Here is a 449,287-nt window from a genome sequence, read left to right on the forward strand (position 1 = left end):
GGACCGAGGATCTTTTCGAGTTTCGCCACACGATAGCGCAGAGTGTTGTAATGAAAATGTAACTGGCGCGCGGCTTCTGCGATGTTGATGTTGGTGGCGAGGAGCACCTCGAGGGTACGGCACATGTCCTGCGCCTCGGCCGTGCCGTCGGTCAGCTCCTTGAGCGTCTCGCGCGCGAACGACTCGAGTTCCTCGGCGTCCTCGACGAGGCTCAGCAACCGGTACACACCCAGATCGTCGAAATGGGTGACCGCCCACGGACCGGAGATCCTGCGTCCCACTTCGAGTGCCGTGCGCGCCTGCGCGTAGAGCGTCGGCAGGTCGTCGGTGGACGACGACGCACGCGAGACCCCCACACCGAACGGACGACGCCCTCCCCCACCGGCCCCGCGCACCTGGGCGACGAGTTCACGCACGAGGGCCATCGTGTCGCTGCCCTCCCCCATGAGCACGACGGTCTCGGTCGCCAGGGCCGTGACGGACGCCCCGGAATCGCGGCCGGCCAGCGCACCTGCGAACGCGCGGGCCTGCCGTTCCACCACGGGAAGTCGCGCCGGCGCCGCCGAGGAATCGTCGTCCACGCGATCGGGTTCGACGGCGACCACCACCACCGGGCGGTCGAGATTCCAGCCGAACATCTGGGCGTGCACGATCACCTGTTCGGGTTCACCGGCACGGCCGCGCAACAGGTCCCGGACGAAGTTGGCCCGGTGCTTCTCCTCGACCGCGGACACCGCGAGTTCGCGACTGACGACGAGCGCGCACACCGTCGCCGCCTGCTCCACGAGATACAGGTCCGGCGCGGAGAGATCACGTGCAGGACAGAAGAATACGAGCCGACCGTGGTCGATCCCGTTGGCGGAGATCGCGGCGATGGCCACGTACTCGTCGCCGAAGCGGTGCAGGCCGAGTCCGCCCTCGATCGAGTCGGTCCGCACCCGGCCCGTCGGATCGACCGCTGCCGTCGAGGACAGCCAGGCGAAATCGGATTCCTTTCCGGCCCTGTACGTCTGGCGCCCGTCGGGGGTGGTGATGAGGACCGCCCCGCCGAGCCGGCGCGAGATGCCTTCGGCCAGCGCCCTGTGCCCACCGCCCGCCATGACGATCTCGAGCAGCCCGCGACGGAGGTGGTCCGCCTCGAAGACCGCTTCCACCTGAGCGGCGGCCATGTCGCTGAGACCCCACGCGAGACGGTGATCCGCGACGACCTCCTCCGGCGTCGTCAACACCGGGAGGGGAACGTCGTTCGTGAGACCCTGCGGCAGCGGATGTCCGGTGTCGAGCCGGACCACGAGTGCCGATACCTCGCTCCGGTCCAGCCGCGCCAGGAAATCGGCGATCGGCACGGCGAGTCGCGCGAGCACGGTGGTGGAGGTGACGAGCAGCAGTCCCGAACGCAGCCAGGGACCGATCTCCGGGAGCATCATCACCGCGACCGCGGTGACGGGCCGCGCCGTGGAGACGTCGCCGGCGAGCACCGTCGGCGTGACGAGGAGACCCGAGGAGACGACGTCTGCGAGCGGGCAGGGTTCGAACACGACCGCTGCGCTGTCCTCCGGTTCGGCTGCGCTGCGTCCCGGTTCGGCTGCGCTGGGCCCCGGATTCTCAGCCTTGCGCACCGTCACAGCAATACCCGTCCACCTGCCAGTCGTTCACCCCCGCATGGGAGACACGTGACATTAGAGGGCTGCGGCAACACCGTCAATCGCAGGCGGACAATCCGCAGGTCGGGCAGCACGTCCCGCCGGGACCCGGTGGATGGGTCCGCGCAGTGTCGCGAGACTGCGCCCGGTGGCGCCGCGCGTGCTCACGAGGATCTCGGCGAGGATCGACACGGCCGTCTCCTCCGGGGTCCGCGCACCGAGGTCGAGTCCGATCGGCGAGTGCAGGCGTCCCAGTTCGTCGGCCGACAGCCCGGCCTCGCGCAACAGGGCGACCCGGCGCTCGTGCGTGGAGCGGCTGCCCATCGCCCCGATGTATCCGGCCTCGCAGCGGAGAGCACGTTCGAGCAACGGGATGTCGAACTTCTCGTCGTGGGTGAGGACCGCGACGACGGTGGTGGGGTCGATCGGCGCCGACTCGAGGAAGACGTGCGGCCACGCCACCACGATCTCGTCGGCGTCGGGGAACCGGGCGGGCGTGGCGAAGACGGGCCGGGCGTCGATCACCGTCACGCGATAACCGGCGAACTTCCCCAGCGTGCAGAGAGCGGACGCGAAGTCGATGGCGCCGAAGACGTACATCCGCGGTCGCGGCGCGAAGATCTCCACGATCTGCGAACGCTCCTCGTCGACGTAGACCTCCGAATCCCCGTAGGACAGGCGCAGGCGCACCTCGTCCCCGACATCGGTTCCGTCGTCCCCGTCGAGGGTGACGACACGATGGCCGGCGGACCCACGGTCGGTGACGACAGCGACCGGCTCTCCTGCCCCGATCCGCCGTGCCACCTCGGTGAACTCGGGGTAGGTGGCGGCATCGACCCGCTGCACGAAGACCTCGATGGTGCCGCCGCAGGTCAGGCCCACGCCGAAGGCGTCGTCGTCGGTGACACGGAAGACCTCGGTGCGGGCGTTTCCGTCGGCGAGCACGTCACCCGCGATGTCGTACAGGGCGCCTTCCATGCACCCTCCCGACACGCTGCCCACCACTTCACCCGACTGCGAGACGGCCATCGCGGCACCGGGTTCGCGCGGCGACGACTTCCAGGTGCGCACGACGGTCGCCAGCGCGAACGTCTCACCGTCGTCGAACCATCGCGACAGCTCGTCGAGAATGTCCCGCACGGCGACCTCCTTGCAGTCGTGTCACAGACGCGCGGCGACGGCCAGCGCGACGTGGTCGTGGAAGGGGCGCGCGACGATCTGCACGCCGATGGGCATGCCGTCGCTCGTCCGCCCGACGGGGACGACGACGGACGGGAAGCCGGTGACACTGATCGTGCGGCAGCTCGCCAGCGCCTCCTGCCAGGTGAGCAGCCGGTCGCCGACACCGAAACGGTCGAGCCCGAGCGGAGGCGCACCGATGGACGCGACCGGCAGCACCAGCACGTCGCCCATCTCGTCGAGCAGCCGATGGACCAGCGCGGTGCGCCACGCCCAGAGGCGCTCCACCTCACGATGCTCGGAGCGACCGGCCGTGGCCAGCAGGTCGCGGATGACAGCACCGAACCGGTCGGGGCTCGCCAGCGCATCGATGTCGGCGTGGGTCTGGGTGGCCCGCAATCGCCCGAACAACTCGTTCCCCTCGACCAGAGCCGACCCGCGGTATTCACGGGCACCGAGGCGCCGCGCGCTCTCCCGGACGACGTCCACGATCTCGTCGTCGACAGGCACGGTGCCCTCTCCGGGCGCCCAGGTGATCGTCAGCGCGTCGACGTCGACGGTCGCCGGGTCGGTCCACGCGACGTGCGGTTCGGAGATAACGCGCAGGGCGAGGACGAGGTCGTCGAGGTTCCGTGTCATGGGCCCGACGGTCTGCAGCGCGCCGTGCACCGTCGTCGGGTCGGCCCGTACGTGGCCGCCGACGAGCACCCCGGGGTACTGGCCGTCCGCGGACACCCGGCCGACGGTGGGGCGGATGGAGCACAGCCCGGTGCAGTGCGCGGGCCAGCGCACCGAGCCGCCGAAGTCGGTGCCGAGCCCGAGGACGCTCATGCCCGACGCGATGGACGCGGCTTCGCCGCCGCTGGAGCCCCCGGGTGAACGCGGCGACTCGGGGCTGCCGAGCGGGTTCACGGCCGGTCCGAACATCTCGTTGTCGGTGAGCCCGGACGTCCCGAGTTCGGGCGTGTTGGTCTTGCCGACGAGGATCGCACCGGCCGCCTTCATCGCGGCGACGGCCGGCGCGTCGACGACGGGGACGTTGTCGGCCAGTGCGCGTGAAGCTGCGGTCGTGCGCACGCCTGCGGTGGCGATGAGGTCCTTGACGGTGAACGGCACCCCGGCGAGCGGACCGGCCGCCTCGCCCCGGTCGAGGCGGTGGTCGAGGGCGTCGGCCTCGGCGAGGGCGCTGTCCGCCGCGACGGTGACGATCGCGTTGAGGCACGGGTTCTGCTCGGCGATCAGGGCGAGGTGGTCCTCGACGACCCGACGGGCGGTGACCTCGCGGTTGCGGACCACGGCGGCGATCGACCGCGCGTCGGCGCCGGTCCACGTGCCGGTGCGCTCGGTGTCGAGCGTCGGGGATCGACCGTCTACCGCCACTGGCCCTCCTTGGTCTGCGTTCGACGAGAACGCTATGGCCGGCTCCGGGCCCCTCCTACGTCCACACTCCACAGGAAGCCGGTCGCCGCGGTGTGAAGAGTTGATACTTTCCCGCCGGAACGGGCCTGAGAGGATCGGGAAATGATTCCGTCCTGGGCTCGTCTCGCGTTCGCCGTGTTCGCGGTGAGCTGGGGCGCCAATCAGTTCGCTCCGATGCAGCTCGTCTACCGCGACCACCTGGGACTCGGCAGCGACTCGTTCACCGCCATGCTCGGCTCCTACATCGTCGGGTTGATCCCCGCGCTGCTCTACTTCGGGCGCGTGGCCGATCGGATCGGCCGTCGTCCGGTGATCCGGGCGATGATCCCGGTGAGCATCGTGTCGTCGATCGTCCTGTTGCTGGGCGCCGACGTCCCCGCGCTGCTGTATCTCGGCCGGGTGCTCGCCGGATTGGCGTCCGGCATGGCGTTCGGAGCCGGCACCGCCTGGATGAAGGAGCTGAGCGAAGGTCCGGGTGTGGGAGCGCGCCGGGCCGCCGTCTCGTTGTCTGCGGGATTCGGCAGCGGTGCCCTGTTCGCCGGTCTCATCGCGCAGTGGCTGCCCGCCCCCGACCGTCTGCCCTATCTCGTGCACATCGCTCTGATGGTGGTCGCGGTGGTGCTGGTGTGGGCCGTCCCCGACGCGCACCGGCCCCGCACCGTGCAGGGCTCGTGGCGCCTGTCCACCCTGTCGTCCCCGCGTTTCCGGTGGGGTGTCGTGCCGTGGGCCCCGTGGGTCTTCGGATGCGCGACCGTCTCGTTCGCCACGATGCCACCCATCGTGTCGGATCGCGTGGACAGCGTGGCCGTCGCGTTCACCGGCGTGGTCGCCGCCCTGACCCTGCTCACCGGTGCACTGATCCAGCCCGTGGCCCGGCGCATCACCCGGCACGGCGAGGACCGCGGCGTGTGGACCGGCGTGGGCCTCGGTGTGCTGGGCTTCGTGACCGCCGGCGTCGCGGTGCTCGTGGACGGCCCGGTATCGGTGCTCGCCGTCCTCGTCACCGCCGTCTTCCTGGGTGGCGGCTACGGCATGCTGCTCGTCTCCGGCCTCGTCACCGTCGAGCACATCGCTCCACCGGAGGAGCTGGCACAGACCGTCGCCGTCTTCTACTGCCTCATCTATCTGGGCTTCGCGGTGCCGTTCGTCATCTCGCTCGCCGCGCCGCACGTCGGGTTCGTCGCATGCTTCGCGGTCGCCGTGGCCCTGCTCGTGCTCGCGCTCGTCCCCCGGAAGCTGCTCGCCGATCAGGAAGCAACGCTCGTCGGTACGCGCTGAGCGGGACCCTGGGAACGGACCTGCCCGAGCAGATCCGACAACGCGCGGGCGACCTCCTCGGGACGGTCGGCGAGCACGCGGTGACCGGCGCCGACGAACCGCACGAGGTTCGCGTGCGGCAGTCGCGCCGCCATCGCCTCCGACAACGACAAGGGCACGAAGACGTCCTCCGTGCCCGCCGCGACGACCACCGGCACTCTCGCGAGCACGTCGAGGGCGGCGGACTCGTCGAGGACCGCGAAGTCGGCCAGCAGCCGCGACCAGGTGACGACGGAGGTCTCGTTCGACAGCGCCGATCCGACCACCCGCAGCCACGATTCCTCCGTGCGTCTGCGGGCGGCGACGATGCACACACGGCCCCCGGCGCGCTTCGACAACTCCATGACGCGCGGTGCACGCGACACCGCCCGGTGCACGATGGACGCCGCCGGATGACGCAGATAGCGCCCGATACCGCCGTCCGCGAGTCCCGATGCGGCGGTGGCGATCAGACCGACACCCACGATGCGGTCGCCGACTGCGTCGGGGCGACGACGGGCGTAGGACAGTGCGACCATGCCGCCCATCGAATAGCCCGCCAGCACCACCGGTCCGTCCGGCGCGAGGGTCCGGAGCACTGCGTCGAGGTCGTCGGACATCCCGGAGACCGTGCACGCGGTGGCGTCGCCGGTCCCGGAACGACCGTGTCCGCGCTGGTCGTAGCGGACGATTCGCAGACCGGGCAGGTCCACCGACCCGCAGACGGCATCCCAGCTCGTGGCGTCCTGGCAGTGCCCGTGCAGGCACACGAGGGTCAGATCCGCATCCCTCGGTCCGGTGACCGTGGCGGCCAACGGCACTCCGTCGTCGGCAACCACGGTCACACGAGCGATCGTGTTCGGGTCCGTACTCGACGTCGGCTCGGCCATGTCGCCTCCTGCACAGCGCATCTGCAGGAGTTGTCGCGTCACCGCCGGGTGTCGTTAACCGCCGACATCGAATCGTGACGTCCGGTCGTCAGCGCGGGGCGAGCGCCCGGATCATCGGTGCGGGATCGCCCGAGGGCACCAGGGCGATGGCCGGGGTGGTCACGCCCGCCTCGACATAGCGCTCCACGTGCTCGCGGCACGCCTCGGGTTCGCCGTGGATCACGAGGGCGTCCACGACGTGGTCCGGGATCGCTTCGAGAGCGGCCTTGCGGTCACCTTCCGCCCACGCCTTCCACATTCCTGCGAAATCCTCTGAACGGCCGAGGAATTCGTGGAAGGCCCGGTAGACGGGGACGTTCATGTAGGCGGCGATCATGCGCCGGCCGATGGCGCGGGCGGTCTCGGTGTCGAAGCCGGGGAGCACGAAGATCCGTGCGACGATCTCCTTGTTCTCGCCGCCCTCGTGGACGTAGGGCGCCACGGTGCGGACGTCGTCGGCGGACAGCCAGTTGATGATGGCGCCGTCGGCCTCCCGTCCGGCCAGACGCAACATGCCCGGCCGCAGTGCCGCCAGCAGCACCGGCGGCGTCGGGTCGGGTACGACGCCGGCCCGGAATCCGTCGACTGTGAAGGTGTCGTACTTCTCGGAGATCTTCTCCCCCGACAGGGCGGCACGCAGGAACCGCAGGGTGTCGCGGGCGCGCTTGAACGGTTCCTCGAAGGGGATGCCGTTCCACTTCTCCACGATGACGTCGGAGGAGGTGCCCACCCCGAGCACGAAGCGACCGGGTGCGGCTGCGGCGAGGCTCGCGGCCGACATGGCCAGCGTCGCGGGGCCGCGGGTGTAGACGGGGACGATCGCGGTGCCCAGCCGCAGGCTGGGCGCCCACACGCTCGCGAGGGTCAGCGGGGTGAACGCATCGGCAGCGCCGGCCTCGGACGACCATACGTCCGTGTATCCGAGGTCGGGGAGCTCTTCGATGATGCGTCGCTGGTCGGGCAGGGGGATGCCGTCGAGCGGCACGGTCAGGCCCCATCGTCGTGTCGTGTTCTCCGTCATGACCGTCACCCTAGCCACACTGTGGTTCAGGTCATACCCGGGCGTGTCCCGGCCCGCGCGGTCGGGCCCGCCCCGCGGCCGCTCCGGTCCCCGTATGCTCGCGAGTCGTGCGTATCGATCAGTTGTGGCGTTATCCGGTGAAGTCGTTCGGGGGTGAACGGATCGACGCCGCAGTGATCGAAGCGGACGGCCTGCGCGGCGATCACCTGTGGACGCTGGTCGACGCCGAGTCCGGAAACATCGCGAGTGCGAAGCGTTTCCGCCGCTACGGATTGCTGTTGACCTGCTCCGCACGACTTCTGAACGACGACGATCCCCGCGACCGAGCGGCACTCGAACTGACGCTCGCCGACGGCACGGTGGTCCGTGGCGACGATCCCGATGTCGACGACCTGCTGTCGAAGATGATCGGTCACGACGTGCGGCTCGAACCGCGCGACCGTACCTACGACGAAGCGCCGCTGCATCTCGTCTCCCGCTCCGCGGTCGAGGCGCTCGGCACCGGCGACCCCACCGATGTGGCATTACGGCGGTTCCGGCCGCAGCTGGTCGTCGACACTCCGGGCACGACCGGCTTCGTGGAGGACGAGTGGATCGGCCGACGGGTGTCGGTGGGCTCGGCGGTCCTCGAACCGCACAAGCGCACCGCGCGGTGCGTCATGGTGACGCTCCCCCATCAGGAGGTTCCCGCGCGGCGCGACATGCTGCGTGAGGTGACGACCGCGCATCAGATGCCCACTGTGCCGGAGGGCAGGCCGATGCCGTGCATCGGTGTCTACGCGACCGTCACGACTTCCGGCGCCATCACGATCGGTGACGAGATCGACGTCGGCCGAGCCGACTACCCGAGCACAGCCGAGTAGACCGGGTCACTTCCCGGCGAGGTAGTCCTCGACGAGGATCTTCTTCTGCACCTTGCCCATCGCGTTGCGCGGAAGTGCGTCGACGGTGCGGATCTCGCGGGGGCGCTTGTGGACCGAGAGGGTCTGCGCGACGAAGTCCGAGAGTTCGTTCGGATCACGGAGATCCCCGACGACGTAGGCCACGATCCGCTGTCCGAGATCGTCGTCCGGCACGCCCACCACGGCCGCCTCCTGCACCCCGGCATGGTTCAGCAGCGCGTGCTCCACCTCGCCGGCGCCGATCCGGTAGCCGCCGGACTTGATCATGTCGACCGATTCGCGACCGACGATGCGGTGGAAGCCCTGGTCGTCGATCACGGCGATGTCGCCGGTCTTGAACCAGCCGTCCTCGGTCATCGACTCGGCGGTCTTCTCGGGATTGTTCAGGTAGCCGTCGAACAGGGTCGCGCCGGAAACCTCCAGCTGGCCGAGGGTTTCGCCGTCGTGCGCCACGAGGTTGCCGGCCTGGTCGCGCAGGCGGGTGGAGACCCCGGCGATCGGCAGACCCACCCAGCCGGGCCGGCGCTCACCGTCGTGGCGGGTGCTGATCGTGATGATCGTTTCGCTCATCCCGTACCGCTCGATCGGCGCGGAGCCGGTGAGGGCGAGCATGCGCTCGAAGACCGGCACGGGCAGGGGTGCACTGCCCGACACCAGGAGACGCGCGGACGACAGTGCGCGAGCGGACGATTCGTCGGCGACGACCCGCGACCACACGGTGGGAACACCGAAGTAGAGCGAACCACCCGCTGCCGCATAGGCTTCGGGCTTCGGTCGCACCGTGTGCACGAGCGGCGAGCCCTGCCGGAGCGCACCGACGACGCCGAGGATGAGCCCGTGGACGTGGAACAGCGGAAGTCCGTGGACGAGAGTGTCGTCGGACGTCCAGTTCCACGCCTCGGCGAGGCCGTCGAGACCGGCCGCCACGGCGGACCGCGAGAGCACGACTCCCTTGGGGGCGCCGGTGGTTCCGGAGGTGTACATGATCATCGCGGCGCTGCCCGGATCGGCTTCGGCGTGTGAGGACGACGAACGTGCGCTCGCGTCGACGGGGATCGCGGGCAGGGTGACGTCCTCGGGCGCGGTGCCGAGCCACACCTGTGCACCCGAGTCCTTCAGGATGTGGGCGCGCTCGGCCGGGCCGGAATCCGGCGGCACGGGCACCGCGGCCACACCGGCCATGAGGCATCCGGTCGTGGCGATCACCGTCTCGATGCTCGCGGTGGCGTCGATGGCGACCCGCGAGGAACCGGCGACCTCGTCGGCCACCGCGGCGGCGGCCGCGATCAGTTCGGATCGGGTGAGCGAGACGTCTCCGACGCGGACGGCGCTGCGGTCGTCACCTGCTCCGGACTCGGTGAGCGAGGTCAGCAACGGCACGGGCGTGGTGGTGGTCATCGGTGGGTCCCTTCTCGACGTCCTGCCGGACGGTGTCGCGCAGCGCCTGGTCCACATTATGGACCGCCGTGCTACGATGCGGTCCGGATCAACCTATAACCCGTGACGCCCGCCGTCAACGACGCGCGAAAGGTTCCGATGAACAGCGTTCTCACCGCACTCCGCGTGTTCGAGGAGGTCGCGACCACGCAACCGGTCGGGCTCTCGGAGTTGAGCAAACGTCTCGACGTCCCCAAGAGCACCGTGCAGCGGTGCCTGAAGACCCTCGCCGAGGCCGGCTGGATACGCCCCTCGACGGCGAATGCCGGGCAGTGGGTCATCACCGGCCGCGCGTTCAGCCTGGGCAGCGCGATGTCGTCCGGCGACGACCTGCGCGAGGTCGCACTCCCGGAACTGAACCGCCTGCAGACCGAGACGGGCGAGACCGTCCATCTCGCCGTGCCGGACGGGAACGAGCTGGTCCTGATCGAGCGACTCGACAGTGCCCACCAGCTGCGCGCCTTCCTCGCCCTCGGCACGCGCCTGCCCCTGCATGCCGCGTCCACCGGCAAGGCCTATCTCGCGTCGCTGCCCGACGCGCGGATCGAGGACTTCCTCGCGACCGAGCTCCCGTCACTGACCGAGCACACCGTCACCGACCCGGCAGCGCTGCGCGAGGAGATCGCCGAGATCCGCGCCCGCGGGTACGCCGTGACCGAACAGGGGCTGCACGACGGCATCGCCGCCGTCGCCGTCGCGCTGCGTGGGCGCGGCGGCACCGTGCGCGGTTGCTTCAGCATCTCGGGTCCGGCCTCACGACTGACGCCCGACCTCTTCCCCGACTATGGCGCGAAGGCGCTGGCAGCGCGGGACGCGATCGAGCGTCGCCTGCCCTGATCCGCTCCGAGCAGGACCGGCGGGAACCCACCACCTCTGGACATATCGTTTGTCGATAGGTATAACGATTATCGATGGTATCGACAATCGATAACCCCGCCGTCCGGCGAGTTCGGAGACGACCATGAATTCCACCCACGACACCGACCGCCCCCAGGGCCCGGGCGCCGAACCCGACACGCTCTCCCCCACCGAGACGTCGAAGAAGGACCGCACCGATCTGTGGGCGTCCCTCACCGTCTTCGCGCTGACCTCGCTGATCGTGCTCTTCACCTATGTCCGCGACCTCGCGAGCTCCCTCGGCGACGGCATCGTGACCGCGCGGGTCCGGTTCGACGACGCGGCAGCGGCGCCGGTGCTGTCCACCCCCAACGGCGTCGACCTCCAGACCACCTCGACGACGGTGATCGACGTTCCGACCGACACCCTCTCACCCGTCAGCGTCGGCCTCATCCGCGCCGGGGAGGCGGTACAGACGTTCGGTTACCTGACAGCCCTGGCCCTGCTGAGCTGGATCGTCGTGCGATTCGTCCGGGGCCGACTGTTCGACCGGGGTGCCATCCGGCTCGTGTGGATCACCTCCATCGTGGCGATCGCGACCATCATCGTCCCGATGATCCCCCGCACGCTGGGCACCAACATGCTGATCCGTGACGTGGACATGAATTACGTCCTCTCGAACGCGCCTCTCGGACCGGAGTTCTGGTACGCCTACGTCTTCTGCATGGTGATCTCGGCCGTGGGTGTGGTGCTGCGGATCGGCAGCCGCATGGCGCGCGACAACGAAGGACTCGTCTGATGCCTCCGGAAACCGAGCATGCCGTCCGGTGTCATCTCGACGAGCTGCTGGCCGACCGGGGCATGACGCTCACCGAGTTGGCCGAGAAGGTCGGCGTCAGCGTGGTGAACCTGTCGGTACTCAAGAACGGACGCGCCCGCGCGATCCGCTTCTCGACCCTCACCGCCCTGTGCCGCGTACTGGATTGCTCTGTGGGCGACATCCTTTCGGTCGACTGACCGAGCACAGAAACGGCGATGCCCGGAACCTCGTGGGTTCCGGGCATCGCCGACGGTCCGGCCGGTGGCGCTCCGGCTGACGCACGGACCTTTTCTTCTATTCCCCGATCGCGGGAAGAATGCGGGTGCGGACCTCACCGAAGCCGATGCGGGTCCCGTTCGGGCCGGGCGCGGTGGCCGAGATGGAGATCTCGTCGCCGTCCTCGATGAAGGTGCGCGTCTCGTCGCCGACCTGCACGGGTTCTGCTCCACCCCAGGTCAGTTCGATGAAGGCACCGCGCTGGTCCTTCTCCGGGCCCGAGATGGTGCCGGAGCCGAACAGATCACCGGTGCGGGTCGCGGCACCGTTGACGGAGGTGTGGGCGAGCATCTGCGCGGGCGACCAGTACATCTGCGCGTACGGCGGACGCGACACGACGTGCCCGTTCCACTCGACCTCGAGATCGATGTCCAGGCCCCACTTCTCGGTGCCCTTCAGGTAGGGCAGCGGCTCCGGGTCCTGCACCGGGGTGTCGATACGGGCGGCCTCCAGTGCAGCGAGCGGGACGACCCACGGCGAGATCGACGTCGCGAAGGACTTGCCGAGGTTCGGGCCCAACGGCACGTACTCCCACGCCTGGATGTCGCGGGCCGACCAGTCGTTGAGGATGACCGCGCCGAAACAGTGATCGGCGAACTCGTCGGGGGTGATCTGCGAACCCATCGGGGAACCGACACCGACGATGAAGCCCATCTCGGCCTCGATGTCGAGGCGGATCGACGGACCGAAGACCGGCGCAGGATCGTTGGGGCCCTTGCGCTGTCCGCACGGTCGCACGATGTCGACACCCGAGGTCACGACGGTGCTCGACCGGCCGTGGTAGCCGACGGGCAGGTGCTTCCAGTTCGGCATCAGCGGGTCGGGGTTCTGCGGGCGGAACAGTCGGCCGAGGTTCGACGCGTGGTTCTCCGACGCGTAGAAGTCGACGTAGTCGGCCACCTCGATGGGCAGGTGCATCGTCACGTCGGCGACGGCGAAGACGGCCTCGTCGGCGACATCACCGGCGACGAGTTCCTTGATCGCGGCGCGGACTTCGTCCCACCGGGCGCGGCCCTGGGCCATGAACGCGTTGAGCGACGGCTCGGCGAAGACGACGTCGTCCTCGAAGACACGGCTCAGGTCGAGGACCGAATCTCCGACGCGGACACCGACGCGGGGTTCGCTGTCGGCCGTGGAGAAGATGCCGTACGGCAGGTTGTCGAGACCGAAGAGCGAGCCCTCCGGAATGGCGATGGTGGTCATGCGTTCGTTCCTTCGGTGATCGGGGAAACGGTCGAGGGCACCAGACCGAGGCCGAGCAGATCCTCGAGCGGTTCGGCGATGCTGCAGGTGCCGTACGACAGGAAACGGCGCCGGACCTCTGCGGCCCGGTCGTCGGACAGGGCGCCGAGGCGGGCGGAGAGCACTGCCCCGTCGCGTTCGGCGAGCACGGAGGCGACCTCGTCGGTGTCCGCTCCGGACAGCACCGCGTCCACCGCGGCCAGCAGGTTCACGAACCCGTGCTGCTCGAAGCCCGTCTTCGGGTCGGTGTTGCGCACCGCATGGTGCAGACCGGCGGTTGCCTTGAACGGCACACCCGTGGTGACGACCGTGCCGACCGCCGCGGCGAGTTCGGCTTCGTCGGGATAAGCCTCGGCGACGATGCCGCCGGTGCGGAACTTGGCCGCGTAGGGCGTGCCGACCATGCGGGCGAGGATCTCGGCGCGACGCTCGTCGCGCGGAACCTCCACGAAGATATCGACATCCGGGAGGTCCGCGGAGATCTCGGCGAGCGCTGCGAACAGCTCGTCGACGGATTGCTCTGCGGGGACCGCGATCTCGAGTGCCACCACGGACACCGAGTCCATCGCGTCGACCTGCTCCAGGGCAGGCCGGACGGCGGCGGTGCCGGTCGGTGTGGTCAGGCTCAGGGCCAGCTCACCGGGATACGGGTGCTGCGCGAGGTGGTCTGCGAGTTCACCGAGGCGACCCGCCGGGAAGACGAACGCTCCGACGAGCGGCGCGTGCGCGGACGAGCGGTGCCCGGCGTGGGCGGGGACGGCGACGGGCAGCGGGGCGTTACCCGGAGGGAACAGCGCCGCGTCGTCGCACAGTCCGGTCAAAAGAGGTCCGAAAGTCACTTGGCCGCTCCTGCATTGCGGTTCCAGCTGCCGGCGTAGGCGGCGTCCTCGCACGCGAGCGCACCCTCACCGAGTTCGAGCGGGCGGAAGGTGTCGACCATGACGGCGAGTTCGTCGAAGAACTCCACACCGATGCTGCGCTCGTAGGCACCCGGCTGCGGGCCGTGCGCGTGACCACCGGGGTGCACCGAGATCGACCCCTGGCCGATGCCCGATCCCTTGCGGGCCTCGTAATCGCCGCCGCAGTAGAACATGACCTCGTCGGAGTCGACGTTCGAGTGGTAGTACGGCACCGGCACGGCCAGCGGGTGGTAGTCCACCTTGCGGGGCACGAAGTTGCAGATGACGAAGTTGTTGCCCTCGAACGCCTGGTGCGCCGGCGGCGGCTGGTGGACACGGCCGGTGATGGGCTCGTAGTCGTGGATCGAGAAGGTGTACGGGTACAGGCAGCCGTCCCAGCCGACCACGTCGAAGGGGTGGTGCGGCATCAGGTAGCGGGTGCCGACGACGCCGTGCGAGGTGCGGTGCTTGACGAGCACCTCGACGTTCTCCTCCTCGACCTGCATGAGTTCGGTCGGGCCGTGCAGGTCGCGCTCGCAGAACGGCGCGTGCTCGAGGAACTGCCCGAACTTCGACAGGTAGCGCTTCGGCGGCACGATGTGGCTGTTGGCCTCGATCGTGTAGGCGCGCAGCGGTGCGTCGCCCTTGGGCACCCAGCGGTGGGTGGTGGCCATCGGCAGCAGGACGTAGTCGCCGGCCTTCGCCTCGAGCGGACCGAAGACCGTCTCGACGGTGGCCTCACCGGACTCGACGTAGACCATCTCGTCGCCGACGACGTTGCGGTACAGCGGCGAGGGCTTGGACGACACGACGTACGAGATGCGCACGTCGGCGTTGCCCAGGACCAGACGACGACCCGTCACGACATCCGTCTCGGCCCAGGTCGTCTCGGGGAACAGATCGTGCAGTTTCAGGTGCCGCGGCTTGAGCGGGTGGTTGGGCGTGGTGGTCTGATCGGGCAGCTTCCACTCGGTGGCGTCGACGATCGCCGACGGGATGTACCGGTGGTAGAGCAGCGCCGAGTCGGACGAGAAGCCCTCCTCGCCCATGAGCTCTTCGTAGTACAGGTTGCCGTTCTCGTCACGGTGCTGGGTGTGACGCTTCGGCGGGATGACGCCGAGCTGTCGGTAGAACGCCATGATCTGACTCCTCGCGGATCTCGGGCGTGCGGGGAAGGTCGCTCGCCTGGAATTAGTAAACACGTTAACTAACCGGAGGGCGTGAGCGCAACCACAGAGAGTTCACGAGGCTGTGTCAGTTGCGTCCGCGCACGTCGAACTGGCTGCGGTTGGTGATCAGCTTGTTCAGGAGCATCACGAGAATCTGCTGCTCGGTGGGGGTGAGCACCTCCACCCAGGCCTCCTCGCGCTCGTTCTGCGCGCGGAAACTGTCGCGGATCTCCTTCTCCCCCGCTTCGGTGAGCGACAACTGCACCGAACGCGCGTCGTGACTGACCGGCGTCTTCTCCAGGATCCCCGCTTCGACCAGCGGTTTCGCAAGGTTCGAGACGGCAGCGCGACTCATGCCGGTGAGTCGCGCGGCGACGTTCGGCTCGATCGGGCCGGCAAGCCAGATGACGAACATGAGCCGATAGGCCGACCACGACCTGCCGCGGGGGCGGTGAACCGCAGCTTCGAGGTCGTAGGTGACGATGTCCGAGGCCCGGTTGAGCGTGAGCAGGACTTCGGTCGCGCTGCGGTGATGTTCGCCGAACTTGCTGTTCAGACGCTCCTGCGCGAGTTCGACGAAGGACCAGTAGTCGAGGTCGCGGGGTCCGGACATGCGGTCACAGTACCGCAGATCGGGGATAATTCATCCATTTACTATCCCGTGGATGACCCGGAGATCGGCGGGACTGCGGAAAACCGCACCCCGAACGCCGCGAAGTCGGCGGAAAACCGCAGCGACCTGCGAGTTCGCCGCTCATAGCGTTCCGGGCATGAACTTCGCACACACCCTCTCGCAGTCCCCCACCGATGAACTCGACGGCCTCGCAGGCCTATCGCTGCAGCTGATGGAGATGCTCGGAGCACCCGGCGCCGGTCTCGCGGTCGCCGCGGAGAACCTCTTCCCGCCGATCCCGAGCGAGGTGATCCTGCCCCTCGCCGGCTTCGCGGCCTCGCGCGGGGAGATCTCCCTCGTCTCGGCCGTCATGTGGACCACCCTCGGCTCCCTCGTCGGCGCACTGCTGCTCTACCTCGCCGGACGCGCCTTCGGCCGTCGGCGGATGTATGCCGTGGTCGAGCGACTCCCACTGGTGAACACCTCCGATCTCCGGCGCGGCGAAGAATGGTTCGCCCGGCACGGTGAGAAATCGGTGCTCCTCGGCCGGATGGTGCCGCTCGTGCGGAGCGTGATCTCGGTTCCCGCCGGGGTGGAGGCCATGCCCGTCGGCCGTTTCGTCGTCCTGACCGTCCTGGGCAGCGCGCTGTGGAACTCGATCTTCGTGCTCGCCGGCTACCTTCTCGGGGAGAACTGGGGAGTCGTCGAACCGTATGCCGATGTGCTGCAGAAACTCGTGATCGTCGCGGTGGTCGCAGCAGTGGCGGTGTTCGTCGTCCGCCGTGTCCGATCGATTCGCGCCCGTTAGGGTCGGTCCGTGATCGATCACCTTCGGCGCTCACTCGGGACCTCGGTCCGCGCCGTCGTCGGGCTCCTGCTCGGGATCGTCACCGCGGTGGCGGGTGCGGCGGTATCGACCCGCCGCACCACCGACGGACCGAGCCGCGCGGCCGAACGCGACCGCACTCGTCTCGTGCGATGGTTCGACGCCGAGGCGGTCCGGGATCTTCCGGATCGCGAGCCGACCGGATACTTCCTCGTTCGCCTGGCCTACGGTCCGCTCGTCGGCCTCGTCGTACTGCTCGTCCTGATCGCCGCGACCGGCTACGGGGGCTGGGCGATCGTCCTGCTGGCCGGCGGTCGCATCTCCGTCGCCGACGGTCTCGTCTCACTCCTCGTCGCCGCCGTGATGATCTACCTCTCCGTCCGGATGGCGATGATCGTGGGCCAGTGGGACCTCCGCACAGCACTGCGGCTGCTCGGCGACGATGCCACGCAGCATCGTCTCCGCGACCTGCAACGCACCCGCGCCGACGTCGTCACCGCCATCGACGACGAACGCCGGCGGATCGAACGCGCCCTGCACGACGACGTCCAGCAGCGAGCCGTCGCGCTCGCACTCGACGTCGGTCGCGCGCGACGCACCGCCGAACGCGGCGGCGGAAATCTCGTCGCCGACCTCGACAACGCCGTCGCTCAGGCACAGGCACTGCTCACCGAACTGCGCGACGTGGCGTGGCGGATATACCCGGCCGCGCTCGACGAACACGGACTCGCCGCGGCACTGGAAGGGTTGTCCGCACACACCTTCCTCCCCGTCGACCTGGATCTGTCGATCGACCCGGAACCACCGCACGATGTCGCGGCAGCCGCGTACTACGTTGCCGCGGAGGGGGTCACGAACGCGACGAAGCACTCCGGCGCCGACAGCGTGTCCGTGACCGTCGCAGCGGACGGTCGCGTCGTCACGGTCACGGTCGTCGACGACGGATGCGGTGGGGCCGAGATGACGGGCTCCGGGCTGACGGGTCTCGCGCGCCGCGTCGCCGCGCTGGACGGGCAGTTCTCCGTACACAGCCCCCGCGGAGGGCCGACCGTCGTGGAAGCGAGGATCCCGTGCGCATCGTGATAGCCGAGGACTCGACCCTTCTCCGCGAGGGCCTGTCCCGGTTGCTCGTGGATGAAGGCCACGAAGTGCTCGCCGGTGTGGGCAACGCCGTCGAGTTGCACCACGTCGTCGAGCGCGAGGTGCCCGACCTCGTGTTGCTCGACGTGCGCATGCCCCCGACCTACTCGACGGAGGGCATCGACGCGGCGCGGCGCATCAAGGAGGAACACCCGCAGGTCGCTGTGCTCGTGCTGTCGCAGTACGTCGAGCACCGGAACGCGACCGGCCTGCTCACGAACGGCTGGGGTGGCGTGGGCTATCTGCTCAAGGATCGCGTGTCGGACGTGGGGGCGTTCCTCACCGACCTGGAACGTGTGGCCGCGGGCGGGACGGCCTTCGATCCCGAGGTGGTGCGGCAACTGTTCGCGAACACCCGCCGCACCGACCCCATCGCCGCCCTCACCGAACGCGAGCGCGAGGTGCTCGAGGCCCTCGCGCAGGGTTTGACGAACACCGGCATCGCCGATCGTCTGACCATGTCGGTCAGCGCCGTCGAGAAGCACGTCAATTCGATCTTCGTGAAGCTCGATCTGCCGCGCGAGGCCGACCGTAGTCGGCGGGTACGGGCGGTGCTCCTCTATCTCGAGAGCACGGGCACCCCGAGCTCTCGGGACGACCGCTGACGCCCCGTGCGGATCAGAAGAGCGGATACACGAAGTGCCCGACGCCTCCGCCGGGTGCGCTCGACCCCGTCACGTTGGGCAGGTTCGCGGGCAGACGCTGAAGCTTGTGTGGCCGGCCTTCGAGGTCGGCCTGCCAGCAGTCGGTCGTCACGCCGTGGAAGCCCTGACACACGATGCGGGTGTTCGTGCCGAACGGTGAGGTCAGCCGTGGCTCGTTCACCAGCGGGTTCCAGTAGGCGAGCTCGTCCGGGGTGAGCCAGTTGGCGGGGTCCGCCTCGAACACGGAGATCGGGCTGTTCGGTTGCTGGACCGGCCACTCGTCCTGCGCCGCCGCGATGCCGGCGCCGCCGAGGACGATCCCTCCTGTCACTGCGGCGACCGCTCCGGCCCGCAGTACCCGTCGAAATCCGTTCGCCATCGTTCCCCTCCACCCCGTGTCTCGAGGACCCGTGCCTCCCGGACATCGAAACACGGACCACCCGGTCCGGATATGGGAATGCCGGAATTGTCGGCCCCCGACGGGTTCCGACAATTCCGGCTGCACCACAGGACTAGTCGGTGCGGAGTTCGATGCCCTTCGTCTCCTCGATGAAGAAGACCGCACCGAGGGTGAGCAGCGCACAGAACACGAAGTACCCGGCCGGTGCCAGCGAGTTCCCGGTGACGTCGATCAGCCACGTCGCGATGAACGGTGCGGTGCCACCGAGGCACATGTTCGTCACGTTGTTCCCGAGAGCGATACCGCTGTATCGCACGGACGCCTTGAGCATCTCGACATAGGTGACGAAGGAGGCGCCGTTGACCACCGACACGCAGATGAACAGCACGGACTGGCCGACGACGGCCTGCCAGACGGTGCCGCCGGACATCAGCATGAACATCGGAACACCGACGATCGCGGATGCGGCACTACCGGCGAACAGCACCGGCTTGCGCCCGTACTTGTCGGCGAGATAACCGGCGATGGGCAGCGTGATCACACCGAGTACGAGAGCGAGGCAGGTCGACAGGAACGCGACGGAGGACGACAGCCCACCCGTGGTCTGCAGGTAGGTCGCGGCATACACGGAGGCGATGTAGTAGCCACCGATGATGAGCGCACCGAGCAGGATGATCTTGACGACGCTTCCGCCCGACGTCTTCAGCAGCTCCGCGATGGGCAGCTTCTTCGTCTCACCCTTTTCCTCGAGTTCCTCGAACTGCGGGGTGTCCTCGAGATGGTTACGGATCCAGATGCCGACGACACCGATGACCACGCTGAGCAGGAACGGGATGCGCCATGCCCATTCGAGGATCTGTTCCTCCGAGAACGTGGACGTGATGCCGAGCGCCACGAGAGACGCCACCAACGACCCCAGGTAGGTACCCGAGTTGACCATGGACGTCTGCGTCGCGCGCCAGCGTGCCGGTGCGGATTCGGAGACGAATGCGTTCGCGCCGCCGAGTTCGCCACCGGCCGCGAAGCCCTGCAGGCAGCGGGCGAGCACGAGCAGAACCGTCGCCCACACGCCCAGAGTGGCGTAGGTGGGCATCAGTCCCATGGCCGCGGTCGCCACGACCATGAGCAGGATCGTCCACGACAGTGCGTTCTTCCGGCCGTACTTGTCACCGATGTGCCCGAAGAAGATGCCGCCGGGCACCCGGAGGAAGAACGCCACGGCGAAGGCCGCAAACGTTCCCAGCAGAGCAGCTGTCTCGTCTTCGGAGACGAAGAACAGGGTGGCGACCATCGTCGCCATGTAGCCGTAGATACCGAAGTCGTAGTACTCGACGATGGTGCCCACGACGGCAGCACGAATGACCTTCGTCGTCGACTGCTTCGGTTGCGGAGTGCCGACCTGGGGTGGACTCACTGCGGGGGATGCCGCGTCCGATCCGAGCATGTTCGTGTCCTTTTCGAATGTGAGGGGAGGGCGCTACACGCCGGCAGCGCCGAGTGCGGTGCGTGGAGCGGCGCCGGATGCAGCCGACCGGGCCGCGTTGAGGCCGGCGATGCGGCCCATGGTCAATGCGTTGGCGACGGCGTTGCCGCCGCCCACATAGCGGAGGCCGAGGATGCCGGCGCCTGCTTCTCCGGCCGCGTACAGGCCGGGAACGACGTTCCCGATGGTGTCGAGAACTTCCGCGTTCGGGTTGATCTCGAGCCCGGCGTGGGTGCAGACCAGTTCGGCGGGCAGCATACGTGCCGCGTAGAACGGTCCCTCCACGATGGGGTCGGGGTTCGAGGTCGATCCCTTGTTGGCGAGGGTGCGATGCCGCAGGAATTCGGGATCGATCCCGTTGGGCAGCTGGGTGTTCCAACGGTCGATCGTGGTGACCAACGCATCGACCGGTACGCCGATGAGGTCGGCGAGTTCGGGGAGGCTGTCGGCACGCAGGGTACGACCGGCGTCGGCTTCCTCTGCGATCCGGTCGGCGTCCCAGTCGGTGTAACCGGCGGGCAGCCCGGTGCGTGCCTTCTCGTCGAAGATCGCCCACACCGGTCCGTCCTGACGATCCATGAGACCACCGGAGACCGCGTACGAGGCGTCCTCGTCCATGAACCGCCGGCCGGACTTGTTCACATACACCCGCGACTTGGGCGGGAAGCCTGCCTGCCAGTGGTGGTAACGCTGGAAGTAGGCGGTGGGCATGGTCAGCCCCCAGTCCTTGCCGGCGATGGCCGAGTCGACCTGCTCGCCGAAGCGGAAGTGGTCGCCACGGCTCCCCGGGGCGGCGACGACGAAGAGCGACTCGCCTGCTCCGAGCGGATACGGGTAGTACTGCTCGAGCAGGTCGCGGTTCTGTGCGAAGCCACCGGACGCGACCACGACGGCGTGGGCACGGACCTCGATGTCGTCGGCGACGACGCCGACCACACGTCCGTCCTCGACGAGCAGTCGCTGGACCCGGGTGCCGAGCACGGCTTCCACACCGTGTGCGCGACGTGCACGATCGAGGGTCTGCACGAGCCCGTAGCCCTGGTCCTTCGGCACGTGCCCGCGCCACACGTCTTCGACGCCGGCCTGGCACAGACCGGGCATGTGCGCGTTCGACGATTCCCGGGCGGGGATCTCCACACCGAGACCGATCAGCCACTCGAGGGTGGGGCCCGCGTTCTCGCAGAATGCACGGACCAACCCGGGTGCGAGTACCCAGTGGTTCAGATCCATGTAGTGCTGGAAGAACTTCTCGGCGGAGTCCTCGATACCGAGACCGCGCTGCACACTGGTGCCTGCCGCGGTGAACAGTCCCGCGGAGAGTTGCGTCGACCCACCCAGTTCGGTTTCGGATTCGAACAGCAGGACGCTCGCGCCGGATTCGGCAGCGGACACTGCGGCCGCGAGACCGGCACCGCCACCTCCGATCACCACGACGTCGATGATGTCGTCGTTCATGAGAGTTGATCTCCCGTCTCCGCGATGATGCGGTGATAGAGGCCGTTGGACGTCATGCCGCCGTCGACGGTCACTTCGCTGCCGGTCATGTAGCTCGAACGATCCGACAGCAGGAAGAGCACAGCGTCGGTGATCTCGTCGACGGTGGCCATCCGGCCGGCCGGAACGCTGTTCAATGCGGCACCGACGAACGCGTCGGCGCCGCCGAGCAGGGCCGTGCCCACGAGGCCGGGGTGAACCGAATTGACGCGGATACCCCAGCGCGCGAAGTTCCCCGCCGCAGATTTGGACAGGCCCCGCAGGCCCCACTTGCTCGACGAATAGGCCGGAGAGAAGTAGCCGATCTGCCCCGAGATCGACGAGATGTTGACGATCGAGCCGCCACCGCTGTCGCGCATGAGCGGAGCCACCGCCTTCATCCCGTAGAACGGGCCGAACAGGTTGATCCGCATGGTCTTCTCCCAGACGTCGTCCGGGGTGTCCATGAATTCGAGACGTCGGGAGATGCCGGCGTTGTTGACGAGTCCGCCGAGTTCACCTCGCTGGGAGCGGATCTCGTCGACGACTCGCTCCCATGCCGCGGCGTCGGACACGTCGAGCGTGTGCGCCGATGCAGAACCACCGGCCGCCTCGATCTGTTCGACGACCTCGGACGGGTCGTGGATATCCGCAAGGCACACATGCGTTCCCCGTGCAGCGAGCACGCGGGCATGATTGGCACCCATTCCCCCGGCCGCGCCCGTGACGAGTACAACCGAGGGGTACGACACGGATTCGACGACGCTGTCAGACATGACGCGATCCACCGTCGACGGCGATCGAATGTCCGGTGACGTAGCGGGCGCTGTCGGAGAGCAGGAACAGCAACGGTCCGAAGACCTCCTCGGGGGCACCGAGCCGGTGCAGCGGGACGACGTCGAGCGCGTGCTTCAGTGCGGCCGGGTCCTCCTGGACCCACCGGGTCATCTCGGTGTCGATGTAACCCGGAGCGATCGAGTTGACACGGATTCCCTTGTCGCCGAACTCGACTGCCAGCGATTCGGTCAGATGGGCGACGGCGGCCTTGGAGGCGCAGTACGCACCGCGGCCCTTGCGCACACGCAGCGCCGAGACCGACGACATGTTCACGATCGCGCTACCGGGCTCCATGTGCCGCGCCGCGGCCTGCGAACCGAAGAGCACGCCTTCGACGTTGACGTCCAGGGTCGCCGCGATCTGGTCCTTCGAGATCTCCTCGGCGAGGGCGAACGGGAAGATGCCGGCGTTGTTGATCCAGAAGTCGATGCGACCGAACTCCTGCAGCGCGACCTGCGCGAGCGCCTCATGGTCCGCCGGATCGGTCACGTCGACGCGTGCTCCGATCACCGTGCCGGGTGTCTCGACGAGGGCTTCGACCGCGAGATCGGTGTTGATCTGCTCCGCGGTCTCCTTCATCTGCACGTCGTTGATGTCGCCGCCGACCACGTGCACGCCGCGCGTGGCCAGACCGCGCGCGAATTGGGCACCCATGCCGCGGGCCGCGCCGGTGACGACGGCAACCTTGCCGGCCATCTCCGGGTAGAGGGCGACGATCTGGGTGGTGACGGTACGGCCCGGGTTCTGGGCGTCAACGGTCATGGGTGATTCCTCCGGAAATGTGGAACGAACAGGAAAGAGATGCGACGGTCAGCTGTCGTCGCGGAAGACGACGCGGCGGGCTATGCGCCATTCGCCGCCGGTGCGCACGACGCGGTCGTCGATGGTGGTGAACCGGACGAGCCTGGATTCGCCGCCACGAACGGTGGCCACGATCTGCAGATAGGCCCGCACACGGAGGGTGTCGTCGTCGACGCGGTAGGTGGCCAGATTCGTGACGACGTGCCGGTGCACTTCCCCTGCAGCCTGCGCGCCGGCGTGGAAACGCTCGGCGAAGGCCGCGAGGTCGTCGGTTCCTGCCACGGGGGCGGGGTAGCTGGGCGAGCAGAACTCGCCGTCGGCGGTGAACGTCTCGGCCCACTCGCGCGCAGAGCCCTCGTCGATGAGGTGGCTCTGCCGCCCGTAGAGCTGGTGGATGTGGGCGAGAACCGCCGCGTCCACGTAGTCGGTCCGTGTCATGTCGTACGAAAACCATCCGTCGTGTGTGCGATAATCGCACTCAGTGTGCGATTAACGGAAATGCTAGGTGTTACAGTTCACAGACGTCAAGGGAGGTAACGGGGGTCATGACACAAATGCGGGATGTACCTGCACAAACGGGGGATCTGGATCTGCCGCGGATCGAGCCGGATGCCGGCATGTCCAAGACACTCCACAACGGTCTCGAGATCCTGGAATTGCTCGCGCGGAACCCTCACGGCCTGTCGGTCAGCGAGATCGCCGAGAGCCTCGACGTACACCGCACGGTCGCCCACCGGCTCGTCCGGACACTCGAGGCGCACCGACTGTGCCGCCGCGACGACCACAAGCGCATCTCGCTGGGCACCGGCCTGGTGACACTGGCCGAATCCGTCGAGCAGGACCTACGGACTCTGGCCCGCCCGATCCTCGAGGACCTCGCCGACAGCGTCGAGGCCACCGCCCACCTCGTCGTCCGCGAGTCCGACACCATGGTGCGCGCGATCATGGTGATCGAACCCCGGCGATCCGATGTCCACATCGCCTTCCGTCCGGGCCAGGTCCATCCGCTGGATCGAGGCTCGGCCGGTCTGGCGATCCTCGGATCCATGCCGCCACGCCCCGACGAGCGCCCGGAGGTGACCCGAGCGCGGCAGACGGGCTATGCGGTCTCTGCCGGCGAGGTCGTATCGACCACTATCGGAATCTCGGCAGCAGTGCCGACCCGTCCCGGGGGTACGCAGGCGGCGATAGGCGTCTCGGTCTTCGACGCCACCGATGAAGCCCGACTCGCGGCGGCCGTGGTCTCTGCGGCGGCGGCTCTCGGCGAGTTGCTCCGGTGACCGATGTCGGAATGAGCGGGGTCGGAGTGACAGATCACGTAGCCCGACTTCGCGTGCATTCGAGCACTCGACACCTCCGACAGCACACACCTGTGTGCACAATCGACAGGTGAGTTCAAACCGGTCGACCACCGATCCGCACCACGGCACCCTGCGCAGCCCCCGCTTCTGGCTCGCGCCCTTCGCTGTCGTCGCAGCGATGATGAGTGCCCTGGCGTACTTCTATCTCGGCGCACTCCTCGATCCGAGCGAGAACCTGAGACAGTTCCCGATGGCCATCGTCAATCAGGACGTCGGCGACGTGCTGCCCGGATCGGACGAGCGACAGAACTTCGGCGACCAGATCACCGAGGGCATCCTCGACGGCATCGATCCCGAGGAGATCGATCTGCAACGGATGGGGATCTCGGCCGCCAACCAGGGTCTCGACGACGGCAGCCTGTACGGCGCGATCGTCATCCCCAGCGACTTCACCAAACGCATTTCGATCCTCGCGCAGGCCTCGGTGGTTCCCGGAGACATCGAGAAACCGATCATCACCCTGTACACGAACCCCCGGACGGGTGCGTTCGCGACGGGCATCGTCACGACGATCGGCGACCGCGCGCTGACCCAGGTGAACGACACGGTCGGGCAGCAGCTCACCGAGACCGTCACCGCGACGCTCGCCGAGTCGGCACCCGACCTGCAATTGTCCGGAGCGAGCAGCCTCGTCCTGGCCCAACCGATCGATGCGCTCACCGTCGAGCACAAGCCGCTGCCCGACGGGACGGGCGCGGGTCTGTCCGCCTTCTTCTACACCCTGCTGCTGATCCTGGCCGGCTTCACCGGCGCCACGATCATCAACGCCGTCGTCGACAGTGCCCTCGGTTTCGTGCCCACCGAATACGGCCCCCTCTACATCGCGCGGGAGACCACCCGGATGTCGCGCCTGCAGGTGCTGGCACTCAAATGGGGCATCACGGTGGTCCTGTCGTTGATCGTCTCGGCGTTGTATCTGTGGATCTCCACCGCACTCGGCATGCCGGCGCCGCGCGCGTTGCTGCTGTGGGAGTACGGGGCACTCGCGATCTCGGCGGTGGGCATCACATCGCTCGCGGTGATGTCGATCTTCGGGGCGGCGGGTCTGCTGGTGAACCTGATCGTGTTCATCGTGCTCGGCCTGCCGTCGTCCGGTGGCACCATTCCGATCGAGGCCACCCCGCGGATGTTCGAATGGTTGTCGACCTTCGAGCCGATGCACCAGATCTATCTCGCGGTGCGGTCCATCCTCTACTTCGACGGACGACCCGACGCCGGGCTCGGCCACGGCGTGACGATGACGATCGTCGGTCTCGTGTTCGGTCTCGTCGTCGGCGCCCTGGTGACGTGGATCTACGACCGCGTCGGCTTCCACCGGGCCGCGGACGCACCCGTGCGTCTGCCGTGGCGGCCGTCGCGACAGCACGATCGGGATTCGGCGGTCGCGACCGACACGGTCCGTTCGGACGACAGCGTGGACACGCGCAAGGACGATCGGGACGATACGGTCGAATCCTCCGGCAGCTCCGAGCATTCGGACGACAGCGACGGGTCCGCGAACGAAATGGGGGACCCCGCCGCGCGTCGGGGGTAGCGGCGGAGTCCCTCCACTACCACGGTAGTGGCGGTTCTCTCGGGGATCGCTCTCGATACGGGTGAATTCAAGGGTGAATCGAGGAGTTACCGCGCGTCGGAGTCTGTCGCCGTGATGGAGCACACTGTATGGGTGCGCACGGTCGTCGTTCCTCATCCTGCGGACGGCCGGGGCCGTCGCGGTGCAAGCATCGTCGTGGTCGACGCATCCGGCGCGCCGCTCGGTCCGGTACGCGAGTACCCCGAATTCGCGGATGCAGTCGCAACGATCGAAGCCGAAGCGCGACCGCGCTGGGTGTGGACCTCGACGGCCACGGTCTATCCCGCGTTACTCCGCGCCGGCGTCCGGGTGCAGCGATGCCACGATCTCGCCACCACAGGCGCCATCCTCGCCGTGCGCGAGGGACTGTCCCCGCCCACTGCGGAGGAACCGGCCGACGAGCGGCCCGGTCTCTTCGACGCGGCACCCGCGATCGACGTCGAGGCGGTGGTCGCGCAGTTCGCCGATCAGCGTCGCCGCATCTCCGGCGATGCTCGCCTCGAGTTGCTCACCGCCGCCGAATCGGCCGGCACGCTCGCAGCGGCCGAGATGGGTTTCGACGGGTTGCCGTTCTCGGCGCAGGCGCATCGTCGCCTCCTCGAGGACACCCTCGGACCGCGCCCGACCGGCTACGACCTGCCGAGCCGCATCGCCGAAGTGGTCGAGGAGGTCAGCGCCGCCTTCGGCCGCCCCGTGAATCCCGCCTCGCACAGCGAGGTACTCGAGGCGTTCCGCCGCGAGGGCATCACCGTCGAGTCGACCCGCAAGCACGTGCTGCAGCGGATCGACCATCCCGCGGTGCCTCTGTTGTTGCGGCACCGTGAGCTGTCGAAGTTGTACAGCACGAACGGCTGGCACTGGCTCGACACCTGGGTCCGCGACGACCGGTTCCGTCCGGTCTACGTTCCCGGCGCTGTTGTGTCGGGCCGGTGGGCGAGTCGCGGCGGTGGCGCTCTGCAGATCCCCAAGGCGCTGCGGTCGAGTGTGATCGCCGATCCGGGCCGGTCGTTCGTCGTCGCCGACGCGGGCCAGCTCGAACCGCGCATCCTGGCGGCGATGTCGGGCGATAGGCGCATGGTCGCGGCTGCCGGTTCGGACGATCTGTACGCCCCGGTCGCTGCGGCGTCCTTCGCCGGCGACCGCGCGAAGGCGAAGGTCGCGGTGCTCGGCGTGCTCTACGGGGCCACGTCGGGCGACGCGCGTGTCCTGCTGACGGTGCTGCGTCGCAGCTTCCCGACCGCGGTCGACTTCGTCGAACGTGCCGCCCGTGCGGGTGAACGTGGCGAGGTGGTGCATTCGTGGTTGGGCCGTGCGTGCCCACCCGCTCCGGAGGGTTTCCACTCGCACGGTGATGCGCATGCGCGGGGCCGGTTCACACGGAACTTCGTCGTGCAGGCCACCGCGGCCGAGTGGGCGCTGTGCGTGCTCGCCGAACTGCGACGGCGACTGACCACCGATCCCGACCCGACCGTCGGCGATCTCGTGTTCTTCCAGCACGACGAGGTCGTGGTGCACACCGGCAATCCGGAACTCGCGTCGTCGCACATCACCGCGTCGGTCGAGGTGGCGACGCGCCTGATGTTCGGCGACACACAGGTTCGTTTCCCGATGGACACGGCCGTGCGCAACGTCTACGCCGAGGATGCGGGCGGCGAGTAGGTGGCATGCGTCCACAGATGCATGACGGCGTAGGCCCGCCACGGCCGCCATTGTTCGGCGCGCTCGGTGGCTTCGCGTGCGCTTTCCACCTGCAGGGCTCGGCGGAGAACGAGGTCGCCGGACGGATAGGCATCGCGGTCGCCGAGCCGTAGGGCCAGATAGTCGACGGTCCACGGTCCGATCCCGGGGAGCGCGAGGAGGTCTGCCCCGAACGAGGGTTGCTCCGGCGCCACCCCGTCGGCCGCGGCCCGTGCCAGTTCGGCGACGGTGCGGGCACGCGACTGCGTCGTGCCGATTACGGCGCGCAGGTCGCTCTGCTCGACGGTCGCGAGTCGGTGCGCCGTAGGGAAGCATCGCAACCCGCCGGGGGCGTCGTCGCCGAACGCCGCGACGAGCCGTCCTGCGAATGTGCATGCCGCCGCGACGCTCACCTGCTGCCCGAGCACCGTCGACACAGCGGTGGCGAACCAGTCGGTGGTGCCGACCACGCGCAGACCCGGATGGGTCTGCACGAGAGGCCCGAGCACGGAATCGGCCTCGAACACCGCGTCGACGACGGACGGGTCGACGCCGAGATCGAGCCACTGACGGACCCTCTCTTCGATCTCCTCGACATCCACACGGCCTGCCGCCTCGACGTGAACCTCGAGATGCCGCACCTCCCCGTGTTTCCCGTCGTCGGGGGTCGCCGGGTCGTCGAACCGGACGGCGATGTGCGCGGCACCGCCGTTCGTGCGGATCGCGCGGTGATGAGTGCCGGTGGTGCTCTCGTGGTGTTCGTAGGCGGGGACGGTGTGGCTTCGCAGCGACGCGAGCATCGGCCCCACCGCAACGGGTTCGGCCACCGGGATCCGGAGGGTGGTGATCATGCCACCGACTCGAGTTGCAGCAGCGCCCTCTTCGCCTCGACTCCCCCGACGTACTGCCCCATGCTGCCGTCGCTGCGCACCACCCGATGGCACGGCACCACCACGGGCAGCGGGTTCTTCGCGCACGCCGTGCCGACCGCCCGCACCGCCCGCGGGCTACCGGCAGCGGCGGCGATCTCGGCGTAGCTCGCCGTGCGCCCGTATTCGATCTCGGGCAGGCGCGTGATCACCTCACGGCGGAACCCGTCGGCGAGACGCAGATCGAGCGGAAGGTCGAAATGCGTCCTCGTACCGGCGAAGTACTCGTCGAGCTGCCGGACCACCGGGTCGAGTCGCCGCGGCGCGTCGAGCACGCGCGGGCTGATCCGGCGGGAGAGTTCGTCGAGCACGGCGTCGGATCCGTCGGCGACGTAGGCGACCCGCACGAGTCCGACGGTGGTGGTGGCCAGCAGGAGCGGACCGACGGGGGTGTCGACGACGCGGAACGCGACATCGAGCAATCCGGCCGCCTCGGCGTCGAGTACGAGCTTCTCCCGCAACCACGCGAGATCGGCCGATCCGACCGAGAGTTGTGGAAAGTTCATGAGCGACATCCTGTTCCGTGTTCGATCCGACGACGCAACGCAGCCCGACCATCGGCCGCCGCGCGACGTGCCGCGGCCGGACTGTTGCCGAGAATCGTGCCGATCTCCGCGTAGGGCAGGCCCCCGACGTAGTGGTAGACCAGCGCCGCGCGCTGCGTGAAGGGAAGCTCGGCGACCGCGCTCCACAGTTCGTCGTCGCCCTCACCGGGATTTCCTGTGGACGACGCGGGTTCGGGAAGGTTCTCGGTGGGCACCGGCGTCCGCCCGCGCACACGGTGGATGTCGACGGCCTTGCGGTGCGCGATGGTCACGAGCCACGCTTCGATGTTGCTGCCCGGTGGCAGGTCGGGATAGGCGCGCAACGCCGCGAGGAAGGTCTCGGACCAGGCGTCGTCGGCGTCGACGGCTCCGAGCAGTGCGCGGCAGACCCGGAGGACCGTCGCGCCGTGACGGGCGACCACCTCCTCGAAAGGAGGCAGGCTCGCCCGCGGTAGGTGATCAGACAGGGACATGGGTATCGCCGGCGACACCGGGCTCGGCGGAACTCAGCACCCGCGCCTCCTGGTCGAGCAGGAAGCGTTTGCGCTCGAGACCACCGGCGTAACCGGTGAGCTTGCCGCTGCTCCCGATGACGCGATGGCACGGGACGATGATGCAGAGCGGGTTACGGGCATTGGCCGCAGCGACCGCCCGTACCGCGGTGGGCCGGCCGAGGGCGAGTGCGATCTCCGAGTAAGTGCGCGTGGTGCCGTACTCGATCGTCGTCAGCGCCTCCCACACCTCGTGTTGGAACGGGGTGCCGACGGGAGCGATGGGGACGGTGAACCGGGTACGGCGACCTGCGAAGTACTCGTCGAACTGGGTGATCGCCTCGTCGAACCCTTCGGTGACCTGCTCGCCGAAACCGGTGCGGTCGGGCGCGGGGTGATGCTCGGCCATGTACACGCCGCTCAGGACGCCGTCGGTGTTCACCAACGTCAGCTCGCCGATCGGCGTGTCGATGACGGTGTGGGTGCGCAATGCGGTCACGGCCTCGATCCTTCCATCCGGTGTGTGCTCTGTACCGGGTAGACGAACGGGACGTCGAAAATGTGAGGTCCGTGATCACGACGATCGGACGTACTGCACTATGACGACATGATCTCGCTGCCTGTGCCCGCGCTCGGACTCTCGGTCGCCGGTTCCATCGTCGACGTCACCCGGACCGTGCTCGGACGCACCCGCGAGACCGCCGAGTTCGCGCTGTCGCTCCCGGCGCGGGTGGAAAGCCTGCTCGGCGAGGCCGAATCGCTCATCGGCTCGGTGGAATCGCTGATCCGCCGCATCGACAGCGTGGTCACCGACGCCACCGACATCGTCGAGGGAGCGTCGGTGGCCGTCGCGCAGGCCACGCAGGTGATCGCCTCGACCATCGGTGTGGTGGAGGAAGCGGCCGATGCGGTCACGCGGGCCACGGAGATCATCGACTCGACAGGCGGGGTCGTGCGCGATGCGACGGTGGTCGCGGCGGACGCGCGGGTCGTCGTCGAATCCGCGGGCCGCAGCACCGACGCCGCCGGGGAACTGCTCGAGACCTACAAGCCCCTCGCCGAACGTGCCGCTCCCCTGGCCACCCAGTTCGTCGAGGAGTTCTCACCGGAAGAACTGCGCGCCGCGATCAAGCTCATCGACCGGCTCCCCGAGATCACCGACCGGGTCGACTCGGTCCTGCCCATCATGGCGACGCTCGACACGGTCTCCCCCGAGATCCACGAACTGCTCCTCGTCGCGAAGGACGTCCGCCAGGCCATCGTGGGCGTGCCCGGCTTCAACTTCCTGCGCCGACGCGGGGAAGAGAAGGAGATCCACGGTGACGATTGACCGCACCGCGGTCGGCGACGATTGACCGCACCGCGGCAGGCTCTACCGGTGTGCCGTCGAGAGGAACTGGTGCGTCGCCGCATCGACGATCTCGTCGGGCGAGATGGTGATCTCGTCGTTCAACCACGCGGTGACCAGTTCGGCCAGACCCCCGACGAACAGCAGTCCGTTGATCTCGCCCCGCTCGGGCGGCCACGCCCGGTCGCCGTACATGCGGGTCGCTTCGTCGGCGACCATCTGGGCGAAACTCCGTAGTGACGCTCGTCTGTGGGTGCGCAGGGGTTCGAAGCCGGCGGACTCGATGAGCGAGACCCGGCCCTTGCGCGGGTCGTCGGTGAGGATCGCGACGAACGACGCGATGGCGTTCCGCACGAGGTCTTCGAGTGTGCCCGTACCCGTGCGGAGGGCGGCGAGTACGGCCTCGCGCACCTCGTCGGCGATCTTGTCGAGAACCTGCTGCAGCAGATCGTCCCTGCTGGTGAAACTCTCGTAGAAGTACCGCTCCGTCAGCTTGGCGTGTGCGCAGATGGCGGTCATGGTGGCGCCGCTCTTCCCCGAGGCCGCGAACAGTTCCAGACCTGCTTCGAGCAGGGCTTCGCGCCGCAGCGCGACACGCTGTTCGCCGCTCAGACCGGCGTAGCGGCGGGACGCGGGGGAAGTCATGGGACCGATCTTGACAGACCCGATCGATGTGACGCAGACTACACCCCAATCTGACAGGGGTTACTGTCAGATGTCCGCAGAACTGGAGGTTCGTCGTGACCCGGATCCTGGCGGTTCCCCCCGCCCACTCCCATCTGCGCCCGGTCCCGGGGCGATCGGGAATACCCGGCATCGGGCACGTCCTCGAATACATCCGCGATCCCCTCGCGATGATGCAGAAGCACTGGGACCGTTACGGCGAGGTCTCCTGCTTCTCGGCGGCCGGCCGACGCTGGATCTCGGTTCTCGGACCCGACGCATGCCAGGAGGTGCTGCAGAACAAGGACCGGGCGTTCGTCAACGGCGACGGCTGGTCGGCACTGATCGGGCCGTTCTTCCACGGTGGCCTCATGCTCCTCGACTCGGAGGAACATCTCCGGCACCGCCGCATCATGCAGCAGGCGTTCACCCGGTCACGCCTCGAGAAGACCGTCGACGCCATGAATCCGTCGATCGCCGAGAAACTCGACAAGTGGGTTCCCACCGACGGATTCCGCGCCTACACGGCACTGAAGACACTCACCCTCGACCTTGCCACCGACATCTTCATGGGCGGCGCCGAGGACTCCACACCGACCGAGATCGAAGCGGTGAAGAAGGCCTTCATCGACTGCGTGCAGGCGGCGACCTCGATCGTCCGGTATCCCGTCCCCGGCACCAGATGGAAGCGCGGACTCGACGGGCGCCGGGTGCTCGAGGACTTCTTCCGGCACTATCTACCGGCACGACGCTCGCGCGAGACGGACGATCTCTTCTCCGTGTTGTGCCACATCGAATCCGAAGCGGGACAACGGTTCAGCGACGACGAGATCGTCGATCACATGATCTTCCTGCTGATGGCCGCGCACGACACGTCGACCATCACGATCTCGACGATGATGCAGTATCTCGGGCAACACCCGCAGTGGCAGGACCGGTGCCGGGCCGAGTCGCTCGCGCTGGGCACCGCCGCACCGAGTCACGCCGATCTCGACGCGCTCGGCAGCCTCGATCTAGTGATGAAGGAATGCCTCCGGCTGGTCTCCCCGGTCCCGGTCCTGGCGCGACGGGCCGTGCGCGACACCGAGGTCCGAGGACACTTCGTGCCGGCCGGCACGTATGTCTCCGTGGCACCGCACTTCACGCACCACATGCCGGAGTACTGGCCGGAGCCCGAACGTTTCGACCCCGAACGCTTCGCGGAGCATCGACGCGAGGACAAGGTGCACCGCTACGCGTGGGAGCCGTTCGGCGGGGGCGTCCACAAGTGCCTCGGCATGCACTTCGCCGGGGTCGAGGTCAAAGCGATCGTCCATCAACTGCTTCTGCGCTTCGAGTGGCACGTCGACCCCGGCTACCTCGCCCCGCTCGACTTCACGTCGTTGCCGTTCCCGTCCGACGGGCAGCCGGTCGACCTGCGACTGCGGTCGACCGACCCCGACCGTCAGGCCGTGTAGAGAGTCAGGCGGAGTAGAGACCTGCGCCCGCGCGGCTGAGCACGAGCTTGGGCACCACGGCCCGCGACGACAACTTGAGCAGCGCGTCGACGATCTCGACGACGTCGTTCACCTCGATCATGGACTCGGCCGGGATCTTGTCCTTGATCCAGTCGGACATGTCGGTGTCGACGTAGGCGGGGGCGAGCGCCGACGCCGAGATGCCGTTGCCGGACTCCTCGGCGTTGAGCGTCTCCACCAGCGAGATCAACGCGGCTTTCGTCGCACCGTAGGCGGCGAGACCGGCCTCGGCGTAGACACCCGTGATCGACGAGAGCGCAACGATCTTCGATCCGCGGGCCGGATCGTTCTCCGCTTCGGCGCGCAGCAACGGCAGCGACGCCTGGATGAGCGCGAACGGAGCGTTGAGATTCACGGCAACCGTCTTGTCGAACCGCCGGGCCGGGAACTCGGCGATCGGGCCTGCCGTGCCGACACCTGCATTGAGGATCAGCGCCTTCATAGAACCGAACGCCTCGCGATGCGTCTCCACGACGCGGGCGGTGGCTTCCGGATCGGCGAGATCGGCGGCGACAGCGCGCACCTCCTTGGCGCCCGCTTCCCGCAGACGCTCGGCGACACTCTCGAGGCGTTCCGCTCCGCGGGCGCTGATCGTCAGCGCGTAGCCGCGTTCGGCAAGGCGGGTTGCGATACCGAGGCCGATTCCCCTCGAGGCTCCGGTCACGAGCGCGCTGGTCACGCGTGTGCTCCCTTCAGTGCTGCGAGTCCTGCTGCCACCAGGTCCGGCACGGCTTCACCGGCACGGTCGAAACCGTCGCCGATGGTCGCACCGGCACGCCACCGATGGTTGATGCCCTCGGCGATGACGGCGAGCTTGAGGTAGGCCAGACCCATGTAGAAATTCCAGTTGGCGATGTCGCGACCCGACGCAGTGGCGTAGCGCTGCACCAGGTCGTCCGCCGCCGGCAGGCGGTCGCTCGACCATGCCGCCGGAAAGCCCAGGATGTCGTCGAGCGCCGGATGCCGGTACACGCACATCATGGCGAGATCGGTGAGCGGGTCGCCGAGGGTGGACAGTTCCCAGTCCACCACGGCGACGACGCGTGCCGGGTCGTTCGGGTCCAGGATGGTGTTGTCGATGCGGTAGTCGCCGTGCACGATCGACGGAGCGGGCGATTCCGGAATCGACCCGGCGAGCGCGGCGTGCAGCCGTTCGAGGTCCGGCAGTTCGCGGGTCTTCACCCGGCCCCACTGGCTCGCCCACAGCTTCACCTGCCGGGTCACGTAGCCGTCCGGCCGGCCCAGTCCCCCGAGACCGACGGCCTCGAAGTCGACGTTGTGCAACTCGGCGATGATGCGCACGAGTTCACCGACGCAGCGGTCGATCTCGTCGTCACCGAGCGCATCGAGGTCGGCCTTGCTGCGCACCACACGTCCGTCGACGAATTCGACGACGGTGAACGGCGCACCCATCACCGAGTCGTCCTCGCACTGGACGACGGTGGGCGCGACCGGCACACCGGTGCCCTTCAGTGCCGACGTGATGCGGAACTCTCGGGCGACGTCGTGCGCCGACGGGGTCAGACCCGTGGTCGGAGGGCGACGCAGCACCCAGTGGGACTTCTCGTCGAGCAGCCCGTAGGTGAGGTTGGACTTGCCGCCCGAGATGAGCTCCGCCCGAAGTTCACCCTGAACGGTCACGCCGGAATCGGCGAGGAAGCGCTCGAGGACGGCGAGGTCGAGTCCCTCGTGCACAGCGGTCATTTCGCGGCCTCGCGGGCTGCCTTGCGGACGGCGCCGACGGCACGCTTGGCGATGGCCCAGCGGTGAACCTCGGACGGGCCGTCGTACACGCGGAACGGCCGGACCTCGCGGGTGAGGCGTGCGATCGGAAGGTCTTCGGAGACACCGAGACCGCCGCACATCTGAGCGGAGCGGTCCACGATGCGGAAGATCGCCTCGGCGGCGAAGGTCTTGGCGATCGACGTGGCGTTCGAGGCGTGCGAACCCTGGTCGAGTTCCCAGCACGCCTGCACGAGCAGTGCGCGGGTCGCGGCGATGTCGATCTCGTTGTCGGCGATCATCTTCTGGATCATGCCGAGATCGCCGAGGCGGGAGCCGAATCCTTCACGCTCCGCGACGTAGCGGACGGCGGTGTCGTGACCGCGGCGGGCGGCGCCGAGCCAGCGCATCACGTGCGTCATGCGGGCGGGGCCGAGACGCACCTGCGCGTAGGCGAAGCCCTGATCGACCTCGCCGAGCACGGCGGAGTCGGGGACGAACAGGTCCTCGAAATCGACCTCGCAGTGACCACCGATCATGGAGCGGTCGAGGGTGTTGATGTGGCGGCCGACCTTCAGGCCCGCGGTGTCGGCGGGGGCGAGGAACATCGTGGCGCCGCCGCGCTGACCGGGCTCGCCCGAGGTGCGGGCCATGATGATGAAGAATCCGGCACCGTCGGCACCGGTGATGAAGTGCTTGCGGCCGTTGATCTTCCAGCCACCGGAGACCTTCTCGGCGCGCGTGTTCAGAGCGTTGGGGTCGGCGCCGGCACCGGGGGCGGGCTCGGTCATCGCGAAGGCCGAGCGCACGTCACCGGCGGCGAGGGGCGCGAGGAACTGCTGCTTCTGCTCGTCGCTGGCGATGTGCGCGAGCATGTGCACGTTGCCCTCGTCGGGGGCGGCGATGTTGAGCGCGGTGGGGCCGAAGAGCGAGTAGCCCGCGGCCTCGAAGACCGGGGCGCGGTCGGACATGTTCAAGCCGTGGCCGCCGTATTCGACGGGCGCGTGCGGAGCGAAGACACCGGCAGCCTTGGCGGCCTTCTGCAGATCCGCCCGGATCGCGTCGCCACCGGCCGCGGTGATGTCGCCACCGTGGGCGTCCTCGACGGGAAGCACCTCGTCGCGGATGAACTGCTCGGTCCGCGCGATGAGGTCCCGGACGTGATCCGAGTAGGACAGGTCGACCGTCATGCTGAGCTCCTTCCGTACCGACCGATCGATCGCTCGGTCGAGTTCACGGTGGCATATCCCCGCCATCGGGTCAAGCCCGGAAGGGGTGCTCGGCTACCTCGCTCCGACCGCGTTCCGCGCGACCTGCAGGTAGCGGTGCACGATCTCGTCCGGCGACAGCGAACCGTCCGGCCGGTACCAGCTCGCCACCGCGACGCACATCGTCGTCACGGCGCGACTGGCGTCCTTCGGATAGGGCGTGGAGAAGGTGCCGTCGGCGACACCGGCCTCGACGATCTCGTCGATCATGCGCTGCTGCTCGTCGCGCAGGGCGACGAATGCACGGCGGGCCTCGGGTTCCATGCTGCGCATCTCGGTCGACGCCACGAACGCCTGATCGCGGCGGAACATGTGGAAGCGCAGCAGCGACTCGACGACGGCGTCGAACTTCTCGGAGGGGGTGGGTCCGGCGTCGGCGATCGCCTGCCGGCTGCGGGCGAGCAGGTCGTGCAGCACGGTGGTCGTGAGCGAGACGAGCAGCGCCTGCTTCGAGGGGTAGTGGTGGTACAGACCCGGCACCGACAGACCGGACCGCGACGCGACCTCGCGGATGGACGTGCCGTCGTAACCGCGTTCGGCGAACGCCTCGAGTGCAGCGGCGAGCGGCTTCGGCAGGTCGGTCGGGCCGTAGTCCCGCCAAGAGCCGACGTCGCCGGAAACCGAATCCTCACGCGTGTCCATGCTCAACACCGTAAGGGACGGCTCCGGCGACCTCGGCGCTCGCAGGATCAACAGCCGCTCTCAGGATCAGTAGTCGTCCTCGCCGTAGAGGACGAGGCCGCGGAGGTTCTTGCCGGCGTGCATGTCGGCGTAGCCCTCGTTGATGTCCTCGAGCTTGTAGGTCTTGGTGACGAGGTTGTCGAGATCGAGCTGCCCGTTCCGGTACAGCTCGAGCAACTTGGGGATCTGCGAGCGCGGACCGGTGCCACCGAAGATGGCCCCTTGCAGACGCTTCTGCAGCAGCGTCAGCTCGAACAGGCTCATCGTCACCTGCGAGTCGGTGGCGTGACCCATGCCGACGACCACGACCTGGCCACCCTTCGCGGTGAGACCGAGTGCGGGGCCGATGATGTCGCCGGTGATCTCGCCGACGGTGATGACGGTGACGTTGGCCATCTGACCCCAGGTGATCTCACCGATCACCGGTGCGGCCTCCTCGATCGACGCGAAGACATGCGTCGCGCCGAACTCCTTGGCCTTCTGCCGCTTGAACTCGACCGGGTCGATCGCGACGACGAACCGCGCCCCGGCGTGCGCCGCTCCCTGGACGGAGTTGATGCCGACACCGCCGACACCGATGACGACTACGGTGTCGCCGAGCTTGGTGCCGCCGATCTCGGTGGCCGAACCCCAGCCGGTCGCGACACCGCATCCGAGCAGGGCCGCCTTCTCGAGCGGGATGTCCTTCTCGATCTTGATGACCGACGCCTCGTTGACCGTGACGTACGGCGCGAACGTGCCGAGCAGGCACATCTGCAGCACCGGGTCGCCGTTCAGCGTCGCGCGGTAGGTCTTGTCGGAGATCGCCTGACCGGTGAGCAGGCCGGCACCCTCGTCGCAGATGTTCTGCATGCCCTTGGCGCAGGCCCGACAGCGGCCACAGGCGGGGATGAACGCGAGGACGACGTGGTCGCCCTCTTCGAGACCCCGTACTCCCGGGCCCACCTTGGTGACCACGCCCGCGCCCTCGTGACCACCGAGGACCGGGAAGGAGGGAAGCGGTGTCGCCCCCGAGCGCAGATGCTCGTCGGAATGGCACAGACCCGAGGCCGCGAGGCGGATCTGCACCTCACCTGCGACGGGATCGCCGAGATCGATCTCCTCGATCTCCCACGGCTGGTTGATTCCCTTGACGACTGCTGCCTTCGTCTTCACCCGAGCCTCCTGAACCGAAAGTGTGTGTGACGTGCGTCACGGCATTGAAACACTTATCGGACGTTAGAGCAACGGGTTCGAACCTCTTCCGGAGCGCGCAGTTACCCGCTACATTGAGTAACAGACAACTTCTCGTGAAGGGCTCCAGCCATGATTCACGTCCGCCACAGCGCCGTCGCAGACATCCCTGTCGACCTCGCGTTCTCCTACGTCGACGACTACCGGAACGTCCCCGACTGGATGTTCGGGGTGGCCCGTTTCCAACCCGTGGGCGAGCAGGTCTCCGGTCTCGGTGCCGTCTACGACTCGACTATGCGGATCGGCCCCAAGGATCTCGACTCGCGCGTGGAAGTCGTCGAATGGGAACGCAATCGCGTGATCGTCCTCGACTCGATCGCCGGATTCCGCGCCGCGTCGTCGTGGACCTTCACGGACCTCGGCGACGCGACGCGGCTCGACGTCGATTTCGGTTACCGGCTGCCCGGCGGGATCGCCGGCCGCACACTCGGCATGCTCATCGAACCGATTGTGGGAACAGCGATCCGGCAGACCGAGCACGCGTTGCGTACGCGGCTCGGTCAGCTCGTCTAGGACCGGAATCAGAAGTTGCCGCGCGCGGCCTGCTCCCGCTCGATCGCCTCGAACAGCGCCTTGAAGTTGCCCTTGCCGAAGCCGAGCGAGCCGTGGCGCTCGATCAGCTCGAAGAACACGGTCGGGCGGTCGCCGACGGGCTTGGTGAAGATCTGCAGCAGGTAGCCGTCCTCGTCGCGGTCGACCAGGATGCCCCGCTTCTTCAGTTCCTCGATCGGCACCCGGACCTCACCGATGCGGGCGCGCAGCTCCGGATCGTCGTAGTACGCATCGGGAGTCGCGAGGAACTCGACGCCCTCCTCGCGCAACTGGTCGACCGCGGTGAGGATGTCGTTGGTCGCCAGGGCGAGATGCTGGGCGCCCGGTCCGCGGTAGAAGTCGAGGTACTCGTCGATCTGCGAACGCTTCTTCGCGATGGCGGGTTCGTTGAGCGGGAACTTCACGCGGTGGTTGCCGTTGCACACCACCTTGCTCATGAGCGCCGAGTAGTCGGTGGCGATGTCGTCGCCGATGAACTCCGCCATGTTCGTGAAACCCATGACGCGGTTGTAGAAGTCGACCCACTCGTCCATGCGTCCGAGTTCGACGTTGCCGACGACGTGGTCGAGCGCCTGGAAGATGCGCTTGGGCGCACCCTCGCGCTTGCGGTAGGTCGAGGTGCGCTCGACGTAGCCGGGCAGGTACGGGCCGTTGTAGCGCGACCGGTCGACGAGCGTGTGCCGCGTGTCGCCGTAGGTCGCGATGGCGCCGATGCGGACGACACCGTTCTCGTCGCTGATCTCGTAGGGCTCCTCGAGGACGGTCGCCCCCTGCTTGCGGGCGTGCTCGATGCACTTGTCGACATCCGGGACCTGCAGGGCGATGTCGACGACGCCGTCACCGTGGAGTCGGTGGTGCTCGATCAGCGGGCTGTCCGGATCCACCGCACCCTTGATCACGAATCGCACGGCGCCGCTGCGCAGTACGTAGGCGTGATGGTCGCGGTTGCCGGTGGTGGGTCCCGAGTAGGCGATGAGTTCCATGCCGTAGGCGGACTGGTAGTAGTGCGCCGTCTGCGTGGCGTTTCCGACCACCCACACCACGGCGTCCCAGCCGCTGACGGGGAAGGGGTCCCGTTCGCTGTCGTACTCCACGAGACCGACCAGGCGCCGGAGCTCCTCGGCGTCGAGCTGAGCGAGTCGTTCGCTGTCGGTCAGGGTGTATTCCAGAGTCATCGCTGCAACCTCCTGCCGCTCACTGCGGCACAGTCGTTGTGTCGTGTGTCACCAGGAGAAACCCACCCGTCGGTGCGACGCAACGTCGCCTTCGGCAACTGGGCCGACTGACTGGAATCCGCCGGAATCCGCACGCTCACCTATACAATCGGACTAGTTTTCGGCGCTCGATGGGAAGGAACCGCGATGCGCGAGCCCGTGCAGCTGGACGAATTGGATTTCGCTCTCCTCGAGGCCCTGCACGCCGACCCGAAGATCGGCGCGCTCGAGCTGTCCCGTCGACTGAAGGTCGCGCGTGCCACCGTCTCGGCCCGCCTGCGACGCCTCGAGGACACCGGGGTGATCGCCGGCTACGAACCCCGGATCAACCTCGCCGCAGCAGGTTTCGATGTGCAGGCGTTCGTGACGATGGAGATCGTGCAGGGCGCGCTCGAAGACGTCACCGAGGTCCTCGAAGGCATCCCCGGGGTGCTCGAAGCGTTCGCCACCACCGGCGCGGGCGACGTGCTGTGCCGGATCGGGGCCGAATCGCATCTCGGCCTCCAGCAGACCCTCATCGAGCTGAACCGCTCCTCGATCGTCGCGCGGTCCACGAGCGTGATGGTGCTGTCGGAAGTGGTGCACTACCGGGCGATGCCGCTGCTCCGCACCCTCGAGCCGGAACGATCCGCGAAGGCACCGGCCTACCGCCGCTGAGCCGATCACGTCCACAATCCGTCTCCGACTAGCCGGATTGCACAGAAAAACGCGCTTCGGGCATCCGGACCCTCCGCACGCTGCACAGTTCGCCGAAGCACAGTTGCGCGGCATTTGTTACTGCCGTCACAGTCTTTCGCCATGAAGAACCTGCTGACGCGATTCGAAGAAAAAGCCCCCGAGATCGTCTTCGAGTGGCACGACACCGAGACCACCGCCCGGGGCTGGGTCGTCATCAACTCGCTGCGGGGCGGCGCGGCCGGCGGCGGCACCCGCATGCGCCGTGGCCTGGACCGACGCGAGGTCGAGTCGCTGGCGAAGACCATGGAGATCAAGTTCACCGTCTCCGGACCCGCGATCGGCGGCGCCAAGTCCGGCATCGATTTCGATCCGTCCGACCCCCGCAAGGAGGGCGTGCTGCGCCGCTGGTTCGCAGCCGTCACTCCCCTGCTGCGCGCCTACTACGGCACCGGCGGCGACCTCAACGTCGACGAGATGAACGAGGTCGTTCCGCTCACCGAGTCCAACGGCCTGTGGCACCCGCAGGAAGGTGTCGTCAACGGACACTTCGGCAAGGACGAGCGACAGCGCATCCAGCGGGTGGGCCAGCTGCGACTCGGCGTCGCGAAGGTCGTCGAGGACGCGCGGTTCACCCCCGCCACCAGCACGAAATACACTGTCGCCGATCTGATCACCGGTTACGGCGTCGCCGAGTCGGTCCGCCACCACCAGCTCGTCTACCGGGGCACCGACCTCGCCGGCAAGCGCGTCGTGGTGCAGGGCTGGGGCAACGTCGGAGCTGCCGCTGCCTACTATCTCGCCCAGGCCGGCGCCTCGATCGTGGGCATCATCGACCGCGACGGCGGCATCCTCGCACCCGAGGGTCTGTCCTTCGACGAGGTCCGCACCCTGCTGCTCGAGCGCGACGGCAACGCCCTGCGCAGCGACCGCATGATCCCCTTCGAGGAGGTGAACGCCCGCATCTGGGATCTCGGAGCCGAGATCTTCCTGCCCTGCGCCGCGAGCCGCCTCGTCACCCGCGAGCAGGTCGACCGCATGGTCGCCGCGGGACTCGAGTCGATCGCCTCCGGCGCCAACGTCCCGTTCGCCGACGACGAGATCTTCTACGGCCCCACCTACGAGCACGCCGACAAGTCCGTCGCCGTGATCCCCGACTTCATCGCCAACTGCGGCATGGCCCGGGCCTTCGCCCAGCTCATGGAGGGCGACGTGGAGGTCTCCGACGCCGCGATCTTCGGCGATGTGTCCACCACCATCGAGACGGCACTGCGCCGCTGCCACGACCGGTCGACCGAGCTCACCGGGCTCGCCGCGACCGCCTTCGAGATCGCACTGGACCAGCTGGTCCCGGCCGGGGAGCGCATCGATGACTGACACCCTGGCTCGCGCGACGACGACCGGCGCCCAGAGCACTGCCGGCCTGCATCGCGCCATGCGGCCCCGCCAGCTCGTCATGATGAGCCTCGGTGGCGCCATCGGGGCCGGCCTGTTCGTCGGGTCGGGGGCGGGTATTGCCGTCGCCGGCCCGGCGATCCTGATCTCGTTCCTCGTCGCAGCCGTGCTCGTCGTGTTCGTGATGCGCATGATGGGTGAGATGGCCGCGGCCAACCCCGCCAGCGGCGCCTTCTCCGAACACACCGAGAACGCCCTCGGTCCTGTCGCGGGCCGGACCATCGGGTGGTTGTACTGGGTCCAGGTCATCATCGTGATCGCCGCGGAGGCCACCGGCGCTGCCGCGATCACCGCGGTGGCACTGCCCGGGATCCCCCAGTGGGCGTCCGCGCTGTTCTACATGATCGCGCTGACGGGCGTGAACCTCGTCGGGGTGCGCCGCTTCGGCGAGGTCGAATTCTGGTTCGCCGCAATCAAGATCGCTGCGATCCTCGGGTTCCTGGTGATCGGTGTCGCGATGATCGCCGGGTGGATGCCCACCTTCGAGACGACCGGCTTCTCCAATCTCACGGCGCACGGCGGATTCGCCCCCACCGGCATCGCCGGTATCGCCGCCGGCCTGCTCATCGTCGTCTTCGCGTTCGGTGGCACCGAGATCATCGCGATCGCCGCCGCGGAGACCGCCGATCCGCGGCGTAACGTGGGCCGCGCGGTGCGCACCCTGGTGTGGCGCATCCTCGTGTTCTACATCGGGTCGGTGCTCGTGATGGTGACGATCCTGCCGTGGACCTCCGAGGATCTCGCGACCGGTCCGTTCGTCGCCGTGCTGCAGGCCGGGGCCGTCCCGGGCGCAGCCGCCGTGATGACCGTGATCGTCGTGGTCGCACTGCTCTCGTCGCTCAACGCGATGCTGTTCAGCGCTTCCCGGATGATCTTCTCGCTGTCGCACCGCGGATCCGCGCACCCCGTCTTCGGGCGACTGTCGTCCAACGGCGTTCCCCGCAATGCGGTGCTCGCCTCGGTGGCGTTCGGCTTCGTCACGGTCGGATTGAACTATCTCTACCCCGACCGGGTGCTGCCGCTGCTGCTCAACGCCGTCGGCTCCACGATCCTGGTGCTGTGGACGTTCGTCGCGGTCTCGCACCTCGTGCTCCGTCGTCGCGCACGCCGCAACGGCACCGAGGATGCACTGCCGCTGAAGATGTGGGGCTTCCCGTACCTGTCGTACGCGACGCTCGGTCTGCTCGCCGGCATCGCGGTGCTCGCCCTGTTCGACGCCGCTGCCCGCACGCAGCTGCTCGCGACCGGCGCGTTGACCGCAGCGATCGCCGGTACCTGCACGGTGCTGGCACGGCGACGCGCTGCGGCCGAGACGGCTCGGGTCGAGACGGTTCAGGAACGCCAACCGTAAGGACGCGTGATTATCTCCATGAAGTGACCGGCGGGGTCGAGGAAGTAGGTTCCTCGACCCCCGTCGTTTCTGTTGATGCCGTGCGCCGACTGCCGGGGGTCGGCCCAGTGTTCGATCTTCTGCTCGAGGATCCGGGCATAGATCTCGTCGAACTCCTCCTCCGACACCAGGAATGCGTAGTGCTGCGGCGGATACTCCACGTCCGGTGGCGGTTCGGCGAAATCGAGAGTGACGCCGTTGGCGAGTTCGACGGCGAGGAAGTGCCCGGCGGGCACCGGGTCGGGCAGCCCGAACAGGGTGGTGAGGAAGTAGGCCGAATGCTGCTTGTCGTCGGCCGCAACGATGGTGTGGTTGAACGCAATACTCAAGGAGAACTCCTTGTGGTCCCGCGCCTCCATGCCTGACGCAGTCCGTCATCGACACGCGACGCTGCGTCCAGAGATACCTTCCGTGCCGGAGGGATGCAAGCGATGAGTTCTCCGCGCTTCCCGGGTCTGTATTCGGCGACAACCTTCGAAAGGGGACGACGATGAAGCTCACGGTGACGACCTTCGTATCGGCCGACGGTGTGGCCCAGGGACCGGGCGGCCCCGATGAGGACCGCAGCGACGGCTTCGAACGCGGCGGTTGGGTAGTGCCACTGTTCGACGAGGACACCGGCAAGTTCATCGACGAGGTGTTCTCGAAGGTCGATGCGTTCCTGCTGGGCCGGAACACCTACGACGTCTTCGCTGCGTCGTGGCCGAACTCGACCGATCCCGACGATCCGGTCGCCCGTGCACTCAACACCCTCCCGAAGTACGTCGCCTCCACGACGCTCACCGACCCGAAGTGGCAGAACACCACCGTCCTCGAGGGCGACGTGCCCACCGCGGTCGCGGAACTGAAGAAGCAGCCGGGACGGGAACTGCAGGTGCACGGCAGCATCCGTCTCGTCCACACCCTCTTCGAACACGATCTCGTCGACGAGTACCGCCTTATCACGTTCCCGGTCGTCCTCGGTCAGGGGCGGCGGCTGTTCCCCACCGGGGGTCGCGACACGAAGTTCGATCTCGTCGAATCGCGCACCACCTCGTCCGGTATCGCCATCACCGTGTACCGGCCGGCAGGACGACCCGAGTACGGACTCGCCGAAGTCGAGTGACCCGAAGTACGAGCCGATCTGTATCGAGAGCTGCTCCGGCTCGCCTGCCGCATCATCTGTTCGAGACGGCTACGGACCTCGTTCCGGAACGGTCGGCCGGGGCCCGCTCTTGGGGGCCGGTCAAGATAGCATCGGGGCGGGAACTAGGTCAGGACTGGAGATGCCCCGCAACAGACGTCCGCAGGATCGGGAAGAGAAACGCGCAGAGATCGTGGTAGCCGCCCGGCGGTTGTTCGTCGAGGAAGGATACGACGCGGCATCGATGACGCGGATCGCCCGTGACGCCGGAGTCGTGTCGAACACGCTGTACTGGTACTTCCAGGACAAGGACTCGATATTGATCGCGGTCCTGGATGCGGTTCTGGCCGACTCGATGGCCTCCTACAGCGAGATACTGGGCTCGGGCCTGGCCGATCGACTCTTGTGGTTGGTCGAAGAATTGGAACAGCTGGGGCGGTTGGTGAGCACGGTGCACACACGCGCCGAGAAGTCCGCGTCCGTTCAGCAATGGCACGAGCAGTTCCACACGCTGGCCGAAGGGTTGTTCCGGGCAGAGCTGATCGAACTCGGCGTGCCCGCAGACGAAGTCGATCCGCTGGTAGCGATCGGCGTTTTCGTGGTCGAGGGCTTGCTGATGCACCCGACGGATCAGGCTCAGCGGCGCGCGGTGATCGAGACGTTGCTCAGCAGCGCTCGCAGTCGTGCCGCAGCCACCGGCTGAGCACCCGGTCTTCGTCCGCGAACTCGGAGCGACCTACTGTGCGGTGTGGTCGAATTGCCTTTCCAGGAAAGAGAGTTGGTCACACACGGCGCGTTCGAAGTGTTCACCGACGTAGATGTCGAAGTGGTCGCACACGTAGCTCTGAACCTGCACGTGCGCCAGGCCCTGTGCGTGACGCTTCGTGGTCTTCGCGGGCGCGGCCGCGTCGTTGTCGCAGACACACAGCAACGTCGGAGTGCTGAAACGAGCCAGCGCACGACCGGGTCGATCGAGCGGAAGACGCAGCGCCAGCCGGGCAGCGAGGGCGTTGGCAGCCTCGAATTCGCCGTTCGGACCGCGCAGTACACCCCAGATGCTGTCGCGGCCGACTCCGGTCTCGGGTTCTTCCTTACCGTCGATCTCCGTCGGCTCGATGTTCTTCGACAGCTGAGCCCGCACCGACGGAAGCCGTTTCAACACCGCGCTGGTGCGCCGCGAGAGCTGGGTTCCCGCGGGCAGGAGTGCAGTAGCGCCGGCGAGGGCGTCGGGTGAGGCCACGAACGCGGGCATCCAGGACGTCCCCGCCATCGGCAACAGGATCGGCTTCGCACCGAGCCACGACCCGACCGTGTCGAGAATGCCCGCCACTGTCAGCGCTACCACGCTCAGCGGGCCGGTCCGTATCCGCGCGCGCAACGACGCCGGACCGTCGGTGAAGGGGCACTGCGCCACGACCGCCGCGATACGGGTGTCCTCGGAGGCGATCCGAAGGACGTGACCTCCGCCGAACGAGCTGCCCCACAGGGCTATCCGCTTGACATCGACCTCCGGAAGTGTGCGCGCGAAGGCCAGAGCGGCATGCCAGTCGGCGCGTTGCCGGCCGATGTCGAGGATCTGACGCGGCTCTCCGCCGCTGGCCCCGAGGTGACGGTAGTCGAACACCAGCACCGACCACCCCGCGGCGGCGAACCGCTCCGCGTAGGCATCCAGCCGCATCTCCCGCACCGCTCCGAGACCGTGCCCCATGATCACCATCGGGCGCGGGCCGTTCAGGTCGGGTGTGGTGTACAGCCATGCCGCGCACTCGTCCTGGCCGGAGGCGAACGAGACCTCGCGCCGCTGCACCGCTGCTACCTCGCGCCGATCGGCAGATCCACCGATTTCCATGACTTGCACCCTCCCCGCTCCACCACCACATTCTTGGACACCATTCAAGAAGGCGTCACGATTAAGGTAAGGGGCGTCTTGGATGCCAGTCAAGAAGACGGCAGGTTTACGAGTCCGCAGTTAGGCGCTCTGACCGCGCTCCTCACGTTCCGTGGCCTCGTACCCCGTGGTCAGCCAATAGACCGCGCGATCGATCGTCGGCATGATGTCGGCGAGTTCGATCTGCCCTTCGAGGCAGCGGCCGACGAGCCCGAAGACGACGCTCGACAGGATCGACATCGACTCCTCGACGAAGACCGGGTCGACGTCCTCCAGGACGGCCATGCCGACGGGAATCACCTCGTCGAAGCCTCGCATGTGCAGCCCTTCCCACCCGGGTGCCGTTCTCACCCTGAAGTAGGCGAGAAGCATCGCGGGGTTCTTCTCCCACGGCTCGAAGATGGCGCGGATGACGCGCATCATCGCCGGATGCAAGCGCTCACCCGGCGCGCGCGGCTGCTCGACGAGGCCGGCGTGGTTCTCCTTCATCCAGTGCTCGATGGCGGCGAGGATCAGTTCCTCGCGTGTCGCGAACCGTTTGTAGACGGTGGACAGCGACATGCGCGTCCGGCGCGCGACCTCGCGCAGCTGGACGGCGTCGTAGCCACCTTCCTCCAGGAGTTCGATCACGGTCTCGAGCAGGCGTGATCGCGCCTCGTCCGGCCCATTCGGGATAGCGATAACACCCATCGTGAAAACATCCTTGCCGTCAAACGGTAACCACGTTATCGTGACCTAGGTAACACGGTTACACCCTACCCCGGTGGCGGTCACCCAGCCCGGCCACACCGTCACCGTTCGAACCCACATCCCCCTCCTGGAGCGCCGATGACGGGATCACCGAAGCGTCTGCACATCGATCGAGACCTGTGCGAAGCACACGCGTTGTGCATCGAGATCGCACCCGAGATCTTCGATCTCCCCGACGACGACATTGCGACCTGCGACGAGAACCCTCCCGAAAGCCTCTGGCCCAAAGCCCATTCCGCCGCCAGCGCCTGCCCTCGGCAGGCCATCGGCATCGTCGAGAACCTCCCCTCCTCCCCGAAAGGTCCGTGATCCGATGACCGACCTTGCATCCTCCGACTACTTCACCGACGGAGAGATCGCCCAGAGTCCGTTCGAGTACTTCGACCACGTGCGCAGTCGCAATCCGGTGTATCGGGAACCTCACCACGGGGTCGTGGTGGTCACCGGCTATCAGGAGGTGGTCGAGGGGTTCAAGAACAGCGAGGCACTGTCGGCGGTCAACTCGATCGGAGGTCCGTTCCCGCCGTTGCCCTTCGAACCCGTAAGCGACGACATTACCGAACAGATCGAGGCCCACCGTCACCAGTTCCCGATCTTCGAGCACATGGTGACAATGGACCCACCCGACCACACGCGCGCCCGGTCGCTGCTCGGACGACTCCTCACCCCGAAACGACTGAAGGAGAACGAGGAGTACCTCTGGAGACTGGCCGACGACGTCATCGACGAATTCATCGGTGAGGGCCGATGCGAGTTCCTCGGCGATTACGCAAAACCCTTCGCCACCATGGCGATCACCGACCTGCTCGGTGTGCCGGAAGAGGATCGCGAGGAGTTCCGGTGGGTACTCGGCGCCGGTGAACGGCCCGGCACGCGGGTCGGCGCACTCGATCACGAACCCGTCGGGATCAACCCCCTCGAATTCCTCGACGGACGTTTCGAGAAGTATCTCGCCGACCGTCGTCGCGAACCCCGTAATGACATCCTCAGCGGTCTGGCCGCAGCGACCTATCCGGACGGCTCGATACCCGAACTCCTCGAGGTCGTCCGACCTGCGACGTTCCTGTTCGCAGCCGGCCAGGAGACGGTGACGAAACTCCTCAGTTCGTCGCTGCGGGTGCTCTGCGAACGCCCCGAGTACCAGAAGATCCTGCGCGAGGACCGCAGTCTCATCAAGCCGTTCATGGAGGAATCGCTGCGCTTCGACAGTCCCACGAAGGTGGACTTCCGACTCGCTCGCAAGACCACGACCATCGGCGACGTCGAGGTGCCGGCCGGGACGGTCGTGATGCTGAGTCTCGCTGCCGCGAACCGTGATCCGCGTAAGTTCGAGGACCCGAACGAGTTCCGGCTCGATCGGAAGAACTCGCACGATCACATCGCATTCGGTCGCGGCCTGCACACCTGCGCCGGTGCACCGCTCGCACGCATCGAAGGGCACGTCACCCTCAACCGCCTGCTCGATCGGATGGAGGACATCCGCCTCAGCGAGCAGGCACACGGCCCGGAGGACGACCGCGTGTTCGCCTACGAACCCACCTTCCTTCTGCGCGGGCTCGTCGATCTGCACATCGAGTTCACCCGCAGCACGCAGTAACCCGGCAATCCCATGACTCTGCATCGCCCGACCGGACGGTGCACGAAACGAGAGGTGTTCAATGGCAGGAAGAGTCGAAGGCAAGGTCGCGTTCATCACCGGAGCCGCACGCGGACAGGGGCGCAGTCACGCCATCCGGCTGGCGCAGGAGGGTGCCGACATCATCGCACTCGACATCTGCGGCCCGATCCGGGAGAACGCGCAGATCGAACCGTCCACCCCGGAAGACATGGCCGAAACGGTCGAAGCCGTCAAGAGTCTGAACCGGCGGATCGTCACGGCCGAGGCCGACGTCCGCGACTTCGACGCCGTGAAGGCCGCCGTCGACAACGGCGTCGAACAACTGGGCCGTCTCGACATCATCGTCGCCAACGCCGGAATCGGCACCGGCGGGGCGATGCTGCACGAGACCGACGAGTTCGATTGGCGGGAGATGCTCGACATCAACCTGTCGGGTGTGTGGAAGTCGATCAAAGCCGGAGTGCCGCACATCATTGCGGGTGGGAACGGCGGATCGATCGTTCTGACAAGCTCAGTCGGAGGATTGAAGGCCTATCCCACCATGGGCCCGTACATCTCCGCGAAGCACGGGATCGTCGGCATGATGCGCACATTCGCCGTCGAACTGGGACAGCACTCCATCCGGGTCAACACCGTGCACCCCACCAACGTGAACACGCCGATGTTCATGAACGAGGGTGCCATGAAGATGTTCCGCCCCGACCTCGAGAACCCGGGCCCGGAGGACATGAAGGCGGCTACACAGTTCATGCACGTCCTGCCGGTGGGGTGGGTGGAGCCGGAAGACATCAGTAATGCCGTTCTGTTCCTGGCGTCCGACGAGTCCCGTTACGTCACCGGACTCACGCTCACGGTTGACGCCGGTAGTACGCTCAAGTGATCGGGCAAGTGGCCGAGCGGGTTCTGTCGGGGAATCCGCTCTGCCACTCCGTTATTCCTCGTCGGGTACGAAGATGTCCTCGATGCGACGCCCGAACAGACGCGCGATGCGGAACGCCAGTGGAAGCGACGGGTCGAATCGTCCCTTCTCGATCGAGATGATCGTCTGGCGCGAGACCCCGAGTTCGTCGGCGAGCCGCTGCTGCGACCATCCGTTCTCCGCGCGCAGGGCCGCGAGCGAGTTGCGCACCCTCAGCCCTTCCGACGCTGCACGGCGTAGCGCACACCGAACGACGCGAAGGCCACGAGAATGACCGCCATCAGCGCGTGCAGACCCTCGACCTCGATCGGAGCGAACGCCAGAGCAGTACATCCCAGCCCCGTGACGAGAAGGATGTCGGTGAAAGCGCCCGAGGCGGCTTTCTCGTACCAGGACGCCTCGACCGAATCCTCGGGCCGGTCCGCGGCACCTTCGAGGGTCGACCGATCGACGAGGAGCACCCACGCCAGCGCCGACAGTGAGGGTGCGGACGCCAGCGCGACCGCCACACCGGCGGCCACGGGATAGTCGGGCACCAACCCCAGTGAGGCCACCACCGCTCCCAGGACGGCTGTGGCCAGGATTCCGAGGGCGATCGCCGGCGGTACTGCGCCGATCCACCGCGACCCCACCCGCACCTTGCCCCACTTGCTCCGCCCTACCGCCGATCCGGCACCTCCGCTGTCCATCACCGCTCCCTTCACCGTAAAGCACGCTTTACATGTAAAGGTAACTTAACAGTGCGTTCGGTGCGGCAGGAACGAGGGGTTCCGTTCGGCCGGGCAGGTGTCATGATGGATCGAGCAGATCGAGACGCCACGAGGCGAAGGGACTGCCATGGGCCTCTACAACGATCACGTCGTACCGCGACTGGTGAACATCGCCTGTGCACCGTCGTTCACCGAAGCGAACCGCAAACGAGTGTGCGCCGGCCTGAGCGGCCGCGTCGTCGAGATCGGATTCGGATCCGGTCTCAACGTTCCCTACTACCCCACCACCGTCGAGGCGGTCAGCGCCGTCGAACCCGCGGACCTCGGATGGAAGCTCGCACGTCCGCGCATCGACGGTTCCCCCGTGCACATCGAACGATCCGGCCTGGACGGTCAGTCACTCCCGTTCGAGGACAACACCTTCGACAGCGCACTGTCGACGTGGACGCTGTGCACCATCCCCGATGCCGACGCGGCTCTGCGCGAGGTACGGCGCGTCCTTGCACCGGGCGGCACCCTGCACTTCGTCGAACACGGACTCGCCCCGGACGAGAACGTCCGGCGGTGGCAGCACCGGCTCGAACCGATCCAGAAGCGCGTCGCGGGTGGCTGCCATCTGACACGACGGATCGCCGACCTCATCCGCGGGGCGGGGTTCGAGATCCGCGAACTCGACACCTTCTACGAGGAGAAGACACCGAAGTTCTTCGGCGCGCTGTCGCTGGGAGTGGCGACACCGGCCGCGTAAAGGCGGATAACTGCACAGCAACGTTTGCACACTTCCGGGGACAGATACACGGTGTCGACATCGAGCATGTGTCCGCTATGTCCGCGATGATTGCGTGCATGCCCTCGGACACCCTGTCACTCGCCACGCGCACGCCGCTGAAGCAACTCGACCTGGTTTGGCTCTTCACGGAACAACACGTCCTGCCGCGGATCGACGAGGCTGCCGTGCACTGGGAGCCGTCGTCGAACTGCGTGGGCGTCCGACGGGTCGACGGTCGTCTCGTCGCCGACTGGCCGGACGAGACGGCCGAGGCCCTTCCCGAGCCCACGATCGCGTGGCTGCTCTGGCACATCGAGTGGTGGTGGACGAACACCGTGGCGGTCTGTAGTGAGGGAACTGCGGTCGGGCCGGCCGCCTACGAGTGGTCCGGCTCGACCGACCGCATCCGGACTCTTCGCACCGAATGGGCCGCGCTTCTCGAGACTGCCCACATCGAGAAGACGATCATCGGACTCATGCCCGAACCTTCACCTCTATGGGAAGTAGCCGGATGGGTCAACTTCGAACTGGCGAAGAATGTTTCGGAGATCAGTCAGGTACTGACGCGGAAGGCGAACACGTCGAGCTGATACTTCCGCCGTTACGCTGCGACGATGCCCGCGACCGGAATACGCGCGTCGACCGCCTGCCGGAAGTTGATCATCGCGCGTTCGAGGTGGTCGCGGTTCGTCACCAGCACAGCGCCCGTCGCTCGCCGTTCGAGCAGAACATCGTTGGTGAAGCGTGCGTTCTCGACGGTGGAGGTCGACTGCGATTCCTCGGTGATGCGTTCCGGCGGAATGCCTCGCGCGACCAGCCAGTCCTTCATGGCCTGCGCTTCGGTGACGCCGTTGCGCGGCACGCCACCGGTGACGACGATCGGCGATTCCGGATAGCGTTGCGCTGCACGGAGAGCCGCCTCGAGCCGTTCTTCGAGCACCGGCCGGATCTTGCCGTCCTCGGTGAGTCCGGCCCCGAGCACGACGAGATGCGTACCCCGCGGGTTCAGGTCGAGCATCAGCGGGAAGTGCGGTGTCAGCTTCTCGAGCTCGGTGCACGCGATGATCAGTGCGTCGATGGTTCCCTGGCACAGCGGGGTGACGGACAGTGCACCGTTCACGACGGTGTCGATTGCAGGAGTCGCCGCTGCCGGCCCCGTCGATACACCTACCGCGGCTGTGGCCGCGACTGCGGTCGCCACCACCGTGCGTCGCACAGCTCCCACGCGAGCCCCCTTTCTTCCCGGATGTCGGCCGTGCCGCACTGTGCCATCTCGACGCGCACGTGTGGAAAGTTGGGGCTCGACGCGAAGAAGTATCACCATAGGCCGCGCCGGATTCGATGACGGCTGACAATCGGCTTTACATCCGAACCACTAGTCTATCCATGAACAAGCGCGACAATCGTTGCAAGGGGCGCTATTCGGATGAATCGCTACGCTTCCCATCACCCAGGGCAGGCACGGGCAGAACGTGTGTTCGAGTTGACGACTTCGCACACCCGTGCGACCATCCCTCCACCGACCTGAATACAGGTCGACCCCGGAAGGTGCTACCAACACCTCACCGGGGTCTGGGCACACGACAGAAAGCGCTGTCATGCACCGTAGGGTGGAGTCTATCCACACGCCCTCGAGAGGCGTATTCCAGCAACGAGTCGCGAGCACATTCGTCCGCGCCGGCCGACACACACCCGCTCCCCCGGGTTCACACTCGACGTTCTGACTTTCCAGCCCTCCGATCCACCGTGATCGGAGGGCTCGAGGCGTTTCACCTGCATCGTCGCGCACGAGGGCCGTTCCGGTAGCCGAGGCGCGTCGACGCAGTTCGTCGCTCGTCTCCCACAGTCCGACGTCAGCGCGCCGACGCTGCGAGCCGGGGCCGTTCCCTGTCTCGAAACCGACTGGGCACCAGTATTCCTCGTCTCCACAGCTGGTGGTGGAGCACCCGATCGTGCGGGTCGACACGAACGACCGGGTCCAGTGCGAGCCGCACGTCCTTCGCGACGTGGGGCTATCCGTGCTGGCCGAGACGGTCTATCGGGGCATGGCGACCGGGCAGCCTTGGGGAAGGGGACGACGACTCAGGGACCCGAAGGGTCTCCGATCGGTCGAGGCAGCCGCCCGCAGGGCGCCCGCTTCGTACCTGATCGAATTCATCCTCGTTGCGCGAACCCCGGGTGGAGTGCTGTGATCGGAGCACGGGTCTACGGGAGGGGCCGACGTGACCGGCGTCGAAGAGTTCGAGAACCTGCGTCCACTGTTGTTCGCCATCGCCTACCGCATCCTCGGGAGCGTGACCGAAGCCGAGGACGCGGTCCAGGAGACCTGGGTGCGATACGAAACCTCCGGCGTCGAACCGGATTCGGCCCGAGCATTCCTGTCCACCGTCGTCACCCGGGTATCGATCAACATGCTCGAATCGGCGCGGGCGCGGCGCGAACGATATATGGGCGAGTGGCTGCCGGAACCGATACTCGAGGAGCCCTACGACGATCCGGCGCGCTCGGCCGAACTGCGCGAATCGATCTCGACGGCGGCGCTCGTGCTGCTCGAACGTCTCAGTCCGCTCGAACGCGCCGTCTTCGTGTTGCGCGAGGCATTCGGATTCGGCTTCTCCGAGATCGCCGAGATCGTCGACCGCTCCGAAGCGGCGTGCCGGCAGCTCGCGGTGCGGGCACGGCGCCACGTCGATCAAGGTTCGGCGCGGTTCGACACCGATCCGCAGGCGCACGAACAGCTCACCGCTCGATTCCTCACGGCCTTCCAGGACGGCGACGTCGACGCCCTGCGCGACCTGCTGGCCGCCGATGTACAGCTCGTCGCCGACAGCGGCGGCAAGACACCTGCCGTACGGAAGATCGTGGTCGGCGACGAGAAGGTGCGGCGGTTGCTCGCCTCGTTCGTCTCGCCCATGGCTCAGCTCGGCATGGTGCTCGAGTCCCACGAGATCAACAGGCTTCCCGGCCTGATCGTGCGGGACGCCGAGGGTGCCATCGTGCAGGTCATGACGTTCGACGTGACGGACGGGAAGATCGGTGCGATCCGGGTCCTCACCAACCCGGAGAAGCTCGCGCACCTGGGACGAGTCGCCGACGTGCGCGCCCTTGTCCAGCAACTGCGTGACCTGCAACGCCCTTGAATTCTGCCGATTGTTCGGCGCGGCATGTCACAAACGACAAGGCTGTCCGGTCCTACATGACGAGGGCTCCCGACGGAGCCAACGAACGGATCGGAGAAGCCATGTTCAACACACGCCCCCGTGTCGTCGTCATCGGCGGTGGATATGCCGGAACGGTCGCTGCCAACCGCATGAGCAGGAAGGCTGCGGTCACCGTCATCAATCCCCGGCCGCACTTCGTCCAGCGAACCCGGTTGCACCAGTTCGCGGTCGGCAACCACCATGCGTCCGGCGACTACCGCAAACTTCTGGCGAAAGGAGTCGACCTTCTGGTCGATACCGTGATCCGCATCGAACCCGGCACGCGCACCGTCCATCTCGCATCCGGCGGGACGGTCGACTACGACTACCTCGTCTACGCCGTCGGAAGTACCGCCACGAGACGGTCCACCGTTCCCGGCGTCGAGGAATTCGCGTTCCCGGTGGCCGAATTCGAGCATGCCGAACGCCTGCAGTACGCGCTGAGCAGCCTCGAACCCGATGCTGTCGTCACGGTCGTCGGTGCCGGGCTCACCGGGCTCGAAACAGCCGGCGAGCTGGCCGAACAGGGACGTCGCGTGCGCCTCGTGTGCAGCGGTGCCATCGGTCCGATGCTGTCCGAGAAGGCCCGTGCCGCAACCTACGAACGGCTCGCGGACCTGCAGGTCGAGATCATCGAGAACGCGCGCGTCACCCGCGTCGGACCCGACGGCTTCACGCTCGACGACGACACCGTCCTCGAGAGTGCGATCACCGTCTGGACCGCCGGATTCGGCGTTCCCGAACTGGCCCGCTCCAGCGGCTTCAGGACGGATGAACTCGGCCGGATCCTCACCGACGAAACGATGACCAGCATCGACGACGACCGCGTGATCGCCGCCGGTGACTGCGCGGCACCCTCGGGGGAGCCGGTGCGGATGGCATGCCAATCCGCCCTGCCCACCGGCCTGGCTGCGGCCGGCACGGTTCTCAGCCGAATCGCCGGTGAAGAGCCTGCGAACCTCGATTTCGGGTTCAACGGTGTCGGTGTGAGCCTGGGCCGGCACGTCGGCGTCGTCCAGTTCCACGAGCGGGACGACACCCCGAAGGAACAGGCATACTCCGGCCGAATCGCCTCGACGATCAAGGATCTCGGACTGAAGGCCGCGATGGCGGGCCTGCGGGTCGAGGCCCTACGGCCGGGAACGATGGGGTTCCTCAAGGGTGGCCGGCATCCGTCGAACACCGCCACCACCGAGGATCTCTCCCGCACGGAGCAGCCGATGGCCTAACACCCGCTGAATTCGCCCTCTTTCAGAACCGACAGCACTGGGTCGCCTTCACCGATCGATGCTCCCACCGAGGGAGTCTGGTCGACGACGACCCAGTTCCTGTCCCATACCTGCGCGCGTCCCTGACCGGTCGCGTCGACGCTCGTGGAATAGAACACGCCCGCGGCCTGGATGGTGTCTTGTGCCGCTTGAAGATCCATGCACACGACGTTCGGCATCACCGCAGTGGACGCGACAGCCCCGACCTGCGTGGTGGAGATCCTCGTTGCGGGAGTGGTTTCCGGAGCGACTGTCCGCGCCGTGGTGGCAGCCGACGTCGTGTACGACGTGGTGGTCGTCGGTGCGGCAGCGCGAGGAGTCGTACTCGCGTCGTCCTTCGTCGGCGAGTCCAGCCCGTCCGAGATGTCACCGATGATTCCCATGAGGACGATCAGTCCGGCGACGGCAGCGGCGATGACCACCCCGCGGCGGATCCTCGGAGGCTTCGGCGGCTCGGGCGGCGGCGCCATCGCCGCCCGCACATCCCCCGCGAGGAACGCGCGGTGGCCGGCTTCGGCGCGTGCGGCGATCGCGTCATGCTCGGCCTTGATGCGCTTCCGCCGATCGCGCAGCGGCTTGCCGATCGCGAGATATCCCAGGCCGGCCGCGAATGCCACGAACAGGATCGCGTCGGCCCCGTTGCCGTTGACTACTTCCACGATCGCCAGCCACAGCGTGATGGCGGCGAACATCCCCGCTACGACGCGCAGGTAGGGGACGACGAACTTCATGTTTCTCCTTCAACCCGACACCAGGCTCCGTGCGCCGCTGCTTTCCCGACCGCACACGTGCTGAATGCCCTCCTGAACTGGTGTCGGAGCGTCACCCCTCGTCGTTACGGGAGGCCGTTGATGGAGGTCATGCGGCCATGGTGGGTGCGATGGCCTCCATCTGCTCGATAACGAGCTTGGTAGCGCTGGTACGCCGGTCCGGCGGGTACTTGTAGCGCGCCAACAGCCGTTTGACCTGCGACCGCAGCTTCGCCTTGACGTCTTCACGCACGCTCCAGTCCGTCTTGACGTCGCGTTGCATGATCCCGATCAGCTCGCGCGCGATCTGGGCGAGCACGTCCTCCCCCATTTCGAGGAGGGCCGCCTCGCTCTGCGCGATCGCGTCGTACAGCGACAGCTCGTGATCACCGAGCGGCGGATCGAAACGTTGTCCTCGTTTCGCTTCGTCCTGCACTTCCTTGGCGAGCTCCACCAACGCGGCGATGATCTCCGCCGAGGTCAACTGACTGTTGGTGTACTTGTTCATGAGCTCACGGAGCTTCTGCGAGAACGCTCGCTGCCGGACCAGATTGTGACGCGAAACCTTTCGCGACTCGGAGGCGACGAGGTTGCGCAACGCTTCGATCGCCAACGACGGATGCTTCGCCTGCACGGTGCGTTCGAGGAAATCACCGTTCAAGTCTGCGAGCGAGGGCTTGGGCATCCCGGCAGCGTCGTAGATGTCGAGCACTTCCTCCGACTCGACGGATGCCGCCATCAAGGCCCGGAGCGCACGCTTGACGTCGTCGGGCACGGCGACGCCGTTCGCACGCCGTTCCTCCGCGTCACGCTTGGCCATCTGCACGCGCACCTCTTCGAAGAAGCGAGCGTCGCGAGCGAGCGGCTGGACGTCTTCGTGGGTGCTGCAGATCGCCCAGACCCGGGACAGTTGGGACGAATACTCGCGGTATCGGGTGGCGAGCGTCTTCTCGCCTTCACCGACCTTGTTTCCCGGGTTCTGATCGTCGCGGAGGAATGCAACGGTGGCGATAACGGTGTCGAGCCATGCCCGCGGTCCCGGCGCGTTGCGATGTTCGCGCCAATCGAATCCGTGGAGCATATTGTCGAGGATCGTCATGCAGTTCTTCACGGCATCGACGGCTTCGCCGACCGGACGTCCGAGGGGCTTGGTGTTCCGGTCGGACGCTGTGTACTCGGCCAGCGCTTCGGCGAGGTTGTCGGCGACCGGTGCGTACGCCACCAGCAATCCGTCCTGCTTACCGCGGAAGGTGCGGTTCACCCGTGCAAGAGTCTGCATCAACAACGCCCCCTTGAGGGGACGGTCGAGGTAGAGCGTGTGCAGCGGCGGGGCGTCGAACCCGGTGAGCATCATGTCCTTCACGATGACGAGTTCGAGCTCGTCATCGATGTCCTTGAGTCGCTTCTTGATCGCGGCGTTCTCGGAATCACGACGGACATGGTCGCTGATCGGCGGCTGGTCGGTAGCGTCGCCGGAATACACCACTTTGATACGTCCAGAGGACAGATCGTCCGCGTGCCAACCGGGACGCAGATCGACGATGAGCTGGTAGAGATTTGCGCAGATCTCTCGGGTCGCGCAGACGATGAGGGCTTTGCCAGGTGCGGTCGGGTTGTCGTCCGATCCGACGAACTTCGCCATCTGGCTGCGTCGGTTCTCCCAGTGGGTGACAAGGTCTTCCGCGAGCAGCTTCAATCGGGCCGGCGCACCGTAGACGGCATTGATGACGGCGACCGACTTCTCGATGCGGGCGCGCTCGGTGTCGTCGAGGCCCGCGGTCACCTCGTCTGCGGACGAATCGATCTGCTCTTCGGACACTTCCTCACCGAAGGAAACCTTCACGAGTCGGCTTTCGAAATGGACCGGCACGGTTGCGCCGTCCTCGACCGCTCGGGTGAGGTCGTAGATGTCGATGTAGTCACCGAAGACAGCCCGCGTATTGCGGTCTTCGAACGAGATCGGGGTTCCGGTGAACGCGATGAGCGTTGCGTGCGGAAGCGCGTCGCGCAGGTGCCGGGCGTAGCCGTCGAGATTGTCGTAGTGACTACGATGCGCTTCGTCGACGATGACGATGATGTTGCGTCGCGCCGACAATTGCGGGTGGCTGAGGCCGGCTTCCCGCTCTTCACGACTTTTGCCGAACTTCTGCAATGTGGTGAAGTAGATACCGCCGGTTGTGCGTCCGGACAGTTCCTGACGAAGCTCTTCGCGGCGTCGAATCTGCTTGGGTCGTTCCGGAAGAAGCTGCGATCGTGCGAAGGTCTCGTAGAGCTGGCCGTCGAGTTCGTTACGGTCGGTGATCACCACGATCGTGGGGTTGGCGAGCCTGGAATGGCGGATCACCTGATTGGCGTAGAGCTCCATCTCCATGGACTTGCCGGAACCCTGTGTATGCCAGACCACTCCGGCCTTGCCCTCCGAGGCGACAGCTTCCACCGTCGATCCCACGGCCTTGGACACTGCGAAATACTGATGGGGCTTGGCGATTCGCTTGACGAGTCCGTTCTCGCTCTCGTCGAACGCCGTGTAGTTGCGGAGCAACTGGAGGAATCGCTCCTGGTTGAACAGCCCGTAGAGCGCGATGTCGAGTTGATTATGGTCGCCGGTGGGTTCCACCGGTTGACCGTCGTCGTCGACATTCCACGGCGAGAAGTGCTCGAAGGGGGTGAACGGCGTTCCGTAGGCGGCGCCGACCCCGTCCGAAACGAGGCTGAGCACAGCGAACCGGAAGGCGAGCGGAAATTCGCGGAGGTAGGTCCGCAGCTGCGCGTGTGCATCCGTCAATCCGGCATACGGATTGCCGGCATTCTTCAACTCCACGACAGCGATCGGCATGCCGTTCAGATACAGGACGAGGTCGAAACGTCGTTCGTGGTCTCCACGGATCACGGTCACCTGGCTGGCGACGAACCAATCGTTGGCGTCGGGGTCGATGGACACCAGACGGATGGTGGGAGTCACCTGGACCCCGTTGTCGTCCGCGTACGAGACCTTCCGCAGACCTTCGGTGAGGTACTGGTGGATCTGCCGGTTCTCGGTGATGGCGTCGCTCGAACCGGCCGTGGCGACAACGGTCACGGCGTCGTCCACTGCGCTCGGAGGCAGAGCGGGGTTGAGGGTGGCTATGGCAGACCGCAGGCGCGCCGGCACGAGCAGTTCGTCCCAGGTAGCGCGTTCACCCGTGCCGGGAGCGATCTCGCTGCCCGGGATGTGACGCCATCCGAGTTCGCCGAGGGTCTCGAGCGCCATCTGTTCCCAGACGGATTCGGTGAGTCGACCCGGGAAGTCCAGTACATCTGCCATGCACACAACTTAGAAGCTGATCAACCAGGTAGCGAGACACCAAATCGATAAAGGGGGTTATCAAGCGGAAAATCTGCTGCGCAGCGGGCACGGCTCACGATCGAATCGTCCAATTCGAACGATCAGGAGATCGCCGTGACCACTCAGTTCGCTCCTGCGCCGACCGAGTCCGAAGAGCGTGCCGCGTCCCGCTTCTGGCCGGGCGTTTCGGTCGGCGTGTGCACCGCGACGGTCGTCGGCGCGTTGACCGCGACCGGTTTCCTCGTCAACGCTGGGATCTCCGCTCCGCCGCTCTTCACCATCGACGGCACGATCACCCTGGTCGACGGTTCCACCTACAGCAGCACCCCCGGTTTCGAATGCGAAGGTGACCGTGGCTACGACGATATTTCGTCCGCCGCTGCGGTCCGGGTATCCGACGAAACCGGGACGCTGCTCGCCAAGGGGTCCCTGACCGGCAGCGTCCGCGAAGGCGACTTCTGCACCTTCTTCTTCACCGTCCCCGACGTGCCGCGCGGGGTGTCGTTCTATGACGTCGAGATCTCCCACCGCGGTTCCGTCTCGTACGACGAAGCCGAGGCCGACTCGGGTGTGCATCTCACCCTCGGCCGCTGAAATCCGCTCCACTCATCGAATAGAGGTTTGCCATGACCATACCCAACCAGCCCGGCGCTCCGGTCCCGCCCGCCGGCTACGAACCCGCCCAGCAGAAGAAGCGCAAGAAGTGGCCGTGGATCGTGGGTGGAATCGTTGCGGTGTTCGTCATCGCCTCCGTGTCCGGCGGGGGTGACGACGACAAGCCCACCACGTCCGCGAAGACGGACACGACGGCGGCTACCCAGGCAGAGGCGCCCGTCGTCGAGGTGGAAACCGCGACGATGAACACGCCTGTTCGCGATGGCAAGTTCGAGTTCGTCGTCAACGGGGTCGAGACCGGTATCAGCGCCCTCGGTGACAACCCGTACCTCGCGAAGGAGGCTCAGGGGCAGTTCGTCATCGTCACGATGACGGTCAGCAACATCTCGGATCAACCGAAGAGCCTCAGCCCCAGCGACCAGAAGCTCGTCGACGAGCAGGGGCGCACCTTCGGGCCCGACACCTCGGCCGCTCTGAACCTCGACTCGGATGTGCCGATCTGGGACCAGATCAACCCCGGCAACACCGTCACCATGCCGGTCGTGTTCGACATGCCGGTCGACGCGGTTCCGACGGCGATCGAGCTGCACGACTCGATGTTCTCGAACGGTGTCACCGTCTCTCTGCGGTAACTGCCTCCCCTACTGCCGGTGCGCCCGAGGAGGGGTCGGGCGCACCGGTTCTCCCCCAAGTACGTTCACCGAGTAAGGACCCTGTGCAATGTCGAACGACAAGTCGCCGGCGCCGGCCGGCTGGTATCCGGACCCCGAGGGCGGGCAGCGATATTGGGACGGGACGACGTGGCTCGATTTCCCCGAACCCGGATCTGACGCCGACGAAACACCCGAGACGACGCGTTGGTTCCGGAAGCGGGCCGTCGTAATGACTCTGCTTGTGGTGGCACTCGCAGCTGTCGGTGGGACGGTGACGTGGAAGATCAACCACGACGCCCAGGTCGCCGCTCAGGCATCGGCGCTGGAAGAAGCGGCTAAGCGTGAAGCCGAGCGCATCGAAGCGGAACGCGCCGAGCAGGAGGCCGCTGACGCAGCGGAACGCGCTTCCCGCGCGTTGAGCGTGGCGAACATCGAGTCGAGTATCGAAGAGATGGCGCTCGAGCACGTGAACAAGGGCATGTTCGACGGCCCGGTGCTCTCGGTGACGTGCTCCCCCGTCAACGGCGGATCCACGGATAATCTCAACGAAACCACTACGGTATTCGAATGTTTCGTCGGCACCGAAGACGTCGGAGGCGGGCGGATGCGCGGTTACAAGTACCACGCGACGATGAACTGGAGCAGTGGTGAATTCACCTACGGGTTCGGGGCGCCGTAGAGCGTTCACACGTCTGCCGACTCGGCGACGCACTGGGAACCGTCGGCCCGGACCGCAGCGACCCCGGCTCCGTTCGGGCGAGCTTCGATATCGATCACCGGCCATCCCTGGTTCTCTGCGTACTCGGCGAAGGTATTCCTGATGACCGGTTTCGTGGATACCCGAACTACCTCGGTGCTCTCGGGTGGAACGACTCGGCCGACGCGTACCGCCAATCCCGGACCCAGGTCGACGGCGGTTCGGCCAGCAGTTCCCCGGGACGGAGCCACTCGTAGATTTCGGCGTAGGAACGTACGACCGTGGTGGCCACCCGCTTACGCAGCATCTCCGTCGTCAATGCACTCGGATCGTTCACCCCCATCGACGCCATGATCTGCACCGCCTGCGCCACCGTGCTCGCGTGATACCGCTCCACCCGCAACGCCTTGTCCGCCACGTCGAGAGCCCGCGCCCGCTTCGGGTCCTGGGTCGTCACTCCGACCGGGCACTTGTTGGTATGACACCTCTGGGCCTGGATACAGCCGATCGCCATCATCATCGCTCGCGCCGAATTGGTGTAATCCGCACCTTGGATCAGCCGTTTCACAATGTCGTTGCCGGTGGCCACTTTTCCGCTGGCACCGATCTTGATGCGGTCGCGCAGCCCCGTTCCGGCGAGCGCGTTGTGTACCGTCATCAACCCGTCGGTGAGCGGCAGCCCCACATTGTCCTCGTATTCCAGGGGAGCCGCAGCTGTCCCTCCTTCTGCGCCGTCCACGATGATGAAATCCGGCGTCACTCCCTCGACCAGCACGGCCTTGCATATGGCCAGCAGCTCCACCCGCGATCCGACGCAGAGCTTGAAGCCGACCGGTTTACCGCCCGACAGGTCACGTAGAAGGGCCAGAAAACGCACCATTTCGCGGGGTGTGGCGAACGCCGAGTGCGCGGCCGGACTGACACACTTCACGTGGGCCGGCACCCCTCGATAGCGGGCGATCTCCTCACTCACCTTCGCAGCCGGAAGCACGCCTCCCACGCCCGGTTTGGCCCCCTGACTGAGCTTGAGAGAGATCGCCTTCACCTGATCGTGTGCGGATTTGTCCGCGAACTGTTCGGGATCGAAGCGCCCCTTTTCGTCACGGGCACCGAAATATCCGGAACCGATTTCCCAGATCAGGTCGCCGCCGCCCTCGAGATGGTAGGGCGTCAGCCCACCCTCCCCCGTGTCGTGGGCGAAGCCACCCCGGGCCGCGCCACGGTTCAACGCGCGTACCGCATTCGCGGACAACGCACCGAAACTCATCGACGACACGTTCAGCATCGACATCAGGTACGGGACCTTGCAATCAGGGCCGCCGACCTTCACGAGAGGCGGATGCTCCGGTGCGGGCACAGGCATCGTCGAATGCACCAGATATTCGTAACCGATCTCGTCGAGGTCGCGTTCGGTGCCGAACGACAACTCACCGTGGATACCCTTCGCCCGCTCGTAGACGACCGTGCGCACGTCCCTGTCGAAGGGACGCCCGTCGAAGTTTCGTTCGACGAAGTACTGCTGGATTTCCGGGCGCACGCTCTCCAGCAGATAGCGCATGTGTCCGAGCACGGGATAGTTCCGCAAGACCGCGTGCCGACGCTGGAGGAGGTCGTAGATTCCAACTCCGAGCACCCCGGCCAGCAGGGCCACCAGCACCCACCATCCCCACCCGCCGACCGCTGCGACGACGCCGACCACGAGCAGCAACAGGCTCAGGAAACCGATGAGGAAAAACCGCAGCACGGGGCACCTTCTTCCCGGTTCCACCACGTCTTCGACGCCGTGGCACATATCCACGGTAACCCCGGAAATCCGTCGGCGGTCATGCCCGGGCAGTCAGAACGTACGTTCGAGTTTGACGTTGATCAACTCGCGTGGCACCATCCCTGCAACGATCTGAATACAGGTCGACCCCGGAAGGTGCGCCAACACCACTCCGGGGTCTGGGCACAAGACAGAAGAGGACCTGTCATGCACCGTAGGGTGGATTCTATCCACACGCCCATCAGAGGCGTGCACCAGCAATCGGCCGGTTCCGGCCGCTCCTTCACCTGGCCACCAGGTTCATCTCTGACGCTCTGACTGTTCGCCCTTCGGCCACCGTGGCCGGAGGGCTCGAGTCGTTTCTTGCGCATCGACGTGCACGAGGGCCGCTCCGGTAACCGAGGCACATCGACGCATTCGTCGCTCGTCTCCCACAGTCCGACGTCAGCGCATCGACGCTGCGAACCGGGGTGCCATTCCTCGCGTTCGAAACCGACTGGGCACCAGTATCCTTCGTCTCCACAGCTGGTGGTGGAGCACCCGATCGTGAGGGTCGACACGAACGACCGGGTCCAGTATCAGCCACACGCCGAAAACGGTGTGGGGCTACAGGTGCTGGCCGAGACGGTCTATCGGGGTATGGCGACCGGGCAGCGTTGGGGAAGGGGCCGAAGGCAATACAGGGACCCGTAGGGTCTCCGATCGGTCATGCGCAGCCACCCGAAGGGCGCCCGCTTTTCTTTTCCGTCAGCGTGCGTTTCCTGTAACGTCGAGCAGCCGCCGCAGCAGCGTCTGCACCAACTGGCTGTCAAACGCTTCCAGCATGTCGTCTGCCATGAGCATGGGACCAGTTTGATCTGATTTTGCCAGGGTGATGGGACCACCTGGATTGCCAGTTATGGGACCACCGGCGCGCCTTGCCGGTGGTCTCGTCGTTTGCTCGTTCGATCGTCCGTGACAGCTCAACGAGGTCGCGGAGGTCGACAGCATGGCTTTTCGGGAGATCAGCGTGAACGAGATCAGAGAAGTACTGCGACTGTGGCTCGGGACGGCAGCACTGCCGGCCCCGGGATTGCGCAAGATCGCCGAGCATGCCGGTGTGGACCGTAAGACCGTCCGCCGTTACGTCGAGGCAGCGCAAGCAGCCGGCCTGGAGAAAACCGACAGTGCCGCCGCTGTCGATGACGATTTGATCGCGGCCGTCGTCGATACCGTTCGACCTGACCGCCCGCACGGTCACGGCGCCACATGGGAACAACTCGTGTCCCATGAAGAGCAGATCACCAAATGGGTGGCCGGGGACGGTGAACAGAAGCCACTCACGATCACCAAAATCGAAGTTCTGCTTGCCCGTAAAGGCTGCGTAGTGCCGTACCGGACGTTGCACCGGTTCGCCACCGACCGTTGCGGTTTCGGCCGCAAAGACCTTACTGTCCGCGTCGTCGACGGCGACCCAGGTATCGAATGCCAAGTCGACTTCGGCTACCTGGGAATGCTCACCGACCCCGAAGACGGACGATCCCGCAAGGTCCACGCCCTGATCTTCACCGCCGTCTACAGCCGGCACATGTTCGTATGGCTGACGTACTCGCAGACGTTGGTGGCGGTACTCGCCGGCTGCGAGGCAGCGTGGAAGTTCTTTGGCGGAGTCTTCGCAGTCTTGATCCCGGACAACCTCAAACCCGTTGTCAACGAGTCAGATCCGATCAATCCACGCTTCAGTGATGGCTGGCTCGACTACAGCAACCACGTCGGGTTCATCACCGATCCAGCCCGGGTCAGCTCTCCGAAGGACAAACCCAAAGTCGAACGCACTGTCCAGTACGTGCGCGGCAACTTCTGGGCAGGTGAACGATTCGCCAGCCTCATCGAAGCGCAGGATGCAGTGGTCCGTTGGTGCAGCAGCACCGCAGGCCTGCGTATTCATGAGACCACCTGCGCACGGCCGCTGGAGGTGTTCGAAGACTCCGAACTGCCGGTGCTGCTGCCGGTGCCTGCGGCCTACGACGTGCCGATCTTCAAGGACGTGAAGGTCCACCGCGACTTTCACGCTGAAGTCGGACGCGCGTTGTATTCGTTGCCGCAGCAGTGGATCGGGTCGAGACTGTCGGTGCGTGCGGACACCGAACTGGTGAAGTTCTATCACCGCGGCACCCTGGTGAAGATCCACCCTCGGCAACGTCCCGGCGGTCGTAGTACCGACCGCGCTGACCTGCCCGAGCACAAGTCCGACTACGCGCTACGTGATGTCACCTCACTGATTCGTAAGTGCACCGCACACGGGGCGAACATCGGTATCTACGCCGAACGAATTCTCGACGACCCGCTGCCGTGGACGAGGATCCGCAGTGTCTACCGACTTCAAGGACTGGTGCGTCGTTACGGCGCTGAGCGGGTCGAACAGGCCTGCTCATTGTCGTTGGACCTCGACGTCGTCTCGGTCACCAAGATTGCATCCATGTTGGAGCGTGCCACCGAATCCACATCGCCGGATCTACCGAAAGCAGTCGGACAGGCATCGACACGGTTCTCCCGCGATCCAGCCGAATTCCGTTCCACACCAACCCCATCATTATCCGCTGTCGACGACAGCGCCACATCCTTGGAGGACAACGCATGACCACCACTCGCGCCACCACCACACCCAACGAACCGGTCGGCACCGACCTCGTCCGACTGCTCAAAGCCCTCAAACTCGGCGCGCTCGCCGACACCCTTCCCGAACGCGCAGCCTTGGCTCGGCAACACAAACTCAGCCACATCGGATTCCTCGAAGTGCTGCTTGCCGATGAAGTGAATCGACGCGAATCACGTTCGGCGACACTGCGAGCCACCAAAGCAGGACTCGACCCGGCCATGGTGTTCGATGCATGGAACGCGCTCGACGATCTGCGCTACGACCGGACATTGCTCGGTGACCTGACCTCACTGAGATTCCTCGATGCGCACCAGTCCGCGATCATCCTGGGACCCGTTGGGGTAGGCAAGACTCATCTGGCAACAGCATTGGGCCACATGGCGATCCGTCGACGACGCAGCGTCCTGTTCGCGCGATCGGACAAACTTTTCACCCGGCTACGAGCTGCGCGCCTGGACAACAGCGTCGATGCCGAGATCCGACGGTTGACCGCAATCGACGTCCTGATCATCGACGACTTCGCGCTCAGGTCGCTCGATGCCACCGAGACCAGCGACTTCTACGAGCTGATAGTCGAGCGGCATCGGAAGAAAACCACGATAGTCACTTCGAATCGCGAGCCCTCTGAGTGGCTGACCATGACCGCAGACACGCTCCTCGCTCAATCAGCCATCGATCGACTGACCTCCACCGCGCACACCCTCATCATCGAAGGGCCGTCCTACCGACAACGCACCCGACCTGGAACAGTTGACGAAGACACCGACAACACGCATCCTCAATAACGCGCCACGGTGGTCCCTACCCTCTGGCAATCAGGTGGTCCCATCACCCTGGCAAGCGACACAGCAGCGTTCCGGTCGAGAAGCGCTCCGCTCGGACGATCACAGTGAGATACCGCAGACAGTCGTCCGCTGAAGCTTCAGCAAGCCGAGCGACATCACCCCGCTCAACGGCAGCTTTCCCCTTCCAGCCCGGCCAATCGAACGGGACGACCATGTCGTGGCCGTACAAGAATTCGACCGTGTCACCGACGACTCGAGATTCTTCCGGATATCCACACTCGCGCACGCCGGTCGCGCCGAGTTCACTACCTACCCAACGGCCGAACGGCGCACCGTGCTCTTCGACTCTTCCGAGCAGCGCACGTAATTCGGCCCAGTCGTCGGGGGTCAACGCTTCCAGTACCGCGCGGAACGGAGCGTCGGCCGACTTGCTAGCAACCATGGAATTCGTCTTCCTTCACGACAGAGGGAACGGCGTCGCCCGAGTCGATGGCGCTCCCCGGTCGGGGCGACTGGTCGACAACTATCCAATTGCGATCCCACACCTGCGCCCGCCCCGACCTGTCGCATCGACACTGGTCGAGTAGAAGACGCCGTCGGATTGGATCAAGTCTTGTGCTGCTTGAAGATCCATGCACCCGACGTCGGGCATGACAGCGGCGCGTCCGTAGCTCGCGGCGGTCACGGACGGTCTCGGGCTCGGAGCTGCGGCGGGGCTCGCTGTCCGAGCGGTGGTCGCGGCTGTTGTTCCGCTCTGAGTCGCAGAGTGCGCAGCCGCCGAGTGACCGGACGACTGCGGCGTGGTTGAGGCTTCCCCTTCGGAGGGCGATTCAAGTCCGTCGGAGATGTCGTTGATGATCCCGAACAGCACGAACATGGCGGCGAGGACTGCAGCGATCACCACACCCCGACGGAGTCGCGGCGGCTTCGGAGGTTCAGGTGGAGGTGCCATCGCGGAACGCAGGTCCCCGGCCAGGTAGGCACGGTGGCCGGCCTCGGCACGCGCGACGATCGCCGCCTGTTCGGCTTGGACGCGCCGGCGGTACTCGCGCAGGGGCTTGCCGACGGCGAGATACGCCAGCCCCGCAGCTATCAACAGGGAAAAGACGGCCTGGCCGAACTCACCGTGAAGCACCTCGACGATCGCCAGCCACACCACGACACCAGCGAACATGCCCGCGAGGACGCGCAGGTAGGGGTCGACGGACCTCATAGCACTCCTTCGGGTAGTCCTGCCGGTGGGCGGGTTGTCGGCTTCCATCAGTGGAGTCGAGATCAGAAACGCGATCGTTACGTGTCAGCGGGCGACAGTGCTCACCTGGACGGACTACAGGTTGTATGTCATCGACTTGCGACCACACACAACCCGCGTCCCTTCATGCTTCTCGCCCGGGGACATCGATTGTCCGGCGGCCGTGTCATCAACGTTGGCGTCGAACAATTTCCGCACTCCCGGCATTCGACTGCTTCAGACCGCGTTCGACACGACGTCTTCCGCGTCGCGGACGCGAAGCTTGCCTGACATGAGACGCGGGAGGAGGGCATCTCGCAGGTCTCCCAAGTGCCTCGATTCTCCAGACAAGGACCGAATCATCGCAAACATCGGTTGGATTCGATCATCCAACCGAATACGCTCCGAAGGCCCGGGCACGGCCAGTTCGAGCCTCTTAAGGTTCCCCATGCTGAGTTTTGGTTGCACAGCACCGGTTACCAACATTTCTATATTTGCGCGCTCAATGGCAAGGAGTAATATTTCTGTCGATAGGTTTGTTCCGGTCACGACGTGAGCGTGGTTGTTAACCCAGGCGGGACCCCAGATATATTGGGTCACGGGCCGCCCGTCATCTGTGACTACTGACCCGTCCTCACCGATTAAGACGACAATTTCATCGAACAGTGCTCGATTCACGTAGCCGAAGACGCCTGCAGCGCCGTAGTAGGGAACGGCACCGCGCATACTTTCGCGCTCAATTGCAGACAACGGAATCCGCTTCCGATTGTGAAACTCAGCGACTTCACCAAACTTCACGACGACAGAGTCTTGCACCATAACGTGCCTGAAGAGCGTCTGTGAGAGAGAACGCAACTGGTCTATTAACTTTCGATTCGCGGCGATCTTGTCGTCGAGGGCGCCGAGGACCTCGGCGATGGCGCGTTGTTGACTTAATTCAGGAAGGTCATACTCAAGTTTCCGAATTGCTCCGACACTCAAATTTTGTTGAGCAGCGCCTGTAGACAAAGATTCTAATCGCTGGCGGTCATTTAGCAGCAGGTAGAACAAGAACCGCGAATCACAGAGCGACGAATCGGCAATCAAGCCGCAGGCCGCCTGATTACTTGCAGCTGGCGTGCGGACAATTCCCAGCTTTCCAGCCGTTGCCCCGTACATCGCAACTACGACGGTTTCGGGAGGGAACAGCTTCGCTGAAGATTCCTTCAACCCGAGCGTTGAAATACACTCTTCAATCTCGTCGATGTATGAGTCCTTTAGGTCGCCAGTCTTGATCCACGGAACGTCGGCCGGGAAATAGTATTCCGGTCGTGACCGAACTGGCGTGCCTCCACTTGCGATCGTCGTGCAGAGCTCTTCGACCGAATATCGTTTGAAACGTAGCGTCACCCTAACCTCCCCAACTGCTCCCGCACGACAGCCTGCAACCGCGCCGACTCGTCGAACTGCTCGTACAGTTCCTTCGTCAACCGCTCGATCTTCTCTTCGATCGGCTCACCGTCATCCTCTAGCGGTGCCGCACCCACGTATCTGCCAGGCGTGAGCGCATAGTCGGCTTCCTTGATCTCCGCCAACGAAGCCGAATAGCAGAAACCGGGCTCGTCGGCGTATTCGTTCTTCGCCGTTTCCGTTCCGCGCCACGCATGGAACGTATTCGCGATCTTCGCTGTGTCGTCATCCGACAACGCGCGCTCCGCACGATCGACCATGTAACCGAGGTTGCGGGCGTCGATGAACAACACCTCGCTCCGACGATCGATCGAACCCTTCACGCCGGCAGACTTGTCCTTCGCAAAGAACCACACGCATACCGGAATACCCGTGCTGCGGAAGAGCTGCGGCGGAAGCGCGACCATGCACGACACCAGGTCGGCCTCGACCAGCCGCGCACGGATCTCACCCTCACCCCCGGAATTCGAGGACATCGAACCGTTCGCCATCACGACACCGGCCGAACCACGCTCGGCGAGCTTCGAAATGATGTGCTGAATCCACGCATAGTTCGCATTGCCGGCGGGCGGAACGCCGAACTTCCAGCGCTTGTCGTCCTCACGGCGCGACCAATCCTTGATATTGAACGGAGGATTGGCCATCACGTAGTCGGCAAGCAGATCGGGATGCAGGTCCTGCGCGAAGGTGTCGCCCCAGCGCTCGGCGAGATTCGCGGTAATGCCATGAATCGCCAGGTTCATCTTCGCCATGCGCCAGGTGCGCTCGTTGAGTTCCTGACCGTAGACGGAAATGTCCGTCGGGTTGCCGCCGTGATGTTCGATGAACTTCTCGGCCTGCACGAACATGCCACCCGACCCGCACGCCGGGTCGTACACACGACCACTGTACGGCTCGAGAACCTCGACCAGGACGCGCACAACGCCTGCAGGCGTGTAGAATTCGCCACCGCGCTTGCCTTCTGCGCGAGCGAATTTCTCCAGGAAGTACTCGTACACCTCACCGAGAAGGTCTCGCGCCTTACGCGCGCCCTCACCGGTGAAGCGAGTGCCGTTGAGCAGGTCGAGAAGCTCACCGAGACGTCGCTGGTCGACGTTGTCGCCATTGAAGATCGTGGGCAATGTGCCCTTCAGCGACGGGTTCTCCGTCATCAACGCGAGCATCGCCCGGTTAATGAGCTCACCAACGGTCAGCCCTTCGGTCTCCGCCGTCTCCTGGACGCCCTTCGCATTCTGCGCGAGGTACTCCCAGCGCGCCTCCGCCGGTACCCAGAACACGGTGGACCCCGTGTACTCGTCGCGGTCGTCGATCAGCGACGCCACATCCTCATCGTCGAGCCCGTCGGCGCGCAGTTCAGCTTCGAGCTGCTGGCGACGCTCATCGAACGCATCCGACACGTACTTGAGGAACACCAGCCCGAGGATGACGTCCTTGTACTGGGACGCGTCCATGGAACCGCGCAGTTTGTCGGCGGCCTTCCACAGTGTGTCCTTCAGTTCCTTCATGGTCGACGGCGCTGTGGCCGTCGCCCTCTTCCTCGGTGGCATCTTCACCCTTCCTCCGGGACGGACCCGTTGTGTGCCGTGACGGACAGGACTCCGCGAGTCACGCCGTCGACCATTGTGTCGGTCAGTTCGTTCACGCTGTCGAGCAGGTCCTGCGCCTCACGACGACGCGCGTCGAGATCACGCAGCACCGTGGTCATCGCGTCCACCTGTTCGGAATCGAGCATCGGGATCGTCCAGTCGCGCCATCGCCGTCCTCCGCGGACGGCTCCCGCCGGTTTCCCGATGGAGGCCCGCTGCCGCAGATGCCGCGCGATCACCTCCGGCAGCAAGCCCTCGGTCTCCCCGCGACGGATACGGAAGACACGGGCGGGGGCAAGGACCAGCGAGCCACCCTCGGGATCGACCATGACACCAAAGCTCGGCGCGGTGCAGAACACGATGTCGCCCGGTTCTGTGTAGCGACTGTTCGAATACTTGGCGGTATGCGTCAGGCGGTCGACACGTCGCTCACCGAGTCGCCTCTCGCCCAGCAATTCGGACGGGCCGATCACACGCACGTTTCCGTCCGGGCGGATATCGCGATCGTCGACGCGGTTCCCGGCGATGACCGCCAACTTCTGGCGCGCCACCAGTTCGCCGGCGGTCGGCATCGGCGTGGCAGCCGGACCGTCGTACGCGACCTTCACCTGTAGATCGCCGACGACGCGCCTCGAGTACTCGTTCACGGTATCCATGAGTGTCATCACGCGACTCGCGACATCTGCGCCGACAGGGGCTGGCCACTCGTCGCGCGGCACGACGAGACCGAGGCGGTCCGCAGCGAGCAGGCCCGATGTCCGGTGCACGGCCCCGAACGCGAATGCGTGGGCGCGGACGGACTCCCAATCCCCCATCGCAGCAACCACATCGGACATGACACCGTCGATCGTCTCGTGATCGAGGCTGCGATGGCCGACGTCGGCGAGAACCGTCCAGCGATCCGCCGGGGCGGTCCGCTCATCGGGCGCGCCCAATACCCACATCGCCATCGACATACCGGGCTTGGTCACCAGCAGCCCCTCGGGGAGCCTGATGGCGGCGCGCAGACGATCGGACCGGAGGATCCCCGAACGGATCGACAATTCCTCCCGGTCACGGATCGGATCGACGAGCACACTTGCCGGTGCGATCACCACCGCCGTGTGTTCCGGCCCCATCTGAATGGTGATGTTGTCGATCTCCGACAGCACATCCACAGGCGAGTAACCGAGTGTGGACGGCGACGGATACTGGGTGAGAAACAGTGCCGGCCTGTCCAGCGAGAAGTCTGCCCCGAACCCTTCTGCGGGGCTGGGATGCCGACGCCAGCGGTGGATCGCCAGCCGTCGTCGCGCCAACCGAGCAGAGGTCGTATCCGCGCGACCGGTGATGACGATCGGCTCCGAATCTTCGGAGAGATCGCGTCGCAGCGCGACCAGCAGATCACTGCCGTCGACGGAGGGATCGACGAACGTCACGCGGTCGCTGGAGACCAACGCCGTCGCGACCCGAGTGCACAACGTCAGAGCGCCCTCAGAGAGGGCGGAGTCGGCCCAATCGGGTAGCGGGAGCCGGAACCGCTGCGCGATGAGCGCTTCGAAGGCGTGTTCCGGGGTGTAGGCGGCGTCGGCCATGCGATCGGCATGACGCGCATATGTCGAGAGATGCTTGCCGAGGTCCGACAGCTCTCGATACAGATAGACATCGTCGGGGTCCAGATCGTCGGCCTCGTCGAGGATCTCCTCGTCGTCCAGGTCGATCAGCGACATTCCGATCTGCGCCTTCAGACACAGCAACGCAGTGAGCCCGGCGAACGCGATGTCGGGATCGGCGCCGGTGGGATGTTCGAGCGCTGCGTAGACGGCGACGTCCTCGGCCAGGCTGTCGTTGTTGCCGAGACCTCGGTCGCGGAGCCAGGCCACTACGTCGTGGGCCGCGAACTTCTCTTGGCGTGCTTCGACGCGCGCCGGCTGCGGGAAGGGGCGGTCGCTGTTGCTGTAGCGCTTCGCCCACATCGTCACGACCGGTCGTTTCACGCCGGCCAGTGCGGCGATGTCGCTTTTCGACAGGAGCAGGGTGGGTTCGTCACTCATGGGCGTTCGTCTCCTTCCCTTCCTGCTCCGCGACCGATCGAATTCGTCTCGAAATCTACGACAGCCGGGGGACACCGCCGCGCGCGGACCCGATAACCCCCATTATCACTCGATTCATCGACCGAAGGGGCGACCGATTTCATGATCGACATCGACCCCGAAACGAGGAGGACCCGATGCTCGCCGCCATTCACATCAGACAGACCCATAGCGATGCCGGCCCGCAGGTCTGCGCCGCAATCGCGACCGACGACGACGTCGTGCTGCTCAGCCGCGACGGAGACTCCGAGACGGACCGCCTGCTCCTCGGCCTCGACGCATTCGACGCGCTGTACGCCAAGGCTCAGACCTGCCCCGCCCGGGTCCACATCTCCGACGGTGCGCTGCGCCGCACCTTGAAGAACGTCGCCGAGTCGTTCCCGGCCGTCCAGTTCGTCGACACGGCGTTCGGACCGTTCGGCGTGCTTCTCGCTCGCGCATCCGACACCATCGGGGCACACGTCGCGGCCCTGCTCGCAGCGGACGAAGCACGCCGCGAGGCGGCACTCGAGGCCCGTCCGCCGCTGGTGGTCGCGACCGACGCATCGAAGGCCCGCAATCGTCGCGGCACCGGACTCGGCTGCGTATCGAACGCCGGTGTACATCACATGCGGATGGCCTGCGACGCCCGCTCGATCCTCGAAGGCGAACTCCTCGCGATCGACATGGCCGTCGCTCGCTTCATGCACCCCAAGGTGCACATCCTCACCGATAGCCGGCTTGCCCTCGCCTGCATCGAGGGCACCTACGAAGGCCGTCCCGAGATCGCGGACGTCGTGGAGCGCATCCGGAATCGGATCAAGGGTCGCACCGTCGAGTTCTCGTGGGTGCGCGGGCACAGCGGACACCCGCTCAACGAGGTCGCCGATCGGCTGGCGGTCGCGGCGAGGCGCTGCCACGACGCGAACGTTTCGCCGGAGGTGGCGTCGACGATCGCGAACAACATCGTCGCTTCGCTGAAGAACCCGCTTCCCGAAACCGCTTGATCCGAGCAAGTTCCACGAATCGCAAACAGGAGACCCAATGAGTACTCGAGATTTCGACCAGCGTTACAACGCACATCTGATCGCGTCGCTCGCCGCAAGCGTCGGCATCATGCTCGGCAGCATCGGCCCCTGGGCAAGCTTCATGGCCTTCACCAAGAACGGCCTCGAGGGGGACGGGCTGATCACTTTGATCCTGGGCGTACTGTCTGCCGTCGCGATGTTCACGCTGTTCTCCCGGGGATCGGCCGGCGGGAACGTCATTCGGTGGGTCGCACCCGCCGCGAGTGTGCTCTGCCTCGGTATCGCGATCTACGACATCATGGACGTCTCGTCGCACACTGCCGAGTTCTTCGGAGAGACGATCGGCGTCCAGATCGGCTGGGGATTGTGGTTGGTAGTGATCGCGTCGGCGATTCTGTTCCTGACGTCGACGACCGTCGCGAAGAAACCCCGCAATCGCGATGACCTCCCTCCCGTGAGCGAGGTTCACAACTGAAAAATGTGGCCCACAACCCAGATGGTCGGCCAGCAGGGTTGTGTGCCTCATCTTCAGGTTGTCTACCTCTCGAGAAGGTTGCTCGGGCCCAGCAGCATAGGCAGTGGACGAGTGAGATCTACCCTGGCATTCCGCGCAGAACCGCGTAATCTCGGCCGAAATACACACCTGCCTGTCAACGGCAGGGGCCGGTAGTCGCATCGCCTCTTCGGGTCTTCCAAGGAGTACGTATGGCACGCAAAGTCCGCTCTACTTCGAAGTCGCGCAAAGCCTCTCTGCCCGAGCAACGCACCAAAAAGGTTCGGAGCAATCCCCGCACGGGCGAACGTCCCGCCCCTTCGGGATTGGACTTCCACGAAGCTCGCGCACCGCGGGGTGCATTCGTTGCCGATACTCCCAGTTATCACTACGCCATCAAGTCGGTTGCGTCCGGCTGGGAGCTGCGTATCTACGAACGGACGAACGGTTCCGGAGAAGGACAACAGCCCGGCAGCCACGAAGTGTTCGCGTCGCATTCGAAGACCATGAAGAGTAAGTCCGACTGCATCGCCCTGGCTCAGGCGTTTCACAACCTCGGCGACAGCTTCAACGAATTCGCCCATGGATATCGCAGTCGATTCAGCCAGGCACTCCTCGACGTCGAGAATCCGGCCCAGAAGGCATCGGCAGCGACGCCCCACAGGGCTCCCACGCTGCCACCCAGTTCCACACCAAAGGTTGCCACCACCAAGCCAAACAATGCTACGAACCAAGCTGGCGCCCCCAGGCCTCAGGCTGCGCAGCCTGCCGCTTCGAAATCCGGCACGAGGTTGTCCGCCACTCATAAGCAAATCCGAAGCGCACCTCCACGACGTCGCCTGAGCGAAACAGAACTGCGCAGAGCGGTCATGCTCGCACGTCAACAAGTCTTCGTCGTTCGCGGGAGCGGGATTTATCACGCCTCGGCACGTTGCAAGGATTATCGGAACGCTACCCACCGGTGCATGGCGGCAGACGCCTACCGCAGCCATCTGAGTCCCTGTCCGAAGTGCAGCACCAATCTGGCACGCGAACTCGGGCGATACATCGACACCAGCTCTTCTGCCAGCGGCAGCGCGCAGCCGTTGCGACTCGTGAATCTCGGCAAGAAGACCCCACCCTCCGAATCGACATCGCGTCGACGGAAAACTCGCTCGAAGAAGGGGACACCCGGGCGTAGGTCAGGTTCTCGAGAAATCGGCGCGATTCCGTACGGAAGCCCGTCGAGCATCGGTGACGTCCGGTTCTCCCATCGGACGGCCGCCGAATGGGGAACCTCCTCCTTCGGCCAGCACCCCGAGGAGTTTCTCGGCACCCCTACCGATGACGACCACGATTGGCGGGGAAGAAACTCGCTCTACGAGTGAGCGTCGACTAATCCACGGTCCTCGGATCACCGAACGTGCGTGCGCGTACGGCTCAATAGCCGTACGCGCCGCACAGATCCGGATCAGTGATATAACCTTCCCCGCAACCGTGCTGGGTCTGGATATCACCAGATGTCGGCGGTTCATCACACCGCAGTCCACAGCGGTCGGCGTTGATCACGGGAGTTCCGTCCGGCCAGTAACACCCGGTGGAATTGCACGAGTACCCACGGTCGGAGGTAGTGCCCGTGGGAGCTGACGGAGCAGCGTTGCGATCGGGAAAAGTCACGCCGGTGTACGGATTTCGGCATACCGTTCCGTCACATTCGAATGTGTTGGCTTCGCGTTCCGCCCGAAGGTATTCATCTCCTCCGAGTTGATCGAAGCACCACTGCGAGAAGACGTACGTCCCGTCGCTGTACAGGGCAGGTCCCGGCGTGCCTTCCAGACATTCCACGACATACGGTTCTTCGACTACGGGTTGAGCCGGCAACTCCGTCGGCGCGGCAGGCGGTGCCGATTCCTCTGACGTCGTGGAGGTCACGCTGGTCGCGGAGACCGAACTCGTCGGGCTCGCAGTAGTGGAGGTAGCGGAGGAGGACGTCGCTACCGAGGTAGTGGCCGAACCCGGAATCGATTGGTTGGCGTCATCTTGCCCACCAGCACTACATCCCGCTGCAAACAGGACACCTGCTGCGATCCACACGATCGGATGTCGTTTCACGATTACTCCCTGCCCGACACGTCGACCGCGCCACACTCATCGAACTCATGACGAACATCGACCGGTTCGGAGCTCGTGTTACCCGGCCCGAGCTGCAGGGACGACCGAACGGCCCATGTGACGGTTGACACACCCCGTTCGTGAATGTAGCTTCATGAGAAATGAATAGTCATTCACTCGCAGGGAATGATTGTTCGATCAGGCTCCTACCTGCAGCGATGAAGGGGATCCCATGACCGACTTCGAAGACATCACCTACGAGATCGACGGCGGAGCCGGGATCATCACGATCAACCGGCCCGAGCGCTACAACGCCTTCCGAGGCAAGACCGTCGAGGAACTGATCAAGGCGTTCCGATCGGCCTGGGCCGACAGCCGCGTTTCGGCCATCATCCTCACCGGCGCCGGCGAGAAGGCCTTCTGCACCGGCGGCGACGTCAAGCAGCGCGCCGAGACCGGCGATTACGGCCCCACCGAGAGCGGCATGTTCGAGATCGGCTACCTCCACAAGCTGATCCGCGACATCCCCAAGCCGGTCATCGCCGCCGTCAACGGCGTCGCCGTCGGCGGCGGACACGTCCTCCACGTGCTGTGCGATCTCTCCATCGCGTCGGAGAACGCCCGGTTCGGCCAGGCCGGACCGAAGGTCGGCTCGTTCGACGCCGGTTTCGGTTCCGCCTTCCTCGCCCGCGTCGTCGGCGAGAAGCGCGCCCGCGAGATGTGGTACCTGTGCCGCCAGTACGACGCCGCCACCGCCGAGCGCTGGGGACTCGTCAACTGGGTTGTCCCCCAGGAGAAGCTGCTCGACGAGGCCAAGGCCATCGCCGCCGAGATCGCCGAGAAGAGCCCCACCGCCCTCAAGTTCCTCAAGCAGTCCTTCAACGCCGACACCGACCACCAGGCCGGCCTGAGCAACCTCGCGATGTCGGCGCTCGACCTGTTCGGCAAGTCCGACGAGGGACTCGAAGGCGCCAAGGCGTTCGCGGAGAAGCGTCCCGCCGACTTCGCGAAGTACGTCAAGGCCTGACCCGAGTTCCCCAGACCCGTAAGGACCTCCCATGAGCAACATCGCACTGGTCACCGGCGCCGGTTCCGGAATCGGCAAGGCCATCGCTCTCGGCTTCGCCGCGCAGGGTGATCGCGTCGTCGCCGCCGATCTCGATCTCGCGGCCGCCGAGGCCACCGCCAAGGAGTACCCCCAGCTGATCACGGCACTGCCGGTCGACATCTCGGACCGCGCCCAGGTCGACGAACTCCGCGACCGCACCCATGCCGAGGTGGGCGTGCCCAACGTGATCGTCAACGCCGCCGGCTGGGACCGCACCGATCAGTTCCTCAACGCCACACCGGAGTTCGCCCAGAAGGTCGTCGCGATCAACTATCTCGGCCCGGTGAACATCTGCAGCGCCTTCCTGCCCGGCATCATCGACGCCGGAAACGGTGGTCGCGTGATCAACCTCGCCAGCGACGCCGGTCGGGTCGGTAGCTCCGGCGAATCCATCTACGCGGGAGCGAAGGGCGGCGTCATCGCCCTCACCAAGTCGCTCGCCCGCGAGATGGCCCGGCACAGCATCAACGTCAACTGCGTGTGCCCCGGCCCAACCGACACCCCGCTGTTCCAGGCCCAGGAGGAGAAGCTCAAAGCTGCTCTCATCAAGGCCATCCCGTTCCGGCGGCTCGCGCGACCCGAAGAGGTCGCAGCACCCGTCCTGTTCTTCGCATCCGAATCCGCATCGTTCATCACGGGCCAGGTGATCAGCGTCAGCGGCGGCCTCACCATGGCCGGCTGACCGACATCGTCAGGGGAGATCGAATCATGAGCGCGTCGTACAACGCCCGGGCCTACCGGGAGTACTTCGAGAACGACTTCACGTATCTCAACGGCTTCCGGCGCAACCTGGGACGGTACGGGAACCGCGTTGCCATCACCGATCCCGACACCGGGACCCGGTTGACCTACGCCGAACTCGGCGAGCGCGTCGACCGAGTCGCCACGGGTCTGGCCGATGCAGGTGTGCAGGCCGGGGATGTCGTCGCCCATCAGCTGTTCAACAGTGTCGAGTTCGCCGAGCTGTATCTCGCCACCCAGGCGGTGGGCGCGGTGGGTTCACCGATCAATTTCCGGCTCGCCTCCGGCGAAACCTCGTTCATCCTCGACAAGTCCGCACCCACGGTCTTCGTCTACGACACCGAGCTCACCCCGATGGTGACGGAGGCGCTGGAACGCTCGGCACACACGCCGAACGTGATCGTCGCGGTGGGCGACGGCGACCCGGTCTCCGTTCCCGGCGCCACCGTTGTGCGGTACCGGCACCTGGCGGCCGATCGGGTCGCGCTCCCGCCGCTGCACCGGACGGTGTGGGACGAGACCACCCGCCTCTACACCTCGGGCACCACCGGCATGCCGAAGGGTGTGCCGCTCAACAGCATGATCGAGATCTTCAGCGCGCACGACGTCATCATGCATTTCCCGTTGAGCCCCGAGGACAAGACGCTCAACATGACGCCGTGGTTCCACCGCGGTGGCCTGTACTCCGGAGGGCCCAACCCGGTCTTCTACATCGGCGGAGAAGTGGTGCCGCTGCGCACCTTCGACGCCGACCGCGTCCTCGACCTCGTCGCCGAGCACGGTCTCACCTTCCTCATCGGAGCGCCCACCAACCTCGCGATGCTCGCCGCCGCGCAGGAGGCCCGTCCGCGCGACCTGTCGTCGCTGCGCGGCATCGTCACGATGGGTGCACCGCTCGAACGTGAAGCGGCACTTCGCTACCAGCAGGTCCTCAACCCGCGGATCTTCAACGGCTACGGCAGCACCGAAGGGTTCTGGAACACCTTCCTGCGCCCTACCGATCTGCCCGAACATGCCGGCACCGCGGGCCGGGCCTGCACCGACGACGACGTGCGCGTGGTCCACATCTACGAGGACCGGCTCGCCCACCACGACGACGTCGTCGCCAAGGACGGCGAAGAGGTCGGAGAGGTGATCGTCCGCTCCCCCAAGGGTTCGAACGCCTACTTCGACTCCCCCGACCAGGAGAAGGCCAAGTTCAACAACGGATGGCTGCACATCGGCGACCTCGCCACGTGGGACGCCGGAGAGTTCGTCACGATCGTCGGACGCAAGGACGACATGCTCGTCTGCGGTGGTGAGAACGTCCATCCGGTGCAGGTCGAGGAAGCGCTCAACTCGCATCCGGGTGTGTCCGACTGCCTCGTCGTCGGCGTGCCCGACGACCGGTGGGGACGCATCGTCGTCGCGTACATCGTCGCCGGCAGCCCGGACGTCACGGCCGACGTCCTCGACGCGCACTGCCGCGAACACCCGATGCTGTCGACCTTCAAGCGACCGCGGGCGTATCGGTTCGTCGAGTCGCTGCCGGTCTCGGCCACCGGAAAGAAACTGCACTACAAGGCAACCCGAACGGCAGCCGACGCATTCGCCGCAGGGTTGTTCACCACCCCCACCGACTCGAGGATCACCCGATGAACGCACGCCTCGACTACGAGACCGAGCACCAGCAGTTCCGGGAGGTCGCTCGCGACTTCGTCCGCGACAAGATCACCCCCGTACACGAGGACTGGGAGCACGCGAGCTGCCTCGACCGGTCGTTGTTCACCGAAGCCGGTAAGCTCGGACTGCTCGCCTTCTCCGTCGACGAGAAGTACGGCGGACCCGGCGTCGACGATTTCCGCTACAACGCCATCCTCATCGAGGAGGTCAACCGCGCCGGCAACGCCGCAGCAGGCATCGCGTTCTCCCTGCAGAACGACGTGGTGCTGCCCTACCTCACCGAGCTGACCGACGACGAGCAGAAGGCGCGCTGGCTGCCCGGCGTCGTCAGCGGCGAGACCGTACTGGGTATCGCCATGACCGAACCCGGCACCGGCAGCGACCTCACCGGCATCCGCACCTCCGCGGTACGCGACGGCGATCACTACGTCGTCAACGGTGCCAAGACGTTCATCTCCAACGGTCAGAACGGCGATCTGTTCGTCGTTGCGACCCGCACCTCCGACGACCCGCACAAGGGACTGACGCTGCTGGTCGTCGAGGCCGACACCCCCGGTTTCTCCCGCGGGCGCAATCTCGAGAAGATCGGTCTGCACGCTCAGGACACCAGCGAGCTGACATTCACCGACATGCGGGTGCCGGTCGCGAACCGGCTCGGCGACGAAGGCCGCGGTTTCTACCAGCTGGTGCACAACCTCCCGCAGGAACGGTTGTCGCTGTCGATCGGAGCGGTCGCCGCCGCCGAGGGCGTGCTCGCGCAGACCCTCGACTACGTCCGCGAGCGGAAGGCCTTCGGCAAGCCGGTGTCGAGCTTCCAGAACACCCAGTTCGTGCTCGCCGAGCTGGCCACCGAGCTCGACATCGCCCGCACCTATCTCGACGACTGCATCGCCGAGCACGTGGCCGGGCAGCTCACCGCCGCCCGCGCCGCGCGCCTGAAGTGGTGGGCCACCGAACTGCAGGTGCGTGTCGCCGATCGTTGCCTGCAACTGCACGGTGGCTACGGCTACATGCGCGAATACGGCGTCGCACGCGCTTTCGTCGACGCCCGCATCCAGACGATCTACGGCGGAACCACCGAGATCATGAAGACGATCGTCGCGAAGGATCTCGGGATCTGACGACCGTCCCAGCTGCACGATTCACCCCGCTGAGCACTCGGTACTGTGAATCGGACCGAAAAGCGACGAGGAGCCCCTATGACCACCGACCACGATGCACTTCCCGTGGAAGAGGCCGTGCGGGCAGTTCGTACCAGTTCCCGCCGCAAGCAGGTCCTCGACGCCGCCGTGCAGGTCATGCAGCGCACCGGTTTCCACCAGATGTCGATGCAGGCGCTGGCCGACGAGGCCGGTGTCAGCGTCGGACTGATCTACAAGTACTTCGGCGGCAAGGAGGAGATCCTCCTCGCCACCATCGTCTCGATCCTCGACACCTTCCGCGACCAGATCGAACCTGCGATGGAGGCCGCCGGCGACGACCCGGTCGAACGGCTCGCCGCCGGCATCCGCCGCTACATCGAGATCGTCGACGAGAACCTCGACGCCACCGTCCTCACCTACCGGGAGAGCCGCACGCTCGACGCTGCAGGTCGCGCCCGGATCAAGGAACTGGAGGTCGAGACGTCGGCGCCGCTGCGCTCCGCCCTCGACGACGGCATCTCCGCCGGCATCATGGAGCCCATCGACGTCGACCTGATGGTGTTCGACATCCTGCTCCTCGCCCACGGGTGGGCGCTCAAGCACTGGCACTTCGGATCCATCTACACCCTCGACGACTACATCCGCCTCCAGACCCGGCTGGTGCTCAACACGACGCTGAAGGCGGAGCGGCGCGGGGACTATGCGCACTTCCTCCGGTAATCACCGCCCTCGACCGAGGACAGCGGAGCGCGAAGTGGTCATAGGAGCGCGTTATTGCGCGCTCCTATGACCGATTCCCGCTCCGCTGTCGGGCTCGGTGAGTGCGGGATCCCGCGAGGTGTCCTTCAACGCCACTCCCGACGCCCCCAACTGTCGCGCGCCGTTCACGAGGGCCGCGACGACGCGCGCTGCATGCTCGTAGGTCATCCCGCCGGGCGGATGGATGTTCGACACGCAGTTGCGTTCGGCGTCACTGCGTCCCGGTCTCGGGTGGTGCGTCAGGTACACGCCGACGCTGTCGGCCACCGACAGGCCGGGCCGTTCACCGATGATCACGAGCATCGTCGTGACACCGAGTTGTTCACCGATAGGGTCCCCCAGCGCGACGCGCGCCTGCGTCGCGATCACCGGCGGCGCCACCGTCAGCCCCGGCAGGGCAGCGACGATCGCCGCGAGCAGATCGGGTCCGTGGGCGTCGAGAGCCGTGGACGACAACCCGTCGCACAGCGCGATACCGAGATCGGCCTCCGTTCGCGGCAGCGTGGTTCCCTCGGCGAGCTGCCGGCCGAGGTCGGGACGTCGCAGATACGTACTGCGATCTTCCGCTGCGCTTTCCACGACCAACGGATCACCGAGTCCGAGTTCTTTCGTCCGCCACACCATCGCGGGCACATCGAGCGGGACGTGCACGGCGTCGCGCGCCTCGGCATGGGCCGTCACGAATTCCAGATGACGGCGTGTCGGGATGCTGTTTCCGGTGCGTCCCAGCCCGATCCGGGCCTGGGTGTGCCGACGCAGTTCGTCCCACAGGTCGCTCACAGGGCACCTCCGAGTGCGCGCAGCGGGGATGTGCCGACCTCCACCGGCAGGATGCGACCGACGTCGTCCGCCATGCCCTGCCTGCGTAGCCAGTCCTCGAATTCCGGTGCCGGCCGCAGGTCGGCGGCCTCCCGCACGTACAGCACGTCGTGGAACGACAGCGACTGGTAGCCGAGCATCACGTCGTCGGCACCCGGCACGGTGATGACGAATGCTGTTCCGGCAACGGCCAACAAGGTGAGCAGGGTGTCCATGTCGTCCTGGTCGGCCTCGGCGTGGTTGGTGTAGCAGACGTCCACGCCCATCGGCAGGCCGAGGAGTTTGCCGCAGAACTGGTCTTCGAGACCGGCGCGGATGATCTGCTTGCCGTCGTAGAGGTATTCCGGTCCGATGAAGCCGACGACCGTGTTGACGAGCAACGGATCGAATTCGCGCGCAACGGCATACGCGCGCGCTTCGAGCGTCTGCTGATCGACCGGCCTGCCCCCGGTACCGAGATGAGTACCGGACGACAACGCCGAACCCTGTCCGGTCTCGAAGTACATGACGTTGTTGCCGACGGTCCCCCGTCGCAGCGACCTGCCGGCCTCGTTGCCCTCCCGCAACATTGCGAGGTCCACCCCGAAGCTTCGGTTGGCGCCCTCGGTGCCGGCGACGGATTGGAATACCAGGTCGACGGGTGCGTCCTTCTCGATCAGATCGATGGTGGTCGTGACGTGGGTCAGCACGCACGACTGGGTGGGGATCTCGAATCGTTGCCGGATCTCGTCGAGCAGGTGCAGCAGGTCGGACACGGCGTGCGGTGAGTCGCTCGCCGGATTGATGCCGACCACCGCGTCGCCGCATCCCATCAGCAGACCGTCGAGGACGGACGCGGCGACCCCGCGCGGATCGTCGACGGGATGGTTCGGTTGCAGGCGCGTCGCGAGTCGGCCGGGCAACCCGATGGTCGTGCGGAACGCGCTGGTCACCGTCGCAGCGCGGGAGACCGCGATGAGGTCCTGATTGCGCATGATCTTGCTGGTCGCCGCGACCATCTCCGGGGTGAGTCCCGGCGAGAGTGCCGCGAGCACGTCGGCGGAGTCCGGTCGGGCCGCGACCTCCAGAAGGTGATCGCGCAGCTCCCCGACGGTCATGTGCGAGACCGGCGCGAAGGCCGTCGCGTCGTGGGTGTCGACGATCAGCCTGGTGACCTCGTCGGTCTCGTACGGCACGACCGCCTCGATGAGAAAGGTGGTCAGCGGGAGGTCGGCGAGGGCCAGCTGCGCCGCGGCACGTTCGGCATCCGAGGTGGCCGCGCAACCGGCGAGTTCATCGCCCGAGCGGCGCGGAGAGGCCTTCCCGAGCAGGTCGACGAGGCCGTCGAAGACGTAGCCGGTTCCGCCGAGCTGTTGTCGGTAGATCGTCATCGAGGCCTCCCGCGCAGGACCGGTTCGACGGATGTGAGCACGCAGTGGAGTGCAGCATTCCACTTTTTCGCCGTCGTGTCCGGCGAGTGTCGCGAACGAAACGCCGCTGGTCGTCGCTCGAGGTTCACAACGCAGAAGTGAGGCTCACAACCCCGGTGGTCGACCACGAGGGTTGTGAGCCTCACCTTTCGGTTGTCTACCTAGCCCCGCTGGTACCAGACGTTCGTCACCCGCTGCGCCATGTGCCGCATCCCCGCGGCGGTGGGATGCAGCGCCTTCGCCAGCGACAGCGACTGCCGTCCCTCGTAGAAGCGCTGCTCGGAGGGCGCACACGCGTCGTGCCCTTCCGACCCGGTCATGACGTCGACGAACTCGGCACCGGACTCGGCCGCGGACCGGGCGAGCACACGGTTCATCCGCGAGAAGAAGTTCGTCACGAACGACGCGTCGGCGTCGCTCGTGGGGATGTTCGGCCAGCAGCCCCGGTTGCCGAAGACCCCGCCGTGCCCGACCAGCAGGACCCGTGCACGCGGTGCTCGCTGCTGGACGGCGGTGAGTGTGGCGGTGACCTTCGGTCCGAGCGCGCTCAGGGCGGCGTCCATGCGCGAGGTGGCGCCCGGGTCGGTGCGGCAGTGCGCGTCGCCGCCCGGAAGCTCGGTGTAGCAGGCCGAGACGAGCCCCGACCAGCCGATATCGTTGCCACCGATGCTCAGCGTGACGAGATTCGTGTCCGGAGTGAGCGAGTCGATCTGCGGTGCCATCGATCCAGTCGACGTCTGTTGGGGGACGGACGTGATGTGCTCGGTGCGCGCACCCGAACACGCGACGTTGACGAAGCTGACGGGGTGCAGCGAACCCGCGACGAGGTTCGGATATCCCGCGTCGGCGCGGGCGCATCCACTGAGCATCGCTGCTGCGTCGAGGTAGGGTCCGGCGGCACGCGAGTCGCCGAGCGCGACGTATCGGATGCCCTGCTCGTTGCCCGGTTCACTCATCGCGGACACCGGCCACACCATCGATGCAGCTGCCATGCCGGCGACGATCCCGGCTCGCACAATCGTCTTCATCCAGACCCTCCGGCAGCTTGTTTCTCCCGGGCATGAGATCGGCACAAATTACAAACACGTTACGAGCAGCGGGTGAAGATCGCGGATGAAGCGCTGATGCACCTCGCCCCACCAGCGCATTTTGTTTACTTCCCCCTCCGAACGGCTACCGTCCACCTGTGACCGTCCACGCAGTTCTCGACGGCCGCTACGAGCTGAGCGGTCTGCTCGGCGTGGGCGGCAGCGGCGAGATCCACGACGGTTGGGACACCCGCCTCCACCGGCCCGTCGCGGTCAAACTGCTCGGACGGGAGGTCGGCAGCAGACCGGACGTACGACGCCGTTTCGAGGTCGAGGCCCGGGCTGCCGCGGCCCTGAACCACCCTCGCATCGTCGCCGTGTACGACACGGGCGAACACGACGGACGTCCCTACATCGTTATGGAACGGCTGCCCGGGCGAACCCTCGCCGACGACATCGCCCGCGGCCCGCTCCCCGACGATCGGGTGCGCACGGTGCTCGCCGGAATTCTCGAAGCGCTCGTCGCTACGCACGGGGCAGGGATCCTCCACCGGGACATCAAGCCGGCGAACGTGCTCATCACAGAGAACGGCGAGGTCAAGGTCGCCGACTTCGGCATCGCCAAGAGCGTCGGCGACGACCTCACACGCACCGGTGAACTCGTGGGGACCGTCGCCTATCTGAGCCCGGACCGCATCACCGGACACCCCGCATCCGTGACGGACGATCTGTACGCGGTCGGTGTCGTCGGCTACGAGTCCCTGTGCGGGCGGAGGCCGTTCGCCGAGGACAACATCCTCGCGCTGGCACGGGCCATCACGCACGACCGGCCGCAGCCACTCACCGAACTCCGACCGGATGCACATCCTGGGCTCGTCGCAGTGATCGAGCGGGCCATGGCACGAGAGCCTTCCGACCGGTTCCACAGTGCGCACGAGATGCTCGCGGCATTGCAGAATTCCGACGGATACCGCGCTGCGACGACCCGGCTGCCGGCAGGTCTGGCTGTCGACCCGACGACCACCGTAGGCACGGACCGTTCCCGTGGAGTTCTCGTCGCGGCGGGTCTGACGCTGGTCGGAGCGCTCACCGTGGGCGGTCTCGCGCTCGGATTCGGGCGGGGCGATTCCCCGCCGGCGGCCACACCGGAGACCCGGACACCGGGCATGTCCGCATCGACGCCCGAACGGGTACCGGCCACCACCGAGCTCCCGGTGACTCCCGAATCGACGGTCGTCCCGGCGCGCACAGCAGACGAGACCCCCGTGGTTCCGCCCGTCGTACCTGCTCCTGTCGCACCGTCGGCGGATGCCGGGCCTCCGAGGTCCGAACCCGAATCCCGCGGGAACAGCGGACCCGGCAACAACGGGAACGGCAATTCCCAGGGGAACAGCGGCAACCACAACGGCAACAACGGAAACGGGAACGGGAACAGCGGCAACGGGAACAGCGGCCGCGGTAACGGGTGAGGTCGCTCAGCTCGAGGCGCGCACCACGAGTTCGACGGGAAGTCGCGTCGATTCCGTTTCTCCGTTTCGCACGAGTTCGAGGAGCCGCTCGATGGCGGTCACCCCGATATCGTGCGCGGGCGACCGCACGGTGGTGAGCGGAACCGGCAGCTGCGCCACGACGGGGATGTCGTTGTAACCGACCACGGCGAGATCGTCGGAGATGGACAGACCCAGGTCGCGGGCGACACCGAGGATGCCGATGGCGATGGTGTCGCTGACCGCGAAGATCGCGCGGGGACGATCGGGGCGATCCAGCAGCGCACGCGCGGCCTCCACACCCCCGGCGACGTCGAAGCTCGACCGCACGATCCGCTCGGGCGGCAGTGACACCGATGCTTCCTTCAGGGTGTCGACGAAGCCGTCGCGGCGGTCGCGGGCGGTGCTGGCGTGGTCGGGGCCGGCGATGATCGCCAGGTCGTCGTAACCGCGGTCGAGCAGGTGCCGGGCGGCCAGTGCTCCACCGCGATAGTCGTCGCCCACCACGAACGGCAAGCCTGCGTCGGCGTGCCGGGTGACCGCGAGGATGGGCAGCGATCCGAGTGCCAGCGACTCGACGAACCGGCGACCCGGGAGGTGCATGCTGCTCAGCAGCAGACCGTCGACCTGCCGGCCCACGAGCAGCGCGATGGCGCGACGTTGCGCCTCGAGGTCGTCGGGCGGGCTCGACAGCAGTACCGAGTAGCCCGCTTTCGTGGCGGCTTCCTCGATGCCCTGGTAGGTCGTGGCGACCACGCCGTCGGTGAGTCGCGGCATGACGACACCGAGGGTCGTGGTCTTGCGCGTCCGCAGGCTCGCCGCCCACAGGTTGGGGCGATATCCCAGTTCGGCCGCGACCTCCCGGACCCGCAGGGCCGAGTCCGACCACCCGTCGACCGGTTCGGGCTGACGCAGCACTCGGGATGCCGTCGAGACGTGGACACCGGCGCGCTCGGCGATCTCCTTGAGCGTCGGGGCGCGGTCGGGACGGGGCATTCGGCTCTCCTGCTCGTACGGCATCGAGTTCGTGTTCCGGGTTGACGTGCCCGGAGCACGCCTTTAGCGTATGCCATGCAATCGATCGTGCAAACGTTCTCGCAATCGTTCTGACAAACGTTTCCTCGACCACCGGAGAAGGCCATGTCCAACGCTCAGTCGCTCACCCAGCTGTTCGCCCTCGACTCCCTGCTCGAGCAGGAGGAGATCGACATCCGCGACACCGTCCGCAAGTTCGGCAACGAGCGCATCCGCCCGCACGTGGCCCAATGGTTCGAGGAAGCGAAGCTCCCGGCACGCGAACTCGCCAAGGAACTCGGACAGCTGGGCGTGCTCGGCATGCACCTCGACGGCTACGGCTGCGCCGGCATGAGCGCCACCGCCTACGGCCTGGCCTGTCTCGAACTCGAGGCCGTCGACTCCGGCATCCGCAGCCTCGTGTCCGTGCAGGGCTCGCTGGCGATGTTCTCCATCCACCACTGGGGCAGCGAGGAGCAGAAGCAGGAATGGCTCCCCCGCATGGCTGCCGGCGAGGCGATCGGCTGCTTCGGCCTGACCGAGCCCGACTTCGGCTCCAACCCCGCCGGGATGCGCACCAACGCCAAGCGCGACGGTGACGACTGGATCCTCAACGGCACCAAGATGTGGATCACCAACGGCTCGATCGCCGACGTCGCCGTCGTCTGGGCGCAGACCGACCTCGAAGAAGGCGCCAAGGGCATCCGCGGCTTCGTCGTCCCCACCGACACCCCCGGTTTCTCCGCACCGGAGATCCACTCCAAGCTGTCGCTGCGGGCCTCGGTCACCTCGGAGCTCGTCCTCGACGGCGTGCGTCTGCCCTCCTCGGCGATGATGCCGAAGGCCAAGGGTCTGCGCGGACCGCTGACCTCGCTCGGTGAGGCCCGCTTCGGCATCGTCTTCGGTGCCATCGGCGCAGCCCGCGACTGCCTCGAGACCGCCATCGAGTACTCGCAGTCCCGCGAGGTGTTCGACAAGCCGCTCGCCGGCTACCAGCTCACCCAGGCCAAGATCGCCGACATGGCGCTCGAGGTCGGCAAGGGCCACCTGCTCGCCTACCACCTCGGCCGCATCAAGGACCGCGGCGAGATCGCCCCGGAGCAGGTCAGCCTCGGCAAGCTCAACAACGTGCGCGAGGCCATCGCGATCGCCCGCGAATGCCGGACCATCCTCGGCGCCAACGGAATCACGCTCGAGTACCCCGTCATCCGTCACGCCAACAACCTCGAATCGGTGCTGACCTACGAGGGCACCTCCGAGGTCCACCAGCTGACCATCGGCAAGGCCCTGACCGGTGAGGCGGCCTTCCGGTGAGCAATCAGAACATGGCCGAAACGAACGCAACAGCGGCGAACACGACCGGAGCATTGGCCGGGCTGGTGATCGCCGACTTCGGTCGCGTGCTCGCCGGCCCCTACGCCACCATGCTGCTCGCCGACCTCGGGGCGGAGGTCGTCAAGATCGAACGACCCGGCTTCGGGGACGACACCCGGCACTGGGGCCCGCCCTGGGTCGGCGACGAGTCGACCTACTTCCTCGGCGTCAACCGCAACAAGAAGTCGGTGGCCATCGACCTGACCACCGACGAAGGGCTCGGGCAGGCACGCGATCTCGTCGCCCGCGCCGATGTCGTCGTCGAGAACTTCCTGCCCGGCACGATGACACGGCTCGGGCTCGGATACGAGCAGGTCCGGGAACTCAACCCCGGCATCGTCTACACCTCGATCACCGGCTTCGGTGGGCACAACAATCTGCCCGGTTACGACCTGCTCATCCAGGCCGTCGGCGGTCTGATGAGCATCACCGGGCCCGACCCTGCGACACCCACCAAGGTCGGTGTCGCCGTGGTCGACGTCATCACCGGAATGCACGCTGCGCTCGGCATCCTCGCCGCGCTGCGGCACCGCGACCGCACCCGTGAGGGCCAGCGCGTCGAGGTGAACCTGTTGTCGTCCCTGTTGTCGGCGTTGGCGAACCAGTCGTCGGGCTACGTCGCGGCGGGAGTGGTGCCGAAGGCGATGGGCAACCGTCATCCGAGCATCGCGCCCTACGAGGTGTTTCACACCGCCGACCGGCCGTTCGTCCTCGCCGTGGGCAATGACCGTCAATTCGCTTCGCTGGTCGAGGTTCTCGGCGCGCCCGAACTCGCCACCGACGAGCGGTTCACCACGAACACCGCCCGCGTCGCGAACCGGGAGGAGCTGACGAAGATCGTCGACGAGTTGCTGTCGACGGACACCGCCGACGCGTGGTTCGATGCTCTGACCGCAGCCCGGGTGCCGTGCGGTCCGCTCAACGACATCGCCGACGCGGTCGCGCTCGCCGAACGACTCGGTCTGTCGCCGGTGGTGTCGATCGACGATCCCGACCGGGACGCTCCGCTTCGTCAGATCGCCAACCCGATCCGGCTCAGCGCCACCCCCGCGACCTACCGCACGGCGCCACCGCGCCTGCCGTAGTCGGAGGACATCCTTCAGCACGAAATCCGTCAGGAGTGAAATACATGACCGCACTGAGCGCAGCGGCGCCTGTCACGTTGCGTCACCTCGTCGCGGGCCGCTGGGAGGAGGGGCCGGCCGAGGAATTCGAATCGACGAATCCTGCGCATCCGGACGACGTGGTCGCCCGAGGACTACGGGCGACCGTCGAGGACGTCGATCGAGCCTTCACAGCGGCCCGCCGTGCAGCCCGCGACTGGGCACGTACACCCGTCCACGAACGAGGTGCCGTCCTTTCGCGTGCCGCGAATTCGCTCGACGCAGCATCCGAGCAACTCGGTGCCGAGCTCACCCGGGAAGAGGGTAAGACCCTCGCCGAGGGTATCGGCGAAGTGCGCCGCGCCGCGCAGATCCTGCGGTACTTCGCGAACGAGGGCGATCGGTCCGCCGGTGAGGTCTTCGCATCCCCTCGCCGGGGAGAGCGGATTCTCGTCACGCGCAGGCCTGTCGGTGTGGTCGGTGTCATCACGCCCTTCAACTTCCCCATCGCGATTCCGGCGTGGAAGATCGCGCCCGCGCTCGTGTACGGGAACACCGTGGTGTGGAAGCCGGCCAGCACGGTTCCGTTGCTCGCGGTTCGTCTGGCCGAAGCGCTGACGGAGGCCGGTCTTCCCGAGGGCGTGCTCAACCTCCTCCATGGTGAAGGCGCGCTCGGAAACGCGATCGTCGAGCACCCGGAGATCGACGCGATCACCTTCACCGGTTCGACTTCGGTCGGTCGGCGCATCGCTGCTGCAGCGGCGACCCGAGGCGTTCCGGTGCAGGCCGAGATGGGCGGCAAGAATGCCGCCGTCGTCCTGGCGGACGCGGATCTGGACCTGGCCGTCGAACAGGTGCTGTTCGGAGCGTTCCGCTCGTCCGGTCAGAAGTGCACGGCCACTTCCCGGCTCATCGTCGACGACTCGATCGCCGACGACTTCCTCGGCCGCCTGCAGGCACGGCTCGACAGTTGGACGGTGGGCGACCCTCTCGATCCAGCGGTCGACATGGGCCCTGTCGTGACCGCTGCTGCAGCGCAGCAGATCGAAGCAGGTATCGAACACGCGGTCGCAGAAGGCGCGACAGTCGTGTACCGCGGAATCGTGCGTCTCGACGAGTCGGTGGATGCGGCCGCGTTCGTGGCGCCGACCATCCTGCAGTTGCCCGCCGACGAAACGGCTGCCGCATCCAATCCCGCGTGGCAGGAGGAGTTCTTCGGGCCGATTCTGAGTGTGCGCCGTGCCGCAGGTCGTTCGGAGGCGTTCGCGCTCGCAAATGACAGCGAATTCGGGCTCAGCGCATCGATTTTCACTCAGGACGTGACTCGCGTCCTGGAGGCGATGGACGAGATCGACGCCGGCATCCTGCACGTCAACTCCGAGTCGGCCGGTGCCGACCCGCACGTTCCGTTCGGTGGAGCGAAGAAGTCCGGGCTGGGTCCCAAGGAACAGGGTGGCGCAGCCGTCGAGTTCTTCACCCATACGACCACGGTCTACCTGCGTGGAGGAAATCCCTCGGCACCGGACCTCTGATCCCGGCGGCAGGTGGTCGCACACACTCCCCACACGAGAAGGGCCTGTACCGGAACAGGCGGATTCAACCGGTACAGGCCCTTCTCGTGTCGTCACCACCGTGCGGGGACCGAGCTTCCCTTCACCTCTTGGAAGAGTCGGCGGGTACCTCGCTGCAGGACCCCGACATCGCTGCCGATCGCGACGAGAGAGGCTCCCTCGACAGTCCACGCGAGCCCGTCGGCGGGGGAACTCGCGTACAGACCGGAATAGACGCCGGCCCGCTGGGCGATGTCCAGAGCCTGCGACATCGTCCGGCGAACATCCGGATCGCGAGGATTGCCCAAGCGCCCCATCGAAGCTGCGATATCGGCCGGCGACACGAAGATTCCGTCAACTCCCGGCACCGCGACGATCTCGGGAAGCGAGTCGAGCGCCTCCTTCGACTGGATCTGGACGAAGATGCACAGCTCGTCGTGTACGGTTCGGAGATATTCCGGACGGCGACCGAAATCGGTTGCGCGGGTGAGTGTGCTGGCCACAGCTCGGGTCCCGCTGGGCGGATAGCGCGTCGCGGCCACCACCTCCCGAGCTCGATCGGGTGAATCGACTCCCGGGATCACCAGATTCCGCACGCCCAGGTCGAGGTACTGACCGATGACTGCCGGATCGGGTCCGGGAGTCCTGGCCACCACCTCGAGCGGGATTCCTTTCAGGGCGTGCAACTGTCCTGCGATGGTGCTCGGCGAGTTGGGGGCGTGCTGACCGTCGATCAACACCCAGTCCGCCCCCGCCCCGGTACAGATCTCCGCGGCGTACGGGTTCCCCAGCCCGAGCCACAATCCGTACTGGGGTTCGCCGGAGGCCAGGCGTCGCTCGAGCGTCACTTCTTCGCAGCCTTCTTCTGCACTGCGCGCATCTTGCGGACCCATGCCGGTCGAGAGAACCACATCATGAGGATCACCACCGTCGCCGACACGACGGTCATCATCACGGCAACCGCGGCGACCTGGGTGAAGAAACCTTCACCCCACACCTGGAAGAGCAGCGCGCTGACCAGCGGAGTCTGTCCGGTTCCGAGCAGGACCGCGATCTCCAGGTCACCGACGATCCTCACGAACACCAGGGAGAAGGTCGCCAATATTCCGGGTCGCAGGAGGGGAAGAACGATCTGCGTGAACGTCCGGCCCGATCCTGCGCCGCACAGCCGGGACGCATCTTCCAGGCTGCCGTCGATCTGGGCGGATGTTCCTTCGAGAGAGATCATCGCGTACGGGAGGAACGACACGAAGAACGCCATTCCCATGATGAGCAACGTTCCGCCGAGGTTGAACGGCTCACCGCCGAAGGCGAAGATGAACGAGACCGCCAGGACGCTGCCCGGTACCACTGCCGGCAGTTTGGCCGACGCACTCGCCAAGCGGGAGATGCGGTTACGGGACTGACGTGCGTAGGTGAGGATCATCGTCGCGGCGAGCACGATGACGAGTCCGCCGACCACCGCGAGCAGAACCGAGTTGCTGATCGCGAGGCCCGCACCGCCTGCACCTGCCGAGGCGACCTTGAAATTGTCCAGCGTCCAGTTCGACGCCGTCAGGTCGGGCTGCCAGTAACGCTGCAGGCTCAGGTAGATCACCGCGAGGAGAGGCAGAACTGCGGCGAGTCCGATGTAGACGAGATTCAACGCGCGCACAGGCCAACGCCACTTGCCCAGAGCCACCCTGGCCACCTTGGGTGCCTGGCCGCCCATCCTGGCGAACTGCTGCTTCGAAATCACGAGTCGCTGAAGGAAGTACAGGAGCAGCAGGACCGTGAACAACATCGCGCTGAGCCTGACCGCGGTGCCGTACTCGACCGGGTATGTGTTCTGAATCGAGCGGACGATACGAACGGACATGATGTCGAGGTCTGTGCTCTGTCCGACGATCGCCGGAACCGAGTACACGCCGGCACCGATGATCGTCGCCAGGATGAAACCGGATAGCAGAGACGGCGCGACGGCCGGGAGCGACACGGTACGCACCACCCGGAAGGTCCCGGAGCCCGACGCCCGCGCAGCTTCTTCGAGCGACGGGTCGAGAGAGCGCAGCGCCGACACGATCGGAAGATAGGTGTACGGAACGGTGAGCAGGACGTAGATCAGCACCATGCCCGGGGTCGAGTAGATCTGGAACCCGAGCGGTTCGAGGATCGGAGACAACAGGCCGACCTCGGGACTGGCCAGCACCACCCAACCGACCGCGAGGGCAACAGCCGGGAGGAACAGCGGGATCAGCGGCAGGGCATCACCGATCGCGCCCAGCCCTGCATCGGTACGCTCGTTGACCCAGGCCAGCAGTGCACCGATCACCAGGGAGAGCAGAGCGCTCACCCCGACGACGACCACGGTGTCCCGAACCATTCCCAGGAACCACGGCTCGGCGATCAGATCCGTCCATGCCTCGAGCGGACCGCCGGCACGCTCGAACATCCGCGCGAGCGGGTACACGACCAGCAGGACGACGAGTGCGGACAATACAACCAGCAGTGCACCGAAGGCACCGCGGCGGAGCGCGCCCTTCGGGCGCACATCCTTCTGCGGGTCCGTCGCGACGGTCGTTCGTTCGGGACTCGGGGCGAGACTAGTCATCGGCCACCACCCGGAATGCCTCTGCGGGAACGGTCACGTCGACCTCGGCAGACTCGTGCAACGCCGGGTCCGGGACTCCGAACGCCCACACCGTCACCGAACGGTCCTCGATCCGGCACTGATACTCGGTATGAGCGCCCGAGAAGGTCCGTGCGACGACCACTCCCCGCCAGGAAAGGTTCCCGTCTGCGGCTCCGGCCGGCGCGATCGAGCACTTCTCCGGCCGAACCATCAGTGTGATCGCCTCACCGGGAACGGCGTCCGTTCGTACGGTGCCGGACGAACGCGGCACACTGATCTCCCGACCCGCCACCTCTACGGTGAGCGAGTCGTCCGCGCTGCCGAGCACCGTCGCGTCGAGGAAGTTCGCCTCACCGATGAACTCCGCCGTCGAGCGATTGCTCGGACGCTCGTACACGGTGACGGGGGAAGCGAGTTGATCCACCCGGCCGCTGCGCATGACGGCGATCCGAGTACCCAGACTCATCGCTTCCACCTGGTCGTGCGTGACGTACACGGCAGCAAATCCGAGTTGACGATGCAGTCGCACCAACAGAGCACGGAGCTTGACCCTGACCCGGGCATCGACGTTGGACAACGGTTCGTCGAACAGGACGACTGACGGTTCGGAGATCAGAGTGCGAGCCAGGGCGACCCGCTGCTGCTGGCCACCACTGATCATCCCCGGGTGCTGCCGTCCCAGGCCACCGAGACCGACGAGGTCGAGATACTCCGCTGCCCGACGACGGGCCACGGCCTTCCGCACTCCCGCCGACCGCAGGGGGTATGCCACATTGTCCTCGAGGTTCATGTGGGGCCACAGTGCATAGGACTGGAACATCATGTTGACGTCGCGCTCGTTGGGCGCCTTGACGGTCCTGGAGGACGAATCGTAGACCGCGTCGCCGTCGATGCGGATAACTCCCTCGGTCGGGGATTCCAGGCCTGCGATACAACGCAGCAGAGTGGACTTCCCGCAACCACTGGGGCCCAACAGGACGAGGAGTTCCCCGGTCCGGACCTCGAACGAGACATCGTCCACCGCATTGACGATGTCGCCGCCGTGACGTTCGAATTTCTTGGTGACGCTGTTGACTTCGAGAAGTACTGGGGAGCCGTCCGCCCGAGCGGGCGCGGTAGCTTCTGCAGCGGGTAGCTCGTCGATGATTGTCATCAGGAATACCTTTGTTCGAGCAGACAGGACAGTCGGGGTTCAGTTCAGTTCGAACGCGTTCAAGATCTCCTCGCGTTCGGCATGCGCGCGCATCGGATCCGCCAGGCGGATGTCTTCGGGCGCGGAGGGACAACCGTCGATCTCGTCGTCTCGCATCGTCATATAGAAGGCGTCTCCACAGTACGCGCGCTGACCTTCTTCGCTGAGCACGAAGTCCGCGAACACCATTGCAGCATTGGGGCTCTGTCCGTTCTCCGAGATTCCGATCAGGTTGGGGAACGCGATCACCGGCTCCGGAGTGACCGCCTTGATCGGGGCTCCGGCCTCCATGAGCGCGACCGAGTGTGCCTTCGCACCGGGAGCGGCCAGCGCCAACTGGCCTGCTGCCACCTTCTGCACGGCCGGGACCGACGATTCGAACCAGTCACCACTCTGATCGCCGATGGTGCGCAGGAAGTCCGGTCCGTTCTCGTCCATCAGGATCTGGTAGAAGGACATCACACTGTCGGCGGAGACCCGTGGGTCCGCAAAGCTCGCCTTACCCGCAAGCTCGGGAGAGACGAGATCCTTCCACGTGGTCGGAGGTGTGCCGATCTTCTGTTCGTTGTACGTGATCACCCACGGCGAAGTGACTGCGGTGAAGTGATTCGCAGCAACGGAGGTGTCACGCAGGTGAGCCAGGTTCGGTACCTCGTTCTCCGACAGCTCCCTGAACCACTCGGGGTTCTCGTTGAACATCAGTGGGTCGGTGACGATGACGAGGTCCGCACTCTGGGCGCCCGTCGCGGTCTCGGAGGCGAACCGGCTTCTGAGATCACCTGTGGACAAACGCGTGACGGCTACCTCGATATCCGGGTACGCCTGACCGAAAGCGCTCGTGATCGCCTCGTTCACAGCATCCGTCGCCGACGAGTAGACGACCAGAGGAGCCTCGTCGCGGGCACGTTCGGTGATGTCCGTGAAGCCGTCACCGAGTGTGGCCTCGTTCGCCGCACTGCAGGCGGCGAGAACGGACGTCATGGCGAGAACGGCAGCGAGGCGACCGGGTCGGATACGACGTGATTTCATAGCGGGCTCCAGATCAGGGAAGGTCCGAACGAACGGTGCGGCGAGCGTTGCGATGGGCACCCCTGCGATGGGGTGATAGTGGGTACACTGCCGACCGGATGTGTTGCAGATTACATAGACCGAAAGGTCGAGTCTCTGGTCGATACGGCCAAGCATGTGGGCCCTTTTGGATAGTTCGAACCAGATTCACCGTCGCGTGGCGAGACCCGCCGAACGGAGCCGAACACGCCGGCCGGAATCAGTCGGCGATGCCCTCGGCACGCAACGCGAGCCAGAGTCGCGCCGCGAATGTGGGATCGGAGAGTTCGAAGCCGAGCAACTTCTCCGCGGAGGACACGCGGTACCGCAGCGTGTTCCGGTGGATCGACAGCGTCTCGGCCGCCGTCTCCCACCGGCCCCGATGGCGCAGGTACTCGACGACCGCGTCCACCACCTGGGGGCTCGATTCGCGTTGCAACTTGTGCACCCAGTCGCTCGCCGTGTCGCCGCTGTAGTCCGAACGGTCCACGACCGTGCCGGCGGGGGCCTTACGGATATCCGCCATCCAATGCTGCCAGCGATGGGAGAGCTTCCGGATCGGAACCTGTTCCGTGAGGAGAACTCTGAGTGCGGGATTCCGATCGACCAGAGCGAAGAGTTCCGGTCCGAGCGCCTGGAACTGCATACCGTTCAGCAACATCCAACACTCGTCGTCGTCGTTGTACGCGAGCAGCTGCTGAGCACCGGGAGGCAGCGCGGCCTCGAAAAGATCCAGCAGGTCGTCACGACTCCAGTCGTCCACTCCCCGTACACAGACGATGTGTGGTCTGCGGGGCGGGGCCGCCAGACCCATTTCCGCGGCCAGTTCCAGGGCGCTGTCGATGCGCCCGGCGAAGACCAGTCGGGCGACGGAATCCCTGACCGTCCGGGACACCGTCTGCATCCGTCGCGTATCGCGAAGGAGCAACCGCAGCAACAGGGCGGCACTGGCTCCGAATCTGTGGAGATCGGCGTGGACGGGTCCGTCCCCCGCCATGAGAAGTATGGCGGTCGCTCGTCCTTCGGCGCCCACGGGGAAGGCGAGGAGTTCACGATCGTCCGGGCCGACCCCCGTCGCGGGACGCACGAGCGGTCGCGGGATGACCTCCACGGAGCCCTTCAGGACACCGGGATCGACTGCGTCGACCGTCTTTCCCGCGACCGACTCGATGAGTCTGCCACTCGTGGTCAACAGCGCGCTCCACGCCGTGCCGTTGTCGGCCAGGCACGACAGGATCGCCGAGATCGGGTGCTTGGCCCCCGCGGCCCGGACGAGATCGGCGTACCCATCGTGCGAAATGCTCATACTGTCCGGACGCTAACAGTCGTTATGCACGAAGTCGCGCGGAACTTTCCACATACAAGAATCGCTTGACGAGCGCGTTGAACTCGGCCATCTTCTCGTAGGGCACCCACAACCCGCACTCACCGAACACGTGCAGCTGTGACTTCCTGATCCGGCTCAACATGAACACCGCGTTCTCGAACGATTGGGTGCGGTTCTCCCTCCCCCACACGATGAGGGTGGGCGCGGTGATCTCGTCGAGACGCTTCCACAAGTCGTCCGGGGTGTGCCGCTGGGAACTTCGTCCCTCGGGCGCTTGGACCATGAACTCGGGTTCGACACTCGCCTCGTAGCGCTCGAGCAGCACATCGTCGGTGATCAGCGTGGGGTCGTAGAGGAGTTGCTCGAGATAGGCCCGCATCTTCTCCATCGTGGGCCCTTCGCCACCGTAGTAGATCCGGCTTGCGGACTCCTTCGGTCGGAGCTGGTACACGGCGTGACCGCCGGCCGCGCTGACGAGCACCAGCCGCTCTACAACGGACGGATGGTCGACGGCCATCCGGATGGCGACCGCTCCGCCGGTGGCCATCCCCAGGACGTGGACACGATCGAGTCCCAACTCCCGGATCAGGGCCACCATCGTCTCGGCGTACATCGCATTGCGTCCGGTGGAGACGTCCGGCTTGTCCGACCGTCCATAGCCCGGCAGGTCGACGATGATCACGCGGAACCGACGGGAGAGTTCCTCGAGATTGCGACCGAAGTTCCCCCACCCGAAGGCACCGGGTGCTCCGCCGTGGATGCAGAGCAGCACCGGTCCTTCGCCCGCCTCGTGGTAGTGCACCCGGATCGGCCCAGCCTGGGCGAATCTGCTGGTCGATTCGTAGGTGAGCATCACCGGCCTCCTCCGGCGAGCAGGCGCTCGCCACGCAGATCGTCCGCATACAACGGAGGTTCGACGATCCTCTCGTCGTAACCCGAGAGGAAACGCAGGACGAGATGGTTGAAATCGTCTGCGCGTTCGATCATCGTCCAGTGCCCGCAGTGACCGAACACGACCAGGTCGGCGTTGGGGAATGCCTCGGCTCCCGCCAGTGCGTCCTCGGGCGGGTTCACCCGGTCCTCCCTGCCGAACAGGAACAACATCGGCACTCGGCAACGAGCGGCATTCTCCGGCAGGAACGGATAGTGCACCTTGCTGAGTTCCCGCATCCGCGTCGATTCCTGGTGCCGTTCGTACGCGCCGGGACGCTCGGCCATTCGCGTCCGGAACTCCACGAGTTCTTCGGGGACCATGCGCGGGTCGTGGACCAGATGCTTCATCGAACGGCGGACCAGCGAAGGCTCGTACCGTCCGGTGTCCTTGTGGGACGTCAGATTCGGTTCGAACCGCGATCCGTCCTTCCAGCGCGCCCCGGCCGTGCCCACCACGACGCCGCCGGCCACTCGTTCCGGGTGTTCGAGTGCCAGGCTCGCAAGGACCATGCCTCCGAGGGAGTTTCCGATGACGTGGGCTCGCGCCAGGCCGAGGGCGTCCATCGTCCGGATCACCAGATCGACCTGGTTCGGCCGTATCGCGTCCACACCGGGCGGCGCTTCGGTGAAGCCGTAGCCGTACAGATCCGGTGCCACGACCCGGTACCCGGCATCGACCAGTGCCGGAACGGTGAGGTAGAAGTTGGCCGCCGCGGTGATTCCGATCGCCGAACCGTGGAGCAGTATCACCGGCGGTGAATCCGGATCCCCCTCGTCGAGGTAGTGGATCCGTTCCCCCTCCCGTGTGGTCAGCCAGTGCGACGCGTACCCGAAATACTCGGCGATGATCGAGGAATCGTCCGATCCCATGAGCTGCTCCTCGGTGTCTTTCAGTGTCGATCCGTCCATTTGGCGAAGCCCACACCGGTGAAGCACGCATGGATGGGCATGTAGTCGATGACGGTTGCCGGCCGGTCCATCGCAGCCGCCACGCTGATCCACGCGCGGATCTCACCGGTTCCCGATCGGAGGGTCTGCGAATCGAAGCTGAACAACTTCTCGAGCTGGTCGACCTCGTTGCGCTGGATGCGCTCGAGAACCCACTTGTCGAGCGGCGTATCGATGTCGCCGCGGTTGAAGTCCTTGTCCGACGGATAGTGGCTGAGCCCACCCGACGCGCACAGCAGTATCCGCTCGTCACGCTCGCCGAGGATCTCCGCGATCGCACGGCCGAGCGCGGCACAGCGGTCGCCACCGGCGAGGGGCGGGAAATACTCGTTGAGCATCACGCACACGACGGGGATCTCCCCCGTCGGATCGAGCTCGGGTGCGATACGGGCCGCCATATGCGGCAGCCCGTAGCCCTCGCGGCCCACCGGTTCGAAGCGGTGCATGACCGAGACGTCGAAGTGCCGCTTGACGAGTTGACGTGCGAGATGGGACGAGACGTCGGGATCGTTCTTGAACTTCACCACCGTGCGGTCCTTCATCGGGACGTCCCACTCGTAGCCCTGATGACCCCACATGGGTTCCGAACCGACGTAGATCGCCAGACTCGGGTTGTTGGACAGGTTGAACATATCACCCTGGTCGTCGCCCACGATCACGATCACGTCAGGTTTGTAGGCCGCGACCTCCGCACGCATGTCGTCGAATGCAGCATGGATGCGGTGGTAGAGGTCCTGACACACCTCCAGACTGTCCCGCTGTCGTGCTGCTTCGGGATAACGCTCGAACACGCCGGGTGCGACGCGGTCGATCATCCACTGCTGCCATGCCTCCGGCGGCCGGAACATTCCCGCCGCATGCGAGCATGCCAATCCGAGACCGATCATCGTTGGACTCCTTCTGCTTTCGGTGTCGTGAGGTCGCTCGGCTACGAACGCGCGAGCGCCTCGAGGACTCGCCGGGTCGCGGCCACGTCGGAGTCGTCCAGGTCGGCCAAGGCGTCCCTGTTGAACCGGCGTGCGATCTCGGCGATCTGTTCGTATGTGGCGGAACCGTCGGTGGACAGAGAGAATCGGTCCTCGTTCCGGACGACGAGGCCGGACTCGATCAGCTCACTGACGGCATCCTCGGTGGCCCGCGGTCCGAGATAGGCGGACACCGCCAGTTCCTGCACGGTCCGTGAACCGCACGAGAGTCGCTGGAGCACCCGGGCACTGGCGACGCTCAACCCGAACTGCGCGCGGTGTTCGTCGAATCTCCGCGAGAGACGATGACTCGCGGCTGTGAGAACCTGCGCGAACGACGGCTCGGCGGAAGCCGGATCCATCTCCCCGCCGGCTTCCTTGCAATTGTCTGTTGGCGACGTCATCTGTTGCGGCGTGGCATAACCACCCTGAACGAAGAGGAGCGACTCACCGTCGACGAGGGAACACTCGTCGACTTCTCCCACGATGATGTCGTGATCCCCTCCGGGGAACACGGCGTGCACACGGCACTCGAAACGCGCGATGGCACCGTCGATCAGAGGAACGCTCTTCGATCCGCGACTCCAGGAGAACGTCCGGAATCCCTCGGTTCCCGAGCTCGCGGATGCGAACACGTTCGAGATGTCAGTCTGGTCGGACGAGAGAACATTGACCGCGAAGGCGTCGGCCGAGGTGTACACGCCGGCCCGACTCGAGTCGGAACGCACCGACCAGAGGATCAGAGGTGGATCCAGGGACACGGCAGCGAACGAATTGACCGTCATACCGGTCGGCTCACCGTCCGCGGTGGTGGTGACTACCGCCACGCCTGTTGCGTAACGGCTCAGGGCATTGCGGAACTCGCGGGTGTCGTGTGCAGGATCGACGACGACGTAGTCGGACGTGCGATCCGAAACCGCCGGCGTTGCCCTCATCGGTGGTACGCCAGCGTGCGCATGGACGGGTTGCTTTCGAAGTCCGGTCCCGGAAGTTCGAGAAGCGCGTGTGCGTACAGCGACGCGGCCGCCTCGCGTCCGGCGGAACCGTGGACGCGCATGGCGAGCAGATCACGGAACACCCGCTGGATGTGGTTGTTCGAGAGAATCGCTCCCGCGCCTGAGACCGGCCAGATCGTGTAGAGGGCATCGAGACTCTCCGAGATCGCGTCGGCCGCCTCGAAGCGGATCTTCATACGTTCCAACGGAGTGGCGGTACGTCCCTCGCATGCGACCTCGAAGAGGAAGCGCCAGTTGTCCAGATGCCTGCGCCGGATCATCTGGACCTTCGACAGCGCATCGACGAGACGGACCAGCAGGTGAGGGTTCTCCGTGACGGCGGCACCGGTACCGCGACGCATGCGCCGAACCTTGCTCTCCCCAATGAACTCTTCGAATGCCCCGAGGGCGGCTCCCGTCGCGGAGTTGGCCATGGTGGAGTTGAAGATCGAGAGGAAGGAGACGCGGTAGAGGGGACGATCGTTCACCTCCCAGCCCGGATTGCGATCGTGGTAGGTGTCGGCGAGAACGTGGGCCCGGTAGTCGGGTACGAATACCTTGCTCATTGTCACCGACTTGCTACCGGTCCCGCGCAGACCCGCGACGTCCCAGCTGTTCTGATCGATCTCGAAATCGGAACGGGGCACCACGAAGTTGCGGTCACCACCGCCGACGATGATCCACTGGGCGTGGTCGACACCACTGGAGAACCCCCACGTCCCGTCCAGAACGTAGCCGCCCGACACAGCTTCCCAGCTTCCCGTGGGTGCATACGAGCTCGACGCCCTGGTGTCCGGGCCGTCGCTCCAGAACTCGTCCTGTAGGCGCTCGTCCATGAGCGCGATCTCGAACGAGTGAACGTTGAGCTGCCCGCCGATCCACGCGGCCGATGCCTCCGCGCCGGCGATCTTCATGATGCCTTCGAAGAAGGACGCAGGCGCCATCTCGAGGCCGCCGTACTGCAGGGGCGTCATCGCCCGGAAGACACCGGCACGCGTCATGGCCTCGACCGTCGCGTCCGGTACCCGATTCAGGCGTTCGGTTTCCGCCCGACCGGCACGCACGATGTCGAGGATGTCGTCGACATCGGCGAGGTACTGCGCACCCACGCGGTACGCGCGGGCCGCGTACTCTTCGCCCGAAGCGAGGTCGTCCGTTGAGGCGAGCGACGAGGGATTCGTCTCGAGGTTGGTCAGCATGGCAGTTCCTCTCCAGAGATAGGACACTTTCCCGGAACTCCGGGGGTCGACGGTCTCGGATGAACCTGGCGTCCTTACGGGCGAGGTTCGGTCGATCGATCCGACCGGCCGGTCGTGCCGTGGCTCACATCGTCGACTCCGATGTCGCAGATGTTATGGCCGTCACAGAGGAATGTCTTCGTACGTATTCGCCAGTATCCGCTGAGAGTTCGGACGGATCGTCCGTTCGCAGGGAGAGACTGCCCGAAACGCGTCGACCCGTGCCTCCAGTAGGGCACGGGTCGACGGATCCTGTTCTCGGGAGTCACATCTGCAGTACGCAGACCTTTTCGATCGCGAGCTCTCGGGCGGTCGATTCCGGCCCTTCCTTCGTGTTGCCGGATTCCCGGACTCCGCCGTACGGCATGTTATCGGCACGGAAAGCCGGCGATTCGTTGACGAGAACAGTCCCGAAGTTCAACTGTTCCGTAGCTGCGAGGGCAGTACGCACATCGGACGTGAAGACCGCCGCCTGAAGCCCGTACTTCGAGTCGTTCGCCAATTCGACCGCTTCGTCGAAGGACTCCACCCCGACGAGGCCGAGCACCGGACCGAATGCCTCCTCCTGGATGAGGTCGCAGGATTGCGGGACGTTCGTCAGCAGGGTGGGCTCGAGGATCACGTCGTCCCTCATCCCACCACCGATCACCACGGATGCGCCGGCGTCGGTCGCCTGACGGATACCGCCCAGAAGGCGTTCGGTTGCTCGTTGATCGATCGGAGGACCGCAGAGCACCATCCGATCCCGTGGGTCACCGACTCCGAGTGCACCGATCCTCCCCACCAGCAGCTCCGTCAGTTCGTCCACCACCCCGACGTGCGCGTAGATCCGTTGCACGGAGACACAGGTCTGACCGGCGAAGCCGAAGGCGCTGGGGACGAGCGTGTCCGCGACACGCTCGAGATCGGCGTCGGCCTCGATGATGGCAGGGCTCGCGTTGCCGAGTTCGAGCATGACCTTTTTGCGTGCTCCCGCCTTCGCGATGTGCCATCCGACAGGAGCCGAGCCCGTGAAACTGATCGCTGCAACACGCGGATCCTCGATGATCACCGCGCTGATGTCTGCCGGGTCGCCCGGGATCACCGAGAGGTATCCGTCCGGCATCCCGGCCTCCTCGCAGATGTCGGCGAGGAGGAATGCCGTCAACGGCGATTGAGGGGCGGGTTTGAGCACCACCGGGCAACCGACGGCGAAGGCCGGTGCGAGTTTGTGAGCAACGAGATTCAATGGGAAGTTGAACGGGGCAATGGCAGTGACCACACCGATCGGCACACCTCGCGTGAACCCGATCTTGCCGACCCCGGCGGGCGTGGCATCCATGGCGACACCACGGCCGGTCTGCGTTCTGGCAACGGCAGCGGACAACCGGAACGTCTCGACGGCCCGGTCGACCTCCCCTTCTGCCATTACGATCGGCTTCGCCACCTCTGCGCAGATCAACTCGGCGAGCGCCTCCTTCGATGCGACGAGGAGATCGGCGATCCGATCGAGCACGCAAGCGCGCTCGTGAGCCGGGACAGGTCGATCCAGTGCTCGGTGGGCCAGATCGACGGCGGCGTCCGCAAGTTCTTCCGTTGCATTCCCGACTCGGCCCACGAGCGTCCCGCTGAAGGGGTCGAACACGTCGGATGCGGAATCCGGAAAGACGTCTCTGTTTCCGATCCGCACCCCGCGCTCGCACAGTGCTCGGCGTGTGGCCGTACCGATCGAGGTCATGCCCCTTCACTTCCTGTTGGCGACTGCACGGTCGCGACGGACGTTCAGTCTGCGGTGGGCGCTGCCACCGAACCGGCCGAGCTCGGGATCTCACCGTGGCGGATCTCCCGGTAGACCCGGCTGCGCAGGTCCGCGAACTCACGAGTGGCCTTGGTCGCGATCTGGTCGCGCTCGGCACCGAGATGCGTCTCGATCAGATCCACCACCTGGGTCGGCTTCCTGCCCAGTACGAGCACTCGATCGGACAGGTAGACCGCCTCGTCGATGTCGTGTGTGACCAGCAGGATCGTAATACCGAGGTGGTTCTTCACCCGCAGGGTCAGATCCTCGAGGTCCGCGCGTGTCTGGGCATCGACCGAGGCGAACGGCTCGTCCATCAAGACGATGGCAGGTTCGTAGGCGAGGGCGCGGGCGATCGCCACTCGCTGCTGCATACCACCGGACAGCTGCCACGGGTACTTATCGATGTGGTCCTTCAGCCCGACCTCGACGAGAGCGTCCATCGCCTTCGCGGTGCGCTTCTTCTTGTCCTTGATCGTGGTCCGCAGCGGGAGGATCACATTGTCGAGGATGGAGAGCCACGGCATCAGCGACCGGGAGTAGTCCTGGAAGACGATCGCCATCTCCGCCGGCGGTTCCGTCACTCTCCGTCCCCGGAGGGTGACCGATCCGGAGGTCGGATCCGTCAGGCCGGAGAGACACTGGAGAAGCGTCGTCTTTCCCGCTCCGGACGGGCCGACGATGCACATGAACTCGCCGCTGCGGACGGCGACATCGATGCCACCGAGGACCTGGTGATCGCCGTACCGCTTTCCGAGGTTCTCCACGACGAGGAGTTCCTCGTGCGAGGTGGCCTTACCCGTGTGTGTGGTGCTCATAGTCACGTTCCTAAGCGTTCTTCTTGTTGTGCCAGTCGAGGACTCGTCCCTCGACCAGTCGGGCAGCGAGATTGAGCAGGTAGCCCAGCACACCCAGCATCACGATGCCGGACCACATATTGAGAATGTTGAAGCTGCGCTGTGAATCGAGGATGAAGTAGCCGATACCGCCGGGGGAACCGATCATCTCCGTCACGACCATGACCACCGTCGCGATGGCGAGCGCCAGGCGAGCGCCGGCGAAGATCTGCGGTGCCGCATGTGGGGCGTAGATATAACGGATCCGGTTCTTCAACGGGATCCGGTAGCTCCGGGACATCCTGAGCAGCACCGGTTCCACCGACCGCACGCCATCGATCGTATTGAGCAGGATCGGCCACATGGACGCGAGAGCGATCAGGAAGATCTTCATCGTGTCGTCGATCCCGAGGAAGATGACGGCGATGGGGAGGAGCGCGACGCCAGGTGTTGCCCGGAGGAATTCGAGGATGGGCCGGACCGTCTCCTCGAAGCGGGGCAGCAGCCCCAGGACGATCCCTCCGACCACACCGACGATCACGGCGATACCGAACCCGAGGAGGACCCGACCGAGGCTGGGCAGAACGTTCTCGACGATCCCGTCGAAGAACCACACCGATTGCAGACGATCGAGAATCTTGGAGAGGGATGGGAAGTAGAAGGACGAACTGTTGGCCGAGACCGCCAACCACGTGATGACCAGGACGATCGGAAGCCAAGCTTCCCAGGCGAATCCGGTGATGCGCTTCATGCCGAATGCTCCCCTCGGATGACCGGGTGCCACCACAGCAGACGGCGCTGTGCGGACACGACCAGGGTGTTGACGAGAAGTCCGAGGACACCCGCGGTGATCGCGTAGGCGAAGACTTCCGGACGCTTGAACGCCTGCTCCATGTGGGACAGTTCCGAGCCGAGTCCGGGTGCTCCACCGAGGTATTCGGCACTGATGGTCATCAGCAGGGCCATGGTGGCGGCGAGCCGCAGGCCGGTGAAGACGAGCAGCGCCACACTCGGCACCCACAGGTACCGCAGACGGTCGACGGTGGAGATCCGGAACACCCGAACGACCCACTTGTGCAGTGGCTCCACCTGCTTCGCCGCGTACATGGACTGGATGAGCAGAGGCCAGACCGCCGACAGGACGATCATGGTGATCTCCATCCGACTCGTCGCTCCGAACAGGAGGAGCACGAGCGGCAGGAGAGCGATCGTAGGAATGCTGCGGAAGAAGTCGACGATCCACCGCGTGCTCTGAGTGGCGCGCAGCGAGGACCCGATCAGGAGGCCGGCGGGAACGCCGATGAGTGCGGACAGGCCCAGACCCATCGCCCACACACCGATGGTGGTTCCGAGCGCGGTCCAGTAGGTACCGCTGCCCCACAGACCGATCAGCGCTTCGACGACCATCACCGGAGTCGGGAGCGATCCGGCGTCGACCAGTGGGCTCATGGCGATCGCTTGCCATGCGGCGAGGACCGCGGCGATCGCGATCAGCTTGGGTACGGGGCCGACCTTACGTCGTCCTGCGTCGGACGCCGCTGGACGCGGTCCGGACTTGGCCGGCACTGCCGGCTTCAACTTGGTATCGGCCGATGACACGGCTACTGAGGTTGTTGTCGCCATCGTCTACTCGGATCCTACGAGGATTTCGTCGAAACTCGGCTTCTCGGTGAGGATCTCGTACTCCACCGCGAGGTTCGCGATCTTGTCGAGTTGCTCTGCCGTGACGGGAGTCGTCGCGAACGGCTGGATAAAGGCATTCGCCAGCTGCTCCTCGGAGAAGCCGAGCTCCTCGATCGCGACCTTCTTGGCGATCTCCTTGTCCGCGTTGACGATCTCCGCTGCCTGATGGATGCCCTCGACGAATTTCCGGACAGTGTCGGGATTCTTCGCGATGAACTCCTCGGACGCGACGTAGACCGACGATGGCACACCCTGGTTGCCGGGTGCGTCCGTGTTGTGGACGAGCCGAACGGTCCCCGATGCGATCGCGCTCGATGCGAGCGGTTCGTTCGGTGTCGCGGCGTCGACGTATCCCTGCTGCACCAGGTCGATCGTCTGGGCGGGCGGGACCTCGACGAAGTCGATCCGGCTGGAGTCGCCGCCAGCTTTGTCGACCACAGCGCGGATGTTCATCCACGTCTGCGTCTTGATTGCCGGGACTCCCACCTTGCGGTCGACGAGGTCGGTCGGGGACTGGATCGCACTCGACGCCGCCGTCACAACGCTCGCTGCCGACGGCACTCCGTCCTCACCGTCGGTGGCCTGCACACCGGCGCCCGCGACCACCCGGACGGGAAGGCCCTGAACTCGGGCCTGCATCAGGGTGACCGTGTCCATCTGGGCGATCTGCAGCGTACCGCTGAGCAGCTGTGGAACTGCGTCGTTCGCCGACTTGTTCGCTGCGGCAGTGACGTTCAATCCGAGATCGGAAAAGATCCCTTCGCTGATGCCGGCACGCAGTCCGACACCCGACAGGCCGGGCGAGCTACCGACCGAGATGTCGGTGGCCTGGTCGGCGGATGCACCCTCGGAGGAACCGCAGGCGCCGGCGAGCAGGGTGAGCGCGGCAGCTGCTGTAACAGCGGCAACGCGACGGACACGGGGTGCTGAGAGGACCGCGAGTGACATATTCGGACTCCGGTTTCAGGTCTTGGGGGCGGTTGTACGAGCGGCCGATCGAACGGAGGATCACTGACGACCGGCTATGCCGTGGATCACTTCTGTAGTGAGCGGTTCACGAAGCGTAGGTCTCGTGCAGTGGAGAAAGAAATCCCTTCTTTCCACATGACGCAATACTCGTTGTCGGGACTGCACTCAGACCACGAGAGTTCGTTCGATCTGACGAACAGCACGCGTGAGAGCCGCTTCAGAGTGCGCCAGATTCACGCGAACAGCGGGCGCGGAGAGGCTGATTGCCGCAACGGCCTTGCCACGACAGACGATGGGCGCAGCGACGCAGACCTGCCCGAGTACGGACTCTTGCTTGTCGTAGGCCAAACCGGTCGCCCGCGTCTCTGCGAACTGCCGATAGAGGATCGCAAGGTTGGTGATCGAGTGACGGGTACGACGCGGCAGCGGGTCCGGCAGCACTTTCGCCACTTCGTCCGTGGGCTGAAACGCCAGGAGCGCTTTGCCCAGCGCCGTGCACGTGGCGGGGGCACGACCTCCGATGGCCGTCGGAGCCGGCAGGGTGCGTAGGCCGACGACCTTGTCGACGATGACGATGTCGGCCCGGTCGAGGATCGCGAGCCGAGTGGTCATTCCGGACACCGCGTACAGCTCCCCGAGGTAGGGGGCCACCTGCTCACGCAGGCCGCGGGGTCGACTGTGCGCGACGCGATTACCCAGTTCGAACAGCTTGTCGCCGGGCCGGTAACGAGTACCCTCCTTCGACACGAATCCGCTTTCGACGAGGTACGCGAGAAGGCGGTAGGCCGTGGACGTCGGAACACCGGCACGACGAGCGATGTCGCTGACTCCCATGGATTCCTCACCGGAGAGGAACTCGTCCAGGAGTTGCAGCGCCTTCAGGACCGACGCCGTACCGCGCTGCTCGTTCTTGCGGTCAGCGTCAGCCTCGGACTGTGCGTCGACCATGAACTGTTCGTCTGTAAGTGCGGTCACGACGGTCTCACTCTCCAACTCTTTTCCGGCGTCGCCGATATGCAGTAGTCAACTGCTGGATATATCGAATGCGCTGGACAGCCCACTTCTGTAGTGGATGGTACAGTGATTGTAACGCTCGTTCCAGTGAGCGGCAACACACCGATGACAGATTGCGACGAGACCCTCTGCTACCTTTCCCACGGCAGCCCGCCCGAAAGAGACGTGATGAAGACTGCCCGACGTAACGCCCGCGGAGAGGTCACTCTCCAGCGCATTCTCGATGCAACCGTGCAGCTCGTCGGCCGGTACGGCTACGACAACACCACGATCTCCCGAATCACGAAGGCCACACAGCGACCCGCGAGTTCGATCTACTGGTACTTCGAGGACAAGGACGATCTCATCGTCACGGCGCTCGAGAATTCGTACACGCGTTTCCCTCGCGACGGTCGGCGGCCGTGGCAGCGGTTCGATCCCTCGACTCCCCTGCAGAGCCAATTGTTCGAGGAGCTCGCACCCGAGCTCCAGGCCTCCGAGTCCGAAACACCGCTCCGTCTGGGCATCACACTCGCACTGGAAGGAAGCGCCGCACGGTCCAAGGTTCAAGAACCCTTCCGACGTCGCCGCGCAGCGGCGCTGGCCGCCATCGAGAAGTGGTGGAACGACGCATTCACGGCGACCGAGGCCGACGACGAACGTCGTCACGGCGGAGTGTGGTGGATGTCCACTCTCACTCTTGCGTTCCTCGACGGTCACTACATCTCGGATGTGGTCGTCGACGATCCCGAGATCGTCTCCGCACGCAGCCGGGCGGTCGCCGCGTTCCTCACCTTCGCGTTCGAGGCACTGTGCCGTGGCAACGCATCCCTCGAGGTACCCGGTGAAGACGGGGCCGACACCCCTGATGGTGCCACCGAGCACGAGAACGGACCGTCCGCCCTGCTCGACGTCACACGCAGACTCGTTGCCCAGCACGGCTACGAAGGCGCGACGATCGGACGGATCTGCACGGAGTCCGGGATGCAGAGAAGCTCGGTGTACTGGCGTTACAAGGACAAGGACACCCTGATCAAAGCCGCGGTGGCCGATGCCTTCCTCGAACTGCTCATACCGTTGCACGACCTACCCACGCCCTCGGAGGACTGGGTGGCCGATCTGGCGTCCGCGATCGGTGCGACGATGCGGGCAGCGGGCGACAACCCCGACACCGTCAAGGCCGGCCTGCTCCTCGAAGTGCAGCAGTGGGACCCTCCCACCGCAGGCGGCACAGCAGTGGTGGAAGGGAGTGCCGCCGCGGAAGCAGCCGTTGCCCAATGGTTTTCCACAGCCCGCGTCGCTGCGGACTCGGTCGAGCACCTCGCGTGGCTCGTCCTCAGGCTCATCGAGGGGCTGATGCTCGGCTCGGTTCTCGGGCGGCCCGTTCCCGTCGACGACCTGATCCGGCTTCTTGCGATGATGGTCGAGAACGGACCTCCTCGCGAGGCGCTCCCCTGAGCGTGAGCGCCGACGTCACTCCAGCCTGAGTCGGTAGGACTCGACCGGATGCGTTTCGAGTTCCAATTCGAAGGTGTTCATGATCCGACCGACCATCATGTAGAAGCCGATGATCAGGACCAGTTCCACCATCTTGGAATCGCCGTACCGGGCGTGGATCGCATCGAAGACCTCATCCGGCGTAGTGGTCGTCTCCACAACAGCATCGGTGAACCGCAGGAGCAGTTCCTCGAACGGATCGAACTCCTCGGCTCCCTTCTCGGGGTACGACGCCACGCTATCGATCTTTTTCGGGGACAAACCTACTCGCTGGGCGACGACCGTGTGCTCGTGCCATTGGTAGTTCGCACCGGACAGATGGGCGACCCTCAGGATCACGACCTCGCGATGCACCGGATCGAGTGAGCTGCCCTTACTGACGGTCTGACCGAGCGCGAACACCTCGGGAGCGCAGTTCTCCGAGTTGGCGATCATCCGGAAGACGTTGATCTTCCGTTTGCCGGCCAGCGACTTCAGGACACGGTCCGATGCCTTCTCCGGATCGAAATACGGGATACGTGCCAAAACAACCTCTTCCAGTCGTCGGTGGACATTTACTCGAGTCCGATCAGTACGCGCTCACTTCGTGCGGTTCCTGATCCTGACGGAATTGAGCGAGCAGGTCGTCGGCAGCACGGATCAACAGGGACGAATCGACGCCGACACCGGCAAAGGTGATTCCTTCGTCGAGCCACTTCTTGGCAGCGGAGGCGTCGGCGAGCATGATGCCGAGCGGCTTACCGACGGCGCGCACGGTTTCGATGCCCCTGCAGATCGCCTGCACGACGTCGGGGTGCGTACGTTGTTCGGGGAATCCCATGTCTGCAGCGAGATCCGCCGGCCCGATAAGGATGCCGTCGATTCCCTCCGTCGCAGCGATCTTCTCGATGTTCTCGAGTGCCCGAGTCGTCTCCGCCTGGACGATGAGACAGACGTTGTCGTCGGAGGTCCGGACGTAATCGGTGAACCGCCCCCATCGGGACGAGCGTGCCAGACCACTACCCATACCGCGGATCCCGTTCGGTGCATACCGGACGGCACGCACGAGTTCGGCCGCCTGCTCAGTGGTGTCGACCATGGGGACGAGCAGATTCCGTACCCCGATCTCGAGATACTGCTTGATGAGCGCAGGGTCGCCGTGCGGCAATCTGACGACAGGTTGCGACAGTTCGTTGCTCCGATCTCCGAGCAACGATGCCGCAGCGGCGATTCCTTGCAATTGTGCGAGCACCGACCGAAGATCGTTCGGTCCGTGCTCGGCGTCTATCAGCAGCCAGTCGTAACCGCATCCGGCGAGCAATTCGGCCGTGTAACCATCGGCCAGGACGGACCACAACCCGATCTGCCGTTCGCCTGCGGCCAACCGCTCCTTGAAACGGTTGGTGGGGGCCTTTCGGGTGATGGACATCGGTACGTTCCTCGTTTCGGATGAAGCTGTTCTCAGACCAGCTGGAAGGAGATGGAGCCCAGAGAGCCGTAGTCGGCGTGCGCGACATCGCCTCGCGTCATGGGTATCGGCCGGGTGAACGAACCGGCCAGGACGATCTGGCCTGCTTCGAGCTTCTGGCCGTGGCCGTGCAGACGCCGCGCCAGCCACGCCACGCCGCGGGCGGGATGATCGAGCACCGCACCTGCGAGACCGGATTCCTCGACGATTCCGTTCAGGTAGAACAAGGCACCCACCCGACGCAGATCCACTTCGTCCGGTTTCACCGGGTTTCCACCGAGCACGATGCCGGCGTTCGCGGCGTTGTCCGAGATGGTGTCGAAAACCTTACGCGGCGCACCCGATTCACGATCGAACTGTTCGATGCGAGCATCGATGATCTCGAGAGCGGGCGTCACCCGGTCGGTGGCATTGAGCACGTCGCTGATCGAAACGTCCGGCCCCTCGATCGGGTCCCGGAGCAGAAAGGCGAGCTCGACCTCGACCCGCGGCTTGATGAACCGCTCGGCGGAGATCGTTCCACCGCTTTCGTAGAGCATCTCGTCGAAGAGCGTGCCGAAGTCCGGCTCGTCGATCTGGCTGCTGACCTGCATGGCCCGGGAGGTCAGACCGATCTTGTGACCGATCACCCGCTGGCCTTCCGCCTCCTTGATCCGCGCCCATGCCCTCGAGACCGCATATCCGTCCTCGATCGTCATGTGCGGAAAACGGGCCGAGAAGTGCCGGACCTGGTCTCGACGGAGCTCGGCGTCGTGCAGTTCCTGCGCCAACTCCGTGCAGGTCTGCTCATCGAACGAGATCATGCGACCTCCACCCGCTCGTCGACGGCGAGGAAGCGCTGTGCCAGCTCGTTGAACTCGTCGGCCCGTTCGAACTGGGCCCAGTGGTCGCAACCGGTCATCTCGACGAGCTCGGCGCCCGGCACGATCTCGGCCAACAAGCGAGCGTTGTCGAGGAACATGTTCGGAGCGTCGACTGCCGCAACGACGAGTACCGGCTGCTGCAGAGCAGCCCACTCCTCCCGCGACAGATCCTGGCCACCGGAGGTGAACGCGAGGAGGTGTCCCATCGCCGCGCCCATCTCGGGCTGCTGGTAGATGCGCAACCGAACAGCGACAAGGTCGTCGATCAGATCCTCGGGGTCGAGCATGAGCCGTCCCATCGCCGCCGTCACCGACTCCCACGACGGAGCCTGCGCCGCGTTCTGCCGACGCTTGCGGACATCGGCACCGAACTTCTTCTCCTCCTCGGGGTCCACGATGATGCCCGCCGGCGCGATCATCACGAGGCGAGTGATCCGGTCCGGATGATCGGACGCCATTCTGGCCCCCACCCACGATCCGAGGGACACTCCGACCACAGCGGCCTGCTCGACGCCCAGTGCATCGAGTACCGCGAGGGCGTGCTCAGCGTAATCGGGAATGAGATACGGGAAGTCCGGTTTGTCGGTGTAACCGCATCCCAGCATGTCGATGCCGATGACTCGATGTGTCCTCGCCAGAGCGCCGTAGTTCGCGCAGAAGTTCTCCAAGCTACCGGCCGTGCCGTGCAGAAGCAGGACGACAGGACCCTCCGGGTTTCCGGTTTCCAGGTATCGCGTACGAATTCCCCTGGCGTCCACCCAGTCGAGGGTATGGCGAACATTGTCGAGATAGGTCCACACACTTCGATATCGCTGCATGATTCCTACTCCGCGAAACGGAAGGAGACCTCGGCCGCGGTGAGCTTCTCCCGCATCTGCGCCATCCATTCGTCCCGCGAGCACGCTGCGGGGTCCTGGGCGACGAGCTTCTCGGTCTGGAGCATGATCTCCTCCTCCGAGTCCGTGAGATCCAGCGGTTCCCCGAGCGGCTGTTGCACGTACCACGGAGAGTGTGCGTAGACCTCGATCATGTTGCCGTCCGGGTCCTCGATGTAGACGCTCCAGGCGTTGCCGTGGTTCTTGACCACCTGAACCGGAATTCCCGTCTCCTCCACGTGCTTCCAGAAGGCACGGAGCTCGGCGAGACTGGGGACGAGGAACGAGATCTGTGCGGTCGTGGGGGGTGTTTCGGGATCGCGGCCGGCGATCAGCGCAAGCTGATGATGCTCGGTGGGATCGGCGGAGAGGAATGCGCCGGGACGCTTCGTTCCTGCCTTGCCCGACTTCCCGAGTCCGGAATCGGTGACGATCATGCCGAATTCACGAGTGTAGAAATCGATCATGGCGTCCAGGTCCTTACAAAAGATACCCAGGTGAGCAAGGCGTGGATTGAACGTGGTCATGGGGGTCCTTTCGGGGAGATCAGAGCTGCTCGGCAGTTACGCCGCATTCGTCGGCCATGTTTACTGCTGCACTGCCACGGATCGTGCGCTCGGCACGTCAGCGGAATCTCCGCTCAGCACAGCGGCGAGTACTGCCACGTTCGGGACGTCTTCCAATTCGTGGATGAGCGAGAGAGCGTGCTCTGCCTGATCTTCGCTCAGCACACCGGAGAATCGGACGTTCCGCCAGAACTTCTCGACGATCTTGTCGACGGGCGTCGGATTGCGGAGCCATCCCAGCGGAGCACTGCGCTCGGCCTCGAGGACGCGTCCGTCTGCGAGCAGAATTCTCATCCGGCTCGCCTGATTGTTGCCGAGCGGCAGGTTCGGGACCAGACGCACTCGTCCCGCGAGTTCGAGCACCTGCGGATCGTGGATCGCGGGGGACACATAGTGCTCCAGTTCGGGACGCCCGCGAAGAATGGCATTGGCGACGCCGTAAGGAATCGTGAACAGCGACTTCGGTTGGTCGTCCTCAGCGGTGGGCACCTGGTTGAGGAAGTGGTCGATCCGGTTCGGAGGAACATCCAGCTCGACCGCCGTCACGTCCGCCGGATCGAAATCGTGCTCGGCGCGGAGCTGCAGGGCACATTCGATGGGATTGTGGTTGCCGTAGCACGACGGATGCAGCTTGTGCTGACCGTGCACGTAGAAGATCTCACCGAGGTCGGCGACCAGGCTCTCCGGCGACGGCTCCTGGCAGTACATCGTGAAGTAGCCCATCCGGCTCTCGAGCGCGTCGTCGACACCGCTGAAACCCGCAAGGGACAGCTGGCAGGCGAGAATGCCGTTGTAAGCCGCCATCGCACCGGGGAGCTTGAAGCTGTGCGCCCCGTCCCAGATGCCCTGGAACGAGCCGGCCATCAGGTTGAGGAGGATGCCGAAGGCATTCCTGAGCTGCGCATGATCGAGTCCGAGCAGGCGACCGGCGATGGCAGTGGCACCGAAGGCGTTCGACGTACCGCACACCTCGAAGTTGCGATCGAAATCGAACTTGTTGGCGACCGAGATACGGGCCGCTACGTCGCCACCGAGCACCACCGCTGCGAGGAGCTCACGCCCTGTCGCACCCGTGTACTCCCCTACCGTGAGCGCGACAGGTTCGGTCGTGCTGCTGACGTGCCCGACCATCTTGCCTTCGTTGACGCCCTCCGGCTCGGGACCGCACACTTCGAAGTCGAACGAGCGGGCCTGGAGGGACGTGACGAGAGCCGCGTGCGGAAGAGGCATCCGCACCGCTCGCCCCGGGACGGACGCTTCCGGTGCACCGCCCCACCTGCGGTAGAGATCGAAGGCCTCGTCGTTCCCCTCGACATGGACACCCGACAGGGCACACCCCAGGGTGTCGATGAGGCGCTTCTTGGCAGCAAGAATGTGGGACTCGTCCAGCGCCTCGAACGGGGTGTCGAGTACGTGACTGACGATGCGATCGATCAACGCTTCGGTCATTGAATACCTCCAGGAGCGGGTCGCGCGGCGTCGCGCAGGCCGAGCCATCGGCCGAATCCGACACTAGGCGCGCGCTGCCGGAGCCGGGAACAGCCGTATTCCACGTTCCGGAAAGAAAGCGACAGTCGGCTCCCTCCGAAGTATGCGCATATCCGAGAACGACCAGTACGGAGGGTCTCGTGTCGCACCGAAATGGGAAACCCTTCCACACTTCGGAAGACAGCACTCCGTATCCCGAGCAGGTGCCCCCTACCCTCGAGAGCAGCAGCCGCGTATCCACAACGCGCTTATTGCCGAAGGAGATCCCAAGAATGTCCACAGTCACCGACGCTTCCACGCCCGTTACCGACTTCTCCGCGGCACGTGGCGAGAACTGGACCGAATACCGCGAACGCGCGATCGAGGAGGGACAGCAGTTCCTCGAGAAGGTCGACGACATCCTGACCATCGTTCGCGCCGGCCGTGACATCTCCGAAACCGAAGGTCGCGTACCGGACGCAACGGTCGACGCCATGATCGACACCGGCTTGTTCCGGGCATTCACGCCGCTCCGCTACGGCGGACTCGAGATGGCGCCCGCCGCCTTCTTCGAAGGAATCATGCGGATCGCGGAAGCCGACAGTGCAGCGGCCTGGATCGCCGGCCAGCTCAATGTCCATTCCTTCGAGATCGCCCTCATGGACGAGCGGATGCAGAACGAGTTCTGGGGAGAGGACCCGAACGCACGCGCCTCGAGCTCCTACGCACCGGTGGGCAAGTACGAGAAGGTGGACGACGGCTACCGACTGAACGGCACGTGGACCTTCTCCAGCGGCGTCGATCACGCCCAGTGGGTGATCCTCGGTGGTGGCGACCGCAACTTCGTCGTTCCGATCTCGGATCTCACGATCGATCACAACAGCTGGGACGTCCAGGGACTGAAGGGAACCGGCAGCAAGGCGGTGACTCTCGACGATGTCTTCGTACCGGACTACCGGACCCATCTCCTCGTCGACACCTACAACGACGCCAATCCCGGGTGGGCTGTGAACAACCGTCCCCTGTACTGGGTTTCGTTCACGTCGATCTTCAACTCGACTCCTGCCAACACCGTGATCGGAACAGCCACCGCCGGTGTGGAGACGTTCATCGAACAGTCCCGGGTCCGCCTCACCCGTCAGGGCACCGGCGCACCTGCTGCGCAGAATCCCTTCCTGCACCTGAAGGTCGCGGACGCCAAGACCCGGATCCGCACTGTGAAGAACCGGCACCTGCAGAACTGGCGCGATCTGTTCGACCTCGCGTGCCGTGGTGAGGAAGCGTCTCCTGTCGAGCGGATGCGAGTCCGCTTCGAAGCAGCCGACACGATCGCGACGTGCTACGAGTCCTTCTCGGACATCTGGCCGATCGCGGGTGCCGCCGCCAGCGCGACCGCGAACCCCCTGCAACAGACGATGCGCGATCTCCTCGCAGCGCGCAATCACGGTTCGGCAGGAAAGGAACTCGCAGCAGGCCAGTACGTCAAGGCCCTCTTCGGTATTCCGCCGGCACCGTTCTCCGACCTCGGCACCCTGAACTACTACAAGTAGCCTTCCGAAAAGGACCGGTCCGTTGACTCAGACGATCGAACAGAACATCATGTCGCTCCTCGAACAAGGTGATCCTGCAGAAGACGCACGCGCCTTCCGGCGGACACTCGGCCAGTACAGCACCGGCGTCACCGTGATCACCACCGCTTCCGGAGAGACGTACGCAGGCATGGCGGCGAACTCGTTCTCCGCGGTCTCGTTGGACCCTCCACTGATCCTGTGGTCCATCCGGAAGGAATCGAGAAGTGCCCCGGCATTTCTCGACAACGGGCACTTCGCAGTGAATGTTCTCGCCGACCATCAGATGGAGATGTCTGCACTGTTCGGACGCCCGCAGCCCGACCAATTCACCCAGGTGGATTGGACTCCCGGTGTGCACGGTGACCCACTGCTCGACGGTGCCATCGCACATCTCGAGTGCGTCAGCGAATCCGTCTTCGACGGCGGTGACCACCACATCCTCGTCGGCAGAGTGCAGCGCTACGCGCGGTACGAGGGCGCACCTCTGCTCTTCTCCCAGGGGCAGTACAGCGTCTCCCAGAGCCATCCCGATCTGGCACTCCACGTCGATACCTCACAGGTGTCGACGGAAGACCAGTCGGAGGAATCCCTGTTCATGTCGCTCCTCCAAGCGACCGACCACCACATGTCCGCGCTGTTCCAGCATCATCGGCAGCAGATCGGCGTCACGGTTGCGACTGCCAGGATTCTCAACCGTCTGTGGCGTGGATCCTGCAGCCGTGACGTCCTCGAGCAGGACACCTATCTCGGCGAGAACACTGTCGATGATGCTCTGTCGGATCTCGAGGATCGCGGGCACGTGCACCGGACCGGACACGGCGTCTGGGCGCTGACCGAAGAGGGACGACAGGTTCGGTGTGTCCTTCGTCGTAGCGCCGAGCACTTCACCGAGCAGCAGCTACGCGGAATTTCACCGGACGATCTGAGAACGGCCGAACGCGTCCTGGCCACGCTCCTCGGCCGAGGCTAGAAAGCCTGTACGAGAACGCCAACCGGTACCACCTCCTCCGGGCGGAGGTGCCGTCCGTCGGCGATCGTCGACGGAGATCTGTCAATTTCCTATCTGTTCCGAGAATTTGGGATGCCATGACCACTACGCACGAAAGCGACGTCCTCGTCGTCGGCGCCGGCCCGGTCGGCCTCATGCTGGCCAATATCCTGGGCATGTACGGCCGCTCGGTGACCGTGCTCGAGGCGTTGGACGACCTCATCGACTACCCGCGGGGCGTCGGCCTCGACGACGAGTCCTTTCGGACGATCCAGACGGTCGGATTGGTCGATAGCGTTCGGCCGCATACCAATCCGCAGCACATCATGCGTCTGGTGAACGGTGCCGGCAAGGTCATCCTCGTCAACAACCCGCAGACACGTGATTTCGGCTGGGAACGCAAGCACGGCTTCATCCAGCCCGAAGTCGACCGAGCCCTCTACAACGGACTCCATCGATTCGAGAACGTACGCGTACTCTTCGGGCACCGGGTCGAGCGGGTCGACGAGGATGCGGATTCCGTGACGGCGATCGCGTCGGTGACCGACGCGGACGGCCGGACCACCGAACATCGCTTCCGAGCGCAGTACCTGGTGGGGTGTGAGGGTGGCAAGTCGCCGACGCGCAAGCGTATGGGCGTGAGCTTCGAGGGTGAATCGCCGTCCACACGCTGGCTCGTGGTCGACGTGGAGAACGATCCGCTGGGGACCCCCAATGTCTTCCTCGGCGCCGATCCCAAGCGGCCCTACGTCTCCATCGGACTGCCCCACGCGGTGCGTCGCTGGGAATTCATGCTCCACGACGGCGAGACCGAGGAGCAGGTCACCGATCCGAGATTCGTCGATGCACTTCTTGCCGAACATGTTCCGGGTCCTTCTCAACTCCAGTTCATCCGACGTCGAGTGTTCACCCATCATGGGCGAGTGGCATCCACATTCCGTAAGGGACGCCAGATCATCGCGGGCGATGCCGCGCATCTCATGCCGGTGTGGATGGGCCAGGGCTGGAACTCCGGGATGCGGGATGCAACCAACCTCGGTTGGAAACTCGCCACGGTGTTGTCCGGTCAGGCCGACGATTCCCTCCTCGACACATACACCGCCGAACGCAAGGACCATGCGCAGGCGATGGTGGATCTGTCACTGACCTTCGGCAAGTTCATCAAGATCACCAATCCGGTGACCGCAGCCCTCCGTGACGGCGCGTCCACCGTGCTCAACTTCTTCCCGCAGGTCAAGAGCTACTTTGCAGACATGCGTTTCAAACCGATGCCGCGCTATACGCGAGGCGTCGTGGTCGATCCGACCGCGCAGACGGCCGGCCGGGCGGCAGCCGAACTCACCAGCCGGCTCGTCCCCGTGCGGACCGCCAACAACACGACGTCTCCGGTCGGCGTCCAGTTCCCCCAGCCGCGGGTCAACAGTCGTCACGGCTCGGACGTCCTCCTCGACGACGCGATCGGAAACTGGTGGTCGGTGATCGTGTGGGGCAACGACCCCACGGCCGTACTTCCGCGATCCGCGCTCGACAAGCTCGAACTACTCGGCGCGAAGCTGGTCGCCATTGTGCCCGAAACCCAGAGGACGTGGGCCGAGGAGTACATGAACGACGACGTTCTGGTACTCGGCGATCACACCGGTCAGGTCAAGAAGTGGTTCGACGACCGTCCGACCCCGATGATCTTCCTCCGTCCCGATCGTTTCGTCGCCGGTGCGTGCCTCACCCAGCACGGTCCCGCCACGCTCGACTCCATTCTGGAAGCGATGTCGTTCACCGGACGTCCCGCGCCCGTCGCTGCGGCGGCTTCACTCGTCAGTTGAAGGAGAACCTCATGTCCGTTCAGACCCCCGAATACACCACCGATGCGTTCTTCGGACTCGAGGACCGGTGGTTGTCCACCGCAGAAGGAGAACTGACGCATTACCACGAGCTCGGGGAAGGCACGCCGATCCTGTTCCTCCACGGCTCCGGTACAGGCGTGACCGCCGCCGCGAACTGGTGGCTGAACCTGCCCGAGTTGAGCGCCTACGGTCGCTGCATCGCCATCGATTCCATCGGTTACGGGCAGACCGTTGTCGCGGACGGCACGGAGTACGGCATCCGGGAGTGGGTCCGCCATGCAGTGCGGGTGCTCGACGCGCTCGGCATCGAGAAGACGTGGATCGTGGGCAACTCCCTCGGTGGGTGGCTGGCATTCCAGTTCGCCATCGACTTTCCCGAACGGCTGTTGGGCATCGTGTCGATGGGTACAGGCGGAGCCAAGCTCACCGGAGCATTGGCGTCGCACTCGAATCCGGTTCTGACCGAGGACGGCATCCGCAGCACCCTCGAGAAGTTCGTCGTGGACAAGTCGCTCGTCACCGACGAACTGGTGGCCCTGCGATACCACTCGGCGCTCAACGACACGGCCTCCGACCGATTGGCCGAGGTCGTCGCTGCACGCGATCGCGATCGTCACGCGCTTCCCCTGGATTTCGATGCGCTGTCGCGTCTGGATATTCCCGTGCTGCTCATCCATGGCATGCAGGATGTGGTCATTCCCGTCTCCCGCACCTGGGAACTGCTCAACATCATCCCCAACGCCGACGCTCACATCTTCTCCAAGTGCGGGCACTGGTCACAGGTCGAACGCGCCGACGAGTTCAACGAGATCGTCGGCGGCTACCTCGTGCAGCACGCAGTCGACCACTGATTCCGCCGAGACACAGACAAGGAGATATTCCGCAGTGTCGCAGGCTTTGTTGTGCATGTCCCACAGTCCGCTGCTCGAACACGCGAACCCGCCGGCCGACGTCGTCGACGCGGTGCAGGAGTCGTTCGCGCGAGCCCGTGCATTCGTCGACGACTTCGACCCCGACATCGTCGTCAACTTCGGACCGGACCATTTCAACGGATTCTTCTACGACCTGATGCCTCCGTTCTGCGTGGGTTACCGGGCACGAGGCACGGGCGATTACGACTCGTTCGCAGGAGATCTCGATGTTCCCGAGGACATCGCAGAAGCGTTGGCCGCATTCGTGATCGACAGCGGCATCGATCTGGCGATCTCGCGGCGGATGGAAGTCGACCACGGGGCGGTACAGCCCATGGAGATCCTCTACGACGGTGACGTGGCGGCGCGACCCGTCGTGCCGATCTTCGTGAACTCGGTGGCACGTCCGTTCGTGAAGATGAAGCGGATCCGAGACTTCGGGCAGGCGGTCGGTCGCTTCTTCGCCGGTCTCGACAAGCGGGTGCTGTTCATCGGCTCCGGAGGGTTGTCGCACGATCCTCCGGTCCCCCAGTACGCCACTGCGACGGACGGCCAGCGCGAGTTCCTGACGGCAGGGCGGAACCCGACGCCGGAGGCTCGGGCAGCACGTCAGGCCAATACGATCGCCACCGCCGCGAAGTTCGCCGCAGGACAGGCCGACATCATGGACCTGAACCCGGAATGGGACCGGGACTTCCTCTCGGTCTGCCGATCCGGCCGGGTCGAGGACTTCGACGGCTACGACGCGAACGAGATGGATGTGGTTGCCGGACACTCCTCGCACGAGGTACGCACCTGGGTGGCGGCGTACTCGGCGTTGCGCGCCTGTGGGGAGTACGAGGTGACCTACGAGTTCTACCGCCCGATCAGGGAGTACATCGCCGGCTTCGCTGTCACCACAGCAGAACTGACATCCTGAGGGTTACACCGAAACGGTCGGAGCAGCGCAGTTCTGCAGGGCAGGTCGGCCCTGCAGAACCGCTCGGTCGTCTGCTGCAGACGCTCTCGTCAGTCGGACTTCTGTTCCTTCAGAGTGTGCGCGACGAGAGCATTGGCGTGCCCGTGACCCATCCCGTGTTCCTGCTTCAGCCAGTTCACGAGCTCCATGTGCTTGGCGAGATCCGACGCGCGGATCATGTTCTTCCACTCCTCGATCGGGCGTCCGTACTTCTGCTCGATCGACGGAAAATACGACTCCGGTCCCTTGACCTTCTCACTCATGCGGAGAGGTTGACCAGGGCGACCGACACGGTCGGACCGTTCGGTTCGATCCACTGAGAACGACCGCGGCGCCGCAGTCCCGGATGGGACGCGGCGCCGCGGACGTGCGGAAGAGGATCAGGCCTTCGGGCCACCGGCCACGTAGATGACCTGACCGGACACGAAGCCCGCACCCTCGGACGCGAGGAACGATGCGGTGTGGGCGATGTCGTCGACCTCGCCGATACGGCCGACCGGGATGTTGGACGCGATGTTCGACTTGAAGTCGTCGAACGACAGGCCGAGACGCTCGGCGGTCGCGGCGGTCATCTCGGTGGCGATGAAGCCCGGCGCGATGGCATTGGCGGTGACGCCGAACTTGCCCAGCTCGATCGCGAGGGTCTTCGTGAAGCCCTGCATGCCGGCCTTGGCAGCGGAGTAGTTGACCTGGCCACGGTTGCCGAGAGCCGACGTGCTGGAGAGGTTGACGATGCGACCGAACTTGGCGTCGACCATGTAGCTCTGGACGGCACGCGTCATGAGGAAGGCGCCGCGCAGGTGCACGTTCATGACGGCGTCCCAGTCCTCGACCGTCATCTTGAACAGCAGGTTGTCGCGGGTGATGCCGGCGTTGTTGATCAGGACGGTGGGTTCGCCGAGTTCGGTGGCGACCTTCTCGACGGCAGCGGCGACGGACTTCTCGTCGGAGACGTCGGCACCCACGGCGAGCGCCTTGCCACCGGCGGACTCGATGGCCGAAACGGTGTCCTTGCAGGCGGATTCGTCGAGGTCGAGGACGGCGACCTGGTAGCCGTCGCCGGCGAGCCGCTTGGCGACGGCTGCGCCGATGCCGCGTGCGGCTCCGGTGACGATGGCAGTGCGGGGCTGTGTGCTCATAGCGTTCCTCCGTAGGGGGATGGGTGGTGCCGTCAGGTGATGGTGAGTCCGCCGTCCACGGCGATGGTCTGACCGGTGACGTAGGCGGAGGCGTCGGACGCCAGCCAGACTGCGGTGGCTGCGATCTCATCGGCATCCCCGGTCCGGCCGAGGATGATTCGCGGCTTCATCGAGTCGAGGTAGCCGGGCTGGTACTCGTCCGTCATCTCGGTGTGGAAGAAGCCGGGGGCGATGGCGTTGACGCGGATTCCCTTACGCGCTCCCCACTGCTGGGCCAGGTCGCGCGTGAGGCCGATGACGCCCGCCTTGCTGGCCGAGTACGCGGCCTGCGGTAGGCCGGCCGTGGTGAGGCCGAGAACCGACGAGATGTTGACGATCGAGCTACCGGGCTGCATCACACGGCCGACGGCCTGTGCCGCCCAATAGGATCCGTTCAGGTTGATGTCGATGACCTGCCGGAACTGGTCGGGGGTCTCCTTGGTGGCAGGGACGGCGGTGCCGATACCGGCATTGTTGATGAGGATGTCCACCCGGCCGAGCTGCTCGACCGCCTGATCGACCATGCGCTGCGCCTGTTCGGGATCGGCGATGTCGGTCTCGACCGTGACGGCCTGCCGTCCGGCCTCCCGGACCAGCTCGGCGGTCTTCTCGAGGCGGTCGACGCGGCGTGCGGCGAGCACGACGTCGGCCCCTGCCTCGGCCAGCCCTCGGGCGAATGCGACACCGAGGCCCGAAGAGGCACCGGTGACGATGGCAACGCGGCCGTCGAGACGGAAGCGGTCGAGCACGGACATACGTCATCTCCTCGCTGTGACGGGGCCTACAGGAACTGTATAGCCGACCGCCTTCTCATCCACCAAACAGCCTGTATCCAATTTGATTGGACAGCACTACCTTTCAGAGCCAGGTCCTATTCTTCTCTTCGGCGGATCCTATGTTGCCGCAGGCGTTGCAGCGCGGAGAGGACCCCGCGTCGCACCCACCGTTACCAAGTCGATAAGCACTGGCTTATTTCTAAGCGCTCGCTTATCGTGCGATGCCGTAGCGGGCTTGTCAACATCAACCGGACAGAACGGAAGCGCCCTCGTGAGTGATGCATGGGACGACGTCGTCGGCGGATCCAAGGCCGCTGCTCGCATCCGCACGGCCGCGATCGAGGAGTTCGCTGAGCACGGCTACGGCGGCACCACGACGCGCCGGATCGCGGCGCGACTCGGTATGAGTCCCGCCGCGATGTATCCGCACTACGCGTCCAAGGAAGAGCTGCTCTTCGCTATCGCCTACGAGGGTCATGCACTCGCCCTGGAGGTCCTCGAGAACGCCGACCGCCCCGACGCCGAGCCGTCCGACCGGCTCGCCTCCGTCATCGGACGCTTCGCCGCCTGGCAGGCGGAGAACCACCGGTGGAGCCGGGTCATCCAGTACGAACTGGCCGCACTCGACCGCGAGCACTACCGCACGATCGTCGGACTACGACGGCAGACCACACAGGTCGTGCGGGGTGTCGTCGATGCCGGCCACACCTCGGGCGAGTTCACCCTCCCGGACGCCGAAGGTGTCACTCTCGCCCTGATGTCGCTCTGCGTCGACGTCTGCCGTTGGTACCCCTCCGGCAGGTACGACGACGCCGCGACGATCAGCGATCTGTATGCCGATCTTGCCCTGCGTCTGGTCGGTGCCGTGCGTTAGCATCGTCGCCACCATCGGATCGGGGGGATCTACGTGGGCAGGGGGATATCGCGCCGCCGTCGGCTCCTCGAGACGCGAGAGCATCGGAGGGGGAGCTGTCGTCCATGTCCACGAATGACAACATCGTCGACCGACTACTGGTGTCGCTCGGGGTCGACGCCCCGGTCCCCGATTCCGTCTCTCGACGGCAGTCCAACTACGACGCCCTCGCCGCGCGCATCGACGTGGGAGTCGATCCCGAATACATCGCGGCATTCGAGAACTTCCACGGCATGGAGCATGCCGACATCCATCGGCTCGCCCAGAGCATCAATCCCGTCGCGATGACCACTTTGGCCACCGAATGGGCCGAACTCGGAAAGGGTTTCAGCCTCACCGTCGCGTGGGGAACGCTGATGATCCGCAAGCTCATCGGCCGGCACTGGGAGGGCCCGGCGGCCGAGGCCGCGATGGACGCAACGGTGCGATTCGGCGAATCCGCACAACAGTTGTCCGACGCCGCACGCGCGACGTCCGAGAAACTCCGCATCGCCGCCGACGTCGGCGAGCGAGTGCGAGCGTCCGTGCCTCCACCCACGGTGAACACGTCGTCGGTCCTGTACGCGCTCGATCCCCTCGCGGGTGCTGCTGCCGCCCGGCAGGAGGAAGCCGTTCGCGCCCAGGCCGTGCGGGTGATGGAAGCCCTCTACAAGCCGTACTACCGCGATTCCGGCACGGCGGTTCCGGTCCTGCCCTCCCCGTATGCCGCCACCACGAGTCGCGCGACCGAAACATTCGTTCCTCAGGGCTACGGCACACCGGGTGTCGGCGACGCCCGGACCGCCGGCGACCCGACGGGAATCCCGGGCGGGGACGGAGAACGTCCGGATGGGCAGACCGCCACGGAAGCGGAGAACCGTACGGACGCATCGACGTCCGGTGAAGGTGCGGACGGCCGGTCGGAAGGATCGGATTCGGCTGGTAGGGCTGGCTCGAACGATCCTGCGGCGACCACTCCTGCATCCACCTCCCCGTCAGCGAGCGGCGCCCTCGGAAGCCCGACCGGTCAGTCGTATGGCTCACCGTCCTCCGGAGCGGGTGCAGGTGTCGGAGGTGGCCTGCCGGGCGCCGGTGGCGTCGGGTCGGCCGGTGGCGCATCGCCCGCGGCGGGACCCGCTCCGCTCGTCGCGGGAGCCGCACCCACCGGCGGTGCTGCCGGCCGGCCCGGTGCCGCCGCGACTCGCGGTGCCGGAATCCGCCCGTTCGGCATGATGCCCGGAATGGCCCCGGCCTCCTCACGCGGCGACGAACAGGACAAACGCGCGGCCGGTTATCTCGTCACCGGCGAGAACGGAAACGAACTGATCGGGTCGCTGCCCGACACCGCTCCGCCGGTTCTGGGGGCCTGAGCTCTGTGGACCGGCATCTGACACCCGATCGATTCCTGGCGTCGTGGACAGCCGCGGGTGGCGACGAGTTCCCCTTCCCCCTGCGTTATCGCACCTCGGCGATGTGGGAAGACGAACACGCCGCGAACCTGCAGGCCGCTCGCGCGTGGCTGCACGAGACTCCCGACCCCGCCCTCGACGACGCGATGCGGAGGCTGCTGACCGGCGAGGTCGCGGTGGAGGTCTACGGCCGCTCCACCGACCCGACCTGCGAGGTCTTCGTCCGCGCCGCCGCGACCGGCGAGCAGGCCGTCCTCGCCCGCCAGGCTCCCGCCGCGGGCGACATCCGCATCACCACGACCACCGATCTCGCGGGCGCGATCGTCGGACACCTGCCGGTCGTAGCGCCGGGCCGCGAACCGGCACGCACCGCGCCGAGCCGGGACGTGCTCGAGCCGTCCGAATTCGGCGCTGTCCGTCGTCCGGCGGGTGGCACGCACGCAGAGTCGTTGCGCCGGTTGCTGCGTCGCGAACGCTCGGCCACCGGCAGCATCCGCATCCTGCGGTACTCGAACCCTGGATACACACCCGTCGCCGACATCGGCTGGTTCGACGTCGTGGGCGACGGCCGGTACCTCTTCCTCCCCGGTCCCGACCTCCGCGTCGCACCGGGCACCGTCGACGCATTCGTCCGGGAACTGTCGGCGCAGCTGTCCCGGGTGCGCAAGCCGTCGCACGAGGGTCGGAGCGGCGTCCTGCGACGGCAGTGATCCCTTCCCGAACCGGCCGTTCGTCTAGGCTGGCGACATGACGGACCGGGACCGCACACCCGACGGCAGGCCGCAGAACGCGCGTCCGCGCGACGCCCTGGGGCGTCCGTTGCCGCCGGGCGAAGAAGGCGTCGAACGTGTTCCCGAAGACATCGATCTGGATGTCGAGGAGACCATCGCCGAAGGTCAGCGCCTCCTCGACCACGGCTTTCCGTTCCACGCCCACGAGGTCTTCGAAGCGATGTGGAAGAAGGCGCCGCCCGAGGAACGTCCCCTCTGGCAGGGCCTCGCCCAGCTCGCCGTGGGGCTGACGCATCTGCTCCGGGGCAACCCCACCGGCGCGGCGTCGCTGCTGAAGCAGGGACAGGCGCGGGTGCGGCACTACGAGGACGAACCGCCCTACCGGCTCGATATCGACGGCCTCGCGAGTTGGGCCGATCATCTGCTCACCGAGATCGCTCGCGACGAACCGATCCCCGCTCCCCCGACCCCGCGCCTGAGGATGCCCTGATGCCGATACTTCCCATGTTCCCGCTCGGCACCGCGTTGCTTCCCGGGTCCGACCTTCCATTGCGCATCTTCGAGCCGAGATATCAGCAGCTCGTCCAGGACTGCACGGCATCACCGGACGGCCCCCGTTTCGGGGTCGTCCTCATCGCCCGAGGACACGAAGTGGGCGGAGGCGAGCAGCGACACGACGTCGGCACCATTGCGCGGATCATGGTCGACACCGAGGTCGGTGCGGGTCGCCGCGAACTCGAATGCATTGCGGAGGAGCGTATTCGCGTCACCCGATGGCTCCCCGACGATCCCTATCCCCTCGCCGAGGTGGAGCCCTGGCCCGACACCGATTCGGGGCCGGTGGATTTCGCCGCGATCACCGGACCGATGGGCCGGCTGTACGGGGTGCTCGACCGCCTCACGGGTGGCCAGGCCCCGCTGCCTCCCGCCACCACCGAACTACCGGAGGATCCGGGGGCGCGACTGTTCGCGCTCGCCCGGTACGTGCCCATGGGGGAAGCGGACCGCTACGCGGTTCTCGCCGCGCCGGGTCCGGCCGAACGCATGGCCGTGCTGCTCGAAGCGATCTCCACCGCAGTCGATCTCGCGGAATGGAAGCTGAAGGGCTGAGACGCGTGCGCCCGCCCGGTGAGTGGGAGTATCGCTCTTCCGGTCTCATGGTTGCGGGCTAGGGTCCGGGACACCGTTCGTCCCCGACCGGAAGGCACCCCGATGGACACCGTCGAACAACGGTTGGCCCGGATCGAAGCCCTCGAAGAGATCAGGATGCTCAAGCATCGCTACTTCCGGGCGTGCGACGCCAAGGACCCGGAGGCGATGCGCAGGTGCTTCGTCGAGCACGGAGCCGACATCTACTACGGACCGGCGCTGGGTAGTTTCGACGACGCCGACGCCCTGGTCGACATCTATTCCCGAATCGCTCTCGAACGGATCGACGACCGCTACGTCGTGCTCGACATGCATCACGGCATGCATCCGAGCATCCACCTGACCGGGCCCGACACCGCGACCGGCGCCTGGACCCTGCGATTCCGGCAGGTGGATCTGCGTGCGCGCACCGAACGGGTCACCGCGCTCGACTACGACGACGACTACGTGGTCGAGAACGGCGAATGGAAGATCTCCCGCTGCCACGTGAAGGTGCTGTGGTCGATCCAGCGGGCTCTCACCGACGACATGGAAGTGGTGCAGTGATGACAGAAACAAAGGTCGCGCTGGTCACCGGCGCGAGTCGCAGCGTCGGCAAGGGCATCGCGTGCGCGCTCGGCTCCGACGGCTGGACCGTCTACGTCACCGCCCGCGGCCGGGTCGGTGTCGACGGACCACTCGACCGCACCGCGGCGGAGGTCACCGAACGCGGGGGGCACGGCATCGCGGTGCAGTGCGACCACCGCGACGACGCGCAGATCCACGAACTCTTCCGCCGGATCGCCGACGAGCAGGATTCCCGCCTCGACCTGCTCGTCAACAACGTGTGGGCATCACCGCCGGGATTCGCGGGGTTCTCCGAACCGTTCTGGAAACGCTCGATCAGCGACTGGGACAGCCTGATCGGAGTCGGTCTCCGCGCGCACTACGTCGCCTCCGTCGAAGCCGCGCAGCTGATGGTGCCGCGCAACAGCGGGATGATCGTCAACATCTCGTCGTTCGGCACCCGCGGCTACCTGCATTCGGTGCTGTACGGCATGTCGAAGGCCAGCCTGGACAAGATGGCCGCCGACATGGCCGTCGAACTCCGAGGCACCGGGGTGACCACCCTGTCGCTGTGGCCGGGACTGGTGAAGAACGAGGCCATGCTCGCCCGCGGCATCGACAACTTCGAGGGCTTCTCGCTGGCCAACGCCGAGACACCGGAGTTCATCGGACGGGTGATCGTCGCTCTCGCGGCCGACCCCGAGGTGAACGCGCGCAGCGGTCGCACCCTCATCACCGCCGAGACCGCACTCGACTACGGCATCGTGGACGTCGAAGGCAACCAACCCGATTCACACCGGGACATCTTCGGGGGCGGGCCGTTGTTCTGATGACGACCGCGGCGTCGGGAGTCGAAACTCGGGGGATGTTGTGTGCGCCGGAATCGCGAATGTCGCACACAACCTCCCCTTCGATTGGGCGGCGCGAACGAGGGGTGGTCGGAGCCCCCTCGGAAGTCGTGTATGGTTGGACATGCAACGCGGGGTGGAGCAGCTCGGTAGCTCGCTGGGCTCATAACCCAGAGGTCGCAGGTTCGAATCCTGTCCCCGCTACCACCGGCCGGCCCGGACTCACACGAGTCCGGGCCGGTTCTTTTGTGTCTGCCCCTCGGTCTCGGTACCGCTCCCCCAGCAGCGCTCACCTAGTACATTTCGCCACAGAGTCTCTGCAGAGCGGAGGGTGTGATGGCCAAGCGCGCAACCGTCGCCGATCGTCCACGAACTCCCCGCTGGCTCCGGCCCACGATCGTCGGTGTTCTGCTGGCCGTCGCCTTCTACCAGATGTCGGGCTGGCTCTTCCACAACCTGAAGGGCTTCCTCGGCCTGCTGTTCCTGGCGTGGTTGTTCAGCATCACCATCGAACCGATCGTCGACCGCCTCGAGCGGTTCGGGATGCGTCGCGGCGCCGGGACCGGCCTCGTGTTGTTCTCCCTGATCCTGCTCACCGTCGGGTTCTTCGCGGTGTTCGGCACTCTTCTGTTCGAGCAGATCGCCCAGTTGCTCACCACACTGCCGGACGCGCTCACGCGCATCACCGATTGGGCGAACCGCACCTTCGACACCAACTTCAAGACCGGGGACGAGCTGTTCAAGATCACACCCGATACCGTTCGCGATCTCGCGCAACGTTTCACGCCCGGTGTCCTCGGCGTCCTCAGCACTCTGGTCGGTGCCCTGTTCCAGATCCTGACGATGCTGCTGTTCGTCTTCTACATGTCGGCCGAGGGGCCGAAGATGCGCCGGACGATCGCGAGCTGGTTCCCGGCCCGGCAGCAGCAGCTGATCGCGAACGTGTGGGAGACCTCGGTGGAGAAGGCCGGCGGCTATGTCGTCTCCCGGTTGATCCTCGCCGCCGCGGCGTCGATCTTCACCGGAATCTTCTTCCTCATCATCGGGGTTCCGTACTGGCTGCCCCTCGCGATCTGGACCGGGGTGGTCTCGCAGTTCATCCCCACTCTCGGCACCTATCTCGCGATCGGGCTCCCCGCGCTCATCGCCGCGGTGCAGCAACCGCTCGACGGCGTGTGGGTGATCGCCTTCGGCACGGTCTACCAGCAGATCGAGAACTATGTGCTGCACCCGCGCATCACGGCCCGCACGGTGTCGATCCACCCGGCGGTGGCGTTCGGTTCGGTGATCGTCGGCGCCACCCTGTTCGGCCCGGTGGGGGCGCTGGTGTCCGTGCCGGTGGTGGCGATCCTGCAGGCGCTCGCCGAGTCGTTCGGGCACCGCTACGAACTGATCCCGGAGGTGGGCGGGGACGAACCGGACCCCGACGCCCCGGAGCTCACGGCCGACAATGACGACTACGACTGAGAGGGCCGGGCACGAGATTCCCTCGTGCCCGGCCCGTCATTGTCCGATGATCAGACGATCAGCTTCGCCGCCGTCGCAGCGACGACGTCCTCGGTGGTCACACCGGGTGCCGTCTCGACGAGCTTCAGACCCTCGTCGGTGACGTCGATGACCGCGAGGTCGGTGATGATGCGCTGCACGCATCCACGACCGGTGAGCGGCAGCGCGCACTCCTCGAGGATCTTCGGATCACCCTTCTTGGTGACGTGATCCATCATCACGATGACGCGCTTGGCGCCGTGGACGAGGTCCATCGCGCCGCCCATACCCTTGACCATCGCGCCGGGCACCATCCAGTTGGCGATGTCGCCCTTGGCGGAGACCTGCATCGCGCCGAGCACGGCGACGTCGATCTGGCCGCCGCGGATCATGCCGAACGACTGCGCCGAGTCGAAGTACGACGCACCGGGGATCGCGGTGATAGTTTCCTTGCCGGCGTTGATGAGCTCGGGGTCGAGTTCGTCCTCGGTCGGGTACGGGCCGACGCCGAGCACACCGTTCTCGGAGTGCAGGATGACCTCGACGCCGGGCTCGAGGTAGTTCGGCACGAGGGTGGGCATGCCGATTCCGAGGTTGACGTACTGGCCGTCCTCGAGTTCCTTGGCGACGCGTGCCGCCATCTCCTCGCGGGTCAGCCCCTTCTTCGTTGCCTGTGTCATGAGCGCACCGTCCGGTTCTCGATGCCGACCTCGACGGGGCCGACGTGTACGACACGCTGCACGTGGATGCCGGGCGTGTGGATTTCGTTGGGGTCGAGTTCGCCGGGTTCGACGAGGTGCTCGACCTGCGCGATCGTGATGCGACCCGAGGCGGCGGCCGGCGGGTTGAAGTTGCGAGCGCTCGCGCGGTAGACGAGGTTGCCGTGGCGGTCGCCCTTCCAGGCGTGCACGAGCGCATAGTCGGCGACGATGCCGCGTTCGAGCACGTAGGTCTCGCCGTCGAACTCCCGGGTCTCCTTCGGCTGCGACGCGAGGGCGATGCCGCCGTGACCGTCGTAGCGCAGCGGGAGTCCACCCTCCTCGACGGCCGTGCCGACGCCGGCCGGGGTGAAGAAGGCGGGGATGCCCGCGCCACCGGCGCGCAGGCGCTCGGCGAGCGTGCCCTGCGGGGTGAGCTCGACTTCGAGTTCACCGGCGAGGTACTGGCGCGCGAACTCCTTGTTGGAGCCGACGTACGACGAGATGGTGCGGCGGATGCGGCCCTTCTCGAGCAGCAGACCGAGCCCGAAGCCGTCGGTACCGCAGTTGTTGCTGACGGTCTCGATGTCGGTGGCGCCCTGTTCGAGCAACGCGTTGATGAGGATCTCGGGGATGCCGACCAGGCCGAACCCTCCGACGGCGATCGTGACGCCGTCGGGGATGTCGGCTACGGCCTCGGCGGCGGAGGCAACGACTTTGTCCATGTGTGCCACGATACCCTCAGGTGTACGTCATGTGAACTCCCGTCCGCAATGCGAACAAATCCGCGAGGATCGTTGCGAGCGCAGAACGGCCGCACTAGCCTGTTCGCATAGCGTCCATCCGTCCACATAGCGAACGTTTCGGATCGGAGGTCCGTGTCTCCCTCATCCCCCGACGCCGGACATCGGGGCCCGCTGTTCGATCCCGTCTTCGGCGCGGACGAACTCGGCGTCGCCCTGTCGGATCGCGCGTGGATCGGTGCCCTGCTCGACGTGGAGGTCGCGCTGACCCGCGCAGCCGCCGCACTCGGCCGCGTCGAGAACACCCACGCCGACGCCGTCGCGACAGCCGCGACTTCCCTCGCCGAGGAGCTCGATCCCGCCGACCTCGGTCGACGGTCCGCGGCGGGCGGCAACGGCGTCATCCCCCTGGTCTCCCTGCTGCGCGAGCGCGCCGACGCTCCCGCGCGCGCCGTGCACGTCGGCGCGACCAGCCAGGACGTGCTCGACACCGCGCTGATGCTGCTCGCCCGCCGCGCAGGAGGGATCGCCCTGGCGAACCTGCGCTCCGCAGCCGACGGCGCAGCGCGTCTCGCCGCCACCCATCGCGAGACACCGATGGTCGCGCGCACGCTCGGCCAGCAGGCGCTGCCCACCACCTTCGGCGCACTCGCGGCCGGCTGGCTCCTGTCCCTGGACGACGCCGCCACCGAACTCGACCGTATCCTGAGCGCCCTGCCCGCCCAGTACGGCGGAGCCGCCGGCACGCTCGCCGCCGTCCATCCCGACGGCTTCGCATTCGCCGACACCGTCGCCGACCTGCTCGGACTCGCGCGTCCCGTCGCCCCGTGGCACACCGCCCGCACCCCGATCACGACACTCGCGAGCACACTCGGTGTCGCCGCGGGAGCGGTCGCGAAGCCCGCCACCGACGTCGTACTCATGGCGAGTACCGAGTTCGGTGAGGTGAGCGAGGATGCGCCCGGCGGGTCGTCGGCCATGCCGCACAAGCGCAATCCCGTCGCGGCGATCACCGCGCGTGCCGCCGCCCGGCGCGTTCCCGGTCTCGTCTCGACAATCCTGTCGTCGACCGACCACGAGTTCCAGCGCGCCGCCGGCGCCTGGCACGCCGAATGGGAGACGCTCGCCGACATCCTGCGCCTCACCGGCGGTGCCGCGCACCAGCTCTCGACGAGCCTGAACGGCCTGCACGTCCATGCCGACGCGCTCGACCGCAATCTCGCCCTCACCGGCGGAGCGATCCTGGCCGAGAAGGTCACGGCCGCACTCGCCGAACACACCGACGACGCACGCTCGATCGTCACCGATGCGGCGGTCGCCGGCAGGTCGCTCGACGAGGATCCCGCCATCACCGCACATCTCGACCCGCAGGACGTGCGCGAACTTCTCGATCCCACGCGCTATCTCGGCCATGCCACCGACATCGTCGACCGCGTTCTCGCCCGTCACGACAGCACGAACCGAACCACAGGAGATGCCCGATGACCGTCACGCTCAACTACGAACAGTACGGCGACCCCACGAAGCCGACCGTCCTGTTCCTCGGTTCGCTCGGTTCGGACCTGTCGATGTGGACACCGCAGATCCACGCCCTGGCGACCGACTGGAACATCGTCGCGGCCGACCATCGCGGGCACGGCGCATCGCCCGCACCGTCCGGGCCCTACACGATCGAGGAACTCGCCGGCGACGTCGTCGCACTGCTCGACTCGCTCGAACTCGACGCCGTGCACTACGTCGGCCTGTCGCTCGGCGGTGCCGTCGGCCAATGGCTCGCGGCGCACCACCCCGAGCGCGTGCACACGCTGACGCTGCTGTGCACCTCGCCGGCCTTCCAGCCCGCCCAGCCCTGGTACGACCGGGCGGCATCCGTCCGCAACGACGGCCTGGCCTCGATCGCCGATTCGATCGTCTCGCGGTGGTTCACTCCCGAACTGGCCGAACACGATCCGAAACTCGTCGCCCGCCACGTCGAGATGGTGAAGGGCACCACCGACGAGGGGTACGCCGCGTGCTGCGAGGCACTGGCGACCTGGGACGGCCGACCCGACCTGGCCCGGATCGTCGCGCCCACGCTGGTGATCGCCGGTGAGCAGGATCCGGCCACGCCGCCGTCGACGATGCAACAGCTCGCCGACGGGATCGCCGACTCGGTCTTCCACGTCCTCTCCCCCGGCGCACACCTCGCCAACGTGGAGCAGGCGGGACGGGTCACGAAGCTGATCCGCGAACACATCTCGTCGCGCGCCACGCCGTCCGCCGCACACCGCACCGCGGCGTTCGAAGAGGGCCTACGGGTGCGCCGTTCCGTCCTCGGCGACGCACACGTCGACCGGTCCATCGAGTCGGCCACCGAATTCACCCGGCCCTTCCAGGATTTCATCACCCGCACCGCGTGGGGCGACATCTGGGCACGCCCGGGTCTGGACCACCGCACCCGCCGGCTGCTGACCCTCGCGATCCTCACCGCGGTCGGCAACGAGCACGAACTCGACATGCACATCCGCGCCGCCCTGCGCGCCGGGATCGATCCCGACGACCTCGTCGAGGTCTTCCTGCACACCGCGGTCTACGCGGGTGTCCCCAACAGCAACCGGGCGTTCGCGCTCGGCAAGCAGGCACTCGCCGACACCGAGGGAGGTGCGGGATCGTGAGCACGTCCGACGTCACCGCCCCCGAGGTCACTCGCGAGAACCCCGGAGCGTCACCCGATTACGTGCAGTCGCTGGCGCGTGGCCTGTCGGTCATCAAAGCCTTCGGTGCGCACGCCCAGCGGCAGTCGCTCTCCGACGTCGCCCGCGCGACCGGCCTCACCCGCGCCACCGCCCGCCGATTCCTGTTGACGCTCATCGAACTCGGCTACGTCCGCACCGACGGATCCCAGTTCTGGCTCACCCCACGGGTGCTCGAACTCGGCTACAGCTACCTGTCGGCGCTGACACTGCCGGAGGTCGCGCGACCCCATCTCGAGGCGCTCGCCGAGAAGGTCAAGGAATCGACCTCGGTGTCGGTGCTCGACGGCACCGACGTCGTCTACGTCGCGCGAGTTCCGGTCAGCCGCATCATGACCGTCACCATCACCCTCGGCACCCGCTTCCCCGCCTACGCGACCTCCATGGGACGGGTACTGCTCGCCGGATTGAACGACGACGAACTCGACGCCTACCTCGCGCGCGCCGAGTTCGCTCCCATCACCGGCAACACCGTCACCACCGCCGAGGAACTGCGCGCCGAGATCGCCACGGTGCGACGCAACGGATACTGCATCGTCGACCAGGAACTCGAGGAGGGCCTGCGCTCGCTCGCCGCGCCCATCCGCGATGCGTCGGGAACCGTTGTGGCGTCGGTGAACCTGTCGACCCACGCGGCCCGCTATCGGATGGAGACCGTGCACGACGAGCTCGTCCCGGCGTTGCTCGCCACCGCCGGAGCGATCTCCACGGATCTCGCCCGCACCCAGACCCACCAGTGAACAATCCCGATCGAGGTACATCATGACCGACGTAGTGATCTGCGAACCCCTGCGCACCCCGGTGGGCAGGTTCGGCGGCGTCCTGAAGGACATCGCCCCCGAGGATCTCGCGGCCACCGTCATCCGCGAACTCGTCGCCCGCACCGGTATCACCGGTTCCGACATCGACGACGTCTTCCTCGGCCAGGCCTCCCCCAACGGTGAGGCTCCTGCCCTCGGCCGCGTCGCCGCCCTCAACGCCGGTCTCGGCGTGGACGTTCCGGGCCTGCAGGTCGACCGTCGCTGCGGCTCGGGTCTGCAGGCGATCGTGCAGGCCGTCATGCAGGTGCAGACCGGCGCGAGCGACCTGATCCTCGCCGGCGGCGCCGAATCGATGAGCCAGGCCGAGTTCTACGCCACCGGCATGCGCTGGGGCGTCAAGGGCGAAGCCGTCGCTCTGTCCGATCGCCTGGCCCGCGCCCGCGTCACCGCCGGCGGACGCGACTTCCTCGTGCCCGGCGGCATGATCGAGACCGCCGAGAACCTGCGCGCCGAGTTCTCCATCAGCCGTGAGGACCAGGACGCCCTGGCCGTGCAGTCGCACCAGCGGGCCGTCGCCGCACAGAAGAACGGGGTGTTCGCGCAGGAGATCGTGCCCGTGAGCGTGCCGCAGCGCAAGGGCGATCCGCTCGTCGTCGACACCGACGAGCACCCCCGCGCCGACACCTCGATGGAGACCCTCGCCAAGCTGCGCCCGATCCGCGGCAAGATCGATCCCGAGTCCACCGTCACCGCCGGCAACGCCAGCGGCCAGAACGACGGTGCCGCCCTCGCGATCGTCACCACCGCAGAGAAGGCCGCCGCGCTGGGTCTGCGTCCGCTGGCCCGCCTCGCAAGCTGGGCGGTGGCCGGTGTGCCGCCGCGCACCATGGGCATCGGCCCGGTGCCCGCCAGCGAGAAGTCGCTCGGCCGCCTCGGACTGACGCTCGCCGACATGGACGTCATCGAACTCAACGAGGCGTTCGCCGCCCAGGCTCTCGCGGTCACCCGCTCGTGGGGCATCGAGGCCGACGACTCGCGCCTCAATCCCAACGGCTCCGGCATCTCCCTCGGACACCCGGTCGGCGCGACCGGCGGACGCATCCTCGCCACCCTGCTGCGCGAACTCGACCGCCGTGAGGGTCGCTACGGACTCGAGACGATGTGCATCGGCGGCGGCCAGGGCCTTGCCGCTGTGTTCGAGCGCATCGCCTGATGTGACCTACGGTGCTCGCGACGCGATCCCCGTCGCGAGCACCGTACAGTCCGTACGCTCGTGATCATGAGCGAAGTTCAGATAACTCCCCCGACCGAAGCCCCTGCTCCGCCCACGACACGAGCCCGGACCCTCGCGCGTTATCTGCTGGCCGCCTCACTCGTCTTCGCCGGACTGAGCCATCTCTTCTGGGCCCGCAAGGACTTCCAGGCCCAGGTGCCCGACTGGGTGCCGATGGACAAGGACGGCGTGGTCATGGCGTCCGGCGGTGTCGAGATCATGCTCGGCGCCGGACTCGCCGTGGCGAACCGCGACCGCGTCCGTGTCGGCCGCCTGGCCGCACTGTTCTTCGCGGCCGTCTTCCCGGGCAACATCGCCCAGTATCTCGGCAAGCGCAGCGCCTTCGGTCTCGACACCGACCGTAAGCGCCTGATCCGCTTGTTCTTCCAGCCCGTGCTCATCCTGTGGGCCCTGTGGTCCACCGGAACCCCCCGACGCTGACGCGGCCGGCGCCGGAGGGCGGACCTGGTGCCCGTTACTCCGGCGCGACCCGCACGAGCATCTTCCCGAAGTTCTTTCCTTCGAGCATGCCGATGAACGCCTCCGGGGCGTTCTCGAGTCCGTCGACGATGTCCTCGCGATACCTGAGCTTTCCGTCACGGACCCATGCCGAGGCCTCACGCAGGAAGTCGCCGTACATCTCCTTCACGAACTCGCTCTGGATGAAGCCGCGGATCGTGAGGCTCTTGGTGAGGATCGAGTTGAACAGTCCCGGAAGGCGGTCCTTGCGGTTGAGGTCCGCACCGTTGTACTGCGCGACCAGACCGCACACCGGGATTCGCGCATAGGTGTTGAGCAGCGGCCACACCGCTTCCTGGACGGGGCCGCCGACGTTCTCGAAGTACACGTCGATACCGTCGGGCACCGCCTCCGCCAGCTTGTCGGCGAAGTTCGGGTCGCGGTGGTCGATCGCCGCGTCGAAACCGAACTCCTCGATCAGTGCGCGGCACTTCTCCGGGCCGCCGGCGATACCGACCGCGCGGGCGCCCTTCAGCTTCGCGATCTGCCCGACCGCCGATCCCACGGGCCCGGTGGCGGCAGCGACGACGACGGTCTCACCCTTCTTCGGCTGCCCGATCTTCAGGAGTCCGGAATAAGCTGTGAAGCCGGGCATTCCGAGGACTCCCACAGCGGTGGAGATCGGTGCGGCCTGCGGATCGAGCTTGCGAACGGTGGAGCCGTCGAGGACGGCGTGCGACTGCCAGCCGGCTCCGGCCAGCACGTAGTCGCCCGGCTCGAGGCCGTCGTACCGCGATTCGACGACCTGGCCCACCGTTCCGGCGACCATCACGTCCCCGAGTTCGACGTGCGCGGCATACGACTTCGCTGTGCTCATCCGACCGCGCATGTACGGGTCGAGGGACAGATAGACGACGCGCAGGAGGATCTGGCCGTCGCCGACCTCGGGCAGATCCACCGTCTCGAAACGGAAGTTGTCGGCGGTGGGCGCCCCCTCCGGGCGCGATGCGAGAACGATGCGGGTGCTCTGACTCGTCGTGGCTTCACTCATGCCGACAGTGTGCCGCACGCGCTGGTGTCCTAAACGCCGCGCGGGGGCACCCCGGCAGGCACGATGCCGCGCCTGAGGTGGTCCCGATCAGGCGCTGCGCTGCACCTCGCCGCGAGGCACCTGGTAGTTCGAGAACAGCTGCGAGTGGATGACCTCGGTGAAGGACGGTCCGTCCTGCTCGACCCGGGCAGGACGGCGAGTGGACGAAGCGGTGCGCGAAGCACCCATCTGTGACGTGGAGCGGATCGCCATGTCGATCTCCTCTCGGAAGGCGGGGAGAGGTGGCCACCGGCACCGTGCAGAAGGTGCAAATCGGGTGAGCGACCCCTTGGGAGATACATATACCCCGTCGATGCCCGATATGCACCTGTCGATTTCGGCGCGCCGCACACCGCCCCCGCCTACAGCCCCGGAAGGTTACCCGTCGACCTCGTTGCCCTCGGAGGTCGGAAGCGCCCGGATCGGCACACTCGTGGCCGAGTTCGATGCCCCCACCCGGCCGCTCAAGGTCGCGGCCGGAGCGCAGGCCCGCACGGCGATCGTGCGAGAACCTCCGGGCGGCAGGTGGAACCAGGAATCCTGCAGGTCACCGCCGGTGATGTCGAGATGCACGTACTGTGCCGCACCCTCGGTCCGCACCTCCACACTCCACCCGTCCGGGACGGGTCGAGCGGTCGCCGCGAGACCGATCCCGTGCTCGACGGGCCGTGCCGGACCACCCACGAGATGCACCGACTCCGCCAACACTGCACCGGTGTGGTCGACCAGTCGGGCGGTCGCCGTGTCGAAAGCGCGCGGCCCGAATCGATACGCAAAATTGACATCGGTGAAACCGCCCGTCACCGCGGCCCACGAGAACACCCGGGTCTCGTGCGGTTCGAGACGCAGCGGCACCGACACGTCCACCGGTACCGCACCGGAGGGCGTATGGGCCTGCAACTGCAGCGTGACGTCGAGGATCTCGGCGGTGTCGTTGATCGCGTCCACGCGCAGGCCGTCGAGCCCGTCGTCGGTGAGGAGCACGGTGACGCGGGCGAACACCCGTGCCAGGACCCACCACGGCGCCTTCGGGTTCCCGTCGGCGTCGAGCACGCCCCACCCGGCACCCGGCTGCAGGTCGCGGGCGGACAGGATCAGGGCACCGCGACATCCTGATCCGGATCGTCGCCAGTACTGCAGCACCTCGGTGAACGCTTCGCAGATCGCTGCCCGTCCGAGCGCGAGATATCGCGTGGGGTCCACCCACCGCACCTCGGCGGGGTCGACCCCGAAGATCGTGCGCACATAGTGGTCTCGCACGTCCTCGAAGTCCCACGACGCCCCGTTGTCGCGCGGCACAGCCGCCTTCCATCGTGGATGGTGACCCGCGACATTCACGCTGCCGAACTCGGCCTCGATCGCCGTGTCGGAAGGTGGAATCGAGAACGCGAGGCATTCGGCGGCGAAGCGCACGCCGGCGGCACGCACATCGCTGAGGGGACGGCGGTAACCCCCGACACCGAAGTAGTGCGCCACGCCCGAACCCACCGCGATCGGCAGTACGTCGCTGCGCGGGGGCGAGGATGGTGACGACGACACCCACACCGTGCCCGATAGCTCGCGGGCGACGATCGCGGGCAACCAGTCGTCGATCGCCGGGATGGATGCCTCCGCCAGTCCGAGCATGGCCGGTTGCTGCTCGGTCTCGCTGCCCCCACACATCACCACGGGTGCCGGGTTCCCGGCCCATCGGCGCGCCAGCGCACGGACCTCGTCCTCGAGCAGCGAGCGGAAGTGCGGGTCGTCGGGCGGGTCGGTGGTGGCGAGCATGACGTCCTGCCACACCATGATGCCCAGTTCCGCACACGCCGAGTAGAACTCGTCGTCCTCGTAGACCATCGTGCCGGGGATGCGGATCGTGTCCACGCCCGCCGACACGCAGCGTTCGAGGATGCGCCGGGTTGCGACCGGGTCGTTCAGCGAGATCGGATCGGTCGGTGTCCACACCAGGCCGCGGCAGAAGACGTCGACGTCGTTGATCCGTAAGCCGAACCCGTCGCCCGATGAGCGCTCGACCGACCGGAATCCGATGTTCCCCAGTGTGATCCGTTGCCCGCCCAGAATCAGATGTGCGGCGTACAGGTGGGGGGCGCCGTAGGTGTGCGGCCACCACCGTTCCACCTCGGGGAGCGTCACCTGCATGTGCACGCGTGCTGTTCCGTCGGGCCCGTATTCGGGTCGGACGTGCGTCGTCGCCCCTCCGATCTCCACAGTCACCTCGGGGACGGCGATGCCGGCCAGCACGAGATCGACGTCGACGATCCCGTCGGATCCGCGCAGAGCTGTCCGTATCCCACGTTCCAGCACAACGGGTTCACCGGAGTCGACGAGACGCACGGGACGCCACGGACCGACCGGCGCCGGAGCCCCCGCGTACACCGGGGCTCGCCCGAGCATGGTGGTGCGGAACCACCGCAATCCCTGAGCCGACACGAGCGACGAACGCCACCGTCCGCGTGGCCGACGCTTGCGGAGAGCAGCGTCGAGCGAGGCGCACCGGACCGCGATCCGCGTCGTCGACGGCAGGTCGTCGAGGGCGACGGTCAGCGGCACGAACATCGATTCCGACGTCGCGACGCGTGTGCCGTCGACCCACACGTCCGCGAGTGTCGCGAGCCCGTCGAAGGTCAGACGCCACGGTCCGTCGCCGGACACCTCGACGTCGGTGACGAACCACCAGTCGTCGCTGTCGGGAGACGACACCCTGGCCGCCGCGGCTCCCTCGGATTCCCGGATCGCGCCTGCCGCCGTCCCGGGTATACGGACCGGCAGCCAGGGACCGTCCGCCGGAAGGTCACCGGGGTGCTCGACCGTCCCGGGAGCGACACGGAGACAACGCCATCGCGCATCGTGCAGGAGATCCATGTGTGTCGGATCCCGTCACCGCACCCCGGCGGCGCGGACGACGGTCGCCATGGCGTCCTCCCAGGCATCGGCCATCGCCGTCAGCTGGTCGCCGGGGTCGACGCTGCGGCCGCGTGCCGCACGCGCCATCCGGAACTGCACGCTCTTCGCGCCCTCGGCGACCGCGCGGAATCCGTCGACTGCGGCAGCCGCACCGGGATATCCGCGACCGTCCATGTAGACGCTGACGTCCGCGGCGAGTTCGGCGGTGGCACCGCACTGACGGAGCACCCCGAACGTCCACGGATGGAAGACGTCCATCCCTCCGGTGCGGATCGGGTCGATGTCGGCGAGCACCCGCTTGCCGAGCTCGCGCACCGGATTCGAGCCGGCGCGCATGCGCAGGTGCCGGAGCACCACGGTGTCGAAGGCGTCGCACTGCGGTTGTGCCGCGTCGAGGCGCACCTGTTCGAGATAGGGAGGCCAGGTGGGCACCGGCTCGTCGAGGCCGAAGACTCCGCGGAAGTCCTCACCGGTGAGAACGTGATAGCCGCTGTTGTGGAAGTACTCGAGCGTCCCGGTGTCGCGGTCGATGAGATTGGGCACGATCGTCGTCTTCGAACGACTCTCCCGGTATCCGGTGCCCTCGGTGTCGGGCAACCAGAAGGCGTCCACTTCGATCGTCGACAGCAGTCCGGCGGCGGCGTTGTCCTCGAGGTGATCCACGGGGCGGCGCCAGACGTTCATCTCCGCGACGTCGATCCCGTACAGCGCCAACAGATCCTCGGGGCGGAACTTGAGGAAGGTCCATTGGGCGCCGTCGAACCGGGCCGAGAACGCGCACGCGGCAGCGGGGACCGGATCGTGGCCGAGCGAATGCAGCACCTCGACCCACAGGTCGACGTAGCAGTTGGTCTCGGTCCAGATCCGGTCGGCAGCGTGCACGAAGTGCGGCGAGTACCCGTCGACGCGGACGTCGATGAGCCGATCGCTCACGGGAACAGCCTGTCGCGTACCGGAGCGGGCCAGCGGTCGACGTCGAGTCCGTGGGTCCGCAACAGCGCCAGGGCGATCCGCTCCATTCCGAATCCTACGCACGCGCTGTGCGCGACTTCGCCGTCGGCAGTGTGGATCTCGAAGGTCTCGCCGAAGTGCTCACGGTGGCAGTTGCACGAGACCACGGCGGTGCCGTCGTCGAGGTCGCCGTAGAGCCGGACCGTCAGCTCGGTCTTGAGGTTCTCGGTGCGCTGGTTGACGGCCAGCATGCGCCCGGCCCGCCCGAAGAACGGGTCGTTGGCAGGCACAGCGGTCGCGTCGAGACTCAACGAGTCGAGCACCTCGAGTCCTCGCTCCACCCAGGAATCACGATGCTGCGCAGCGTCGTTCTCGGTACCGATGCGCACGAACTCGTGCATCCGGAAGGCCTGCATGCGAGCGGGGTCGACGGCCGGCTCGTGCCGGAAGCAGTAACCGAGGACGTCGAGCAGTTCACCGCCCTCGCGCAGCGTACCGGTGTACCGCGAGTAGGCGGGATGGCATGCGGCGGAGACGAGCACGGTGTCGGCGGGTTCGAGCCACGGATCCCACGCCTCGCCCCGCGACCGCGCGGCGAGCAGTTCGGCGTGCTCGGCGTTGCTGCCCGCGAAGGTGTTCACCGCTCCCGTCAGGTGCGGGAACGAGGCGATGTAATCGGTGCGCTCGAAGCTCGTCCGCGGGAAGACCGGAGGGAAGCGCAGGCGCGTCGCCGCCCGGCCCGGACCCGCCGCAACCACCACGCGGTCGATGCCATCGACGATGTCCTCGAAGACACCCGACCGTCCGTAGAGTCCCGGAACACCGGTCTCCACGAGCAGTTCGGCCTCGAGCAACTGCTGCTGGAAGTCGAGGCGGGCGCGCTCGAGCTCGGACAGCTCGTCGGTTGCGGTGCTGGTAGTGGCTGTACTTGTCACAGCGTCCCCCGGTAGGCGATCGACAACTGGGCCGAGTTGTTCATGATGCGGTCGTTGTTGACCATCACGGCGGCACCGTGCGCGTCGCGCAGGTGACGGCCGAGCGAGTACTGCGAATCCTCGCGGTATCCGGCGATCCCGCAGATGAGCATCGCGCGGTTCACCAGATCCACGACGAGCGTGGACGCGGTGACCTTGAGGTTGTTCATGGCGAGCGAGAAACCCATGCCCGACATCGATTCCTCCTGCGCCGACGCGGCCGCGTCGAACCGGGCGGCCGACGCAGCGACGAGATCGGAGAACTGCTGGTGCACGGCGGCTGCTTCGGCGAGTCGCAGCGCACCGGGCGGCGTGACGCCCGGGCTGCGGCGGGCCGCCGAGCGCACGAACGAGCGGGCCTTCTCCATCGCCGCGTCGGCGATTCCGAGCCATACCGCCGACCACACACTGTGCGAGACGGGAAGCATGGTGCGCGACGAGATCTCGGCGTAGGCCGTGCCGACGACGAGATCGGCGGACGTCGTGGCGGTGAGGACGAAGCCGGGGCTGCAGGTGCCGCGCAGTCCGAGGGTGTCCCAGTTCCCGGTGGGCTCGAGGGTCACGTCGTCGCGTCGGCACACGACCAGCACCTGGTCGCTGGGCGGGCTGTCGGCGGTGCGACGCGCGGTCACCAGGATCGCGTCGGCGTACTCGCCGTACGAGATGACCGGTGCGTTCTTCGTCAGCGTGACGGTGTCGCCGTCGCGGGCGACGGCGCAGACACTGCTGCGCACGTCGCCGCCGGTGCCGAGTTCGGTGGTCGCCGAAGCGATCAGGTAGTCGTTCGCCACCGCTTCGGCGACGAAGGCTGCCACACCCGGGGTGGAGTGATGCACCAGCGACAGGATCTGCGTCTGGTGCATCGCGAAGATCATCGCGGTGGAGGCGCAGTACCGGCCGAGGATGCGGGCGACGGCGCACAGCTCACCGAGGGACGCGCCCTCCCCACCCTGGTCGACGGGGACGGCACAGTTCAGCAGTTTGTGGGCGCGCAGCGCGTCGACGGCCTCGTGCGGGAACCGACCCTCACGATCCACGTCGGCGGCCGCGGGGCCGGCGCTCTCGCGTCCGACGAGTTCGGCACGGGCGAGCAGTGATAGCCCGGTGTTCTCCGCGACAGCCAGGGGCACGGACGTGGATGTCACGCGACGCCCAGTTCCGTCAACGCCGACCTGATGGCGCCGACGCTCGCGAAGGTGCTCTTGCGCAGCAGTTCGTCGGGGAATTCCACGTCGAAGGCGTCCTCGAGGGCGAGCATCACGTTCACGCTGGCGTGCGATGTCAGGCCGAGCTCGTAGAGGTCGGCGGCGGGATCGAGCGCAGTGCTGTCGACCGACAGCTTCGCGTGCTCACCGAGGACCTTGCGGATCACCTGCTCCGTCATGGGTGTTCTCCAGTTTCTGCTTCGTCGACGCGGGTCGCCACGACCGTCGCGATGGCGTATTCGGGCTCGTGGGAGATCGAGACCTGTATGTCGGTCACCTGTTCATCTCGCGCCAGGGCGGCCGCGTTACCGGCCAGTACGACAGTGCATCCGCCCCAGTCCGCGCGGCGGATCTCGATGGCCCGCCAGGGAACCGCGTGCTCGCGCGGACGCAGGACCTTCATGACGGCCTCCTTCGCGGCGAAGCGCGCCGCGAGGCGTTGGGCGCGACCCGGTCCGGTGCATACGTCCAGCTCGTGCGGGGTGAACACGCGCTGCAGGTAGCGGTCGCCGAACCGGTCGATGCTCGACGCGATGTCGCGGACGGTGACGACATCGCAGCCGACACGTGTCGTCGCGACGCGGGGGCCGCTGCCATCGTTCATGGGTCACTCCTCGGGATGCGCTGCACACGCTAGCCGCAGGTCGGCCGATCTACACCACTCGAACGTCTCTGGCTCGCAGGACATCCCGGAAATCACCCCGACTTTCACCCGCCGGTCGCGGCAGTTCGCGCGGTGACCCGGGGCTCGCTACCGCAACACGCCGCGTCGATCCCGGCTCGGCGCGCGAACGACGAAAGGCCCCGACCGGGTGGTCGGGACCTTTCGGGGTTCTGGAGTTATGCGGACGTCCGCACGGGTTCCTTGTCGCTCTTCGGCTCGTCCTTCGCTGCCGGCTCCTTCTTCTCCGCGGCGGGCACCGGGACGGTGTCCTGCGCGTAGTAGAAGTGCGGGCGACGGTGTCCGAGGAAGGAACCGCACCAGGACATCACCGCGATGTAGCGGTTGCGGAAGCCCACCAGGTAGACGAGGTGGACGGCGAGCCACAGCACCCACGCGATGAAGCCGGTGAGCTCGATCTTCCCGACCCGCGTGATGGCGCGGAACCGGTTGATGATCGCCATGCTGCCCTTGTCCTTGTACTGGAACGGGGTGCCCATCGCGACCTTGCCGGTGATCATCTTCGCGACGTGGCGGCCACCCTGCATGGCGAACGGCGACTGCGCCGGCAGGTTGTCGAGGGTGACCATGTCGCCGATGGCGAAGATGTTGTCGCTGCGGCCGACGGTGAAGTCGGGGTCGACGAGCAGGCGTCCGCCGCGGACCGTCTCGCAGCCGGTGCGCTCGGCGAGCACGTCGGCGAAGTCGTTGGCCTGGATGCCGGCCGACCAGATGATGGTCTCCGCGGTGAGGCGGCGGGTCTCCTCGGTCGTGGGCGTGGTGAGCGTGGCACCGTGCTCATCGATGTCGGTGACCATCGTCCCGAGGACGACGTCGACGCCGCTCTTCTCGAGCGACTCCTTGGAGTACTCGCTGAGCTTGCCGCCGAACGGGGGCAGCACCTTGTCGGCGCCCTCGACGAGCGTGACGGTGACGTCGTCGGCACGGATGTTGCCGATGTTCTCGGCGAAGTAGCGCTGCGCGAGCTCCTTGATCTGTCCCGCGAGCTCGACGCCCGTCGGGCCGGCGCCCACGACGATGAAGCTGAGCAGATTCTTCCGACGCTCGGCATCGGTGGTGACGTGTGCTTCCTCGAAGCACCGCACGATCTGGCGTCGCAGCTTCTCGGCGTCCTCGACCGTCTTGAGCGCGTACGTCAGGTCGGCGAACTCGTCGCGTCCGAAGTACGCCTGGCGGGCGCCGGTCGCGGCGACGAGGTACTTGTAGCCGAGGCGCAGACGCTGACCGCCGGCCTCGTAGACGACCGTGTTCTCCTCGGGGAGCACGTCGACGACGCGGCCCAGGCGGACGTCGGCGTTGGGGTACTCGGCCAGGATCGCGCGCACGGAGGGGGCGATCTCACCGGGCGAGAGGACACCGGTCGCAACCTGGTAGAGCAGAGGCTGGAAAAGATGCTCGGTGGTCTCCGAGATGAGAACGAAGGGCGTGCCGGCCTTGGCGAGCTTCTTGGCGGTGGCCAATGCTCCGAAGCCGGAACCCACGATGACTACATCTGTCCGATCGACCAGGGTCACTGTGTCCGCATCGTCCATGCTGTCGTAAACCTCCACGTGCTTGTCATCTCCGTTGATGTATGACTCCCAAGGTAGGTACGAAGGACCCTTGTTATCCACTAACCTGGGATATTCGAAAAACTGTTATCTGTTTTGCTCATAAATGCAGATGGCACGTTCCCGGGAGGAGCCATGGATTTCCGTCAGCTGCGCTACTTCTTCGCCGTCGGCGAGGAGGGCAGCTTCTCCCGTGCTGCCCAGCGCTGCTTCATCTCGCAGTCGGCGATCAGCCATCAGATCGCGAAGCTCGAGCACGAACTGGGCACCACCCTGTTCGACCGCACCACCCGTTCGGTCAAGCTCACCTCGGCCGGCCGACGCCTGATGCCGATCGCCGCCGAGGTGCTCAGCCTCGAGGCGAAGGCCCTGGAAGTGGGCCACGAACCGCGGGAGAGCATCCGCATCACGGCGAACATGAGCTTCGCGTCGCAGAGCCTCGATGCCATCTCCAGCGTCCGGGAGCGTCATCCCAAGATCGACGTGGAGTTCGTCATCAAGGACTTCACCGACCGCGTCAACGCCGTCGCGTCCGGCGACGCCGATCTCGCACTGATCCGCGGCGACGTCGACCGCCCGGGGCTGGAGGCGATCCGTCTCGGCATCGAGGAACTCGTCATCGTCACGTCGACCGAGCACCCACTCTCGGCGTTCTCCACCGTCGACCTCGGAGATCTCGCCCACTACCCGCTGCTGCTGCCGCCGCGCGGCAACCAGGTGCTGTTGCACCGCGTGGTCGAGGACGCCTTCGTCGAGGTCGGCCGCCGTGTGCGCCTCGGACCTCCGATCGCGAGCGACCACACCGCGACTCTCGAGGTGCTCACCAACCCGAGGGCGTGGACCGTGCTCTACGCCGGCACCGCCGCCGACACGCCCCGCAAGGGGCTGAAGTTCATGCGCGAGATCCACCACCGGCTGAAGGTGCCGGTGTGCGGGGTGGTGCGGAGCAACGCGACGCCCAATCCCGAACTCGAGTTCCTCATGCAGGCGCTCGCGCATTCGATCGTGCCGCCGACGGACAGCACGCCGTGATCCGACCGCGGACGTCGGAGCGCAGTCCGGGGTGACTCAGTCGCGCGGCGACAGCTTGTCGAGCAGGTCGAGGCCCTGACGTGCCCACGCGATCTCGGCCTCGCCGCGGCCGATGAGACCGTCGTACGCGAACGCCTTGAACGCGATGATCCGCTCGTGGTCCTCGGCCGGATACTTCTGCACGCGTCGCGCGATGGTCGCGTTGCTGAGGTCGAGGATCGCGTCGCGCACCGTGGTCCACTGGGCGATCTGTTCGGTGTAGTGGTCGATATGCCGTTGCAGGCACTCGCGAGCGCTGTCGGGGTCGGCCCATTCGAAGTAGGCCGCGCGCATGTGGGCGGCGTCGCGCACCGGGGCGTAGTCCAGCGGGGTGGACATCCACTCGCGGAAGGCCCGGATGCCCTCGTCGGTGATCGAGTACCGGGTCTTGGTGCTGTTGGGACCCCAGCGCACCTGTTCGCCCTCGACGAGACCTTCGCGCTCCATCCGGCGTAGTTCGGGATAGATCTGCGAGTCGGGTGCATGCCAGACGTGCCCGACCGACCCGCCGAACCGTTTCGCCGCGTCGTAGCCGGTCAGAGGCTCGGCGGTGAGCAATGCGAGCAGCGCGTATCGCAGGCTCATGGACCACCACCTTTCCCCGGGCGAGTATTCCACCCTTGCGAATAACTATATCGATAGATAGTGTGTGCTCCAGCTCACCAACTATCTATGTAGATAGTTATTTCACCCCTCAGTGTTCGGAGGATCCGACATGACCGATCTCGGCCCCACCGGGGCGACCGCGAAGAACATGGCCTACCCGCTCGACGCCTGGTACGTCGTCGCCTGGGATCACGAGGTGGGTCGCCGCGAGATCCTCGCCCGCACCATCGCCGGCAAGCCGATGGCCCTCTACCGCACCGAGGAGGGCCGTCCCGTCGCCCTCGCCGACGCCTGCTGGCATCGCCTGGCGCCGCTGTCGATGGGCAAGCTCATCGGCAGCGAGGGCATCCAGTGCCCCTACCACGGTCTGCAGTACAACTCCGCAGGTCGCTGCACACACATGCCCGCCCAGCAGACGATCAATCCGTCCGCGATGGTGGCGTCCTATCCCGTCGTCGAACGGCACCGCTTCGTGTGGGTCTGGCCGGGCGATCCGACGCAGGCCGATCCCGATCTCATCCCGGACATGTTCCAGATGGACTCCCCCGACTGGGCGGGCGACGGACGCACGATCGACGTGCAGGCCAACTACCAGCTCGTCCTCGACAACCTGATGGACCTCACCCACGAGGAGTTCGTGCACTCGTCGTCCATCGGCCAGGACGAACTGAGCGAGTCCGACTTCGTCGTCACCCACGACGACCGCACCGTCACGGTCACCCGCTGGATGCACGACATCGACGCACCGCCGTTCTGGCTCAAGAACATGCGCGACAAGTTCCCCGGCTTCGAGGGCACGGTCGACCGCTGGCAGATCATCGAGTTCCAAGCGCCCTCCACGATCCGCATCGACGTCGGTGTGGCCAAGGCCGGCACCGGCGCCCCCGAAGGCGACCGCAGCCAGGGTGTCAACGGTTTCGTCATGAACACCATCTCGCCCGTCGACGAGAGCACCGCCCTGTACTTCTGGGCCTTCATGCGCAACTACCGCCTGGAGAGCCAGCTCATCACCACGCAACTGCGCGACGGCGTGCACGGCGTGTTCGGTGAGGACGAGGCGATGCTCACCGCGCAGCAGAAGGCCATCGAGGCGAACCCGGATCACGAGTTCTACAACCTCAACATCGACGCCGGCGGCATGTGGGTGCGACGCCTGATCCAGCGCATGGTCGAAGCGGAGCGGAACCTCACCTCGGCCCCCGCCGTTCCCGAGGGAGCCCACTGACATGAGCAACAACCAGATCCGTTGGCAGCGGGCCCGAGTCGTGAGTGTCGAGCGGGCCGCCGATTCGATCGCCGAGATCACCCTCGCCGCCGACACCGCCCACCGCGTCGAACCCGGCGCCCACATCGACGTGCGTCTCCCCTCGGGCGACACGCGTTCGTACTCCCTCGCCGCGGGTGGCCCGGACGGTCGTCTCACACTCGGCGTCCACCGCTCCCCCACCTCGCGCGGCGGATCCGAATACATGCACTCGCTGCGTCCCGGCGACGAACTCGAGATCACCGAGCCGCTCCAGAACTTCTTGCTGCGGGTCGGCGCACCGCGCTACGTCCTGCTCGCCGGTGGAATCGGCATCACCGCCGTCCGCGCGATGGGAGCAGTCCTCCGCCGTCTCGGCGCCGACTACCGCTTCGTGTACGTCGGTCGCAGCCGCTCCGCGATGGCCTTCCTGCCCGAACTCGAAGCCCTCCACGGCGATCGGCTCGACGTCCACATCGACGACGAGGGAACGGGATTGGACGTCGCCGCACTCGTCGACGGCGTCGATCACGGCACCGAGCTGTACATGTGCGGACCGATCCGCCTCATGGACGCCGTGCGCCGCCGGTGGCACGACCGCGACCTGCCGATGCCGAACCTCCGCTACGAGACCTTCGGCAACAGCGGATGGTTCGACGCCGAGGAATTCACGGTCACCGTGCCCGAACTCGACGTCACCACCACCGTCGGCTCCGACGAATCGATGCTCGACGCCCTCCGCCGTGCCGGTGTCGACATGATGTTCGACTGCCGAAAGGGCGAATGCGGTCTGTGCGAGGTCTCCGTCGCCTCGCTCGACGGATGCGTCGACCACCGCGATGTCTTCTTCAGCGAGGAGCAGAAGCGCTCTTCGCGTCGGATGTGTGCCTGCGTGTCACGTGTGGTGCGCGATTCGGCGTCGTCCCGATCGACGACGGGTGTCGTCACGCTCGACCTTCCCTGACCACCGCGCATTTCACACCACGAGGAAACACGATGGATCTTCGCGCACGCATCGACGCCTCGCCGATGCATCCCTACCAATGGATGGTCGTCGCCCTGTGCGTCGTGCTGAACATCCTCGACGGCTTCGACGTCATGGCCCTGGCGTTCACCGCCAAGAGCATCGGCAGCGACTTCGGTCTCGGCGGATCGGAACTCGGCGTGCTGCTCAGCGCGGGTCTGATCGGCATGGCCGTCGGCGCTCTCGCTCTCGCCCCGATGGCCGACCGGATCGGACGACGACCCCTGATCCTGATGTCGGTCGCACTCGCCACCGCCGGCATGGGGCTGTCCGCGAGCGCCGGATCGGCGTGGGAACTCGGCATCTGGCGGGTCATCACCGGTCTCGGCATCGGCAGCGTCCTCGCCTGCACCACCGTCATCGCGAGCGAATACTCGTCGGCCCGCTGGCGTGGTCTGGCCATCAGCATCTACACCGCCGGATACGGCGTGGGCGCCACGATCGGCGGTATGGCCGCCGTCGGTCTGCAGAGCGAATACGGTTGGCGTGCAGTCTTCGTCACCGGCGCCGTCCTCACCGGCCTGGCACTCGCCCTCCTCGTCGTCCTGCTGCCCGAATCCCTGGACTTCCTCACCAGCCGGGGACGCACAGGCGATCTCGACCGGATCAACACCATCGCGCGACGCATCGGCCAGAGCCCCGTCCCGGCGCTCGCCCGTTCCGCCGACAAGGTGGCACCGCGGGCAGGACGGATCTCGGATCTGTTCTCCGGTAGCAACACCCGCTCGACAGTCCTGCTCTGGGCGGCCTTCTTCGCCACCATGTTCGGCTTCTACTTCGTCAACTCGTGGACGCCGTCGCTGCTCGAAACCGCCGGTCTCACGAAGGACCAGAGCGCCACGGCGGGCATGATGCTCACCCTCGGCGGCACCGTCGGTTCGGTGCTCTTCGGAGTGTTCGCCAGCCGCTGGACCACCCGGTCGGTACTGCTCACTTTCACGATCGCCGCCGCCGCGGCCATGACCGTCTTCATCATGTCGATCTCGACCCTGACGCTGGCGTTCGCGCTCGGCATCCTGATCGGCGGACTCATCAACGGTTGCATCGCCGGCCTGTACACCCTCGCGCCGTCCCTCTACGGACCGCAGGTGCGGGCCACCGGCGTCGGTTCCGCCATCGGCATCGGCCGAGCGGGCGCCATCCTCGCACCGACCGCGGCCGGTGTGCTCCTCGATGCGGGATGGACGCCCGAACAGCTCTACTTCGGAGTGGCCGGCGTGGTCGTGCTCGCCGCGGTGGCGCTGTTCGCGCTGCGCCCGGCACGCTCGACGGACGCCGCCGCCGAACCGGTGCCGGCCGCCGTCTCGACAGAATCGCGAAGCTGACCGACGGCCGGGAATCGGAGCGCGAAGTGGTCATCGGAGCGGGTAGTTCCGCGCTCCGATGACCACTTCGCGCGTGGATGCAGTGGCCCCTGCGGCGAACAACTCCGCGGCGCCCGGACGCTCATGCCTTCGGTCCCTTCCGGGTGCATTCCTTCGGGGCGAGCCCCAGAGCCAGGTGCGGCCAGTGGGCGATGTCGCGTCGCATCTGCCGGTCGTGGGTGGCCACCGCGACCGCGGCGTCGGTCGCCCCCAGGGCGTCGGTCAGTTCGTCCACCAACGTGATCGACAGGTGGTTGGTGGGCTCGTCGAGCAGCAGCACGTGCGGTCGCGCGGCGAGCACCATCGCCAGGTCGAGGCGCCGTTGCTGTCCCATCGACAGGTCACGGACCCGCTTGCCGAGGTCGCGTTCGGTGAACAGTCCGAGTTCGTCGAGATCGACGGCTCCCTGGTCGGGGACGAGCCCGGCGACGATCAGTTCGCCGACGTGCGCGTCGTAGACCTGCTGCACCCGCGCCGCCGACGGTGCCGGCGACTCCTGGGCGAGCCGCCCGATCCGTACGACGGGATCGCTCTCGCGGGTCCCCGACGTCGGTTCGACCTCACCGGCCAGCACTGCGAGCAGCGTCGACTTGCCGGCGCCGTTGGGTCCGGTGATGACGAGCCGCGAACCGGCGAGGACGGCAAGGCTGACCGGACGGTCGAGCCGGCCGCGCACCATGACGTCCTCGATGCGCACCAACGGGGTGTCCGGGTCGATCCCGTCGGCCTCCGCGCCGAGCGCCGGCATCGAGAACTGAAGCGGCGGTACCGGTACCGCCACCGCGTGGTCGTCCAGCGCTTCCTGACGGCGGTGCACCGACTGCACGAGCGCCGGCGCACGGGTGGCACGCTGGTGCTTGCCGGTGCCCTTCTCCGGCCGCCAGCCGGTGACGAGCCGATCCTGCGCGGATTCGAGGTCCGATTCCAACCGGGCCCGCTCGGCCTGCTCGCGGGCGTATTCGCTCACCCAACGGGCGTATTCGGCTTCGCGTCCCGTCCGGAAGCCGGCGTAACCCCCGCCGTACAGGCGTGGACGACCGTCGCGGCTCGGGTTCAGGTCGAGGATCGACGTGGCGACGTCGGTCAGCAGGGCGCGGTCGTGGCTGACGAGGACCACACCGCTACGGGTCTGCTGCAGGCGTTCGGTGAGGTAGTCGAGTCCCGACGCGTCGAGGTGGTTGGTCGGCTCGTCGAGCAGCAGGAAATCGTGTTCGGCGCCGAGCAGTGCGGCCAGGCGCACGCGGTAGCGCTGCCCGACCGACATCTCCGCCAGCGGCCGCGAACGGTCGGTGACGGCGCCGAGCGCTTCGAGGGCGGTGTCGACGCGACGGTCGGCGTCCCATGCGTCGAGTTGCTCGGCGATCTCGAGGGCGTCGGCGTACGCGTCGGCGGCACCCGGACGCTCGTCGGCGAGCGCTGCGGTGCTCTCGTCGAGCGCCCGCAGAGCGGCGCGGACGTGCGCCAGCTCGATGTCGACGAGATCACCGACGGTGCGCCCCTGCGCGACGGTCATCTCCTGCTCGGCGATGCCGAACGAGCCGAACCGGCGCACGGTCCCCGAGTCCGGTTCGAGGCGGCCGGCGAGGACGTGCAGCAGCGTAGATTTACCGCGGCCGTTCTCCCCGACCACGCCCAGCCGGGAGCCCGGCGTGACCGCGAGGTCGACGCCGCGCAGGACGGGATGACCGTCGCGGGCGAGGTGGACGTCGACGGCGCCGAGTTGGGCGCGGGAGCGCCGGGGCAGGGTGATGCTGATGGTCATGTGGTTTCCTCCGTGCGGAGGCGCACTCGTCCCCGGATCACGGGTGGGAGGATGCGCTCGCTGACGAACGGCCGGACACTCGGCCGTATTCGGGTACGGCTCGAACCGCGACCTCGGAGTACGTCCCGAGTCGCGGAGGGGATGTCGTCAGTGGAAGGAGAGCGCCTGGATCATGATCTCCAGGGTACCGAGCGCCCGACCACCGTCAATCGGATTTCGGTCCTCGATCACGGAGTGCCTCCGCGGACCGGTACTCGTGCGAGGATGCGAGGAACAGCTGTCGACGAGGCCGCAGGAGGCGCTCATGGAGCACACCGAATCGTCGTTCACCGGCGTCGGCGCGATCCCGATCGTGTACGACGTGTGGTCGCCGGAGGCCCCCACCGGCGTGCTGATCCTCAGCCACGGGCTGGGTGAGCACGCACGTCGCTACGACCACGTCGTCGCGCGGCTCACCGATCTCGGTCTCGTCGTGTACTCCCCCGACCATCGCGGTCACGGACGGTCGGGCGGCAAGCGTGTGCGCGCCCAGGAGATGCGCGAGTTCACCGACGACCTCGACAGCCTGATCGACCTGGCGACCCATGCGCATCCCGGCCTGCCGGTCTTCATGCTCGGTCACTCGATGGGCGGTGCGATCGCTCTGGCCTACGCGCTCGACCATCAGGACCGGCTCGCCGCGCTCGTGTTGTCGGGGCCGGCGGTGATCGTCACGTCGGGCACGCCGAAACCGGTCGTGGAGATCGGCAAGCTGATCGGGCGTTTCCTGCCGGGTGTGCCGGTGCAGAAGCTCGACAGCAAGGCGGTCTCGCGCGATCCCGCGGTGGTCGCGGCGTACGACGCCGATCCGCTCGTGCACCACGGTCTCGTGCCCGCCGGGCTCGCGCGGGTGCTGGTGCTCAACGAGCAGAGCGTCGAACAGCGCCTTCCGAGCCTGACGTTGCCGTTGCTGGTCATGCACGGAACCGCCGACGCTCTCGCCGATCCGGCCGGGGCGCAGCTCATCGCCGATCGTGCGGGTTCGAAGGACCTGACGCTGAAGTTGTACGACGGGCTGTACCACGAGGTGTTCAACGAGCCGGAGAAGGATCGCGTGCTCGACGACCTGACGGCCTGGTTGAAGGCCCGGCTCGACAACTGAGGCTCGACAACCGGGAGGAGGGGGCGTGTCGTCACGCATGCCGGTCGCGTTCGTCGGCCACGGCAGTCCACTCAACGCGCTCGAGTCGAATCGGTACACGCAGGCCTGGGCGGCGTTCGGGCGGTCCGTGCCGACGCCCCGCGCGATCCTGGCGATCTCCGCCCACTGGTTCATCAATGCGACCGCGGTGACCGCGATGCGGTCGCCGCGCACGATCCACGACTTCTTCGGGTTCCCGCAGGAGTTGTTCGACGTCGAGTATCCGGTGCCGGGCGCTCCGGAACTGGCCGAGGAGATCGCCGATCTCGTCCATCCGACGTGGGTCGGTGCCGACGTCGACTCGTGGGGCATCGACCACGGCACCTGGTCGGTGCTCACCCACGCCTTCCCGGAGGCGGATGTCCCGGTGGTCCAACTCAGTCTCAATGCCTACAAGTCGCTCGACTACCACGTCGAACTCGGGGCCCGTCTCGCCGGACTCCGCGACCGCGGGGTGTTGATCGTCGCGAGCGGCAACGTCGTCCACAATCTCGGCGCGATGGATCCGCGACGCCCGGCCGCGGGGTTCGACTGGGCACATCGGTTCGACGAGGACGCCTTCGCCGTCCTGCGCGACCGTCCCGGTGACGCCGCGGAGCTGGGTGAGCACCCCGATTTCCGGCACGCGGTGCCGACCCCCGACCATTTCCTGCCGTTGCTGTATGTCGCGGGTCTGGCCGCCGCGTCCGGCGAGCAACCGGCGACCCTCGTCGACGGTGTCGAATACGGATCGCTGTCGATGACGTCCTACGCCGTCGGCGGGAACTGTCCGCCGCGCGACGGGGACGGTCACGGCGCCGGACTGCCCGAGAGCCCGGAGCCGCCCGACACCAACCTGTGAGCGCTCAGGCGGCGTCGTCCACGGCGACGATCGCGCGTCGCGCGAACCGGGTGCTGAGCCCGATCAGTTCCATGGCCTCGGGGATCGCGCGGGCCAGGACCGGCCACGCGTGGATCTGCCCGCGCCACAGATGTGTCTCCACGGTGCGTCCCGCCGACGCGAGTCGCTCGGTCATGATCTCCACGTCCGGCCTGGTCAGCTCGTATTCGGCGGCGCACATGAACATCGGAGGGAACAGCGCCGGATCGGCGTCGACGGGGTTCCTCTCGCCCTCGATCGCCTCCTCGCCGGCGAACCAGCGCGGACTGATCTTCCCGAGTGCCTTGATGGGCAGGTAGGCGTCCCTCGCCATGTACTTCGGGTCGTGCTTGTCGAGGTCGAGGTTGAGCAGCGGCGAGTAACCGATCACCGCGGCCGGTCGCTGGATGCCGCGACGCGCGGCGAGTTCGGCGACCTTCGCCGCGAGATAACCGCCGGCCGAGTCGCCGCCGACGACGATGCGGGTCGGGTCGTCGGCCACCTCGAGCAGAGCCGTGTACGCGTTCATCGCGTCCTGCACCGACCCCGCAATCGGCACGGCGGGCACCTGCCGGTAGTCCATCGAGTACACCGGGGCGCCGGAGTCCAGCGCGAGTTGCACGCACAACTGGCGGTGGGTGGAGGGGCCGCAGAAGATGAAGCCGCCGCCGTGGAAGTAGAGGATGGTGGCGTCGTCGAGCGGGTCGTCGACCGGCTTCGGGGAGATGATCCGCTCGCCGGGCACTCCGCCGAGTTCGGTCTGTGTGACGTGCACCGCGCGCGGCGTGGGCGTGATCCTGTCGACCACCCACGACAACCTGCCGAGCACGGCGATGCCGAAGTCGTTGCTCGGCCAGAGACTCAGAATCGGCTTGAAGAGGATCCGGACCACCCACAGGAGGATCAGCGCGACCCTACTGCTGCGGTCGTGCCAGGTCACCGCATCGGTACGCATGTGCACACACTATGTGACCGATGCGGTTCGGGCATCGAGAGTTCCGACACCCGACGGTCCCGGACCTCGATCGCGTCACCCGATCCGCAGCAGCGGCACGAGCAGTTCCTCGTCGGTCAACGCCCCGTGCTGCCCGGGCAGGTTCGACATGACCTGCTCACCGTCGCTGCGGATCACTGTCGACTCGCCGCGACCGACGGCCACGATGTCGCCGATCCGCTTGGTCAGCGCCGGATCGGGATCGGATCCGAACAGGCACGCCGCGAACGCGTCGTCGCGGGTGCCGACCCACGCGTGGTCGCCGAGTTCGTTGCGCCAGCGTTCGAGGACCCGGTCGACGTGGTCGGTGTAGATGTGGCGGCACCGCGGTTCCCCGGCGATGACGGTGACGTCCTCACCGAGACCCGGCGTGTGGTCGAAGTCGATGCGGCGGCCACGCGAGGCGTCGACCATGCCGTGATCGGCGGTGACGAGCAGGCGGGTGCCGGTCGGCAGCGCCCCGGCGAGTTGCTCGACGAAACGATCGACCACCGTGAGTTGCGCGAGCCACGCCGCGGACTCCGGCCCGTAGACGTGCCCGAGGGTGTCGACCTCGCCGATGTAGCAGTAGACGAGGCTGCGATCGCCGGCGCTCACCGCGGCGACGACCTGGGCGAGCAGATCACCGTAGGCGGAGACCCCGACGAAGTTGCCGCCGCGCAGCACGGCACGGGTGAGGCCACTGCCCTCGAAGGCCTTCGGCACGACGGTGGTGACGTTCAGGCCCGCCTCGCGGCCGCGTTCGAACACCGTCGGATGGGGTTGCACGGTCTCCGGGACGAGGTCGTCGCGCTGGTCGATCGCGGTTCCGGCGAGGGTCCAGCGGAGCCAGTTGACCGGGGCCTCGATCTCGTCGACGTACGACTGGTAGCCGGTGATGCCGTGGAGACCGGACGGGAGCCCCGTCCCGAGGGAGGCGAGGCTGACGGCCGTGGTCGTCGGGAAGCCGGCACGCATCGGGCTCCCCGGTGCCTGCGTCAGGTACGGGGCTGCTTTCGCGTTGCGCTGCAGCAGTTCCCAACCCATTCCGTCGACGAGCAGGACGACGGTGTGATCGACGGGGGTGAGATCGAGTCGGTTGGTCTCACCGGCGACCCCCGCGGACGAGAGCACCGACGGCATCAGGTCGGCGAGGGTCGGCTCGGCGTAGACGTCGCGCAGCGGCAGGCTCATAACCCGAGTATGAGCCACTCCCCTGCGCCTGGGGTCACTTGATGTCGGAGCCGTGCTTCGTCAGCGGCATGATCTCGATGTTCATGTAGGGGAACAGCGGCAGGTTCCACAGGATCTCGTGCAGTTCGTCGGCCGACTCGACGTCGAAGATCGAGATGTTGCTGTACTGGCCGACGATCCGCCAGATCTCCCGCCACTTGCCCTGACGCTGGAGATCCTGGCTGTAGGCCTTCTCCTTCGCGATGGTCTCGGCGCGCACATCGGGGTCGAGGTCGCGGGGGATGTCGACGTCCATCCGAACGTGGAACAGTGCCATGATGTTTCTCCTTCTTCTGTTCTGACGAGAGCGCGGATCAGGAACGCGCGTACTTCTTCACGACGTCCATGTCGAGTTCGACGCCGAGTCCCGGCCCCTCGGGCAGGTGCACCTGACCCTCGGAATAGTCGAGCGGCTTCTGCAGCAGTTCGACGGCGAACAGCTGCGGACCGAACAGTTCGGTGCCGTAGTCGATCCCCGGTTCGGCGCAGGCGAAGTGGATGGACGCGGCGGTCCCGATGGGACCTTCGATGGAGGTCGCGCCGTGGCACCGGAGACCGGCCGCCTTCGCGACGGCGACGACCTGCTTGCTGCGCTGCAGTCCGCCGCACTTGGTGGTCTTGAGCGCGACGACGTCGGCGGCGCCCAGTTTGGCCACTTCGTACGCGTCGTGCGGGGTCTGCACGGACTCGTCGGCCATCACCGGCGCCGAGACGCGGCGGTTGATTTCGGCGAGCACATCGAGTTGATCTGCGGGAGTAGGCTGTTCGATGAGTTCGACACCACCGTCGACGAGTTGCGGTACGTGGCGCAGCGCGGTGAAGCGGTCCCAGCGGGCGTTGACGTCGATACTGAATCCGACCTCGCCGCCGAACGCCTCGACGATCTTGACGACGCGATCGGTGTCGACTGCCGGGTCGAGCGCGCCCATCTTGAGCTTGAAGGAGTAGTTCAGGCGCTGCTCACGCTTGTGGGTGACCTCCTCGACGATCTCCTCGAGCGGCGCGGCACCGAGCGCCCACCGTACGTCGACGCCGGTCCGGAAGGCACCTCCGAGCAGCGACGCGACCGGCACACCCAGGGCGCGTCCCCACGCGTCGTGCATCGCGACGTCGACGGCGGCCTTCGCGAATCGCGCGTTGGCGACGATGCGCTCGATATCGACCATGACGCCGCTGATCTCGTCGACCCCGCGCCCGATGATGTACGGCCCGATGTAGCGGTCGACGATCTGCTGCATCGTCTCGACCGATTCGCCGCCCCACCACGGTCCGCCCGGCACGACGCCCTCACCGTAACCGGTGACGCCACCCTCGGTGGTCACCGCGACGAGCAGGATCGGCTGCGCTTCGGCGGTGGTGGTGGCGAACTTGTGGGGTCGGATCAGAGGTACGTCGATGATCGTCGTGGTGACGGAGGCGATCTTCAGATCGGGGTCGGACATCGGAATTGCTCACAATCGGATCGGGGTGTGACAAGGGATACGTTGCTGCTGCATTCAGCACGAATGCCGGTGCCCGAGTTGGGCACCGGCATTCGTTACACAGATCCGACCTTCACTCGGGAGCCGGTCGGACGGCGTCCGCGGTGCGGATCACGCTTCGGGGTCGAGCACGAAGTTGTAGGTCACTTCCTCGATGCCGTCGGCGTTGGGCTGCGGATCCAGGATGAGCTCGGGCTTGACCGCCGTGGCGACGTCGTCCTCGACCCATTCGCCACCCTTGAAGTACAGCTGGGTGGTGATGGCGCGCTTGCCGGGAGCCTTCACCATGAGGTGCAGGTGGGCCGGGCGCCAGGGGTGTCCGCCGTAGGACTGGATGAACCAGCCGGTCGGTCCGTCGGCCGGGATCTTGTAGGGAGCCGGCTTGAGCGTGGTGATCTCGAAGTTGCCGTCCGCGTCGACCTCGACGGTGCCGCGCAGGTTCCACTCGGGGATACCGGGGGCGAACTGCGAGTAGAAGCCCTCCTCGTCGGCGTGCCACAGTTCGACGGTGGCGCCGGGCAGACCGTTGCCATCGAGGTCGGTGACCTGGCCCTTGAAGATCAGCGGAGGAGCAACCTTGTCCTTCTCGCGCATCGGCATCGTGCACTTGGCCGGGAGCTTCGGGCTGTTCGGCACGTAGTAGGGGCCTTCGATGGAGCCCTTGGTGCCGGCGAAGCCCTTGCGCTCGTAGTGCACCTTCTCGATCTCGTGCTCGACGAAGACGTCCAGCCACAGCGGCCACTCGCCGTACTCACCCACGTCGATCAGCCACTGCTTGAGCACGCGGTACTCGTCGTAGGTGACCTGGTGCTTCTGGATGATGTCGGCGAAAGCCCCGATCACGTCCTGGTAGATCGCCGACGCGCGCTCGACCGAGGTGTCGGACGTGACCCGCTCGGACTTGAACTTGTCGGTCGCAGCGTTGCCGGACCCGTGGGCGGTGGGGTTCTCCATGGTGGTCATGGGCTCTCCTCGTGAGGGACTGAACTATCGGGAAGTGTGGGGCCGGTGCGACACGGGGGCTGCGGTGATCACCGGTCTGTACGCTGTGCGTACTTGTGTATCGCAGTGCGTACACCACATACTGTGCGTGGTGTCACACAGCTTGTCAACACCGGATCGGGCAGTATCAACAAGTACGCAGGTAGGAGGCAGGATGCCGAGCATCGACCTAGGTAATGGTCCTAGTAACGATCGGGACTTCATCCAGAGCATCGAACGTGGTTTCGCGGTATTGCACGCCTTCGACGACAAGGACCCGAACCCCAGTCTGGCCGAACTCGCCGCCAAGACCGATCTGTCGCGACCCGCGGTCCGCCGGATCCTGCTCACCCTGCAGAAACTCGGCTACGTCACGTCGCACGGTACGCGGTGGTCGCTCACTCCGCGCGTGCTCAGTATCGGCCGGCACTACACCGAATCCCACACTCTCGTGGACTCGGCGTTGCCGAAACTCGTCGAGATCGCCGAGCACACCAACGAATCCGCATCCCTCGGCGTACTCGACGGCACCGAGGTCGTCTACGCCGCACGCGTCCCGGTTCGCCGGATCATGAGCATCAACGTCTCCGTCGGCACCCGCGTCCCCGCCTACGCGACGTCGATGGGCCGGGCGCTGCTGGCCTGGTCACCGCGCGAACTCGTCGACCGCGTGCTCGAGGAGACCGAGTTCGTACGGCTCACGAGCGCGACGATCGACAACCCGGACGACCTGCGCGCCGAACTGGCCCACGTGCGCAACCGCGGCTACGCGATCACCTCCGCCGAGCTCGAGGAAGGGCTCATCACGATCGCCGCCCCCGTCTTCGACCCCTCCGGCTACGCCGTCGGAGTGCTCGCGTGCTCGACGTCGACCGGTCGCCACACCCTCGATTCGTTCCGCGATCTTGCCGCGAAAAGGGTCGTGAACTGCGCGGAAAGGCTCAGCAGCGAGCTCGGCTACCGCCACAACTGACGACTCCCCGGTCACCCGCGCAGCGTGACCGAGGGCGCCACCCCGTACTTGCGCTTGTAGGCCGCCGCGAACCGGCCGGTATGGGTGATGCCCCACTTCAGAGCCACATCGGTCACCGACAGTTCCGTCTCGTCGCCCACCGCGAGTTCCTCGTGGATGCGCTCGAGGCGCAGGTCGAGCAGGTAATCGCGCGGGCAGACCCCGAGATACTCGCGGAAGCCCTCCTGCAGGCGCCGCACACTGACACCGGCCACCTCGGCCATCTCCGCGGTGGTCCACGCCGAGGCGGGATCCTCGTGCAACCGGTCGAGGACACGCTTGATGATGCGCGGACGCGCACCGCCGGTCGGATCCGCGTCCTCCGGCATGACCGCGAGGATGAACGAGGTCGTCAGAGCGCCCGACAGCTGCTCCGCGACGAGCGGATTCCGCCAGAGTGATTCGTCCGCTTTGAGCTGTTCCACGACCGAGCGCAACAGTGTCATCCAGCTCTGCCCCGCCTGCGTCGTCAGATCCACCCGGTCCGGAAGCTGCAGGTCGGGGCGGGCGAGGATGCGCGACATCTCGCGCTGCAGATAGTCGCGCTCGAGCTTGATCCCCACGATCTCGCAGTCGTTCGTCCACTTCTGCTCCGGTGCTGCGGTGTCGGGACGGAAGACGGTGGCGTGCCCGACCTCCGACACCAACCCGTTGCCGGCGGCGATCCGCCCCGCGATCGGAATGTTCACCGCGTATGCCCCAGGATGCTCGCTGCGGATCGACACGGCCGCTCCCCAGCCGATGCGAGCGAGACGGATCGGCCCGAGCGGCAGCGTGCGGAGCCGGAGCGAGGGCGCGACGTCGTCGAGCGGCGTCAGTTCGTGCTCGAAATAGGCATTCGAGACAACCTCTTCCACCTCTTCCCAATCGACCGGCCCCGGAGTCGGCTCCATTGCCATCGGCCCCTCACCTTCGTTTCCAGCTCGTCGTCGGCGCTCCGACCTGCGCATCCGTGTGGTTCGAGCGCGTGCGATCCAGTGTGATGCGGAACACGGTCCCAGGCAAACAGGGCCCTTCGGCCCACTCACCGCGCTAGGTGGATAGTGACCGCGCTCACTGGATCGCACAAGCTCCACAACGTCCATATGGTCTGTGTCACATCGAATCGAAGTCCACCACAACCCGCACCGGACAGGAGGACGCAGACATGGATCAGCGCACACTCCGCAACATCTTCGGACAGTTCGCCAGCGGCGTCACCGTCATCACCTGCGCGAACAGCGACGGAGAGCCCCACGGCGCGACCGTCACCGCCTTCACCGCCGTCTCGCTCGAGCCCCGCCTGTGCCAGGTCACCCTGACCCGCACCTCCAAGGCCTGCCGGTTCCTGTCCGACGCGCCGTTCGCGGTCAACATCCTCGCCGCAAACCAGCTCGACACCGCACTGCACTTCGCGGGACGCCCCCAGTCGCCCGAGCCGGTCTGGGAGCAGGGCCCCACCGCTCCGATCCTCGCCGGCACCGCCGCGACACTGTCGTGCACGCCCTGGCGCGAATACGACGGCGGCGACCACATCATCTACATCGGCGAGATCGTCGACGCCACCTTCGACGAAACGGTAGACCCGCTCCTGTTCTACCGCAGCACTTTCCACGATCTCGGCGCCCCGAGCACGTCCACCGCGTGGAACGGCTCGCTGGACGACCCGCACAGCGGATGGTTCGACTCCCAGACCCGCTTCGTGCCGTTCGAACTCGCCCCGGCTCACGTCTGAACCCGGTCCACGCCCGAGACACAGCCCGCCCGAACCCTCTTCATCCCCACCGGACAAGGAGAAACTCCATGACCACCACCGAGCCCCGGCCCACGGAAACCGTCGACCGCTCCAAGGTCAACGTCGCCGCAGACCACCCGGCCAACCAGCAGAAGAACTTCGCCTCCCGCCCGATGACCGGCGACGAGTACATCGCCTCCATCGACGACGGCCGCGAGATCTACCTGCACGGTGAGCGAGTCAAGGACTTCACCAACCATCCGGCCTTCCGCAACTCCATCCGGATGACGGCGCGCCTCTACGACGCCCTCCACACCGGTGAGCACGTCAACACCCTCACCACCCCCACCGACACGGGCAACGGCGGCGTGACCATGCCGTTCTTCCGCACCCCGAAGTCCGCCGACGACCTGCGCGCCGACCGCGACGCCATCGCCGCCTGGGCCCGCATGACCTACGGCTGGATGGGCCGCAGCCCCGACTACAAGGCCTCCTTCCTCGGCACCCTCGGTGCGAACGACGAGTTCTACTCCCCCTTCCAGGACAACGCGAAGCGCTGGTACCGCGAGTCGCAGGAGAAGGTCCTGTACTGGAACCACGCGATCATCAACCCGCCGGTCGACCGCTCGCTGCCGCCGGACCAGGTCGGCGACGTGTTCATGAAGGTCGAGAAGGAGACCGACGCCGGCCTCATCGTCTCCGGCGCCAAGGTCGTCGCCACCGGTTCGGCGATCACCAACTACAACTTCATCGCCCACTACGGTCTGCCGATCAAGAAGAAGGAATTCGCGTTGATCTGCACGGTGCCGATGGACGCACCCGGCATCAAGCTGATCTCGCGCGCCTCCTACTCGCAGAACGCCAACGTCGCCGGCTCCCCGTTCGACTATCCGCTGTCCTCGCGACTGGACGAGAACGACGCGATCTTCATCTTCGACAAGGTCCTCGTGCCCTGGGAGAACGTCTTCATGTACGGGGACGTCGACAAGATCAACAACTTCCTCGGTGGTTCCGGCTTCCTCCAGCGCTTCACCCTGCAGGGCTGCACGCGACTCGCGGTCAAGCTCGACTTCATCGCCGGTCTGCTCATGAAGGCCCTCGACGCCACCGGCGCCGGCGGATTCCGCGGAGTACAGACCCGCGTCGGTGAGGTCATCGGATGGCGCAACCTGTTCTGGTCGCTCTCCGACGCCATGGTCAACAACCCCGAGCAGTGGATCGACGGCACCGTCATCCCCAAGCTCGAATACGGCCTCACCTACCGCATGTTCGCGATGCAGGGCTACCCGCGCATCAAGGAGATCATCGAGCAGGACGTCGCCTCGGGCCTGATCTACCTGCCCTCCTCCGCCGCCGACTTCAAGAACCCCGACGTGCGCCCGTACCTCGACAAGTACGTTCGCGGTTCGGACGGCATCCAGGCCGTCGATCGCGTGAAGGTCATGAAGGCACTGTGGGATTCGATCGGCTCCGAGTTCGGTGGCCGCCACGAACTCTACGAGCGGAACTACGCCGGCAATCACGAGAACGTCAAGGCCGAGCTCCTCTTCGCCGCCGAGGGTCGCGGTGACGTCGCCTCCATGAAGGGCTTTGCGGAGCAGTTCATGAGCGAGTACGACCTCGACGGCTGGACCGTGCCCGACATGATCGGCAACTCCGACGTCAGCGCGTTCTACAAGTAACCGACTCCCGCGCGCGGGCGGATGACCTCCGTTCCCCCTGCCCGCCCGCGCGCGGCCCCCAACCTCCACCCCACCGCGAAGGAGCGTCCGAGATGACCACGACCGCTTCGAACTCCGTGTCCCATCCCCCTGCACCGGAATTCGACGCAGTGGTCCTCGGACGCTCCTTCGCCTCCCAGCGGGTCGCCGCACGGTTGCGCGACGAACTGCGGTTGGCGGTCCACGAGATCGGCACCGCGAACGTCGTCCGCTACGACGACATCGAACATCGATGGGAGATCCTCATCGGCGGCACCGTCGTCGGCCGAGCGAAGTTCGTCGTCGACGGACACGGCGGGCTCACACTGCACGGCCGAGAGGGCACCACGCTCGATCGTGGCGCCCTGACCATCCACGGATTCCCGAACCTGTTCCGCCCCATCGCCGGTACACGCACGGACCCCGTAGGGTACACGGTGTCCTGCATCGACTACATGCGCAGCAACGGTTTGGACTACGTCGAGCGGCGACTGCGGACGCCGGTCGCGGACGACGACTTCCCCGAGTTGTCGTTCGATCGGCCCACACCGATCCTCTGGTTCGGCTGAGCAGTTCGGGGAGGACCCACGAGCGGGTGACGACCATGAGGTCGTCACCCGCTCGCGTGCATCTGTATCCGCATGCGCTCAACCCCTCAGGATCTCCGTGGGGGTGACGCCGTACCGTTTCCGGAAGGCAGCGGCGAAACGCCCCGGATGGCTGAAACCCCACCTAAAAGCTACATCTGCCACCGTGATTCCCCCCGCAGCGAGATCCGCGTGGGCGCGATCGAGCCGGATGTCGCGCAGACACGCGGACGGACTGCTGCCCACGTACTCGGAGAACGCCTCCTGCAACCTGCGCACACTGGTTCCGGCGATCTCCGCCATGTCGGCTGCCGTCCAGACACGACCCGGATCCTCCTGCAGAGCGTTCAACACCCGCCGGACCATGCCCGGGCGGGGTGCCGGTGACATTTCGTCGGCCGGCGCGACCGCCAGGACGAAGGCCGTGGTGACCGCACCGCCGAGCTGGGCCGACACGAGAGGATTCGTGAGCACCCGGGTCGGCCCGGCGAGCTGCTCGCTCAGCGATGCCACGAGACGGTGCCATTCCTGCGCCGACCCCCGCAGATCGAGGCGGTCGGGAAGTTCGAGGCGCGACCGCAACGGACCACCGAGAATGCGGTCCGCTTCGCGTTCGAGATGATCTCGATCGAACTTGATTCCGAGGACCGAACATTCGGCGTCCCACCGTGTGATGAGCGACGGGGTGTCCGCGCGGAAGACCGTCGCCGAGCCGGGTTCGGAGACGACGGTGCCCGAGCGCCCCTGCGATTCGAGCCGCCCGCTCAGCGGTATGTTCACCTCGTAGGCGCCCGGATAATCGCATTCGATCGCGACGTCCGCTCCCCAGCTCATCCGACCGATCGTGACACCTCCGAGATCGGCCGAGACCAATTCGAGCTCAGGACGATCCACCTTTCCGAGGTCCGCCAACCGGTGCGGGAAGTACACGTCCGCCACGACGCGCGAGGCGTCGTCCCAGTCCTCGATCTCGGGCACACTCACGCCTTCGAGACTAACCGCTGCCGAGACCTGGATCACATAGTCGCGTGATTCGTCCAGGGACCGCGCAATGTGCATCGACCGGCCCGTCGGCCGACTCGTATGGTCCTGGCCACGTCAACAACGGCCCGGCCGTCGCCGGACGGCTCCCGACCCGGAGGTACACCGATGACCAGCACTCTTTCGTGGCTCGACGAGATCACCATGGAAGAACTCGAGCGCAATCCGTACCCGGTCTACGAGCGCTTGCGCGCCGAAGCTCCGATCGCCTTCGTGCCCGTCCTCGGCGCCTACGTGGCGTCCACGACCGAAGCGTGCCGTGCGGTCGCGGCCGGCGACGACTTCGACGGCATCATCACCCCCGCCGGTGGCCGCACCTTCGGTCATCCCGCGATCATCGGCGTCAACGGCGACATCCACCGCGACCTGCGGTCGATGGTCGAACCCGCCCTCCAGCCCGCCGAGGTGGACCGCTGGATCGAGGATCTCGTCCGTCCGATCGCACGACGCTACGTCGAGGCGTTCGAAGCCGACGGCAAAGCCGATCTCGTAGCCCAGTTCTGCGAGCCGGTGAGTGTGCGGTCGCTCGGAGATCTCCTCGGACTGAAGGACGTCAGTTCGGACTAACTGCGCGAATGGTTCCACAAACTGTCGGATTCGTTCACCAACGCAGCGATGGACGAGGACGGAAACTTTCTGAACCAGGAACGTTTCGACGAGGGCGACCGCGCCAAGGAGGAGATCCGTTCCGTCGTCGACCCGCTGATCGACCACTGGATCGAGCATCCCGACGACAGCGCCATCTCGCACTGGCTGCACGACGGGATGCCCGAAGGGCAGACGCGGGACCGCGACTACATCTACCCGACGCTGTACGTCTTCCTCCTCGGCGCCATGCAGGAACCGGGACACGCCATGAGTTCCACCCTGGCAGGCCTGTTCACCCGCCCCGAACAGTTCGAAGCCGTGGTGGACGAACCGGGACTCATCCCCCGCGCGATCGCCGAAGGGATGCGCTGGACCTCCCCGATCTGGTCCGGCACCGCACGTATCGCCAAGCGCGACACCGTCGTATCGGGAATCGAGATCAGCGAAGGGTCGGTGGTCATGCTGTCCTACGGGTCGGCGAACCACGACATCGACGTGTTCGACGCCCCCAGCCGCTACGACCTGACCCGCCCGCCACTCCCCCACCTCGCCTTCGGTGCCGGCAAGCATGCCTGCGCGGGAATCTACTTCGCGAACAACGTGAGCCGCATCGGTCTCGAAGAACTGCTCGAGACCATCCCCAATCTCGAGCGGGACACCTCCGAGGACGTCGAATTCTGGGGTTGGGGTTTCCGCGGTCCGAAGACCCTGCATGCCCGGTGGGAGATCTGACCATGTCGTACACACTGATCGCGGGCACCGGCGTCGCTCCCTGCGAACCCGGCCGGACAGTGCTGGAAGCGTTCCTGCGCAACGGCAACTGGATGCCCAACTCCTGCAACCAGGGCACCTGCGGCACCTGCAAGATCAAGGTCCTCGACGGCGAACTCGATCATCGGAACTCGCCGGAGGAGACGCTCACCGCCGACGAACTCGCGGCCGGATTCGTCCTCGCATGCCAGGCCACCCCGCGCGGCGACGTCGTCTTCGAGACCCCCGCAACGGAGGAATCCGCCGGCACGCATGTGCTGCGCGACGTCGTCGCCACGGTCGCCGAGGTGCGCGACATCGCCGCCGACACGCGCAAGGTGTTGCTCACCGCCGACGAACCGCTCGAATTCTCGGCCGGGCAGTACGTGGAGGTGACGGTTCCCGGGACCGAGGTCCGCCGGCAGTACTCGCTCGCGAATCCGCCCTCCGAGGCCAAGCAGTTCGAACTGCACCTCCGCCGGCAACCCGGTGGAGTCGCGAGTGGGTGGGTCTTCGAGCGCATCGAGGTGGGTGAACGAGTCGCCGTCACCGGCCCGTACGGCGACTTCACCTTCGATCCGGAGGGCACCGGCCCGATCGTCCTGCTCGGCGGTGGGACGGGCCTCGCCCCGCTCGAGGCGATCGTCCGGCAGGCGCTCTCCCTCGTCCCCGACCGGCAGATCCTGCTCTACCACGGGGTCCGTACCTGCTCGGACCTGTACGACGTCGACGTCCTCCGCGAACTGGAGACCCGCCATCCCGGCTTCCGCTACACCACCTGTGTGAGCAGGGAGAGCGGCGGAGACCGCGAGGGCTACGTCACCGACGCCTTCCTCGAGGACGTCGCGTCCGCGAAGGAGTTCACCGGTTACATCTGCGGATCGGAGGCGTTCGTGGAGGCATCGGTGAAGGCGTTCAAGCGTCGCCGCATGTCGCCGCGGCGCATCCGGCGCGAACGGTTCACCCCGGCCGGCTGAATACGTCTCCTCGTACCGCTCGTGCGCCCGCGTTGCTCCGGCACCGCGATGCGCACGAGCGGTACGGCCGTGTCGAGGGGTCTTTCCGCCTCCGGACTCCGAGGGCCTTTCGGCCCTCCGCCCAGGGGTCCTAGGTATCCCTAGGCATTTGCCTGGTGTGACCGTAGCCACAGGCTGTCATCGTGGAGATATCGCCGGACACATCGCGTCGAGCCGGACCGGAAGAACCCGGTCATCACGAATCTTCAGTACAGGCTCGGCCGCGTCGGACACCGCCCCGTCCGTCCCGGGAACGAAGCCCGCTACCTGGAGGATCCCATGACCGACATCGTGGAGCACGTGCGCACTCGCCTCGACGGCGCACTCGTCGAAGACCCGAGCACCGGGCGGTACCAGATCCGCCGTGACGTCTTCACCGACGAGGAGATCTTCGAACTCGAGATGAAGCACATCTTCGAGGGCAACTGGGTGTACCTCGCCCACGAGAGCCAGGTCCCGAACGTCGGTGACTACTTCACCACGTACATCGGCCGCCAGCCCGTCGTCATCAGCCGCGACAAGGAAGGCGAGCTGCACTGCCTGATCAACGCGTGCAGCCACCGCGGTGCGATGCTGTGCCGTCGCAAGACCGACAACCGCACCACCTTCACGTGCCCCTTCCACGGCTGGACGTTCCGCAACAACGGAAAGCTGCTGAAGGTCAAGGATCCCCGCGACGCCGGCTACCCCGAGCAGTTCAACACCGACGGCAGCCACGACCTGCGGAAGGTCGCTCGTTTCGAGAGCTACCGCGGTTTCCTGTTCGGCAGCCTCAATCCCGACGTCAAGTCGCTCGAGGATCACCTCGGCGACACCACGAAGATGATCGACATGCTGGTCGACCAGTCGCCCGAGGGCCTCGAGGTGCTGCGCGGTTCGTCCACCTACACCTACGACGGCAACTGGAAGCTGCAGGCGGAGAACGGTGCCGACGGCTACCACGTCTCGGCCACCCACTGGAACTACGCGGCGACCACCGCGCGTCGCACCGCCGGTGAGTCCAGCAACGAGACCAAGGCGATGGACGCCGGCACCTGGGGCAAGCAGGGCGGCGGCTACTACTCGTTCGACCACGGCCACCTGCTGCTGTGGATGTGGTGGGGCAACCCCGAGGACCGTCCGCTGTACCCGCGCAAGGACGAGCTGGCGAAGGAGTTCGGCGAGAAGAAGGCCGAGTTCATGGTCGGGGCGTCGCGCAACCTGTGCCTGTACCCGAACGTGTACATCATGGACCAGTTCTCCTCGCAGATCCGGCACTTCCGCCCGATCTCCGTGGACAAGACCGAGGTGACGATCTACTGCATCGCACCGAAGGGTGAGAGCGCCGAGTCCCGCGCCAACCGGATCCGTCAGTACGAGGACTTCTTCAACGCGACCGGCATGGCCACCCCGGACGATCTCGAGGAGTTCCGTTCCTGCCAGAAGACCTACCTCGCATCGGCTGCACCCTGGAACGACATGAGCCGCGGCGCAACCCACATCCTCAACGGACCCGACGAGGTCGCTCAGGATCTGGGCATGACGAAGGTGCTGTCGAGCGGTGTGAAGACCGAGGACGAAGGCCTGTACCCGATCCAGCACGGCTACTGGCTCGAAGCGATGCGTGAGGCCATCGCCGCCGAGAGCTCCGCCGCCGACCCGTCCGCGCTCTGAGAGGAACCGGAATCATGACTGCCGTACACGAATTCACGCAGACCGACATCGAACAGTTCCTCTACCGCGAGGCCCGGCTGCTCGACGACCGCGAGTTCGAGCAGTGGCTCGAGTGCTACCACCCCGACGCCGAGTACTGGATGCCGGCCTGGGACGACGCCGGCGCTCTCACCGAGAACCCGCAGACCGAGATCTCGCTGATCTACTACCCGAACCGCGGTGGCCTCGAGGACCGGGTGTTCCGCATCCGCACCGACCGTTCGTCGGCGACCTCGCTGCCCGAACCCCGCACGGGACACAACATCACCAACGTCGAGATCCTCGAGCGTCGCGGTACCGAGATCGATCTGCGGCACAACTGGTTCTCGTTGTACTTCCGCTACAACACCACCGACACCTACTTCGGGACCACCTTCATCACCCTCGACGTCTCGGGCGCACAGCCGGTGATCAAGAAGAAGAAGATCGTCCTGAAGAACGACTACATCCACCACATCGTCGACGTCTACGTCGTCTAGTTCCACCCCGATCACGAAAGGAGGCACGTGCCATGGCTTATCAGGTGGCATTGAGCTTCGAGGACGGGGTCACCCGCTTCATCAAGGTCAATCCGAACGAGACCGTCGCCGACGCCTCGTACAAAGCGCGTATCAACATTCCGCTCGACTGCCGTGACGGCGCGTGCGGAACCTGCAAGGCCTTCTGCGAATCGGGCAGCTACGACGGCGGCGACTACATCGAGGACGCCCTCACCGACGAAGAGGCCGAGCAGGGTTACTGCCTACCGTGCCAGATGATGCCGGAATCCGATCTGGTGGTGCAGATCGCGAGCACCTCCGATGTCGCGAAGACCGCGGCCGCCTCGTACAGCGCGACCATCACGGATCTGCGCCGTTACTCCGAGAGCGTCGTCGGGTTCACGGTCGAGATCGACAACCGTGACGATCTGGTGTTCCTGCCCGGGCAGTACGTCAACATCGGTGTGCCCGGCAGCGACGACGGCACCGGTAAGCCGGCGACCCGCTCGTACTCGTTCAGCACCGGCCCGCACGAGAATTCGCTCGCGTTCCTGGTGAAGATCACCGAGGGTGGTCTGATGTCCGAGTACCTGCGCGACCGCGCGCAGGTCGGCGACACCCTCGAGTTCACCGGCCCGTTCGGCAGCTTCTTCCTGCGCGAGCGCAAGCGCCCGTCGCTGCTGCTCGCCGGCGGTACCGGCCTGGCGCCGCTGCTGTCGATCCTGTCGAAGATCGAGGCCGACGGTTCGGACCAGCCGGTGCACCTGATCTACGGTGTCACCTTCGACCACGACCTCGTCGAACTCGACACGCTCGAGGCGTACGCGAAGCGGCTGCCGAACTTCACGTTCGACTACTGCGTCGCCGACGAGGCGTCGTCCGCCCCGAACAAGGGGTATGTGACGGGTCTGTTCGAGCCGTCGCATCTCAACGACGGCGATGTGGACATCTACCTGTGCGGCCCGCCGCCCATGGTGGAGGCAGTGCGTAACCACCTGTCGGACAACGGCATCACTCCGACGAACTTCTACTTCGAGAAGTTCAACACCTCCGCCACCCCGGGCGGGGCCACCGCACCCGCTGCCACCGACGCCGAGAAGGCCGCAGCGGAGAAGGCTGCCGCCGAGACCGGTCGTCCGGTGGTGCTCGAGAACCCCGAGCCCGGCAACTACGAGATCGGCGAGGAGCACCCGCCCGTCGCCGAATCGGACGAGCAGTTCGACGCCCGCATGGCCCTCGAACTCGGCGTCGTCGAACTCACGATCGGCCGGCTCACGCCGGAGCAGCTCGTCGAGTTCCGCATCCTCGCCGAGGCGTCCGGCGCCTCGGTCGAAGGCGACCACTTCACCGACGCCGCGGCGTTCACCGACACCAACGCGGCCTTCCACGAGTTCCTCTTCCGCTGCTGCACCAACCCGGTGCTGCTCGAGGCCTACAACAAGCTCGAGGTCACCCGGTTGATGAAGCAGGTCCTGCGCGACGCGCAGTGGATCGAGGAGCACATCGTCGACGAGCACCTGCAGCTGGTCGAGGCGTTCGAGAAGGGCGACAAGGCCACCGCGCGCGACCTGATCGTCGTCCACTCCCAGCACGCCAAGGAGACGATGCGCCGTGCCATCGCCACCAACGCCCCGGCAGGTGCCTCTTCATGACCGAGACGAAGATCTTCCCGGGCCGGTTCGACGGCCGGTGCCTGACGATCACCGGCGCCGCGCAGGGCATCGGTCTCGCGGTGGCGACGCGCATCGCCGCCGAGGGCGGTGAGGTCGTGCTCGTCGACCGCGCGGATCTCGTCCACGAGGTGGCCGAGCAGCTGCGCGAGGCCGGCGGCAAGGCACATTCGGTGACGGCGGATCTCGAGACCTTCGAGGGCGCGGAGGAGGCGATCTCCCACGCGGTCCGCACCACCGGCCGCATCGATGTGTTGATCAACGTCGTCGGCGGCACGATCTGGGCCAAGCCGTACGAGCACTACGCGCCGGAGGAGATCGAGAAGGAGATCCGGCGGTCGCTGTTCCCCACCCTGTGGACGTGCCGCGCCGCCGCTCCCCATCTGATCGAGCGCCGCGCCGGCACGATCGTGAACGTCTCGTCGGTCGCAACCCGCGGCGTCAACCGCGTGCCGTATTCGGCGGCGAAGGGTGGGGTCAACGCGGTCACCGCGTCGCTGGCCCTCGAGCTCGCCCCCTACGGGGTCCGCGTGGTGGCGACCGCACCGGGCGGCACCGTCGCTCCGGAGCGACGGATCGCGCGCGGTCCGTCGCCGCAGTCCGAGCAGGAGAAGGCCTGGTACCAGCAGATCGTGGACCAGACCGTCGACTCCTCGCTGCTCAAGCGGTACGGCACGCTCGACGAGCAGGCCGCCGCAATCTGTTTCCTGGCCTCCGAGGAGGCCTCCTACATCACCGGCACGGTTCTTCCCGTCGCCGGCGGCGACCTGGGCTGACCGCCCCCTCGCACGGCCTCACCGGAGGCGCCCGTCCCTCCGGTGAGGCCACTTTTCTCCCCGAATTCGCTTGTGACTCCACTCACAGACCGGAGCAACGCATGACCCACGCCACGCAGACCTGGGCCAGTCCACAACATCGGCGCAGCGTGGTCTGGATCGTCGCGCTCGCCACCCTCGCGATCATCTTCGACGGCTACGACCTCGTCGTGTACGGCACCGTCCTCCCGACCCTGATGGCCGATCCGACCCAGCTCGGGGAGATCTCCGCCCAGCAGGGTGGTGCCCTCGGCTCCTACGCCCTGATCGGCGTCATGGTCGGCGCGCTGCTGACCGGCGCGTTCGGTGACCGCGTCGGTCGCCGCAAGATGATGTTGATCAACATCGTCTGGTTCTCCGTCGGCATGGGTGCGGCGGCCTTCTCCACGAGCATCACGATGTTCGGTGCGTTCCGCTTCTTCACCGGCATCGGCGTCGGTGGTCTCGTCGCCACCGCCGGAGCCGTGGTCGCCGAGTTCGCGCCTCCCGGCAAGCGCAACCTGTTCAACGCCATCGTCTACAGCGGCGTCCCCGCCGGTGGTGTCCTGGCCTCGCTGCTCGCGATCCTGCTGCGCGACGCCATCGGCTGGCGCGGGCTGTTCCTCATCGGCGCCTTGCCGCTGATCGTCCTGCTCCCGCTGGCACTGATGAAGCTTCCCGAGTCGCCGGCCTGGCTGCAGTCGCGGGGACGGTCCGAGGAGGCGCAGCAGGTGTGCGCGAAGTTCGGTTTCCCGCTGCCGTCCGCGGCACCTGTCGCCTCCACCGAGAAGATCGGTTTCGCGGCACTCGCGACGCGGAAGTACGCCCTCGGTACGGGACTGCTCGGCATGATGAGCTTCGCCGGTCTGCTGCTCACCTATGGCCTCAACACGTGGCTGCCGAAGATCATGGCCGACGCCGGCTACAACGCCAACGGCTCGCTCGCCTTCCTGCTCGTCCTCAACGGCGGCGCCATCATCGGCGGCCTGCTCGCCTCGAAGGTCGCCGACGGCCGCGGACCGCAGTCCGTCATCGTCACCACTTTCTTCCTCGCGGCCGTGGCCCTGGTGCTGCTGACCCTCGGCTTCCCGCTGCCGGTACTGCTCACCGCCGTCGCGATCGCCGGTGTCGGAACGATCGGCACCCAGGTGCTCATCTACGGGTTCGTGTCCAACTACTACGACACTCCCGCACGCGCCGCAGGCGTGGCGTGGTGCGCCGGTTTCGGTCGCCTGGGCGGCATCGTCGGCCCGGTCATCGGCGGTCTGCTCATCGGTGCGGGCTTCGCGAACAACGTGAACTTCTACATCTTCGCGGGTATCGCGCTTGCCGGTGGTCTGGTCACCTGGTTCGTGCCCCGTCCGGCCGTCACCGTCTCGCCGGTCCGCAGTTCCGACCGGCCCGCGCCGACTACCGTGGATGTGTGACGGACAACACTGTGCTGATCGGCCGGAACTCCGAGTTGATGCAACTCGAACGCCTCCTCGACGAAGCCCGCGCGGGTGTCCCCTCGCTGGTCCTCGTCGAGGGGGCATCCGGCGTCGGAAAATCTTCCCTCGTCTCGTATTTCGTCGCTCGACACGACGACATCGCCGTGCACGACGCCACCGGGGCACGCTGGGAGGCCGGCCATCCCTGGTCCGTTCTCGAACAGCTGCTCGGCGACACCGTCACGGCCGGTGATCCGGTGGAGGCGGCACGCACGCTCCTCGACCGGATCGACGACGTGACGGTGATCGTCGTCGACGACGCGCACTACGCGGATGTCGAGTCGTTGCAGTCGCTGTCGTCGTCGCTCCGGCGAGCGCACGGACGTCCCCTCCTCATGATCTGGATCGTGCCCGACGTGCTTCCCGACGATGTCGCTCCGGCGACCGCCGACCTCCTCTCGAACAGCCACCGCGTGGACATCCTCCACGTCGGCGCGCTGGCGCCACCCGACGTCGCACAGCTCGCGCTGCATCGCATCGGTGTCGATCTGTCCGCGTGGACGGCACGGCGCCTGCAGGAACACACCCTCGGGAATCCCCGTTCGATCCTGCAGCTCCTCGACGAGATCCCGCGCGACGAATGGCACCGCTGGCAGGCACGTTTCCCGGCTCCGAGACAACATGCGGGAAAGGTGGGGCGCATCCTCGCCCGGTGCTCACCGGACACGCGCGCCCTCGTCGAATCGGTTGCCGTCCTGGACACCGCCGCGACACGGGGAGCCACCGAATCCCTCGCGCTCGTCGCCGAACTCGCCGAGGTCGGCGACACGACCGGGCCGCTCGACGAGGCCCACCGGCTCGGCCTGCTCACCATGCGTGAGCAACGGGGCGTGGTGTCGTTGTCGTTCCCCGATCCCATGACCCGCGCCGCCGTCGCCGACGAGATCGGTCCCGCGCGCTGGCACAGTCTGCACGCGCGGGCCGCCTTGCTCGTCGACGACGAAGGCGCCCGGTTGTTCCACCTGGTGTCCGCGACACCGACCGGCAACGAAGAGCTTGCCGCCGACCTCGACGCCTACGCCCGGCGGTGCGCCGCCGACGGCGCCTGGTCCCAGGCCGCCGAAGCACTCATCACCGCGAGTCGCATCACCCTCGACCGAGAACTACGGACCCGCAGAATGATCCGTGGTGTCGATGCGCTGACCGGCGCGGCAGATCTGCCCCAGGCCCAGACGTTCGTCCCCGAGATCGAGAGCGTGCCGAGCGGGCCGATGCGCAACGCCGTGCTCGGCTATCTCGCCATCCAGAGGGGACGGGCCGCGGAAGCGCACCACCTGCTCACCGAGGCGTGGTCGATGCTCGACGATCCGGAGTCCGAACCCGAACTCGCCGCGACGATCTCCCAGCGCATGGTGCTGCACTCGCTGGCACGACTGCGCGGCGACGATCTCGTCCTGTGGGCCGATCGCGCGGCCGACACTCTTCCCGAGACGGCTCCACCTGTCGTCGAGTCGCGTGCCATCCGCGGACTCGGACTGGCGATGACCGGTCGTGTCGACGAGGCGGTCGAGTCGTATTCGGCTCTGTCCGAAGGCATCCGGCTCGGAGCACAGAGTCAGCGCATCCGTATGGCCGAGGGCTGGCTCGCCCTGGTGCTCGACCGGCCCGATCTCGCCCGGACGGAACTCGAGGCCGCCGAACCGACCACCTTCCGCGGCGGGTCCTTGCGTATCTCCCTGTGGGCGCAGGCCTGGCTCGCGCGAACCCAGTTCGCCCTCGGCGCGTGGTCGGACGCGCTCCGCACCGTGGATCGCGCGGCGGCGCAGCTCGACGCGACCCAACTCGACCTGCTCCGACCACTCGTCCACTGGACCGGCGCCCAGGTCCACGCGTTGCGCGGGAACTGGCCCGCTGCACGGGAACACGCCCACCGTGCCCGCGCCGGGAACAACGACTACCCGCTCATGCTCGTACCGGCCTGCCTGTGCCTGGCGCAGTGCGCCGAAGTGGTTTCCGACTACACGAGCGTGTTGCGCTATCTGCAACCGATCGTCACCCTGCGCGAGCGGGGTGCGGTCGACGAGCCCGGCCAGTGGCCGTGGCCGGATCTCTACGGCAACGCTCTCGTCATCACCGGACGTGTCGACGAGGCGGACGAATTCCTGCGGCCGCACGAGGAACTCGCCGCCGAACGCGGTCACCGCTCCGCCAAGGCCCGTCTCGGGTACGTGCGCGGCCGGATCCTCGGTGCCCGCGGCGACATCGACGCCGCCCGCGATGCCTTCGAGAAGGCACTCGACGAGATCGATACGCTGCCGCTGCCCTACGACCGTGCGCGCATCAACTTCGCGTACGGTCAGACCATGCGCCGGGCGGGGCGTCGCCGCGACGCCGACACGGTGATCCGCACCGCCCGCGAGCTGTACTCCTCACTCGGCGCCGTCTCGTACGTCGAACGCTGCGACCGGGAACTCAAGGCCGGTGGTCTTCGCACCGGTGACAGTGAAACCGACGCCCCGCGTTCAGATTTCACGACTCTCACGCCGCAGGAACGCGCCGTGGCCACACTCGTGGCGTCGGGTCGCACGAACAAGGAGGTGGCCGGTGAGCTGTTCCTGTCCGTGAAGACCGTGCAGTACCACCTGACCCGCGTGTACTCGAAGTTCGGCATCCGCTCGCGCAGCGAGCTCGCCGCGAAGTTCCGACAACAGGATCGAGGTTGACCATTGACCGCCGTGGACGATCGCCCCACCGCCGAGACCGATCTGTTCGAACGCCCCGTGCGTCCCGTCGTCCGGCCACGCGGAATAATCCGGGATCTCGGCCCGCGATACGCCGCGAACGGTCTGATCGGGCTCATCTTCTCGTGCACCGGACCGGTCGCGGTGATCCTCGCCGCCGGCGCCGCGGGCGGGTTGAGCGCACCGCAGCTGGCGTCGTGGATCTTCGGGGTGTTCGTCCTCAACGGGCTGCTCACCATCGTGATGAGCGTCGCCTACCGGCAACCGCTCGGATTCTTCTGGACCATCCCCGGCACCGTGCTCGTCGGCGGGTCGCTCACCCATCTGAGCTGGGCGGAAGTGGTCGGCGCGTTCTTCGTGACCGCGGCCCTCGTGACGATGCTGGGAGCCTCCGGACTGGTGCGCCGGGTGATGGAGGCGCTGCCCATGCCCATCGTCATGGCGATGGTCGCGGGAGTGTTCCTGAAGTTCGGCATCGACCTGGTGGCAGCACTCGGATCCGACGTCGCGATCGCCGCCCCGATGGTGATCGTCTTCCTTCTGCTCAGTTCGGTTGCGGTTCTCGGTAAGTGGATGCCACCGATCCTCGGCGCCCTGCTCGCCGGGGTGGGTGCGGTCGCACTGTCGGGCCGGTTCTCACCGTCCGGGACCGACAGCGCGGTCTTCGCCGCACCGGTGTTCACCGCCCCGCAGTTCACGTGGTCGGCGATCCTCGAACTCGTCGTGCCGCTCGCGATCACCGTGCTGGTCGTGCAGAACGGGCAGGGCATCGCGGTACTGCGTTCGGCGGGCCACAACCCGCCCGTCAACGTCTCGGCGATCGCATGCGGACTGTGGTCCTTCCCCGCCGCGTGCGTCGGTGCCGTGTCGACCTGCCTGACCGGGCCGACCAACGCGTTGCTGGTGTCGTCGGGGGAACGTGCCCGTCAGTACACCGCGGCGATCACGTGCGGGACGCTGGCGATCGTCTTCGGACTGTTCGCACCGCTGTTCGTCCGGTGGATGATCGCCGCGCCCGCCTCGTTCGTCGCGACCCTCGGCGGCCTGGCGATGCTCAAGGCGTTGCAGGGCGCCTTCGTGGCCGGGTTCGCGTACAAGCACACGATGGGTGCGCTCGTCGCGTTCGTGGTCACCGCCTCGAACATCACCGTGTGGAACATCGGCGCGGCGTTCTGGGGGCTCGTCGCCGGTGTGGCCGTGTCGTGGCTGATGGAGCGTCCGGACTTCAGCCGCTGACACCGACCCCGACGTACTCGGCGAGGTGCTCGCCGGTGAGCGTCGACCGCTGCTCCACCAGCTCGCCGGGGGTGCCTTCGAAGACGATGCGCCCACCGTCGTGGCCGGCGCCGGGGCCGAGGTCGATGATCCAGTCGGCGTGGGCCATCACGGCCTGGTGGTGTTCGATGACGATCACCGACTTGCCGGACTCGACGAGCCGGTCGAGCAGGCCGAGCAACTGTTCGACGTCGGCGAGGTGCAGGCCCGTCGTGGGTTCGTCGAGGATGTAGGTTTCGCCCTTCTCTGCCATCGCGGTGGCGAGCTTGAGCCGCTGCCGCTCACCACCCGACAGGGTGGTCAGGGGCTGGCCGAGCCGCAGATAGCCGAGACCGACGTCGGACAGTCGCTGCAGGATCTTCGACGCCGCCGGGGTGCGCGCCTCGCCGTCGGCGAAGTACTCCTGGGCCTGCGCGACGGACATGCCGAGCACCTCGGCGATGTTCTTCCCCGCCAGGGTGTACTCGAGCACCGCGGCCTGGAAGCGCTTGCCCTCGCAGTCCTCGCAGACCGATTCGACGGTGGCCATCACTCCGAGGTCGGTGTAGACGACACCGGCGCCGTTGCAGGTCGGGCAGGCGCCCTCGGAGTTGGAACTGAACAGGGCCGGCTTGACGCCGTTGGCCTTCGCGAACGCCTTGCGGATCGGTTCGAGCAGCCCCGTGTAGGTCGCGGGGTTGCTGCGACGCGAGCCCTTGATGGGGCTCTGGTCGATCGTGACCACGCCGTCGCGGTCGGCCACCGAGCCGTGGATCAGCGAGCTCTTGCCCGACCCGGCCACGCCCGTCACCACGACGAGCACGCCGAGCGGGATGTCGACGTCGACGTTCTGCAGGTTGTGCGTGTCGGCGCCACGGACCTCGAGGGCGCCCTTCGGGGTGCGCACCGTCGGTTTCAGCGACGCCCGGTCGTCGAGGTGACGACCGGTGAGGGTGTCGGCACGACGCAGTTCGTCGACGGTGCCTTCGAAGACCACCTGTCCGCCCTCGGTGCCGGCGCGCGGGCCGAGATCGACGATGTGATCGGCGATCGCGATGGCCTCGGGCTTGTGTTCGACGACGAGCACGGTGTTGCCCTTGTCACGCAGTTGCAGCAGCAGGTTGTTCATCCGCGCGATGTCGTGCGGGTGCATGCCGATCGTCGGTTCGTCGAACACGTAGGTGATGTCGGTCAGCGACGATCCGAGATGGCGGATCATCTTGATGCGCTGCGATTCTCCACCGGACAGGGTGCCGGTGGGGCGATCGAGCGACAGATATCCCAGCCCGATGTCCGCGAAGGAGTCGAGCAGATGCCGGAGGCTCTTCAGTAGCGGAGCGACCTGCGGAAGATCCAGTCCTCGAACCCATTCGGCGAGATCACTGATCTGCATCGCGCACACGTCCGCGATGCTCCTGCCGTCGATCTTCGACGACCGTGCTTCGGGGGCGAGACGCGTCCCCTCGCAGTCCGGGCATGTGGAGAAGACGACGGCCTTCTCGACGAACGCACGGATGTGCGGTTGCATTGCGTCGAGATCCTTGGACAGGAACGACTTCTGGATCTTCGGGATCAGACCCTCGAAGGTGACGTTGACGCCCTCGACCTTGACCTTGGTGGGTTCCTTGTAGAGCAGGTCGTGGAGTTGCCGCTTGGTGAACTTGGCGATCGGCTTGTCGGGATCGAAGAAGCCGCACCCCCGGTAGATCCGGCCGTACCAGCCGTCCATGCTGTAACCGGGGATCTTCAGGGCGCCCTCGTTGAGGGAGAGACTGTCGTCGTAGAGCACGGTGAGGTCGAAGTCGGAGACCGAACCCTTGCCCTCGCATCGCGGGCACATGCCCCCGAGCCGGTTGAAGGTCACCTTCTCGGCCTGGGTCTTCCCCGCACCCCTCTCCACCGTCACCGCACCGCTCGCCCGCACCGACGGCACGTTGAACGAATAGGCGTTGGGCGGACCGATGTGCGGCTCCGCAACCCGGCTGAACAGGATGCGGAGCATCGCATTGGCGTCGGTGGCCGTGCCCACCGTCGAGCGCGGATTCGACCCCATCCGTTCCTGGCCGACGATGATCGCCGCGGTGATGCCGTCGAGCACGTCGACGTCCGGACGGGCCAGGGTCGGCATGAATCCCTGCACGAACGCGCTGTACGTCTCGTTGATCAGACGCTGCGACTCTGCGGCGATCGTGCTGAACACCAGCGAACTCTTGCCCGAGCCGGACACACCGGTGAACACCGTCAATCGCCGCTTGGGGATCTCCACGCTGATGTCGCGGAGATTGTTCACGCGCGCTCCGTGGACCCGGATCGCGTCGTGGGTGTCGGCGACGTGCGCTGCAGGTGCCGGTGTGTCCTTCGTCGAGGTCATGTTCGAAGACTCCAGTGGTCGTATGGATGCGGGCGGAACGGGTGCGACGATCGGAGAGTAGGTCCGATCGTCGGATCGGTCAGCGCAATTGCTGGATGCGGACCATGTTTCCCGCGGGATCGCGGAGAGCGCAGTCGCGGACCCCGTACGGCTGGTCGGTGGGTTCCTGGACGATCTCGGTGTCGCCGGCCTGCAGCTGTTCGAAGGCCCCGTCGAGATCCTTCGTCGCGAGGATGATCGACGCGAAGGTGCCCTTGGCCATCATCTCGGCGATGGTGGCGTTCTCCTCCTCCGTGATGCCGGGGTCGGCGTCCGGCGGGTACAGCACGAGGGACGTGCCGGGAGTGTCGCTGCGGCCGAGGGTGATCCAGCGTTTCCCGGCGTAGCCGACGTCGTTGAGGACTTCGAAGCCGAGCGTGTCGCGGTAGAACGCGAGGGACGCCTCGGGATCGGTGTGCGGAAGGAATGTCTGGTGAATGGTGATGTCCATGCCGATCACGGTATGACCGGCGGACCCGTCCGCGCTTCTCGATTCCTGATCGGTCTGGTGACATTCTTCGCCACGCACGACGGGATGCCGTTCGTCTCCTCGGCGGCCTGCTTGCGGTACACGCTCGGGGGCACGCCGACGAGTTCCGTGAACCGGGTACTGAAGGTGCCGAGCGACGAACAGCCCACCTCGAAGCACACCTCGGTGACGGTGAGGTCGCCGCGTCGCAGCAGCGTCATGGCCCGCTCGATGCGCCGGGTCATGAGATACGAGTAGGGCGACTCGCCGTACGCGAGCCTGAACCGGCGGCTGAGATGGCCGGCCGACATGTTCACACCGCGGGCGAGGGCCTCGACGTCGAGGGGTTGGGCGTACTCGCGATCGATGCGGTCGCGGACGCGGCGCAGCAACGCGAGGTCGCGGAGGCGCTGATCGGTGACGGGTTTACCGGGCACGGATCCGATCGTGCCACGATGTGCCGCCTCGATCCTGTCGTCGTGCGCCTCCACAGCACACCCGCCCCGTGAGGATCCCGGGACCACAAACCGGACCCGTCGGGACCGGAACACTGACACTCTGTCGATACCTGCCCGTACGGACGAAAGGTCACCGATGGCTCGTGCGGTTCGCGTCGTCGTTCTCGGATCGGGATCGTGGGGAACCACGATCGCGTCGTTGTCCGCACGCAATACCCCGACGACGTTGTGGGCCCGCAACGACGACATCGCGCGCGAGATCGACACCGAGCACCGCAACCGTCGTTATCTCGGCGAACGGCCACTGCCGCAGGGCCTGCGCGCGACCTCCGATCTCGAAGAGGCCGCCCGCGAGGCCGACGTCCTGGTGGTCGGTGTGCCGTCGCATGCGGTGCGCAAGACACTCGAGCAGGTCGTCGACGAGATCCGCGCCTGGGTCCCGGTCGTCTCGCTCGTGGAGGGCCTCGAGCCGGGCACCCGCCTCCGGCCCACCGAGGTGATCGCCGAATGCCTTCCGGGACACCCCGTCGGGTTGCTCGCGGGTCCGAACATCGCCGGGGAGATCGCCGACGGCATGGCCGAGGGGCTCAGCGTCGGCGACAACACCCGCGCGATGGTCCTCTCCCGCGGGTTGGCGGAGATGACGCGCCTCGGGGAGGCCATGGGCGCGGATCCGCGCACGTTCGCGGGCCTCACCGGGATGGGTGATCTCATCGCGACGTGCACGAGTCCGTCGTCGCGGAACCGCCGGGTCGGTGAGGCGCTGGCGCGCGGGCTCAGCATCGACGAGGCCGTCGAGGCACTGGGGCAGGTCGCCGAAGGGGTGAAGACCGCGCCGACGGTCATGGAACTCGCCCGCGAGTACGGGGTGGAGATGCCGATCGCCGCGGAGGTGGCGGCCGTGGTGACCGGGAAGAGCACCCCCACCGACGCCTATCGGGGGCTGCGCCGGGTCACTCCCGGCGACGAGAAGGACATCGTCTGACCTTCTCTACCGCTTTCTCGGGCGGATCGTAGAAAGCCGAATATTCACCTGTCGTCCGTTCGCGACCGGCTGAACGAACGCTCGGTGAAGTGATGTGCCATCGTGGTGACATGACTTCTGCTGCCGACACGCTGTCGTCCCTGCTCGACACCCGTTTCAGCTGCCGCGCCTTCCTGACGAAACAGGTCCCGCGTGAGGACATCGAACGCATGCTGCAGATGGGTCAGCGCACCGCGTCCTGGTGCAATTCGCAGCCCTGGCAGGTGCATATCGTCAGCGGCGACGCCACCGACCGCCTGCGCGACGCCGTCTACGCGCAGGCCACCTCGGGGAACATGGATCTCGACATCCCCGGCCCGGCCGAATACCGCGGCGCCTACGCCGAGCGTCGCCGCGGCGCCGGCTACGCCCTGTACAACGCATTGGGCATCGCGCGCGACGACTACCAGCGCCGCACCGAGCAGATGCTCGAGAACTACCGCTTCTTCGGCGCACCGCACGTCGCGATCATCACCACCGACAAGGCCCTCGGCGTGTACGGCGCGGTCGACTGCGGCGGTTACGTCTCGACCCTGCTGCTCGCCGCCGAATCGCTCGGCATCGCTGCCGTCCCGCAGGCCGCCGTCGCGATGACGGCCACCGCGCTGCGACGCGAACTGAACATCGGCGACGACCGCGACATCGTCTGCGCCATCTCGTTCGGTTACGCCGACGAGGCGCACCCGGCCAATGCGTGTCGCACCGATCGCGCGTCGCTCGGCGAGACCGTCGAGTGGGTCGACTGAGCTTTCGATCGCCCTGGCTGTCGGTCAGTCGTTCTGGGCGCGGAGGTAGCGCCCGAAGTGCGGAACGGTGAACCCGATGAACCCGCGCTCGGCGGAGTAGATCAGGCCCTTCTTGATCAGTCCGTCGCGCGCGGGTGACAGGGAGGCCGGCTTCCGTCCGAGTTCGACGGCGATCTTCGATGTCGCGACGGGCCCGTCGTCGCCCGACAGGTCCGCCATTGCCCGCATGTATTCACGTTCGGCGGGGGTCGCCCGTTCGTAGCGGGAGCCGAAGAAGCCGACGGCGAGTTCCTCTTCCGCAGTCGGTGCCGCGACCCGCACGTCGTCGGCGGTGATCGGCGAGTCCGCTGCGACGTCCCAGGTGGCCTTGCCGTATGCCTGCACGAAATACGGGTAGCCGTCGGCGGTTTCGTACAGCAGGTCGAGGGCGTCCTGCGTGAACTCGACCTCCTCTCGCGCCGCGGGCGCGATGAGCGCGAGATCCGCTGCCGCACGGTCGAGTCGGTCGATGCGGTGGTAGGTGAACAGCCGCTCGGAGTAGGACTTCGACGCCGACAGCACGGCGGGCAGGTGCGGCAGACCGGCTCCGACGACGATGAGCGGCGCGGCGTCCTGGCTCAGCTCGTGGCAGGCTCCGCAGATCGCCGAGACGTCGTCGGGTCCGAGATCCTGCATCTCGTCGATGAACAACGCGATGCCCACACCCACGTCGCGCGCGAGTCCGGCTGCGTCGACGAGCAGTTCGACGAGGTCGATCTCGATGTCGCCCGAATCCGCGCGCCCTTTCACCGCCGGGGCATCGATCCCGGGTTGCCAGCGTTCGCGCATGCCCTTGTCGGCGGTGGCCCGCAACGCGAACGACTTGAGCACACCGAGGAAGTACTCCACCGATTCCGGATCCGGGTGCGCGGCGGCGATCTCGCGGACCGCCATGTGCAGCGCCGACGACAGCGGACGTCGCAGTCCCTGATCGGGGCGGGCCTCGATCTTGCCGGTGCCCCAGCTCTTCGCGATGGCGGCGGAGCGCAGATGGTTGAGAAGGACGGTCTTGCCGACCCCGCGGAGACCGGTGAGGACGACGCTGCGTTCGGGTCGTTCCCGGGCGATCCGTTCGAGGACCACCTCGAACGCGGTGAGTTGTTTCTCGCGGCCGGCGAGTTCGGGCGGGCGCTGTCCCGCGCCCGGGGCGTACGGGTTGCGGACAGGATCCATCCGTCGATGCTAACGGCGAACTCATCGGATTCTGAGCTCATCTAGCGCGTGTCGTAGACGGCGGTATTCGCGTATGTCCGAGCTCGAAACCGCAGTTGTTGTCGACATTTCGGCGATTTCTCGACAACAACTGCAACCTCGGCCGCCCGGAGCGACATGCACGCATGCGCATTTCAGACTTTGACATTCATTTTCGATAGTGGCTATTTCTTTCCCCATGACAACGCTCTCCCGCTACGGCGGCGCCGCCCTCACCGTCGTCGCTGCGACCTTCGCCGCCGCATGCGGCGGTACGACCGAGGCCGACACCACTGCGGCCGACACCCCCGAGACGACGACCTCCGCCGCCGCTTCCGAAGTGGCGACGGCGCAGCCGCGCCTCGCCCTGACCTACGACGGCGGCGTCCTCGTCGTCGAGGAAGAAGAACTCACCGTCGTCGACGACTTCGCACTCGACGGTTTCAACCGCCTCTCCCCCGCCGGCGACGGACGCCACGTGCTGATCTCCACCGAGGGCGGATTCCGCGTGCTCGACACCGGCAGCTGGACGGAAGCCCACGGCGACCACGGTCACCACTACGCCGGCGCACCCACGCTCACCGACCTGACGTTCGCCGCCGAGAAGCCCGGACACGTCGTGCCGCACGCCGGGGTCACCGCCCTGTTCGACGACGGCACCGGACGCATCGACGTGTTCGACCCCGCCGATCTCGCCTCGGCGACCGACCTGCCGGATCTCGACAGTCGCGCGCTCCCCGAGGCCCACCACGGCGTGGCCGTCCCGATGCCCGACGGCGGCATGCTCGTCACCCTCGGCGATTCCGAGGAGCGGACCGGTGTGGCGCTGCTCGACGAGAACGGCACCGAGATCACGCGCACCGAACAGTGCCCGGGTGTGCACGGTGAGACGGTCGCGGCCGACGGGGTCGTCGCCTTCGGATGCGAGGACGGCATGGTGATCTTCCGCGACGGAACGTTCACGAAGGCGCCGGTGCCCGACCCCTACGGCCGGATCGGGAACCAGGCCGGCAGCGAGGACTCGCCCGTCGTCCTCGGCGACTACAAGACCGATCCCGACGCCGAGCTCGAGCGTCCCGAGCGCGTCGCGCTCGTGGACACCCGCACGGCGTCGGTGCGTCTCGTCGACCTCGGCACGAGTTACACCTTCCGCTCCCTCGGTCGCGGACCGGCAGGGGAAGCACTCGTTCTCGGCACCGACGGCAACCTCCACGTGATCGATCCCGACTCCGGCGAGATCGTCCGGCGGATCGAGGTGCTCGAGCCGTGGACCGAGCCCGACGAGTGGCAGGCACCTCGGCCCGCACTCGAGGTGCGGGGCGATACGGCGTTCGTCACCGATCCCGCCACCGATTCCCTGTACGCGGTGGACGTGACCTCGGGTGAGATCCGCTCTGCCGAACTGCCGCACACCCCGAACGAGATCAGCGGCGTCGCCTGACTCCGCTACCGGAGTATTCGTCTTTCTAGCTGTGGAGCTAGAAAGACGAATACTCCCCTCACGTCCGGCCGGTCGAGATCTTTCCGCAACGTGATCCGCCTCACTCCCCAAGTTCGCGAAACGGATTTACCGACCAAAACGGTTGGGGAGGCGATATTCTCGTCGCCTGATCCCGAAGACAACGATTGTGTAACGTGGCGACGCACCTGTTTCCTACCGGGAGGTACCGCCCGTGCTGTTGACCGAAGTCCGTACCCGACCTGTTCGATCCTTGTTGATCGCCATCGGTCTGACGGTCTCGGCGCTGGCAGTCGCGGGATACCTGCGCGACGCGCTGAACGAGTACCTCATGGATCTCGACGTCTTCCGCGATGCCGGCTGGGCCTTCCTGCACCACACCCCGCTGTACACCGAGGGGTTCTTCAGCCATTCCGGTTTCCGGTTCATCTACCCACCCTTCGCGGCGTTCCTCTTCGCCCCGATGGCGTTGGTGGGCAGCACCGCCCTGCAGGTGTTGTGGACGATCGGACTCATCGCTCTCGTGTGGTGGGTGCTCAAGGTCGTCTACCAGCGACTCGACATGTCGCAGCCGAGCCTGATCGCAGCCGCGTCGCTCGGACCGGTGCTGTGGCTCGAGCCGTTCCGCTCCAACTTCACGTTCGGCCAGATCAACATCGTGCTCATGGCACTGGTGGTCGCCGACCTGCTCGGTGTGATCCCGAAGCGCTTCCGCGGTGTCGGCATCGCACTGGCCGCCGCCATCAAGGTGACCCCGGCCGCCTTCGGCCTGATCTTCCTTCTGCGCCGCGACTGGCCGTCGGCATTCCGCGCGCTGGGCGCCTTTGCCGCGACCGTCGCGTTCGGCTACTGGTTGCGCCCCGATTCGACCGTCTACTTCTGGACCACGGAGTTCTTCGCGACCGACCGCGCCGGCGACCCGTCGTTCTTCCGCAACCAGGCGCTCACCGGTCTCATCGCCCGTTTCGACTTCTCCGACGGCACCGCCAAGGCGCTGTGGCTGGCCGGTGCCCTGGTCGTCGTGGCCGGTACCGCGTGGGCCGCCTACCGCTTCCTGCGTGCCGACGAGCCCGTGGTCGCGGTGGCCCTGGTGGGCCTGGCGTCGCTGCTCGCCGCTCCGATCGCCGTCACCCACCACTGGGTGTACGCGCTGTTCCTCGTGCCGCTGCTCGTCGCGCCGGCCTACCGCCGCTGGTGGCCCGTGCTGGGGCCCGCCACCGTGGTCTTCCTCATCGGACCCAACCACCTGCTGCGTGAGGCGTCCTCCGGCGGCTGGGTCGAGCAGTTGCTCCTCGAAGTCCTCGGGACCTCGCAGTGCCTGGCCGCGATCGCAGTCTTCGTCGCCGCGATGGTCGCCGCGCGCCATCGTCGCCCCGGTGCCGAGAACGCCGTCGAGCGCGAGGAGACCGTCGCCGCGCCGGCTCAGGTCCAGAACGCCGACGCGACGAGATAGAGACCCGTCCCGACAACGGTGCTCAGCGCGGCGTTGCGTCGCCACAGATGCACCGCGATCGTGCCCGCGAGACCGACGGTCGCGGGTAGCCAGGTCGACTCCCCCACGTCACGCAGTGTGTACATCACCAGGATCACCATGACGCCCGCGGGCATCGTACGGCCCAGGAAATCGACGAAGGCGGAGTTCTTCAGCGCCGACAACGCGAGGAACGGCGCCGCGCGCAACGCGACCGTCACGACGAACATCACCGCCAGAGCGCCGAGGACATATCCGGCGCCGGGCACCGACTCAGGCACGGGCCACCTTGTTCCGGTAGACGAACCGCACGAACAGGCACACCACGAACAACCCGAGCCCGACGACGAGCATCTGGCTTTTCGCGACCAGCAATGCGACGAGACCGCAGACCAGCGCGAGCACCGGCGCCGGCACGTCGCGGTTGGCGCGGAAGGCATCGATCGCAAGCACCGCGAACAGTGCCGTGAGGACAAACTCGAGTCCGGCGAGCCCGTCGGGGAGCACTGCCCCGATCAACGCGCCGATCGTGCCCGACACGACCCACATCAGCTGGCAGAGCACCTGGACCGTGAGGATGCGGGTACCCGAGAGCGGCTCACGTGCCTTGGGGGCGACGATCGCGTACGACTCGTCGGTGAGCGCATAGACGCCGTAGAGACGCCCGAGCCGGCTGCGGATGCGGTGCAGCGGGAACGACAGGCCGTAGAAGACGTGCCGGAAGTTCACCAGCAGCGTCGCCGCGGCGACCGAGGCGAGCGGCGTGACCGCCGCGATCAGACCGATCGCGAGGAACTCCATCGACCCCGCGTAGATGACGGTGGAGAAGATCGGCGCCCACCACCATTCGAACCCGCCCTGGGTGAGAACCACACCGAACGCGAGCCCCAGCGGGATCAGTCCCAGCCCGACGGCCCAGGAGTCCTTGATACCCGCGCGGATCTCGAGGGTACGACGGTCGGGCATGCTCATCAGGCTATCGCCGGGCCGGAAGTCTCGGCGCCCGGCCCGGAGGAAGGTGATCTGTGTCCACCTCGTTCACGGAGGTCGTGTCCTCCGCCTGGCAAGCCGTGTCGACCGTCGACCAGCCCGCTCCGACGGTGGTCGTCGTCGGAACGGCGATCGTCGCACTCGTGCTCGTCACCGTTCGGCCGCTGTGGCTGAAGACCCGCCATGTCGTCACGCAGGCGCACGAGGGGTCGCACGCGCTGGTCGCGGCGCTCGTGGGCCGAAAGCTGTCGGGCATCCGTCTGCACAGCGACACCTCGGGGGTGATGGTGTCGTCCGGCAACCCGCGAGGCCCCGGCATGGTCGCGACCACCTTCGCCGGGTACACCGGTCCGGCCGTGCTGGGATTCGCGGCGGCGACGCTGCTGACCCTGGATCGGCCCGCCGCGGTGCTGTGGTCGATCCTCGCCGCGCTCGCCGTCCTGTTGCTGCTGATCCGCAATCTGTACGGATTCGTCTCGGTGGTGATCGCGGGTGCGCTCGTCGGTGCGGCCGCCTATCTCGGGGACCCGATCGTCCGGTACGCCGCGGCGTACCTGATCACATGGGTCTTGCTCCTCGGCGCGACCCGCCCGGTCCTCGAACTCGCCCGCACCCATTCGCGCGGTCGTGGCCGGGGTTCGGACGCCGACCAGTTGCGCGGACTGACCCGCGTTCCGGCGGCCGTATGGATCGCGCTGTTCGCGATCGTCACGGCGGGTACCGCCTTCTACGGCGTCACACGGATCGTGGTGACCCAGCTGTCCTGAGTGGCCTCGGGATGCAGGCGGCAGCACGGACGACCGCGTGCAGGCTCGCGGTGAGCACGGAGCGGTGACGCCCCGCTGCCCACCGTGTGTCGTCGCCGCTGCGGAATTCGATCAGGGTGAGTGCGTCGGTGCCGACGCTGCTCTGATGGAGGCCGAGCACCTCGATATCGATGCCGAGACGGGCGAGAGCGTCGGTCGATGCTTCGACGGGACCCACGCCCTCGTGGACACTGCGGTGTTCGGTGCCGCCGATACCCAGCGTGATCGTGGTGCCCGCGTCGGTCACGTCGAAGGCGCGCAGCACCGGTGCACCCGGGACGTCCGGCCGTGCGAGATATGCGGTGTCGAAGATCTCCCACAGTTCGGTCGCAGTGACCTCCCCGCCGCTGGTGTCGGTGTGGTCTTGCACGTGGCGAGTGAAGTCGATCTGGAGCCGACGCGGAATTTCGATGCCGTATTCGCTCTCGAGCAGGTAGGCGACCCCGCCCTTACCGGATTGCGAATTGACACGGATCACCGCGTCGTAGGTACGTCCTATGTCGGCGGGATCGATCGGCAGATACGGTACTCGCCAATCGATCTCGGACTCGGGACGGCCCTCGGCGACGGCGCGTGCCCGGTGCTCGGCGAACCCTTTCCTGATCGCGTCCTGATGAGTGCCGCTGAAGGCGGTGTGCACCAGGTCGCCGACATACGGGTGTCGCGGGTGGATCTCGATGCGGTTGCAGTACTCGACGGTGCGGCGGATCTCGTCGATGTCGGAGAAGTCGATCATGGGATCGATGCCCTGGGCGTAGAGGTTCAGCGCGAGTGTCGCGATGTCGACGTTGCCGGTGCGTTCCCCGTTGCCGAACACGCACCCTTCGACCCGCTGCGCCCCGGCGAGGACGGCGAGTTCGGCGCACGCGATACCTGTGCCGCGATCGTTGTGCGGGTGCACGGACAGGATCACCGCGTCGCGTCGCGCGAGGTTGGTGTGCATGTACTCGATCTGGTCGGCATAGACGTTCGGGGTCGCGATCTCGACGGTGGCCGGAAGATTCACGATCACCGGCCGTTCGGGGGTCGCGTCCCACAACTCGGTGATCGCGTCGCACACCTCGAGCGCGTAGTCGGGTTCGGTGAGGTTGAAGACCTCGGGTGAGAACTCGAACCGCACGTTCGGCAGGTCGCCGGCCAGTTCCAGGACGTCGCGGCCACCGGCGACGATCAGTTCCGTCAGCGCGGTACGGTCGCGGTCGAGGACGACCTCGCGCCAGGTGGGAGCGGTCGCGGTGTACATGTGGACGACGACCTCGTTGCGGACACCCCGGACGGATTCCACCGTCCGCTCGATGAGGTCGCGACGTGCCGGGGTGAACACCACGATGGTGACGTCCGGCGGGGCGATGTCGGTCTCGGCGATCAGGCGCACGAAGTCGAAGTCGGTCTGCGAGGCGGACGGGTAGCCGACCTCGATCTCTTTGTATCCCATCGCGACCATCAGCTCGAAGAAGCGGCGTTTGCGGGCGGGATCCATCGGTTCGGCCAGTGCCTGGTTGCCGTCGCGCAGGTCCACCGGCACCCACAAAGGGGCCGCGGTCAGGCGATTCGCGGGCCAATTCCGTTGCGTCAGCGGCACCTCCACGCGGGAGAACACGTCGCGGTAGCGGTGGGAGGGCATGGCGGAGTGTCGCTGGTTGTTCCAGGTGGGGGCGTCGGCGGGAACCGGGCCGGCAGGTGTGGAGATACGCGGGAACGTGCTGGTGCTCATCGGGGAAGTCCTTCGTCGTCGTTGCGAGGGACCGGCGCGTGTTCGACTCCACGACGGGGAGCCGGTCCGGCTAGGCCCCGCCGTGGCAGCGAAGGAGAAGGAACGCGAAGGAGCGCATGCCCGGAAGGCTAGCACAACTCCTCAGACAAGTAGAGGAGTAGAGGTCTCTGCGATGATGGAGTCATGACCGTCGTCCGCCGTGAGCCCCTCGCCGACCAGGCCGCCGAACTGCTCCTCGAGCGCATCCGCTCCGGGGAATGGCCGCTCGGCGCGAAGCTGCCCGGCGAGACGACACTGGCCCCGCAGCTCGGTGTCGGCCGCTCCACCGTCCGTGAAGCGATCCGTCAGCTCGCCGGTCGCGGCATCCTGACCACCCGGCACGGCGCCGGCGTGTTCGTCACCGCTCTCGACGCACCCGAGGACTGGACGCGCACGGTCGCGCGCGCCGACATCCTCGCCGTGATCGAGGCCCGCATCGCCATCGAAGTCGAGGCCTCGGCACTCGCCGCCGAGCGTCGCACCCCCGCCGAACTGCGTGCGCTGAAGAAGTCACTGCGGGAACGCGAAACCCATCGCACGGATATCGAGGAACACGTCGACACGGACGTCGTCTTCCACCGCACCATCGTGGTCGCCGCGCACAACCCGATCCTTCTCGACCTGTTCGACGGCTTCACACCCCGCAACCGTCACGCCATGATCGAGATGCTCCGCACGCGCGGCACCCACGGGGACGACACCGACCACGACACCCACCGACGCATCTACGACGCCATCGCGGACCGTGACGCGGCGACCGCGGCCGCCGTCACCCGCGACCACCTGACCTCGCTCACGACGGCACTCGGTCGATAGCCGAGCCCCGGTTCCCACCATCTCGGCTCGACCGCGCCAGCACCTCTCCCACCGCGCGGTCCCGCAGCACCTCTCGAGAACATCAGCGACGACACCCGAATGGCCGCACAGTTCGATGAGGGACCCCGTCGTTGGAAAGCATGTCCCCACGGCAATTGGCCAACGGGTCGTTGGCCGATTGCGTCCGGGTCGGGCCAAGCCTCAGCAAACCTGCGCATGTACGTGAGGTTGGCCGGGGAGAAACCCTTCACTCCAGGGAACTCGGTGCGCAGATCCGCGGAGAGCCGGGACAGGACCTTGCTGCCCCAGGGAGCTGTCTTCTGTCGCTCGATGATCGTCGCACCGATCTGCCAGTAGAGCCGGAGCAGTTCGGTGTTCACCCGGCGCTGGGCCACGTAGCGCGCTCGATGCACGAGCCGTTTGATGCTCTCGAGCGTGTCGGCGTACTCGGACGGGACGGGAGACGACATTCCTCGACGCTAACGGACCGAGCCGACACTCCGACCTCTCGAGAGGGCGAACCTACGAAGCTGCTGACGCATACCAGGCGCCCTGCCTCCCCGATGCCGGGTCCGATCCGACGGGCAGTAAACCGACCATCGCCGCCTCAGCTCGACCGCGCCAGCACCTCTCCCACCGCGCGGTCCCGCAGCACCTCGGGGCGGGCGATACGCGCCTCGTCGGCGACGGCGCGACGGAGCAGCAAGTGGGCGGGATGTTCCCACGTGAAGCCGATTCCGCCGTGGATCTGGATGCAGCCCTCGGCGTTGGACACCGCGGACCGCAGCGCCGCCGCGGTCGCCAGGTGCACCGCCGCGGCCTCCTCGGGTTCCTGCGGCGAACGGTCGGCGGCCGCCAGCACCAGTCCCCGCGCGCCCTCGGCTGCGACGAGCATGTCGGCGCAGCGATGCGAGATCGCCTGGTACGAACCGATGGGCCGGCCGAACTGCTCGCGTTGGCCCGCCCAGTCCACCGCCATCGCCAGGGCCCGGTTCGCGACACCCACCGCGTCGGCAGCGACCAGCAGTTCCGCGACGCGGAAGGACGATTCGAGTGCGGCATCGGCGTCGACGCCCGACACGAGCACGGGCGCCGCGGCGTCCTCGAAGGAGACGATCCCGACCGTCCCGGTCGGATCGAGCGACGTCTGCACGATGACGGATGCGTCGGTCCGGTCGACGGTGAGCAGGACGTGTTCGCCCGTCGCGTCGTCCGTCGCGAGGACGACGAGCACCTCGGCGACGGGTGCACCCGCGACCCGCTCCACGCGACCGGTCAGCCTGCCGTCCCGGAGGACGGGGAGATCGGCGGTGTCCCACCCGCGATCTCCGACGGGAACGACGAACGCTGCCGGGGAACCACCGATGATGCGTCGTGCCTCTTCGTCGGCGCCGGCCGCGACAAGGACCTCCAATGCGATCGCGGTGGGGACGAGCGCGACCGGCGCGAGATGGAAGGCCACCTCCTCGACCGCCGCGCACAGCATCCGCAGCGACCTGCCGTCGCCACCGAGATGCTCGGGCGACGACAGACCCGGAAGGCCGAATTCGACGAGCGTGGAACACAATCCGGCGTCGTGTTCGCCCGCGGAGTCGACACCCTCGAGCAACGAGACGGTATCCACGCGGTCGGACAGGATGTCGCGCAGGGCCTCCCGGAGATTCGCCTCGTCCTCCGGTGGGGGTGTGAGGGGGCGGCCCGGAACCACGGCCGGTGCGCGGGTGCCCTCACCCCGGTGCGAGGGCAGACCGAGAACGTTCTCGGCGATCGTATTGCGTTGGATCTCGGAAGTTCCGGCGCCGATGGTCGCGGCGCGGGACATGAGATATCCGTACGTCCAGCACCCCTTCTCCACCACGCCCTCCGAACGGGTGCCGAGAACGGCGGCCGATCCGGTCAAGCGCAACGCGAGGCGGTGCATGTGCTGTTCGAACTCGGCCTTCACCAACCGGTTGACCGATGCGACCCCGCCCGGATCGCGTCCTGCGAGAACGGCATCCAGCGCGCGGGCGCTGTTCGCGGCGATCTGACGCACACCGGTCTCGACGGTGGCCAGTTCCTGCCGGATCAGCGGATCGTGCGCGTGTCCCTGTCCGACGGCCAGGCGGAATACCTTGTCGACGGTCGAGCGGTAACGGAACTCGTCGGCGAGGAAGGCGGTGGCGCGCTCGTGGCCGAGTGAGGTCCGCATGATCGACCAGCCCTGTCCCTCCTCCCCCACCCGGTTCTCGACCGGCACCTCGACGTCGTCGAAGAAGACCTGAGCGAAGTGATGTCCACCTGCGGCGTCGCGTAGGGGTCGCACCTCGATGCCGGGCGAGTTCATCGGGATGAGCAGGTAGGTGATGCCCGACGTGCTCCGCCCGGGTGGCCCAGTGCGCACGAGGGTGAAGATCCAGTCGGCATGGTCGGCCATCGTCGTCCAGATCTTGCTGCCCGTCACCCGGTAGACGTCGCCGTCGCGGACGGCGCGTGTGGACAGCGACGCGAGATCGCTGCCGGCACCGGGTTCGGAGAATCCTTGGCACCAGAACTCTTCCGCGCGCAGCAGCGGCTCGAGGAAACGCTTCTTCTGTTCGGCGGTGCCGTGAACGATGATCGTGGGCGCGACGATGAACGACAGCGGGCACGGATGCTTGGGCGCACCGGCTTCGGTGATCGCACGGTAGTAGTCGAGTTGATCCTCGAGCGAGAGTGCCATACCGCCGACCTCTTCGGGCCAACCCGGCGCCGCCAGGGAATGGTCGACGAGTTCGGACTGCCACGCGATCGCGGCCTCGAACCGCGCGCGGGACGTCTCGGGACGGGGACGCCGTCGGAAGTCGTCGAGCAGAGCGGACAGTCGGGGACGCCAGTCGTTACGAGCGTCGGACTCGAGCGTCACCGTGGGCTTGCCTTCCTCCACGTCACCTCCCGGGGTGATGGTGCTGTAGATGCCGGAAACAGACTGCCGCTCAATCGGACTGCGATCGGCGTTTCGCGTAGCGGGCACCGATGTCCGCGCCGTCCGCGCGGTAGGTGGCCACCGCTTCGGATTCGAGGGCGAGGGCGTGCGCGAGCGACGTGCCGGCGCCTTCCTTGAGCAATCGGAGCATCCGCCGGATCGCACCGGGATGACCTCCGGCGATCCGTTGTGCGACGGCCACACTGCGGTCCAGGAGTTCGTCGTGCGGGACGACCTCGTTCGCGAGGCCGATGCGCGCGGCGGTCGCGCCGTCGATCGGCTCCCCGGAGAGGATGAACTGGATCGCGGCGGGCAGACCGATCATCCGCGGCAACACGGCACTACCGCCCCAGCCGTTGAGCAGACCGATCTGCGCGTGGGTGTCGGCGAACTCGGCGCGTTCGGACGCGATGATGAACGAACAGTTCACGGCGAGTTCGTAACCGCCCGTGTAGCAGGGGCCGTTGACCGCCGCGATGACGGGCTTCGAGATGCCACGGAGCACGTGCGTGGGGGTGGGCCCTTCGGCGGCGGGAGGCGGGCCCGACAACGCCTCGGGAAGATCCACACCCGCACAGAAGGACGTGCCCGCGCCCGTGAGGACGACGACGTTCACCTCGTCGTCGGCATCGGCGCGCCACAGTTCCTTCTTCAGCGCCTTCCGCATGGCACGGTTGATCGCGTTGCGGCGGTCGGGACGGTTGAGGGTGAGGATCGTGACGGCACCGTCGCGCTCGACGAGCACCGGCGCGTCGTCCTCGCGCACGTCCTCGGCGGTGTCGGCCTGTCGTGTCATCGGTTTCTCCTCAGGGGACGGGAACGGAGTCGACGACGATGTCGGCGGTCAGGGAGCGCAGCTTCGTCTCGGCTTCGGCGGCGATCCGCTGCACCAGCTCACCGGCGGGCGGGATGTCGCGGATGAGGCCCTGCGACTGCCCCACCGTCCAGATACCGGCCTCCGGGTCGCCGTCCTCGTAGACGGTGCGTCCCCGCGATCCGGCGACGAGGTCCTTGACGTCCTTGAACCGTCCGCCCTTGGCGAGAATGTCCACGACCTCCTCGCTCACCGAGTTCCGGGCGGTGCGCATGGTGTTGCGCAGTTGCCGGAAGATGAGCTGGGTGTCGAGTTCGCTCGCGTCGACGATCTGCTGCTTGATGCGTTCGTGGATGGGGCTCTCCTGCGTGCACATGAAGCGGGTGCCCATGTTGATGCCGTCGGCTCCGAGGGTGAGAGCGGCGGCGAGTCCGCGACCGTCGGCGAACCCGCCCGACGCGATGAACGGGATGTCGAGGGCGTCGGCGCACGCCGGGATCAGGACGAGCCCGGGAACATCGTCCTCGCCGGGATGACCGGCCGCCTCGAAGCCCTCGATGCTCACCGCATCGGCGCCGATGCGCTGGGCTTTGAGGGCGTGCCGCACGCTCGTGCACTTGTGAATGATCTTGATGCCGTGCTCTTTCAGATGCTCGACATGCTTGGTCGGGTCGGATCCGGCGGTCTCGACGATCGTCACGCCGGAGTCGATGATCGCCTGCCGGTACTCGGCATAGGGAGGCTGGTTGATCGACAGCGTGAGGGTGAGGTTGACGCCGAACGGCTTGTCGGTCAGCGCACGGCACCGCTCGATCTCCGTGACCAGGTCCTCCGGGGTGGGCTGTGTCAGTGCGGTGATGATCCCGAGCCCTCCGCCTTCGGAGACGGCCGCGGCGAGTTCGGCGCGGCCGACCCACATCATGCCGCCCTGGACGATCGGGTGTTCGATCCCGAATTCCTCTGTGAACCGCGTGTTCAGCATGGATGCTCCTGTCCGAGGCCGGCCGGGCAATACATAGGTAACATAGTTCACTATGTGGGCAGGAGCAATAGTCGTCGGCTCGGCGCCTCACCCCGCCGCGACCGGTTACCTGTGAGTACGATGAGTCCGGAACTTTCACCAAGTAGTCGAAGTGATCTCGGAGCAGGAGGCCGTCCCGTGACCGACGAAGTGTTGGCGACCGGATTCGACGCGCGTTCGGGAGTCGGATTCGACACTCGCGCGGGCGGTGGCCGGGCCATTCGCACCCCCAAGACCGCAGAACTCGTCGCCCGCAAGCTCCGCCGCATGATCGTCGACGGCGAGCTCAAGGACGGCGATCACCTGCCCCACGAGGCCTCGCTCATGGAGCACTTCTCGGTGAGCCGGCCGACGCTGCGCGAAGCGGTCCGCGTGCTCGAGGCCGAACGACTCGTCGAGGTGCGACGCGGCTCGCGCTCGGGTGCGCGGATCTGCGTCCCGGGCCCCGAGGTGGTGGCGCGACCGGCGTCCCTGCTGCTCGAACTCGCCGGTGCCACCGTCGCGGACGTCTACGTCGCACGTGAGGCCGTCGAGCCCGCCGCCGCGCGACTGCTCGCGGAGAACGGCAGCGACGAGGCATTCGACGAACTCGAACGTCTGGTGGACGAGACGATTCCGTCGTCCTTCGCCGACGGCACCTTCGGCCAGGCTGCGGCGATGTTCCATCTGCGGATGGTCCAGCTCGCCGGCAACTCGTCGCTGTCGCTCATCGCGGGCATGTTGCACGAGATCTACGAGCGGCACACCATGAACGTCACGCGCGAGAGCATGCAGCGCGACGCGGAGAGGTACGAGGACCATTACAAGGTGTTCGTCCGCTCGCAGCGCAAGCTCATCCGGCTGTTGCGTGCCCGCGACGGCGAAGGCGCCTTCACGCACTGGCAGAAGCACATGGCCGCCGCGCGCGAACTCGTCGTCGGTGGACGCGAGGACGTCGAGGTGCGCGACATCCTCGACTGACCGGACCTGGTGTCGCCGTTCAGTTCTCGATCTGCACGGCGACGGCCCGCACCGGTGCGCCGTCGATGCCGGCGAACGGGATCGGCAACAGCGAGACGAGCGGATCCGGGAAGTCGACCGCCTCGAGGTTGCGCAGGTTCTCGCAGATGATCGCGCCCGCGTCGGCGAGCACGTGGTGCGCCGCGAGCGTCTCGTCGCCCGTGGGATCCACGCTCGGCGCGTCGATCCCGATCGTGCGGACGCCGCGGTCGAGCAACCAGCGGCAGGCTTCGACGCTCAGAGCCGGATGCTCGAAATAGCGGTCGGTGCCGAAATACTGCGACCAGCCGGTGAGGACGAGCGCGATGTCGCCGGGACCGATCGCCGGCTCACCCCACATGTCGGGGGTGACGAGCGCACCGATGTCGACGCGGGCGCGCACGTCGAGCACCACCCCGCGCCCGACGAAGTTCTCCGGTGGCACCGCATCGATCGCGGCGCCACCGCTGCGCACGTGCCGCGGAGCGTCGACGTGGGTGCCGGTCTGCGAACCCATATCGATGCGCATCAGGTCGAAACCGTCGGTCTCGACGGTGGCGTGCGGAGTGAAGGTCGGTGCCGGATCCCCGGGATAGACCTGGATGTCCGGGGAGACGACGTGGGTCAGGTCGACGATCCGCCGTACGCGCATGACATCACTCCTGTTCGGATCAGCCGAAATCGACCTGCCGTTGCGCGTTCGCGAGCGCGGTGACCACACCGGTGCCGAAGGCCCCGAGACGGTCGAACAACACCGCCGTGCCGACCGCGATACCCTCGCTGCTGATGTGGTTGTCGGCCTCGATACCGACCTCCGGTCCCTCCGGTAGGCGGGACAGCGCCAGGGTGACATCGGAATTGATGTAGCCGACACCCTTGTCCGACCAGTTGGTCACGAACGAGGTGCCCTCACCGACGGTCGCGGTGTTCACGAACGGCGACAGTTCCTCGCCGACGATGATCGGCAGCTGCCGCGACCACAGCCGCTTGCGATCGGAGTTCTGGTGCTCCGACCGCACCCGCGTCCATCCCGGGCCGTCGCTGCCGTACCAGGACGAGTACTCGAGCGGTCCGGGCTGCGTCTCCAGGGAACCGGGGGGCGGCGTCGGGGACTCGCCACGTAGCCACACCGACCCGGGCGGCGGGGCCGACTTGCGGAGGAAGGTGAGCGTCGCGCGCGCCGACACCTCTCCGCCCTGCATCAGGTTCGCGTCTGCGACGCGGATGCGGTTGCCGTCGCGCACCCGGGTGGTGGTGAAGGTGATCGGTTCGTTGCGGACCGGCCTGAAGAGATCGAGCGTGAACCGGGACGGGACGAAACCCTCGACGGCATGGTGGATCTCGAGCTCGCGTGCGACCAGACCACTCACACACGGCCCGTTGAGCATCTTGTCCGACCACGGGCTGGCCGCGTACTTGGTGGGCAGGTAGACACCGTCGTCCTCGGTGAAATAACCGCGGTTCTTGCGCTCGTGCATTCGGGAATTCTCCCAGCACCGGCCGCGGCGCGCTCATCGGGATGCCCCAAGATGGGTTCGTGCACGTACACGAACCCGATGTTCCGGCCGCCCGTACCCGCCTGATCGTCGACGTCGACACCGGCATCGACGACGCTCTCGCCCTGCTCTATCTCGTCGCGAGCCCGGAAGCCGAGATCGTCGCCGCCCTGTGCACGGCGGGGAACGTGCCGGTGGACCAGGTCACCGCCAACACGCTGTCGTGGCTCGAGGTGTGCGGCCGGCCCGATATCGAAGTGGCTGCCGGATCGCAGGTTCCGCTGGTAGCGCCGCTGATGACCACCGAGGACACCCACGGCCCGCAGGGGATCGGGTACGCGGAACTTCCCGCTGCGTCACGGTCGCGGTCGGCGCGATCCGCCGCGCAGGCGTGGGTCGATCTCACCCGCGAGCATCCGGGAGAGCTCACCGGGCTCGTCACCGGCCCGCTCACCAACCTCGCCCTCGCCCTGCGCATCGATCCGGAACTGCCGTCGCGGTTGCGCCGCCTCGTGATCATGGGTGGATGTTTCCACCATCCGGGTAATACGACACCGACCTCGGAATGGAACGTCGCGGTGGATCCGGAGGCCGCCAAGGTCGTGTTCGACGCGTTCTCGATCGCGCCTCCGGACCGGCGCCCGATCGTGTGCCCGCTCGACGTCACGGAGTCGATCGAGATGCATCCCGAGCATGTCGCGCGGATCGGGGACGTCGTCGGTGTGCCCCGCTCCGGGGAGCTCTCCCCCGACGCTCCGCGCGGTACGCGGTCGACGGCCGACGTCCCTCTCGTCCGCCACATCTCCGACGCCCTGCGGTTCTACATGGAATTCCACCGTGATCAGGGCCTGGGATTCCTCGCACACGTACACGACCCGTTCGCCGCGGCGGTCGCGCTGGGCTCGGTTCCCTACACCTCCCGGCCCGCGACGGTCGACGTCGAGCTCGACGGACGGCTCACCCGGGGCACGACGGTCGCCGATCTGTCCGGCATCTGGCAGAGGACGCCGAACGCGGATATCGTGGCGGGCACCCGTCCGGCCGAGTTCTTCGATCATTTCGTCGAAAGGGTGGGATCGTACATTCGCGACTTGAACCTACCCCCGAGTAAGAACTAGCGTCGACAGCGCACAGTTCGGGGACAAGGAGATAAACGTGGCACAGAAAGTGCGCGTCCAATATTTCGACGATATCGACGGCCAACCGATCATGGACGGCCTGGCGCAGTCGTTCCGCATCACGGTCGACGGCGACGAGTACGAGATCGATCTGCGACCGGCGAACGCAGACAAGTTCCTGGCGGTACTCCGCCCGTGGCTTCACGAGAAGGCACCTGCGAAGCCCGCAACGACCACCCGCACCATCACGCCGAAGAAGACTTCAGCAAAGGCCCGCACGCGGACGGCGGGAACCCACAAGGCGATTCCGCCCACTCGATCGCCGGAGCAGCTGGCCGCGATCCGGCACTGGGCCCGCAACAAGGGTTACGACGTCAACTCGCGTGGCCGGATCCCGCGCCACATCCTCGAGCGGTTCGAAGCCGCTCACTCCTGAGCATCACCCCGCTGCCTCCCGCGGCAGGCCATGAACACCACCGACGACCGGTGCCGTCCCGTCACGCGACGAGATGGTGCCGGTCGTCGCGTCGGATGGTCACCGCAGCGACGATCACGCCCACGACCACACCGATGAGGGTGTCGGCGACCCGGTTCACGGCGAGCCCCGGACCCGCATGCTGCCCGAGGCCCGTGAGCAGCAATGCCATCGTCGTCACCCCGACCGAGGCGAGACCGTAGTTCCGGGTCACCGTGAGTTCGGTGACCGTCTGGAACAGCACGGCGGCCGCGACCACCGGCCAGTAACCCAGGTCGATCGCGAGCAGTACAGCAGCGATCATCGCGCCGCCGACATTTCCGACCAGACGTTGGATGCCGCGCTGAACGGTGTTGCGGTAGTTCAATCCCTGCAGCGCCGCCATGGCACCCATCGCAGCCCACAACGGATGGTCGAGCCCGATCAGTGCGGCGAGCGACGCGGCGAGCAACGACGCGACGAAGATCCGGGCCGCTCCGATCAGCACGAGACGGTCGAGCAGACGGCCGCATCCTTCGCGGACGAAACCGGGCGGTGTCGGCAGCACCGGCCGCCCCTCGGCATCGACGCGCGGAATTTCGATGTCGCGCCGCGCCTTCCGAAGTTCCTTCTCGAATCGGGCGAAGTCGTCGCGGCGTGCGCGGGAGGTGTCGTGCGACCCGCTGTCGAGCACCGTCTCGGCCGCGTCGAGCAGGGCGGCCAGTTCGTGGACATGGGTGTCCGGACGTCGCGGAGCGTTCAGCGCGACGGTCTCACGCGCCTTCCGGATGCTCTGTCGCGCTATGGGAACGGCTTCGGCACCGCGGATCTCGACGGCGGAGACCGCCGCGAGGGCGCGCGCCACCGCGAGACGGGCCGGCGTATGGGGATGGGAGAGCGCGGGCAGCATCGCCACGACGTATCCGAGCAGCGCACCGATTGCCGCCGCGGCGGTGACCAGGCCCGCATCCGTCCATCCGTCGGAGAATCCGGCGGCACCGGCCGCCGCGAAGATGAGGATCACCGGGCCGGGGCCCATGAGGGAGAACGCCGTGAACACCCAGTACGCGACGGCCGAACCCAGCGAGAGCACGACGATCTGCACCCACAGCGGGGCACCCATCGCGCCGAGCGCAGCCCCGAAGGCGGTGTATCCGACGATGCCGAGACCGACCCACGGAAGTCGCACCGCGAGACGCGGATACGGCTCGTATCTCAGGAAGGCGCTGGTGAGTGCGCCGAGGGCGGCGAAGCCGGCGACCTGTCCGTAGCCGAGCAGACCGCCGCCGACGAGGGCGAGCATCGTCGCGAGACCCACGCGCAGCGCCACGGCGACGGTCGGGTCGCCGCGCCGCACTTCGAGGGCGTCCTTCCATGCGCTCGCCGACAGTGGATGCGCGAGCGCTCCTCGGGTGTGACGGAGCTGGGGACGGTCGTCGAGTCGGCGGTCGAGCATCCGTCCACCATATTGCTTCACTGGTAAAATATCTATGAAATTGTTCGTCCTCTGCCGTTAGACTTGCCACATGCCCTCCGAGACACCCCAGCCCGACTACGTCGATCGCGTACGCCTCGGATGGACCGCCCACTACCCCGACCTCGACCTCCGCCCCATCGACGTGATCGGGCGCATCACCCGCATCGGGTCGCTCGCGCTCACCTACTTCGATCGGGAACTCGAACCGAGCGGCATCAGCCGCAGCGAGTTCGAGGTGCTCAGCGCACTCGCCCGCAGCGACCATCCGTTACGAGCCAGCGAGGTCACCTCGATCACGGGCATCTCCGGTGCGTCGACGACGAAACACACCGAGCGACTCGCCAATCTCGGCCTCGTCGAACGCAAACGACTCGAACGCGACGGCCGCGTCGTGCTGCTCACCCTCACCGACGACGGGCGCGCACTCGTCGAGAAGGAATTTCCGCGACGCCTGGCGCGCGAGCGGCAGATGCTCGACGGACTCGACGACGACGAGGTGCAGGTCCTGTCCGACCTGTTGCGCAAGGTCGTCCGCAACGTCGAGAACCACTACCCGGCCTGACGCCGGGAACAGCTCAGGGCATCTCCTGCGTCTCGGCCCGTTCGATCTCGCTCACGGCACGACGCAGATATGCCTCGGGAGCCACACGGCGCGCAGCGACGAGATCGGCGACGACGAGCAGACCCGCGGCCAGATACTGCTCGGGACGGATCCTCGGGCGCTCGGCGTCGGGATCGGACACACCGAGCGCGCCCGTGAGCACGGCGACGACGGCATCGGGTTCGAGCGACGGCAACCATCGCAGTCCGGAACGGACGGAGCGTTCGAGCACGGCCTGCACGTCCTCACCGGCGAGGCCGTCGGGATGCAGTTCCTCGAGCAACTCCCGGACCATGCCCGCATGCACGGCCGTGACCTGCTCGTAGGGCAGGTCGACCAGCACAGCGACCGCCTCGTCGAAGGGCTCGGCCGACTCGCTGCGGGCAGCGGCGAGCGCATCGGCGGTGGCCGTCGCGATCTCCCGCGGCGTTCTCGGCCAGTGGTCGGGCCACACAGCGATCTCCTGTCCTTCCTCCGTGCACCCGGTCACAGGCGTTCCTGCAACGCGAGCGCGTCGTGCGGGGCACAGCCTTTCATGTCGTTGTCGAAGTACACGTAGACGTCCCTGCCGTCGCCCAGCCATCCGCGGATCCGCTCGGCCCACACGTCGAGCACCTCGGGGGTGTACCCGCTCGCGTACAGCTCCTTGTCGCCGTGCATCCGCACGTAGACGAAATCGCTCGTGACATCGGTGAGGAACGGGAACCTTCCGGCCGTGTCGGCGACGACGAGCCCGATGTCGTGCGCGCGCAGCAACTCCACGGCCTCCGGACTCGCGAGGTCCGGGTGCCGCACCTCGACGGCGTGACGCAACGGACGCTCGGCATCGACCTCCACCCACACCCGGTCGTCGGCGAGCTTGTCGGTGTGCCGGCGTGCGAGTGCACCGGCGGCCGGCGTCGTGCGGGGCAACCGGTCGAAGAAGTCCGCGAGCCTGTCCTCCTCGAAACCGAGGGTCGGCGGGAGCTGCCACAGCACCGGACCGAGTTTCGGGCCGAGCGCGAGCACACCGGAGGCGAAGAAATTGGCGAGGGCGTCGTCGACACCCGCGAGCCGTTTCATGTGGGTGACGAACCGCCCGCCCTTGACGGCGTAGACGAAGTCGTCGGGTGCGGCGTCCCGCCACGCGAGGTAGCTGCTCGGGCGCTGCAGCGAGTAGAACGAGCCGTTGATCTCGATCGATCCGAACCGCCCGGCGGCATATTCGAGTTCCCGGCGCTGGACGAGTCCTTCCGGGTAGAAGTCTCCGCGCCAGCCCGGATAGCGCCACCCGGATATCCCGATCCTCGCCCTGGCCACGTTCCCGAGCGTAACCTCGCCTGCGATTCGGCAGGCGAAGCAGCACAACCGCGCTTATCCTCTGGGCTACAAGATCACATCACACGCCAGGAGCCGTCATGTCCACGAGCTCGGTTTCTTCCAACGATCCGTTCCGATCATTACTGAAGCAGATCTGGTGGGTGGTGCTGCTGCGCGGCATCCTCGCCGTTCTCTTCGGTGTCGTCGCACTCGTCTGGCCCGGCATCACCGTCTGGGCGCTGGTGGTCGTCTTCGCGGCCTACGCGATCATCGACGGCATCGTGCTGGTCGTCCAGTCGATCCGCGACAAGTCCGAGGGCTGGGGCTGGTGGCTCGCCATGGGCGTCGTCTCCGTCCTCGCCGGTCTCGTCGCGCTCTTCTGGCCCGGCATCACCGCACTGGCACTGCTGTACGTGATCGCGTTCTACGCCATCCTGTTCGGCATCACCGGCATCGTCGGCGGTGTCCGCTTCCGGAAGGTCCCCGATTCCGGATGGGTGTGGTCGGTGCTCGCGGGCGTCGTGGCCGTCCTGTTCGGCATCGTGCTGCTGGTCTTCCCCGGCGAGGGCATCCTGAGCCTGATCGTCCTGCTCGGCATCTACGCGATCCTGTTCGGTGTGCTGCTCATCATCCTGGCGTTCCAGGCACGCAGCGCAGCGAAGAAGGCCGGCGTCATCTGACCACCGGCCTTCTCCCCGATCGATCTCAGGCGTTGCGCAGACGACCCCACGCGTGCCAGCGATCGATCTCGATCCACGCGTTCACACGCTTGCCGTCACGCGCGTGGTACGGCTTGCCCGTGTAGTGGCGAGCGATCCGGTCGATGTCCTCCAGGGACGGATCGTCGGTGAAGTCGACGACCCGTCCCTGGAGGCTCACGTGCGTGATCCAGTCCTGCGGATCCATCGCCGACAGGCTCACCCGCGGATCGTTCCGCAGGTATTCGAGGCGCTTACGGGTGGAGTCCATGTTGACGAGGATCCGGCCGTTCTCGAAGAGATACCAGGTCGGAACGGACACCGGCTGACCGTCGGGGCGCAGTGAGCTGATCGTGGCGTAGTTGGGCTGGGCGAGGAACTCGGCAACGGCCTCGGGTACGGGTCGTTTCGGCACGGCACTCCCTTTCGATGCGGCGGACAGGGTCTCGATATCGAGACTAGGCCGTGATTCCCGGCGAAACCGTCCCCGGTGATGCGGGGTGGACCGACCATGGATGTCGAGATCCTCGAAAGGAGACGGTCATGCCGCGATATCTCTGGCAGGTGAACTACACCGCGGACGGCGCACGCGGGCTGCTCACGGACGGCGGTACGTCCCGGCGCGACGCCATCGTCCGGATGGTCGAAAGTGTGGGCGGGACGGTCGATTCGGTGCACTTCGCGCTCGGCGGCCACGATCTGTACGTGCTCGGCGAGGTGCCCGACGAGGTCGCGGCCGCGACACTCGAGCTCCGCACCATCGCCTCCGGTGCCGCGCGCTCCACGCCGATCGCTCTGCTCACTCCCGAACAGGTCGACGAGGCCGCGCGCCGCGACGCGAGTTACCGGACGCCGGGGAGCTCGGGCAGCTGACCGCTCGCCTCCCACGACACGCTGCTGGGTATCGTCTGCTCATCCTGTTGCTTTCCCGAAGAAAGTGAATTCGTGATGAGTGTGCGCCCGGCCCAGCGCAGCGACCGCCGCCCGGCCCGCATCCACCCGGCATGGTGGGTCGCCGCGGTGGCCTTCCTCGCGTTGTTCGGCGCCGCCGGCTTCCGGGCGGCACCCGGCGCGCTCATGGTGCCGCTGCACGACGAGTTCGGCTGGTCGACGAGCGTGATGTCGCTCGCGGTGAGCATCAACCTCGTCCTGTTCGGACTCGTCGCACCGTTCGCCGCCGCGCTGATGGACCGGTTCGGCATGCGCCGCGTGATCTCGTCGGCACTGTTCCTGGTGGCCCTCGGCGCCGGCGGCAGTATCGCCATGACCGCCTCGTGGCAGTTGCTCGTCTTCTGGGGACTGCTCATCGGTACCGGTACGGGATCGATGGCCCTGGTCCTGGCGGCGACCATCGCCGACCGCTGGTTCGTCGAGCGTCGCGGCCTGGTGATGGGCATCCTCACGGCCGGTTCCGCGACCGGTCAGCTGGTGATCCTCCCTCCCGTCGCCGCGCTCGCGGAGAACGTCGGGTGGCGGCAGGCCTCCCTCGTGATCGCCGCGGCGGCGCTCGTCGTCGTCCCGCTGGTGTGGGCGGTGATCCGCGACCGTCCCGACGAGCGCGGTGTCCTGCCCTACGGGGCCGACCCCGGGACCTACGTCGCGCCGGCGCGGGCAACCGGTGGTGCCGTCGCCCGCGCTCTCGAAGGGCTGGCCTTCGCGGTGCGTCACCGGGCCTTCTGGGCGCTGGCGATCGCCTTCGCCATCTGCGGAGCCACCACCAACGGGCTCGTCGGCATCCACTTCATCCCCTCGGCCCACGACCACGGCATGCCCACGACCACCGCGGCGAGCCTGATGGCGGCCGTCGGGATCTTCGACATCGTCGGCACCATCGCCTCCGGATGGCTGACCGACAAGTTCGATCCCCGCAAGTTGCTGGCCTTCTACTACACCTTCCGCGGCGTGGGCCTGCTCCTACTGCCCTGGCTGCTGCAGGAGTCCGTGCATCCCAGCATGATCCTGTTCGTCGTGGTCTACGGCCTGGACTGGGTCGCCACCGTGCCGCCGACCGCGATGCTGTGCCGCCGGATCTTCGGCGACCGCGGAACCATCGTGTTCGGCTGGGTCTTCGCCTCCCATCAGATCGGTGCCGCGGCGGCCGCTTTCGGAGCCGGGGTCATCCGCGACAACCTCGGCACCTACACCTACGCGTGGTGGGCCGGCGCGACCCTGTGCGTGGTCGCCGCCTCGTTGTCGATCCTCACCAGGGGCCGCGTCGCCACGACCGCACCGGCGGGCCGCAACTGAGCGACGCGACCGCGTGCGAATCGTGACGATGCAGGGGCACTATCCGGTTCGGGAGTCGCGTTCGCTACCGGCCCACTCGCGGGCCCACTCGCGCAGTTCCACGGCGCGGATCTTCGAGCCGTTGCCCCCGACCGTGGTGGGCATCCGCTCGATGATGTGGATCGCCGTGGGCACCTTGAATGCGGCGAGAGTCTCGCGGCACCAGGTCCGAAGTGTCTCCGAGGTCGTGTCCGCGGGCGCGTCGTCGGTGGGGACGACGAATCCGATCGCCTCGGTGTATCCGCCGTCGCCGGTGATGCCGACGACCTTGGCCGTCGCCACGCCGGGATGCTCCGCCAGGCGCGTCTCGATCTCGGCGGGGTCGACGAGGAAGCCGCGCAAGCGCAGGACGTCGCCCATTCGGCAGATGTAGCGGAAGCCTCCGTCTCCGAGGTCGACGGCGAGGTCGCCGCTGCGGAACCAGCCGTCCGCCGTGAACGCGCGTGCCGCGGCGTCGGGGTTGCCGAGGTAGGCGTCGACGACGTTCGGGCCGCGGAACTGCAGTTCGCCCTGTTCGCCGGCCGGGAGGACCCGATCGTCGTAGGGATCGGCGACCCGCAGTTCGATCGCGGTGTCGACCGCGCGTCCGCCACCGTTCCAGCGCACCGATTCCGGATCGTCGGCGTTCCACAACATCGCGAGGGCGAACACCTCCGACGACCCGAACACACCGGACGTGTGGGTGCCGAATTCGTCGCGCAGCCATCGGGCGATCTCGTGGGAGCGGCCGAGGAAGTCGGCGATGCCGACCCAGCGCAGTGACGACAGATCGACGCGTTCGCCGTCGTGCCAGGCGTCGTAGAGACGGCCGAACAGATCGTCGGCGCCCACCGCGTGCGTGACCCCGACCTCCTGCATCCGGCGCAGAACGGCATCCGGATCGAAGACCGTCTCCATGAGCAGCGCTCCCCCACCGGCGAGTGCGGCCATCGCGGTACTGAAACCGAAGACGCCCGAGACCGGGAGCACGCACAACGCCACGTCGCCCTCGACGACCTTCATGATCACAGCGTCCGCACGTCCGTGGCGGACGACGGCGTTACCGCGGTGCGCGGCCAGCTTGGGCACACCGGTGGAACCGGACGTCGTGAACGCCACCGCGATCCGGTCCTCGGGATCGTCGTCGATCCCGGCCGGGGTGAGTGTCGCGGTGTCGGGGGTCTCGGGCGCGCTCGCGCCACGCGTGTCGCCGCTACCGGCCGTCCAGGCTCCTCCGCCGAGGTCGAAGTCGGCCGGGGAAGCCGACGCGTTCGCCGGTCCGGACACCACCGCGACCACCGGGGTGGCCACATCGGGGACGGACGCCGCGGCCTCGGTGAGCCGGCCGAACAGGTCGAGTCCGTGGAAGGCGGCCGGCACGGCCACGACGGCAGGTCGCGCGGCGGTGAGGATGTGCGCGACCTCGCGGGTGTTGTAGCGGGTGTTGACACCGATGACGTGGGCGCCGAGTGCGGAGGCCGCGAACTGCCACACGAGTGCGTCGGACCAGTTCGGCAACATCACCGCGATGCACTGGCCCGCGCGCAGGCCGATGCCGTCGAGTTCGCTGCGCACGGCCTCGACCCGGTCGCAGAACTCTCCGCGGCTGCGCGCCACCGCCACGTCGTCGACGATGTCGTAGGCGATCGGGGCATCCGGGTTCGCGGCGACGAGGCCGTCGAGCAGTGCGGGCAGGGTGTCGGTGCGGGTGGTGGTCACAGCGCTGCCTCCTCGGGAACAGCGACCCGGCGCAGTTCACCGATCCAGGTGTCGGCGAGCGCGGCGAAGTCGTCGATCTCCTCCATCGGATAGTGTCCGATACCGGCCAGTGCCGTGAAGCGGGCGCGTCCGGGAAGTGCATCGTTGATCGTGTCCGCGGCCCGGGCCACGGCATCGGGGTCGATCCACGGGTCGTCGACACCGGCGACGAGATGGATCGGTGCGGTCACCCGGTCGAGACGGTCGCGCACGTCGTGGGTTCCCCAGCCGATGAGGTCGGACGACGAGATCTCCGGGTCCTCCCGCTTGTGCATGAGCGCGATCGTGTGTGCCTTCGCCTCCGGAACCGAACGTCCCACGGATGCAAGGGTTCCCAGATAGGTACGCTCGGAGCGCGACGGACCGGCGACGTCCTCGAGTTCGCGGCGCAGACCGGCGACGTTGACGCGGCCCGGGCCGGGTTCGGCCTCCATTGCGACGGCACCGGACAGCGGGCGGTCCGGGCGGGTCGCGAGTTCGAGGGTGAGCTTGCCGCCGATCGAGCAGCCCATGACGAACGGCCGGTCGATGCCGAGCGCGTCGAGCACCGCGCACAGCCAGTCGCCGTAGGCGATCAGGCTCGTGACGGGGCCACCGGGTGCGGGTTCGGAACGTCCGTGGCCGGGCAGATCGGGGACAATGACCCGGTAGCCGCGATCGGCGAGATCGCGGGCCACATGGCGCCACTGCACGCCGCTCTGGCCGGCGGTGTGGATGCACAGGACGGTGGGCAGATCGGTCGCGTCGAGAGCGCTGCCGGATCGTGCGTCGGGGGTGACGATCTCGACGAAGCCGAGCGCTCCGCCGATCTCCAGATAGCGGGCCTCGATCATGAGCGGGCCTTTCGGGCGAGGGCACGGGCGTGCCCGATGATCGTGTTGAGCGGCTTGGTCAGACGCAGGTACTCGTATCCGTCTCCGGTGGAGGAGAATTCGCCGCGGATGGCGCGGCGCATGAAGTCGTCCTCCTCGGACAGGACGAGATCGGCCCAGGCGTGGTCGGGTGCGACGAAGGTGAACGTCGCGCCGTGCGGGGTGCGCCGGGTGACGTCGACGATGCGTCCCTTGTAGATGCGCAGGTGCAGTTCGGTCTCGCCGCTGCGCAGTCCGATGGTGCCGTCCCAGGTGGACAGCGACGAGGTGAATTCCCGGTCGTCGGAGAGGCTCTCGGCGAGCAGGGCACCCCAGGCCGGTGTGCAGAAGTCCAGTTCGGGAGCCGACGGCTGTTCGTCGTCGAAGGTCCATGTCTCGGTGCCGGATTCGCGTACCGTGCCGGTCGCGTCCACGAGCCGGACGTAGCGGCGCGCGGTCCGACCGGACACGCGGGTGATCACGGTGTCCGCCGAGACGACGTCCGAGACGGAGACCGGATCGTGTGCGTTCCAGTCGAATCCGGACGGGACACCACCGGGGACGGGCGTGACGAGCGATGCGACGGCCAGGGCGCCGAGGACGGGTGAGTTCGCCGGTGCCACCGTGCCGGCGTCGGTCAGGACATCGGCCACGGCGCGGGGTTCCGAGACGGTGCGGTCCCCGACGGTGAGCGGGCGGGTGACGGTGTGTGCGCTCATGCCTGTTCGGGCCTTCCCAGGAGTTCGTCGGAGATGATGCGCATCTGGATCTCGCTGGTGCCCTCGAAGATCTTCGTCAGACGCGCGTCGCGCCAATGGCGTTCGACCTGGAAGTCGGTGGTGTATCCGGCGCCGCCGTGGATCTGCACGGCCTCGCTGGTGACCTGCTCGGCCATCTCGGTGGCGACGAGCTTGCACATCGACGCCTCGAGCGAGCACCGCCGGCCGGTATCGATGTCGGTGGCGACCGAGTACATCAGCTGACGCGCGGCCTCGATGTCGGCGGCCATCTTCGCGATCTTGAACCTCAGATGCTGGAAATCGCCGATGGGGCGGCCGAACTGACGGCGGGTGTGCACGTACTCGATCGAGTCCTCGAGCGCGGCGCGGGCGAGACCGATGGCGCGGGCGGCGGTGTGGGCGCGGCCCACCTCGAGACCGGAGACCGCGAGGTAGAAGCCTTTGCCCTCTTCGCCGAGCATCTTGTCGGCCGGGATGCGGAAGTTGTCGAACGACAGTTCCCAGGTGCTCCACCCGAAGTAGCCGATCTTGCGAACCTTGGTGCCCGAGATGCCCTCGGGGAACACACCGCGTTCCTTCTCGACGAGGAAGGCGCTGATGCCGCGGTGCGGCTTGGCCGGGTCTTTGTTCGGATCGGTGCGGGCGAAGAGCACGAGGTAGTCGGCCTCGTCGGCATAGGTGCACCACATCTTGGTGCCGTTGACGACCCACTCGTCGCCGTCGCGGACGGCGCGGCACGAGATGTTCGCGACGTCGGAGCCGGCCTCGGCCTCCGACAGGGCATACGCGCCGAGGTACTCACCGCGCGCGACCTTGGGCAGCAGTGCCGCCTCCTGCTCGGGGGTGAAGCCACCGCCCATGCCGTTGCCGCGGGCGAGCAGACCCGACACGCTCATCCATGCGCGCGACAGTTCCTCGGCCACGAGGCAGTACTCGAAGACGCCGAGTCCGAGACCACCGTGTTCCTCGGGGATCATGATCCCGAAGAAGCCGATCTCGGCCATCTCCTTCTTGAGGGAATCGGGGATGGTGCCCTGGACCGGGTCGAGTTCGTTGGCGACGGGCAGCACCTTCGTCATCGCGAAGTCGCGGGCGAGGTCGCGGATCGCGAGGCGTTCCTCGGTGAGATAGCGCGGGGAATCGGTGCGCGGCTGCGAGGGGCGGTGGGTCATGGGAGGTGCACTCCTTCGATGGACCGGAGTAGGTCATTAACGCTTGTTCACCCAGTACAGCACGGCACTTATGGCCCGTCAACGGTTCAGCGCGAGTATCCGACCAGATTGAGCGCGTATCCGGCGAAATCGTCGGCCACCTCCTGCGCCGAGAGGGGTCCGTCCTCCCGGAACCAGAGGGGGATGCCGGCGCACATCGTCAGCACCGCAGTGACCCCCTGATGCACCCGTTCGAGCGTGAAAAGCCCTTGCTCCACACCGTCTTCCGCGATGTCGACGAAGAGCTGTTCCTGGGCGTCGCGCGAACCCACCACGCGCTTGCGGTCGAGCGGGCCGAGATACCGCAGTTCCGAATTCGCCACCAGGCAGGCCCGCGGATTCCGCGCGGTGTACAACGCGTGGGCCGCGACCGCCGCGCGCCACCGCTCGGCCGGATCGTCGCCGACCTTGCGCAGGGCGTTGCGGGTCGCCGTGAACTGCTCGTCGCTCGCGCGGCGGAGAATTTCCACGAGCAGTTCCGACTTGTTCTCGAAATGGTTGTAGACGTTGGCAGCGCTACAACCTGCGGCGTTGGCGATATTGCGCATCGTCGCCCCGTGGAATCCGCACTCGTAGAACTCGTCGAGCGCGGTCTCGAGAATCCGTTCCCGAATGGACGAGGACGCACCGTTCGACCGGCTGTTCATCCCTGCACAGTAAGCGCAGATCGCGCCGACCAGCAAGAACCTTCCCGTTGACGGGGATGTGCACCGTTGTTATGGTCCGCATCACATGAACGGTTGTTAATAACCCTCACAACGGAGGATCTGCTGTGTCCAGTCCCCACCCCGAGTCGTCCCTGCTCGACCGCATCACCCGCCTCGAAGACCTCGAGGCGATCCGGAAGCTCGACGCGCAGTACTGCCGCCACCTCGACGACGGCAACTGGGACGCGCTCATGGACCTGTTCACCGACGACGGCGAGTTCGACGGCCTGTCCCACCCGCGCGGGAAGGAGGAGATGCGCACCTTCTTCGCGGGACTCGCCGACGGCGGGCTGACCTCCTTCTGGCACTTCATCACGAACCTCGAGATCGACCTCGACGGTGACCGTGCCACGGTGCGCTCGTTCCTGTGGCAGCCCTGCGTCACCGACGGTGCGCCCGCGATCGCGGCCGGTCGCTACAACGACCGGGTAGTCAAAATCGACGGCCGCTGGCTCTACGAGGTCAAGCAGGTCCGCTTCCACTTCTTCGGCCCGCTCGAGGCCGGCTGGGACGAGAACCTCTTCGCGCTCGACAGCGCCCGTGGCGCGGCGGTGCGGGCATGACCGACACCGTGAACGGCGTCCCCACCTCGTCCCCGGAGGACGAGCTCGTCTGGACGCGGATGCTCCACCTTCCCGAGATCGCGGAACTGCGTCGCCGACGCGCCCGGGTGACCAACACGCTCGGTGGCATCACCGTCGTGCTGTTCACGTCCTTCCTCGTCGCCTTCATCGGGTTCCCCGATCAGTTGGGAACGACCGTCGTCCTCGGCGTCCCGCTGTCGCTGTGGGTGGTGTTCTCCCAGTTCGCCGGAACCTGGGTGCTGGTCTGGGCGTACTTCCGTCTCTCCCGCACCTACATCGGCCCCGCCGTCGACGACGCCGTCGCAGCCGTCGAACGGAACCGTCCCGCATCCGAGGAGGTCGCATCATGACCGGTGACGCCGATTATCTCGCCATCGCGATCTGCAGCGCCGTCATCTCCCTGACCCTGTGGGTGACCTTCGCTGCGTCCCGGCGCGCGAAGAGCGCCGACGGATTCTTCGCCGCGGGTCGCTCGATCTCGAGCTGGCAGAACGGATTCGCCATCGCGGGCGAATTCATCTCCGCCGGCAGCTTCCTCGGCACCACCGGCCTGATCTTCTCCAAGGGCGTCGACGGCACCGTCATCCTGTTCACGTCCGTCATCTCGTTCCTGCCGGTGCTGTTCCTCCTCGCGGAGAAGATGCGCAATCTCGGCAAGTACACCCTCGCCGACGTCCTCGTCTTCCGCACCGACTCGCGGAACGTGCGGGTCGCGGTCGCGCTGAGCACGATCGCCACCGGCACCTTCGTGCTGCTCGCCCAACTCGTCGCCGCGGGTGTGCTCCTCGAATCCGTCTCGGGCATCCCGTTCTGGCTGTCGGTGGTGGTCGCCGGATCGCTCATGGGCATCTACGTCTTCGTGGGCGGCATGCTCGCCACCACCTGGGTGCAGGTCATCAAGTCGACGATCCTGTCGGTGCTCGCGATCATCGTGTGCTTCGGCATCCTGGCGCAGTTCGGGTTCGCGTTCCCGAAGGTCCTCGACGCCGCGACCGACAACGCCGTCGCGGGCGACGCGATCCTGTCGCCCGGACTGATCTTCGGCCAGACCAGCGCGATCAACCTCGTCTCCTACGCACTCGCGTTCGCCCTGGGCACCGCCGGGATGGCGCACATCCTCATCCGGTTCTTCACCGTCCCCGAGGCCACGACGGCCCGGCGCTCGCTCGGCTGGACCGTCGCGCTGTGCAGCCTGTTCTACCTGATCGTCATCGTGATGGGCTTCGGCGCCGCGGCCGTGCTCGGACCGAACGGCACCGACCTCGTCGGGCCCGGCGGCAACCTCGCAGCGCCCGTGCTCGTCACCGAACTCGGTGGCGGAGCCGGCACGATCGGTGGGTCCATCGCGCTCGCACTCGTCGCCGCGGTGGCCTTCGCGTCCATCGTCGCAGTGGTCGCCGGTGTCGTGATCTCCGCAGCCGGCACCTTCGCCCGCGACGTGTGGCCGGCGGTCACCCGGAAGGAACCGATCGAGAATCTCGACGCGGACGAGCAGGCCCGGGAGGACCAGGCCCAGGCCCGCATCGCGCGGTACGGGGCCGTGTCCTTCAGCGTCCTCGCCATCGGTCTGGCCATGCTCATCGGTGACGACACCAACATCACCTTCTTCATGGGCATGGCGTTCATGGTGGCCGGCAGCGCACACCTGCCTGCCCTCGTGCTGAGCCTGAACTGGCGGCGGTTCAACGCCACCGGCGCGGTCTGGGGTGTGCTCACCGGTCTCGTCTCGACGATCGTGAGCCTGATGTTCACCGAGGCCCTGTGGATGGGCAGCGGGCCCGCTCCCCTGACCATCCAGCTCCCGGTGATCGTCACCATGCCGCTCGGCATCGCAGCGTGCGTGATCGGGTCGATCGTCGGCGAGAAGCGTCGGGGACGCGGTCGCCTCGAGGACGAGAAATTCGCGGAGATGCTGGTGCGCGCGGAGACCGGCATCGGCGCGGAGGTCGCCGCCACGCACTGATCCGTCAGCGATATTTCGGGTTCGCGACCTTCAGCCGGTTCGCGGCCAACCCCCTGATCACCTCGGCGACCTGCGGGTCGTCGAGGTGATCTCGTCCTGCACGCACCCCGAGGGCGAGTTCGGCTTCGGAGCGGTAGCCGAGCCCGGCGAGCCGCACACGATAGGTCTCCCGCACCCCAGGGGCGAGGGTGGCCTCCCGGGCGGCGATGCCGAGGACGTGCGCCGCCACCCGGCTGCGGTAGCGGGTCTTCGCATCGGCGCCCGCCCCGACCTCCAGGACGAACTCGCGGACCGCCTCGAGCAGCTCCTCGACGGGCGGTGCTCCCAGGAATTGTGGGGCGGGAGGAGTCTCCGTCTCCTCGCGAGGAGGAACGCAGAGCAGGTCCAGCAGGTCGTGTTCGCACTCGGCGACGCGGCGGCCGATGGCGAGCAGTTCGAGGGTGTTGTCGCCTCCCGTCGCCGCGGCGGCGGCCTGCATCCGGCAGATCACCGCCCACCGCAGCGAGCCGTAGACCTCCCACCAGTGGACGACCTCGGGGTCGGGACTCTCGCCCGATTCGTCGGCGTACCCGCGGAACAGGTCGTCGCGGGAGCCGAACCCGCCGACCGGATGCGCCGAACCGAAACGCCACGTCCGGGTGCACAGCCATCCGAGGTCCTCCATCGGATCACCCACGTGCGCCAGTTCCCAGTCGAGCACCCCGCGCACACCCTCCGCGTCGACGAGGAGGTTCCCGTTGCGGAAGTCGCCGTGTACGAACGCTTTCCCGGTCGCCGGTGGACGGTTGCGGGTGAGCCACACGAAGGCGGCCTCGAGCGTCGGCACAGGTTCGCCGTTGGTGAGGTACTCGTCGAACAGGGAGGTCAGCGGGTCGTGTTCCGGCAGGTTCGGTACGGCCTCGATGTCCATGCGGTGGATCCGGGCGAGTATGCGTCCGAGTTCGTAGGGCAGCGCGGCGTGGACCTCGGCCAGATTCTCGTCGCGCAGCAGCCGCTGCGGCAGTGCCTCGCCGGGCACCTTCGACATCACGAGGTAGGCGCCGATCCCGGGGTGCGGTTCGTCGCCGCTGCGGTCGATGACGTCGGGCACGGGCACGCCGACGCGGGCGGCCTCGTCGAAGGACGCCGCTTCCATAGCGATCCTGCGTGCGTCCTCGCGTCCCGGCGGGTCGCGGCGCAGGATCAACTCCCGGGTGTCGCCGGTGGCCGACGCCGCGGTGATCGCCCACGTCTCGCGGCTCGCACCACCGGTGAGCCGCTCGATGCGCCGCAGCGTCCAACTGCCGTCGAGTACCGACGAAAGACGCTTCGTCAGTTCGTCTTTCAATTCACCACTGACGCCACCCACCGCGACCTCCCCAGTTCGGTTCCCTGCGGTGGATACTCCCACGGGGATCGGCGGTGTGCGAGCACTTCCACCGCGACGTCGCGGAGTGTCAGGCCGCGAACCCCACCGCCCCGATGACCGGGATGATCGTCATGAAGACGATGGCGATCGCGAAGAGCGTGATGGTGATCTTCTTGTCCCAGCGCGATCGCGTGCCCGTCGCGGCGAGCATGAAGAAGACGAACCCCACGCAGATCGATCCGATACCGATGACGACGGGTGTTTCCAACATGGCTCCATCATCGCCCATCACCGGTTCGCTCTGCGGTAGCGGCTGCGAGAACCGATCACAATCAGCCGTGTCGTCTCAGCTACCTTCGGGGACACACGAGAGAGCTCGAGCCACCGCCGGTGCTTGCATCATTTTGCGGATCGCGGCGGCGAAGTTGGGAGCCTGTGCGTCTTCGAGACGAGCCACCAGGTTGAACGGTCGATCGAGTCTGCGGTGATAGGCGATCTGTTCGAGCAGGGCTTCACGGACAGTGGAGATTGCGTCCCGGTGGACGAGCATCAGGAAGTCGTCCGGGGTATAGACCTCATAGCCGAGAAATTCGTCATGAGCTACCGCAAAGTCGTGAAACCCATTGTCGCTGGTGATGACATATTGGACGTCACCATGTTCGGCAGCGGCATGCAAGTGCGCGTCGTACTCGTCTGTACATGCCAGACCCGGATCGATTTCGTATCCCTTGATTCGGCCATGTGCGGCCACTCTGACGATGTTGTCCCGCACTCCCCCGATCTGACGATCGGAGAAGTGCGGGTGCTTCTTGCGCAGGTGATATACCAACTCCGCAAGAATGTCCTCGGTCCAACGCAGGTGGAACAATGGCGGACCGGACCTGTTGGCCAGCAGACAGAGCCAGTCCCTCAAAGTCCGCGAATACAGTACGTTCGCGTCCGGCAGCACGTTCGGCACTCGTGAACTCACGCGTGTGACAATAGGCTCCCTACCGCCACATACACATACGAGCCTTCCGACTGTCAGTAATCCAGTCCCTCGGCTTCCTCGAAGTCGCGCAGATCCTGCAATGCGGCCCTTTGTTGCTCGCGCAGCCGGTCTCTGTAAGCGAGGACGTCCGCAGTATGGAGTCGCGTGTGGGTCCCGACCTTGTGTCCTGGGATCTGCCCTTCGCGGATCAGTTTCATCAGCGTCGGGCGAGAGATGCCGAGTAGATCCGCCGCTGATGTAGTGGTCAGCTCATCCGGCATCGAACCGATGGTTACCGTGCCACCCGCAGCGACGATTTGCACAACTTCGGTGAGGATTGCGGCCAGCTCGGCGGGAACCACCGACAGCAGATCCGCAGGGTTGAACGCTCCGGCCTGCGACACCTGATCCGATGTCACCGTCAGTGTCGTCTTTCCCACGCCGCGATCGATCACTGCGTCCATCACTCACACCTCCTGCATCCACTCCGACCGTAGCCACTTTCACTTATAAGTGCAACATATTTGTAGGGGGTGATACCCGCCCCCCGGGACGCCCGAACCCTGCGTGTCAGCATGAGCTGAGTCCACTGGTTCACAGCAACCCCGCCTGCAGGGCGAGATACGGATCAACCCAACGATGACGATGTCCACCCCTACAGCGGTCGAGGACAATGACCGCATGGCCTCCACTCACCCCCGCGCCGACGGACCCCGCCGGCGCGTGTTCAGCCCCGCCGACAAGCTCTCCCACCTGGCCGCGTACGAACAGGCCTGCGAGACGAACGAGGGCGGGGCATACCTACGCCGTGAAGGCCTGTACTCGTCGCTGATCAGCGAGTGGCGCAAACAACGCGACGCCGGGGTCCTCGACGGCAAGCAGCCCGGCGCGAAGATCGGCAAGCTCACCGCCGAGCAGGCCGATATCGCCCGCCTCAAGCAAGAGCTCGCCCGGGCGAACAAGCGGTTGACCACCACCGAGGCCGCCTTGGACATCATGGGAAAAGCGCACGCTCTCTTGGACTCTCTCTCCGAGAGAGCGGATTTCGGCGACAAGCCCAACAAGCGCTGACCGTAGCGTGGACCGAACTGACCGAAGCCGGGGTGTCGACGAGGACGGCCAGCACGCTGACCGGTGTGGTCCGCTCGACCGCGGTCCGGCGGCGCACCGCAGCCACCACACCGACCCCGCCGGTGATGTCGGCTCCGCCGGTCGAGCCGGCGAACAAGCTCACGCCGATCGAACGCCGCCGCATCCTCGAGGTGCTCGATAGTGATCGGTTTGTCGATCAGGCGCCGCTCGAGGTGTATGCGCAGCTGCTCGACGAGGGCATCTACCTGTGCTCGGTGTCCACGATGCACCGCGTGTTGCGGGAGAATACGCAGGTCAGTGAGCGTCGCCGGCTCGCGAGGCACCCGGCGAGGACCTGCCCGGAGTTAATCGCGACCGCGCCGCGGCAGGTGTACTCGTGGGACATCACGAAGCTTGCCGGGCCGGAGAAGGGCCGCTACTTCGATGCGTACGTGATGATCGACATCTACTCGCGGTACATCGTCGGAGTCCATGTTCACGCGCACGAATCGGGTGTGCTGGCGCGGGAGTTGATGGAGCAGATCTTTGCCGTACACGGCATTCCGCAGGTCGTGCACGCTGACCGTGGTACGTCGATGACCAGCAAGTCCGTCGCCGCATTGCTGGCCGATCTCGAGGTCACTCGCTCGCATTCGCGGCCGCGGGTTTCGAACGACAATCCGTATTCCGAATCGGTGTTCAAGACCCTCAAGTACGGGCCAGGGTTTCCTGATCGGTTCGGATCACTCAGTCAGGCAAGGGAATTCATGATCATCTTCACTGAATGGTACAACCACGAACATCGCCACACCGGAATCGGGTTGCACACGCCCGCCGATGTCCACTTCGGTCTGGCCGCCGGCAAGGCCGCCGAACGCCGGCAGGTACTCGATGCCGCTCGTGCCCGGCATCCGCACCGCTTCGGCACCACCACCGCGCCGAAGATCCTCGACCTGTCCGACACCGTCTATATCAACCGGCCAGCCGACGATTCCGAGGCCACAGTGGAGGACGACACGATAGCCGCCTGACACCCACTGGACTCAAACCGCTTGACACATTCCGCAGCGGCGGTCAGCAGGGCAGATGCCCGGCATGGTGGACCCGGTCTCCCTCGGATCGATTGGCAGTCAGAGGACATAATCCCCTCCGTGCCGGGCAAGCCGGGCCGTCACATCCCGCCGGTCGCCGGCTGGTAGCGCGCTTCCGGCACGCCGCAGATCACTGCTGCGCCTCGACCAGCCCGTCGACGGTGGCACCGAGTGTTCTACGGCCGTATCGGTTATCGTCGTGCCACCTCCCGAGGTCCCACAGGCGATCACTCCTCAGGTCGAATACCTGTCCGCAGCACCACTGAAGCCTATGTCCACGAGCGCACCCTCACCCCGCCATGGCCGTCATCTCGGCTCGGCGCCTGACCTGCACGACCTCCTCGACCAGCCGTGTAACGATATTGTCGACCTGTCTCGGCAGAGCATCTCCTGCGGTGTTCTTGGCGCCGTCTCGGCGAACCCTTCCCGTCCGACGCAACGCATCGGCGTTCACAGCAGGAGCAAACGCCCGGTGTCACAGTGACGAATCGCCGGGGCAGCCGCCCACTTACTCTTCGCTCCCACATCTTTCTGATGAGAAAACAGATCGAAGTAAGAAATCTGCGGTTGCAGATAAGGCACTGCCTCATGTCAGCCAACGGAAATAAGGATCTACCCTTTATTCTTGTTCAGCCATAAAGACATCATCCGAATCCGGAACCGAGAAAGCCTTAAAAGGCTTTTCTGCCCTTCCGATATTCGAGGCATAGAACTCGAAGTCGTCCAATAATCTTTTAGCATGCAAGTTCTCGAATTGACTCAAACCCGCAGGTAGAGTGGATTTTTCTCGATCCGAGGCCATCTTCAATAGGGCGACGGGGACCACCGCAGGGGTAAGCCACAGGAGGGCTACGAGACCGGCAAAGAAAATCCACTCGGGAAGGTATTGCGGAATTCGTCGACGACTGCGAAGATACGAATGCACCCGCCCCCGGAAACGGTTGGTAGCCAGGAGGGGCGAGGCATTCGAATTCGGTTGTTAGGAGAACACTCGTGAGTGATACCCCTGCGTCCTTCAAGCTCGTCGTCGATCTGTACAACGTGCTGGACGGCATGGTCAGCGTACTTCCCTGGGGTCGACCCAGCAACACCGTCGACCTGAACATGGGCCGGATGGCCGACGTCATCGCCGCCAAATCGAACCGGCCGATCCGCTTCGACGAGATCACCGTCCACATGGGGGTGTGCGACCCCGGCCGCCACCCCCAGCGGTACGCCACCGAACGGGCGATGATCCGGCAATGGCAACTCGATCCCCGGGTGAGTGTCCGCAGCCGCCCCAGCGCGTTCGATCCCGTCACCGGCACCTATACCGAGAAGGGCGTCGATACCGCGATCGCGTTGGATCTGTGCACCTCTCAAGGGTCCGGCCGCTTCGACGGGGTCGTGCTGTTCAGCGCCGACGGCGACTTCGAGCCGGCACTGGAACAGGCCTACCGGGCGCCGGGTGCGACCGTGCAGCTGGCACGATGGGCCGGCCAACCCAGCCGACTGTGGCTGCCGGGCGAGAAACTGTGGTGCTTTTATCTCGACGAAGCCGATCTCGCCCGGTGCTCGGTTCCGTGCACCACCTGGGGCATCGCATGATCGAGCGGCAAACCGGAACCGCCGCGACCAGCACCGAGTTCCTCCACGTCCTGCTCGACCGGATGGCGCCGGACGGGGCGTGGGCCGCGGTGGCGGGCACCGTGGAGGCAGTGGAGATCGTCATCGAGGCAGCCCGCAGCACCGTCCTCGAGCCCGCACGCCGTCTGGCCGCAGAAGAGGCCATAGATCCTCGGTTCGAACCGGGGTCAGGTCATCAGTGGCCGGACACCGAGGGGTTCTACCTCGCCGCGATCGCGGTGCGATTCGCTCAGCTCCTCGACAGTTGCGAGGCGGTTACCTCCCTGCACCGTAGCGGCCACCACCGTGCGGGATGGGCAGTGCTCGACCAAAGCGCCGACACCCTCACCCGCCTGTGGATGCTGACCGAAACGATGGTGTTCGACCAGCCGCGGGACGAGGCACGACGCTCCTCCCATGCCTGGTACGCCTTCGCTCAGGCCTACAACCGGTGTGGACTCGGTGCACCGGTAGCGGTCCACCCCTTCGATGCAGCGTTGGGCGATGACGTCACCGAAGACGAGGACGTCAGCCTCGCCGCCGGCCGGCATCGAGCTCCCATGCATGCGCGCGACCTCGTCGCTGCGATCACAGAAGGTGTGCGGCTCGCGCAGGTGTACATCCCGGGTGCTCTGCAACTGGATCCGGCCGCGATCGCGGAGTTGCCCAGCGCAGCCGCGGGTTTCGACAACGCCCGGCTGGCGCAGTCGCAACTGCACCTGACCGCAGGACTGGTCTATTCGGCAGCGGTCTCGGTCGATGCAGCCTTCAGGATCAGCATCGGCCACCGCTGAACGACCAGATACACACCGCATCGGACCATCGGCTTCACGCAGCCCCGCCCTGCTCCACCGGCACCCTTCGCCTGCCGCCTTCGTGTTCCCGGTCAGTGACGTGTCTACCGGGGGAGGATACGAGGCTCATTGCCACAACTTGCTTCGGTGAACACGCCGTGACGGATTACGCCCCGAGGAGTTCATGTGCAGAATCCCCCGCCCACCACGTCAACCGATCTACTCGACCAGGTCACCCTCCTCATCGCAGAGGACCAGCCCCACCTCGCCTACACAGACGAAACCCGGACAGTGCTGCGCCACTTCGAGGCCTTCCACGACGGAGCGCCACAAAGCTATCTCGGCTACCGGTACCGTCTCCGTGTCCTCTTCGACGGTCAGCGTGGCTCGCTGCCTGCGGTGGACGTGCTTCGGTTTATCGCAATGACCGTCGACGACGGCAGGTCGCTTCGGCAGCACCTGAACAAGAAGTATGGTCCGTTCGATGAACCCGGATTCGGTGGCGGACAACCGGATAACGCGTATGTCGATGAAGCGACCGAGTTCCTGGCCAAGGTGGAGTCCTGGGCACGGTGGAAGCACAGCGTCGACACGGCCACAGCGGAAAGCGAGACTCTGAGCCACCTCGAGAACATGATCGCTCTCCTGCTGGCCAGCGACATCTCGGATGCTTCCGAGGTCCACGACTACTTCATGGCGGAGATCTTCAAGCGCCTCGACGACGCCGGTATATCAACGACACGTGCCTTCATCGCAAACGCACTGATACAGCCGTTGCTGGACGACCGGGCGCACGATTCTGGCCGGGCAGTACAGAAGATCCGGGCCCAGTTCCGCGATCTGCGTGAAGGCCGGTACGACTTCCTGCGCCGGTACGAGGACAGTCTTGCCCACCGAAAGCTCGAACTGGCGGAAGAGCGGATCGATTTCGAAGTGCTGCCCCCGGGCACCGATCCGGAGGCGTATGCGCGGAGAGAACATCGCCGCACTGCACCGCAATCGGGACCTCGATTTGCCCCGGAAAAACTCCAGGTGTTGAAGGACCTCGAACACTACTTCGGACCCGAGCGCTGCCAGTGGCTACACGGAAAGTCGTCCCGCCGCACTCTCCCCGGTCCATTCGGCACCAACATCAACGGTTCCTATCTGGTGTTGCTTATCCGGCATGTCGACCGCAGCGGCCGCCATATCGGTGATGATGCGATCGCCCTCAGCCCCCTCACTGGCCAGGCCACCTTCTACGTACGACACGACGCCGTCGACCATTCCTGGAAGGAGATCTTCTCCTACCCCAAGCGTGACGCCAAAGCGATGGGAGCCCGCCGACTTCACCTGAAGGGACCGACCGGATGGGACCCCGCGACCGCGTTACGGGAACGGTTGATCGCCCTCGCCCAGTGCTCACCGCGCCAATTCCGTGAAGGCACAATATTCCCGGTTCCGGGCTCCCACAAGTACACCGTCACTTGATGACATGGCTCGGCGACGGAAACTTCATCGTCCCTCGGACCTTGACGCTTCGAGGCAACGGCCGCCTCGGCCGCGCGCCTGGCCGATAGAGCGCTCTTACGTCAAACAAAGTCCGCGGTAGTTCCTTGGGCGTCTTAGAGCACGTCTCATTTGGTGAGTTTCTTGAAGCAGGTCAGCGCAGCGGCGAGTTGGAGAAAGGAAGCAAAGTTCTCACCGTGACGTTCGTAGCGCATCGTCAGCCGGCGATAGCCGCTCAGCCAAGCCAGGGTGCGTTCGATCTTCCACCGGTAACGGCCGAGGCGTTCGCTGCTGTCGACGCCGCGGCGGGCGATCCGCGGAACGATGCCCCGGGCCCGCAGCCACCGGCGGTGCACGGGATAGTCGTAACCCTTGTCCGCCCGCAACCGGCCGGGTCGGCGGCGCCGCGGACCGCGAGGTGAGCGCACCGCCGGAATCGCAGCGACCATGGGTTGCAGCATGACACTGTCGTGGGTGTTCGCCGAGGTCACCGCCGTGACGAGGGGAATGCCGTCGGCATCGGAGAGGATGTGGATCTTCGAGCCGTTCTTGCCTCGATCGACCGGGCTGGGACCGGTCAGAGAGCCCCCCTTTTCGCCCGCACGTGCGCTGCGTCCAGGATCGCGGCGGACCAGTCCAGGTCCCCACCGGCACCGAGCCGATCGAGGACCCGGCGGTGCAGCTCGTCGAACACCCCGGCCCGAACCCAGGTGGTGAAGCGGCGGTGTGCGGTCGGAACGCTGACCCCGAACGACGGTGGCAGGTGCCGCCAGGCACAGCCGCTGGTGAGCACGTAGACGATCGCGGTGAACACCGCCCGATCATCGATCGCCGCCCGGCCGCCGCCTTGGGGCCGCGCCCGGAATCCGGGCAGCAACGGTTCGACGATCTCCCACAACGCATCCGGTACCAGCCAGGAAGACAACGCATCGACCACGGCAGTGCATTATGCCGCACAAACGATCTAGGCCATAAGAGACATGCTCTTATAGGGCTCGTGAGACGGAACTCGTAGAGTAGGTCGCGATTGAGGATTGGGTACCCCGATGCAAGAAAATTTGTTCGCCCGATAGTCGACGAATTCGATGCGCTGACCGGCGGAGTTACACAGAAGACAACACGAATTGAGGTGGACTGCTATTGCCACAACAGATTTCGAGTGTTTCGGTACATGCATGAGTGAACCGATCCTCTCGGACTGGGCAGCGGAGGGCGACGACGCCGACAGCTCCGATACCACCAAGGTGCTCGACTTTTTCGGGCCCCCGGTGAACCCGGCGTCCTCGGTGGAGCTGGTGCTGACACAGCATTGTTCCACCCGTGCGGGGAGTATCTTGTACTACCCGATCCGTATCGCGCTGGCTCCCGATGTCCATGGCCATGAGAAAGTCCCCACTGGTGGCCGAGTAACGGTCCCCACCGGTGGTGGCCAGATGAAAGTCCCCGCCTCGTGTTCGTCGTGATTCCCACCGGAACGCCAGGCCTGAGCGGTGAAGGTGAAGGTGCCACCCAGTCACCTGTCACCGCCCAGGGAGTTCCATTGAAGTCTGCGAAGGACCGCATGGACATCATTTCCGCCTACCGCGAGGTCGGCACCTACCGAGGCGCCGCCGAGATGTGCGGCACCACCCACAAAACCGTCCGCCGTGTCATCGAACGATTCGAAGCCGGCGACACCCCGCCCCCACGGCAACCCCGCCCCCGCAACTACGACACCGTCACCGAGATCGTCGCAGAACGCATCGCCTCGTCCCGAGGCAGAATCTCCGCCAAACGCCTGCTCCCCATCGCCGCGGCCGCCGGATACACCGGCTCGGACCGCAACTTCCGCCGCCTCGTCGCCGACGAGAGAACCAAGTGGCGCAAAAACAATCACCGCGGCCGCCGTCCCGCCGTGTGGACACCGGGTGAATACCTGGTCATCGACTGGGCCACCCTCGGTGCCGGTCTGCACCTGTTCTGCGCGGTGCTGGCGTATTCACGGTGGCGGTTCGTCGCCTTCGCCACCGACGAACGCGCCGCCACCACCTTGACGTTGATCGCCGAGGCCCTCGCCGCGATCGGCGGGGTGCCCACCAAGGTCCTGGCCGACCGGATGGCCTGCCTCAAAGGCGCAGTCGTGGCGAACGTGGTGGTCCCGACCCCGGACTACGTGCGGATGGCCACCCACTACGGGTTCCGTCCCGACTTCTGCCACGCCGCCGACCCCGAGTCGAAGGGCGTCGTCGAACACCTCGTCGGCTACGCCCAACGCGACCTGGTCGTCCCGCTGCTCACCGACGCCGACCTGTCCGGCCGACCGGTGAACCTGGCCGCCGCGAACGCCGCCGCGAAGGCCTGGTGCATCGAGGTCAACACCCGGGTGCACACCGAGATCGACGCGGTCCCCGCCCAGCGACTGCGCGAGGAACAGGCCGTGCTCGGGCCGCTGCCGTCGCTGCGCCTGCAGATCGGGCCGCCGCCGGTGACCCGCAAGGTCGACAAGCTCTCCTGCATCCGCTTCGGCTCGGCCCGCTATTCGGTGCCGACCCGACTGATCGGGGCCACCGTCACCGTCACCGCCGGCGAGGGGCGACTGCTGATCGCCGACCCCGCCACAGGGGAGGTCGCCGCCGAGCACGCGCTCACCGCCCCGGGCACCGCGTCGATCCTCGACGAGCACTACCCGACCCCGCGACAGGCTCCCAGTCGCGGTCCGCGACCGAAAACCGAAGTCGAGAAACGATTCTGCGCACTCGGCCCGGTCGCCGAACAGTTCCTCGTCGGTGCCGCCGCGGCCGCCAACACCCGCCTGCCCGCCGAACTCGCGGTGCTGCTGGATCTGCAGGCCGCGCACGGCACCGATGCCCTGCTCGCCGCCCTGACCCGGGCGGTGGCGTTCCGGCGGTTCCGCGCCGACGACGTCCGGTCCATCCTCGACGCCGGCGCCGGGGTTCCCCAACCCCGCCCCGGCGGTGAGGCGCTGGTGCTGGACTTGCCGACCGCCCCGACCCGATCTCTCGACGCCTACGCCGTCACCCGAGAGGAGACCGCGCGATGAGCAGTTCGAGCACCGCCGTTCCGCCGGCGGTCGCGGCGTTGCCCGCCGACCTCGACGCCGGTCTGCGCCGACTCAAACTCGCCACCGTCCGCCGCACCGCCGCCGAGGTCCTGCAGACCGCCAAGACCCAACGCTGGACTCCGGAGGAGGTGCTGCGCACCCTGATCGAAGCGGAGTTGGCCGCCCGCGACGCCTCCAACATCGCCGCCCGACTCAAAGCGGCCGCGTTCCCCGTCGCCAAGACCCTCGACAGTTTCATCGTCGCCGAGTCCTCCATCCCACCAGCCACATTCGACTACCTGATCGGTTTGGAATGGGTTCGTGCCCACGCCAATCTGGCGCTGGTCGGCCCGCCGGGGACCGGAAAATCCCACACCCTGATCGGGTTGGGGATCGCGGCCGTGCACGCCGGGCACAAGGTCCGCTATTTCACCGCCGCCGACCTCGTCGAAACCCTCTACCGCGGCCTGGCCGACAACACCGTCGGCAAGACCATCGACACGCTGTTGCGGGCAGATCTGATCATCGTCGACGAGGTCGGGTTCGCGCCGCTGGACGACACCGGCACCCAGTTGCTGTTCCGACTCGTCGCCGGCGCCTACGAACGCCGATCCCTGGCGGTCGCCTCGCACTGGCCGTTCGAGCAGTGGGGCCGGTTCCTGCCCGAACACACCACCGCCGCCGGCATCCTCGACCGGCTCTTGCACCACGCCACCGTCGTGCTCACCGACGGTGAGTCCTACCGGATGCGCCAGGCCCGACACGAACGAGGTGAACGCCCCTGACCCCAACCCCGAACACCCACGAGGCGGGGACTTCCACCTGGCCAAGAGCGGGGACACCACGATGGCCGTTGACACCCGAGCGGCCGATCATCCCTCTGGATATTACTGACGCCAGCGCAGTGCGTCCCGCCTCAGCCCAGGACTCTGGAAGAGATCGCAGGATTCAGCCGCGAGTCCACCACTCATTTGCCGACGCAGCATCCATACTCCGGGGACCAGAGCCAGCCCCGCGGGTGGCCTGGGATCCCAGTGATCCGGGGGCCGTTCCGGCAGGGCGTCTGAAGGAGAGATGAGTTCGTGAAGGAAACAGAACTTCTCGGGCAGTGGTGGCATCCGCGCACGCCAGATCTTCGGGTTGGCGGCATGCTGGAGTTGGACGACAACGGATTCGCATCCCTTACCGCCATTGGTGGAGTCTTTCGCGATGAGCACACCATCGGCGCACCCCGCGAGTTGACTGTGGAGCCGTCGGGTCGTGCAATGGTACTTCATGGGATAGCAGGCGGCCGCCCCGTCACCCTGATTGATTGCCTCTCGATGCGCGCCTCGGCGACGGGAGGATCGTTCACACAAACCGTTCGCCCCGGGGCGGTCCTGATCGGCATCCATCTCGACTCTGTGGACCAGAAGGTCGTGCGGGGTCTGGTTGTCGAAATCGACAACCTGACGGAGTGGTCTGCGATGCGCACGTTCACCCCTACTTTCGCGGAGGGGCAGGAGCTGACGGGATTCGAGTTTTCCTTCCCCGACCCGCAGTCGGTGAAGGTCGCTGGCACCACTGTCACGCTCAAGCCCTGTCGTTCGGGGAGCTGGTGGCCAGAGTCGTTGAGCGACGGGCGCCGATTGTGTGAGCGTGAGTGGGTGTCTGCCGTCTTCGAGTTCGATACGAACCAGGCCTGGGAAGCCGGCGTCGACGCGCCATCGGCGTTGCGGGATCTTGTCACCTTTGCTACTCGAACACCATGTGCAATCCGCAGCAGAACACTGCTTGTCGCCTCACAAGACGGCGAGACGCAGAGAGTCGATCTAAAGGTTCGTACCAAGCCTCAGATCCGAGAGTCACGGACGACCGACGTTAACGACTACCTGTTCGACCTTTCTGTGACTTCTTTCGAAGAGATCTACCCCTCGTGGTGCGAGTTGGCTGCTCAGGCGAAGTCGGGTATGGATGTGCTGTTGTCGCTGACCTACGACCGGCCCGTGTACTACGAAAACATCCTGTTTAATGCGGGGGCCGCGGCGGAAGCCTTTCACCGCGAGTTATTCCCGGACGCTCGTACGAGCGAGTTCAGCGCCGAACAACATGAAGCAATCATCCAGAAGATCCGAGACGCGCTGACGAAGGAAGAACGAAGTTGGGTCCTTCCGAAGCTGAGGAATCAACCTGGCCTGAAGGAACGCATGCTCGACCTCGCAGGATGTGCTGATGCGACTGCGGTCGATGAGCTGGTCACCGATCGCGAAACGTGGGCGAAGTGGCTCAAAAATGCCAGAAATGCGGTAGCTCACCTGGAACTTGCCCGGCTGGATGCGATTCCGGAGGAGCCGAGATACCGCCTTGCCGATATCACCCAAGATCTCTTGCATCTCGTGGTGCTGGCTCGACTGGGATTCGATGCCGACGTTCAACGACGTTCGGTTCGCGAGTTCTACTGGTATCAGGCACAACAGTTCGGAGAAGCTGTAAGAGCTACTATCCGAGAAGGATCCGGCACACAGTAGACGCTGCTACTCCTCCAACACTTCACCCAGCTCTACCAGCAACACCTCTACTCGTTGCTCAAGCTTGGCGAAGATATCGTCGAGGTCCCCGAGCGACTCGTGGTCACGACGTCGGGCGGCGGTACCGCGGTCGTAGTAGTCGCGATCCAACTCGATCTCAAGCTCAACCGAGGTGTCGCTGTCGTCTTGCGGAGGAACGGGCACCACCTTCCGAACCGGAGCCCGACCGGACAGGTGCGCCTGTGGCAGGTCCCCGATAGTCGGTCCGGTCGTTTCTAGTGTCGTCTGCCATGAGCATGGGACCAGTTTGATCTGATTTTGCCAGGGTGATGGGACCACCTGGATTGCCAGTTATGGGACCACCGGCGCGCCTTGCCGGTGGTCTCGTCGTTTGCTCGTTCGATCGTCCGTGACAGCTCAACGAGGTCGCGGAGGTCGACAGCATGGCTTTTCGCTCGTCGCGCTGATGGCACCCGACGTCGTCCGTGCCGCCGACCCAGTGCTCCTCCCCGAGGGTGGAGCTGTCGAAGTCATCGGAAACCGCGCCGTGGCGGAGGAAACCCGCTTCTTCACCACCCGAATTCATGCGAGCATCCCGATGCACGTCAACGGCGCGCCCGCAGCGGTTATAGCCCCCGGCGGTCACCCCTTGGCAGTCATCACCTTCAGATTCGAGAACGACAAGATCACCCGTCTCGAGATCGTTCGCCTGAAACCGACCGACGAGGTGAGCACGAGACGACCCGGTACCGAACCGGAGATGATGGGGTGATGCCGAACATCGACGTGGAGCGATATCTCGAAGCCCTCGTGAAGGCCGCCCGAGATGTGCTCGGTACGGAGTTCGTCGGGGCGTACGCGGCCGGGTCACTGGCCCTGAACGCCTTCCACGCCGGCCGAAGCGACATCGACATCGCTCTGCTCTGCCGCGACCCGCTGAGCGAACCGGTCAAGAGGGAGTTGATCGCTCGACTGCGGCACGACGCTTTGCCGTGTCCGGCTCGGGGATTGGAACTGGTGGCCTACACCGTGGCTACGGCTCGGTCGGGCACCGGAGAGCCGGGCTTCGAGGTCGAGTTGAACGACGGTCCGGCCATGGCCTTCCGGCAGACCCTTCGACCCGCAGACCGCCCGGCAATCGACGGGACGTTCTGGTACGGACTGGACCGCAGCATCCTGCACCAGAGCGGCCGAGTCCTGGCGGGACCGCCGGCCTCAGAAGCATTCGCCGAATTGGCACCTGAAAAGCTACGGGGCCTACTGGTCGACTCGCTGCGGTGGTGGATGGCGCTGCTCGGCCCGGCCGACGACCGGCCTTCGCCCGGAGCCGATGACGCGGTTCTCGGAGCTTGTCGCGCGCTGGTCCGACATCGCTACGGAAGGTGGCTGTCCAAAGTGGACGCCGGCCGATGGCTACTCGAGGCCGGCTACCAGCCGGCCGAGACGATCGAACAGTCCATCGCAGCACGCTCCGGTGAGTCGCCACCCTCGGGCCGGCAAGCACGGACGTTCCAGGAAGGCGTGTTGCGCGAACTCCTGGCCGCGACCGACCGGTCGGCATGACCCTCGTCCGGATCGACCCTCGTACGGCCTCGCTCTGCGTCGCGAATCTCCGGCTCGCTCGGGGCCACACGGGTTCGGTCGACGACGTCCGCGCTCTCGTTGTCGAAGTACACGATGGGAGCGCGGAATTCCGCGATCTCGCAACGCCCCCCGATCGTTCGTAGTTCTTCGTTCCGGACCCTGTGGTCCTCGACATGATTACGGTGGTTCGTAGCCGACTGCTGTAGCCAGGAGGATTTGTCCCATGAGTTCGTCCGACGACTGGAATGCGCAGGTGATTGCCGAGTTTCGGGCCAACGAAGGCCGGGTCGGCGGCAACTTCGAAGGCGCACCGATGGCGCTCCTGCACCATCGCGGTCGCAAGAGCGGTCGCGAGACGGTGACTCCTACGCTGTATCTGCCGGATCCTGAGGATGCCGCGACCATGTACGTCTTCGCGAGCAAAGGGGGTGCCCCCTCCCATCCAGCCTGGTACTACAACCTCACCACCGCGGGACGGGCAGAGGTCGAGGTCGGCACCGAGACCTTCGAGGTCACGGTAGAAGAGATCACCGGCGCCGAGCGCGACCGCATCTATGCCGAGCAGGCCCGCCGCTACCCCGGTTTCGCCGAGTACGAGGAGAAGACCCGCGGCGTGCGGACCATTCCGGTCCTTGCTCTCCACCGAAACTGACATTCCAGTTCGACATCCCGCCCGTGAGAACCGGACACACACATTTGGGTGTCTTCGACCCCGCTGAGCGGGGCCGGCACCACCGAGATCCCGCCGGCACGCGCCGACGGGATCTCCTGTCACCGGCCACCCGGGCCGGGACGAACTCTGCGATGGGGCTACTTGCGTCCTGCCTGCCACTGCATGCCCCACCCGAACGCGCGGTCGAGGTCGGACTGGCTGCCGTCGATGTACTGCACGAGACGTTCGACGGTGATGCCCTGCCCGGTGTTCTGCAGCATCGCGATCGCGCAGATGCGCGCGCTGTTGTTCGGCGAGTCCAGACGCACCTCGATCTGCGGACCCGACGGCGGGGTCAGCGTCACGACGCCGTCCACGGCAGCCCAGTTCGGCGCGCCCTCGTAGATCATCGCGAAGATCAGCACCCGCTTGAACAGTTCGGGGCGCTCGAGGTTGACGTGCATGTTCTCGCCGCCGGTGTTCGAGCCGGTGCGGTCGTCGCCGTCGAGGTGGATGTACGGCGGGGTGTTCAGCGCCCCGAAGCTGTTCCCGAGCGCCTGGATGACGCCCTTGGATCCGTCGGCAAGCTCGAACAGGCAGCCGAGGTCGAGGTCCACCCCACCGCTCGCGCCCATGAGCTTCGAGAGGAAGCCCTTCTTCGGCTGCTCACCGCGGGACCAGTTGAGGTTCACTCGCGTGACGCCCTGCCCGGACCCGGCCTTCGACAGGCTGACGGTCGGGGATTCCTTGGTGAGGTTGATCTTGCTCAGGTTGACGCCGCCGGCGTTCTGCTCGGGCTTCTTGTTGTAGTCGATGGCCATGTCGAGCCTTTCGTCGGAGTGGCTGCGCGCGGTTGCGCACGGGGTACGGAAAAGCGATGGGAGCCCTCGATCCGAGATGTCGGATCGAGGGCTCCCATCGGCATGTGATTCGAACTGTCGAAGATCAGGGGATGCTGGTCTTCACAGCATCTTCGCCTTCCCTCGCCGCGATCTTGCGGTTGCGGTAGATGCTCGAGCCGAGCGCCGCACCGATCAGGGCGACACCGACCAGGCCGGTGATGACCTCCGGCACGTGCGTGCCGATCGAGTACAGCAGGATCAGTGCCAGCGCACCGATGGCCCAGTGAGCACCGTGCTCGAGGTACACGTAATCGGACAGCGTGCCCTTGCGCACCAGGAAGATGGTGATCGAGCGGACGAACATCGCGCCGATGAAGCCGAGGCCCAGGGCGATGATGATCGGGTCGGACGTGATGGCGAAGGCGCCGATGACGCCGTCGAACGAGAACGACGCGTCGAGCACCTCGAGGTAGAGGAACAGGAAGAAGCCTGCCTTACCGGTGGCCTTCGCGAGACCGCTCGGTCCGCCTTCGGGCTCCTCGCCCTCCTCGGGGACGTGGAACATCTCGCCGAGCCCGTTGACCGCGATGTAGGTGATCATGCCGAGCGCGCCGGCGATCATGACGGTCGAGACCTTGTCCTCGGGCGCGATGACGGTGGCCGTGATGAGCAGCAGGGCGGTGGCGACGACGACCTCGAGTTGCTCGAGCTTGCCGGCCTTCGCGAGCGGACGTTCGAGCCAGTCGAGCCACTTGATCTCGCGCTCTTCGAGGATGAAGTGCAGGAAGAGCATCAGGAGGAACATGCCGCCGAATGCCGCGATCTGCGGATGCGCGTCGGTGATCAGGGTCTCGTAGCTGGGATCCCCGTTCGGGAAGTAGGCGGCTCCGTCCGGCGGCGGATTCAACGCGAGGTCGAGTGCCGCGATGGGGCCGAGCCCGGACGCGATCCACACGATCGCGAGCGGGAACACCAAACGCATACCGAAGACGGCGATGAGGATGCCGACGGTGAGGAAGATCTTCTGCCAGAACTCGCTCATCCGGCGCAGCACGGTCGCGTTGATGACCGCGTTGTCGAACGACAGCGAAACCTCGAGGATGCCGAGGATCACGCAGAGGAAGAGAGCTTGCGGGCCGCCGTAGAGGAACGCCACCACGAGAGATATGACGGTGACGGCCATCGACGGACCGAATATTCGCAGAACCACGAAGCGTGGCCTTTCTAATCGGAATCAGGGCGTTGCAGGGTGGTTACTGCACATCGGTTCCGGCTTCGGCACTGCGACCGAAGCCGGAACCCGAAGAAACGAACTAGACGTTGACGCCGTAGTCGCGGGCGATACCCGCGAGGCCGGACGCGTAGCCCTGGCCGATGGCGCGGAACTTCCACTCCGCACCGTTGCGGTACAGCTCGCCGAAGACCATGGCGGTCTCGGTCGAGGCGTCCTCGGACAGGTCGTAACGAGCGAGTTCGTTGCCGTTCGCGCGGTCGACGACGCGGATGTACGCGTTGCGGACCTGGCCGAACGACTGGCTGCGGGAATCGGCATCGTAGATCGAGACGGGGAAGAAGATGCTCTCGATGTTCGCCGGGACGGCAGCGAGGTCGACGTTGATGACCTCGTCGTCGCCTTCACCCTCACCGGTGCGGTTGTCGCCGGCGTGCTCGATGGCACCGTCGGGCGACTTGAGGTTGTTGAAGAAGACGAAGTGCTGGTCGGAGACGACCTTCTTGTCGGCCCCGGTGGCGATGGCGCTGGCATCGAGGTCGAAGTCGGTGCCGGTGGTGGTGCGTACGTCCCAGCCCAGACCGACGGACACTGCCGTCAGGTTCGGAGCTTCCTTGGTGAGGGAGACGTTTCCGCCCTTGGTCAAGCTGACGCCCATGCGGGGTCCTTTCGATCGTTCCAACGGTCGACGTACCGGTACAGGGCACGCCCGGTGTGCGTTGCTCCCCACCCTAGTTGTTGGCGTGGGGTACGCCCATATCCACTATGCCCGGTCCCGCGGACCACTTCCGTAGCCCGCACGAACCACGGTTCCGACCGGCGGAAAGGTGACGGATCGGCCCGGTGGACGTGCGCCCAGTACCATTCGGTTCTGTGGCGAGCCGATGGACGCGCCGCCTGTTCGGCGGGGGAAACACGGAAGATCCCGCGGCTCGTCGTGCACACGATGCGATGGTCGCGGCGTTCCTCGACATGGACAGACGCCAGTCCGTCATCGAGGCCGGTGTGGCCGCGTCCTACGAGCTCGAACCCGAGCGGCACCTGCTCGGTCGGTGGGATCCCATCCGGCAGGCGTGTTATCGCGCCGGTGAGACGTATCTCCAACTGGCAGTGACGGATCCGGAGCAACCGCTCGCACCTGCTCCGGCCTACGAGCAGGCACTGCGACAGATCACCGAAGCAACACGAACACTTGATGAATTCTTCGGAAACAACCGGGGTCACCTCGAGCACATGACGGCCGTGGCGAACACCGTGCCCGAGCTGGCGCACCGGATGCGCACCGAGGCGCGCAAGACCCTTGCCGAGGTGGAGTCTCCGGATTTCGTTGCTTTTGCGCACTATCCGTCGGTTCGATCCGCCACCGAAGCGCTCGAGAAAGCTCTGAACAGCCTCGATGCGGCACACGGCGTGGGCGCGATCCGCACGGCTGCCCTCCGGGTCGAGGAAGCGACCACCGCCCTGCTCGACGCCCTTGCCGCAGCCCCGGGACGCCGCGACGAGGCCGCCCGCACCCTCGCCTCGGTCACCACCAGGATCGGAGCGGTCCGGACCCGCACGGAAGGCCTCGCCCCGGCCTTCTCCGCGCTGCTGCGCGAGTTCAATGCGGCCAGCTCCGCCGACCTGTCCGGGAACGAGAAACAGGCCGCCGAACTGCTCGCTCGCGCGGAGGACCAGCTCGGACGCGCACGGGCGGCGGCGAAGGACGGCCGCCCCGAGGAAGCCCTCGAGCTGGTCGCGGCGATCCGCGCCGAACTGTCACGTGCCGAGGAACTCGTCGACGCCGTGACCGCACGACTCGCTACGCTGCGTTCCGTCCGGCAGAATCCGGGGGCCAAGGTCGACGAGGTGCGGTTCCGCCTCCGTGACGCACAACACCTGGCCGTGCAGCGCGGTCTCACCGCAGAATGGGGTTCCGTTCTCGACTCGCAGTTGAGCCGGATCGACAGGGCAGTCGACGCACTCACCGGGGTGCACCCCGACTACTGGGCCTACGTCAGAGATTTGGATGCGGTGTCGACCTTCATCGCAGGAGTGGTCGATCGGATGAGAGGACGGACCGAGAACGCATGAGGGGGGCCACGCTTACCGAAGTGCGCGCCATGCAGCACTTTCGGCATCTCGACGGCGCGACGCTGGACGAGTTGTTCCTGCACCGTCCGCAGCCGTTCGGGCACAGCGACGATCGCGACCGCCTGGCGACCGCTCTCGGCGCCACGCTCTACGTCCCCGCGACGCGCGGTGATCTCGTCGCGACCATCACGAAGCGTGCGGCCGAGGGCGTGACGTCGATGGTGCTCGACCTCGAGGACGCCGTCGCCGACGACGAGGTCGAGCACGGCCTGCAGAACGCCGTCGCAACACTCGATGCGCTCGCCGACAGCGGACCGTCGACGATGATGGTGTTCGTCCGTGTCCGCACTGCCGACGGCGTCGGACGGATCGCGTCGATGCTCGGCGCCGGCAAGGCGGTGCTGACCGGGTTCGTGGTGCCCAAGTTCACCGCACGCACCGGTCCCGCCTTCCTCGAGGCGGTCGCCGCGGCATCGGAACTGCTCGACCGTCACCTCTACGCGATGCCCGTGATCGAATCGGCCGAGGTCGTCCACCGCGAGACCCGGGACGGCGAATTGCGTGCGATCTCCGGCATCCTCGCCGAGCATCGCGACCGCGTCCTCGCCGTCCGAATCGGCGCGACCGACATGTGCGCGACCTTCGGTATCCGACGCGACCGCGACCTGACGATCTACGACGTACGGGTCGTCGTCGACGTGATCGCCGATGTCGTCAACCACCTCGGACGTACCGACGGAACAGGTTTCGTCATCACCGGACCCGTCTGGGAGTACTTCGCCGATCACGAACGCATGTTCCGTCCGATGCTGCGCTCGACACCTTTCGAGGAGCAGGACGCGGTGTTGTTCCGTCAGCAGCTCGTCAGCCGCGACCTCGACGGTCTGCTGCGCGAGATCGCGCTCGACCGCGCCAACGGCATCCAGGGCAAGACCGTCATCCATCCGTCGCATGTCGCTGCGGTACATGCCCTGTCGGCCGTGACACACGAGGAGTTCCACGATGCGACCGACATCCTCGATCGCGACACCGGCGGTGTGCAGGCCTCGGGTTACGGCAACAAGATGAACGAACGACGACCCCACCGCACGTGGGCCGAGCAGACCTTGTTGCGCGCGTCGGTGTTCGGTGTCACCCGTAAGGGGATCACCTTCGTCGACCTGCTGACGGCGCTGGTGGACCGATGACCGACATCCTCGATATCCCCTGGGCTACCGCAGAACTCGGTTTCGCTCTCGAACATGTGGAGTCGTCGTGCGGCTACACGGTTCCCGAGCTCGTCCGGCCGGGGCTGCGACGCAATCCACGACGCGCGCACCTGCTCGTCTCCACGGTTCTCGGCAAGCACATCCCCACCGAACCGGCCGCGGTGCGCGGGGCCGGTCACCGGCTCGGCCGGCTCGTCGCCGATCTCCTCGGCGATGCCGCACCCGATGCCGTCGTCATGGGGTTCGCCGAGACCGCAACGGGTCTCGGTCACTGCGTGGCCGACGCCCTCGACGCCGCGTGCTACCTGCACTCGACGCGACGTCAGGTTCCCGGAGCGGAGGTGCTCACCGGATTCGAGGAGGGGCACTCGCACGCAACCTTCCATCTGCTCCAGCCGACCTCCGGCGCATTGTTCGCCAACGCTGCACCGCTCGTCCTCGTCGACGACGAGATCTCCACGGGAGCAACGGCCCTCGACGCCATCCGCGCGCTGCACCGCGATCACCCCCGGGATCGTTACGTGCTCGCCTCCCTCGTCGACATGCGGTCCGAACAGGATCGCCTCCGGACGGCGGAGGTCGCGGCGGAACTCGGCACGAGCATCGAGCACGTGAGCCTGGCCGCCGGACGATCCGTCGTCCCCGACGATCTCGTCGCGCGGGTCGCGGCATTGCCCGACCCTCACCTCAATCCAGTGGGTGACCGACGCGGCGACGTCCGATTCCTCCACGCGGCGTGGCCGTCCCATGTGCCCGACGGTGGACGACACGGGATGCTGCGCACCGACGCGGCAGCCTTCGACGCGGCGCTGTCGACGCTCACCGACACGATCGCGGACGTGCGCGACGCCCGGCGGCCCGCCGTCGTCGTCGGACACGAGGAACTGATGTACCTGCCGCTGCGGCTCGCCGAGGCGCTCGTCGAACGTGGTACCCCCGCACGGTTCCAGACCACGACCCGCTCCCCCGTCCACGTGATGGACGTCGACGGATATCCGTTGCGCCGCGGATTCCGTTTCACCGCACCAGAACACATCGACAGCGAATTCGAGAACGAGGTGCCGCGTTTCCTCTACAACGCGCAGTGGCCCACAGCCACCGAGCTCCGCGCCGAGCTGATCCTCGTCGTCGATTCGCCCGCCGACACCGACCGCCTGCGCGCACCGGGAGGTGTTCTCGACGTGCTCACCGCTGCCGGCGAGGACGTCCTCGTCGTGATCGTGCCCGCCACCGATCCGACGGTGCTGCGCACCCACAGGGAGACCGTATGACCGTGCCACTGACCGGACCCGAGTTCGGCTCCTACGCGCCCGACGAGGTGACGTGGCTGCTCAAGGACCTCTCCCACGCCGACCTCGAAGGCGACATCGCCGAACGGGAGGCACGTGTCCAGGCGGGTCTCGCGCACTACGCGGAGTCCCTGCCGATCGAGTACCAGCCCGACGCCGCCTACCGTGAGCTCTTCGACAAGGCGCTGGCCGGCACCGCGGGCCGGTTGGCGCACGCGGTGGGTACGGTCACCGAACTGCTCCTCGCCGAACGCGGAACCGACCTGACCCTCGTGTCGCTCGCGCGGGCGGGCACCCCGATCGGCATCCTGATCCGCCGGTGGGCGCTGCACCACCACGGCCTGACGCTGCCGCATTACGCCGTGTCGATCGTCCGCGGTCGCGGAATCGACTCCGCCGCACTCGATCACATCACCGCGCGGCACGATCCCGCTTCGGTCGTCTTCGTCGACGGCTGGACGGGCAAGGGCGCGATCGCGCGCGAACTGTCCGCTGCGCTCGCCGAATACACCGCGCGGGGCGGTCCCGTCCTGTCCGACGATCTCGCGGTCCTCGCCGACCCCGGCCACTGCGTCCGCACCTACGGCACGCGCGACGACTTCCTCATCGCCTCGGCCTGTCTGAACTCCACCGTCTCCGGACTGGTCTCGCGGACGGTCCTCAACGACAGCCTGATCGGTCCCGGAGAGTTCCACGGCGCCAAGTTCTACGCCGAGCTGGCCGCGGACGACGTATCGAACCATCTGCTGGACACCGTCACCGCGGAGTTCGACACGTGCGGCGACGTCGCGGCGGCCGCGCAGGCGGTGCTCGGGTCCGACCGCACCCCCACCTGGGCCGGCTGGGAGTCCGTCGAACGCGTGCGGGCGCAGTACGGCATCTCGAGCGTCAACTTCGTCAAACCCGGTGTCGGAGAGACCACCCGCGTGCTGTTACGCCGCGTTCCCTGGAAGGTGCTCGTGCGCGACATCACCGCCGACGAGCACGCCCACATCCGCATGCTCGCGGCCGCCCGCGACGTTCCCGTCGAGGAGGTCCCCGATCTGGCCTACTCCTGCATGGGACTGATCAAGGACCTCCCGTGAATATTCCGTCCGCGACCGGCACCGTCCCCGCACTGGTCGCCACCGATCTCGACCGCACCCTCATCTATTCGCGCGCCGCAATGACCGGCGACCAGTTCGACACGCAGGACCTGCTGTGCGTCGAGTACTACGAGGGCGCACCGCTGTCGTACGTCACCGACACTGCGGCACAACGACTTCGCACCCTCGCCGACAAGGTGGCGATGGTGCCGACCACCACGCGTACACCCGAACAGTTCCGCCGCATCGAACTGCCCGGCGGTCCGTGGCACTACGCGATCACGAGCAACGGAGGGTCGATCATCGAGAACGGCCGGATCGATCCGGAGTGGCGCCGCAACGTCGACCGCGCGGTACGCGAGGGCGGGGCAAGCCTCGACGAGGTGACGACCGAACTGCGCCGTCGCATCTCCGAGGACTGGGTGTCGAAGTTCCGTATCGCCGACGAACTGTTCTGCTATCTCGTCGTCGACGTCGCAGCCCAACCGTCGGGATTCCTCGACGACTGGCACGAGTGGTGTTCGACGCGCGGCTGGAACGCGTCGCAGCAGGGCCGGAAGATCTACACGATGCCGAACAGCGTGTGCAAGAGCCGCGCGGTGGCCGAGGTGCACCGACGGCTCCGCGACCGCGGAGTCCTCGCGGACGACGCCCTCGTCTTCGCTGCCGGTGACGGTGCGCTCGACGCGGAGATGCTGAAGGCCGCCGACGCCGCGATCCGGCCTCGTCACGGCGAACTCGAACTGATGGACTGGCGCCACCCGACCGTCTCGGTGACCGACACCGCGGGCGTCACGGCCGGGGAGGAGATCCTCACCTGGTTCGCCCGATCCGCTCGTCTTCCGGTCGCTTCGTAGAGTAGAAGGCGCCCGGTCACCGACACAGTGAGGACACATCTCTTGCCGACTCCGCTCTCCAAGGGTCAGAACGGACCGCTCACCGCGTCCGACGTCGTCGTCTCGCTCGAGCTGACCACGCCCGCCGATCTGTCCGCACTGCTCGTCAAGGCCGACGGCAAAGTGCGCTCCGACGCCGACTTCGTGTTCTTCAACCAGCCCACCGGGCCGGGCGTGCGTCTCGTTCCCGGTGCGCCCGGGCAGGCGGCCTCGCTCGCCGTGTCGCTCGCGCAGGTTCCCGCCGACATCGATCAGGTGCGCGCCGTGATCACCCTCGACGACGCGTCGAGCAACTTCGGCCGGTTCGCACCGCCCACCGCGCGCGTGTCCGACAGTGCGGGAACGGTGTTGTACGAGTATCGGATCGACGGACTGAGCACCGAATCCATCGTGATCGCGCTGGAGCTGTACCGGCGCCAGGGCGCGTGGAAGGTCCGTGCCGTGGGCCAGGGATATGCGGGCGGATTCGCGGCACTGGTGACCGACCACGGTGTCAGCGTCGACGACGCGCCGGCCCAGCCTGCTGCCGCACCGCAGCCCGACGCTCCCACGCCCGCTCCGGCTCCGCCCGTACAGCAGACTCCGCCTCCGGCATATCCTGCACAGCCCGCCTCACCGGCACAGCCGGCGGAGGTCAGCCTCACGAAGAGCCGGCCGGTGAGCCTGGTGAAGGGTCAGAAGGTCACCCTCCGCAAGGACGGCGGCGTCGCGCTGACCTTCCTGCGCATGGGGCTCGGCTGGGACCCGGTGGAGAAGCGCGGCCTGTTCGGCAATCGTTCCGCCGACATCGACCTCGACGCCTCGGCCGTGATGTTCGCCGACAACCAGATCGCCGACGTCGTGTACTACGGCCAGCTGCAGTCCAAGGACGGCTCGATCCAGCATCAGGGCGACAACCTCACCGGTGCCGGTGAGGGCGACGACGAGGTGATGCTCGTCGACCTCACGCGTGTCCCCGCCCATGTCACGACGGTGATGTTCATCGTGACCTCCTACAAGGGCCACACCTTCGAGCAGGTGCAGAACGCGTTCTGCCGCCTCGTCGACGGGACGATCGATGCCGAACTCGCCCGCTACACGCTGCAGGGCGGCATGCCGTTCACGGGCATGGTCATGGCGAAGGTCTACCGCCAGGGCAGCGAATGGAAGCTTCAGGCCATCGGCGAGGGCATGCAGGCGAAGCATCCCGGTGAGGCCGCGCCGCAACTGGGCCGGTTCCTGGCCGTCTGACCGGTGGACGAACGCTTCACAGCGGGACGCAACGCCCCGCTGCCGACCCGCGCCGTCCGTTTCACGGCGACCGCATCCGTCCCGCTGGACGTGTGCGTGTTCGTCGTGGACGACGGTCTGCAGGTGACGTCCTCCGACGACGTCGTGTTCTACAACCAACCGGCGACGGCAGGCGTTCGGCTCGAGGGTGCGATGATCGTCGTCGACGTCGACGCGGTCCGTCCCGGCGCACGCGTGCTGTGCGCGGTGGGTTGCGAGCGACCCGCAGCGGTGTCGACCTCGCTGTCCGACGCGGCGGGCACCGTCCTCGCGTCGTTTCACGTGGAACCGGTGGTCGGTACCGAGACGGCGGTGCTGTGCTGGGAGCTCTACCGTCGCCACGGCGAATGGAAGATCCGCGCCCTCGGCCAGGGATATGCCGGTGGACTCGCCGAGATGTTCACCGCGCACGGAGTGGACGTCGAGTCCCCCTCCGACGCGGAGGAGGTAGCCGCCCCCGGGCCCGGCCCGGTCATCGGGCTGTCCCCTCTCGAAGTGCTGTGGCGGATCTTCGAGGACGCCGCCCGATCGGCCGCCGCGTACACGTCGAGCGTGGAGTTCGCGCAACACCGCTTCGACGACGAACTCTCGGCAGCGGTGGCCGACCGCGCCCGCCGTATGGGTCCCGAGGCCGATCGTGCCCGGGCACGTGCGCAGCAACGCTACGACGAGCTCGTCGGTGTCGCCGAGGCCCGCTACCGCGACGACAGTGCCGTGCTCGCCGCCGAGCTGCTCACCGTCGACGCGACGTTGCCGCCCGCACTCGCGTCCTGGATCTCCCCGGCCTGGATGTATCTGCACCTGCCGAGCGACGGCGTGCGGGTGGGTGAGGTGACAGCGCCCGATCTGGGGCCGCTGCGCATCCCCGTGTGTCTGCCGACGCCGCTCACGCGACCGTTGTGGATCGACGGCGATCCGGCCGAACTCGGTCCCGTCGTGTCGTCCGTGGTCGTGCGGCTGCTCACGGCCCGGCCCGACACACTGCTGCACCTCGTCGATCCCGGGCGGACGCTACCCGCACTCGAGCCCCTCACCGCAGCGCGACTCGCCGGACCGCCCGTCCACGAGCGGTCGCAGGTCCCCGCCAAACTCCGGGGGCTGGCCGACGCGGCGGAGCTCGACGCGCTCGCCCGGCAGGTCGACGCGGACACCGCGTCACCCGTGTTGCTGGTCCTCGCCGGTTTCCCCTACGGCTACGACCATGACGACCTGCTCGAAATCGTCCGGATCGCGCGTGCCGGCAGTGCCGGCCGGGTCTCGGTCGTCCTCGCGGGAGATCCGCCGGACGATCGGGTCGCGCAGATCCTGTGGGACGAGGCGCAGAAGCTCCCCGTCGATGGGGAACTGGCCGACCCGTGGACGGGAGGCCGATGGACGTTCGTTCCCGACAGCCTGCCCGCCGAGACCGAGCACCTGCGCGGCGCGCTGGGCGGGAGCTCGCTTCCGGAGTGATCGTCCCCTCGGACGACGAGGTCAGCTCCGATCGACGAGTGTCGTGACATCGGGTGCGTACACGGTCATCCAGTGCGGATCCAGTCGGTAGTAGACGACCTCCTCGTCCCAGTCGAAGGCGTCCCCTCCGTAGAACGACTGTAGGTAGGCGAGCAGTTCGGGCCAGTCGTCGGCCGGCTCACCCCCGCGCGGGTTGAGGATCTCCACGCGCCCGTGCGTGAACACTCCGAGATCCTCCCCGCGCATGTGCGCCGTGCTGACCGCGGGACGGGCGGCGAGATGCCGGGCCTTGGCGGCGGTGGGGGCCGTGCCGAAATACCACTTGCCGTGCAGGAAGTGTCCGTCCACACCGCTGATGCGCGGTTCTCCGCCGGCGGTGACCGTCGCCAGCGAGAGGACGCACATGCCCGTGAGCACCTGGACGAGTTGCTCGGCTGTGAGGGTCCGCGACGCGTCGACGATCGACCTCAGGTGGGATGTGGACCGGGACAGCGACGTGTCGAGGAGCTCCTGGAGTTCGGCGAGTTCGGCAGGGGTTTCGTGCATGACTCCATGCTCACATCATCGGCACTGGCAGGACCCGACAGTTCTTGCTCTGTTCTCCTGGCCGATGTCTGTTCTCGGGGAGAGCACCGAACCCCGGGTCACCCGCATGGAGGACCCGTGATCCCCCGGTCGGCCGACGCGCACCGCACCCTCCGCGTCGCATGGTGAGAATCATGACGGTCACCGGTTCGACCACGCGACAGCAACGCATCCTCGCACTCGACGTGGCCCGGGGGATCGCCATCCTCGGCACGTTCGCCGCCAATGTCTGGATCTTCACCGACCCCGCCGGCTTCGTCGGCTATCTCGACTCGATCGGCACCGATCCGTGGCCTCAACGCATCCTCATGCAACTCGCGCAGGGAAAGTTCCTCGCATTGCTCACCCTGATGTTCGGGATCGGCCTGGCCGTGCAGGCGGCGTCCGCGCAGCGAGCGGGGCGGCCGTGGCCCGGCGGTTACCGGGTACGCGCCGCCCTGCTCCTCGTCGACGGGCTCGCGCACTACCTGCTCGTCGCCGAGTTCGACATCCTCATGGGATACGCGCTGACATCCATGATCGTGTGCGGACTGGTGATCTCCTCCCGTCGTGTGCGGCTGTGGGTCGCGGGGACCGCCGTCGCCGTGCACGCGCTGGCCGTGACCGCGCTCGTCGTGGCACTCGCCGGTTCACCGTCGAATCCGGAGACCCCCGAGCTGACCACCGCCACCTGGTGGGACATGGTCGTCTTCCGCGTGGACAACGCCGCGGCGTTCCGCGCCGAGGTGATCTTCGTGATCCCGATGACGGTCGCGCTGTTCCTGACCGGCGCCGCCCTGTATTCGGCCGGTCTGTTCGACAGCAGAGGCGCGGTGCTGCGCCGACGGCTCATGGTGATCGGGGCGATCGCAGCACCGCTCGACCTCGCCGTGGGTCTGTTCGGCGGTGCCGCAGGTGTATTCGCAGCGCGCTACGGCATTGCCCCGTTCGTCGCCCTCGGACTGTTGGCGTGGATCGCCCACTTCTACATCGACAGGTCCACGACCGGCACGGTCGGCACTGCCTGTGAACGCATCGGGCGCACCGCCCTGAGCTGCTACATCCTGCAGAACATCGTCGCGTCGGTGCTCTGCTACGACTGGGGACTCGGCCTGGCGAAGGCCGTGGACCCCGACATGCGGGTCCCGTTCACGATCGCCGTGTACATCACCGTGGGAGCGGTGATGGTCGTCGGATCCCGTTGGTGGCTCGGCCGATTCCGTCAGGGACCGGTCGAATGGGTGTGGCGGGCATCCTACGAGCGGCTGACGGAACGTCGCTGATGTGTCGTGGCCGCCTCGTGGAGGTCTGCCGCTCGGTCACGGATTCGACGCCCTCACCGGTGAGTACGGCGATATGTTCGACGAAGGCACGATCCGTCCCCGAACATCTACCGACCGGAGGCAAGATGATCTTCATCGTGGTCCGTTTCAAGGTGAAGCCCGAGTATCAGAACAACTGGCTCGAGACCACCGCGGAGTTCACCGAGGCGACTCGCAGCGAACCGGGGAACCTGTGGTTCGACTGGTCGCGCAGCGTGGACGATCCGTCCGAGTTCGTTCTCGTCGAGGCGTTCCGCGACGGGGACGCCGGAGCCGAGCATGTGGAGTCCGATCACTTCCGCAAGGGACTCGACGCGATGCGGCCGGCGCTGGTCGAGACCCCGCGCATCCTCAACACGGAGATTCCGGGCACCGAGTGGGGCCGGATGGGTGAACTGCAGATCGACTGATCGATCGCATCGAGACCGACGTCGTGTGCGAGATCCGGCGAGGATTTCGCACACGACGTCGGTCTCGATGTGCGCCCATAGGTTTATCCTAACGTTTCGTACGGCTGCAGGTCTTTGTGGCAGCAGTCACGGTCGTGATCGACTGGACCGGCGTGGACGGCATGTCCGCGCGCCGGCCGTGTCGATCAGGAGCGTGATGTGAGCGAGTTGCACCTTCCCAACCGAATCCGGCAGTTGGCAGTCGAACATCCGGATCGTGCGGCGGTCAGCTCCGGCGGAACGACACTCACCTACTCCGAGTTCGACGCGCTCACCAACCGGGTCGCCTCGGCACTCGCGACCGTTCCGGCGACGTCCAAGCGCATCGGCGCGCTGCTGCGCATGGGCCTGCCCGGTGCGGCCTCGTTCGTCGGCTGCGCCAAGGCCGGGTTGGTCTTCACCCCGCTCAACTGGCGTCTGAATCCGGGCGAGATCGCCGACATCGCCGACGACGCGCAGCTCGACGTCCTGATCGTCGAGGACGAGTTCGCCGCATCCGCCCGCGCTGCGGCCGCAGTCCTGCCCGACGCGCAGATCGTTGTGGTCGGCGACGCCTCCACCGTTCCCGGCGCACGCTCGTGGGACGATCTCGTCGCCTCCGGTGACGACATCGACCCCGGCTTCGGCGACGACCCGCGGACCGAGGTGCTGCAGCTCTACACCTCGGGCACCACCGGACGCCCCAAAGGTGTTGTGGCGACGCATCACAACCTGTTCAACGAACCGCGGAACTTCGCGCTGTACGAGTTCACCGAGGACTCGGTGTCCCTCGACGCGCTTCCCCTGTTCCACATCGCCGGCGCCGGCTGGATGAGCACGACCCTGTCGGCGGGACTGCACCTGGTGCTGCTCGGCGAGATGCGCCCGAACCTCGTGGCGGCAGCCATCTCCGAGCACGGCATCACCCACGCCTTCCTCGTGCCGTCGGTGATCACCATGCTCGTCGAGATGCCCGACCTGTCGGACTACGACCTGTCGACGCTCCGCCTGGTGGCCTACGGCGCCTCCCCCATCACGCCCACCCAGCTCGCCCGCGCCATGGACACCCTCGGCTGCCGTTTCGTGCAGCGCTACGGCATGACCGAGACGATGGGTGCCCTCACCGCCCTGCGCGCCGACGACCACGATCCGCACGGATCCCGTTCGTACCTGCTGCGTTCGGCCGGTTCACCGCTGCCCGGCGTCGAGGTCGAGATCCGCGACATCGCCACGGGCGAACCGCTTCCCGGCGGGCAGACCGGCGAGATCGTCTGCCGGTCGCGGAACAACACGTCGGGTTACTGGCGTCGCGACGCCGAGAACGCGGCCCTGTTCACGGCCGACGGTTTCCTGCGCACCGGCGACGCCGGACACATCGACTCCGACGGCTATCTCTTCGTCACCGATCGCGTGAAGGACATGATCATCTCGGGTGGCGAGAACGTCTACCCCATCGAGGTCGAATCCGTCCTGTCCGAACACCCGGCCGTCGCCGAGGTCGCCGTCGTCGGTGTGCCCGACGACCGTTGGGGCGAGGCCGTCACCGCCGTCGTGCGGGTCGCGCCGGGCGCATCCCGCCCGACCGAGGACGAACTCCTCCAGTTCACGGTGGAGCGACTCGCGTCCTACAAGAAGCCCCGGCACATCCACTTCGTCGACGAACTGCCCCGCAACGCGAGCGGAAAGATCCTCAAGCGCACACTGCGCAACGAGTTCGCTCCCGTGCAGGAGGGAACGACACCATGATCGTCACCGAGGACCTCGGCACCGTCCAGCGCGAAGCATGGGCCGCCGGAGTACTGCCGCCCGTCGAAGAAGTGCGTCCGGGACTGTGGTCGATCCCGGTCCCGATGCCGAATAACCCACTGCGGTACGTACTCTCGTACGCACTCGCACTCGACGACGGCCTCGCCCTGATCGATCTCGGTATGGACACCGAGGAGTCGTGGGACACCCTCGTCGCCGGTGTCGCCTCGACCGGCCACCACATCACCGACGTGCGCTACGCGGCGATCACCCACCTGCATCCCGACCATTTCGGCCTGGCACCCCGTCTGAAGGAGACGACCGGCGCCGTCATCGCGATGCACGCCGCCGACGCCGCCGCCCTCGGGCACTTCACCCCGGCGGACGTCGCCGCCGACAAGGAAGCATGGCGTGTGGACCTCACCGGACTCGGTGCGCCGCCCGAGGTCGTCGAGGCCGCCCGCTTCGAACTCGTCCGCTTCCCCCGGGGTGAGAGCGCCGATGTCGTTCTCGCTCAAGGCGATCGACTCGATCTGCCCGGGTGGAACATCGAAGCGGTGTGGACGCCCGGCCACACGCCCGGGCACCTCGCCTTCGTCGACCGCGACCGCGACCTGCTGTTCAGCGGCGACCACATGCTCCCGCGCATCAGCCCCAACATCTCCTCGGGCCCCGGCGAACTGGGCGACCCGCTGCACCGCTACCTGCTGTCGCTGCATGCGACGACGGCTCTGCCGGACTGCGAGGTGCTGCCCGCCCACGAGTACCGGTTCCGCGGAGTCACCGAACGCGCACGCCAACTCATGGACCACCACGAGGTCCGTCTCGACGAGATCCGCGATGCCGTCGCGTCCCGGCCCGAGTCGACGGCGTGGGAGATCACGACCCGCGTCACGTGGTCGCGTCCTATCGACGTGATGGATCCCCGGCTGCAGCGACTCGCCGTCCGCGAGACCCAGGCCCATCTGCTCGTTCTCGCCGATCGAGGCGACATCCGTTCCGACGGTGGAACTCCCGCCCGCTGGACTCTCTCCGCTCCGACCCATACGAAGGAAAACTGACATGAGCGTTGTCCTCACCGAATTCGCCGACGGCGTCGCGGTGTTCACCCTCAACCGCCCCGAGGCCAAGAACGCCGTGAACCTGGAGGTCTCGGAGGCGCTGGCCGCGGCCATCGACGAGTTCGAGGCACGCCCCGACCTGACCATCGGCATCCTCACCGGTGCCGGCGGAACGTTCTGCGCTGGAATGGACCTGAAGGCGTTCGCACGCGGGGAGCGCCCGTCGATCCCCGGCCGCGGTTTCGGTGGCCTCACCGAGGCACCGCCGAGCAAGCCGCTCATCGCCGCCGTCGAGGGCTGGGCCCTGGCCGGTGGATGCGAGCTCGCCCTGTCCGCCGACCTGATCGTCGCGTCGCGCGAAGCGAAGTTCGGTATCCCCGAGGTCAAGCGCGGACTCGCCGCGGCGGCCGGCGGCCTGCTGCGCCTGCCGAAGATCCTCCCCTACCCGCTCGCGATGGAGCTGGCCATCACCGGTGACCCGCTCACCGCCGAGGTCGCCCACCAGCACGGCCTGGTCAACCGCGTCACCGAGCCCGGTGAAGCACTCACCGTGGCAAAGGAACTCGCTGCCCGCGTCGCGGCGAACGGCCCCCTCGCCGTCAAGGCCACCAAGCAGGTCGTCGCGATGGCCGCCAACTACACCGACCCCGACGCCTTCGTCGCGCAGCGCAAGTTCATCGACCCGGTCTTCGCGTCGGCCGACGCCAAGGAAGGCGCTCGGGCGTTCGCCGAGAAGCGCGCACCGGTCTGGAAGGGCGAGTAGGAATGTCGGACGTGCTGGTCGCGCAGGACGGCTCGGTCGCCACGATCACGCTGAGCCGACCGGAGCGCAAGAACGCGATGACGGTCGAAGCATGGCGGTCGTTGCGTGAGACGTTCGGTGCGCTCCAGCACGACGACTCCGTCCGCGCCGTGATCCTCACCGGCGCCGGTGGCGACTTCTGCACCGGTGCCGACATGGAGCGGCGCGACTCCACCCATCCCCTCGACCGCATGCGGGAGATCAACGCGACGGCGCTCGCCGTCGCGGAGTTCTCGAAGCCGCTGATCGCGCAGGTCGAGGGGTATGCGGTGGGCGCCGGATGGAACATGGCGCTGCTGTGCGACGTGGTTGTCGCCTCCCGCACCGCGAAGTTCAGTCAGATCTTCGCGCGGCGCGGACTGTCGGTCGACTTCGGCGGGTCGTGGATCCTGCCGCGCCTCGTGGGATTGCACCAGGCGAAGCGTCTGGTCATGCTCGCCGACATCGTGAGCGCCGAGGAAGCGTACGGCTTGGGTCTGGTGACCGAGCTCGTCGAACCCGAGGCTCTCGCCGGTCGCGCCGCCGAACTGGCCGCACGTCTCGCCGCCGCCCCGCCGGTCGCGGTGAGCATGTCGGCGCGAATGCTCGAGCAGGGCTCGTCGCTCACACTCCGCGAGGCACTCGAGAACGAGGCCCGTTCGCAGGCGGTCAACCACGCCACCGACGCCCCCGATGCGATGCGCGCCTTCGTCGAGAAACGCGAGCCGTCGTTCACCGGCGGATGGCGGGTGCCGCGCCCGGTCGACACCCCTTCCTGACGGTTACGTGCGGGGCGATTCGGGGCGTCACCTACGATAATCGGGTGGACTTGCACCTCGTGACCTATTTCGTGGCCGTCGTCGACCACGGCGGGATCACGAAAGCCGCTCAGGCACTTTATATTTCGCAGCCGTCGTTGTCGCAGGCCATCCGTACCCTCGAACGACGCCTCGACACGACCCTGTTCGACCGCACCGGCCGACGGCTCACCCTCACCGAGGACGGCCGCGTCCTCGAGGTCGCCGCGCGCCGCATCCTGGCCGACGTCGAGCGGGCGAAACAGAAGGTCGCGGCGGTGCGCGACCTCGAGGCCGGCCGCGTCGAGATCGTCACCTTCGCGACGTTCTCGATCCATCCCGTCATCGAGTTCGTCCAGCGCTTCCGTCAGCGCTACCCCAACCTGACCGTGCGGGTGAACGACGCGGAAGGACCTCCCGGAGTGCATGCGGCGCTGCGTCGCGGCGAGGCGGAGATCGGCATCACCGACCTGTCGGTCGAGCACGCCGGCATGATCACCGTCCCGGTCCTCGAGCAGGAGATGGTGCTCGCGCTGCACCCCGACCTCGCCGCCGACGTCCCCGACCCCGTCACCCGGGCGCAGGTCCGCGACTTCCCGCTGGTCCTCGACCTCGGCTCCCGCGCGAGTGCCGCGCGCACCGGTGAACTGCTCGGCGAGCAGAACGTCGTCGTCGACTGCGCCAACCAGGCCGCCCTGTGGCAGTTCGTCGAGCGTGGCACCGCCGGGACGATCGTTCCGCGTCGCGTCGCTGAGAAACAGATCCCCGGTGCCGTCGTCCGGCCGCTGGACCCACCGTTCCGTCGTCCGGTCGGGCTGGTGATGCGACCCGGCGATCTGTCCCCCGCTGCCGCCGCATTCGTGGCGACCACCACCGGCACCCCCTGGGAAGCGTGACGACATGGAGTTCCGTCAGGTCGAGTACTTCCTCGCCGTCGTGGAGAACGACGGCATCAACGGCGCGGCCGCCGAGCTCGGCGTCGCCCAGCCCACCGTCTCCCAGGCGCTGCGCAGCCTCGAGCGCGAGCTGGGCGTGCAGCTGTTCCACCGCATCGGGCGCGGCATGGTGCTCACCGCGGCGGGCAAGGCGCTGATCGGTCCGAGCCGGCAGATCCTCCGCGATGTGAACGCGGTCGAGGAGCTGCTCACCGTGTCGACGACCGAGGTGACGGGTCGCCTGGATCTGATGGTCTTCCCCGCCCTGGCGACCGGCCCGATCGTCGACCTGGTCTCCGAGTTCCGCCGCCTCCATCCCAAGGTCACCGCGCGGCTCGGTGATCTGCGTGCGGAGGAGTTCACCGCGTCGGTCATCCACGACGGCCACTGCGAGTTCGTCGTCACCCACCTGCCGGTCGAGGACGAGGTGGGGCTCGAGATCATCGAACTCGGACAGACCGAGTACTGGCTCGCCTATCCCCCCGGCACCGACCTGCCGCCCGGGCCGCTGTCCTTGGCCGAGCTCCCCGACATCCCGATGGTCTTCGTGCCGCGCGGTGGTGGCTCCGTGAGCGACGCGATCGACTACGCGATGCGGCAGGCCGAGGTGCGCCGTCCCATCTCCGTGCTCACCGATCATCGCGAGGCCCGCCTGCCGATGGTGCTCGCCGGTCTGGGCGGATCGTTCGTCGAACGGTCGCTCGCCGAGTCGGCGCAGGACGTCGCGGTGGTCCGTCCGTGCGAGCCGACCTTCGCGCAGTCGTACGGACTGGTGTTCGATCCGGCCTCGCTGTCGAAGGCCGGTCGCGCCTTCGTCGACTTCGTGCGGTCGTCCGAGGAGTCCGGCGCGGAGGAGCAACTCCCGACGCAACGGTGACATCCGGGGATCCGGGGGCGACGATGGTGGGGACGACGTCCACTTCCGCCCCCGGGAGATGATCCGTATGTCCACTTCGACGAGTTCCTCCACCCATCTCGACTCCGTCGACGCCTATGCGCAGCGCGTCCTCGACTCCGTCCTCGGCACCATGGACACCCTCGCGATCCTGATCGGCGACCGTCTCGGCTGGTACCGAAGCCTCGCCGACGACGGACCTGCGACGGCCGACGAACTGGCCGAACGCACCGGCACCCACCCGCGGTACACCCGCGAGTGGCTCGAGCAGCAGGCCGTGACCGGTCTGCTCGACGTCGACGGCGATCCCCCGCACTTCGCTCTGTCTGCGGCGGGTCGCGAGGTACTCACCGATCCGCACAGCCTGGCGTACATGGCGCCGCTCGCCCGGATGATCGTCGGCGCGACGATGCAACTTCCCGATCTGCTCGAGGCGTACCGGAACGGCGGCGGAGTGAGTTGGAGCCAGTTCGGCCGCGACGTGTGCGAGTCGCAGGCCGACGCGAACAGGCCGCTGTTCGAGAAGGCGCTGCCCGATGCCCTGCGGTCGGTCCCGGAGGTCGACCGGGTGCTCGGGCAGCCGGGCGCGCAGATCGCCGACATCGGCTGCGGCGGAGGATGGTCGACGATCATGATCGCGCGCACCTATCCGGATGCGACGGTGCAGGGCTTCGACATCGACGCCCCGTCGGTCGAGATGGCCCGGTCGAACCTCGCGGAGAATGCCGATGTGGCGCAACGCGTCACGTTCACGCAGTGCGACGCGTCCGAACTGCCCGGTGGAAACTTCCAGGCGGCCTTCGCGTTCGAGTGCGTCCACGACATGCCCCGACCGGTCGAAGTGCTGGCCGCCGTACGCCGTTCGCTCGCACCCGGCGGGTTCATGATCGTCATGGACGAAGCGGTCGCCGACACCTTCACCGCGCCCGGCGACGACGTCGAACGGCTCATGTACGGCTACAGCCTCTCCATCTGTCTCCCCGACGGCATGAGCCACACACCGAGCGCCGGGACGGGCACCGTCATGCGTCCCGCGACCCTGCGCCGCTACGCCCTCGAAGCGGGTTTCACCGAGGTCGACGTGCTCCCCATCGACGACTTCGGCTTCTTCCGCTTCTACCTCCTCCGCACCGAATAGCGGCATCCGTCGAAATTTCGGGGAGGTTGTGTTCGCGTTCTTCGAAATCCACGCACACAACCTCCCCGAAATCCGGCTCAGACGGGCGCACCGGCTGTCCCCAGAGCACGACGCACCCGTTCGACGAAGACTTCGGGGCGCCGGTAGAGGAGGTCGGCGCCGACCCGGATGACCGTCCACCCCAGTTCGGGCAGCACCGCGTACCGGTCGATGTCGCGGGTCCGCTGCGCGGGGTCGGTCCAGTGCTGCACGCCGTCGTACTCCACGAGCACCCGCCACTGTTTCCATCCCATGTCGGCTCGTGCCACGAACTCGTCGCCGTCGAAGATCTCGATCTGGGTTTCCGGCGGTGGGAGACCGGCACGGACGAGGAGCAGACGCGTGTGGGTCTCGGGCGGTGACGCCGCTCCGCCGTCGACGAGGGCGAGCACCCGCGGCACGGCACCGATGCCGTGTGCGCCCTTGCTCCTCGTCGTCAGTTCCTCGATCTCACGCACCTTCAGGCCGGTCGCGTTGCAGAGTGCGTCGATCGTTTCGACGGCGCGGTCGAGCGGCATTCGTCGGGCGAGATCGAAGGCCGTCTGCGCCGGTGTGGTCGCGACCATCCCGTCCACCACGCAGGTTTCGAGCTTCGGCGCGCGGCGGACCGAGATGCCCGGCACCGACCGGACATGATCGGAGCGGACGAGTTCGGCCGCCGCATCCGGGTCGAGCCACCGGGTGCCGTGCACGGCAGCGGCGGAGACTCCCGCGAGTACGCCGCGGCCCTGCGACCACAACCATGCCGCCTTCGCGCGCAGCAGCGGCGTCGCCGGTATTCCTCGCCGGATGTAGACGTCGCGGTGGAGATGGACGAAGTCGCGTGCGAGTCGGTGCCGCGTGACGACGCCGGCAGCGAGTGCCGCGCGTCCCGAGAACGGTTCGTCGAAGTCGATCACGCGCCGAGCATGCCCGGCGCGACTCCCGTCCGGACGCCGCATGGAGGCCGGTTGTGAACAAGCTCGGACGTTATCCCCAGGCCGTCACCTGCGACGAAAGAAGTTCGGGGAGGCTGTGTCCGGGTTTTTCGAGAAAACCGGACACAACCTCCCCGAACCGGGAGCTGTCTGTTTACGCGACGCGCTCGAAGATCGCTGCCAGACCCTGACCGCCGCCGATGCACATGGTCTCGAGGCCGTAGCGGGCCTCGCGACGGTGCAGCTCGCGGGCGAGGGTGGCGAGCATGCGTCCGCCGGTCGCGCCGACCGGGTGGCCGAGCGAGATGCCGGAGCCGTGGACGTTGGTGCGCTCGAAGTCGGCCTTGCCGAACTTCCACTCGCGGGTCACGGCGAGGGCCTGCGCGGCGAACGCCTCGTTGAGCTCGATGAGGTCGACGTCGGCGAGGGTGATGCCCGCCTTGGCGAGGGCGACCTCGGTGGCCGGCACGGGGCCGATGCCCATGATCTTGGGCTGGACACCCGCGACGCCCCACGAGACGAACCGCACCAGCGGGGTCAGGCCCAGCTCGGCGGCCTTCTCCGGGGTGGTGACGATGGCCATGGACGCGGCGTCGTTCTGGCCGCTGGCGTTGCCGGCGGTGACGGTGGCCTCGGGGTCCTGCTTGCCCATGATCGGCTTCAGCTTGGCGAGGGTCTCCAGGCTGATGTCGGGACGCGGGTGCTCGTCGGTGTCGATGACCTCGTCGCCCTTACGGCTGCTCACTGTGACGGGGATGATCTCCTCGGCGAGGATCCCGTTCTTCTGGGCGTGGACGGCACGCAGGTGCGAGTTCAGGGCGAGCTCGTCCTGCTCGTCACGGGAGATCGAGTACTCACGACGCAGGTTCTCGGCGGTCTCGATCATGCCGCCGGGCACCGGGTAGAAGCGGCCCCCGGCGGTCGAGCGGGCGCGGACCAGACCGTCGTGCATCTGCACGCCGGTGCGGGCACCGCCCCAGCGGATGTCGGTGGAGTAGAACGCCGCGTTGCTCATCGACTCGGTACCACCGGCGACGACGAGATCGTGATCACCGTTACCGACCTGGAAGGCGGCCTGGATGACGGCCTGCAGGCCCGAACCGCAGCGGCGGTCGATGTGCATGCCGGGCACCGTGATCGGCAGACCGGCGTCGAGCGCGACGACGCGACCGATGGCCGGCGCCTCGCTGTTGCCGTTGCAGTGGCCGAGGATGACGTCCTGAACCTGTTCGGGCGCAACACCGGTGCGCTCGAGCAGACCCTTCAGTGCCGCGACACCGAGATCGACTGCGGTGAGGGACTTGAACATTCCGCCGTAGCGACCGATCGGAGTACGGACCGGCTCGCAGATGACAACTTCGCGCATGATGACCTTTCGGGAAGAGAGTGAGGTGACGGGTGGACCGTCACATGAAGCGGCCGCCGGTGACCTCGAGGACGGTGCCGGTCATGTAGGAGGACATGTCGGACGCGAGGAACAGTGCGACGGAGGCGATCTCGTCGACCTCGCCGGGGCGGCCCATGGGGATCTCGCTCATCTTCTGGTCCCATGCCTTCTGCGGCATGGCCTCGGTCATCGCCGAACGGATCAGGCCGGGCTGGATCGCGTTGACGCGGACGCCGTGGTGCGCCATCTCCTTGGCGGCGGCCTTGGTCAGACCGACGATGCCTGCCTTGGCGGCGGAGTAGTTGGTCTGGCCGACCATGCCGACCTTGCCGGACAGCGAGGAGATGTTGACGATCGCGCCGCGCTTGGCCTCACGCATGATCGCGGCGGCCTTGCGGGTGCCGTGCCAGGTGCCCTTGAGGTGCACCGAGATGACCAGGTCGAAGTCCTCTTCGGTCATCGTGCGCATCGTCGCGTCGCGGGTGATACCGGCGTTGTTGACCACCACGTCGAGCGAACCGAAACCGTCGACGGCCTCGGCGAGGAGGGTGTCCCAGTCGGCGGACTCGACGACGTTGGCGCGCACGGCCCGGGCCACGTCGCGGCCACCGAGCTTCTCGGCGGCGGCGGTGGCGGCATCGAGGTCGAGGTCGCCGATCACGACGCGGGCGCCGGCATCGACGAACTCCTGTGCGATGGCGAAGCCGATTCCCTGAGCGCCACCGGTGATCACGGCAGTGCGGTTCTCCAACAGAGACATCTACGATTCCTTTCGGCGGGGCTCGGGACGGCCCCCAGACAAGTCGATGCTCCGAATATAACGGCGATCCGGCCCGTGGAACGGCCTCGATCCATCGACAATGCCTATACGGGAATGGCGCCATTCGTATTGGACACCTCCCGGCGGCCGCACGAAGGTTGTAGACATGACACTCTCCATCCCGGCCCCCGAGGTCGACGAAGACGACTTCCGCGAGATCCTCGCGCAGACCCGCGCGTTCGTGCGCAACGTGGTCGTGCCGCGCGAGCAGGAGATCGCCGAGACGAACGCGATTCCCGAGGACATCCGCCAGGCCGCGAAGGACATGGGTCTGTTCGGTTACGCCATCCCGCAGGAGTGGGGTGGTCTCGGCCTGAACCTGCAGCAGGACGCGGAACTGGCGATGGAGCTGGGTTACACGACCTTGTCGCTGCGCTCGATGTTCGGTACCAACAACGGCATCGCCGGCCAGGTGCTGGTGAACTTCGGCACCGACGAGCAGAAGAAGCAGTGGCTCGAGGGCATCGCCTCCGGCGAGGTCGTCGCCTCGTTCGCGCTCACCGAACCCGGTGCGGGCTCGAATCCGTCAGGTCTGCGCACCAAGGCCGTGCGCGATGGTGACGACTGGGTCATCACCGGTGAGAAGCGTTTCATCACCAATGCGCCGTTGGCGAACCTGTTCGTCGTCTTCGCCCGCACCCGTCCCGCGGACGAGAACGGTACCGGCATCGCGGTCTTCCTCGTTCCCGCCGACACCCCGGGTCTGACGGTGGGCAACAAGGACGCGAAGATGGGCCAGGAGGGTGCCTGGACGGCGGATGTGCACTTCGACGGGGTGCGGGTGCCGAACTCTGCGCTCGTCGGTGGCAGCGAGGACGTCGGCTACAAGGCCGCGATGGTCTCGCTCGCGCGTGGTCGCGTGCACATCGCCGCGCTGTCGGTCGGTCAGGCCCAGCGTGCGCTCGACGAATCGGTGGCCTATGCGGCCGCGGTGACCCAGGGCGGCACTCCGATCGGTAACTTCCAGTTGGTGCAGGCGATGATCGCCGACCAGCAGACCGGGGTGATGGCCGGCCGCGCCCTGGTGCGTGACGCCGCGAAGGCGTGGGTGGAGGAGACCGATCGCCGGATCGCGCCGTCGGTGGCGAAGTTGTTCTGCACCGAGATGGTCGGCAAGGTCGCCGATCTCGCGGTGCAGATCCACGGCGGCAGCGGCTACATGCGTGAGGTCGCCGTCGAGCGGATCTACCGTGATGTGCGTCTGCTGCGCCTGTACGAGGGCACCAGCGAGATCCAGCGTCTGATCATCGGCGGTGGACTCGTCAAGCAGGAACAGAAGAAGAACTCCTGATCTTCGCGGCGCGGTTCCGGAACGGGTACATCCGGAACCGCGCCCGAAGCGATTCTCTCGAATCGCCTTCCACCGCATACGAAGAAACCCCCGGCATCGGATGCCGGGGGTTTCTCGTGTGCGGGTCAGGAGATTGTCAGACGCGATCGCAGATCGGTCTTGAGGATCTTGCCCGCGGCGGAGGTCGGCAGTGCATCGACCACCACCACGTCGCGGATCTTCTTGTACGGCAGGACCCGTTCGGCGACGTACGCCTTCAGCTCCTCCGCGTCGGGCTCCTCGCCGGCGACGGGGACGACGAAGGCGACCGGCTCCTGACCGATCGCGCCCGCCTCCCGGCCGACGACCGCCGCGGTGGACACCTTCGGATGGGTCACCAGGATCTCCTCGAGCTCACGCGGATACACGTTGTAGCCCTTGTAGATCAACATGTCCTTCGCCCGGTCGGCGATGTACACGAATCCGTCGGCATCGCGGTAGGCGATGTCGCCGGTGGCGAGCCAGCCGTCGACGTACTGCTCGGCAGTGATCTCGGGGTGTCCGAGATATCCGTCGGTGACCTGCGGTCCGCGGATCCACAGTTCGCCGCGCTCCCCGTCGGGGAGGACGACGCCCGGATCGAGCTGCGACCGGATCTCGAGTTCGGTGTCGAAGACCGGAAGGCCGACGCTGCCGAGGCGGTACTCCGAGTCGACGACGAGCGGCATGGCCGTGACGACACAGGTGCCCTCGGTGAGCCCGTAGCCCTCCGCGATGCGCGCGTTGGGGAAGGCGCGCTCGAGGTTCTCGAGGGTCACATGGTCGATCGGTGCGGCACCGGACGAGACGACCCGCACAGTGGACAGGTCGCGGGTCTCGACGTCGGGATGCGTGGCGAGAGCATGCCACATCGCCGGGCTGCCGGTGATGTAGCTGGCCTCGTACCGCTCGATCAGTTCGAGCATGCGAGCCGGATCGAAGCGACCCGCGAGGACCTGGGTCAGGCCGCACGCGAGCAGGAACGACGTGTTGATCAGCGCGTGCGCGTGGAACAGCGGCGACACCACGATCGTCGAACCCTGGCCCGGGACCGCACCGGCGATCTTCAGGTCGTCGATCGGCTCGAGCGAGATCCGCCCGTCGACGTCGGCGACCAGCTGGTGCCCCGCGCGCCACGCGCACATCTGCGTGACGTTGCCGACGACGTTGCGGTGCAGTACCCGGACGCCCTTCGAAATGCCGGTCGTGCCACCGGTGTACGCGATGTGCGCGACGTCGTCCGGGCCGGTGACGACCGGTTCGAAGGTCTGCGGACGCCCTTCGAGCGCATCACCGAAGTGCACGGCGCCCGGTGCGGTGACCGCCTCGTCGGAGACGACCGCGATCAACCGGACGCTCGTTCCGTCCGCGGCCCGGAACAGCGTCTCGGACTGCGCGGAACCGGTGACCGCCGCGGCCGCGGAGGTCTCCTCGATCTGCCGGCGCAGACCCGGTTCGGGCTGCAGCGGATTCACGAGCGTGACCGCCGCTCCGACGCGGAGCGCACCGTAGTAGGCGATGTGGAACTCGACGCAGTTACCGAGGTGCAGGAGCACTACGTCGCGGGCCCGCACCCCGGCCTCGTGCAGCACGCCGGCGAACTGCGCCGAACGTGCGTCGAGGTCGTTGTAGGTGAGCACCCGGTCGTCGTCGATCACCGCCGGCCGGTCGCCGTAGACGGCGGCGAGGCTCGGTGCCCACACCGCCATCGTCGTCGCCGGGTACGACAGCCTGCGCTGTGCGAGGTCGGAAGCCGAGGTCATGGTCGACGCCCGGCTCAACGCGGTGCCATACGGATGGCACCGTCGAGACGGATCGTCTCACCGTTGATGTAGCCGTTCTCGAGGATGTTCGTGGCCAGCTGACCGAACTCGTCGGGGCGGCCGAGGCGCGACGGGTTGGGCACGGTCGCCTCGAGCGACTTGCGGACGTCCTCGCGCAGGCGGGCGAGCAGCGGGGTGTCCATGATGCCGGGGGCAATGGTGTTGACGCGGATGCCCTTGCTGGCGAGGTCGCGTGCGGCGACGATCGTCATTCCGACGATGCCGGCCTTGGACGCCGAGTAGTTGATCTGGCCGATCTGGCCCTCGAAGGCCGCGACGGAGGCCGTCATGACCACGGCGCCACGCTCGTCCTCGATGAGATCGAGTTCGGCCATGCGCTCGGCACCGAGGCGCAGCGCGTTGAACGAGCCGATGAGGTTGAGACGGATCACGAACTCGAAGTCCTCGAGCGAACCGGCCTTGCCCTCCTTGTCGAGGACACGCATCTTGCGTCCGGCGCCGGCGCAGTGCACGACACCGCGCAGGCCGCCGCGCTCGTGCGCGACGTCGAGAGCCGCCGCGAACTGCTCCGCATCGGTCACGTCGCCGGGAGCGAAGACAGCACCGTCGCCGAGATCCTTCGCGATCTCCTCACCGTTCGAGTTGGGCAGGTCGATGAGGGTGACGTTGCCGCCGGCCGCCAGGACGCGACGTGCCGTGGCGAGACCGAGACCGGACGCGCCACCGGTGACGGCGACGGACAGACCCTTGAGTTCCATAGTGTTTCCTTCGAATTCGTAGCAGTTCGAGTAATGAAGTGGGATCAGTGGATCTTGGAGAGCCTTCGGCTCAGAGAAGTTCGAGGATGGTGGCGTTGGCCATGCCGCCGGCCTCGCACATCGACTGCAGACCGTAGCGGATGCCGTTGTCGCGCATGTGGTGCACGAGGCGGGTCATGAGAATCGCGCCGGAGCCGCCGAGGGGGTGGCCGACACCGATCGCGCCGCCGAGCGGGTTGAGACGGTCGGGCTTCGCGCCGGTCTCGACCTGCCATGCGAGCGGCACCGGCGCGAAGGCCTCGTTGATCTCGAAGGCGCCGATGTCGTCGATGGACAGACCGGAACGCTTCAGGGCCTTCTCGGTGGCGGGGATCGGGCCGGTGAGCATGATGACCGGGTCGGCGGCGGCGACGACTGCGGTGTGGATGCGCGCGAGCGGGGTCCAGCCCTGTGCCGCAGCGTATTCGCTGGTGGTGATGAGCAGGGCGCCGGCACCGTCGGAGATCTGCGAGGAGTTGCCGGCGTGGATCACGCCGTCCTCCTTGAAGACGGTCTTGAGCTTGGCGAGCGATTCGACGGTGCCGCCGCGGCGGATGCCCTCGTCGGTGGCGAAGTCGCCGACCGGGGCGATCTGACCGGTGAACGCGCCCGCGTCGGTGGCGGCCGCGGACAGTTCGTGCGAGCGCAACGAGAATTCGTCGAGCTGCGTGCGGGAGAAGCCCCACTTCTCGGCGATCATCTCGGCGCCGATGCCCTGGCTGAAGCCTCCGACCTCGAAGCGGTCGAGCACGTTCTGTGGGAAGTGCTGACCGTCCTTGCTGGAGCTGCCCATCGGCACGCGGCTCATGGACTCGACACCACCGGCGATCACGACGTCGTTCTGACCGGAGATGACGGTCGCGGCAGCGAAGGACACGGCCTGCTGGCTCGATCCGCACGCCCGGTTGATGGTGGTGGCGGGCACGGTGACCGGCCATCCGGCCGCGAACACGGCGCTGCGCGAGACGATTCCGGCCTGGTCGCCGACCTGGCTCACGCAACCCCACTGGACGTCGTCGATCGTGGCGGGATCGAGGCCGGTCCGCTCGGCCAGTACGGTCAGCACGTGTGCGGACAGGTTGACGGGATGGATCTCGGACAGTGCACCACCGCGACGTCCGATGGGGGAACGGACGGCGTCGACGATCACGGCATCGCGCATGCGAATCGGTCCTTTGCTGTTGCGGGACACGGTTGCCGGGCAACCGTGGTGGGAAACGACGACCGGCCGGGTGGTGGTCCTCACATTCGAGGAGACCATGCACCCGGCCGGTAGGGGAAAGTCTTTCGGCGGAAGCGTCCGTTAGGCGGAAGCTATGCCGAACTGGTCAGGCCGCAGCCCGGATGATCTTGCGGTCGCGTTCCGGGTTCGCCAGGAACAGGACCAGGATCGCGGCGAGCGCACCGAGTGCGCCGATGACCTGGAAGGCCGTTGCGTAGCCCTCCGCCGCAGTGGCGGCGTTGTCGACGAGGACACCCGTGCCGTAGGGGGCGACGAGGCCGCCGACGGCCATCAGGGCGAGGAAGACACCCATCGTGCCGGCGGTCTGCTGCGGCGGGCACAGCTCGGAGATCGCGGCGTTGATCAGCGGGAACGCGATGGCACCGAAGCCGTAGCCGATGGAGACGACCGCGACGGCGAGGGCCGGCGTACCGATGGACGGGAGGAAGACCAGGATGGCACCGCAGATGAGCACGCCGACGGCGGGCACGATGATGCGGACGACCCGCGAACGGTAACCCTTGGCGCTGAGACGGTCGGTGACCGTACCCGAGCTGATCATGAGGAACAGGCCGATGATGGACGGCAGGGCGAACATCGAGCCGGCCTGCAGGGCGCTGTAGCCGAGGCCGACCTCGAAGTAGGACGGCAGCCAGGTCAGGACGACGGTGGTGAGCGCGTAGACGACCATGATCAGGATCGCGCAGCTGACGAACGTGCGGGTGAGGAAGATCTTGCGCCACGGCACGGACGGCTCGGTCTGCGCGGCGGAAGCGGAGGTTTCGGCGCCCTTGACCGCCTTGGTCGTGTAGGGGCCTTCCTTCCAGCCGAGGAGCCAGAAGCCCATCCAGACCGCACCGAGGATCGACAGCGAGATCAGCGCGGCACGCCAGCCCCACTCGACGGTGATGAAGGTCAGGACGGGAGCGAGGGCGATCTTGGCGACCGAGGCGGAACCGGCCAGGAATGCGCCGGGCAGACCGCGCTTGGCCGGCGGGTGCCACGAGTACGCGGCGGTGTGCATGAGAGCCGAGCTCGGTCCTTCGGCGAGACCGAGCAGCATGCGAGTGACCACCAGCATCGTGAAACTCGCGCTGACGACCAGCGGCAGCATCACCACCGACCAGATCAGGCCGAGAGCCAGCAGGGCCCAGCGGAGGGTCAAGTACTTGTTCAGCGGCCCGGCGAAGAATCCGCCGACGGTGAATGTGACGAAGAACAGCGAACCGACCAGGCCGATCTGGGAGGAGCTCATGCCGAGCTCACGCGCCAGAGGCTGGGCGATGATGCCGAGGACGGCCTTGTCGGCGTAGTTGACGACGTAGAGGAAGATGACCAGACCGGTCATGCTCCACGCGCGGCCGGGGGTCACGAGAGGTGTCGAGCCGGTCGCCGGCCCGCCGGGTCCGCCGGCGGTTGCCGGCTTGTCGTGCGCGATTTCGCCTGTGGTCACTGGGAGTCCCTTCAGAACTCGAGCGGGATGGCCGACTTACGAACAATCTGCATGTCGTTGTCGGAAGAACGTCACGCCTGGCGTCTGCATGCATTGAACGTGAGCCATGTCACCTGACGCAAAGAGCGGAAGGCGAACGAATCGATCACTGAAACCTATGACCCATCACAAGGCAGATTGAGGCCTCATCGAGTATTGGTCTGCGCTAACCGAGCGATAGCCGATCGGTGCTGTTCCCGGCGGCAAAACCTGGGCATGCTGACTGTGCCCGAAACAATCTGCGACGACGAGCGAGCCCAGCATGAACTCCACCGCTTCCACCGACGAGCTGCCCTCGTCCACTGCGCCCCTCGCGGGAGTGCGCGTGGTCGAGGTGTCCAGCTTCGTGGCCGCACCCCTGTGCGGCATGACCCTGGCCGCGCTCGGCGCCGACGTGATCCGGGTCGACCCGATCGGCGGCGCTGCCGATTACCGCCGCTGGCCGGTCACCGACGACAACGAGTCGATCTACTGGGCCGGCCTGAACAAGGGCAAGCGGTCGTTCGCGGCGGACTTCCGTAACCCGGACGCGCAGAACCTGATCCGCGACCTGATCATCGACGCAGGAGTGCTGGTCACCAACGCCGCCGGTCGTTCGTGGCTCGACTACGACGAGCTCGCCGCGATCCGCCCCGACCTGATCCACGTGCAGGTCCTCGGCCGCGCCGACGGCACCGGTGCTGTCGACTACACCGTCAACGCCGCCGCCGGCTTCCCACAGGTCACCGGCGCCGAGAACGTCTCGACCCCGGTCAACCACGTGCTGCCCGCCTGGGACGTCTCGTGCGGTCTGTACGCAGCCCTGTCGGTCGCCTCGGCCGTCTACCGCCGCGAGATCACCGGCGCCGGAACGAAGGTCGTTCTTCCCCTCGAGGACGTCGCGTTCGCGACCGTCGGCAATCTCGGCTACATCGCCGAGGCCCAGCTCGGCCGTCCCGTCCGGGAGAAGGTCGGCAACTCCGTCTACGGCACCTACGGCGCCGACTTCGCCACCAGCGACGGCGCACGCTTCATGATCGTCGCGCTCACGCCCCGGCACTTCCGCGACCTCACCGGACTCACGGGCACCGCCGACGCCGTGGCTGCCCTCGAATCCGCACTGGGCGTGGACTTCCGCGACGAAGGCACCCGATTCGAACACCGCCACGTGCTCAACAGCCTGTTCGGCGCCTGGTTCTCCCGCCACACCGCCGACGAGGTCGAGAAGGCCTTGGCCGGCACCTCGATCCTGCACGAGCGCTATCGCACCTTCGCCGAGCTCGCCACCGACCCGCGCGTGACCGACAACCCGATGTTCCACAAGCTCGATCAGCCGCGCATCGGCAGCTACCACGCCCCGAGCACCCCGATGTCCTTCGACGGCCGGTACCCCGAGGTCCGCCCCGCGCCGGCCAACGGCGACGACACCGCCGAGGTGCTCACCGAACATCTCGGGCTGACCGACGACGAGATCGACGCCCTCGCAGCTTCCGGCACCATCCGCATCTCCCAGAAAGAGCACGCATGACCCGCCTCGCCCAGACCCTCGGTCTGACGGAATTCCAGTCCGAGATCCTCGACACGGTCCGCACCTTCGTCGACCGCGAGATCATCCCGAACGCTCAGGAACTCGAGCACTCGGACACCTACCCGCAGGCCATCGTCGACCAGATGCGCGAGATGGGCCTGTTCGGGCTGATGATCCCCGAGGAGTACGGCGGACTCGGCGAGTCGCTGCTGACCTACGCGCTGTGCGTCGAGGAACTCGCCCGCGGCTGGATGAGCGTCTCCGGCGTCATCAACACCCACTTCATCGTCGCGTACATGATCCGCCAGCACGGCACCGAAGAGCAGAAGCAGTACTACCTGCCGCGCATGGCCACCGGTGAGGTTCGCGGCGCGTTCTCGATGTCCGAGCCCGAACTCGGCTCCGACGTCGCCGCCATCCGCACCAAGGCCAAGCGCGACGCCGACGGCAACTACGTCATCAACGGCCAGAAGATGTGGCTGACCAACGGCGGCAGCTCCACCCTCGTCGCCGCCCTGGTCAAGACCGAGGAAGGCTCCGACAAGCCCCACAAGAACCTGACCACCTTCCTGGTCGAGAAGCCCGCCGGCTTCGGTGAGGTCGTCCCGGGTGTCACCATCCCCGGAAAGATCGACAAGATGGGGTACAAGGGCATCGACACCACCGAACTCGTCTTCGACAACTACAAGGCCTCGGCCGATTCGATCCTCGGTGGCGAGCCCGGCAAGGGCTTCTTCCAGATGATGGACGGTGTCGAGGTCGGCCGCGTCAACGTCTCGGCCCGCGCGTGCGGTGTCGCGATCCGCGCGTTCGAGCTCGCCGCCCGGTACGCCCAGCAGCGCACCACATTCGGCAAGCCCATCGCCCAGCACCAGGCGATCTCGTTCTCCCTCGCGGAGATGGCCACCAAGGTCGAGTCCGCCCACCTGATGATGGTCAACGCCGCGCGCCTGAAGGACTCCGGTGAACGCAACGACGTCGCTGCCGGTATGGCCAAGTACCTCACCAGCGAGTACTGCTCCGAGGTCACCCAGGCCAGCTTCCGTATCCACGGCGGCTACGGCTACTCGAAGGAGTACGAGATCGAGCGCCTCATGCGTGAGGCTCCCTTCCTGCTCATCGGTGAGGGCACCAGCGAGATCCAGAAGACGATCATCAGCAAGGGTGTGCTGCGCAGCTACGCGCTGTAACGTCCACCCCCACAATCACATCCATACCTGGAAGGACAACGCGTGAAGCGCACGCTGTACAACGAGGATCACGAGGCGTTCCGTCAGACCGTCCGCGACTTCATCGCGAAGGAGGTCGTGCCCGTCTACCCCGAGTGGGAAGAGGCCGGCCATCCTCCGCGCGAGTTCTACAACCGCATGGGCGAACTCGGGCTCCTCGGCATCCAGGTTCCCGAGGAGTACGGCGGAGGCGGCGAGACGTCGCTGAAGTTCAACGTGATCCTCGCCGAGGAGGCGTCGGCGGCCGGTGTGTCGTTCGGTTCGTCGTCGGTGCACTCGAACCTGATCCTGCCGTACATCATGCAGAACGCCACCGAGGAGCAGAAGCAGCGCTGGCTCCCCGGATTCGCCTCGGGTGAGCTGATGTTCGCCATCGCGATGACCGAGCCGGGCACCGGTTCCGACCTCGCCAACATCGCGACCACCGCGAAGCTCTCGGAGGACGGCAGCCACTACGTCCTCAACGGCGCGAAGACGTTCATCACCGGCGGCGCTCTCGCCGACCGCATCCTCGTCGTGGCCCGCACCTCGCCGTACAACCCCGAGGACCGCCGCGGTGGCCTGTCGATCCTGGTGGTGGACACCAAGAGCGAGGGCTTCGCCGTCGGGCGCAAGCTCCACAAGATCGGACTCAAGACCTCGGACACCGCCGAGCTGTCGTTCGACGACGTGAAGGTGCCGGTCGCCGATCTGCTCGGCAAGGAGGGCGAGGCGTTCTCGTACCTGACGCAGAACCTCGCGCAGGAGCGTCTCACCATCGCGTTCGGCGCTGCCGCCACCGCGGCCGCGGCGATCCAGCACGCCATCGCATACACCAAGGACCGCAAGGTCTTCGGCAAGCCGGTCGCGTCCTTCCAGAACACCAAGTTCGTGCTCGCCGAGTGCTCGACCGAACTGCAGGCCATGCAGATCATGGTCGACAACGCGATCGAGCTCAACGACCGTGACGAACTGACGGTGCCCGACGCCGCCCGCGCGAAGCTGTTCGCGACGGAGGCCGCCGGCCGCATCATCGACAAGTGCCTGCAGCTGCACGGCGGCTACGGCTACATCACCGAGTACCCCATCGCCCGCCTCTACGCCGACACCCGCGTGACCCGCATCTACGGCGGCACCAACGAGGTCATGAAGACGATCATCGCCAAGGATCTGGGGCTGTAGGTCTTCTGTAGTTCTTCGGTGGAGTAGGCCCCGCTATCCGGGGTCTGCTCCACCGAAGTCGTTTCCGACTATCGTTTCCCGCCATGCGGCTAGTCGTGAAGACCAAGAGGGTGATCGAAGCCCACCTGAGCAATTCGTCCGTCCGCGCCCTGTCGGGGTCGATGGTGGCGTACGAGGGGCAGGTCGGTTTCAAGTCCGCCGGTTTCGGTGGCGGTGAGGGTGTTCTCGCCGGGCTGCGGCAACGCGCGACGGGCGAGGGGCTCTCGCTCATGGAGTGCAGCGGCACGGGTGTCGTCTACTTCGCGCACCAGGCGCAGGACGTCACGGTGCTGGAGCTGAACAACGAGACCCTGCAGGTCGAGTCCGAGCAGCTGCTGGCGCTGAGCGGGAACCTGAACACGAACGTGACGTTCGCGGGCCTGCGCGGCGGCATGAGCGGCCAGGGCCTGTTCACCACGACGGTGACGGGGACCGGGCAGGTCGCGCTGCTCTCGGCCGGGGGTCCGCTCATCCATCTCGAGGTGTCGCCGCAGTATCCCCTCGTCGTCGATCCCGACGCCTTCGTGTGCGCGAAGGGTCAGCTCACGCAGTCGTTCGTCACCGACGTGTCGTGGCGCTCGGCCATCGGCCAGGGCAGCGGCGAGGCGTTCTCCCTGAAGTGGGACGGCGTGGGCGTGGTCTCCATCCAGCCGGCGGAACGGTAGGAACAGATGAGCTTCACGAAGATCAACGGCAAGGTCGTGCGCGTCGACCTGCGGCAGTCCGGTCCCGTCGTGGCCCGCCGCGGCGCGATGCTGTTCTACACCGGCAACGTCCGGTTCTCCCCCCACGGTGTTCCCGGTGGCGTCGGGGGCGCTCCCGGTCTCGGTGGTCTCGCCGGCATGGCGGGACGCATGCTGCAGGGTGAGCACGAGGCCACGATGCTGGCGCAGGGCGACGGCGTCGTGCACTACGGCTTCCGCGGTCTCGAGACGCACATCGTCGACATGTCCGCGGGCGGCGAGCTGCGGGTGGAGGCGTCGCGCCTGCTCGCCCACACCACCGGTCTGCAGTCCACGGTCGTCTCGGTGGCCGCGGCCTCCGGTGGTGGCGGGGGCGGCGGTGGTCTGCTCGGGGCACTGCGCGGCGCCGCCACCGGCGCGATGACCGGCACCGGCATGTTCACCACCCAGCTGACCGGCCAGGGTGCGGCTGTGCTGCTCGCCCACGGTGGCGTGTTCGAACTCCAGGTGGGCGGCCCGACGCCGGTGGTCGTCGACCCACAGGCGTTCGTGGCGTCCTACGGCTCGGTCCGCACCGAACTGAAGTCGTCGATGAGCTGGCGGAACGTCGGTCGCACCGGCGGGGAGGCCATGCAACTCGAATGCAGCGGACAGGGCATCGTCTACGTGCAGGCATCGGAGGAGAAGCTGTGAGTACCGTTCTGAACCCGTCGAGCTTCGGTGGCAGCGACAACGTGCCGGGCAACCCCTATGCCTACTGCATCGACCTGCAGACGCCCTGGTTCCTGTCGAAGGGCGCGATGATCGCGTACTACGGCCAGGTTCAGTTCTCGGCGCTCACCCACGGGTTGCAGGGACATCTGCTGCACATGGTGGCCCAGCAGTTCTCCGCTCCGCTCTATCTCGGCGACTACGTCGTGGCCGAGGGCTTCGGGAAACTGATCATCGGCGACCGCGGATACGACATCAACTCGTACGACCTCGACGACGGCAACCTCACGATCCGGCAGGCCAATCTGCTGGCCTTCGAACCGGGCCTGTCGCTCAACCAGTCGATCGTCCCGGGCTTTCTCACGCTCATCGGTACGGGCCGTTTCCTCGCGTCGTCGAACGGGCCGGTGATGTTCGCCGAGCCGCCCCTGAGGGTCGACCCGGAGGCACTCGTCGGCTGGGCCGACTGCCCGTCCCCCAGTCACCACTACGACGAATCGTGGATCACCGGGTTCGTCTCGGCCGGGGCGCGGCGTTTCGGCGTGCAGTCGGGGGAGGAACGGCAGTTCGATTTCACCGGTGCCGGCACCGTCCTGATCCAGTCGAGCGAAAAGGTTCTCGACGATTCGTCGCTGGTGCGCACGATCGAGAACCAGATCCCGGGCCTCACCGCGCCCGGTCTGCACCGGATCAACCAGGTGGTATCGCAACACCTGCAACAGCAGTAGCTGCAGTAGCACACCCTGGGACAGACCTGGGCATAACACGGATCCGGGCCCCCTCTTCTGTGACTACGATCACAAGCTAGGCTAGCCTAAGCCGATGTAAGGTTTGGACAACCTAAGTGAGTGTTTCCTCAGTCGCAGAAAGGTGGCTCTGATGATCGTCTGCAGTTGCCACGCTCTTACCCACCACCACATCGAGGCAGAGGTGGCTGCGGGAGCACGCTGTACCCGCGAGGTGAGCGCCAAGTGCCGCGCCGGCACCGATTGTGGCAGCTGCGTCCGGAACATCTCGGCGATCATCCGGCAGGCCCGCGAGCGGAATGAGACGATCGAACTCGAGACCGCCGTGTAGCCAGCCCCTACCCGGCGGTAAACCTGATGGTTCACCCCGGGAGGTGCCATGAAGGGCGACAAGAAGGTCATCGAGTTGCTCAACGAACAACTCACCGCCGAGCTCACCGCGATCAATCAATACTTCCTGCATTCGAAGATGCAGGACAACCGCGGATGGGCGAAACTCGCGAAGCACACTCGCGACGAGTCGTTCGACGAGATGCGTCACGCCGAGAGACTCACCGATCGGATCCTCTATCTCGACGGACTCCCCAACTACCAGCGCCTCGGGGCGTTGCGTCTGGGGCAGACCGTCAAGGAGATGCTCGAGGCCGACCTACAGGTGGAGATCGAGGCCCGCGACCGGCTCCGGAAGGGAGCCGAGTACATGCGCTCGGTCAGCGACATCACCTCGGCCAACATCTTCGAGGAGATCCTCGCCGACGAGGAAGAACACATCGACTATCTCGAAACCCAGCTCGATCTGATCGAGCAGCTCGGCGAGCCGCTGTACCTCGCCCAGCACATCTCGCCGCCGGAATAACCCGGCACAGCAGAACGGGCCGCGGCATTGCGCCGCGGCCCGTTCTCTATGCTGTGGGACACACCAGCTTGTCGACGGTGAGAGGAAGACCATGAGCGATTCGTCCCTGACCGTGGTGCACAACGCCGAGAAGCAGAGGTACGAAGTCCGGGACGACGACGCCGTCGTCGGATACACCCAGTACCACCCCGACGACGACGGCCGCCTCGTCTTCGACCACACCGAGATCGACAAGGGCTACTCCGGTCAGGGACTCGGAGGCAAGCTCGTCGGTTTCGCCCTCGACGACGTCCGCGACCGCGGCAAGCGCATCGTCGCGATCTGCTCGTACGTCGACAAGTTCATCGAGAAGCACCCGGACTACCGGGATCTGACCGACTAGAGATGCACGCGGGCGCGGCACGACCTGGTGGGTCGTGCCGCGCCCCGACGCGATTGTTCCGGCTCGGTGCGGCCGGTGGTCAGTTCCCCGCGCGGTTGCGCAGATCGAGTGCGACGTCGGTGATCATGTCCTCCTGGCCACCGACGAGGCCGCGACGGCCGATCTCGACGAGGATGTCGCGGGTGTCGAGACCGTAGATGCTCGCGGCGGTCTCGGCGTGCCGCAGGAAGCTCGAGTACACGCCGGCGTAGCCGAGGGTGAGGGTCTCGCGGTCGACCTGGACCGGACGGTCCTGCAGCGGGCGAACGAGATCGTCGGCGGCGTCCTGCAGCCCGAACAGATCGCACGAGTGCTTCCAGCCGAGCAGGTCGGCGACGGCGACGAAGGGCTCGATCGGGCAGTTGCCGGCACCGGCACCGTGTCCGGCCAGCGATGCGTCGACGCGGATGACACCTTCCTCGACGGCGCACACGGAGTTGGCGACCGACAGCGACAGGTTCTGGTGCGCGTGGATGCCGATCTGCGTGGTGTCGTTCAGGACCTCACGGTAGGCACGCACACGCTCGCGGACACCGTCCATCGTCAGGCGTCCGCCGGAATCGGTGACGTAGACGCAATCGGCGCCGTAGGACTCCATGAGCTTCGCCTGGCGGGCGAGCTCCTCGGACGGGGCCATGTGCGACATCATCAGGAAGCCGGACACGTCCATGCCCAGTTCCTTCGCCGCGGCGATGTGCTGCGCGGAGACGTCGGCCTCGGTGCAGTGCGTCGCGATGCGCACCGACCGCACGCCGATCTCGTAGGCACGCTTCAGCTCGTGGACGGTTCCGATACCGGGCAGGAGCAGCGTGGTGAGCGTGGCCGAATTGATCGCTCCGGCAGCGGCTTCGAGCCACTCCCAGTCGGTGTTGCTACCGGGACCGTAGGTCAGCGAGTGACCGGCGAGACCGTCGCCGTGGGAGACCTCGATGGCATCCACACCGGCACGGTCGAGCGCACCGGCGATCTTCGCGACGTCCTGCGGCGTGATGCGGTGACGGATGGCGTGCATGCCGTCGCGCAGGGTCACGTCCTGGATGTACAGAGCCGTTCCGTCGCTTGCGAATTCGCGAGTCGTCGTCGTTGCCGCGGTCATGCCGTCACCTGATCCTTCTTGCGTGCCGCCACGGCGCGTGCGACCTGCAGCGCCGCGGAGGTCATGATGTCGAGATTGCCCGCGTACTCGGGCAGGTAGTGCGCTGCGCCCTTGACCTCGAGGAACACCGCGACCTTCCACAGGGGGCCGGTGTGGTCGGTGAGCGTCTCCATGGGCTCGGTGACCTCGGTGAACTGCACCTCCTGCTTGAGGGTGTAACCGGGCACGTATTCCTGGACCTTCGCGACCATCGCCTCGACGGACGCGACGATCTCGTCCTTGCGGTCCTCACCGACGAGAGCAAGCACGGTGTCGCGCATGATCATCGGCGGCTCGGCCGGGTTGAGGATGATGATCGCCTTGCCGCGCGTGGCGCCACCGATCTTCTCGATGGCCTGCGAGGTGGTCTCGGTGAACTCGTCGATGTTGGCGCGGGTACCGGGGCCGGCCGACTTCGAGGAGATCGAGGCGACGATCTCGGCCCAGTGCACCTTGGTTACCTGCGAGATGGCCGCGACGATCGGGATGGTGGCCTGACCACCGCAGGTGACCATGTTGACGTTCGGGGCGTCGAGGTGCTCGGTGAGGTTCACCGGCGGCACCGTGTACGGGCCGATCGCGGCCGGCGTCAGGTCGATGAGCATCTTCCCGTGCGGGCGCAGGACCTTCTCGTTGTACTCGTGGGCCTTCGCCGAGGTCGCGTCGAAGACGATCTCGATCTCGTCGAAGCGCGGGTGCTCGACGAGCCCTTCTACACCGGTCGAGATGGCATCGATGCCGAGGCGCTTCGCCCGTGCGAGGCCGTCGGATTCGGGATCGATGCCGACGAGGGCGACGGTCTCGAGTTCGGCGTCGGCCAGTCGCTTGATCTTGATGAGCAGGTCGGTGCCGATGTTGCCCGACCCGATGATGGCAACCTTGGTGGTCATGAGTTCTCCTGTGCGGTGGAGCTTTCGGAAGAGAAACGCGCGGTGACGGTGCCGAGCGAGGAGATCTCGGCGCGGACCGTGACGCCGGGCGGCGCCGGAACCATCGGGCCGAGGGCCCCCGACAGCACGACCTGCCCTGCGCGCAGGGGCTGCCCGAACTCGCGTGCCGTGCGTGCGAGCCACAGCAGGGCGTTCAGCGGATCACCGAGGCAGGCTGCGCCGTTGCCCTCGGAGACGAGCTCGTCGTCGACGTACATCCGCATGGTGGCGTCGATCGGCTCGAACTCGTCGAGGGTGAGTGTCTGCGAGCCGAGCACGTACAGGCCGCTGGATGCGTTGTCCGCGACCGTATCCGTGATCTTGATGTCCCAGCCGGCGACGCGGCTGTCGACGATCTCGAGAGCGGCGACCGCGTGTCCGACGGCGGCGCGGACGGTCGCGAGATCGAGATCGTCCGAGTCGAGGTCGGCGGAGAGGACGAAGGCGATCTCGGCCTCGGCCTTCGGCTGCAGCAGGCGCTCGCTGGGCACCTCGTCGAGAGCGGTCACGTCCATGTCCTCGAAGAGGACACCGAAGTCGGGGCGATCGACACCGAGCTGCTGCTGCACCGCCGGGGAGGTCAGGCCGATCTTGCGTCCGACGATGCGGGCACCTTCGGCGAGCCGGCGGTCGGTGAGCTGCTGCTGCACCGCGTACGCCAGGTCGATGTCGGTCTCCCCGAGCAGGTCGCGGACCGGACCGCACGGTGCAGAGCTGCGTGTGGCCTCGATGAGACGGTCGGCCGCCGCACCGGCGATGCGGGTGCGATCCGCCGCTGATGTGGTGTTGGAGCTGGTAGTCATCACGTCCTCGTCGTTCGATGGATTACGACCATCGTGGCGGCGGGGTCCGCCCCCGTACAGGGGGTCGTTCCGGTGAGTGGAACGTGTGCGCTCAGAGGTTGCGGATGGCCTCGCGCCGGGCGTGGGTGGCGGCGATCCCCGCGGCGGCGGCCTTCACCGCGCCCTCGTGCTTCTCCGGACGGAACCGGGTGACGGGACCGGTGACGCTCACCGCCGCGATGGGACGCTCGTCCGCGTCGAAGATCGGGGCGGCGACACAGGCCAGGCCGACCGCGGACTCCTCGAATTCGAACGCCACCCCGCGCTCGAGCACGGTCGCGAGATTCGCCCCGAGCCGCCCGGGGGTCGTGATGGTGCGGGGAGTCTTGCGCGCCAACCCGGCCTCGACCACCTCGGCCAGCAGCTCCGGTGGGGAGAACGCGAGAAGCGCCTTCCCGATCCCGGTGCAGTACATGGGCATTCGCCCACCGATCCGGGACGGCGTGGAGGCAGGCCGGTGCCCACCGATCTTCGAGACGTAGACGACCTCGACGCCTTCGGGGACACCGAGGTGCACGGTCTCGTGGGTGCGTTCGTAGAGGTCCTCCATGAACGGGATCGCAACCTCGACCAGGCCCCGCTCGACGGAGGCGCGCAGACCCAGTTCGAAGAGCTGACCGCTCAGGCGGTAACCCGCCGGATCCTTGTCGAGCAACCGGACGGCGACGAGATCGGTGACGACGCGGTGCAGCGTCCCCTTCGGCAGACCGGTGCGTCGGCCCAGTTCGGCGAGGGTGAGAACGTGGTCGTCGGCGGTGAACGCCCACAGCACGGTGACGACCTTGCCGAGCACCGTGTTGGTGTCCACCCCGTCGCCCGGCGGGCGGGCATGCACCGGCGACTCGCGCTGTCCTTCCACGTGGCTCAGGTTAGGACACCTCGCTCCGCACGCGGGACAGGCGCCCGCGCTGGCATCCTGGATGTGTGACCGAGCGCAAGCGGTGGGATCTGACGTTCGAGACGTGGATCGAACGTCAGATCCGTGTGGCGCAGGACCGCGGCGATTTCGACGATCTGCCCGGTTACGGCAAACCCATCCCCGATCACGGCGACGACGAGCTGTGGTGGGTGAAGAGTTATCTGGCGCGCGAGGGTCTGTCGACGGAAGCGTTGCTGCCGCCCGAACTGCAGTTGCGGCGCGAGATCGAGCGGCTGCCCGACACGGTCGGCTCGGCGCCCAGCGAGAAGGTGGTGCGCGAGATCGTCTCCGATCTCAACCGGCGGATCGCCGACTGTCTGCGTTTCCCGAGCGGCCTGCCCGTACCGATCCACAAGGTCGACACCGAGGAGATGGTGGAGGTGTGGAGGGTCGAGCGGGCAAGTCGTCGCGAGGAGGCCCGCACGGCCCTGAACTCGACGCGACCCCGGCTCGAGACGGAGTCCGAGACCGGGGTCGCGCGGAGAAGGTGGATCTTCCGGTGGTTCCGCAGGCGGAACCGGCCGGTCGTCAGGGAAGGGTGAGCGGTGCTCCGGTCGCAGCGCGCACCTGCTCCTCGGTGACGCCCGGGGCGCACTCGGTCAGGACGAGGCCGTCGGCGGTCACATCGATCACCGCGAGGTTGGTGATGATGCGCTGCACCACGCCCTCACCGGTGAGCGGCAGCGAGCACTCCGAGACGATCTTCGGGTTGCCCTGCTTGTCGGTGTGCTCCATGAGCACGATGACCTTGCGGGCACCGTGGACGAGATCCATCGCCCCGCCCATGCCCTTGACCATCTTGCCGGGCACCATCCAGTTGGCCAGATCGCCGGTGGCCGAGACCTCCATGCCGCCGAGCACCGCGGTGTCGATGTGGCCGCCGCGGATCATGCCGAAGCTCAGCGCCGAGTCGAAGAAGGCAGCGCCGGGGTTGACCGTCACGGTCTCCTTGCCGGCGTTGATCAGGTCGGGATCGACCGAATCCTCGGTGGGGTACGGCCCGGTGCCCAGGATGCCGTTCTCACTGTGCAGGGTCACGTGCACACCCTCGGGCAGGTAGTTGGGGATCAGCGTCGGCAGGCCGATACCGAGGTTGACGTACTCCCCCGGCGAGAGTTCCTGCGCGGCACGCGCGGCCATCTGCGTGCGCGTCCACCCCTGTGTCTCGACAGCTGTGGTCATCTTCTACGCTCCCTTCGCGGCGCTGACGGTGCGCTTTTCGATCTGCTTGTCCTGGACACCGGTGTGCACGACCCGGTTCACGAAGATTCCCGGCAGGTGCACCTCGCCCGGATCGATCTCGCCCGGCTCGACGAGTTCTTCGACCTGGGCGATGCACACGCGACCGGCCATCGCGGCGAGCGGGTTGAAGTTCATCGCGGCCTTGTTGAACACCAGGTTGCCCTCGGTGTCGCCCTTGAGGGCGTGCACGAGCGAGAAGTCGGCGGTGATGGACTCCTCGAGCACGTACCGCTTGCCGCGGAACTCGCGGATCTCCTTCGCCGGCGACGCCACGGCGATCGAACCGTCGGCGTTGTACTTCCACGGCAGTCCGCCCTGCGAGATAGGCGTGCCGACACCGGCGGGGGTGAAGAATGCGGGGATGCCCGCGCCGCCGGCGCGGAGCTTCTCGGCGAGAGTGCCCTGCGGGGTCAGCTCCACCTCGAGTTCACCCGAGAGGTACTGCCGGGCGAATTCCTTGTTCTCCCCGACGTACGATGCGGTGACCCGGCTGATGCGCTTGCTGCCCAGCAGGATTCCGAGACCGTGGCCGTCGACGCCGCAGTTGTTGGAGAACACCTCGAGGTCGGTGGCCCCGGTGTCGGCTATGGCCTGGATCAGGATGTCGGGGATACCGCACAGTCCGAATCCGCCCACCGCGAGCGTCGCACCGTCACGGATGTCGGCGACGGCCTCCGCCGCCGTCTCGAACACTTTCGTTGCCAACTCTCACCTCTCGGGTTCCGGGGGAGCCGCCGGGGCTCCGCTGGACGAATCACGTCCACTGGATGAACGCGGTCACATTCTTGGTTTCTACTAAAGAGTCTGCAGGTGGCGAACACAAGTACCTGCCGAAATCTCCCGAAAATTGGTCGTTCATCGAACGGAGACCCCATATGCGTTCACTGAATGGACGTAGAATCGATACATGTCGTCCGATGCACGGGGTCAACTGGTCACGCGGATCGCCGCTCTGCTGCGCACCGTCTCGTCGCACGAGCCGGAAGGGGTGACGACCTCCGAGGTTGCGCGCAGCACCGATCTCGCCCGGCCCACGGTGCACCGCCTGCTCAGCTCGCTCGCCGACGAGGGGCTCGTCGACCGGGATCCGGCCTCGGGACGCTGGGCCCTCGGACCCGAGCTCTACCTGCTGGGATCGCTCGCATCGGTGCGCTACGACATCACCGACCTCGCGGGCGACGTGCTGCGCGATCTGGCGCGCGCGACCGGCGAGAGCGTCTTCCTCTCCGCGCGGCGGGGCGACGAGACGGTGTGCCTGGCGATGGAGGAGGGCAGCTTCCCGCTGCGTTCGCACGTGCTCCACATCGGGATCCGGTTCCCGCTCGGGGTGGCGTCGGCGGGGCTGGCGATCCTCGCGCACATGCCCGATCAGGACATCGAGGCGTATCTGTCGCGGGTGGATCTCACGGAGAATTGGGGACCGGACCATGCGCGACCCGCACTGGAGAAACGGATCGAGGCGACTCGGCTGGCCGGCTACGCCGTCAATCCGGCGCTGATCGTCGAGGGCAGTTGGGGAATGGGCGCCGCGGTGTTCGATCACCGCGGCGCCCCGACCTGGGCGTTGAGTCTGACCGGCGTGGAGAGCCGGTTCCGGCCCGATCGTGTGCCCGAACTCGGTGAGGCGCTGCTCGACAGCGCCCACCGTCTCACTCAGTTGTTGCGTCACCGTCCCCGGTGACGCGCGGTCATGCCGAGGCGGCAGCCGACGCGCGCTGCAGCACGCGTTCGGCGTGGCGCAGCACCGGGGCGTCGACCATCTTCCCTTCGAAATCGAAGACGCCGCGCTCCGATTCGGCGGCCTCGAGGACGCGTCGCGCCCACGCCTCCTCCTCGGGGGTGGGCGCGTACGCCCGGCGGACGACGTCGACCTGACTCGGATGGATCGACACCTTGATGTCGAATCCGACCGCTACGGCGTCGAGGGCCTCCTCGTGGAGACCGTCGGTGTCCTTGATGTTCAGGTACACCGAGTCGAGTGCCCAGCGGGCGTGACCCTTCGCGGCGAGCAGGGTCACCGACCGCGCGTGCTGCGCGACCGCGCGGTACGTCCCGTCGGCGCGACGGCTCGCGTTGCCCCCGAGTCCGGCGACGAGATCCTCGGCACCCCACATCATTCCGAGGGTGTTCTCGGCGACGGCGATGTCCTCCACTGCGAGCACGCCGAGGGGCGACTCGATGAGCGCGACCACCTCGAGCGGTGCGAGCGAGCGCACCTCGTCGCCGCTCTCGCACTTGGGCAACATGACCCGCGTGTACGACGTGCGGCGCAGCGCCTCGAGATCGGCCTCGTGGTCGGCCGTGCCCACCGGGTTGACCCGCACCACGGTGCGCTCGGGGTCGAGCGGGGTGGCGATCAGCGCCTCACGGGCGGCCTGCTTGTCGGCCGGTGCGACGGCATCCTCGAGGTCGATGATCACCACGTCGGAGCGTTCGGCGGCCTTGGTGTAGCGCTCCGGACGATCGGCGGGGCAGAAAAGCCATGCGGGGCCGGGGAGTTCCCAGGTCATGTCGTGGGCCTCTTCTGGACGAGGGTCTTGCGCACGGCGACGGCGACGACGTCGCCGTGCTGGTTGCGACCGGTGTGTTCGAGGGTGACGATGCCCTCCCCCGGCCGGCTCTTCGACTCGCGCTTGTCGACGATCTTCGTCTCGGCGTAGAGCGTGTCGCCGTGGAAGAGCGGCTTCGGGAAGGAGATCTCGGAGAACCCGAGGTTCGCGACGATCGTGCCCTGCGTGAGCTGGGCGACCGACAGTCCCACGATCGTCGAGAGCGTGAACATCGAATTGACCAGACGCTCACCGAAACTCGTCTCGGCGGCGTAGGCGGCATCGAGGTGCAGTGCCTGCGTGTTCATCGTCTGCGTCGTGAACAGCGTGTTGTCGGCCTCGGTGATCGTTCGGCCGGGGCGGTGCTCGTAGATCGCGCCGAGTTCGAATTCCTCGAACCACAGGCCGCGCTGGACGATCCGCTTCTCCACGGTGGTGTCGGCTCCGCTCACAGTCCCAGCTCCCGTCCGATGAGCATGAGCTGCACCTCGGTGGTGCCCTCACCGATCTCGAGGATCTTGCTGTCGCGGTAGTGGCGCGCCACGGCGTACTCGTTCATGAAGCCGTAGCCGCCGTGGATCTGCGTGGCGTCGCGCGCGTTGTCCATCGCGGCCTCGGACGCGACGAGCTTGGCGACCGCAGCCTGCTTCTTGAACGGCTTGCCGGCGAGCATCGCGGCGGCGGCGTCGTAGTAGGCGGTGCGAGCGGCGTGCGCGCGCGCCTCCATGCGGGCGATCTTGAAGGCGATGGCCTGGTTGTTGCCGATCGGGCTACCGAAGGCCTCGCGCTCCTTGGCGTACTTCACCGATTCGTCGACGCAACCCTGTGCGGCACCGGTCGACAGCGCGGCGATCGCGATGCGGCCCTCGTCGAGGATGCGCAGGAAGTTGGCGTAGCCGCGGCCACGCTCACCGAGGAGGTTCTCCTCGGGCACCCGCACGTCGGCGAAGGTGAGCGGGTGCGTGTCGGAGGCGTTCCAGCCGACCTTGTTGTAGGCGGGTTCGGCGGTGAAGCCCGGCGTGGAGGTCGGCACGAGGATCGTGGAGATCTCCTTCTTGCCGTTCTCCCGCACACCGGTGACGGCGGTGACGGTCACGAGCGAGGTGATGTCGGTGCCGGAGTTGGTGATGAACTGCTTGTTACCGTTGATGATCCACTCGCCGTTCTCGAGCTTGGCGGTGGTCTTCGTGCCTCCGGCGTCGCTGCCCGCGCCCGGCTCCGTGAGACCGAAGGCCGCGAGGTTGCGACCGCTCGCGAGCTGCGGCAGCCACTCCTCCTTCTGCTTCTCGTTGCCGAAGCGGTAGATCGGCATCGCGCCGAGCGAGACGCCCGCCTCGAGGGTGATGGCGACGGACTGGTCGACCTTGCCGAGCTCCTCGAGCGCGAGGCACAGCGCGAAGTAGTCGCCGCCCATGCCGCCGTACTCCTCGGGGAACGGCAGGCCGAACAGACCCATCTCGGCCATGCCCTGCACGACTTCGTAGGGGAACGAGTGCTCGGCGTCGTGCTTGGCGGCGACCGGCGCGACCACCGTGCGGGCGAAGTCGGCGACCGTCTTGCGCAGCTGCTCGTACTCGTCGGGAAGTTGGCCCGTGGCCAGGTATTCCGTCATTACTGTGCATCCTCCGTATCGGCGTGCGGGGTGACCCGCGCGAGAAGTTGATCGACCTTGACCTGCTCACCGGCAGCCGCGAACAGTTCGACGGTGCCGTCGATGGGGGCGGTGAGCGAATGTTCCATCTTCATGGCCTCGACGACGACGAGTGTCTGCCCGGCCGTGACGGTGTCGCCGGATGCGACGGACACCGCGATGACGGCACCGGGCATCGGGCTCGTGATGTCGGCGTCGCCGGCGTGCGCGTCGTCGCCGCGCACCGATGCCTCGCGCACCTCGCGGACGGCGACGCTGCCGTGGCCGTCGGAAAGCCAGACCGCGCCGTCGGATTCGCCGACGCGGTAGCTGTGACGCCGGCCGTCGAGCACGATCGCCAGATCGGAGCCGTGCAGCACGGCGCTGAACCGGTAGGTCTCGCCGTCCTCGACCTCGGCGACACCGGCCGCCGGGCTTCCGGTCAGGCGCACGTGTGCGGTGCGGTCGCCGGAGGTGAGCCGCGACGTGACGGGCCGGTGGGCGCCGACACGCCAACCGTCGGGCACCGCCCACGGATCGGTGGTGTCGCCCAACCAGCGGTCGAGCCACCGCAGGATCGCCGCGGCGACGAGCGTGGAATCGGCGGTGGTGGGGGCGGTGTAGTCGCCGACCCGGCGGTCGAGGAGTCCGGTGTCGAGCGCACCGGCCACGACGTCGTCGTCGGCGAGCAGGAACCGCACGAAGTCGACGTTGGTGACGACGCCGAGCACGGCGGTCTGCGCGAGCGCCCGGTCGAGGCGACGCAGCGCTCCGGCGCGGTCGTCGGCGTGGGCGATGACCTTGGCGAGCATCGGGTCGTAGTCGCTGCCGACCACGGTGCCGGCGCGGATGCCGGAGTCGACGCGCACACCGGGGCCGGTGGGTTCGACGACGTCGGCGATCTCGCCGCCGGTGGGGAGGAAGCCGCGGGCCGGGTCCTCGGCGTAGACGCGGGCCTCGATCGCATGGCCGGTGAGGGTGATGTCGTCCTGGGTGAAGCCGAGCGGCTCGCCCGCGGCGATGCGCACCTGCCATTCGACGAGGTCGAGGCCGGTGACCATCTCGGTGACCGGATGCTCGACCTGCAGTCGGGTGTTCATCTCCATGAAGAAGAACTCGTCGGGCTTGTCGGCGGAGACGATGAACTCGACGGTGCCGGCGCCGGTGTAGTCGACGCTGCGCGCGGTGTTGCACGCGGCCTCACCGATGCGGGCGCGGGTGGCCTCGTCGAGCAGCGGCGAGGGTGCTTCCTCGATGACCTTCTGGTGCCGCCGCTGGAGGCTGCACTCGCGCTCCCCCAGGTGGACGACGTTGCCGTGCGCGTCGGCAAGGACCTGGACCTCGATGTGCCGGGGGCGCTGCACGAACCGCTCGAGGAAGAGGGTGTCGTCGCCGAACGCCGACGCCGCTTCGCGACGGGCGGATTCGAGCGCGGCGGGCAGATCCTTCGGGTCCTCGACGAGGCGCATGCCCTTGCCGCCACCACCGGCGGACGGCTTGACGAGCACGGGATAGCCGACGTCCTCGGCGCCCGCGATCAGTTCGTCGTCGCTCAGGCCGGGCCGGGAGATGCCGGGCACGACGGGAACGCCGAACTCCGACACCGCGGCCTTGGCGGTGATCTTGTCGCCCATGGTCTCGATGGCGTGGGCGGAGGGGCCGAGGAAGGCGATACCCGCGGTGGCGCACGCGGCGGCGAAAGCCGAGTTCTCCGAGAGGAATCCGTAACCGGGGTGGATGCCCTGCGCGCCGGTGGCGAGCGCCGCGTCGATGACCTTGTCGATCACCAGGTAGCTCTCGCGCGCCGCGGCGGGTCCGAGCAGCACCGCGGTGTCGGCCTCCTGCACGTGCCGGGCGTCGCGGTCGGCCTCGCTGAACACGGCGACCGAGCGGATACCCATCGCCTTCAGGGTGCGGATGACGCGCACCGCGATCTCGCCGCGGTTGGCGACCAACACCGTGTCGATCCGAGTCGTATCAGTCATGGGTGCACTCACATCCGGAAGACGCCGTAGGAGACCGGCTCGAGCGGGGCGTTGGCGCACACCGACAGTGCCAGTCCGAGAACTTTTCTGGTGTCTGCGGGATCGATGATGCCGTCGTCCCACAGGCGCGCGGTCGAGTAGTAGGGATTGCCCTGCTCCTCGTACTGGGCGCGGATCGGAGCCTTGAACTCCTCCTCCTGCTCGGCCGTCCAGGGCTTGCCCGAGGCGTCGAGCTGGTCGGAACGCACCGTGGCCAGCACCGAGGCGGCCTGCTCGCCACCCATGACGGAGATGCGGGCGTTGGGCCACATCCACAGGAAGCGAGGCGAATACGCGCGACCGCACATCGAGTAGTTGCCGGCGCCGTACGAGCCGCCGATGACGACGGTCAGCTTCGGTACCCGGGCGCACGCGACGGCGGTGACCATCTTCGCGCCGTGCTTGGCGATGCCGCCGGCCTCGTAGTCGCGGCCGACCATGAAGCCGGAGATGTTCTGCAGGAACACCAGCGGGATCGAGCGCTTGTCGCACAGTTCGATGAAATGCGCTCCCTTGACGGCGGATTCGCCGAAGAGCACACCGTTGTTCGCGATGATGCCGACCGGGTGGCCGTGGATGCGCGCGAAACCGGTGACGAGCGTCTTGCCGTATTCGGCCTTGAACTCGTGGAACGAGGAGCCGTCGACGACACGGTCGATGACCTCGTGCACGTCGTAGGGGATGCGCGAGTCGGTGGGCACCACGTCGTACAACTCGGCGGGGTCGGCCTCGGGTTCGACGGTGGGTTCGACGTCCCACGGGCGCGGGTTGCGCGGACCGAAGGTGGAGACGATGTCGCGCACGATGCGCAGCGCGTCGCGGTCGTCCTCGGCCAGGTGGTCGGTGACGCCGGAGACCTTCGAGTGCAGGTCGCCGCCGCCGAGCTCCTCCGCGGTGACGACCTCGCCGGTCGCGGCCTTCACCAGCGGCGGACCACCGAGGAAGATGGTGCCCTGGTTGCGGACGATGACGGCCTCGTCGCTCATCGCGGGGACGTAGGCGCCGCCGGCGGTGCACGAGCCCATGACCGCGGCGATCTGCGGAATCCCCTTGGCACTCATGGTGGCCTGGTTGTAGAAGATGCGGCCGAAGTGCTCGCGGTCGGGGAAGACCTCGTCCTGCCGCGGCAGGAAGGCACCGCCGGAGTCGACGAGATACAGGCACGGCAGGTTGTTCTGCAGCGCGACTTCCTGCGCCCGCAGGTGCTTCTTGACCGTGATCGGGTAGTAGGTGCCGCCCTTGACGGTGGCGTCGTTCGCGACGATCACGCACTCGCGGCCGGCGACGCGGCCGATGCCGGCGATCATGCCGGCGCCCGGGCACTCGTCGTCGTACATGCCGTTCGCGGCGAGCGGCGACAGTTCGAGGAACGGGCTGCCCGTGTCGAGCAGTTCGTCCACACGGTCGCGGGGAAGCAGCTTGCCGCGCGCAACGTGCCGCTCCCGAGCTTTCTCGCTGCCACCCAGTGCTGCGGCAGCGAGCTTGTCTCGGAGCTCTCCGACCAGCTGTTCGTGCTGGTCGCGGCTGGTTGTCGAGGCCGTCTCAGCGGTTGTCACGGACACCATCCTCGGTAGATCGACTAATCGCCATTAACTGAAATCTAGGTTAGTTATGATTAACCGAGTTGTCCAGACCACACCGAGCGGAGATTTTCATGACCGAGTCCGCGATCGACGTCTCGACCGCATCGGGACGCCCGACGCGGCGTAGCCTCGCCAAGGCGGAACGCCGACGGGACCTCCTGCGTGCCGCGGCGCACCTGATCGCCGAACGCGGATTCCCCGGAGTCCGCCTCGAAGATCTCGGTGCGGCCGTGGGGATCAGCGGTCCCGCTGTGTACCGGCACTTCCCCAACAAGGACGCCCTGCTCGTCGAGATCCTCGTCGAGATCAGCCGCCGCCTCCTCGCAGGTGGCACGCAGGTCGCCGAGACGACACCCGACCCGCGCGACGCCCTCGAGGGGCTGGTCGACTTCCATCTCGACTTCGCGCTGGGCGAGCCCGATCTCATCCGCGTGCAGGACCGCGAGTTCACGTCCCTTCCGGACGAGGGGCAGCGGGAGGTGAGGGTGACCCAGCGTCGCTACGTCGAGATCTGGGTCGACGTCCTGCGCCGCATCGACCCCGCACTCCCCGAATCCGACGCCCGCACGATGGCGCACGCGACCTTCGGACTCATCAACTCGACACCGCACAGCGCCGACCCACGCTCCCCGGAGGGCACCCGCGCAGTGCTGCGACGCATGGCACTGGCCGCTCTCGCCGCGACCCCCTCGGCTCTCGCGGCAGAGCCGGCCCGAACGGAGACCGCATGAGCTACTTCGAACGACTCGGCCCGACCTCCTTCCGCGCCACCGAACACGTCGGTGGGGCGTGGAACGAGGCGGAGCAGCACATCGCGCCCGCTCTCGGACTGATCGCCCACGTCGTCGAATGCGACCGCGACGCGCGGCGCGACGACGATCTCGCGATCGGACGCCTGTCGTACGACATCCTCGGCACCGTGCCCGTCGGTCCCGTCGTCACGACCGTCGAGGTCCTGCGGCCCGGACGCACCATCGAACTCGTGGAAGCGACCCTCGCCTACGACGGGCGCGCGATCGTGCGTGCGCGCGCGTGGCTGATGGAGACCCGCCCCACCCTCGAGATCGCCGGCACCACGCTGCAGCCGATTCCGTCGCCCGAGGACTGCGAACCCTGGGACCCCACGACGCTGTGGCCGGGAGGATTCATCGACTCGGTGGAGGTGCGTCGCGTCTCGACCGCACCCGGACGGGCCTCGTTCTGGGTGCGCACCGATATTCCGCTCGTGGAGGGCGAGAAGGTCAGCGATCTCGCCGCTACGGCCGGCCTGTTCGACATCGCCAACGGCATGGCGGTGCGCGCCGATCCGAGGACGGTCGCCTTCCCCAACCTCGACCTGACCGCGCACCTGTTCGCCGAACCCCGAGGTGAATGGGTCGGCTTCGATACGTCGGTCTCGTTCGGCACCGACGGCATCGGCCTGACGAGCACGGTGCTGCACGATGCGACCGGCCCGATCGGCACGATGTCCCAGATCCTCACGGTGCGACCGATCTGATCGGCCGCACCGGCTCGGGAGACCTCGGGGTCCGGTGGCCTCAGCTCAGCAGAGCGGACGCGAGCTGCCGGTATGCCTCGCTCGGGAAGGTGAACGGGTCCGCGGTGAGCACCTGGATGGCCACCTCGTCGGCACCGGAGGCGTAGTGCTTCTCGATGCCGGCGACGACGCTGTCGAGATCACCCCACGGGATGAGCACGTCCATCAGGGCGTCGCTGCCACCGCCGGCGAGATCCTCGTCGGTGTACCCGAGGCGACGCAGGTTGTTCGAGTAGTTCGGCAGGGAGAGATAGCCGCGCATGTACTCGTGGGCGATGCCGCGGGCGACGGTCTCGTCGGTTTCGAGAACGACGGCCACCTCGGGTGCGAGCAGCGGCTCCGAGCCGAGGGCCTCCCGCGCGACCGCCGTGTGCTCGGGCGGGACGAAGTACGGATGGGCCCCGGCCGCGCGCTCGGCGGACAGCTTCAGCATGCGCGGGCCGAGTGCCGCGAGGACCCTGCGATCGGTGGGCACCGGCGTCGACGCCGCATCGAGGCCGTCGAGGTACTCGACCATCCGGCTGTAGGGCTTGGTGTAGCTGGTGTTCTCCCGCGCGTCGACGACGGGAGCGTGGCTCGTGCCGACGCCCAGCAGGAAACGGCCGGGATACCGCGACTCGAGGTCGGCGACCGCAGCGGCCGTGGTCTCCGGGTCGGCGTGCCAGATGCTGATGATGCCGCTGGCCAGCTCGAGCGTCGTCGTCGCCGCGAGCAGTTCCTCGTAGACGGAGGGAAAACCGTCCTGGAACCCGCCGGACGTCCACAACCGGGAGTATCCGAGCTCCTCCAGTTCGCGGGCGCCATCGAGCGCCTGCTCACGAACCTTCCGACTGAGCCAGAACGCGCCACCCCACACACTCACTCGTCGTGTCATGCGACCGACCCTAGTCGCGTTCCGGCACTCGGTGCAGCCGGTTCGGTCCGTGGCCGGATCGGAACGGCTCCGCCGGTCGGCTACAGTTCGCATTCGGGTTCAACAGACAGCCCGTCCATACGTGTGTTCGCAGACCGACAGGTCCGGGACCGCACCGCCGTCGGGATTCGTCGCCCGTAGGCGCGAATCGGGCACGGGCCGGGAAGCTGGGGTGGATGTGATCGGTTTCGTGCGTTCCGCCGAGGTCGGAGCGACGGTGCAGCGATGAGGGATCCTTCGGTTCCCGAACCGCGTATCGAGCGCATCTCCTCGCGGCTGGCCGTGCAGAGCTGGTTCCAGTTGGCGTTCGCGCTCCTCGCAGTGTTCGCCGTCGTCGGTTCGATCGTCGGCGGGATCTTCATCCAGCGCACCGTACAGATCACCGACGAGGTGACGGAGCGGATCCAGCCGGCGATGACGCAGGCCTTCAACTTGCAGACCGCTCTGCTCGATCAACAGACCGCGGTCCGCGGGTACGCGCTCACGACCGAACCCGTCTTCCTCGGGCCGTACCGTGCGGGTCAGGAGAACCAGCAGGTCGCGCTCGACCGTCTTCGCGTGCTCCTCGCCGAGCATCCGGATCTGCTCGCCGACATCGACACCATCGAGGCCGCCGCTGCGACGTGGCGGACGCAGTACGCGGAGCCGATCATCGACACCGTCGTCCCCGGGGAGCCGCGACCGGTCGATCCGGCCCTGGCCGAGCAGGACCGGCTTGCCTTCGGTGAGATCCGATCGATGTTCGCCCAGGAGAACAACGCGCTCTCCCGCGTCCTCGCGGAGGACCTCGACGAACTCGCGCAATCCCGCACCATCCGCAACTCGGTGCTGATAGCGATGGTGATCACGTTCATCCTCACCGGTCTCGCCACCGTGGTTCTCGTCCACAACCTCGTCGCCGTGCCGCTCGCCAGGCTCCGCCGGGCCAGCCGCCGGGTCGCGCTGGAGGAGAACTTCTATCAGCACATCTACCCCCAGGGGCCGAAGGACATCCGGGCACTCGCCCTCGACGTCGAGACGATGCGCGGTCGTATCGCGGACGCGTTGGCGGATTCCCGGAAGCAGCAGACTCTGCTCGCGAAGCAGACCGAGGATCTCGATTCCCAGGCCGAGGAACTCCGCCGCTCGAACACCGAACTCGAGCAGTTCGCCTACGTCGCCTCGCACGACCTACAGGAACCGCTGCGGAAGGTCGCGTCCTTCTGCCAGCTGCTCGAGAAGCGGTACGGCGACGTCCTCGACGATCGCGGACGGCAGTACGTCGAATACGCCGTGGACGGCGCGAAACGGATGCAGGTGCTGATCAGCGATCTGCTCGCCTTCTCCCGGGTCGGACGCGTCCACGACGCCTACGTCCGGGTCGACCTCGGCCGACCGCTCGAGAAGGCGTTGTTCAATCTCTCCGCGTCCGTCGAGGAGTCGCAGGCGCGGATCGAACGTCCCGACGACCTTCCCGAACTCACCGGCGACCCCACTCTGCTGACGATGCTGTGGCAGAACCTGGTCGGCAACGCCATCAAGTTCCGGCATCCCGATCGCACCCCGGTGATCAGGATCGAGTGCGAAAAGGTCGAGGACGAGTCGGACGGTCCACAGTGGCACTTCTGCGTCACCGACAACGGCATCGGAATCGACAGCGAGTACGCCGAGAAGGTGTTCGTCATCTTCCAGCGGCTGCATCCTCGCGACGATTACCAGGGCACCGGTATCGGACTGGCGCTGTGCAAGAAAATCGTCGAGTATCACGCGGGAAGAATCTGGATCGACACCGAGTACGGCGATACTCATACCGAGGGCACTCGAATCTGCTTCACCCTCGGAACCGCATCACGCCCCGTCGAGCAGAAGCAGGGGACAACGTCATGAGGAGCACGATCGTGACCTATCCCGCTGCCCGACCGGTGGACGTCCTGTTGGTCGAGGACGATCCCGGCGACGAGCTGATGACCCGTGAAGCATTCGAGGACAACAAGATCGGCAACGCCCTCCACGTCGTCCGCGACGGGGCGGAAGCACTCGACTTCCTGTACCGCCGGGGCGAATACGAGGGTGCGCCGCGCCCGGATCTGATCCTGCTCGACCTGAACCTGCCGAAATACGACGGCCGTCAGGTGCTGACGAAGATCAAGTCCGATCCGGAACTGTCCGACATCCCGATCGTGGTGCTCACGACCTCGTCGGCGGAGGAGGACATTCTCCGCAGTTACAAGCTGCACGCCAATGCGTACGTCACCAAGCCGGTCGATCTCGACCAGTTCATCGGTGCCGTGAAGCAGATCGACGAATTCTTCGTGCAGGTCGTGCGGCTACCGCGTCGCGGACGCTGACGAGAAGCTCCGCGGCGCGGCCCCGGCCGAACCGTCAGGACAGGATGCCGAAGATCGCGACCACGAAGATGATCACGATCACCGCGACGGCGAGCAGCGTGAGCCACCCGCTGATGGGGAATCGCTTCCTCGTGCCGGGCTCCGGTGCGGACAGCCCGGACGTCGTCCCCGAATCGGGGGGCGTCGATCCGGGCGCTACGCCACCGCCGGGTTCCAGATCCGGGGTGCGTGCAGGGTCGGGGTCCTGGTTGCCGTGATGTTCGGGATCCGACGTGGTCACCTGACCTCCTTCTGTGCGGCTGCGCTCCCGTAGAGCGGCCGCAGACGTGTGTCGCGGTGAATTCGGTTCTACGGCGACATACCTCTCCCCCGCACTCCGCAAACCTGGCCTCCTGCGGCAGGCGACCTCTTCCGGTCCGGCGTTTGCCCGCTCCGAGCGCGGGTAGGCATCGAGGGACACGTGCCGACATTCCTGCACCCGAGGAGCCGAGGAGCGACATGAAGGCAGTGACATGGCAGGGGCGCCGCAACGTGAGCGTCGATACGGTGCCCGATCCGACGATCCAGGAGGCCGGTGACGCCGTCATCCGCGTCACCACCACCAACATCTGCGGCTCCGATCTGCACCTGTACGAGGTGTTGGGAGCCTTCATGACTCCCGGCGACATCCTCGGTCACGAACCGATGGGCATCGTCGAGGAGGTCGGCTCCGGCGTCACGAAACTGAAGCCCGGTGACCGGGTGGTGATCCCCTTCCAGGTGTGTTGCGGCCAGTGCTTCATGTGTACCCACGGCCTGCATTCGCAGTGCGAGACCACGCAGGTCCGTGAGGAGGGCACCGGTGCCGCCCTGTTCGGCTACTCGAAGCTCTACGGCAGCGTGCCCGGCGGGCAGGCCGAATATCTGCGCGTCCCCCATGCCGACGCCACCCACATCAAGGTCCCGGAAGGGCCGGCCGACGACCGTTTCGTCTACCTCTCCGACGTGCTGCCCACCGCGTGGCAGGCCGTCGAGTACGCGGAGATCCCCGACGGCGGCAGTGTCACGGTGCTCGGCCTCGGCCCCATCGGTGAGATGGCCGCGCGCATCGCGGCGCACAAGGGTGCTCGCGTGATCGGCGTGGACATGGTTCCCGAGCGACTGGCCCGCGCGGCGTCCCGCGGTATCGAGGTCGTCGATCTGCGCGAGGTCGACAACAACCCCGGCGACATGATCCGTGACATGACGAACGGGCGCGGCACCGATTCTGTGATCGACGCCGTGGGTATGGAGGCGCACGGCTCGCCCGTCGCGAAGCTCGCCCAGAGTGCCGCCGGTTTCCTGCCGTCGGCGATCGCCGAGCCGTTCATGGAGAAGGCCGGAGTGGACCGTCTCCACGCGCTGTACACCGCGATCGACGTCGTGCGGCGTGGTGGCGCGATCTCGTTGAGCGGTGTGTACGGCGGGGCGGCGGACCCGATGCCGATGCTCACCCTGTTCGACAAGCAGATCCGTCTCCACATGGGTCAGGCCAACGTGTTGAACTGGGTCCCGGAGATCCTGCCGCTGCTGACCGACGAGGATCCGTTGGGGGTCGACGACTTCGCGACCCACCGCCTCCCGCTCGACGACGCGCCTCACGCGTACGAGATCTTCCAGAAGAAGCAGGACGGCGCCATCAAGATCGGCCTGAAGCCGTAGGAGCCGCGAAGAAACCGGGCCCGGGGGCGCTTCCCCGGGCCCGGTCGTTCGCGTCGACTCAACTTGCGATCGCGGCCTGACCGTTCCTCTCCGCGTCGATGACGGTGATCTTGCGGGGCCGGGCCTTCTCCGCGACCGGGATCGTCACCCGCAGAACGCCGTTGCGGTAGTGCGCTTCGATCCGATCGGTATCGAGGGTGTCACCGAGGAACAGACGTCGGGTGAAGACACCTCTGGGCCGTTCGGTCGAGACGAACTCCTGGTCGCGATCGACCTCCGGACGTTCGGCGCGGACGGTGAGCACGTTGCGTTCGACGTCGAGTTCGATCGAGTCGACCTCGACACCGGGGAGATCGAACTCGGCGATGAAGCGGTCGTCCTCCCGCCACGCATCGAGCGGCATCACCGCCGGTCGGGCCATGGTGCCGAGCACCTGCTGCGCGAGACGATCGACGTCGCGGAACGGGTCGGTGCGCATCAACATCTGTCTGTCACCTCCGACTGTCCGGCCGTTCGTTACGGCCACACTCTCAAATTATCTATGCCATCCGGCACAGATTTATTATGGCCCCGGTGATACACTTCGGTCAAGGCCGCGGATGACCGCGGTGCGACCCGAGAACACCGACTCCGCCGACCGGAGGAAACGATGACGTTCGATCCGCTCCTGCGCGCGACGCCTGATCGGTCGCCCCGCGCCCAGCGCGGGGTCTACGGCATCTCGGTGGCCGCCGAACTCTCCGGACTCGACCCGCAGACCCTGCGCCTGTACGAACGCCGAGGGCTGCTGAACCCCGCCCGCACGGCGGGCGGGACGCGCCGCTACAGCGACAACGATCTCGAGACCGTGCAACGGATCGTCGAACTGGTGGGCTCCGGCATCAATATCGCCGGAGTCGCCCGGATCCTCGAACTCGAAGCGAGCAATGCGGCGCTGAGAGAGGACAACGACCGTCTGCGCTCCGCACTGGACAGCAGGCCTCCTCCCTCGCCACCGACCTCTTGAACCTCTTCTACCTGCACAAACAACATGAAGCCCGGACCGGCTCACGAGAACCGGGCTAAGATTCGAGAACGCCTCAGAAGTGCGTAGGAGTGCGTCCGGCCAAGGGACGCACCGATAGCAATTAGGGGTGACCCCAGTGCGCAATGCACAACACGATTCACCGAGAACCGGACAGGGACAGCAGGACACGACATCCCGGCCGAACCACATCGCGGACGACACGATCCGCTGGCCCGACCCGAGCCCCCTCGACGGATGGTGGGCCCGCGTGATGGGCAAGCCGGTTCCCTGAGAGGAACCGGCACGGCCGGACGATCCGACCGTGCGACGACATCGATTCGCCGAGTTGATCGATCGATATCGAGGTGGACATGATGCCGCACCGCGACCCGCTCTCCGGTGGCCGGTGGGTCTTCCGTTGCGACCATTGCGATCATTGCTACCGGACCGTTGCACAGAGCAGGCCGCAGGCCGAGCTCTATGCCCGTATGAACGGCTGGACCACCGCACCGACGATGTTGTGCCCCGGATGCGCAACGCTGTTCGCCGGTGAGATCGCGCCGCTCGCGCACGTCGAGGGCTGAGCCGACCGATCGTTGCAGTCGCCGGTCGTGGGGCGGGTGAGCATCTAGGCTCGCCTCATGACCGGTGACGCGACACGCATCGACTCACCCGAGAAACTCTCGGCTGCTCTCGGGACCACGGGTTATCTCGCCGACGACGGACTGGCGACCGTCGCCTTCCTCGCGATGCGTATGGGCCGGCCGCTCTTCTGCGAAGGCGAGCCCGGAACCGGGAAGACCTCGCTCGCAGCGGCTCTCGCCCAGGCCCTGGATCTGCCGATGGTCCGGTTGCAGTGCCACGAGGGCATCGACGCATCGCAGGCCCTCTACGACTGGGATTTCCCCCGGCAGCTGCTCCATCTGCGGTTGCTCGAGGCGGCGAGCGACGGCGCGCTCGATGCGGACGCTGCGGAACGCTCCCTCTACACCGAGCGCTATCTCCTCGTCCGCCCGTTGCTGCAGGCGCTCACCGACTCACCGTGCGTGTTGCTCGTCGACGAGATCGACCGCGCCGACGACGAGTTCGAGGCGTTCCTGCTCCAGTTGCTCGACGAGAACGCGGTGACGGTCCCCGAACTGGGTGAGATCCGCGCGGAGGTCCCACCGCTGGTGGTACTCACTTCCAACCGCACTCGCGAGGTGCACGACGCACTCAAGCGCCGCTGTCTGTACCACTGGGTGGAGCATCCCGATCTCGAACGCGAGATCGCGATCCTGCAGCGGCGGTTGCCCGGTCTGGGGCGCCCGCTCGCCGAGCAGATCTCCCGCGCGGTGCGTTCACTCCGCGAACAGGATCTCCTGAAGCCACCGGGGATCGCCGAATCCCTCGACTGGGCGCGTGCACTGATCGCCCTCGACCGCGACGTCCTCGACGCGGCGACCGCCGCGGCGACACTCGGTGCCGTGTTGAAGTACCGCGAGGACATCGACCGGGTCACCCGTGCCGGCCTCGACCACCTCGCCGTCGGATGAGGGTGACGACGACAGCGGTGGGACGACGATCGCCGTCACCCCACCGCGGGCCGTCATTCCGTGAACAGGCGCCCGTTGATCGTCAGTTCGATTCCGCTCCCCCGCTTGATCGTGTTGTAGATCGGGCAGGCGGCGACGAACTTGCGGCCGAGCGCGAAGGCATCCTCGTACTCGACTCCGGAGACCTCGATCTCGAGCACGGTGCGGTCGTACCGGGTCGGGTCCACGGTGCCGCGGGTGTGGGCGGCGCGGGTGACGATCCCGTCGATCTGCAGACCGTCCTCCTTCGCATTGTGCTCGAAGTTGGCCATCGCGCAGGACGTGAGTGCGGCGAGGAGCAGTTCCCCGGCGTGTACAGCCTCACCCCCGGCGAGGCGGGAGTCGGTGACGAGATGGTTGCTACGGGCACTGACGACGAAGCGTCCCGTCTCGGTGGTCACCGTTCCCGTGACCACCGCATCGTGCTCAGTCCCGCTTCCGGTCACGGGAGTGTCCGTCCCTCCGGCCGCGCTCATCCCTGCGCCCCGGAACGCCGCTGCCATTCGCCGGAGGCGGGACGGGTCAGCCCCAGATTCTCGCGCAGGGTCGAGCCCTCGTACTCGGTGCGGAAGATGCCGCGCTTCTGCAACCGAGGCACGACCTGCCGGGTGAAGGTCTCGAAGCCACCGGGCTGGTAGGGCACCTGCAGGGTGAACCCGTCGGCGGCACCGTCCTCGAACCAGTCCTGCAGACCGTCCGCGACCTCGTCCGCGGTTCCGATGAAGTTGCCCTCGTACCGTCCGCCGTACTGCTTGCCGAGCTGCCGCAGCGTCAGCCCTTCGCGCTCGGTGATCTCGCGGACCTCGTGGTAGTGCCCGGCCACACCGGGCACCTCGACCTCGGGGAGACGCTCGTCGAGCGGGAAGGTCGAGAGGTCGACGTCGAGGTGGTATGCGAGCGTGGACAATCCACCGATCGGCGGTACCAGCTCGAAGATCTCGTCGGCGAGTTCCTTCGCGCGAGCGGTGGTGGGCCCGACCACCGGCGTGATCGACGGGAGGATCTTGATCTCCTCCGGATCGCGGCCGAACGTCGCGGCCCGCTCCTTGATCTCCGTGTAGAACGACTGCGCCGACTCCTTGGACGCGTGGCTGCAGAAGATCACGTCCGACCATCGGGCGGCGAAGTCCTTGCCCTTCGAGGACGCGCCGGCCTGGATGAGCACCGGATATCCCTGCGGCGGGCGGGGAACGTTGAGCGGTCCCTGCACCGAGAAGTAGCGGCCCTTGTGGTCGACGCGATGGACCTTGTCGGGGTCGGCGAACAGGGGCTGCTCGACGTCGAGCACGAGGGCGTCGTCGTCCCAGCTGTCCCAGAGCTTGCCCGCCACCTCGAGGAACTCGTCGGCACGCTCGTACCGCGTGGAACGGTCGAACTGCTCGTCGAGGTTGAAATTCCGCGCCTCGGACTCCTGGAAGGAGGTCACGATGTTCCAGGCCGCACGACCGCCCGAGAGGTGGTCGAGGCTGGCGAACGACCGTGCCACGGTGAACGGTTGCGCGTAGGTCGTCGAGACCGTCGCCGCGAGGCCGAGGTGACGGGTCACGGCAGCCATCGATGCGATGACCGGCAGCGGATCCACCCGCAGGGAACCGAGGGCGCCGTACCGCAGTTGCGAATCGGTGCTGCCCCCGAAACGGTCGGGCACGGAGACGATGTCGGCGAAGAAGGCGAGGTCGAACCGACCGTCCTCGAGGGTGCGGGCCATGTTCTGGTAGTAGCTCGCATCGAGCCAGCCGGGCACCGAGTCGGGCAGGCGCCATCCGCCGGGGCGGCCCGGTCCCGCGGTGATGAACGCGGCGAGATGCATCTTCTTGGTCACGAGAACTCCTGACTTGCTGTGTACCGGAACGGGTCCGGTCAGACCTGCGCCAGTTCGGCGGTGACGGCGGCACGGACGGAATCGAAACGGCTGTCGGACAGCCAGCTCCGCACGTCGACCGTCTCCGGGTACACCCCGAGGGCGTGGAAGTTGTCGGCGAGATCCTGGGTCCCGTCGATCGCATCGGTGTCCACCGCGGTGAACTCGCCTGCGCCCGAGTAGGACAGGCGGCGATCGACGACGAGATCGCGGTAGACCTCCTTCTCGAGCTGCGAGTCACCGAAGCCTCCGAGAGCGGCGAACTCGTCGACCGCGACGTCGGGCTGCGCTTCGATCCAGCGCTGCGCGTCGCGGACGTTGCGCGCGAGCTTCGCGGCGATCTCGGGGTGTTCGAAGGCGAACTTCTCGCTGGCGACGAAGAACGCGTAGTCGTAGGTCTTCACGTCGGGCAGCGTGTCGGCGTCGTGCTTGCGGCGGGCCAGTTCGATCGTGGGCTGCCAGTTGATCCACGCGTCGACCTTGCCCTGTGCGAAGGCCGCTTCGGCGTCGGCAGCGGTGAGGTTGCTGTACTCGATGTCGTCGAGGGTCAGTCCCGCGGTCTCGAGATACTTGACGAGGCTGTAGGTTCCGGTGGTGCCCTGCTGGTCGGCGACCTTGCGGCCCTTCAGATCCGCAGCGCTCCGGATGTCGGATCCCTTGGGCACGAGGATGTCGACCTCGTTGCTCGGCAGTGGGTAGGCGACGAGCGGCACGAACGGCACGTTGCCGCCGATGCCGTAGATCACCGCGGTGGCGGTGGCGAAGGAGAAGTCGATGCTGCCGGCCTTGATCGCCTCCATGACGGGGAGGGATGCCGTGAAGCCGGACTGGAAGTTCACCGGCACACCGAGATCCGCGGAGACGTCGAACCCGCCGATGTTGTGGGAGAGCACGGCACCGGGCTCTGCCTTGCCGTCGCCGATGAGCGCGTACCGGACCTCCGTGAGCTCACCGTCGTTCGCCGAATCCTCCGAGCCGCACGCGGTGAGGGCACCGAGGCCGGCGAGTCCGAGCGCGCCGATGCCTGCAGCACGCAGGAATCCGCGGCGATCGAGGACGGGGCGGGGCAGAGCGTTCATGATGCTGGGGGCCTTTCGAGGGTTCTCGGAACAGTGAGGGGTCAGGATCCGGTGGCTGCGTGCACCGCGCGGTCGGCCTCGAGCAGGCCGTCGAGCAGTTCTTCCTTCCACGCCGCGAGCTGCGCGTCGCCGCGGTGACGGGGACGTGCCTGGGGCACACGGAGATCACGTGTGATGCCCTGCGGGGTGAGCAGCAGAACGCGATCGGCGAGGACGAGCGCTTCCTCGACGTCGTGGGTGACGAGCAGGACCGTGCGCGGATGTTCGGCGAGGATGCTCTCGAGGAGCTGCTGCATCGTGACCCGGGTGATGGCGTCGAGCGCGCCGAACGGCTCGTCGAGCAGCAGGACGTCGGGGCGGTGCATCAGCGCCCGGGCGAGCGCGACACGCTGGCGCTGCCCGCCGGACAGTTCTGCGGGCCAGGCCTTCTCACGACCGGCGAGACCGACCTGAGCGAGCAGTTCGGCGGCCTTGTCCCGCTGCCCCTTCGTGCCCAGAGCGACGTTGTCGAGCACCGACTTCCACGGCAGGAGACGGTCCTCCTGGAACATCATCCGCGCGGTCGGCCCGCCCGCCGGTACGTCACCGATCGGAGTCATGGTGCCCGAGCTGGGCTCCTCGAGTCCGGCGAGGATGCGCAGCAGGGTCGACTTGCCGACGCCGCTGGGCCCGAGGATCGCGACGAAGTCGCCGGGATCGATGGTCAGGTCGAGATCGCGGAGAACCTGGTTGTCGCCGTAGCGGCGTCCGATGGAGGCCAGTTCGAGGCCGACGAGCCCGCGGGCGGTGGTCATCGTGCTGCCTTCCGGTAGTTCGGGTTCCAGCGCAGCACACGGGCTTCGATGAAGCGGGTGATCTGATCGGCGAGCAGGCCTGCGCCGGCGTAGAGGACGATCGCGAGCACGATGCGTTCGTTGCGGAGCATGTCGCGACCGTTCTGCGCGAGGTAACCGATGCCTTCGCGGGTGGCGATGGTCTCGGCGATGACGAGGGTCAGCCATGCGACGCCGAGGGCGTACCGGATGCCGGTGAGGATCATGGGCATCGCGCCGGGGACGATCACCTCGCGGATCAGCTGACCGCGGCCGAGCCCGTAGGACCTGCCGAGCTGGATGAGCTTCTCGTCGACCGTGCGGATACCGCTGACGGTGTTGAGGTAGACCGGGAAGATCACGCCGAGCGTCACGAGCAGGACCTTGGGCATCTCCCCGATCCCGAAGGCCGCGATGAGCAGCGGTACGAGGGCGAGATGGGGCAGCGCGCGCACCATCTGGAGAGTGCGGTCGAACAGGCCTTCCGCGATGCGGGACAGGCCGACGGCGAAGCCGAAGGCGAGACCGATCGCGGCGCCGACGACGAATCCGACGGCGATACGGCGCAGGCTCACGAGGATGTGCGACTGCAGTTCGCCGGTGGACCACAGCGACCGCGCGGCGTCGACGACGTCCGTGGGCGGCGGCAGGATCGCCGCGGAGATCACGCCGGTGCTCGACGCCCACTGCCATCCGACGAGGACGAGTACGGGCACGACCCAGGGCAGCAGGGTCGTCCAGTGCGGGGTGGGCAGGCGGCCGAGGCCGCGGCCCGGTGCCGTGACGGCGGGCGCGACGGAGACGGTGGCGTCACTCATCGCCGGTTCCCGAGGCCGGGTCGTGCGGTGTGGTCGGTCATGTCTTCTCCCTGTCGGTGATGCGTTCGGACGGCACGCTACGTCCGGATGAACGCAAATGTCGTCTTTTGTATACACATGAATCCAAAAGGTGTACAAAGCATGCACCCCGTGGTAGTCCTGGTCCGGCGGTCCGGGATCCGAGACCGGCGCCACACGAGTCGGCAGGGGAGGACACGAGATGGCGACCACGACGGGAAATCCGTACCGCGAACTGCGAAGACGGATCCTGGACGGGGTTCACCCGCCCGGCGATCTGCTCGTCCCCGCCACGGTGGGCGAGCAGCTGGGCGTCTCCCGGACCCCCGTTCGCGAAGCTCTCATCCGCCTCGAGATCGAAGGCCTCGTGACGAAGGTCTCACGCGGATTCCGGGTCCTCGAGCGCAGCCAGGAGGAGATCCTCGACATCTGCGAAGCGCGGATCGCGCTCGAATCGGCCGTCGCCCTGTCCGCTGCGCAACGACGCACCGAACTCGATCTCGCGAGACTGCGCCGCAGCCTCGACGAGGCCCGCGCGGAACGATCCCCGGCCGACCGGCTGCGGCTACACGCGGAATGGCACGTGGCGCTACGACTCGCCGCGCACAACCCCACCATCGTCGAACTGATGGAACTGCTCGACGCCCGACTGCACGTCTACGACGGCACCGCTTCGCGGACCCCGGCGAATCTCGACCTCATCGAACGCGAGCACGAGGCCCTCTACGAGGCCGTCGCCGAAGGAGACGGCGAACGTGCCCAGGAACTGATGGTCGCGCATCAGAGACGCACCCGCGACCTGCGGATCGCCGAGATGGCCGAGTCGTCGGGCGGCTGAGGACTCCGATCGGATCACCGGGGCCTTCGCACGATCTGTCGCATCCGACAGCCGGGATGCGACACGCGCAGTACCGTCGGCGGTCGAGACCCTTCGCGGGCTCGTGGGACGTGGACAGGAGGGCGAGTGGCCGCAGGTCGTAGCGCACCCGCGACGGATCGGCTCCCGCCCGGTCCGGTCGTCGGGCTGGCCGGCTTCTGCCGCGCCCTCGCCGCCGCCGGCCTACCCGTCGCCCTCGACGCCACCGCCACCTATCTCGACGCACTCGAACACGTCGACGTCGGCGATCCCGTGCAGGTCTACTGGGCGGGCCGCGCCACGCTGTGCCGCACACCGGACGACACGGCCCGCTACGACGCGACATTCGTCCACTGGTTCGGCGACACCGTCCCCACCGGCTCGCGCACCCACGGGCAACGCACCCGCACCGCGCGGATCGCCGCGCTGTCCCGCGGTGAGGGAGCCGACGGCGACTCCGGTGACGACGCACCACGACTGCAGGTCGCGGCGGACGACACCGACGTCCTCCGGCACCGCGACGTGGCCGAACTGACGACCGCCGAACGCGCCCACCTCGCCGAACTGCTCGCGCGGTTGCAGCCCCGTCCCCCGACGCGACGGGGACTGCGGTCGAAGTCCTCCCGCCGCGGACCGGTGGACCCGCGGCACACCCTGCGCGACATGTTGGCGAGCGGAGGCGAACCCGTCCGGCCGCGGCACCGTGCACGGGCGACGAGACCGCGCCGGGTGGTGCTGCTCATCGACGTGTCCGGCTCGATGACCCCCTACGCCGACGCGCTCCTGCGGTTCGCGCATGTCGTCACACGTGCCGCACCGTCGTCCACCGAGGTGTTCTCCCTCGGCACGCGACTGACCCGCCTGTCGCGGGCGCTGCGTGCCCGCGACCCGCAGATCGCGCTCGCCGGGGCCTCTCGGGCAGTGCCCGACTGGGCCGGAGGGACCCGTCTCGGCGACACGCTCGGCGCGTTCCTGGATCGTTGGGGGCGCAGGGGTTTCGCGCGCGGCGCGGTGGTGGTGATCTTCTCCGACGGCTGGGAGCGCGGCGACGCCTCGCTGCTCGGGGAACGCATGGCGCAGCTGCATCGCCTCGCGCACCGCGTGCTGTGGGTGAACCCGCACGCCGGCGGCGCCGGATACGAACCGATCCAGTCGGGTATCTCCGCGGCCCTGCCGCACATCGATCGTCTGCTCGCGGGACACAGCCTTGCGACACTGGAAGAACTTCTCGAGGAGGTTCGGCGTGCGTGAAATTCTGGACGAGCTCGACCGGCGGTACCGGGGCGGGGAGGCCGTCGCGGTGGGCACCGTGGTCTCGACCTTCCGATCGGCGCCCCGGGGACCGGGTGCATCGATGCTGGTCGCGCAGGACGGCACCGTCACCGGCAGCGTCTCGGGCGGGTGCGTCGAAGGCGACGTCTACGAACTCGGCCGGTCGGTCATCGACAGCGGGCAGCCGGTGCTGCAGCGCTACGGGGTCTCCGACGACGACGCGTTCTCCGTCGGCCTGACCTGCGGCGGCATCATCGACGTCTTCGTCGAACGGATCGACGCCGCGTCCTTCCCCGCCTTCACCGACCTGCTCGACTCCGTCCGCGCGGGCGAACCCGTCGCGCTCGCGACCGTCACCGCCCACCCCGACCCGGCGGTACGGGGACGACGGATGGTCGTGTGGCGCGACCGCGCCGACGGACAGCTCGCCTCGTCCCGCATGCACGACGCCGTCGTCGACGACGCGCGCGGACTGCTCGAGGTGGGACGCTCGGGCACCCTCCACTACGGCACCGACGGTGAGCGTCGCGGCGAGGGGATGTCGGTGTTCGTCAACGTCTTCCAGCCCCCACCGCGGCTGATCGTGTTCGGGGCGATCGACTTCGCGTCGGCGATGGCCCGGCTCGGCTCCTTCCTGGGCTACACCGTGACCGTGTGCGACGCGCGCGGGGTGTTCGCCACCGAGGCCCGCTTCCCCGGCGCCCACGAGGTGATCGTCGACTGGCCGCACCGCTATCTCGCGGCCGAGGCCGAGGCCGGACGCGTGGACGCCCGCACCGTCATCACGGTGCTCACCCACGACCCGAAGTTCGACGTCCCGCTCCTCGAGGTCGCCCTACGGCTCGACGTGGCCTACGTGGGAGCTATGGGGTCGCGCCGCACACACGACGACCGGATGGAGCGTCTGCGGGAGACGGGACTGACCGAGGAGGAACTGGCACGCCTGTCGTCGCCGATCGGTCTGGACCTCGGGGCCCGAACCCCGGAGGAGACCGCGGTGTCGATCGCCGCCGAGATCATCGCGCTGCGCTGGGGCGGGGGTGGCGGCCGCCTCGCGGAGACACGCGGACCGATCCACGCCCACGAGGAGCACATCGACGCTCAGAAGTACTGAGCACCACCGTCGATCGCGAAGCTCTGGGCGGTGACGAAGGCGGACTCGTCGGACGCGAGGAAGGCGACCATGTTCGCGATCTCGTCCGCCTCGGCCATGTACTTGTTCAGGAAGGGCATGGTCATGCCGCCGAGCCGGGGGTTGCTCTCGGCCGTCTGCGCGATGCGTTCGCGCATCGAGCCCGATCCCATGGGTGTGTTCACCGCGCCCGGATGGATGCTGTTGACCCGGATGTCGTGCTGTCCGAGTTCGGCGGCGAAGGCCCGCGCCATCCCGACGAGGGCGTGCTTGCTGGTCGTGTAGTGCACCATGAACGGCTGCAGTTTCACACCGGCGAGCGAGCTGGTCACGACGATCGAACCGCCGCCGCGGGTGATGAGGTGCGGGGCGGCCGCGGTGATCGTGTTCCACACGCCGGTGACGTTGATGTCGAGAGTGTCGCGGAAGCTCTCGGGGGTGATCTCGTCCCACGTCTGCGGGATGCAGATACCCGCGTTGGCGACCACGACGTCGAGCCCGCCGAACTGCGCGACACCCTCCTCGAGCACCGCCTTCGTGCCGTCGAGATCGCGGACGTCGCACTGCACCAGATGCGCCTTCGCGCCCTCCGCCTCGACCAGCCGGCGGGTCTCGTCGAGGTCCTCGGGCGTGGGGGAATCGTAGGGGACGCCCGGCAGCGGACCGGCGAGATCGATACCGACGATCTGCGCGCCCTCCTGCGCGAGCCGGACCGCGTGGGCACGGCCCTGACCGCGCGCGACTCCGGTGATGAAGGCGACCTTGTCCTCGAGGCGGCGGGTCATCCGGTTTCCTCTCGTGACGGCTTCCGCCTCCGATCGCGAGCACGAAGGCGATTTCGGCGATTCGGGTCCTTTCTACGCGCGATATGCAGCAGAGTGTCAGTGATCTGTATCACTGCGCTACGCGAGGTACTTGGAGGATCGATGCGCATCACTGTCACCGTAGACGGAACGCAGTACACGGACGACGTGGAACCGCGACTGCTTCTCGTCCACTACCTCAGAGATCGGCTCGGGAAGGTGGGCACGGTGGTCGGCTGCGACACGAGCAACTGCGGCGCCTGCACCGTGTTGCTCGACGACCGCAGCGTCAAGTCGTGCTCGATGCTCGCGGTGCAGGCCGACGGACACTCGGTCACCACCGTCGAAGGGCTCTCGGAGAACGGCAGCCTGCATCCGGTCCAGGAGGCGTTCCGTGAGAAGCACGCCCTGCAGTGCGGCTTCTGTACGCCCGGGATGATCATGGCGACCATCGATCTGCTCTCCGAGAACTCCGACCCGAGCGACGAGGAGGTGCGGCACGGTCTCGAAGGAAATCTGTGCCGCTGCACCGGATACCAGAACATCGTGGCCGCTGCGCGTGACGCTGCCCAGCGACTGCGCGAGAACCCGGCCGCCACGCAGGAGGTATGACGATGACGAGCACCGTGGACCCCACCACCGACGAGGGAACCGGCGAATCCGAACTCGGCCGGGCACGCCGCCGCAAGGAGGACGAGCACCTCATCACCGGCCGCACGCGCTGGACCGACAACATCGTGCTCCCCGGGATGCTGCACGCGGCGATCCTGCGCAGCCCGGTCGCGCACGCCCGTATCACCGGTCTCGACGTCTCCGAGGCCCGTGGCATGCCGGGGGTCGTCGCCGTCTACACGGGTGCCGACCTCGCCGAGGAGCAGGGCAGCCTGCCGTGTGCGTGGCCGATCACCGAGGACATGAAGACCCCGAACGCCCCGGCCTTGGCCGTCGACACCGTGCACTTCGCGGGTGAGGCCGTCGCAGTCGTGGTGGCCCGCAGCGCATACGAGGCCCACGACGCCCTCGATGCGATCGATGTGGACTACGAGGACCTGCCGGTCGTGCTCGATCTCGAGAGCGCGGCCCAGGGCGGCGACCTCGTCCACCCCGATCTCGGCACCAACGTCAGCGCGACGTGGGTGTTCGACTCCGCCGAGGCCGGTAGCGGCGGCAACGTCGAGGACGCGATCCGCGACGCGGAAGTGGTCGTCGAACGGACCTTCCGGCAGCAGCGGCTCATCCCCGCCTTCATGGAACCGCGGTCGGTCGTCGTCGACCCCACCGCCTCGCAGATCACCATGTGGTCGGCGACCCAGGTCCCGCACGTGCTGAAGCTGATGCTCGCGATGACCCTCGGTCTCCCCGAGCACAAACTACGCGTCATCGCCCCCGATGTGGGCGGCGGGTTCGGCGGCAAACTGCAGGTCACGCCCGAAGAGGTACTCACGCTCCTCATCGCGCGTCGCCTGCACAAGCCCGTCAAGTACACCGAGACGCGCAGCGAGTCGATGCTCGCCGCGCACCACGGCCGCGACCAGGTCCAGAAGCTGACCCTCGCCGCACGCCGCGACGGCACCGTCACGGGCCTGAAGGTGGAGCTGCTCGCCGACATGGGCGCCTACCTGCGCCTCGTCACCCCGGGTGTGCCGATCCTCGGCGCGTTCATGTTCAACGGCATCTACAAGTTCGACTCGTACCGGTTCGCGTGCACCAACGTGTTCACCAACAAGGTGCCCACCGACGCCTACCGCGGTGCCGGACGCCCCGAGGCCACCTTCGCGATCGAACGCATCATGGACGAGCTCGCCGTCGAACTGTCCATGGACCCCCTCGAGCTCCGCGAGAAGAACTGGATCAAGCACGAGGAGTTCCCGTTCGACACCGTCGCGGGCCTGACCTACGACTCGGGCAACTACGAGGCCGCGACGGCCAAGGCGCGAGAGTTGTTCGACTACGACGCATTACGACGTGAACAGGCCGAACGACGCGAACGCAACGATCCGGTGCAACTCGGTATCGGTGTCTCCACGTTCACGGAGATGTGCGGCCTGGCCCCGTCGCGGGTGCTCGGTTCGCTCTCCTACGGCGCCGGCGGCTGGGAGCACGCCGCGATCCGGATGCTCCCGACCGGCAAGGTGGAGGTCGTCACCGGTTCGTCCGCCCACGGTCAGGGCCACGAGACGGCGTGGAGCCAGATCGTCGCCGACCGGCTCGGAATCCCGTTCGAGGACATCGAGATCCTGCACGGCGACACGCAGAGTTCACCGCGCGGTCTCGACACCTACGGTTCCCGCTCGCTCGCGGTCGGTGGCATCGCGGTCGTGAAGGCCGCCGAGAAGGTGGTCGCCAAGGCCCGGCCGATCGCCGCACACCTGCTCGAATGTTCCGAGGACGATCTGGATTTCGAGGGCGGACAGTTCCGCGTGAAGGGAACGTCGAAGTCCGTCGGCCTCACCGACGTCGCGCTCGCGGTGTTCGCCGCGCACGACCTGCCCGACGGCATCGAACCGAACCTCGACTCCGAGGCGACCTACGATCCCGACAACTTCTCGTTCCCACACGGCACCCACCTGTGCGCGATCGAGGTCGACACCGAGACGGGGCACGCACGCATCCGCAAGTACGTGTGCGTCGACGACGTCGGGCACGTCGTGAACCCGCTCATCGTCGAGGGACAGGTGCACGGCGGACTCGCCCAGGGCATCGCCCAGGCCCTGTACGAGGAAGCGGTGCACGACGAGTCGGGCACATTGCTGAGTTCGTCGTTCGCCGAATATCTGCTGCCCACCGCGGTGGATCTGCCGCCCTTCGTCACCGATCGCACCGACACGCCGGCACCCGGTAATCCGTTGGGTGTCAAGGGTGTCGGCGAGGCAGGAACCATCGCTTCCACCCCGGCCGTCGTCAACTCCGTTCTCGACGCGGTCCGGCCGTTCGGCGTCACCGACGTCGAGATGCCCTGTACACCGATGCGGATCTGGCACGCGCTCCGCGACGCCCGAGGAGGCACGAAATGATCCCGGCCCCGTTCGACTACGTCGCCCCCTCGAGCGTCGACGAAGCGGTCGCCGCGCTGACGGAGGCCGGTGAGGACGCGAAGGTCATCGCCGGTGGGCAGAGCCTCATGCCCGTCCTGCGGCTGCGGATGGCGGCACCGACGGTGCTCGTCGACCTCGGCAGGATCCCCGAACTGCGGGGTATCCGCGACGACGGCGACGCCCTGGTGATCGGCGCGACCACCACCCACCACGACGTGCTGCACGACTCGCTCGTCGCGGAGCACGCACGGCTGCTGGCAGAGGCGACGGCGACCGTCGCCGACCCCCAGATCCGGCACCGCGGCACGTTCGGCGGGTCGCTCGTGCACGCCGATCCGGCCGGGGATCTCGCGGCGCCGGCGGTGGCGCTCGAGGCGACGTTCACCGTGGCCGGACCGTCCGGGCGTCGCACCATCGCGACGGACGACTTCTTCCAGGACTACTTCACGACCGCGGTCGAACCCGGAGAGATCCTCGTCGAGGTCCGGATCCCCAAGCACACGGGATGGTCGGCGCGCTACGAGAAGTTCCATCGCGCAGCCCAGCAGTGGTCGATCGTCGGGGTCGCGGCGACCCTGCAGGCGACCGGCGGCACCATCGAACAGGCAAGGGTCGCCCTCACGAACATGGCGGCCGTCCCGGTCCGGGCACGCGGAGTCGAGGAATCGCTCATCGGTAGGCCGGCAACGGCCGAGACGATCCGCGAGGCCGCCGAGCTCGCCACCGACGGCACGGCTCCCATGACCGACGGGAACGCCGACGCCGAGTATCGGAGCCACCTCGCCCGGGTACTCACCCGACGAGCGGTCACCACTGCCTCCGGGGTCTAGGCGTTCCAACGCCGAACACCGAGATCCCGGACCACTTGTTCGGAAAGGACCTCATGCAACTCGAACACACACTGTCCGTTCCCGCGCCGGTCGACGAGGTGTGGACCGCCCTGCTGAATCCGGAGAAGGTCGCGCCGTGCATGCCGGGCGCGACGCTCACCGGGGTCGACGGCGACACGTTCACCGGGACCGTCAAGGTGAAGCTCGGACCGGTGGCGCTCACGTTCAAGGGCACCGGCGTGTACGTCGAGAAGGACGAGAGCGCCCGCCGGGCGGTCATCGAGGCCAATGCGAAGGACACCCGGGGCAACGGCACGGTGGCCGCGACCATCACCGTCACCCTCACCGGCGACGGCGACCGCACCGACGGCGTCGTGAACACCGACATGAAGATCACCGGCAAGCCCGCCCAGTTCGGGCGGGGGATGATCTCGGATGTCGGTGGGAAGATCCTCGAGCAGTTCGCGGACTGCCTGTCGAAGAAGCTCGGACCCGAAGCGGCCTCCTCCACGTCCTCCTCCTCCGCGGCGACCGCTGAGGCAGCCGAGTCGCAGCCCAACGAGTCCGTGCCGGCGAGCCCTCCGCTCACCGCCGCGGGTTCGGGCGACGAACCTGCCGGTGGAGCATTCGTCGGGCCCGGCGCCGGGGACGGCGACTCCGCGCAGGCGCGGCCGAACGAGTCGGTGCCGCCCAGCCCGGCGAGCGCCTCACCGGCACCGACGATGACCTCGACGCCTCCCACACCGTCGGCGACCCCCTCCCCGGCCGCACCTCCGCAGCCCGAGGCCGAACCGCTCGACCTCATGCAGTACGCGAAGGGATCGGTCGCGACGCGAATCGCGCCGGTGGGAGTGATCGCGATTCTCATCGTGGTCATCGCGGTGATCCTCCAGCGTCGATCGGGACGCTGACCCGGCCGGATCCACTCGAACGCTGCGGATCGGACCCCGTCGAACGGGCCGGTCCGCAGCGTTCGTCGTTGTCAGCCCGCCTGGGCTGCGACGCGGCGACGCCCGACCGGGTCGAGCTGCGCGCGGAGCCAGGCGTGCGCGGGATCGGCATCCCGTTCGGCGTGCCACACCGCGAATTCGCGCAGCGGCGGCAGCTGGAAGGTCGGTTCCAGGATGCGCAGGGACGCCACCTCGGCGAGGTGGCGGGCCATGCGCTCGGGCAGGAAGGTGATCATGCGGGTGTTCTCCAGGGCATACGGGAGAACCGCGAGGTTGCCGCTGGTCGCGCCGATCCGGGCCACCACTCCTGCACGCAGCAGCGCGCGGCCGAGGTTGGTGTCGTCGGAATACTGCGCGTAGGACAGCAGCGGGTAGCGGCCGAGCACCTCACGTGTGAGCTTGGTGCCGGTGTACGGGTGGCCGGACCAGACCGCCCCGACGAATCTGTCGGTCAGCATGACCTGCCTCCGGCAGGTCTCGAACTCCGGGGATTCGAGGACGTATTCCGGCAGCACCGCGAGGTCGATCTCGAACCGGCGGAAGGCATCGAGACCGGCACCGTTGACCGGCAGCAGATCGAAACGGATGTTGGCCGGGGTGCTCCCCCGCACCAGCAGGCGCAGGAGGGTGATCTCCGCATAGTCGCCGGTCATGATCGTGAAGGTGCGCGAATCCGTCGCGGGGTCGAAACCGGGTGCGGCCAGCACCGAACGCTCGAGGGTCCGCAGCACCTCGCGGAGCGGTTCGATGATCGCCTGGGCCCGCGCGGTGGGACGCAGTGTGCGCCCGCACTTCACGAGAAGCGGATCGTCGAATTGCTTGCGCAACCGGGCGAGAGCCGTACTCGTCGCCGGTTGCGACATGTTCAGTCGCCGCGCCGCGCGCGTGACATTGCGTTCGGAGAGCAGGACATCGAGGACGACGAGCAGGTTGAGATCGACCCGTCGCAGATCCATGCGCCCCCCCCTGACATCGAAACCCGGCGGAACGGGAAATTCCGGCGGCATCGTAGCGCACGACCGTGATGTATACGCAAGGTCGAATACCAGCTATCGGACTTGGACGGCGATCTTGTGAGCGCAACGAAGTACTACCTAGTCTGACCCACGTCCTGACGGCAGCGAACCGTGATTCGCCCTGGCCTGAATTTCGAAGGAGAAATTCTGCACTTGCCGAAGTCCAGTTTCGGCCGGCCGCCGGCTCAGGCAGGTAGAGAGGTTCGGGGGCGAAACATTGTGGGTCTCATGAGGAAATTCCGGCAACACACGCCGGACAACTGGCGTCTGTGGCGCAGGATGACCGCGGTCGTCGCCGTCCCCCTCGTCGCCGCCACCCTGTACGGCTCGCTCCGCGTCTACGACCTCTACCAGGAGAACGACGCCTACAGCGCTGCCGCCGAGAACGTCTCCATCCTGCCGACGCTCGCCGACTACGCCACCAGTGTCGCCGGTGCCGCCGCAGCGACGATCCTGTCGATCCCCGTCGACAACGGCGCCCAGGTCGCCCGCGAATCCGCCGCGACGCTGCGCGATCACATCGACACCAAGGATCTCGATCCGCAGATCGCGGCGATGATCAACCGCATGCTCGCAGAGGGCGAGAGCCTGCTCGACAGCGCGTCGTCGGGAACACTGGCGCCGACCGTGGCCAGCGAGCGCGCCGAAGGATTCGTCAGACGCGCCCAGGCCGCATACCGCGCCATCACCACCACCACGGACGACCCCACCGTCCAGCGCGAGAGCGCGACCCTTCTCGATCTGTGGCACACCCAGTGGTCCCTGCTCGACCAGGTCCTCGCGTACTCCGCGCTGAGCGCCGGAACCGACGGCGCCCTGCTGATGTGGAACAACGCCCTCGGTGTCGAGTCCGCGCGACTGGCCGTCCTCCGCGACACCTTCGTCGAGAACGAGGCCACCGACGCCTCGAAGGTGGACGGTCTCATGTCCCAGCTCGAGAACCGACGCAGCCTCACGGCCGACCTCGACAACGAAGAAGGCAACGTCGCCGCCCTGCGCGGGTCGATCTTCGAGAGCCTCATGGTCTACCAGGAGCAGGTCGCCGGTTCCGCGACCCGAGCCGTGGCCACCCTCGACGACCTCGCGGCCGAAGCACGCGCCGAAGCCCTCAAGAACGCCATCGGTATCGCGATCGTCCTCGCGCTCGCCCTCGGACTGGCGATCGTGATCGCGATGTCGCTCGTCCGACCGCTCCGCCGACTGCGCGACGACACCCTGCGCACCGCCGAACAGGATCTGCCCGCCGCGCTCGCCGCGATCAAGGACGGCGCCGAGATCGAATCCGTCACACTCGATCCGGTCCGCGTCCACACCCGCGAGGAGATCGGCGAGGTGGCGCGCGCCGTCGACAGCATGAACGAGGGCGCCCTGCGTCTGGCCGGCGAACAGGCCCAGCTGCGCCGACAGGTCAACGAGATGCTCGAGACCCTCGCCCGCCGCAACAAGACGCTCGTGGAACAGCAACTGGCACTGATCGATTCGCTCGAACACGAAGAGCGCGACCCGACACGTCTGCAGAACCTGTTCGCACTCGACCACCTCGCCGCCCGCATGCGGCGCACGGGCGACTCGCTGCTCGTCCTCGCCGGCACCCGCCAGCGTCTCGGCCGGGTCCCCGACACACCGCTCGTCGACGTCCTGCGCGCGTCCGTCTCCCAGGTCGAGAACTACCAGCGCGTGAACATCGGCAATGCGCCCGACGGCAATCTGGTCGGCAGCGCCGTCACCGACGTCGTCCACATGATCGCCGAGCTCCTCGACAACGCGCTGCGCGCCTCACCGCCCGAGAGCACCGTGGCGTTCGCGTTCTCCCGCGCCGTCGACGGCGGACTCCTCCTCGAGATCGCCGACCGCGGAATCGGTATCCCCGCAGATGAACTCGCCGACATCAACATGCGGCTGGGTGCGGACGGCGAAACCGGATTCGGTGCCGCACGGCGAATGGGTCTGTTCGTGGTCGCACGTCTCGCCGACCGTCACGGCATCACGGTGCGCCTGCGTCCGACCTTCGACTCGACCACCAATGCCGGCATCACGGCGAGCATCTACCTGCCGACCAGCCTGCTCAAGGGCACCGGCAGGAACTACGACGATCCGTACCGGATCGATCGACCGCGTCGCCTGCCCGATCCTCCCTCGGAGTACGGCGAGCAGTTCCACGCCGACCCGGCGTCCGGATCGCAGCCGGTGGTCGGACACCGCCATTCGGCACCCACCCCCGCTCTCGCGACGCCCGGGACGAGTCCGGGTATCCGGCGCGGACAGTTGCACGAACGATGGGTCCCCCGCGGCGCGGGACAGTAGGCGACACAGGCCGCGCGGACAGCGGACAGCGGGCGGACGGTCTGCCATCCTGACGGCATGACCGTTCCCCGCGTCGACGTCCACCAGCACGTCTGGCCGGCACCGCTGGTCTCGGCGTTACGGGCACGCACCCGTGCGCCGCGGCTCGTCGGATGGACGCTGTACCTCGACGGTGAACCCCCGTACGAGGTGCGCCCCGAGGATCACGCGATCGACCGGCGGGCCGAGCTCGCGGCGCAGGACGGCATCGACCTGGCGCTGGTGTCGCTGTCGAGCCCGCTGGGGATCGAATCGTTGCCCGCGGCCGACGCGGCCGGCCTGCTCGACGCCTACCACGAAGGAGTGCTGGCGCTGCCGCGCCCGTTCGGGGCGTGGGCGGCGGCGTCGGTCGACGATCCCGATCCCGCGGCGCTGCGCGAGGTGCTCGGGGCGGGCTGTGTCGGTCTGCAACTGCCCGCCACGGCCTTGGCGGACGCCGAGGGCTACGCACGGTGCGCGCCGCTCCTCGACGAGCTCGACCGCGTCGGCGCTCCCCTGTTCGTGCATCCCGGACCGGCTGCGGCCGATCCGTCGGCTCCGCCGTGGTGGCCGGCGATGGTGTCGTACGTGGCGCAGATGCACACCGCGTGGTTCGCCTGGCACGAGTACGGGGCCCCGCGCCTCCCCGGCCTGCGGGTGGGGTTCGCGATGCTCGCCGGGCTCGCTCCGTTGCACACCGACCGGATGGCCGCGCGCGGCGGTCCGGCGACGATCCCGTCGGCCGGAGTGTTCGTCGACACCTCGTCGTACGGTCCCGAGATCGTCGACGCGGTCACTGCCGGGCTCGGCCACGACCGCGTCGTGCTCGGCTCGGACCGCCCGTACGCTGCACCGTTGTTGTTCGACGACGAGCGCGACGAGCTCGTACGGCGACACAACCCGGCCCGGCTGTTCCGAACGTCACACGAGTGAAAACCTTGACAGCGCCGCATTCGGGCGCTGAAGTGATCGGCATGCATCTTCCGGCGACCCTGCGACATCGCAGGCTTCATGTGGACTACGTCCGCATCGCCGGTGGTTTCTGTGGCTGTCGCGCCTGTCGTTGAACCCGGCCCGACCCCTTTCTTCTGCTCGGACGACATTTCGCTCCCGTCCGCCTCCTGCCTCGAGGAACCACGATGCCTGCTGCTCTTCTCCCCACCTCCGTGCGCGCCGATCTCGCCGGAATCGTCCGTGACATCGCTTCGGACGTCTCCCGCTGGCGACCGCTCGTCCGCTTCGACGAGACCGAACGCTGGTACACCCGGCTCGACGTCGCCGACGACTACGAGGTGTGGTTGCTGAGCTGGCTTCCCGGGCAGCGCACCGGCATCCACGATCACGGCGGAAGCGCCGGCGCGTTCGCCGTCGCGCAGGGACAGGTCCGGGAGGACACCGTCGACCAGCCGTGGTCGGAAGATCTTCCCGGGCAACACGTGACGATCTCCCGCAACCGTCTGGCGGCCGGCACCACGCGTCGCTTCGACGGCCGACACGTGCACGAGGTCGTCAACGACGGCCCCGCCCCGGCGGTGACCGTGCACGCCTATGCCCCCGCACTGGACTCGATGAGCCGATACCGTCTCGAGAGCGGCATCCTCACCCTCGCGACCTCGGAGCGTGCCGGCGACGACTGGTGATCCACTCGTGACAAATCCGGCACAGTGGGTATCCGCCGGGATAGAGTCGAAAACCGACCGTGCCGCATCCGAGGGAGCAACCCGTGAAACGCTTCGCACGCACCACCGCACTTCTCGCCGTGTCCGCATTCGCCCTGGCCGCCTGTTCCGGCGGTGGAGACGAGGATCCCCTCGCCGGGGATACAGCGGACGGAGGCGCGATCGTCGTCGGTTCGGCGAACTTCCCGGAGAACGTCCTGCTCGCGGAAATCTACTCGCAGGCACTCGAGAGCGCGGGCTCCGAGGTCACCCGCCAGTTCAACATCGGCAGCCGCGAGATCTACTACGACCAGGTCGCCTCGGGTGCCATCACGCTCATCCCGGAGTACAACGGCGCACTGCTCGCCCGGATCGATCCCGACAGCACCGCCTCGACGACCGAGGACGTCAATACGGCCCTGTCCGAAGCCCTTCCGGACGGACTCGAGATCCTGGCCTCCGCCCCCGGTGAGAACAAGGACGCCCTCGTCGTCACCGAGGAGACCGCGCAGCAGTACAACCTGGTGAGCATCGCCGATCTCGCGCCGGTCGCCGGCGAACTCGTCCTCGGCGGACCGCCGGAGTTCGAGACACGCCAGCAGGGTGTCGTGGGTCTGCGCGAGGTGTACGGGGTCGAGTTCCGTGAATTCGTCCCCACCGACACCGGTGGCCCCATCACCATTCGCGCACTCTCCGACGGCACCATCCAGGCCGCGAACATCTTCACCACCGATCCGTCGCTGAGCACCGAACCCTTTGTGGCGCTGGAGGACCCGGAATCGGTCTTCGGAGCCCAGAACGTGACCCCGCTGGTGCATCGCGCCGATCTCGACGACGACGACGTCGCGAAGATCGACGCCGTGTCCGAGAAGCTCACCACCGACACCCTCGTCGTCCTGGTCGGACAGGTGGTCACCGACGGCCGCGACATCGATGTCGTCGCCGAGGAGTGGTTGCAGCAGAACGATCTGAACTGACGGAAGTCGGTGCCGCGTGATCACATTCGACAACGTCGAGAAGCGTTATCCCGACGGGACCGTCGCCGTCGACGGGCTCTCGCTGGAGGTCCCGACGGGCACCCTGACGGTGTTCGTCGGCCCGTCGGGGTGCGGGAAGACCACCTCGCTGCGCATGATCAACCGGATGGTCGAACCCTCGGGCGGGCGTGTGCTCGTCGGGGGCCGCGACGTCCGGGACGAGGATCCCCGGATCCTGCGCCGCGGCATCGGATACGTCATCCAGCACGCCGGACTGTTCCCCCATCGCACGGTGGTCGACAACGTCGCCACCGTTCCCCGATTGCTCGGCGCGAGTCGTAAGGAGGCCCGCGCGACCGCGATGGACGTGCTCACCCGGGTCGGACTCGGAAACGAACTGGCGCAACGTTATCCGTCGCAGTTGTCCGGCGGGCAGCAGCAGCGTGTCGGTGTGGCCCGCGCGTTGGCCGCCGACCCCCCGATCCTGTTGATGGACGAGCCGTTCTCCGCGGTCGATCCCGTGGTCCGCAAGGATCTGCAGGACGAACTCCTGCGCCTGCAATCGGTGCTGGCCAAGACGATCGTGCTCGTCACCCACGACATCGACGAGGCGATCAAGCTCGGCGACCGCGTGGCCGTCCTGCGGCCGGGTGGGGTGCTCGCCCAGTACGCGACCCCGGAGGAGCTTCTCACCTCCCCCGCCGACGATTTCGTCGCCGGATTCCTCGGCGTCGACCGCGGAGTGCGGCTCATGTCGTTCTTCTCGTCCGCCGACCTGCCGCTGCGCACCGATCCGATCGTCACCCGCGATGCCGCCGAACTCGCCGTCGGCGACGGCTGGCTTCTCGTCGTCGACGACGACGGACGCCCGACGGGGTGGCGCGACGGCAGTGCCGATGCGGAATTTCTGTCGGCCGGAAGACCGTTCGTTCCCGGACGGGATCCGCTGCGCGTCGTGCTCGACGCGGCCGTGCTCTCACCGTCGGGCCATGCCGTGGCGGTGGACGACGACGGACGTGCGCTCGGGGTGATCAGTGGCGAAGAGGTGGCCGCGGCGGTCCGTGCGGCGCACAACAACCGGGAGGCCGGCACCCCGTCTCCGCTCGAGATGCGGAAGTCGCGGTGAGCCTGCGGATTCCCGGCTATCTCGGGACGTTCTGGGAACTGCTCGGCGATCACCTCGTCATGGCCCTCGGCGCGTCGTTGCTCGGCCTCGTCCTCGCTCTGCCGCTGGGCCTGGCGTGCGTGCGGTGGCCACGGGTGTACGCCCCGGTGCTCGCGGTCTGCAGTGTCCTGTATTCGATTCCGTCGCTTGCCTTCTTCGTCCTGCTCATCGCGTTCACCGGGATCAGCCGGACCACCGTGATCCTTCCGCTGGCCGTCTACGCGCTGGCGGGCCTCGTCCCGAACGTCGTCGACGGATTGCGCGCTGTGCCCGACAGTGTCCGCCAGTCGGCTGTGGCGATGGGATTCTCGACGCCGCGCCGGTTGCTCACCGTCGACCTGCCGCTGGCGATCCCCGCGGTCATCGCGGGGTTGCGGGTCGCGACGGTCGCGAACATCAGCATGGTGAGCGTCGGAGCGCTCATCGGCATGGGCGCCTTCGGGGCATTGTTCACCGCCTCGGTGCAACTCGACCGGCTCGATCTGGCGATCATCGGCATCATCGCGACCGTCGTGATGGCACTGGTCGTCGACGCGGTGCTCGTGCTCGTCCAGCGTCTGTCCACACCGTGGATGCGCCGCAGCTCGAAGGTGCGCCGATGACGACGCTGCTGAACTATCTGGCCGAGTACTTCGGCGACTCCGCGAACTGGTCGGGCGCTTCCGGGATCCCGACGCGACTGGCCCAGCACTTCGGTTACACCCTGCTCGCGTTCGTGATCTCCGTGCTCCTCGCGTTGCCGCTCGGTCTGTGGACGGGTCACACGGGCCGCGGCGGTGTGCTCGTGTCCCTCACGGCGAACGCCGCACGCGCTCTCCCCACCTACGGCCTGCTCGTGTTGCTGGTCGTGCTGTACGGGATCGGGCTGGTTCCGGTGATGGTGCCGCTGGTGGCACTCGCGATCCCACCCATCCTGTTGAACTCCTACGAAGGGATCCGCGGGGTCGACCCGGCGCTGACCGACGCCGCCCGCGGGATGGGGATGACCTCGTCCCAGATCCTGCTGCGGGCCCAGCTGCCGGTGGCCTTGCCGCTGATCCTCGTCGGCCTGCGCACCGCCGCCGTGCAGATCGTCGCGACCGCCACGATCGCCGCGGCAGTGAGCTTCGGCGGGGTGGGAAGGCCCATCGTGGATGGTCTCGCGCGCAGCGACTACGCCCTGGTCGTGGGCGGTGCCGCCCTCGCCGGGATCTGCTCGCTGGTGATCCTCGCGCTCTTCGCGGTCCTCGGCCGACTGCTCGTCTCACCCGGCGTCCGGGCCTCGCGCGACTAGGGTATGTCTGACAAATGCTTTGTCCAGGCGACGACGGCGTTCAGCACTACGGCAGCGCGGTAGACGGTCGCGAGTTTGTCATATCGCGTGGCCAATCCACGCCACTGCTTGAGATGGCAGAACCGGCGTTCAACCACATTGCGGCCGCGATAGTCAGCCGAATCGAATGCCGGCGGTCTGCCACCACCTGATCCGCGTCGGCGACGATGTCCGGCCTGATCGGACGGTTCGGCGATGACCGCGCCGATGCGGCGCCGCCGCAGCAGCGCACGGTGGGCGCGCGAGGAGTATGCCTTGTCACCGCGGACCCGGTCCGGCCTGGTGCGCGGACGTCCACCGGCCAGACGGGGGACTCGCAATTGGTCGAGCAGATGCGGGAAGTGATCCTTCTCCGACAATGCGTTCTGATCGAAATCGACGTCACTCGTCTTCTGCCCAGGAAAGCTCGGATCGGGGATGAACCTCACCCGCGCATAGCTCGAATATCCGACTGGGCCGCGACCTGCCAATCGGTACCACGGAAGTCTCTGCTCGACGAGCCAATCGGCGGCCGATGCATCGTGGCACAGTTCGAAACTCACCCAGCCAGTATCTACGTGGTCGGCCCGCGCCGGCCCCGCGCGATCCCGACAGCAGTGTCTTGTGTGGCGATCGTCCAACAGGAGACCACTCGCGCCCCCGATCTGCTCCAATGAGTCGGAGACCGTAGGAACGCTCCATAGCAGCCGGGACCGGGCCTCACGACGGTGTCCCCCACGCCCGTCGCCGGAAACCCGCAATTGTCAGACACGACCTAGTGCCGCACCCGTGAACCTTTGCCCGTTCTGGCCGACACGCCGACCGGTTGCGGCGTGTCGGCCACGGGATCGGTCAGCCTGGTCGAGTGGCAGAACGAGTACGCGTGCGAGAGATCGGTGACGACGAAGGCAGACGGCTGGTACGGATCATCCGCCGCGGCACCGGATCGGTGGTGACCTGGCGGCGCGCCCAGATGGTCCTGCTCTCGGCCCAGGGCATGCCGGTACCGAAGATCGCCGAGGTCAGCTTCACCAGCGCCGACCGGGTCCGTGATGTCATCCACAACTTCAACGCCGACGGATTCGACTCGCTGTACCCGAAGTACGCCGGCGGCCGGCCGAAAAAGTTCACCCTGCCGGAGCGCCGGGAGATCAAGAAGATCGCCAAGTCCGCCCCCGCCGAGCACGATCTGCCGTTCTCGACCTGGAGTCTGACCAAACTCGCCGAGTTCCTGGTCGCCGAGGGGGTGGTCGACGACATCAGCCACGAGGGTCTGCGCGTGCTGCTCCGCGAGGAGGGTGTCTCCTTTCAAAAAGTGAAGACCTGGAAGAGATCTCGGGACCCCGATTACGCGGTGAAGAAGGCTCGGGTCGAACACCTGTATGCCATCGCCGATGGCGATGTCGTGTCCGATCCCGATGAGCCACAGGCGATCTTCTGTCTCGACGAGTTCGGTCCCTTGAATCTGCAGCCGCATCCGGGCCGGCAGTGGGCGCAGCGTGGCGGCAGGCACAAGGACCCGGACCGGGAGCCGCGGCGCCGGCGGCGGGCGACCTACACCCGTCCGAACGGGGTGCGGCATCTGTTCGCCGCGTACGACCTGGGCAAGGACAAGCTGTACGGGCACGTCAAGACGACGAAGAACCGCTCCACGTTCCTCGAGTTCTGCCGTTACCTGCGCACTCTTTACCCGGCGGAGGTTCGTATCGCGATCGTGTGCGACAACTTCTCGCCGCACCTGACCACGAGGAAGTGCCAACGGGTCGGTCTGTGGGCAGAGGCGAACAACGTCGAGATCGCGTACACCCCGACGAACAGTTCGTGGCTCAACCGGATCGAGGCGCAGTTCACCGCGCTGCGGTACTTCGCGCTCGATGGCACCGACCACGGCAGTCACCGGGAGCAAGCGTCGATGATCCGTCGCTACATCATCTGGCGCAACAAGCACGCCGAGGATCAACAGCTACGGGAGATCGTCGACAGGGCAAACGTTGCGTGACACGACCTAGTCGGTACCCGACATGACACGAGGACAGCAGTGGGACGCCCCGGCTTCGGAGGTCGGGCGATCCGTCATCCCCATACCCGCCGAGCGTCTGCCTCATCCACGATATCTTGAGCTTCACCACCAGATCGGTGGATGGAGGATAAGGGCCTTAACTATCCACATTTTCCCAGGTGGGATCGCGTTTTCCTTGTGTCCGACACACGGTCTCGCTCCGCTCACCGAGAAAGCGCGTTAAGCGTCCGGCGCCTCGGGAAGCTCGACCTCGAGATTCTGTGCCTACTCGTGGCCGGTGCGTGCGCGATCGAGAATCTTTACGGGGTGCAGTCCGCTACTCAACTCCTTGTCAAGCAGGTCGAGAAAGTCACGCCGGGTCGCTGGATACTCGCGGATCGTGCGCGGTGACGAACGCGATCTCGGCGAGCGGTCCGCGCCCCGCCGCGTGGGCCATATAGCCCATGTGTACGATGCAAAAAATCTTGATTCAACCGACCGGATCTAGTTGCGCTCGTGCCGCTGTCCGGGCCACTCAGGGAGGTGTGCTGACATGCTGGCTGCAGCCCCACAGGGCTTCCTTAGCGTGACTATGAACATGGGACTCAAGGACGTCGATGACGACTTCGCCGTCGTTGTCTCTGAGGTACCCGCCCGATCGGCGGCGGTGTTCACGCGTTCGCGTTTCGCGGGCCCAAGCGTAGTGCTCAGCCGTGACTCGGCACCCCTTCAGCGCAGCCGTGGCATGGTCGTGCTCTCACGCAATGCCAACGTGGCGACCGGCCAAGCCGGGGCCGCACACGCCGCCGAGGTACGCCGCAGGGTTGCCGAGGCCGTGGGGATCGCCCCCGAAGAACTTGTCATCGGCTCCACTGGCGTGATCGGCCGACCGTACCCCATGGAGAGTATTCGGGCGGGTTTGTCCACCCTGGCCTGGCCGTTCCCCGAGGCGGACTACGTCGCGGCCGCCAAGGCAATCATGACGACCGATACCCGGCATAAGTGTTTCACCGTCTCCTGCGGTGACTCGGTGCTTACCGGCATCGCTAAGGGGGTGGGCATGATCGAGCCGAACATGGCCACCCTGCTGACCTTCTTCTTCACTGACGCGGACATCCCCGCCCCCGAACTCGACGCTCTCTTCCGGCGCGTGATGGACAAGACTTTCAACGCGCTGAGCATCGATACGGACACCTCGACGAGCGATACCGCGGCGATCTTCGCCAATGGTCTTGCGGGCCCTGTCGACCTGGAAGCATTCGAGCAGGCGCTGTACGAGTGCGCCCTCCACCTCGTACGCGATATTGCCTCGGATGGCGAAGGCGCGACCAAACTCCTTGAGGTCCATGTCACTGGGGCCCGTGACGACGCCCAGGCCAAGCGGGTCGGTAAGAGCGTTGTCAACTCTCCTCTGGTCAAGGCGGCCGTCCATGGCGCCGACCCGAACTGGGGCCGAATTGCGATGGCCATCGGCAAGCTCCACGACGAGGAAGACATCGAGCCGCACCGAGTCCGCATCCAGTTCGCCGATCTCGTTATGCATCCCGAAGAACCTAGCGACGCACTGCTGGAAGACGCCAGCCAGTACCTCACGGGCAACGAAGTGGTCATCCGAATCGATCTCGGGATTGCCGACGGAACATTCACCGTCTATGGCTGCGACCTCACCGAGGGATACGTGAAAATCAACGCCGACTACACAACCTGAACTCGGGCTCGGGCTCGGGCTCGGGCTCGGGCTCGGGCTCGGGCTCGGGCTCGGAAAAGTCTTATCGGAGTTTGCGCGGACGCTGGCCGTGCTAACCGCCATGGGACTCGTTGGTGCCGGGAGCCAAAGAACGAGGATATGAACGGACACGGATAGGGAGCTATAGGTGTCGTCTGTCGGCAGGCTCAAGGCCACCGCAATGGCCCCCGACCCCTGAGAAGGTTCTCCGCACGGGGCCCGACGATAGCTGAAGGCAGCGTTGAGGATCCGGCAAGCACGATCGTGATCCCATACTGAATCTCTCAGCGACGACGTCTCGATGGGCTTGCGTGTCAATCAGTGAACCCCGCTCGGACTGCAGCGCACGACTACGACCCTAGAGCCCACCCTTGGTGGTGCTGGCCGATCAGACTCCGCCGGATGCCAAGACCGGAGCGCTGTCCGCACAGCAGCAGGCGCCCTCGGAACACCCACCAACCTGACATATGAAGGAGTTCACCGTGACTCAGCGAGTCCGCGCGGACACCGTCGGGAAAGCCCCGGAAGATCACGGTGACTTGTACGCTGGCTTCCAGACCGTCGCGCTCGCCGCACCGCACGCGCCTGCGGTGATCAGGCACGACGGGACGACTTCGTCATATGAAGCGTTGCTCGACGCGGTGGACGCCGCGGCCGAGCGCCTGACGGCGGAGCTTCACCACGGTGATGTACTAGGTCTCGCGGTCGAAGACCCATTCACCTTCGTCGCCCTCTATTTGGCCGCCGCAAAGCTGAACGTGGTGACAGTTCTCCTGGACAGTCAACTCTCCGCCCAGGAGAGGGAGCACAGCGCCGCCAAGTACGACCTGGGCATGCTGGCCGTGGATCATGGTCGGCTGGGCCGTCCCGGTTCCTTTCTGTTGGAGCCGGTTCCTGACGCGGACCTGCACCGCGCCAGGAGCGGCTACGCACCCGAGGACTTCGTGGTGCACTGCACGTCCGGCTCGACGGGCAAACCCAAGGGCATTGTGATGAGCCAGGAGGCCATCACGGCCCGGATCCGCCTGTGGGGCAGCGAATTGGATTTGACCCACGCAGACGTGGTTCTATGCGCGCTGCCGTTGTCCCATTGTCACGGCATTGACGTCCTAACGCTGCCGACGCTGCTGAGTGGTGCGACGGTGGTCTTTGCTCAGGGTAGTCAGCTGACGGGCAGGGGACTGGCTCGGTGTATCGAGACGCATGGCATTACGGTGATGAGCGGGCTTCCGGTCATGTACCAGATGCTCACCGCGGCCCGCGGTGTGCCCGCGATGGCGCTGCGCACACTTCGGCTGGCCATCTCTGGTAGCGCACCGCTGAGGGAAAGCACCCAGAAGAAGTTCCTGGAACAGTACGGACTGCCCTTGCGCCAGGTGTACGGTCTGTCCGAAATCGCCATCATCTGTTTCGACAAGGCGTACGTCGGCAACGGTTCCATCGGCCTGCCCATTGCCGGCGTTGAGTATCGGCTGGAGTCAGTGTCAGACGACGATGCCGAGTCCGACCACGTTCACGAGCTCTACGTACGTGGGCCCGGACTCGCTCGCGGCTACTACCGTGACCCCGATGCCACCGCGGAGATGTTCGAGGATGGCTGGCTGAGAACACGTGACCTCGTCCTGGCGGAACCCGACGGCTGGTACATACTTGGCCGGCAATCGACCTTCATCAACGTAGCCGGGAACAAGGTCGGGCCGCTTGAGGTCGAGGCAGCACTGCGTCAGTGCTCCGGGGTACTGGATTGCGCGGTGGTCGGGGTCACGGACTCCAGAAGCACCGAACAGATCGCCGCCCTGCTCGTCACCGGACAGAGGTTCGACCTCAGCACCGTGCGGCGGCAGCTCGGCGAACTGCTGCTCTCCTACCAGCTTCCGCAGCGGTACGAGATCGCGGCGGCGTTGCCACGGACGCCGCTCGGCAAAACCGACTACGCCGCAGTGAGGCAGCGCATGCACACCGATTACGGGGAGGGCAAGTGACCAGTGATGTGAGCGAAGAGGTGCTCATCCGCAACGCCCATGCCCGGCTCGACGATGTTGCGAGTGGCCTGCACGCCGCGCTGGCGGCCAGGTCGGCCATGGAGCATGAGCAAGCGACGGGCACCGTGTTCGCGCTTCTCAAGGAGACTCGCGCTACGACGATGCTTATCCCGTCGGCCTGGGGGGGCCGCGGAGCATCAGCGGCCGACGCGGTGCGCTTCCAGGTCGCGCTCGGATCAATGGCTCCCTCCGCAGCCATCGCCACGACCATGCATCATTACAAGATTGCCGCGCTCGGTCAGGTGGCAACCTCCGGAGACGAGCGCGCCCAGACGATCCTCAGGGACATCGCCCGCGGCGCCAAACTTATTGCCTCCGGTGGTGCGGAGTCGACCCCCGGCCGGGATCTGCGAAACCTGAGAAGCCAAGCGGTACGCGACGCCGACGGCTATCGCGTCACAGGTATGAAGCAGCCCTGCTCCCTCTCCACCAGTATGGACCTGATGTCGCTAATGGTCGAGCTGTGCACTTCCGATGGCTCGCCAGACGGGTACGCCCAGGCGTTTGTGGACGCCCGCGCAGAGGGGGTTGAACGCGAACCGTTCTGGCACAGCCCGGTATTCCTCGCGGCGGAGAGCCACGCCGTGCGCCTGTGCGACGTCCCGGTGCCACAGGAGCAGGTCTTCCCGCTCCGCGGCGAGACCGGCGGGCGCTTCGCCACCGACTGCTACATCTGGTTCCAGCTGCTGATCAGCGCCTCATATCTCGGCATCGCCTGCTGTCTGGCAGAGGCCACACCGCGGGACCGGCGGGTTGGCTCGCGCGGCTGGACCGAGGCGGCGGCAGGGATCCGCCATCTCGAAGCTAGCCTGCTCGATGCGGCACGCGCGGTCGACGCCGGCGCACCCGCCAGGGAGCAACTCAACCTTGCGGTACGGGCGCGCGACTGGGTCGAGGACGAGATAGGTGCCATCGGCGTCCAACTGCTGCGGGCAGCGGGTGGCGGAACCTTCGCCCGCACCGGCTTCTACACCATGATTGCCGGCGGGCTGAATGCGATCGCGTTCCACCCGCCGCAGCGCGGCGCACGTGAGGGCGTCGGCCTGGAACTACTGGACCCGGACGTGAAGGACCGCGATTAATCATGTACACCAGAGAACATTTCAGCCTTCCCCTGCCGGCCATGCGTGACTTCGTACGGGCAAAGTCGTTCGGGGTCCTCGCCACATACCACGACGGCGAGGTCTTAACCTCGCCCCTCCCCGTCGACCTGCGCGGTGCCGCAGACGACGAGCTGTTCGTCGCCGGACATGTCGCCCGGGCCAATGAGATGGCGGCGGCCTTCGGGGCAAAGGCCCCTGCCACGATCACCGTTCTTGGTCCGGACACCTACGTACCCGCTGAGTGGTTCGGTACCCGCAGCCGCATCCCGACCTGGTTGTACTGCGCCGTGGAGATGAGCGGTCGTCTCGAGCTCAGCGATGCCGACCGGATGCGCGATGACGTCGAGGCATTGATCGCTCGGCTCCAGAAACGCACAATCGAGGACTCGACCTGGACACTCGACGAGATACCGGCGCACCTGACTGACGAATACCTGAAGAACATCGTTGGCTTCCGCCTGCGCGATCTCCGGTTCAAGTCGTGCTTCCGGCTGAACCAGCGCAAGGGCGGCATGGAAAGCCTGGCCGCCGCGCTGGAGGCCGGTGACGACAGCGCCCGCCTGGAGCTGGCAAGGCTGGTTCTTGAGCCCCCGACCTCCGCACCCGAATGTCCGGCCTCTTGAGCGAACAGGACGGTCTCAGCCGCCTGCTCACGCTCAACCTCAGTGACCGAACTGCCATCGAGTGGCGCGGCCGCCAGCTGACCTACTGCGAACTCGCCGCAGCCGTCGACGAGCTCTCGCGCACACTCGGGGAGCGCGGTGCGACGCGGAGCAACGTGCTGGTGCTTGGCCCGCTGTGCCCGGCCTATGTCGTCGGACTGCTGGCGACTCTTCGCAGCGGCGCAGTCCCGGTGCCAGTCGATGCCGGTATGTCCGTCGAGCAGTACGCTTGGGCCGAGGGCATCGCCCAGCCGTCGACAGTCCTGACCAGCGATGTCTCTACGGTGGCGCAGTATCAAGGAACCAGCGGCGCGGACGAGTTGGTGCTCGACGCTGTGACTGGCCGAGTCGTCCTAGACATCGCGTCCCGGCGCAGGTCCAAAATCATCCGGCGCTACCCTGTGCCCGACGTTGGCTACCTCATCCCGACGTCAGGATCGACGGGTGCCCCGAAGGCGATCGTGGGCAGCCGCACCGGTCTTCATGGATTCCTGTCGTGGTTCGTGGCGGAATTCGGGCTCGATCGCGGAGATGTCTGCGCTGCTGTCACCCGCGTGAACTTCGATCCGTCGCTGCGCGAACTTCTGGCCGTGCTGGCCGTCGGCGGCAAGCTGAGCCTGCCCGAGGTCGACGCCCAGCTAGACTTCCAGGCGCTCGCTGACCACCTAATAACGAGCAAGGCCACGATCGCCTTCCTCGTTCCCTCGCTCTCGCGGCGGATCGCGGACGTTCTGAGTACCGAATCCGCGCGACTCGACCATCTGAGACTGGGGTTCTTCGCCGGCGAGGTGCTTCCGCCACGGGTGGTTGAACAGTGGACCGCACTCGCCCCAGATGCCGAGTTCGTGAATCTATACGGGATGACCGAAGGAACCCTGGCACAACTGTTTAAGCGCGACATTCGCGGGGTCGGCGACAGCCGATTGCCGGGCATGCCGGTTGGGCGCCCCCGTCCGGGGGTGTCTGTGACCATCGACCAGCCGGACAGCGCCGGGCGCGGCGAAGTGCTCATCGCCTCTTCAACGCCGGCCCTGGGGACCCTTATTGACGGCCCCGGACCGGAGCCCGGCACGTTCCACGTCGAGCCGATGGCGGCGACCCTCCGGACCGGTGACAGTGGATTCCTCACCGAACAGAGTGAGTTGGTGATCTCGGGCAGGCTTGGCAACGATCTGAAGGTGTCCGGTAGGCGTGTCTCCTTTCACAGGTTCGTGGACGAGGTAGAGGAGGTTCCCGGCGTACGGCAGTGCGTGGTGGTGGATTGGCAGGGCCCACAGGCCTTCATCTCCGTTGCAGAGCCCGCTGACGCGCAACAGAACGTGCTGCGCGCGGCCGTGCACGGGATCGCGCAGCGTCTGGGTCTGCCCCGGCCAGCCGTCCATGTACGGGGGGACCTGCCGCTGTTGCGCAGCGGTAAGGTCGACCGGGTCACCCTGGCCTCGTCCGTCGCCGACACCCCGAACTTCGCCGACACCACAGCATGCCCGGACGCCGGTGTCGCCGAGACCATGCGCGGGTTCCTAGGCCTCGATTCCGATACCACGTCCTTCGTCGACGCGGGCCTCACGTCGTTGGATATGATCCAGTTCATCCTGGAGGTCAACAAGCGTTTCCGGGTGAACCTTTCGGTCCAGGATTGCTTTGGCCACCGCGACGTCGCCTCCCTTGCACGGGTGATTGAGCGCGCGACCGTGCCGACCGCGCCCGCGACAACTCCCTCCGCTGCCCGCGATTACATCCCCGGCGAGTCCGACACATATCCGCTGTCGACCCGGCAACAGGCGTACATGGCAATCTGCATGACAGACGGAAACGCCAACTGGTGCAACATCTCCCGGGAGATACGGATCGAGCGGACCGTAATCCCGGCCGAGGCGGCGGCCGCCGTCGATGCGCTCATCGCCCGCCACGACGCACTCAGACTTTCGCTCACGGCGGACTGGACACGGCAGATCCATACTGAGGCCTCCGACCTGAGCTGTCCCATCACGGTCCACGATGGGACCGGAGTCGAGGGCACCACCGATGTGGCCCACCGTGCACGGGTCCAGCAGGCGCGTGTCCTGGCCGTGTCAGAACTACTCGACCCTTCCATCGCGCCGCCCTTCAGAGTCGTCCTGGTCCAGGGCAGCGGCACGACCTCCCTCCTCGTCGTCGCGCACCACCTTTTTATCGATGGGTTGAGTTTGGATCTGATCGCCACCGAACTGCGTTCCCTACTGCTGGGACAGCCGATCGGCGACGCGCCACCGTCCCACGGCTATCGCGACTACTGCCTGGCGACCGAGCGAGTCCCGGAGGCATACACGCCCGACGCCCTATATTGGCGCGATCTCCTCAAGGGCGCCGCTCAGGTAGAACTTCCGGAGACGAGCGGCGAAGATGCGCGCGTCGGTGTGCTGGTTTCACGGCCGTTCGGGGTCACCGGTACCAGAGCCGCCAACCGGCTCGCGGCGGCGAGCGGAGTCTCAGTCTTCTCAGTCGTACTGGCCGCCTTCGAGATGGCCGTCTCCCGGACCTTCGGGCTCGGTCCGCTCACCGTCGTTGTCCCCGTCCAGGTACGGCAAGGGATGGGTGCCGCGAGCGCAGGGATGTTCACGAGTCAACTCGTCGTCCGCAGCAAGGGATTGACTTCGTTGCCGGACAGCGCGCGGGAGTTCGCCCGTCAGCTGGAAGCGGGTACAACGAAGAGCTCGTGGGAATTCGACCAGCGGGTCACGGAGCTCGGCCTCGTTGATGCGGACTGCTTCCCCCTCTCGACCGTGCTGTTCAACCAGCACCCCCGGCAGCGCGGCCTGCGTGTCCGCGAGCTCGGGGAGTGGCAGCCGCGGTCGCTGGGGCGGGCGCTGCGGTACCAGCTGCAGGGCGAACTGCAGGTATCGGCGGCGGAGATGGTGTTGACCTACTACTACCGACGGGGGATTGCCATGGAGAGGGCAAATGTGATCGACCGGCTCCACGCGAGCGTTCTGGCGACACTGTGCGAAATGGGAGGGACTCTGCGTGCGGAATGAAATCATCACGCCCACCGATCGCGAGGCACAGCTCCTCGTGCACCGGGCCGGCCGGACACCGGTATACACCTACAGCCGGGCAGCCCTGCGCGATGCCGTCGAGCGGGTCCGCGCGGCATCGGTTCTGGGGGCGGACATCTACTACTCGCTCAAGGCTAATCCATATGCCGGGGTCGTGAACGCGCTATCGACGCTGGTTGACGGTTTCGACGTCTGTTCACTGGCGGAGATGGAGACTGCACTGAACGCCGGAATGCCGCCGGATAAGGTGCTGTTCACCGGTCCCGCAAAGTCGCGCGAGGAGGCAGCTGCGGCACTAGCAGCACAGGTCGCGGTGACCGTCGAATCACCAAGGCAGGCCCGCCTGTTCGCCGAGACAGCGGTTGAACTCGGTGTGAATGGGCGCACCGTCGTCCGACTGAACACGCCCTACCCGGGCCGGACTCCGGCCGCCGCCCCGTACCCGAACCAGTTCGGGGTATCGCAGGATGACGTCGCCGAAGTAATGGATATCCTGCGTGCTTCGTCACTGTCGGTTGCCGGTCTGCAGCTTTTCTGGGGCTCGCAGTACTCTGATGCCGACGTCATCCTGGCCGCGCGGAAAGCTATGACGGAACAAGCTAGAGCGTGCGCAGACCAGTTCGGTCTGGAGCTTGACCTTGTGTCGATCGGTGGCGGCATCGCGATGCCGTGGTGTGACGCCGACCCTGCTGTCGACTGGGCGGGACTCAAGGCGGCCAACCTCGATCCCGGCCTGCCGAACGGCAACGACCCGCTACCCCTCGTATGTGAGTACGGTAGATCGATCGTCGGTCCGGCTGGCAGCCTGCTGACAACCGTGCTCGACACCAAGAGCATCGGTGACCGCAGGTACGTCCTGGTCGACGCCGGGATGAACCACGTACTCATCGCAAGCCGACTGGTGGCCGGAGCTGGCCGGGGCGAGCCCCGGGTCCGGGTTGTGGGTGCACAGGAACGCGCAATTACTAGCCGTGCCTGTGTCACGGGTCCCCTGTGCTCGCAGCTCGACATGCTCGCTGAAGACATTCAACTGCCCGAAGTGGAAACCGGTGACCTACTCCTGTTCTCGGGTCTGGGCGCCTATGGGCCGACGTTCAGCCCCAGCGGCTTCCTGAGCCGCGACAAAGTAAGAGAGATCATCTTCTGATGATGCGCGACACTACGACAACGGCAACCGCGGCCTATCCGTCGCACGAGACGCTGAGCCCGATCCAACGCGCCTACCTGGTCGGAGGCCAGGACGGTCTGGAACTCAGCGGGCCCGCACGGTACTACCTTGGCTGCGACCTCAACACGGAACGGGTTGCAGAGATTGGCACCCAACTACGCCGACTGGTTCGGTCCAACGACATCCTCCGCGTCAGCGCCGCCTCCGACCTGTCCCTGTCGACTCTGCCCGCCGACGTCGCTCGGGACATCGACGTCGACGTCCGCTGGGTCGACGATGCAGACTTCGACGCGGCGAACGACGCGGTCCGCCGGGAATACTCGTCCGATACGTTCGCATTCGGCGATTGGCCGCAGTTCGAGATCACCGCGGTGCGCTCACCGCACCGAGCCCGGCTGCACCTGGTCTACGCCTTGTGGCTGATGGACGCGGCGTCGCTCGCCGTGTTCCTCACCGAGCTGGTCTCGCATCGCGACGACGCCGGGGACGCGGTCGGCCAGGATCGCACCGCGGACATTCCGCCCATTCGGTTACGGGCACTAAACCATCCCCGACGCGACCGCTCCGTACGCGATGAACGGTTCTGGCGCGACAGGGCGACGGCACTTCCCGATCCGGCGGAACTGCCGCTGCGGCCCGAGTGGCGGCACGCCGGCCTAAACGTGACCCACCGTATGGTCACTATCAACTCGGCGACCGCAGGAAAGATCAACAAGCTGGCGAGCGCCCATGCGATCACCCCCTCGATGGTTTATCTCGCGGCCTATGGTGTCGTCCTCGGGCAGCTCGGTGGAGGACTAGCCCACACAGTCACAGTGCTGCACTCGCAGCAAACCGGGACCTTGACCCCCAATTCCCTCGGTAACCGCGGCAACACCATGCCACTGGCAATCCCCGCGACGACAGGGCAGAGTTTCGTCGAGATCGCCCGAGTCGTGCAGGGCCGCTACCTCAGCCAGGCCATGCACGCCTCGCTCAGCGGTACGGAGATTGCGCGGCTCGCCAACCCCGCCGCCGACCTGCGTCGGCTCGCCCATCCCTTTGCCTTCACGGCACTGGAGGTCGATGGCCTGGGCGAAGTCGCCCTGGGGCTGCGACGTCGCTGGGACGAAGTCCAGCTGCGGGTGCCGCAGGTGCTGATGGACCATCAGGTGATCAGGGATTCCGACGGCAGCGTCCGGCTGGGTTTCGACTGGCGGACGGACGCCTTCGACATCGGTTTCGCAGAGGAATTCGTGGCGCGGTGCGCGAATTTCGTCCGGGAACTCGCCGAGTCCGACGAGCGCTGGACACGCCCGCCGAGCACGTACCCTCGTGCCCACACCGGTAAAGCCTCGGCGCAACACTCGACCGAGACGCTCCACGACCGTGTATTGCGGTGCGCGGCTGCCGCGCCCAAGGCACCCGCAGTACACGATGCGCAGGGGACCCTGAGCTATGCCGAACTGGTGGGACGGGCCCGCGCGGTTGCAAGGCTGCTGCTCGACGCCGGTGCGCGGACCGGCGACCGGGTCGCCGTCCACCTGCCTCGTGGACGAGGCCAGGTCATCGCCATCCTCGGCAGCCTCCTCGCCGGCTGTGTGTACATCCCGCTTGACTACGGCACGCCGGAGGGCCGCCTCGACAGCATTGCGCGGCGTGGTGCTGTGCGGTTCGTGTTCACCGACGGGCAGCAGTCCGCCCGTAAACTCTGGACACGCAGCGGGGTCTACCCGCTGCAGCTGCCCGTCGGCGCGCCCCCACTTTCGGACCGACAGGCAGCTTCCACCCCAAGTCCCCCTAGTCCCACCGCCTACATCATCTTCACCTCAGGCTCGACCGGTGAACCGAAGGGCGTAGTGATTTCACACGCCGGGGCCATCAACACGATCGACGCAGTGAACGATGAGTTTGGTGTCACAGAGACGGACCGGGTGCTCTCGGTCTCCTCGATCGGCTTCGACCTTTCCGTGTACGACGTCTTCGGACCGCTTCTTCGCGGCGGATCCGTGGTGATGCTCACGGAGGAGAGCGCCAAGAACCCCGCGGAGTGGGTCAAACTCATCGAACGGCACGGGGTGACGCTCTGGAACTCTGCCCCAGCATTGGCTTCCCTGCTGGAAGAAGAGGGGAGCGCCACACCGTCGGTGCGGGCCTTCTTGCTGAGCGGCGACTGGATTCCGCTGACGCTGCCAGGGGCGCTGCGACGACTGGCGCCTGGTTCGGAGGTCATCAGCCTGGGCGGCGCGACCGAGGGCTCCATCTGGTCCATCTTCCACCGCGTTAACGAGGCGGACTGCACGGGCCGTTCCATCCCCTACGGCAAGGCCCTGCCTGGCCAGGACATCCTTGTCCTCGACGCCGAGCGAAACGTGTGTCCGGACTGGCAGATCGGTGAGATCTATATCGCCGGAGCCGGAGTGGCCGACGGCTACGCAAACGACCAGTCGAAGACCGAGGCAGCGTTCCTCGACGACCCGGCGTTCGGACGGATCTACCGAACCGGTGACCGCGGCCGCCGCCATCCCGGTGGAGTCGTCGAGTTCCTGGGACGCACAGACAACCAGATCAAACTGAACGGGCACCGGGTGGAACTGGGAGAGATCGAGCACCTCATCGAGAACACTTCTGGCATCCGCCGCTGTGTCGTGTGTGTCCGGGGCAGCGGCCGCCGCAAGCAGGTCGTCGCTTACGTCACGCTCGCCGCGGACGTCTCGGACACCTGGCGGCAGGACGTGAATGCGGTGCTCAAGAACGCCCTGCCGTCCTACATGATTCCTGATGCGCTGGTCGAGCTGAACGAGATCCCGCTGAACGGCAACGGCAAGCTGGACCGCCGACGGCTGGAGTCGCTGCCGTTTCAGGAGACTCCGGCGCGCGAGGCATCCCCCGCACGGCAACAGGACCTCCACAGCCACGAGGTCGCCCGCTGCTGGCAGGACGTGCTGGGCGAAGCTCCGAGCAAGGGGAGTTTCTTCGAGGCCGGCGGCGGATCGTACGATGCGATCCGGCTACTCTCGCTGCTACGAAGCAGGTTCGGTTACGAAGTGTCGTTCGGTGACTTCATGGCTGACCCGACGGCCCCGGGCCTGGCCGCGCTCTGCCGCCGGACACGCACATCGGACACCCGCGGGGTCTGGACGCACAAGCCGCGCTCCAGCGCCACCCCCCGGCTCCGGCTGGTCCTCTTCCCACCCGTAGGAGGTGGCGTGTCCTGCTACACCGACCTGATCCAGGAACTCGGGGGAGACGTTGATGTACACGTCATCGGACTCGACGCGCCACTGGTCGATGGCGACGACGGCCGCGCGAACCTCACCGGACTCGCCCGACGCTGTCTCCAGGAACTGCCCGAGCAAACCCTGTTAGACGGTGTGCCGCTCGTCTTCGCCGGGTGGTCGTTCGGCGGATCCTTGGCCTACGAGGCCGCCCGGGTCTGCGACTCGACCGTGGCACGCGTGGTGGTGGTCGACACCCCTGTCTCCGAGGCGGCCCGCCGCGGTGGCGGCGGTGTCGACGAACTGTCACTCAACGGGTTCCTCAGGGACATCCATGAGACCAGCGGCGTACGGATCGATGCCGAGCAGGCAGCGACGGACCCGGCGCTCAGCACCAGGTTCGAGGTTTACCGGCAGAACATGACGTTGCTGCGCGATTGGACTCCGTGCCCCTCGCCAGTGCCGCTTGTGGAGTTCCGAGCCGCCGTGGATCCCGCCGAGCCAGACGCTGCCGCTTGGGGCCGGATCGCTCGCCGAGAAGAAGCCTCGGCGCTGGCCGGCGGACACTTCAGCGTGTTTGGCGGCGACAACACCCAGCGGATCAGAGATGCGATCGAAGGAGTGAAGAGCGATGACTGGCTCTGATGTACGCGCCGCGATCTTCGCGGAGTTGGAGTCCCACGGATGCCCGCCACTTGAAGAGGCCGAGCCCGACCTGGATCTGATCAGCCGCGGCGTCAATTCAGCGACCCTGATTCAGGTCCTGTCCGCACTCGAGGACCGGTTCGACATCGATTTCGAGATGGAGCCCCTGTTCTCCGGGCCCATGACGGTGACCCGCTTGGAGGCGGAGATCATGCGCATCACCAGGATTCCCTGACAGGCCAGCTGACCAGAGCCATACCACGTCTGGACTGGCGTGCGGTCCGAGACCTGTGCCGTCGGCGTACAGCTTGCGTCAGCGCGGCAACCCACAGAAGGAACCACCTATGTCTGAAAACAACGGATACCAGCAGCTGACCCCGTCCGGTATGGGCGCGGTTCTTACTTGGAACCCGGGAAGCTCCGTCGAGGATCTGGCCAAGCGGGCCAGACGGGCCGCACTGGAGAGCGGGTGCGCCCTGGTCCGGGGCGTCGAGCTGGACGAGGACGGTTTCAAGCTCCTCGTGCGCTCGCTCGGCGACACGGTCGACCACAAGTTCGGCGAGGGCCAGGCTGATCTACTCAAACTCAACGCCTCCCGCGACGAGGGGAAGGTGGTGACGGGACGCGGCCCTCTGCCCATCCACACGGACGGACTGTTGGTGGGCGAGCGTGTCGACCTAATCATTCTGTACGCGGCCGAGTTCTCCGATATTCCGGGCTCCGGTGCGACCTATGTCAGCGATCAACTGACCGCCTGGGAAGAGATGCCAGTACACCTTCGCCGGGTGCTAGACGAGCACGAGATCGAGTACCTGGTGAAGGAGCGTGGCTACTTTCCCACCGTTCCCGAGGACTGGTACACGATCCCGACAACCCGCGACTATGGCCGCGTGAAGTCTCTGAACCTTGCGACCGCCTTCCCCCTAGACGTCGCCCAGCGCTCCTGGGAGATCCGGGTCAAGGGCATGGACCAGGAGCGCTCCGACCGGTTCTTCGAAGAACTCGACACCTTCCTGCGCTCGGAACGTTATACCTACATACACTCCTGGCAGGTGGCAGACCTGCTGATCATCGACAACCAGCGGACGCTGCACGGCCGTACCGCCATCAGCGAGGGCGGCACCCGTGTCCTGTTCCGGGGACAGTTGACCCTGTCCGGCGCCCCCTAGTGTCTCGGTACCGAGGGGCCCTCGAATTCCCGATCCGGTTTCCGTCTGTTCCCTCCCTCCGCCCTGCAAGTTGACTCAATCGCAAGACAGTTCAGATCCCCCGCACGACGCTTGATACCCGTTGTCTTCGTACAGGAGCCCTCATATGCTCAAGCCCCGACAGCCTGTGCCAACCCTCGATGTCCCTCTGGTCGGCGGCAGCCGGTGGGCCCTTGCAGACCAACACCCTGAGAACTTCAGCCTGGTGGTCTTCTACCGGGGCGTGCACTGTCCCATGTGCCGCTCTCATGTGACGGAACTCGACAGCCTCATGGACAAGTTCGCTGAGGTCGGAGTGACCTCAGTGGTGGCGGTGAGCGGGGATGACGAGGGCCGCGCTAAGCGGGCCGTCGAGGAATGGGATATCACCCGCGTGCCGATCGGCTACGGGCTTAGTATCGAATCGATGCGGGAGTGGGGCCTGCACGTCTCGAAGGCCATCAAGGAGGGCCAGCCAAACGAGTTCAGTGAGCCGGGCCTATTCATCATCCGACCGGACGGCACCCTGTACGCGGCGGTTCAGACCACGATGCCGTTCCTCCGACCGCACCTCGACGAGGTCGTTGAGACGATCCGCTGGATTAACGACAACAACTACCCTGCCCGAGGCGAATTGTGAGCCGCAGTGAGCAGGCGCTGGCCGCCGTCGCCCGCTCCGCAATCACGCCCAGGGAGCTTCGGGAGAAGCTGCTCGCTTGGGACGCTCCCATCGACCTCATTGATATCCATGAACACCACGAACGGGAGATCGTCAACGTCCCCGGTGCTCGCATGGTGTCCCAGGGCGCGTGACGGCAAGACCGGTGTCCATACGCGCGCGGTCCTGGGCGTGGCACGGCAGGCCCGTTCGCCGATGCCGTCCATCTTGAGGGCGGCGTCATCGCCTGGATGAGGCAGATCGACCCAGCCCGCTGGAGTACTGAGCCACAGGGGCAGTTACGCCCCCTTGATTCTCTACGAACAGATCACTTTGTCCGCTAGTTGCATGAGGAGGAATTATGTCGACGACTGAAGTCGGGACGACGAGCATGAAGTGCGAGATCCTGTCAGGAGGGGTTGCCCTGGTAGAGTTCTCGCAGGCACACGAGCAAAACCCGTTCAGTCGGGCGCGCATGCGCGAGCTGACCCAGCTGATGCTGGATCTCGACGGTAACGACGAAGTGCGGTGTGTCGTCCTGTACGGCGGGGCGGGCCGGTCCTTCGGCGCTGGCGGTGACTTCAACGAGGTCTCGGAGTTCTCCGGCGGCGACGAGGTCGATGCATGGATCGACGACATCACAGACCTCTACAGCACCATCGCCGGGATATCCAAGCCCGTGGTGGCCGCCATCGACGGCTTCGCGATCGGTGTCGGTCTGCAGATCGCGCTCTGCTGCGATCTGCGCATTGGGAGCAGCGTATCGAAGCTCGTGATGCCGGAGTTCAAGGTTGGCATCGCCTGCAACTTCGGCGGCTACATGCTGGAGACGGTGGTCGGCCGCAGTGTGATGCAGGACATGCTCTACACGTGTGCCGAATGGCCCGCTGACCGAGCCCTCGCAGACCGACTTCTGCACGAAGTGACGGCCCCCGAAGAGCTCTTGGACCGTGCCGTGGAGCACGGCCGACGCATCGCCCGCTACACCGTGGCCGCGGTCCAGTCGACCCGAGCGCGAGTCAACGGCCCGTATGTCCAAGGCCTTCGACGGGTGCGCGAAGAGGGCAAGCGGTCCCACCGCACCGCCTTCTCCGCAGGCGAAGCGCAGCAGCGTATGCGCCGCATCATCGGAAAGGGCTGACCATGCCTCCCGTCAGTAGATGGTGCGTCGTCACCAACACGTCCGCCCCGGCCCTGAACCACCTAGCACAGCACGCCGACCTCGGCGACCTGCAGGTCTACTATCGGGGCCCCGGAGGGGCGGTTCTCCCCGACAACCCGCCGTTCGTACTCGACGTGGGCACCCTGTCAGTACACTCTGACAGCCAAGCCGCTATGACGTCCTCCGCGATCCGTATCGATCCGGATGCCGTCACGGTGCGCATCTCCGCGCTCAACGAAAACCCGGTCTACTACGCAGTCAACCGGATGAAGGGCTTGTTCGCCTACTTCACGGATCTGATACTCGCGCCGCTCGTGCTGCCCGCTCTCGGGATGCCCGTCGAGTTCACCGGCGGCTCCACTGGGTATGAGCGTGGCACGCTGCTGCGCGAAGTGAACCGGCTGCAGCACAGTATCGTGTCGCGGACCCGGTATACCGGCGGTTACTGGCTCATGGATGTCGGCGAGGAGTACGACCTGCTCGGGGACTTCTACAATCCGCACCGGAACGATCCGCTAGCCGCGGGCGAAGCCCAACTCGAGGCCCTGACCGCGGAAATCAATCGCATCGATGCGACCACTCCCGCGGGTACCAGCTACGCCACCCTACTGTCGGGCGGCATCGATTCGGGGACGGTGACCTATCTCGCGGCCACTGCCGGACTGTCTGTCTCTCCATACAGCGTAGGAACTCCCTGGGGTGACGAACTCACCGATGCCGCCGAACTCTGTGCAGAGCTCGGGATCGACCTCGTGCCTGTCCACCTGACTGAAGATCAGATCATCTCGTCGATTCCGGAAACCATCCGGTGGCTGGGCATCGCTGACCCCGAGGTCGTTGAAGTCGCGCTGACTGCCACAGCAGTGCAGCGGCTCGGTGCCATCCCTGCAGACGAGGTCTTGCTGACCGGCTACGGCAGCGATCTGATCAACGCTGGTCTCTATCGCCCCTTCGACCACCGTGGTGATCTGATCGAACAGGTCTTGTCGTCTGTCGACAGCACACGCCGCAGTAACGAGCTTTCAAACCGGATGCCGCTCGCGTATGGCACCACCACCCATCATCCCTTCTGGTCATGGCCCGTGATGTGTGTGGCGTTGGAGACCGCACCCGAGTGCAAAGTCCGAGAGGGCCGGGAAAAGTACCACCTCCGTACCGCGATGAGCCGTCGCGTTTCCGAACCCATCGCCTGGCGAAAGAAGGTCGCCGTACACCACGGTGGAGGCCTCCAAGGCGGCGTGATGAGCCGACTAGAGAAGGAAACGGGCACGCCCGACCGACACGCGGTATACCTGGCCTGTTTCGCCGAACTCCTACACCGGGCCGCGGATGGGGAGTTAGAGCCCTCGGACCCTTGGTCTCTCTTCGAGCGAGCCCTACGCCGCGTGGCGCTTACTGACAGCGCCGCGCGGCTGGCCGCGCCGCGAGCCGCAGCAGGCTGAAAAGGCCTGCTACCCGTTACTTTTCAGGGGACGGGACAGTTTTGCCCAGCTTTTTTGCCGTTGTCCGGATGGATCGGCCGGAATCTCGGGTGCATCCGCCAGGGGCTACGCCGTCGCCCCTGGCGGATGTTAACGGCCAAGTTGATGTGAATCTGGCGCGCTTTCGTTTTGCGCTGTGAGACGCCGTGATTCGAGTGGAGGCGAGAGGCCTTCACTGTTGGCCTGGTCGTAGCAGGTCGGTGGAGCTGAGGGCAGCCCGGGATCCGGGTGGTGCTGGAGAAGGCGGGAGCAGTCCTGACAACGCAGGGATATGGCATGTACTGCCAGATAGTGCGGATGCGGCAAGCGAAGTATGGAGGAGTGCGCGAGGAACCAGCGTCGTTACGTCCCTCAATGCGCCACCTGCTCGAACCTGGCGGATCTGGACAGGCCGCGGGGCGTGCTACCGAGATCGGTGGGAACTCCTGGGCGGTTTATTGAAGCCGGCCGGAAGGTCACGAGTAACATCTACGATGTTCTCGTGGCACTGCCTCAAGACACAGTTGGTCAAGTCCCCAGAAGTGGTGTAGCGCTGCGTGACCCCGTCAGGGCCTTACCCCCAGCAAATGGACACGGGTGGTGGATTACACCGCGGATGCCAGCGTAGCGATGTAGAGGGTCTCGTAGGTGTTCGGGGACCGGTGTCCGCACCAGGAATGTCGTCGTCGGGTGTTGTAGCGGGTGAGCCAACGGAACACCTGACGCCGGCACGTGGCTTCGTCCGACCAGACGTTCGCGTTCTGGAGGACTTCTCGTTTGAGGGCGGCGTTGAAGGATTCGGCGAGACTGTTGTCGGCGCTCGTGCCGACTTTACCCATCGACTGGGTGACGCCGAGGTCGGCGCAGAGGGAAGCGAAATCCTTCGAGGTGTATTGCGCGCCGTGATCGGAGTGAAAGATAGACCCGGACAATCCATTACGATCTCCATGAGCAGCAAGGAGAGCGTCGGCGACGAGGTCGGTGCGCATATGGTCGGCGATCGCCCAGCCGGCGAGTTTGCGGGAGTAGCAATCGATCACCGTCGCCAGATACAGGTTGGCACCGCCCTCGATCGGTAAATATGTAATGTCGCCGACGTAGATACAGTTCGGTGCAGGGGCGGTGAAGTCCCGCTCGAGCAGGTCGGGCACCTTCTGGTCCGCAGGTTCTGGGACGGTGGTCGTGACCCGTCGTCGACGGCGGTAGCCGACAATGCTGTTCTGACGCATCACCCGGGCCACCCGCTTGTGGTTGACCCTCTCGTTCACGGTGACGCCATCGTTGAGTTCTGCGGTGATCCTGGGTGCTCCGTAGGTGTTGTCCTCGGTATGGATCGCCCGGATTCGTTCGGCCAGCTGCGCGTCGGCCGCGGCGCGAGCGGTCCTGTCCGGCTCGGCGGACTTCCAGGCGTAGTAGGACGAACGCTCGAGCTCGACGAGCTCGCACAACCGCTTCACCTGATAGGTGTCGGAGTGGTCGGCGACGAACTGGAAGCGGGTCACCAGTTCGTCTCCCCGGCGAAATACTTGGCCGCCTTACGAAGGATCTCGCGTTCGGTGGTGAGCTTGGTTGCTTCCGCTCGTAGGGCGGCGTTCTCGGCTTCGAGACGGGCGAGTTTCTGCTCGACGGTCTCCGATTCGCTACCCGTGCCGGGGCTCGGGTTGTGGGGCCGTGCCGGAGTATGCACCCGGGTGCCGTCGACGTGGGTTTGGGTGCCGGTCCCGTACTGGTCGATCCAGCCTGTCAAGGTGCCGCGCACGACCCCGAGGTCAGCGGCGATACCTCGGATCGTCGCGCCCGGCGTGGACTCGTACAACTCGACCGCCTGGCGCCGGAACTCCTCCGAGTAGTTCTTTCGTGACATGACTGAAGATCATCTCGCTTCCCCAGCAGATGCTGGATTCAGCGTGTCCAAGAACCGGGGTCAAGGCCCTCAGTCTCAGGCGTTGAGTGCAGGCATGGTGTCCGCTCCCATCTCGCTGTCGGTGTCGGTGACGGTGTTCAGACGGCATCGAGCCAGCACGTCGAGGCCGAGATAACGTCGGCCTTCGAGCCATTCGTCGGTCTGTTCGGCCAACACCGCACCGACCAGACGGACGATCGCGTCCCGATTCGGGAAGATCCCGACCGCGTCGGTGCGGCGCCGGATCTCCTTGTTCAGCCTCTCGGTGGGGTTGTTGGACCAGATCTGACTCCACACGTCCTTCGGAAAGGCGGTGAACGCCAGGATGTCTTCTCGGGCCTGCCCGAGATGCTCGGCCACCGCGGGGAGTTTGTCGTCGACGTAGGCGAGCAGCCGGCCGAACTGGGCATGCACCGAGGCGGCGTCGGGCTGGTCGTAGACCGAATGCAACATCGCCTTCACTGCCGGCCACATGCTCTTCGGACAGATCGACATGAGATTGGCTGCGTAGTGCGTCCGGCAGCGTTGCCACACCGTGCCGGGCAGATTCGCCGCGATCGCCTCCCGCAGACCGACATGCGCATCGGAGGTCACCAGCCGGACCCCACCCAGGCCCCGGGCGACCAGGTCGGCGAAGAACTCGTTCCACGCCGGTCCGGTCTCACTGGTGGCCACCCGCATACCGAGCACCTCACGGTGACCGTCCCCGTTCACACCGGTGGCCAGCAGCACGACGGCCCCCACGACACGGCCGCCTTCGCGCACCTTCATCGTCAGCGCATCGGCGGCGACGAAGGTGAACGGCCCGGCGGTGTCCAGGCGCCGATGCCGAAAATCGTCGACGATCTCGTCGAGCTCGGTGGCCATGCGCGAGACCTGCGATTTCGACAACGAGTCGATGCCGAGGGTCTTGACGAGTTTGTCCATCCGGCGGGTCGACACGCCTGCGAGGTAGCAGTCGGCAACCACGGTGATCAGGGCGGATTCGGCACGCTTGCGGCGTTCGAGCAGCCATTCGGGAAAGTAGGTGCCCGTGCGCAGTTTGGGGATCGCGACGTCGACGGTGCCGACGCGGGTATCGAGGCTGCGGTGGCGGTAGCCGTTACGCCGGGTGGTGCGCTCCGATGAGCGCTGTCCCCATTCGGCGCCGACGACCGCGTCGGCATCGGCCGAGAGCAGGGCGTTGATGATGGTCTGCAGCAACGTGCGCATCAGATCCGGGGAGGCTTCGGCCAAGGCCTCGCCAAGCAGGCCGGCAGGGTCGACAATGTACGGTGCGGTCATCGTGATGCTCCGATCGAGAGTGCTGTGGAAGGTTCACTCGAAAGGATCACGCGGTGGCCGTGTCTCGTGGAGGCGAATCCGCCAACGAGACGAGGACCGCGTTACACCACTATCCGGGACTCAACTACACAGTTGGGCTCTTACTTCATCGAGCGAATCACAGTGAACACGGGAACTACCCGTCACGGCTCCCGGCTTTGTGGGCAGTCGGTTCATCGAGGCGGGATAGATGCATCGCCCGTCGAGGGCCCCCGCGGGCGCCCGAGTAGTCCGAGGCCGGGAAAGCCGGTCACATGACGAAGGGCGCAGCGGTTCGAGATGTCGGAAACTGTAATTGCAATTACAGATGTTTCGGTAATTGAGTGAGTGGGGACTATGGAAAGTCCGGTGTGGTTGAGGAAACCGAGGCCCAGGTCGTAGCTCGAGCTGATCCGGGTCAGGCGGTTCTCGGTCGGGTGCGGACTTCGTCGAGGGTACCGGAACACAGGTGGGTCAGTTCGGTGGATTTCATGTTCCCTCAGACCTGTTCGATCGGATTGAGTTCGGGCGCATACGCCGGGAGGCGTTCGACGCGGAACCAGTTGCTTTGGGTCGCCAGCCAGGCGGTCATGCCCCGGGACCGGTGGGCCATGACCCGTCCCAGAGCGCGATGAGCTTCTAACCGGCGAAACGGCGGCGGACTACCGTGAGACACCGGTCCTCGCTGAGACCGGAACCAGATAGCCGAGCCTCCACCGAACTCGGGGCGATTTAGAGCACGTCTCATTTGGTGAGTTTCTTGAAGCAGGTCAGCGCAGCGGCGAGTTGGAGAAAGGAAGCAAAGTTCTCACCGTGACGTTCGTAGCGCATCGTCAGCCGGCGATAGCCGCTCAGCCAAGCCAGGGTGCGTTCGATCTTCCACCGGTAACGGCCGAGGCGTTCGCTGCTGTCGACGCCGCGGCGGGCGATCCGCGGAACGATGCCCCGGGCCCGCAGCCACCGGCGGTGCACGGGATAGTCGTAACCCTTGTCCGCCCGCAACCGGCCGGGTCGGCGGCGCCGCGGACCGCGAGGTGAGCGCACCGCCGGAATCGCAGCGACCATGGGTTGCAGCATGACACTGTCGTGGGTGTTCGCCGAGGTCACCGCCGTGACGAGGGGAATGCCGTCGGCATCGGAGAGGATGTGGATCTTCGAGCCGTTCTTGCCTCGATCGACCGGGCTGGGACCGGTCAGAGAGCCCCCTTTTTCGCCCGCACGTGCGCTGCGTCCAGGATCGCGGCGGACCAGTCCAGGTCCCCACCGGCACCGAGCCGATCGAGGACCCGGCGGTGCAGCTCGTCGAACACCCCGGCCCGAACCCAGGTGGTGAAGCGGCGGTGTGCGGTCGGAACGCTGACCCCGAACGACGGTGGCAGGTGCCGCCAGGCACAGCCGCTGGTGAGCACGTAGACGATCGCGGTGAACACCGCCCGATCATCGATCGCCGCCCGGCCGCCGCCTTGGGGCCGCGCCCGGAATCCGGGCAGCAACGGTTCGACGATCTCCCACAACGCATCCGGTACCAGCCGGGAAGACAACGCATCGACCACGGCAGTGCATTATGCCGCACAAACGATCTAGGCCATAAGAGACATGCTCTAAAAGCCGCGTCCTACGAATGCGTGGAACGGGGAATACTGGACGCTCACGTCGAACACGCCGTCGTATCAAGCTGGGACTGTGTGGGTCCGCAGGTCGGTAGGGTCCGATCATGAGCCTCGAAAGCAACTGGCAACGCCTGTATGACTGGTGCGTGAAGGAGGCGCCCGTGACAGCTTCTGCCATCTCCCCTCCGGCAGAGGTATCCGTGCTCGTCACAGCAGAAACGGCGACCGGACGCCAGTGGCCGACAGAGCTCCGCACATGGTTCGGTCTCCACAACGGCACCAATGAGGGAAAACCCTTTGCACAGATCCTGCCCTCGTTCGAGCCGCTTTCCCTGGATCGGGTGTCATCTGCATGGACATCGATGACGACCACCTGGGCGGACATGACCCAAGACCTCGGCGGAAGTGCGCTCCTCGACGAACCGGCAGGCACGATCTCGTTCACCTACTTGCCTGCCTATATCCCGATCGCTCAGAACGATCAAGGGGACCTCCTCGTCGTCGACACGCGTGCCGGGGAAGAGAGCGGGTGTGTACGGGACTTCGCCGGCGAAGATGCCGATCAGAGCATGATGATGTGGTCCTCGATCGATGCGCTTATCGACGAGGTGGCCTCCGCGGTACAACACAGTGAACCGTGCTTCGGGTGGATGCCGGTGGTCAACGACGGGACGCTGGACTGGGAATTGTCGTGATCATCCCCGGTAGATAGCCTCCGACGAGCAGCACCGATGATGGTTGAGTGACGCGATTCCAGACTCTTTCCGACCAGCAGTGGGACGCAATCGCCGATCTTCTGCCGGCCCGGACCGGCCGCCGTGGCCGCCCGTTCTCCGATGCCAGAGCGATGGTCGAGGGAATCATCTATCGCTATCGATGCGGCATTGCCTGGCGCGACGTGCCCGGGTGTTCGGGCCGTGGCAGACGATCTGGACCTGGCATCGACGCCTGGCCAGCGACGGCACCTGGGACCGCATCCTCGAACGACTGCTCACCATCGCCGACGCTGCGGGGATACTGGACTGGGTGGTCTCGGTGGACTCGACGATCGTCCGTGCGCATCAGCACGCCACCAACATCGCCCGCCACACAGGGGGACCCATCGAATTACACGAATTTGCGAATCGAACCGCCTGACCACGCCGTCGGCCGTTCCCGAGGCGGTCTGTCGACAAAGATCCATCAACTCGTCGACGGTCACGGACTGCCGCTGGTCGTGCTCGTCGCGCCGGGACAATTCGGCGATTCTGTCGTCTGCCATGAGCATGGGACCGGTGTGAGCTGATTTTGCCAGGGTGATGGGACCACCTGGATTGCCAGTTATGGGACCACCGGCGCGCCTTGCCGGTGATCTCGTCGTTTGCTCGTTCGATCGTCTGTGACAGCTCAAGCGAGGTCGCGGAGGTCGACGGGCATGGCTTTTCGGGAGATCAGTGTGAACGAGATCAGAGAAGTACTGCGACTATGGCTCGGGACAGCCGCTCTGCCGGCGCCTGGGCTGCGCACCATCGCAGACCACGCCGGGGTGGACCGCAAGACCGTCCGACGCTACGTCGACGCCGCCCAGACTGCCGGGCTGAACAGGGACGGCACTGCAGCCGACATCGATGACGAGTTGATCGCTGCGGTCGTCGACACCGTGCGCCCCGACCGGCCTCATGGACACGGTGCGGCATGGGAACAGTTGGTTCCTCACGAGCAGCAGATCACCAGGTGGGTGGCCGGGGACGATGAGCACAAACCGCTGACGATCACCAAGATCCACGTGCTCCTCGCCCGCCAAGGCTGTGTGGTGCCGTACCGGACGCTGCACCGGTTCGCTACCGAGCGGTGCGGTTTCGGCCGCAAGGACCTCACCGTTCGGGTCGTCGACGGAGATCCGGGTGTCGAATGCCAAATCGACTTCGGGTATCTGGGGATGCTCACCGACCCCGAGGACGGCCGATCCCGGAAAGTTCATGCCCTGATCTTCACCGCCGTGTACAGCCGGCACATGTTCGTGTGGTTGACCTATTCGCAGACGCTGGCGGCGGTGATCGCCGGATGCGAGGCGGCATGGAAGTTCTTCGGCGGGGTCTTCGCGGTCCTGATCCCCGACAACCTCAGACCCGTCGTCACCGCGGCGGACCCGATCACCCCGCGTTTCAGCGAGGGGTGGCTCGACTACAGCAGTCACGTCGGATTCATCACCGATCCCGCCCGGGTGCGGTCACCGAAGGACAAACCCCGCGTCGAACGCACCGTGCAGTACGTGCGCGGAAACTTCTGGGTCGGTGAACGTTTCACCGATCTCGCCGAAGCTCAAGAGTCCGTCGTCCGCTGGTGCAGCACCACCGCGGGCATGCGTATCCACGGCACCACCTGCGCACGACCGCTGGAGGTCTTCGACACTGCCGAACGACCCATGTTGTTGCCGGTGCCGGCGGTCTACGATGTGCCGATCTTCAAGGACGTGAAAGTGCACCGTGATTTCCACGCAGAAGTCGGGCGGGCGTTGTATTCGTTGCCGCAACAGTGGATCGGATCGACGCTGTCGGTGCGCGCCGACACCGAACTGGTGAAGTTCTATCACCGCGGCATCCTGGTGAAGATCCACCCCCGCACGCCGCCGGGTGGACGGAGCACCGACCGCGCTGACCTGCCCGAACACAGATCCGACTACGCGCTGCGTGATGTCACCTCTCTGATCGCCAAGTGCACCGCGCACGGGCCGAACATCGGCATCTACGCCGAACGCATCCTCGACGATCCGCTGCCGTGGACGAGGATCCGCAGCGTCTACCGTCTGCAAGGACTGGTCCGCCGCTACGGAGCCGAACGGGTCGAGCAGGCCTGCACCCTGTCGCTCGACCTCGACGTCGTCTCGGTCACCAAGATCGCCTCGATGCTCGAGCGCGCCACCGAAAAGACCTCGCCGGATCTGCCGAAAGCAGTCGGACACACCGCATCACGATTCTCACGTGATCCATCCGAATTCAACACTGCCGCAAATGCACCCACACTGTCAGTCGTCGGCGACAGCGCCGAGAACACGGAGATCCACCGATGAGCACCCACACCCGCACCGCAGCCACCGAACCTGTCGGTACCGACATGGTCCGACTGCTCAAAGCTCTCAAACTCGGGGCGCTGGCCGACACGCTGCCCGAACGCGCCGCCCTGGCCCGTCAACACAAACTCAGCCACATCGGGTTCCTCGAAGTGCTCCTCGCCGACGAAGTGAACCGGCGTGAATCACGTTCGGCGACACTACGAGCCACCAAGGCAGGACTCGACCCGGCGATGGTGTTCGATACCTGGAATGCGCTCGATGATCTGCGCTACGACCGGACACTCCTCGCAGATCTGACCTCATTGCGGTTCCTCGACAACCAGCAGTGCGCGATCGTTCTCGGCCCGGTCGGGGTCGGCAAGACCCATCTGGCAACAGCATTAGGGCACATGGCAATCCGGCGGCGACACAGTGCTCTGTTCGCGCGATCGGACAAGCTGTTCACCCGGCTCCGCGCAGCCCGATTGGATAACACCGTCGACGCCGAGATCCGCAGGTTGACCGCGATCGACGTGCTCATCATCGACGACTTCGCGCTGCGACCGCTCGATGCCACCGAAACCAACGACTTCTACGAACTCATCGTAGAACGGCACAAGAAGAAGACCACGATCGTCACATCAAATCGGGAGCCGTCGGAGTGGCTGACGATGACCGCAGACACCCTCCTCGCCCAATCCGCGATCGACCGGCTGACCTCCAGCGCCCACACCCTCGTCGTCGAAGGACCGTCCTACCGTCAACGCACCCGGCCCGGAGCAGTTGACGCCGCCACCGACAACACGCATCCTCAATAACGCGCCACGGTGGTCCCTACCCTCTGGCAATCAGGTGGTCCCATCAACCTGGCAAGCGACAGATTCGCCTGCCTTCCCGCATCTGCTCGACCAATTGCGAGTCCCCCGTCTGGCCGGTGGACGTCCGCGCACCAGGCCGGACCGGGTCCGCGGTGACAAGGCATACTCCTCGCGCGCCCACCGTGCGCTGCTGCGGCGGCGCCGCATCGGCGCGGTCATCGCCGAACCGTCCGATCAGGCCGGACATCGTCGCCGACGCGGATCAGGTGGTGGCAGACCGCCGGCATTCGATTCGGCTGACTATCGCGGCCGCAATGTGGTTGAACGCCGGTTCTGCCATCTCAAGCAGTGGCGTGGATTGGCCACGCGATATGACAAACTCGCGACCGTCTACCGCGCTGCCGTAGTGCTGAACGCCGTCGTCGCCTGGACAAAGCATTTGTCAGACATACCCTAGCTCCTACGACCCCTCCCTTCGGAACCGACAAACGTGTCGGTGGCCCGGAGCACACTGGAGGTAGAGACGAAGTCCTATCGAGGAGGCGCAGGTGCGATGTATGCGCAACGCGAAACCTACTTCGGCTGGACGTCTCGGCGCGTACCCCTGTACGCAGCCGCGCAGCCCACGGCATCCCCGGCCACACCGGCCGCATCCGGCCCGAGCATCCGTCCAGAGGACGAGCGCGTTCCCTCGGGCGTAACGCTCGACCGCATCCTGCCCGAGTCCGTACTGCACGGCCGTCTGGTCGCGTATCACGACGCGGACGAGGACAGGGACTACGTGGCCGTGGCGGTCGGCGCGGTGGCGGGTGAGAACGATGTGCCGGTCCGGGTGGCCGAGGAGGAGACTCTCGTCGTCTCCGCGGCCCGCAGCGTGATCAACGGGATCCTCGTCGGCACGGAGGACGACGACCTCGACGAACTGGAGGTCGCCCGTCAGCTCCGCTTCGGCGGACCGGTCCGCGACCTGCTGGAGTACATCGGTGCCCGGTCGGTCGTGGTCGACTGGAGTCCCGCTGTGGCGTGATCCGGCAGAGCCGTGGCGTGATGTGACCGAGTCCCCGTGATCGCGGATGTGTGACGCGCCGACACACACATCTGCAACGACTCGGCATTCAGGTGGTACGGTCGTAGGTGTCCCCGTGACCAAAACGTAATAATTCGGGGATTATCGCAGCCCTGGTGTGGGTACCCGAGCCTTCGGGTTCCACTGGGAGGGTGACCGGAAGTGGCGATGCCGGACTGATAGCTACGCCCGTCGGGGGCAGCCCGGCATCGCCACTTCCGACCCACACTCTCCGGGACCGGATTCTTCCGAGCCCCGGTTCTCAGTTCTCCGTTACCGCTACGGCTGCGGCCGTCGCCGCGAGAGCGGCCGGCGCCTCGACCGCGAGGAGATGACCCACCTCGGGAAGCGCCACGAAATGCGCACCCATGTCGTCGGCCAGCTTGTTCAGCGCGTCGACCTGCACGAGGGGATCCTTGCTTCCCACGACGACCTCGACCGGGCGCCCGCGCCAGCGGCGCAGCACGGCCCGCTCGATGCGGGGCATGTTCGTCAGCGACGTGCAGTACGCGCCGACACGGCAGGACCACCGCAGGGTCTGTTCGTCGGGCCGGTAGTCGCATCCCGCGAGTGCTCGAAGGTACCGCTCGGTGTTCTCGAAGTTGGGCTCGTTGCGCCACTGCAGGCCGGGAATGAGGGCGCGGTTCCACCGGACGCGCGGGACGAGACCCAGCGGCGCGGCGATCACCAGCTTCTCGATGCGGTCGGGATCCTCCACCGCAGCAGCCACGGAGGCCGACCAGCCGAGACCGATCACGGGAACCCGCTCGACGCCGAGTGCATCGAGCACCTCGACGAGCCAGTGGCCGTAGACGCTGTGGATCCGGCTGTCGGGCCGGCTGCCGGCGCTCGCACCGGGAAGGCCCGGCACATCCACGAGCACCACCCGGTGATGCTCGCCGAACTGCTCGGCGAGCAGACGCAGCCCCGCCGCCGGGAGGTCGCCACCCGCGAGCACCACGATCGGCGGTGCGGTCGCAGGACCCGTGGTGAGCACGTAGGTGTCGCCCAGCGAGGTGCGGGCGACGTGCTCCTCGACGGGACGCTCCCAGTAGGTCAGCAGTCCTGCGCACGCGTGGTGGATCACGCTGCCGTCTCCGGGGCAGCGGTAGGGCGAACGTGTCAGCAACGCCATCATCCTCCTACCCGGACGATTCCGGGGACGACGAGGGATTCACGGGTGAACGGCATGAATGGATCTTCTTTCGTGGGGTACGAGCGTCTTTCGCCGACCAGCCTCGGGCACACCGCACGACACCGTAGCCCAGTGCTCGGTGTGGACGCCACCCGTGGTTCCGGAAAATTTCACAGCCGTCCCTCACGTCACTTTCGTGCCGAATGCCCTTTCACCCCTGCGCCTCCAGCTCCTCCCACGAGGCGTGGACCTGCGGTCGGAAGCCGTAGCCGGTGTCGGGCTCGGGCAGATGCCCTTCGGGGTCGATCACGACGACCTCCACGCCGTCCCGGTGGAGCCGACCGATCATCTCCAGCAACATCCTTCGGCCGACCGGCAGGATGGTGCGGACGAGGGACAGGTCGAAGACCAGGCGTTTCGTCTCCACCGGCTCGTCGACCACGGCCGTCACGAGACCCTCGGAACTGGTGAACTGGAGGTCGCCCTGCAACTCGAGGAGGGTGAGAGACTCATCACCATCACCGATGACATGTCTTCTGCGCAACACCGAGTGTGCGACCATCGGCGCGTCCATCAGATGCAGGTTCATATCGCGGGAGAGACGACCGAAGGCGGCGACCCCCTGGACGCTGGTGCCGTGGTCGTCGAGGCGCGGCGAGTACGCAGCAATACCCAACTGTCCCGGTAGGATTCCTATGATTCCTCCGGACACGCCGCTCTTGGCGGGGATGCCGACGGTGGAGAGCCAGTCCCCCGCCGCGTCGTACATCCCACAGGTCGCCATCACCGACAGCACCTGACGCACCACGTCCCGCGAGAAGATCTCCTCGCACGTCACGGGTTGCACACCGCCCGCCGCGAGCGTCGCGGCCATCATCGCGAGATCCTTGGTCGTCACCGTCACCGAGCACTGCCGGATGTACCCCTCGACGATCTCGTCGGGATCGTCCTCGAAAACCTCGTACCCCCGAAGGAGATTGGCGATGGCGACATTGCGATAGGAGTTCTCGAGCTCCGACGACGCGACCTTCTCGTCGATCGTCAGCTCGCGGCCGGCCAGGGACGACAACAGGGAACGGATGTCCTCCACCGAGGCCTCGGGTTGCCGGCCGTCGAGTACCAGGGCGTGTGCGGCGAGCGCACCGGCATTGATCATCGGGTTGAGCGGACGGCCCGTGTTGCGTTCGAGCGAGACCTCGTTGAACGCCTCCCCGGAGGGTTCGACGTCGATCACGTCGAGCACGGCGTCGAAGCCTCTCTGCTGCAGTGCGAGACCGTAGACGAAGGGCTTCGAGATCGACTGGATCGTGAACTCGGTGTCGTCGTCGCCCACGGAGTACATCGCACCTTCGGCTGTCACGAGGGTGAGGGCGAACCGGTCCGGGTCGGCCCTCGCCAGTTCCGGGATGTAGTCGGCGAGGGCACCCGAACTGTCGGCACATCCTCGGAGCACTTCGGTCAGATAATCCGGCAACGGTGAACGCATGTATTCATCGTGACCGAATCGGACGCTGCCCGGGTGGGGAGTGACGAAGGCGATTGAACCGGCGGATCGCGGGTATGCCATCCCTATGACTGCTCTGTCGTCGGCGCTGTCCGTGCCGTTCCGAGTGGGATCCGCGCTGCGCGGAGCACGCGTGTTCCACCCGCGCGGTGCGACCTTCGAAGGGGTCGCCGAACTCGAGTCGTCCTGGTGGCCGCGGCAGATTCCCCGTCCTACCCCTGTCGTCGCCCGGGTGTCGCGGGCCATCGGCACACCGGACGGGATGCCGGACGTGCTCGGTCTCGCGGTGCGCTTCGCCACGAAGACCGGACCGTGGGACGTCCTGCTCGCATCGGCCCATCTGCCGGCCCGGGTGGCGTTGCTGCCGGCCCGTTCGTGGTCGAGTGCCCGCTACAGCACACTCATGGCCTATCGGACCGACAGCGATCCCACGCCGCGGTGGATCACCGCCGTTCCGCGCGGACGACAACCGTCCTCGACGACCTCCGTGCAGGCACTCGAGGTACCGATCGAGTTCTCCCTCCTGGTGGGTTCCGCCCGCGGGCCTCTGGAAGCGGCGGGACGTCTGACGCTGACCCGCCGCCTGCCCGAGAAGGATTCGGAGCAGCCGTCATTCGATCCGACCGTCCACTGCCCCGGATTCGTCGATCCGTGGCCGGGATGGCTCGTCGAGACGCGGCGCGACGCCTACCGGGCGAGCCGGGCCGGACGAGGCGCCTCCCTCGCCCGACCGCAGCACACCGTCAGCTGATCACCGCGTCGATCGTCTTCTTCAGCGCGGACGGCTGCGCCGGTGACCGCGGGGCGTCCTTCTTCATCTCGAGCATGCGGGCACCGATGTCCTGCAACTGCTTACGGCCGAGCGCCTCGCGCACCTTGGGGAACCACTCGTCCTCCTCCTCGTCGATGTGATGCTCGACGTTCTCGATGAGGACCGTCGTCTTCGCATCGAAACGCTCTGCGTCGGGCTTCATCCCGGCCAGTTCGATGACGAGCACGTCGGCGACGTGGTGTTCCTCGTACGATTCGAGGATGTCGTCCTCGAGATCGGGGAGCAGGGAACGCACCTCGGGGTACATGCACTCGTTCTCGAGATAGGTGTGCACGGTGAGGGCTTCGATGATCCTGTCGACGATCTTGCCCTTCTCCTTCTCCCCCTCGGCCTTCCGGAAGTCGCGGAAGAGTTTCTTGATCTCCTTGTGGTCTTCCTTCAGCAACACGATCGCGTCTGTGGACACGGTTCCTCCTGCGGCGTGAACATTGCCGCCCCCAGCGGGCGTGGCAGAGGAATACCCATCCGCGACACCGTCACACGCGCACGCGATCCGCATTCGCGAGGATGGCCGACCGCAGGGCCGCCTCCGGACCGCTGAGCACGGAACGACGCGCCATGAGCACGAACTCGATCTCCCCCGCATCGGGAAGCAGTCGCTGGGGATCGCGCACCGGGACGAGACCGGGCGGAGGGAGCCGTTCGGCATGCAACACCACGCCCAGTCCGGCGAGCGCCGCGGCGCGCAGGCCGTTGAGACTGTCGGTCGTGCATGCGACGCGGACACCGCGCCCACTGCGCTGGAGGACCTCGAGCGCGATGTCGCGGGTCAGGGCCGGCGACGGATAGGACACCAGCGGTGTCGGCTCGTCCGGATCGAGGACGTAATCGGGGGCGGAGAGGAAGACGAGGCGCTCGCGGAAGATCATCTCGCCGTGGCGGCTGCCGGGCCGGCGCTTGCCGAAGACCAGATCGAGCTCGTTGTCGTCGAGCCGGCGCTGCAGGTCCTCGCTCAGATCCACCGTGAGTTCGAGATCGATGCGGGGATGACTACGCCGGAACTCGGCGAGGATCGACGGCAGCTCGTAGAGCACCAGGTCCTCGGAGACCCCGAAACGCAGCCGGCCGCTGAGCGGCGACTCCGAGAAGTGTCTGCGCGCGGCATCGTGGCGATCGAGGATCTCGCGGGCGAAGGCGACCATGTCGGCACCGTCCGCCGTGAGCTCGACATTGTGCGTGTCGCGTACGAACAGGCGGCGTCCGATCTCCTTCTCGAGCCGCGCGACGTGCTGACTGACCGTCGACTGTCGCAGGCCGAGGCGGTGGGCGGCCGCGGTGAAGCCGCGTTCCCGCTCGACGGCGAGGAAGCTCTTCAGATGTACCGGATCGAACACGACCTCCATTTCATCATGAATCGCGATTACAGAAAACGTGGTGACCGTCTTCTGTAATGACCTCAGGCTGCCGTACCGTCGATTCGTGCTCTCCAAGATCCCCGTGCTCGGACGACTCGACCCGTTCCTGCTCGCCATCCTCGCCACCGTCGCCGTCGCTGCCCTGCTGCCCGCCGACGGGGTCGTACTCGACGGCGTGAACTGGGCCGCCAAGATCGCCATCGGGCTGCTGTTCTTCCTGTACGGCGCGCGCCTGTCCACGCAGGAGGCCATCGAGGGTCTCAAGCACTGGCGTCTGCACCTGACGATCCTCGCCACGACCTTCGTCGTCTTCCCGCTGCTCGGCCTGGCCGCGAAGGTGCTCGTGCCGTCGATCCTGACCGACCCGCTCTATCTCGGCGTCCTCTATCTGTGCCTGTTGCCGTCCACGGTGCAGTCCGCCATCGCGCTCGTCTCGGTGGCGCGCGGCAACATCCCCGGCTCGATCGTCTCGGCCAGTGCCTCGAGTCTCATCGGAATCTTTGCGACGCCACTGCTCGTCGCGCTGACGATGTCCACCCAGGGCGTCACCTTCAGCGGGTCGGCCGTGCTCGACATCGTGCTGATGCTGCTCGTGCCGTTCGTCGCCGGTCAGCTCCTGCGGCGCTGGATCGGCGGCTGGGTGAAGGCCCACGGAAAGCCGCTCAAGCTCGTCGACCGCGGATCGATCATGCTGGTCGTGTACGTGGCGTTCAGCCGCGGCATGAACGAAGGAATCTGGTCGATGATCTCGGTGGGCCGCCTGCTCGCCCTCGTCGGTGTGTGCGCGGTGCTGCTCGTGATCGTGCTCGCACTGACCTGGTACTCGTCGCGCGGACTCGGTTTCGAATACCAGGACCGTGTCGCGATCCTCTTCTGCGGCTCCACGAAGTCCCTCGCCACCGGTCTGCCCATGGCGATCGTGCTCTTCCCCGGCCAGCCCATCGGCCTGATCGTGCTGCCGCTCATGCTGTTCCACCAGATGCAGCTCCTGGTGTGCGCGGCCCTCGCCGGCCGGTTGGCGAAGAAGGCACCGGATGGGCTCGTAGCCGTATAGGAGAGCGAAGCCGAAGCTCCTGTTAGACGAAATCGAGGGTGAAATCCGCTGATTCCGGTAGCGGTGACGTCGTCGTGCCGTCACCGTGCAGGGAGAACCCCGATTCGCGAACCTCGGCTCGAAGGAGCACCGGCATGGGTCTGCTCTTCCACGATCATCTGCACGACGAGTTCGGAACCTGGCCACTGGCCTACATCCCCTACGGCGGCGCCGACTTCGGCGAGATCGCCGCAGTGGCCCGGCAGGTGGGGGAGGGTGACGACGCGGACTTCTACCGGGCGTGGGTCGAGGCCGGGGACCGTCTCGTCACCGAAGCGGAGACCTGCGCGGCCGCCGGACACGACGATTCGGCACGCGAGTTGTTCCTGCGGGCGAGCGCCTACTACGCGACCGCCTACCACCCGCTGTACGGCTCCCCGGTCGACCCGCGTCTGATCGCCGCCTTCGACAAGCAGGTGGCGGCCTTCGATGCCGGGCTGGCGATCGGGGAGACGCCCGTGACTCCCGACAGGATTCCGTTCGAGGACACCACGCTGCCGGGCTACCTGATTCCCGCACCCGGTCACGAGAACAGCGTGCGGCCGCTCGTCGTCTTCACCAACGGATACGACGCCACGATCACCGACATGTACTTCGCATCGGCCGTGGCAGCGCTGCGGCGCGGCTACCACTGTCTCCTGTTCGACGGACCGGGCCAGGGCGAGATGCTCTACAAGCAGAAGATGCCGATGCGTCCGGACTGGGAAGTGGTCGTGCGCGCGGTGATCGATCATGCGACGGCCTCCCCCATCGTCGACCCCGAACGCATCGTCCTGAGCGGATGGAGTCTCGGTGGGTATCTCGCGCCGCGCGCAGCATCCGGTGAGCATCGTCTGGCCGCGGTGGTCGCCGATCCCGGTCAGTGGAGCGTCGCGGCCGGCACTCGGGCCCTCGGGGCAGCATTCGGCCTCTCCCCCGAGGTCCTCGACGATCCTCTCTCGATGAGCGAGCAGGACGCCGACGCGATCATGGCTGCGGTGGAGTCGGATCCGTCGCTGCGCTGGAAGATCGTCTCCCGTGGATTCTGGGTCAACGGGGTCTCCGACATCCGGGAACTGTTCGCGGAGATGAACAAGTACACACTCGACGAGGTCGGTGAGCGTATCTCGTGCCCGGTCGTGGTGACGGCAGCCGAGAACGATGTCCTCGCGCGGGGAGCAGGAACATTCGGAGATCGGCTCGGCGACAAGGTGACTCTCATCCCGTTCACCGATGCCGAGGGTGCGGGTGGGCACTGCGAGATGACCAACCGCACCCTGCTCAACAGGCGGGTTCTCGATCGACTCGACGAACTCCTGAAGCACTCTCCCTGACGTTCAGCGGTCGGGCCAGCCCGTGTACGCCTCCGCGAGATACTGCTGCCCGTACCGGGAGCCGACGACCGCGGCGAGTTCACCCAGTGCCCGCTTGTTCTCGAACGACGTTGCGTCCTCACGGGTGTGGAGCATCGAGGTCATCCAGTACGAGAAGTTCTGCGCCTTCCACACGCGCTCCAGCGCCGTGTCGCTGTAGGCGTCGAGCAGATCGGACGAACCGGTGGAGAAGAACGAGTCGAGCGCGCGGAAGAGCACCCGGACGTCGGCCAGGGCGAGATTGAGCCCCTTCGCACCGGTCGGCGGGACGGTGTGCCCGGCATCGCCTGCCAGGAACAGGTTTCCGTGCCGCATCGGTTCGCACACATACGAGCGGAAGGGCAGGACCATCTGCTCGAAGATCCGGCCGCGCTCCAGCTCGAAACCGTCGGGGCCGTCGACACGCCTCTGCAGCTCGTCCCAGATCCGCTCCTCGCTCCACGTCGACGCGTCCTCGGACGGATCGCACTGGAAGTACATCCGCTGCACCGACTCGTTGCGTTGACTGATGAGGGCGAATCCATGATCCGAACGCGCATAGATCAATTCGGGTGCGCTCGGCGGAGCCTCTGTGAGGATCCCGAACCATGCGAAGGGGTACTCGATGAAGTGGTCGGTGCGGACGTCGCCCGGAATCGCCTTGCGGCAGATGCTCTGTGATCCGTCGGCTCCGACGAGGATGCGGCACCGGATCTCGACCGGCGTGCCGTCGGATTCGGTGAACCGGATCTTCGGTGTGTCGGTGGTGATGTCGAGAACCTCTGTGTCGCAAGAGCTGTAGCGCACATCACCACCGTCGCGTTCGCGCGAGGCGGCCAGGTCGACGAAGACCTCGTTCTGCGGATACAACCACACCGACTCACCCACGAGGTCCCGGAAATCGATACGGTGACTCTCGCCTCCGAAGCGCAGATCGATGCCGTCGTGGCGGTGCCCTTCGTTCAGGACACGGGTGTCGACTCCACTCTCGGTGAGCAGCGACACCGAGCCGTGCTCGAGGATGCCCGCACGGTGGGTGGTCCGGATGGTCTCGTGATCACGCTTCTCGACGACGATGTTGTCGATCCCCGCCTTCGCGAGGAGGTGGGAGAGCATGAGACCTGCCGGGCCGCCGCCGACGATGCCGACTTCGGTGGTGACGACCGTGCGGGTTGCGTTCATGTGTTCGTCCTTCGCTGCGCGTATCCGATTCGCGTCGCATCGAGTGTCGTGCGCCTCTCCCACCGCACACGTCGACTTCTCGTTCAATGAGAAAACGACCTGGTCAGTCCGGGGGACGCTCGCCCACTCCGCGCGCGATGCCGCGGGCAGCGGCCATGAGGACAGGCACGACGGCCTGCTGCCGGGACGCGCCGGTGGGCACCACCACGCCGAGCGCCGCCAGTGCATGACCCGACCGTGCGAGGACGGGCACCGCGATGCCCGTGGTGCCCTCGTCGAGCACACCGTCGAAGCGCGCATAACCCCGTCGGCGGACCTCCGCGAGCGCGCGACGGAAATCTCTCGTCGTCGCAGCGAAACGCTTCTCCACCTCGGGATGTCGTCGCCGATAGGCTTCCTGCACCTCCGCAGGTGAGAACGCGAGCATCGACATGCCCAGCGACGTGTCGTGGACGGGGAGCCGACGCGCGACCGAGGCCTGGTTGACCACCGAATCGGACGCCGACAGCCGTTCGAGGACGAGGACCTCGTCGTCCTGCAGGACCGCGAGCTGGGTGTGCTGGTGCACCACCGACTGCACGTCCTGCAGGAAGGGCAGTGCCGCCTCCCGCAGATCGCGCGCGGGTGCGCTGCGCGCGACGAGTTCCCACAGGCGCAGACCGAGCCGCACCCGCCCGTCGTCGTCCCGGGTGAGCAGACCGTGCTGCACCAACTCGCCGACGAGCCGATAGGCCGTGGCCTGCGGGATGCCGGACCTGCGGGCAAGACTCCCGACCGTCAGGCGGGGTTGGGTGTCGTCGAACGACTCGAGGATGCGAACGACGCGATCGAGCATCGAGTCACCGGACGGCGAGTTGGCCATGCCGCCATTGTTGCGTGTCCGATCCGGACGGCCTCACCACCCGGATCCGTGGACGGCTTCGACATCTGTCAATATAGACGTGTGTCGAATCAAGATCTCGTGAGTGACGACGCGTGTTGCTCTCCGCTCGTGCGCGAACCCCTGACGGGCGATCGCGCCGTCGGCCTCGCCCGGATGTTCAAGGCCCTCGGCGATCCGGTGCGTCTGCGGTTGCTGTCGCTCGTCGCGAGTCATGCCGGCGGTGAGGCGTGCGTATGCGATATCTCGGGATCGTTCGATCTGTCCCAACCGACGATCTCGCACCACCTCAGAGTTCTGCGCGAGGCAGGCCTGCTCGAGTGCGAGCGTCGCGGCACCTGGGTGTACTACTGGGTGGTTCCGGCTGCACTACGGCAACTCTCCGATGTACTCGGGATCGAGTCGATCGAGGTACCCGCATGAGTGAGCGAACTGCGGTGGACACTCCCGTGATGGGCAGGATGTCGACACTCGACCGCTTCCTTCCCGTGTGGATCGGCACCGCCATCGTCGTCGGCCTGCTGCTCGGCCGCATGATTCCCGGACTCGGAGAAGCCCTGGGTTTCATCGAGATCGACGGGATCTCGCTGCCGATCGCCCTCGGCTTGCTGATCATGATGTACCCGGTGCTGGCGAAGGTGCGCTACGACCGTCTCGACACGGTCACCGGCGACCGCACCCTGTTGATCTCGTCGCTGATCCTCAACTGGATCGTCGGTCCCGCACTGATGTTCGCGCTCGCGTGGCTGATGTTGCCGGATCTGCCCGAATACCGCACCGGTCTGATCATCGTCGGCCTCGCGCGCTGCATCGCGATGGTGATCATCTGGAACGACCTCGCGTGCGGCGACCGGGAAGCCGCAGCCGTGCTGGTCGCGATCAACTCGGTCTTCCAGGTGATCATGTTCGCCGCTCTCGGCTGGTTCTACCTGTCGGTGCTGCCCGGATGGCTCGGCCTCGAGCAGACCGGTCTCGACGTCTCCCCGTGGGAGATCGCGAAATCCGTGCTGATCTTCCTCGGGATCCCGCTCGTCGCCGGTTTCCTCACTCGTCGATTCGGCGAGAAGGCCAAGGGCCGCAGCTGGTACGAGCAGACCTTCCTGCCGCGCATCGGACCGTGGGCGCTGTACGGACTGCTGTTCACCATCGTGGTCCTGTTCGCGCTGCAGGGTGAACAGATCACCTCGCGACCACTCGACGTCGTACGCATCGCGCTGCCCCTGCTGGCGTACTTCGCGATCATGTGGGGGAGCGGGTATCTGTTCGGCGCTGCAGTAGGACTCGGCTACGAACGCACCACCACACTCGCCTTCACCGCCGCGGGCAACAACTTCGAGCTCGCCATCGCCGTCGCGATCGGCACGTTCGGGGTCGCGTCCGGGCAGGCACTGGCGGGAGTCGTCGGCCCCCTCATCGAAGTGCCCGTCCTCGTCGCACTCGTGTACGTGGCTCTGGCTCTGCGCACACGTTTCGCCGCACGCGCCGGAGGTGCGTCGTGACCACGGTCCCGTCGGTGTTGTTCGTGTGTGTGCACAATGCCGGTCGGTCCCAGATGGCCGCCGGGTTCCTGAGCCGTCTCGCGGGGGACCGCATCACAGTCCGTTCCGCCGGGTCCGCACCCGCCGAGGAGGTGAACCCTGCTGCGGTCGCGGCGATGGCCGAGGTCGGAATCGACATCTCCGGCGAGAACCCGAAGATCCTCACCGCCGACGCCGTGCAGGCCTCCGACGTCGTGATCACGATGGGATGCGGCGACACCTGCCCGGTATTCCCCGGTACGTCCTACCGGGACTGGGTGCTCGACGACCCGGCCGGACGAGGAATCGACGCCGTGCGTCCGATCCGTGACGAGATCCGGGCGAAGGTCGAGGCGTTGATCGCCGAACTGACGTCGCCGGCATGATCGAGTTCGGTAACCGCATCCACCGGGTACCCACAGGCCTGTCACGCCGGGCGTCCGCGTAGGGCGCTCGGTGTGGACGAAGTCGTCCCCGACATGCTCCGGACACCGCGTTGCACGTCATCGCAGGTCCGGTAGCGTTCCGAGACGACTCGTAATCGCGTGTCGGTCGATCGGCTCGGTGCAGCCGAACTGTGGGAGGTTCCCGTGGCTGGTGGTCTCGTCGCCCTTCTGGACGACGTCGCGGTACTTGCGAAGGCAGCCGCGGCATCCATAGACGACATCGGCGCCGCAGCCGGCAGGGCGAGCGTCAAGGCAGCGGGCGTGGTGGTCGACGACACGGCCGTCACCCCCCGCTACGTGCACGGGTTCACCCCCGATCGCGAACTGCCGATCATCCGCAAGATCGCGATCGGGTCGATCCGCAACAAGCTCCTGATCATCCTGCCGGTCGCGATGATCCTGAGTCAGTTCCTCCCGCAGGCCCTGCCGTATCTGCTCATCGCCGGTGGTCTGTTCCTCTGCTACGAGGGCGCCGAGAAGGTCTACGAAGCGCTCACCGGCGGCCACCACGAAGAAGAGGCCACCGCAGCGGAGAAGGGTCCCGAGTTCGAGAAGGCCATGATCGGCGGCGCGATCCGCACCGACCTGATCCTGTCCGCCGAGATCATGGTGATCTCGCTGGCCTCGGTCGAGGACGAACCCTTCCTGACCCGCCTGCTCGTCCTCATCGTCGTCGCCGTCCTCATTACCGTCCTGGTGTACGGCGTGGTCGCCCTGATCGTGAAGATGGATGACGTCGGCCTGGCGCTCGCGAAACGGAAGTCCACTTTCGCTCAGCGCGTCGGTCGCGGTCTCGTGACGGCGATGCCGAAGCTGATGACCGTTCTCACCGTGGTCGGCATCGCCGCCATGCTGTGGGTCGGTGGGCACATCCTGCTCGTCAACGTCGGCGAGGCCGGATTCCATTGGCCTGCGGATCGTCTGCACGATCTCGAGCACTGGTTCGGCGAGCTCGTGCACGGCGGATTCGGCGGCGTGCTGTCGTGGACCGCGGGGACCGTGGCATCCGCTCTGGTGGGCCTGGTCGTCGGTGCGATCGTCGTGCTGATCATGCACCTGATCCCGCGGCGGAAGAAGGCCGACGCCGCGCACTGACGCCGCCGGATCCCCCGGACGGGTCACTCCGAGGCGTTTCTCCGGACCGCCTGCGCGAACGCCCGCATGAGACCCGGATCCTTGACGCCGCGCTCGGCCTCGATGCCGCTGGAGACGTCGACACCCCACGCCCCGGACGTGGAAAGTGCCCTCTCGACGTTGTCGGGGTTCAGCCCGCCCGCAAGGACCCACCGGCCGGACGGCAGGGCACTGCGGTCCTGCCAGTCCCATGTCTTCCCGGCACCGGCGACTGCGCCGTCGACGAGCAACAGGTCGGCGCCGAAGTCCTCCGACAGCGCCTCGGCTCCTCCGGTGTTGATCGCGCGGATCACCGTGAATCCCGCGTCGTGCAGCACGCGCACGTCGTCGGGCGATCGCAGGTCGTGCACCTGGACGTGATCGAGATTCGCAGCCCGGGCCGTCGCAATGATCTCGTCGAGGGACGCATTCACATAGACGCCGACGGCGAGTGTTCCCGCCGGCACGCGGGTGCGGAGCGTCGCGGCCCGGTCGGGAGAGATGCGACGAGGGCTCTTCACGAGGACGAAACCGACCGCGTCGACGCCCAGTTCGACGGCGAGATCGACCGTCGCCTCGTCCTGCAGTCCGCACATCTTGATGAACGTCATCACTACCTTCCTCGCCGCTTCTCCATCTCGAGGATATGTCTGCGACCGTCAGCGGCAGCAGTTCGGATCCAGGACGACCCTGAGCGCCTCGAGGGACTCGGAGCAGGCACGGTGATAGACGTTCATCCCGCGCCGCTCGGATTCGACCATGCCCGCCTTGCGCAGTTGTCCGAGGTGATGACTCACCGTGGATTCCGCCAGATCCACACCGGCGGCGAGATCGCACGTGCACACCGCACCTTCGTCGGCGGTGAGCAGGATCGACATGAGCTTGATGCGCACCGGGTCGGCCAGGGCCTTCAGCCGCAACGCGACCTCGAGGGCGGCGTCGTCGCTCATCGGCGCGGCCGATACCGGCTCGCAGCAGATCGGGGCGCGGACATCGATCACGGGCAATGCTTTCGGCATGATTCGAGCCTAACTACCTTCTTGACATATGTCGAAATACAGGAGCATCCTGTGAGCGGTAATTCGATATATGTCACACAGGAGGAAGTCATGTCACGCATCCAGTTCGCCCTCAACGTCGAGGACCTGCCCGAAGCGGTCGCCTTCTACTCGACACTGTTCGGCACCGAACCGGCCAAGCTCGAACCGGGCTACGCCAACTTCGCGATCGCCGATCCGCCGTTGAAGCTGGTGCTGTTCGAGAACCCCGGCAAGGGCGGCACGATCAACCACCTCGGGGTCGAGGTCGACTCGTCCGAGAAGGTGCACACCGAGATCGCCCGATTGACCGAGGCGGGCCTGTTCGCCGACGAGGAGATGGGCACGACCTGTTGCTACGCCACGCAGGACAAGGCGTGGGTGACGGGTCCGGCAGGGGAGAAGTGGGAGGTGTCCACCGTCCTGGCAGATTCGGAGACCTTCGGGTCGAGCCCGCAGCATCTCGACGGCCCGCGAGAGACCGGCGACGTGGCGTGCTGCACCGCGGGCACGGCAGACGAGCGCCAGAACGAACCTTCGACGACAGGAGTCGCACCTACCTGCTGCTGAACGTCGTTCGCCGAAGGTTCCACGTCCTCGGGACTCGATCTGTCGCCCCGCCGACGGGCGGGGCGACGACTCGTATCAGCCGCGCGCCATGTCCACGAACCGCGACAGGTGCAGCTGGTGCGCGACGGTGATGGTCGCGGTCGGGCCGTTACGGTGCTTGCCGACGATGAGGTCGGCCTCGCCACCACGCGGGTCGTCGCGCTCGAACGCGTCGGGGCGGTGCAGCAGGATGACCATGTCGGCGTCCTGCTCGAGGCTGTTGTGCACCGCGATACCGTCGGCGACGAAATTGTGTGTGCCGGGCACCGTTCCGTCGTAGACGTCCTGCTCGCCGAGACTCGTGACGGAGACGATCTCGTCCCAGAACACGTTGTTGGTGGCGACCATGTCGATGTCGGCCGTGTCGAGGACATCGGCGACCCGGGCGAGCCGCGAGCGTGCACCCTCGGTGGTGCGCGGGGTGGCGGACGCGACCGGCCCGATCGGAGCGAGCTGCTCGACGGCGAGCAATTCGCCGAGCTCGGCTTCGATCTCGGGGGTGACGGTGTCGGGGCTGTGCTTGACGAGCTTCGGTCCGAGCTGCGCCAGGACCCACTGCGCCGCGGTTCCGTGCTTGCCCACGTCGTGGAGGAAGACCGCCTGGTTCTCCGCCCCGGTGACCGTGAGGTCACAGCCCTCGCCGGCATCGGTGATCCGCGCGAACACGCCGATGCGCAGGAGCAGGCGCGCGAGGTCGTCGGCGAGACGACGATCCGCCGACCGGTAGCGGACGACGGCGGCGGCAGCGCCTGCGTCCCATGCGACCTCACCGCTGTCTTCCCAGATGTGGCAGACGAGCTCGGCGACCTGCTCCTTGGGGAGCGAGAACGCGCGGGTGGGGATCAGTCGGCCGGCCACGGCGGTGTCCGCGAGAGCTGCCACCTCGTCGTCGGATGCGGGTATCACGTCGAGGGGTGCGGGCACCGCACGCGGCACTGCGACACGCTCACCGGCGACCAACTCGCCCAACGGCATCCAGCCGTCGATGGTGAGGAAGGGATGGTTCGCGGTGGCTTCGACACGACGCCCCGAGGCCAGCTCCAACCGGAAGACTTCCTTACGGCCGCTGGGGAAGACCTTCACCATCGGCCGGACGACCATCCGCATGCGTTCGTCGAGCGACCACACGAGGGGCTGTTCGCCCGACTCGAGCAGCTCGCCGAGCGTGACCTCGGCACCGGTGTCGGCACGCATGATGCGCGTGGACGCCGGCAGGCAGCCCGACTCACGGAGGTCGGAGACCTGCGGCCGCTTGTCGGTGCGCTGCTCGGGACCACGGTTGAGCTGACACACCGCGACGACCGGAACCTCGAGTTCCTTCGCGAGAAGCTTGAGGCTACGCGAGAATTCGGAGACCTCCTGCTGACGCGACTCGACCTTCTTGCCGGACGACATGAGCTGCAGGTAGTCGATGACGATGAGACGGATGTCGTGTTTCTGCTTGAGCCGCCGCGCTTTTGCGCGGATCTCCATCATCGTGAGGTTCGGCGAGTCGTCGATGAACAACGGCGCTTCGCTGATCTCGCTCATGCGACGGGCGAGACGCGTCCAGTCGTCGTCGGTCATCCGTCCGGATCGCATGTCGCCGAGCTTGATCTTCGCCTCCGCGGACAGCAGACGCATGACGATCTCGGTCTTGCCCATCTCGAGCGAGAAGATGACCGACGCCATGCCGTGCTTGATGGAACACGACCGCATGAAATCCATGCTCAGCGTGGAGTTGTGCGTGGGCACCATCGCGCGACCCGCGAGGTACATGTGGTCGCCGTCGACCTCGACGCACCGCACCGGGACCGAGGGGACCGGGCGGACGGCGACGATGCGGCGTTCGCGCGGCACGGTGGCGCGGCATTCCTTGTGCCGCACGGCCTTACTGGGCAGGACGAAGACGTCGTCGTCGGTGGTGAAGGCGACCTCGGTGCCGTCGAGCACCGGTGCGTAACCGAGGCCCGACAGGAGTTCGGCGACGCCCTGCGCCAGTCGCTCGGACGAGCCGACGAACCGGATGGTGCCGTCGTCGTCGATCTCTCCACCGGCGTCGAGCAGACCCGCGAGAAGTTCGCGACGCTGCGGTTCGGATGCCCGCTGGTATTCGGCGGGGATGTGGGCGCCGAGCGCGACGAGGGCGCTGGTGAAGCCACCTTCGCCGTCGATACGCATGTGCAGTTCGGGATCGGACGACGGGCCGCCGAGCCACGCACCGAGCGTGAAGGGGGAGACGGGCAGCTCGGTTGCCGGGAACGACAGTGCCTCGGTGTTCGCGACGGTGTGCCTGGCGTCGGCGGTGGCGGCGAGTTCGCCCGTGGTGCGGATCGCGCCGTCGCCGGTGCGCCACTGGTGCTGCTCGTCGGCGACGATCACGGTGCCGTCGGAGAACACGACGTCGAAGCACGGACGGCCGTGCATGACCTCGGTGGCGGCGAGGACGCGGGTGGGGCGGCCGTCGGCGCCGAGGAGTTCGTCGCCCACCCCGACCTCGCCCATCGTGGTCCAGCCGGTGGGGGTGGGCAGGGGAGTGTCGAGCGCGAGGGCCTTACCCACACCGGGACGTGCGGCGACGATGATCATCTGGCCGGCGTGCAGCCCGTTGGTGAGCTCGTCGAGTTCGGCGAAGCCGGTGGGCACGCCGAGGGAGATACCGCCGCGGCTGGCGATGGAGTCGATCTCGTCCATCGTGGGCTGCAGGAGTTCTTCGAGCGGCACGAAGTCTTCGGTGGTGCGTCGTTCGGCGACCTCGAAGACCTCCGCCTGCGCGCGGTCGACGATCTCGGCGACGTCCTGGCCGTCGGCGCCGGCGTAGCCGTACTGGACGATGCGGGTGCCCGCCTCGACGAGACGACGCAGGACGGCCTTCTCAGCGACGATCTCGGCGTAGTAGCCGGCGTTGGCCGCGGTGGGGACGGTCTGGGTGAGCGTGACGAGGTAGGCGGCTCCGCCGAGACGCTTGAGTTCGCCGCGCCGGTCGAGTTCGGCCGACACGGTGACCGGGTCGGCGGGTTCGCCTCGGCTGTAGAGATCGAGGATCGCGTCGTACACGGCCTGGTGGGCCGGACGGTAGAAGTCGCCGGGCCTCAGCACTTCGAGGACGTCGGCGATGGCGTCCTTGCTCAGCAGCATGCCGCCGAGCACGGACTGCTCGGCCACGAGATCCTGAGGGGGCTGCCGACCGAAGTCTCCACTCGGTTCCTCGGGAGGTCCCGAATATTCGGGATTTCCACGATCGTCAACGACGGCCACTGCAGTGCCTGCCTTCCTCCGCATGTCCCCGTCCGGCGCGCTGTGCTCCGGCGGATACCTGCACGCACTCCCGGTGTCGGTACCCGGGGTTTCGTGTCCGGTTCTACTCGCCCCTACCGACATCCTGTGTGTGGAGTCGTGCGCCCGACGTTAGGGATCCGGATGACCCTCCACAACTCGGGTTGTGCACACAGCTGGGGATGAATTGTGGAAAGAGGAGGACAGCCTTGTGCACCGGATGTGCACAACCTGGGGACAACACATCTCACATCTCCCATAACTGCAGGTAGGAGCGGAAAAATGCCTGTTCACACCTGTGGAGAAAAAGAATCTCGGCGTGTCGGAGGGCCGGGCGTGTTCACCCATTCGTTCCCCGAACGACATTCCGAGGAGTCACAACGGTGTGGTTTACCCCCCGGTTTATCCACAGGCTGTGCACAGACGACGAGGAGCCCCACGCCGACCAGGCGCGGGGCTCCTCGAGGGGCCGGAATCAGGCAGCCACGACGTTCAGCGTGAACTTCGCGGTGACATCCGGGTGCAGCTTCACGACGATCTGGTGCTTACCGGTCGCCTTGATATGAGCCTTGGGCAGCTCGACGATGCGCTTGTCGACAACCGGGCCACCGGCAGCCTTGAGAGCACCGGCGACATCGGCAGCGGTGACCGAGCCGAACAGCTTGCCCGAGTCGCTCGAGGTCTTGACGCTCAGCGAGACGTCCTCGAGGCCCTCGATCGCGGCCTTGAGCTCCTGGGCGTGCTCGAGGCCACGCACGGCGCGAGCCTCCTGAGCACGGCGGATGCCCTCGACCTGCTTCTGGGCACCACGGGTGGCGACGATCGCCAGGCCGCGGGGCAGCAGGTAGTTGCGGCCGTAGCCGTCCTTGACCTCAACGGTGTCGCCAGGCGCACCGAGGTTGTCCACGTCAGCAGTAAGGATGAGCTTCATCGTGTCCCTCCCTTTCCTCAGCGAGTCGTCGAGACGTAAGGGAGCAGAGCCACCTCACGAGAGTTCTTGACAGCAACAGCGACGTCGCGCTGGTGCTGCACGCAGTTGCCGGTGACGCGGCGAGCGCGGATCTTGCCGCGATCGCTGACGTACTTGCGCAGCAGCGTCGTGTCCTTGTAATCGATCTGCACGTTCTTTTCCTTGCAGAAGGTGCAGACCTTCTTCTTCAAAACCTTCTCGCGCGCGGGCGACTTAGGCATGGTCGTTCTCCGTAATTTTGGATGTTCCGATCGAGGTCGGATCAGAACGGAGGCTCGTCGTCCCCGGAACCACCGAAGGAGCCCGACTGCGGGGCGTCGCCCCACGGGTCGTCTCCGCCGACGTTCGTGTTCTGAGCGGGACGGCCACCGCCCGATCCACCGGAGGAACCACCGAAGCCTCCGCCACCGCCACCGCGACCGGCCTTGGTGACCTTGGCCGTGGCGTAACGGAGCGAGGGGCCGATCTCGTCGACCTCGAGCTCCACGACAGTGCGCTTCTCGCCTTCACGCGTCTCGTAGCTGCGCTGCTTGAGCCGGCCCTGCACGATCACACGCGAGCCGCGAGTCAAGCTCTCGGCCACGTTCTCCGCTGCCTCACGCCAGATGTTGCAGCGCAGGAACAGAGCCTCGCCGTCCTTCCATTCGTTGGACTGACGGTCGAACACGCGGGGCGTGGATGCAACGGTGAAGTTCGCAACCGCAGCACCCGCGGGGGTGAAACGCAGTTCGGGGTCGGCGGTCAGATTGCCGACCACGGTGATGACGGTGTCGCCTGCCATGTGGTTCCTCCTGCAGTGTGGGGAGTCCTGATGCGCCAGAGCCTACGGCCCGGCGCCGACAGGCTCACTTGCCGTGGCGCAGAACCTTGGTGCGGAGCACCGACTCGTTCAGGCCGAGCTGGCGATCCAGCTCTGCAACGGCAGCAGGCGTCGCGCTGATGTCGATCACCGCGTAGATGCCTTCGCTGTTCTTGGCGATCTCGTAGGCGAGACGGCGCTTACCCCACACGTCGACCTTGTCGACCTTGCCGCCTTCCTGGCGAATGACGTTGAGGAACGTCTCCAGCGAGGGAGCGACGGTGCGCTCGTCCAGGCTGGGGTCCAGGATGATCATCAATTCGTAATGACGCATAAGACCTCATCACCTCCTATGGACTGTGAACGGTCACGGACGTTCCGTGACAGGAGGGTCGTTGCGTCAGCAACCCATGAAGGGTACACGACGGCCCGGCGACCAGCGAAATCGCCGACCGTCGCGGGCAGGGGTTTTGTCCTAGGGTGAGGACATGCGCACGAGCTCCGGGACCGTCTCGCTCGTCGCCGTCCTGACGTGCGCGGTGATGATGTGGTTCGGCTACCTGAACAAGGCCCGGTGCGCCGGCCCCACCTTCGACGCCGAGGGCCGCACGCTGCGGTTCGAGGACATCAAGGACGCCGACGTCTGTTATTCCGACATCCAGCAGTTGTGGATCGGCCGCGGCATCAACCTCCACGTCTTCCCCTTCGTCGACGGGGGCATCACCTCGTCGGGAGCGCTGACCGGGGGCACCGTCGAGTACCCCGTGCTCAGCGGGGTGCTCATGTGGATCGGGGCCATCGGCGCCCACACCGACGCGGAGTTCCTCCTGCAGTCGGCGCTGTTGCTCGCCCCCTTCGGGCTGGTCACCGCGTGGTTGCTCGCCCGGATGGCGGGGTGGGCGGCGCTGTTGTGGTCGCTCACGCCGCCGCTCGTGCTCTACGCCTTCCTCAACTGGGACCTGCCGGTCGTGGCGGTCACCGTCGCCGCCGTCGCGGTGCTGACGATCGAACGCTGGTCGCTGCGGACTCGAGGAGTGGTCGCGGCGGTGCTGCTGGGCGTGGGCTTCTGTCTCAAGCTCTATCCGGGCATCTTCGTGCTGCCGCTCATCGCCTACGTCCTCACCGGCGGGAGCTCGCCCGATCGGAAACGGGACGTCCCCGGCGCCCTCGCCGTCGCGGGCGCGGCGGCAGCGACGGTCGCCGCGATCAACCTGCCCTTCGCGGTCCTCGGTTACGAGGGCTGGCGGGCGTCGTTCGCCTTCCAGCAGAACCGGGAAGCGGACGGGACCAGCAACTCCATCTGGTACTGGGGTCTGCGGCCACTGATGGGCGGCTACCAGGAATACGAGAACACTCCGCAGTACAACGACCTGGTGGCCCAGTTGTCGCCGGCGCTGGTCGCGCTGTCGTTCGCACTCGCCCTGTGGCTCGGATGGCGCCGATATCTCCGCGACGGCATCTACCCGTGGCTCGGCGCCGGGGCCGCGATGCTGTGCGGTTTCATGCTCTTCCACAAGGTGCACTCACCGCAGTACACGCTCTGGCTGCTGCCGATGCTGATCCTGCTGCGCGTGCCGTGGGGTCTCGTCGCCGCCTATCTCCTCGCCGACCTCGCCATCGGCATCGGCATCTTCCGGTGGTTCGCCGCGACCGCCGGCGAAACAGACATGGCCCTGCCGCTCACGCTCGTCCACATCGGCGTGTGGGGACGTGCGGTTTTGCTGGTCGTGCTGTTCTTCGTCTTCCTGCGCGTCCCGCCCAGAACTCCGTGGCAGCCGGCCGAACGAACGGGCTACGCTCGCCGTCCGACGACGACCGGGAGAGCGCGATGAACGACGACTGGACGGACCATCCCGTCCTCGAGGGTCCCCGTATCCGACTCGAGCCCCTCGCCGACGCGCATGCCGAAGGGTTACTGAAGGCCGCCGACGATCCCGGCGCGATCTTCGCCTGGTCGCACCTCGTGATCCGCGACCTCGACGACGCGCGGACGTTCGTGCGCGAGGCCGTGGCCGATCCGTCCCGGCTGCCCTACGCGATCGTCGACAGGGCGACCGGCGAGGTACTGGGATCGACGTCCTACTACCTGATCGAACCGGCTTACCGCACGCTGGTGATCGGTTACACCTGGTTGTCGACACGAGTGCAGCGGACCCACGTGAACAGCGAGTCGAAACTGCTTCTGCTGCAGCGCGCATTCGACGACCTCGGAGCCGTGCGCGTGACCTGGCACGCCGACGAACGCAACACCCGCTCGCGCGATGCCCTGCGCCGGCTCGGCGCCACCGAGGAAGGCCTGCTCCGCAAGCACCGCAGACGCCGCGACGGCAGCTGGCGCACCACCGCGCTGTTCTCCCTCACGGACGACGAATGGCCCGGGGTACGCGCCCGGCTCGAGGAACGCCGGGTGCGATGAGGACGAGGCGCGCGCTCGCAGCCCCCATGGCGGTCGCCGTGGGCGCGGTCGCGTTGTGTGCGGCGGTAACGTGGGCCGACCCGACCACGCCGGGCGGGATCATTCCGCCGTGCCCCACCTATTCGCTGTTCGGAATCCTGTGTCCCGGTTGCGGTTCGTCACGGATGCTGTACTCGCTCGTCCATCTCGACGTGCCGGCAGCGTTGCATTACAACGCCCTCGGTCTCGTCGCGCTGGTCGTGCTGACCGTGGTCTTCGGTCTGTGGACGTGGAGCCGGGTGCGGGGCACACCGATGCCGCGGTGGACGCGATACCGGTGGACCCCGCACCTCGTGCTGGCCCTGACGGCGGTGTGGTTCGTCGTACGCAACATCCCGGTCGCGCCGTTCACCGCCCTACGGATCTGACCGTCAGAGGATCGGGCAGTTGACCGTGTACTCCCACGCCGTCCCGGGCTCACCGGTCACTCGGACGAGAACCGAGGACGCACTCCCGGCCGGCACGTTCACCACAGCCGATCCGGTGCCTTCGTTGATGCTGTCACCGATACGACCGGTGTCGTGGATCTGGGAACCACCGTAGAACACCTGGATTCGGTCGGGAACGTCGAAGGTCTCCCAGTCCAGCAGGAACGACGTGGGACCACTGCGACCCAGCTCGTGGTAGGTGCTGGTGACACCTTCCCCTCCCGACTGCCGCGACTGATTGCACTGCTGGGTCGACGGCAAGGACGATCCGTTGCCCAGGATCGCGCTACCCAGATCGATCGCTCGTCCACCCAGATCCACCACGCTGCCGGGCAGTTCGGACACGCTGCCGGGCAGATCGGCGACACTGCCCGGCAGATCGTTGCTGCCGGCGCTGCCCGTGGGAGCGGCCGAAGCGGCAACGGGCGCACCGAATGCGACCACCGCCACCGTAACGGCCGTCAGAACCGCGCGCAGACCCGACCTACGATTACGAGACATGCTTCCTCCGATGATCGATGCGTTGAACCCCCGTCAGGACGTTCTCACGCCGTGCGACGCGTGCGCATCCTGCAATCGGATGAATCCGGCTCGGTCGGAACATCTTCCGTGCCGCCCGATTCACGCCGTGCCGCCGCACGGCGGCCGGTAGGGCACACCGGGCAGGTGCCGTTCCCATTCGTCCTCGGTCACCGGAGTGCCGACGGTGGAACACAGTGTCGCCGAGACGGCCTCGGGATCGAGTTGCCACAGCCGCACGGAACGGTCCGGGCCGCCTCCGACGAGCACTGTTCCGTCGTGCGCGAAGGTGGCGTCGTAGACCCGGCTTCCGTAGGCGGTGAGCACCGCGTGGGTGGTGGGGGAGTCCGGTCGGGTGACATCCCAGATCCATGCCGCGCCGTCGCCGACGCCGGCCGCGAGACGGTCTCCGTCGGGGGAGAAGTGCAGCGAGTACACCGCGTCCGCCGGCCCGGTGATCCGCGCCAGTTCGCGTGGAGCAGCGGGGTTCGCGACGTTCCACAGGCGCACACTGCGGTCGGCGCTCGCCGCGGCCAGGATCTCTCCGTCACCACCGAACGCGACCGTCTGCGCCTGACTCTCGAATCCGGACAGCTCGGAAATCCGCGTCGGATCGGTGGGATCCGAGAGATCCCACAGTTCGACGAGACCACCGGCGCTCGCCACGGCCACGATGTCGGCAGAGGGATGCCACGACAGCATGTACGGATAGTCGTCGGCCTCGAAGGTTCCGACGACGCGCGGAGCCGTCGGATCGGAGACGTCGACGAGCGCGACCTTCTCGTCCTCCGTCGCCGCTACTGCCACGACGGGCCGGCCGGGAGCGAACTCGACCACTCCGACGACGCCCGTGACGACGCTCTCGGCCGTCCCTGCGAACTGCGGTACCGCAGGGTCCGCCAGATCCCACAGGTGCACGGATCCGCCGGATGTTCCTGCAACAGCGAGCGATCCGGTCTTCGACAATGCTGCGGCACCGCTGAAGCGGTCCTCGACGGGCGGACTCAGGGACGGCAGTTCCACCGCCGCACCGGGATCGGTGATGTCCCACAGCGGCAGGGAATTCGAGCGTCCCTGACCGAAGAGGACGAGGGTGCCGTCCGCATCGACGGGAGTGACGTAGACGGCCTCCTCCGCGGGCAGGACCGGGCCGGGCACCGGCCACCACCCGACCGAACCGTCCAGTGCCGCGGTGAGCACCGCACGGCCCCCGTCGGCGAAGTCGACGGAGGTCACGGGATTCGAACCGGGCAGTGTCGTGATCGATTCCGCGGCCTCGGGAGTCGCTCCGTCCGCCCAGATGCGGACCGTGTTGTCGGAACTGCCCGCGACCAGGTGACGTCCGTCCGGGGCGAACGCGACGGCGTTGACATAGCTGGTGAAACCCTCGAGAGCGGCCAGCGGAGCGGGTTCCGCGGGATCGGTCGTGTCCCAACGCAGTACGTGACGTCCGGTGGTGCCGGCCGCGACCGTGCGGCCGTCGGGCGAGAATGCCACCGACAGGAGATGTTCGGTGCCCCCGTCCGGCAGCGTCTCGAACACCGGTCGCGCGCCGGCATCCTGCGCCTGCGCATCCCACACGCGCATCGACATCTGCCTACCGGCCACGACGAGCCACCGGTTGTCGGGCGAGAAGACCGGATACACAGCGCCTTCGGCCGGATGATCGAGCGGGGGCAGTTCCGTCACCTCGTCGGCATCCGTATCCCATCGCAGGACCGTGCCGGAGCCCGTCCCGGCCACGAGTCGACGTCCGTCCGGGGAGAATTCGAGCGAGTAGGCGGTGTGGTCGGAGTTCGCGAGCACCGCCCGCTGCCGCGGGGAGGTGCGATCACGGATGTCCCACAGCCAGATTCCGCCCTGACCGCCCACCGCGACGGCGTCGCCGTCCGGTGACACCGCGAGCGCATAGAGTTCGGCGGCGCCGTCTCCCGCGCCGAATTCCGCGGTCGGGGTGGTCGACGGTCCGGTCTCACCCACCGCCCACAATCGCACCGTGCCGTCGGATGCAGCACCGACCACAGTGCCCCCGTCCGGTGTGCTGCGTGCCTGGAGGGGGCCGGCCGGTCCTGCCAGACGCACGGGGGTACGTACACCGGTGGTGTCCAGCAGTGCCGAGCGCGCCTCCACGGTGTCGGCGACCCGGTAACCGGCCAAGGCGAGTTGGGCGGCGACAGCGGGTTCGGTGGCCGACAACTGCGACGAGACGGTCGCGATCTGGCGCGACATCGCGTCGTCGCGTGCGCGCTGGGCGTCGGCGCGTTCGGTGCGCGCTGATTCCGGCTGCGGTGGCGACGATCACGAGCACGAGGGCGATCACCGCCGTCGCGGTGAGGGCGCCCACGAGCCGCCGGAGCACCCTGGTCCGGCGACGTTCCGCCTCGACCTCGGCGTCCCGGTGCGCGACGCTCCGGGCGAGGAATTCCCGTTCCGTGTCGTTGAGCGCGTCGGCGTTGTCGTCGACGCGACTCCAGTCGTCGTGGAGGACGAGCCGGCCACCGCCGAGCAGGGTGGTGTCGTCTCGGTCGCTGTCCTCCCACACCTGTGCGGCACGGGTGAGTTCGCGATGGACGGCGAGGCCCGCCCGGTCGGCGTCGATCCATCCGCGCAGCCGGTCCCATGCGGTGAGGAGAACCTCGTGGCTCAGCTGGACGGAATCCTCGTCGACCGTCAGCAGGCGAGCGTCGGCGAAACGGTCGACGATCTCGTCCACGGCGTCGACGTCCCCGAAGGACAGTTCGTTGCGGGGAGTGCGTCGACGCGTCTGGGTGTCGTCGTCGACATTGACGAGACGCAGGAACACCCGGCGCGTGAGTCGTTGCTGTTCGGGCGTCAGTTCCGAGTACAGCTCCTCGGCGGTCTGCTGGACCGCGCCGGAGATACCGCCGACCGCGGTGTAGTCGGCGACGGTGAGAGTCCGGCGCTCGGCCCGTTGCCACAAACGCAGCAACGCGTGGGAGAGCAGTGGGAGTGTGCCGGGCTCGTCCTTCGTCCGCGACGCGCGGGGAGCGAGGTCGGTCAGCAGCACCTTCACCAGTTCCGGTGGGACGGTCACCCCCGCCTTGGCCGCCGGTTGCACGATGACGGATTCGAGTTCGGCTGCCGACATGGGTGCGACGACGACGGGCCCGGACTCGAGGATCGGCACGAGGTGCGGTTCCCGTGCGGCGAGTCCGTAGAAGTCGGCCCGGAGTCCGAGGACCACGACGATGTCGTCGGCCGGCTGCGCGAGGTGTTCGAGGAAGTCGTGGCGGTCCTCTTCCTCCCCGGCCGTCCACAGTTCCTCGAACTGGTCGACGACGAGAACGGTCGGGTGATCGACCTCGAGGGCGTCGGAGAGCGTGTCCGGTCCTGCCGTCGCGGGGGTCAGAACGACGGGTGTCCAGTCGCGGAGATCGGTCTCGTCGGAAGCGACGGCGGCGGCGACACCGGCCCGCAGCAGAGACGACTTGCCCGCGCCGGAAGGACCGACGACGAGGATCACCCGCGGGCCCTGCCCGGCGACGGCGGCGCGGATCCGGCGGAGAACGTCGTCGGTGATGTCGTCGCGGCCGAAGAACCACTCGGCGTCGTCCTCCTCGAAGGAGGACAGACCGCGATAGGGGACCGGACCGGTGTCCCGGCGCTTGGTCCGTGCCTGCCGGGCGCGACGCGCAGCCGCGATCCAGGTGTCCGCCCCGGTCTCGTCGGTGACCCCGCACGCCGCGAGCACGGCGCGGAAGGACGGCTCGCTGGCGCGGGTGGGCAGATGCTGTCCGGAGAACCATCCGGCAACCGTGCCGTGCAGTGCTCCGGACGCGTCGACGACGTCGCGGATGGACAGTCCCGCTCGGGTTCGCAGGGCGGTCAGGGCCCGGCCGAACTCGGCCCGGGAGGTGATCGAGGCCGGATCTGCCGCCTCCACAGTTGTTTCCGTCATCTACGGTTCCCTCGGGAAGAATCTGCGTTTCCGCAGTTCAGCGATGTATGGCTGTACGGAGTTCGTACGGGATCACGCGCGGGCGTAGGCCTTCGCATCGACCGCGACGAGGATTCGGGGTGGCGCATTCGCGCCGGTTCCCAGACTCTTCGTCAGCCGAGAGGCGGTTCGCCGTGAACGCTCAGCACCGTTCGCCCTCGTTCCACGGAATGCGTGTCGGCGGCCTCGTGCGGCCTCTGCTCAGTGCCCGCGAGAAGGAAGTTCTGCTCACCTGGCTGGCAGCGGATTCGAAGACCGAAGCAGCGAGGCGGCTGTTCATCTCGGTGGGCACGCTGAACACGCACCTGCAGCGGATCCGCCTCAAGTACGCGGCAGCCGGACGGGACGCCTCGACGAAGGCGAGTCTGCTGGCACGCGCGCTCCAGGACGGCCTGACGACGTTGGACGAGTGGTGATACCGCACGAGGGTGGTGCCGTGCGAATGGTGACGCGCCGGCGCGCGTGAGGTCAGGGGTCGTCGGAAGTGCAGGGCACGGCGAACCTCCAAGGCGCGGTCGACAGGCCCCCGACAGTCCCGTAGCAGAAATGGCAAATCGGATATTAGCGACAAATCACCCGGGATGTGTAGTTCGTCCGTTCGCCTGTCGGTATGGACTCCGCCGGCCCGGTCTCAGGCTGCGCGCAGGGAACTCAACGCGGCGTGCTGCTCGACACCGACCCGCCCCGGCGCCACGGCGAGAGCCACCGCGGTCTGCCGCGAGTCGAGGCCCACAATGGTGCGGAGGATGAGGATCTCCTGCTGGAGCCGGGTCAGAGGGAAGGCCCGCGGGTTCGTGAACGCGGCATCGGCCGCGTCGACGACCACCGTGTAGGCCAACCGCAGGAAGGGTCGGTCGGCCCCGGACGGGGCGGTGAGTTCGGCGAGGATCGCCCGGCAGGCGGCCAGGGCGAGACGATCGGCGTCGGCGAAGGTGCCTCCGGCGGCCTTCGCGCGGGCCCGGAAGTAGGCGATCACGAGCGGATGCAGGTCGTGCAGGAGTCGTGGGATCACGGTGGCGTCGCCGGCCGCGACCGTCCACGCCAGCTCACACGTCGTGAACTGTGATGCGGTGACATCCGTCCCCGCTCCGAATCTCCGTCCGCCGGTCGCCATTCTCCCCCCTCGTACTCGTCTCCGAGCCTAGGGCGCCGACGAAGCCTCCGACATACATCGTTCGGATGATTCTTCTCTCGTGACCCGATGGTGAGCAGGTCGCAACCTGGCGGGCAACCAGCGCGGCGGACGGTCGGGAGCCTGATCGAGCACCCCACCCACCGGATCGTCGACGAAGCCGTATCGCACGGGATCCCGCACCGGACGCCGGATCTGCCACAACACGACCGCGCACAGCGCCACGACGGCGACATCGCGCAGGAAAACCGTGGCGGTGAACCACTGCTCCGGCAGCCCCTTCTGATCGGGACCGAGGTAGTAGTACATGCGCGGAACCCACACCAACGCATCGATCGTCATCCAGGCGACCAGTGCGCGCCGGTGGGGTACGGCCAGCACGGCCAGCGGCACGAGCCACAACGAGTACTGCGGACTCCACACCTTGTTCGTGAGCAGGAATGCCGCGACGAGGAGGAAACACAGCTGCGCGAGGCGGGGGCGACGCGGCGCGGTGAGCGCGATCCACCCGATCGCGGCGCAGGCCGCGGCGAACAACACGAGCGAGACCCCGTTGAAGGTCGAGGCCGACCAGGCCGGCCAGCCCACGAACGAGTGCAGCACGTTGTAGATCGAATCCGGATCCGCTCCGCGATCGGAGTTCAGCCGGAAGAACTCCGCCCATCCGCGCGGGTACAGCACCATGATCGGCAGGTTCACCACCAGCCACGCCGCGGCGGCCGCTCCCGCAGTGCGGACGAACGACCGCAGATGGCCGGTCCGCAGGCACAGCACCAGCAGCGGACCGAGCAACAACAACGGATACAACTTCGTCGCCGCGCCGAGGCCGAGCAGGGCGCCGGCGAGAACCGGTCGACGGCGTGCCCACGCCAGCAGGCCACCGGCGGCGAAGGCCGTGGCCAGGGCGTCGAAGTTCGTGAAGGCGTGCACCACGACCAGCGGTGACGCCGCGACGAGCGCGGCATCCCAGATCCTGCGGCCCGCCGACATCGCGGTGGCCCACACCGTGACGAGCCAGGCGAGCGCGAGACCGACAGCGACGACGGCGAAGTAGATCGCGACCTGCAGTGCGTCGGGGAGCCACGGTGTGGCGTCCCACGCCTTCGCGATGCGCATCGAGCCGTACTGGTAGAGACCGGCGAGCACCGGATACTCCATGTACCGGGTCTGCATCTGCCCGTCGGGGCCGGGTTCCTCCCACGACGTCCGGTACGGGAAGGCGCCCTCGGCGAGCCGTTCGGCACCGTAGAGCGGAACGATGTCGGAATAACACATCGCCACGTACTGCCGGTTACCGCTCCAGTCCAGGCCGAGCGCGCCGTCGGGACCGACGGGCCCTTGCTGCACACAGGCCGCCTTCGTGAACCAGCCGAAGGCGAGGAAGACGACCGCGAGCAGCAACATCGCCCGCAGGGGAGTGAAGAAGCGGGTGCGCCCGAGCACGGCGTGCCGGCCCACCGGACCGCCGATGACGGCGGTCAGGCGCGACACCGTCGGGTCGGTGCGCCCGGGGGTGTCGCGCCAGTCCAGGGAACGACGCTCCTCGGCCGGTGGTGCAGGGGACACCACCGGCCGGGCGTCGGATCCCCGGTCGTCGCTCACGCGGCGAGGCTACCCGGCCGGAGCGTATTCGAACGCGCCCTGAGGGCTACCGCCCTGCGCGCCCTGGAATCCGCCTCCCTGCGCGCCCGGGATCGCGGGGCTCTCGAGCCCCGGGATGCGGTTCTGCGGAGGCGATCCACCCTCGTCGGAGTCGTCACCGGTACCACCGCCGCCGGTTCCGCCACCGGTGTCCCCGCTCTCATCCTGCTGACCACCGGGACCGGGACGGGTGGGCGCGTTCTGGGTGGTCGTCTGCGGGGCGACACCCGGGACAGGAATCGTGACGCCGGGGAAGATCTCCACGTTCTGCGTGGTGATCTCCGGAACCTCGGGAAGGCTCGGCACGACACGCGAGGTGGTGGTCTCCTCACGGGTGGCCGGAGCCGTCGTCGTCGCGGTCCACGCCGGCACGCCGGACACACCGGCGATCGGCTCCGGCTTCGGGAACGACTCGACCTCGGTGCCCTCGAGAGCGCCGTCCATCGTGTCCTTCCAGATGTCCGACGGGATACCCGAGCCGTAGATCATGCCGCCCCAGCTGTTCTCGAGGGGCAGGCCCTCCTCGGTGCCGACCCACACCGCCGTCGCCAGCGACGGGGTGTAACCGACCATCCACGCGTCCTTGTTGGAGCCGGTGTCGCCGAGCTGGGCGGTACCGGTCTTCGCAGCGGACGGGCGGCCGCCGGCCAGGGCGTGACCGTTCGAATACGCGGCGATCGGGATCATCGCGGAGGTGGTGTTGTCGGCCACCGCCGCATCGACGACCTGCTCACCCGCAGGGGTGCCGCGGTCGAGGAGAACCTCACCGTCGGACGTCACGACCTTCTGCACGAAGTACGGCTCGTGATGACGGCCGGACGCCGCGAGCGTCGCATACGCCGAGGCCATGTCGAGCACACGCGACTGGTACTGGCCCAGCACGATGCCGTAGTTGGGACCGATGCCACCCGGCTCGGTGAGCGTCTCACCGATGCCCGGCAGTTCCTTCGCGATACCCAGCTTGTGCGCCATGTCGGCGATGGCCTGCGGACCGTTGTCCATCTCGAGCATCATCCGGTAGAAGCTCGTGTTCAAAGACCGCTTGAGTGCTTCGGCGATGGTGCACTGCCCGCACGACTCGCCCTCGACGTTGCCGATCTTGATGCCGTTGACCGTCAGCGGACCGCTGTCGTAGGTCTTCGACAACGGCACACCCTGGTCGAGGTTGGCAGCCAGGCCGAACACCTTGAACGACGAACCCGTCTGCAGACCGGACTGGGCGAAGTCGTAACCGACACCGCTCTCACCGCCGTAGTAGGCGCGGATCGCCCCCGACCGGGGATCGACCGACACCACCGCGGTACGCAACTCCTCGGGTTCACCCTCGAGATTGCTCTGCGCCGCCTCGACCGCCGACTGCTGGGCCTGCGCGTCGATCGTCGTGGTGATCTGCAGACCGGCCGTGTTGAGGAGGTTCTCGTCGATGCCCTCGCGGGACAGCTCGGCCAGCACCTGGTTCTTGATCAGGCCTTCGGGGCCGGACGACTGGTCGCCGTTGTCGAGCTCCGCGATCGGCACGTAGGCCGGGTACTTCATGCCCGCCCGCTCGGCCGCATCGAGCGTGCCGGCGGCGACCATGCCGTCGAGCACGTAATTCCAGCGCGCCTCCGCGCCCTCGGGGTTCTGCTCGGGATCGAGCAGCGACGGCAGCTGGATCGACGACGCGAGCACGGCGCCTTCCTCGACGGTGAGCTCACCGACGGGCTTGCCGAAGTACGCATTCGACGCGGCAGCGATGCCGTAGGCACCGCGACCGAAGTAGATGGTGTTGAGATAGGCCGCGAGGATGTCGTCCTTGGCCCACTGGTTCGCCATCTTCGTCGACAGCACCAGCTCCTTGAGCTTTCGCGTCAACGTCCGCTCGGAACCGACGACAGCGACCTTCACGTACTGCTGGGTGATGGTCGAACCACCACCGGCGCTGTCTCGGCCGAGCACGTTGTCGCGGGCGGCACGCGCGAAACCGGTGACCGAGAAGCCCGGATTGCTGTAGAAGTCGCGGTCCTCGGCGGCGAGCACGGCGTTGCGGACGTGCACGGGAATCGCGTCGAGTTCGACCTCGCTGCGGTTGCCCTCCGGCGGGATCACCTTCGTGATGACGCCCTCGCCGTCGGAGTTGAAGATGGTCGCGGCCTGGTTCGTCTGCAGCTCACCGGGGCGCGGCACGTCCTGGACGATGTACGCCAGCATGAACGTGAGGATCGGGACGAGGATGCCGGCGGCGACCACGACGTAACCGATCCGACGGATCGTGCGCCAGCGGTTGCTCTTGCCGCCACCCTTTCCGCCTCCGGCGCCGCCACCCGAACCTCCACCGGGCGGAACGGTGGGAGGTCCGCCTGCGGGCGGGCCGCCGGCGACGCGCGTCGTGGGTGCATCGTTCGCAGCACTCGCACTTCCTGCGGTGCTCGCACCCATCGCAGCGGAAACCCGCTGCGTCGGGGCATCCGCTCCGGGACGCATGGCAACGGTCGGATCGGCCTGCGGCGTGCGCTGGACGGGAGGCACCGCGCCGGGCGGCAACGTGCCGGGACGCGGCGGCATCGGCTGATCGGGGTTGCGCGGCTGGTTCGCGCCCGGGGCAGGCACCGGTCCGCGCGGCGGGTACGGCTGTCCCGGCCGACCCTGCTGGGGACCCGGCCCCTGAGCCGGACCCTGGGGACGCTGCCCCTGACCGGAAGCCGGAGGACGCTGCCCCTGACCGGGGATCTGAGGACGCTGCCCCTGACCGGGACCCTGGGGCGGGTACGGCGGACGGCCGCCGGGGCGCGGCGGCTGCTGACCTGCGGGGCCGGGCTGTCCGCCCGGTCGACCCGGCTGACCCTGAACTCCCGGTCGACCCTGTGCTCCCGGTTGACCCTGCGGTCGCGGTTGCGGCGGCAACGGACGACCCTGCACCGGTCCCGGGGCAGGGCGCTGCTGTCCCGGACCGGGCTGTCCCTGACCGGCACCGGCAGGAGGACCGGGACGTTGCTGCCCGGGCTGCGGTCCGTCGGGACCGCCGCGCTGGGGCGGAACGGCCTTGTTGTCCTCGGGTTCGTTGTCGGGGGAACTCACGTACTCATCTCCAACTGTTCTCGCGACGCATCACGCCGCGGCCTCGACACTGCTCCACGAACGGCCGATCGGCGATGCCGGCGGACGGCAGCCGATCGACGATGTGCGCAGCGGACGACGCGACGATCAGGTCGTGCGGGTCGGACCCAGGAGCGAACTCCACGAGAAAGCGTACGGGCACGTTGCCGGTACCCCTTCACTCGCTGGCGGTACGACGGCTCGATCCCGTCGACCGGCGACGCGGGCTCTTGGGGGCGGGTTGCGATCCCAGGACGTACGACTGCACCAGGTGATTCCAGCTACAGGTACGGCACACCTCGACCACGTGAACCGAGAATTCTTCCTGGCTGGCGGCCAGACGCACCAACTCTTCGGGAGTGCGCGCCGACCCGGACACCGGACCGAGTTTGTCGCCGAAGACCCACGAGACGAGGGTCAACTGCTCCTTACGGCAGATGGGGCACATCACATCGCTGCCCCGTCCGTGAAACTTCGCCGCCCGCAGCAGATAGGGGCTCGCGTCGCAGACCTCGCTGACTCCGCGCCGCCCCGAGTAGACCTCGGCGAGCAGCGAGCGTCGCTGCAACGCGTAGTCCACCACCTGCCGCTGAATTCGCACGGCTTCCAGAGTACGTGCGGGCTGTGCGGCGTTGGGCGCGGAGTGGCCCACCGGACATCGAAGACGGGTGGTCGAAGCGGTACCGACGTATTTCCGATCGGGCCCGGAGAAGGGTGCCCGTGTGCGACCCGACGTGACACGAATCGTGTGGGGCGTATCGTCGTATATATCGGCGCGATATAGTTCTGTGTCGTATCAATCGGTTGGTTCGAACGGAAACAGGAGGTGACCCGTGCTGGAACTGGCGATACTCGGGCTCCTCCTCGAATCGCCCATGCACGGCTACGAGCTGCGCAAGCGTCTGACCGGGCTCCTCGGAGCCTTCCGCGCCTTCTCCTACGGGTCGCTCTATCCGACTCTGCGGAGAATGCAGGCGGACGGCCTCATCGAAGAGGATCCGGGAATTCCCGGTCCCGTGAAACGACGTGCCCGCCGCGTCTATCAGCTCACCCCGAAGGGTCGAGAACGCTTCACCGAGCTGGTCGCCGACACGGGACCGCAGAACTACACCGATGACGGATTCGGCGTGCACCTCGCCTTCTTCGGTCGCACTCCCGCCGAAGCGCGGATGCGAATTCTCGAAGGCAGGCGCCGCCAGGTCGAGGAGCGCAGAGAAGCGCTCCGCGATGCGATCGGACGGGCCAGCGGCACACTCGATCGTTACACCCGTCAGCTCCATCAGCTCGGCCTCGAGTCCAGCGAGCGCGAGGTGCGCTGGCTCAACGAACTCATCGCCGCCGAGCAGTCGTCAGCAGCACGCAACAAAGAAGGAGAACCCGACCATGGGTGAGAACAGCACCGCGGTGCGCGTGGCCATTGTGGGCGTGGGGAACTGTGCCTCTTCCCTGGTCCAGGGCGTCGAGTACTACAAGGATGCGGACGCCGAGACCACCGTCCCCGGCCTGATGCACGTCGAATTCGGTTCCTACCACGTGCGCGACGTCCAGTTCGTCGCCGCGTTCGACGTGGATGCCAAGAAGGTCGGCTTCGACCTGTCCGAGGCGATCCTCGCGAGCGAGAACAACACAATCAAGATCGCCGACGTGCCGCCGCTCGGTGTGCCCGTCCAGCGCGGTCACACGCTCGACGGCATCGGCAAGTACTACTCCGAGACCATCGAGCTGTCCGACGCCGAGCCCGTCGACGTGGTTCAGGCGCTCAAGGACGCCGAGGTCGACGTTCTCGTCTCCTACCTCCCCGTGGGTTCCGAAGAGGCAGACAAGTTCTACGCGCAGTGCGCCATCGACGCGGGCGTCGCCTTCGTCAACGCTCTCCCCGTGTTCATCGCCTCCGACCCCGAGTGGGCGCAGAAGTTCACCGACGCCGGTGTCCCGATCGTCGGCGACGACATCAAGTCGCAGGTCGGCGCCACCATCACCCACCGCGTGATGGCGAAGCTGTTCGAGGACCGCGGTGTCGTGCTCGACCGCACGTACCAGCTCAACGTCGGCGGCAACATGGACTTCAAGAACATGCTCGAGCGCGAGCGTCTGGAGTCGAAGAAGGTCTCCAAGACCCAGGCCGTCACGTCGAACCTCAACGGCCCCCTCGCCGGCAAGGTCCACGACCGCGACGTGCACATCGGCCCCTCCGACTACGTGCAGTGGCTCGACGACCGCAAGTGGGCGTACGTCCGCCTCGAGGGTCGCGCGTTCGGCGACGCTCCGCTGAACCTCGAGTACAAGCTCGAGGTCTGGGACTCCCCGAACTCGGCCGGCATCATCATCGACGCCATCCGCGCGGCGAAGATCGCCAAGGACCGCGGCATCGGCGGCCCGATCCTCCCGGCTTCGGCATACCTGATGAAGTCCCCGCCGGTCCAGATGGCCGACGACAAGGCTCGTACCGAGCTCGAGGCGTTCATCATCGGAGCCGACGCGTAAGTCGTTCTTCGGCAGTATTTCCGACGAAGGCCGCATCCCTCACCGGGATGCGGCCTTCGTCGTTCCTGTTGAACGGGTTCCGGACCCTGCCTACGCCATCTTCCGGATCACCGACAGCGGCAGCACCTTCATCGCGTAGCCGAGCGGAATCCACGGCCAGCCCGGAACGTACGCCTTGGACGGTTCCTTCTCGATCGCAGCCGCCAGTGCGCGACAACCTGTTTCGGTGTCGACGATGAACGGGACCTTCTTCACCTTCTCGTTGATCTCCGACCGGATGTAGCCGGGGAAGATCGTGCTCACCGAGATGTCGGTGTCCGCCAGATCGGCTCGCATCCCTTCACCGAGCGAGGCGACGGCGGCCTTCGACGCGGCGTAGGTCGTCAGGTTGCGCGGCATGCCCCGCAACGCGCTCATGGACGAGATGAGCACGACGTGCCCGCGTCCCCGGGGTCGCATGAGCTCGAGGGCCGCTTCGCTCTGCGCCAGTGCACCGAGGAAGTTGGTGTTCGCGGTCTGGACGTTCGCGCGGAAGTAGCCGGTACCGAGGGGTTGTCCCTTGCCGAGGCCGGCGTTGACGATCACCCGGTCGAGACCACCGAGTTCCTCGTCGAACTCGCGGAAGACGGTGAACACGTCGTCGTGCTCGTTCACATCGAGGGCACGCACGCTCACGGTGATACCCGGGTGTGCGGCGAGCAGTTCGGCCCGCAGCTCCTCCAGTCGTTCGACGCGGCGTGCGGCGAGCGCCAGATTCCTTCCTCGCGCGGCGAATTCACGCGCCATACCGGCACCGAGCCCGGAACTCGCACCGGTGATGAGGATGTTCCGTCGCTGCGGGCGGCTCATCGGCTCTCCTTCTCGTATCGATCGATCAATGCACTGCAACGGGATTCGAGGTAGCCGACCACTATCCAAAAGTCCTTGAAGGCCGGATTGGTGGTGTGGCCGTGGTGGTAGCGGTAGTAGATCTGCTGGGCGATCACGGCGAGGCGGAACAGTCCGAACACCTCGTAGAATCCCCAGCCGTCCACCGGCAGTCCGGTTCGCTCGGAATAGTATTCGACGATCTCCTGCCGGGTGAGCATGCCGGGGAGATCGGACGGTTGCCGCTTCGTCAGCAGCAGCATGTCGTCGTCGTCCGCCTGGACCCAGTAGGCGAGCGAGGAGCCGAGGTCCATCAGGGGGTCGCCGATGGTGGCCAGCTCCCAGTCGAGTACCGCGACCGGCTTCAGCGGATCGTTCTCGTCGAGCACGATGTTGTCGAGCCGGAAGTCGCCGTGGATCACGGTCTGCGCGACGTCCTGCGGTTGCCGCGCCGCCAGCCACTCGGTGACGCGGGCGAAGTCGGGGACGTTGTCGGTGCGGGCCTTGGCATAGCGCGACGTCCAGCCCGCGACCTGCCGTGCGACGTAACCGGATCCGCGACCCAGCTCGGACAGTCCGGCGGACTCCGGATCGATGCCGTGCAGTTCGACGAGCAGGTCGACGATGCGCAGGCACAGGGTGCGGGTGTCCGCTTCAGAGAGGTCGAGCTTCGTGGGCGGATTCGTGCGCAGGATGGTGCCGGGAACCCGGTCCATGACGTAGAAGTCGCTGCCGAGCACGCTGTGATCGGTGCACAGACCGACCATGGTGGGCACGTACGGGTAGACCGGCGCGAGCATCGACTGGATGCGGTATTCGCGTGCCATGTCGTGCCCCGACGACGGCTTCGCCCCGGCCGGTGGGCGGCGCAGCACGAGATCACGATCCGGATAGCGCAGCAGGTAGGTCAGATTGGATGCGCCGCCGGAGAACTGGCGAACCTCCGGCACCCCTGTGATGCCGGCGTTCTCGGTGAGCCAGGCCGCGACCGCGCCGACGTCGAAGGCGTCCTCGTCGCGAACGGTGCGGGCGTTGTCGGGAAGTGTGGTCATCGTCGAAAAATCCCTCTCACGCGTACTTGCCGAGTTCGAACCGGGCGACGAGCCCCTGGTGCACCTCGTCGGGCCCGTCGGCGAGACGTAGTGCTCGCGCCGCCGTCCACGCCCCGGCGAGCGGGAAGTCGTCGGAAAGCCCACCGCCGCCGTGGATCTGGATGGCGAAATCGACGATCTGCTGGGTGACGCGCGGTGCGACGACCTTGATCTCCGAGACCGCCGAGCGCGCCCCTGCGAGTCCCTGCGTGTCGAGCAGCCAGGCCGCATGCAGGACGAGCAGTCGCAGCTGGTTGATCGCGATGCGGGCGTCGGCGATGCGTTCGCGGTTGCCGCCGAGGTTGATGATCGGCTTGCCGAAGGCGGTGCGCTCGAGACCACGGCGGCACGCGAGTTCGAGGGTGTGCTCGGCCAGCCCGACGAGGCGCATGCAGTGGTGGATACGACCGGGACCGAGGCGGCCCTGCGCGATCTCGAATCCTCGTCCGGGACCGGCGATGACGGCGTCGAGCGGCAGCCGGACGTCGGTGAAGGACACCTCACCGTGGCCGCTGGGCTCGTCGAAGAAGCCCATGGTGGGGAGCATGCGTTCGACCTCGACACCCGGGGTGTCGAAGGGCACGAGGACCATCGAATGTCGCTGGTACTTGTGGGCTTCCGGATCGGTGAGGCCCATGAAGATGAGCACCTTGCAGTCGGGATGGCCGACGCCGGTGCTCCACCACTTGCGGCCGTTGAGCACGATCTCGTCGCCCTCGACCACGGCGGTCGCGGCCATGTTCGTCGCGTCCGACGACGCGACCTCGGGTTCGGTCATGCAGAAGGCCGAACGGATCTCGCCGTCGAGGAGGGGACGCAGCCACTGTTCCTTCTGCGCCTCGCTGCCGTAGTGGTAGAGGACCTCCATGTTGCCGGTGTCGGGGGCGTCGCAGTTGAACACCGCGGAGGCGAACTGCGAGCGGCCCATCTCCTCGGCGAGCGGGGCGTATTCGACGTTCGACAGTCCGGCACCGAGTTCGGCGTCGGGCAGGAAGAGGTTCCACAGGCCTTCGGCGCGGGCCTTGCGCTGCAGCTCGCGGAATTCGGGGGAGACGGCCCACCTCTCGGCGGCGTCGATGTCGCGTCGTCCCTCTCCGGTGGTGCGTCGCTCGGCCCGCAGTCGCTGTTCGACGGGCGTGACCTCTGCGGCGATGAACGCTCGGAGGCGTTCGAGATAGTCGCGACTGCGCTCGGACTGTGCGAAATCCATCGGGTGCCTTCCGTCGAGTTCGACCGGGAATCTGCCCGGTCGGGCGGTCGTAACTGAGCGATGCTCAGTTAGGCTATCGGTGTGAGCACCCCGCGACAAGAGGCTCCCAAGGGACGGCGTCGTCTGCCGCCCGAGGAACGTCGACGGCAACTCGTGGCGATCGGGCTGCAGGAACTGTCGACGCGCCCGATCCACGCTCTGTCGATCGACCGCGTCGCCGAGATCGCCGGCATCTCCCGCGGCCTGCTGTTCCGCTACTTCCCCACGAAGCAGGACTTCTACGTCGCCGTCGTCGGCGCCGCGTCACGCCGGTTGCTCCGCGCGGCGGATCCCGATCCGGACGAGCAGGATCCGCTCCGGGCGGTGCTGCAGCCGTTCGTGTCGTTCATCGACCGTCACGGTGACAACTACCAGGCGTTCTTCCACAGCGGCGTCGGCTCGGATCCCCAGATCCGCGACATCCACGACTCGATGCGCGACACCATGGTCGAGCGGGTCGTCGCGGCGCTGGGCTGCGACGACACCCCCGTCACCCGCATGCGGCTGCGGGCGTGGTGGGCACTCGTCGAGTCGCTGGCGATCGACCGGTTCCACGAAGGCACGCCGAGCATCGACGAGATCGTCGACTATTCGGCCGCCCTGCTGCCGACGGTGCTGACCGGGCCGTAGACGAATCACGTCGTCGACGACGAAGGGGAGGTTGTGTGCGTCCCCGGTCGGGAGAACGCACACAACCTCCCCCTCGACGAACGAGTGGACTCCCCCTCTACAAGCCGGGGATCTGGATCGTCACGCCGGGGAACACCTCGATCTGCGAGGGCACCTGGACCGGCAGGTCGACCGGCGGCGCCGGAATCGTGATCGGCGGCAGGTTCGACAGGTCGGGCAGCTGGAAGGTCGGCGGCGGGGCAGTGGTGGTGGTCTCGATACCGGCGTCCTTCGGGACACCCGCCTGACCACCGATCGGTGCCGGCCACGGGAAGCTTTCGACGGGTGTGCCCTCGAGCGCGCCGTCCATCGTTCCCTTCCAGATGTCCGACGGCAGTCCGGAACCGTAGATCGACCCACCCCAGCTGTTGGTGATCGGCCCGGCGTCGGGGGTGCCCATCCACACGGCCGTCGACAGCGACGGCGTGTACCCGACCATCCAGGCGTCCTTGTTCAGCCCGGTGTCACCGAGCTGCGTGGTACCGGTCTTCGACGCCGACGGCCGGCCACCGGCGAGCGCATGCCCGCGCGAGTAGGCGGCGATCGGCATCATGGCCTGGGTCGCGTTGTCGGCGACCGCGGCATCGAAGCGCTGCTCGCCGGGGGACGCCGGTCGATCGAGGAGCACGACACCGTCGGCCGTGACGACCTTCTGCACGAAGTACGGCTCGTGGAAGACACCGGACGCGGCGATCGTCGCGTAGGCGGAGGCCATGTCGATGACACGTGCCTGGTACTGGCCGAGGACGATGCCGCCCTCCGGAGGACCGCCGTTCTCGCTCAGCGTCTGCCCCTCGACGCCGGGGATCGTCAGCGGGATTCCTGCTGCGTGCGCGGCGTCGGCGATCTTCTGCGGGCCGTTCGACATGGACATCATGAGCCGATAGAAGCTCGTGTTCAGCGACCGCTTGAGTGCCTCGGCGATCGTGCAGCGTCCACACGACTCGCCCTCGACGTTGCCGATGCGGATGTTGCCCACCGTGAGCGGGGAGCTGTCGAAGCGCGCGTTGAGGCCGATCCCGTCGTCGAGTGCGGCGAGCAGGCCGAACACCTTGAACGCCGACCCGGTCTGGACGGGTGCCTGCGCGAAGTCGAAGCCGGCGCCGTCCTCACCGCCGTAATAGGCGCGCACGGCACCGGAGCGGGGATCGACCGAGACCACCGCGGTGCGCAGCTCCCCGGGCTCGCCGGACAGCGTGGACCGGGCGGCGTCGATCGCCGCCTGCTGGGCCTTCAGATCGATGGTGGTGGTGATGCGCAGGCCCTCGGTGTTGAGGTCCTGTTCGCTGATCCCCGCCGCGGACAGCTCGCGCAGCACTTGCGTACGGATGTGTCCTTCCGGACCCGTCGCCTCGGTGGCCAATACAAGGGTGTCCGACGGCACCGTCGGGGGGAACACCTGCTCCGACCGCTCGGAGGGGTCGAGGACGTCCATCTCGACCATGCCGTCGAGCACGTAGTTCCAGCGCTCCTCGATGGCCGGCAGGTTGTACTCGGGGTCGAGCGACGACGGCGTCTGGATCACCCCGGCCAGGACAGCGCCCTCGGAGACCGACAGTTCCTCGACGGGCTTGCCGAAGTACGCCTGCGACGCCGCGCCGATGCCGTAGGCGCCGCGACCGAAGTAGATGGTGTTGAGATACGCCTCGAGGATCTCGTCCTTCGACCACTGTCGCGCCATCTTGGTGGAGATGACGAGCTCGCGCATCTTGCGTTCGAGCGTGCGATCGGCGCCGACGAGCACGTTCTTGACGTACTGCTGGGTGATCGTGGACCCACCGCCGGCGGTGTCCTTGCCCATGACGTTGTCGCGGGCCGCGCGCGCGAAACCGGTGATCGAGAAACCGGGATTGCTGTAGAAGTTGCGGTCCTCCGCCGACAGCACGGCGTTGCGGACGTGCTCGGGGATCTGCGCGATACCGACCTCGAGACGGTTGCCCTCCGGCGGGACGACCCGCGTGATCTCGGTGGCGTCGTCGGACGCGTAGATCCTCGCGAGCTGGTTCGTCTTCATGTCCGCCGGGGTCGGCACCTTCGCCGAGTAGTAGGCGGAGGCGAAGATTCCGAGCGGTACGAGCACGGCGAGAACGAACGCGACGAGTACGGCGTAGCGAACGATGCGTCCCCTTCGCTTCTTCGCTGCGGCCGCGGCGGCGCGCGAGGATGTCGACCTTTTGGGGCTCGTCACTCGTTCCACTTTCTCGGTACCGGTAATCCGGACGGGAGGGTCTCCCGCCCACCGTATGGTACGGAAACGACCGCAGGACGCCTCCGGAACACCGCTTCGGTGCTCCTTCTCACGTCACGACAGAGTCGATCCGATCGGCGTCGATCCGATCGGCGTCATTCCGATCGCGTCATTCCGATCGGCGCCACGCGCGGAACGCGAACCCCCACATCACGACGAATGCGAGCAGCACGAGGGACGGCACGATGCCGGGTTGCGGCGACGTCAGCTCGGCGACGGCGGAGATCACGGCCATCACCGTGAACACCGTGAGCAGGCCGAGCAGCATCTCGAGTCGGTTCCGGCGCGGAACCTTCCTCACGACTTGACGCCACCCGCGGTCAGACCCGAGATGATGCGTCGCTGGAAGATCAGCACCATCACCACGAGCGGCACCATGACGAGCGTGCCGCCGGCCATGATCGACGCGTACGGGGTGACGTACGGGTCGGTACCGGTGAACCGTGCCATCGCGACCGTCACCGGGGCCGTGCTCTCGCTCGACAGCTGCGACATCAGCAGGTACTCGTTGACGGTCGCGATGAAGGCGAGGATCGCCGTGGTGAACAACGCGGGTGCCGCGAGCGGCAGCATGACCAGGCGGAACGCCTGCCCGCGCGTCGCACCGTCCATCCGGGCGGCCTCCTCGAGTTCCCACGGCAGCTCGGAGAAGAACGAGGTGAGCGTGTAGACGGTCAGCGGCAGCACGAACGAGATGTTCGGGATGATCAGCGCCTGGTACTTGCCGATCCAGCCGATGTCGGTGAACAACTGGAACAGCGGCGTCACGAGCGCGACGACCGGGAACATCGACGCGCCGAGGATGAGGCCGGTGACGAAGTACTTGCCGCGGAACTCGAACCGCGACAGCGCGTAGGCGGTGAACACGCCGAGCAGCAGCGCGACCGCCGTGGTGGCACCGGCGATGATGACGCTGTTGAGCAGCGCCCGCGAGAAGTTGACCTTGGCGTCGGGGTCGAGCGCGTCGGCGAAGTTCTGCAGCGTCGGGTTCGACGGCCACAGGGTCGTGCTGAACGTCTCCGACGGGTCGCGCAGGGCGGTGACGATCATCCAGTAACAGGGAGCCAGGCCCCACACGACGATCAGCGCGACACCCACGTAGGTGCCGACCGTGCTCATCCTGCGCTTGAACGGCACCTTGCGGGACTGCACCGGCGTGGGCTCGGGCTCCGGCTGGATCCGGGGAATCTCGGTGGTGACGGTCATACGACCTCCCCCTTACGCTGCTTCTCCTGCGTACTCACCGCGTTGGCGCCGAGGAACCGCACCAGCACGAAGGCGACGGCGAAGATGAGCAGGAAGGTGATCGTCGACAGGGCCGACGCGGAGTTCGAGCCCTGACGCATCTGGTCGACGACGAGCACCGAGATCGTGGACGTCGCGGGATTCGACCCCATCATGATCGCGGGCAGGTCGTACATGCGCAGCGCGTCCATGGTGCGGAACAGGATCGCCACCATGAGGGCGGGCTTCACCAGCGGCAGCGTGATCATCTTGAATCGCTGCCAGGCGTTCGCGCCGTCGACCTTCGCGGCCTCGTAGACGTCCTGCGGGATCATCTGCAGGCCGGCGAGGATGAGCAGCGCCATGAACGGCGCCGTCTTCCACACGTCGGCGACGATGATCGCGAAGCGCGCCGGCCACGGATCGGCGGTCCACAGGTAGTCGGTGCCGAGCAGTTTGTTGGCGGCACCGTCGTTGGCGAAGATGAAGAACCACAGCTTGGCGGTGACGGCGGTGGGGATCGCCCACGGCACCAGCACCGAGGCGCGCAGCAGGCCGCGGCCCCGGAACGACTTGGCCATCACGACCGCCATCGCGAAACCGATCACCGTCTCGAGCGAGACCGTGACGACGGTGAAGAAAAAGGTGTTGAAGATCGACTGCCAGAACTGGGAGCCGAGGGTGCCCGGGGGGCACGGAATCGAACCGGTGGCGGTATTGCAGGTCTGGGTGATCCAGCGCGTGTAGTTCTCGATCCCCACGAAACCACCGGTGACGAACCGGCCCGTCTCGGGATCGAGTCGCTTCGAGTCACCGTGCAGCGACATCCACACCGCTCGTCCGAGCGGGTACAGGATGATCACGGCCAGGACGAGCATCGACGGTGCGACGAACATCCATACCGGGACCTTGCGCCGCGTCTCCACCGCCGCGGCGGGAGGCGCGGGCACGCGGTGACGTCCGCCGACACGTCCGCGGTCGGGACCGGGGACGGTCCCGACCGCGGGGGCGTGTGGCGGATCCGCGGGATTGTCGACCTGCGGGTCAGCCATGTACTGCTCCTAGAGCATCAGTTGCCGGCGGTCTCGATGCCGGCCTTGGTGTCGTCCAGCGCCTGCTGGACGGTCTTCTCGCCACGGATCGCAGCGTAGGCGTTGTCGGAGATCGCCTTCGACACGGCCGAGTAGTACGGCGACGCCGGACGCGGCTTGGCGGCCTCGAGGACCTCCTTCAGCGTCGAGAAGTAGGGGTACTGCTCGAGGATGGAGGCGTCGTCGTAGACCTCGGCGAGAACCGGGGCGCCGCCCGCTTCCGCGTAGTACATCTGCGACTGGCGGGTCTGCATGAACTCGAGGAAGTCACGCGCGGTGGCGGGAGCATCCGAGAACGCGCTGATGCCGACGTTGTAGCCGCCGAGCGTCGAGACGCCGGGGCCGTCGATGCCGGGCAGGACGGCGATGCCGTAGTTGCCGGCGACCGACGAGGTCTCACCGTCGGTGTAGAAGCCGGGCCACGTGCGCAGGAACAGTGCCTCGCCGTTGCCGAAGGCGGTCTGCGACTCGCCCTCGGTGTAGGTCTGCGCGGCGGCCGGGATGATGCCGTCCTCGAAGTTGTCGACGATGAACTGCAGGCCCTCGGCCGTCTTGTCGTCGATGGCCGGGGTCAGGCCGTCCTCGGCGACGAAGGAGCCACCGAAGGCGTTGACGATCTCGGTGACGTTGACCGTCAGGCCTTCGTAGTTCTTGAACTGACCGATGTAGCAGGCGATACCCGCCTCCTCGGCCTTCGGGCACTCGGCCTTCAGGTCGTCCCAGGTCGCGGGCGCCTCGTCGACGAGGTCGGTGCGGTAGTAGAGGAACGCGCCGTTCGTGTTCTTCGGGGCGGCGTACAGGGTGCCGTTGTAGGTGCCCGACTCGACGGTCGCGGGCAGCACGCCCTCGGTGTCGATCTCCAGGTCGCCCTCGAGGGGGAGCAGCCAGCCGTTCGCGGCGAACTCCGCGGTGTTGGTGACGTCGACGGCGATGAGGTCGTACTCGTCGCTCTTGGCCTGCATGCGCTGAGCGATGTCGTCGTACTGGTCGTTGGCCTCCTTGGCCAGCGGCTTGAACGTCACCTGCTCGTCGGGATGCTCGGCGTTCCAGTCGGCGATGATGCTCTCGAGTGCCGTGTTCAGGGGATCCTGCCCCTCGACGATCGTGATCGGGCCGCGGCCCTCGGCGGACGCAGCGGTACCCTCGCTGCCGCTCGAGGTGTCGTCGCCACCGTCGTCCGACGAGCAGCCGGCGAGAACGAGCGCGGTCGCGGCCGTAGCGGCGATCGCAGCCCTCCGCATCGCCTTCGTATTCAGAACCATCAACAACTCCCCATTCGAGGTCGAAAAACACACGTCGGTGACCCTGGTGCACCGACACCGGCCACTACTGTGGCACGCAGCACCGGTAAAAGTCGGCATTCCGCCCATCCTGAATCGGTCGAGTGTCGAGTGCACCGACCGATCACGGGAACGATCGTCAGCCGATCCGCTTCCCGTCGGACGTCCCGAAGACGTGCACGTGCTCGGGGTCGAAGCGCAGGTACAGCCGGTCGCCCTTCTGCGGAGGATTGCGCCAGTCGCTGCGCGCGACGATCTGCTGCACGATCCCGCCGACATCGGCCCGGCCGTAGACGTAGGCCTCCGAGCCGAGCTCCTCGACCACGTCGACGTCCATGGCCAGACCCTCGTTCGAGATCTCGAGGTGTTCGGGCCGGATACCGAGCACGACCTCCTTCTCGGTGACCTGACCGAGCACGTCGCGCGGCACCGGTACGTGGATGTCGCCGATCATCGCGCCGCGGTCGAAGACCGGGAGGCGGAAGAGGTTCATCGCGGGCGAGCCCATGAAGCCGGCGACGAAGACGTTCGCGGGCCGATTGTAGAGCACACGCGGCGATGCGCACTGCTGCAGGATGCCCTTCTCGAGCACCGCGACGCGGTCGCCCATCGTCATCGCCTCGACCTGGTCGTGGGTGACGTAGACGGTGGTGGTGCCGAGGCGGCGCTGCAACTGCGCGATCTGCGTGCGGGTCTGCACGCGGAGCTTGGCGTCGAGGTTCGACAGCGGCTCGTCCATGAGGAAGACCTGCGGCTGGCGGACGATGGCGCGGCCCATCGCGACGCGCTGACGCTGGCCGCCGGACAGTGCCTTGGGCTTGCGGTCGAGGAACTGTTCGAGGTCGAGCATCTTCGCGACCTCGACGACCCGCTCACGGATCTCGTTCTTCGGTGTCTTGGCCAGCTTCAGCGCGAAGCCCATGTTCTCCGCGACCGACATGTGCGGGTAGAGGGCGTAGTTCTGGAACACCATCGCGATGTCGCGTTCCTTCGGATCCTGCCCGGTGACGTCCTGGTCACCGATGAGGATGCGCCCGCTGTGCACCTCCTCGAGGCCGGCGAGCATGCGCAGCGAGGTCGACTTGCCGCAGCCCGACGGCCCGACCAGGACGAGGAATTCGCCGTCCTCGATCTCAAGGTCGAGCGCGTCGACCGCGGGCGTAGTCGAGCCGGGGAACAGGCACGTGGCCTTGTCGAAGGTCACCGACGCCATCTCGCAGATCCTTTCCGAAGCGGAACACGCTCGTGCGGTAGGGGAATCTACCGTGCGTCGCTCGATCGGTTCTCGACCGGCGTGATGTCGTCGTCGTTCCAGACCTGGATCCCCCGGACGCCCGGGACGTCACCGGCGTGGAAGACCGGATCACGGCCCTGCTTGCGCTGCGCGCTGTAGTGGTGGAACAGGGCGTAGGCGATACCCGACAGCGGGATCAGGGCGATGAGGTTGACGATGGCCATGACTCCCATGGCGAGGTCGGCCAGGGCCCACACCAGCGGCAGCGATCCGATGGCCCCGAGGAAGACGCACAGCACGACCGCCGACCGGAGGTAGGGCAGGATGCGGCGCGATCCGGTGAGGAACTCCATGTTGGATTCGCTGTAGTAGTAATTGCCGATCATCGAGGTGAACGCGAGGAAGAAGATCAGCACGGCGAGGAAGTGCACCGTCCAGTCGCCGAGCTGCAGCGCGAGCGCATTCTGCGTCAGGGCGGCGCCCTCGAGACCGCTGCCGAACTCGGGCTCCGACAGCAGGATGATGAAGGCCGTGATCGAACAGACCAGCAGGGTGTCGAAGTAGACGCCGAGGCTCTGGACCAGGCCCTGCTTGACCGGGTGGGAGACGGCGGCGGCGGCACCGGCGTTGGGGGCGGAGCCCATACCGGCCTCGTTCGAGAAGAGCCCTCGTCGGATGCCGTTCATGAAGGCGGCGCCGAAACCACCACCGACGATCTCCTCGAGACCGAAGGCGTTCTCGACGATGAGCCGGAAGACGGTCGGGACCTCACCGATGTTGAGGATCACGACGATGATGCCGATGACCAGGTAGACGAACGCCAGGACCGGCACGACGACCTGGGAGACGCCGGAGATGCGGCGGATCCCACCGAAGATCACCACGCCGACGAGGAGGGCGACGACCAGGCCCACGATCACCTGGAGGGCCGTGGTCTTCTCCCCGATGGAACCCGACACCGCATCGACGACCGAGTTGGTCTGCACCGCGTTGAACACGAAACCGTAGGTGATGGTGATGATGACCGCGAAGATCATGCCCATCCAGCGTTTCCGCAGCCCGTACTGCATGTAGTAGGCGGGGCCGCCGCGGAAGGTGCCGTCCTCGTCGCGCACCTTGTACAGCTGGGCGAGAGTGGACTCGAGGAAGGCGGTCGCCGCACCGATCAGGGCCATGGCCCACATCCAGAACACCGCTCCGGGACCACCGAGGCTGATCGCGATCGCGACACCGGCGACGTTGCCCGTTCCCACGCGGGAGGCGGCCGAGACGGAGAAGGCCCGGAATGCGGACAGGCCCGGTTCCCCGTTGGGTAGTTTCTCGGGTTTCTCCACGACGGAGCGCAGCATGTCGGGCAGGAGCCGGATCTGGATGAACCGGGACCGGAACGTGTAGTACAGACCTGAACCGATGAGCAGTGCGATCACCGCATACCAGAACGTGTCGTTGATATCGGTGACGAAATCGACCGCAGTGTCCATCTGCACGATCTTGGTGGGTCGCGGGTGGTTTCGCAGGAATTTCGTGCGTGTTCCCGGTCTCGCGGGCGGAGTCGGTGCCAGGCTCTACGCTCGCTGGGTGAGTTCGGACAAGATGTTGAGCCGTATCGGTGGGTTGCTCCGCCAGGCGGAGTCCACCGACAACCCTCACGAGGCCGACGCCTTCCTCGCCGCGGCACAGCGGCTCGCGACGTCCTCCTCGATCGATCTGGCGGTCGCGCGCAGCCACACGGCGGCGAAGGAACGTCGCGCGACTCCCGTGCAGCGACTGATCACCATCGGTGAGACGGGGAAGAAGGGACTGCGCACCTACGCCCAGTTGTTCATCGCGATCGCGGCGGCCAACGACGTGCAGTGCGACATCACCGCGAACTCCACCGTCATCTACGCCTACGGCTTCGCCGACGACATCGACGTGTGCGAGGCGCTGTACTCCTCTCTGCTCGTGCAGATGGTGCGGGCGTCCGACGCGTATCTGCGCGAGGGCACCTACCGGAACGAGACCACGGTGCGCACCGTCGTCGAGGAACGCGGCGGTCGCCGTGTGCACACACGCGTGCGCAAGCCCGTCGCCGCGGTGACGGCCCGGCTGAACTTCCAGTCGGCGTTCGCCGCCCGGATCGGCGCCCGGCTGACCGAGGCGAAGCAGGAGATCGAACGCGAGGTGGAAACATCCGCGCCCGGTACGGCGTTGGTGTTGCGTGGGAAGAGTCTGGAGCTCCAGGACTTCTACCGCAGTACGTCGGAGGCACGGGGCAGTTGGCGGGGCAACCGCGCACCGTCGGCGCGCTCGGCCGATGCCCGGCGCGCGGGCGACCGTGCCGGACGGGCGGCACGACTGGGAACGGCACCCGAACTGCCGTCGGCTCCGAGGAGGCTGGAACGGTGAGCAAGGTGCGCGATACCCGCAGAACCGCTGTGTACGAAGCGGAGTCGATCGTACGGAAGATGCTCGACCGCGCCGACGAGCGCGGGTTGCGGACCGTGGAGGTCGCCGGCTCCCACGTCACGCTCCCGGTCGAGAGACGGTTCGCCTCCATCGCCTCGGTCCAGGAGTACATCGACGCCGTGCTCGCCCTCGACTGGGTACGCGCCCGGTGGGAGCGCGCCGCCGTGCCGGTGCGCGTGCGGGCGCGGGCCGGCAACGCGGCCGCACACTACGAACGCGACTGCGCGACCATCGCCCTTCCCGAGCATCGGGCGAACACGGCGTGGGCGTTCCGCGAGATGGTGGTGTTGCACGAACTCGCGCACCACCTCGATCCGCACGATCCCGACGACGCCACCGAGGGTGCCCACGGGCCGGCCTTCGTCGAACGGTTTCTCGCCCTGGTCGGCGAAATCATCGGTCCGGAAGCAGCATTCGCGTTGCAGGCGACCGGGATCGCTACCCCGGCACATCCCCGTCGATAGTCTCCGGTTTCCGAAACCCTTACCGGCTCGAGAACCTTTCTTTGGCATCGCCGCCGACGACCGAGCCGGATCTGCAGCAATGCTCGTATCCTGCTGCATAACATACTGATTGGTCTTTCCGGGCCCGCCGTTCGCTCCGGGATCCGCGTGCCGACGAAGCATGCGAACCAAGGTCTCGAGTGACTTACTGTGGTTTGCATCACACAAAGACACGCGTCGGTTGCGTACCGAGACCTCCAAGCCCCTTCCGAACACGCCACACGACGCGCGGCATACGAAGGAGAACGGTGATGAAACCCGGAGCACGAGTCGCCCTCGGTGTGGGCATCGGATATTTCCTCGGCCGAACCAAGAAGATGCGGTTGGCCATGATGCTCGCCGGTGCCGGCATGACCGGCAAACTGCCCAGCAACCCCCAGGAACTCCTGCAGCGCAGCGCCTCGATGCTCGGCTCGTCTCCCGAGATCAACAAGATCACCGAATCCGTTCGCGGAGAACTCATGAACGCGGCGCGGGCCGCTGCCGTGACCGCGGCCAGCAACCGGATCGACGCCCTCAACGAACGTCTGCAGTCCCGCGCGAGCGGTGGCGGCGAGCGATCGGAGGACGAACCCGAGGACGCCGAGTACGAGGACGAGTACGACGAGCGCGACGAGGAACCGGAGTACGAGGCCGACGAGAGCGACGCCGCGCAGGACGAGACGGGCGACGACGAGGGCGCCGAGGAGGAGTCGGACACCGAACCCGAGCGCCCCGCACCCCGACGCCGCACCACCCGCGCGTCCTCCCGTCCGCGAACATCCCGCAGCAAGAAGGCATCCGACAGCGAGGACTCGGACGATTCGGACGAGGCACCGGCCAAGCCGCGTAAGCGCGCGGCGCGCAGCAGTGGCTCGTCGTCCGGCCGCGCCCCGGTCCGCCGAACGGGACGGTGAGGACGATGGCCAGGTCGAAGGGCGTCGCGGGCGGAGTCACCGACGCGGTGGGCAAGGCCGGGAAGACCGCTACCGATACCGCCGGTGAGGCCGGTCGCACCGCCACGGACACGGCGGGGAAGGCCACGGGCGGACTGACCGGTGGACTGCAGCAGTCGTTGCAGGGCCTCGCGGGGACGGTCGCCCAGAACGCGTTGTCGAGCCTGTCCGACAGGGTCACCGGCACGGCGGGACGATTACAGGATTACTCCGAGGGCAAGGGCGGGAACCTGGCCAGTGCGCTCACCGGTGTCGACAAGCTCGCTCAGGGCGAGTCGCCGTTGAAGGCGGCGGCAAGTTCGGGATTCGAGAACCTGAAGAACACCGCGAAGGACAAGTTCCAGGACGTCAAGGAGTCCGTCACCGGTGGTGGTGGAGGCAAGGGTGGGGGCGGTAAGAAGCTCAAGCTCACCAACATCGTCGAGAGCATCGACGTGGGCGTGCCGATCGACCTCGCCTACGACCTGTGGACCCAGTTTGCCGACTGGCCGAAGTTCATGAAGAAGGTCGAGCAGGTCGAACAGGTCGAGGACGAGAAGCTCCACTGGACCGGCAAGGTGTTCTGGTCGCGCCGGAACTGGGAGTCCACGATCCTCGAACAGGTGCCGTTCGAACGGATCGTGTGGCGTTCCAAGGGCGGCAAGGGCTACATCGACGGTGCGGTGACCTTCCACGAACTCACACCCGATCTCACCCGGATCCTCATGGTCCTCGAGTACCACCCCCGGGGTCTGTTCGAGCGCACCGCGAATCTGTGGCGGGCGGTCGGGCGCCGGTCACGCCTGGAGCTGAAGCACTTCCGGCGCTACGCCATGACCGAGGCCATCCTGCATCCCGATGACATCGTCGGCTGGCATGGCGAGATCCGCGAGAGCGAGGTCGTCAAGGACGACGAGACCGCGCGTCAGGAGGAAGAGGAGCGCGAACAGGAGGACGCCCGCGAGAACGGCGAGGAGGGGGTGACCGACACCTCCGGCGACGAGGACGAGATCCGCGACGAGGACGAGGATTTCGAGGAGGGTGAACCGTCCGAGGACGAGTACGAGGAGGAGTCGCCCGAAGACGCAAGCGACGAGGAGTCGCCCGAGGACGAGGAGGATCTCGAGGACGAGTATCCCGAAGAGGAGGACGAGACCGAGGAGGACGAGACCTCCGGCGAAGAACCCGACGACGAAGAGGACGAGCCCGAACCGCCTCGGAAACGCGCGCCCGCGAAGCGGACCCGCGCGACGAAGGCCACCGGTACGCGCTCGGCCCGCTCGAGAGGATCCCGGTCATGACCATCCAACCTGCAGGGGGCGGCGGCGGTGGAGGCGGCGGGGGCGGTATGGCCCGTCCCAATTCGTCCGGCCTCGCCGACGTCATCGACACGATCCTCGACAAGGGCCTCGTCATCGACGCGTTCGTGCGTGTCTCGCTCGTCGGTATCGAACTGCTCACCATCGACGCCCGCGTCGTCGTGGCCAGTGTCGACACCTACCTGCGTTTCGCGGAGGCGGTGAACCGGCTCGAGATCTCCGACAACGAGCCGAAGGGTCTTCCGGATCTCGTCGGCGACATCACTTCGGGCGGTTCCAAACACAAGACGAAGGGAGCACTCGAGGCTGCGGGGGAGAAGGTCAGCGAGTTCCTCGGGGACGTCCAGGAGCAGCGCGAGCCCGCTCGACGATCTCGCAGGGGTGAGGACTGATGTCGACCGGACAGACCGAACGGCCCGAGCAGGGCGACAACGACGAAACCGCCACGACCACTGCGGTCTACGTCTACGGGATCGTCCCGTCGGATGTGGAGCCGGAGGATCATGCGGAAGGGGTGGGTAATCCGCCGGCCGAGGTGTCGGTGGTCAGATCCGGTCGCGTCGCCGCACTGGTGAGCGAGATCCCCACCGATCGCGCCCTCGGCACACCGGACGATCTCAAGGCGCACGCCGAGTTGCTCGACGGGACCGTGACGGTCGCCCCCGTGCTCCCGTTGAGATTCGGGGCGGTCCTCACCGATCGGGATGCGGTGGCCGCGGAACTGCTCGAGGGGAACGAGGACGAACTCGCCTCGGCCCTCGACCAACTCGAAGGTCTCGCACAGTACGTCGTGAAGGGGCGCTACGTCGAGAAGACGATCCTGCAGGAGATCCTCGAGGAGAACTCCGAGGCGGCGCAGTTGCGGGAACAGCTCCGCGGGCAGTCCGAGGATGCGACCCGCGATGCGCGGATGGCGCTCGGAGAGATCATCAATGCGACGATCGAGGCCAAGCGCGCCGAGGACACCCGTCGCACGGTCGAGGCCCTGTCGTCGCTCGAACCGATGGTCAACGAGCGGCAGCCCACGCACGAGCAGGACGCCGTGCACATCGCCGTCCTCGTCGAACTCGAGCGGCAGGACGACCTCGAACAGGCTCTGCAGGAACTGGGCCGGGAGTGGGAGAACAGGGTCGAGTTCTCGTTGCTCGGTCCGATGGCGGCCTACGACTTCGTGGCGAAATCCGATCCCGGTGAAGGAGGTTGACGATGGGTCTGCTGACCTCCCTGCTCACGCTGCCCCTCGCTCCCGTCAAGGGAGTGATGTGGCTCGGAGAGGTCATCCAGGAGCAGGTCGAACAGCAACTGCACGACCCCGCCAACGTGCGGCGCGAACTCGAGGAGATCGAGGAAGCGGCGGAGGCGGGTGAGCTGACGCCCGAGGAGAAGGACGAGGCGCAGCAGGCCGTGCTGAACCGGATGATCTCCCGGGGCGGATCCGGCCCCGCCGAGGGAAAGGAGTGATCCCGTGGCGCAGGACACCGGCCCGCCCGCGATCTCGGCGGCCGAGGCCGCATCGGCGGCCCTCACACATCTGAAGGAACTGACCTCGAAGGAGGCTCAGGGGGTGACCTCCGTCGAACCCACCGAGGACGGTTGGGTCGTCGAGGTGGAGGTCGTGGAGGACAGGCGGATCCCGTCGTCGGCCGACATGCTTGCGCTCTACGAGGTGGAGATCGATCTGGACGGAAATCTGCTCGCGTACAGGAGGACCCGGCGTTACGGACGCGGTAGCAGCGATATCGGTGCGAGGACCGGATCATGACGGTGATCGGGGGCGGTGGAGGCGGCACGTCGTCGCCGCAGCCCTACGGGGGCGGGGGCCGGTCGACCAATCTCGGCGACATCCTCGAGCGTGTCCTCGACAAGGGATTGGTCATCGCCGGCGACATCCAGGTGAATCTGCTCGACATCGAACTGCTCACGATCAAGCTCCGTCTCGTCATCGCGTCGCTCGAGACCGCCAAGGCCGTCGGGATCGACTGGTGGGAGAGCGATCCGTGGTTGACGAGCAAGGCCCGGGCACCCGAGGTCGATTCGAGCCGCGCGGAACTCGAGTTGGAGAACCGGCGTCTGCGCGAGCGGTTGGCCGCACTCGAGGCCCGAGCGGAGGAGTTGGAGCCGGAACCGGCGGAGATCGTGGACGAGGAGGACCGTGACTGACACGACCGGGATCTGGATGTACGCCGTGACCGACGGGACGCTCGTCGGCCACGAGACCGAGGGCACCTCCGGTGTCGCCGGCGAGCAGGTCCGCACCGTGCAGGAGGGCGGGCTGACCGCCGTCGTCGGAACGGTGCCCCTGGACGATTTCGGCGAGGCTGCACTGGCACGCAATCTCGAGGATCTGGACTGGTTGGAGAGAGTGGCCCGCGCCCATGATTCGGTAGTCGCCGGAGTGGCACGTCACGTCTCCGTGGTACCCCTGCGACTCGCGACCGTCTGTCTCGACGACGAACGGGTCCGTGCCCTGCTCACCGAGCACCGGGAGCAGTTCTCGTCGGCGCTCGCCCTCGTGACGGGTCGTACCGAATGGGGGTCAAGGCGTTCGCCGATCGCAAGGCACTGACCGCCGCTGTCGCCGAAGCGCAGACGGAGGGGGCGGGTTCCGGCACGGGCACGGCCTATCTGTTGCGCCGCCGCGCACAACTGGCGGCGCAGGAGAGCGTCGAACGCGACGCAGCCGCACGTGCCGCCGAGATCCACGAGCGGCTGCTGCGGGTGTCGGCCGCGGGTCGCCGGGGTGCACCGACCGATCCGGCACTGAGCGGCAGCCACGAGTGGATGCTGCTCAACGGGACGTATCTCGTCGACGACGACAGGACGGACGAATTCCGTTCCGAGGTCGAGGAACTCGCGTCCATGTATACGGGCATCAGGCTCGAGACGAGCGGCCCGTGGCCGCCCTACTCGTTCGCCGGAGCAGAACGGATCTCGCCGTGAGATACGCCGACGGATCAGTGGACGAGGAGCGGCGGATCGCTCTGATCGATCTGCTGGACCGGGTGCTGTCCGGTGGTGTGGTCATCACCGGCGACATCACGTTGTCGATCGCGGAGATCGATCTGGTGCGGATCTCGTTGCGCGCGTTGATCTCGTCGATCAGTACCCTGTCGCTGCCCGGGGTCGACGTCCCCGTTCCCCGTGGGGCCCGGGAGGATTCGTGAGCGAACCGGTGAACTTCCCGTCGCGTATCGACGCCGATCCCGAATCCGTGGAGCGGGGTCTGGTGACGCTGGTGCTCACGCTCGTCGAACTGCTCCGGCAACTGATGGAGCGTCAGGCCCTGCACCGCATGGATGCAGGGGATCTCAGCGACGAGCAGATCGAACGTCTCGGCACGACACTGATGCTGCTCGAGCAGCGCATGGCCGAGCTGCGCGACCATTTCGGGCTCACCCCCGAGGATCTCAACATCGATCTCGGTCCGCTGGGGACACTGCTGCCCCGGGAGTGAGCCCGATCGGTCACATTCCGGCGATCTCCACGAGCTCGTAGTCCTTCACACCACCGGCGAGCACCCGCAGGTGATCGTCCATGGTGCCGAGGGTGTGCTCGATCGCGGTCAGGCGGCTCAGGTAGTGGCCGATGGAGTGCTCGGCCGTGACCCCGATGCCGCCGTGCATCTGCACGGACTCCTGGCCGATCTTCCGAGCGGACCGGCCGACCTGCAGCTTGGCGCGCGACGCGATGGTCGGGTCGACGATGCCGTCGGAGAGGGCCATGGTCGCGTACAGGCTCATGCTCGACGCCAACTCGTACAGCACGTACATGTCGGCCGCACGGTGGGTGAGCGCCTGGAACATCGACAGCGGCACACCGAACTGCTTGCGCTGCTTGAGGTAGCTCGTCGTCAGCTGCACCGAGGAGTCGAGGGCACCGACCGCCTCGGCACACAGTGCCGCCTGCGCATGCACCTGCGCAGCAGTGATGGCTGCGGACGCGTCGGCCGCCTCACCGAGCGGAGTGGCCGCGACGTCGTCGAGCACGAGCTGCGCGCCGCGACGCTCGTCGTGGGTGCGGTACGGAGTGCGGGCCAGACCGTCGGCCGATGCGTCGACGACGAACAGTCCGACGCCACCCTCCGGGAGCTTCGCCGAGACGATGAAGGTGTCGGCGCAATCACCGTGCAGCACAGGGTTCTTGCGACCGGAGACGGTCCAGGAGTCGCCGTCGCGCGCCGCGGTGGTGGCCACCTCGGTGTGCGGCCAGCGGCTGCCCGGCTCGTCGTGCGCGAACGCGAGGAGCACGGTGCCCTCGGACAGTCGCGGCAGGATGTCGGAGCGCTGCGCGTCGGTGCCGACGTCGGCGACGAGCCGGCCGGGCAGGTAGACGCAGTCGAGCACGGGCTCGGGTGCGAGGGCGCGGCCGATCTCGGTCATGACGGCCATGACCTCCACCGGTCCGGCTCCCATGCCGCCGTGCTCCTCCGCGAAGGGCAGGCCGAGGACGCCGAGTTCGGCGAGCTGCTTCCACACGTCGCGGTTCCAGCCCAGGTCACCTTCGGCCACCCGGTTGCGCGACTCGACGTCGTACGCACCCGAGAGGAGGTCGCGGACGGTCGCGCGGAGCATGTCCTGTTCGGTGTCGAGTTCGAAATTCATGTCCGGGGCCTCACAGTCCGAGAATCGAGGAAGCGATGATCGAACGCTGAACCTCGTTCGACCCGCCGTAGATGGTGACCTTGCGGTTGTTGAGGTAGGTCGGCATCGTCAGCCGCGCCCAGTCGGGCGAGTCGATGTCGGCCTCGCCGGCGGGCAGCGAATCGGGGCCGGCGATGTCGACGAGCAGTTCGGTCGCGGCCTGCTGGAGCTCGGAGCCGCGCATCTTGAGCAGCGACGATGCCGGGTTGGGCTTGCCGTCGGCCGAGCCGGCGACGACGCGCAGCTGGGTGAGCTCGAGAGCGAGCAGCTCGTTCTCGAGTTCGGCCAGGCGTGCCGCGAAGATCGGGTCGTCGAGCAGCGAGCCGCTGCCGTAGCGGGTCTCGGCCGCGAGGGACTTCGCCCGCGCGAGCTTGACCTTGGTGGCGCCGACCCGGGCGATGCCGGTGCGCTCGTTGCCGAGCAGGAACTTCGCCTGCGTCCAGCCGGTGTTCTCCTCGCCGACGAGGTTCTCGGCGGGAACGCGCACGTCCTCGAAGAAGACCTCGTTGACCTCGTAGCCACCGTCGATCAGCTTGATCGGACGGCGGGTGACGCCCGGGGTGTCCATCGGGAAGAGCAGCATCGAGATGCCGGCCTGCTTCTTCGCGTTCGGATCGGTGCGGACGAGGCAGAAGATCCAGTCGGCGTGCTGCGCGAGCGTCGTCCACGTCTTCTGCCCGTTGACGATGTAGTCGTCACCGTCGCGGACGGCGCGGGTCTTGAGGGACGCGAGGTCGGAGCCGGCCTCGGGCTCGGAGAAGCCCTGGCACCACCAGATGTCGAGGTTGGCGGTGGCGGGGAGGAAGCGTTCCTTCATCTCCTGCGAGCCGAACTGCGCGATGACCGGACCGATCATGGATGCGTTGAACGGCAGCGGGTCGGGCACCGAGGCGAGCTGCAACTCGCTGAGCCAGATGTTGCGCTGCATCGGCGTCCAGTCCTGACCGCCCCATTCGACGGGCCAGTTGGGAACGGCGAGGCCGCGCGAATGCAGGATGCGCTGAACGGCGACGTAGTCGTCCTTGCCCAGCGGGGTGCCGGAGGCGGTCTTCGCACGCACTTCGGCAGGGATCTCGGTGGTGAAGAAGGTGCGCAGTTCGTCGCGGAACGCACGCTCCTCCTCGGTGAGCTTCAGGTTCATGGAGGGGCCTTCCAGGGATGCCGGCGCCGTAGCGCTTCTCGCGATTCCAAACTAACCTTACATTGTTAGCTCGTCCAGGCCGGGCCGGAAGGAGGACGACGGATGGCGCGTCCGCGCACGCCGCTGCTCAGCCGTGAACTCATCCGCGACGTCACGCTACGACTCGTCGACGAGCACGGCCTCGACGCCGTATCGATGCGTCGGATCGCCGCCGAACTGGGTGTTCGCGCCCCGTCGCTGTACAGCCACTACGCCACCAAGGAAGAACTGCTCGACGACATCGCCGACGCCATCGGCGAATCGGTCGACGTCAGCGGGTTCGCCGAGAACGACTGGCAGGAAGCGCTCCGACGCTGGGCCCGCACCTACCGCGACGCGCTCGCCGCACACCCGAACATGGTTCCCTTCCTCGCGTCGAGCCCCGGCACCCGGCCCGTCTCCCTCCAGGCGTCCGATGCCATCCATGGCGGCCTCACCCGCGCCGGCTGGCCGCCCCGCTTCGCGACGATGATCGGCGCCTCGATCAAGTACATCGTCATCGGTTCCGCGATCACCTCGTTCGCGGGCGGATTCGACGATCACATCGACACCTACAACGAGCGGTATCCGCATCTGTCGCAGGCGCATCGGCTCCGCGAGTACGCGGCCGAGATCGACGCCGAGAGCTTCGACCTCGTTCTCGAGTCCTTCCTGCGGGAACTCGGGCGACGATACGAGATGTTGCCTTAACGTGGACTCCATGACGCGCCCCATTCGCATCGGACTCCAACTACAGCCCCAGCAGCAACCCGACTACGGCGTCATCCGCGACACCGTGCTCCGCGCCGAGGACGCAGGCGCCGACATCGTGTTCAACTGGGACCACTTCTACCCGCTCTACGGCGACCCCGACGGCGCCCACTTCGAGTGCTGGACGATGCTCGGCGCCTGGGCGGAGCAGACCGAGCGTGTGGAGATCGGCGCACTGGTCACCGGCGGCGGCTACCGCAATCCCGACCTGCTCGCCGATATGGCCCGCACCGTCGACCACATCAGCGGCGGCCGCCTCATCCTCGGCATCGGCTCGGGCTGGTTCGAACGGGACTACGACGAGTACGGCTACGAATTCGGCACCAAGGGTTCCCGCCTCGACCTGCTCGCCGAGTACATGCCCCGCATCGTGAACCGTCTCGGCAAGCTGAACCCGCAGCCCACCCGGCACATACCCATCCTCATCGGTGGCGGCGGCCCGAAGAAGACGCTGCCGATGGTCGCGAAGTACGCCGACATCTGGCACAGTTTCGGCGAGATGGAGACCCACGCCGAGAAGTCCGAGATCCTCGCGCAGCGCTGCGCCGAGGCCGGTCGTCGCCCCGAGGACATCGAGCGGTCCACCTCCTGGCCCGGCGCCGAGGCGGCCCCGTCCTACGTCGAACTGGGGATCACGCAGTTCACGGTGGGTGTCGGCGGTCCCGACTACGACCTCACCGAACTGCGGGAAGCCATCGCGTGGCGCGACGACAACTCCGCACCCCCACTGACGGGCCTGAGCTGAGCACAGCACGTCGGTAGCATCGGTGGTGCATGTCGAACGCACCTTGGCTACCGCCCTGCACCGCCGACGACTGGGACGACGGCCGTCGGCGGCGACGTCTCCGCGACACCCGCACCGGTCATCACTGGGTGCGGTTCGGCCGGCTCCGACGAGCCCTCGCACGGACGGCCGTCGCGGCGCTCCCACTCGTCGCCCTGTTCACGCAGTACTGGGCGTGGGACGTCGCGCCGGTCCGTGAGCGACTCGCCCTCACCCAGCCGCAGATCCATCCGATCCACGACGCGGCGTCGCGGGAAGACCGCGACACGGCGGTCGTCGACCTGGTGGGTCTGGGCAACCTCGACGCGACCGAGACCGCCGCGGCACTGCCCGCACTGAGCGAACTCGGGCAGGTATGGGCGGTCGAGTACGACAACAGCGGTCTCGACACCGCCGTCGTCAGCCGCCTGATCCACGAACGTGCGGCGTGGTCGGGAATCGAGAACGTCGTGCTCACCGGGCACAGCATGGGCGGCATCATCGCCCTCGAGGTCGCCCAGCATCTGTACCAGGACACCGATCTCGAGGTGACCGGCGTGATCCTCGACTGCACGCCGCTCGATCTGCACGCCGTGCGGGCCGACGCGCGCAGCGCCGGTGAGGACCTGTTGCGCTGGATCGGCTGGCTGCCCGGCGCTCGGGAGAGCCGCAGCATGCGGATGCTCGTCGAGGTCGTCGCCCGCATGGACCGTTTCGTGCTCCCCTCGGAGCGGTGGTACCGGCGCATCGACACCGAAGAGTTGCGCGACGTCGCGGTCGAGGTGCTCAACGACAAGATCTTCTCGACCGACGCCGCAAGCAACGGATTGATCGAATCGCAGTTCCGGGCGATCGTCGCATCCGGTGCAATCGACAACCTGCGGGCGCTCGCCGACGAACGCGACGACAAGATCCGTCCCGCCGTGGTGTTCCTCCGGCCACGGAACACACTGTTCGACAACGTCGTCGACGTCGAGTACAGTCACCGGATCCTGATCGACCAGTCCGGCGGTGTCGACGGCACGCTACTGGTGTCGAAGCTCGACCGCACCGGCCACGCCAATCCCATCCAGGCTCCCGCCGAATACAACACGGCGATCACGAACCGGGTGGTGCCGTTCGTCGACGGCAGGCCCGGCGAGGGCGAGGACGAGCAGTCGCGGGACGAGGAGTTCTCCGATCTCGACCGTCCCGGTGTCCGGCCGATCGTGGATCTCGACCGCATCGCCCCGGGCTGACCTCGATCCGTTCTGTGACCGCCGTCTCACGGCAGCCGAATGCTCATCGGGTGTTCACCTTCTCGTTCCGTCCGACTCGCCTGACGCTCCTACGGTTCCGGCGTCGAACCGATTCCGAGGAGATCGTTGTGGCCCGTAGAGTCCTGCCCCTGTTCGTCACGCACGACGGCATATCGTCGCGCTCGAACATCACGTGCAAGTACAAGTGCGGGGACGCCTGTTCGCATGCCGTCCCGAACACCTCCCGCGGTGAATATTTCGGCGACATCGTGCGCGCTGCCGTCTCGCGTCGCGGGGTCCTGCGGGGCGGTGCCTCGGCCGTACTCGCCGTCGGCGCCGGTGGCGTCCTGACGGCCTGTGCTGACGATTCCGCCGCGGCCGCCGGCAGTGACACCGCGGCGGCCGGTGATCTCGGTCCGGTGCCCGACGGCACGAACTTCACGGCGGTCGCACCGAACACCGATGACGCGGTGACGGTTCCGGAGGGATACGAGAACGACGTCGTCATCCGCTGGGGCGATCCGGTACTGCCCGATGCACCGGCCTTCGACATCGGCAACCAGACGGCGACCGCGCAGGAGAAGCAGTTCGGGTTCAACAACGACTTCGCCGGTCTGCTCCCGGTGGACGGCCGACCCGACACCTACCTGCTCGTCGTCAATCACGAATACACCACCGAACCCTTCATGTTCGCCGACTACGACCCGGACGACCCCACCGAGGAACAGGTGCGCATCGGCATCGCCGGCCACGGACTGTCGGTCGTCCAGGTGAAGGGCGAACCCGGGACCGGCCGACTGACACCGGAATTCGGCGAGTACAACCGTCGTATCACCGGAACCACCGAGCTCCTCCTCGCCGGCCCGGCCGCGGGCAGCGACCTGCTGAAGACCACGGCCGACCCGACGGGCACGCGGGTCGCGGGAACGTTCAACAACTGCGCCGGCGGGCTCACCCCGTGGGGCACCGTGCTGTCGGGCGAGGAGAATTTCGACCAGTACTTCGCCAACGCCGAGAGTGTGACCGACCCGGTCGTCGCCGAGCGTCTCGCCCGGTACGGACTCGAGGGCGCGGACACCGAACGGAAGTGGGAACGGTTCGACAACCGATTCGACATCGCCGCGGAACCCAACGAGGTCAACCGGTTCGGATGGATCGTCGAGATCGATCCGTGGGATCCGAACTCGGTGCCCGTCAAGCACACCGCGCTGGGGCGGTTCAAGCACGAAGCGGCCACCGTCCACATCACCGGCGACGGCACCGTCGTGTCCTACAGCGGCGATGACGAACGCTTCGACTACATGTACAAGTTCGTCTCGTCGCGGAAGATGCAGCCCGGGAACTCACGAGCGGCGATGCGGCACAACATGACCCTGCTCGATGCGGGAACACTGTACGTCGCGAAGCTCAGCGGCGACCATCCGGACGAGATCGACGGCTCCGGAAGGCTTCCCGAGGCCGACGAGTTCCGAGGCAGTGGCGAGTGGATCCCGCTGCTGCGCGCGAACGAGGACGGCAGCGCCGAGTCGCTGGTCGACGGCATGAGCGCCGAGGAGGTCGCGGTGTTCACCCGGCTCGCGGGCGACAGGGTGGGCGCGACGAAGATGGATCGTCCCGAGGACTTCGAACCGAATCCGGTGACCGGCAAGGTCTATGTCGCACTCACCAACAACACCAAGCGCGGCGTCGACGGTGCCGCGCCGGCCGACGAGGCGAATCCGCGCGAGAACAACAAGAACGGTCAGGTCCTCGAGATCGACGACGACCACGCGGGTACGTCCTTCACGTGGACGCTGCTGCTCGTGTGCGGGGATCCGAACGAGGCCGACACCTACTTCGGCGGCTTCGACAAGTCGCAGGTCAGCCCGATCTCGTGCCCCGACAACCTGGCCTTCGATTCGTACGGCAACCTGTGGATCTCGACCGACGGCAACGCACTCGGTTCCAACGACGGGCTGTTCAGCGTCGTCCTCGACGGACCGCGCCGCGGTGAGACGAAGCAGTTCCTCACCGTGCCGATCGGTGCCGAGACGTGCGGCCCGATCGTGCAGGACGGGCGGGTCGTGGTGTGCGTGCAGCATCCCGGGGAGACGGACGACGCGTCGTGGGCGTCGCCGGCCTCGCACTGGCCCGACGGAGGTGACTCCCAGCCGCGTCCCGCCGTGGTCGCCGCATGGAAGTCGGACGGCGGACGCATCGGGGTCTGACACCTCGTGCGTGGTTCCGGTGGCGCTCGCTACCGGGACCACGCACGGTTCATCCGAGCCAGTCCAATACCGCTGCGGCGGTCCACGACTGCTGCATACTGCCGAGCGGGTCGCCGGTGAACGGCTCGTAGTACTCGGCGAAGGTGCCGTCACTCGCCTGCCGGAGCCCTTCCGCGCGAAGCACGTTCGCGCGTTCCGCCCAGCCGCGGCGCGCGAACGCCCACGAGAACAGCCACGTCATCACGGGCCACACCGGCCCGCGCCAGTACTCACGGGGACGGAAGTCGCCCGAGACGGGGGAGGTCGACGGCGGTACCGCATAGCGGAGATCCGGGTGCCCGCAGAACTTCGGTCCTTCGAAGGTGCGCAGCAAGGCGCGCTCGGCCTGCCGGTCGAGACCGCCGCACAGCAACGGCGCGAACATCGCGAGGGTGTCGGTGGCGACCCACTTCCCGCTGCGCAGATCGAAATCCTTCGCCGCGCCCGTGCGCGGATCGGTCGTGGCGATCACGCCCTTCCGGAACCGCTCGGACCACGAATACAGCTCACGCACATCCGCATTGGGCCGGGAATGTTCCTCACCGATGGTCGCGAGCACCTCGCACGAGAGCGAGAACACCGCACTGACGAAGACGTCCTCCACGGCGAAGCTCATGGCCTTCGCGAGCACGTCGTCCTCGTAACGCGCCGTCTTCATCTCCTCGAGCAGCCACAGATAGCGCGCGTATTCACGATCGCTGGGCCGCTGGGTGGCGTCGGCGACGTGCTCGAGATCCTCACGATGGAAGGGTGGCACCGGACCGGCGACGACGTTGGCGTACGCCGCATCCCAGCGCGGGGAGTTGTCCATCCCCGACTCCCACCCGTGGTACAGCGCGATGCGGCCGTTACCGTCGAGATCGCGCGCGTGGGCGAGCCAGCGGTGCCAGCGCACCAGATCCGCCCACCGGCGATCCAGGAACTCCTCGGCGACAGCACGTGTCGAACGACCGTGCCGCCGTGAATGCTCGAGGATGCGCTGCACGGCGATGGCGTGCACGGGGGGCTGCGTGATGCCCGAGGTCTGCACCTGGGCCGGTGCGTGCGCGGCCAGTTCGGACACCGCCCAGCGTGCCGGGCCGGGAAAGTAGCCGTCGACACCGTTGGCGAAGACGATGTGCGGGATCATCCCGTTCTTCCACTGCGCCGAGAGCAGGGTGTCGAGTTCGACCACCGCCCGTTCGACGCTCAGCGGCGCGAGCCCCACGGCGACGAACGCCGCATCCCAACTCCACATGTGTGGATAAAGCTTGGGAGCGGCACTCGTCATGGTGCCCAGGTCGTTCCCACGCAACAGGTACGCCGCGCGCGCGGCGAGCTGTGTCGGCGTGAATCCTCGGTCCGGCATGGCCCCATTCTCTGTCCTGCGGACGGATCCGCACGACGAGGGCCGCAGCTGTAACAGCGCCGACACATTTCGTGCCGGCGCTGTGTCGAGCTGTGCTGTATCGAATTGTCAGGGGAGCGTCAGTGAGCCGCGGGCAGGAAGGCCGTCGAACCCGACAGGTCGCCCGAGCGGACGGAGGCCGGCGCGAGCAGGCCGCGACGCTCGAGGATCGGGCGGACGCCCTCACCGAAGCGGTAGGCCTCCTCGAGATGCGGGTAGCCCGACAGCACGAAGTGGTCGAGACCGATCTCGGCGTACTCGGCGATGCGGTCGGCGACCTCCTCGTGGGAACCCACGAGCGCAGTGCCCGCGCCACCGCGGACGAGTCCGACGCCCGCCCACAGGTTGGGCGAGACCTCGAGGCTGCGGGCGTCCTTGCTCGCGGCGTAGGCGCTACCGCCGCCGTGCAACTCGACCATGCGGCGCTGGCCCTCGGAACCGGAGCGGGCCAGGCTCTGCTGGGCCTTCTCGATCGTCGCGGGATCGAGCGCGGAGAGCAGGCGATCGGCCTCGGCCCACGCCTCCTCGGAAGTGTCGCGGCTGATGACGTGCAGGCGGATGCCGTAGTCGAGGGTGCGTCCCTGGATGTCGGCGAGTCCGCGGATCCACGCGATCTTGTCGGCGACGGCGGCCGGCGGCTCACCCCACGTGAGGTAGGTGTCGCAGAACTGCGACGCGACGGTGCCGGCAGCGGGGGAGGACCCGCCGAAGAAGAGCGGCGGCACCGGATCGGGGATGCGCTGGAGCTGGGCGTTCTCGACCTGGATGTACTCGCCCTTGAAGTCGACCGGGCCGTTGCCCGCCCACAGGCGCTTGATCACGTCGAGGTACTCGCCGCAGCGCGCGTAGCGCTGGTTCTTGTCGAGGAAGTCACCGAAGGTTCGCTGTTCATGGTCCTCACCGCCGGTCACGACGTTGAGCAGCAGGCGTCCCTGCGACTGCCACTGGAAGGTCGCGGCCATCTGCGCGGCCAGCGTCGGGCTGATCAGCCCGGGGCGCAGCGCGACGAGGAACTTGAGGGTCTCGGTGGTGTCGATCAGCATCGCCGTCGTCAACCAGGCGTCCTCGCACCACGCGCCGGTGGGGGTGAGGACCGATTCGAAGCCGCTCGACTCCGCGGCGGCGGCGATCTGGTTCAGATACCGCAGCGTCGCCGGACGATCGCCCGACATCGAGCTGCCGTGGCCTCCTGCCATGAGGTTTCGCGAGTCGCCGTAGGTGGGCAGGAACCAGTGCATATGCAGAGACAAGACGAAGTCCTCGAGTCGACGGCAGGCAATCGTGATGTCCAGGAGAACAGCCGTCGAGGGGGCCCGGAAACATTTGCAATCAGCATGATCGGAACCCGTGCGTGAATGTGTCGGACGTGGTTAGCGTCGCCGGGTTGCACGCTGTCCACCACCGGGAATCGAGTCCATGACCACGCTGTCCCAGCCCAGTTCCGCACCCGAGTCCGATCTCGATCGTCGCAGGAGACTACGCACCGTGGTCGCGGCGAGCCTGCTCGGCACCACGGTGGAGTGGTACGACTTCTTCCTCTACGCGACGGCCGCCAGCCTGGTGTTCAACCAGCTGTTCTTCCCCGACCAGAGTTCGTTCGTCGGCACGATGCTGGCCTTCGCGACCTTCGCGGTGGGCTTCGTGGTCCGCCCCATCGGCGGTGTCGTCTTCGGCCACATCGGCGACCGGATCGGACGCAAGAAGACCCTCGCCCTGACGATGTTCATCATGGGCGTCGCCACCGCGCTGATGGGCGTCCTGCCCACCCACGCGCACGTGGGTGTGGTCGCACCGATCCTGCTGCTCCTGCTGCGCATCCTGCAGGGCTTCGCGCTCGGCGGCGAATGGGCCGGGGCCGTGCTGCTCGCCGTCGAGCACAGTCCGGAGAAGAAGCGTGGTCTGTTCGGCAGTATCCCTCAGGTGGGCCTCGCGCTCGGTCTCGCGTTGGGCACCGCGGTGTTCGCAGCGTTGCAGGTGGTCTTCGACGAGCAGCAGTTCCTGTCGTACGGCTGGCGGATCGCGTTCCTGCTCAGCCTCGTCCTCGTCGCCGTCGGTTTCGTCGTGCGCCTGAAGGTCGACGAGACCCCGGCCTTCCGCGAGGTGCAGGAACTCGCGAAGAAGTCGTCCGCGCCGCTCGTGGACGTCTTCCGGCCCGGCGTGCGCCGCAGCACCGTTCTCGGTCTGTTGTCGCGGTGGGGTGAGGGCGCGGCGTTCAACACGTGGGGCGTCTTCGCCATCACCTACGCCACCAAGGACCTCGACTTCGAGAAGGTGCCGGTGCTCCTCGTCGTCACCCTCGCCGCGCTGGTCATGGCCGTGCTGCTCCCGGTCTCGGGCACCCTGGTCGACCGGTTCGGCGCGAAGCAGGTCTACACCGTCGGTATCGCCGCCTACGGCATTGCGGTGTTCCCGACCTTCGCCCTGTTCGGCACGAACAACCTGTTCTGGTTCGCCGTGGCGATGATCCTCGTGTTCGGCGTCGTCCACGCCCTGTTCTACGGCGCGCAGGGAACGCTGTACGCGAGCCTGTACCCGGCGGAGATCCGCTACACGGGCCTGTCGGTCGTCTACCAGTTCTCCGGCATCTACGCGTCGGGCATCACCCCGATGATCCTCACCGCGCTCATCGCCGTGGCCGGCGGTCCGTGGCTCGCCTGCGGCTATCTCGTCCTCACGGCCGTGATCAGCGTCGTTGCGACCACCATGATGCGCAAGGAGGACCTCCACCTCTGATCCGCGGCGAAGGAGGGGCCGGTACTAGGGCGTGTTTCAAAAGGTCGCTGCCTCATAGCCACTGACTGATTGCGGCGATCTGGACGGTGGCCAGATACCGCACTGCGAGCTTGTCGAAGCGGGTGGCCACCGCCCGGAACTGCTTGAGTTGGTTGATGCCGCATTCGACGGCATGCCGCTGTCGGTAGACGGTGCGGTCGAAGACCGGTGGTCGCCCACCATCGGAGCCGCGGTTGCGGCGGTGGGCGAGCTGATCGGACGGGATCGCAATGGTGGCTCTGATCCCACGTTTACGCAGGTAGTCCCGGTTCGCCCGGGAGCTGTAGGCCTTGTCCGCCAGCACCCGATCCGGTCGCGTGCGCGCCCGGCCGGCACCGAACCGCGGTACCCGGATCGCGTCCAACACGGCGGTGAACTGCGGACTGTCCCCGTGCTGACCGGCTGTCAGTAGCAGCGAGCGGCCGTCGATGCTGTTCGCACGCCAGATGCAGCTTCGTCGTCCATCCACCCCGGGAGCGACCCAACGCGTGGTCGGCCGGTTCGGTCACGACACCGCCGGGCGGTTCGACCTGCTCGCTGCCCTCGCGGCGGGCGCCGGCGGCGTGCTGATGCGCCCGCATGATCGTCGAGTCGACGCTGACGTCCCAGGCGATCTGGTCGGCGGCGTCGGCGATGGTCTGCAACCGGGTCAGCACGTGTGCCCAGGTGCCGTCACGTTGCCAGCGGCGGAACAGCCCGTAGACGGTTTGCCAGGGACCGTAGCGGTCCGGGACGTCCCGCCACGGGGCGCCGACGCGGATGCGCCAGCGGATCCCGTCGATGAGCTGGCGTTTCGGCCACTTCGGTGGACGGCCGATCTTCGACACGGGAGGCAGCAGCGGAGCCAGACGCGCCCACTGCGCGTCGGTGAGGTCCGCTCGCCCCGCTACCGCTACGCTGGGCACGAGGTCTCCGAGATATCCAGGTTTTGCTTGGTCGCTAAACCCAGATACCGGAGGCCTCACTCATTCCCTGACTGCGACACCGCTTCCTGCAGAAAACCGGTTCAAGATCACTTTTGAAACATGCCCTAGGCTCGTCGTATGAGCAGGCAACGAGGTGGCCGCGCCGCATCGTCGCCGCGCAAGGAGAAGACCGGTGCACCCGGCGGCCCGGTCGAAGGGTTGTACGACATCGACACGGGCACGTGCGAGCTCGTCAAGGACCGTTATCTCGCCGACGGTTGGGTGCTCGAGATCAACGGGGTGCCCAGCTCGCACATCGACCTGAGCGACCCGGCCCTGCTCGAGTTCGAGTACATGCGGTGGATCGCGATGCTCGTCGAGAGCAGGTTCGAACGCGACTCGAGACTGCGCGTGCTGCATCTCGGCGGGGGTGCGTGCACGATGGCGCGTTACTTCGCCGCGGTCTATCCCGACGCGCGGCAAGTGGTCGTCGAGATCGACGGTCGCCTCGCCGAACTCGTCCGCCACTGGTTCGACCTGCCCCGCGCCCCGTTGCTGCGCATCCGGGTGGGGGAGGCCCGGCAGGTCCTCACCTCACTGTCCGATGCGAGCCGCGACGTGATCGTGCGGGATGTCTTCGCCTACAACCGCACTCCCGTCGCACTCACGACCCTCCAGTTCACGCAGCACGCCCGGCGCGTGCTCGCGCCCGGCGGTGTCTACGTCGTCAATTGCGGCGATTTCCGCGACCTGGCAGTCGCGAAGCGCGAGGCCGCGACGATCGGTGAGGTCTTCGAACACACCGTGATCATCGCCGACCCCGCGATGCTCAAGGGACGTCGTTACGGCAACGTCGTCATCGCCGGCAGCGACCTGCCGCTCGGCGACTCCCCGGCCCTGGCCCGCGACCTGCTCGGCGGTGCCGTCCCGGCACAGATCCGGCTGGGTGACCAGGTGGAGAAGTTCGCCGCCGGGGCGCGTGTGCTCGACGACAGCGAGGCCACCACACCACCCGGAACAAAGAGCACGGGCACGGAGTTGCACGGGTCATGACGTCAGCAGCCCCTACTCCGGTACTCCAGGTCTTCCGGCTCGGTATGCCCTGGCAGACCATCGATCCGTTCCTGTTCGTCGCGCACCATGTCGACGCGTATCCGGCGGGCAACGACGAACTCGGACCCGACGCGTCGCTCGACGGCCGCCCGCTCGGCCAGGACTTCGGAAACCCGGCGGGCTGGAGCATGTACCACGGAACCACCGTCCCGGGATTCCCCGGCCATCCGCACCGCGGCTTCGAGACGGTGACCTTCGTGCGCTCGGGTTTCGTCGACCACTCCGATTCGGTGGGTGCGGCGGCGCGTTTCGGTGAGGGCGACACGCAGTGGCTCACCGCCGGAAACGGCATCGTCCACAGCGAGATGTTCCCTCTGCTGAACAAGGATTCGGGCAATCCCCTCGAGCTGTTCCAGATCTGGCTGAACCTGCCCGCCGAGTCGAAGACCGTCGACCCGCACTTCTCGATGCTGTGGAACGAGGACACCCCCACCGTGACGGTCGCGGACGAGGACGGACGCACCGTCTCCATCCGCGTCATCGCCGGTGAGCTCGACGGCGCGACTCCGCCGCCGCCCCCGCCGAATTCGTGGGCATCCCGACCCGGCACCGACGTCGCGATCTGGAACATCGATCTGTCGTCCGGTGCGCGCTGGGAACTGCCGGCCGCACGCGGTGAGCAGACGCAGCGGGTCCTGTACGTGTACAACGGTTCCCCCGTGCGGATCGGTGATCGGACGATCGAGTCCGGGCACGGAGTGGTCGTCGACGCGTCGGTGCCGGTACACCTCACCGGTGGCGACGAGGGCACGCAGATCCTGATGCTGCAGGGTCGCCCGATCGGCGAACCCGTCGTGTCGTACGGCCCGTTCGTGCTCAACGACGAGGCCGGGGTCCGGCAGGCGTTCGAGGACTACCGACGCACCGGATTCGGCGGATGGCCCTGGGACAGCGACGGTCCCGTGCACGAGCGTGACGCCGGCCGGTTCGCACGGTATCCCGACGAGCAGCTCGAGCAACGCTGATCGCGTGCGCAGATCCTGTCGATCTCCGGCCGGATCCGCGACGAGAACTACTCGTTCGTCGGCTGCACGTCCGGGACGAGGTACTCGGACACCTCCATCGACCGGATCTCCCGGGCCTGATCGTCGTCGGGTCCGCTGCCGCGAAAGTCGTCGAGATGTGCCCGTGACTCCCACCGTTCGTAGATGCAGACGCGATCGGGTTCGATCAGGTCGGCGGTGACGGCGAAGTCGAGGCAGCCCGGCGCTCTGCGGGCCGCCTCGACGGCGGCCCTGCAGGTCGCCAGGTAGGCCTCACGCCTGTCGGCGTCGACGGTGAGATGTCCTGCGACGATGATCATGGATCCCCTCCTGTGGTGACTGCCTCGTCGTGGATAGGACCTGCGAACGGGGTCGAACTCATCGCGGCCCGTCGTACGATGCCGGGGTGACCCAGCCCGGATACGACGTCCTCGCGGATCTGTACGTCGAGCTGTTCCCCGATCCGTACCTGACGCCGCTCGAACGCCACACCGTCGCCGCCTTCGCCGAGATGGTGTGCCAGAGCCAGGTGCAGGGTGTCGTGCTGGACGTGGGTTGCGGACCCGGATACGTGGCCGCGGATCTCGCCGGACGCGGACTCGACGTGATCGGCCTCGATCCCAGTACGCAGATGCTGCGCATCGCGCGGGACGCCCACCCCGCCCTGCGATTCGTGCGGGACGACGCGCGACTCGCATCCGACGATCTCCGCGGTGTGGTTCCGAGCGCGATCATCGCGCGGTTCAGCCTCATCCACGTTCCGCCGCTCGAGATCCCCAGGGTCCTGGCCGGGTGGGCGGAGAGGATCCCGCCCGGGGGCGTGGTGCTCGTCGCGGGGCAGACCACCGACGAGCCGGGTGAGGTGGTCGAGTTCGACCACGCGGTGGCGCCGGCCTGGCGGTGGCACCCGGATCGTCTCGCCGCGGCCTTGTCCGACGCCGGATTCGACGAGGTGTGGCGGACGGTCGGCCGTCCCGACGCCGACCATCGCTTTCCCGACGTCCACCTGGCGGCGCGCCGGCGCTGACCGTCAGGGCGTGAACTGCATCGATTCGTCGACACGCCCGAGCCGCATGGTGGGCAGGTCGAGGAGATAGTTCTGCCGCATCAGCCATGGGCTGCGCGAACCCTGCTTGGGCAGAGCACCTTCCGCGCGGTGGATGTAGCCGGCGTCGAGACCGAGCAGCGGGCGGGTGCGACCGTCGCCCGAATACCTCGGCACCGCCGAGCGGTAGCCGTTGCGGCGCATGTACCGCAGCAACCGGCACACGTACAGGGACGCGAGATCGGCGCGCAGGGTCCACGACGCGTTGGTGTAACCGAGGCACATCGCGGCATTGGGCAGGCCGTCGAGCATCATCCCGCGGTAGATGAACCGGGTGGAGAGGTCGATCTTCTCCCCGTCCACGACGAACTCGATCCCCCCGGCGGGCACCAGTTGCAGACCCGTTGCGGGAATCAGGATCTCGGCCTCGAGTTCGCGGCCGGACTCGAGGCGGACGCTCTTCTCGGTGACGGTGTCGATCCGGTCGGTGACGATCTCGGCGTTCCCGGCGCGCAGGGTGCGGAACAGATCGGAGTCGGGGACCACGCACAGTCGCTGATCCCACGGGTCGTAACGCGGTGAGAAGTGGGGATCGACCGGGATCCTGCCGCGCAGGCGACGTTCGGTGAGAGTGCGCAGCACGCGTTTCGCAGCCGACGGGAACCGCTGACAGAACTGGTAGAAACCGAGGTTGACCACGACGTTCTTCGTCCGCACCGCGCGATGGGCCACCTTGTCGGGCAACAGGCGTCGTATCCGCGTCGCGATCGGGTCGCGCGCCGGCAGCGACATCACGTAGGTGGGGGAGCGTTGCAGCATCGTCACGTGTTCGGCCTTCTCCGCGAGCGCGGGCACGAGAGTGACGGCCGTGGCGCCGCTGCCGATCACCACGATCTTCTTCCCCTCGTAATCGAGGTCCTCGGGCCAGAACTGCGGATGTACGACCGTACCCGCGAAGTCCTGCAGGCCGGGGATGTCGGGGAGGTATCCGGACTCGTAGCTGTAGTAGCCGCTGCAGAGATAGAGGAAGGAACAGGACATCTCGACGGTACCCTGCCCGGTCGAGGCACGCACCGTCCACCGGGCATCATCCGACGACCAGGATGCGTCGATCACCTTGTGGCCGAAACGGATCTGCCGGTCGATGCCGAATTCTGCAGCGGTGTCGCGGATGTACTGCAGGATGTCGGGGCCGTCGGCGATGGACTTCTCACCCCGCCACGGGCGGAACGGGAATCCGAGCGTGTACATGTCGCTGTCCGACCGGATCCCGGGATAGCGGAACAGATCCCACGTACCGCCGATCGCGTCGCGACTCTCGAGGATGGCGTACCCCAAATCCGGGCACTGTGTCTGCAGCCGGTAACCGGCATCGATGCCGGACAGCCCGGCTCCCACGATCAGTACGTCGACGTGTTCCACGCGCATCCCCTACCTGTCGGTCCACGCCAGCAGGTCGTCGACCTCCCAGGTGTTGATCACCTGTTCGGGTTCGACGCCCCGCTCGGCGGCACGTTCGCAACCGTACCCGAGCCAATCGAGTTGTCCCGGTGCATGTGCATCGGTGTCGATGGAGAACAGGCAACCCATCCCGAGTGCGAGATCGATGAGACGCGACGGCGGGTCGCGGCGTTCGGGCCGGCAGTTGATCTCGACGGCGGTGTCGTGATCGCGACACGCGGCGAAGACCTTCTCGGCGTCGAACTTCGATTCGGGACGGCTTCCGCGACCCCCGCCGACGAGCCGGCCGGTGCAGTGCCCGAGGACGTCGACGTGGGGATTCGCCGCCGCACGCAGCATGCGTTTCGTCATCACCGACCGGTCGGCCCGCAGGTTCGAGTGCACGCTCGCGACGACGACGTCGAGTTCGGCGAGCAGCCCTTCGTCCTGGTCGAGCGATCCGTCGTCGAGGATGTCGACCTCGATACCCGTGAGAATCCTTGCACCATCGGCGTTCCCGTTGATCTGCGCGACGACGCCGAGTTGCGAGCGCAGCCGCTCCGCGGTCAGACCGTTCGCAACCTTCAGACGGGGGGAGTGGTCGGTGAGAGCGAAGTACTCGTGCCCGATCATCATCGACGCGACGCGGTGCATCTCGTCGATCGGGCTGCCGCCGTCGGACCAGTTCGAGTGGGTGTGCAGGTCGCCGCGCAGGGACTCGAGCAGGTCGCGGGCGCCTCGTCCGATCGGTTCGGCCTCCTCGCGCAACTGCTCGAGATAGGCGGGCACTCCGTCGAACGACTCGCGGATGACGGTGGCGGTCTTCTTCCCGATGCCGGGCAGATCGGTCCACGAGTCGGTCTTCCGCAGAACCTCCCGCTTGTGGTCGCTCACGTCGGCGAGCACCTCCGCCGCGCGTCGATAGGCCTGCACACGGTAGGTGTCGGCGTGTTCGCGTTCGAGCCAGAAGGCGACTTCGCGGAGTGCGTCGACGGGGTCCACCCCTCCATTGTGGCCGCCGGGCGTCCGTAATCTGGGACGCATGCTCGAATCCGTCCGGCCGTCGTCCCTCCTCGGTGCGGTCTCCGCACTGGCCGTCGGTGCGGTGTCCGCGCTGACACTCGTCTCCGCCCGCGTGGCGTCCGAGGCGAAGGGCCTCATCTACGAGGTGGACGACGCACCACCCGCCCCGGTGGTGATCGTGCCGGGCGCGCGGGTGCACGAGGGCCGTCCGATACGGGTGCTCCGCAGCCGTCTCGACGTCGCCGTCGCGTTGATGGAACGGGGACGGGTGCAGGCCGTGCTCGTCTCGGGCGACGGGGCGGGAACCTCGGGCGACGAGATCGCGGCGATGATCGCGTATCTCGTCGAGCAGGGTGTCAACCGGGAACGGATCGTCGCCGACCCGTACGGTCTGGACACCTACGACACCGCCCGGCGCGCCGTCGCCACTTACGGCGTGCGGCATGCATTGATCACGACCCAGGCCTTCCACCTTTCGCGCGCGGTGGCGTTGTGCCGGCGGGCGGGAATCGACATCGCCGGAGTCCGCGCCGCGAACGACGTGCGACCGCGCACGCGGCTGAGGAATCTGGCGCGCGAATACGTGCTGTCACGACCCAAGGCGTTCCTCGAACTCCGGTTCCCTCGCGACCCGGCGGTGTCGACCCCGCCGGACGACCGGCTCGCCGAGATCCTGGCCGGTCTCGAGCACGGTGCGGTGGCCGCCCCGCCCTCGGCTTCCTAGGCTCGTGATCATGCGCCCCACAGCTCTCGTCACCGGAGGGGGTCGCGGTCTCGGCGCCGCGATCGCCCACGAACTCGCTCCCACCCACGATCTGCTCCTCGGCGGCCGACGTCGCGAGTCGCTCGATGCGATCCTCGAGGAACTGCCCGACGCCACGCCGTGGCCCGTGGACCTGCTCGACCACGACGCCGTCGCCGCGGCCGCCGCCGACATCGACCGGCTCGACGTGCTCGTCCACAATGCGGGCGTCGCCGAACTGGGCACGATCGCCGACAGCGAGCCCCGGCAGTGGCGCGAGACGTTCGAGGCCAACGTCGTCGCCGTGGTGGCCCTGACGCAGGTGTTGCTGCCTGCCCTGCGGGCCGCGAACGGGCACGTGGTGCTCATCAATTCGGGGGCGGGGTTGCGCGCTCGCCCCGGGTGGGGTGCCTATGCCGCGAGCAAGTTCGCGTTGCGGGCGTTCGGCGACGCGCTGCGCGAGGAGGAACCCGCACTGCGGGTCACCTCGATCCACCCGGGCCGGATCGATACCGACATGCAACGCGCAATCGTCGCGTCGGAGGGTCGCGAGTACGACCCGTCGCAGTTCCTCAGCCCCGGCACGGTGGCACGCGCGGTGCGGCAGGTCGTCGAGGCGCCGGTCGACGCCCACCCCACCGAGGTCGTTCTGCGTCCTCGCTGAAGGCTCGGAACGGCTGACGGCTCAGAACGGCAGGGGAATCACCACCGGGGGAGCGCCCGGGATCTGGATCTGGATCTGCGGAGGCGGAGGCGGCGGCGCGGGAGCACGCGGCGCCGGCGGGGGTGCCGGTGCCGGTGCCGGTGCCGGTGCCGGTGCCGGTGCCGGTGCCGGTGCCGGCGGCGGCGCCGGAGCGGGTTCCGGAGCCGGCGGCGGCGGTGGCGGTGGTTCCGGAGCGGGTGGCGGCGGTGGCGGTGGTTCCGGGGGAGGAGGCGGCGGCGGTGCCGCGGCTTCCGGCACCGGATCACGTCGCGGCGCGGGAACGGGTACCTGCAGCGCCTCGGTCTCGGGGCGGGACTCCTCCGTGGTCTCCGGTGCGGCCGGAGCCGTGGTCTTCGGCAGGGCCTCACCGACCGGCACGGGGACCATCGCACCGGTCGTGATGTCGACGACCTCCAACTCCCGCACGGCAGTCGCGGCGGGCTGGACGACGAACATCCGCTCGGCGTTCAGTCCGGGCCATTTCGGGCCCTCGAGTTCGTCGTTGCCGGTGAGCACCGGCGCGGACAGCGGATTACCTCGCACGCACCGCACGCGCGGAACACCGAGTTCGTCGACCAGGACGATCGTGCCGCGCTCGAGCAGCGACTGCACGGGCCGCGCGGCACCGTCGCGGTACTCGTGCATGGTCACCCGGGTGTCGGCGCGCAACAGGACCGCCGTGAGGGTGTCGGTGTACCCGCGGATGTCGGGCACGCCGAGGACACCGCGCCACGCCTCGGCCTTGGCCGGGTCCTCCTCCAGATGAAGGATGAGTCCTTCGCGGTCGCACAGGGGCCGGTCGAGACTGCCCCCGTAGAGGGCCGGCCGGTCACCGGGGACGGCCGGGGTCCCGGCGGTCGCGGTGACCGGGTCGCCGCCGTCCTCGACGACTTCGGGAGGTGGGGGCGGCACCGCAACCGGCACCTGCGGCGGCACGAGACGCGGCGTCCACGGGTCGTCCTGCGCGGTGGCGACATGCAGTTGCACGGGCGTCGTCGTCTCGACCGAACCGCCCGACGAGCAGGCACCCGCCGCCAGTGCCGTCAGGGCGAGTGCCAGACCGAATCCACGAACCGTGTCGCTGGCCACGCCGTCATGCTAGGTCGATGATCGCCGGTGAAAGTGCTGTTCGGCGGTTCTCGTCGGTATCCGGATCCCGGAGAGGAAACGCAGGAGGAGGTCGTTCACCTCGTCGCGACGTTCCATCTGCACGAAATGCCCCGCGCCCTCGAGCAGGTGGACACCGCGCAGATCGGGGACGAAGGCACGCATCCGTTCGAGCGCCGACGGTCCCGACATCGCGACGACGGGATCCCGGTCTCCGGCCACGAACAGCGTCGGTACCTGCACTTTCGCACCCTCGTAGGGACGCGACGCCTCCCAGTTGGCGTCGTAGGCGCGGTACCAGGACAGACCTCCGCCGAATCCGGTGCGGGCGAACTCGGCCGCGTAGTGGGCGAGTTCGTCGTCGGCGAGCCAATCCCACGGCAGGTCGGGAGCGGTGGGCAGCACGTCGAGGTATCCGCGTCCGTCGGACGGATGCGACCACACGTCGAGATAGCGGTATCCGCCCGAGAGGGCGAAGAACAACCGCTGCAGGAATTCGCGCGGGCGGGGATCGAGTTCCGCCTCCGCGACCCCAGGTTCCTGGAAGTAGTGGAGGTGGAGGAAATGCTTGTCGGCGAGACCGCGGAAGATCTCGCTCGGTCGCGCCGGCATCCGGTCGGGCGAGTAGGGCACGGCGAGCAGGACGAGACCGGCGACGCGATTCGGATGTCGCAGCGCCGTCGTCCAGGCGACGGGCGCACCGAAGTCGTGACCGACGACGACCGCGCTGTCGATGCCGAGGACGTCGAGCAGCCGGACGAGGCGATCGGCGACCGCGACGTTCGTGTACTCCTCGACCTCCCGGGGCCGGTCGGTGCGGCCGTAACCGGGCATGTCCGGGGCGACGGCACGGTATCCGGCGTCGACGAGCGGCGCGAACTGGTGCCGGTAGCTGTACCCCAGGCCGGGGAATCCGTGGCACATGACGACCGCGGGCCCGTCACCCCGATCGTCGATGTTCCACGTGAAACCATCGACCTCGACGATGCGGCTGCCCATCAGGAGGCGGGGACGGTCTGCATGTCCTCCTGGCTCCAGAACGCCCTCATGCTCGTGATCCTCGCGTCGTCGTCGAAGGTCATCACGTCGACGACCTCCATGATCAGATCCTGCTCACCCAGGTGCGTGACCAGGCGGAACACGAAAGCGGCGTTGTTCTCCGCGATCTTGAGGGTGATCACCTCACCGGTCTGCGCGAGTGGTTCGACCACTCCGTAGAACTCGCGGATCTCGGCCTCGGTCGCGCGGACGGGTGTGCCGACCGGATCCTCGACGGTCGCGCCCGGTGCGTACAGGGCGAGGACGTCGTCGACGGTGCCCGAGGCAACGGACTTCACGTAGTTCTCGACGGTGGCGCGGATCGCGTCCCGACTCGGTGACATGAGGTCTCCTTCGTTCGAATCTGGAACACGTTTCAATCGACGGTAGTGGGCCGGTTCCGCGGATGCACTCACGATTCCCACTCGGAAGACCCCGCGCCGGAGGACGATGACATCGCCATCACCCGGAACGATCGGAGACCCGATGATCGACGCTGTCGCCTTCACCCTCGACGGACACGCCGGCGCCCTCGCAGCGCGCAAGTGGGTCGACGAGACCCCGCGCTACGTGGCGCTGCTGTGCCACGGTTACGGCGAGCACTGCGGACGCTACGAATACGTGGCAGCGCGCCTGGTCGCCGACGGCGCCGCCGTCTATGCGGTGGACCACATCGGTCACGGTCTCAGCGACGGCGAACGCGTTCTGATCGACGACTTCGAGAAGGTGGTCGACGACTTCCGCCTGCTCGATCTCACGGCGCGACGCGAACATCCCGACCTGCCGGTCGTGCTCGTCGGGCACTCGATGGGCGGCATGATCGCCGCCCGGTACGCGCAGCGATACGGAGCGGAGCTGACCGCGGTCGTCCTGTCCGGGCCGGTCCTCGGCAGGTGGGCCACCGTCGACGCCCTGCTCGCGGCCGAGGAGATCCCCGACACCCCCATCGATCCGTCCACCCTCTCCCGCGATCCCGAGGTGGGTCGCGCCTATGTGGCCGACCCGCTCGTCTGGCACGGCCCGTTCGAGCGCACCACCGTGCAGGCGCTGAAGACCTGCATCGACACGATCACCGCCGCCGGTGCCGTCGACGACGTGCCCGTGTTGTGGCTGCACGGTGAGGACGATCAGCTGGTTCCCCTCGACGGCACCGCCACCGGATGGTCGTCGCTGGCAGGTCGCGGGTCGTCGTCGAAGACCTATCCCGGGGCACGACACGAGGTCTTCAACGAGACGAATCGGGACGAGGTCCTGGGCGATGTCGTCGACTTCGTCGGCACGCACATCCACCCTCTCGAGCCTCTCGAGGATTGAACCCGACCGTGCCGGGCTACCCCACTCCATGGGGCCGTCCCCTTCGTGTCCCGTACGGAAGGAGACGACCGTGGTCGAAGACAGTCCATCCGACGGGGCTCGCCCTGGTCCGGCCGACAAGGCACGCCTCGGGTTGAAGCAGACCGTGTTCGGCAAGGCGAAGGAGGTCGCCGGCGCTCTGACCGGCAACGATTCCCTCACCACCGAAGGCCGACTCGAGCAGGAGCAGGCCCGGCAGACCAGGAAGGCCGACACACTCTCGCACATGGCCGAGGCCGAGAGCGACGAGGCGGTCGAGCAGCTCGACGCCGTCCGCGAGGCCGGACAGCAGGAACGCGAGGCCGTGCAGCAGCGGACCGACGCCGTCGAGTCGCAGGTCGAGCAGGAGGCACGGATCCGTAAACAGGCCGCCGATCTCGAATGTCAGGAGAACATCGTCCGAGGGCGGTCCGACGCCGTCCGCGAGGCCACCGCCGCCGAGCAGCAGGCACGCCGTGAGGAGAACGACCAGGTCACGGATGCCGCCGCCGAGGTCGCGGCTGCCGACGAGGACCACCGGCGCGCCTCCCACGACGCCGAACGTGCACGTCTCCAGGCCGAAGAGGAACGCCGCAAGGCCGAAGCCCTCGAACGCACCTTGACCGACGAGCCGGAGCGCTGACGAACACCACCGACATTCCCTACCGGAGCTGTACCCCCATCGAAGTTGGAGATGCGCCCATGAACCTCACCACCCTGCCCAAGAGCGTTCTGCGACTGCAGTACAAGATCGCCCGTTTTCCGCTGGGACTGCTCGAGCAGCAGTTGCGGTTCCTGCCCACCGACGCCCCGCCGCGCCTGATGTACGAGCGGGGACTGGGCATGCTGGACGGCATCGTCGGCAGCGTGCTCGACGATCAGGAGATCGCGACGCGCGGGGCACTCGCCACCGAACGCGCCGAAGCGGTGAAGCGCGCGGAGAAGCTCGACGCCCAGGCCGCGGCCGAGAAGCGCGCGGCGGACGCCGAACTCCGCCGGACGCGTGAGCGCGCCGAAGCCGAACAGGAAGCTGCACGGCGCGACCGCGAGAAGGAGGTCCAGCAGGCGCGGGAGCGTGCGCAGGAACGCGCGAAGCAGGCTGAGAAGGAAGCCGAGCAGAAGAAGGCCGCCGAGACGGCGAAGGCCGATCAGGAGGCCGCCGCGAAGCGCCGTGCCGCCGAGACGGCGAAGAAGAAGGACGAGGAGCGCATCAGCAAGGCCGAGGAGGAGGCCGCCGAGCCGGCCAAGGTCTCCCTCAAGGAGGCCGTCGCCAAGCAGCTCGAGGCGAAGGAGGCGGAGGAGCGCGCACACGATGCGGGCGAGGTCGCCGAGTTCGAGAAGATCGAACACAAGAACCCCTGAGCGCGAAGTGCTCTCGGTGAAATTCGAGCGCACAGCACAGAGACGACGAGACCCCGGTGCACAGGATGCACCGGGGTCTCGTCTGTCGGAAGCTGTTGCTACTTCACGACATTGACCATCTTTCCGGGAACCACGATCACCTTGCGCGGTGCGGCACCGCCGAGCAGGTCGGCGATCTTCTCGTCCGCGAGCGCAGCGGCCTCGATGGCGTCGGGCGCGGCATCGGCCGGGACGGTGATGCGGCTGCGCACCTTGCCGTTGACCTGGATCGGGTACTCGACGCTGTCCTCCACGAGCCACTTCTCGTCGGCGACCGGGAACGGGCCGTGCGCAAGCGATTCGGTGTGTCCGAGACGCGACCACATCTCCTCGGCGAGGTGCGGGGCGACCGGGCCGAGCATGAGCACGAGCGGTTCGACGGCGCTGCGCGGCGCACCCGACGGGTACTGCTTCGTCAGGTGGTTCGTGTACTCGATGAGCTTGGCGATCGCCGTGTTGTCGCGCAGGTGGGTGAAGTCGTCGGACACACCCGCGACCGTCCTGTTGAGTGCCCGCAGCGTGTCGTCGCCGGGGGTGTCGTCGGTGACGCGCAGCGCACCGCTCTCCTCCTCGACCACCAGACGCCACACGCGCTGCAGGAAGCGGTGCGCGCCGACGACGTCCTTGGTCGCCCACGGACGCGACTGGTCGAGCGGACCCATCGACATCTCGTAGACGCGCAGGGTGTCGGCACCGTACTCGTCGAAGATCTGGTCGGGGCTGACGGAATTCTTGAGCGACTTGCCCATCTTCCCGTACTCGCGAGCGACCTCCTGCTCACCGTCCGGGCCGGTCCAGTAGAACTTGCCGTCGCGCTCGACGACCTCCTCGGCCGGCACGTACACACCGCGCGAGTCGGTGTAGGCATAGGCCTGGATGTAGCCCTGGTTGAACAGGCGACGGTACGGCTCCGAGGAAGTGACGTACCCGAGGTCGAAGAGCACCTTGTGCCAGAACCGCGCGTACAGCAGGTGCAGCACCGCGTGCTCGACACCGCCGACGTACAGGTCGACGCCACCCGGATCGTTCGGGCCGTGCAGTTCCGGCCGCGGGCCGGTCCAGTATGCCTCGTTCTCCTTGTCGCAGAAGGCTTCCGAGTTGGTGGGGTCGATGTAGCGCAGCTGGTACCACGAGCTGCCGGCCCACTGCGGCATCACGTTGGTGTCGCGCGTGTAGCGCTTCAGGCCGTCGCCGAGATCGAGCTCGACGTTCACCCAGTCGACCGCCTTCGCGAGCGGCGGGGACGGTTCGGAGTCGGCGTCGTCCGGATCGAACGAGACCGGCGCGTAGTCCTCCACCTCCGGAAGTTCCACGGGCAGAGCGGATTCGGGCAGCGGGTGAGCGCGTCCCTGCTCGTCGTAGACGATCGGGAAGGGCTCGCCCCAGTACCGCTGCCGCGCGAACAGCCAGTCGCGCAGCTTGTACTGGATGGTGCCGCGCCCGGTGCCCTCCTCCTCGAGCTTCGCGACGATCGTCTTCTTCGCCTCGGCGACGTCGAGACCATCGAGCAGGCCGGAGTTCACCAGCACACCGTCGCCGGTGTACGCCTCGGTGGTGACGTCGCCGCCGGAGATGACCTCGCGGATGGGCAGACCGAAGGCGGTCGCGAACTCCCAGTCGCGCTGGTCGTGGCCCGGAACGGCCATGATCGCGCCGGTGCCGTAGCCGGTGAGGACGTAGTCGGCGATGAAGATCGGCAGTCGCTCGCCGTTGACCGGGTTCACGGCGTAGGCGCCGAGGAACACACCGGTCTTCTCCTTCGACTCCTGCCGCTCGAGATCGGACTTCGCGGCGATCGACGCGCGGTAGGCGGCAACCGCGGCGGCCGGATCGGCGGCACCGCCGGTCCAGCGCTCGTCGACACCCTCGGGCCAGGACGCACCGACGATCCGGTCGACGAGTTCGTGCTCGGGCGCGAGGGTCACGTAGCTGGCACCGAACAGGGTGTCGGGCCGGGTCGTGAACACCTCGATCGCCGAGTCGTGGTCGGCGACGGCGAACTTCACCTGGGCACCGTGCGAACGCCCGATCCAGTTGCGCTGCATGGACTTGACCTTGTCGGTCCAGTCCAGGTGCTCGAGATCGTCGATCAGGCGGTCGGAGTAGGCGGTGATCCGCATCATCCACTGGCGCAGGTTCTTCCGGAAGACCGGGAAGTTGCCGCGCTCGGAGCGGCCGTCGGCCGTGACCTCCTCGTTCGCGAGCACCGTGCCCAGGCCCGGGCACCAGTTGACGAGCGAATCCGACCGGTACACCAGGCGGTACGAGTCGATGACGTCGGCGCGCTCACCCTCCGACAGCGACGCCCAGTCACGTCCGTCCTCGGGACGACGCGTGCCGTCGGCGAACTCGGCCTCGAGTTCGGAGATGCGGCGCGCCCGGCCGGCCTCGCGGTCGTACCAGGCGTTGTAGATCGTCAGGAAGATCCACTGCGTCCACCGGTAGAAGTCGACGTCGGTCGTCGCGACCGAGCGACGCTCGTCGTGCCCGAGACCGAGCCGGGAGAGCTGCCGCTTCATGTTCGTGATGTTGGCCTCGGTGGTCGTGCGCGGGTGCGTGCCCGTCTGCACGGCGTACTGCTCGGCCGGCAGGCCGAAGGCGTCGTAACCGAGGGTGTGCAGCACGTTGCGGCCCTGCATGCGGTTGAAGCGCGCGTACACGTCGGTGGCGATGTACCCGAGCGGGTGCCCCACGTGCAGGCCCGAGCCCGAGGGGTACGGGAACATGTCCTGCACGAAGAGCTTGTCGGAGGGCACCTCGCCGGCGAGATCGCCCACCGGATTGGGGGCGTGGAAGGTGCCGCGCTCGCGCCAGAGCTCCTGCCAGCGCTGCTCGATCCGCCCCGCAAGCTCGGCGGTGTACCGATGCTGCGGAGTGCTGCCGGGTTCGTGCTGGGAGGTCTGTTCGGGACGGGTCACGGTGATCACTATCTACTCGGCCGGGCGTGTGAGTGCTCCTACCAGGGTAGAACGTGCCCGCACCCGCGCAGACCGGTGGCACCACCGGCCGCGTATCCTGGTCGGGTGCTCATCGTCGCTGTCCTGCTCTTCGTGCTCGCTCTCGTCGTCGGCGCGGTGGGTGTCGCGGCACTGACCGGCAAGCTCCCGCGCAACCGCTGGGCCGGTGTGCGCACCCCCGACGCGCTGCGTGACGACGACGCCTTCACGCTGGCCAACAAGGTCGCCGCGCCCAGCATGCTCGGGTCCGCGGTGCTCCTCGCCCTCGGTGGAGTCGCGTCGCTGACCCTGCCCACCGTCGCCGGGATCATCGCGGTCGTCGTCACCGTGGTGGCCGCCCTGATCACCGCCGGAGCCGGCGGATCCGTCGCAGCGCGGGTCGCTGCGGCGACCAAGCCGGAGGAGACGGCCGGCTGCGGTACCTCGTGCGGCGCGTGCAGCCTGCGCGGGGCGTGCGAGCCGACCGCCTGACGGTTCGGCGAGAGCGGAACGAGGACGGCCCGGTGGAGGCCCGCACCCTAGGCTGAGCCCATGACGACGCGTCAGGTCGACCCCGTGGGTGTGCTGCTCGGGCTGGTCGTTCCGTTGCTGTGTGCCGTGGCCGTACTCGTGCTCACCCGTTCGTGGCTTCCACGGTTGCCCGGTGAAATTGCCACGCACTGGTCGGGCACGGCCCCCGATTCGTTCGGCCCGCCCATGACCTCGGCGTGGACCGCCGCCCTGCTGATCGTGCTCGTCGGGGGTGGGTGCTGTGCGATCGCCGCGCTCGCACAGGCGCAACTGCTCATGCGCCGCTACATGCTCGCGATCGGTCTCGGGGTCACCGGGACGATCACCGCGCTGTTCCTGGCCGGTCTCGCCGGGCAGCTCGACACGACCGACGCCACGCAGGCCGCGTTGGAGGGTCGGCCGGCGGTGCTCGGCATGTGGGCGGGTGTCGCGGTGGGCTGGTTCGGGGGACGGCTCCTGCGCGACGGCCGGGAGCGGAAGGCGGCGACCGCCGCTCCGGATCCGTCACTGCCGCGTGGTCGCGCCGAGCTGCCGATCGTCGAGCAGGTGGGCACCGGTGCGGGCACCACGGCGGGACTGTCGCTGCTCGTCCTGATCCCTGCACTCGTCGTGTGCGGTGCGACGCAGAGCTGGTGGCCGCTGGGCCTGATCGCACCCGTCGGTCTGCTCGTGCTGGGTCTGCTGCGCTACACGGTGGTGGTCGACGCGGACGGGATCCGGGTGTCGAATCTGGCCACCGACGCGCTCGGATACGACCTCGACGAGATCGTCGGCGCGAAGGTCACCGAGACCCGCCCGTTCCAGGACTGGGGCGGCTGGGGGCTGCGGGCCAAGGGTGGCAAACGGTACGGCCTGGTCACGCGCACCGGACCGGCGGTCGTGGTGACCACGGCGTCGGGACACGAATTCACCGTGACCGCAACGAGGGCCGAGGAGATGGCCGGCGCGATCAACACTCTCGCCGACGCCCGCTGACCGGTCCCGGTCGTCCGCCGGGACTCAGTTGCGTTCGACCTCGATCGGGTGGGTCGCGAGCAACGCCATCGGCAGCGGCTGCCGGCGCAGCACCCTCGCCCACAGGTCGAGGTGCGCGGGGGCGAGCACGTCCGCGGGCAGTGCCGAGACCACCATCCAGTCGTCGTTGCGCAGTTCGCCGTCGAGCTGACCTGCGCTCCACCCCGCGTATCCCGCGAAGATCCGCACACCCTCGACATAGTGGGCGATGTGCCCGGGATCGGCGTCGAGGTCGATCATCACCACTCGGCCGTCGACGTGGCGGATGCCGGGGACGTCGGTGATGTCGGCCCCCACCCGCAGCGTGCCGAGGCACAGTGCCGAACTGCGGTGGACGGGGCCGCCCACGAACAGGGTCTTCGGTTCGGCGGCGAGCCACGACCACTGCGGCAGCATGGCGTCGACGGAGGTGTCGCTGATGCGGTTCAGGACGACACCGAAGCTGCCCGCGTCGGTGTGCTCGATGATGTAGACGACGGTGCGGCGGAAGGTCGGCTCGGTGAGATCGGTGGCGGAGACGAGCAGGCTGCCGGCCCGCACCCTGGGTGTCGAGGGTGCGGTGCGGTCCTCGGGTTCGTCCTGATGCTGCGCCACGTCAGCCATTCTGTCACCGCCGTCACCGGCGCGTGGGGTGGAACCCGACGGTCTGTGCCAACAAGGTGAGATGATGTTCGAACAGGACCTCACGGTCCGGAAATGTGTCGGGGCCGTACTGCCCGAAGACCTCGAAGCTCACGGACCCGAACAGTGACGGCCATGCCCAGAGACCGCGTGCCAGTACGGAATCCGGGGCGGTGAGGGAGAATTCCTCCCTGATCCGGCCCAGCGGTTCCCCCAGGTTCTCCGGCGGTGGGGTACCGGCCGTGTCGTCCAGTACACCCGCGGCGTGGGCCTCGTCCACGATCCGGGCCAGTCGCAGGACCACGCGGATACCGGGTGCGGTGGTGCGTTCGGCGGGGGCGGCGTAGCCGGGCACCGGGCTGCCGTACAGCAACCCGTAGCGGGCGGGTTCGGCCAACGCCCACGAGCGCACGGCACGGCCGAGGGTGAGGAACCGTTCGCGGTGGTCGGAGGGGTCGACCGCGTCGACGGCTCGGTCGACACTGTCGCCGAGTTCGTCGTAGGCGTCGACGACGAGGAGGGTGAGCAGCTCGTCGCGGCTCGAGACGTAGCGGTAGACGGCGGAGGAGACGACACCCAGGTCGCGGGCGACGGCACGCAGCGACAGCGCCGCCGCTCCGTGGGTGCCGAGATGTTCGCGGCCGATCCGGAGGATGTCGGCCATCGTCTGTGCGCGTGCGCGCGCCCGTGGTGTCGTCACCCGGCCATTCTGCCGTCGAACAGAGAGCACCGTCAACAAACGAGAGCACTGCTCTTGACAAGCGCGTCTACATGGAGGATCGTCGAAGTCATCAGAGAGCACTGCTCACACTTTTCGGAATCGAGGAATCATGTCGCATCTCCAGGTGGTCGCAGGAGCCGGACCCGTCGGCTGGACCGTCGCCGAAAAACTTGCCGCACAAGGACATCGAGTGCGTGTTCTCACCCGATCGGGCAGCGGGCCGGAAGATCCGGGTATCGAACGCCTGCGCGTCGATGCCACCGACCCCGAGGCCGTCGCCGCAGCCCTCGTCGACGAGGACGGACTTCCCACCGACGCCGTGTACATGTGCGTCCACGGCTCGGCCTACCACGCCGACGTGTGGGCACGCGAACTCCCCGTCGCCGAGCGCGTCGTCCTCGACGCCGCCGCGAACCTGTCGGAGAAGACGGTCGTCGTCTTCCCCGAGAGCCTCTACTCGTACAGCGAACCCGACCGCGTCATGACCGAGGACTCACCCCGTGAGGCCGACACCGGCAAGCGCGGCGTCCGGCGGCAGCTCCTCGCGGCCCGCGCCGCCCATCGCGCACCGACGGTGAGCGTCGTGGCATCGGACTTCTTCGGTCCGCGGGCACGGAGCGCGATGGCCGGAGAACGCATGGTGCCCACCGTGCTCGCCGGCAGGAAGGTGCGGGTGCTCGGTTCGGCCGACCTCCCGCACTCGTTCACCTACGTGCCCGACCTGGCCGCGGCGATGATCGCAGCTGCGGGGGAGCCGGCGGTGTGGAACACCGTGATCCACGCACCCACCGGACAGGCCGTAACACAGCGTGAGATCGCCACCGCCTTCGCCCGGGCCGCCGGCCTGCCCGCGCCCGCGGTGGGGACGATCCCGTCCTGGCTGCTGCGGGCCGGGGGCGTCGTGAACCGGGACATGAAGGAACTCGCGGAGATGCTCTACCAGTTCACCGCTCCGTTCGTCATGGACTCGACCCGCACCGAACAGGTACTCGGCCTGTCACCCACCCCGCTCGACGAAGCGGCGGCAGCAACCGTCGCGTGGTGGCGCGCCCGCGGGTGAGTCGCGCGGCACCGCGCCGGCCGTAACGGCCCAGGTCACGGCCGTGGTCGAGCGCCCGACCGGACCCGACCGGTCACAACGGATAGTGTCGGGAGTTGTGCGAGACTCCAGGCAGCAGTCCAGGCAGCGGGCGTGGCGATCGACCGCGACCGCCCTGCGGAACTCGCCGGGTCTCGTACGACTGACCGGGGTGCGGTTCGCGAGCCAGTTCGGCGACGGACTGTTCCAGGCCGCACTCGGCGGGGCGATCCTGTTCAACCCCGAACGTCACACCGACCCCGTGACGATCGCGGCAGGCTTCGCCGTGCTGCTGTTGCCGTACTCGGTGATCGGTCCGTTCGCCGGCGCCCTGCTCGACCGGTGGGACCGGCGTCTCGTCCTCGTGTGGGCCAACCTGCTCCGCGGAGTGTTCATCGCGGCGGCCGCGGCCGTGTTGCTCCTCGGGGGACCGCAGACCCCGCTCATGCTGTTCGCGCTCGCCGCCGTCGGCGTGAGCAGATTCGTCCTGGCGGGCGTCTCGGCCTCGTTCCCGCACGTCGTGGCCCAATCATGGCTCGTCCCGGTCAATTCCGTTATGGCGACGGTCGGTTCCGGTGTCTCGGCGGTCGGGGCCGCCACGGCGGTAGCGACCATCGGATTCGTGGGCGCAGGCGACACCGGCTCCGGCACTGCCGTCCTTCTCGGAGTGAGCGGTTCGCTCGTCGGCGCGATCGCCGCAGCCGGATTCGCCGCGAATGCACTCGGCCCCGAGGGAATACGTCCCCGGGCCGTGGTCCGCACCGTCCTGTCGGGCCTGCGGACCGGCGCGGGAGCCGTCCTCGAAGCGCCGGGCGTGACGATCGCGATGCTCGGAATCGGCGCGCACCGCATCGTGTTCGGCATCGACACGCTCATCATGGTGCTCGTCCTGCGTGCTGCGGGTGACGACTCCGGCGCTCCGGCCGGGGAGAACGACTCCGACCTGCTCGGCGGATTCTCCGGATTCGGTGTCGCGGTCGCCTGCACCGCCGCCGGCATGCTCTTGGCAGCGGTGCTCGCACCGATCCTGATCCCTCGACTGGGCCGGCCGCGCACCGTCACCGTCGGGTTGACCGCCGCCGCGATCGTGCAGTTCGCCTTCGTCACCACCGTGTCGGCCGGGCCGCTGCTCGTCGCGGCCTTCCTGCTCGGTCTCGCCGGTCAGACCATCAAACTCACCGGCGACGCAGCGATGCAGATCGACATCGACGACGCGCGCCGAGGACGGGTCTTCGCGTTGCAGGACACCGTCTTCAACATCGCCTTCCTCGGCGCGATCGTCGTGGCGGCCTTCGTCATCGATCCCGACGGCCGCACGCCCGAACTGGCCGTCGCAGGTGGGGTCGTCTACCTGATCGGGCTCGTCGCCGTGCTCGCCGTGCGCCGCACGCGGCAGTAGCGATCACGCGCGCAGCGCGGCAGTAGCGATCACGCGCGCAGCGCGGCCGGGTGGATTCCCACCTCCGTGGCCTTGACGACGAACCACACGGAGTCGCCCGGATGGACGTCGAGGTCGGCGAGCGCCGCCGTCGTGATCTCCGCGGCGATACCCGTATCCGAGCGCACGAGCACCGTCGACCCCTGCGCCTCGAGTTCCGCGATCCTCACGCGCAGCGCGTTGCGGGGGCTCCCGTGCGGTGCGTCGGTGTAGACGGCGACCGCCGACGGCGCGAAGACGGCGACGGCAGCAGTGCCCGGGACGCAGTCGTCGTGGACCCGACCGTGGACGAGACCGTTCGCGGATTCCAGCGCCTCACCTCGCACGGTTCCGGTGACGAGGTTGGTCCCTGCGATGCGGGCGGCGAAGGCGCTGCGCGGTCGCGTGAGCACACGGCGCACCGGCCCGTCCTCGACGATCCGCCCCGCCTCGATCACGATCACCCGATCGGCGAGGGCGAGCACGTCGAGCGGATCGTGGGTGACGAGCAGCGCGGTGCGTCCACTGTCGCGCAGGACGCGTCGCAGCAACGACCGCAGCACCGGTGTCGCCGTGACGTCGAGGGCGGCCATCGGCTCGTCGAGCAGCAACAGGTGCGGTTCGGCCGCGAGGGCACGCGCGAGCGCGACCCGCTGGGCCTGTCCACCCGACAGTTCGTATGGACGGCGATCGGCGAGTCCTGCGGCATCGACCTCCCGCAGCCATCTCACGGCGCGGACACGGGCCTCACGCCGACCCGCACCCGCACTGCGCGGTGCGAACTCGACATTGCCCGCGACCGTCAGGTGCGGGAAGAGCAGGGCCTGCTGGGCGAGCAGCACCACCGACCGGTCGTGCGGTGCGACGGTGACGCCGGTCGCGGTGTCGGTGAGCACGCGACCGTCGAGTTCCACACGACCCGCATCGGGACGCAACAGGCCGGACACCACACCCAGCAGCGTCGATTTGCCGGCTCCGTTGGGGCCCAGCACCGCGACGATCTCCCCCTGCGCGACCTCGAGATCGATGTCGACGTCGCGTGCGGTGACCCGGGCCCGCACCGTCAGGCTCACAGCGGACGGTCCTCCCGCCGCGAGTACACGGCCACGACGATCACGACGGCCACCAGGATCAGCACGAGCGACAGCGCGACGGCGGCGTCGGGATCGGTCTCCCGCTGCAGGTAGATCTCGAGGGGCAACGTGCGCGTCACACCCTGCAGGCTGCCGGCGAAGGTGAGGGTCGCGCCGAATTCGCCCAGAGCGCGGGCGAAAGCGAGTACCGATCCGGAGACCAGGCCCGGCAGCACGAGGGGCAGGGTGATGCGCCGGAAGACCGTCGTGGGACGTGCCCCGAGTGTCGCCGCGACGTCCTCGTAGCGTGATCCCGCGCTGCGCAGCGCACCTTCGAGACTCGTGACGAGGAAGGGCAGTGCGACGAAGGTCTGTGCGAGCACGACTGCCGTGGTGGTGAAGGCGATGTGGATCCCGAGCGCGTCGAGATGCTCACCGATCAGCCCGCGACGACCGAAGGTGTAGAGCAGGGCGACGCCACCGACGACCGGGGGCAGAACGAGGGGCAGCAGGACGAACCCGCGGACCACCGATATCCACCGGAAGCTGCTGCGCGCCAGTACTACTGCAAGGGGAACACCGAGCAGGATGCACAGGATCGTGGCAGCCGCGGAGGTACGCAGGCTCAGGAAGAGCGCGTCGAGGGACGCCGGGGACGTCACGAGTGAAGGGAAGGTCGCCCAGTCGACGGTGAGCAGCATCGCCACCAGGGGCACGACCACGAACAGCAACCCCAGCGTCGCGGGGACGAACAACCACCGGGGCAGTCCCGTCGCGGTCACGGTGCACCGAATCCCGCGTCGGCCAGGACGGTTCGGCCGTCGGTGCCGGTGACGAAGCGCACGAAGGCGTCGGCACGATCGTGATATCGGGAATCCTTCAGTGTCGCAACGGGATAGACGTTGACGATCTCCGCGGCTTCCGGGGCGGGGACGACGGTGACCTTCTCCCCGGCGCCCATTGCATCCGTGACGTAGACCAGACCGGCGTCGGCCTGGCCGGAGGTGACCTTGCCGAGCACGTCGGTCACCGACGACTCCTCGGACACCGGCGCGAGTTCGACACCGGAAGCCTCCTCGAGCCGCTCGGTGGCCGCCCCGCACGGCACCCGGGGTGCGCACACGACCACCGAGAGACCGTCGCCGGTGAGGTCGTCGAGCGAGGTGATGTTCTCCGGATTCCCCGGTTCGGTGACGATCGCGAGCGTGTTGGTTGCGAACGGGATCGGTTCACCGGCAACGAGTCCGGACGCGACGGCGGCGTCCATCGTCCGGGTGTCGGCGGAGGCGAAGACGTCGGCCGGTGCGCCCTGCTCGAGTTGGGTCCCGAGATCGGACGAGCCGGCGAACGAGAATTCCACCGTCACTCCGGGGTTCGCCTCCTCGAATCGTTCGGCGATCTCGGTGAACGGTGCCCGGAGCGAGGCCGCTGCATAGACGGTGAGCACATCCGAACCGCCGCCGGTGCCGCACGACGTCAGTGCCGCAGCGGTGAGAGCGGCAGCGAGCGCGGCGAGCGCCCGGCACCTCATTCGGCCCCTCCGGGTGTCTCGACGATGACGGTGGTCGCCTTGACGACGGCCACACCGATGCTGCCCGGCTCGAGACCGAGCTCGTCCACGGCCTCGGTACTCATGAGCGAGACGATCCGGTGCGGACCGCACTGCATCTCCACCTGCGACATGACGGTGTCGGAGACCACGCGCGTGACCAGCCCGACGAAGCGGTTGCGGGCGGAACTGCCCACCCCGAGCGGATCGGGACCGGCATCGGCCTGAGCGCGGGCGAATTCCGCCAGCTCGCGGCCGTCGACGGTCTTGCGGCCGGCGGAGTCCTTGCCGGCGTGCAGCAGCCCCTGGTCGATCCAGCGACGGACCGTGTCGTCGCTGACCCCCAGCAACGAGGCGGCGTCGCGGATCCGGAGCGATGTCACGCGTGTCTCCGCAGATGCGTCATGAATGACACGTTATATCCGCATGTGCGGACCGACAAGCAGATCAGTAGACGTCGCGGACGTACCGCTTGTCGGCGGCCATCTGCTCGACGTACGCCGCGGCGGCGTCGCGGTCGAGCCGCCCGTGCGCCTGCACCACCTCGCGCAGGGCCGCGTCGACGTCCTTCGCCATACGTCCGGCATCGCCGCACACGTAGAAGTGGGCGCCGTCCTGCAGCCACTTCCACACCTGCGCGCCGTGCTCGCGCATCCGGTCCTGCACGTAGATCTTCTGCCGCTGGTCGCGGGAGAAGGCCAGACCCAGCTCGGTGAGGAAACCGTCGGCGTGCATCGACTCGATCTCGTCGCGGTAGAGATAGTCGGTCTCGGATCGCTGGTCTCCGAAGAACAACCAGTTGCGGCCCGTATGCCCCGCCTCGCGCCGGTCGTGGAGGAAACCGCGGAACGGTGCGATGCCCGTACCGGGGCCGATCATGATCATGTCGGTCTCGGGTGCCGGTGGCCGGAAGTGTTCGTTGCGCTGCACGAAGATCGGGATGTCCACACCCTTGCTGTGGTCGGCGAGGAACGACGAGCACACACCTGCCCGGGAGCGACCCTCGAATTCGTAACGCACCACCGACACCGTCAGCTGCACCTCGCGCGGATTCGTCTTCGGGCTCGACGAGATCGAGTACAGGCGCGGACGCAGACGGCCGAGAAGGTCCTTCCATTCGTCCCAGGGCGCCTTGAACGGGTACTCGGCGATGACGTCCATCGCCTGCCGTCCGTACAGCCACTGCTGCAGCTCGATCTTGTTGCCCGGTCGCAGCAGCTTCGCGAGTTCGGCACTGCCGCTCTGCTTCTGCACGAACCGGAGCAGTTCCGGTGTCACCCGCGTGATATCGAGATGACGGGTCGCGGCCTCCCGCAGCGGCACGGTGGGACGGTCGCCGAGTTCGACGGCGGTCTCCGCATCGAGGGCGGTGACCTGGAGCCATTCGTCGACGGCCTCCGGGCCGTTCGTCGGCATCACCCCGAGGGCGTCGCCGGCCTCGTATTCGAATGCGGGATCGAAGATCTCGAATCCGAACTGGCGCACATCCTTCGCCGAACCCGCGCCGCTGAGTGCGACATTGCGGGTGATCCGCGTGACGAACGGCGAGTTGCGGGTGTAGGCGGGAGAGGCCGGAGCCGGCGCGACCGGGGCAGCCGGGGTCGTCGAGCCTCCCAGCATCGGTACGAGCGACTCGAGCCAGTTCTGTGCGCGTTCGTCCTCTCCGGGTTCGCAGTCGACACGCTCGGTCAGGCGGGTCGCGCCGAGAGCACTCAGACGGTCGTCGACACGACGTCCGAATCCGCAGAAATCGTCGTAACTCGAGTCGCCGAAGGCCAGGACCGCATACCGTGTTCCGGTCAGTTCGGGTGCACTGTCCGCCTCGAGTCCCCGCCAGAACGACCCGCCGTTGTCGGGCGGGTCGCCGTCGCCGAAGGTGCTCGTGACGACCACGAGGTCGTCGATCCGGGCCAGTGCGGCGACGTCGAGTTCGTTCAGCCCCGTCAGTTTCACGGCTCGCCCGGCGTCGCGGAGTCGTTGCGCGCAACTCGCCGCGAAGGACTCGGCGTTGCCCGTCTGCGACGCCCAGGCCACCACGACGGCCGGTCCGTCCGGCACGGCCTCGGTGGGTGTCGCGCCGGGAACGGGAGCCGAGTGCGCGTACATCCCGGCGAGCAGTCCGTCGACCCATGCCCGCTTGTCGGCCGGGAACGGCGCGGTAGGGGGAAGGGTCGGCGCGGCAGTGATGTCCGCCGTCCTGAGTCCTGCGAGAAGCCCTGCGAGATAACCGCGTTCGGCGTCGTCGAAGGTGGGTGCGGGAATCGTCTCGAGTCCGAGCGCGGACTCGAGACGGTCGAGCACCGAACCGCTCTCGAGTACCGGTTCGACCGCACTCGCGATCTTCTCCACCGACACGGCGCAGACCTTGAATTCGGGTTGCAGCGATGCCGGGTCGACGGCGTCGTTCGTCACGGCGTTGATGGCGAGATCGTCGCCGAAGAGGTCGTTCCAATGGAAGGGGGCGAAGCAGTTCCCGGGCAGCACCCGGTCGGTGACGACGGCCGGCAGCACGGCCCAGCCGCGCCGCGATGCGATCTCCACCCGGTCGCCGTCGACGATCGACAGTCGCTGTGCATCATCGGGGTTGATCTCGACGAACGGCCCGGGATTCAGTTTGGTGAGTTTCTCGACCTTCCCGGTCTTGGTGAGGGTGTGCCACTGGTGCTGCACGCGTCCGGTGTTCAGGACGAAGGGGTGGTCGTCGTCCGGCATCTCCGCGGCGGGCATGTGCGGGCGCGGGAAGAAGCGGGCGCGGCCGTCGGGGGTCGCGAAGGCCAACCGCGGACGGGATCCGTCCTCGCGCACCACCGGGATCCGGCTCGTCCCGTCGTTGAGATAGCGGACGGGGTGCCGGGCCTCGGCCGATTCCGGTGGGCACGGCCACTGCACCGGCCCTTCCCGCAGGCGGTCGTAGGTCATGCCGCGCAGGTCGTATCCGGTCTGCGGGTTCGCGAATCCGGTGATCTCCTCGAAGATCTCCTCGGCACTCGAATAGTCGAACGCGTCGCCGAAACCCATCTCCTGCGCGACCCGCGCGATGATCTTCCAGTCGGGCAGCGACTCGCCGACGGGTGCGACGGCCTGCTGTAGGAGATTGACGGTGCGGTCGGATCCCACGGTGACGTACTCGGACTCGGCCCACAGGGCAGCGGGGAGGAGAACGTCTGCGTACGAAGCCGTTTCGGTTTCACGATAGACGTCCTGCACGATCACGAGCTCGGCCTTCCCGAGCGCCTCGAGAACGGTGGACCGATTCGCGACCGACGCCACGGGATTGGTGCAGATGATCCAGCACGCCTTGATCTCCCCGGCCGCCATCCGCTCGAACATGTCGACGGTGCCGGCGCCGCCCTCGGTGCGCAGCGTGCCGCGCGGCAGCGACCAGCGGTCCTCGACGAACGCACGGTCGTCGTCGGAAAGGACACTGCGCTGACCGGGCAGACCCGGTCCCATGTAGCCCATCTCACGGCCACCCATCGCGTTGGGCTGGCCGGTGAGGGAGAACGGCCCGCTGCCGGTGCGGGAGATCGCCCCGGTCGCGAGGTGCAGGTTGCAGATCGCGTTGGTGTTCCACGTGCCGTGGATGCTCTGGTTCAGACCCATCGTCCAGCAACTCATCCACTCGCCGGCCTCGCCGATCCACTGCGCCGCGGTGCGGATGTCGGCCTCGGCCAGGCCGGTGACCTCGGCGACGACGTGCGGTGGGTAGTCGGCGAGGAAGGACTCCATGGCGTCCCAGCCGTCGGTGTGCTCCTCGACGAAGGCGCGGTCGACGTGCCCGTTCTCGACGATCAGGTGCAGCAGTCCGTTGAGCAGCGCCAGATCGGTGCCCGGCGTGATCTGCAGGAACAGGTCGGCCTTGTCGGCGGTCGCGCTGCGTCGCGGATCGACGACGATCAGTCGCGCTCCCGCCTTGACCCGATCCATCATGCGGAGGAAGAGGATGGGATGGCAGTCGGCCATGTTGGAACCCGACACGAAGAACACGTCGGCACGGTCGAAGTCCTCGTACGAGCCGGGCGGGCCGTCGGATCCGAGCGACTGCTTGTAGCCGGTCGCGGCGCCGGCCATGCACAGTCTCGAATTCGATTCCATGTGCGAGGTGCGCAGGTATCCCTTCGCGAGTTTCGTCGCGAGGTACTGGGCCTCGAGCGACATCTGTCCCGAGACGTAGAGGGCCACCGCGTCGGGGCCGTGGATCGCGACGATGTCGCTCAGGCGCCGCGCGGTCTCGGCGATCGCATCGTCGAGGGGGAGCGGGGCGACATCGGCCGCCCGCTCGGAACGCATCCATGCCGTCCCGAGCCGGCCCCCGGCCGCGAGCATCTCCGCGCTCGTTGCGCCCTTCGTGCACAACCGACCCCTGTTGGTCGGGTGGTCCTTGTCTCCGTATGCCCTCACCACGCGTCGGTCGCCCGTCTCCGGGTCGACGGCGACGTCGAGGAGCATCCCGCATCCCACACCGCAGTAGGAGCAGGTGGATTTCACCGTGGTGATCTCGTCCTGCATCCCGCAACTCCTAGACACCGTCTCGACTACGCCGGTGTCCATGCTGGAGAAGCGGTGTTGCGGTGGCGTCACCCGCGGTGAGCACGCGGTGACATCTGGCTCACGTCGCCGTCACGGCGATGTGAGATCAGACGTTCGGGTCTACGCTTTCTGCTGCTCCGCCCACCATTCGAGCAGCGCGGCCTCGGCCTCCTCGCGGTCGAGCGGGCCGCGGTCGAGCCGCAGTTCCTTGAGGAAGTTCCACGCCTTGCCGACCGTCGGACCTGCGGGGATACCCAGTAGTTCCATGATCGCGTTGCCGTCGAGATCGGGCCGGACCTTGGCGAGATCCTCCTCGGCGGCGATCCGCTCGATCCGCTCCTCGAGACCGTCGTAGGTGGCCTGCAGTGCGGCGGCACGACGCTTGTTGCGGGTCGTGCAGTCGGCGCGCACCAGCTTGTGGAGCCTGGGCAGCAGCGGCCCGGCGTCGTGCACGTAGCGGCGCACGGCCGAATCCGTCCACTGTCCCTTGCCGTAGCCGTGGAAGCGCAGATGCAGGAAGACCAGGCGGCTGACGTCCTCGATCATCTGCTTCGAGTACTTGAGCGCGCGCATGCGCTTGCGCACGAGCTTCGCCCCGACCACCTCGTGGTGGTGGAAGCTGACGCCGCCCTGCGGCTCGTTGCGCTTGGTGTCGGGCTTGCCGATGTCGTGCAGCAGCGCAGCCCACCGCAGGACGAGATCGGGATCGCCGTCCTCGAGGTCGATGGCCTGCTTCAGGACGGTCAGCGAGTGCCAGTACACGTCCTTGTGCTGGTGGTGCTCGTCGATCTCGAGCTTCATCGCGGGGATCTCGGGGATCACCCGCTGCGCGAGACCGGTCTCGACCATCGTGTCGATGCCCTCGATCGGATAGTCGCCGAGGATCAGCTTGTCGAGCTCGGCCTGTACCCGCTCGGCGCTGATCCGCAGGATCTCGTCGGCCATCGAGACGATCGCGGTGTGCACGCGCTCGGTGAGGGCGAAGCCGAGCTGGGAGACGAACCGTGCCGCTCGCAGCATGCGCAGCGGATCGTCGTGGAAGGAGTCCTCGGGCTTCGCCGGGGTGTCGAGCACGCCGGCAAGCAGGGAGTCCATGCCGCCGAGCGGATCGACGAACTCACCCGCACCGTCCGGTCCGATCCGCACGGCCATCGCGTTGACGGTGAAGTCGCGGCGCACGAGATCGTCCTCGAGACTCGTGCCGTACTCCACGATGGGGTGACGCGTGACACGGTCGTAGGCGTCGCTGCGGAAGGTGGTGATCTCGAGTTGCTCGAGTCCCTTCACCGCACTGATCGTCCCGAAGTCGATGCCCGTGTCCCACTGGTGGTCGACGAAACCGCGTAACAGCTCCTGCACGACCTCCGGACGCGCGTCGGTGGTGAAGTCGAGGTCGGTGCCGAGACGACCGAGCACCGCGTCGCGCACGCTGCCCCCGACGAGATACAGCTCGTGTCCGGCTTCGGCGAATCGTGCCCCCAGCGGGGCGAGGATCTCGGACAGATCGCGCAGAGTGGCCTCGGCTCCGGCGAGCAGCCGGGTGCGACGGTCGGTGTCTGCGGTGGGGGAGTTCACGTCTTTGCACCTTACCGAGCAGCGCGTTCGTGTGGTTGAGCCGGGACCGACGTCCCTCCATCTACTATCTATGAGGTGTCGCCCGCCGAACGTGCCAACCGTAACCGCCGCAGCTCGCGGCGGCGTGGCGCGGGCACGAAGAAGACCGCACACGGTGCTTCGCCCGGATCGTCCGCTTCGCCCGGACCTCGGATGCGGACCGTCCGCGAGACCTCCGCAGGAGGTCTGGTGGTCGACGGACTCGGTGGTCCGCCCGAGAAACTCTGCGCAGCCCTGATCGGCCGTACCGACCGGCGGGGCCGCCTGCTGTGGTCGTTGCCGAAGGGTCACATCGAGCAGGGTGAGACCGCCGAGCAGACCGCGATGCGCGAGGTCCGCGAGGAGACCGGCGTGCGCAGTTCGGTGCTCGCCGAGCTGGGCAGCATCGACTACTGGTTCGTCACCGAGGGTCGCCGGGTCCACAAGACCGTGCACCACTACCTGCTGCGTTATCTCGGCGGAGAACTCTCCGACGCGGACGTCGAGGTCACCGAGGTGGCGTGGGTGCCGCTGCGCGAACTGCGGACCCGCCTGGCGTACGCCGACGAACGCAAGCTGGCCGACATCGCCGATCGTCTCATCGCCGAGATGGACCACGAACGACTCCCCGACGTCGACGAACCGGGGGCCCCACGCGGATGACGGTGGTGGTGTCCCGGGCGGGCGCCGCGGTGCTCGCCGTGCTCGTACTCGTCCTCACAACGGCAGGCGTGACGGCTCTTCTGCCGACGACTCTTCTCCCGACGGCCACGGCGAACCCGGCCGCAGCCCAGACCGACCCCGACGAGCCGCGCTTCCTCGAGCTGAGCATCGACGAGGTGACGCCGCAGACGGTGACCCTCACGAGCGAGTCCGTCGTCACGGTGCGCGGCACGGTGGCGAACATCGGCGACCGGGACGTCGAGGACGTCTGGGTGCGGCTGCAGCGCGCACCGGTCGTCTCCGATTCCGCGGCGCTGCGCACCTCGCTGTCCCTCGACCAGGCCGGCTTCGACACCGTCGGTGAGTTCGAGGAGGTCGCCGACCGGCTGGGGCAGGGTGAGCGCGCCGATTTCGAACTCGAACTGCCGCTGCGCTCCGAACTCGTGCCGTCGCTCGACATCGACACCCCCGGCGTCTTCCCGCTGCTGGTGAACGTCAACGGTGTCCCCGAGTACGGCGGCGCGGCGCGGCTCGACGACGCACGCTTCCTGCTGCCCGTTCTCGCGCTTCCTGCAAGTGACGAGGTCACGGAGGACGCAGAGACCACCGGGAACGACACAGGGGAGACCCGGACGGGCAACGGCGGGTCGCGGGGCACGACCCGCTCCTCCGACGACGGCCTGCTCGACAGCGACGAGAAGGCGTTCCCCGCCGTACCGCCCGACGTGTCCCGTCCCGCCGCGGTCACGATGCTGTGGCCGCTGGCCGACCGGCCGAGGCTCGCGGCCGGCGTGGCCGGTTCCGGCACCGAACCGGTACGCCTGATCGACGACGACCTCGCGACCTCGCTCGCCGAGGGCGGAAGGCTGGACGGTCTGCTGCGCGCCGTCGAGGACACCGCCCGCACCGAACCCCGCGTCCTCGAGGGACTGTGCCTGGCGATCGACCCGGATCTGCTCGTCACCGTCGCGAACATGACACGCGACTATCTCGTGGTCGAGGATCCGGACGAACCGACCGGCGACGCGCGGCCGGGGTCGGGCACGGATGCCGCGGCCGCCTGGCTCGAGCGGTTGCGTGCCCTCGCGGCGACGACCTGCACGATGGCCGTGCCGTTCGCGCAGGTCGACCTCACCGCCCTCGCCGACCTCGCCGACTCGTCCCTGACCGACTCCGCGCTCGAATCACCGGCGGCGATCGTCGACTCCGTCCTCGGCGTCACTTCCACCCCGGGCGTGATGTGGCCCGATTCCGGCGTGCTCACCGAGAAGACCGGATCGATGCTCGCCGCCGACGGCCCGGTGACCGCTCTGCTGTCCGACAACGCCGTCGAGGGTGGACGCACCCTGCTCGCGGGCACGTCGTCGACGCCGTCCACCGCGCCGGGAGGCAACGGCTTCCGGATCTCCGGTGTCTCCGGCCTCACCGCCGTCCTGTTCGACTCGTCCGCGTCCGCGGCACTGGCCGGGATGGGTACCGACCCGCAGACGCCGTCCTTCGCCCCCTCCTCCGCGCGTTACGACCTCTCCCGAGACTCCTCGACAGCCCGCCTGCAGGACGCTCTCGGCGCGCTGGCCTGGCCGGCCATGGTGCCGACGGTCAGCGAGGTCACCGGCGCGGCGCTGCCGGCGGCGGGCCGATCGGTGCTGTTCGCACCGCCGCAGAACTGGTCGGCATCGCCCGACGACGCCGCCTCCGTGCTGTCGATGCTCTCCACGCTCGTCCGCTCGGGCCTGACCACGCCTCGACCGCTCGGCGCGCTCGTCGACGCGGCCGCGAACACCGCGAACGATCCGACCGCTTCGCTGCTGGTCTATCCCGAACAGGCGATCACCGACGGTGCCTCCGCCGCGGTCGTGTCCGAGGCCGAGGAGCAGATCGGCCGCCTCGACGCGATCCAGACGGCGCTGGTCGAGGACCCGCAGGCCCAGCTCACCCCGCGTCAGTTCACCGCCCCGCTGCGCGAGGACCTGCTGCGCGCGATGAGCCTGTCCGGTCGTCGTGGCGCCGACGCCGACCGTGCCTACGCGACCGGTGAGCACCGCGCCGCCGAGGTGCGGGAGGCCGTCGACGACATCTACGACGCCGTGACGGTCATCTCGACCGGCGGTGTCTACACCCTGACGTCCGAACAGAGTCCGCTGCTGCTCACCGCGCGCAACGACCTGCCCGTGGGCATCACCGTGCGACTGCAGGTGGACGCGCCCGACACGGTGGACATCACCGACATCGGGCCCACCCAGCTCCCGCCGCGCGGCAGCCGCACCCTCACGGTGCCGGCACAGATCAGCGACTCGCGGAACCTCCGGCTGGAGTTCGCCCTCACCACCGAGTCCGGCCTGCCTCTCGGCAGCTCGACGACGGTGACGGTACGTTCCAATGCGTACGGCCAGATCCTCGCCGTCGTCACGGGATGTGCGGGAGCACTCCTGCTGTTCCTGGCGGGCAGACGACTTCTGCACCGGTTCCGTGGAGAGCCGGATCCAGCCGACGAAGGGTACGAGAAATGACCGGGAACTCCACACGGGACGACGTGGAGACGCACCCGCACCCGGGACCGTCGGACTCTCCCACCACCTCACCGGACATCACGGGCGTCGCATCCGGTCGCAGGAAGCCGCAGAGCCTGCTCGCGGCGACCGGCTCCATCGCCGTCGCGACCCTGGTCAGCCGTATCACCGGCTTCCTCAAGCAGCTGCTCATCCTGACCCTGCTCGGGGCGAGCGTCGCGTCGTCGTTCACCGTCGCGCACCAGATCCCCAACATGATCTCCGAGCTGGTGCTCGGCGCCGTCCTGACCTCGATCGTCGTGCCCGTGCTGGTGCGGGCCGAACGGGAGGACCCCGACGGCGGTGAGGCCTTCGTCCGGCGACTGTTCACCGCAGCGCTGGTGCTGCTCGGCACGGCGACCGTTCTCGCGGTGGCCGCGGCCCCGGTCCTCACCACCCACGTCTTCCTCGACGAGTCCGGCAAGGTCTCGACGTCGCTGACCACGGCGCTGTCGTACCTGCTCCTGCCCGCGATCGTGTTCTACGGGTTGTCGGGCCTGTTCACGGGCATCCTCAACACCCGGCAGGTGTTCAAGCCTGGCGCCTGGGCCCCGGTGTGCAACAACCTCGTGGTGCTCTCCGTCCTGGTGATCTACTACCTGATGCCGGGCGAGATCACCCTCGATCCGGTGCGGATGAGCGATCCGAAACTGCTCGTCCTCGGCATCGGCGTGCTGCTCGGCGTCGTCACGCAGGCGATGTGCCTGGTACCCGCGCTGCGCCGCGAGGGCATCAACCTCCGGCCGCTGTGGGGTCTCGACGACCGGCTCCGGCAGTTCGGTGGCATGGCCGCCGCGATCGTGCTCTACGTGCTGATCAGCCAGGCCGGCATGGTCTTCGCCACGCGCGTGTCGTCGGGGGCCGACGAGGCCGGACCGGCGATCTACAACAACGCGTGGCTGCTGCTGCAGCTGCCCTACGGCGTCCTCGGTGTCACCGTGCTCACCGCGATCATGCCGCGCCTGAGCCGCAACGCCGCCGCGGACGACACCCCGGCCGTCGTCGACGACCTGTCCGTCGCGACCCGCCTGACCATGATCTCGCTCATCCCGATCGTCACCTTCCTGACGATCGCGGGGTCGCAGGTCGGCGCCGCGCTGTACGGCTACGGTAACTTCGGCGGCAGCAACGCCGAACGCCTCGGTCAGGCGGTGAGCTGGTCGGCGTTCACGCTCATCCCGTACGCCCTGGTGCTCATCCACCTGCGCGTGTTCTACGCCCGGGAACAGGCCTGGACCCCCACCTGGATCATCCTCGGCATCACCGCCGTCAAGATCGGCCTGTCCGCGCTGGCCCCCGTCGTCGCGGCGGACGACGAGCAGGTGGTGCTGCTCCTCGGCGCGGCCACCGGCATCGCGTTCACCGTCGGAGCGTTCATCGGCGGCTATCTGCTGCACCGCACGCTCGGCAACCTGCAGATGGCGAACGTCGGACGCACCGTCTGGCACGTCGTGCTCGCGTCGCTCGCCGGGGCGGTCGTCGTGCTGGTCACCGATCGTCTCCTGCAGCTCGACGTGCTCGCCGACCGTTTCGGGGGCATCGGCTCGCTCGTGCGGGTCGGGCTCAACGGTGTGCTGATGGTGCTCGTCGCGCTGGTCGGGATGTACCTGCTCAAGGTGCCCGAGATCCTCGCGATCGAAGCGGCCGTGCGACGGAAGGTCGCGGCGCTGCGCGGCACCGCCCCGGTCGAGGAGGCCCCCGCCGAGCCCGAGACCGGAACCACCTCCGACGAGGCACCGGTTCCCGCCCCCGTCCCGCGTCCGCGTTACGCCGAATCGGACGCCGAGAAGACCGTCATCCTGCCGCGTATCGACTACGGCGAGTACGGCGTCGGACCTTATGACGCCATCACAGAGGTCATGCCCGCCATCAGGGACGTGCCCGGTCGCAGCAATGCGCACGGACAACTCCCGTACCCTGATCAGCAGCAGGTACGGTCCGGGAGCCGTCGACCACGGTTCTTCGCGGCCCCCAGCGGCGACCCGCGTCTGCACACCGGAAGTGGACGAGTCGACAACGAAGGAGTGAGGGTGAGCGACGACCACGCTGCCGGCAAGTCCACCATCGATGCCGCCGCACGGCAGAAGTCCGCCGACAAGGACGGCAAGCGCCCGCCGCGCGATCCGAACCTCGACACGGGTGTCATCCCGGTCGGATCCCCGCAGCTGCCGCCGGTGCGCGTCGCGGGTCCGGCCTCCCAGCCGCGCCGTCCGATGCGCGGCCCCGATCTCATTGCCGGTGCCTCGGTCGCCGGTGGTCGTTACCGTCTGCTCGCACCGCACGGCGGCGCACGTGGCCTGCGTTTCTGGCAGGCGCTCGACGTCAAGCTCGATCGCGAGGTCGCGCTGACCTTCGTCGACGCGGAGCAGCGCGCGGCCGACGGCACCGGCCCCGACTCGCCGCAGGCCGTGCTCTCGCGCACCCTGCGCCTCGGTCGCATCAACTCGCCCGGTCTCGCCCGCGTCCTCGACGTGGTGCGCGGCAGCTCGGGCGGCATCGTCGTCTCGGAGTGGACCCCCGGCCGGTCGCTGAAGGAGATGTCGACCACCGAGCCGTCGCCGATCGGTGCGGCACGCGCGATCCGCGCACTCGCGGCTGCGGCCGAGGCGTCGCATCGAGCGGGCAGTGCCCTGTCGATCGACCACCCGGACCGCATCCGCATCAGCGTGGCGGGCGACGCCGTGCTGGCCTTCCCCGCGACGTTCTCCGACTCCGACGCGATGTCCGACGTGCGCGGTCTCGGTGCGAGCCTGTACGGACTCATCACCGGACGCTGGCCGCTGGGCGAGCCGCCGGTTCCGGGTGGCGCTCCCGTCGCGCACCACAGCGGTGCCACCGTCGGCGGGATGCCGGAACCCGACCGCAAGGACGGTGTGCCGGTGGAGCCGCGCGTCCTGCGTCCCGACGTGCCGTTCGAGATCTCGGCGGTCGCGGTTCGTGCCCTGTCCGCGGACGGCGGCATCCGGACCGCCGCGACCGTGCAGCACATCCTCGATCAGGCGTCGGTCGTCGACCAGAAGACCGAGATGATCCCGGCACTGCGGATCGGGCAGCGCGCTGCCGCCGCGGAGTCGCACGCTCTCGCCGATCCCGAAGCGCTGGAACAGAAGAAGAAGCATTCGCAGCGGATGCTCGTCGCCCTGGCCGCGCTCGGTGCCACGACGGTGCTGCTGCTCGCGCTCATCGGATGGTGGATCGCGAACCTGCTCGCCGGTGATGCCGACGACGCTCCGCTGACGAGCCAGGAGTTCGGTCTGACCCCCACCGCCGAGGCGCCGGCCGAGGACGGGGCGGGCGACGAGCAGGGCGCGGCCGCGCCGCCGCGACCCGCGGCGAGCGCTCCGGTCTCCGCGACCTCCGTCTCGGTGTTCTCACCTCAGGGCACACCCGATTCGCCCGCCACCGCGTCGCAGGCGATCGACGGTGATCCGTCCACGTCGTGGAGCACCGATGCCTATTTCGATCCGTTCCCCTCGCTGAAGAACGGTGTCGGACTTCTGTTCACGCTCGCCGACGCGTCGGAACTGTCCGCGGTAAAGGTCACCACCGACACACCGGGCACGGTCGTCGAGGTGCGCAGCGCACCGTCCGAGTCGACGTCGCTCGATCAGACGCAGGTGATCGGTTCGGGCACACTGGCTTCCGGTGAGACCACGATCCCGGTCGAGACGGACGGCCAGACCTCGCACGTGCTGGTGTGGATCACCGATCTGAGCTCGAGCGGCGGAAGCAACAAGAGTTCCATCTCCGAAGTGGAATTCGAAGCCGCACGCTGACCGCCGACAGCCGGGCGGAATCGTCCGGATCGGCTACCATCCGCGCGTGCGAATTTTCGGGGGGATCGCAAAAATCGCCGTGCCCGACGAGGGTGTCGACGACGGCGGGAGTGTGTCGGACGGGGTGGCGTCCGATGGAGTGTCGGATGCCGAGTTGCTCGCAGCACACGTCGCAGGCGATCGGTATGCCTTCTCCGCCTTGCTGGCCCGACATCAGGACCATCTGTGGCAGGTCGCGCGGCGGACCAGTTACTCGAACGAGGACGCCGCGGATGCGTTGCAGGAGGCATTGCTCTCGGCGCACCGGAGGGCCTCGGGTTTCCGGGAGGACGCCGCGGTCCGAAGCTGGCTGCACTCGATCGTCGTCAATGCGTGCCTCGATCGTATCCGCCGCAACCGTGTCCGCGTGACCGTCCCACTGTTCGAGGACGATTCGCACGACCTGCGTACCCCGCGCGATCCCATCCGCGACACCGAGATCGCACTCGACATCGAATCCGCCCTGTTCGCACTGCCACCCGAACAGCGGGCGGCCGTCGTCGCGGTCGATGTGGAAGGTTTCTCCGTCCGGGAGGCGGCGCGCCGGCTCGGTGTTCCGGAGGGAACGGTGAAGAGCCGCTGTGCTCGCGCGCGGAGTCGGCTCGCACTTCTTCTCGACGACCTTCGTTCCGAGGGGAACCGATCGTGATCCTCCTCCGTCTTACTCTGGTGAGGGATGCCGAGCCGCGGAGGAGAGTCGCGCATGAACGAGGACGAGGTGCGTCCGTCGAGCTCCGCCGAGGTGCGTCCGCCGTACTCTGCGGAGTTGCTCGCCGATCTGCATGCCGGGGTGCTCGACGAGGAGTTCGCAGCCCGGTTGTGGCCGCGTGTGCGCCGCGATCCCGAGGCCGTCGCGTATCTGGCACGGCTCGATGCGACGCGGGCGCGGTTGTCGGCCCTGCGCGACGCTCCACCGACGGAGTCGATTCCGCCCGAGATCGTCGCGCACATCGGTACCGCGCTCGCGGAGGACCGGTCCGGCGTCCGGTCCGTGCCGTCCCGGAACGCACGGCGTCGCGGTTGGGCTGTGGCCGGTGCCGCGGTCGCGGCCGCAGTGGCGGTGATGCTCGTGGTGGTCGTGCGCGGAACGGCTTTCGGTAGCGACGACCCGACCGGCGTTCCCGTCGCGGCAGCGGAAGACGAGGCCCTGTTCGAACCCTCCACCCTGCGGGCGATGATCGGTGATACCGACCCCGGTCTTCTGGGTGGTGCCGATCGTCTCCGGGATTGCTTGGACGCGAACGGTTTCGAGGGGCGGTCACCGATCGGCTCCCGCGCGGTGCGATTCGCCGGCGACGATGCCGTCCTCGTCCTGATGAGCGGGCCGGATGCGCCGGCGCTCACCGCACTGGTGGTCGGAACCGACTGCGATGCAGACGATCCCGCGACACTGGCCCGCAAGGCGATCGGCTGACCCGCCGCTCGGTTTCGGCGCTACGCCACGGTCGACAACAGTTCCAGGATCCGCGCGCGCAGCGCGGGTGTGTCGTCCTCAGCGGCGATGAGACCGGCGAACAGCGCCGACCCCGCTGCCATCACGAGCACCGCCTTGGCGTCGGTCTCGACGTCCGAACCGTCGCCGTCGGCGAACAGAGCGGTGCTGGGGCCGCTGAACGTGCGCCAGAGCGTGTTGCGGAGGTCCTCGTGGTCCCGCAGGGCAGCGAGGAGCCCCGGGAGCGCAGCGCGGACCTCCGGCCGGGAGAACAGCTCGATGCTCCCGGTGACCACCCATTCGATCCAGCCCTTGCGATCGATGCCGTCGTAGGGCGTCAGATCGGGCGCGGACCCGAGCAGCGCGTCGAGCACCAGGTGGGCCTTGGTGGGCCACCGACGCGTGAGTGCGGCGCGGCCGACGCCGGCGCGGGCGGCGACGGCCCGCAGGCTCAACCCGTCCCATCCGTGGGTGCGGAGCATCTCGCGGGTGGCGGTGAGGACGTCGTTGTCTATTCGGGGGTCGCGGGGACGCCCCGGAGCAGTGCCGGGCATGGGCTCCGTGTTGTCGGGACCGAATGGGAATCGATCTGGCGCGGAGTGTGACGAGCGTTATAGTCGAAACGCAATTACGGTACCACTGGCATCGAAAGTAGGGGC

The 449,287-nt window shown here is 67.0% G+C and carries 432 protein-coding genes, 1 tRNA gene and 3 pseudogenes (1 of these 436 running past the window's edge); 229 read left to right on the plus strand and 207 right to left on the minus strand.

Annotated elements, in window-relative coordinates:
* The 3 genes in view from CKW34_RS22055 to CKW34_RS22065 are tightly spaced (at most 54 nt apart) and all read right to left on the minus strand, a layout consistent with a single transcriptional unit that may run on beyond the window.
* Nucleotides 1–1,625: the 5' portion of a helix-turn-helix domain-containing protein gene (locus CKW34_RS22055; protein WP_174479636.1), read on the minus strand. Its footprint begins 79 nt before the window's first position; 1,625 of the gene's 1,704 nt are visible here — the first part of the coding sequence; the start codon lies at nucleotides 1,623–1,625; the stop codon falls past the left edge of the window.
* A gap of 54 nt (nucleotides 1,626–1,679) precedes the next feature.
* Nucleotides 1,680–2,783 (minus strand): XdhC family protein, encoded by a 1,104-nt coding sequence (locus tag CKW34_RS22060; RefSeq protein ID WP_059382826.1) that lies wholly within the window; start codon nucleotides 2,781–2,783, stop codon nucleotides 1,680–1,682.
* 21 nt (nucleotides 2,784–2,804) lie between these two features.
* Entirely contained in the window at nucleotides 2,805–4,202 is a 1,398-nt protein-coding gene (locus tag CKW34_RS22065) for an amidase (RefSeq protein WP_059382825.1), read from the minus strand.
* Between the two features lie 141 nt (nucleotides 4,203–4,343).
* Here CKW34_RS22065 and CKW34_RS22070 point away from each other — a divergent pair, with 141 nt between their 5' ends.
* Nucleotides 4,344–5,519 carry an MFS transporter gene (locus CKW34_RS22070; protein ID WP_059382824.1) on the plus strand — a complete coding sequence of 392 codons (1,176 nt, stop codon included), beginning with the start codon at nucleotides 4,344–4,346 and terminating at the stop codon, nucleotides 5,517–5,519.
* Here the strand turns inward: CKW34_RS22070 and CKW34_RS22075 are convergent.
* Complete coding sequence (locus tag CKW34_RS22075) at nucleotides 5,489–6,427, minus strand: alpha/beta fold hydrolase (protein WP_064059853.1); 939 nt, start codon at nucleotides 6,425–6,427, stop codon at nucleotides 5,489–5,491. The two genes, CKW34_RS22070 and CKW34_RS22075, sit on opposite strands and share 31 nt — an antisense overlap.
* Before the next feature lie 88 nt (nucleotides 6,428–6,515).
* Nucleotides 6,516–7,487, minus strand: coding sequence for an LLM class F420-dependent oxidoreductase (locus CKW34_RS22080; RefSeq protein ID WP_059382823.1), 972 nt, complete (start codon nucleotides 7,485–7,487; stop codon nucleotides 6,516–6,518).
* Between the two features lie 107 nt (nucleotides 7,488–7,594).
* Between CKW34_RS22080 and CKW34_RS22085 the strand changes: the two genes are divergently transcribed.
* Nucleotides 7,595–8,350 (plus strand): MOSC domain-containing protein, encoded by a 756-nt coding sequence (locus CKW34_RS22085; protein ID WP_059382822.1) that lies wholly within the window; start codon nucleotides 7,595–7,597, stop codon nucleotides 8,348–8,350.
* A 6-nt stretch (nucleotides 8,351–8,356) separates the two neighbouring features.
* On the opposite strand, the gene CKW34_RS22090 is transcribed toward CKW34_RS22085, so the two are convergent.
* Nucleotides 8,357–9,787, minus strand: coding sequence for an acyl-CoA synthetase (locus CKW34_RS22090; RefSeq protein WP_059382821.1), 1,431 nt, complete (start codon nucleotides 9,785–9,787; stop codon nucleotides 8,357–8,359).
* Nucleotides 9,788–9,925: 138 nt separating this feature from the next.
* Here CKW34_RS22090 and CKW34_RS22095 point away from each other — a divergent pair, with 138 nt between their 5' ends.
* The 3 genes from CKW34_RS22095 (at nucleotide 9,926) to CKW34_RS22105 (ending at nucleotide 11,680) form a co-directional block, all read left to right on the plus strand.
* Entirely contained in the window at nucleotides 9,926–10,663 is a 738-nt protein-coding gene (locus CKW34_RS22095; protein WP_059382858.1) for an IclR family transcriptional regulator, read from the plus strand.
* Between the two features lie 124 nt (nucleotides 10,664–10,787).
* Nucleotides 10,788–11,462, plus strand: a complete 675-nt coding sequence (locus tag CKW34_RS22100) for a hypothetical protein (RefSeq protein ID WP_016692506.1) — start codon at nucleotides 10,788–10,790, stop codon at nucleotides 11,460–11,462.
* Nucleotides 11,462–11,680 carry a helix-turn-helix domain-containing protein gene (locus CKW34_RS22105; RefSeq protein WP_016932798.1) on the plus strand — a complete coding sequence of 73 codons (219 nt, stop codon included), beginning with the start codon at nucleotides 11,462–11,464 and terminating at the stop codon, nucleotides 11,678–11,680. The genes CKW34_RS22100 and CKW34_RS22105 overlap by 1 nt, the downstream gene beginning before the upstream one ends.
* 97 nt (nucleotides 11,681–11,777) lie before the next feature.
* Here CKW34_RS22105 and fahA read toward each other — a convergent pair whose 3' ends face one another.
* The 4 genes from fahA to CKW34_RS22125 all read right to left on the minus strand — a co-directional run bounded on the left by fahA (nucleotide 11,778) and on the right by CKW34_RS22125 (nucleotide 15,682).
* Nucleotides 11,778–12,962: a fumarylacetoacetase gene (gene fahA, locus CKW34_RS22110; RefSeq protein WP_059382820.1), complete on the minus strand. Its 1,185-nt coding sequence runs from the start codon at nucleotides 12,960–12,962 to the stop codon at nucleotides 11,778–11,780.
* A complete protein-coding gene (locus tag CKW34_RS22115; protein ID WP_059382819.1) occupies nucleotides 12,959–13,840 on the minus strand; it encodes a hypothetical protein in 882 nt (293 codons plus the stop codon). Before CKW34_RS22115 ends, fahA begins: the two co-directional genes overlap by 4 nt.
* Nucleotides 13,837–15,039 carry a homogentisate 1,2-dioxygenase gene (locus CKW34_RS22120; protein WP_059382818.1) on the minus strand — a complete coding sequence of 401 codons (1,203 nt, stop codon included), beginning with the start codon at nucleotides 15,037–15,039 and terminating at the stop codon, nucleotides 13,837–13,839. The genes CKW34_RS22115 and CKW34_RS22120 overlap by 4 nt, the downstream gene beginning before the upstream one ends.
* 115 nt (nucleotides 15,040–15,154) lie before the next feature.
* On the minus strand, nucleotides 15,155–15,682 hold the full coding sequence (locus CKW34_RS22125) for a MarR family winged helix-turn-helix transcriptional regulator (RefSeq protein WP_016692512.1): 528 nt from the start codon (nucleotides 15,680–15,682) through the stop codon (nucleotides 15,155–15,157).
* 157 nt (nucleotides 15,683–15,839) lie between these two features.
* Between CKW34_RS22125 and CKW34_RS22130 the strand changes: the two genes are divergently transcribed.
* The 3 genes from CKW34_RS22130 to CKW34_RS22140 are packed head-to-tail and all read left to right on the plus strand — an operon-like array spanning nucleotide 15,840 to nucleotide 18,253.
* Entirely contained in the window at nucleotides 15,840–16,490 is a 651-nt protein-coding gene (locus tag CKW34_RS22130) for a DedA family protein (protein WP_059382817.1), read from the plus strand.
* Between the two features lie 9 nt (nucleotides 16,491–16,499).
* On the plus strand, nucleotides 16,500–17,591 hold the full coding sequence (locus tag CKW34_RS22135) for a sensor histidine kinase (RefSeq protein ID WP_059382816.1): 1,092 nt from the start codon (nucleotides 16,500–16,502) through the stop codon (nucleotides 17,589–17,591).
* Nucleotides 17,579–18,253: a response regulator transcription factor gene (locus CKW34_RS22140; RefSeq protein ID WP_059382815.1), complete on the plus strand. Its 675-nt coding sequence runs from the start codon at nucleotides 17,579–17,581 to the stop codon at nucleotides 18,251–18,253. Before CKW34_RS22135 ends, CKW34_RS22140 begins: the two co-directional genes overlap by 13 nt.
* 13 nt (nucleotides 18,254–18,266) lie before the next feature.
* Here the strand turns inward: CKW34_RS22140 and CKW34_RS22145 are convergent, their stop codons facing one another.
* The 6 genes from CKW34_RS22145 to CKW34_RS22170 form a co-directional block, all read right to left on the minus strand.
* Complete coding sequence (locus CKW34_RS22145; RefSeq protein WP_026061201.1) at nucleotides 18,267–18,671, minus strand: hypothetical protein; 405 nt, start codon at nucleotides 18,669–18,671, stop codon at nucleotides 18,267–18,269.
* Nucleotides 18,672–18,804: 133 nt separating this feature from the next.
* On the minus strand, nucleotides 18,805–20,136 hold the full coding sequence (locus CKW34_RS22150) for an MFS transporter (RefSeq protein ID WP_016692514.1): 1,332 nt from the start codon (nucleotides 20,134–20,136) through the stop codon (nucleotides 18,805–18,807).
* Nucleotides 20,137–20,169: 33 nt separating this feature from the next.
* Nucleotides 20,170–21,630 (minus strand): FAD-dependent oxidoreductase, encoded by a 1,461-nt coding sequence (locus CKW34_RS22155; RefSeq protein WP_059382814.1) that lies wholly within the window; start codon nucleotides 21,628–21,630, stop codon nucleotides 20,170–20,172.
* Nucleotides 21,627–22,424: an SDR family NAD(P)-dependent oxidoreductase gene (locus CKW34_RS22160; RefSeq protein ID WP_059382857.1), complete on the minus strand. Its 798-nt coding sequence runs from the start codon at nucleotides 22,422–22,424 to the stop codon at nucleotides 21,627–21,629. The genes CKW34_RS22155 and CKW34_RS22160 overlap by 4 nt, the downstream gene beginning before the upstream one ends.
* Nucleotides 22,417–23,247, minus strand: coding sequence for an SDR family NAD(P)-dependent oxidoreductase (locus CKW34_RS22165; RefSeq protein ID WP_059382813.1), 831 nt, complete (start codon nucleotides 23,245–23,247; stop codon nucleotides 22,417–22,419). Before CKW34_RS22165 ends, CKW34_RS22160 begins: the two co-directional genes overlap by 8 nt.
* A gap of 48 nt (nucleotides 23,248–23,295) precedes the next feature.
* Nucleotides 23,296–23,724 (minus strand): nuclear transport factor 2 family protein, encoded by a 429-nt coding sequence (locus CKW34_RS22170; RefSeq protein ID WP_059382812.1) that lies wholly within the window; start codon nucleotides 23,722–23,724, stop codon nucleotides 23,296–23,298.
* Nucleotides 23,725–23,903: 179 nt separating this feature from the next.
* On the opposite strand from CKW34_RS22170, the gene CKW34_RS22175 reads away from it, so the two are divergent.
* From CKW34_RS22175 to CKW34_RS22185, 3 genes are all read left to right on the plus strand, one after another.
* Nucleotides 23,904–24,566, plus strand: a complete 663-nt coding sequence (locus CKW34_RS22175) for an IclR family transcriptional regulator (protein WP_174479635.1) — start codon at nucleotides 23,904–23,906, stop codon at nucleotides 24,564–24,566.
* Between the two features lie 109 nt (nucleotides 24,567–24,675).
* Entirely contained in the window at nucleotides 24,676–26,181 is a 1,506-nt protein-coding gene (locus tag CKW34_RS22180) for a YhgE/Pip domain-containing protein (RefSeq protein WP_059382810.1), read from the plus strand.
* Nucleotides 26,182–26,313: 132 nt separating this feature from the next.
* The gene (locus tag CKW34_RS22185) at nucleotides 26,314–27,879 is read left to right on the plus strand and encodes a bifunctional 3'-5' exonuclease/DNA polymerase (protein ID WP_174479634.1); all 1,566 of its coding nucleotides are present in this window, start codon (nucleotides 26,314–26,316) and stop codon (nucleotides 27,877–27,879) included.
* On the opposite strand, the gene CKW34_RS22190 is transcribed toward CKW34_RS22185, so the two are convergent.
* Genes CKW34_RS22190 through CKW34_RS22205 form a run of 4 tightly spaced genes read right to left on the minus strand, consistent with a single transcriptional unit; the run spans nucleotide 27,852 to nucleotide 30,361 of the window.
* Nucleotides 27,852–28,748, minus strand: a complete 897-nt coding sequence (locus tag CKW34_RS22190) for a DNA-3-methyladenine glycosylase family protein (protein ID WP_059382808.1) — start codon at nucleotides 28,746–28,748, stop codon at nucleotides 27,852–27,854. The genes CKW34_RS22185 and CKW34_RS22190 overlap by 28 nt on opposite strands.
* Nucleotides 28,745–29,341: a methylated-DNA--[protein]-cysteine S-methyltransferase gene (locus CKW34_RS22195; protein WP_059382807.1), complete on the minus strand. Its 597-nt coding sequence runs from the start codon at nucleotides 29,339–29,341 to the stop codon at nucleotides 28,745–28,747. The genes CKW34_RS22190 and CKW34_RS22195 overlap by 4 nt, the downstream gene beginning before the upstream one ends.
* On the minus strand, nucleotides 29,329–29,844 hold the full coding sequence (locus CKW34_RS22200) for an RNA polymerase sigma factor (RefSeq protein ID WP_059382806.1): 516 nt from the start codon (nucleotides 29,842–29,844) through the stop codon (nucleotides 29,329–29,331). Before CKW34_RS22200 ends, CKW34_RS22195 begins: the two co-directional genes overlap by 13 nt.
* Nucleotides 29,831–30,361: a methylated-DNA--[protein]-cysteine S-methyltransferase gene (locus CKW34_RS22205; RefSeq protein WP_059382805.1), complete on the minus strand. Its 531-nt coding sequence runs from the start codon at nucleotides 30,359–30,361 to the stop codon at nucleotides 29,831–29,833. The genes CKW34_RS22200 and CKW34_RS22205 overlap by 14 nt, the downstream gene beginning before the upstream one ends.
* 108 nt (nucleotides 30,362–30,469) lie before the next feature.
* Here CKW34_RS22205 and CKW34_RS22210 point away from each other — a divergent pair, with 108 nt between their 5' ends.
* Entirely contained in the window at nucleotides 30,470–31,192 is a 723-nt protein-coding gene (locus CKW34_RS22210; RefSeq protein WP_059382804.1) for a hypothetical protein, read from the plus strand.
* 42 nt (nucleotides 31,193–31,234) lie between these two features.
* Here CKW34_RS22210 and CKW34_RS22215 read toward each other — a convergent pair whose 3' ends face one another.
* Entirely contained in the window at nucleotides 31,235–31,855 is a 621-nt protein-coding gene (locus CKW34_RS22215; protein ID WP_059382803.1) for a TetR/AcrR family transcriptional regulator, read from the minus strand.
* A 95-nt stretch (nucleotides 31,856–31,950) separates the two neighbouring features.
* Here CKW34_RS22215 and CKW34_RS22220 point away from each other — a divergent pair, with 95 nt between their 5' ends.
* On the plus strand, nucleotides 31,951–33,330 hold the full coding sequence (locus tag CKW34_RS22220) for a cytochrome P450 (RefSeq protein WP_059382802.1): 1,380 nt from the start codon (nucleotides 31,951–31,953) through the stop codon (nucleotides 33,328–33,330).
* A gap of 4 nt (nucleotides 33,331–33,334) precedes the next feature.
* Here the strand turns inward: CKW34_RS22220 and CKW34_RS22225 are convergent, their stop codons facing one another.
* The 5 genes from CKW34_RS22225 to CKW34_RS22245 form a co-directional block, all read right to left on the minus strand.
* Nucleotides 33,335–34,069, minus strand: a complete 735-nt coding sequence (locus tag CKW34_RS22225) for an SDR family NAD(P)-dependent oxidoreductase (protein ID WP_059382801.1) — start codon at nucleotides 34,067–34,069, stop codon at nucleotides 33,335–33,337.
* Entirely contained in the window at nucleotides 34,066–35,094 is a 1,029-nt protein-coding gene (locus CKW34_RS22230) for a phosphotransferase family protein (protein ID WP_064059846.1), read from the minus strand. Before CKW34_RS22230 ends, CKW34_RS22225 begins: the two co-directional genes overlap by 4 nt.
* Nucleotides 35,091–36,302: an acyl-CoA dehydrogenase family protein gene (locus CKW34_RS22235; protein ID WP_059382787.1), complete on the minus strand. Its 1,212-nt coding sequence runs from the start codon at nucleotides 36,300–36,302 to the stop codon at nucleotides 35,091–35,093. Before CKW34_RS22235 ends, CKW34_RS22230 begins: the two co-directional genes overlap by 4 nt.
* Nucleotides 36,303–36,395: 93 nt before the next feature.
* Nucleotides 36,396–37,022 carry a TetR/AcrR family transcriptional regulator gene (locus tag CKW34_RS22240; RefSeq protein WP_059382786.1) on the minus strand — a complete coding sequence of 209 codons (627 nt, stop codon included), beginning with the start codon at nucleotides 37,020–37,022 and terminating at the stop codon, nucleotides 36,396–36,398.
* A 66-nt stretch (nucleotides 37,023–37,088) separates the two neighbouring features.
* A complete protein-coding gene (locus CKW34_RS22245; protein WP_006554686.1) occupies nucleotides 37,089–38,216 on the minus strand; it encodes an NDMA-dependent alcohol dehydrogenase in 1,128 nt (375 codons plus the stop codon).
* A gap of 150 nt (nucleotides 38,217–38,366) precedes the next feature.
* Here CKW34_RS22245 and CKW34_RS22250 point away from each other — a divergent pair, with 150 nt between their 5' ends.
* Nucleotides 38,367–38,807 carry an SRPBCC family protein gene (locus CKW34_RS22250; protein ID WP_059382785.1) on the plus strand — a complete coding sequence of 147 codons (441 nt, stop codon included), beginning with the start codon at nucleotides 38,367–38,369 and terminating at the stop codon, nucleotides 38,805–38,807.
* Between the two features lie 8 nt (nucleotides 38,808–38,815).
* Here the strand turns inward: CKW34_RS22250 and hppD are convergent, their stop codons facing one another.
* Entirely contained in the window at nucleotides 38,816–40,021 is a 1,206-nt protein-coding gene (gene hppD, locus CKW34_RS22255) for a 4-hydroxyphenylpyruvate dioxygenase (protein WP_059382784.1), read from the minus strand.
* Nucleotides 40,022–40,207: 186 nt separating this feature from the next.
* Here hppD and CKW34_RS22260 point away from each other — a divergent pair, with 186 nt between their 5' ends.
* From CKW34_RS22260 to CKW34_RS22270, 3 genes are all read left to right on the plus strand, one after another.
* Nucleotides 40,208–40,717: an Lrp/AsnC family transcriptional regulator gene (locus CKW34_RS22260; RefSeq protein ID WP_059382783.1), complete on the plus strand. Its 510-nt coding sequence runs from the start codon at nucleotides 40,208–40,210 to the stop codon at nucleotides 40,715–40,717.
* A gap of 141 nt (nucleotides 40,718–40,858) precedes the next feature.
* A complete protein-coding gene (locus CKW34_RS22265; protein ID WP_059382782.1) occupies nucleotides 40,859–42,112 on the plus strand; it encodes a Glu/Leu/Phe/Val dehydrogenase dimerization domain-containing protein in 1,254 nt (417 codons plus the stop codon).
* A complete protein-coding gene (locus CKW34_RS22270) occupies nucleotides 42,105–43,541 on the plus strand; it encodes an amino acid permease (protein WP_059382781.1) in 1,437 nt (478 codons plus the stop codon). The genes CKW34_RS22265 and CKW34_RS22270 overlap by 8 nt, the downstream gene beginning before the upstream one ends.
* Here the strand turns inward: CKW34_RS22270 and CKW34_RS22275 are convergent.
* Complete coding sequence (locus tag CKW34_RS22275) at nucleotides 43,523–43,939, minus strand: VOC family protein (RefSeq protein ID WP_006554692.1); 417 nt, start codon at nucleotides 43,937–43,939, stop codon at nucleotides 43,523–43,525. The two genes, CKW34_RS22270 and CKW34_RS22275, sit on opposite strands and share 19 nt — an antisense overlap.
* A gap of 131 nt (nucleotides 43,940–44,070) precedes the next feature.
* Here CKW34_RS22275 and CKW34_RS22280 point away from each other — a divergent pair, with 131 nt between their 5' ends.
* A complete protein-coding gene (locus CKW34_RS22280; protein WP_059382780.1) occupies nucleotides 44,071–44,685 on the plus strand; it encodes a dihydrofolate reductase family protein in 615 nt (204 codons plus the stop codon).
* Between the two features lie 160 nt (nucleotides 44,686–44,845).
* Nucleotides 44,846–45,406 (plus strand): TetR/AcrR family transcriptional regulator, encoded by a 561-nt coding sequence (locus CKW34_RS22285; protein WP_059382779.1) that lies wholly within the window; start codon nucleotides 44,846–44,848, stop codon nucleotides 45,404–45,406.
* A 33-nt stretch (nucleotides 45,407–45,439) separates the two neighbouring features.
* On the opposite strand, the gene CKW34_RS22290 is transcribed toward CKW34_RS22285, so the two are convergent.
* Both CKW34_RS22290 and CKW34_RS22295 read right to left on the minus strand, forming a co-directional pair.
* Nucleotides 45,440–46,552 carry an alpha/beta hydrolase gene (locus CKW34_RS22290; protein ID WP_059382778.1) on the minus strand — a complete coding sequence of 371 codons (1,113 nt, stop codon included), beginning with the start codon at nucleotides 46,550–46,552 and terminating at the stop codon, nucleotides 45,440–45,442.
* Nucleotides 46,553–46,672: 120 nt separating this feature from the next.
* Nucleotides 46,673–47,281: a TetR family transcriptional regulator gene (locus tag CKW34_RS22295; RefSeq protein ID WP_059382777.1), complete on the minus strand. Its 609-nt coding sequence runs from the start codon at nucleotides 47,279–47,281 to the stop codon at nucleotides 46,673–46,675.
* 138 nt (nucleotides 47,282–47,419) lie between these two features.
* Here CKW34_RS22295 and CKW34_RS22300 point away from each other — a divergent pair, with 138 nt between their 5' ends.
* The 3 genes from CKW34_RS22300 (at nucleotide 47,420) to CKW34_RS22310 (ending at nucleotide 49,839) form a co-directional block, all read left to right on the plus strand.
* A complete protein-coding gene (locus tag CKW34_RS22300; protein ID WP_059382776.1) occupies nucleotides 47,420–47,650 on the plus strand; it encodes a ferredoxin in 231 nt (76 codons plus the stop codon).
* A gap of 4 nt (nucleotides 47,651–47,654) precedes the next feature.
* Nucleotides 47,655–48,938: a cytochrome P450 gene (locus CKW34_RS22305; protein WP_059382775.1), complete on the plus strand. Its 1,284-nt coding sequence runs from the start codon at nucleotides 47,655–47,657 to the stop codon at nucleotides 48,936–48,938.
* Between the two features lie 61 nt (nucleotides 48,939–48,999).
* Nucleotides 49,000–49,839, plus strand: a complete 840-nt coding sequence (locus tag CKW34_RS22310) for a mycofactocin-coupled SDR family oxidoreductase (protein WP_059382774.1) — start codon at nucleotides 49,000–49,002, stop codon at nucleotides 49,837–49,839.
* Nucleotides 49,840–49,890: 51 nt separating this feature from the next.
* Here CKW34_RS22310 and CKW34_RS22315 read toward each other — a convergent pair whose 3' ends face one another.
* Complete coding sequence (locus CKW34_RS22315) at nucleotides 49,891–50,088, minus strand: helix-turn-helix transcriptional regulator (RefSeq protein WP_059382773.1); 198 nt, start codon at nucleotides 50,086–50,088, stop codon at nucleotides 49,891–49,893.
* 2 nt (nucleotides 50,089–50,090) lie between these two features.
* A complete protein-coding gene (locus tag CKW34_RS22320) occupies nucleotides 50,091–50,567 on the minus strand; it encodes a hypothetical protein (RefSeq protein WP_059382772.1) in 477 nt (158 codons plus the stop codon).
* 148 nt (nucleotides 50,568–50,715) lie between these two features.
* On the opposite strand from CKW34_RS22320, the gene CKW34_RS22325 reads away from it, so the two are divergent.
* Nucleotides 50,716–51,336, plus strand: a complete 621-nt coding sequence (locus CKW34_RS22325) for a class I SAM-dependent methyltransferase (protein WP_059382771.1) — start codon at nucleotides 50,716–50,718, stop codon at nucleotides 51,334–51,336.
* 98 nt (nucleotides 51,337–51,434) lie between these two features.
* Complete coding sequence (locus tag CKW34_RS22330) at nucleotides 51,435–51,947, plus strand: DinB family protein (protein WP_229579730.1); 513 nt, start codon at nucleotides 51,435–51,437, stop codon at nucleotides 51,945–51,947.
* Nucleotides 51,948–51,958: 11 nt separating this feature from the next.
* Here CKW34_RS22330 and CKW34_RS22335 read toward each other — a convergent pair whose 3' ends face one another.
* The gene (locus tag CKW34_RS22335; RefSeq protein WP_059382769.1) at nucleotides 51,959–52,573 is read right to left on the minus strand and encodes a YdcF family protein; all 615 of its coding nucleotides are present in this window, start codon (nucleotides 52,571–52,573) and stop codon (nucleotides 51,959–51,961) included.
* A 1,006-nt stretch (nucleotides 52,574–53,579) separates the two neighbouring features.
* On the opposite strand from CKW34_RS22335, the gene CKW34_RS22345 reads away from it, so the two are divergent.
* Nucleotides 53,580–54,497 (plus strand): RNA polymerase sigma-70 factor, encoded by a 918-nt coding sequence (locus CKW34_RS22345; protein ID WP_054717896.1) that lies wholly within the window; start codon nucleotides 53,580–53,582, stop codon nucleotides 54,495–54,497.
* 101 nt (nucleotides 54,498–54,598) lie between these two features.
* Nucleotides 54,599–55,786 carry an NAD(P)/FAD-dependent oxidoreductase gene (locus tag CKW34_RS22350; RefSeq protein ID WP_059382800.1) on the plus strand — a complete coding sequence of 396 codons (1,188 nt, stop codon included), beginning with the start codon at nucleotides 54,599–54,601 and terminating at the stop codon, nucleotides 55,784–55,786.
* On the opposite strand, the gene CKW34_RS22355 is transcribed toward CKW34_RS22350, so the two are convergent.
* Both CKW34_RS22355 and CKW34_RS22360 read right to left on the minus strand, forming a co-directional pair.
* Nucleotides 55,783–56,556 carry a PASTA domain-containing protein gene (locus tag CKW34_RS22355; RefSeq protein WP_059382767.1) on the minus strand — a complete coding sequence of 258 codons (774 nt, stop codon included), beginning with the start codon at nucleotides 56,554–56,556 and terminating at the stop codon, nucleotides 55,783–55,785. The genes CKW34_RS22350 and CKW34_RS22355 overlap by 4 nt on opposite strands.
* A 127-nt stretch (nucleotides 56,557–56,683) precedes the next feature.
* Nucleotides 56,684–59,878, minus strand: coding sequence for a type I restriction endonuclease subunit R (locus tag CKW34_RS22360; RefSeq protein ID WP_059382766.1), 3,195 nt, complete (start codon nucleotides 59,876–59,878; stop codon nucleotides 56,684–56,686).
* A gap of 135 nt (nucleotides 59,879–60,013) precedes the next feature.
* Between CKW34_RS22360 and CKW34_RS22365 the strand changes: the two genes are divergently transcribed.
* The 3 genes from CKW34_RS22365 to CKW34_RS22375 all read left to right on the plus strand — a co-directional run bounded on the left by CKW34_RS22365 (nucleotide 60,014) and on the right by CKW34_RS22375 (nucleotide 61,846).
* Complete coding sequence (locus CKW34_RS22365; RefSeq protein WP_059382765.1) at nucleotides 60,014–60,493, plus strand: hypothetical protein; 480 nt, start codon at nucleotides 60,014–60,016, stop codon at nucleotides 60,491–60,493.
* Nucleotides 60,494–60,525: 32 nt separating this feature from the next.
* Nucleotides 60,526–61,146 carry a DUF4352 domain-containing protein gene (locus CKW34_RS22370; RefSeq protein WP_059382764.1) on the plus strand — a complete coding sequence of 207 codons (621 nt, stop codon included), beginning with the start codon at nucleotides 60,526–60,528 and terminating at the stop codon, nucleotides 61,144–61,146.
* An 88-nt stretch (nucleotides 61,147–61,234) separates the two neighbouring features.
* A complete protein-coding gene (locus CKW34_RS22375; protein ID WP_059382763.1) occupies nucleotides 61,235–61,846 on the plus strand; it encodes a DUF2510 domain-containing protein in 612 nt (203 codons plus the stop codon).
* 166 nt (nucleotides 61,847–62,012) lie between these two features.
* On the opposite strand, the gene CKW34_RS22380 is transcribed toward CKW34_RS22375, so the two are convergent.
* A complete protein-coding gene (locus tag CKW34_RS22380) occupies nucleotides 62,013–63,656 on the minus strand; it encodes an FMN-binding glutamate synthase family protein (protein WP_080968280.1) in 1,644 nt (547 codons plus the stop codon).
* Between the two features lie 961 nt (nucleotides 63,657–64,617).
* Here CKW34_RS22380 and istA (CKW34_RS22385) point away from each other — a divergent pair.
* Nucleotides 64,618–66,249 (plus strand): IS21 family transposase, encoded by a 1,632-nt coding sequence (gene istA, locus CKW34_RS22385; protein WP_059382761.1) that lies wholly within the window; start codon nucleotides 64,618–64,620, stop codon nucleotides 66,247–66,249.
* On the plus strand, nucleotides 66,246–67,052 hold the full coding sequence (gene istB, locus CKW34_RS22390; protein ID WP_059382760.1) for an IS21-like element helper ATPase IstB: 807 nt from the start codon (nucleotides 66,246–66,248) through the stop codon (nucleotides 67,050–67,052). Before istA (CKW34_RS22385) ends, istB (CKW34_RS22390) begins: the two co-directional genes overlap by 4 nt.
* 43 nt (nucleotides 67,053–67,095) lie before the next feature.
* Here the strand turns inward: istB (CKW34_RS22390) and CKW34_RS24390 are convergent, their stop codons facing one another.
* The 5 genes from CKW34_RS24390 to CKW34_RS22410 form a co-directional block, all read right to left on the minus strand.
* Nucleotides 67,096–67,494, minus strand: coding sequence for a DUF6508 domain-containing protein (locus tag CKW34_RS24390; protein WP_155418949.1), 399 nt, complete (start codon nucleotides 67,492–67,494; stop codon nucleotides 67,096–67,098).
* A gap of 81 nt (nucleotides 67,495–67,575) precedes the next feature.
* Nucleotides 67,576–68,265, minus strand: coding sequence for a hypothetical protein (locus CKW34_RS22395; RefSeq protein ID WP_231921771.1), 690 nt, complete (start codon nucleotides 68,263–68,265; stop codon nucleotides 67,576–67,578).
* A 255-nt stretch (nucleotides 68,266–68,520) separates the two neighbouring features.
* Nucleotides 68,521–69,672, minus strand: a complete 1,152-nt coding sequence (locus CKW34_RS22400) for a restriction endonuclease subunit S (protein ID WP_080968279.1) — start codon at nucleotides 69,670–69,672, stop codon at nucleotides 68,521–68,523.
* On the minus strand, nucleotides 69,669–71,279 hold the full coding sequence (locus tag CKW34_RS22405) for a class I SAM-dependent DNA methyltransferase (RefSeq protein ID WP_059382799.1): 1,611 nt from the start codon (nucleotides 71,277–71,279) through the stop codon (nucleotides 69,669–69,671). The genes CKW34_RS22400 and CKW34_RS22405 overlap by 4 nt, the downstream gene beginning before the upstream one ends.
* A gap of 2 nt (nucleotides 71,280–71,281) precedes the next feature.
* Nucleotides 71,282–73,351 carry a hypothetical protein gene (locus CKW34_RS22410; protein ID WP_059382759.1) on the minus strand — a complete coding sequence of 690 codons (2,070 nt, stop codon included), beginning with the start codon at nucleotides 73,349–73,351 and terminating at the stop codon, nucleotides 71,282–71,284.
* Between the two features lie 176 nt (nucleotides 73,352–73,527).
* On the opposite strand from CKW34_RS22410, the gene CKW34_RS22415 reads away from it, so the two are divergent.
* From CKW34_RS22415 to CKW34_RS22450, 8 genes are all read left to right on the plus strand, one after another.
* Nucleotides 73,528–74,376 carry a ribonuclease H family protein gene (locus CKW34_RS22415; RefSeq protein ID WP_059382758.1) on the plus strand — a complete coding sequence of 283 codons (849 nt, stop codon included), beginning with the start codon at nucleotides 73,528–73,530 and terminating at the stop codon, nucleotides 74,374–74,376.
* A 37-nt stretch (nucleotides 74,377–74,413) separates the two neighbouring features.
* Nucleotides 74,414–74,872 carry a hypothetical protein gene (locus CKW34_RS22420; protein ID WP_059382757.1) on the plus strand — a complete coding sequence of 153 codons (459 nt, stop codon included), beginning with the start codon at nucleotides 74,414–74,416 and terminating at the stop codon, nucleotides 74,870–74,872.
* A gap of 230 nt (nucleotides 74,873–75,102) precedes the next feature.
* On the plus strand, nucleotides 75,103–76,257 hold the full coding sequence (locus CKW34_RS24395) for a hypothetical protein (protein ID WP_155418948.1): 1,155 nt from the start codon (nucleotides 75,103–75,105) through the stop codon (nucleotides 76,255–76,257).
* Nucleotides 76,258–77,213: 956 nt separating this feature from the next.
* Entirely contained in the window at nucleotides 77,214–78,008 is a 795-nt protein-coding gene (locus tag CKW34_RS22430; protein ID WP_059382756.1) for an enoyl-CoA hydratase-related protein, read from the plus strand.
* 31 nt (nucleotides 78,009–78,039) lie between these two features.
* On the plus strand, nucleotides 78,040–78,771 hold the full coding sequence (locus CKW34_RS22435; protein WP_059382755.1) for an SDR family NAD(P)-dependent oxidoreductase: 732 nt from the start codon (nucleotides 78,040–78,042) through the stop codon (nucleotides 78,769–78,771).
* 26 nt (nucleotides 78,772–78,797) lie between these two features.
* A complete protein-coding gene (locus CKW34_RS22440; RefSeq protein WP_059382754.1) occupies nucleotides 78,798–80,468 on the plus strand; it encodes a class I adenylate-forming enzyme family protein in 1,671 nt (556 codons plus the stop codon).
* A complete protein-coding gene (locus CKW34_RS22445) occupies nucleotides 80,465–81,613 on the plus strand; it encodes an acyl-CoA dehydrogenase family protein (protein ID WP_059382753.1) in 1,149 nt (382 codons plus the stop codon). Before CKW34_RS22440 ends, CKW34_RS22445 begins: the two co-directional genes overlap by 4 nt.
* A gap of 78 nt (nucleotides 81,614–81,691) precedes the next feature.
* Entirely contained in the window at nucleotides 81,692–82,354 is a 663-nt protein-coding gene (locus tag CKW34_RS22450) for a TetR/AcrR family transcriptional regulator (RefSeq protein ID WP_059382752.1), read from the plus strand.
* Nucleotides 82,355–82,405: 51 nt separating this feature from the next.
* Here CKW34_RS22450 and eutC read toward each other — a convergent pair whose 3' ends face one another.
* From eutC to CKW34_RS22465, 3 genes are all read right to left on the minus strand, one after another.
* Nucleotides 82,406–83,173 carry an ethanolamine ammonia-lyase subunit EutC gene (gene eutC, locus CKW34_RS22455; protein ID WP_059382751.1) on the minus strand — a complete coding sequence of 256 codons (768 nt, stop codon included), beginning with the start codon at nucleotides 83,171–83,173 and terminating at the stop codon, nucleotides 82,406–82,408.
* Entirely contained in the window at nucleotides 83,170–84,582 is a 1,413-nt protein-coding gene (locus CKW34_RS22460) for an ethanolamine ammonia-lyase subunit EutB (protein ID WP_059382750.1), read from the minus strand. The genes eutC and CKW34_RS22460 overlap by 4 nt, the downstream gene beginning before the upstream one ends.
* Before the next feature lie 200 nt (nucleotides 84,583–84,782).
* The gene (locus tag CKW34_RS22465; protein ID WP_059382749.1) at nucleotides 84,783–85,649 is read right to left on the minus strand and encodes an SGNH/GDSL hydrolase family protein; all 867 of its coding nucleotides are present in this window, start codon (nucleotides 85,647–85,649) and stop codon (nucleotides 84,783–84,785) included.
* 158 nt (nucleotides 85,650–85,807) lie between these two features.
* Between CKW34_RS22465 and CKW34_RS22470 the strand changes: the two genes are divergently transcribed.
* Entirely contained in the window at nucleotides 85,808–87,118 is a 1,311-nt protein-coding gene (locus tag CKW34_RS22470) for a serine/threonine-protein kinase (RefSeq protein WP_059382748.1), read from the plus strand.
* Nucleotides 87,119–87,124: 6 nt separating this feature from the next.
* Here CKW34_RS22470 and CKW34_RS22475 read toward each other — a convergent pair whose 3' ends face one another.
* Entirely contained in the window at nucleotides 87,125–88,132 is a 1,008-nt protein-coding gene (locus tag CKW34_RS22475; protein WP_370670850.1) for a LacI family DNA-binding transcriptional regulator, read from the minus strand.
* 144 nt (nucleotides 88,133–88,276) lie between these two features.
* Between CKW34_RS22475 and CKW34_RS22480 the strand changes: the two genes are divergently transcribed.
* From CKW34_RS22480 to CKW34_RS22490, 3 genes are read left to right on the plus strand one after another with little or no spacing between them, the layout of a single operon-like run.
* Nucleotides 88,277–89,464, plus strand: a complete 1,188-nt coding sequence (locus CKW34_RS22480) for an acyl-CoA dehydrogenase family protein (RefSeq protein ID WP_059382746.1) — start codon at nucleotides 88,277–88,279, stop codon at nucleotides 89,462–89,464.
* Between the two features lie 11 nt (nucleotides 89,465–89,475).
* Nucleotides 89,476–90,609 carry a CaiB/BaiF CoA transferase family protein gene (locus CKW34_RS22485; RefSeq protein WP_059382798.1) on the plus strand — a complete coding sequence of 378 codons (1,134 nt, stop codon included), beginning with the start codon at nucleotides 89,476–89,478 and terminating at the stop codon, nucleotides 90,607–90,609.
* 44 nt (nucleotides 90,610–90,653) lie between these two features.
* On the plus strand, nucleotides 90,654–92,159 hold the full coding sequence (locus CKW34_RS22490; protein ID WP_059382745.1) for an aldehyde dehydrogenase family protein: 1,506 nt from the start codon (nucleotides 90,654–90,656) through the stop codon (nucleotides 92,157–92,159).
* A 92-nt stretch (nucleotides 92,160–92,251) separates the two neighbouring features.
* Here the strand turns inward: CKW34_RS22490 and CKW34_RS22495 are convergent, their stop codons facing one another.
* The 16 genes from CKW34_RS22495 to CKW34_RS22570 form a co-directional block, all read right to left on the minus strand.
* Complete coding sequence (locus CKW34_RS22495) at nucleotides 92,252–93,025, minus strand: HpcH/HpaI aldolase family protein (RefSeq protein WP_059382744.1); 774 nt, start codon at nucleotides 93,023–93,025, stop codon at nucleotides 92,252–92,254.
* The gene (locus tag CKW34_RS22500) at nucleotides 93,022–94,767 is read right to left on the minus strand and encodes an ABC transporter permease (protein WP_080968278.1); all 1,746 of its coding nucleotides are present in this window, start codon (nucleotides 94,765–94,767) and stop codon (nucleotides 93,022–93,024) included. Before CKW34_RS22500 ends, CKW34_RS22495 begins: the two co-directional genes overlap by 4 nt.
* Nucleotides 94,760–95,941 (minus strand): ABC transporter ATP-binding protein, encoded by a 1,182-nt coding sequence (locus tag CKW34_RS22505; RefSeq protein WP_059382742.1) that lies wholly within the window; start codon nucleotides 95,939–95,941, stop codon nucleotides 94,760–94,762. The genes CKW34_RS22500 and CKW34_RS22505 overlap by 8 nt, the downstream gene beginning before the upstream one ends.
* Before the next feature lie 39 nt (nucleotides 95,942–95,980).
* On the minus strand, nucleotides 95,981–97,009 hold the full coding sequence (locus tag CKW34_RS22510) for an extracellular solute-binding protein (protein WP_157742116.1): 1,029 nt from the start codon (nucleotides 97,007–97,009) through the stop codon (nucleotides 95,981–95,983).
* 238 nt (nucleotides 97,010–97,247) lie between these two features.
* Entirely contained in the window at nucleotides 97,248–98,333 is a 1,086-nt protein-coding gene (locus CKW34_RS22515) for a helix-turn-helix domain-containing protein (RefSeq protein ID WP_059382740.1), read from the minus strand.
* 22 nt (nucleotides 98,334–98,355) lie between these two features.
* Entirely contained in the window at nucleotides 98,356–99,207 is an 852-nt protein-coding gene (locus CKW34_RS22520; RefSeq protein WP_059382739.1) for an alpha/beta fold hydrolase, read from the minus strand.
* Nucleotides 99,207–100,157 (minus strand): alpha/beta fold hydrolase, encoded by a 951-nt coding sequence (locus CKW34_RS22525; RefSeq protein ID WP_157742117.1) that lies wholly within the window; start codon nucleotides 100,155–100,157, stop codon nucleotides 99,207–99,209. The genes CKW34_RS22520 and CKW34_RS22525 overlap by 1 nt, the downstream gene beginning before the upstream one ends.
* 20 nt (nucleotides 100,158–100,177) lie before the next feature.
* Entirely contained in the window at nucleotides 100,178–101,122 is a 945-nt protein-coding gene (locus tag CKW34_RS22530; protein WP_059382737.1) for a DODA-type extradiol aromatic ring-opening family dioxygenase, read from the minus strand.
* A gap of 41 nt (nucleotides 101,123–101,163) precedes the next feature.
* Nucleotides 101,164–102,135 (minus strand): flavin reductase, encoded by a 972-nt coding sequence (locus CKW34_RS22535; RefSeq protein ID WP_064059844.1) that lies wholly within the window; start codon nucleotides 102,133–102,135, stop codon nucleotides 101,164–101,166.
* A complete protein-coding gene (locus CKW34_RS22540; protein ID WP_059382736.1) occupies nucleotides 102,132–103,394 on the minus strand; it encodes an acyl-CoA dehydrogenase family protein in 1,263 nt (420 codons plus the stop codon). Before CKW34_RS22540 ends, CKW34_RS22535 begins: the two co-directional genes overlap by 4 nt.
* 304 nt (nucleotides 103,395–103,698) lie before the next feature.
* Nucleotides 103,699–105,150: an aldehyde dehydrogenase family protein gene (locus CKW34_RS22545; RefSeq protein ID WP_080968276.1), complete on the minus strand. Its 1,452-nt coding sequence runs from the start codon at nucleotides 105,148–105,150 to the stop codon at nucleotides 103,699–103,701.
* Between the two features lie 44 nt (nucleotides 105,151–105,194).
* The gene (locus CKW34_RS22550) at nucleotides 105,195–106,028 is read right to left on the minus strand and encodes an ABC transporter ATP-binding protein (protein ID WP_059382735.1); all 834 of its coding nucleotides are present in this window, start codon (nucleotides 106,026–106,028) and stop codon (nucleotides 105,195–105,197) included.
* A gap of 10 nt (nucleotides 106,029–106,038) precedes the next feature.
* Nucleotides 106,039–106,797, minus strand: coding sequence for an ABC transporter permease (locus CKW34_RS22555; RefSeq protein WP_059382734.1), 759 nt, complete (start codon nucleotides 106,795–106,797; stop codon nucleotides 106,039–106,041).
* Entirely contained in the window at nucleotides 106,794–107,645 is an 852-nt protein-coding gene (locus CKW34_RS22560; RefSeq protein WP_157742118.1) for an ABC transporter permease, read from the minus strand. Before CKW34_RS22560 ends, CKW34_RS22555 begins: the two co-directional genes overlap by 4 nt.
* A gap of 27 nt (nucleotides 107,646–107,672) precedes the next feature.
* Nucleotides 107,673–108,677 carry an ABC transporter substrate-binding protein gene (locus tag CKW34_RS22565; RefSeq protein WP_059382732.1) on the minus strand — a complete coding sequence of 335 codons (1,005 nt, stop codon included), beginning with the start codon at nucleotides 108,675–108,677 and terminating at the stop codon, nucleotides 107,673–107,675.
* Nucleotides 108,678–108,863: 186 nt separating this feature from the next.
* Complete coding sequence (locus tag CKW34_RS22570; RefSeq protein WP_147414370.1) at nucleotides 108,864–109,673, minus strand: IclR family transcriptional regulator; 810 nt, start codon at nucleotides 109,671–109,673, stop codon at nucleotides 108,864–108,866.
* A gap of 207 nt (nucleotides 109,674–109,880) precedes the next feature.
* Here CKW34_RS22570 and CKW34_RS22575 point away from each other — a divergent pair, with 207 nt between their 5' ends.
* A complete protein-coding gene (locus CKW34_RS22575) occupies nucleotides 109,881–111,149 on the plus strand; it encodes a TetR/AcrR family transcriptional regulator (RefSeq protein ID WP_059382730.1) in 1,269 nt (422 codons plus the stop codon).
* A 15-nt stretch (nucleotides 111,150–111,164) separates the two neighbouring features.
* On the opposite strand, the gene CKW34_RS22580 is transcribed toward CKW34_RS22575, so the two are convergent.
* The 6 genes from CKW34_RS22580 to CKW34_RS22605 form a co-directional block, all read right to left on the minus strand.
* A complete protein-coding gene (locus CKW34_RS22580; protein WP_059382729.1) occupies nucleotides 111,165–111,713 on the minus strand; it encodes a carboxymuconolactone decarboxylase family protein in 549 nt (182 codons plus the stop codon).
* A gap of 43 nt (nucleotides 111,714–111,756) precedes the next feature.
* Nucleotides 111,757–112,596 (minus strand): HpcH/HpaI aldolase family protein, encoded by an 840-nt coding sequence (locus CKW34_RS22585; protein WP_059382728.1) that lies wholly within the window; start codon nucleotides 112,594–112,596, stop codon nucleotides 111,757–111,759.
* A 32-nt stretch (nucleotides 112,597–112,628) separates the two neighbouring features.
* On the minus strand, nucleotides 112,629–113,438 hold the full coding sequence (gene hpaH / locus CKW34_RS22590; protein WP_059382727.1) for a 2-oxo-hept-4-ene-1,7-dioate hydratase: 810 nt from the start codon (nucleotides 113,436–113,438) through the stop codon (nucleotides 112,629–112,631).
* Nucleotides 113,435–114,256, minus strand: coding sequence for an alpha/beta fold hydrolase (locus CKW34_RS22595; protein ID WP_197700682.1), 822 nt, complete (start codon nucleotides 114,254–114,256; stop codon nucleotides 113,435–113,437). Before CKW34_RS22595 ends, hpaH begins: the two co-directional genes overlap by 4 nt.
* Nucleotides 114,257–114,321: 65 nt before the next feature.
* Nucleotides 114,322–114,900, minus strand: a complete 579-nt coding sequence (locus CKW34_RS22600) for a VOC family protein (RefSeq protein ID WP_064059841.1) — start codon at nucleotides 114,898–114,900, stop codon at nucleotides 114,322–114,324.
* Nucleotides 114,901–114,960: 60 nt separating this feature from the next.
* Complete coding sequence (locus tag CKW34_RS22605) at nucleotides 114,961–116,388, minus strand: MmgE/PrpD family protein (protein WP_059382724.1); 1,428 nt, start codon at nucleotides 116,386–116,388, stop codon at nucleotides 114,961–114,963.
* A 311-nt stretch (nucleotides 116,389–116,699) separates the two neighbouring features.
* On the opposite strand from CKW34_RS22605, the gene CKW34_RS22610 reads away from it, so the two are divergent.
* From CKW34_RS22610 to CKW34_RS22630, 5 genes are read left to right on the plus strand one after another with little or no spacing between them, the layout of a single operon-like run.
* Nucleotides 116,700–117,956 (plus strand): acyl-CoA dehydrogenase family protein, encoded by a 1,257-nt coding sequence (locus CKW34_RS22610; protein ID WP_059382723.1) that lies wholly within the window; start codon nucleotides 116,700–116,702, stop codon nucleotides 117,954–117,956.
* Nucleotides 117,957–117,978: 22 nt separating this feature from the next.
* Entirely contained in the window at nucleotides 117,979–118,947 is a 969-nt protein-coding gene (locus CKW34_RS22615; RefSeq protein WP_059382722.1) for a flavin reductase, read from the plus strand.
* Between the two features lie 47 nt (nucleotides 118,948–118,994).
* Nucleotides 118,995–120,785 carry a bifunctional 3-(3-hydroxy-phenyl)propionate/3-hydroxycinnamic acid hydroxylase MhpA gene (gene mhpA / locus CKW34_RS22620; RefSeq protein ID WP_231921773.1) on the plus strand — a complete coding sequence of 597 codons (1,791 nt, stop codon included), beginning with the start codon at nucleotides 118,995–118,997 and terminating at the stop codon, nucleotides 120,783–120,785.
* Between the two features lie 11 nt (nucleotides 120,786–120,796).
* The gene (locus CKW34_RS22625) at nucleotides 120,797–121,657 is read left to right on the plus strand and encodes an alpha/beta fold hydrolase (RefSeq protein WP_059382796.1); all 861 of its coding nucleotides are present in this window, start codon (nucleotides 120,797–120,799) and stop codon (nucleotides 121,655–121,657) included.
* Between the two features lie 34 nt (nucleotides 121,658–121,691).
* Nucleotides 121,692–122,636 (plus strand): 3-carboxyethylcatechol 2,3-dioxygenase, encoded by a 945-nt coding sequence (locus CKW34_RS22630; RefSeq protein WP_095092062.1) that lies wholly within the window; start codon nucleotides 121,692–121,694, stop codon nucleotides 122,634–122,636.
* Between the two features lie 89 nt (nucleotides 122,637–122,725).
* On the opposite strand, the gene CKW34_RS22635 is transcribed toward CKW34_RS22630, so the two are convergent.
* From CKW34_RS22635 to CKW34_RS22645, 3 genes are all read right to left on the minus strand, one after another.
* Complete coding sequence (locus tag CKW34_RS22635) at nucleotides 122,726–122,938, minus strand: DUF4287 domain-containing protein (protein WP_059382719.1); 213 nt, start codon at nucleotides 122,936–122,938, stop codon at nucleotides 122,726–122,728.
* Between the two features lie 117 nt (nucleotides 122,939–123,055).
* Nucleotides 123,056–123,814, minus strand: a complete 759-nt coding sequence (gene fabG / locus CKW34_RS22640; RefSeq protein WP_016695855.1) for a 3-oxoacyl-ACP reductase FabG — start codon at nucleotides 123,812–123,814, stop codon at nucleotides 123,056–123,058.
* A 32-nt stretch (nucleotides 123,815–123,846) separates the two neighbouring features.
* A complete protein-coding gene (locus CKW34_RS22645) occupies nucleotides 123,847–124,608 on the minus strand; it encodes an SDR family NAD(P)-dependent oxidoreductase (RefSeq protein ID WP_059382718.1) in 762 nt (253 codons plus the stop codon).
* Between the two features lie 292 nt (nucleotides 124,609–124,900).
* Between CKW34_RS22645 and CKW34_RS22650 the strand changes: the two genes are divergently transcribed.
* The 9 genes from CKW34_RS22650 (at nucleotide 124,901) to CKW34_RS22690 (ending at nucleotide 131,671) form a co-directional block, all read left to right on the plus strand.
* On the plus strand, nucleotides 124,901–125,503 hold the full coding sequence (locus tag CKW34_RS22650) for a TetR/AcrR family transcriptional regulator (protein ID WP_059382717.1): 603 nt from the start codon (nucleotides 124,901–124,903) through the stop codon (nucleotides 125,501–125,503).
* A gap of 104 nt (nucleotides 125,504–125,607) precedes the next feature.
* Complete coding sequence (locus tag CKW34_RS22655) at nucleotides 125,608–126,891, plus strand: PPE domain-containing protein (protein ID WP_059382716.1); 1,284 nt, start codon at nucleotides 125,608–125,610, stop codon at nucleotides 126,889–126,891.
* Nucleotides 126,892–126,896: 5 nt separating this feature from the next.
* Nucleotides 126,897–127,640 carry an ESX secretion-associated protein EspG gene (locus CKW34_RS22660; RefSeq protein ID WP_059382715.1) on the plus strand — a complete coding sequence of 248 codons (744 nt, stop codon included), beginning with the start codon at nucleotides 126,897–126,899 and terminating at the stop codon, nucleotides 127,638–127,640.
* A gap of 37 nt (nucleotides 127,641–127,677) precedes the next feature.
* Nucleotides 127,678–128,151 carry a DUF309 domain-containing protein gene (locus CKW34_RS22665; RefSeq protein WP_059382714.1) on the plus strand — a complete coding sequence of 158 codons (474 nt, stop codon included), beginning with the start codon at nucleotides 127,678–127,680 and terminating at the stop codon, nucleotides 128,149–128,151.
* Entirely contained in the window at nucleotides 128,151–128,771 is a 621-nt protein-coding gene (locus CKW34_RS22670; RefSeq protein ID WP_059382713.1) for an LON peptidase substrate-binding domain-containing protein, read from the plus strand. Before CKW34_RS22665 ends, CKW34_RS22670 begins: the two co-directional genes overlap by 1 nt.
* A gap of 102 nt (nucleotides 128,772–128,873) precedes the next feature.
* A complete protein-coding gene (locus CKW34_RS22675; protein ID WP_059382712.1) occupies nucleotides 128,874–129,356 on the plus strand; it encodes a nuclear transport factor 2 family protein in 483 nt (160 codons plus the stop codon).
* On the plus strand, nucleotides 129,356–130,186 hold the full coding sequence (locus CKW34_RS22680) for an SDR family NAD(P)-dependent oxidoreductase (protein ID WP_059382711.1): 831 nt from the start codon (nucleotides 129,356–129,358) through the stop codon (nucleotides 130,184–130,186). Before CKW34_RS22675 ends, CKW34_RS22680 begins: the two co-directional genes overlap by 1 nt.
* 148 nt (nucleotides 130,187–130,334) lie before the next feature.
* Nucleotides 130,335–130,411, plus strand: a tRNA-Met gene (locus CKW34_RS22685).
* 129 nt (nucleotides 130,412–130,540) lie between these two features.
* On the plus strand, nucleotides 130,541–131,671 hold the full coding sequence (locus tag CKW34_RS22690) for an AI-2E family transporter (RefSeq protein ID WP_059382710.1): 1,131 nt from the start codon (nucleotides 130,541–130,543) through the stop codon (nucleotides 131,669–131,671).
* Between the two features lie 50 nt (nucleotides 131,672–131,721).
* Here the strand turns inward: CKW34_RS22690 and CKW34_RS22695 are convergent, their stop codons facing one another.
* Both CKW34_RS22695 and CKW34_RS22700 read right to left on the minus strand, forming a co-directional pair.
* Complete coding sequence (locus CKW34_RS22695; RefSeq protein WP_059382709.1) at nucleotides 131,722–132,369, minus strand: CoA transferase subunit B; 648 nt, start codon at nucleotides 132,367–132,369, stop codon at nucleotides 131,722–131,724.
* A complete protein-coding gene (locus tag CKW34_RS22700; protein ID WP_059382708.1) occupies nucleotides 132,366–133,112 on the minus strand; it encodes a CoA transferase subunit A in 747 nt (248 codons plus the stop codon). Before CKW34_RS22700 ends, CKW34_RS22695 begins: the two co-directional genes overlap by 4 nt.
* 153 nt (nucleotides 133,113–133,265) lie before the next feature.
* On the opposite strand from CKW34_RS22700, the gene pcaB reads away from it, so the two are divergent.
* The 5 genes from pcaB to CKW34_RS22725 all read left to right on the plus strand — a co-directional run bounded on the left by pcaB (nucleotide 133,266) and on the right by CKW34_RS22725 (nucleotide 138,337).
* The gene (pcaB, locus tag CKW34_RS22705; protein ID WP_059382707.1) at nucleotides 133,266–134,615 is read left to right on the plus strand and encodes a 3-carboxy-cis,cis-muconate cycloisomerase; all 1,350 of its coding nucleotides are present in this window, start codon (nucleotides 133,266–133,268) and stop codon (nucleotides 134,613–134,615) included.
* A complete protein-coding gene (pcaDC, locus tag CKW34_RS22710) occupies nucleotides 134,612–135,784 on the plus strand; it encodes a bifunctional 3-oxoadipate enol-lactonase/4-carboxymuconolactone decarboxylase PcaDC (RefSeq protein WP_059382706.1) in 1,173 nt (390 codons plus the stop codon). The genes pcaB and pcaDC overlap by 4 nt, the downstream gene beginning before the upstream one ends.
* Nucleotides 135,781–136,602, plus strand: a complete 822-nt coding sequence (locus tag CKW34_RS22715; RefSeq protein WP_059382705.1) for an IclR family transcriptional regulator domain-containing protein — start codon at nucleotides 135,781–135,783, stop codon at nucleotides 136,600–136,602. Before pcaDC ends, CKW34_RS22715 begins: the two co-directional genes overlap by 4 nt.
* A gap of 22 nt (nucleotides 136,603–136,624) precedes the next feature.
* On the plus strand, nucleotides 136,625–137,836 hold the full coding sequence (locus CKW34_RS22720) for an acetyl-CoA C-acetyltransferase (RefSeq protein WP_059382704.1): 1,212 nt from the start codon (nucleotides 136,625–136,627) through the stop codon (nucleotides 137,834–137,836).
* Nucleotides 137,837–137,902: 66 nt separating this feature from the next.
* Nucleotides 137,903–138,337 carry a DoxX family protein gene (locus CKW34_RS22725; RefSeq protein WP_174479633.1) on the plus strand — a complete coding sequence of 145 codons (435 nt, stop codon included), beginning with the start codon at nucleotides 137,903–137,905 and terminating at the stop codon, nucleotides 138,335–138,337.
* 34 nt (nucleotides 138,338–138,371) lie between these two features.
* Here the strand turns inward: CKW34_RS22725 and CKW34_RS22730 are convergent, their stop codons facing one another.
* The 9 genes from CKW34_RS22730 to CKW34_RS22765 form a co-directional block, all read right to left on the minus strand.
* Complete coding sequence (locus CKW34_RS22730) at nucleotides 138,372–139,406, minus strand: NADP-dependent oxidoreductase (RefSeq protein ID WP_059382702.1); 1,035 nt, start codon at nucleotides 139,404–139,406, stop codon at nucleotides 138,372–138,374.
* Between the two features lie 87 nt (nucleotides 139,407–139,493).
* Nucleotides 139,494–139,658 carry a hypothetical protein gene (locus CKW34_RS24515; RefSeq protein ID WP_167388365.1) on the minus strand — a complete coding sequence of 55 codons (165 nt, stop codon included), beginning with the start codon at nucleotides 139,656–139,658 and terminating at the stop codon, nucleotides 139,494–139,496.
* A 165-nt stretch (nucleotides 139,659–139,823) separates the two neighbouring features.
* Nucleotides 139,824–142,310: a glycosyl hydrolase 2 galactose-binding domain-containing protein gene (locus CKW34_RS22735; protein WP_059382701.1), complete on the minus strand. Its 2,487-nt coding sequence runs from the start codon at nucleotides 142,308–142,310 to the stop codon at nucleotides 139,824–139,826.
* 15 nt (nucleotides 142,311–142,325) lie between these two features.
* The gene (locus CKW34_RS22740; protein WP_059382700.1) at nucleotides 142,326–143,285 is read right to left on the minus strand and encodes a DUF1839 family protein; all 960 of its coding nucleotides are present in this window, start codon (nucleotides 143,283–143,285) and stop codon (nucleotides 142,326–142,328) included.
* The gene (locus CKW34_RS22745) at nucleotides 143,282–144,238 is read right to left on the minus strand and encodes an amino acid--[acyl-carrier-protein] ligase (RefSeq protein WP_059382699.1); all 957 of its coding nucleotides are present in this window, start codon (nucleotides 144,236–144,238) and stop codon (nucleotides 143,282–143,284) included. Before CKW34_RS22745 ends, CKW34_RS22740 begins: the two co-directional genes overlap by 4 nt.
* A complete protein-coding gene (locus CKW34_RS22750) occupies nucleotides 144,235–145,422 on the minus strand; it encodes an acyl-CoA dehydrogenase family protein (protein ID WP_059382698.1) in 1,188 nt (395 codons plus the stop codon). The genes CKW34_RS22745 and CKW34_RS22750 overlap by 4 nt, the downstream gene beginning before the upstream one ends.
* Nucleotides 145,419–145,661: an acyl carrier protein gene (locus CKW34_RS22755; RefSeq protein WP_024102340.1), complete on the minus strand. Its 243-nt coding sequence runs from the start codon at nucleotides 145,659–145,661 to the stop codon at nucleotides 145,419–145,421. The genes CKW34_RS22750 and CKW34_RS22755 overlap by 4 nt, the downstream gene beginning before the upstream one ends.
* Nucleotides 145,658–146,086, minus strand: coding sequence for a holo-ACP synthase (gene acpS / locus CKW34_RS22760; RefSeq protein ID WP_059382697.1), 429 nt, complete (start codon nucleotides 146,084–146,086; stop codon nucleotides 145,658–145,660). Before acpS ends, CKW34_RS22755 begins: the two co-directional genes overlap by 4 nt.
* 236 nt (nucleotides 146,087–146,322) lie before the next feature.
* Nucleotides 146,323–147,696 (minus strand): NAD(P)/FAD-dependent oxidoreductase, encoded by a 1,374-nt coding sequence (locus CKW34_RS22765; protein ID WP_059382795.1) that lies wholly within the window; start codon nucleotides 147,694–147,696, stop codon nucleotides 146,323–146,325.
* A 153-nt stretch (nucleotides 147,697–147,849) separates the two neighbouring features.
* Between CKW34_RS22765 and CKW34_RS22770 the strand changes: the two genes are divergently transcribed.
* Nucleotides 147,850–148,746: a LysR family transcriptional regulator gene (locus tag CKW34_RS22770; protein ID WP_059382696.1), complete on the plus strand. Its 897-nt coding sequence runs from the start codon at nucleotides 147,850–147,852 to the stop codon at nucleotides 148,744–148,746.
* A gap of 36 nt (nucleotides 148,747–148,782) precedes the next feature.
* On the opposite strand, the gene CKW34_RS22775 is transcribed toward CKW34_RS22770, so the two are convergent.
* Nucleotides 148,783–149,370: a PadR family transcriptional regulator gene (locus tag CKW34_RS22775; RefSeq protein WP_016691177.1), complete on the minus strand. Its 588-nt coding sequence runs from the start codon at nucleotides 149,368–149,370 to the stop codon at nucleotides 148,783–148,785.
* A 130-nt stretch (nucleotides 149,371–149,500) separates the two neighbouring features.
* On the opposite strand from CKW34_RS22775, the gene CKW34_RS22780 reads away from it, so the two are divergent.
* The 3 genes from CKW34_RS22780 to CKW34_RS22790 are packed head-to-tail and all read left to right on the plus strand — an operon-like array spanning nucleotide 149,501 to nucleotide 152,983.
* On the plus strand, nucleotides 149,501–150,616 hold the full coding sequence (locus CKW34_RS22780; RefSeq protein ID WP_059382695.1) for an aromatic ring-hydroxylating dioxygenase subunit alpha: 1,116 nt from the start codon (nucleotides 149,501–149,503) through the stop codon (nucleotides 150,614–150,616).
* 1 nt (nucleotide 150,617) lies between these two features.
* Nucleotides 150,618–151,598, plus strand: coding sequence for a PDR/VanB family oxidoreductase (locus CKW34_RS22785; protein ID WP_059382694.1), 981 nt, complete (start codon nucleotides 150,618–150,620; stop codon nucleotides 151,596–151,598).
* A 32-nt stretch (nucleotides 151,599–151,630) separates the two neighbouring features.
* Nucleotides 151,631–152,983: an MFS transporter gene (locus CKW34_RS22790; RefSeq protein WP_059382693.1), complete on the plus strand. Its 1,353-nt coding sequence runs from the start codon at nucleotides 151,631–151,633 to the stop codon at nucleotides 152,981–152,983.
* Nucleotides 152,984–153,104: 121 nt separating this feature from the next.
* On the opposite strand, the gene CKW34_RS22795 is transcribed toward CKW34_RS22790, so the two are convergent.
* Complete coding sequence (locus CKW34_RS22795; RefSeq protein ID WP_059382692.1) at nucleotides 153,105–154,784, minus strand: ABC-F family ATP-binding cassette domain-containing protein; 1,680 nt, start codon at nucleotides 154,782–154,784, stop codon at nucleotides 153,105–153,107.
* 304 nt (nucleotides 154,785–155,088) lie between these two features.
* Here CKW34_RS22795 and CKW34_RS22800 point away from each other — a divergent pair, with 304 nt between their 5' ends.
* Together CKW34_RS22800 and ygiD are read left to right on the plus strand one after the other, a co-directional pair.
* On the plus strand, nucleotides 155,089–155,925 hold the full coding sequence (locus tag CKW34_RS22800; RefSeq protein WP_059382691.1) for an alpha/beta hydrolase: 837 nt from the start codon (nucleotides 155,089–155,091) through the stop codon (nucleotides 155,923–155,925).
* A 37-nt stretch (nucleotides 155,926–155,962) separates the two neighbouring features.
* A complete protein-coding gene (ygiD, locus tag CKW34_RS22805; RefSeq protein WP_059382690.1) occupies nucleotides 155,963–156,805 on the plus strand; it encodes a 4,5-DOPA-extradiol-dioxygenase in 843 nt (280 codons plus the stop codon).
* A 4-nt stretch (nucleotides 156,806–156,809) separates the two neighbouring features.
* Here the strand turns inward: ygiD and CKW34_RS22810 are convergent, their stop codons facing one another.
* From CKW34_RS22810 to catA, 5 genes are all read right to left on the minus strand, one after another.
* On the minus strand, nucleotides 156,810–157,778 hold the full coding sequence (locus CKW34_RS22810) for an alpha/beta hydrolase (RefSeq protein ID WP_059382689.1): 969 nt from the start codon (nucleotides 157,776–157,778) through the stop codon (nucleotides 156,810–156,812).
* 75 nt (nucleotides 157,779–157,853) lie between these two features.
* Nucleotides 157,854–158,990 (minus strand): alkaline phosphatase family protein, encoded by a 1,137-nt coding sequence (locus CKW34_RS22815; protein WP_059382688.1) that lies wholly within the window; start codon nucleotides 158,988–158,990, stop codon nucleotides 157,854–157,856.
* A gap of 34 nt (nucleotides 158,991–159,024) precedes the next feature.
* Nucleotides 159,025–159,306, minus strand: coding sequence for a muconolactone Delta-isomerase (gene catC, locus CKW34_RS22820; RefSeq protein ID WP_059382687.1), 282 nt, complete (start codon nucleotides 159,304–159,306; stop codon nucleotides 159,025–159,027).
* A 37-nt stretch (nucleotides 159,307–159,343) separates the two neighbouring features.
* Nucleotides 159,344–160,471, minus strand: coding sequence for a muconate/chloromuconate family cycloisomerase (locus CKW34_RS22825; protein ID WP_059382686.1), 1,128 nt, complete (start codon nucleotides 160,469–160,471; stop codon nucleotides 159,344–159,346).
* Between the two features lie 150 nt (nucleotides 160,472–160,621).
* Entirely contained in the window at nucleotides 160,622–161,473 is an 852-nt protein-coding gene (gene catA, locus CKW34_RS22830) for a catechol 1,2-dioxygenase (RefSeq protein ID WP_059382685.1), read from the minus strand.
* A gap of 193 nt (nucleotides 161,474–161,666) precedes the next feature.
* On the opposite strand from catA, the gene CKW34_RS22835 reads away from it, so the two are divergent.
* Nucleotides 161,667–162,464, plus strand: coding sequence for an IclR family transcriptional regulator domain-containing protein (locus CKW34_RS22835; RefSeq protein WP_059382684.1), 798 nt, complete (start codon nucleotides 161,667–161,669; stop codon nucleotides 162,462–162,464).
* Between the two features lie 11 nt (nucleotides 162,465–162,475).
* On the opposite strand, the gene CKW34_RS22840 is transcribed toward CKW34_RS22835, so the two are convergent.
* Nucleotides 162,476–163,396 carry an AraC family transcriptional regulator gene (locus CKW34_RS22840; RefSeq protein ID WP_059382683.1) on the minus strand — a complete coding sequence of 307 codons (921 nt, stop codon included), beginning with the start codon at nucleotides 163,394–163,396 and terminating at the stop codon, nucleotides 162,476–162,478.
* Between the two features lie 254 nt (nucleotides 163,397–163,650).
* On the opposite strand from CKW34_RS22840, the gene CKW34_RS22845 reads away from it, so the two are divergent.
* The 3 genes from CKW34_RS22845 to CKW34_RS22855 all read left to right on the plus strand — a co-directional run bounded on the left by CKW34_RS22845 (nucleotide 163,651) and on the right by CKW34_RS22855 (nucleotide 166,486).
* The gene (locus CKW34_RS22845) at nucleotides 163,651–164,217 is read left to right on the plus strand and encodes a flavin reductase family protein (RefSeq protein WP_059382682.1); all 567 of its coding nucleotides are present in this window, start codon (nucleotides 163,651–163,653) and stop codon (nucleotides 164,215–164,217) included.
* Between the two features lie 68 nt (nucleotides 164,218–164,285).
* Nucleotides 164,286–165,899 carry a 4-hydroxyphenylacetate 3-hydroxylase family protein gene (locus CKW34_RS22850; protein WP_059382681.1) on the plus strand — a complete coding sequence of 538 codons (1,614 nt, stop codon included), beginning with the start codon at nucleotides 164,286–164,288 and terminating at the stop codon, nucleotides 165,897–165,899.
* 92 nt (nucleotides 165,900–165,991) lie between these two features.
* On the plus strand, nucleotides 165,992–166,486 hold the full coding sequence (locus CKW34_RS22855; RefSeq protein WP_059382680.1) for a hypothetical protein: 495 nt from the start codon (nucleotides 165,992–165,994) through the stop codon (nucleotides 166,484–166,486).
* A 78-nt stretch (nucleotides 166,487–166,564) separates the two neighbouring features.
* On the opposite strand, the gene CKW34_RS22860 is transcribed toward CKW34_RS22855, so the two are convergent.
* Entirely contained in the window at nucleotides 166,565–167,488 is a 924-nt protein-coding gene (locus CKW34_RS22860; RefSeq protein WP_080968272.1) for a helix-turn-helix transcriptional regulator, read from the minus strand.
* Between the two features lie 165 nt (nucleotides 167,489–167,653).
* On the opposite strand from CKW34_RS22860, the pseudogene CKW34_RS22865 reads away from it, so the two are divergent.
* From CKW34_RS22865 to CKW34_RS22905, 9 genes and pseudogenes are all read left to right on the plus strand, one after another.
* Nucleotides 167,654–168,865, plus strand: a pseudogene (locus tag CKW34_RS22865) (cytochrome P450).
* Nucleotides 168,866–168,867: 2 nt separating this feature from the next.
* Complete coding sequence (locus CKW34_RS22870) at nucleotides 168,868–169,860, plus strand: 2Fe-2S iron-sulfur cluster-binding protein (protein ID WP_174479632.1); 993 nt, start codon at nucleotides 168,868–168,870, stop codon at nucleotides 169,858–169,860.
* Between the two features lie 318 nt (nucleotides 169,861–170,178).
* Nucleotides 170,179–171,552, plus strand: coding sequence for a benzoate 1,2-dioxygenase large subunit (gene benA, locus CKW34_RS22875; protein WP_006553156.1), 1,374 nt, complete (start codon nucleotides 170,179–170,181; stop codon nucleotides 171,550–171,552).
* A gap of 14 nt (nucleotides 171,553–171,566) precedes the next feature.
* Nucleotides 171,567–172,070, plus strand: a complete 504-nt coding sequence (gene benB / locus CKW34_RS22880) for a benzoate 1,2-dioxygenase small subunit (protein ID WP_059382678.1) — start codon at nucleotides 171,567–171,569, stop codon at nucleotides 172,068–172,070.
* Between the two features lie 32 nt (nucleotides 172,071–172,102).
* On the plus strand, nucleotides 172,103–173,722 hold the full coding sequence (gene benC, locus CKW34_RS22885) for a benzoate 1,2-dioxygenase electron transfer component BenC (protein ID WP_059382677.1): 1,620 nt from the start codon (nucleotides 172,103–172,105) through the stop codon (nucleotides 173,720–173,722).
* Complete coding sequence (locus CKW34_RS22890; protein ID WP_059382676.1) at nucleotides 173,719–174,516, plus strand: 1,6-dihydroxycyclohexa-2,4-diene-1-carboxylate dehydrogenase; 798 nt, start codon at nucleotides 173,719–173,721, stop codon at nucleotides 174,514–174,516. Before benC ends, CKW34_RS22890 begins: the two co-directional genes overlap by 4 nt.
* Nucleotides 174,517–174,617: 101 nt before the next feature.
* Nucleotides 174,618–175,961 (plus strand): MFS transporter, encoded by a 1,344-nt coding sequence (locus CKW34_RS22895; protein ID WP_059382675.1) that lies wholly within the window; start codon nucleotides 174,618–174,620, stop codon nucleotides 175,959–175,961.
* Nucleotides 175,958–178,687 carry a helix-turn-helix domain-containing protein gene (locus tag CKW34_RS22900; RefSeq protein ID WP_059382674.1) on the plus strand — a complete coding sequence of 910 codons (2,730 nt, stop codon included), beginning with the start codon at nucleotides 175,958–175,960 and terminating at the stop codon, nucleotides 178,685–178,687. The genes CKW34_RS22895 and CKW34_RS22900 overlap by 4 nt, the downstream gene beginning before the upstream one ends.
* Nucleotides 178,688–178,699: 12 nt before the next feature.
* A complete protein-coding gene (locus CKW34_RS22905) occupies nucleotides 178,700–179,941 on the plus strand; it encodes a benzoate/H(+) symporter BenE family transporter (protein ID WP_059382673.1) in 1,242 nt (413 codons plus the stop codon).
* Here the strand turns inward: CKW34_RS22905 and CKW34_RS22910 are convergent.
* From CKW34_RS22910 to CKW34_RS22920, 3 genes are all read right to left on the minus strand, one after another.
* On the minus strand, nucleotides 179,931–182,330 hold the full coding sequence (locus CKW34_RS22910) for an ATP-binding cassette domain-containing protein (RefSeq protein WP_059382672.1): 2,400 nt from the start codon (nucleotides 182,328–182,330) through the stop codon (nucleotides 179,931–179,933). The two genes, CKW34_RS22905 and CKW34_RS22910, sit on opposite strands and share 11 nt — an antisense overlap.
* Nucleotides 182,331–182,409: 79 nt before the next feature.
* Nucleotides 182,410–182,820 carry a VOC family protein gene (locus CKW34_RS22915; protein WP_026061047.1) on the minus strand — a complete coding sequence of 137 codons (411 nt, stop codon included), beginning with the start codon at nucleotides 182,818–182,820 and terminating at the stop codon, nucleotides 182,410–182,412.
* A 5-nt stretch (nucleotides 182,821–182,825) separates the two neighbouring features.
* Complete coding sequence (locus CKW34_RS22920; protein WP_059382793.1) at nucleotides 182,826–183,275, minus strand: helix-turn-helix transcriptional regulator; 450 nt, start codon at nucleotides 183,273–183,275, stop codon at nucleotides 182,826–182,828.
* Between the two features lie 157 nt (nucleotides 183,276–183,432).
* Between CKW34_RS22920 and CKW34_RS22925 the strand changes: the two genes are divergently transcribed.
* Complete coding sequence (locus CKW34_RS22925) at nucleotides 183,433–184,281, plus strand: NAD(P)H-dependent glycerol-3-phosphate dehydrogenase (protein WP_059382671.1); 849 nt, start codon at nucleotides 183,433–183,435, stop codon at nucleotides 184,279–184,281.
* Between the two features lie 110 nt (nucleotides 184,282–184,391).
* Nucleotides 184,392–185,066, plus strand: a complete 675-nt coding sequence (locus CKW34_RS22930; protein ID WP_059382670.1) for a nitroreductase — start codon at nucleotides 184,392–184,394, stop codon at nucleotides 185,064–185,066.
* A 24-nt stretch (nucleotides 185,067–185,090) separates the two neighbouring features.
* Here CKW34_RS22930 and CKW34_RS22935 read toward each other — a convergent pair whose 3' ends face one another.
* Nucleotides 185,091–186,278: an AAA family ATPase gene (locus CKW34_RS22935; RefSeq protein ID WP_059382669.1), complete on the minus strand. Its 1,188-nt coding sequence runs from the start codon at nucleotides 186,276–186,278 to the stop codon at nucleotides 185,091–185,093.
* A 217-nt stretch (nucleotides 186,279–186,495) separates the two neighbouring features.
* Here CKW34_RS22935 and aztD point away from each other — a divergent pair, with 217 nt between their 5' ends.
* Both aztD and CKW34_RS22945 read left to right on the plus strand, forming a co-directional pair.
* Nucleotides 186,496–187,737 (plus strand): zinc metallochaperone AztD, encoded by a 1,242-nt coding sequence (gene aztD / locus CKW34_RS22940; protein WP_059382668.1) that lies wholly within the window; start codon nucleotides 186,496–186,498, stop codon nucleotides 187,735–187,737.
* Nucleotides 187,738–187,969: 232 nt separating this feature from the next.
* Nucleotides 187,970–189,208 carry a glycosyltransferase 87 family protein gene (locus CKW34_RS22945; protein ID WP_059382667.1) on the plus strand — a complete coding sequence of 413 codons (1,239 nt, stop codon included), beginning with the start codon at nucleotides 187,970–187,972 and terminating at the stop codon, nucleotides 189,206–189,208.
* Here the strand turns inward: CKW34_RS22945 and CKW34_RS22950 are convergent.
* Nucleotides 189,178–189,507, minus strand: coding sequence for a branched-chain amino acid transporter permease (locus CKW34_RS22950; protein ID WP_059382666.1), 330 nt, complete (start codon nucleotides 189,505–189,507; stop codon nucleotides 189,178–189,180). The two genes, CKW34_RS22945 and CKW34_RS22950, sit on opposite strands and share 31 nt — an antisense overlap.
* Entirely contained in the window at nucleotides 189,500–190,198 is a 699-nt protein-coding gene (locus tag CKW34_RS22955; RefSeq protein WP_059382665.1) for an AzlC family ABC transporter permease, read from the minus strand. The genes CKW34_RS22950 and CKW34_RS22955 overlap by 8 nt, the downstream gene beginning before the upstream one ends.
* Before the next feature lie 53 nt (nucleotides 190,199–190,251).
* Here CKW34_RS22955 and CKW34_RS22960 point away from each other — a divergent pair, with 53 nt between their 5' ends.
* Nucleotides 190,252–190,983, plus strand: a complete 732-nt coding sequence (locus CKW34_RS22960; protein WP_059382664.1) for a M50 family metallopeptidase — start codon at nucleotides 190,252–190,254, stop codon at nucleotides 190,981–190,983.
* Here the strand turns inward: CKW34_RS22960 and CKW34_RS22965 are convergent.
* Nucleotides 190,952–192,736: a 2-isopropylmalate synthase gene (locus CKW34_RS22965; RefSeq protein WP_059382663.1), complete on the minus strand. Its 1,785-nt coding sequence runs from the start codon at nucleotides 192,734–192,736 to the stop codon at nucleotides 190,952–190,954. The genes CKW34_RS22960 and CKW34_RS22965 overlap by 32 nt on opposite strands.
* Before the next feature lie 183 nt (nucleotides 192,737–192,919).
* On the opposite strand from CKW34_RS22965, the gene CKW34_RS22970 reads away from it, so the two are divergent.
* Nucleotides 192,920–193,591 carry a FadR/GntR family transcriptional regulator gene (locus CKW34_RS22970; RefSeq protein WP_059382662.1) on the plus strand — a complete coding sequence of 224 codons (672 nt, stop codon included), beginning with the start codon at nucleotides 192,920–192,922 and terminating at the stop codon, nucleotides 193,589–193,591.
* Here CKW34_RS22970 and CKW34_RS24725 read toward each other — a convergent pair.
* The 4 genes from CKW34_RS24725 to CKW34_RS22990 form a co-directional block, all read right to left on the minus strand.
* Nucleotides 193,501–194,061: a DUF1016 N-terminal domain-containing protein gene (locus CKW34_RS24725; protein WP_229579778.1), complete on the minus strand. Its 561-nt coding sequence runs from the start codon at nucleotides 194,059–194,061 to the stop codon at nucleotides 193,501–193,503. The genes CKW34_RS22970 and CKW34_RS24725 overlap by 91 nt on opposite strands.
* A 137-nt stretch (nucleotides 194,062–194,198) precedes the next feature.
* A complete protein-coding gene (locus CKW34_RS22980) occupies nucleotides 194,199–196,496 on the minus strand; it encodes an acyl-CoA dehydrogenase family protein (RefSeq protein ID WP_080968271.1) in 2,298 nt (765 codons plus the stop codon).
* 49 nt (nucleotides 196,497–196,545) lie between these two features.
* A complete protein-coding gene (locus CKW34_RS22985; protein WP_059382661.1) occupies nucleotides 196,546–197,331 on the minus strand; it encodes an enoyl-CoA hydratase-related protein in 786 nt (261 codons plus the stop codon).
* A 10-nt stretch (nucleotides 197,332–197,341) separates the two neighbouring features.
* On the minus strand, nucleotides 197,342–198,331 hold the full coding sequence (locus tag CKW34_RS22990) for an NAD(P)H-dependent flavin oxidoreductase (protein ID WP_174479631.1): 990 nt from the start codon (nucleotides 198,329–198,331) through the stop codon (nucleotides 197,342–197,344).
* Nucleotides 198,332–198,508: 177 nt separating this feature from the next.
* Between CKW34_RS22990 and CKW34_RS22995 the strand changes: the two genes are divergently transcribed.
* Nucleotides 198,509–199,330 carry a FadR/GntR family transcriptional regulator gene (locus tag CKW34_RS22995; RefSeq protein WP_231921774.1) on the plus strand — a complete coding sequence of 274 codons (822 nt, stop codon included), beginning with the start codon at nucleotides 198,509–198,511 and terminating at the stop codon, nucleotides 199,328–199,330.
* A gap of 19 nt (nucleotides 199,331–199,349) precedes the next feature.
* On the opposite strand, the gene CKW34_RS23000 is transcribed toward CKW34_RS22995, so the two are convergent.
* A complete protein-coding gene (locus CKW34_RS23000; RefSeq protein ID WP_059382660.1) occupies nucleotides 199,350–200,000 on the minus strand; it encodes a cyclase family protein in 651 nt (216 codons plus the stop codon).
* A gap of 19 nt (nucleotides 200,001–200,019) precedes the next feature.
* A complete protein-coding gene (locus CKW34_RS23005) occupies nucleotides 200,020–200,826 on the minus strand; it encodes an acyl-CoA thioesterase domain-containing protein (RefSeq protein WP_059382659.1) in 807 nt (268 codons plus the stop codon).
* Nucleotides 200,827–200,867: 41 nt separating this feature from the next.
* On the opposite strand from CKW34_RS23005, the gene CKW34_RS23010 reads away from it, so the two are divergent.
* Nucleotides 200,868–201,962 carry a nucleoside hydrolase gene (locus CKW34_RS23010; protein WP_059382658.1) on the plus strand — a complete coding sequence of 365 codons (1,095 nt, stop codon included), beginning with the start codon at nucleotides 200,868–200,870 and terminating at the stop codon, nucleotides 201,960–201,962.
* A gap of 37 nt (nucleotides 201,963–201,999) precedes the next feature.
* The gene (locus CKW34_RS23015; protein WP_059382657.1) at nucleotides 202,000–202,398 is read left to right on the plus strand and encodes a histone-like nucleoid-structuring protein Lsr2; all 399 of its coding nucleotides are present in this window, start codon (nucleotides 202,000–202,002) and stop codon (nucleotides 202,396–202,398) included.
* 61 nt (nucleotides 202,399–202,459) lie between these two features.
* Here the strand turns inward: CKW34_RS23015 and CKW34_RS23020 are convergent, their stop codons facing one another.
* The gene (locus CKW34_RS23020) at nucleotides 202,460–203,872 is read right to left on the minus strand and encodes an FUSC family protein (protein WP_059382789.1); all 1,413 of its coding nucleotides are present in this window, start codon (nucleotides 203,870–203,872) and stop codon (nucleotides 202,460–202,462) included.
* A 70-nt stretch (nucleotides 203,873–203,942) separates the two neighbouring features.
* Here CKW34_RS23020 and CKW34_RS23025 point away from each other — a divergent pair, with 70 nt between their 5' ends.
* Nucleotides 203,943–204,455: a MarR family winged helix-turn-helix transcriptional regulator gene (locus tag CKW34_RS23025; protein WP_059382656.1), complete on the plus strand. Its 513-nt coding sequence runs from the start codon at nucleotides 203,943–203,945 to the stop codon at nucleotides 204,453–204,455.
* Nucleotides 204,456–204,468: 13 nt separating this feature from the next.
* On the opposite strand, the gene CKW34_RS23030 is transcribed toward CKW34_RS23025, so the two are convergent.
* Nucleotides 204,469–204,948: a hypothetical protein gene (locus CKW34_RS23030; RefSeq protein WP_059382788.1), complete on the minus strand. Its 480-nt coding sequence runs from the start codon at nucleotides 204,946–204,948 to the stop codon at nucleotides 204,469–204,471.
* Nucleotides 204,949–204,980: 32 nt separating this feature from the next.
* Nucleotides 204,981–205,793, minus strand: coding sequence for a DUF72 domain-containing protein (locus CKW34_RS23035; protein WP_059382655.1), 813 nt, complete (start codon nucleotides 205,791–205,793; stop codon nucleotides 204,981–204,983).
* A gap of 98 nt (nucleotides 205,794–205,891) precedes the next feature.
* Between CKW34_RS23035 and CKW34_RS23040 the strand changes: the two genes are divergently transcribed.
* Nucleotides 205,892–206,473 carry an HdeD family acid-resistance protein gene (locus CKW34_RS23040; RefSeq protein WP_059382654.1) on the plus strand — a complete coding sequence of 194 codons (582 nt, stop codon included), beginning with the start codon at nucleotides 205,892–205,894 and terminating at the stop codon, nucleotides 206,471–206,473.
* Nucleotides 206,474–206,498: 25 nt separating this feature from the next.
* Here the strand turns inward: CKW34_RS23040 and CKW34_RS23045 are convergent, their stop codons facing one another.
* Nucleotides 206,499–206,906: a TIGR03618 family F420-dependent PPOX class oxidoreductase gene (locus tag CKW34_RS23045; RefSeq protein WP_059382653.1), complete on the minus strand. Its 408-nt coding sequence runs from the start codon at nucleotides 206,904–206,906 to the stop codon at nucleotides 206,499–206,501.
* A 128-nt stretch (nucleotides 206,907–207,034) separates the two neighbouring features.
* Here CKW34_RS23045 and CKW34_RS23050 point away from each other — a divergent pair, with 128 nt between their 5' ends.
* Complete coding sequence (locus CKW34_RS23050; RefSeq protein ID WP_059382652.1) at nucleotides 207,035–207,364, plus strand: GYD domain-containing protein; 330 nt, start codon at nucleotides 207,035–207,037, stop codon at nucleotides 207,362–207,364.
* A gap of 75 nt (nucleotides 207,365–207,439) precedes the next feature.
* On the plus strand, nucleotides 207,440–208,738 hold the full coding sequence (locus CKW34_RS23055) for an MFS transporter (RefSeq protein WP_059382651.1): 1,299 nt from the start codon (nucleotides 207,440–207,442) through the stop codon (nucleotides 208,736–208,738).
* A gap of 39 nt (nucleotides 208,739–208,777) precedes the next feature.
* Here CKW34_RS23055 and CKW34_RS23060 read toward each other — a convergent pair whose 3' ends face one another.
* The 5 genes from CKW34_RS23060 to CKW34_RS23080 form a co-directional block, all read right to left on the minus strand.
* Complete coding sequence (locus CKW34_RS23060; protein WP_059382650.1) at nucleotides 208,778–210,475, minus strand: AMP-binding protein; 1,698 nt, start codon at nucleotides 210,473–210,475, stop codon at nucleotides 208,778–208,780.
* On the minus strand, nucleotides 210,472–211,347 hold the full coding sequence (locus CKW34_RS23065; protein ID WP_059382649.1) for an alpha/beta fold hydrolase: 876 nt from the start codon (nucleotides 211,345–211,347) through the stop codon (nucleotides 210,472–210,474). Before CKW34_RS23065 ends, CKW34_RS23060 begins: the two co-directional genes overlap by 4 nt.
* Nucleotides 211,344–212,084 carry a hypothetical protein gene (locus CKW34_RS23070; protein WP_059382648.1) on the minus strand — a complete coding sequence of 247 codons (741 nt, stop codon included), beginning with the start codon at nucleotides 212,082–212,084 and terminating at the stop codon, nucleotides 211,344–211,346. Before CKW34_RS23070 ends, CKW34_RS23065 begins: the two co-directional genes overlap by 4 nt.
* Nucleotides 212,081–213,277 carry an acyl-CoA dehydrogenase family protein gene (locus tag CKW34_RS23075; RefSeq protein ID WP_059382647.1) on the minus strand — a complete coding sequence of 399 codons (1,197 nt, stop codon included), beginning with the start codon at nucleotides 213,275–213,277 and terminating at the stop codon, nucleotides 212,081–212,083. The genes CKW34_RS23070 and CKW34_RS23075 overlap by 4 nt, the downstream gene beginning before the upstream one ends.
* An 86-nt stretch (nucleotides 213,278–213,363) precedes the next feature.
* Nucleotides 213,364–213,963: a TetR family transcriptional regulator gene (locus tag CKW34_RS23080; RefSeq protein ID WP_059382646.1), complete on the minus strand. Its 600-nt coding sequence runs from the start codon at nucleotides 213,961–213,963 to the stop codon at nucleotides 213,364–213,366.
* A gap of 125 nt (nucleotides 213,964–214,088) precedes the next feature.
* On the opposite strand from CKW34_RS23080, the gene CKW34_RS23085 reads away from it, so the two are divergent.
* The 3 genes from CKW34_RS23085 to CKW34_RS23095 are packed head-to-tail and all read left to right on the plus strand — an operon-like array spanning nucleotide 214,089 to nucleotide 216,570.
* The gene (locus CKW34_RS23085) at nucleotides 214,089–214,586 is read left to right on the plus strand and encodes a nuclear transport factor 2 family protein (RefSeq protein WP_059382645.1); all 498 of its coding nucleotides are present in this window, start codon (nucleotides 214,089–214,091) and stop codon (nucleotides 214,584–214,586) included.
* A complete protein-coding gene (locus tag CKW34_RS23090) occupies nucleotides 214,583–214,957 on the plus strand; it encodes a DUF485 domain-containing protein (RefSeq protein WP_059382644.1) in 375 nt (124 codons plus the stop codon). Before CKW34_RS23085 ends, CKW34_RS23090 begins: the two co-directional genes overlap by 4 nt.
* Nucleotides 214,954–216,570 carry a solute symporter family protein gene (locus CKW34_RS23095; protein ID WP_059382643.1) on the plus strand — a complete coding sequence of 539 codons (1,617 nt, stop codon included), beginning with the start codon at nucleotides 214,954–214,956 and terminating at the stop codon, nucleotides 216,568–216,570. The genes CKW34_RS23090 and CKW34_RS23095 overlap by 4 nt, the downstream gene beginning before the upstream one ends.
* Before the next feature lie 4 nt (nucleotides 216,571–216,574).
* Here CKW34_RS23095 and CKW34_RS23100 read toward each other — a convergent pair whose 3' ends face one another.
* From CKW34_RS23100 to CKW34_RS23115, 4 genes are all read right to left on the minus strand, one after another.
* Nucleotides 216,575–217,918 carry a phosphotransferase family protein gene (locus CKW34_RS23100; protein ID WP_059382642.1) on the minus strand — a complete coding sequence of 448 codons (1,344 nt, stop codon included), beginning with the start codon at nucleotides 217,916–217,918 and terminating at the stop codon, nucleotides 216,575–216,577.
* An 88-nt stretch (nucleotides 217,919–218,006) separates the two neighbouring features.
* Nucleotides 218,007–218,189 carry a hypothetical protein gene (locus CKW34_RS23105; protein WP_026061210.1) on the minus strand — a complete coding sequence of 61 codons (183 nt, stop codon included), beginning with the start codon at nucleotides 218,187–218,189 and terminating at the stop codon, nucleotides 218,007–218,009.
* Between the two features lie 75 nt (nucleotides 218,190–218,264).
* Complete coding sequence (locus CKW34_RS23110; protein ID WP_059382641.1) at nucleotides 218,265–218,867, minus strand: PIN domain-containing protein; 603 nt, start codon at nucleotides 218,865–218,867, stop codon at nucleotides 218,265–218,267.
* A gap of 74 nt (nucleotides 218,868–218,941) precedes the next feature.
* The gene (locus CKW34_RS23115) at nucleotides 218,942–219,352 is read right to left on the minus strand and encodes a helix-turn-helix domain-containing protein (RefSeq protein WP_016692580.1); all 411 of its coding nucleotides are present in this window, start codon (nucleotides 219,350–219,352) and stop codon (nucleotides 218,942–218,944) included.
* A gap of 217 nt (nucleotides 219,353–219,569) precedes the next feature.
* Between CKW34_RS23115 and CKW34_RS23120 the strand changes: the two genes are divergently transcribed.
* The 4 genes from CKW34_RS23120 to CKW34_RS23135 all read left to right on the plus strand — a co-directional run bounded on the left by CKW34_RS23120 (nucleotide 219,570) and on the right by CKW34_RS23135 (nucleotide 224,919).
* Nucleotides 219,570–220,990, plus strand: a protein-coding gene (locus CKW34_RS23120) for an IS3 family transposase (protein ID WP_095092064.1) whose coding sequence is annotated in 2 segments (ribosomal slippage) — nucleotides 219,570–219,933 and nucleotides 219,933–220,990 — 1,422 coding nt in all. Because the reading frame shifts where the segments join, the coding sequence is not laid out codon by codon here.
* Nucleotides 220,991–222,043: 1,053 nt separating this feature from the next.
* Complete coding sequence (locus CKW34_RS23125) at nucleotides 222,044–222,637, plus strand: NYN domain-containing protein (RefSeq protein ID WP_059384839.1); 594 nt, start codon at nucleotides 222,044–222,046, stop codon at nucleotides 222,635–222,637.
* On the plus strand, nucleotides 222,634–223,449 hold the full coding sequence (locus CKW34_RS23130) for a hypothetical protein (RefSeq protein ID WP_155419000.1): 816 nt from the start codon (nucleotides 222,634–222,636) through the stop codon (nucleotides 223,447–223,449). Before CKW34_RS23125 ends, CKW34_RS23130 begins: the two co-directional genes overlap by 4 nt.
* A gap of 186 nt (nucleotides 223,450–223,635) precedes the next feature.
* Nucleotides 223,636–224,919 (plus strand): hypothetical protein, encoded by a 1,284-nt coding sequence (locus CKW34_RS23135; RefSeq protein WP_059384841.1) that lies wholly within the window; start codon nucleotides 223,636–223,638, stop codon nucleotides 224,917–224,919.
* A gap of 146 nt (nucleotides 224,920–225,065) precedes the next feature.
* Here CKW34_RS23135 and CKW34_RS23140 read toward each other — a convergent pair.
* A protein-coding gene (locus tag CKW34_RS23140; protein WP_414896218.1) for an IS5 family transposase occupies nucleotides 225,066–225,874 on the minus strand; the annotation gives its coding sequence in 2 pieces (ribosomal slippage) (nucleotides 225,066–225,524 and nucleotides 225,527–225,874; 807 coding nt in all).
* 238 nt (nucleotides 225,875–226,112) lie between these two features.
* Between CKW34_RS23140 and CKW34_RS23145 the strand changes: the two genes are divergently transcribed.
* From CKW34_RS23145 to CKW34_RS23160, 4 genes are all read left to right on the plus strand, one after another.
* The gene (locus CKW34_RS23145) at nucleotides 226,113–226,400 is read left to right on the plus strand and encodes a hypothetical protein (protein ID WP_095092065.1); all 288 of its coding nucleotides are present in this window, start codon (nucleotides 226,113–226,115) and stop codon (nucleotides 226,398–226,400) included.
* 77 nt (nucleotides 226,401–226,477) lie between these two features.
* The gene (gene istA / locus CKW34_RS23150; RefSeq protein WP_155418985.1) at nucleotides 226,478–227,977 is read left to right on the plus strand and encodes an IS21 family transposase; all 1,500 of its coding nucleotides are present in this window, start codon (nucleotides 226,478–226,480) and stop codon (nucleotides 227,975–227,977) included.
* Entirely contained in the window at nucleotides 227,974–228,762 is a 789-nt protein-coding gene (gene istB / locus CKW34_RS23155; RefSeq protein WP_059384679.1) for an IS21-like element helper ATPase IstB, read from the plus strand. The genes istA (CKW34_RS23150) and istB (CKW34_RS23155) overlap by 4 nt, the downstream gene beginning before the upstream one ends.
* 297 nt (nucleotides 228,763–229,059) lie before the next feature.
* Entirely contained in the window at nucleotides 229,060–230,484 is a 1,425-nt protein-coding gene (locus CKW34_RS23160; RefSeq protein WP_064059901.1) for an ApeA N-terminal domain 1-containing protein, read from the plus strand.
* A 6-nt stretch (nucleotides 230,485–230,490) separates the two neighbouring features.
* Here the strand turns inward: CKW34_RS23160 and CKW34_RS23165 are convergent, their stop codons facing one another.
* Nucleotides 230,491–230,691: a hypothetical protein gene (locus CKW34_RS23165; RefSeq protein WP_095092066.1), complete on the minus strand. Its 201-nt coding sequence runs from the start codon at nucleotides 230,689–230,691 to the stop codon at nucleotides 230,491–230,493.
* Between the two features lie 259 nt (nucleotides 230,692–230,950).
* On the opposite strand from CKW34_RS23165, the gene CKW34_RS23170 reads away from it, so the two are divergent.
* From CKW34_RS23170 to CKW34_RS23185, 3 genes are all read left to right on the plus strand, one after another.
* A complete protein-coding gene (locus CKW34_RS23170; protein ID WP_197700683.1) occupies nucleotides 230,951–231,256 on the plus strand; it encodes a hypothetical protein in 306 nt (101 codons plus the stop codon).
* On the plus strand, nucleotides 231,256–232,047 hold the full coding sequence (locus tag CKW34_RS23175) for a nucleotidyltransferase family protein (protein ID WP_059384437.1): 792 nt from the start codon (nucleotides 231,256–231,258) through the stop codon (nucleotides 232,045–232,047). The genes CKW34_RS23170 and CKW34_RS23175 overlap by 1 nt, the downstream gene beginning before the upstream one ends.
* 244 nt (nucleotides 232,048–232,291) lie before the next feature.
* A complete protein-coding gene (locus CKW34_RS23185; protein WP_059384436.1) occupies nucleotides 232,292–232,720 on the plus strand; it encodes a nitroreductase family deazaflavin-dependent oxidoreductase in 429 nt (142 codons plus the stop codon).
* Nucleotides 232,721–232,878: 158 nt separating this feature from the next.
* Here the strand turns inward: CKW34_RS23185 and CKW34_RS23190 are convergent, their stop codons facing one another.
* The 3 genes from CKW34_RS23190 to CKW34_RS23200 all read right to left on the minus strand — a co-directional run bounded on the left by CKW34_RS23190 (nucleotide 232,879) and on the right by CKW34_RS23200 (nucleotide 235,451).
* Nucleotides 232,879–233,541: a TerD family protein gene (locus tag CKW34_RS23190; protein ID WP_059384435.1), complete on the minus strand. Its 663-nt coding sequence runs from the start codon at nucleotides 233,539–233,541 to the stop codon at nucleotides 232,879–232,881.
* Between the two features lie 124 nt (nucleotides 233,542–233,665).
* Complete coding sequence (locus CKW34_RS23195; protein ID WP_059384434.1) at nucleotides 233,666–234,772, minus strand: DUF475 domain-containing protein; 1,107 nt, start codon at nucleotides 234,770–234,772, stop codon at nucleotides 233,666–233,668.
* Between the two features lie 103 nt (nucleotides 234,773–234,875).
* The gene (locus CKW34_RS23200; RefSeq protein WP_059384433.1) at nucleotides 234,876–235,451 is read right to left on the minus strand and encodes a TerD family protein; all 576 of its coding nucleotides are present in this window, start codon (nucleotides 235,449–235,451) and stop codon (nucleotides 234,876–234,878) included.
* A gap of 293 nt (nucleotides 235,452–235,744) precedes the next feature.
* Between CKW34_RS23200 and CKW34_RS23205 the strand changes: the two genes are divergently transcribed.
* From CKW34_RS23205 to CKW34_RS24830, 7 genes are all read left to right on the plus strand, one after another.
* Nucleotides 235,745–236,866 carry a serine/threonine-protein kinase gene (locus tag CKW34_RS23205; RefSeq protein ID WP_059384432.1) on the plus strand — a complete coding sequence of 374 codons (1,122 nt, stop codon included), beginning with the start codon at nucleotides 235,745–235,747 and terminating at the stop codon, nucleotides 236,864–236,866.
* 29 nt (nucleotides 236,867–236,895) lie between these two features.
* Nucleotides 236,896–238,053 carry an HpcH/HpaI aldolase/citrate lyase family protein gene (locus CKW34_RS23210; RefSeq protein ID WP_059384431.1) on the plus strand — a complete coding sequence of 386 codons (1,158 nt, stop codon included), beginning with the start codon at nucleotides 236,896–236,898 and terminating at the stop codon, nucleotides 238,051–238,053.
* Nucleotides 238,050–239,345: a phosphoribosyltransferase family protein gene (locus CKW34_RS23215; RefSeq protein WP_059384430.1), complete on the plus strand. Its 1,296-nt coding sequence runs from the start codon at nucleotides 238,050–238,052 to the stop codon at nucleotides 239,343–239,345. Before CKW34_RS23210 ends, CKW34_RS23215 begins: the two co-directional genes overlap by 4 nt.
* A complete protein-coding gene (locus CKW34_RS23220) occupies nucleotides 239,342–240,448 on the plus strand; it encodes a cysteine protease StiP family protein (protein ID WP_059384429.1) in 1,107 nt (368 codons plus the stop codon). Before CKW34_RS23215 ends, CKW34_RS23220 begins: the two co-directional genes overlap by 4 nt.
* Nucleotides 240,449–240,528: 80 nt before the next feature.
* Nucleotides 240,529–241,305 carry an HAD family hydrolase gene (locus CKW34_RS23225; protein ID WP_059384444.1) on the plus strand — a complete coding sequence of 259 codons (777 nt, stop codon included), beginning with the start codon at nucleotides 240,529–240,531 and terminating at the stop codon, nucleotides 241,303–241,305.
* Between the two features lie 42 nt (nucleotides 241,306–241,347).
* Nucleotides 241,348–242,574, plus strand: a complete 1,227-nt coding sequence (locus CKW34_RS23230) for a TerD family protein (protein WP_059384428.1) — start codon at nucleotides 241,348–241,350, stop codon at nucleotides 242,572–242,574.
* 3 nt (nucleotides 242,575–242,577) lie between these two features.
* Nucleotides 242,578–244,065 carry a TerD family protein gene (locus CKW34_RS24830; RefSeq protein WP_059384427.1) on the plus strand — a complete coding sequence of 496 codons (1,488 nt, stop codon included), beginning with the start codon at nucleotides 242,578–242,580 and terminating at the stop codon, nucleotides 244,063–244,065.
* Nucleotides 244,066–244,086: 21 nt separating this feature from the next.
* Here the strand turns inward: CKW34_RS24830 and CKW34_RS23240 are convergent, their stop codons facing one another.
* Nucleotides 244,087–244,611 carry a pyridoxamine 5'-phosphate oxidase family protein gene (locus CKW34_RS23240; RefSeq protein WP_059384426.1) on the minus strand — a complete coding sequence of 175 codons (525 nt, stop codon included), beginning with the start codon at nucleotides 244,609–244,611 and terminating at the stop codon, nucleotides 244,087–244,089.
* A gap of 161 nt (nucleotides 244,612–244,772) precedes the next feature.
* Between CKW34_RS23240 and CKW34_RS23245 the strand changes: the two genes are divergently transcribed.
* From CKW34_RS23245 to CKW34_RS23285, 9 genes are all read left to right on the plus strand, one after another.
* A complete protein-coding gene (locus CKW34_RS23245; RefSeq protein WP_059384425.1) occupies nucleotides 244,773–245,912 on the plus strand; it encodes a DUF418 domain-containing protein in 1,140 nt (379 codons plus the stop codon).
* Nucleotides 245,913–246,037: 125 nt separating this feature from the next.
* Entirely contained in the window at nucleotides 246,038–246,361 is a 324-nt protein-coding gene (locus CKW34_RS23250; RefSeq protein ID WP_059384424.1) for a putative quinol monooxygenase, read from the plus strand.
* A 198-nt stretch (nucleotides 246,362–246,559) separates the two neighbouring features.
* Complete coding sequence (locus CKW34_RS23255) at nucleotides 246,560–248,125, plus strand: long-chain-fatty-acid--CoA ligase (RefSeq protein WP_059384423.1); 1,566 nt, start codon at nucleotides 246,560–246,562, stop codon at nucleotides 248,123–248,125.
* Nucleotides 248,122–249,186, plus strand: a complete 1,065-nt coding sequence (locus CKW34_RS23260; RefSeq protein WP_059384422.1) for an MBL fold metallo-hydrolase — start codon at nucleotides 248,122–248,124, stop codon at nucleotides 249,184–249,186. The genes CKW34_RS23255 and CKW34_RS23260 overlap by 4 nt, the downstream gene beginning before the upstream one ends.
* A 1-nt stretch (nucleotide 249,187) precedes the next feature.
* Complete coding sequence (locus CKW34_RS23265; protein ID WP_006550723.1) at nucleotides 249,188–249,949, plus strand: crotonase/enoyl-CoA hydratase family protein; 762 nt, start codon at nucleotides 249,188–249,190, stop codon at nucleotides 249,947–249,949.
* Between the two features lie 2 nt (nucleotides 249,950–249,951).
* Nucleotides 249,952–250,746, plus strand: a complete 795-nt coding sequence (locus tag CKW34_RS23270; RefSeq protein ID WP_059384421.1) for an enoyl-CoA hydratase/isomerase family protein — start codon at nucleotides 249,952–249,954, stop codon at nucleotides 250,744–250,746.
* A 44-nt stretch (nucleotides 250,747–250,790) separates the two neighbouring features.
* Nucleotides 250,791–251,660 (plus strand): LysR family transcriptional regulator, encoded by an 870-nt coding sequence (locus tag CKW34_RS23275; RefSeq protein WP_016695798.1) that lies wholly within the window; start codon nucleotides 250,791–250,793, stop codon nucleotides 251,658–251,660.
* Nucleotides 251,661–251,664: 4 nt separating this feature from the next.
* On the plus strand, nucleotides 251,665–252,576 hold the full coding sequence (locus tag CKW34_RS23280; protein ID WP_059384420.1) for a LysR family transcriptional regulator: 912 nt from the start codon (nucleotides 251,665–251,667) through the stop codon (nucleotides 252,574–252,576).
* A 58-nt stretch (nucleotides 252,577–252,634) separates the two neighbouring features.
* Complete coding sequence (locus CKW34_RS23285; RefSeq protein WP_059384419.1) at nucleotides 252,635–253,732, plus strand: class I SAM-dependent methyltransferase; 1,098 nt, start codon at nucleotides 252,635–252,637, stop codon at nucleotides 253,730–253,732.
* Between the two features lie 77 nt (nucleotides 253,733–253,809).
* Here the strand turns inward: CKW34_RS23285 and CKW34_RS23290 are convergent, their stop codons facing one another.
* The 3 genes from CKW34_RS23290 to fabG (CKW34_RS23300) all read right to left on the minus strand — a co-directional run bounded on the left by CKW34_RS23290 (nucleotide 253,810) and on the right by fabG (CKW34_RS23300) (nucleotide 256,835).
* Nucleotides 253,810–254,670 (minus strand): endonuclease domain-containing protein, encoded by an 861-nt coding sequence (locus CKW34_RS23290; RefSeq protein WP_059384418.1) that lies wholly within the window; start codon nucleotides 254,668–254,670, stop codon nucleotides 253,810–253,812.
* 172 nt (nucleotides 254,671–254,842) lie between these two features.
* Entirely contained in the window at nucleotides 254,843–256,054 is a 1,212-nt protein-coding gene (locus CKW34_RS23295; protein WP_016695802.1) for an acetyl-CoA C-acetyltransferase, read from the minus strand.
* Nucleotides 256,055–256,094: 40 nt separating this feature from the next.
* Nucleotides 256,095–256,835 carry a 3-oxoacyl-ACP reductase FabG gene (gene fabG / locus CKW34_RS23300; protein ID WP_059384417.1) on the minus strand — a complete coding sequence of 247 codons (741 nt, stop codon included), beginning with the start codon at nucleotides 256,833–256,835 and terminating at the stop codon, nucleotides 256,095–256,097.
* A 166-nt stretch (nucleotides 256,836–257,001) separates the two neighbouring features.
* Between fabG (CKW34_RS23300) and CKW34_RS23305 the strand changes: the two genes are divergently transcribed.
* A complete protein-coding gene (locus tag CKW34_RS23305; RefSeq protein ID WP_059384416.1) occupies nucleotides 257,002–258,186 on the plus strand; it encodes an acyl-CoA dehydrogenase family protein in 1,185 nt (394 codons plus the stop codon).
* Between the two features lie 125 nt (nucleotides 258,187–258,311).
* Here the strand turns inward: CKW34_RS23305 and CKW34_RS23310 are convergent, their stop codons facing one another.
* The 4 genes from CKW34_RS23310 to CKW34_RS23325 all read right to left on the minus strand — a co-directional run bounded on the left by CKW34_RS23310 (nucleotide 258,312) and on the right by CKW34_RS23325 (nucleotide 263,460).
* Nucleotides 258,312–259,967, minus strand: a complete 1,656-nt coding sequence (locus CKW34_RS23310) for a class I adenylate-forming enzyme family protein (RefSeq protein WP_059384415.1) — start codon at nucleotides 259,965–259,967, stop codon at nucleotides 258,312–258,314.
* Nucleotides 259,968–259,981: 14 nt separating this feature from the next.
* On the minus strand, nucleotides 259,982–260,746 hold the full coding sequence (locus CKW34_RS23315) for an SDR family NAD(P)-dependent oxidoreductase (RefSeq protein ID WP_059384414.1): 765 nt from the start codon (nucleotides 260,744–260,746) through the stop codon (nucleotides 259,982–259,984).
* A 70-nt stretch (nucleotides 260,747–260,816) separates the two neighbouring features.
* Nucleotides 260,817–261,947: a thiolase family protein gene (locus CKW34_RS23320; protein WP_059384413.1), complete on the minus strand. Its 1,131-nt coding sequence runs from the start codon at nucleotides 261,945–261,947 to the stop codon at nucleotides 260,817–260,819.
* 166 nt (nucleotides 261,948–262,113) lie between these two features.
* Nucleotides 262,114–263,460: an MFS transporter gene (locus CKW34_RS23325; RefSeq protein ID WP_059384412.1), complete on the minus strand. Its 1,347-nt coding sequence runs from the start codon at nucleotides 263,458–263,460 to the stop codon at nucleotides 262,114–262,116.
* 301 nt (nucleotides 263,461–263,761) lie between these two features.
* Here CKW34_RS23325 and CKW34_RS23330 point away from each other — a divergent pair, with 301 nt between their 5' ends.
* From CKW34_RS23330 to CKW34_RS23370, 9 genes are all read left to right on the plus strand, one after another.
* Nucleotides 263,762–265,006: a CoA transferase gene (locus CKW34_RS23330; RefSeq protein ID WP_059384411.1), complete on the plus strand. Its 1,245-nt coding sequence runs from the start codon at nucleotides 263,762–263,764 to the stop codon at nucleotides 265,004–265,006.
* The gene (locus tag CKW34_RS23335; protein ID WP_059384410.1) at nucleotides 265,003–266,196 is read left to right on the plus strand and encodes an acyl-CoA dehydrogenase family protein; all 1,194 of its coding nucleotides are present in this window, start codon (nucleotides 265,003–265,005) and stop codon (nucleotides 266,194–266,196) included. The genes CKW34_RS23330 and CKW34_RS23335 overlap by 4 nt, the downstream gene beginning before the upstream one ends.
* A 42-nt stretch (nucleotides 266,197–266,238) precedes the next feature.
* Nucleotides 266,239–267,396: an acyl-CoA dehydrogenase family protein gene (locus CKW34_RS23340; RefSeq protein ID WP_016693092.1), complete on the plus strand. Its 1,158-nt coding sequence runs from the start codon at nucleotides 266,239–266,241 to the stop codon at nucleotides 267,394–267,396.
* An 83-nt stretch (nucleotides 267,397–267,479) separates the two neighbouring features.
* Complete coding sequence (locus CKW34_RS23345; RefSeq protein ID WP_026061324.1) at nucleotides 267,480–268,100, plus strand: AIM24 family protein; 621 nt, start codon at nucleotides 267,480–267,482, stop codon at nucleotides 268,098–268,100.
* A 6-nt stretch (nucleotides 268,101–268,106) separates the two neighbouring features.
* Nucleotides 268,107–268,811 carry an AIM24 family protein gene (locus tag CKW34_RS23350; protein ID WP_059384409.1) on the plus strand — a complete coding sequence of 235 codons (705 nt, stop codon included), beginning with the start codon at nucleotides 268,107–268,109 and terminating at the stop codon, nucleotides 268,809–268,811.
* On the plus strand, nucleotides 268,808–269,557 hold the full coding sequence (locus CKW34_RS23355; protein ID WP_006550740.1) for an AIM24 family protein: 750 nt from the start codon (nucleotides 268,808–268,810) through the stop codon (nucleotides 269,555–269,557). The genes CKW34_RS23350 and CKW34_RS23355 overlap by 4 nt, the downstream gene beginning before the upstream one ends.
* Before the next feature lie 151 nt (nucleotides 269,558–269,708).
* Entirely contained in the window at nucleotides 269,709–269,906 is a 198-nt protein-coding gene (locus tag CKW34_RS23360) for a (2Fe-2S)-binding protein (protein ID WP_019290600.1), read from the plus strand.
* Nucleotides 269,907–269,954: 48 nt separating this feature from the next.
* The gene (gene bfr, locus CKW34_RS23365; RefSeq protein WP_016693088.1) at nucleotides 269,955–270,431 is read left to right on the plus strand and encodes a bacterioferritin; all 477 of its coding nucleotides are present in this window, start codon (nucleotides 269,955–269,957) and stop codon (nucleotides 270,429–270,431) included.
* A 91-nt stretch (nucleotides 270,432–270,522) separates the two neighbouring features.
* The gene (locus tag CKW34_RS23370; RefSeq protein WP_059384408.1) at nucleotides 270,523–270,813 is read left to right on the plus strand and encodes a GNAT family N-acetyltransferase; all 291 of its coding nucleotides are present in this window, start codon (nucleotides 270,523–270,525) and stop codon (nucleotides 270,811–270,813) included.
* Nucleotides 270,814–270,892: 79 nt separating this feature from the next.
* On the opposite strand, the gene dmpG is transcribed toward CKW34_RS23370, so the two are convergent.
* The 4 genes from dmpG to CKW34_RS23390 all read right to left on the minus strand — a co-directional run bounded on the left by dmpG (nucleotide 270,893) and on the right by CKW34_RS23390 (nucleotide 274,566).
* The gene (gene dmpG, locus CKW34_RS23375) at nucleotides 270,893–271,948 is read right to left on the minus strand and encodes a 4-hydroxy-2-oxovalerate aldolase (protein ID WP_016696330.1); all 1,056 of its coding nucleotides are present in this window, start codon (nucleotides 271,946–271,948) and stop codon (nucleotides 270,893–270,895) included.
* A complete protein-coding gene (locus CKW34_RS23380; protein WP_059384407.1) occupies nucleotides 271,945–272,877 on the minus strand; it encodes an acetaldehyde dehydrogenase (acetylating) in 933 nt (310 codons plus the stop codon). The genes dmpG and CKW34_RS23380 overlap by 4 nt, the downstream gene beginning before the upstream one ends.
* Nucleotides 272,874–273,719 (minus strand): 2-keto-4-pentenoate hydratase, encoded by an 846-nt coding sequence (locus CKW34_RS23385; protein ID WP_059384406.1) that lies wholly within the window; start codon nucleotides 273,717–273,719, stop codon nucleotides 272,874–272,876. The genes CKW34_RS23380 and CKW34_RS23385 overlap by 4 nt, the downstream gene beginning before the upstream one ends.
* A gap of 91 nt (nucleotides 273,720–273,810) precedes the next feature.
* Nucleotides 273,811–274,566: an IclR family transcriptional regulator gene (locus tag CKW34_RS23390; RefSeq protein ID WP_059384405.1), complete on the minus strand. Its 756-nt coding sequence runs from the start codon at nucleotides 274,564–274,566 to the stop codon at nucleotides 273,811–273,813.
* 116 nt (nucleotides 274,567–274,682) lie between these two features.
* Here CKW34_RS23390 and CKW34_RS23395 point away from each other — a divergent pair, with 116 nt between their 5' ends.
* Entirely contained in the window at nucleotides 274,683–275,219 is a 537-nt protein-coding gene (locus CKW34_RS23395; protein ID WP_059384404.1) for a DnaJ family domain-containing protein, read from the plus strand.
* Here the strand turns inward: CKW34_RS23395 and CKW34_RS23400 are convergent.
* Nucleotides 275,206–275,859, minus strand: coding sequence for a CoA transferase subunit B (locus CKW34_RS23400; RefSeq protein WP_059384403.1), 654 nt, complete (start codon nucleotides 275,857–275,859; stop codon nucleotides 275,206–275,208). The two genes, CKW34_RS23395 and CKW34_RS23400, sit on opposite strands and share 14 nt — an antisense overlap.
* Nucleotides 275,860–275,862: 3 nt before the next feature.
* Complete coding sequence (locus tag CKW34_RS23405; protein ID WP_059384402.1) at nucleotides 275,863–276,624, minus strand: CoA transferase subunit A; 762 nt, start codon at nucleotides 276,622–276,624, stop codon at nucleotides 275,863–275,865.
* A 202-nt stretch (nucleotides 276,625–276,826) separates the two neighbouring features.
* Here CKW34_RS23405 and CKW34_RS23410 point away from each other — a divergent pair, with 202 nt between their 5' ends.
* Complete coding sequence (locus tag CKW34_RS23410; RefSeq protein ID WP_016696360.1) at nucleotides 276,827–277,600, plus strand: IclR family transcriptional regulator; 774 nt, start codon at nucleotides 276,827–276,829, stop codon at nucleotides 277,598–277,600.
* A gap of 7 nt (nucleotides 277,601–277,607) precedes the next feature.
* On the opposite strand, the gene CKW34_RS23415 is transcribed toward CKW34_RS23410, so the two are convergent.
* From CKW34_RS23415 to CKW34_RS23435, 5 genes are read right to left on the minus strand one after another with little or no spacing between them, the layout of a single operon-like run.
* Nucleotides 277,608–278,429: an HpcH/HpaI aldolase/citrate lyase family protein gene (locus CKW34_RS23415; RefSeq protein WP_059384401.1), complete on the minus strand. Its 822-nt coding sequence runs from the start codon at nucleotides 278,427–278,429 to the stop codon at nucleotides 277,608–277,610.
* Nucleotides 278,426–278,920, minus strand: coding sequence for a MaoC family dehydratase (locus CKW34_RS23420; protein WP_059384400.1), 495 nt, complete (start codon nucleotides 278,918–278,920; stop codon nucleotides 278,426–278,428). The genes CKW34_RS23415 and CKW34_RS23420 overlap by 4 nt, the downstream gene beginning before the upstream one ends.
* Nucleotides 278,917–280,080 carry an acyl-CoA dehydrogenase family protein gene (locus CKW34_RS23425; protein ID WP_059384399.1) on the minus strand — a complete coding sequence of 388 codons (1,164 nt, stop codon included), beginning with the start codon at nucleotides 280,078–280,080 and terminating at the stop codon, nucleotides 278,917–278,919. Before CKW34_RS23425 ends, CKW34_RS23420 begins: the two co-directional genes overlap by 4 nt.
* A complete protein-coding gene (locus tag CKW34_RS23430; RefSeq protein ID WP_059384398.1) occupies nucleotides 280,080–282,083 on the minus strand; it encodes an acetyl-CoA carboxylase biotin carboxylase subunit in 2,004 nt (667 codons plus the stop codon). Before CKW34_RS23430 ends, CKW34_RS23425 begins: the two co-directional genes overlap by 1 nt.
* Nucleotides 282,084–282,091: 8 nt before the next feature.
* Entirely contained in the window at nucleotides 282,092–283,687 is a 1,596-nt protein-coding gene (locus CKW34_RS23435) for a carboxyl transferase domain-containing protein (protein WP_059384397.1), read from the minus strand.
* Between the two features lie 89 nt (nucleotides 283,688–283,776).
* Here CKW34_RS23435 and CKW34_RS23440 point away from each other — a divergent pair, with 89 nt between their 5' ends.
* Together CKW34_RS23440 and CKW34_RS23445 are read left to right on the plus strand one after the other, a co-directional pair.
* Entirely contained in the window at nucleotides 283,777–284,436 is a 660-nt protein-coding gene (locus CKW34_RS23440; protein WP_059384396.1) for an SACE_7040 family transcriptional regulator, read from the plus strand.
* A complete protein-coding gene (locus tag CKW34_RS23445; RefSeq protein WP_059384395.1) occupies nucleotides 284,433–285,203 on the plus strand; it encodes a thioesterase family protein in 771 nt (256 codons plus the stop codon). The genes CKW34_RS23440 and CKW34_RS23445 overlap by 4 nt, the downstream gene beginning before the upstream one ends.
* Before the next feature lie 40 nt (nucleotides 285,204–285,243).
* On the opposite strand, the gene CKW34_RS23450 is transcribed toward CKW34_RS23445, so the two are convergent.
* Nucleotides 285,244–286,116, minus strand: coding sequence for an LLM class F420-dependent oxidoreductase (locus CKW34_RS23450; RefSeq protein WP_197700684.1), 873 nt, complete (start codon nucleotides 286,114–286,116; stop codon nucleotides 285,244–285,246).
* A 264-nt stretch (nucleotides 286,117–286,380) separates the two neighbouring features.
* On the opposite strand from CKW34_RS23450, the gene CKW34_RS23455 reads away from it, so the two are divergent.
* Nucleotides 286,381–288,021 (plus strand): sensor histidine kinase, encoded by a 1,641-nt coding sequence (locus tag CKW34_RS23455; RefSeq protein ID WP_059384394.1) that lies wholly within the window; start codon nucleotides 286,381–286,383, stop codon nucleotides 288,019–288,021.
* Nucleotides 288,018–288,482 carry a response regulator gene (locus CKW34_RS23460; protein WP_174479677.1) on the plus strand — a complete coding sequence of 155 codons (465 nt, stop codon included), beginning with the start codon at nucleotides 288,018–288,020 and terminating at the stop codon, nucleotides 288,480–288,482. Before CKW34_RS23455 ends, CKW34_RS23460 begins: the two co-directional genes overlap by 4 nt.
* 34 nt (nucleotides 288,483–288,516) lie before the next feature.
* Here the strand turns inward: CKW34_RS23460 and CKW34_RS23465 are convergent, their stop codons facing one another.
* Nucleotides 288,517–288,762 carry a DUF6480 family protein gene (locus tag CKW34_RS23465; protein ID WP_059384393.1) on the minus strand — a complete coding sequence of 82 codons (246 nt, stop codon included), beginning with the start codon at nucleotides 288,760–288,762 and terminating at the stop codon, nucleotides 288,517–288,519.
* Nucleotides 288,763–288,980: 218 nt separating this feature from the next.
* Here CKW34_RS23465 and CKW34_RS23470 point away from each other — a divergent pair, with 218 nt between their 5' ends.
* Nucleotides 288,981–290,162: a zinc-dependent alcohol dehydrogenase gene (locus CKW34_RS23470; RefSeq protein ID WP_059384392.1), complete on the plus strand. Its 1,182-nt coding sequence runs from the start codon at nucleotides 288,981–288,983 to the stop codon at nucleotides 290,160–290,162.
* Nucleotides 290,163–290,220: 58 nt separating this feature from the next.
* Here the strand turns inward: CKW34_RS23470 and CKW34_RS23475 are convergent, their stop codons facing one another.
* A complete protein-coding gene (locus CKW34_RS23475; protein ID WP_059384391.1) occupies nucleotides 290,221–290,646 on the minus strand; it encodes an Hsp20/alpha crystallin family protein in 426 nt (141 codons plus the stop codon).
* A gap of 165 nt (nucleotides 290,647–290,811) precedes the next feature.
* Between CKW34_RS23475 and CKW34_RS23480 the strand changes: the two genes are divergently transcribed.
* The 3 genes from CKW34_RS23480 (at nucleotide 290,812) to CKW34_RS23490 (ending at nucleotide 292,703) form a co-directional block, all read left to right on the plus strand.
* The gene (locus CKW34_RS23480; protein WP_059384390.1) at nucleotides 290,812–291,168 is read left to right on the plus strand and encodes a MerR family transcriptional regulator; all 357 of its coding nucleotides are present in this window, start codon (nucleotides 290,812–290,814) and stop codon (nucleotides 291,166–291,168) included.
* A gap of 371 nt (nucleotides 291,169–291,539) precedes the next feature.
* Nucleotides 291,540–291,752: a hypothetical protein gene (locus CKW34_RS23485; protein WP_059384442.1), complete on the plus strand. Its 213-nt coding sequence runs from the start codon at nucleotides 291,540–291,542 to the stop codon at nucleotides 291,750–291,752.
* A 57-nt stretch (nucleotides 291,753–291,809) separates the two neighbouring features.
* Nucleotides 291,810–292,703, plus strand: a complete 894-nt coding sequence (locus tag CKW34_RS23490) for an AAA family ATPase (RefSeq protein WP_059384389.1) — start codon at nucleotides 291,810–291,812, stop codon at nucleotides 292,701–292,703.
* Between the two features lie 53 nt (nucleotides 292,704–292,756).
* Here CKW34_RS23490 and CKW34_RS23495 read toward each other — a convergent pair whose 3' ends face one another.
* The 5 genes from CKW34_RS23495 to CKW34_RS23515 all read right to left on the minus strand — a co-directional run bounded on the left by CKW34_RS23495 (nucleotide 292,757) and on the right by CKW34_RS23515 (nucleotide 297,312).
* Nucleotides 292,757–293,143 carry an OsmC family protein gene (locus tag CKW34_RS23495; RefSeq protein ID WP_231921776.1) on the minus strand — a complete coding sequence of 129 codons (387 nt, stop codon included), beginning with the start codon at nucleotides 293,141–293,143 and terminating at the stop codon, nucleotides 292,757–292,759.
* Between the two features lie 71 nt (nucleotides 293,144–293,214).
* Nucleotides 293,215–294,552, minus strand: a complete 1,338-nt coding sequence (locus CKW34_RS23500; RefSeq protein ID WP_059384441.1) for an LLM class flavin-dependent oxidoreductase — start codon at nucleotides 294,550–294,552, stop codon at nucleotides 293,215–293,217.
* A gap of 50 nt (nucleotides 294,553–294,602) precedes the next feature.
* Entirely contained in the window at nucleotides 294,603–295,682 is a 1,080-nt protein-coding gene (locus CKW34_RS23505; protein WP_059384387.1) for an NrtA/SsuA/CpmA family ABC transporter substrate-binding protein, read from the minus strand.
* Between the two features lie 41 nt (nucleotides 295,683–295,723).
* Nucleotides 295,724–296,476: an ABC transporter ATP-binding protein gene (locus CKW34_RS23510; RefSeq protein ID WP_059384386.1), complete on the minus strand. Its 753-nt coding sequence runs from the start codon at nucleotides 296,474–296,476 to the stop codon at nucleotides 295,724–295,726.
* Entirely contained in the window at nucleotides 296,473–297,312 is an 840-nt protein-coding gene (locus CKW34_RS23515) for an ABC transporter permease (protein WP_080968416.1), read from the minus strand. Before CKW34_RS23515 ends, CKW34_RS23510 begins: the two co-directional genes overlap by 4 nt.
* Before the next feature lie 220 nt (nucleotides 297,313–297,532).
* Between CKW34_RS23515 and CKW34_RS23520 the strand changes: the two genes are divergently transcribed.
* The 3 genes from CKW34_RS23520 to CKW34_RS23530 all read left to right on the plus strand — a co-directional run bounded on the left by CKW34_RS23520 (nucleotide 297,533) and on the right by CKW34_RS23530 (nucleotide 300,572).
* Nucleotides 297,533–298,168, plus strand: coding sequence for a GntR family transcriptional regulator (locus CKW34_RS23520; protein WP_059384385.1), 636 nt, complete (start codon nucleotides 297,533–297,535; stop codon nucleotides 298,166–298,168).
* A 126-nt stretch (nucleotides 298,169–298,294) separates the two neighbouring features.
* On the plus strand, nucleotides 298,295–299,437 hold the full coding sequence (locus tag CKW34_RS23525; protein WP_059384384.1) for a vWA domain-containing protein: 1,143 nt from the start codon (nucleotides 298,295–298,297) through the stop codon (nucleotides 299,435–299,437).
* A complete protein-coding gene (locus CKW34_RS23530; RefSeq protein WP_059384383.1) occupies nucleotides 299,430–300,572 on the plus strand; it encodes an XdhC family protein in 1,143 nt (380 codons plus the stop codon). Before CKW34_RS23525 ends, CKW34_RS23530 begins: the two co-directional genes overlap by 8 nt.
* Here CKW34_RS23530 and CKW34_RS23535 read toward each other — a convergent pair.
* A complete protein-coding gene (locus tag CKW34_RS23535; RefSeq protein WP_059384382.1) occupies nucleotides 300,560–301,375 on the minus strand; it encodes a mycofactocin-coupled SDR family oxidoreductase in 816 nt (271 codons plus the stop codon). The two genes, CKW34_RS23530 and CKW34_RS23535, sit on opposite strands and share 13 nt — an antisense overlap.
* A 141-nt stretch (nucleotides 301,376–301,516) precedes the next feature.
* Between CKW34_RS23535 and CKW34_RS23540 the strand changes: the two genes are divergently transcribed.
* The 4 genes from CKW34_RS23540 to CKW34_RS23555 are packed head-to-tail and all read left to right on the plus strand — an operon-like array spanning nucleotide 301,517 to nucleotide 306,169.
* The gene (locus CKW34_RS23540) at nucleotides 301,517–302,005 is read left to right on the plus strand and encodes a (2Fe-2S)-binding protein (RefSeq protein WP_059384381.1); all 489 of its coding nucleotides are present in this window, start codon (nucleotides 301,517–301,519) and stop codon (nucleotides 302,003–302,005) included.
* Nucleotides 302,006–302,007: 2 nt separating this feature from the next.
* Nucleotides 302,008–304,407 carry a xanthine dehydrogenase family protein molybdopterin-binding subunit gene (locus CKW34_RS23545; protein WP_064059900.1) on the plus strand — a complete coding sequence of 800 codons (2,400 nt, stop codon included), beginning with the start codon at nucleotides 302,008–302,010 and terminating at the stop codon, nucleotides 304,405–304,407.
* The gene (locus CKW34_RS23550; RefSeq protein WP_059384376.1) at nucleotides 304,404–305,258 is read left to right on the plus strand and encodes an FAD binding domain-containing protein; all 855 of its coding nucleotides are present in this window, start codon (nucleotides 304,404–304,406) and stop codon (nucleotides 305,256–305,258) included. The genes CKW34_RS23545 and CKW34_RS23550 overlap by 4 nt, the downstream gene beginning before the upstream one ends.
* Nucleotides 305,259–305,311: 53 nt before the next feature.
* On the plus strand, nucleotides 305,312–306,169 hold the full coding sequence (locus CKW34_RS23555) for an SRPBCC family protein (RefSeq protein ID WP_059384380.1): 858 nt from the start codon (nucleotides 305,312–305,314) through the stop codon (nucleotides 306,167–306,169).
* A gap of 71 nt (nucleotides 306,170–306,240) precedes the next feature.
* On the opposite strand, the gene CKW34_RS23560 is transcribed toward CKW34_RS23555, so the two are convergent.
* Nucleotides 306,241–307,164: a LysR family transcriptional regulator gene (locus CKW34_RS23560; RefSeq protein ID WP_059384375.1), complete on the minus strand. Its 924-nt coding sequence runs from the start codon at nucleotides 307,162–307,164 to the stop codon at nucleotides 306,241–306,243.
* Nucleotides 307,165–307,452: 288 nt separating this feature from the next.
* On the opposite strand from CKW34_RS23560, the gene CKW34_RS23565 reads away from it, so the two are divergent.
* The 7 genes from CKW34_RS23565 (at nucleotide 307,453) to CKW34_RS23595 (ending at nucleotide 314,619) form a co-directional block, all read left to right on the plus strand.
* Entirely contained in the window at nucleotides 307,453–309,528 is a 2,076-nt protein-coding gene (locus CKW34_RS23565) for a sensor histidine kinase (RefSeq protein ID WP_059384379.1), read from the plus strand.
* 57 nt (nucleotides 309,529–309,585) lie between these two features.
* A complete protein-coding gene (locus CKW34_RS23570; protein WP_059384374.1) occupies nucleotides 309,586–310,479 on the plus strand; it encodes an amidohydrolase family protein in 894 nt (297 codons plus the stop codon).
* A 206-nt stretch (nucleotides 310,480–310,685) separates the two neighbouring features.
* A complete protein-coding gene (locus tag CKW34_RS23575) occupies nucleotides 310,686–311,186 on the plus strand; it encodes a cysteine dioxygenase (RefSeq protein WP_059384373.1) in 501 nt (166 codons plus the stop codon).
* 83 nt (nucleotides 311,187–311,269) lie between these two features.
* A complete protein-coding gene (locus CKW34_RS23580; RefSeq protein WP_059384372.1) occupies nucleotides 311,270–312,181 on the plus strand; it encodes an ABC transporter substrate-binding protein in 912 nt (303 codons plus the stop codon).
* 16 nt (nucleotides 312,182–312,197) lie between these two features.
* Entirely contained in the window at nucleotides 312,198–313,307 is a 1,110-nt protein-coding gene (locus tag CKW34_RS23585; protein ID WP_059384371.1) for an ABC transporter ATP-binding protein, read from the plus strand.
* Nucleotides 313,304–313,948, plus strand: a complete 645-nt coding sequence (locus CKW34_RS23590) for an ABC transporter permease (protein WP_059384370.1) — start codon at nucleotides 313,304–313,306, stop codon at nucleotides 313,946–313,948. The genes CKW34_RS23585 and CKW34_RS23590 overlap by 4 nt, the downstream gene beginning before the upstream one ends.
* Complete coding sequence (locus CKW34_RS23595; RefSeq protein ID WP_059384378.1) at nucleotides 313,945–314,619, plus strand: ABC transporter permease; 675 nt, start codon at nucleotides 313,945–313,947, stop codon at nucleotides 314,617–314,619. Before CKW34_RS23590 ends, CKW34_RS23595 begins: the two co-directional genes overlap by 4 nt.
* On the opposite strand, the gene CKW34_RS23600 is transcribed toward CKW34_RS23595, so the two are convergent.
* Nucleotides 314,616–315,200 (minus strand): transposase, encoded by a 585-nt coding sequence (locus CKW34_RS23600; RefSeq protein WP_370670878.1) that lies wholly within the window; start codon nucleotides 315,198–315,200, stop codon nucleotides 314,616–314,618. The two genes, CKW34_RS23595 and CKW34_RS23600, sit on opposite strands and share 4 nt — an antisense overlap.
* Before the next feature lie 302 nt (nucleotides 315,201–315,502).
* Here CKW34_RS23600 and CKW34_RS23605 point away from each other — a divergent pair, with 302 nt between their 5' ends.
* The 14 genes from CKW34_RS23605 to CKW34_RS23665 all read left to right on the plus strand — a co-directional run bounded on the left by CKW34_RS23605 (nucleotide 315,503) and on the right by CKW34_RS23665 (nucleotide 334,663).
* Nucleotides 315,503–316,636, plus strand: coding sequence for an IS630 family transposase (locus CKW34_RS23605; protein ID WP_059384845.1), 1,134 nt, complete (start codon nucleotides 315,503–315,505; stop codon nucleotides 316,634–316,636).
* Between the two features lie 553 nt (nucleotides 316,637–317,189).
* Nucleotides 317,190–318,344, plus strand: a complete 1,155-nt coding sequence (gene argJ, locus CKW34_RS23610) for a bifunctional glutamate N-acetyltransferase/amino-acid acetyltransferase ArgJ (RefSeq protein ID WP_059384732.1) — start codon at nucleotides 317,190–317,192, stop codon at nucleotides 318,342–318,344.
* 485 nt (nucleotides 318,345–318,829) lie between these two features.
* The gene (locus CKW34_RS23615) at nucleotides 318,830–320,344 is read left to right on the plus strand and encodes a class I adenylate-forming enzyme family protein (protein ID WP_059384733.1); all 1,515 of its coding nucleotides are present in this window, start codon (nucleotides 318,830–318,832) and stop codon (nucleotides 320,342–320,344) included.
* A complete protein-coding gene (locus tag CKW34_RS23620) occupies nucleotides 320,341–321,486 on the plus strand; it encodes an acyl-CoA dehydrogenase family protein (protein ID WP_059384734.1) in 1,146 nt (381 codons plus the stop codon). The genes CKW34_RS23615 and CKW34_RS23620 overlap by 4 nt, the downstream gene beginning before the upstream one ends.
* Nucleotides 321,487–321,488: 2 nt before the next feature.
* Nucleotides 321,489–322,130 (plus strand): FMN-binding negative transcriptional regulator, encoded by a 642-nt coding sequence (locus CKW34_RS23625; RefSeq protein WP_059384735.1) that lies wholly within the window; start codon nucleotides 321,489–321,491, stop codon nucleotides 322,128–322,130.
* On the plus strand, nucleotides 322,127–325,183 hold the full coding sequence (locus CKW34_RS23630; protein ID WP_162232235.1) for an AMP-binding protein: 3,057 nt from the start codon (nucleotides 322,127–322,129) through the stop codon (nucleotides 325,181–325,183). The genes CKW34_RS23625 and CKW34_RS23630 overlap by 4 nt, the downstream gene beginning before the upstream one ends.
* Nucleotides 325,173–326,351 (plus strand): alanine racemase, encoded by a 1,179-nt coding sequence (locus CKW34_RS23635; RefSeq protein ID WP_059384737.1) that lies wholly within the window; start codon nucleotides 325,173–325,175, stop codon nucleotides 326,349–326,351. The genes CKW34_RS23630 and CKW34_RS23635 overlap by 11 nt, the downstream gene beginning before the upstream one ends.
* Nucleotides 326,351–330,214 (plus strand): non-ribosomal peptide synthetase, encoded by a 3,864-nt coding sequence (locus CKW34_RS23640; protein WP_059384738.1) that lies wholly within the window; start codon nucleotides 326,351–326,353, stop codon nucleotides 330,212–330,214. Before CKW34_RS23635 ends, CKW34_RS23640 begins: the two co-directional genes overlap by 1 nt.
* Nucleotides 330,201–330,449, plus strand: coding sequence for an acyl carrier protein (locus tag CKW34_RS23645; protein WP_059384739.1), 249 nt, complete (start codon nucleotides 330,201–330,203; stop codon nucleotides 330,447–330,449). Before CKW34_RS23640 ends, CKW34_RS23645 begins: the two co-directional genes overlap by 14 nt.
* Before the next feature lie 109 nt (nucleotides 330,450–330,558).
* A complete protein-coding gene (locus CKW34_RS23650) occupies nucleotides 330,559–331,383 on the plus strand; it encodes a TauD/TfdA dioxygenase family protein (protein ID WP_059384740.1) in 825 nt (274 codons plus the stop codon).
* A gap of 145 nt (nucleotides 331,384–331,528) precedes the next feature.
* Entirely contained in the window at nucleotides 331,529–332,041 is a 513-nt protein-coding gene (locus CKW34_RS23655) for a peroxiredoxin-like family protein (RefSeq protein ID WP_059384741.1), read from the plus strand.
* A complete protein-coding gene (locus tag CKW34_RS24400) occupies nucleotides 332,038–332,214 on the plus strand; it encodes a hypothetical protein (protein ID WP_155418987.1) in 177 nt (58 codons plus the stop codon). Before CKW34_RS23655 ends, CKW34_RS24400 begins: the two co-directional genes overlap by 4 nt.
* A gap of 206 nt (nucleotides 332,215–332,420) precedes the next feature.
* Nucleotides 332,421–333,200, plus strand: a complete 780-nt coding sequence (locus tag CKW34_RS23660; protein WP_059384742.1) for an enoyl-CoA hydratase/isomerase family protein — start codon at nucleotides 332,421–332,423, stop codon at nucleotides 333,198–333,200.
* Nucleotides 333,201–333,202: 2 nt separating this feature from the next.
* Nucleotides 333,203–334,663 (plus strand): asparagine synthase C-terminal domain-containing protein, encoded by a 1,461-nt coding sequence (locus CKW34_RS23665; protein WP_059384743.1) that lies wholly within the window; start codon nucleotides 333,203–333,205, stop codon nucleotides 334,661–334,663.
* Nucleotides 334,664–335,286: 623 nt separating this feature from the next.
* Here CKW34_RS23665 and CKW34_RS23670 read toward each other — a convergent pair.
* From CKW34_RS23670 to CKW34_RS23680, 4 genes are all read right to left on the minus strand, one after another.
* A protein-coding gene (locus CKW34_RS23670; protein ID WP_414896219.1) for an IS3 family transposase occupies nucleotides 335,287–336,545 on the minus strand; the annotation gives its coding sequence in 2 pieces (ribosomal slippage) (nucleotides 335,287–336,194 and nucleotides 336,194–336,545; 1,260 coding nt in all).
* 75 nt (nucleotides 336,546–336,620) lie between these two features.
* Entirely contained in the window at nucleotides 336,621–337,868 is a 1,248-nt protein-coding gene (locus CKW34_RS23675) for an IS256 family transposase (protein ID WP_059384850.1), read from the minus strand.
* A gap of 517 nt (nucleotides 337,869–338,385) precedes the next feature.
* A complete protein-coding gene (locus CKW34_RS24405; protein WP_156665120.1) occupies nucleotides 338,386–338,499 on the minus strand; it encodes a transposase in 114 nt (37 codons plus the stop codon).
* Between the two features lie 131 nt (nucleotides 338,500–338,630).
* Nucleotides 338,631–339,427, minus strand: a protein-coding gene (locus CKW34_RS23680) for an IS5 family transposase (RefSeq protein WP_095092110.1) whose coding sequence is annotated in 2 segments (ribosomal slippage) — nucleotides 338,631–339,091 and nucleotides 339,091–339,427 — 798 coding nt in all. Because the reading frame shifts where the segments join, the coding sequence is not laid out codon by codon here.
* Nucleotides 339,428–339,600: 173 nt separating this feature from the next.
* On the opposite strand from CKW34_RS23680, the gene CKW34_RS23685 reads away from it, so the two are divergent.
* The 7 genes and pseudogenes from CKW34_RS23685 (at nucleotide 339,601) to CKW34_RS23710 (ending at nucleotide 344,372) form a co-directional block, all read left to right on the plus strand.
* The gene (locus CKW34_RS23685; protein ID WP_080968204.1) at nucleotides 339,601–340,191 is read left to right on the plus strand and encodes an SMI1/KNR4 family protein; all 591 of its coding nucleotides are present in this window, start codon (nucleotides 339,601–339,603) and stop codon (nucleotides 340,189–340,191) included.
* A 47-nt stretch (nucleotides 340,192–340,238) separates the two neighbouring features.
* Nucleotides 340,239–340,355: pseudogene (locus tag CKW34_RS24955) on the plus strand (hypothetical protein); the annotation flags it as partial.
* A 47-nt stretch (nucleotides 340,356–340,402) separates the two neighbouring features.
* A complete protein-coding gene (locus CKW34_RS24735; RefSeq protein WP_231921777.1) occupies nucleotides 340,403–340,633 on the plus strand; it encodes a hypothetical protein in 231 nt (76 codons plus the stop codon).
* Between the two features lie 277 nt (nucleotides 340,634–340,910).
* Complete coding sequence (gene istA, locus CKW34_RS23695) at nucleotides 340,911–342,545, plus strand: IS21 family transposase (protein WP_059381859.1); 1,635 nt, start codon at nucleotides 340,911–340,913, stop codon at nucleotides 342,543–342,545.
* Complete coding sequence (gene istB, locus CKW34_RS23700; RefSeq protein ID WP_039585263.1) at nucleotides 342,542–343,345, plus strand: IS21-like element helper ATPase IstB; 804 nt, start codon at nucleotides 342,542–342,544, stop codon at nucleotides 343,343–343,345. The genes istA (CKW34_RS23695) and istB (CKW34_RS23700) overlap by 4 nt, the downstream gene beginning before the upstream one ends.
* Nucleotides 343,346–343,379: 34 nt before the next feature.
* Nucleotides 343,380–343,802, plus strand: a complete 423-nt coding sequence (locus CKW34_RS23705) for a transposase (RefSeq protein ID WP_197700686.1) — start codon at nucleotides 343,380–343,382, stop codon at nucleotides 343,800–343,802.
* Between the two features lie 96 nt (nucleotides 343,803–343,898).
* Nucleotides 343,899–344,372 (plus strand): hypothetical protein, encoded by a 474-nt coding sequence (locus CKW34_RS23710; RefSeq protein WP_059381860.1) that lies wholly within the window; start codon nucleotides 343,899–343,901, stop codon nucleotides 344,370–344,372.
* Nucleotides 344,373–344,673: 301 nt separating this feature from the next.
* Here the strand turns inward: CKW34_RS23710 and CKW34_RS23715 are convergent, their stop codons facing one another.
* Nucleotides 344,674–345,546, minus strand: a complete 873-nt coding sequence (locus CKW34_RS23715) for an alpha/beta fold hydrolase (protein ID WP_059381861.1) — start codon at nucleotides 345,544–345,546, stop codon at nucleotides 344,674–344,676.
* 211 nt (nucleotides 345,547–345,757) lie between these two features.
* Nucleotides 345,758–347,032, minus strand: coding sequence for a glutaminase (locus tag CKW34_RS23720; RefSeq protein WP_059381976.1), 1,275 nt, complete (start codon nucleotides 347,030–347,032; stop codon nucleotides 345,758–345,760).
* A gap of 85 nt (nucleotides 347,033–347,117) precedes the next feature.
* On the opposite strand from CKW34_RS23720, the gene CKW34_RS23725 reads away from it, so the two are divergent.
* A complete protein-coding gene (locus tag CKW34_RS23725; protein WP_059381862.1) occupies nucleotides 347,118–347,801 on the plus strand; it encodes a phosphodiesterase in 684 nt (227 codons plus the stop codon).
* Here CKW34_RS23725 and CKW34_RS23730 read toward each other — a convergent pair.
* Nucleotides 347,794–348,288, minus strand: coding sequence for a hemerythrin domain-containing protein (locus CKW34_RS23730; RefSeq protein ID WP_059381863.1), 495 nt, complete (start codon nucleotides 348,286–348,288; stop codon nucleotides 347,794–347,796). The two genes, CKW34_RS23725 and CKW34_RS23730, sit on opposite strands and share 8 nt — an antisense overlap.
* 70 nt (nucleotides 348,289–348,358) lie before the next feature.
* Nucleotides 348,359–349,225, minus strand: coding sequence for a LysR family transcriptional regulator (locus CKW34_RS23735; protein ID WP_059381864.1), 867 nt, complete (start codon nucleotides 349,223–349,225; stop codon nucleotides 348,359–348,361).
* Nucleotides 349,226–349,301: 76 nt separating this feature from the next.
* Here CKW34_RS23735 and CKW34_RS23740 point away from each other — a divergent pair, with 76 nt between their 5' ends.
* Complete coding sequence (locus tag CKW34_RS23740) at nucleotides 349,302–350,291, plus strand: bile acid:sodium symporter family protein (protein WP_059381865.1); 990 nt, start codon at nucleotides 349,302–349,304, stop codon at nucleotides 350,289–350,291.
* Nucleotides 350,292–350,425: 134 nt separating this feature from the next.
* Nucleotides 350,426–351,643 (plus strand): alpha/beta hydrolase, encoded by a 1,218-nt coding sequence (locus CKW34_RS23745; protein WP_059381866.1) that lies wholly within the window; start codon nucleotides 350,426–350,428, stop codon nucleotides 351,641–351,643.
* Nucleotides 351,644–351,646: 3 nt separating this feature from the next.
* Here the strand turns inward: CKW34_RS23745 and CKW34_RS23750 are convergent, their stop codons facing one another.
* Together CKW34_RS23750 and CKW34_RS23755 are read right to left on the minus strand one after the other, a co-directional pair.
* Entirely contained in the window at nucleotides 351,647–352,843 is a 1,197-nt protein-coding gene (locus tag CKW34_RS23750; RefSeq protein ID WP_059381867.1) for a 4-hydroxybenzoate 3-monooxygenase, read from the minus strand.
* Between the two features lie 103 nt (nucleotides 352,844–352,946).
* Nucleotides 352,947–353,705 (minus strand): IclR family transcriptional regulator, encoded by a 759-nt coding sequence (locus tag CKW34_RS23755; protein WP_059381868.1) that lies wholly within the window; start codon nucleotides 353,703–353,705, stop codon nucleotides 352,947–352,949.
* 81 nt (nucleotides 353,706–353,786) lie between these two features.
* Here CKW34_RS23755 and CKW34_RS23760 point away from each other — a divergent pair, with 81 nt between their 5' ends.
* The 4 genes from CKW34_RS23760 to CKW34_RS23775 all read left to right on the plus strand — a co-directional run bounded on the left by CKW34_RS23760 (nucleotide 353,787) and on the right by CKW34_RS23775 (nucleotide 356,781).
* Nucleotides 353,787–354,146 (plus strand): ArsR/SmtB family transcription factor, encoded by a 360-nt coding sequence (locus tag CKW34_RS23760; protein WP_059381869.1) that lies wholly within the window; start codon nucleotides 353,787–353,789, stop codon nucleotides 354,144–354,146.
* Entirely contained in the window at nucleotides 354,143–355,222 is a 1,080-nt protein-coding gene (arsB, locus tag CKW34_RS23765) for an ACR3 family arsenite efflux transporter (RefSeq protein ID WP_059381870.1), read from the plus strand. The genes CKW34_RS23760 and arsB overlap by 4 nt, the downstream gene beginning before the upstream one ends.
* Nucleotides 355,219–355,626, plus strand: coding sequence for an arsenate reductase ArsC (locus CKW34_RS23770; protein ID WP_059381871.1), 408 nt, complete (start codon nucleotides 355,219–355,221; stop codon nucleotides 355,624–355,626). Before arsB ends, CKW34_RS23770 begins: the two co-directional genes overlap by 4 nt.
* A gap of 204 nt (nucleotides 355,627–355,830) precedes the next feature.
* Complete coding sequence (locus tag CKW34_RS23775; protein ID WP_174479605.1) at nucleotides 355,831–356,781, plus strand: DUF808 domain-containing protein; 951 nt, start codon at nucleotides 355,831–355,833, stop codon at nucleotides 356,779–356,781.
* A gap of 23 nt (nucleotides 356,782–356,804) precedes the next feature.
* Here CKW34_RS23775 and CKW34_RS23780 read toward each other — a convergent pair whose 3' ends face one another.
* On the minus strand, nucleotides 356,805–357,410 hold the full coding sequence (locus CKW34_RS23780) for a phosphoribosylanthranilate isomerase (RefSeq protein ID WP_016692166.1): 606 nt from the start codon (nucleotides 357,408–357,410) through the stop codon (nucleotides 356,805–356,807).
* A gap of 48 nt (nucleotides 357,411–357,458) precedes the next feature.
* Nucleotides 357,459–357,818, minus strand: coding sequence for an Rv2640c family ArsR-like transcriptional regulator (locus CKW34_RS23785; RefSeq protein ID WP_059381873.1), 360 nt, complete (start codon nucleotides 357,816–357,818; stop codon nucleotides 357,459–357,461).
* 90 nt (nucleotides 357,819–357,908) lie between these two features.
* On the opposite strand from CKW34_RS23785, the gene CKW34_RS23790 reads away from it, so the two are divergent.
* Nucleotides 357,909–358,406: an ArsI/CadI family heavy metal resistance metalloenzyme gene (locus CKW34_RS23790; RefSeq protein WP_059381874.1), complete on the plus strand. Its 498-nt coding sequence runs from the start codon at nucleotides 357,909–357,911 to the stop codon at nucleotides 358,404–358,406.
* Between the two features lie 75 nt (nucleotides 358,407–358,481).
* Here CKW34_RS23790 and dnaB read toward each other — a convergent pair whose 3' ends face one another.
* From dnaB to rpsF, 5 genes are all read right to left on the minus strand, one after another.
* Nucleotides 358,482–361,706 (minus strand): replicative DNA helicase, encoded by a 3,225-nt coding sequence (dnaB, locus tag CKW34_RS23795; RefSeq protein WP_080968205.1) that lies wholly within the window; start codon nucleotides 361,704–361,706, stop codon nucleotides 358,482–358,484.
* Nucleotides 361,707–362,175: 469 nt separating this feature from the next.
* Entirely contained in the window at nucleotides 362,176–362,631 is a 456-nt protein-coding gene (rplI, locus tag CKW34_RS23800; RefSeq protein ID WP_026061132.1) for a 50S ribosomal protein L9, read from the minus strand.
* A gap of 17 nt (nucleotides 362,632–362,648) precedes the next feature.
* Complete coding sequence (rpsR, locus tag CKW34_RS23805; RefSeq protein ID WP_006550800.1) at nucleotides 362,649–362,891, minus strand: 30S ribosomal protein S18; 243 nt, start codon at nucleotides 362,889–362,891, stop codon at nucleotides 362,649–362,651.
* 41 nt (nucleotides 362,892–362,932) lie between these two features.
* Nucleotides 362,933–363,451, minus strand: coding sequence for a single-stranded DNA-binding protein (locus CKW34_RS23810; RefSeq protein WP_006550801.1), 519 nt, complete (start codon nucleotides 363,449–363,451; stop codon nucleotides 362,933–362,935).
* A gap of 64 nt (nucleotides 363,452–363,515) precedes the next feature.
* Complete coding sequence (rpsF, locus tag CKW34_RS23815) at nucleotides 363,516–363,803, minus strand: 30S ribosomal protein S6 (protein ID WP_006550802.1); 288 nt, start codon at nucleotides 363,801–363,803, stop codon at nucleotides 363,516–363,518.
* Between the two features lie 154 nt (nucleotides 363,804–363,957).
* Between rpsF and CKW34_RS23820 the strand changes: the two genes are divergently transcribed.
* From CKW34_RS23820 to CKW34_RS23830, 3 genes are read left to right on the plus strand one after another with little or no spacing between them, the layout of a single operon-like run.
* Nucleotides 363,958–365,301 (plus strand): glycosyltransferase 87 family protein, encoded by a 1,344-nt coding sequence (locus tag CKW34_RS23820; RefSeq protein WP_059381876.1) that lies wholly within the window; start codon nucleotides 363,958–363,960, stop codon nucleotides 365,299–365,301.
* Nucleotides 365,298–365,885: a GNAT family N-acetyltransferase gene (locus CKW34_RS23825; RefSeq protein ID WP_059381877.1), complete on the plus strand. Its 588-nt coding sequence runs from the start codon at nucleotides 365,298–365,300 to the stop codon at nucleotides 365,883–365,885. Before CKW34_RS23820 ends, CKW34_RS23825 begins: the two co-directional genes overlap by 4 nt.
* A gap of 26 nt (nucleotides 365,886–365,911) precedes the next feature.
* Entirely contained in the window at nucleotides 365,912–366,292 is a 381-nt protein-coding gene (locus CKW34_RS23830) for a DUF2752 domain-containing protein (RefSeq protein ID WP_080968206.1), read from the plus strand.
* A 3-nt stretch (nucleotides 366,293–366,295) separates the two neighbouring features.
* Here CKW34_RS23830 and CKW34_RS23835 read toward each other — a convergent pair whose 3' ends face one another.
* The 3 genes from CKW34_RS23835 to CKW34_RS24745 form a co-directional block, all read right to left on the minus strand.
* Nucleotides 366,296–366,853, minus strand: a complete 558-nt coding sequence (locus tag CKW34_RS23835; RefSeq protein WP_059381879.1) for a hypothetical protein — start codon at nucleotides 366,851–366,853, stop codon at nucleotides 366,296–366,298.
* A gap of 120 nt (nucleotides 366,854–366,973) precedes the next feature.
* Nucleotides 366,974–368,953 carry a WD40 repeat domain-containing protein gene (locus CKW34_RS24740; RefSeq protein ID WP_331717196.1) on the minus strand — a complete coding sequence of 660 codons (1,980 nt, stop codon included), beginning with the start codon at nucleotides 368,951–368,953 and terminating at the stop codon, nucleotides 366,974–366,976.
* Nucleotides 368,844–370,790 (minus strand): nSTAND1 domain-containing NTPase, encoded by a 1,947-nt coding sequence (locus tag CKW34_RS24745; RefSeq protein ID WP_228525957.1) that lies wholly within the window; start codon nucleotides 370,788–370,790, stop codon nucleotides 368,844–368,846. Before CKW34_RS24745 ends, CKW34_RS24740 begins: the two co-directional genes overlap by 110 nt.
* A 173-nt stretch (nucleotides 370,791–370,963) precedes the next feature.
* On the opposite strand from CKW34_RS24745, the gene CKW34_RS23845 reads away from it, so the two are divergent.
* The gene (locus CKW34_RS23845; RefSeq protein WP_064059903.1) at nucleotides 370,964–371,245 is read left to right on the plus strand and encodes a response regulator transcription factor; all 282 of its coding nucleotides are present in this window, start codon (nucleotides 370,964–370,966) and stop codon (nucleotides 371,243–371,245) included.
* A gap of 215 nt (nucleotides 371,246–371,460) precedes the next feature.
* On the opposite strand, the gene CKW34_RS23850 is transcribed toward CKW34_RS23845, so the two are convergent.
* The 5 genes from CKW34_RS23850 to CKW34_RS23865 form a co-directional block, all read right to left on the minus strand.
* A complete protein-coding gene (locus CKW34_RS23850; protein WP_059381880.1) occupies nucleotides 371,461–371,943 on the minus strand; it encodes a hypothetical protein in 483 nt (160 codons plus the stop codon).
* Between the two features lie 27 nt (nucleotides 371,944–371,970).
* Entirely contained in the window at nucleotides 371,971–373,563 is a 1,593-nt protein-coding gene (locus tag CKW34_RS23855) for a glycosyltransferase family 87 protein (protein WP_059381881.1), read from the minus strand.
* 9 nt (nucleotides 373,564–373,572) lie between these two features.
* Complete coding sequence (locus CKW34_RS23860; protein WP_059381882.1) at nucleotides 373,573–376,146, minus strand: transglycosylase domain-containing protein; 2,574 nt, start codon at nucleotides 376,144–376,146, stop codon at nucleotides 373,573–373,575.
* Between the two features lie 517 nt (nucleotides 376,147–376,663).
* Nucleotides 376,664–376,822 (minus strand): hypothetical protein, encoded by a 159-nt coding sequence (locus tag CKW34_RS24410; protein WP_155418938.1) that lies wholly within the window; start codon nucleotides 376,820–376,822, stop codon nucleotides 376,664–376,666.
* A gap of 33 nt (nucleotides 376,823–376,855) precedes the next feature.
* A complete protein-coding gene (locus CKW34_RS23865) occupies nucleotides 376,856–377,257 on the minus strand; it encodes a DUF5318 family protein (RefSeq protein ID WP_006550820.1) in 402 nt (133 codons plus the stop codon).
* A 253-nt stretch (nucleotides 377,258–377,510) separates the two neighbouring features.
* Between CKW34_RS23865 and CKW34_RS23870 the strand changes: the two genes are divergently transcribed.
* Nucleotides 377,511–378,068, plus strand: a complete 558-nt coding sequence (locus CKW34_RS23870; RefSeq protein WP_006550821.1) for a PadR family transcriptional regulator — start codon at nucleotides 377,511–377,513, stop codon at nucleotides 378,066–378,068.
* Entirely contained in the window at nucleotides 378,061–379,161 is a 1,101-nt protein-coding gene (locus CKW34_RS23875) for an inositol-3-phosphate synthase (protein WP_059381883.1), read from the plus strand. The genes CKW34_RS23870 and CKW34_RS23875 overlap by 8 nt, the downstream gene beginning before the upstream one ends.
* A gap of 90 nt (nucleotides 379,162–379,251) precedes the next feature.
* Here the strand turns inward: CKW34_RS23875 and CKW34_RS23880 are convergent, their stop codons facing one another.
* Genes CKW34_RS23880 through CKW34_RS23890 form a run of 3 tightly spaced genes read right to left on the minus strand, consistent with a single transcriptional unit; the run spans nucleotide 379,252 to nucleotide 382,329 of the window.
* Nucleotides 379,252–380,010, minus strand: a complete 759-nt coding sequence (locus tag CKW34_RS23880; protein WP_059381884.1) for an SDR family oxidoreductase — start codon at nucleotides 380,008–380,010, stop codon at nucleotides 379,252–379,254.
* Nucleotides 380,007–381,080: a phosphotransferase family protein gene (locus CKW34_RS23885; RefSeq protein WP_059381885.1), complete on the minus strand. Its 1,074-nt coding sequence runs from the start codon at nucleotides 381,078–381,080 to the stop codon at nucleotides 380,007–380,009. Before CKW34_RS23885 ends, CKW34_RS23880 begins: the two co-directional genes overlap by 4 nt.
* Nucleotides 381,081–381,096: 16 nt before the next feature.
* Nucleotides 381,097–382,329, minus strand: coding sequence for an acyl-CoA dehydrogenase family protein (locus CKW34_RS23890; RefSeq protein ID WP_059381886.1), 1,233 nt, complete (start codon nucleotides 382,327–382,329; stop codon nucleotides 381,097–381,099).
* 81 nt (nucleotides 382,330–382,410) lie between these two features.
* Here CKW34_RS23890 and CKW34_RS23895 point away from each other — a divergent pair, with 81 nt between their 5' ends.
* Nucleotides 382,411–382,998, plus strand: coding sequence for a TetR/AcrR family transcriptional regulator (locus tag CKW34_RS23895; protein ID WP_059381887.1), 588 nt, complete (start codon nucleotides 382,411–382,413; stop codon nucleotides 382,996–382,998).
* Between the two features lie 97 nt (nucleotides 382,999–383,095).
* On the opposite strand, the gene CKW34_RS23900 is transcribed toward CKW34_RS23895, so the two are convergent.
* From CKW34_RS23900 to CKW34_RS23930, 7 genes are all read right to left on the minus strand, one after another.
* Nucleotides 383,096–385,225, minus strand: coding sequence for a transglycosylase domain-containing protein (locus CKW34_RS23900; RefSeq protein WP_059381888.1), 2,130 nt, complete (start codon nucleotides 385,223–385,225; stop codon nucleotides 383,096–383,098).
* 169 nt (nucleotides 385,226–385,394) lie between these two features.
* The gene (locus CKW34_RS23905; RefSeq protein ID WP_059381889.1) at nucleotides 385,395–385,586 is read right to left on the minus strand and encodes a hypothetical protein; all 192 of its coding nucleotides are present in this window, start codon (nucleotides 385,584–385,586) and stop codon (nucleotides 385,395–385,397) included.
* Nucleotides 385,583–386,404 carry a carbohydrate ABC transporter permease gene (locus CKW34_RS23910; RefSeq protein ID WP_059381978.1) on the minus strand — a complete coding sequence of 274 codons (822 nt, stop codon included), beginning with the start codon at nucleotides 386,402–386,404 and terminating at the stop codon, nucleotides 385,583–385,585. Before CKW34_RS23910 ends, CKW34_RS23905 begins: the two co-directional genes overlap by 4 nt.
* Before the next feature lie 83 nt (nucleotides 386,405–386,487).
* Complete coding sequence (locus CKW34_RS23915; protein ID WP_059381890.1) at nucleotides 386,488–387,561, minus strand: carbohydrate ABC transporter permease; 1,074 nt, start codon at nucleotides 387,559–387,561, stop codon at nucleotides 386,488–386,490.
* A 17-nt stretch (nucleotides 387,562–387,578) separates the two neighbouring features.
* Complete coding sequence (locus CKW34_RS23920) at nucleotides 387,579–388,862, minus strand: ABC transporter substrate-binding protein (RefSeq protein WP_059381891.1); 1,284 nt, start codon at nucleotides 388,860–388,862, stop codon at nucleotides 387,579–387,581.
* Between the two features lie 157 nt (nucleotides 388,863–389,019).
* Nucleotides 389,020–390,093, minus strand: a complete 1,074-nt coding sequence (locus tag CKW34_RS23925) for an ABC transporter ATP-binding protein (RefSeq protein WP_059381892.1) — start codon at nucleotides 390,091–390,093, stop codon at nucleotides 389,020–389,022.
* A 47-nt stretch (nucleotides 390,094–390,140) separates the two neighbouring features.
* A complete protein-coding gene (locus CKW34_RS23930) occupies nucleotides 390,141–391,595 on the minus strand; it encodes an alanine/glycine:cation symporter family protein (protein ID WP_059381893.1) in 1,455 nt (484 codons plus the stop codon).
* A 97-nt stretch (nucleotides 391,596–391,692) separates the two neighbouring features.
* Here CKW34_RS23930 and CKW34_RS23935 point away from each other — a divergent pair, with 97 nt between their 5' ends.
* From CKW34_RS23935 to CKW34_RS23990, 12 genes and pseudogenes are all read left to right on the plus strand, one after another.
* Nucleotides 391,693–392,502, plus strand: a complete 810-nt coding sequence (locus CKW34_RS23935) for a DUF2786 domain-containing protein (RefSeq protein ID WP_059381979.1) — start codon at nucleotides 391,693–391,695, stop codon at nucleotides 392,500–392,502.
* Nucleotides 392,499–393,026 (plus strand): TIGR04338 family metallohydrolase, encoded by a 528-nt coding sequence (locus CKW34_RS23940; RefSeq protein WP_059381894.1) that lies wholly within the window; start codon nucleotides 392,499–392,501, stop codon nucleotides 393,024–393,026. The genes CKW34_RS23935 and CKW34_RS23940 overlap by 4 nt, the downstream gene beginning before the upstream one ends.
* 290 nt (nucleotides 393,027–393,316) lie before the next feature.
* Nucleotides 393,317–393,961 carry a hypothetical protein gene (locus CKW34_RS23945; RefSeq protein WP_059381895.1) on the plus strand — a complete coding sequence of 215 codons (645 nt, stop codon included), beginning with the start codon at nucleotides 393,317–393,319 and terminating at the stop codon, nucleotides 393,959–393,961.
* A 5-nt stretch (nucleotides 393,962–393,966) separates the two neighbouring features.
* Complete coding sequence (locus tag CKW34_RS23950) at nucleotides 393,967–395,280, plus strand: SRPBCC family protein (protein ID WP_059381896.1); 1,314 nt, start codon at nucleotides 393,967–393,969, stop codon at nucleotides 395,278–395,280.
* Nucleotides 395,277–395,690 carry a gas vesicle protein GvpJ gene (gene gvpJ, locus CKW34_RS23955; RefSeq protein ID WP_059381897.1) on the plus strand — a complete coding sequence of 138 codons (414 nt, stop codon included), beginning with the start codon at nucleotides 395,277–395,279 and terminating at the stop codon, nucleotides 395,688–395,690. Before CKW34_RS23950 ends, gvpJ (CKW34_RS23955) begins: the two co-directional genes overlap by 4 nt.
* Nucleotides 395,690–396,502, plus strand: a complete 813-nt coding sequence (locus CKW34_RS23960; protein ID WP_059381898.1) for a GvpL/GvpF family gas vesicle protein — start codon at nucleotides 395,690–395,692, stop codon at nucleotides 396,500–396,502. The genes gvpJ (CKW34_RS23955) and CKW34_RS23960 overlap by 1 nt, the downstream gene beginning before the upstream one ends.
* A 2-nt stretch (nucleotides 396,503–396,504) precedes the next feature.
* Nucleotides 396,505–396,759 (plus strand): gas vesicle protein GvpG, encoded by a 255-nt coding sequence (locus CKW34_RS23965; protein ID WP_059381899.1) that lies wholly within the window; start codon nucleotides 396,505–396,507, stop codon nucleotides 396,757–396,759.
* Nucleotides 396,760–396,763: 4 nt separating this feature from the next.
* Nucleotides 396,764–397,060, plus strand: a complete 297-nt coding sequence (gvpO, locus tag CKW34_RS23970; protein WP_059381900.1) for a gas vesicle protein GvpO — start codon at nucleotides 396,764–396,766, stop codon at nucleotides 397,058–397,060.
* Nucleotides 397,057–397,458 carry a gas vesicle protein GvpJ gene (gvpJ, locus tag CKW34_RS23975; protein WP_059381901.1) on the plus strand — a complete coding sequence of 134 codons (402 nt, stop codon included), beginning with the start codon at nucleotides 397,057–397,059 and terminating at the stop codon, nucleotides 397,456–397,458. Before gvpO ends, gvpJ (CKW34_RS23975) begins: the two co-directional genes overlap by 4 nt.
* A pseudogene (locus CKW34_RS23980) lies at nucleotides 397,451–398,238 on the plus strand (GvpL/GvpF family gas vesicle protein). The gene gvpJ (CKW34_RS23975) and the pseudogene CKW34_RS23980 overlap by 8 nt, the downstream one beginning before the upstream one ends.
* Entirely contained in the window at nucleotides 398,235–398,462 is a 228-nt protein-coding gene (locus tag CKW34_RS23985) for a gas vesicle protein (protein ID WP_059381902.1), read from the plus strand. Before CKW34_RS23980 ends, CKW34_RS23985 begins: the two are co-directional and overlap by 4 nt.
* Entirely contained in the window at nucleotides 398,459–398,752 is a 294-nt protein-coding gene (locus tag CKW34_RS23990; RefSeq protein ID WP_059381903.1) for a gas vesicle protein K, read from the plus strand. Before CKW34_RS23985 ends, CKW34_RS23990 begins: the two co-directional genes overlap by 4 nt.
* Before the next feature lie 10 nt (nucleotides 398,753–398,762).
* Here the strand turns inward: CKW34_RS23990 and CKW34_RS23995 are convergent, their stop codons facing one another.
* The gene (locus CKW34_RS23995) at nucleotides 398,763–399,899 is read right to left on the minus strand and encodes an acyl-CoA dehydrogenase family protein (RefSeq protein ID WP_059381904.1); all 1,137 of its coding nucleotides are present in this window, start codon (nucleotides 399,897–399,899) and stop codon (nucleotides 398,763–398,765) included.
* 10 nt (nucleotides 399,900–399,909) lie between these two features.
* Nucleotides 399,910–401,079, minus strand: a complete 1,170-nt coding sequence (locus CKW34_RS24000) for an acyl-CoA dehydrogenase family protein (RefSeq protein WP_059381905.1) — start codon at nucleotides 401,077–401,079, stop codon at nucleotides 399,910–399,912.
* A 102-nt stretch (nucleotides 401,080–401,181) separates the two neighbouring features.
* Here CKW34_RS24000 and CKW34_RS24005 point away from each other — a divergent pair, with 102 nt between their 5' ends.
* The 4 genes from CKW34_RS24005 to CKW34_RS24020 all read left to right on the plus strand — a co-directional run bounded on the left by CKW34_RS24005 (nucleotide 401,182) and on the right by CKW34_RS24020 (nucleotide 406,076).
* A complete protein-coding gene (locus tag CKW34_RS24005) occupies nucleotides 401,182–401,808 on the plus strand; it encodes a TetR/AcrR family transcriptional regulator (RefSeq protein ID WP_059381906.1) in 627 nt (208 codons plus the stop codon).
* A gap of 10 nt (nucleotides 401,809–401,818) precedes the next feature.
* Nucleotides 401,819–402,613 carry an LLM class F420-dependent oxidoreductase gene (locus tag CKW34_RS24010; RefSeq protein WP_059381980.1) on the plus strand — a complete coding sequence of 265 codons (795 nt, stop codon included), beginning with the start codon at nucleotides 401,819–401,821 and terminating at the stop codon, nucleotides 402,611–402,613.
* Nucleotides 402,614–402,642: 29 nt separating this feature from the next.
* Entirely contained in the window at nucleotides 402,643–403,869 is a 1,227-nt protein-coding gene (locus CKW34_RS24015; RefSeq protein ID WP_059381907.1) for an alpha/beta fold hydrolase, read from the plus strand.
* A 128-nt stretch (nucleotides 403,870–403,997) separates the two neighbouring features.
* Nucleotides 403,998–406,076: a PhoX family protein gene (locus CKW34_RS24020; protein WP_059381981.1), complete on the plus strand. Its 2,079-nt coding sequence runs from the start codon at nucleotides 403,998–404,000 to the stop codon at nucleotides 406,074–406,076.
* Nucleotides 406,077–406,125: 49 nt separating this feature from the next.
* Here the strand turns inward: CKW34_RS24020 and ggh are convergent, their stop codons facing one another.
* Nucleotides 406,126–407,463 (minus strand): glucosylglycerate hydrolase, encoded by a 1,338-nt coding sequence (gene ggh / locus CKW34_RS24025; RefSeq protein ID WP_059381908.1) that lies wholly within the window; start codon nucleotides 407,461–407,463, stop codon nucleotides 406,126–406,128.
* Nucleotides 407,464–407,582: 119 nt separating this feature from the next.
* Nucleotides 407,583–408,752, minus strand: coding sequence for an LLM class flavin-dependent oxidoreductase (locus CKW34_RS24030; protein WP_059381909.1), 1,170 nt, complete (start codon nucleotides 408,750–408,752; stop codon nucleotides 407,583–407,585).
* 166 nt (nucleotides 408,753–408,918) lie between these two features.
* On the opposite strand from CKW34_RS24030, the gene CKW34_RS24035 reads away from it, so the two are divergent.
* Nucleotides 408,919–410,235, plus strand: coding sequence for an MFS transporter (locus tag CKW34_RS24035; protein ID WP_059381910.1), 1,317 nt, complete (start codon nucleotides 408,919–408,921; stop codon nucleotides 410,233–410,235).
* A 52-nt stretch (nucleotides 410,236–410,287) separates the two neighbouring features.
* On the opposite strand, the gene CKW34_RS24040 is transcribed toward CKW34_RS24035, so the two are convergent.
* A protein-coding gene (locus CKW34_RS24040; RefSeq protein ID WP_370670846.1) for an IS5 family transposase occupies nucleotides 410,288–411,179 on the minus strand; the annotation gives its coding sequence in 2 pieces (ribosomal slippage) (nucleotides 410,288–410,687 and nucleotides 410,686–411,179; 894 coding nt in all).
* A 138-nt stretch (nucleotides 411,180–411,317) separates the two neighbouring features.
* Here CKW34_RS24040 and CKW34_RS24045 point away from each other — a divergent pair.
* Together CKW34_RS24045 and CKW34_RS24050 are read left to right on the plus strand one after the other, a co-directional pair.
* On the plus strand, nucleotides 411,318–412,232 hold the full coding sequence (locus tag CKW34_RS24045; protein ID WP_059381913.1) for a spermidine synthase: 915 nt from the start codon (nucleotides 411,318–411,320) through the stop codon (nucleotides 412,230–412,232).
* On the plus strand, nucleotides 412,229–413,257 hold the full coding sequence (locus CKW34_RS24050) for a pirin family protein (protein WP_370670847.1): 1,029 nt from the start codon (nucleotides 412,229–412,231) through the stop codon (nucleotides 413,255–413,257). Before CKW34_RS24045 ends, CKW34_RS24050 begins: the two co-directional genes overlap by 4 nt.
* A 47-nt stretch (nucleotides 413,258–413,304) precedes the next feature.
* On the opposite strand, the gene CKW34_RS24055 is transcribed toward CKW34_RS24050, so the two are convergent.
* Entirely contained in the window at nucleotides 413,305–413,595 is a 291-nt protein-coding gene (locus CKW34_RS24055) for a putative quinol monooxygenase (RefSeq protein WP_059381915.1), read from the minus strand.
* Nucleotides 413,596–413,681: 86 nt separating this feature from the next.
* On the opposite strand from CKW34_RS24055, the gene CKW34_RS24060 reads away from it, so the two are divergent.
* Nucleotides 413,682–414,302 carry a class I SAM-dependent methyltransferase gene (locus tag CKW34_RS24060; RefSeq protein ID WP_059381916.1) on the plus strand — a complete coding sequence of 207 codons (621 nt, stop codon included), beginning with the start codon at nucleotides 413,682–413,684 and terminating at the stop codon, nucleotides 414,300–414,302.
* A gap of 3 nt (nucleotides 414,303–414,305) precedes the next feature.
* Here the strand turns inward: CKW34_RS24060 and CKW34_RS24065 are convergent, their stop codons facing one another.
* Nucleotides 414,306–415,748 (minus strand): flavin-containing monooxygenase, encoded by a 1,443-nt coding sequence (locus tag CKW34_RS24065; RefSeq protein ID WP_059381917.1) that lies wholly within the window; start codon nucleotides 415,746–415,748, stop codon nucleotides 414,306–414,308.
* A gap of 3 nt (nucleotides 415,749–415,751) precedes the next feature.
* The gene (locus CKW34_RS24070) at nucleotides 415,752–416,762 is read right to left on the minus strand and encodes a PHP domain-containing protein (protein ID WP_059381918.1); all 1,011 of its coding nucleotides are present in this window, start codon (nucleotides 416,760–416,762) and stop codon (nucleotides 415,752–415,754) included.
* A gap of 40 nt (nucleotides 416,763–416,802) precedes the next feature.
* Here CKW34_RS24070 and CKW34_RS24075 point away from each other — a divergent pair, with 40 nt between their 5' ends.
* Both CKW34_RS24075 and CKW34_RS24080 read left to right on the plus strand, forming a co-directional pair.
* Nucleotides 416,803–417,507 carry a SanA/YdcF family protein gene (locus tag CKW34_RS24075; RefSeq protein WP_059381919.1) on the plus strand — a complete coding sequence of 235 codons (705 nt, stop codon included), beginning with the start codon at nucleotides 416,803–416,805 and terminating at the stop codon, nucleotides 417,505–417,507.
* A 10-nt stretch (nucleotides 417,508–417,517) separates the two neighbouring features.
* Nucleotides 417,518–418,189, plus strand: coding sequence for an SDR family oxidoreductase (locus CKW34_RS24080; protein ID WP_039584495.1), 672 nt, complete (start codon nucleotides 417,518–417,520; stop codon nucleotides 418,187–418,189).
* A 21-nt stretch (nucleotides 418,190–418,210) separates the two neighbouring features.
* On the opposite strand, the gene CKW34_RS24085 is transcribed toward CKW34_RS24080, so the two are convergent.
* Genes CKW34_RS24085 through CKW34_RS24095 form a run of 3 tightly spaced genes read right to left on the minus strand, consistent with a single transcriptional unit; the run spans nucleotide 418,211 to nucleotide 420,717 of the window.
* The gene (locus CKW34_RS24085; RefSeq protein WP_059381920.1) at nucleotides 418,211–419,317 is read right to left on the minus strand and encodes a DUF6777 domain-containing protein; all 1,107 of its coding nucleotides are present in this window, start codon (nucleotides 419,315–419,317) and stop codon (nucleotides 418,211–418,213) included.
* A 9-nt stretch (nucleotides 419,318–419,326) separates the two neighbouring features.
* Nucleotides 419,327–420,334: an alpha/beta fold hydrolase gene (locus CKW34_RS24090; RefSeq protein WP_059381921.1), complete on the minus strand. Its 1,008-nt coding sequence runs from the start codon at nucleotides 420,332–420,334 to the stop codon at nucleotides 419,327–419,329.
* A complete protein-coding gene (locus tag CKW34_RS24095) occupies nucleotides 420,334–420,717 on the minus strand; it encodes a nuclear transport factor 2 family protein (protein WP_059381922.1) in 384 nt (127 codons plus the stop codon). The genes CKW34_RS24090 and CKW34_RS24095 overlap by 1 nt, the downstream gene beginning before the upstream one ends.
* A 142-nt stretch (nucleotides 420,718–420,859) precedes the next feature.
* Here CKW34_RS24095 and CKW34_RS24100 point away from each other — a divergent pair, with 142 nt between their 5' ends.
* The 3 genes from CKW34_RS24100 to CKW34_RS24110 all read left to right on the plus strand — a co-directional run bounded on the left by CKW34_RS24100 (nucleotide 420,860) and on the right by CKW34_RS24110 (nucleotide 423,067).
* A complete protein-coding gene (locus tag CKW34_RS24100; protein WP_059381923.1) occupies nucleotides 420,860–421,687 on the plus strand; it encodes an alpha/beta hydrolase in 828 nt (275 codons plus the stop codon).
* A 70-nt stretch (nucleotides 421,688–421,757) separates the two neighbouring features.
* Nucleotides 421,758–422,348 carry a hypothetical protein gene (locus CKW34_RS24105; RefSeq protein ID WP_064059886.1) on the plus strand — a complete coding sequence of 197 codons (591 nt, stop codon included), beginning with the start codon at nucleotides 421,758–421,760 and terminating at the stop codon, nucleotides 422,346–422,348.
* Between the two features lie 59 nt (nucleotides 422,349–422,407).
* Nucleotides 422,408–423,067: a hypothetical protein gene (locus tag CKW34_RS24110; protein WP_059381925.1), complete on the plus strand. Its 660-nt coding sequence runs from the start codon at nucleotides 422,408–422,410 to the stop codon at nucleotides 423,065–423,067.
* Between the two features lie 98 nt (nucleotides 423,068–423,165).
* On the opposite strand, the gene leuS is transcribed toward CKW34_RS24110, so the two are convergent.
* Nucleotides 423,166–426,033, minus strand: a complete 2,868-nt coding sequence (gene leuS / locus CKW34_RS24115) for a leucine--tRNA ligase (protein WP_059381926.1) — start codon at nucleotides 426,031–426,033, stop codon at nucleotides 423,166–423,168.
* Nucleotides 426,034–426,129: 96 nt separating this feature from the next.
* Between leuS and CKW34_RS24120 the strand changes: the two genes are divergently transcribed.
* Both CKW34_RS24120 and CKW34_RS24125 read left to right on the plus strand, forming a co-directional pair.
* Entirely contained in the window at nucleotides 426,130–426,534 is a 405-nt protein-coding gene (locus tag CKW34_RS24120) for an SdpI family protein (protein WP_059381927.1), read from the plus strand.
* Between the two features lie 60 nt (nucleotides 426,535–426,594).
* On the plus strand, nucleotides 426,595–427,548 hold the full coding sequence (locus CKW34_RS24125) for a DUF1648 domain-containing protein (protein WP_059381928.1): 954 nt from the start codon (nucleotides 426,595–426,597) through the stop codon (nucleotides 427,546–427,548).
* A gap of 24 nt (nucleotides 427,549–427,572) precedes the next feature.
* Here the strand turns inward: CKW34_RS24125 and CKW34_RS24130 are convergent, their stop codons facing one another.
* Both CKW34_RS24130 and CKW34_RS24135 read right to left on the minus strand, forming a co-directional pair.
* Entirely contained in the window at nucleotides 427,573–428,190 is a 618-nt protein-coding gene (locus tag CKW34_RS24130; RefSeq protein WP_174479603.1) for a YqgE/AlgH family protein, read from the minus strand.
* A 13-nt stretch (nucleotides 428,191–428,203) separates the two neighbouring features.
* Complete coding sequence (locus CKW34_RS24135; protein ID WP_059381929.1) at nucleotides 428,204–428,872, minus strand: TetR/AcrR family transcriptional regulator; 669 nt, start codon at nucleotides 428,870–428,872, stop codon at nucleotides 428,204–428,206.
* 166 nt (nucleotides 428,873–429,038) lie between these two features.
* On the opposite strand from CKW34_RS24135, the gene CKW34_RS24140 reads away from it, so the two are divergent.
* Nucleotides 429,039–429,989, plus strand: coding sequence for an NAD-dependent epimerase/dehydratase family protein (locus tag CKW34_RS24140; RefSeq protein ID WP_059381930.1), 951 nt, complete (start codon nucleotides 429,039–429,041; stop codon nucleotides 429,987–429,989).
* A gap of 97 nt (nucleotides 429,990–430,086) precedes the next feature.
* Nucleotides 430,087–431,406, plus strand: coding sequence for an MFS transporter (locus tag CKW34_RS24145; protein WP_059381931.1), 1,320 nt, complete (start codon nucleotides 430,087–430,089; stop codon nucleotides 431,404–431,406).
* Nucleotides 431,407–431,435: 29 nt separating this feature from the next.
* On the opposite strand, the gene CKW34_RS24150 is transcribed toward CKW34_RS24145, so the two are convergent.
* From CKW34_RS24150 to CKW34_RS24175, 6 genes are all read right to left on the minus strand, one after another.
* On the minus strand, nucleotides 431,436–432,497 hold the full coding sequence (locus CKW34_RS24150) for a sulfate/molybdate ABC transporter ATP-binding protein (protein ID WP_059381932.1): 1,062 nt from the start codon (nucleotides 432,495–432,497) through the stop codon (nucleotides 431,436–431,438).
* Nucleotides 432,494–433,279, minus strand: a complete 786-nt coding sequence (locus CKW34_RS24155) for an ABC transporter permease (RefSeq protein WP_059381933.1) — start codon at nucleotides 433,277–433,279, stop codon at nucleotides 432,494–432,496. Before CKW34_RS24155 ends, CKW34_RS24150 begins: the two co-directional genes overlap by 4 nt.
* A complete protein-coding gene (modA, locus tag CKW34_RS24160; RefSeq protein WP_059381934.1) occupies nucleotides 433,276–434,028 on the minus strand; it encodes a molybdate ABC transporter substrate-binding protein in 753 nt (250 codons plus the stop codon). Before modA ends, CKW34_RS24155 begins: the two co-directional genes overlap by 4 nt.
* Complete coding sequence (locus CKW34_RS24165) at nucleotides 434,025–434,429, minus strand: TOBE domain-containing protein (protein WP_059381935.1); 405 nt, start codon at nucleotides 434,427–434,429, stop codon at nucleotides 434,025–434,027. Before CKW34_RS24165 ends, modA begins: the two co-directional genes overlap by 4 nt.
* A gap of 64 nt (nucleotides 434,430–434,493) precedes the next feature.
* Nucleotides 434,494–438,555, minus strand: coding sequence for a bifunctional nitrate reductase/sulfite reductase flavoprotein subunit alpha (locus tag CKW34_RS24170; protein ID WP_059381936.1), 4,062 nt, complete (start codon nucleotides 438,553–438,555; stop codon nucleotides 434,494–434,496).
* Between the two features lie 141 nt (nucleotides 438,556–438,696).
* Nucleotides 438,697–440,151, minus strand: coding sequence for a CCA tRNA nucleotidyltransferase (locus CKW34_RS24175; protein WP_059381937.1), 1,455 nt, complete (start codon nucleotides 440,149–440,151; stop codon nucleotides 438,697–438,699).
* A gap of 75 nt (nucleotides 440,152–440,226) precedes the next feature.
* Here CKW34_RS24175 and CKW34_RS24180 point away from each other — a divergent pair, with 75 nt between their 5' ends.
* The 5 genes from CKW34_RS24180 (at nucleotide 440,227) to CKW34_RS24200 (ending at nucleotide 448,610) form a co-directional block, all read left to right on the plus strand.
* Complete coding sequence (locus CKW34_RS24180) at nucleotides 440,227–440,832, plus strand: NUDIX hydrolase (RefSeq protein WP_059381938.1); 606 nt, start codon at nucleotides 440,227–440,229, stop codon at nucleotides 440,830–440,832.
* Nucleotides 440,829–443,342: a DUF6049 family protein gene (locus CKW34_RS24185; protein ID WP_064059885.1), complete on the plus strand. Its 2,514-nt coding sequence runs from the start codon at nucleotides 440,829–440,831 to the stop codon at nucleotides 443,340–443,342. Before CKW34_RS24180 ends, CKW34_RS24185 begins: the two co-directional genes overlap by 4 nt.
* A complete protein-coding gene (gene murJ, locus CKW34_RS24190; RefSeq protein ID WP_059381939.1) occupies nucleotides 443,339–447,157 on the plus strand; it encodes a murein biosynthesis integral membrane protein MurJ in 3,819 nt (1,272 codons plus the stop codon). The genes CKW34_RS24185 and murJ overlap by 4 nt, the downstream gene beginning before the upstream one ends.
* A 139-nt stretch (nucleotides 447,158–447,296) precedes the next feature.
* Nucleotides 447,297–447,845 (plus strand): RNA polymerase sigma factor SigM, encoded by a 549-nt coding sequence (gene sigM, locus CKW34_RS24195; RefSeq protein WP_059381984.1) that lies wholly within the window; start codon nucleotides 447,297–447,299, stop codon nucleotides 447,843–447,845.
* A 54-nt stretch (nucleotides 447,846–447,899) separates the two neighbouring features.
* Complete coding sequence (locus tag CKW34_RS24200; protein WP_064059884.1) at nucleotides 447,900–448,610, plus strand: hypothetical protein; 711 nt, start codon at nucleotides 447,900–447,902, stop codon at nucleotides 448,608–448,610.
* Nucleotides 448,611–448,630: 20 nt separating this feature from the next.
* Here CKW34_RS24200 and CKW34_RS24205 read toward each other — a convergent pair whose 3' ends face one another.
* Complete coding sequence (locus CKW34_RS24205) at nucleotides 448,631–449,182, minus strand: TetR family transcriptional regulator (RefSeq protein WP_059381941.1); 552 nt, start codon at nucleotides 449,180–449,182, stop codon at nucleotides 448,631–448,633.
* Nucleotides 449,183–449,287 lie beyond the last annotated feature (105 nt).

The sequence above is a fragment of the Rhodococcus rhodochrous genome (genome assembly GCF_900187265.1).
Taxonomy (GTDB): domain Bacteria; phylum Actinomycetota; class Actinomycetes; order Mycobacteriales; family Mycobacteriaceae; genus Rhodococcus; species Rhodococcus rhodochrous.

Bases quoted from the DNA above. Each gene is read 5' to 3' on its own strand.
- CKW34_RS22325 (WP_059382771.1), top strand. From the start codon at position 50,716: ATGGGCCTCTACAACGATCACGTCGTACCGCGACTGGTGAACATCGCC.
- CKW34_RS23675 (WP_059384850.1), bottom strand. From the start codon at position 337,868: ATGACCGCACCGTACATTGTCGACCCTGCCGGCCTGCTTGGCGAGGCC.
- pcaDC (WP_059382706.1), top strand. From the start codon at position 134,612: ATGACCGTCACGCTCAACTACGAACAGTACGGCGACCCCACGAAGCCG.
- CKW34_RS23245 (WP_059384425.1), top strand. From the start codon at position 244,773: ATGGTGAGAATCATGACGGTCACCGGTTCGACCACGCGACAGCAACGC.
- CKW34_RS22370 (WP_059382764.1), top strand. From the start codon at position 60,526: ATGACCATACCCAACCAGCCCGGCGCTCCGGTCCCGCCCGCCGGCTAC.
- CKW34_RS22505 (WP_059382742.1), bottom strand. From the start codon at position 95,941: ATGACAATCATCGACGAGCTACCCGCTGCAGAAGCTACCGCGCCCGCT.
- CKW34_RS24035 (WP_059381910.1), top strand. From the start codon at position 408,919: ATGACCACGCTGTCCCAGCCCAGTTCCGCACCCGAGTCCGATCTCGAT.
- CKW34_RS23215 (WP_059384430.1), top strand. From the start codon at position 238,050: ATGACCGACATCCTCGATATCCCCTGGGCTACCGCAGAACTCGGTTTC.
- CKW34_RS23330 (WP_059384411.1), top strand. From the start codon at position 263,762: ATGAACTCCACCGCTTCCACCGACGAGCTGCCCTCGTCCACTGCGCCC.
- CKW34_RS22465 (WP_059382749.1), bottom strand. From the start codon at position 85,649: ATGAAGACGATTGTGCGAGCCGGGATCGTCGCCGGCATGGCAGCTGCA.
- hpaH (WP_059382727.1), bottom strand. From the start codon at position 113,438: ATGATCTCGTTCGATGAGCAGACCTGCACGGAGTTGGCGCAGGAACTG.
- CKW34_RS22670 (WP_059382713.1), top strand. From the start codon at position 128,151: ATGCCGATACTTCCCATGTTCCCGCTCGGCACCGCGTTGCTTCCCGGG.
- CKW34_RS23400 (WP_059384403.1), bottom strand. From the start codon at position 275,859: ATGACCACAGCTGTCGAGACACAGGGGTGGACGCGCACGCAGATGGCC.
- CKW34_RS24050 (WP_370670847.1), top strand. From the start codon at position 412,229: ATGACGTCAGCAGCCCCTACTCCGGTACTCCAGGTCTTCCGGCTCGGT.
- CKW34_RS24015 (WP_059381907.1), top strand. From the start codon at position 402,643: ATGTCGAACGCACCTTGGCTACCGCCCTGCACCGCCGACGACTGGGAC.
- CKW34_RS23320 (WP_059384413.1), bottom strand. From the start codon at position 261,947: ATGCGCGATGCCGTGATCGTCGACGCCGTCCGTTCCCCCATCGGACGT.
- CKW34_RS22145 (WP_026061201.1), bottom strand. From the start codon at position 18,671: ATGGCGAACGGATTTCGACGGGTACTGCGGGCCGGAGCGGTCGCCGCA.
- CKW34_RS23445 (WP_059384395.1), top strand. From the start codon at position 284,433: ATGAGCTACTTCGAACGACTCGGCCCGACCTCCTTCCGCGCCACCGAA.
- CKW34_RS23755 (WP_059381868.1), bottom strand. From the start codon at position 353,705: ATGGCCAACTCGCCGTCCGGTGACTCGATGCTCGATCGCGTCGTTCGC.
- CKW34_RS23265 (WP_006550723.1), top strand. From the start codon at position 249,188: ATGAGCGTTGTCCTCACCGAATTCGCCGACGGCGTCGCGGTGTTCACC.
- fabG (WP_016695855.1), bottom strand. From the start codon at position 123,814: ATGAGCACACAGCCCCGCACTGCCATCGTCACCGGAGCCGCACGCGGC.
- CKW34_RS23555 (WP_059384380.1), top strand. From the start codon at position 305,312: ATGCAACTCGAACACACACTGTCCGTTCCCGCGCCGGTCGACGAGGTG.
- CKW34_RS23920 (WP_059381891.1), bottom strand. From the start codon at position 388,862: ATGGTTCTGAATACGAAGGCGATGCGGAGGGCTGCGATCGCCGCTACG.
- CKW34_RS23185 (WP_059384436.1), top strand. From the start codon at position 232,292: ATGAGTTCGTCCGACGACTGGAATGCGCAGGTGATTGCCGAGTTTCGG.
- CKW34_RS23710 (WP_059381860.1), top strand. From the start codon at position 343,899: ATGTATGCGCAACGCGAAACCTACTTCGGCTGGACGTCTCGGCGCGTA.
- CKW34_RS22680 (WP_059382711.1), top strand. From the start codon at position 129,356: ATGACAGAAACAAAGGTCGCGCTGGTCACCGGCGCGAGTCGCAGCGTC.
- CKW34_RS22765 (WP_059382795.1), bottom strand. From the start codon at position 147,696: ATGGACGATGCGGACACAGTGACCCTGGTCGATCGGACAGATGTAGTC.
- CKW34_RS23665 (WP_059384743.1), top strand. From the start codon at position 333,203: ATGCCTCCCGTCAGTAGATGGTGCGTCGTCACCAACACGTCCGCCCCG.
- benA (WP_006553156.1), top strand. From the start codon at position 170,179: ATGACCGACATCGTGGAGCACGTGCGCACTCGCCTCGACGGCGCACTC.
- CKW34_RS22550 (WP_059382735.1), bottom strand. From the start codon at position 106,028: ATGAGCACCACACACACGGGTAAGGCCACCTCGCACGAGGAACTCCTC.
- CKW34_RS22265 (WP_059382782.1), top strand. From the start codon at position 40,859: ATGAAGAACCTGCTGACGCGATTCGAAGAAAAAGCCCCCGAGATCGTC.
- CKW34_RS22410 (WP_059382759.1), bottom strand. From the start codon at position 73,351: ATGAGTGACGAACCCACCCTGCTCCTGTCGAAAAGCGACATCGCCGCA.
- CKW34_RS22190 (WP_059382808.1), bottom strand. From the start codon at position 28,748: ATGATCACCACCCTCCGGATCCCGGTGGCCGAACCCGTTGCGGTGGGG.
- CKW34_RS23305 (WP_059384416.1), top strand. From the start codon at position 257,002: ATGACACTCTCCATCCCGGCCCCCGAGGTCGACGAAGACGACTTCCGC.
- CKW34_RS22450 (WP_059382752.1), top strand. From the start codon at position 81,692: ATGACCACCGACCACGATGCACTTCCCGTGGAAGAGGCCGTGCGGGCA.
- CKW34_RS22520 (WP_059382739.1), bottom strand. From the start codon at position 99,207: ATGCTCACCTACGAATCGACCAGCAGATTCGCCCAGGCTGGGCCGATC.
- CKW34_RS24745 (WP_228525957.1), bottom strand. From the start codon at position 370,790: ATGACGGAAACAACTGTGGAGGCGGCAGATCCGGCCTCGATCACCTCC.
- CKW34_RS22070 (WP_059382824.1), top strand. From the start codon at position 4,344: ATGATTCCGTCCTGGGCTCGTCTCGCGTTCGCCGTGTTCGCGGTGAGC.
- CKW34_RS22170 (WP_059382812.1), bottom strand. From the start codon at position 23,724: ATGACACGGACCGACTACGTGGACGCGGCGGTTCTCGCCCACATCCAC.
- CKW34_RS22175 (WP_174479635.1), top strand. From the start codon at position 23,904: ATGTCCAAGACACTCCACAACGGTCTCGAGATCCTGGAATTGCTCGCG.
- CKW34_RS23500 (WP_059384441.1), bottom strand. From the start codon at position 294,552: ATGCATCTCGCCGCGTTCATCACCGCGGGACCGGGCCGCCCCGGCGGA.
- CKW34_RS22075 (WP_064059853.1), bottom strand. From the start codon at position 6,427: ATGGCCGAGCCGACGTCGAGTACGGACCCGAACACGATCGCTCGTGTG.
- CKW34_RS22610 (WP_059382723.1), top strand. From the start codon at position 116,700: ATGTCCACAGTCACCGACGCTTCCACGCCCGTTACCGACTTCTCCGCG.
- CKW34_RS23295 (WP_016695802.1), bottom strand. From the start codon at position 256,054: ATGCGCGAAGTTGTCATCTGCGAGCCGGTCCGTACTCCGATCGGTCGC.
- CKW34_RS22675 (WP_059382712.1), top strand. From the start codon at position 128,874: ATGGACACCGTCGAACAACGGTTGGCCCGGATCGAAGCCCTCGAAGAG.
- CKW34_RS23960 (WP_059381898.1), top strand. From the start codon at position 395,690: ATGTCGACCGGACAGACCGAACGGCCCGAGCAGGGCGACAACGACGAA.
- CKW34_RS22780 (WP_059382695.1), top strand. From the start codon at position 149,501: ATGACCGATCTCGGCCCCACCGGGGCGACCGCGAAGAACATGGCCTAC.
- CKW34_RS23745 (WP_059381866.1), top strand. From the start codon at position 350,426: ATGGGTCTGCTCTTCCACGATCATCTGCACGACGAGTTCGGAACCTGG.
- CKW34_RS22770 (WP_059382696.1), top strand. From the start codon at position 147,850: ATGGATTTCCGTCAGCTGCGCTACTTCTTCGCCGTCGGCGAGGAGGGC.
- ggh (WP_059381908.1), bottom strand. From the start codon at position 407,463: ATGCCGGACCGAGGATTCACGCCGACACAGCTCGCCGCGCGCGCGGCG.
- CKW34_RS22720 (WP_059382704.1), top strand. From the start codon at position 136,625: ATGACCGACGTAGTGATCTGCGAACCCCTGCGCACCCCGGTGGGCAGG.
- CKW34_RS22200 (WP_059382806.1), bottom strand. From the start codon at position 29,844: ATGTCCCTGTCTGATCACCTACCGCGGGCGAGCCTGCCTCCTTTCGAG.
- CKW34_RS22730 (WP_059382702.1), bottom strand. From the start codon at position 139,406: ATGAGTGAAGCCACGACGAGTCAGAGCACCCGCATCGTTCTCGCATCG.
- CKW34_RS22870 (WP_174479632.1), top strand. From the start codon at position 168,868: ATGTCGTACACACTGATCGCGGGCACCGGCGTCGCTCCCTGCGAACCC.
- CKW34_RS24170 (WP_059381936.1), bottom strand. From the start codon at position 438,555: ATGCAGGACGAGATCACCACGGTGAAATCCACCTGCTCCTACTGCGGT.
- CKW34_RS23615 (WP_059384733.1), top strand. From the start codon at position 318,830: ATGAAGGAGTTCACCGTGACTCAGCGAGTCCGCGCGGACACCGTCGGG.
- CKW34_RS22420 (WP_059382757.1), top strand. From the start codon at position 74,414: ATGAGTACTCGAGATTTCGACCAGCGTTACAACGCACATCTGATCGCG.
- CKW34_RS22855 (WP_059382680.1), top strand. From the start codon at position 165,992: ATGACCACGACCGCTTCGAACTCCGTGTCCCATCCCCCTGCACCGGAA.
- CKW34_RS23860 (WP_059381882.1), bottom strand. From the start codon at position 376,146: ATGCCGCCGCGTCCCGGCACGTTGCCGCCCGGCGCGGTGCCTCCCGTC.
- istB (WP_039585263.1), top strand. From the start codon at position 342,542: ATGAGCACCCACACCCGCACCGCAGCCACCGAACCTGTCGGTACCGAC.
- CKW34_RS22540 (WP_059382736.1), bottom strand. From the start codon at position 103,394: ATGCTGACCAACCTCGAGACGAATCCCTCGTCGCTCGCCTCAACGGAC.
- CKW34_RS23640 (WP_059384738.1), top strand. From the start codon at position 326,351: ATGATGCGCGACACTACGACAACGGCAACCGCGGCCTATCCGTCGCAC.
- CKW34_RS23750 (WP_059381867.1), bottom strand. From the start codon at position 352,843: ATGAACGCAACCCGCACGGTCGTCACCACCGAAGTCGGCATCGTCGGC.
- CKW34_RS22230 (WP_064059846.1), bottom strand. From the start codon at position 35,094: ATGACCGCTGTGCACGAGGGACTCGACCTCGCCGTCCTCGAGCGCTTC.
- CKW34_RS22295 (WP_059382777.1), bottom strand. From the start codon at position 47,281: ATGGGTGTTATCGCTATCCCGAATGGGCCGGACGAGGCGCGATCACGC.
- CKW34_RS22210 (WP_059382804.1), top strand. From the start codon at position 30,470: ATGATCTCGCTGCCTGTGCCCGCGCTCGGACTCTCGGTCGCCGGTTCC.
- CKW34_RS23945 (WP_059381895.1), top strand. From the start codon at position 393,317: ATGAAACCCGGAGCACGAGTCGCCCTCGGTGTGGGCATCGGATATTTC.
- CKW34_RS22825 (WP_059382686.1), bottom strand. From the start codon at position 160,471: ATGTCCGACCCCGATCTGAAGATCGCCTCCGTCACCACGACGATCATC.
- CKW34_RS22755 (WP_024102340.1), bottom strand. From the start codon at position 145,661: ATGACGGAGCAGGTGATCCGCAAGGTCCTCGGTGAGCACGCGAAGCTG.
- CKW34_RS23925 (WP_059381892.1), bottom strand. From the start codon at position 390,093: ATGGCGTCGGTGACCTTCGACAAGGCCACGTGCCTGTTCCCCGGCTCG.
- CKW34_RS23205 (WP_059384432.1), top strand. From the start codon at position 235,745: ATGGTCGCGGCGTTCCTCGACATGGACAGACGCCAGTCCGTCATCGAG.
- CKW34_RS23520 (WP_059384385.1), top strand. From the start codon at position 297,533: ATGGCGACCACGACGGGAAATCCGTACCGCGAACTGCGAAGACGGATC.
- CKW34_RS23545 (WP_064059900.1), top strand. From the start codon at position 302,008: ATGACGAGCACCGTGGACCCCACCACCGACGAGGGAACCGGCGAATCC.
- CKW34_RS23260 (WP_059384422.1), top strand. From the start codon at position 248,122: ATGATCGTCACCGAGGACCTCGGCACCGTCCAGCGCGAAGCATGGGCC.
- CKW34_RS23130 (WP_155419000.1), top strand. From the start codon at position 222,634: ATGATCGAGCGGCAAACCGGAACCGCCGCGACCAGCACCGAGTTCCTC.
- CKW34_RS23560 (WP_059384375.1), bottom strand. From the start codon at position 307,164: ATGGATCTGCGACGGGTCGATCTCAACCTGCTCGTCGTCCTCGATGTC.
- CKW34_RS22475 (WP_370670850.1), bottom strand. From the start codon at position 88,132: ATGCCCCGTCCCGACCGCGCCCCGACGCTCAAGGAGATCGCCGAGCGC.
- CKW34_RS22320 (WP_059382772.1), bottom strand. From the start codon at position 50,567: ATGGACAGCGGAGGTGCCGGATCGGCGGTAGGGCGGAGCAAGTGGGGC.
- CKW34_RS23025 (WP_059382656.1), top strand. From the start codon at position 203,943: ATGCCCTCCGAGACACCCCAGCCCGACTACGTCGATCGCGTACGCCTC.
- CKW34_RS22785 (WP_059382694.1), top strand. From the start codon at position 150,618: ATGAGCAACAACCAGATCCGTTGGCAGCGGGCCCGAGTCGTGAGTGTC.
- CKW34_RS23830 (WP_080968206.1), top strand. From the start codon at position 365,912: ATGGCGGTCGCCGTGGGCGCGGTCGCGTTGTGTGCGGCGGTAACGTGG.
- CKW34_RS22250 (WP_059382785.1), top strand. From the start codon at position 38,367: ATGATTCACGTCCGCCACAGCGCCGTCGCAGACATCCCTGTCGACCTC.
- CKW34_RS22485 (WP_059382798.1), top strand. From the start codon at position 89,476: ATGGCCGAAACGAACGCAACAGCGGCGAACACGACCGGAGCATTGGCC.
- CKW34_RS22310 (WP_059382774.1), top strand. From the start codon at position 49,000: ATGGCAGGAAGAGTCGAAGGCAAGGTCGCGTTCATCACCGGAGCCGCA.
- CKW34_RS22105 (WP_016932798.1), top strand. From the start codon at position 11,462: ATGCCTCCGGAAACCGAGCATGCCGTCCGGTGTCATCTCGACGAGCTG.
- CKW34_RS23455 (WP_059384394.1), top strand. From the start codon at position 286,381: ATGAGGGATCCTTCGGTTCCCGAACCGCGTATCGAGCGCATCTCCTCG.
- CKW34_RS23880 (WP_059381884.1), bottom strand. From the start codon at position 380,010: ATGAGCCGCCCGCAGCGACGGAACATCCTCATCACCGGTGCGAGTTCC.
- CKW34_RS23995 (WP_059381904.1), bottom strand. From the start codon at position 399,899: ATGAATTTCGAACTCGACACCGAACAGGACATGCTCCGCGCGACCGTC.
- CKW34_RS24140 (WP_059381930.1), top strand. From the start codon at position 429,039: ATGTCGCATCTCCAGGTGGTCGCAGGAGCCGGACCCGTCGGCTGGACC.
- CKW34_RS23570 (WP_059384374.1), top strand. From the start codon at position 309,586: ATGACCGTTCCCCGCGTCGACGTCCACCAGCACGTCTGGCCGGCACCG.
- CKW34_RS22355 (WP_059382767.1), bottom strand. From the start codon at position 56,556: ATGAAGTTCGTCGTCCCCTACCTGCGCGTCGTAGCGGGGATGTTCGCC.
- CKW34_RS22080 (WP_059382823.1), bottom strand. From the start codon at position 7,487: ATGACGGAGAACACGACACGACGATGGGGCCTGACCGTGCCGCTCGAC.
- CKW34_RS23385 (WP_059384406.1), bottom strand. From the start codon at position 273,719: ATGACTACCAGCTCCAACACCACATCAGCGGCGGATCGCACCCGCATC.
- CKW34_RS22655 (WP_059382716.1), top strand. From the start codon at position 125,608: ATGTCCACGAATGACAACATCGTCGACCGACTACTGGTGTCGCTCGGG.
- rplI (WP_026061132.1), bottom strand. From the start codon at position 362,631: ATGAAGCTCATCCTTACTGCTGACGTGGACAACCTCGGTGCGCCTGGC.
- CKW34_RS22300 (WP_059382776.1), top strand. From the start codon at position 47,420: ATGACGGGATCACCGAAGCGTCTGCACATCGATCGAGACCTGTGCGAA.
- CKW34_RS23480 (WP_059384390.1), top strand. From the start codon at position 290,812: ATGACGTTCGATCCGCTCCTGCGCGCGACGCCTGATCGGTCGCCCCGC.
- CKW34_RS22695 (WP_059382709.1), bottom strand. From the start codon at position 132,369: ATGACACAGGCAACGAAGAAGGGGCTGACCCGCGAGGAGATGGCGGCA.
- CKW34_RS24395 (WP_155418948.1), top strand. From the start codon at position 75,103: ATGGCACGCAAAGTCCGCTCTACTTCGAAGTCGCGCAAAGCCTCTCTG.
- CKW34_RS23910 (WP_059381978.1), bottom strand. From the start codon at position 386,404: ATGAGCACGGTCGGCACCTACGTGGGTGTCGCGCTGATCGTCGTGTGG.
- CKW34_RS23490 (WP_059384389.1), top strand. From the start codon at position 291,810: ATGACCGGTGACGCGACACGCATCGACTCACCCGAGAAACTCTCGGCT.
- CKW34_RS23685 (WP_080968204.1), top strand. From the start codon at position 339,601: ATGAGCCTCGAAAGCAACTGGCAACGCCTGTATGACTGGTGCGTGAAG.
- CKW34_RS22840 (WP_059382683.1), bottom strand. From the start codon at position 163,396: ATGGAGCCGACTCCGGGGCCGGTCGATTGGGAAGAGGTGGAAGAGGTT.
- CKW34_RS23010 (WP_059382658.1), top strand. From the start codon at position 200,868: ATGCCCCAAGATGGGTTCGTGCACGTACACGAACCCGATGTTCCGGCC.
- CKW34_RS22700 (WP_059382708.1), bottom strand. From the start codon at position 133,112: ATGGACAAAGTCGTTGCCTCCGCCGCCGAGGCCGTAGCCGACATCCCC.
- CKW34_RS22890 (WP_059382676.1), top strand. From the start codon at position 173,719: ATGACCGAGACGAAGATCTTCCCGGGCCGGTTCGACGGCCGGTGCCTG.
- aztD (WP_059382668.1), top strand. From the start codon at position 186,496: ATGACAACGCTCTCCCGCTACGGCGGCGCCGCCCTCACCGTCGTCGCT.
- CKW34_RS23415 (WP_059384401.1), bottom strand. From the start codon at position 278,429: ATGACCTGGGAACTCCCCGGCCCCGCATGGCTTTTCTGCCCCGCCGAT.
- CKW34_RS22350 (WP_059382800.1), top strand. From the start codon at position 54,599: ATGTTCAACACACGCCCCCGTGTCGTCGTCATCGGCGGTGGATATGCC.
- argJ (WP_059384732.1), top strand. From the start codon at position 317,190: ATGCTGGCTGCAGCCCCACAGGGCTTCCTTAGCGTGACTATGAACATG.
- CKW34_RS23270 (WP_059384421.1), top strand. From the start codon at position 249,952: ATGTCGGACGTGCTGGTCGCGCAGGACGGCTCGGTCGCCACGATCACG.
- CKW34_RS23310 (WP_059384415.1), bottom strand. From the start codon at position 259,967: ATGACCTCGGCTTCCGACCTCGCACAGCGCAGGCTGTCGTACCCGGCG.
- fabG (WP_059384417.1), bottom strand. From the start codon at position 256,835: ATGTCTCTGTTGGAGAACCGCACTGCCGTGATCACCGGTGGCGCTCAG.
- CKW34_RS22845 (WP_059382682.1), top strand. From the start codon at position 163,651: ATGGATCAGCGCACACTCCGCAACATCTTCGGACAGTTCGCCAGCGGC.
- CKW34_RS23285 (WP_059384419.1), top strand. From the start codon at position 252,635: ATGATCCGTATGTCCACTTCGACGAGTTCCTCCACCCATCTCGACTCC.
- CKW34_RS23040 (WP_059382654.1), top strand. From the start codon at position 205,892: ATGTCCACGAGCTCGGTTTCTTCCAACGATCCGTTCCGATCATTACTG.
- CKW34_RS23850 (WP_059381880.1), bottom strand. From the start codon at position 371,943: ATGGCGACCGGCGGACGGAGATTCGGAGCGGGGACGGATGTCACCGCA.
- CKW34_RS23020 (WP_059382789.1), bottom strand. From the start codon at position 203,872: ATGCTCGACCGCCGACTCGACGACCGTCCCCAGCTCCGTCACACCCGA.
- CKW34_RS22275 (WP_006554692.1), bottom strand. From the start codon at position 43,939: ATGGAGGCGCGGGACCACAAGGAGTTCTCCTTGAGTATTGCGTTCAAC.
- CKW34_RS23005 (WP_059382659.1), bottom strand. From the start codon at position 200,826: ATGCACGAGCGCAAGAACCGCGGTTATTTCACCGAGGACGACGGTGTC.
- CKW34_RS22545 (WP_080968276.1), bottom strand. From the start codon at position 105,150: ATGACCTCGATCGGTACGGCCACACGCCGAGCACTGTGCGAGCGCGGG.
- CKW34_RS24200 (WP_064059884.1), top strand. From the start codon at position 447,900: ATGAACGAGGACGAGGTGCGTCCGTCGAGCTCCGCCGAGGTGCGTCCG.
- hppD (WP_059382784.1), bottom strand. From the start codon at position 40,021: ATGACTCTGGAATACACCCTGACCGACAGCGAACGACTCGCTCAGCTC.
- CKW34_RS23425 (WP_059384399.1), bottom strand. From the start codon at position 280,080: ATGACGGAATACCTGGCCACGGGCCAACTTCCCGACGAGTACGAGCAG.
- CKW34_RS22555 (WP_059382734.1), bottom strand. From the start codon at position 106,797: ATGAAGCGCATCACCGGATTCGCCTGGGAAGCTTGGCTTCCGATCGTC.
- CKW34_RS23000 (WP_059382660.1), bottom strand. From the start codon at position 200,000: ATGCGCGTACGGCGGATCGTCGACCTGACCCACGTCGTCTCCCCGGAC.
- CKW34_RS22935 (WP_059382669.1), bottom strand. From the start codon at position 186,278: ATGGATCCTGTCCGCAACCCGTACGCCCCGGGCGCGGGACAGCGCCCG.
- CKW34_RS22575 (WP_059382730.1), top strand. From the start codon at position 109,881: ATGAAGACTGCCCGACGTAACGCCCGCGGAGAGGTCACTCTCCAGCGC.
- CKW34_RS23565 (WP_059384379.1), top strand. From the start codon at position 307,453: ATGAGGAAATTCCGGCAACACACGCCGGACAACTGGCGTCTGTGGCGC.
- CKW34_RS24000 (WP_059381905.1), bottom strand. From the start codon at position 401,079: ATGAACCTGAAGCTCACCGAGGAGGAGCGTGCGTTCCGCGACGAACTG.
- CKW34_RS23575 (WP_059384373.1), top strand. From the start codon at position 310,686: ATGCCTGCTGCTCTTCTCCCCACCTCCGTGCGCGCCGATCTCGCCGGA.
- CKW34_RS23250 (WP_059384424.1), top strand. From the start codon at position 246,038: ATGATCTTCATCGTGGTCCGTTTCAAGGTGAAGCCCGAGTATCAGAAC.
- CKW34_RS23050 (WP_059382652.1), top strand. From the start codon at position 207,035: ATGCCGCGATATCTCTGGCAGGTGAACTACACCGCGGACGGCGCACGC.
- CKW34_RS22990 (WP_174479631.1), bottom strand. From the start codon at position 198,331: ATGCTGAACACGCGGTTCACAGAGGAATTCGGGATCGAACACCCGATC.
- CKW34_RS22240 (WP_059382786.1), bottom strand. From the start codon at position 37,022: ATGGACACGCGTGAGGATTCGGTTTCCGGCGACGTCGGCTCTTGGCGG.
- CKW34_RS23240 (WP_059384426.1), bottom strand. From the start codon at position 244,611: ATGCACGAAACCCCTGCCGAACTCGCCGAACTCCAGGAGCTCCTCGAC.
- CKW34_RS23505 (WP_059384387.1), bottom strand. From the start codon at position 295,682: ATGAACGCTCTGCCCCGCCCCGTCCTCGATCGCCGCGGATTCCTGCGT.
- CKW34_RS22235 (WP_059382787.1), bottom strand. From the start codon at position 36,302: ATGACGGTCGACCTGTCCTACTCGGATCACGTCCGGGACCTCATCGCG.
- dmpG (WP_016696330.1), bottom strand. From the start codon at position 271,948: ATGACCGCGGCAACGACGACGACTCGCGAATTCGCAAGCGACGGAACG.
- benC (WP_059382677.1), top strand. From the start codon at position 172,103: ATGGCTTATCAGGTGGCATTGAGCTTCGAGGACGGGGTCACCCGCTTC.
- CKW34_RS23370 (WP_059384408.1), top strand. From the start codon at position 270,523: ATGAGCGATTCGTCCCTGACCGTGGTGCACAACGCCGAGAAGCAGAGG.
- CKW34_RS22930 (WP_059382670.1), top strand. From the start codon at position 184,392: ATGACTTCTGCTGCCGACACGCTGTCGTCCCTGCTCGACACCCGTTTC.
- dnaB (WP_080968205.1), bottom strand. From the start codon at position 361,706: ATGCGGAGGAAGGCAGGCACTGCAGTGGCCGTCGTTGACGATCGTGGA.
- CKW34_RS22215 (WP_059382803.1), bottom strand. From the start codon at position 31,855: ATGACTTCCCCCGCGTCCCGCCGCTACGCCGGTCTGAGCGGCGAACAG.
- CKW34_RS23220 (WP_059384429.1), top strand. From the start codon at position 239,342: ATGACCGTGCCACTGACCGGACCCGAGTTCGGCTCCTACGCGCCCGAC.
- CKW34_RS22500 (WP_080968278.1), bottom strand. From the start codon at position 94,767: ATGACTAGTCTCGCCCCGAGTCCCGAACGAACGACCGTCGCGACGGAC.
- CKW34_RS23095 (WP_059382643.1), top strand. From the start codon at position 214,954: ATGACCGGTGACGCCGATTATCTCGCCATCGCGATCTGCAGCGCCGTC.
- CKW34_RS22125 (WP_016692512.1), bottom strand. From the start codon at position 15,682: ATGTCCGGACCCCGCGACCTCGACTACTGGTCCTTCGTCGAACTCGCG.
- CKW34_RS23430 (WP_059384398.1), bottom strand. From the start codon at position 282,083: ATGACTGATACGACTCGGATCGACACGGTGTTGGTCGCCAACCGCGGC.
- CKW34_RS23175 (WP_059384437.1), top strand. From the start codon at position 231,256: ATGCCGAACATCGACGTGGAGCGATATCTCGAAGCCCTCGTGAAGGCC.
- CKW34_RS24055 (WP_059381915.1), bottom strand. From the start codon at position 413,595: ATGATCATCGTCGCAGGACATCTCACCGTCGACGCCGACAGGCGTGAG.
- CKW34_RS22360 (WP_059382766.1), bottom strand. From the start codon at position 59,878: ATGGCAGATGTACTGGACTTCCCGGGTCGACTCACCGAATCCGTCTGG.
- CKW34_RS22375 (WP_059382763.1), top strand. From the start codon at position 61,235: ATGTCGAACGACAAGTCGCCGGCGCCGGCCGGCTGGTATCCGGACCCC.
- CKW34_RS24045 (WP_059381913.1), top strand. From the start codon at position 411,318: ATGAGCAGGCAACGAGGTGGCCGCGCCGCATCGTCGCCGCGCAAGGAG.
- CKW34_RS22435 (WP_059382755.1), top strand. From the start codon at position 78,040: ATGAGCAACATCGCACTGGTCACCGGCGCCGGTTCCGGAATCGGCAAG.
- CKW34_RS22625 (WP_059382796.1), top strand. From the start codon at position 120,797: ATGTCCGTTCAGACCCCCGAATACACCACCGATGCGTTCTTCGGACTC.
- CKW34_RS24185 (WP_064059885.1), top strand. From the start codon at position 440,829: ATGACGGTGGTGGTGTCCCGGGCGGGCGCCGCGGTGCTCGCCGTGCTC.
- CKW34_RS22290 (WP_059382778.1), bottom strand. From the start codon at position 46,552: ATGGAAATCGGTGGATCTGCCGATCGGCGCGAGGTAGCAGCGGTGCAG.
- CKW34_RS24725 (WP_229579778.1), bottom strand. From the start codon at position 194,061: ATGTCGTCTCCCGTCCCGTCCGAGTACGCCGACACGCTCGAGAGCATC.
- CKW34_RS22260 (WP_059382783.1), top strand. From the start codon at position 40,208: ATGCGCGAGCCCGTGCAGCTGGACGAATTGGATTTCGCTCTCCTCGAG.
- CKW34_RS24205 (WP_059381941.1), bottom strand. From the start codon at position 449,182: ATGCCCGGCACTGCTCCGGGGCGTCCCCGCGACCCCCGAATAGACAAC.
- CKW34_RS24005 (WP_059381906.1), top strand. From the start codon at position 401,182: ATGGCGCGTCCGCGCACGCCGCTGCTCAGCCGTGAACTCATCCGCGAC.
- CKW34_RS22095 (WP_059382858.1), top strand. From the start codon at position 9,926: ATGAACAGCGTTCTCACCGCACTCCGCGTGTTCGAGGAGGTCGCGACC.
- CKW34_RS23810 (WP_006550801.1), bottom strand. From the start codon at position 363,451: ATGGCAGGCGACACCGTCATCACCGTGGTCGGCAATCTGACCGCCGAC.
- CKW34_RS22330 (WP_229579730.1), top strand. From the start codon at position 51,435: ATGCCCTCGGACACCCTGTCACTCGCCACGCGCACGCCGCTGAAGCAA.
- CKW34_RS23780 (WP_016692166.1), bottom strand. From the start codon at position 357,410: ATGACGTTCATCAAGATGTGCGGACTGCAGGACGAGGCGACGGTCGAT.
- CKW34_RS22605 (WP_059382724.1), bottom strand. From the start codon at position 116,388: ATGACCGAAGCGTTGATCGATCGCATCGTCAGTCACGTACTCGACACC.
- gvpJ (WP_059381897.1), top strand. From the start codon at position 395,277: ATGACCATCCAACCTGCAGGGGGCGGCGGCGGTGGAGGCGGCGGGGGC.
- CKW34_RS23510 (WP_059384386.1), bottom strand. From the start codon at position 296,476: ATGACCACCGCCCGCGGGCTCGTCGGCCTCGAACTGGCCTCCATCGGA.
- CKW34_RS23440 (WP_059384396.1), top strand. From the start codon at position 283,777: ATGACCGAGTCCGCGATCGACGTCTCGACCGCATCGGGACGCCCGACG.
- CKW34_RS23735 (WP_059381864.1), bottom strand. From the start codon at position 349,225: ATGGAGGTCGTGTTCGATCCGGTACATCTGAAGAGCTTCCTCGCCGTC.
- CKW34_RS22120 (WP_059382818.1), bottom strand. From the start codon at position 15,039: ATGGCGTTCTACCGACAGCTCGGCGTCATCCCGCCGAAGCGTCACACC.
- CKW34_RS22280 (WP_059382780.1), top strand. From the start codon at position 44,071: ATGAAGCTCACGGTGACGACCTTCGTATCGGCCGACGGTGTGGCCCAG.
- CKW34_RS23145 (WP_095092065.1), top strand. From the start codon at position 226,113: ATGAGTGAACCGATCCTCTCGGACTGGGCAGCGGAGGGCGACGACGCC.
- CKW34_RS23595 (WP_059384378.1), top strand. From the start codon at position 313,945: ATGACGACGCTGCTGAACTATCTGGCCGAGTACTTCGGCGACTCCGCG.
- CKW34_RS24095 (WP_059381922.1), bottom strand. From the start codon at position 420,717: ATGTCACCGAGTCGGGACGCGATCCGCGCCACCGTCGAGAACTACGTG.
- CKW34_RS22915 (WP_026061047.1), bottom strand. From the start codon at position 182,820: ATGGACATCACCATTCACCAGACATTCCTTCCGCACACCGATCCCGAG.
- CKW34_RS22635 (WP_059382719.1), bottom strand. From the start codon at position 122,938: ATGAGTGAGAAGGTCAAGGGACCGGAGTCGTATTTTCCGTCGATCGAG.
- CKW34_RS23540 (WP_059384381.1), top strand. From the start codon at position 301,517: ATGCGCATCACTGTCACCGTAGACGGAACGCAGTACACGGACGACGTG.
- CKW34_RS23055 (WP_059382651.1), top strand. From the start codon at position 207,440: ATGAGTGTGCGCCCGGCCCAGCGCAGCGACCGCCGCCCGGCCCGCATC.
- CKW34_RS22305 (WP_059382775.1), top strand. From the start codon at position 47,655: ATGACCGACCTTGCATCCTCCGACTACTTCACCGACGGAGAGATCGCC.
- CKW34_RS22725 (WP_174479633.1), top strand. From the start codon at position 137,903: ATGAGCGAAGTTCAGATAACTCCCCCGACCGAAGCCCCTGCTCCGCCC.
- ygiD (WP_059382690.1), top strand. From the start codon at position 155,963: ATGCCGGTCGCGTTCGTCGGCCACGGCAGTCCACTCAACGCGCTCGAG.
- istB (WP_059382760.1), top strand. From the start codon at position 66,246: ATGACCACCACTCGCGCCACCACCACACCCAACGAACCGGTCGGCACC.
- CKW34_RS22270 (WP_059382781.1), top strand. From the start codon at position 42,105: ATGACTGACACCCTGGCTCGCGCGACGACGACCGGCGCCCAGAGCACT.
- CKW34_RS22510 (WP_157742116.1), bottom strand. From the start codon at position 97,009: ATGAAATCACGTCGTATCCGACCCGGTCGCCTCGCTGCCGTTCTCGCC.
- arsB (WP_059381870.1), top strand. From the start codon at position 354,143: ATGAGTGAGCGAACTGCGGTGGACACTCCCGTGATGGGCAGGATGTCG.
- CKW34_RS22395 (WP_231921771.1), bottom strand. From the start codon at position 68,265: ATGAGGTCCGTCGACCCCTACCTGCGCGTCCTCGCGGGCATGTTCGCT.
- catC (WP_059382687.1), bottom strand. From the start codon at position 159,306: ATGGCACTGTTCCACGTTCGGATGGACGTCGACATCCCCCGCGACCTC.
- CKW34_RS23380 (WP_059384407.1), bottom strand. From the start codon at position 272,877: ATGACCACCAAGGTTGCCATCATCGGGTCGGGCAACATCGGCACCGAC.
- CKW34_RS23200 (WP_059384433.1), bottom strand. From the start codon at position 235,451: ATGGGCGTCAGCTTGACCAAGGGCGGAAACGTCTCCCTCACCAAGGAA.
- CKW34_RS23660 (WP_059384742.1), top strand. From the start codon at position 332,421: ATGTCGACGACTGAAGTCGGGACGACGAGCATGAAGTGCGAGATCCTG.
- CKW34_RS22815 (WP_059382688.1), bottom strand. From the start codon at position 158,990: ATGAGCCTGCCGCTGCGCGACGTCTACGCCGAGCCGACCCTCGCCGAC.
- CKW34_RS22810 (WP_059382689.1), bottom strand. From the start codon at position 157,778: ATGCGTACCGATGCGGTGACCTGGCACGACCGCAGCAGTAGGGTCGCG.
- CKW34_RS22985 (WP_059382661.1), bottom strand. From the start codon at position 197,331: ATGACACGACAGGCCGACACCGCCGAGGACGTGCGCGAGGACGACGCG.
- CKW34_RS24110 (WP_059381925.1), top strand. From the start codon at position 422,408: ATGAACCTCACCACCCTGCCCAAGAGCGTTCTGCGACTGCAGTACAAG.
- CKW34_RS24075 (WP_059381919.1), top strand. From the start codon at position 416,803: ATGCTCGAATCCGTCCGGCCGTCGTCCCTCCTCGGTGCGGTCTCCGCA.
- CKW34_RS22800 (WP_059382691.1), top strand. From the start codon at position 155,089: ATGGAGCACACCGAATCGTCGTTCACCGGCGTCGGCGCGATCCCGATC.
- CKW34_RS22795 (WP_059382692.1), bottom strand. From the start codon at position 154,784: ATGACCATCAGCATCACCCTGCCCCGGCGCTCCCGCGCCCAACTCGGC.
- CKW34_RS22155 (WP_059382814.1), bottom strand. From the start codon at position 21,630: ATGAACGACGACATCATCGACGTCGTGGTGATCGGAGGTGGCGGTGCC.
- CKW34_RS22440 (WP_059382754.1), top strand. From the start codon at position 78,798: ATGAGCGCGTCGTACAACGCCCGGGCCTACCGGGAGTACTTCGAGAAC.
- CKW34_RS22150 (WP_016692514.1), bottom strand. From the start codon at position 20,136: ATGCTCGGATCGGACGCGGCATCCCCCGCAGTGAGTCCACCCCAGGTC.
- CKW34_RS23115 (WP_016692580.1), bottom strand. From the start codon at position 219,352: ATGGACGCAGTGATCGATCGCGGCGTGGGAAAGACGACACTGACGGTG.
- CKW34_RS22850 (WP_059382681.1), top strand. From the start codon at position 164,286: ATGACCACCACCGAGCCCCGGCCCACGGAAACCGTCGACCGCTCCAAG.
- CKW34_RS23225 (WP_059384444.1), top strand. From the start codon at position 240,529: ATGACCGGCGACCAGTTCGACACGCAGGACCTGCTGTGCGTCGAGTAC.
- istA (WP_059381859.1), top strand. From the start codon at position 340,911: ATGGCTTTTCGGGAGATCAGTGTGAACGAGATCAGAGAAGTACTGCGA.
- CKW34_RS23835 (WP_059381879.1), bottom strand. From the start codon at position 366,853: ATGTCTCGTAATCGTAGGTCGGGTCTGCGCGCGGTTCTGACGGCCGTT.
- CKW34_RS23335 (WP_059384410.1), top strand. From the start codon at position 265,003: ATGACCCGCCTCGCCCAGACCCTCGGTCTGACGGAATTCCAGTCCGAG.
- CKW34_RS22955 (WP_059382665.1), bottom strand. From the start codon at position 190,198: ATGAGCATGCCCGACCGTCGTACCCTCGAGATCCGCGCGGGTATCAAG.
- CKW34_RS23875 (WP_059381883.1), top strand. From the start codon at position 378,061: ATGGGTGAGAACAGCACCGCGGTGCGCGTGGCCATTGTGGGCGTGGGG.
- gvpJ (WP_059381901.1), top strand. From the start codon at position 397,057: ATGACGGTGATCGGGGGCGGTGGAGGCGGCACGTCGTCGCCGCAGCCC.
- CKW34_RS22525 (WP_157742117.1), bottom strand. From the start codon at position 100,157: ATGGGATCGGACGATTCCTCGATCATCGCCGAGTATTTCGGGTACGCG.
- CKW34_RS22835 (WP_059382684.1), top strand. From the start codon at position 161,667: ATGCCGAGCATCGACCTAGGTAATGGTCCTAGTAACGATCGGGACTTC.
- rpsF (WP_006550802.1), bottom strand. From the start codon at position 363,803: ATGCGTCATTACGAATTGATGATCATCCTGGACCCCAGCCTGGACGAG.
- bfr (WP_016693088.1), top strand. From the start codon at position 269,955: ATGAAGGGCGACAAGAAGGTCATCGAGTTGCTCAACGAACAACTCACC.
- CKW34_RS23930 (WP_059381893.1), bottom strand. From the start codon at position 391,595: ATGGACACTGCGGTCGATTTCGTCACCGATATCAACGACACGTTCTGG.
- CKW34_RS23360 (WP_019290600.1), top strand. From the start codon at position 269,709: ATGATCGTCTGCAGTTGCCACGCTCTTACCCACCACCACATCGAGGCA.
- CKW34_RS22100 (WP_016692506.1), top strand. From the start codon at position 10,788: ATGAATTCCACCCACGACACCGACCGCCCCCAGGGCCCGGGCGCCGAA.
- CKW34_RS23825 (WP_059381877.1), top strand. From the start codon at position 365,298: ATGAACGACGACTGGACGGACCATCCCGTCCTCGAGGGTCCCCGTATC.
- murJ (WP_059381939.1), top strand. From the start codon at position 443,339: ATGACCGGGAACTCCACACGGGACGACGTGGAGACGCACCCGCACCCG.
- fahA (WP_059382820.1), bottom strand. From the start codon at position 12,962: ATGACCACCATCGCCATTCCGGAGGGCTCGCTCTTCGGTCTCGACAAC.
- CKW34_RS22645 (WP_059382718.1), bottom strand. From the start codon at position 124,608: ATGTCCGTGCTCGACCGCTTCCGTCTCGACGGCCGCGTTGCCATCGTC.
- CKW34_RS22285 (WP_059382779.1), top strand. From the start codon at position 44,846: ATGCCCCGCAACAGACGTCCGCAGGATCGGGAAGAGAAACGCGCAGAG.
- catA (WP_059382685.1), bottom strand. From the start codon at position 161,473: ATGACCACCATGGAGAACCCCACCGCCCACGGGTCCGGCAACGCTGCG.
- CKW34_RS22460 (WP_059382750.1), bottom strand. From the start codon at position 84,582: ATGACGATCTACCGACAACAGCTCGGCGGAACCGGCTACGTCTTCGAC.
- CKW34_RS23625 (WP_059384735.1), top strand. From the start codon at position 321,489: ATGTACACCAGAGAACATTTCAGCCTTCCCCTGCCGGCCATGCGTGAC.
- CKW34_RS23075 (WP_059382647.1), bottom strand. From the start codon at position 213,277: ATGACCCACCGCCCCTCGCAGCCGCGCACCGATTCCCCGCGCTATCTC.
- CKW34_RS22790 (WP_059382693.1), top strand. From the start codon at position 151,631: ATGGATCTTCGCGCACGCATCGACGCCTCGCCGATGCATCCCTACCAA.
- CKW34_RS22665 (WP_059382714.1), top strand. From the start codon at position 127,678: ATGACGGACCGGGACCGCACACCCGACGGCAGGCCGCAGAACGCGCGT.
- CKW34_RS23350 (WP_059384409.1), top strand. From the start codon at position 268,107: ATGAGCTTCACGAAGATCAACGGCAAGGTCGTGCGCGTCGACCTGCGG.
- CKW34_RS24515 (WP_167388365.1), bottom strand. From the start codon at position 139,658: ATGGCGATCCGCTCCACGTCACAGATGGGTGCTTCGCGCACCGCTTCG.
- CKW34_RS23655 (WP_059384741.1), top strand. From the start codon at position 331,529: ATGCTCAAGCCCCGACAGCCTGTGCCAACCCTCGATGTCCCTCTGGTC.
- CKW34_RS23435 (WP_059384397.1), bottom strand. From the start codon at position 283,687: ATGGTGTCCGTGACAACCGCTGAGACGGCCTCGACAACCAGCCGCGAC.
- CKW34_RS23885 (WP_059381885.1), bottom strand. From the start codon at position 381,080: ATGACCACACTTCCCGACAACGCCCGCACCGTTCGCGACGAGGACGCC.
- benB (WP_059382678.1), top strand. From the start codon at position 171,567: ATGACTGCCGTACACGAATTCACGCAGACCGACATCGAACAGTTCCTC.
- CKW34_RS23170 (WP_197700683.1), top strand. From the start codon at position 230,951: ATGGCACCCGACGTCGTCCGTGCCGCCGACCCAGTGCTCCTCCCCGAG.
- CKW34_RS23280 (WP_059384420.1), top strand. From the start codon at position 251,665: ATGGAGTTCCGTCAGGTCGAGTACTTCCTCGCCGTCGTGGAGAACGAC.
- CKW34_RS23475 (WP_059384391.1), bottom strand. From the start codon at position 290,646: ATGTTGATGCGCACCGACCCGTTCCGCGACGTCGATCGTCTCGCGCAG.
- CKW34_RS23645 (WP_059384739.1), top strand. From the start codon at position 330,201: ATGACTGGCTCTGATGTACGCGCCGCGATCTTCGCGGAGTTGGAGTCC.
- CKW34_RS22970 (WP_059382662.1), top strand. From the start codon at position 192,920: ATGACCGTCGTCCGCCGTGAGCCCCTCGCCGACCAGGCCGCCGAACTG.
- CKW34_RS22160 (WP_059382857.1), bottom strand. From the start codon at position 22,424: ATGTCTGACAGCGTCGTCGAATCCGTGTCGTACCCCTCGGTTGTACTC.
- CKW34_RS23090 (WP_059382644.1), top strand. From the start codon at position 214,583: ATGACCGACACCGTGAACGGCGTCCCCACCTCGTCCCCGGAGGACGAG.
- CKW34_RS22735 (WP_059382701.1), bottom strand. From the start codon at position 142,310: ATGGATCTCCTGCACGATGCGCGATGGCGTTGTCTCCGTGTCGCTCCC.
- CKW34_RS23965 (WP_059381899.1), top strand. From the start codon at position 396,505: ATGGGTCTGCTGACCTCCCTGCTCACGCTGCCCCTCGCTCCCGTCAAG.
- CKW34_RS23785 (WP_059381873.1), bottom strand. From the start codon at position 357,818: ATGCCGAAAGCATTGCCCGTGATCGATGTCCGCGCCCCGATCTGCTGC.
- rpsR (WP_006550800.1), bottom strand. From the start codon at position 362,891: ATGCCTAAGTCGCCCGCGCGCGAGAAGGTTTTGAAGAAGAAGGTCTGC.
- CKW34_RS22910 (WP_059382672.1), bottom strand. From the start codon at position 182,330: ATGACCTCGACGAAGGACACACCGGCACCTGCAGCGCACGTCGCCGAC.
- CKW34_RS22090 (WP_059382821.1), bottom strand. From the start codon at position 9,787: ATGACCACCACCACGCCCGTGCCGTTGCTGACCTCGCTCACCGAGTCC.
- CKW34_RS22585 (WP_059382728.1), bottom strand. From the start codon at position 112,596: ATGTCCATCACCCGAAAGGCCCCCACCAACCGTTTCAAGGAGCGGTTG.
- CKW34_RS23410 (WP_016696360.1), top strand. From the start codon at position 276,827: ATGTCGTCCGATGCACGGGGTCAACTGGTCACGCGGATCGCCGCTCTG.
- CKW34_RS22925 (WP_059382671.1), top strand. From the start codon at position 183,433: ATGGCTCGTGCGGTTCGCGTCGTCGTTCTCGGATCGGGATCGTGGGGA.
- CKW34_RS23080 (WP_059382646.1), bottom strand. From the start codon at position 213,963: ATGAACAGCCGGTCGAACGGTGCGTCCTCGTCCATTCGGGAACGGATT.
- CKW34_RS22445 (WP_059382753.1), top strand. From the start codon at position 80,465: ATGAACGCACGCCTCGACTACGAGACCGAGCACCAGCAGTTCCGGGAG.
- CKW34_RS24010 (WP_059381980.1), top strand. From the start codon at position 401,819: ATGACGCGCCCCATTCGCATCGGACTCCAACTACAGCCCCAGCAGCAA.
- CKW34_RS23790 (WP_059381874.1), top strand. From the start codon at position 357,909: ATGTCACGCATCCAGTTCGCCCTCAACGTCGAGGACCTGCCCGAAGCG.
- CKW34_RS24405 (WP_156665120.1), bottom strand. From the start codon at position 338,499: ATGGCCCACCGGTCCCGGGGCATGACCGCCTGGCTGGCGACCCAAAGC.
- CKW34_RS23210 (WP_059384431.1), top strand. From the start codon at position 236,896: ATGCAGCACTTTCGGCATCTCGACGGCGCGACGCTGGACGAGTTGTTC.
- CKW34_RS22895 (WP_059382675.1), top strand. From the start codon at position 174,618: ATGACCCACGCCACGCAGACCTGGGCCAGTCCACAACATCGGCGCAGC.
- CKW34_RS23820 (WP_059381876.1), top strand. From the start codon at position 363,958: ATGCGCACGAGCTCCGGGACCGTCTCGCTCGTCGCCGTCCTGACGTGC.
- CKW34_RS23725 (WP_059381862.1), top strand. From the start codon at position 347,118: ATGACTGCTCTGTCGTCGGCGCTGTCCGTGCCGTTCCGAGTGGGATCC.
- CKW34_RS22165 (WP_059382813.1), bottom strand. From the start codon at position 23,247: ATGACCGTTGACGCCCAGAACCCGGGCCGTACCGTCACCACCCAGATC.
- CKW34_RS23460 (WP_174479677.1), top strand. From the start codon at position 288,018: ATGAGGAGCACGATCGTGACCTATCCCGCTGCCCGACCGGTGGACGTC.
- CKW34_RS23190 (WP_059384435.1), bottom strand. From the start codon at position 233,541: ATGGCCATCGACTACAACAAGAAGCCCGAGCAGAACGCCGGCGGCGTC.
- CKW34_RS23470 (WP_059384392.1), top strand. From the start codon at position 288,981: ATGAAGGCAGTGACATGGCAGGGGCGCCGCAACGTGAGCGTCGATACG.
- CKW34_RS23890 (WP_059381886.1), bottom strand. From the start codon at position 382,329: ATGGATTTCGCACAGTCCGAGCGCAGTCGCGACTATCTCGAACGCCTC.
- CKW34_RS23105 (WP_026061210.1), bottom strand. From the start codon at position 218,189: ATGTTGGAAACACCCGTCGTCATCGGTATCGGATCGATCTGCGTGGGG.
- CKW34_RS23450 (WP_197700684.1), bottom strand. From the start codon at position 286,116: ATGACACGACGAGTGAGTGTGTGGGGTGGCGCGTTCTGGCTCAGTCGG.
- CKW34_RS23720 (WP_059381976.1), bottom strand. From the start codon at position 347,032: ATGCGTTCACCGTTGCCGGATTATCTGACCGAAGTGCTCCGAGGATGT.
- modA (WP_059381934.1), bottom strand. From the start codon at position 434,028: ATGAGGTGCCGGGCGCTCGCCGCGCTCGCTGCCGCTCTCACCGCTGCG.
- CKW34_RS22775 (WP_016691177.1), bottom strand. From the start codon at position 149,370: ATGAGCCTGCGATACGCGCTGCTCGCATTGCTCACCGCCGAGCCTCTG.
- acpS (WP_059382697.1), bottom strand. From the start codon at position 146,086: ATGAACGATGGCAGCGGCCCCCGCGTCGCGACGACACGTGTCGGCTGC.
- CKW34_RS22690 (WP_059382710.1), top strand. From the start codon at position 130,541: ATGGCCAAGCGCGCAACCGTCGCCGATCGTCCACGAACTCCCCGCTGG.
- CKW34_RS23515 (WP_080968416.1), bottom strand. From the start codon at position 297,312: ATGAGTGACGCCACCGTCTCCGTCGCGCCCGCCGTCACGGCACCGGGC.
- CKW34_RS22490 (WP_059382745.1), top strand. From the start codon at position 90,654: ATGACCGCACTGAGCGCAGCGGCGCCTGTCACGTTGCGTCACCTCGTC.
- CKW34_RS23345 (WP_026061324.1), top strand. From the start codon at position 267,480: ATGCGGCTAGTCGTGAAGACCAAGAGGGTGATCGAAGCCCACCTGAGC.
- CKW34_RS23315 (WP_059384414.1), bottom strand. From the start codon at position 260,746: ATGGAACTCAAGGGTCTGTCCGTCGCCGTCACCGGTGGCGCGTCCGGT.
- CKW34_RS24100 (WP_059381923.1), top strand. From the start codon at position 420,860: ATGATCGACGCTGTCGCCTTCACCCTCGACGGACACGCCGGCGCCCTC.
- CKW34_RS24090 (WP_059381921.1), bottom strand. From the start codon at position 420,334: ATGGGCAGCCGCATCGTCGAGGTCGATGGTTTCACGTGGAACATCGAC.
- CKW34_RS22405 (WP_059382799.1), bottom strand. From the start codon at position 71,279: ATGCCACCGAGGAAGAGGGCGACGGCCACAGCGCCGTCGACCATGAAG.
- CKW34_RS24390 (WP_155418949.1), bottom strand. From the start codon at position 67,494: ATGGTTGCTAGCAAGTCGGCCGACGCTCCGTTCCGCGCGGTACTGGAA.
- CKW34_RS22195 (WP_059382807.1), bottom strand. From the start codon at position 29,341: ATGTCGCTCATGAACTTTCCACAACTCTCGGTCGGATCGGCCGATCTC.
- CKW34_RS24125 (WP_059381928.1), top strand. From the start codon at position 426,595: ATGACGACGCGTCAGGTCGACCCCGTGGGTGTGCTGCTCGGGCTGGTC.
- CKW34_RS23650 (WP_059384740.1), top strand. From the start codon at position 330,559: ATGTCTGAAAACAACGGATACCAGCAGCTGACCCCGTCCGGTATGGGC.
- CKW34_RS23070 (WP_059382648.1), bottom strand. From the start codon at position 212,084: ATGAGCGCACACACCGTCACCCGCCCGCTCACCGTCGGGGACCGCACC.
- CKW34_RS23715 (WP_059381861.1), bottom strand. From the start codon at position 345,546: ATGGCGTTGCTGACACGTTCGCCCTACCGCTGCCCCGGAGACGGCAGC.
- CKW34_RS24065 (WP_059381917.1), bottom strand. From the start codon at position 415,748: ATGCGCGTGGAACACGTCGACGTACTGATCGTGGGAGCCGGGCTGTCC.
- CKW34_RS23065 (WP_059382649.1), bottom strand. From the start codon at position 211,347: ATGATCGAGGCCCGCTATCTGGAGATCGGCGGAGCGCTCGGCTTCGTC.
- CKW34_RS22965 (WP_059382663.1), bottom strand. From the start codon at position 192,736: ATGAGCACCAGCACGTTCCCGCGTATCTCCACACCTGCCGGCCCGGTT.
- CKW34_RS22535 (WP_064059844.1), bottom strand. From the start codon at position 102,135: ATGAGGGCAACGCCGGCGGTTTCGGATCGCACGTCCGACTACGTCGTC.
- CKW34_RS22415 (WP_059382758.1), top strand. From the start codon at position 73,528: ATGCTCGCCGCCATTCACATCAGACAGACCCATAGCGATGCCGGCCCG.
- CKW34_RS22600 (WP_064059841.1), bottom strand. From the start codon at position 114,900: ATGACCACGTTCAATCCACGCCTTGCTCACCTGGGTATCTTTTGTAAG.
- CKW34_RS23550 (WP_059384376.1), top strand. From the start codon at position 304,404: ATGATCCCGGCCCCGTTCGACTACGTCGCCCCCTCGAGCGTCGACGAA.
- istB (WP_059384679.1), top strand. From the start codon at position 227,974: ATGAGCAGTTCGAGCACCGCCGTTCCGCCGGCGGTCGCGGCGTTGCCC.
- CKW34_RS22130 (WP_059382817.1), top strand. From the start codon at position 15,840: ATGAACTTCGCACACACCCTCTCGCAGTCCCCCACCGATGAACTCGAC.
- CKW34_RS23485 (WP_059384442.1), top strand. From the start codon at position 291,540: ATGATGCCGCACCGCGACCCGCTCTCCGGTGGCCGGTGGGTCTTCCGT.
- CKW34_RS22565 (WP_059382732.1), bottom strand. From the start codon at position 108,677: ATGTCACTCGCGGTCCTCTCAGCACCCCGTGTCCGTCGCGTTGCCGCT.
- CKW34_RS22430 (WP_059382756.1), top strand. From the start codon at position 77,214: ATGACCGACTTCGAAGACATCACCTACGAGATCGACGGCGGAGCCGGG.
- istA (WP_059382761.1), top strand. From the start codon at position 64,618: ATGGCTTTTCGGGAGATCAGCGTGAACGAGATCAGAGAAGTACTGCGA.
- CKW34_RS23950 (WP_059381896.1), top strand. From the start codon at position 393,967: ATGGCCAGGTCGAAGGGCGTCGCGGGCGGAGTCACCGACGCGGTGGGC.
- CKW34_RS22480 (WP_059382746.1), top strand. From the start codon at position 88,277: ATGTCCAACGCTCAGTCGCTCACCCAGCTGTTCGCCCTCGACTCCCTG.
- CKW34_RS22380 (WP_080968280.1), bottom strand. From the start codon at position 63,656: ATGTGCCACGGCGTCGAAGACGTGGTGGAACCGGGAAGAAGGTGCCCC.
- CKW34_RS24130 (WP_174479603.1), bottom strand. From the start codon at position 428,190: ATGGCTGACGTGGCGCAGCATCAGGACGAACCCGAGGACCGCACCGCA.
- CKW34_RS22530 (WP_059382737.1), bottom strand. From the start codon at position 101,122: ATGATCGGTCTCGGATTGGCATGCTCGCATGCGGCGGGAATGTTCCGG.
- CKW34_RS23915 (WP_059381890.1), bottom strand. From the start codon at position 387,561: ATGGCTGACCCGCAGGTCGACAATCCCGCGGATCCGCCACACGCCCCC.
- CKW34_RS23535 (WP_059384382.1), bottom strand. From the start codon at position 301,375: ATGACCCGCCGCCTCGAGGACAAGGTCGCCTTCATCACCGGAGTCGCG.
- CKW34_RS22515 (WP_059382740.1), bottom strand. From the start codon at position 98,333: ATGAGCATTTCGCACGATGGGTACGCCGATCTCGTCCGGGCCGCGGGG.
- CKW34_RS24080 (WP_039584495.1), top strand. From the start codon at position 417,518: ATGCGCCCCACAGCTCTCGTCACCGGAGGGGGTCGCGGTCTCGGCGCC.
- CKW34_RS24135 (WP_059381929.1), bottom strand. From the start codon at position 428,872: ATGGCCGACATCCTCCGGATCGGCCGCGAACATCTCGGCACCCACGGA.